Raw genomic sequence first — 461,373 nt, forward strand, 5'->3', positions numbered from 1 at the left:
CTCATACTGATTTTTTTCGTTTACACGAACATCATTATAAGTGCCCACACAGATAATTGATTGCTAATTGTTAAAGAGCGTGCTTCAAACTCGTTTGAAGCGGGAGGCGTATATTACACTTCCCAGATTTTAAGTCAAGCGTGATAAGTTGTCTTTTTACATAAACACTTCATCACGTTTGGCTTGCTTACTACTGTTTGCTACTTTTATCTCATTTCAGGGCTTTCGTTACCTCCCTGAAGCGAGGGCGCCATTTTAGTGATTTAAACCTGACTGTCAAGGGTCTTTTTTAAAGATTTTTGCAATCCGGCTTATCTCACCTGAACCCTGCTTAGCGCAGCACCCCTTGGCATGGCGCGCATTATAGGGCGTTTATGATAAGCTGCAAGGAGAAAAACAACAAAACTTCGGTTTTAGTGATCGTTCGGATAAAGTTTCAACGAAACGCGTTTTTTTAAAGCATTTACTGCATAATAACCCGGCATAGCAGCCGGTTTGGAGATGAAGATGTCGATTAGAGCTTATAAAGGAATAATGCCAAAACTGGCAGCCGGAGTTTATGTAGATGAATCCAGCGTACTGGTCGGTGATATTGAACTGGCAGAAGATGTCAGTATCTGGCCTTTAGTTGCGGCCCGCGGTGATGTGAATTACATTCGTATAGGTGCCCGCACTAATATTCAGGACGGCACAGTGTTGCATTTATCCCGGCCCAGTAACAGTAAACCCAATGGCTGCGCCCTGATCATTGGTGAAGACGTAACGGTCGGTCACAAGGTTATGCTGCATGGCTGCACCTTAGGCAACCGTATTCTGGTTGGCATGGGTGCCATCGTCATGGACGATGCTGTTGTTGAAGATGAGGTTATTATCGGTGCGGGCAGCCTGGTACCGCCAGGTAAACGGCTACAAAGCGGTTATTTGTATGTTGGCAGCCCTGCGAAGCAGGCACGGCCCTTAAATGACGCTGAAAAAGCTTTTCTGGCAGAATCTGCGGCTAACTATGTCATCCTGAAGAATGAATATCTGGCAGAGTTGAACAACTAGCTTAGCAACTAAAGCCAGATCTCCCCTGCTTCATTATAAGCGCCGTCAGTAATCGCCTGCTCGGCGCAATCTTCCCAGTTAAACGCCTCGGCTTTAACTGCTGTTAAAAATCGGACGGGCTCCACCTTGGCTGGCAGAGCAATAAAGCAATTCACTTTTAAGCCGGCTACTAAACAGCTAAAGCATACCGCCTGGCGCAACACATCATATTGAAAATCGTTATTGAAAATCAGTTGCTGGTTCATACCGCCAACTGCTTTTTAAGCAATGCCATTACCGGTTCAATATCCGGAGTTACTCCACGCCAGATTGTAAAAGCTGCAGCAGCCTGCGCTAATAACATTCCCAAGCCATCGGCCTGCTGTGGCACGCCCTGTTGCTTAGCCCATTGCATAAAGGTTGTAGGCTGTGCACCATATACCATGTCATAGGCAAGCTGGCAGTCTTTCAAGTACGTCGCAGCTATTTCAGGCCGGCTGCCAGTTAAGCCTGATGATGTTGCATTAATAATAAGTGGATAGGCCTGCTGAGGAATGTCCGTCAAACCACAGCCAACTACCCTGCTATCAAAACTGGCTGCTATGGTCTGCGCTTTACTGAAAGTACGATTCGCCAGAACCAGTTGCCGCACACCTGCGTCCAGCAAAGGCCCGATAGCGCCGCGACTGGCGCCGCCTGCGCCCAGCAGCAGCACCGTGCAGCCAGCTAAACTAACCCCTAACCGCTTTAAGTCAGCTACCAGGCCAATACCGTCGGTGTTGTCGCCACATAACTGACCAGCAGTATTAAGGTAAAGCGTATTCACCGCCCCGGCTTGTTGAGCCCGCGCCGATAGTACTTCTGCCAGCTGATACGCCTGCTCTTTAAAAGGCACGGTGACATTACCGCCCTTACCGCCGCTGGCAACAAAGTCCCGCCAGCTGTCGGCAAAGCCATCTGCCGGTGCTAGAATAGCCTCGTATTGCATTAGCTGCTTACATTGCAAAGCAAACTGGCTATGAATAAAAGGTGACTTTGACTGGCCTATCGGATTTCCAAATACAGCATAACGGTCCACAACTGATGTCCATCAAGAAATTAGTACAGATGATTGTTAATAAAACCACCGCAAATAGCAAGCCTCACCCAACCCCGGAGCAAACGCCTTACGACCTGATGGGTGGAAAGCCAAAGGTGCGGGAACTGGCCAATCGTTTCTATGACATTATGGCCAGCGACCCGCAAGCAGCTGAGTTATATGCTATCCACCCGTTGCCGCTGGATAACATCCGCCAGAAGTTTTTTGAGTTCTTATCCGGTTGGTTAGGCGGCCCGGCGCTGTTTGAACAAAAATATGGTCATCCGCGGCTTCGGGCACGGCACCTGCCATTTCAGGTAGATGAAAAGCTCAGAAACCAATGGATGTATTGTATGGATAAAGCGCTGGATGAGGTGATAGATAATAAGTTACTGCGGGATGGCATTCGCCAGTCGATAGGCCAACTGGCGAGCCATATGATTAATACATAACAACATCATTATTCGGACAAACGTTTTGCATATCTGGGCCATCATCAATAGTGTTTCTATGCTGCAGGCCTGTTCAATCGCTATTCGCAAGAACGCTCTGTCGTTTTCCACACGATGGGCTGCCAATAGTCATCTGCATCTTCACGCTCACGACGGTCAGAAAAATACTCTGCAGCAAGGTGATAAACTTTGTCAGGCTCTACCACAAGAGTCATGGTTTTGATTGAATTATACTGACGGATTCGTGAATCACCTCTATTTCGCCTGATAGAATCTGAACTGATTAGTTCTTGAACGACAATCTCCACTTCGCCTGCAGGTAATCTAAATACCTGCTCTCTTTTTGTTTCAGTAAGTTTTCCTTTAAAGCCGATATCTTTTATTTCATTAATCATCACAGTATGACGGTGCATGCTTATTGGCGGATTATAAAATACTGATACAAAACCACAGCCCATAGTTAAAGGTGTATCAGGTGCTTGCCCGGAGTCTTCTACTAGCTCCAAACGCCAGCCTGGTAACGTTTTTCGTGTTACCGGGCTTTGCAAGGTTTTCAGTTTATTGTCACGTTGTACTTCAATTGCCAGAGTCGTGCCTTCTTGCAGATCATTCATTTGTGCCAGAATGTCTGCCAAACTGCTTTTATTCACTTCTTGGTGATTAATCGCTTTGATCATGTCGCCTACTCTGACATCCGCTTTAGCTGCATCGGAACCCGGGGTTAGTGCCACCACCTTGAAATCCTGGTCTAACACCGCACCAAAGTGGTAAAAACTTCTGGCAGGCTCTGCAATCATGATCGGCGCATCTTGCGCAGTAACATTTGCCGTTATCAACGCTTTGCGGATTTCATGCAGAACATCCACTCGCTTTTCATGGTCAATTTCAGTTGCGGCTGACGCCCATGCCAATGACTGGACAAATAACAGTGTTAATAAAAATTTGTTCATAGCTCATAACTCCCCGGCTGCTGTGATTCCAAATATTTCCTTTGTTCCAGTAAACGAATCGTTTCAACAGAACCAGGATCCGTCAGATAGGCTTGTTGCAATGCAACATCAAAGATATAAAGCTCAGCTGAAGAGACTATTTTGTCAGCCGATGGCTCGGAGCCAGATGGCACATAAAGCAAAAATGTGACTGCGAAAAAACTGGCTGCAATGCCATACCAGTACCAGGTTTTTCGTTGCTGCCGCTGAAGAATGCGGTTTTCAATAATGCGCCATAGCTCTTGATCTGCTACCGGGCAATTTGCTTCCGCTAATCTTTTAGCCAGTTGCTGCTTATACTGGTCTTCACTGTTCATCTTTGACCTGCCTGTATAATTTACTTTTTAGCTTAACCATTGCCCGCCGATATCTCTGTCTAACGGCAGCTTCAGAACATTCCAACACTTTCGCCAACTCTTCATGGGTATAACCTTCTACTACATGCAACCAAACTAAAGCACGTTCAACCTCCGACAAGTTGCACATAACACGTTCAATATCATCTAACTGACAAAGCCTATCGGTCGCCTGCGTCCAGTCAGGTTCTGATTCAATAACATCTTCCAGCACTTCATGCACAAAGCTAACTCGCTTTCTCAGCTGATCAACAGCCATCCTGACACTGAGTTGCTTTAGCCAACTGGGAAAAGCATCAATTTGGCGTAATTCGGGTAGTTTTCCGAAGACTTTAATAAAGATCTCCTGAGTGAGATCACGCCCTTCTTCCACAGACCCCAAAATGCCGCTAACCAGCCGCAAAACTGCTGTTGCATAGGCCTGATAGAGTTGCTTTAAAGCAAGCAACTGTCCTTGTTGGGCGTCTTTTACAACATCAGGGGCAACTTTTTCAGTAAATCCTTTCAAGTCACTTTTGCTCCAGTGTTTTATAATAAGACGTGGTTTTGCTGAAAAAGTGTGACATTTAATTTGTTAAGGGTGATATGACCTACAGTTTTCTTAAGGCTGATGATGCAGCAAAAGCAGCACCTGAATGGAAGCGTGAGCTTTAGCTGCTTGCATGAACAACTACCTGCTACTGAAAATCCCGGTATTTAAGCCATCTGTTCGCTAGCGGGTGATAGAATTAACTGCTGAGCTTCAACCAATCCTGTGGCTTAAGATAGCGCTGGTATAACATCGCTTCTGCACTGCCTGGCTCGGGCTGATAACCATACTGCCAGCGCACCAGCGGCGGCATCGACATTAAGATGGATTCAGTACGGCCGCCGCTTTGCAGACCAAATAAGGTACCTCTGTCGTATACCAGGTTAAACTCGACATAACGACCACGGCGATATAGCTGGAACTGGCGCTGTTGCTCAGTAAAAGGCGTATCTTTGCGTTTTTGGATTAAAGGCAGATAGGCTGGCAGGAACGCCTCTCCCACTGCCCGCATTAAGCCGAAGCTTTGGGCAAAGCCCGGCGCATTCAGATCATCAAAAAATAAACCGCCAACACCGCGGGTTTCGCCACGGTGCTTTAAGTAAAAGTAGTCATCACACCATTTTTTATAGCGTGGATAGTACTCTTTACCAAAAGGTTCGACCGCTGTTTTGGCCGTCTGATGCCAGTGCACGACATCCTCTTCGTACGGGTAATAAGGCGTTAAGTCAAAACCACCACCAAACCACCAGACCGCTGCTTCGCCGTCTTTTTCAGCAATAAAAAACCGTACATTGGCATGGGTAGTCGGTAAATGCGGGTTATGCGGATGTAACACCAGTGACACCCCGCACGCATGAAAGCTGCGGCCGGCCAGTTCCGGCCGGTGAGCCGTCGCAGAGCCGGGCATTTGCGCACCGAATACATGAGAGTAATTAACACCGGCTTGCTCAAATACTGCGCCATTGGTCAGTACCCTGCTGCGACCACCTCCACCCTCCGGCCGTTGCCAGGCGTCTTCGACAAAATGGCCTTTACCATCTGCTTTTTCCAGTTCACTGCAAATAGTATCTTGCAGTGCCGTTAAAAACTGTTGCACCTGCTGTAACTGCTCGCTGTTACTCTCTGCCATATTAACTCCTTACTACCTGGCCGCTGATGGCATCCCGGATTTGACTGGGCTGAGCTGCGCCGCCCAATGCCCCCTCAACTATGCCGGCAACCTTTAAACCCAACGTAGCCAGCAGCTGCTGATAGTCTGTGATAGCGGGCTCGCCAGCCAGGTTAGCACTGGTTGAAATGATTGGCTTAGCATATTGCTGGCACAGCTGCTGCACCACAGGATGTGCGCTAACCCGCACTGCTATACTGTCAAACTGACCAGTAATCCATTTAGGGGCGGTTTTACTGGCGGGTAATATCCAGCTGATATGCCCGGGCCAGCTGGAAATAATCTGGTAGCGCTTTTCCAGTGGTATCGCTTTATCATCAACATAGGGCAATAGCTGAGAATAAGTTGCAGCCACCAGAATCAGGCCTTTTTCTACCGGCCGTTGTTTTATAGCCAGCAAATTGAGCACAGCAGCCTCATTGTCCGGATCACAGCCCAGGCCATAGACCGCCTCTGTCGGATAGCTAATCACTTCGCCTTGCTGCAACAGCTCCACCGCCGTCGCTATGGTGCACCCACTCATCAATTTACCTCAGTTAACAGTAAAAATTCTAATCAGACTCAGATGCCGCTATAATAGCGCCTTAGTCATTTCAGTTCATTAAGTTCAGAAGGAAAGCGGCATGCAAGTGGGTATTATAATGGGTTCAACTTCAGACTGGCCAACCATGAAGCTGGCGGCTGATATGCTCGATTCCTTTGGCATCAGTTATGAAACCCGCGTGGTATCTGCCCATCGTACACCGCAACTATTGGCAGACTATGCCAGCAGCGCTGCCCGCCGGGGCTTAAAAGTCATTATCGCTGGCGCGGGCGGCGCAGCCCACTTACCTGGAATGGCGGCCGCTTTTACCAGCCTGCCGGTGCTGGGTGTACCCGTGCAATCAAAAGCCCTTAAAGGCATCGACTCGTTGTTATCAATCGTGCAAATGCCTAAGGGTGTAGCGGTTGGAACCTTAGCCATTGGTGACGCCGGTGCCGCTAACGCCGGCTTACTGGCCGCGCAAATTCTGGCAACCCACGACCCGGAGTTAATGACAAAAATTGATGCTTTCCGGCAGGCGCAGACTGACACCGTATTAAGCCAGCCAGATCCAGCAAAGGTGCCGCTATGAAAGTTCTGGTATTGGGCGCCGGTCAGTTGGCACGGATGATGGCACTGGCCGGGGCGCCGCTTAATATCGCAATCAGCGCTTACGATGTTAATTCAGACGCTGTTGTCCATCCGTTAACTCAGCAACAGCTGGGTAGCGGCCTGGCAAATGCGATTGCAGATGCTGACGTAATAACAGCTGAGTTTGAACATATTCCTTTACCGATTCTTGAGCAGTGCCAGCAAAGCGGTAAGTTTCTGCCCGGTAGTGACGCTATTCAGGCCGGCGGCGATCGTCGGTTAGAAAAAGCCCTGTTAACCCGCTGTGGGGTAGCCAGCGCCAGCTATAGCGTCATTAATAATGAAGCAGATTTTAAACAGGCCGTTAGCAGCCTTGGCTTGCCACTGATCTTTAAAAGTGCATTGGCAGGCTACGACGGCAAAGGTCAGTGGCGCTTAAAAGAACCAACACAGGCTGCTGCAGTATGGCAGCAGATGGCCGACTTTCTGGCTGCCGATAGCAAGCAGGCGATTGTTGTGGAGCAGTTTATTAGTTTCAACCGGGAGCTGTCATTGGTTGGGGTAAGAGCAGCCAGCGGTGAAGTTAAAGTATACCCATTAACCGAAAACCATCATGTCAATGGTGTACTGAGCGTATCATTGGCACGGCAGGTAAACGAACAACTCCAGCAACAGGCCGAACAGAAGTTCGCCGCTATTGCCAATGGCCTTAACTATGTAGGAGTACTGGCGATAGAGTTTTTTGAAGTAAATGGAAACCTACTGGTTAACGAAATTGCCCCCAGGGTACATAACTCCGGCCACTGGACCCAGCAAGGCGCCGATGTCTGTCAGTTCGAGAATCATTTGCGGGCGGTAACCGGCATGCCTCTTGGCAATACCGAGCTGTTACGCCCTACCCTGATGATCAACATCCTGGGTGAAGACAGTGCGCCAGCCGCTATCCTCAGTTTAGCCGGGCTACATATCCACTGGTATGGCAAAGCTAAAAGGCCGGGTAGAAAAATGGGCCATATCAATTTATCAGCTAACTCACTGGCCGAGCTTAAAGCCCGCTTTGCCAAACTGATCGATTTGCTGCCAGCAGTAGCTTTTCCGGAACTTGAGCAAATGCTGGGTCAGATCAGCGACTAATCAGTCGTGCCGGCCTCAGGGGCCGGCTGTTTTTTCCCGCAACCTTTTTTTGCACAGAACAAAGCGTCTTTTTTGGCAACTAACAATGGAAAGCCGCAGTAATAACAATTCCCCTGCTGCGGCTTATCATTTATCAGAAAACGACAATCGGGATAACGGTCGCAGCCATAGAAATGCTTGCCAAACTTATTAATTCGCTCGGTCAGCTGGCCCTTTTTACATTTTGGACAGCTTAGCTGCGGCTGGTCTGTGTTATCTTCATGTTGATCAACCACAAAGTCACATGCCGGATAACCGGTGCAACCAATAAACATACCGTAACGACCATTTTTCACCGCCAGTTCGCTACCACACTGTGGACAAATTTCTGTCGGCAATACTTTTACTATCGCATGGTCGTGCTGGTGCAACGGTTTAATATAATTGCAGCCAGGATAAGCGCTACAGCCCAGAAAGGGGCCGTTTTTCGACGACTTTATCTGCAGTGCATTCTGACATAACGGGCAAAGCTGCCGCTGTTGCGGCAGCTTAAACAGCGGCGAATCTTCGGTCATATCAGCAAAAGCCGCTTAATGCAGCGGCCCGTCGGGTTCATCAAAAATTAAGTCTTCCATTTGGGCGTAGGCATTTTCCCGCCCAGGTACATTAAACAGCACCATCAGCACCACCCATTTTAAATCTTCCAGGCTTAGTGCGGCACTGTCGAGGTCCATCGCCCGGTCAATTACCATTTCCCGGGTATTAGCATCGAGCACATTAATCTGCTCTAAAAACATTAAAAAACCCTGGTCTGCAACGTCCAGCTTACGCTGTTCTTCCACTGTATAAATGCGAACAGCAGTCGAATTCACTTTAGTCAGGTAAGGCTTAATGTGGCTTTCCTGCAAGGCAGACAAGCTATCGAGCCATTTCAGTGCTTTAAAAATATCGTCATCATGAAAGCCGGCACGGCTGAGCTCTTTGGTCAGATCCGCGTGGTTTACATAAATATCAGATTCATTATGAATATAGTTTTCAAACAGATAAACGAGGATATCAAACATTATCAGGCACTCCTCACTCTAATGTAACCACCGGGTACTGCTGCCACCTCACCTGCTATTTCCAGCTGCAGTAAGGTTATGGATACGTCTGTCACTGACATGTTAGACCGCTCAGCAATTAAATCTATTGCAGTAGCGTCATCTCCTACGTTAGCCAACAACTGCTGCGCAGACAAGTCCGGCGCAGACTTTTTTTCATCCAAAGCTAAAGTACTTAAGCCATTCTGGGCAAAAAATTGCCACTCTTCCAGAATATCGGCCACGCAAGTAACAAGTTTAGCACCTTGTTGAATTAACCAATGGCACCCTGCTGATTGCCGGCTGTATATCGGGCCCGGCACCACAAAAAGATCGCGATTATATTCTGCCGCTAAATTCGCGCTAATCAGCGAGCCACTTTTCATCGCTGCTTCTACCACTATGGTGGCGGAGCTTAAGCCGACCACAATACGATTACGCTGTGGAAAAAACTCGGCTCTGGCCTGAATATCCGGGAAAAACTCACTGACCAGAGCGCCATTGGCCGCGATTTGCTCTGCCAGCGCTCTGTTGCTTGCCGGGTATATTTGTTGCAAGCCATGCCCCAGCACGGCGATGGTAAAGCCGCCGCCCTGCAGCGCGCCTTTATGGCTTTCACTATCAATACCCCGTGCCATACCACTGGTAACCATATAACCTTGCTGCACCAGTTCTGCGGCAAAATTCTGGGCAACTTTACGGCCGGTTGGTGTTGGCTGACGGGTACCAACCATCGCAAGTTGTTGTCTTGGCAGAAGCTCCGCCTGACCCTTAACAAATAGCAGTAAAGGTGGTTGTTTGGTTTGTTTTAGTAATGGCGGATAACGCGGATCGTGGTATGTAACGATATGATGCAAAGGTGACTGTGCCAGCCACTCCAGCGCCAGATCAGCACGTCGCGGACTATGCACTGCCAGTAATTCGGCCTGACGCGGGGTAAAACCAATATTACGCAATGTACTTATTGGTAAGCCGACCAGCTCGGTCAGTGAAATATGCTCGCTTAGTCGTTGGAACTTCAGGCCATCCAGGCCATGCACAGAGGCTAAAGCGAGCCAGTTGCGGAGATCATCCATGGCAAACTGGCTCCATCATTTTTATTACAGGTTGGCGATAGCGTCTCCAACCCGGATTGGGCGACGGGTACTGGTGACAATACCGAAACTTACCCGCTCGGCAACTTTGAACACCATTAGCTCGCCAACTTTCTCCCGCGGCATGCTGATGCTGTTATCGCCAAAATTGCGAAACATTTTTTGCAGTTTATTGGCATCTTCCACATAAACCGGGCCATTCTCGCCATCAATCACCGATGGTGACTGACGATATATACCCAACATCTGGCCGGCTTCGAGATCGTTAATTAACCCGCGGTTCAGGACCACGATATCCATTTTTGAGAACTCTCGCAGCTGAGAGGTTGTGTCAATAATAGTGCCGTCTACTTCAAAGTCTGGTTTGCTAATCAGGAAAAACGCCGGCAGTGACTGACCTTCCAACGCCGGCATCACTTTGTCACCCTGCTTAATTTCACGCTTAACACTCAGCACCTGCATTGAAGCAGCTTCCAGCGGGCTGTCTTCCGTTGCTTCGCGACCAGGCCGGAAAGCGCGGGCAGTAGCAATTAAACTGGTTTCATAACCTAAAACTGAGCCTGACTCTGGATCAACATAGGGCTTGCCTTTCCGGTAAACGCCATAGGACGTACCGGGTTGCAATACACCTTTTACATAGACGGTGTGCGTTTCTGCCGCCATCTTAGTTGCAGTATTGGTGCCCAGAATATACGGCAATGCCGCTATTTGTTCTTCATTCAGCGCTTGTTCGTAAGTCAGGAAAGGTCTGATCATACTCAGTGGTAAGGTGGTAATAGCGCCGTCACCCTTAAGAGTTTTCCGCGCTTCTGGTGACAAGCGTTTCACGTTGTCGTTTACGGATAACCGCGGACGTCCCATACTGTCATAAGTCAGGGTCAGCACGTCACCAGGGTAAATTAGATGTGGGTTATCAACCTGCGGGTTCATTTGCCACAGTTGTGGCCATAACCAGGGCTCATTCAGGTACAATGCGGAGATATCCCACAGCGTGTCACCTTTTTTCACAACATAGGAAGCGGGAGCGTCCTCTCTGATTTGCAGTACGTCTGCTTGCAGGCTGAAAGACAACCAGCAAAACAACGCGATTACAGATATTGCAATTTTTTTCAGCATGCCTGCTTCCTTGAACTTATTCTTGTTGTAATTATTGCACACTATGCTGTTAATACAGCGGATTAATGGCTAAAATTAAAACATATCACAACCTTTGAAATAAAGCATATTTTTGTAGGTATTATGGCAGTTTTAAAAGTATTACATTTTCCTGACGATCGGTTGCGCACTGTAGCGAAACCGGTTACAGAAGTTACGCCGCAAATCAAGCAGTTAGTCAGCGATATGCTGGATACCATGTACGATGAAGAAGGCATTGGTCTGGCAGCGACTCAGGTAGATGTGCACCTGCGGGTTGTAGTTATCGACTTATCAGAGCATCGCAACGATCCTTTGGTACTGATTAATCCGGAAATCGTCGAACGCGACGGTATTACCAGCTATGAAGAGGGCTGCTTGTCGGTGCCGCAAAATTATGCCTCGGTAGAGCGGGCTGCTACGGTCAAAGTTAAAGCGCTTGACCGTGATGGCCAGCCATTTGAACTGAATGCTGACGGTTTACTGGCTATTTGTCTGCAACATGAGCTGGACCATCTGGTTGGCAAATTGTTTATTGATTATTTATCACCGTTAAAACGCGACCGCATCCGTAAAAAACTGGAAAAAGAAGCGAAAATGGCCCAGCGCCACGCGCTTTAACACAGGACTCACAGTGACTCAGCCTTTACGTATTATATTTGCCGGCACCCCCGATTTTGCCGCTCGCCATTTGCAGGCATTAATTGACAGTCCTCATCTGCTTGTTGCGGTATATAGCCAGCCTGATAGGCCCGCCGGTCGCGGTCAGAAGCTGCAACCCAGCGCGGTTAAGCAACTGGCCGAACAGCACCAGGTGCCTGTTTATCAGCCCAAGTCGTTGAAAAAAGCTGAAGCCCAGGCCGAGCTGGCTGCACTGGACGCAGATGTTATGATAGTGGTGGCCTATGGCCTGATACTGCCATTGGCGGTGCTGCAAAGCCCGCGCTTAGGTTGCATTAACGTTCATGGCTCCTTATTGCCCCGTTGGCGCGGCGCTGCCCCCATTCAACGGGCAATCTGGGCCGGGGATCAGCAGACCGGTATAACTATTATGCAAATGGATGAGGGGCTCGACACCGGCGCCATGTTAAGCAAAGTAAGTTGCCCTATCGAACCGACCGACACCAGCGCCAGCTTGTACGCGAAGCTAGCTGAACTGGGTCCCAAAGCATTGCTCAGTGCCCTGGCACAATTACCCACTCTGCAGGCCATCGCTGAAGAACAGAATGACAATGAAGCCTGTTATGCCGAAAAGCTGCATAAGGAAGAAGGCCTGCTCGACTTTAGTAAAAGTGCCGCAGCCCTCAACAGAGAAATCCGCGCCTTTAATCCCTGGCCAGCCAGCTATCTGCAACTTCCCCAGGGAACTGTAAAAATATGGCAGGCCAGCTGGCAGAACACGGATCATCAGGCGCCAGCCGGTCAGATATTAGCTGCTGGCAAAAAAGGTATTGAGATAGCCTGCGCCAGCGGTGTGTTAGTACTTACTACGCTACAACCAACCGGCAAGAAACCTATGGCAGTAGCCGATTTCTTAAACGGCCGGGCTGACTGGTTTAAAGTTGGTACCACGTTGCCGGTTGCACCATTGTTGGCTGACGCATGAGCCGTGATTGCCGGGCCTTAGCTGCCCAGTGCTGTTATCAGGTGATAGATCAGGGCCGCTCATTGTCTGATGTGCTGCCCAAAGCTCAGCAGCACCTTACTAATCCGCTGGATAAAGCCCTGTTGCAGGAAATCTGCTTTGGGGTGATGCGCACCCTGCCGCAGCTGGAACATGTCTGTGCCCGGTTAATGCAAAAGCCGCTGGTAAAGAACTTCCGGGTGTTACAGTTTCTGATTTATGTTGGCATATACCAGCTGCATTTTATGCGGGTACCAGACCATGCGGCGATTAACGCTACTGTCGATGCCGCCCGCGAACTAAAAGGCCAGTCACTGACCAAATTGATTAATGGCGTATTACGGAATGTGCAGCGCCAGCCGCAGTTATTTGACTTCAGCCAGGCGGGTCAGGCGGTACAATTCTGCCATCCGGGTTGGTTAATCAGTAGCCTGCAAGCAGCGTACCCGGATAACTGGCAAGCTATTCTCGACGCTAATCAACAAAAAGCCCCTTTATGGTTGCGGGTTAATACCCGGCAAATTAGTCCGCAGCAATTTAGTGCTGCCTTAGCTGAGGAAGAAATAGCCCATAGCCAGCCAATTACAGAACTGCCGGGCGCAGTGTTGCTGGACTCCCCAACTGATGTTACCGATTTACCAGGATATCAGCAGGGTTGGTTTTCGGTGCAGGATGCGGCTGCCCAGTATGCAGGCAGGCTGTTAGCGCCGGAAAATGACCAGCATATTCTTGATGCCTGTTGTGCCCCTGGTGGTAAAACATGCCACCTGCTGGAGCTGGCTCCCGCAGCAAGGCTTACCGCGCTGGATAAAGATCCGGCCCGCTTAGTGCGGGTACGGGAAAATCTGCAACGGCTTGGCCTGAGTGCTGAAGTGTTAGCAGCAGATGCAGCAAACCCAGCCAGCTGGTGGGATGGCCAGTTGTTTGACAAAATATTGCTGGATGTTCCCTGTTCAGCCACCGGGGTTATTCGTCGCCACCCTGATATTCGCTGGCTGCGCAAAAAAAGTGATATTGCGCCCCTGGTGCAGTTGCAGCAGCAAATTCTGCAGCAGTGCTGGGCACTACTGGCGCCAGGTGGTAAGTTGCTCTACGCTACCTGCAGTGTGCTGCCGGCAGAAAACCATGAACAAATTACCCGGTTTATCAGTAATAACGCTGATGCCTGCTTGCTGCCTATCGCGTTGCCAGGCAATGCGCAACCTGATAGCGCCGCTCAGCCGGGCTGGCAACTGTTACCGGGTCAGCTGAACCGTGATGGCTTTTATTATGCGCTGCTACAAAAAGCGCCACAGGATAACCACGCCAGATGAAGATTATTATTTTAGGCTCAGGCCAGGTCGGCGCCACCTTAGCTGAAAACCTGGTTGGTGAGCAGAATGACATTACCCTGGTTGATACCAACCTGGATAAATTGCGTAACCTGCAGGACAGATTTGATTTGCAGGTGGTGCATGGCCACGGCTCTCATCCCGATGTGCTTAAAAAAGCCGGAGCAGAAGATGCCGACATGATAGTGGCGGTAACCAACAGCGATGAAGTGAATATTGTCGCCTGTCAGGTCGCCTACAGTATTTTCAATACCCCGCTGAAAATCGCCCGCATTCGCACCAACCAGTATCTGAAGTATCGAGATGAGCTGTTCCACAAAGACGATATGCCGGTTGATCATTTTATCGCTCCCGAAGCACTGGTCACTAACTATATCCGCCGTTTAATTGATTACCCTGGGGCATTACAGGTAGTTGAATTTGCCGAAGGTAAAGTAAGCCTGGTTGCAGTCCGGGCTTACTACGGCGGTTTGTTAGTAGGCCATGCTTTGTCGGCATTAAAAGAACATATGCCCAATATTGAAACCCGGGTAGCAGCCATTTACCGCCGTGGTAATGCCATCAAACCGCTGGGCACCACTATTATTGAAGCCGATGATGAAGTGTTTTTTGTTGCCGCCACCAAACATATCCGGGCGGTAATGAGCGAGCTGCAAAAACTGGAACGCAGTTACCGGCGGATTATGATTGCCGGCGGCGGTAACGTCGGTTTTGGTTTAGCCAGGGCCCTGGAAAAAACTCACAGCGTAAAACTGATAGAACGCAGTAAAGAGCGGGCCGAGTTTCTGGCATCCAGCCTGGACAGCACCCTGGTGTATGTTGGTGATATCTCTGATCCGGAACTGCTGGAAGAAGAAAGTGTTGAGCAAGTTGATGTGTTCATCGCCGTTACCAATGATGATGAAGCCAATATCATGTCGGCAATGCTGGCCAAACGGATGGGCGCACAGAAAACCATGGTACTGATTAAACGCGGTGCCTACGTTGACTTGTTGCAGGGCGGAGAAATAGATATTGCGGTATCACCGCAACAAGCGACCATTTCGGCATTGCTTACTCATATCCGCCGCGGTGACATCGTTAACGTATACTCGTTGCGCCGCGGGGCAGCTGAAGCAATAGAAGCCGTGGTGCGGGGGGATAGCAGTACCAGCAAGGTAGCTGGCAAAACGATTGGCAACCTTAAATTGCCACCTGGCACCACCATTGGTGCCATAGTACGTGGTGATGAAGTATTAATTGCCCACGATACAACTGTTATCGAAACAGATGACCACGTTATTCTGTTTATGGTAAACAAAAAGCATATTGTCGAAGTGGAAAAGCTGTTTCAGGTAAGCGCTATTTTTATCTGACTCTGTTGCAACAACCGACTAGCCATGGCCACAGCCATGGCTAATCCCGCCAGAATGCCGGGGTAAACAACACCAGCAGCGTGAATATTTCCAGCCGACCAAATACCATTGCCACAATCAGCAGCCATTTAGCAGCGTCGGGTATAGAACCAAAATGAGCGGCAACCTCGCCCAGCCCCGGGCCAAGGTTATTTAAGCAGGCGGCTGTCGCGGTGAAGGCGCTGATGTTGTCCATGCCCGTTAAAATCAGTGACAGCATAATAACCACAAAAACCACCGCATAAGCGGCGAAAAAGCCCCAGACTGCTTCGACAATCCGGTCTTCTACCGGCCGGCGGCCTAACTTAATGGCATATACCGCCCGCGGGTGCACCAGCCGGTTCAGCTCACGCCGGCCCTGTAAAAACAGCAACAGCACCCGTACTACTTTCATGCCGCCACCGGTAGAACCGGCACAGCCACCGATAAAGCTGGAAAAAATTAACAAAATAGGTAAAAACAGCGGCCAGGTTGAGAACCCATCAGTGGTAAAGCCAGCAGTGGTTGAAATTGATACCGCCTGAAAAGCAGCATGATTCAGCGCCTCGCCGCCCGTTTGGTACACGTTGGTGTTTAACAGTACCAGAAAGCAAATAAGCACCAGGCTGGCCTGAATACCTAAAAATACCTTGAACTCCGGGTCGCGGAAATAAGTTGACACACTTTTACCGCGGATGGCAGCAAAGTGCAGCGGAAAATTAACTGCGCTTATCAGCAAAAAGATAACGCAAATCATGTTGATGGTGGCACTGTTAAAGTAGCCCATACTGGCGTCGTAAGTTGAAAAGCCACCAATGGCTACGGTGGAAAACGCATGACAAATGGCATCAAACACCGACATCCCTGCCAGGTGAAAGGCCAGCGCGCAGGCAATAGTTATCGCCAGATAGATATACCATAAATGCTTGGCAGTATCGGCAATCCGCGGGGTCATTTTATTGTCTTTAACCGGCCCTGGCGTTTCTGCCCGGTACAGCTGCATGCCACCTACGCCTAACAGCGGTAAAATGGCTACCGCTAATACGATTATCCCCATCCCCCCCAGCCATTGCAGCTGCTGACGATAATACAAAATAGCTTTGGGTAGGGTTTCAATTCCGGTAAGCACGGTGGCGCCGGTGGTGGTCAGGCCCGAGAAAGCCTCGAAGAAGGCATCGGCCAGCCCCATATCAGGGTTGCTGGTTAGCAGCAACGGAATAGCGCCGACTGCGCCCAGTACCGTCCAGAACAGCACCACAATTAAAAAGCCGTCCCGCACCTTTAACTCAGAACGGTTGGCCCGATTCGGGTACCAGATGGCAAAGCCCATTACCAGACACAACAGGAATGACAAAATAAAAGGCACGCCAGCCCCGTCTTTATAGCCAAAAGCGACCAGTGCGGGCGGGATCATGGTGATACTGAAAATGGCGATCAGCAGCCCCAGGATCCGGATTATAGAGCGATATTGCATAGCGTCCCTTAACGCCCTGTCAGGCGAGCTGCAAATCCCGGGTCATGTTTTCATTACGGTCACGATGGACAATAATATCGTCCTCGATCCGAATGCCGCCAAATTGGCCGAAGGCTGCAATTTTTTCCCAATTCAGGCTGGTTGCAGCGTCAGTTTGTTTTAAATCGGCAAGCAGGCTATCGATAAAGTACAGGCCTGGTTCAATGGTAAATACCATATCGGGTTCAATCAGCCGGGTGCAGCGTAAAAACGGATGATTATCTGGTGGCGCAATATGAGTGCCGCGCTCATCCAGCATAAAGCCGCCCACGTCATGGACCTGTAACCCCAAATGATGGCCCAGACCATGCGGAAAAAAGGTACGGCTGATTTCACGCTCAACGATGGTCGCCGGGTCCAGCCGGACAAAATCAAAGTCATGCAGAATTTGAGCAATACCCAAATGGCATTGCAGATGTAAATCGGTGTAATTAATGCCGGGTTTTAAACCATCAACCAGCTTTAACTCTAACTGGTTCACTGCGCCAATCAGCTCGGCGAACTCATCGTTTTTGTTAAAACTATAGGTACGGGTAATGTCGGCAGCGTAACCGTGAAACTCGGCGCCGGCATCAATTAAAAATGAATGGTGCTTTGCCGGCTTTTTCCGCTCGAGTGCGGTGTAATGCAAAATGGCCGCATTCTGGTTTAACCCAACAATATTGCCATACGGTACTTCGTTCTCGGTTTGACCAACAGCCGCCAGATACGCCAACTGTATATCAAACTCACTGCCACCGGCATAAAACGCCGCTTTAGCCGCCCGGTGGCCCGCCACCGCCATTTGATTAGCCTGCCTTAAACAGGCCAGTTCATAACCGGTTTTATAAGCGCGATAAAAATGTAAATAGCTTAGTACCGGCTCGGGGTTTATCTCGGTAAAACCCAGAGCCCGTGCCACTTCCAGATACTCGCCAATGTAGGCGAGCCGGGCTTTATCGTACGGCAGCAGGGTTTCAACTTTGTTCGCTTTATCTAACAGCTGAATATCAAAGTACTCTGCCCAGAAATCAGCGGGTTCGTCAGGCACTTTGTGCCAGAAATCTTTCGGCCGGTAAAAAATCAGCTTGGGTTTATTTACCCCATCCAGTAACAACCAGCAATGCGGATTATCTACCACCGGTAACCAGGCTTTAAAATGCGGATTCGCTTTAAAGGGGTAATCCATATCGTCCAGAAATTTACGCTTGGCCTGGCCTGAATGAATAACCAAACCATCCAGATTTTCGCGGGCCAGCACCTGCTGGGTGCGCTGCTGTAATTGGGCAATATGAGCCTGATATAACGCCTGATAACCTGAGTTCATAGCTACCTTATTTCGGTTGGGTGGGCTGATGAGCGCAATAATAGCACTATTCCACTATCACCCCAATCTTCATAGCCACCAGCGGTTTAAAAACATCCTGGGCCACGTTCATCCGGATATTATAAATCTGATAATAGGCCATTACTGCCTTTACATACTCGCGGGTTTCCCGGTACGGAATGGTTTCAACCCAGACATCAGCTGGCAGCGCATAATCCTGCGGGATCCACTGCATTACCCGCCGGTAGCCGGCATTATACGCTGCGGTAGCCTTTAGCAGATTACCATCGTTGCGCTGCTTTAAATAATTCAGGTAGTCTGTTCCATAGTCGATATTGGTGACCGGGTTGTACAACTGCCGGATCTGCACCTGTTTTTTTGCGATGTCATTAGCCGTACCAGGCATAATCTGCATCAAGCCGCGGGCACCGGCCGGTGAATAGGCATCAGCCATAAAAGAGCTCTCGCGTCTGGCAATTGCCATACTCCAGCCTGAATCGATATTAAATTTATCGGCCGACAGCTGCATTTCCTGTTGATAAGCCAATGGAAAACGTAATTCGACGTCATCCCAGTAGCCAACGTCGGCCAGCGAAAATATCGCCCGCTCATACCACTGCAACTGGCTGGCCAGCTTGGCTGAGGTAATTTTCTGCTGCTCGTCAGAGGTATCCTGTAAATGATTCCACTCCCGCCGGGCTTCTGTCAGCCGGCCCAGCGCCAGAAACTGCTGGGCGCGTTGCACTGCCGGATGCTGCTGTAACTGTGCTATTTCTTCTTCTGTTACCTTTACCGGGTTATGCGCCAGGCTGGGCGGCAAGCCAATTCTGGCTGCGGCCATAAAACCGTAATAATGCCGCTGGCCGGCAATAGCGGTAAATTCAGTCTTGGCCAGCTCGGTTTCACCCTGCTCTTCCAGCGCGCGGGCCCGCCAGTAACGCCAGTTAATATCGCCCTGCAGCTCGGCAGGTAACTGCTCGACCACTTTTTGCACTTTAGGCCAGTCCAGCTCCCGTAATGCATGCGCTACCTGCCACTGTGCTAAATTGGCATCAAACAATTCAGCCGGCAAGGTGGTTAACCAGTTATCAGCCCGGCTGTCGCCTTTACTGGCCAGCGCTATAGCGAACTGGCGCTGGACGTCTAAGCGCTGTGCTTTAGTAAAGTAAGGGTCGTTGACATGACGTTGCCAGGTAGCCAGGGCCTGATCGGGCGAGCGCCAGACTAAGCGCTTTAAGCCATAAGCCAACACATCGCGTTCAATAATATGTTTGCCAGGAAAAAATTTTGCCCGGCCAACCACCGCCGGGTTGCGCCGGGTTTGCAGCCACAAATCGGCCAGATACTGCTCATTGGCCGGCAGCAAGGTTTTTAAGTAAGGAATAAGCTGGGCCTGGCCGCCCTCTGCCGCCAGTTGCAGCCGGCGGTGTACCGTTTCGCTTTGCAGCGGTTCGCTGTCGCGCCAGGCAGTAAATAACGGGTCACAGGCACGTGGTTGCGATTTGCCTTCAGTCCAGATTTCTTCGGTTTGCTGCCATATTTCAGCCTCAGGCAGCGCCTTGGTTTTTAATTGAAAACGCAGGGCCAGACACTTCAGCTCTGCGTCTGATGAGCCGGGGAAATTCGCCAGAAAGCGCTCGGCCTGTTGTTGTTCAGCTAAACGCAGCAACCAGGGTTTACGGAGCGGCCAGTCCATCGGCGTGCCCTGATACTCGGTCAGAAATGTCTCGATGGCATCATGAGCATTCAAAAATCGTTGCAGCCTTTTCAGGCGTAAATAAGGTTGCAGCGGATAGCCTTCCAGCTCAGCCAGCCAGCTTTCGGCCTGCTTGCGACTGACACTATCAATGCTATGTTCCAGTGCAACAAACCGCGCGCGCTGTTGCTGTAATTTGTCCTGTTCAGCCGCCCGGGCTGTAAATGCGCAGGACGCCACTGTTGAAGCTACTACTGTGGCGATGAATAATGAACGAAAAGTTATCACGACTTACCTCTGACTCCAGCGAAAAATAGAAAAGCAACTATAGTTAGTCACATCTAATGGCAACGTTTAGCTGGGTTTAGCTACCTTTTTCAAACACCTGTTTAAATAACGGTTGAAATTTTTAGTAAAGCACGACACACTGAACCTGTTAACCTCATCGTACCAGTTGCGACAATCACCCTATAACGCGACCAAGGAGCATATTTATGATCTACCAGAGTGACACTATCAGTGTTGAATATATTAAACCTGGTATCGCCCGGTTTACCTTTGCTGCCGCAGGCTCTGTAAATAAATTTGATCAACAGACCCTGACTGATTGTAAGACAGCTTTAGACAAGCTGCACGCTGACAGTAACCTGAAAGGTGTGATCTTTACCAGTGGCAAGGACACCTTTATTGTTGGCGCGGATATCACCGAATTCTTAAGTACTTTCCAGCGTCCGGAAGCAGAACTGGTACCTTGGATCAAGCAAGCCTCTGATATTTTCGATTTATGTGAAGACCTGCCGGTTCCGACCGTAGTCGCCATAAAAGGTTTCGCCTTAGGTGGTGGTTGTGAGTGGACGTTAGCCTGTGACTACCGGGTGGCAGACACCAGTACCAGAATTGGCTTACCGGAAGTAAAACTGGGTTTAATGCCGGGTTTTGGCGGTACGGTGCGTCTGCCGCGGATTATTGGTGCCGATAATGCGATGGAGTGGATAACCACCGGCAAAGACCATAGCGCCGAGCAGGCCCAGAAAGCCGGTTTAATTGATGCAGTAGTGGCACCGGAAAAACTGGAAGCGGCAGCACTCAGCGTATTAGAAGATGCCATTGCCGGCAGCCTGAACTGGCAGAAAAAACGTGCGGTTAAACTGCAGCCATTAAAACTGAATAAAACCGAAGCGACGATGAGCTTCAGCACCGCCAAAGGTATGGTATTTGCCAGCGCCGGTAAACATTACCCGGCGCCGATGGCAGCGGTGCAAACTATTGAAGCGGCCGCCACCTTAGACCGCGCCGGCGCCATGGCGCTGGAAAATGCTGGTTTTGCCAAACTGGCGAAAACCGATGCCGCTACCGCTCAGGTTGGTTTGTTTTTAAATGACCAGCTGATTAAAAGCAAAGCGAAAAAAGCCGGCAAAGTTGCCACTAAGTCAGTTAAAAAAGCTGCCGTACTGGGTGCCGGCATCATGGGCGGCGGTATTGCCTATCAGTCTGCGTTAAAAGGCGTGCCGGTAGTAATGAAAGACATCGCCGATAAAGCGCTGGCGCTCGGCATGGGCGAAGCCACTAAGTTGCTGAGTAAGCAGGTTGAGCGCAAAAAACTTGATGTGGCCGGTATGGCTAAAGTGATTGCCAGCATTACCCCAACCCTTAGCAACGACATGGTAAAAGACGTTGATATCGTAGTGGAAGCGGTAGTAGAGAACCCGAAAATCAAAGGCGCAGTGCTAAAAGAAGTAGAAGGTTTAATCAGCGACGACGCGATATTAACCTCGAACACCTCAACTATTTCCATCAACGCTTTGGCGAAAAACCTGAGCCGGCCGCAAAACTTCTGCGGTATGCACTTCTTTAACCCGGTACACCGGATGCCATTGGTGGAAGTGATTCGCGGCGAGCACACCAGCGATGAAACCGTGGCTGCGGTAGTGGCATACGCGGCAAAAATGGGTAAGTCACCTATCGTGGTCAACGACTGCCCGGGCTTCTTTGTTAACCGGGTATTGTTCCCCTACTTTGCCGGTTTCAGCAAGCTGGTGCTGGACGGTGCCGATTTCGCCCAGGTTGATAAAGTAATGGAAAAACAATTTGGCTGGCCAATGGGCCCGGCGTATCTGCTGGATGTGGTCGGCCTGGATACTGCCTTCCACTGCACAGACGTGATGGCCGAGGGCTTCCCGAGCCGGATGGCAAAACTGGACAACGACCCGGTAGCCGCCATGTATAAGGCGGACCGCTACGGTCAGAAGAATGGCGTTGGTTTCTATGCCTACAGCAAAGATGCCAAGGGCAAGCCGAAAAAAGATATCGACCCGAAAAGCTTAGAAATACTGGCCGATATTGCTTCTGACAAAAAAGAGTTAAGCCCGGATGAGATTATTGCCCGGGTAATGGTGCCGATGATCAACGAAACCATTCGCTGTTTAGAAGAAGGCATAGTACAAACCGCCGCCGAAGCCGATATGGGCCTGATTTTTGGCCTGGGCTTCCCGCCGTTCCGTGGTGGCCCGCTGCGTTATGTCGACACCATAGGTTTAACTAACTTTGTTGCCCTGGCCGATAAATACGCCCATTTAGGCGAAATTTATCAGGTTACAGATAAAACCCGCGCCATGGCCGATAACGGCCAGCGTTTCTTCCCGGTTTAAGCGCAGGAGCAGAATAATGAAAAACGCAGTAATAGTAGATTGTATCCGCACCCCAATGGGGCGCTCTAAAAATGGTATGTACCGTAATGTCCGCGCTGAGCAGCTATCAGCCCATGTAATGGCGTCCTTGCTGGACCGTAACCCGGCGTTAAACCCGAGTGATATTGACGATATTATCTGGGGCTGCGTCCAGCAAACCCTGGAGCAAGGCTTTAACGTGGCGCGTAATGCCTCGTTGTTAGCCGGTATTCCGCATTCGGTGCCCGCTGTTACCGTCAACCGCTTATGCGGCTCGTCTATGCAGGCATTGCACGACGCGGTACGTTCCATCCAAACCGGCATGGGCGAGGTGTATTTAATTGGCGGTGTCGAGCATATGGGCCATGTGCCAATGAACCACGGCGTCGATTTTCACCCCGGCTTATCAACCACTATCGCTAAAGCGGCCGGTATGATGGGCTTAACCGCGGAACTGCTGGGAAAAATGCACGGCATCAGTCGCGAGCAACAGGACGCATTCGGTGCCCGCTCGCATCGCTTAGCGCAGGAAGCCAGCGAACAAGGCCGCTTTAAAAATGAAATTATCCCCACCGAAGGCCACGACGCCGATGGCGTGTTAAAGCTGATGGACTACGACGAAGTTATTCGCCCGGAAACCACAGTAGAAGCACTGGGTCAGTTACGGCCGGTATTCGACCCGGCTAACGGTACGGTAACAGCCGGTACCTCGTCGGCGTTATCAGACGGTGCCTCGGGCATGCTGGTAATGAGCGAAGAAAAAGCCAAAGCGCTGGGCTTGCCTATCCGCGCTTATGTGCGCGGTATGGGCGTGGCCGGCTGCGACCCGTCTATTATGGGTTACGGCCCGGTACCGGCCTCGAAAAAAGCGCTGAAAATGGCCGGTTTATCCATTAACGATATCGATTACGCCGAGCTGAACGAAGCATTCGCGGCGCAGGCGCTGCCGGTAATGAAAGACTTAGGCCTGCTGGAAGTTAAAGATCAGAAAGTAAACCTGAATGGCGGCGCCATTGCCCTTGGCCACCCGCTGGGCTGCTCAGGGTCACGGATCAGCACCACCTTAATCAATGTGATGGAAGACAAAGGCGGCAAGTTCGGCCTGGCCACCATGTGTATTGGTTTAGGCCAGGGTATCGCGACTGTTTTTGAGCGACCATAAGCTGACAGCAACAGGCTGGTAGCGACCAGCACAATCGCATAGAATAAGGGCCGTTTTTACGGCCTTTTTTTGTTGTTTGCTATGCAGGTAACGGCTGTAGGTTGCAACACCCACTGTGCTCGCCACAGCAACTCGGCTTTGCTAACGCAAAACGTCAGACACTCTGTGTCTGCGCAAGTTGGGTTCCAACCATCGCCTTAGCTTAGCGACAACAGCCGCTGCCTGAATACTGAAATTTGCGCCAGTGAAACAAGTTAAGTTGTTAATTAAGACTTTGGAGTAGTAATGAACCCGCATTTTGACAGCGCCACCCAAACCTTGGACGCCTTAGGCCTGCGCTGCCCCGAGCCGGTAATGATGATCCGCTTAACTATCCGCAAAATGCAGGTGGGTGAAACCTTATTAATTATCGCCGACGACCCGGCCACCACCCGCGATATCCCGGCATTCTGCCGTTTTATGGATCATGAGTTACTGGCCAGTGATACTAAAGAAATGCCATATCGATATGTGGTGAAGAAGGTTAGTAGCTGAATTTCCCTATTTGATACCTAGACATTTGTTAACGTCTATTGGTACAAACTGGTCCCAACGACTTATTACATAACGCGCAAACGCAGAGTCATTATGTTTATCTGCAAAGTAACCCTTGATATCACTGAAAGTAACGACGTTTCTAATACCCTCTTTAGAAAATTTAGCAATCAAATAAGGTGGTAAATTTCCTCCAAATCTGAGTATAAAATAACCGTCAAAACCCAACTTGTAAGGTTTTATTATGGCAGGGTTATTACTATCAAAATCAATCTTGTGAATATAGTCACGGATCGTTTCTGCGATGTCCAGCCACTCATTAAAGACTTCATCAGACCAAATTTCTCTATTAATTTTATTCGTTGCAGATGAATAGTGCTTCTTACTTTTCGGGGTAACAGGATAGCGAGCTTCGTCTAGGATCAGTTCTCGAATCCTCTGTAAACTTTTAGTTTGGTCAGGCATCAGCTTAATACCTAAATCATAAGCTGCTTTACTCAGATCATGTCCGTAGTACTTTTTGATAATCCGAAGAAAATCTTCGCGCTCAACATACTGATACAATCTTACTAAGCCGGACTTCAAAAATGTCTCAATTGCATACCCGAGTAGTAAAATGGCTGATTTCGAATATGCTTCAACTTGATTTGCCAACGTATTGATTTGTGCAGTTTCACCTTTTTGGAGACATTCTTGGAATTTTCCCTCTAATTCAAACTTCGCATCAACAGCGGCTCTGTTTAAAAGTTTTGCAGATAGCAGATGGGCATCAGCCTCCGATTGCCATGCTCTTTGGTTGAAAATACCTTTTTCGGCATTCCCTTTTACAGGTTGAATCTTATAAATGTCTTTGTTTTTTGATGTCACTTACCGAACTGCCTTTCGCAAGGTATACCATCACCATCGCCATCCATTTTTGTGTTGGGGCAGTTTCTTAAAAAGAACACAGCTTCTTCATAAGATGTCATCTGACTACAATGTTGGCGGCCATCACACCTAAAACTCTGCTTCGCGGCAACTTCACGGGCTTTTTGAATTGGTACGGTGTAGTCAGGTAATACTTGCGGCACGGGCTCAATAATCGGCTTAGCTGTGCTTTGTTTTTGAAAGTAATTCCAGGCACCGAATGCGATCAGCGCAAAAAGTAGCAGTTTTTTCAATGATGAGCTTCCCTGTTTTTCAATCCTTTATCGCTCTCAGGCGACTTGCAGGTTCTAACTTAGTTTATAAAACAGGGAACAGCAAACACTATTTCGACCACAATACCTCACCCGCACAAATGTACATTTGCACATAAGTGCAACGGGTTTATACTTAGCAAAGTTTACAGCAACCTCCGGAGCATCAGTGAGCCGACTCTCAATTGAAGTAACCCCCGAGCAACATCAGCTGTTAAAGGCGATGGCTGCCCTACAGGGTAAAAGCATTAAAGACTTTATTCTGGATAAAGTGCTGCCACTACAAGTGACTGAACAGGCCAAAAATTATTCGGTGCAGCAACTGGAAGACCTGCTCCAACAGCGGCTGCAAAGCGCCAGGCAAGGTGATTTTTCAGAGCAAAGCGTTACCGATATTTTCGAGCAGGCTATAACCGACCATGGTAAACGCTAAAAAGCGTTATCGTTTAACTGCTGACGCTGCTCAAGACTTACTGAATATCGCCCGTTATTCCGTTAAAACTTGGGGTGTAGCACAAAGCAGAGCCTATGCCGCTGAGTTGGAAGAAACCTTTGTTTCGCTTGTCGATGAACTACTACCAGCCAAACCTTTTAGTGAAAGCCTGCCTGATATTATGGTCTGGCATAACAGATTTCACTCCGTGTATTACACTTACGAAACTAATGAAAAAGGTATTGCCATCATTGCCGTGTTACACCATAAAAGGGATTCTCACCAGACAATAGCAAATAGACTTCCATAAAAAATGATTTTAATGTGAGCAGTTTAGCTATAACCAATACTCGCTCAGGCCAGTATCTGTAAGCCCTTTTTAGCCACCAGATTAAGCAACTTTAACGAAGGGCCATTTGGCTTTTTCTGTCCCTGCTCCCACTTTTGTACTGTCGATTTACTGGTATTTAAATAGGCCGCAAATACCCCTTGGCTTGCCTTATTTTGGTTACGGATTTGCTTAATCTGTTCAGCGCTAAATTCCTCTAAAACAGGTAAACACAAGGCTTCTATCTCGCGCAGTGTCGTATCTTTCATTACCCCGGCATTATAAAAATCCTGCGCGGTTTCCTGCACCATGTCTAAAATTTTTCTATTCATTTGTGTTTATCTCAAATAATGCGCCAGCGTCCAACAGCAAGCTAAGCTCGGTGTCACTGTAATTCAGCAAATCACTAGCCAGCATCTTCAAAGCTTTTAGCTCAGTAACAGTTATATTGGCTTTAGCATTTTTGGTAAATCCATAAACAAAGAAAGCCTTGTCAGCCACCCGATAAGCGATTAAGGTTCTGCTACCACCACTTTTACCCTTAGTTGTCGCTACACGTTTCTTAAAAACACCGCCGCCTAGATCTGCATCAATCAGCCCTTGCTCGATCTCCGCGACAGCGACTAAAAGTGCTTTGTCTGTCAGACTTTCTTTGTGAGCCCATTTTGCGAAAACTTTGTTTTTAAATACTCGCATCAGCAATCCTTGCTCTAAACGCAAAAAAGTATAACACTTAGTGATATAGTTTCAATCTATAATTACAAAGGACACCCATATTCACCCTATAGATATTTGATGGAACAACCGGTAGATGGGTTCTTGAATAGAAGTCAATTCAGACAATTCCCCTCTTACACCCTTTGTTACAATCCCTTGCAAAGCGCTGCTTGACTTAAAAACCTTGGTTTTATAACGTCGCTGTGTGACTTAATGCTATGGAGTAGCGTGTTATGTTATGGCCTTTAATTAAAGACTCAGTGCCGGTAAAAGCCATAGTGCTGCTGGTGTTAATGTTTCTGCTGTGGTGGTTTAACTGGTATACCGTCGGCGCGGCGCTGTTACTGCTTATTACCGACATTCTTATCACCTTGAGTATAACCCCGGCCAATAAAGGTGAATTCATCTACAGCAAAGATATTCAGAAGCTGTTCTCTACTGATGGCACCTGGCTGCAAGTGGCAATGGAAAGAGCCAAAGTAAGTGATGTTAAGCAGCTCAATCTTTATCAGCAGGACCAACTGGCTTATGTTGATTTCAAACTTAACACCAACCTGCATGTACGCTATAAGTTCCCACTGCAACAATACCAGCCATTTTTGCAGTGGCTGCAAACCCATTTGCCGCAAACACACCTGGTAACCAGTTTAAAAAGCTAAGTTATTTATAGCAAATTGCTAATTACAGTGGCAACGTTCAATCCTTTTGCTATGGTTGTGATTACCCTATTTCTGTTTTGGACATCGCCCTATTATGACGTCGCAGTATTCAGCCGAACTTGATCAGCTTCACAGTGCTATTTACAACCCTGAGATTAGTGAAAACGAAGCCCGCGAGCATTTGTTGCGGTGCTGTCTAGACGGGCTGAAAATCCAGCAGGTCGGGCTATGGCAATACACCGACTACGATTTGCTGCGTTGTGAGTTGCTGCTCGATAAAGACAACGGCATCAGCAAAGAGGCACTTCTGATAGATCGCTGGAGTTTTCCAGGCTATTTTGCAGCGCTAGATAAGAAAAAAGTAGTAAGAGCAAGTGATGCGCAAAATGATCCGGCAACCAAAGATTTGTCTGATTTATTTCTAAAACCTTTTAATATTAAATCCCTGCTGGACGTGCCTATTTATCATGGTGATAAACTCAGCGGCATTATTTGCTGTGAACAAACGGCAGTAATTAAACGCTGGACCGAGGAAGAGGTCGCCTTTGTTGAAGCTTTAGCTGACGTTTACCGTTCACGCTTTAGTTAAGGCGTTTTGCCGCGTTGCACTGGCGCTGCAACTAAAGCCTTGGCACACTGGTGCCTATGCTCCCCTGTATAATCTGAAAGGACCTGCCATGCGCCTGCTGTTTAGCACCTTATTGCTGTTTATCTGCACCAGTTGTTTGCCTGTATTAGCAAATGCCCCTGAACGTACCCCCTCTGCGCCTGAGCGCAATCAAGTTGAAGGTGACGGCCCGTATAAACGATTAATTTTACGCGGCGGCATCTTAATCAGCGGTGAAGGCGCACCGGCTATTGGCCCGGTGGATATTGTCATTGAAAATGACCGGATCAGTCAGGTTTCGGTTGTAGGGTACCCCGATGTGCCCGTGCTGGCCAGCGGCCGTCCGGTTGCAAAAGAGGGTGACACCGAAATGGATGTCAGCGGCATGTATATTCTGCCCGGCTTTATTGATATGCATGGCCATATTGGTGGCTCAGCCAACGGTATTCCAGCAGAGTACGTGTTTAAACTGTGGCTGGCGCATGGTATTACCACGGTAAGAGAGCCAGGCAGCTTCAATGGCCTGGCCTGGACCTTAAAGCATGTCAAAGCCTCGGCTGAGAACCGGATAGTAGCACCACGAATTGTGCCCTACGTTGGTTTTGGTCAGGGCTTGGCCCAAGCGGTGTTTAACCCGGAGCAGGCCCGTAAGTGGGTGCGTGATATTAAAAAAGCCGGCGCGGCCGGTATTAAGTTCTTTGGTGCTACTCCTGGCATTATTGCCGCGGCGCTGGACGAAGCAAATAAGCAACAATTGGGTACCATGATGCACCACGCCCAGCTGAATGTCGCCCGCACCAATGTACTGGACAGCGCCCGGATGGGTTTGGGCTCAATGGAGCACTGGTATGGCTTGCCGGAAGCATTGTTCACCGGTCAGACTATTCAGAATTATCCGGCAAACTATAATTACCAGAATGAACAAGACCGCTTCGGTGCCGCAGGCGAATTGTGGCGTCAGGCTGCCAAACCGGGCTCAGAGAAGTGGAATGCAGTGCGTGATGAGTTAATTGAACTGGATTTTACTATTAACCCTACCCTGACTATTTACGAGGCCAGTCGTGATGCTGCAGCACAGCGTAATGCCGAGTGGCACCAGCAGTATACCCTGCCCACCTTGACTACGTTTTTTACCCCCAGCCGTTATGCCCATGGCTCCTATTGGTTTGACTGGACCACCGATAATGAAATTGCCTGGCGCGAAAACTACCGGATCTGGATGCAGTTTTTAAATGACTATAAAAACCATGGCGGCCGGATCACCGTTGGGTCTGACGCTGGTTATATTTATAAAATTTATGGTTTTGCCTTTATTCAGGAGCTGGAGCTGCTGCGTGAAGCCGGCTTTAATGCGCTGGAAGTAATTCAGGCTGCGACCCTGAATGGTGCTATTGCCCTTGGGCTGGAGCAGGACATTGGCAGCGTGGTGCCGGGTAAGAAAGCCGACCTGGTTATCGTTGCGGAAAACCCATTGGCAAATTTTAAAGTATTATATGGCACCGGTCACTACCGGCTTAATGCAGACAACCAGGCCATCCGCACCCAGGGCGTGCGCTACACTATAAAAGACGGCATCGTATACGATGCCCAGCAGCTGCTGACTGATGTGCGGAAATTGGTTGAGCTGGCACAGCAACAGGAGAACAGACCTTAAAGACTTTTTGCTCCTGTTATATCTTTGTGTGCTAGGATAAATAAAAACAGGGGGTGGTGCTGTTGCAGGTAGCTCTGAACAAGGATAGTGCTCGGCAAGCTGAGAAAATTGACGCCCGACGCCGGCGTTATATTTTATCTTTTGTCAGTTACATTACCTCTGTCGTCATGTTTATCTACGGTTTTAAAAACCTCGGTGGTGAAGTTGCTTTGCTGCCGCTGATCTTATTCGGCACGGGCGCCACATTTCTCATTAATATCAGTTACTTTCGCTGGTCTGGCAATTTAAATCTGGCTTGTAATATTGAAGCTGTTCTGGTCGGTTTCTTTGTACTTGCCCTGGTATATCAGGGCGGCTTTAATAATACCGCCCTTTACTGGGTGTTCCCGTTCCCGGCTATTCTGTTTGGCTTACTCGGGGTTAAAAAAGCCCTGTTAAGCAATGCATTGCTATTAGTAGTACTGGGTGTAATGTTGTTTATACCAGACATTATTATGGCAGATTATAAAGAAGCCGAGGCCAGCCGGTTTATTGCTTCATTGCTTATCGTCATTATTGTCTGCTGGATTAACGATCATTACCGGGAACGTAGTCATGAAGCGATGGACTTACTGCAACAGAGTAAAGAAGTACAGGCCAATACTGACCCGCTTACCTTATTACTAAACCGCAGGTTCATTGATTCATCACTGAACATTAATTTGCAGCAACAAGCTGACGCCTTTCTGCCTATGGCAGTAATTATTTGCGATATTGACCACTTTAAACAACTGAATGACCAACATGGTCATGCCGCAGGTGATGCCGTCTTGCGCCACCTCGCCAATTTATTTCGACGTAATCTGCGGCAGCAGGACATTGCTTGTCGGATTGGTGGTGAAGAGTTTCTGTTTTTTCTGCCAAAAACCAGCGCTGACGACGCCATGCTGGTTGCTGAGAAGATCCGCCAGGCTTTGCTGGACCAGCCACTGCAACATGGCAAACTGGCACTGCCGGTCACAGCCAGTTTCGGGGTCGCCGGTTGCCATGATAGCAACAGCCTGGCGGCCGCTATTGAACACGCCGACAAGCAATTATACCTTGCGAAACACAGCGGCCGTAACCTGGTGTGCTAAACAGTTAACTTCGCCACAGCCAGTTCCAGTCTTTTCAGCTCACGTAAGGTTGAGCTGCGGTTGGTTTCCATCCAGATCCACAGTTTTGTCGCAACCTGGGCCTGAAACACCAACAACAATGACACGCCCCAGAACAATTGCTGCCCCGGTTCTGCGGTGAAAAAGTTATAGCCACAATATAAAATTGCCACTGCCAGCAAGATTGCCAGTATGTAGGCAATTATCATAATCCCGCCAAGCCCGCCTTTAAAACCAGAGGCTAATACCTTCTCCAGCCCCTGCTCTTCCCGCATCAACTTATCCAGCTCCGCTGCCTGCTGAGCTAACTGCTGCTTAATATCTGTATCAATAGTCATAACCTGTTCCTCGTTGTATTTGTAACCGTTGTTACAAGTGTTATTGCAGGCGCTGTTGTAACTGCTGTCGCGCCCGGTGCAAACGCGATTTAACCGTACCTAAGGGTATGTCCACGATTAAGGCTATCTGGCTTAGCTCTAATTCATGCAAATAATGCAGTTGAATCACTAAACGCTCATCTGCTGCTAGCAAAGCCAGCGCCTTATTTAAATCGCTGCTATCGGCATTTTTTTCACTATGCTCATCACAAACAGCCGTGGGCTCATCTTCGTTTAGTGGCTGCTGCTTGCGGTTTGCCGTTTGTTTCTGGTAATCCAGCACTTCCCAACGCACCGCCCGATATAACCAGCTGGTAAATACCGCCGGGTCATTTAAGCGGGCAATTCGCCGGCTGACTTTTAACCAGACGTTTTGCACCAGATCTTCAGCTGCCGCCGGGTTAGCCAGTAAATAGGCTGCGAACCGGCGCAAGTCACGGTGATAATGCTGATACAACAAAGTAAAGGCGCGTTTGTCGCCGCCTTGCATTGCCATCACCAGTAAGTCGAGTTGTGCCTGCTGCATTGTTGTCCTTATTGTTGTTATTACGATAAAGAGACGACGCGTGGCACGGTCAGGTTCAAGCCAAGCCAAATTTATTTTCCGGCCAGCGAGCTATTTATCGTATCCCACAAACAAAAAAGCCAGCGGTTAAGCTGGCTTTTAACAAGTGTAATGGCGATTACTACTGTAAAACTGAAATATCAGCGACTTGCAGGAATAATTCCCGCAGCTGTTTTAACAACGCGAGGCGGTTAAAGCGCACGGCGTTATCGTCAGCATTTACCATTACCTGATCAAAAAAGCTGTCGATCACACTACGCATACCGGCTAAATGGGCCAGGCTGTCGCGGTAGCTGTGACCTTCTATCTGATATGCTTGTTCGGCAGTGATTGCCTGATAAAGCGCGTGCTCTGCTGATTCTTGCAGTAAGTTAGTACTTACTTTCGGTGGTATGTCGTCAGCTACTTTCGCCAGAATATTAGCTACTCGCTTATTGGCGGCTGCTAAGGCGGCTGCGGCGTCCAGTTTACTGAATTCGGCCACCGCACTTACCCGCTTGTCAAAGTCACTTGGGCTGGTTGGCCGACGTGCCAGTACAGCCTGAATAACATCGACTGCATAGCCTTCATCCTGATACCAGGCGCGGAACCGTCCCAGCATAAAGTCCAGAACTTCGTCGTCGACTTTTGGGTTAGTTAACTTGTCAGCAAATGTTTGCTGGCTGAAGGCAATAATCTCAACCAGATCCAGAGCCAGTTGTTTCTCAACCATAATCCGCAGCGCACCTATAGCAGCCCGGCGTAATGCAAAGGGGTCTTTATCACCTTTCGGGATCTGGCCGATACCAAAAATACCGACTAAAGTATCCAGTTTATCGGCAATGGCTACCGCAGCGCCTTCTAAGCGGCTTGGTAACTGATCGCCGGCAAAACGCGGCATATACTGCTCGTTTAATGCCAGTGCGACCGCTTCGTCCTCGCCGTCCAGCCGGGCATAATGCATACCCATGATGCCCTGCACTTCCGGAAACTCGCCAACCATATTGGTCATTAAATCGGTTTTCGATAGCAAGCCGGCCCGCTCTGCGGCAGCCTGATCGGCACCAATTTTCGTCGCGACAAAACCGGCTACTTTGCTAATGCGCTCTGATTTTTCCGCCAGGGTACCTAACTGCTGCTGGAACAACACCGTTTTTAAACTATCCAGCCGCTGTTCCAGTTTGGTTTTACAGTCAGTGTTAAAGAAAAACTCAGCATCGGCTAAACGTGGCCGCACGACTTTTTCATTGCCGCTGATAATTTGTTGCGGATCTTTACTTTCAATATTGGTTACAAAGATAAACTTATTCAGTAAATTGCCCTGCTTATCCAACAGCGGGAAGTATTTCTGATTATCTTTCATCGTTGAAATTAACGGTTCAGCCGGCACCTGCAGAAAGCTTTGTTCAAAGCTGCCGACTAATACCACTGGCCATTCCACTAACGACGCCACTTCTTCCAGCAAGGCATCATCCATTTGCGCAGTGGCGTTTAAGCTGTCAGCCGTGGCGTTAACCTGTTCGGCAATCATAGCTTTGCGCTGATGGTAATCTGCCACCACATAAGCCTGCTGCAAGGTCGGTAAATAAGCATCGGCATTGGCAATTTCAACCAGTTCCGGCGCATGGAAACGATGGCCATAACTTTTATTATTGCTGCTGCGGCCCAAAATAGTGGCAGGCACTACCTCGTTGCCATACAGCATAATAATAGTATGTACTGGCCGGATAAACTCCGCATCAGAGCTACCCCAGCGCATTGGCCGGGCAATCGGTAATTTAGCCAGGGCAGTTTTTATAACGTCAGCCAATAACGCAGTGGTGTTCTGGCCCTTCTGTAATTGCTTATGCAGCAACCAGGCACCTTTGTCAGTTTCCAGCCGCTCGGCTTGCTCAACACTTATGCCACAGCCAGCCGCCCAGCCAGCGGCAGCCTTGGTAGGCTTACCATCGGCATCAAAGGCAGCAGCAATAGCAGGGCCGCGCTTCTCGACAACTTTATCGCTCTGGCTCTGTGCAAGGCTGTTTACCCGCACTGCTAAACGCCTGGGTGCGGCATACCAGATCACATCGGTATGGCTAAGCTCTTGTTTTGCCAACTCGCTGGCAATGTTGTCGGCAAAGGCACTGGCCAGAGTTTTAAGCGCTTTTGGTGGCAGCTCTTCAGTACCAATTTCTACCAGAAAATCCTGTGCGCTCATTTGGCCTCCTGCTGTTGTGGCGTAGCGTTTTTACAAAGCGGAAAACCAAGTTTCTCACGGCTGGCGAAATAGGCTTCGGCACAGGCCTTAGCTAAAGTACGCACCCGCAGAATATAACGTTGGCGCTCAGTTACCGATATAGCATGGCGCGCGTCCAACATATTAAAGGCATGCGAGGCTTTCATCACTTTTTCATAAGCCGGTAGCGCCAGGCCCTGCTCTATCAGGTAGTGGCTTTCTTTTTCACATTGGTCAAACTGGGCAAATAATGCCGGTACATCGGCATGCTCAAAGTTATACGTCGACTGCTCAACTTCATTCTGGTGGAATACATCACCGTAGGTAACCAGGCCCAACGGGCCATCGGTCCAGACTAAGTCATAGATAGAATCAACACCCTGAATGTACATGGCGAGACGCTCTAAGCCGTAAGTAATTTCACCGGTAACCGGCCGGCATTCTAAGCCACCCACCTGTTGGAAGTAGGTAAACTGAGTCACTTCCATACCGTTTAACCACACTTCCCAGCCCAGGCCCCAGGCACCCAGCGTGGGTGATTCCCAGTTGTCTTCAACAAAGCGGATATCGTGCACCAGGGTATCAATCCCCAACTCACGCAGTGAGCCTAAGTACAGCTCCTGAATATTGTCTGGCGATGGTTTTAAGATCACTTGAAACTGGTAGTAATGTTGTAAACGGTTCGGGTTTTCACCATAACGGCCATCGGTAGGCCTGCGGCATGGCTGCACATAGGCCACGTTGGTTGGCTCTGGCCCAAGTGAGCGTAGAAAGGTCATCGGGTGGAAGGTACCGGCACCCACTTCTAAATCCAGCGGCTGGACAAGAACACAGCCCTGACGGGCCCAGTAATCCTGTAAGGCCAGTATTAACCCCTGGAAGGTTTTAATATCGTATTTATGCATGCGCTGCTAACTCGCTAAAATGACTGAGGGGCCGCAGCCCCTGTCTTGTTATCTGGTAAAAAACTATACGTCTAAGTTGGCAACGTACAACGCGTTTTCTTCAATAAATGCGCGCCGTGGCTCAACATGGTCACCCATCAGGGTCGCAAACAGCTGGTCTGCACCTACCGCATCTTCGATAGTAACCTGCAGCATTCGCCGGTTTTGCGGGTCCATGGTGGTTTCCCATAGCTGATCCGGATTCATTTCACCCAGTCCTTTATAACGCTGAATATATAAGCCACGCTTTGATTCAGCCATTAACCAGTTAAGTGCTTCAACGAAGGTTTCTACTGGCTTAACCTTTTCACCGCGGCGGATATAAGCACCTTCTTCCATCAAGTCACGAATTTCATCGCCTAAACTAACGATGCTTTGATAATCACGTGAAGTGATAAAGTCGTAATGCAGCGCATATTCGTTATCGATACCATGCTGACGAATAATAACTTTCGGCTGGAACAAGTGACGTTCCCGGTCTTCCAGTACATCGTACTTGTAACTTGAACCGTCACCTTCTTTCTCATCCAACCGTTTTGCCAGAGTTTTTACCCAGGCTTCCACCACGGTTTTATCTTTAACGTTGTCCGGAGAGAGACCAGTAACATAGATAAGCTCGTTTAGTAAGTTGTAAGGAATTTTCCGGCTTAAACGGTCAATAATGGCGGTTACCTTGTGATACAACCGCACCAACTTTTCCAGATGCTCGCCACTGATACCAGGCGCATCGGCATTAACGTGCAGGCTGGCTTCGTCTAACGCTAAGGTGGTTAAGTACTCAACCAGCGATGGCTCATCTTTAATATACTGCTCCTGCTTGCCTTTCTTAACCTTAAACAGTGGTGGCTGAGCAATATAGATATAACCACGCTCAATCAGTTCAGGCATTTGCCGGTAGAAAAAGGTCAGTAACAAGGTACGAATGTGAGAACCGTCGACGTCAGCATCAGTCATCAGCACGATACTGTGGTAACGGGTTTTATCCGGGTTATATTCTTCCCGGCCAATACCACAACCCAAAGCGGTAATCAGCGTGCCCACTTCCTGTGATGACAGCATTTTGTCAAAGCGGGCTTTCTCCACGTTCAGAATTTTACCTTTCAGTGGCAAAATAGCCTGATTTTTTCGATTGCGGCCCTGCTTGGCAGAACCACCTGCTGAGTCACCCTCTACAATATAGAGTTCAGAGAAAGCCGGGTCTTTCTCCTGACAGTCAGCCAGCTTGCCTGGCAAACCGGCAATATCCAACGCGCCTTTGCGCCGGGTCATTTCCCGCGCTTTACGCGCAGCATCACGCGCCCGCGCTGCATCAACTATTTTGCCGACGATAATTTTCGCATCGCCCGGGTTTTCCAGCAGGTATTCGTTCAGTTTCTCGCCCATGATACCTTCTACGGCAGAGCGTACTTCACTGGAAACCAGCTTATCTTTGGTTTGTGAACTGAATTTTGGATCGGGTACTTTTACGCTAACCACAGCGGTTAAGCCTTCACGGGCGTCATCACCTGAGGCCTGTACCTTCATTTTCTTAGCGTAACCTTCGTGCTCAATATAGTTATTCAGCACCCGGGTTAACGCACCACGGAAACCGGCTAAGTGAGCCCCGCCGTCACGCTGTGGAATATTATTGGTAAAGCAAAACACGTTTTCCTGATAGCTATCGTTCCACTGCATCGCCACTTCTACTGAAATACCATCTTCGCGCTGGTCAGTAAAATAGAATGCTTTGGGGTGAACACTGGTTTTGCTGCGGTTCAGATATTGTACGAACGCTTCAATACCGCCTTCATATTTAAAGTGATCTTTCTTGTCGTTGCGTTCGTCCGACAGAATAATACTGACGCCCGAGTTCAGGAACGACAGTTCCCGTAAACGCTTGGCCAGGATATCGTAGTGGTAATCAATATCGCTGAACACTGTCGGGCTTGGCCAGAACCGGATAGCGGTGCCGGTATCTTCTGTTTCACCAATTACTGCCAGAGGCGCCTGCGGTACTCCTAAATGATAAATCTGATTATGGACCTGGCCTTTACGACGAATTGTCAGTTCCAATTTATCAGATAAGGCGTTAACTACCGAAATACCAACACCGTGCAAACCGCCGGATACTTTATAAGAGTTCTCGTCGAACTTACCGCCAGCGTGCAGCACTGTCATAATAACTTCAGCAGCCGATACGCCCTCTTCGTGCATTTCGGTTGGCACACCACGGCCATTGTCACGGACCGATACAGAACCATCGCTATGAATAGTTACCCAGATATCGGTGCAATAGCCAGCCAGGGTTTCGTCGATAGAGTTATCGACCACCTCGAACACCATATGGTGTAAACCAGTGCCGTCATCGGTGTCACCGATATACATGCCTGGTCTTTTACGAACGGCATCCAGCCCTTTTAATACTTTAATACTTGAGGAATCGTAATTATGTTGTTCGGCCATCTTTGTCTGTCCGTGCTGTTATCTGACCGTGTTCCACGTGAAACATTTTGCTGCGTTCGGCAGCAATATAAGGTGAAACCTGATCAGCATTAATTGCAGTAATAAATACCTGTGAATTAATCTGGGTTAAATACTCAAAAACAAGTTGGGTCGAACTGGAATCCAGTTCTGACGCCAAGTCGTCAATCAACAGCAATGGTTGTTTGTTACCACTGTTGCTGATTACATTGTTCTGGGCGATTTTAAGTGCAAATAATAACACTTTTAGCTGGCCACGGGATAATACTTCTTCCACCGTCAGCTGCGCTTTTTTTAACTTTAAATCTGCTTTCTGCGGGCCATACTGGGTAAAACCCTGCCTGCAATCCTGTTCAAAATTCTGTTGCAGTAACGCCAGCAGTGCCTGCTCGCTATTAATCCGCTCAGGCCAGCCACTTTGTAATTGCATAGTGATGTCAGTCAGTAACTCATTCCCGGCAACCAGCAGCTGATAGGCTTGCGTTAGCTGGTCGATATACAACTGGCGCTGGCCCTGCAGCTGCCAGGCCAGGCTGGCGAACTGTTGGTCCCAATACGCAAATTGATCATCATAACGTCGGCGCTGCTTCAAAAGGGAATTACGCTGCTTAAGAACCCGGCTAAACTGCAACCAAACCGGAAAAAAGCCTGGTTCCACGTGGAACACACCCATATCGAAAAATTGCCGGCGTTCCTTTGGGCCACCAAAAAACAAGCGGAAGCTATCTGGCGTTAACAGCTGTACTGGCAGCAAACTGGCAAACTCGGCTAGCCGCTGCACGTTAGCACCATTTAACCGCAGCAGCAATTCAGCTGTCCGACTGCGTTGCAAACCCAGACTATAGCTTTGCTGGTTATTACTGACTTTGGCGTGCAACGTAAAATGCGCAGCGTCGTCTTTAATTAGCCGTTGGTGTACTCTGCTGCGAAAGGAACGGCCATGCGCCAGATAATAAATGGCCTCCAGCAAACTGGTTTTACCGCTGCCATTTTTGCCATAAATAAGATTAAATTCAGGGTGGGCAGTTACAGCCAGCGCCGCCATATTGCGAAACTGGCTGACTTGCAAAGACAACAAAGCCATTATTTACAAGCGCATCGGCATAACAACGTAAGACGCACCTTCGTTACCAACACCTTCAATTAAGGTACTGGAGTTAGCATCATTTAAATGCAAAATAACCAGATCAGTATTCAGGGTGTTTAGCACGTCCAGCATATAACCCACGTTAAAGCCAATTTCCAGTGGCTCCCCCTGATACTCAACTTCAATAACCTCCTCTGCCTGTTCATGCTCAGGGTTATTGGCCATAATTTGCAGCTCATCGTTGTTCAACGTAAAACGCACGCCACGGTATTTTTCATTAGATAAAATTGAAGCGCGGGTACAGGCATCTTTAAGCACCGGCCGGTGGGCAGTAACCAGTTTTGTGCTGTTACGCGGCAGCACCCGCCTATAATCCGGGAATCGGCCATCAATCAGTTTACTGCTAAAGGTAAAACCCTGATCAGACAAGCGGATATGGTTCTGGCCCAGGCTTAACTGAATAAGCTGATCATCATTAGCCAGTAAACGCATAATCTCCAGCACACCTTTACGTGGGATAATGATTTGCTTTTGCTGCAAATTTACACCGGGCAATGCCAGTTTACTGAGTGCCAGACGATGGCCGTCTGTACCCACTGCCGTTAAGCTGCCATTGTCTACTTCAAATAACAAACCATTCAGGTAATAACGAACATCCTGATTCGCCATCGAGAACGCTGTGTCATCCAGTAATTTACGCAATTGCTGGCGGCTGATACTGATATCAACCTCGCCCTGCCAGCTTTCCAGATTAGGGTATTCGGCAGCACTTAAGGTTGACAAGGTAAATTTAGTTTTGCCACAGGTTAAAATGCAGCTTTCAGCCTGCATTACCACTTTAATATCGCTATTTTCCGGTAAGCTGCGGCAAATATCCAACAGCTTTTTCGCCGGCACAGTAACCCGGCCAACCTGTTGCACCTGCACAGCGTCAGTGGTGGCAACCAGCTCAACTTCTAAGTCTGTACCAGTTAATGCCAGCTGCTGTTCTGTTACTTCCAGCAACACGTTAGATAAAATAGGTAAAGTGTGACGGCGTTCTATGGCACCCGACACCATTTGCAGTGGCTTGAGTAAGGCGTCTCTGTTGATAACAAATTGCATAGCTTAACCCTAGTTAGGATGACCCTGTTAAAACCTGCTATGAAGACAACGTGCGAATGAGGTTTTGAAAATCCTCTTTTATTTCGTGGGTTTCTTCTTTCAATGATTCTATTTTGCGACAGGCATGCAGCACTGTCGTATGATCACGACCACCAAACGCATCACCTATTTCCGGCAGACTGTGGTTGGTAAGTTCTTTCGATAACGCCATGGCCATCTGTCGCGGCCGCGCCACTGAACGGGACCGGCGTTTTGACAACAAATCAGCCACCCGAATTTTGTAATATTCAGCTACTGTTTTCTGAATGTTTTCTATGGTGACCAGCTTATCCTGCAATGCCAGTAAGTCTCGTAATGCTTCACGAACGAAATCTATGGTTATCGGCCGACCGGTAAAATTGGCGTTGGCAATAACCCGGTTTAACGCGCCTTCAAGTTCACGGACGTTAGAGCGTAAGCGCTTGGCAACAAAAAAGGCGACTTCTTCCGGCAAACGAATTTGGTTTTCCTGCGCTTTGCGCATCAGAATCGCTACCCGGGTCTCGAGCTCCGGCGGTTCGATAGCGATGGTTAAACCCCAGCCAAAACGTGATTTCAGGCGGTCTTCCACACCATCTATTTCTTTCGGGTAACGGTCGCTGGTCAGAATGATTTGCTGGTTTCCTTCCAGCAACGCATTAAAGGTATGGAAGAACTCTTCCTGCGAGCGCTCTTTATTGGCAAAAAACTGAATATCATCGATAAGCAGCGCATCAACCGAACGGTAATAGCGCTTAAACTCTTCTATAGCATTGTTTTGTAACGCTTTTACCATATCCTGCACAAAGCGTTCTGAGTGCATATAAATTACTTTCGCGTCAGGCTTCTTGGCTAGAATGCCGTTGCCTACCGCATGTAACAAGTGAGTTTTACCTAAACCGGTGCCGCCGTAGATAAATAACGGGTTATAAGCGGTACCCGGGTTATCAGCAACCTGGCTGGCCGCGGCACGCGCTAACTGGTTCGACTTACCTTCAACGAAATTGGTAAAGGTATAATTAGCCCGCACGTTACTACGCACTATGGTTTTTGGGGCGGGCTCAGCGGTTTCACGCGGTGCCGGGCCAGGGTTATTCTGGCTGGCTTCCGGCTGTGGTAAATGGCTGTTGCCCGGCGGCCGTTTAGTTTGCTGTTGGCTGTTACCAACATCAAACTTCAGCCGGGGGGCATCGTCACCACAATAATCCTGGATCAGTTCCAGGATCCGGTTCAGGTACTTTTCGCGTACCCAATCCAGTACAAACCGGTTTGGCGCATACAGGATCAGCGAGTCAGACGAGCTATCTGCCTGTAGAGGCCGGATCCACATACTGAAATGCTGGGCAGGAAGCTCCGCCTGCAATGCCTGTAAACAATTTTGCCAAACAGATTGATACACCGTGTCTCCTGAAGCCCTGGTTAAAATTATAAATTAAGGCTGGTGTCATTACGCAAGTCGGCCATTATCGTATGATCTTATCCACAAGTTCAACATTGACTTTTCAAAAAAAACCTCTGCTGCAAATAAATTAATGTAAGCATCTGTATTTGTTAATTAATAATGCCTTATTCTATTTAATAATACTGAACAAATCCGGCAGCACTTTCTGGCCTAAAAAACAATTAACCCACATTTTATTCAGTAAGATCAGTGAGGCTGTGGAAAACTTATTAAAGTGAACAGTAAAACAACGATCAGATCAGAATAAAAGTAAGGATCGCATTGACTTTGTAGCCCGAACTACTTAAAATTCGCGCTCATTTTTGTCAGCTGCGTTTTGGTGTATTTGCTAAAACACAGGTAATCTTAGTAAATATTTCGACCGGACGGATGAAATTATGAGTAAAAGAACGTTTCAACCAAGCGTATTAAAACGCAAGCGCAACCACGGTTTCCGTGCACGCATGGCCACTAAAAATGGTCGCCAGGTTTTAGCGCGTCGTCGTGCTAAGGGCCGTCAGCGTTTATCAGCGTAATCGGCTGTTAAGCGCTGCGTGGTCAGCCTGAACTTCGGCCGGGAGTTACGCCTGTTAGCTCCCAGTCAATTCGACAATGTCTTCCAACACCCTTTTCGGGTTGCTTCTCCCCTGTTTACCATTCTTGCAAAACCAAATCAGCTTACACACCCGCGATTAGGCCTTACTATCGCTAAAAAACGTGTTAAATTGGCCGTGCAACGCAATCGTATAAAACGTTGTGTGCGTGACAGCTTTCGTTTGCATCAACACCAGTTGCCCGGCGTCGATCTGGTATTAATGGTAAAGGGTGATATCAGTAACACCCCGAATAGTGAACTGTTGAAACAACTGGAACGGCTATGGAGCAAAATCGCTCGCCAGTACATCGCTTTACAATCAAGCTGATGTTAATGCTGGTTCGTGGTTATCAGCTGGTATTAAGCCCGCTGCTGGGACCACATTGCCGCTTCAATCCAACATGCTCACACTATGCCATTACTGCTATTGAACGCTTTGGTGCGGTAAAAGGTGCTTGGTTAGCAGGCAAACGCATATTAAAATGTCACCCCTTACATAAGGGCGGTGATGATCCCGTTCCTGATAAGCATAATGAGAAAAGCTAACCCATGGATTCACAACGCAGTTTTTTAGTAATTGCCCTGGCAATCGTCAGTTTTTTCCTTTGGCAGGAATGGCAAAAAGATTATGGCCCAAAACCCATTGCCGCCCCCACTACGGCTGAACAGGCACAAAGTGTCACGCCAGGCAGCAGTACTACCGACAGTAACGGTGACATCCGGCTAACCGGTGATGATGCGCCCAGCCAGGTTACCGAGACCGCCACCCCATCGGCCCAGCTGGTAACAGTGGCAACCGACGTATTAAATGTTGAGATTGATACCAGCCGTGGTGACATTGTTGGCCTGACCTTGCCTGAATACGAACTAACCAAGGGCAGTGAGCTGCCGTATGTATTAATGCGCAAACTGCCTGGTTTTGAATATACCGCGCAATCTGGCTTAATTGGTGCAGATGGCCCGGATGACCAGACCAACAGTCGTCAGCCATATCAGTTTGCGCAGCAGCAGTATCAACTGGCTGATGGCAGTGATGAGCTGGTAGTACCGCTGGTGACTAATTTTAACGGCTTACAAATAGAAAAGCGCTTTATCTTCAGTCGCGGCAAATATGATGTCCGGGTAGAGTATTCTATTGTCAACGAAAGTGATGTCAGTAAGCGTATTCAGCCTTATCAGCACCTGGTGCAAAACATCGATAACGGCGAAAGCAGCAGCATGATGATGCCTATTTACCGGGGTGCAGCTTACGGCAGCAATGAAGACCGCTACGAAAAATACGACTTTGACGATATGGCCAAGAACAACCTGGCTATTAATAGCACTGGTGGCTGGGTTGCGATGCTGGAGCACTACTTTGTCGCTGCCTGGGTACCTGACCAAACTCAGCCGCAACGTCTGTATAGTATGGTATCAGGTGCCAAAGGTGTTATTGGCAGCCGCAGTGAAGTGATTGAATTACAGCCTGGCGAAAGCACGGTAGTTGGCAGCACCTTTTATGCCGGCCCGAAACAGCAGGATAAATTAGCCGTGCTGGCCGATGGCCTGGATTTAACTGTTGATTACGGCTTCCTGTTTTTTATTTCGCAGCCGTTATTCTGGTTACTAACCACCATTCAGGGCTTTGTAGTGAACTGGGGTCTGGCGATTATTCTGATCACCGTTCTTGTTAAAGGCATTATGTACCCGCTGACCAAAATTCAATATGAATCAATGGCCAAGATGCGCAACTTAAAGCCAAAAATTGAAGAGCTGCAAGCCCGGTATAAAGATGACCGCCAGAAAATGGGCCCGGCGATGATGGAGCTGTACCGCAAAGAAAAAGTTAACCCTATGGGTGGCTGTTTACCGATGCTGGTACAAATGCCGATTTTCCTGGCGTTATACTGGGTATTCGTAGAAAGCGTCGAGCTGCGCCATGCACCGTTTATGCTGTGGATCACTGACTTATCGGCGAAAGATCCGTGGTACATCCTGCCGGTGCTGTTTGGTTTAAGTATGTTCGCCATGCAAAAACTGACACCAATGCAGGTTACCGATCCGCTACAACAGAAAATTATGATGTGGATGCCAGTTGCGTTCTCAGTATTCTTTATCTGGTTCCCAAGCGGCCTGGTACTTTACTGGTTTGTCAGTAACCTTATTTCACTGGCGCAAATGCTGTATATCTACAAAGGTATGGAAAAGAAAGGCTTACATACCAAGAAAGCCTGACGACAATACCGACAGGCTGGAGTCGGGTGTTCTTGCGTAGCAGCGGCAGGGATGCCGCGCAGGCTGAGAGAGCACAGGGATGTGCTGTCGAAGGCGGCGAAGCAGGAATTTCCCGGCTCCGGCCAGATGTAAAAATTAGCCTGTCAGCATCATGCGACAGGCTTTTTCCATTAAGAGGCAACTATGTTTAGTACCGACACCATCGCCGCTTTAGCCACCGCGCCCGGCCGCGCCGGTGTTGGTATTATCCGCATTTCCGGCCCCGACACTAAAAAAGTTGCTCAGGCAATCTTGCATAAGCTGCCTAAACCCCGCTATGCCGAGTACTTACCTTTTTTTGATAACGAAGCAAGGGTGCTGGATCAGGGCATCGCCCTGTTCTTCCCAGGCCCCAATTCCTTTACCGGCGAAGATGTACTCGAGTTACAAGGCCACGGCGGCCCGGTGCTGCTCGATATGCTGTTAAAACAGGTGCTGGCTGCACCAAATGTGCGGATTGCACGCCCTGGTGAATTCTCGGAACGGGCTTTTCTGAACGACAAGCTCGATTTAGCCCAGGCCGAAGCCATTGCCGATTTAATTGATGCCAGTAGTGTGCAAGCGGCCCGCAGTGCTATGCAATCACTGCAAGGTGAGTTCTCGCGCCGGATTCACGAATTAGTGGAAAAGGTCATTTACCTACGGATGTATGTCGAAGCTGCAATAGATTTCCCCGATGAAGAAATTGACTTTTTATCGGACGGCAAAGTGGCCACTGATTTGGCAGAGATTATTGATTATCTGGCCACCGTTAAAAAACAGGCGGCGCAAGGCAGTATTTTGCGTGAAGGCATGAAAGTGGTGATAGCGGGCCGGCCTAATGCCGGTAAATCCAGTTTGTTAAATGCCTTAGCCGGGCGTGAAGCCGCTATTGTTACTGAGATAGCCGGCACCACCCGCGATGTGCTGCGTGAGCATATTCATATTGATGGCATGCCTTTGCATATTATAGACACCGCCGGTTTGCGCGAAGCGACCGATCAGGTAGAACAAATAGGGATAGAGCGCGCCTGGCAGGAAATTGCCCAGGCCGACAGGGTATTATTTATGGTCGACGGCACCACCACTGACGCTACCGACCCGCACGCTATCTGGCCCGACTTTATTGACCGCCTGCCCGCGAGCTTAGGGGTTACCGTTATTCGCAATAAAGCTGATATTACCGGCGAGATTCTGATACCAGATGTAAAGCAGAACAGCAGCAAGGCTCCTGTTTATAGCATATCAGCGAAAACCGGCGCCGGTATAGATGCGCTGCGTGAGCATCTCAAGCAATGCATTGGTTTTGACGCCAGTACCGAAGGCAGCTTCCTGGCCCGCCGCCGTCATTTAGATGCGCTCGATCGCGCCGCCGAACATCTGGCCATTGGCCAGGAGCAACTCCACAGCTATATTGCCGGCGAAATTCTGGCTGAAGAGCTGCGACTAACCCAGCAGCACTTAAATGAAATTACCGGCGAATTTAGCAGTGATGATTTATTAGGGCGGATCTTCAGCTCATTTTGTATCGGCAAGTAATCTTGTAGCAGCTTCCCAGCTATTTTACCGCATCCAGCTGTTGCGCGGTTTGGTCAGTCCCGATTAATACCGCTATCAGCAAGGCACCCAGGCCTACAAAGCCGGCGGCCAGATATAGACCTAACGTATAGTAACCACTTACTTCTGCCAGATAGCCCGTGAGAGCAGGTGCGATTACCTGGGCACTGCCGTAGGCTAAGGTCATCTTGCCCATTAGTTTCGCCGGTTTACTGGGGTATAAGCGGCCGGCCATTGTCAGCACTAAACTGACCACGCCGATAAAAGTCGCGCCAAATAAGGCGGCGCTTAACAGCACCACCGTTAATGAGCTGAACCATAGCGGCAGTAAAATCGCCAGCATTTGCGCCAGTAGCGCCAGCATTATCGCTTTCAGGTAGCCGGTTTTGCGGGCAATAAAGTCCCATAGCAGCACGGCGGGGGCGGCGGCTAAACCCAGTACAATAAAACTCAGGTTACCGCTGCCAGTTAAACCCGGCATGCGCTCTACTATGGTGACGATAAAGGTGGCGCTAATCACATAACCATAGCCGGCGCAAAAATAACTGGCCAGCAGCAGACGGTAAAAGCGTTTAGTGGGTGGGGTATCGGCTGAGCGGCCAGCTGCACTAACCGTAACGCTGGCAGGGCGTGGTAACCAACGCCAGGCCGGAATAGCCAGCAGCACCGCCAGCAAGGTGAAGTATTGCCACTGGGCGCGCCAGTCCAACTGCAGTTTTAGCATCAGTTCTACCAACACCGCAGCAAGCGCAATACCCAGGCCCAGCCCGGCAAAGTGAATACCCAGTTCAGCGCGCTGCTTATGGCTAAGCAGCCAGTGCATGATCAGGCCGGAAGCAATCAGCATTGAGCCGGCACTGCTTAAACCTGCCACAAAGCGCCAGAATGACCACAGATAAACGTTCTCGGTGAATGCCATGCCAAGGGTACTTAAAACCGCCAGAACCAGGCCAAGCCGGTACAGGCTGTCTTTTAGTTTAAGGTTAGTCAGGTTGGCCGCCAGCAGCGCACCGGTCATATAGCCCAGGTAATTAATAGCTGCCAGCATACCGCCGCTGCTATCAGTCAGGATGGTTTGCTGCTGCATCAGCGGCAGTAGCGGCGTATAGGCAAAGCGGGCCACGCCCAGGCAAAGTAACTGGCTGAAAAACCCGGCTAACAAGACATAGTAGCGCTGTGGCAACTGATACCCCTGCTGTAAGTTGTCGAGACTGGCGAAGCCTGCAAGCAAAAACCCAGCTTAGCCCAGAAAAAAAGGCCGCGATATGCGGCCTTAGTCGGAAAGGGTTTTACTGCTCCGGCAGCAATAGTTGTAGCAATAGCTATCGGGCGTACGTTGCAGTTAGTGTCGCCTTGGCCAAGGCATTCGCATTTAGCATAAAACTGACCACTGCAGCGCTGGCATCGTCTGGCACGGCCAGCGTTTCCTCCGGTAATGCCCAGACCGTAAACTGGTAACGGTGCATACCATGACCTTCAGGCGGGCAGGCGCCACCAAAGTCTTTACTGCCATAATCGTTGTTAAAGCTGCGACAACCCGGCGGCAAACGGCCTTTACCCACTCCCTGGGCTAAGCCGGTGGCATCGGCCGGAATATCGGTTACCAGCCAGTGCCAGAATCCCGAGCTGGTGGGTGCGTCCGGGTCAAATACAGTTAGTGCAAAACTTTTTGTATCCTGCGGTGGATTTTGCCACGCCAATTCAGGTGACACATTGTCACCGCTACAGCCAAAGCCATCGAATTCGTGGACTTTAGCCATAAAATGGCCTTCCTGCAGATCCGGGCTGCTGAGGGTAAAACGCGCGTCAGTCATATTGCCTCCATAGCTTATAAAAAGTTAGTAACCACTTACTTATACTGAGATAACCACTGATAAAAGGCTTGTTTGGGTAAAGCACCAGCTTGCTGCGCCAGCACCTTGCCCTGCTTAAACAACATTATGGTAGGAATAGAACGAATATTAAACTGGCCTGCCAATTGTTGTTGCTGCTCAGTATCAATTTTGCCAAACCGAAAGTGCGGTTCCAGTTCAGCAGCGGCCTGGCTGAAAACCGGCGCAAAACTCTTACACGGCCCACACCAGCTGGCCCAGAAATCGACTACTAACGGCAGTTCAGACTTATGAGCGTGAGCGGCAAAGTTAGCAGCAGTCAGCTCTAACGGCTGACCGGCAAACAGGGCCTGCTTACATTTGCCGCAGTTGGCATTCAGGGCCGGCTTGTCAGCCGGTAAACGGTTAAGGCTATGGCAATTCGGACAGGCAACAATCATTGCAGGCTCCCGCTAACGGATATTCTCTGTTATATATTGTCGAAGCAGTAGTTTTTAAAGTTGCGGCTAAAAACTTATCTGCTGCCAGGTCGTTTTATTGTCAAAACTCAGCGTTTTAACACCGTCAATACCTTCAATATTGACAATATTGACCTGAGTGGGCCACAGCGCCTGTAACGAGCTGTGTTGTAAACGCAGCCCGGCTAGTTCTGGCGGGATAGCGGCTTCCTGATAAACCCAGTAAAACCGGCCATCCAGCTGACCGCCAACCAGACTTAACTTAACAGGCTCGCCTGCCAGCGAGCTGAGGCTAAAATGCTCAGCGACATATTGATTAAACTGCTGTTGGGTTTGCTGGTTGTTCAGTAAGTCGGCATTGTTATCAAATAACTGTTTTACCCCATGCTCGGCATCGTGCACATAAAAGCGGTGCATCACTTCAATATTGCCAGTACGTGAGTTAAACAGCACCTTACTCAACGCTGTTTTCATCTCATGCGCCGCCAGCTGGCCACAGCAGCAGGCCAGTAATAGCAAGCTCAGCAAGCAGCGCATTAATTGCCGCCCTGCTCAGCTGGCTTGTCAGCTTCTGACTTTTTTGCCGGATCTTTCAGTTCAGTTTTGCTGTCCTGCATAATATCGCGGCTGACTTTAGCTTTGCTCTTCTCAGACTTATAAGCCTCTATTCGTGACGGCACGATACGCCTTGGGTAAAAGTTATTTTCAATATCGACATCGGCCGTTTCCCATTTTGGGTCAACTACCACGTCTTGCAGCACTTTATCTTTGGCTGTCACAATAAGTTTGTTCACTGCCTTAGGGCTGCGACGCCAGATCTCAGCCGGAATGTACTGCTGCTCGCTGCTGCCATCGGCATAATTCAGTTGCAGTAAAATTGGCATCACCAGGCCGCCTTTATTGCTAAACTGCAGCACGTAGTAGTTTTTATCTTCCGCTACCGCCCGCTCAAACGCTGTGCGCTCCCAGGGCTCCAGTTCATGCAGAAACTTGTTGTAGGCATTGCGTTCTTTATTAGTAACGGTAAAACGATCGTTCTCGTCATAAAAATCGCGCACATCCGGATTCTGATCTATCCAAAGTACCTTGCCCTCAGCTTTATTACGTTCAACAAACAGCGACACAGGCTTATCCAGTTCTTGCTGACGTTGACGCTGAAAATCGATATCCGGGTTTTTAGTATCTAAACGCAGCTGAAACACTCTATCCAGCGAAATATCGACATGATCGGTGCTGTAAAACCAGCCACGCCAGAACCAATCCAGATCAACCCCGCTTGCTTCTTCCATGGTCCGGAAAAAATCAGCCGGCGTCGGCCGTTTAAACTTCCAGCGGGCGGCATATTCCTTAAAGGCAAAATCAAACAGCTCACGGCCCAGGATCACTTCCCGCAGAATATTCAGCGCTGCCGCCGGCTTGGTATAAGCGTTTGGTCCTAACCGTAATACGCTGTCAGATTGGGTCATAATCGGTACCTGGATATCGGACTTCATATAATCAACGATATCCCTTGGCTCTACGCCCCATGGAATAGTCGGGTCCCATTCCCGCCCCGCAACTCCGTCAAGAAAGCTGTTTAATCCTTCATCCATCCAGGTCCATTGCCGCTCGTCGGAATTTACAATCATCGGAAAGTAAATATGGCCAATTTCATGGATCACTACGCCTATTAAAAAGCGTTTTTCGGCCTGAGAGTAAGTGCGGCTGCCATCGTCCTGCAATTTGGTGCGAGGGCCGTTAAAGGTGATCATCGGGTATTCCATGCCACCGACCGGGCCATTAACCGATTGCGCGACCGGATACGGATAATCGAATGAGAAACGGGAATACACCTCCATGGTATGAATTACCGCCTCAGTGGAATATTTCTGCCATAACTCACCACCTTCTTTCGGATAAAACGACATTGCCATCACAAAGGGTTGCTCGCTACCGCCCTGCTGATAACCTTTGGCGTCCCAGATAAACTTCCGCGATGAAGCCCAGGCAAAATCACGGACATTTTTCGCCTTGAAATGCCAGGTTTTACTGCTGTCTGTGCCCTCTTTCTCGTTTTCCAGCGCTTCCTGTTCGGTAACAATAAATACCGGCCGCTTGGCAGTTTTTGCCTGCTCCAGCCGGTTTAGCTGCTCGCGGCTCAGCACTTTATTACTATTTTGCAGCTCACCGGTCGACGACACTATATGGTCACCCGGTACAGTCAGCTCAACATCATAATTGCCAAATTCCAGGGTAAATTCGCCCCGGCCCAGAAACTCTTTGTTGGTCCAGGCTTCGTAGTCGGTATAAGCCACTAGACGCGGGAACCACTGCGCCAATAAGAAAATATCATTGCCGCCTTCGCGCTCATCATCCGGAAAATGCTCATAACCGGCGCGGGCTGATACCGCATCTTCTTCGACAATATTAAAGGCAAAATCCAGACTGAACCCGACTTGCTGGCCCGGTTTTAACGGTTTTTCCAGATCAATCCGCATTAAGGTGCCAACCACAGTTACCGGCAATGCTTTGCCACTGCTGCTTTTCACATTTGATATAGCAAAGCCCAGCTCGTTGTCCGCCATAAACTGTTGCCGGCGCAATTCTTCCAGACTTAAACGCGCGGTGATCTCACCATCGCCGACCGAAGTTGCCGGACCGCGACGGCCAACACCACCAAAATCGGTGCTCATTTCGGCCATTGAGTCATTTTTAAAGATATTCTGGTCAAGGTGCAGCCATAAATACTTAAGTGTATAAGGTGAGTTATTCTGATAACGTATTTGTTGCTTGGTGCTTAACCGGCGGGCTGACTCATCCAGCTGCACAGCCATTTTATAATCGACCTGCTGCTGCCAGTATTGCTGGCCCGGCTCACCGGCGGCATTGCGATAAATATTCGGCGTGGGTAACACTTCATCTAACTGGCGAAATTTATCTTCAAAATCACCTTTGGTCTGGCGAATGGCACTGTCAGCAAAAACTGAACTGCAAAGCAGCGTCGCCAACAGACTAAACATTGATATTGATTTGAAAGACAACAAAGGTCGGGGCGAAACAGCAGGCATAATCAGGTGCTCTCTTATTATTATCAGTGCTTACAACAAGCGGACTACATTAAGGAAGTTCAGGCTGGCAAACAAGCAGTGTTCAGCACGTTTATCGGGCGTTCTGTCGCCAAAAAAAAGCCCCGCAAAAGCGGGGCCTGATATTTAGCCAGATTAAACCGGTTTAATCTCTTGGTTTACGCGGGGCCCGTGGGGCAGCACCCGGACGCGGACCTGGACCGCTGCGCCGTTCACCACCACTGTTCGGGCTGCTATTGCCGCCGGTACTGCCGGTATCAATACTGATATTCAGCTTTTGCTTACGCACATACACTTTTTTCAGGTGCTGAAAAATTTCAGCCGGAATATTGGCGGGTAATTCAACGGTACTAAAGTGATCAAACAATTTAATGTTACCAATAAACTGACTGTCGATATTCGCTTCGTTGGCGATTGCACCAACGATATCACCGGCGCGTACGCCGTGCTCTTTACCTACTTCAATCCGGTAATTGTTGTAATCACCTTTCATTTCCCGACGAACCCGAGGTCCTCGTTCTGGCCGCTCGCCTGAACGCTCCGGGCGGTCACCTGAACGTTCAGGGCGATCGCGCCGCGGCCGATCTTCCCGCTCACCGCGGGCGTGTGGCTGACGTAATTCAGGAAATTGCTTGGCCACATTTAACGGCTGATCTTTCTGCGCCAGAAATAATAACGCAGCAGCCATGTCAACATCCGTTGTTTCCAGCTTCTCGCGCCAATCGGTTACCAACTCCTGGAAGAAACTCAGATTCTGGGTTTCGATGGTCTGGGCCAGTTGCGCCCGGAACGATTCAATCCGACGTTGCTCAATCACCTGGCCAGTAGGCAATGACATTTGCTCAATCGGCTGCTTGGTTGCATGCTCAATAGTACGCAGCAAACGACGCTCGCGTGGCGATACAAATAATATTGCTTTGCCTTCACGACCCGCGCGACCGGTGCGGCCAATCCGATGCACATAGGCTTCACTATCGTATGGAATATCGTAGTTAACCACTAAGCTAATCCGTTCAACATCCAAGCCACGGGCGGCTACGTCCGTTGCAACAATAATATCCAGCTGGCTGGCTTTCATCCGGCGAATGGTCTGTTCTCGGTGCGCCTGATTCATATCACCATTTAAACAGGCCACAGCGTATCCGCGGGCACCCAGTTTTTCGGCAATTTCTTCAGTAGCACTTTTGGTACGAACAAACACGATGCTGGCGTCGTATTCTTCACCTTCCAGTAAACGGGTTAATGCGTCCAGCTTCTGGTTGGAATCGAGCAACACATAACGTTGCGTGATCCGTTCAACCGTACTGGTTTTTGACGCGATTTTAATCTCTTCAGCATTTTTTAAATGCTTCTGGGCAATCGCCCGGATCTGAGTTGGCATAGTAGCGGAGAACATGGCAACCTGGCGACCCGGAGGTGTAGCATCCATAATGGTTTGCACGTCATCGATAAACCCCATCCGTAACATTTCATCGGCTTCATCCAGCACGATAGCCCGCAGCTTGTCCAGCTTCAGGGTACCGCGGTCCAGGTGATCCAGAATACGGCCAGGGGTACCGACAATAACCTGCGAACCCCGCTTCAGCGATTTCAGCTGATTGGTGTAGCTCTGACCGCCGTATAAAGGCAGCACATGAAATGCCGGCATATAGCGTGCGTAAGCCTGGAAGGCTTCAGCTACCTGAATAGCCAGTTCGCGGGTAGGTGCCAGCACCAGAATTTGTGGGTCGTTTTGCGCAGGGTCAAGCCGCGCAAGTAAAGGCAAAGCAAACGCGCCGGTTTTACCGGTACCTGTTTGCGCCTGGCCTAACACGTCTTCACCAGCTAATAGTTTTGGAATTGCCGCCGCCTGGATGGGCGAGGGAGTTTCGTAACCAAGTTCAGTGACCGCGCGTACCAGCGGTTCCGGCAGCATTAGCTGGGAAAAAGACAAAGTTTCAGACATACGTTGTTATAACCTCAATCACACGCAGGCTTGTTGGTAAGTGCTATTGTTGTTTTTACCTGGCCTGCAATGCAGTAAAAACACGAAAACGGGCAAAAGACATAGCTTTCCCCGATTTTATTCCAGTAGTATAGCCAAACATTTACCACCTGGAGGATCACCATGATAGAAATCCTCGTTGGCAGCCAAATGGGCGCAGCGGAATATGTGGCAGAACAAGTTGCTGAAACACTGGTACAAGCGGGATATGAAGCAACGCTTCATCTTCAACCCGATTTGGATCAGCTAAACCCGACTCACGTCTGGTTAGTGATCACATCCACCTATGGCGCAGGAGATCTGCCTGATAATATTCAACCCTTTGCGGATCAATTAGCACAAGATCGGCGTGATCTTACCACACTTTCTTTCGCCGTGATCACTTTAGGTGATTCCAGCTACGATACTTTTTGCCAGGCAGGCAGAACGTTAAGCGAATTGTTGCAACAACGCGGGGCAAAACCATTGTTAGCGAATCTGGAAATAGATGTATTGATAGCAGACTTACCCGAAGATCAGGCTTTGGTATGGCTGCCGGAATTGATTAACACGATAAAAAAAGGCGAGTGATTATCACTCGCCAAAACACAAGTATCTCAGGAAGAACAGATAAATAAATCACTGCTCCCGGTTGACCTCAGCAATAAAACCAACCAGGCGCTACTGTACCTCGTAAAGCAGACTCTGACTTAACAATACCTTGATAAAGCATTGATAAAATCTGATTTTGAAGCGAAAACCCCAACGATTAGCAGTTGTGATACCCCCATGTTATCAACAATGTTTCACCATATTAATTCATAATGTGCATAACTTAGCTTTTATCCGGTTACTAACCTGTACTTATACCCTTAATAAAAAAAATATCAGCAGCGCCTGTGCATAAGTAGCATAGTTGTCCACCAGTTCAAACCGACTTGATCCAACCTTGATCACAGGATCAGATCTTATTTAAGCTATTGATCCCATATTGTAATAATCGTTTATCCACCGAAAACAGGCTGCTTAGTAGTAGTAATAATAAAAAGATCTTTAAATAGATCTTATATATATTAATCCGATCCTGATCCGCTTTAGACGTTTCACAAGTGATCGGATCGCGCTACAATACGCGCCCTATTTTCAAGTGGCGTTTATGCCAGAGTTGAGGCAGATATGTTGTATCAAGAAACTTTTGATGTGATCGTTGTCGGTGGTGGCCACGCTGGCACCGAAGCTGCTTTAGCTGCTGCCCGCATGGGTTTGCAGACTTTACTGCTGACTCACAACGTCGAAACCTTGGGTCAGATGTCCTGTAATCCGGCAATCGGCGGTATCGGTAAGGGCCACCTTGTTAAAGAAATTGATGCGCTTGGTGGCGCTATGGCTATGGCAGCTGACAAAGGCGGCATTCAGTTTCGTACCCTGAATAGCTCAAAAGGTCCAGCTGTGAGGGCAACCCGGGCCCAGGCTGACCGCCAGCTGTATCGTGCAGCTATCCGGCAAATTCTGGAAAACCAGCCTAATTTACGAATATTCCAACAAGCTTGTGACGATTTAATTGTTGAAAACGAACAGGTTCAGGGTGTTGTTACCCAAATGGGCCTGAAATTCCGTGCTAAATCTGTGGTACTGACTGTTGGTACTTTCCTCGGTGGCCAGATCCATATCGGTTTAGAGCAATTCTCTGGTGGCAGGGCAGGCGACCCTCCATCCATTGCTTTAGCACGCCGTTTGCGGGAACTGCCATTCCGGGTTGATCGGCTTAAAACCGGTACCCCACCACGAATTGATGCCAGAACTGTTGATTTTTCAGTGATGCAAGCTCAACCTGGTGATAATCCGACACCAGTATTTTCATTTTTGGGTAAACATGCTGATCAACCACAGCAAATACCTTGTTATATTACTTACACCAATGAGAATACTCATCAGGTTATCCGGGATAATCTGGACCGCTCGCCGATGTATACTGGTGTAATAGAAGGCATTGGTCCACGCTACTGCCCGTCTATCGAAGACAAAGTTATGCGTTTTGCCGATAAAGATAAACATCAAATCTTTATCGAACCAGAGGGTTTAACTACCCATGAGCTCTATCCAAATGGTATTTCCACCAGTTTGCCTTTTGATGTCCAGTTATCAATCGTTCACTCGATTAAAGGCATGGAAAAAGCCCATATAACCAGGCCAGGTTATGCGATTGAATATGACTTTTTCGATCCGCGGGATCTCACCAGTTCGCTACAAACTAAGTTTATCAAAGGATTATTTTTTGCCGGTCAAATCAATGGTACTACCGGGTACGAAGAAGCAGGCGCTCAGGGTCTACTCGCGGGGTTAAACGCTGCCCTTTTTGCTACTGAGCGCGAAGCCTGGGCACCTGGTCGGGATCAGGCTTATTTAGGTGTATTAGTTGATGATCTAACCACTCAGGGCACCAAAGAGCCCTACCGGATGTTTACCAGCCGGGCTGAATACCGCTTACTGCTGCGTGAAGATAACGCTGATGCCCGCTTAACAGCTAAAGGCCGTGAACTGGGTTTGGTTGATGATATTCGCTGGCAGGCATTTAGTGAAAAAATGGAACAAATAGAGCTGGAGCGCCAACGCTTGCGCCAAAGCTGGGTCCACCCGCAACACAATGCTTTAACAGCAGTTAACCCATTACTGAAAACGCCATTAAACCGCGAAGCCAGTTTAGAAGAACTGGTGCGCAGGCCAGAAATGACTTATCAACAATTAATGCAAATTGAGGGGCTTGGCCCTGCTCTAGCCGATCCGATAGCGGCGGAGCAAGTTGAAATTCAGATTAAATACGAAGGGTATATTAATCGCCAGCAAGATGAAATTGCCAAGCAACAGCGTAATGAAGCAACAAAATTGCCCGAAACTTTTGATTACACCGCGGTCAAAGGCTTGTCAAATGAGGTAATTATGAAGCTAAACCAAAGCCAACCGGCGACCGTTGGTCAGGCATCGCGGATTTCCGGTATTACACCGGCGGCCATATCACTGCTGTTGGTATACCTGAAAAAGCAGGGTTTACTGCGTAAATCAGCTTAAATGGGCACAACCCAGCCTGTAGGAAACTCAATGCTTGAAAAACTGCGGCAGCTGGTAGCTAAAACCAGTCTGCAACTTAGCGAAAACCAGCTACAGCAATGTATTGACTACGTTCAGTTACTGCACAAGTGGAACAGTGCCTATAACCTGACTTCGGTGCGTGATCCGGCAGAAATGTTGATTAAGCACGTTATGGATAGCCTGGTGATCGCACCGCATTTACAAGGTGAGCATTTTATTGATGTTGGCACCGGTCCCGGATTACCGGGAGTGTTACTGGCCATTTATTATCCCAATAAACAATTTACCTTGCTCGACAGCCTTGGCAAACGCATCCGCTTTTTGAATCAGGTTAAGATCCAACTGGGCCTGGCCAATATCAACCCTATACAAGGCAGAGTTGAACTGCATCAGCCAGAAAAATTGTATGATGGCGTGATCAGCCGGGCCTTTGCCTCTGCCAGTGATATGCTGCAATGGTGCCGTCATTTACCAGCAGCAACCGGCAGTTTTTACGCAATGAAAGGTGCGGCAGTGCAAGAAGAAATTGCAGCTTTGCCGGATTTTGTTAAAGTAAGCGCAGTTATACCATTGCAGGTACCAGAACTGGATGCCAGCCGGCACCTGCTTATTGTTACCAGCGTCTAACCATAACGAGGGAGCCTTGTGGGTAAAATTATCGCCATTGCCAATCAGAAAGGTGGGGTAGGAAAAACCACTACTGCTGTTAATTTAGCAGCGTCAATGGCGGCTACCAAGCGCAAAGTACTGTTAATAGACCTCGATCCGCAAGGTAATGCCACTATGGGTAGTGGTGTAGATAAATATGAAGTTCACGCCACCGCTTACGAGTTATTGATTGAACAAAAACCATTGGCTGAAGTCGTCGTCAAAGAAACGTCCGGTGGCTATCATCTGGTTGCAGCTAATTCCGACGTCACTGCCGCCGAAGTCAGGCTGATGGATGTATTTGCCCGTGAACTTCGCTTACGCACAGCGTTAAAAGACTACCGCAGCAGTTATGACTTTATTTTTATCGACTGCCCACCTTCCCTCAACATGTTAACCGTGAATGCCATGGCCGCTGCCGATACCGTGCTGGTACCGATGCAGTGTGAATATTTTGCGCTCGAAGGCCTGACTGCACTGGTCGATACCATTAATAAGCTGGCAGCGGTGGTTAATGCTGATCTGAAAATTGAGGGTATTCTGCGAACCATGTACGACCCGCGTAACAGGTTAGCTAATGATGTGTCAGAACAATTAAAACAACATTTCGGTGATAAGGTCTACCGGGCTGTGATCCCCCGTAATGTCAGGCTGGCAGAGGCACCCAGTTTTGGTACGCCGGTGATGTATTACGACAAAAACTCAACTGGTGCTAAAGCATATCTGGCATTAGCCGGTGAAATTCTGCGGCGTTCTGAAAAAAAAACCAGTGGCAAAGCGACCTCAGTATAACCACGATAAGTTAAAGGATATTTTTGCGCATGGCGGTGAAAAAACGCGGTTTAGGCCGGGGCTTAGATGCTTTACTGACGTCAAATAAAACGACGGAGCAAAATCACGCTAACCAGCATTCTGCAGAGCTGCAGAAACTGCCGGTCGAGTTTTTACGCCCAGGTAAATATCAGCCACGCAAAGATATGTCGCAGGATGCGTTGGAAGATCTGGCCAGTTCTATCCGGGCCCAGGGGGTCATTCAGCCAATCGTGGTGCGGGCTGTCAGCGACAACAGTTATGAAATTATTGCCGGTGAACGGCGTTGGCGGGCAGCGCAGCTGGCCCGGCTGGCTGAAGTACCTTGTCTGATTAAAAATGTGCCCGACGAGGCAGCGGTAGCAATAGCGTTAATTGAAAACATTCAGCGCGAAGATCTGAATGCAATGGAAGAAGCTGTTGCCCTGGACCGTTTATTAACCGAATTTGAACTAACCCATCAGCAAGTGGCAGATGCTGTCGGTAAATCCCGCGCTACCGTAACCAATTTACTGCGCTTAAATGCTTTGAACGACGATGTTAAAGTGTTGCTGGAACATGGTGATATAGAAATGGGCCATGCCCGGGCTCTGCTGGCGCTGGTTGATGACAGCCAGTCTGAAACCGCCCGTCTGGTTGCGCATAAGCAGCTTACTGTAAGGGAAACGGAAAGCCTGGTGCGGCGCATTCTGGAGCCAAAGGCCCCGGCAGCTGCAAAAGCCAGAGATCCGGATGTCGACGCGCTCGAGCAGCGGTTAAGTGAGCGCTTTGCCGCACCAGTGCAAATTATGTACAACAAAAAAGGTAAAGGTAATCTGGTTATTAATTACAGCAGCCTGGCCGAACTCGACGGTATTTTAGCCAAAATGCAAATAACCGGGGAAGATTAAGTATTTTATTTCGCTATGATAAGGACAAGCAGCCGCTAAAACCGCTTTTTGTTGCAAATCAGGGGCAAATAAGTATACTTTCGCAAGTTTTTTCTACCCCTGCACGGGCTATTACAACGAGGGGTTCAGTGGCAGAAAATATCGCAGCCCAGGCCAGGAAATCCGCATATTTTGCAGTGTTGGCTCAGGTTATCGTCGCCGGTTGTATTGCACTGGCGTTTTTTTTGCTGACTGACAGTGCGGCTGCCAAATCGGCATTTAAAGGCGGTTTGGCAGCGGCGGTACCAAATTTTGTATTCGCCTTTTTTGCGTTTCGTTACAGCGGCGCAGAACAGGCACAAAGAATAGCGGCGGCGCTAATGCGCGGCCACAGCTTAAAAATATTGTTAACTGTTATATTGTGTGCAGTAGTGTTACAACAGGAGCATTTAGTACCAGAGGCGTTTATTACTGGTTTCCTGATCACCTTACTGACACAGTGGACAGCACCGTTTTTCTTTAAACATTAAACTATTGGGATGAAACATGGCTGCAGGTGAAGAGTTAACACTGTCTAGCCATATTCAGCACCACCTTACTAACGCAAAAATGTGTACTGTCGATGGCAGTATCGCGTTTAACAAAGCGTGCAGTGAGGCCGGGTTCTGGACATGGCATGTCGATACCTTAGCGTGGTCTATTGGCCTTGGCATATTATTCTTGTGGATATTCCACAATGTGGCGAAAAAATCCACTGTTGGTGTACCCGGCAAGTTACAGTGCTTTGTTGAAATGGTGGTCGAGTTTGTTGCGGCCAACGTCAAAGACACCTACCACGGTAAAAGCAAATTAATCGCACCACTGGCATTAACTATTTTTGTCTGGGTGTTTTTAATGAACCTGATGGATTTAGTGCCGGTTGATTTCCTGCCTGCGTTCGCTGGTTTTGTCGGTGAAACCGCATTTGGTATGGACTCGCATGATGTCTATATGAAAATTGTACCTACCACAGATATCAATATGACTGCAGCACTGGCTGTTGGCGTATTTTTGCTGATGATTGGTTATTCAATCCGGATTAAAGGTGTGCTTGGCTTTATTAAAGAGCTGACCTTACACCCATTCAGTACCAAAAATATCCCACTGCAAATTGTGCTGATCCCGTTCAACTTATTACTTGAACTGATTGCGCTGGTGGCTAAGCCATTCTCATTGGCGCTGCGGTTATTCGGTAACCTGTATGCCGGGGAGATGATCTTTATCCTGATTGGTGCCATTGGTCTGGCGCAACTGCCGTTGCACTTTGTCTGGGCTGTGTTCCACATTCTGGTAATTGTCTTACAGGCGTTCGTGTTTATGATGCTGACCATTGTGTACTTAAGTATGGCCAGTTCAGATAACCATTAATTTTTTACTTTAACTTTAACTTTAACTATAGAAATATCGGAGATAAAAATGGAAATTGCAGTAGCTATTAAATTAATCGCTGTAGCGTTGTTAATCGGTTTTGGTGCTATCGGTACTGCACTGGGTTTCGGTAACATGGGTGGTAAGTTCTTAGAAGCTTGTGCCCGTCAGCCTGAACTGGCCCCTTCACTGCAAGTTAAAATGTTCATCCTTGCTGGTCTTATCGATGCCGTAGCTATGATCGGCGTAGGTATCGCTATGTACATGTTGTTCGCAATGTAATTGAAGGTTTTTAATCGTCGAACAACTAAATAAGGAGGAGCGGACGTGAACTTAAACGCCACTCTGTTAGGTGAATTAATCGCTTTTACCGTCTTCGTACTTTTTTGTATGAAGTTTGTATGGCCGCCGCTGATGAATGCCATCGAAACGCGCCAACAAAAAATTGCTGACGGTTTAGCAGCTTCTGATCGGGCAGAAAAAGACCTGGCGTTAGCCCAGGACAAAGCCAAAGATCAGTTAAAAGATGCTAAAGCACAAGCTGCTGAAATTATCGAGCAAGCAAGAAAACGCGAAGCGAAGATGATTGAAGAAGCGGCCCAGAAAGCGAACGCTGAGCGGGATAATATCCTGGCGCAGACCAAAGCCGAAGTTGAAGCGGAACGGAATCGTTTACGCGAAGATTTACGCAAGCAGGTAGCTGCCTTAGCGGTAGCCGGTGCAGAGAGAATTCTGCAACGTTCTATCGACGAAGCTGCTCACAGCGACATTCTGGAAAAACTGGTACAAGAACTGTAATGGGGATGAGCTATGTCTGATTTGACGAATATTGCTCGTCCGTACGCCAAGGCGGCCTTCGATTTTGCTGTTGAGCAAAAAGCGTTGGATGCCTGGCTGCAAATGCTGGCTTTTGCTGCGCAAGTAGCAGAAAACGACCAGGTTGCAGCATTGTTGCGTACTTCTGGTGTTGCTGAAAAGCAAGCCGACCTGTTTCTTCAGGTTTGTGGTGAGCAACTCAACGAGCAGGGTCAGAACTTTATTAAAGTGCTGGCAGAAAATCACCGCTTGTTGGCGTTGCCTGAAGTATTAGTTGCCTTTGTTGAACATAAAGCGGCATATGAGAAAGAAATAACCGTCGAGGTTACTTCCGCCACTGCCCTTGATAAAGCTCAACAAGACAAGCTGATAGCTGCATTATCGCAACGTTTGGCACGCAAAGTTAAATTGAACTGTAGCGTCAATCCTGACATGGTCGGCGGCATGCTGATCAAGGCAGGTGACATGGTTATTGATGGCTCGGTCCGCGGTAAGCTGGATCGTTTAGCAACTGCGCTGCAGTCGTAATTGGGGAATAGAGTATGCAACTGAATTCCACTGAAATTTCAGAACTGATCAAGAGTCGAATTGCTCAGTTTGAAGTGGTCAGTGAAGCTCGTAACGAAGGTACTATCGTCCAGGTAACTGACGGTATTATCCGGATTAATGGCCTTGCTGATTGTATGCAAGGTGAGATGATCGAGCTTCCTGGCAATCGTTATGCTATCGCGCTTAACTTAGAGCGCAATTCTGTTGGTGCCGTGGTAATGGGTCCGTATGCGGACTTAACCGAAGGTACCAAAGTAAAAAGCACCGGCCGTATCTTAGAAGTACCGGTTGGTCCACAGCTGTTAGGCCGGGTAGTAAATACCTTAGGTGCACCTATCGATGGTAAAGGCCCGATTGAAGCTGCGGGTTATGCCCCGGTAGAAAAAATCGCCCCGGGCGTAATCGACCGTCAGTCAGTCGACCAGCCGATGCAAACCGGTTATAAGTCAGTTGATGCGATGATCCCTATCGGTCGTGGCCAGCGTGAATTGTTAATCGGTGACCGTCAGACTGGTAAAACCGCCCTGGCAATTGATGCCATTATCAACCAGAAAAATACTGGTGTTAAGTGTATCTATGTCGCTATCGGTCAGAAAGCTTCTACCATTGCTAACGTAGTACGCAAACTGGAAGAACACGGTGCCCTGGCAAATACTATCGTGGTAGTCGCTTCTGCTTCTGAAGCCGCTGCGCTGCAATTCCTGGCGCCTTACTCTGGCTGCACCATGGGTGAATATTTCCGTGACCGCGGTGAAGACGCACTGATTGTATACGATGATTTGTCTAAGCAAGCTGTTGCTTATCGTCAGATCTCGTTGCTGTTACGCCGTCCGCCAGGTCGTGAAGCTTACCCGGGTGACGTATTTTATCTTCACTCACGTCTGCTGGAGCGGGCATCACGGGTTAATGCCGACTATGTTGAGCGCTTAACCAATGGTGAAGTAAAAGGCCAGACCGGTTCATTGACCGCCCTGCCAATTATTGAAACCCAGGCTGGTGACGTTTCAGCGTTCGTCCCTACTAACGTAATCTCGATTACTGATGGTCAGATTTTCCTAGAGTCTGATTTATTTAATGCCGGTATCCGCCCTGCGGTTAACGCCGGTATTTCGGTATCGCGGGTAGGTGGTGCAGCGCAAACCAAGATCATCAAAAAATTAGGTGGTGGTATTCGTCTGGCATTAGCCCAGTACTCAGAACTGGCGGCATTCGCTCAGTTCGCGTCTGACCTGGATGAAGCAACCCGCGCCCAGTTAGAGCACGGTCAGAAGGTAACTGAGCTGATGAAACAGCTGCAGTACAGCCCGATGAGCGTTGGTGAAATGGGTGTGTCAATTTTCGCTATCGAAAAAGGTTTTCTGAAAGATGTTGAAGTAGCCAAAATCCTGGATTTTGAAACTGCTTTAATCAGCTTTATGAAAGCCGAATATGCCGAGCTGATGGCTGATATCGCGAAAACCGGTAACTACAACGATCAAATCGAGTCGTCGCTGAAAGCGGCAATTGAGAAGTTTAAAGCAACTCAGACTTGGTAAATTACGCGGGTGGCAACAGCCACCCCGTTCGTTGAATGAAACGGAGATACAGTCATGGCCGGTGGTAAAGAGATAAAAAGTAAGATCGGGAGTATTAACAATACTCGCAAGATCACCAGTGCTATGGAAAAAGTTGCGGTCAGCAAAATGCGCAAAGCGCAGGAGCGCGTAGCTGCAACCCGCCCATACGCTGAAGGTATGCGCAAAGTAATCGGTAATATTGCTCAGGGCAACATCGAATACCGTCACCCGTATTTATCGGAGCGTGACGTTAAACGGGTGGGCTACATTATTATTTCAACCGATCGCGGTCTTTGCGGTGGCCTGAATACCAACGAGTTTAAGAAAGTTGTGCTGGAAATGAAAAGCTGGAAAAGCCAGAACGTGGAAGCTGAGTTTGCCGTTATCGGTAACAAAGCCACCGCGTTCTTTAAGCGTTTCGGCGGTAAAGTTGTAGCACAACAAACGGGTTCAGGTGACGTACCACGTTTGGCTGATGTGATTGGTTCGGTCAAGGTTATGCTGCAGGCATACCTGGATGGCCGGATTGACCGCTTATTCCTGGTATATAACACTTTTGTAAATACCATGAAGCAAGAGCCAGTGATCGATCAACTCTTACCTTTGCCGCAAACAGAAGTTTCGCCAAAAGAGCATAAATGGGATTACCTGTACGAGCCGGACCCGCAACCTATATTAGATATGTTGCTGGACCGCTACATCGAGTCACAGGTTTACCAGGGTGTTGTTGAAAACGCTGCCAGTGAACATGCAGCGCGAATGGTGGCAATGAAAGCCGCTACCGACAACGCCGGTAATTTAATGGACGACCTGAAGTTGGTGTACAACAAAGCACGTCAGGCCGCTATTACCCAGGAGCTCAGCGAAATTGTCGCAGGTGCGGCAGCTGTAGGCTAAGGTGAACAGTTTTGAGAAATTTGAGGAAACATCATGAGTCAAGGTAAGGTCGTCCAAATCATTGGCGCCGTTGTGGATATCGATTTTCCACAAGAAGCGGTACCTAGCATCTATGACGCGTTAAACGTGACTGACGGTGATCTGGCTGGGTTAGTGCTGGAAGTACAGCAACAGCTGGGTGGCGGTACAGTTCGTACTATCGCAATGGGCACCACTGACGGTTTACGTCGTGGTACCCTGGTTGGAAATTCAGGCAAAGCCATTCAGGTACCTGTCGGTAAAGCGACTTTAGGTCGTATTATGGACGTTTTAGGTAACCCGATTGACGAAGCGGGCCCTATCGGTGAAGAAGAGCGCTGGTCAATCCACCGCGCTGCGCCTTCATACGAAGAGCAAGCCGCATCAAACGCCCTGCTGGAAACCGGTATTAAAGTTATCGACTTAGTTTGCCCGTTCGCCAAAGGCGGTAAAGTAGGTCTGTTCGGTGGCGCCGGTGTAGGTAAAACCGTAAACATGATGGAATTAATCCGGAACATCGCTATCGAGCACAGCGGCTACTCAGTATTCGCCGGTGTAGGTGAGCGGACCCGGGAAGGTAACGACTTCTATCACGAGATGAAAGACTCTAACGTACTGGATAAAGTATCGTTAGTGTATGGTCAGATGAACGAGCCACCAGGTAACCGTTTACGCGTCGCGTTAACCGGCTTAACCATGGCTGAGAAGTTCCGGGAAGAAGGCCGTGACGTACTGTTTTTCGTGGACAACATCTACCGTTATACCCTGGCCGGTACTGAAGTATCAGCCTTGTTAGGCCGGATGCCATCAGCAGTAGGTTACCAGCCAACGCTGGCAGAAGAGATGGGTGCGTTACAAGAGCGTATTACGTCGACCAAGACCGGTTCTATCACGTCGATTCAGGCCGTTTATGTACCAGCGGATGACTTAACGGATCCGTCACCAGCCACTACTTTCTCGCACTTAGATGCAACCGTAGTACTGAGCCGGAACATTGCGTCTCTGGGTATTTACCCGGCAATCGACCCACTGGATTCTACTTCTCGTCAGTTAGATCCATTGGTTATCGGTAAGGAACATTACGATGTGGCCCGTGGCGTACAAACGGTACTGCAGCGTTACAAAGAACTGAAAGACATCATCGCCATCTTAGGTATGGACGAGCTGTCTGATGAAGACCGGACCTTAGTTTACCGTGCGCGGAAAATTCAGCGGTTCCTGTCTCAGCCATTCTTCGTTGCTGAAGTATTCACCGGCTCGCCAGGTAAATATGTGCCGCTGAAAGAAACTATCCGTGGTTTTAAAGGCATTCTGGACGGTGAGTATGATCACTTGCCAGAGCAGGCTTTTTACATGGTAGGCTCTATCGACGAAGCGATCGAAAAAGCGAAGAAGCTTTAAGCAACCAGGCTTTAGGAGAGCGAAATGGCGATGACAGTGCAACTGGATGTAGTAAGTGCTGAAGAGAAAATTTTCTCTGGCCTTGTCGAGTCCGTGCAGGTCACAGGCAGTGAGGGCGAGTTAGGTATTTTACCTTTTCACGCCCCGTTACTGACTCCTCTGAAACCTGGCATGGTCCGTATCGTGAAGCAGTTCGGTGAAGAGCACGTAATTTATGTAGCCGGTGGCGTACTTGAAGTACAACCCGACAGCATTACCGTGTTAGCTGATGTTGCGGTACGCGGCGAAGACTTGGATGAGCAGGCGGCATTAGATGCCCAGAAACGGGCAACTGAAGCGATGCAACACGCCGGTGCAGATTTCAATTACGCTGAAGCAGCAGCGCAACTGGCCGAGGCCATTGCTCAGCTGCGGGTTATTCAGAAACTGCGCAAAAAGTAAGGTTACGTTTGTCAGAAAAGCCACCTGCGGGTGGCTTTTTTATTGCAACAAAGAAAAGCCTGATAAGTCGCCTGAGGTTGGCTGGAACGCTGAAAAGTTGTGTATGTTAAACGAAAACGGTAATGTTAAAGCTGCTAAATAAGTCAGAACCAGCCCTGGTATTGGGCGAGTACCAAAGCCGTGTCTGGTTAAAGAGGTAGTATCAAATGAGAGCAATACTGTTAGGTTGGCTGCTCGTCGCCTGCGCCGGTGTTCAGGCAGCAGAACTGACCTTGGAAGATTACGCAAGGCAGTCACAGTTTCTGGAAATTGAAATTTCGCCTACTGGTAAATATCTGGCGGCGACCAGCCGCAGCGATGAAGGCAATATTTATCTGAATGTTATTGATATCAAATCGAATAAAATTATCAGTGTGCGGCATTTTACCGGTCGTGACTCTATTGGTTCTATCGACTGGGCCAACAGTGAGCGGTTGCTGTTGACGTTGGTGCGGGATATCGGTGCGCTGGAGCAGCCGGTCGCAACCGGTGAGATTTTTGCTGTAGACGCCGATGGCTCTAATGCCAGAATGTTAACCGGCTATCGTGCTGACAATGAAAAAACGCCCGCTCAGGTAATAAACTACTTACCAGAGGAAGATAAGTTTGTGCTTATTGTTACCAGCACGCCCAGTCGTAGAGGTTCTTTTAGTCTGGTAAAGCGACTAAATATTGAAAATGGCCGCGCCCGGCAAATCGCCCGTGCGCCGATGCGCTCATCTGGCATGATTACCGATAATGACGGTATTGCCCGGATGGCAGTAGGCGAAGATCAGGAAAATGATAACGAAATGGTACTGATGTACCGCAAAGACGAAAAGTCGGACTGGCAAACGCTGCGCCGCTATGGTCAGCGTGATGGCAGTTTTACGCCAATCGCTTTTTTACCGGATAATAAACGGGTGGTTGGTTTAAGTGACACCCAGACCGATACCAAAGCAATCAGCATTATGGACCCGGAAACCGGCAAAGAAGAGCTACTGGCACATCATCCGAAAGTGGACGTTGCACCACAATTCAGTATAGAAGATGGTTATCTGAAAGAGGTGATTGGTGCGTCTTACGAATATGATCTTCACGAAGATGTCTTTTTTGCGGATATTAAAGATAAAACCTTTAGCGGTTATTTACAAAGCCTGAAAGCGGCTTTTCCGGGTAAAAAAATCGCAATCAATTCAGCAACCCGCGACAACAGTATATTGGTACTGACCACGCGCTCTGCCAATCATCCGCCCGAATTCTACCTGTTTGATACTAAAAACAATCAACTAAGCTTTTTGCTGAATGGCAGGCCCTGGATGAAGCCGGAATTACTGGCTGAAACTAAAGCCGTTATTTATAAAAGCCGTGACGGTTTAGATATTCATGCCATTTTAACCTTACCGCGGGATAAAAAAGCGGAGAACCTGCCGCTGATAATGTTGCCGCATGGTGGCCCACATGGTCCGCGTGATGTTTTGGAAATTGACACGGATGCCAAAGTATTGGCTCAGCATGGTTATGCCGTATTGCAGCCAAATTTCCGCGGTTCAGGTGGCTTTGGCCGCAGTTTCCTGCAGGCAGGTTACCAGAACTGGGGCACGACAATGATTAATGATATGACCGATGGTGTTATGCATCTGGTAGAGCAAGGTATAGTTGATAAGAACCGGGTATGCGCTTATGGCGGCTCTTACGGTGGTTATGCTGCGTTAATGAGTGCCGTGCGCGAGCCTGACTTGTACAAGTGTGCCGTTGGTTTTGTCGGGGTATTTGATTTAAACCTGATGTACACCGATGGTGATATTCAGGAACGGCAAAGCGGCATTAACTATCTGGAAATGGCCATTGGCCGCGATCAGGTGCAGCTTGATGCCCAGTCTCCGATTAAGCATCTGGATAAGTTAAAAGCGCCTGTGTTTATTATTCATGGTGAAGAAGACCGTCGGGTACCAATTATCCACGCCAACCGACTACGGGAAGAGCTGGAGAAGCGCAACCATCCTTATGAGTGGCTGGTAAAAGATAAAGAAGGCCATGGCTTTTACAAACCGGAAAACAACGTTGAGCGTTGGCAGAAAATGCTGGCTTTTTTCGACAAATATATTGGTGAAACTGAAAAAAACTAACATCAGTTGAGCTTTAACATCAAAGCGCCATCTTCGGCTGGCGCATTTCATTCAGCAAAACTTCACCCCAGCCCTGTAATCTGCGTTGATATCTATTAGAATAAGTGTCTATTTGAATACGCGCACTATAGACGATACGAGATTACAGGGATTTATGTTATGGCATTAAATGTAGTAATTCTGGCGGCCGGCAAAGGCACACGGATGAAATCAGATCTACCCAAGGTACTGCACAAGGTGGCTGAACGGCCAATGGTGCAACATGTTATTGATACCGCCCGGGCGCTCGGCGCGGAAAAACCGCAGCTGGTATATGGCTATGGTGCTGATGCGCTGCAAGCCGCCATGGCCGATCAACCATTGCACTGGGTATTACAAGCCGAGCAACTGGGTACCGGCCACGCCGTGGCCCAGGCTGTGCCTAACATTGCTGATGATGAAACTGTACTGGTGCTTTACGGCGATGTGCCTCTGACCCGGCTGGAAACCTTACAACAACTGTTAGCGGCAAAACCGGCTGACGGCCTGGCGATTTTAACGGTAAATTTAGCAAACCCGACCGGTTATGGCCGGATTATGCGCGCTGGTGAAAATAATAGCGGTAACGTCGTTGGTATTGTTGAGCAAAAAGATGCGACGCCAGAACAGTTGCTAATTAACGAAGTGAACAGCGGCATTATGGCACTGCCAGGTAAGCAGCTGAAAAGCTGGCTGGGCAAGCTGTCTAACAGCAATGCTCAGGGTGAATATTACTTAACTGATGTGATTGCCATGGCGCATAGCGAAGGTGTTGAGATTGCCACGGCGCAACCGCAAGATGCGATGGAAGTGGAAGGGGCCAATAACCGGGTGCAACTAGCTGCGCTGGAGCGGGCTTATCAGCAACGCAAAGCTACTGAGTTGATGCTGGCCGGTGCTAATTTGCGAGACCCTGCCCGGCTTGATGTGCGTGGCACGGTTGATGTTGGCAATGACGTGCTGATCGACATCAACGTTATTTTTGAAGGCAAGGTGGTGCTGGGCAAAGGCGTGACCATTGGCGCCAACTGTATTTTAAAAGACTGCACCATTGGCGATAACACTGAAATTAAACCTAACTCAATGATTGAAAAAGCCACGGTTGGCAGCGACTGCTCAGTCGGCCCTTATGCCCGCCTGCGGCCTGATTCGGTAATGCTGGACGACAGCCATGTCGGTAACTTTGTGGAAATGAAAAAAACCACGCTGGGTCAAGGTTCAAAAGCCAACCACCTAACCTATTTGGGAGATGCAGTGATTGGCAGCAAAGTTAACGTCGGTGCCGGTACCATTACCTGTAACTACGATGGTGCCAATAAGTTTGTTACCACCATTAAAGATGGTGCCTTTATCGGTTCGAACAGTTCGCTGGTGGCGCCGGTAACGGTGGGCGTAAATGCCACTGTCGGTGCGGGTAGTGTGCTAACCCGTGATGCGGCTGATGGCGAGTTAGTGGTTGCCCGGGCCAAGCCACGGCATATTGCAGGCTGGCAGCGGCCGGTGAAGATTAAAAAGTAATTATTTCAGAACTGACAAAGCACAAATAAAACAGCCCGCAAATGCGGGCTGTTTTATTAGCATAACTGCATGGCTGATATAGCTGCGTCAGGCTGCGGGTAGCTTCGGTTGCAACTCCCGCTAACGCCTGCGGCCGGGCTCAGACACTCTGTGACGCCCAAATCGGGATTCCAACCTACGCGTTCAAATACCGCTTAGTCCGCTTTATCCACCAGTACGGCAATTGCACCATCACCGGTCACATTACAGGCGGTACCAAAGCTGTCCTGCGCCATATACAGCGCTATCATCATGGCTACTGCCGCTTCGCCAAAGCCAAGCATGGAGCCCAGCAGGCCAACGGCTGACATTACCGCACCACCCGGCACGCCCGGGGCAGCCAGCATCACTACGCCTAAGGTTAAAATAAACGGCAGCATAGTAAGCAGTGACGGAATTTCCAGACCATTTTGCATCACCATTACAGCTACGGCGCAACTAACAATAGTAATAGTTGAGCCGGCTAAGTGAGTAGTAGCGCATAGCGGCACGGTAAAATCGGCAATATTAGGTTTAACGCCATTAGCTTTGGTGGCCTGCAGTGATACCGGAATGGTTGCCGCACTCGACATGGTGCCTAAGGCGGTGAAATAGGCTGGCAGCATGTTTTTAATCAGCAAGAGTGGTGATTTACCTGCTTTAATACCGGCTATGCTGTACAGAATAATGATCCACAGCCAGTGCAGCACCAGAGCCAGTATAAGCACTATCCCAAAGGTTTGCAGGGTGTCGAACACGGTACCGGCTGCTGCCAATTGAGCAAATACCCCGGCAATATAAAACGGTAATAGTGGAATAATCACTTTTAACAGCAGCAGCTGGATAATATCGCGGCCCTGATCTGACAACTGTTTTAATTGCTGCGCCTGGGTGGCGGCAATGCCTAGACCAAAAATAAAGGCCAGCGCGAGTGCCGTCATAATGCCAAATGCCGGCGGAATATTCATTTCAATATAAGGCGTTAAGTCAGCCACTACGCCGGTTGACGTTGCTGCAGCAGCAGGTGCCAGCATCGGTACTACTATCGCCGCCACTAAGAACGCCAGGGTACCAGCCAAAATAGTCGACAGGTAGGCAATTCCCAGGGTGCGACCCAGTAATTTACCGGATTTTTGCGGCAAAGCAGCAATACCACTGGTAATAAAGAACAGGATCAGCAAGGGGATGGTAAAAAACAGCAGTTGGCCAAACAGTGCTTTAAAAGTAATCAGAATTTGGGTCAGCCAATGCGGAGCATACAGGCCAAGCAGCATGCCCAGTACTATACCGGCAATCAGTTTTAAAATTAGCGCCATAATCTTCTCGTTAATTAAAGTTCTTGTTATATGTAGTAAAAGCCCGGATTGTCGCGGCTGAGCATAGCATAAGTTGTCACAGCTGACTGCGCTTTGCTGGTCAGCTGTGTTTTAAGTGGAGAAAATCATGGCACTACACCAATTTCGCTTGTCAGTTTTGCCGGTGCAGTTTCTCGGTCAGGTCAAGCGAAAACCCCTGATCGTCAAGCAATATAAGTCGCATCATCTTTTGCTCAAAGCGCAGATCAGCCAGCACCAGGGTGGGTGGTAATTGATAGACGATAAGCGAACCTGAGCTGATTGACAGAATTTTGGTAGCGAGATCAGACTTTTCTGCCATCTTGCCGGTTACACTGTCACGCAAAAAACTGTGACCGGTAATTTTGACAATGCCGGCCTGATAGTCATCTACCGCGCCCAGGAAAAAACGGTTTTCGTCGTTGCTGAATAATCTGCGATAACAGACCAGTAAAAGGTCACCACTTTGCAACATAATATGTCCCTCTTGCTATATTAATGATCGGTACTGGTATAACGCCTGCCAGAACTTACCTTTACGCTCCGCAAACTCGGTTTCCACATAATGTTTTAATCTGCGTCTGTCCTGCGGATGATCTTTCAGCGCGGAGCCCAGTAATACATGCAACAGCAGTTGGGCATCGGGCTGGGCCTGCTGATAATAGTAGGCATGGGTATAAATGGCATGAGCCACACTAACCGCTTCGGCGGTAGACATCGTGGCCCCGGCCAGCCGATCGGTACTGCGGCCATCCAGAGTCTGGCCATTGCGTAATTCATGAAAAATAGTCGCCAGTACCTGAATCAGCTCAGCATCTGCGGTGATGTTTATATTATTGGCCGCCATCAGTTTGCTGGTTTCCCAGAAAATCACATCCATTTCGTCGTCGACATGGCGGATTGGTTTAATATGCTCAAAACTCAGGCGGCGTTTTAAAGCGGCACTCATCCGCTGCAAGCCTTCGTCCACACTGTTAGCGCTGGCAATAATATTAAAGCCCGCTTTGGCATATAGGGTACTTTCTGCGGCAGGTAACTCCGGTACTACCAGCATTCGCTCCGATAAGATGGACAAAATGGCGTCTTGCAGAGGTTGCGGGCAGCGGGATATTTCTTCAAAACGAAGTATTTTGCCATCCCGCATAGCGCGGTATAAGGGGGTCGTCACCAGCGCCTCAATGCAAGGTCCACTTTGTTGCAGCAGTTGCGGGTTCCAGCTGTAAAGCAGCTGATTTATGTTACTGACCGCGCCACCCTGGATAATCTGAGTAGAGTCGGCACTGATTGCGGCGCCGAGCAGCTCGGATAGCCATGACTTTGCCGTGCCGGGCTCGCCGGTTAACAGCGCGCCTCGCTGAGTGCATAACGCCAGAATAATCCGGGTGACTACGCCGGGTTCAGCAACAAATTTGCGCTCAATTGACAGTTCGGCATCGCCGCTGATAAATTTTTCAACCGCCACCGCCGACATAAACCAACCGGGCGGCACCGGAGCGCTATCTGTCCGCTGCAGCCGTTGCAACTCGGCCGCATAGTGTTGCTCAGCCGGCTTTTTCTGGGTATCAGCTGTTGTCATCATAACTGCTGAACTCCCCCTCGGTGCTCGGGAGCCATTCGCTCCTGCAGCAGAACTTTTGGTAACTCGTGTAGCGGAATAATGCCGTCGATTACCAGGTTCAGCGCGCTGTCGCGCATGGTGATCATGCCGGCGTCCAGCGCTTGCCAGCGCAACTCGCTGGCGGTGTTTTCTCTGGAAATAGCATTACGAATGTCCGCATTCATCAGCAAAAACTCGACCACGGCAATACGACCAACAGTGCCTCTGCCGTGGCAGCGGCTGCAGCCTGCGCCTGCAAAGCAGCGGAAATTGCCGGGTACACCATCAGGGAATAATTCGGCCAGGATTGTCTGGTCTGGCTCGGCGGCTGCCCGGCAATCCGGACAAATGCGCTTGGCTAAGCGCTGGGCGATAACTGCCAGTAATTCACTGGCGATAGAGTTGGGATGAATATTTAGGTCCCTGAGGCGTTGAATCGCATCAACCGCATCATTGCAGTGCAAAGTGGATAATACCAGGTGGCCGGTTTGAGAGGCTCTGGCCGCTTCCAGTGCGGTGGGGTGGTCACGGATTTCACCCACCAGTATCACGTCGGGGTCTTGCCGGACAAAAGCGCGCACCGCATCGGGGAAGTCAAAGCCAATATCAGCGCGTACCCGGGTTTGCTGTACTTTGTCTATCGAGTACTCTATCGGGTCTTCAACGGTAATGACCTTGCGTTTGCCATCATCTGCCAGCTCTTGCAGGCCAGCATATAGCGTAGTGGATTTGCCGGAGCCGGTTGGGCCTACTACTAACACCAGCCCTGCCGGATTATTCAGTAAGCGTTGGTACATGCTGGCTACCCGTGGTGACATGCCCAGGTCTTGCATCGTCATGGCCCGGCCGGTATGTTTCAGCAAGCGGATAACCACATGTTCTGCATGCAGGGACGGTTGCGTTTGCACCCGTAAGTCATACCAATGCTTGCCTTGTTTTACCTGGCTGCGGCCGCCTTGTGGCAAACGTCGCTCTGCAATGTCCAGCTCTGAGCGAATTTTGATCACATTAATCAGTCCTGCCAACTCTGACATACTGATCTGAAAATGGCTTAGGTCATGCAAGTCACCGTCAATTCTCAGCCTTACCCGGGGCATATCCTGATAGCACTCAAGGTGAATATCACTGGCGTGCTCGCTTACGGCTTCCAGCAACAATGCTTCGTACAGCGACACCAGATAAGGATTTACCGGGTTGGGCAGAGCGTCAGCAGCAGTATTTTCAGGATGAGCTTTACTGGCAAGGGCGGATTTTTGCTGGGCCCTGGCACTTACTTCCAGCTGGGTCCACAGCCGACGGAAATCCTCGGGGGTTACCAGGGCACAGTGGATTTTGCCGTTGCCATTCATCACCGCCAGTTCGGCTAAATCCGCATCCGGATTATCAGTCACTACTGTCATCCGGTTGTCTTTTAAGGTAACGGGCAATGCCCTGCTGCGCTCAAGAAAAGTATGCGAAAAGTGGTTAAATAAGCTGCTGTCAACTTGCTTGATCAGGCTGTCAAAATCGATAAATGACAGTTGTCGCTCTGCTGCCATCGCTTTGTATAGGCCTTTACTATGCTGTTGAATTTTTCGGTCAAGCGCGTGCGCAAATAGCTCGTTGTTTCGTTTTGCCTCCTGCCTGGCTTCAGCCAGCATCGCATCATCGGCATAGCCAAGGTCTATCACCATATCGGCCAGGCGGCGGCTGAAATCAATCCAGCCGAGTTTACTCTGGCGGACTAATGTTGCTTGCTGCCTCTGATACAGCACGAAATTTGAAACATGGTCTTTTTCATCTTCGATCACCACCAGCAAACCGTTTTCAGTCAGCAAAGGCACCAGTTGTTCATAGTGTGACAACAGGCAGGTAGCCAGAATAAGCTGGCAAGGCTCACTTACCGCGATGCTGTCGTTAGCGTCGGCCAGCACCAATTGAATATTCTGAATACCTAAAGTGGCAAAGCGCTGACGGGCGTCACTGATTAAGCTGGCATCGCGCTCTACCGCATATACTTTTGCGGCTAACCCCGACAACACAGCGCTAAGGTACCCGCTACCTGCGCCGATGTGTATCACATTGTGCTGCGGTTCAATCTGCGGTAATAACTGTATTATACGTTGTACAGCAGCCTGAGTTGGCATGCTGTGACCAGAAACCAGTTCAACATTTTGCGCTGTGCTGACAAAAAGATGCCGCGGGATTGGTTCTGCGACGCTACTGTTTGCACTCGTCATAGGCTGCTCATCTGTTACTGCTCTCTGCTGTTATTTAGTGTAGTGTCAGGCAAAGTACAACTTATTGCTTTGCATCAACTAAATTTATTTTTTTTGACATCAGCTCAGGTAGTGGTGCTGGCTTGCCAAACAGGTAACCCTGAAAAAGAGCGCAGCCCATTTCAGCGAGTTCCTCAAATTGTTGCTGTTGCTCAACACCTTCAGCTACCACCATTAGCCCCAGCGTTTCAGCCATCGCTATAATAGTAAGTACAATGGCACGATCGGTCTTTTCTATCAGAAATTCTTTAACAAATGACTGGTCAATTTTCAGCACATGTATAGGCAGATTTTTTAAATACGATAGTGACGAATAGCCGGTACCAAAATCGTCCAGTGAGAATGTGACACCTATATCACTAAGGGCTAGTAACTTTTGACGTGTCGCTTCCAGATCATCATGTAGCATGCTCTCGGTAATTTCCAGCTCCAATAAGTTAGCCTGAATACCGGTATCTTTAATGATTTGCTGAACAGTATCGACAAAATCCTTTTGCACCAACTGGCGTTGGCTAACGTTCACGGCAATAGCTAACCGGGCTCCCTGATCCACGAAGTATTTAATTTGCAGACAGGCGGTTTTCAGTACCCATGTGCCAATATCAATAATCAGTCCAGAGCTCTCTGCTAACGGGATAAAGAGATCCGGCGGAACCATACCTTGCTCTGGATGGTGCCAACGAATCAACGCTTCATAGCCAGCTAATTGCCGGACACTATTAACTTTGGGTTGGTAATACAGCGAGAATTGCTGCTCTGTTAACGCTAGTTTTAATTCATGCTCCAGCTTTTGTCGCTGTCGCAACTGCTGCTGCATTTGTTGTTCAAAGAAGTATAGTTGATCACGGCCATGTTCTTTTGAGTGGTACATAGCCAAATCAGCTGACGACATTAACTCATCTATACCTTTATTGTTGTTATTAAACAGTGCAACGCCAATACTGGCGGTTATTTGGTAATGATGACCCTTCAACACAAAGGGCAGGCGTATTTCCTCTAATAATTTATTGCCGAGAATTTCAGCGTCTGCGGCTGCTGTTACCGGATCTGCAGTTTGCAACCTGGCCAGCAAGATAAACTCGTCACCACCAGGCCGGGCCAGGGTATCGGTAGCGCGAATACTTAACTGCAGCCGCTCTGCCAACTGGCGCAGTAAGTCGTCACCAAATGAATGGCCAAAACTGTCATTAAGCCGTTTAAAGTGATCTAAGTCGATAAACAGTAAGGCTGCGAAGTCGCTGCTACGCTGGCACTCAATCTGTGCTTCCTGAATTTTTTCCAGCAGTAAACGTCTGTTAGGTAAGTGCGTTAAGGGATCATAAAATGCTAACCGGTGGATGCGTTGCTGATCTGCTTTAGCTTTACTGATATCGTTAAAACTGGCGATGTAATGGGTAACCTGGCCTTCATTATTTTTCAGGGCATTAATCACAACATGTTCAGGATAAACTTGTCCATTTTTTCGTCGGTTGTAAATCTCACCACTCCAGACATCATAAAGCTCCAGTATTTGCATCATATGTTGGTAAAAAGACGGATCGTGCAGGCCAGAGCTAAGCACCGATGGCTTCTGGCCAATGACTTCGGCTTCGGTATACCCGGTAATCTCGGTAAAGGCCGGGTTTACCCGGATAATACGCCGCTCTGCATCGGTAATCATGATGGCTTCGCGGGTGTGAAATGCCAGAGCATTAAGCTGCTCTGTCGCCTGCATATTTTTTTGCGCGGTAATGTCCCTTACGGCCAGAATAAAGTGCGGCATGACGTTGTTATCTGTTTTTAATGCAGCAATAACCTGAAACCAGCTGGGGTCAGCATCCTGCTCGATAGTCAGGGCATATTGATGGGCATCTGAGCAGCCTTGACGACTGTAGGCTTCGCTTATCGCTTTTTGCATGGCCCTCGCCACGTTATCGGGTAACACTTCGGCAGCTGTTTTACCAATAAACAGCTCGGGGCTAAGATAAAGTTTGCTATCGGGTCTGGAATGAACGCGATGAAAGCGTTCTTCAAGATCAACATCAAATAAAATATCAGGTACTGCAGCCAGAGTAGCTGAAAGCTCCGCTTTCGATTGCAGCATCTGCGCAAAAGGCGCAGCCAGCGTCTCAAAAACCAGAGCCCGGTATAAAAATAAATACGACAAGAGTTTCAGGGCATGGCCTAAAATATTAAAGCTGTCACTGAATTTGCCATATAAGGTGAAATAAAACTCGCTCAGGATCATGGTAACAACAGCAGCAAACAGCGCTGGAGTGTGAAAAGGCCGCTGATGTCGGCGGTAATGTAAAATAAAAAATACCGTTATCAGGTTGATAAAAATAACCACATATTCGGCAATAATTTTTGCTTTAGTCAGGCCAACACCATCAACATAAAATACCGGTAAAGTATTGGGGTGATTAACAAACCAATAATTCAGACTGATTACCGTGGCTATCGCTGCTAAAAGTATCTTGTAGTAAGTGGTTAAGCCGGTACTTTTGTCGGCAACAGGTAAAACAGCAAAACACAATGCAAGTGCGGCAATTAACCGTGCTGCCAGCCAAAAGTTAATAGTTTTTTGTGGGTCATTAACGGTGAAATAATCAGGCATGCCCTGATAAGACAGCAGGTGCGCCAAATCTAACCAGAAAATAGTAAAAAATGAACAGGCTAAAACCACTCCCCGCAGGGTCATGTTCACCAGTGCTTGCTCACGGATAATAGCAAAAATCATTGCCGCAATAACAATAGCTAAGATCTCAAGTACGGTATGTAACGGCAGATAAGCCTGATGGCTTAGTTCAGGTAGGTCTATATTCAGCAGTAAAGGTAAGAACGTTATCAGAATCAACGCCATTAGAAATAACACCAGCTTGACCTGTGACTGGGGTAAGGCTTTTGTTATCAAAGAGGCTTGATTTTGCATGCATTCATTCTAAGTAAATTAGAAAATTCTCATGGTAGAATACCCTCTTTGACTGTATTTTCAAGCAGCTTTAAACAGTTGTTTGTTCCAGAATAACGTGTTGAATAATTTCAGCTTCAGGTAAATGCTGCTTAGCACTGTTTTTCAAACATGCTGATGTACAGCTTAAGATGTTTCACGTGAAGCATTTTCTACTTTGCTGTTTGCTATGCCACATTAGCATTATAGCCCTGCTAACCTCACCGGGCGTTGTCCAGTATACGAAACTGCTGTATCCGGAGGTGTTACTCATATTATTGTGCGGTCATCTGTTACTGCATGCTGTCGTACTTGCTGATAAACGTCGCAACTCCGCCTGCGGGCTGATTGTCTTTTAACAAGCTATCAGAGCTAAGGCTTAACAAGTTGTTATTCAGGTTATACTAAGCTACAACCGGTACTGTGTTAACCGGACAATATTGTAATACAGGGAAAACTTATGCGTAGTGTAATTGGTTTAATGTTCATTTTGCTGTTGGCAAGCTGTGCCCAGCTTGGCTCACTGTCGACTTATAACGTCAGCGAGGCAGACTTAGAGCAGATGTTAAGTTCACAGTTACCGAAACTCACCCGCCAGGCCAATGTTGCCGGTATTCCGCTGAAAATGGCAGTGGATAAAATGCAGGTTGATATTGGCCCCGATAATAGTGATTTGGTAAGGATTAATACTGATGCCTCTGCGGTATTGTCCCTGTTTGGTTTAAGTTATCCGGCTAATTTGCAGTTGCAAATAGAAGGTGCGCCTTACTATGACGCAACCGAAAAAGCGATTTTTATCCGTTCAGTTAAGTTGCTGGACAGCAGTATTGAAGCGGCCGGTTACCGGGGCAATTTAGCACCGGTAAGTAACGAATTGCTGCAGCTGGTTAATGGCTATCTGGCATCAAACCCGGTATACCGGCTTGATCAAACCAACCCCACCATCAGGCTGCTCACTGCGGTACCGGTAAATATGTCGGTACAGGATGGCAAACTGGCGTTTAGTCCCAGCGGCCAGTAGCCATCATTTTAATACAGAATGCCCCGCGGCTTGTGCCCACTTTTAGTCATATAGCACATAAAAAAAGAGTGGCAAAAGCCACCCCAAAGTGCAAGACAAGTAAAACAACGACCAGAGACGGCCCATCCGGGGCCAGTCTGTGTCAGTCCATGACAAGCAAAACTATAAACTAGTATTCATTTAAATGCAAATAATTTTCATTTGTATTTGTTGTGATTTTTAAATTGTTTCTTTCTGAATGATTCTTTTCTATGCGTGTTGTGGTTATAATATCGCCAAGTCGTTGATTTACTATTGATTGTTTAATTTTTGTTTCGGAGTTGTATATGTTTTGGAAAGGACTTCTTGCAGGGTTGATGTGTACTGGCATGCTTTCGTTGCATACTGCGCAAGCATCGTTGATTGAGGGTACAGGTTACGCCAGTGATCAGCAAAATAGTGTGTATTGGTCACTGCTTGACATGCAACTGGATATCGCCCGTTTATCTTGGAGTGATAGTCTTGGAATGGAGAATCAGGCTGGTTTAACAGATATCAATACTTTTGTTAACAGTAATTCAGACGGCTGGCGTTGGGCAACAGCTCTTGAGTTTTCAGCAATTCATAGTTGGTTTGATACAGATCCCATGGCTGATGGCTGGTCAGAGAGCCAAAAAGCAGGTTCCGCATTATTTTTCTTGCTAAATGGCACAGGCCCCGCGTTTTCCAGTCAGCAGGGTTATGATTTCGAAGGTTATAGTTATTGGCAATTTGGCACCTGGCATGAAAGCGCAATGCAATATGTCTGGATGGCGGATTTTGCCTGGAATATTGCCGATGTTAGTTGTGCAACATATTCTGTACTTTGCGCAAGTGGTTATTTTACCGACGAAAACTCCCCGCTTTGGGAAGCTGAAGGTATATTAGAAATGGATAACCTGAATGTAGCACCTTTGTTGGTCAGGGATCGCAATGCAATAGCTGCTGTTGCTGTTCCCGTTAGCTCTTCCGCCCTGTTGATGGCGTTGGGTTTATTGGGATTAGTGCTCCGCCGTAAAGCCTGATAACAGTTATTTAAGTAATTACTTGAGCTGACAGTCTGTTCGCAGGCTGTCAGCTTTTCTTTAAGTTAGTTAGTGTGCAGCAACATGAACCTTATTGATATCATCGCAATATATTTGTATGCATTGAAAAATGTCGCTTTGGTGTTGCTGGTGTTATTGCTGTTTTTTGCGCTGGACGACTTGTTTATTGATATATATTACTGGTTGCGGCGATCATGGCGCGGACTAACGATATATCGCAATCGCTCTGTGTTTGATGAGCAACAGCTATATTTTTGCAAAGAGAAACCAATAGCAATCATGATTCCAGCGTGGCAGGAAGTCGGGGTTGTGGGCAAAATGGCAGAACTTGCTGCATCTGAACTTGATTACGAAAATTATCAGATTTTTGTAGGGACTTACCCTAACGATCCTGGTACACAGGAAGATGTTGATGCCGTCTGCCGGCGTTTTCCAAATATCCATAAGGTTGTTTGTGCCCGTCCGGGACCAACCAGTAAAGCAGATTGTCTTAATAATGTTATTACGTCAATTCTCGAGTTTGAGCGGCGGTCTAAAGTAAAATTTTCCGGTTTTGTGTTGCACGATGCTGAGGATGTGATTTCGGCAATGGAGTTACGGTTATTCAACTATTTACTTCCCCGAAAAGATCTCATTCAACTGCCAGTGTATCCTTTTGCCACTGGCGCCTTGCATTTTACCTCAGGTCATTATCTGGATGAGTTTTCTGAGATGCATGGCAAGGACGTGGTGGTGCGGGAAGCTATTGTTGGTCAGGTACCGAGTGCCGGGGTTGGCACCTGTTTTAGCCGCAGGGCTATCCTGAAGCTTTCTGAAGAAGGCGATGGTTTGCCGTTTGATGTGCAATCGCTGACAGAAGATTATGATATTGGCTTCCGGATGAAGCAGTGGGGCATGGAAGAGATTTTTGTACGCTTCTCGGTAACCAATAACAAACTGGCAGCATTTGCAGAGAAGAACCGCAGTCGCAGCAAGATCGATGGTAATGTCGTCTGCGTCAGAGAATATTTCCCGGAAACCTTTCAAACAGCAGTCAGGCAAAAAAGTCGTTGGATTATAGGCATCGTATTTCAAGGCATAAAAGTACATAAGTGGAGCAAAGACTGGAAGCTGAATTACTTCCTATGGCGCGACCGCAAAGGTGTTGTGAGCTATTTTGTCAGCTTTCTGGCTAATATCATTTTTATTCAGTTGGCCTTGTTGTGGCTGTATCAGGCGATAGCACCAAATGCTTATAACTTTATCGGTGTTTTTTCGGATGACCCGATAATAATTGCCTTATTAAGTTTAAATTTAGTTTTTTTCCTTAACCGCATACTGCAACGGATGATTTTTGTCCGGCGATACTATGGCATAGTGCAGGCATTTCTATCTGTACCACGTCAGCTATGGGGAAATATTATCAACTTTTTTGCCAATGTCCGGGCAATTCGCCAGGTTGTTCAATATGGCGATCCTCGACGGGTAGCATGGGATAAAACTCAGCATCAGTATCCAACAGTTAGTGAGCGGAGTCTCGGATCATCTCTTGGCTCTATTTTAATGCAGCAGGGTGTAATTAGAACTGATCAGCTTAATACAGCGCTGGAGCACAGAGTTCGTGGCGAGAGACTTGGTCAGGCCATGTTACGCTTGGAACTGATTTCTCCTGTACAGTTGGCAGAGGCTCTGGCTTTACAGGCATCAACAGAGTGTCGGCTGATAGATCCTTTCATGTTGGAAGCAAAACCTATTGTCCAGTTTCCGGAGCGGCTGGCTTTTAAATATGCAGTACTGCCCATTGGTATGGAAGATGGCACTTTGCTACTCGCCAAGGAAAGCGCTTTGTCACCTGTAGCGCAGGGCGCTATTGAGCGTCTTTTACAACGTAAAGTCCGCTATGTTATATGCCAGGCTGGAGCGGTAACACTGGGTTTGCGTTACTGGTATATGTTTGATAAATCCTGTAATCCGGAGCAGCAACTGGCACAGTGGTGTAGCGATGGTGACATCTCTGAATCTGCTGTCAAAACTCTGAGGGAGCGATATTTCTCTTGTCAGCTCATGCTCGGAGAAGCGCTGCTGCAGGCTTCGTTGCTTGAACCTGCTTTGATAAATCAGGTAATGATGGGCTATGAATATGACGGTAATCTTAAACTGGGTGCCTACCTTGTGCAGGAGCAGCTAATCTCTGAGCAAGTCCTCGAACAAACCCTAATGCTGCAACAGTCGGTCCAAAAGTCTTTACAACAATTATTTGCTGAATATAAACAAGCGTCAGGCGAGGCAGTCATAGCATGAGCCGGTTTTTCTGCTGTCTAATAATGTTATGCAGCGTTACATTGCATGCGCAGGAATGGCGTGATGGCCTGAGTGAACTACAGCAAAGTCGTGCTTACCCATATGTTGAAAAGTCGTTTGCGCTAAAACGGCAACGACATTTTGCAGCAGCAGCGGTTGAACTTGAAAAAGCACTACAGGTATTACCAGCCCATGCGCCTTTGCTGGACATGTTGTTTGATGCCCAGTTGGCTGTCCCTGACCCAGCGTCAGCTCTGGTTACTTATCAGCGTCTGCCAGAATCGCTGCGTGAAGATAAACTACTTCGTATTGCCCAAACTCAGCTAGATATACAACAACCGCTGGCATTGGCGGAATATTCGGGATTGTTGGCGACATTAAGCGTAGCAGAACAGCATCAGCTTTTAGGGCTGATCACACAACACTTAATTGCTAACCAAAGAATGCAGCAGGCGTTTAATTGGCTGCAGGATAAAACCGAATTACCTGACAGCCTGTTGTTGCAACGAGCCGAACTTGCTGACCAGCTTTCGCTGCCACAACAGGTAATTGCAGATACCGAATCTGTCTCAGAACTACAGCTAACTGGACGGGACTGGCTGCGGTACAGCCTGGCTTTGTTGCAACAGGGTAAACAAGGGCAGGCCATACAATTGGCTAAACAACGAAGTACTGAAGAGTGGGCAAGCAGTTTTTTCCGGCAATTGCTGCAAAGTCAATTGTCTGCGAACGACTGGGCAGGAGCAGAACAGACCTTCAAGTGGTTAGTCCAACATACGAGTCTGACTCCGGCTGAACACTTGCAACGATATCAAAGTGCACTTAACAATAAGAATACCGCATTAGCGAAAAGGCTAATTGTTGATCTGCAGCTGAATTGTCTTGATAAAGTTGCAATGTATTTGCAGGCAGAGGCAGGCGACGAAGCAAGAGCTCAGTTTGAAACATGTCCAGTGCAGCAGCGTGCTGAATGGTTGACATACGCTGATCGCTGGCTATCTGCCGATGCTCTGGAAGCAATAACCATACATGATGCAACACTAGCAAAACGACAAGCCGAGATGGTGTTACAAAAACGCATTGCTGCCAATGATTATCAGACATTATTAAAGCGAAAGTTTTCGCAGCCTTTGCGACAACAGGATTACAACTTGTTGATTACCAGTATCAATGCGTTGACAGACACCACAACACAACGCATGTACCTTGAAGCACTGTACCAGGTAATGCCTGATGATTACCTTCTGGATCAGTTAAGCTTTCTTTATATTGAGACACAACAATCACTGCAGGCGCTCAAGCTGTTGGAGGATGCGTTACCCTTTTCCACAGAAGCGATGGCGCGTGGCGTGTTGCCTGAGCGGTTACTTAATTTATTGCAACAACAAAACATCGAACAAATCGCCACTGTGCTGCAAAAACTAGAAGGTTGGTCAATATTGACGGCTGAGCGCGCTGAGCTTTGGCGAATTGCTGGCCGTTGTAAGCAAGCAGAGCAATTGCTTACGCCTGCCCCGCAGGATGCGTCAGGCTGGAAAACGCTGGCTCTTTGCGCCAATAATCAGCAACCGGCGGCTGCTATACAGTTTTGGCAGCAGGCATATCAACTGCAGCCTGATCCGACATATCTGCAACAGATAGCTTACCAATATCAGTCAATGAAACAGCCGGCCCAGGCATTAGAATACTTACAACAGTTACCTGCAAAGTTGTTACTGCCAGCAGATTGGCTCAGCATGGCAGAGCTGGCGTTGCAAATTGGCGATAGTGTAACAGCCGCTGACTATTTGCAGCAGGTTCAAACACAATTGCCAGTTGAACGAGCCCGGCAGCATGCTATTCAGGCCGCATTGTTCCAACAGTTAAACCAACCATCTCAGGCATTCCAAAATTGGCAGGATGCCGCAACACTGCAGCCACAAAACGCTGAATATCAATTGGCGTATGCTTATGTATTGGCAGAGAATGAGCCTGAAAAAGCACTTGAGGTTATGACAAGTATACAGAAGGCTGGCCATAAGTTTGATGCAACAGGAAGCGCGCAGCTGGCCTATTTGAATAAGCGACTGGGCAATTCTGACGCAACACAGTACTGGACAGGTTCGGCACTATTGCAATATCAGCAGCAGGATTTTGTAAGTAATTCAGAGCTGAATAATCAGTTCAGTTTGCTTCGCTTGCAGCAGCAATTGCAGTCATCCTGGCGGTTTAGTAGTAGTGTCAATCTGACTAGCGGCGCGATAACTGGCGAGCGACTTGTCGCTAGCAACGCTGAACTGGCCAGGAATGGGATGGCACTTAAGGCCGAGTATTTCCTGGACCCGCTGCAACAAGATTTATCGTTGTATGCAATAGTAGCCAGCAATGGCAATGATTCTCCCTGGCAAAACCTGGGACAGCAATATGGTGTCAGCTATAAACCTGTTTCAAATCTGAATCTTTGGTTAAGTGCAGGGATAGAGCAATACCCCCTGGCCGAGGGCGATTGGCACAGCTTACTTCGCATCAATGCCGATTTACTCAATACCACCCCCTGGCAGGCAGAGTGGCGGCCATCGCAGCAGCGATGGTGGGAGCGAAAACTTTATATTGATACGGTGTGGTGGCCAGACTCTGGCAGCCGGCTGGCTCAGTTACGCTATGATCAAGGGCGGGTATGGAAACTTAATACTCTGACAGCGCAAGCCATAAAGTGGTATGGTTTGGCTCAGTTTGACTACCGGCGTCAGGCTTTAGAAACAGGCCGGCCAGTAAGTGGAAACCAGCTTAGCACGGGTATGGGATTGCAATGGCGTTTTTGGCCTGGTCAGCTTCCCGTGTTGTTGGAAAAACAGCGCTTTGAGGTAAATGCAGAATGGCAATATCAGCTGGCAGGCGACTTAAATCAGCGACAGCATGCTTTGTTGTTGCAATTTTACTTAGCCTGGTAGCGTGCCAGTCAAACAGTAGTTCACATGGTAAAACGGTATTTTATCAACCGCTTAATCAGGACAGAACGGTCAGTCAGGTACAATGGCAGCAGCTGTTTGAAGCAGCTGCTAATCACGGTTACCGCTCATTGGTAGTACAGTGGACGCGGTACGACAACGTTGACTTTATGGCGCAAGATGCGCAGTTGAAAAAGGTACTGCAAGCAGCAGAGCAATTTAACTTTACTATTTGGCTGGGGTTGAACAGCGATGCCAGTTACTTTAGCCAAATGCAGCAACCTGAAGATGAGCGGCGACGTTACTTCAAACTGCAGCTGGCGCATAACTTATTGCAACTGAATCGTTTAAAAAAGCAAATGCTTGTGCCAGCAGCAAACTTTGCCGGTTGGTATCTGCCGGTTGAACTGAATGATACAGATTTTTCTACACAAGCTCAGATATCATGGTTGGCGGCTGAACTAAGGTTATTTAAAAGCAGTGTCAAGGAAGCCGTGGCAGTAAGTGCATTTAGTAATGGCCAATTGTCAGACAATGAGTACCTGGGGGCGCTGCAGCAAATATCGGATACTGGCTTTCACATTTGGTTGCAAGACGATGCTGGGGTGGGCTTTAAGTCACCAGCCCGGCGGCAGGCGCTGCTGGCGCAACTGCCTTGTCGTTTTGCGGTAATTTCAGAGCATTTTCGTCAGTTAACCACCCATGAGTTAGCCTTTCAGGCCAGAGCGGCATCGAATGAAGAAATCGCTCTGGCACAACGGGCGATTAAAGGCTGCCATGCTCAAATCGTATTTTCACTTCGCTACCTGCCTTTTGCTGAAGGGGTGTTAGTCTACAAATAATACTGTTTTCACCTTTTCTGCTTATGCACCAGACATCATCTTGCCTGACAAAACGTAATAACTCTGCTCAATACACGGTCACCACCGTGAACAAATCTGTAATCTGGCGACACCGAAACTTGCCAAGCGATAAAAACGGCGTAGAATATGTTTCGTTTCGAAACATCATCGAAAGAAAAAAGTAAAATCTATGAATAAACGCAATACCCAACAGCGACGCCATCTGATCGTCAGCCAACTGCAGCAGCAGGGCGAGCTTTCAGTAGAGCAACTGGCCGAACAATTTCAGACCTCTGAAGTAACGATTCGGAAAGACTTAACCGTGCTGGAGCAGGCGGGTTTATTGCTACGGCGCTATGGTGGCGCGGTACCGGTACCGCAGGACTTTATTGCCGACTCCAGTTTTGAAAAAGTTTCAAAGCGAAAGCTGGCGATTGCCAAAGCCGCTGCAGGTCTGATTAAAGATCATTACCGGATTATTATCGACAGCGGCCGCACCACCGCCGCGTTATTGCCTGAACTGGCCAGTAAGCAAGGCCTGGTGGTAATGACTAACTCATTGGGTATTGCCAATGCCCTGCGCGAACTGGAGAACGAACCCACCCTGCTGATGACCGGCGGGACCTGGGATCCGCAATCGGAAGCCTTTCAGGGCCAGCTGGCTGAGCAGGTGTTGCGCGCCTATGATTTTGATCAACTGTTTATTGGTGCCGATGGCATAGATTTGGCGCGCGGCACCACCACTTATAACGAGCTGTACAGTTTAAGCCGGGTAATGGCCGAGAGCGCGCGCGAAGTCATTGTTATGCTGGAATCGGACAAGTTGGGGCGGAAAATTCATAACCTGGAACTGCCCTGGGCCATGGTAAAAGTGCTGGTGAGCGACGATGGATTAAGCGACGAGGCCGCGGCCCGGATAATTGAACAAGGGGTGAAGGTGATCAGGGTTCATGCCTGATTCACCCGCTCAAATTAAGCTGCATTTAACGGATTAACGGAGATAAATTATGTGTGGAATAGTCGGCGCTGTGGCGCAACGTGATGTCGTGGATATTCTGGTTGAAGGCCTGCGCCGCCTCGAGTATCGGGGTTATGACTCAGCGGGTGTCGCTGTGGTTAACGCCAGTGGCGAACTGACCCGGTTACGCCGTTTAGGCAAAGTAAAAGAGTTAGCCGATGCCGTTGCGGCGACACCTGCGACCGGTGGTACCGGTATCGCCCATACCCGTTGGGCCACTCATGGTGAACCGAGCGAGCGCAATGCGCACCCACATGTATCGAGCAATATTACCGTGGTACATAACGGCATTATCGAAAACCACAGTCCGCTGCGTGACGCATTAAAAGCCAAAGGCTATGTCTTTACCTCAGACACCGACACCGAAGTTATTGCTCATCTGGTAGAAGAAGAGCTGAAAAGCGCCGGTTCGTTGTTAGCGGCAGTGCAAAAGTCGGTGAAACAGTTGCATGGTGCCTATGGCACAGTGCTGCTGGATAAAACCGATGCCAGCCGGGTAGTGGTCGCCCGTTCAGGCAGCCCCTTGGTGATTGGCCTGGGCATTGGTGAGAACTTTATCGCTTCAGATCAGCTGGCATTATTGCCGGTGACCCGCCGCTTTATCTTTCTGGAAGAGGGCGACGTGGCAGAGATCACCCGGCATAGCGTCAGTATTTTTGATAAAGCAGGTAACGCCGTCGAGCGCGAAGTACATGAGTCGAACGTCAGCTACGATGCCGGGGATAAAGGCCAGTATCGTCACTTTATGCTTAAAGAAATTTACGAACAGCCGCATGCTATCAATAACACCCTGGAAGGACGGTTAAGCAGTGATTCGGTGCTGGACGAAACCTTTGGTAATGGTGCAGCCGAGCTGTTCAAAAAAGTTAAGCACGTGCAAATTGTTGCCTGTGGTACCAGTTATCACTCCGGTATGGTTGCGCGCTACTGGTTGGAATCGTTAGGTGGTATTTCCTGTAACGTAGAAATTGCCTCTGAATTCCGTTACCGCAAATCGTTCGTGCAACCGAACAGCCTGCTGGTCAGTATTTCCCAGTCGGGCGAAACCGCCGATACCTTAGCCGCGCTGCGCCTGGCTAAAGAAGCGGGCTATGTTGGCAGCTTAACCATTTGTAATGTGGCGGGCTCCTCCCTGGTGCGCGAATCTGATTTAGCCTTTATGACCCGCGCCGGCGCCGAGATTGGTGTGGCCTCTACCAAAGCCTTTACCACCCAGTTGGTTGGCCTGGCCATGTTAACCCTGGCCATTGGCAAATATAACGGCTTAACGGCGACCCAACAGCGCGAACTGACTGCAGCACTGCAAAGTTTACCGGGCAAACTGGAGCAAACCCTGGCGCTGGCGCCACAAATTGAAGCGCTGGCACAAGAGTTTGCTGACAAGCACCACGCATTGTTTTTAGGCCGTGGCGATCAGTACCCTATCGCGATGGAAGGGGCGTTAAAGCTAAAAGAAATTTCTTACATCCATGCTGAAGCTTATGCAGCAGGCGAGCTGAAACACGGCCCGCTGGCGCTGATTGACGCCGATATGCCAATTATCGTGGTTGCACCAAATAACGACCTGCTGGAAAAGCTGAAATCGAACGTCGAAGAAGTACGGGCCCGCGGCGGTATTTTATACGTATTCGCTGATACCGATGCCAAATTCCAGTCCGACGCTACTATGCGGGTGATTAACGTGCCACACGTCGCCGACATCCTGGCGCCTATTGTCTACACCCTGCCACTGCAGTTATTAAGCTACTACGTCGCCATTATCAAAGGCACCGACGTCGACCAGCCACGTAACCTGGCAAAATCGGTTACGGTGGAATAAGGTACTGTAATAACGTTAAAGGCCATCAACAGTATATTGTGATGGCCTTTTTATCTGTTGAGTTTGGAGGTTTTTAAGAGCCTGCTTTCAGTTTGAAATTCGGCTCTAAGCGCTGCATGATGGTTAAGCATGTTGCATCAGTAAACTATACAGTGGATGGTTAATGTAATAGTTACTGCGGCCAATTTTTTCTTTGTGCAGAAAACCGTGCTGGACAAGTTCTTCTAAATACTTAGTTGCGGTAATGCGCGACACGCCAAGGTCATTCATGACAAACTCAATTTTGGTATAAGGGTGATTAAAAAGATTGTTCAGTAGCTCTTGCCGGTAGATTTTCGGCAGTTCGTCACGGATCCGGTGTTTATAGGTTTGCATCAGCGTTTTTATTTCTGTGATCAGTGAAATGGTATTAATCGCCGTCTCGATAACGCCGTTGAGCATGTATATAAGCCATGATTCCCAATCACCAGTTTCACGTAGTTGCTGCAATTGCGTGTAGTAAGCGGCTTTGTCACGGATCATAAAGCGGCTTAAATACAGTACTGGCAGGTTTAGCAGATCTTTGGCACCCAAATACAGAATATTGAGAATGCGGCCTGTTCGACCATTGCCATCATAAAATGGATGTATGCTTTCAAACTGGTGATGGATAATAGCCATTTTTACCAGTGGGTCAGCATCACAGAGTTCATCATTGTTAATGTATTCGATAAGGTTGTGCATTAACTCAACTATGGTTTCTGTATGCTGTGGTGGCGTATAAATGATTTCTCCTGTGTGGGCGTTTTTGAGATCTGTTCCCGGCAGTTTGCGTAAACCTGCCTGGTTTCTTTCCAGATTTTCCTGCACTTGCAATATATCGGTCAGTCGAATTAGTTTTTGCCGTCTGACAGTTTGAAAACCTTCTTTTAAGGCAAACACATAGTCCTGCACCTCTTTGGCGGCAGGGTTGGTAACCGCATCTGTAAACAGATTGGCTTTATATAATTCATCGTGAGTGGTGATGATGTTTTCTATTTCTGAGCTGTCTTTTGCTTCTTGCAAACTTAGCGTGTTGATCAGTATGGCTTCGTTGGGGATACTCGCAGCAACACCTTTCAGTTCGGCTAGATAACGATGTGCTTCTGCTGTCTTCTTTAATACCGCGCGGGTTTCCCATTGTTCAATGCTTGGTAGTGGCAGTGCTGCTAATACGTAGGACATGCAAAGTTCCCGGTGATTTTTATATATGTTGATACAGTATGTATAAAAAATTCAAAAAACTATACACATCGAGGCGAATATGTATAAATTTATTGATTTCCTATATCTGAAAAGCAGAAACGTACAGGAAAGCCATTTTAGTGAACAAGTAAGGATATTGTACATGAGACTTGCCGGCATACTCGTGTCATCAACTTAACGCAAGTCCAGTAACGTAATCTGGCGAAGTCGGTTACTGTCGAATAATTTGCACCAAAATTTAGCAAAGGGCCTTAGGGGCCTTTTTTATTGGTGCAGGCTTATTCTTTGAAAATTAATAAAAAAGTCATTTTGTTGCCATAATTTGCACCGCTTTGGTCAGGCTTTTTGTCGCAGCGCTATTGACGGCTGAAATTTAATCATCTACCTTTTGTAAGCGCTTACATTTTTATGTTGCAGATACCTTTATTGGTGTTGGCGTTTCAGTCAGCAGGTAGCAAAGACCCAGGGGATGATAATTAAAATGAAACAGATTTCAACGTTAACCGCCTTATTAATGGCGGCAGGCCTGGCCGGTTGCGGTGGCGATACTGCTACCACAACGGATTTAACGGCTGTTAACCCAACCGAGCCGGTAAGTGACTGGCAACTGGTTTGGAGTGACGAGTTTGATGGCACCAGCATTGATGACAGCAAATGGACGCATGAAGTAAATTGCGCCGGCGGCGGTAATAATGAAAAACAATGCTATACCGACAGCCCGGACAACTCTTTTGTGTCCGACGGCACCCTGAAAATTGTCGCGTTACCGGCAGAAGAAGGCGCGCCCTTACCTTATACGTCGGCCCGGCTGAATACCAAATACCAGGGTGACTTTAAATATGGCCGCTTTGAAATGCGTGCTAAGTTGCCGTCAGGTCAGGGTAGCTGGCCGGCGTTCTGGATGCTGCCTACTGACGAAGTCTATGGCGGCTGGCCGAAATCTGGCGAAATTGACATTGTTGAAGCGGTTAACCTGAAAGTGGCCGGAGAAGATGGCGTGGCGGAAGCTAACGTTCACGGCACCCTGCACTATGGCCGCGACTGGCCGAACAACGCCAGTTCAGGCAAAGCCTATATGTTGCCAGAGGGAATGAATCCGGCTGATGACTTCCACACCTATGCTATTGAATGGAATGAAGGCGAAATTCGCTGGTACGTTGATGGCTACCTGTACCAAACTCAGATGGCCTCGAAAGTGCGCTTTAACAGCCGTGGCGAAGCTGTTGGCCTCAGTCATCGCGGCTGGTTTGCCGAGTATTTTGATATCGTTACCGGTGAGCTGGAAACGAAATGGAACAGCGCTCCTTTTGATCAGCGCTTTCACTTGCTGCTGAACCTGGCTGTTGGTGGTAACTGGCCGGAAAACGTCAATAACCTGGGCATTGATGCTGACGCCTTTGCTGATGGCCAGACCTATGAAATTGATTATGTAAGGGTATATCAGTGCGGCCAGGATTTAGACAGCGGTAGAGGCTGTGAAACAGTACGCGCCGGCTATAAAGACGAAGAGACGCTGGTTATTGGTGAAGCGCCCATTCCGTCGCCTCCATCAACCGGTGTTGCCCAGAACCTGACTATTTTTGCTGACACGCCTAACCCGAACTGGCCGGCATGGGATTGCTGTGGTGGTTCTACCCCGGCTTTGGTTGAAGTGGCCGACCGTGGCAATGTGTATGAGTTTGTGGTCAATGCTCAGCCTACGGTAAATGGTTTTATTACCCGTTCAGCCTTTATTACCGATCCGGAAGGCGTACCCAGCCCCTTTGATGCCTCACCGTTAATTGAAAACGGCAGTATCAGCTTTGATATGCTGGTGGTTTCGGCGCCATCCAACCCGGACTCTACCTGGATATTTAAAGTAGAGAGCAATGAAAACACTACTTTCGCCGAGCTGCCAATTACGGCCAGCAGTGAAGGTATCGCGCCGGTGACCGGTGAGTGGCAAACCTACACCTTCCCGCTGCAGATGCTGGCCGATACTGGTCTGGATTTGTCTGCCATTGATGCGATTATGATTTTCCCAGCTTGGGACACCGGTAATGGTGCTGTGTACCAGGTTGATAACGTAAAAATTGCCCAGCCAGATGCCGCATCGCCTCAGCTTACCATCTTTACTGATGAACAAAACCCGGCCTGGCCGATGTGGGACTGTTGTGGCGGTACCACCCCGGTTGAAGTGATGGATGATGAAGCACATGGTCTTACTGCAGAATTTACCATTGGCGCTACGCCAACGGTAATGGGCTTTAACACCCGACTGCTGGAAGCTGCAGCAGAGCCATTTGATGCGTCTGCTTTACTAAGCGAAGGTGTGGTTCAGTTTGAGATGAAAGTGGTTGAAGCCCCGGCCAACCCGGATTCAAGCTGGCTGTTTAAAATAGAAGCAGACGGTGGTGAATCATTCGTTGAATTGCCATTAAGTGCTGGCAGTGGCGGCATTGAGCCTGCTACCGGTGAGTGGGCCACTTATACCTTTAGCATTCAAAGCCTTTCTGACGCCGGATTGGATATCAGTGCTATTGACGTACTGCTGATGTTCCCAGCCTGGGATACCGGTAATGGTGCCGTGTACCGGCTGGATAATGTCCGGATCTATAACCCGAATGCTCAGAGTGGCGGCGCCTTGACCCTGTTCCGTGATGCGGTTAACCCGGATTGGAGCTTGTGGGACTGTTGCGCAGGTTCAACGCCCCAGGTAGTCGATGCCGGTGCCCCTTATGGCAATGTAGCGCAGTTCTCGGTGCTGGGTTCGCCAGAAACCGTGCAGGGTATCTTAGCCAACGAAGATGTCTCGTACGATGCAACGCCACTGTTGGCCAGCGGCAGCGTTAGTTTTGATATGCGGGTGGTTGATGCCCCGGCTAACCCAGACTCAAGCTGGTTATTTAAAATTGAATCGACTGGCGCCGCCAGTGCAGTGGAGCTGCCTTTAGCCGCAGGCAACAACGACCAGGCGCCGGTAACCGGTGAATGGCAACGTTACAGCTTTTCGTTACAGAGCCTGTTTGACGCTGGCTTAGATATCAGCGACATCAGTGTGATTATGGTGTTCCCGGCCTGGGGTACTGGCACGGGTGCGGTATATCAGATTGATAACGTTGAAATTTCTAATAACTAATCAGTGCGACGAGAGTATAACCATTATGAAACCAATATTATTTAATAAAAGCCAGGTTGCCATTGCGGTATCAGTCGTACTGACAGCCGGCCTGCTAATGCCGGTGCAGGCCCAGCAAGCGGAACAAGAGCAAGAACAGGCTCAGGACGTCAATGTCGAAGTTATTCAGGTTAAGGGTATTCGCGGTAGTTTAGCGCGTTCGATGGACGTGAAACGCGAAGCCTCGGGCGTAGTGGATGCCATTTCTGCAGAGGAAATGGGTAAGTTTCCCGACACTAACCTGGCTGAATCGCTGCAGCGGATTACCGGGGTCTCGGTAAGTCGGGCAAACGGTGAAGGCAGCCAGATTACCGTAAGGGGCTTTGGTCCGGAATTCAACCTGGTTACGCTAAATGGTCGTCAGATGGCGGGAACGGGTTTTTCACGGTCGTTTAACTTTGAAAACTTATCTTCCGAGGGCGTCAGCGCGTTAGAAGTATACAAAACCGCCCGTGCAGATGTACCAACAGGCGGCCTGGGTGCAACGGTCAATATTGTTACCGCTAAACCTTTCCAAAACCCGGGGGAACGCTACTCTATTATGGCGAAGGGCCTGTATGACTCTTCAAATGAAGCCGGTGACGACGTGACACCCGAATTAGCGGGTATTTACAGTAATACCTTTATGGATGACCGCTTCGGCGTAACCGCTAACTTCTCCTACCACCGCAGAGACTTCCAGCGGCAGTCAGGCAATGTCCGTTCCTGGCAGTTAAACCCTTCCTTGTCGGTAGATGAGTCGGATATTGTGGATGGCCGGCCAGTGGATGCCAGCGGTGAGGTTATTCCCCGTTTCTGGGCACCCGATGACAACGGCGATTTACAACCTGTTTCGGCAGCATTCTTTCCTCAGGAAATCAGTTTCGCCCGCGATGATATTCAGCGTGAGCGAACCAATGGTCAGGTGACCTTTCAGTTTGCGGCAACGGATGATGTGATCCTGACCCTGGATCACACCATTTCCAATGCGGTGACCGGCAATAACTCGCTGTCCTGGGGGGTATGGAACGGTTCCTTTGGTGGCAACGCTAATGCCTATGAGTTGGATGAAAACGGCACTGCCATTTATTACAACTCATCCGGCGATGATGGCTCTTTTACCGGGTTCAGGGAAACAGGCGAGGTCGACTCAAAAGCCACTGGTTTTAATGTCGCTTGGGCGTTTTCTGATTCATTAAACTTCAGCTTTGATGCCCATACCTCTAAAACCACCACAGACAATGGTAAGGATAAGGGATTGGGGTCACAGGCGCGGATTATTCTGGGCTCGGCCGCCCTCTCATCCAAGGAGTATTTTTTCCGCGAGGGTGAGATTCCAGGCTATAACATCAGGTGGCAAAATGGCAGCAATGAACTTAGCCCGAGTGAAATAGGATCGAACTTCAGCATCTTTACCCGCACCCCGGGTGAATCAGAAGTGACTCAGTATCAGTTTGACGGCAGTTGGCTGCCCGACCTCGGTTATGGCCTGATGGGTGTTTCATTCGGTGCGGCTTACACTGAACAATCTCTGAGTGGATCTGGCGGCTCCAACAATGCAAACGCGCCGGGATTCAACAACGGCACTTTTGCCGAAATCTTCCCGGATAGCATGTTTGAACGTGTTGACCTGAGTAACTTTCTGAATCAATTTTCCTTCGGACCAGAGGGGGTATCCCCTGGGTATGCCTATACCTATGATATCGATGAAGCCATCATCCGCCAAATGGCCTTCCTTACAGAGGATGTTCTGGGCGCTGATGCCTACGAGATTGGCTCATTTGGGCCGGACATGTTCCCGGTGAATCGCATCAAGGAAGAAACGGTCAGTGTTTTTGTTTCAACGGAGTGGGAATTTGAAGTCGAAGGTTACTATATCGATGTGAACCTCGGTTTGCGTTATGAAGAAACCGACATCGTCAGTCCGGCTAAGAGCCGGGTGCCTGAGTATGTCTATTGGGCAGGCGGCTCAGAGTGGTTGACGCAGTTCGCTGGCGGCGGAGACCTGGTAGAGGTCGAGTTCACCGGCAACTATGACTTACTGCTGCCAATGTTTGACTTGAAAGTGGATATTACCGAAGATTGGGTTGGACGTTTCTCGGCAGGTAAGACCATTACCCGGCCAACCCTGGGGCAGATGCTTGGCAATCTTAGTCTGACGCCCTCACCCAAGATTGGCGCCAGAAGTGGTAGCCGCGGCAACCCTAATCTGAAGCCATTTGAGTCAACCAACCTCGATCTCTCGCTGGAGTATTACTATGGCGAGGCGAGCTATGCGGCCATAGGTCTGTTCTGGAAAGACGTTGACGATTGGATCGATAACTCACAGGTCAACACAACCTTCGAGGGCTTGCATGACGTTTATCAGGGCCAGCGTTGGAATAATGCGGTTGCAGCCATCGAGGCTCGTGGCGAGCAGGCCACCGATGGCGCCATTTACAATGAGATTGTTGCTAATGGAGTGGGTATAGGTGAAAACAATCGGGTCTTGCCTGACCCCGCTACCGATCCTCTGATTGAGTGGACAATCAATTCCCCTGAAAACGTCGGAGCCAGGAAGGTAAACGGCTTGGAGTTTGCAGTGCAGCACGTGTTTGGCGACAGTGGCTTCGGCACGGGAATAAACGGCACGCTGGTTGACGGTGATGTCGAGTACGATAATTTCGTGCTGGCGGCACAGGCGATTCTTCCCGGTCTGAGTAACTCGGCTAACTGGCAGGTGTTCTACGAGAAAGAGGGCTTGTCTGTCCGGTTAACGGCCGCGTGGCGTGATGAATATCTGGCGGGACAGGGCCAGCCGGACACAACCGATGCGCCGCCAAATTATGTTGAAGAATACTTACAGTGGGATTTAAGCGTTAACTACGATATTAATGAAAACCTGACCGTATTCTTCGAAGGCATTAACCTGACCAACGAAACCGAGCGCAGCTTTGGCCGGTTTGAAAGACAGTTCTTAAGTGCTGCGCAATATGGTCCACGCTATGCCATTGGTGTCAGATACACCATGGGTAATTGATCATATTGTAACACCCTCCCTGTTGTAACTCCGGTTTAGTGCCCGCTTGCGGGCACTTTTTTTTGCGCGTATTTTGTATATTGCACTGATATTTACATCGATCTTGCAAGGTTGGGTGGCTGGTGATGTGCTGAAAACGGGTGCCGTAGAGATCGGTGTAAAGGCACAGTGGCTGGAGATACTTACTATGCCAGCTTCAAGGATCACATCCCTGTGCCCTTTCAGCTTCCGCGGCATCCCTGCCGCTGCTCCGTAAGCACACCAGTCACTGTGCCTTCAGTCAGGTGTAGTGGCTGAAGATACTTACTGCGCCAGCTTCAAGGATCACATCCCTGTGCCCCTTCAGCTTCCGCGGCATCCCTGCCGCTGCTTCGTAAGCACACCAGCCCCCGAGCCCCTCGGAGATAGTGTTAGTATCAGTTTTAGTAGCTCAGTACAGACAGGGGCCATAGTTATGAGAGCTGTGAGAGGTACAAAAAAAGGGCGCCTGCTGGCGCCCTCGTTACAACGGCAGTGTTCAAGCAGAAGAGTTACTACTGGCAAGCAACCACAGTGTGTTGTTGGTTAGCTACCGGGCTTATTCTGGCATCCGCCAGACTCAGGGTTAACTTACCGCTGCTTTGTACCGATAACACCTGAAACACCTGGCCCAAATTCATGCCCTGCTGTTGCAGGCAGCTCAAATTCACCGCCAGTGGTTGCCACTGCTGTTCCGGCATGGCAGTGAGCGCCGCACTGATATTTACCGCGCCACCACAGTCATCGCCGCAGGCCATGCCCAGCATTACCTGCGAAGGTACCTCACCCTGACGTTTTACCAACACCGTTAACTGGCTGTCGGCCTCGGCATAGGCCCGTAAATCGCGCGGAAACGGGCTGATAAACCGCAGCGCTGCACTGGCGCTGCCATCAAATTCAAAGCGACGGGCGTCTTCCTGCACTTCCTTATCAAAGGTGCGGCTGCTGATGGCGCCCAGTTGCTGAATGCTGCTGCCAACCATGACGCTCTCACTGGAGTTAGCGTTGCCACTTTGCAGCTGTAACTGCCACGGCGAGCGTGGTGCCCGTTCAAAGATCACCAACTCGGTCAACTGGTTACTTTGCTCAACCTGCTCAGACAATACTGCAGCCAATACGTCGTCTTCACCATAACGCAGGCCAAAACCGTATGACAGCAACGGCTGATAATCAGCATCGCCATAATTTACCGCCGTTTGCTGCGGGCTGGCTGGCCAGGAAAAGGATAGCTTGCCATGAAAGTCATACTGCACAGCACCATCGGCGTCGGTCAGAATAACGTCTGCTACCCCTTCACCTTCGCTGCCCGGCAGCCATACTGCAACAAAGGCATCAGAAGCATTCAGCTCAGGGTTAACCCACAGCGGCCGGCCACTGATAAACAGCGACACTACCGGTATACCGTCTGCTTTTAACTTTTTAAGCAGCGCTAAGTCCGTTTTATTGCCGCGCTGATATTCCAGATTATCAATGTCGCCATTGCCTTCGGCGTAAGGTTCTTCACCAAACACGACAATAGCCGCATCCGGTTTCTGCTGATAACTGCCATCGGCTGAAAGCTCAACACTACCACCGGCTGCCTTAACCTGGCGGGCAATGCCGTCGTAAATGGAACTGCCGCCGGGGAAATCGGCGTTAGTATTACCGGTACCCTGCCAGCTGATGGTCCAGCCACCGGCTTGCTGGCCGATGTTGTCGGCGCCGGCGCCGGTAACCAATAGCCGCTGCTGCGGGTTTAAGGGTAATAATTTATTCTGGTTCTTCAGCAACACCAGCGACTGGCGCACCGCATCGCGGGCGACGGCTCTGTGCTCATCTGCGCCAATCAGTTCGGTTTTACCAGCCAGGGCCCGTTTGGCCGGACTGGGTTTATCGAATAAGCCGGCGCGCATTTTAACCCGCAAAATACGCCGTACAGCATCGTCTATCCGCGCCATGCTGATCTCGCCGCCCTCAACCTGCTTAATCAGGTTGTAATACAAAGGTTTCCAGGCCGCGGTTGGCACCATGTAAATATCCAGCCCGGCATTGGCTGCCTGTGGACAGTCTTCGTTGGTGCAACCCGGGATCTGGCCATGGCCATTCCAGTCGCCGACAATAAAACCATCAAAACCCATCCGGTTTTTCAGTACGTCGGTCAGCAAATACTGATCGCCATGAATTTTACTGCCATTCCAGCTGTTAAAAGAGGCCATTACCGACTGCGCGCCGGCCTGCAGGCCACCAACGTAGCCCTGGGCGTGAATATCAAACAGTTGTTGCTCGGTAACTTCAGTATTGCCCTGATCAATACCGCCGGTGGTGCCGCCATCGCCAACGAAGTGCTTAACGGTGCTAATCACTTTATCATCGCCAAGGAAGTCACCATCTGCTACGCCCTGCAAGCCTTTAACAATGGCTGCGGCGTAGTCGTGGACAATTTGTGGATGCTCTGAATAGCCCTCATAAGTGCGGCCCCAGCGATCATCACGCACTACTGCTACCGTCGGCGCAAATACCCAGTCAATACCGGTTACCATCACTTCGCGGGCAGTAACTTTGGCTATTTGTTCTATTAATGCCGGGTTGTTGGCGGCGCCCAGGCCAATATTATGCGGAAAAATAGTCGCGCCAATCACATTGTTATGGCCATGCACCGCATCTGTGCCCCACATGGTAGGGATAGTACTGCCATCCTGGCTGGCATCAACCGACGCCTGATACATGCTTTCAGCCAGGGCAATCCAGTCGGCCGGGCTGGCGTATTTATCGTCATTCGGAAAAGCGCCACCACCATTCAGATAGGAGCCAAAACCATACTGGCGCATATCTTCCACCGTAATATCGCGAATTTCAGGCTGGATCATCTGGGCAATTTTTTGCGGTAACGTCATCCCGGCCATTAACTCAGTAATGGCTTGTTCAATGGCCGGGTCTTGTTGTACTGGCAAGTTCAGCTGTGGCCAGATGCTAATATTATCCACTACCGGGTCTGGCTGGGCAACGTCCGGCGAATCGGGAGCGGGTTTACTGCAGGCCGCCAGTAACAGCCCGCTGCTTATTGCCAGCATTAAAGGCTTTACATAGGTTTGTGCATAAAACGGTTTTTTAAATAAAGTCATAAAACGTCCTTGGTCACACCGGCAGCAGGCACCACGGTGCGTGGTTTGCAGCCGTTCAGGCCGTAAAAGGCGATATAGATGTAACACAGCAGCGGCAGAATAAAGGCCAGCTGCACACCAAAGCTGTCGGCTAATGCGCCTTGTAAAAGGGGTAAAATAGCACCGCCGACGATAGCCAGACATAAAATGCCCGAGCCCTGGCTGGTATATTGCTTTAAACCGGCAATGGCTAAACTGAAAATAGTAGGGAACATAATAGAATTGCACAGCCCGACTAATAACAATGACCACATTGCCAGCTTACCGGATGATAAAATGGTTAATGCCAGTAATAACACGGCACAAACGGCATTAAAGGCCAGCACCTTGCCGGCGTTAACTTTCTGCATCACCACTGCACCAATAAAACGGCCTACCATAGCGCCACCAAAATACCAGGCGATATAGTGCGATGCTGCGCCTTTAGACATGCCACCAATTTCCGGCATCGACAAATAACTGACCAGAAAGCTGCCGATACCAACTTCCGCGCCGACATAGACAAAAATACCCAGTGCGCCCAGCATTAAGTGGCGTTGTTTCCAGGCTTCACCGCCCAGCGGTAAGGCTTCAGCAGGGTCTTTTTTGCCCATAGCCGGTAATTTCAACCAGGCAAAGATGATGGCCAGCAGCACCAGGCTGGCAGCCAGAATTAAATAGGGTAACTGTACGGTTGATTCGGTAACGGCACCGGGTACCGGCTCCGGCGCATCCAGCCCGCCAAAAATAAGCCAGGCACCGAAAAAAGGTGCTACCGTGGTACCCAATGAATTGAAGGCCTGAGTCATGGTTAAGCGACTGGAGGCGGTTTCAGGCTGGCCCAGTACACTGACATAAGGGTTGGCCGCGACCTGTAGAATAGTAATGCCTGAAGCCAGTACAAACAGTGCCAGTAAAAACATCGCATACACATGGGCGGCAGCCGCTGGTACAAACAGCAGACAACCAGCGCCGGCGATCAGTAAGCCGGTAACGATACCGGCTTTATATCCAATTTTGCTGACCAGCATGCCGGCCGGTACTGAGACAATAAAATAAGCACCAAAAAAGCAGAACTGGATCAGCATGGCCTGGGTGTAGCTTAAATCAAACAGCATTTTTAAGTAGGGGATCAAAATGTCATTCAGACAGGTAATAAAGCCCCACATAAAAAACAGTGAGGTTAGCGCAGTCAGAGCAAAGCGGTAATTTTCATTGCCGCCGCTGCTACTGAGGCCCGCCGTTGTTGGTAATGGTGAAGTAGCCATCTTGTTCCCCTCGGGTGAATAGTGTTTTTATTGACGGGCGGGTTGTTGACGTACAGGCCTGCGCCGTCTAGTATTATGTAAGCGCTTTCATTTATAGCATATATCACGCTGTTGGCAAATTTTTTGTCGTCCAGCTGCCAGTAACTTTACGTTCGGAAGATAGCCAAATTGATGAAAATCTCCTTAGCTGCCAACTCAGCCTTACTTAAACCTGACTTTACCTTTGGCGTGGCGACGGCCTCATTTCAAATTGAAGGTGCTGCCGACAGCCGGCTGCCTTGTATCTGGGATACGTTTTGTGCCGAACCCGGGCGGATTAAAGACGGCTCTGACGGCCTGACAGCCTGTGATCATATTAATCGGTGGCGTGAAGATATTGAACTTATTGCTGCGCTTGGCGTTGACGCTTACCGTTTTTCTGTTGCCTGGGGCCGGGTAATTAATGTTGATGGTAGTGTTAATCAGGCCGGGCTGGATTTTTATCTGCAACTGCTGGACGCCCTTAAAGTAAGAGGCATAAAAGCCTTTGTTACGTTATACCACTGGGATTTACCGCAGTATTTACAAGATAACGGCGGTTGGTTAAACCGGGCGACAGCATACAAATTTGCCGAATATGCTGACCTGATCAGTAAGGCATTTGCTGATAGAGTGTACTCCTACGCCACGTTAAACGAGCCCTTTTGCAGTGCCTACTTAAGTTACGAAGCCGGTATTCATGCGCCGGGTGTTCAGAATCGCAAGCAAGGCCGCCAGGTCGCCCATCATTTACTGCTGGCGCATGGTCTGGCGATGCAGGTGTTGCAACAGAATGCCCCTCAGGCGCTGAACGGTATAGTCCTTAATTTCAGCCCATGTCATCCGGCCAGCAACAGCGACGCCGATATGCAGGCAGCCAGGATGGCCGATCAGTATCATAATCATTGGTATATTCAGCCGTTAATGGAAGGTTGTTATCCGGCGCTATTACAGCAGTTACCGCTTGGCGAGCAACCGGACATCGTTGCGGGCGATATGGCAATTATTGCCCGGCCGCTGGATTTTCTCGGCGTTAATTACTATACCCGCACAGTATATCGTGACAACGGCAAAGGTTGGTTCAGTGACGTGCCGCCAACCGCCCCCCCTTTAACTGACATGGGCTGGGAAATTTACCCGGCAGGGCTGACTGAGATTTTACTGGATATAAACCAGCGCTATCAGTTACCTCCGGTTTATATTACGGAGAATGGCGCGGCGATGCCGGACCGTCTGCAGCAGGGCCAGGTGCAGGATAAGGAACGGATAGCGTATTTTCAGCAACACCTGCAAGCCGTGGAAGACGCCATAAATGCCGGCATGCGCATCGACGGCTACTTTGCCTGGAGCCTGATGGACAATTTTGAATGGGCGGAAGGCTATGCCAAACGTTTTGGTATAGTCTATGTTGATTACACCACCCAGCAACGCACGTTAAAAGCCAGTGCCATTGCCTTGCGCGACTGCTTTGCCAACAGACAGGCTAACGACCAGAAAATTGCTAACAAATAACAATAAACAGAATTAACGCGCCATCATGGGGTTAGCATGCTGACAAAAAAAGAAAAAGTGGCCTACGGCCTTGGCGATACGGCCAGTAATATCGTGTTTCAGACGGTAATGCTGTTTTTAACCTTTTTTTATACTGATATCTTTGGTATTTCGCCAGCGGTAGTGGGCACTATGTTTCTGCTGGTGCGGATCATCGATGCCGTAACCGACCCGCTTATGGGCGCACTGGCAGATAAAACCCAAAGCCGCCATGGCAAATACCGGCCCTATTTATTGTGGTTGGCGCTGCCATTTGCCCTGTGCAGCGTATTGGCCTTCACTACTCCCGATTTATCAGCCAATGGCAAAGTGATTTACGCTTTTGCTACTTATACTCTGCTGATGCTGGCTTACACGGCTATCAACATTCCTTACTCGGCACTCGGTGGCGTATTAACCGCTGACCCGACCGAGCGGGTGTCTGTGCAGTCTTACCGTTTTGTGTTTGGTATGCTGGGCGGCCTGCTCGTTACAGCCTGCACCTTGCCGTTAGTTAATTACTTTGGCAATGGCGACAACGCCAGAGGCTATCAGCTAACGATAGCCGCGATGAGTGCCTTAGGTTTATTATTGTTTTTACTGTGCTTTTTTGGTACCCGCGAGCGGGTGCATGCCCCTGCCAATCAACAGCTGACCCTGGCTAACAGTTTCAGCGCCTTATGGCAGAATGATCAGTGGCGCATCTTATGTGTGGCGGCGTTTTTCCTGTTAACCGGCATGGTGCTGCGCACCACCCTGGCAATATACTACGTGAAATACTTTCTGGGCCGGGAAGACTTAATCACCGCTTTTATTACCCTCGGCATGCTGGGTAATATTGCTGGCTGTGCGGCGGCGCAGTGGTTAAGTCGATATATCGACAAAGTGAAAGCCTACATTGGTTTGCAGCTTATCTCGGCGTTTATTTGTGTTATCAGCTTTTTTATTGGCACTGAGCAACTGGTACTGGCCTTCGGTTTGTATTTTCTCTGGGGCTTCTTTTTACAAATGGCGACGCCGCTGTTGTGGGCGAAAATGGCCGATGCGGTTGATTACGGCCATTATAAAACCGGGGTGCGGATCACCGGCCTGGTGTATTCCTCTATCGTCTTTTTTATAAAACTGGGGCTGGCCCTGGGTGGCGCCTTAGCAGGTTGGCTGCTGGCCGGTTTTGGTTATCAGGCTGACACGGTACAAAGCGCGGAGGCGCAGCAGGGTATTTTGCTCAGCTTTACCCTGCTGCCGGCCATCGGGTCAGTATTGGTCGCGCTGGTCATGAGTCGCTACCGGCTTAACAGCGAGCGGGTGCTGGACATTCACCAGCAACTGGCACGGCAATCTGGTGATATCGCGCCAGAGCATGCTAGAGTAAATGCCTAAAATAATAAGTACAGGTAAACCATGGCAACCATATACCAGGTATCTGAATTAGCAGGCGTATCACTGGCCACTGTTTCCCGGGTGATGAATAACAATGTCCGGGTAAGTGAAGCCACCCGCAACAAAGTGTTGCAGGCAATGGAACAACTGGGATACCGGCCGAACTCTATTGCTCAGTCGCTGGCATCCAGCCGCTCTAACAGCATAGGTATTCTGGTTTCCGAGTTACACGGACCATTTTATGGCGAAATGCTGACCGGGATCGAGGCGGAATTCCGGGCGGCGGGCAAACACGTCATTATTGCCGCCGGCCACAGTGAACGGGCTACTGAAGAAGATGGTATCGAGTTTTTGCTAAGCCGCAATTGTGACGCGCTTATTTTGCATGTTGAAGCGGTCAGCGATCAGTATTTAATCGATTTAAGTAAGAAACAAACTCCTTTCGTGCTATTGAACCGCCAGATAACGGCGCTGGCTGATCGCTGTATCAGCCTGGATAACGAGCTCGGTGGCTATCTGGCCACCCGTTACCTGTTGGAGCAGGGCCACCGCCATATCGCCTACATTGCCGGACCCATGTGGAAAACCGATGCCCGCGACCGCTTTCATGGCCATCAGCGGGCACTGGCCGGGTATCAGTTAACCGCTGAAGAGGCGTTATTTTTTGAAGGTGATTTTCGCGAAACTGGTGGCAGCAAAGGCTTGCAGGCGCTGCTGGCCAGCGGCCGGCCATTCAGCGCTGTGGTCTGTGCCAATGACGAAATGGCATCGGGTGCCCTGACCGCCGCCCGCGAGCTGGGCTACGAAGTGCCGGCTGACTTTTCAGTAATGGGCTTCGATAACGTTAATTTTGCCTATTACACCTATCCGAAACTCTCAACTATTGATTATCCGGTTAGTGCTATGGGCCAGATGGCAGCCCGTTGGGTCCTGCAACAGGTGTACCAGCAAAGCAGCATTGAAGTGCAGCAAATTTTTGATCCTCATCTAATTCCGCGTGACTCCGTGGCAGAGGCAGCCGTTACCTAAGCAGCAAATATTGCAGAATGCTATAGCAGGCAATCGGTTATAAATTAATCCATTTTTTCGTTTAATCAATCAGGTTAAATTCATTAGTTTTGATTAAAACAACAGCGTATAGTGCGCCCCTCAACGCGCATGTTGCCCGTTTGCAGTAGAGGTATAGTTATGCAGAGTACGCAGTCGATGACCGTCGCGATGCGGTTGGCTTTGGGTTTCGGGGTTGTGCTGTTACTGATGGTGGCGCTGACCTTATTTGGTGTGCAACGGGTTAGCCAGATAAATCTTACCCTGACACAAATCACCGAAGTGAATTCGGTTAAGCAACGCTACGCCATTAATTTCCGCGGTAGTGTGCATGACCGGGCAATTGCATTGCGTGATATTACTCTGGTACCAGACGTGGCGGATCTGACCCCTATTCTGAATGATATTAACCAGTTGCAGGCTTTTTATCAGCAGTCGCGTCAGCCAATGGACCGGCTGTTTCAGGCCAGTGCTGACATCAGTGACTCTGAGCAACGTCTGCTGGACACTATTCATCAGGTTGAGCAACGGGCGCAGCCGCTAGCTGCTGAGGTGATCCGGTTACGTCAGCAAGGACAACAAGCTGCGGCGCAACAGTTATTATTGCAGCAAATGAGCCCGGCTTTTGTCGACTGGCTGGCCAGTATTAATGCCTTTATCGATTTTCAGGAACAGAAAAATCAACAAGCGACGACTTATGCCCGAGATGTAGCGGCAACCTTCGCTCTGTCGATGGTGTTGCTGACCTTACTGGCAATTGTTATTGGTGCCATTACTGCTTGGTATATCGCTCGTTATCTGCGCAACTCATTAGGCGGCGAGCCTGCGTTGGCGGCGGAAATTGTCAGCCAGATTGCCGGTGGTGATCTGACAACCCGGATTAAAGACAGCCAGCCAGACAGTATGCTGGCCGCTGTTGCCAGTATGCAGCAACAACTGCGCCAAACCTTAAAAGAAGTGATCAGCGCAGCAACAACGGTATCAAAGCAGGCGACAGAGCTTGATCTTGCTTCAAAAGAAGCGTTACAGGCCTCTGAGTTGCAGGCGTCATCATCAACCGCCTCTGCGGCCAGCATTGAGGAAATGACCGTTAGCCTGAATGAGGTAGCCAATACCGTGCAGCTGACCGAGCAAAACTCGGAGAAGACCGCAGAATTATCAGCGCAGGGCGCAAAACTGGTCAAAGATGCCGCAACCGAAATTGGTGTTGTCGCTGAAACCGTGCAGCAATCTGCCAGCCAGATTGGCAGCTTACAGCAACGCTCGAAAGATATTGCCGGTATTGCCGGGGTGATCCGCAGCATTGCGGAACAAACCAACCTGCTGGCATTAAATGCTGCTATAGAGGCCGCGCGGGCCGGTGAGTCTGGCCGGGGTTTTGCGGTAGTGGCAGATGAAGTACGCCAGTTGGCAGAGCGTACCAGCAAGGCAACTACCGAAATTGCCGGCATGATCCAGTTGGTGCAGGATGAAACCCAGCAAGCTGTGCTGGCGATGGAAACATCTGCCCCGCGGGTGGCCCAGGGGCTGAAGTTGGCCAATCAGGCGGTAACCATGCTGGAGCAAATTCGGTTGCAGGCTGAAGATTCACTGCACAATGTCCGTGATGTGTCGCGTTCAACCAGTGAACAAACCGCGGCAGTAAGTGAGCTGGCCCGGCATATTGAACAAATTGCCACTATGTCGCGTGAAACCACGCTGACCCTGCAACAAAATCGTGGCGCCGTCACAGCATTGCAACAGGTTGCAACGGGGCTAAGTGGTCAGGTTAGTCGTTTTAAAACAGATTAATTTACGGTAACGCCGCGCCGCGGGCACTGAGGTATAACGCATACCAGTGCTCGCGGCTTAGCTGCACTTCCCCGGCCTCTGCACAGGCTTTAATCCGCTGAATATTGGTAGTGCCTATCACCGGTTGGATATGCGCCGGGTGGCGCATTAACCAGCCCAATACTATCGCTTCTTTCGTTACCTGATATTCGGCAGCTAATTGCTGCACCAGGGTAGCGGTCGCCCTGACATGCGCTGGCGCCTTGCTGATATCTTTACCGGTGAACAGGCCCTGGCTTAAGCTACCCCAGGCTTGCAGCTGCACTTTATGCCGGCGGCAATATTCGATAGTGCCGGCGCTGAAATTGACCGCGGGCTGGCCACTGCAACCTGCGGTGGTGCCCTCATCCAGCCAGGCCAGATGGCTTAAACTCAGTTCCAGCTGATTAACCAGCAGCGGGTCCACCAGCGAACTTTGCAGCAACGCTAACTGGTGTTGCTGCATATTCGACACGCCAAAGTGTTTAACCTTGCCGCTCTGGATCAGTTGGCCAAACGTGGCCGCTACTTCCTCTGGCTGCATTAATGGATCGGGCCGGTGCAGTAACAAGATATCCAGCTGTTCGATTTGCAGCCGGCGCAGAATATTATCGACGGATTGGGTTAGCCATTGTCCTGAGAAGTCGTAACGCTGCGGGCCGTCATCATCTGCAAACCGAATACCGCACTTTGATTGCAGCGACATCTGCTGCCGCAGTTCCGGGCGCTCTGCCAATACCTTGCCAAAAGCCTGCTCGGCCTTACCAAAGGTATAAATATCAGCATGATCAAAGATCCGGATCCCCGCTTCCAGCGCGGCATCTATTACCTTATGGGCTTCAGTAATATCAGCGGCAGACAGCGGGTTGCTGTTCCAGCCGCCGCCTAAATTCATACAACCAAATACTAACGGACTGTGCTGGCGCAGCTGGTTAGCCAGCGGATAACAGTTCTGGGTGGTGACGGTAGCGGGCATAGCGGGTCCTAAAACGTTAAAAAATCAGCCGCAATCTGCTTTAAGCCACTTGCCGCTTTGTTGCATGGTCATTTGTTCGGCTTTGCCATTTACTTCAGTAGTAAAACTGGCATTGCCACTATAAGCTTTACGGCTGCTAAATGTCATATCACCTTCGCCACTTGTTGGTGGGTTAGTATCGCAGCTAAAAGAAAAACTGTAACTGTTATCGCCGGTCTGGCTGATTTGCTGCTGGCAGCCATCCTGTTGTGGTAACTGGCCGCGATCGATTTCCTGCTGGGTCAGACAAACCTGCACCGAGCTGCCTTTTAAATCAAAAGACATACCCTGACTTTCCATCATTTTTTCCATCATTTGCCGCTGGGCAGCCGGCATACTGGCTAATTGTTGCTCCAGTTCTTGCATCGCCCGTTCCAGTTCGCCACTGGCGGTTTTTATACTGAAAGTATGTTGCCATAAGCCGGGTTCGACATCCAGTTTCAGCGTTTCGGCACTGGCAGACAGGCTTAAACTAAGCGCGGCAGCGCAGGCGGCAGTGATTAAAGTGGGCTTCGCTGACATTTTAAAATCTTGCATGATAATCCTCCATGACGGTTAAACAAGACAACGTAAACAAACAGCAAGCATAGAAGCTAACCGGAAAAACTGCAAAGTGAACGCCTTATGGCAGCGGCAGCTGGTAAATATCCCCTTGCGGCGGCTGGCGTTTGACAAAGTATATCGCCCGGTTGCTGACACTGTAGTGATGCACCAGTTCGGGGCTGTAGGCCAGCAGTAACTCAGGTTCAGTCTGCTTGCCCAGTAATTGCCGGAAAATGCCGGCCCCCGGCTGGTAATAGATGATGGATTCGCCCTGTAGCTGCCAGTTCAGCCAGTTAATTTTATCAAAGTCAGCTAACAGCAGTTGCTCTTCCGTGCTGTCAAGATCGCGCTGCCAAAGGCCATCCTGATGATATTTGCTGTAATACAGGGTGTTGCTCTGATGATAACCGCTATAACCACCGTGGGTTGTCAGCTGCTGGTGGACGTCGCCTTGCTGCTGATAGCGCCAGAGTTGCCAGTCGCCCGTTTTGTTGCTGCTGTAGATCAGGCTGTTATTATCAGGGCCAGGGTTAACGACATAGGCCTGATGTTCAGCTGAAAATAACTGGCTTAACTGGCCGTTTGCCAGTTCAAGCTGATATACCGCCCCTTGCTGACTGAAATAAACGCTACGCTGATCAAATGACCAGCTGAGCCGGATAAAACCAGCCGGTGCCGGTATTGCTGCCAGCATATGTTCAGGCCCGTTGTGAGGTTTTCGCCAGATTTGATGCAGGCCCTGGCGGGTGGTTAAAAACAGCAACTCCGTATCCTGCTGATTAACCCGGGGTAAAATATCCAGCCGCGAGCTGTAAATAAGGGGCACGGCATTGCCGCCAGTATCTGAATCAGCAGCCTGCACAGTATCTGTATCTGTATCAGCATCCTGCAGCGGCTGTCTCCAGATATCGGCCTGTTGCTGCTGACTGGCAAAATACAGGTGTTGTGCCGTGCTGGTTATCGAGTTCACAGGCTGCTGTGAGTAAAAGTAATGCTTAAGACTGTAATCAGCCGCCAGCGAAAAAAGTTGGTTGTTGCTGGCCAGCATCAGCGGCTGGCCCGCTGGCCAGTTTAAATCGACCACCGCAATATCAAGATCAGTCGTGTGCTGCAGTTGTGGTGGCTGGCCGTCAGCCAGCTGATATAAGCTGAGCCGGCTGCGCGCAGGCGTAAGATAGCTGGCAACCGCCAGTTGCTGGCCATCGGCGGCAATAGCCAGAGCGACAGCGCCGTTAAAGCTGGCTGGGTCTGCCAGGGTAAGTTGTTGCAGGTTGGCGGTGGCAATCTGATAACGATACACCAGATAAGGCCGGGTTTTGCTCTGGCGCAGCCGGTAAAAGAAGTACTCGTTGTCAGGGCTCCAGCTGGCCTCAAATGCACTGTCGGTCGGACAGTCAAATAAAGCGCGTTCGGGCGAGGCCGAATCCAAAGACAACAACATTATCTGGCATTGGTTGCCGTCGATCCTGCGGTATACCACTTGCTTCCCATCCGGACTGATGCTGCCATTTAACGCCTGCACCTGCACCTGCGTCGCAATAAGCGGTTTATCCTGCTGCTCACTGCGTAACCATAGTTGAATTTTACCTTCGGCGTCGCGGCGGTGGTATAACAGCTGACCATCGATACTGCTACTGATATCAAACTCTGCACCATCAAAGCTGGTAAGCGGCTCAGGGATCAGTACTTTATTCTGTGTGGTGGCGGCAGGCGCCGATTGCAGCCAGGCCCAGCTTGCTGCAACTACTGCAATCGCAAGTACCACAGACAACCATATCACCATACTGTTGCGGGAAGCCGTTGGCCGTGCTTCGGTCATTTTTACTGTGGATTGCTCCGGCTTATCTGCATTGTGCGGCGGGATGAGCGGCGCTGTATTTTCCTCGGTCTCTGATACAGTAACGGTGCTGAGTAAGCGGGCGTCCGGCAGCAGGCAATAGCCCAGCTTAGGAATAGTGGCAATATAGTCGGTTGCCGGGTCCAGGCTGGCACAGGCTTTTCGCAATAAACTAACCGCCCGGTTAATCGCACTTTCGCTGACCACTCGGCCCTGCCATACCTCGTTAATCAGTTGTTCGCGGCTTACCGGCTCAGCGGCATGTTCTGCCAGCAACAGTAACAGCTGGGCCTGTTTTGGTTCCAGTGTGCACTGTTGGCCGGCCCGCTGCAGGGTGCGGCGTTGCGGGTCAAATATCAGCCGGCCCAGCTGCCATTGCTGTTTGTTCATTGCTTGTTCTAACCCCTTGTTTAACAGCTGAAAAGTAACAGTAAGCTTTTCATCATAAATCCATCACCTGGCCATTATCGCTATATCTGCGGTTTATCTTTAGGTTGGCTGGCGACTTTATGTTAACAGGAAAGCAATATGAAATTACAACTAAGATTTTTGCAGCTGGTGTCAGCGGCACTGCTCGCCGTGTTACTGACGGGTTGCGGCGGTGGCGACAGTGAGCCGGATAACAGCAACCTGATGAAACTGGGCGATCGTAGTTATCTACTGGTGCTGCCCGCCAATTACCGTGCGGAGCAGGAATACAAGCTACTGCTGGCCTTTCATGGCTCGGGTGGCAGCAGTGCAGATATGCAACGGACGGCTGACTTCAATCGCTACAGTAATGACTACATTGTGGCTTATCCGCAAGCGGGCACTATCGAATGGAATGAAGGCTGTAATTGTAATATTGCCAACCGGCTGGGCATTGACGATTTAGCTTTTGTTGACGAAGTTATTGCTGATATCAGTGCCAGGCATCGTCTGCAGCAAGGGGAGATCTATGCTGCCGGGTTCTCTCAGGGCGGCTTATTTACCCAGAATCTGGCCTGTAATCGCAGCAACCGTTTCAAAGCTGTTGCGGTGGTCGCCGCACCGATGTCAGGGCAGTTGTGGCAAAGCTGTGCACCAGAGCAGCCGGTGTCGATAATGATGGCCATGGGTAAAAACGATACGGTGTTGCCCTACAATGGTTATACAGACTCTAATTTTGGTCTGGTCTCAGCCAAACAGGCGATAGCCCGTTTTGCTAGCCTGAACAATAGCTTGCCGCTGGCCCAGCAGCAGACACTGGCGACTGAGCAGGTTGAGCTGCTCAGTTATAGCAATGGCCGGCAAAAAGCCGAGTTGTTCAGTATTAAGCAAGGGCAGCATCAGTGGCAGTTCAGCCAGTTTGATACCTCAGCCGAAATTCTGCAGTTTTTTCAGCAGCTGGACAGCCCGCGTCTGCCTGAAGCGTCCAGTTTAGTGCAGGTTGGCGACAAGCGTATGCATGTGCGCCTGATGGGAGAGCAACATGCCGGCCCGGCGGTAGTGCTACTGGCCGGCCCCAATGAAAACTACCACAGCGACAGTGCCTGGTTTGCCCTGTTGCAACCGCTGCTGGCAGAAAAGTACCGGGTATACAGTATCGACCGGCTGGGTAATGGTTTCAGCGAAAGCGACGATGACCTGTCATACCGGCGTTTTGCCGAGGATTTGGCAACGGCGTTACAGCAGCTGGACGAACAGCAGGTGGTGATAGTGGCGATGGCCAGTGCCAGTATCAGTGCCAGGTTATTCTATCAGCAACAACAGCAAGCCTTTGATATTAAAGCTATGCTGCTGGTAGACCCGGACGTACCCACCCCTAATGCGCTAAGCGTTTATCAGGGCTATCCGGCCGATTGGTATCTGGCAAATCTGGAGGCACTGCTGCCGCATCTGGCGACAGGCGCCTGGACTGAACGCACGTCGCAAAAGTTGCAGGCTGAGCGCAGCCACGCCGAACAGCTGGTTGGCGATAATCCGTTAATGGACTGGCATTATTTTGACCTGATCAGCCAGCAGCGCTTACTGATCAGCCATCAGCAAAACCGGGCCCGGGAAATAGCGGCTTACAGTGCTGATTTAGACGCCTATGCCGCACTACCGATGCTGAGCGCGATACCGGTATCGGTTATTGATACTGATTTTGAGCAGGCGCAGATTGATGCGAACCCGGAAAGCGCAGAGCTGCTTAGTTTATGGCAACAGGAAAGTACCAGCTGGAATCGGCAGCAGGCTGAGCAAACTAATGGTCAGTATATTGCGCTGAACAACAGTGACCATCTGCTGGCATTACAACAACCAGAAACAATAAAAGCGGCGCTGGACTGGCTGTTTGCTCAGTTGCAGCTGCCCTAACCGTGTTTATTTTGGCTGTTTGGCAGCTTTTAACTGGCGCAAAGCACCAGTGCCTGATACTCATCAAAGGCAAAATGGTCGGTCATGCCGCTGATAAAATCCTGTAGCAGCCGGCAGCGGTAATAGAGCTCAAGCGCCGTGTGATTGTCGTTTATGGCGGCAACCGCCAGCTGATAAGCGGCCACATGCTTATTTGGCAGCCGGTGTGCCAGCCGCTGTTCCCGGCCAAAGGCATAACCCTGGTCGGCCAGCACGGCAGTAAAATCGGCAGCGGATAACAGCAGCAGCGGTTGGTAGCAGTCAAGCAGGCCGGCAATAATACGCTGGCCCTGTAATTCCAGGGTTTCAACTTCGGGTTGGTTAAACACAAACTGGCGGGCGACCTGCTTAAAGGTGCTGGTAATAGCATGGTACTGGCTGTCATCTTCCAGCAAGGCGCGGTTTAAACTGCCGTGATATACCTCGTCAATATTGGCGATAAACTGCTCTGCGGCATGGCGCACCAGTGGGTGGATCATGCCTACCCGCAGCTTGATAAAAAAGGCCGAGTTTTTATTAATAGGTTCAGCTTCTGCTTTATCCAGTGCCGCTTTAACCAGTGCAGAAAAACTTTCACTACCGCCACTGTGGGTAGCAATCAGCCGGCCCTGCGGTTCCAGACTGGCAAAGGCTTTGTTTAGTTGCCGGGCCAGTTCGGCCAGACTGAACAGGCCTTTCTCAACCGCGTCTTCCAAATCGGCCAGACAATAGGAAATATCATCGGCGGCTTCCATAATGTAAGTCAGCGGCTGGCGGCAACCCGCTTCGGTCTCCAGCTGCTGCCATAGCTGCTGTACAAATTGCTGCTCGGCAAAATAGTAGCCGGGCTTTTTCTGTAAGTAACTTTGGCTATGGTTTTTGTCAGGTTTACCCTCAGTGCCCAAACGGGTGTATTTTAAAATGCAGCCTACCTGACTGTACGTCAGGTTCATCCGTTGCAGGCTATGTACCAACCGGATGGCCTGGGCATTACCCTCAAACTGGGCCAGTTCAGTGCTAAGGGTGTGCCATAAAGGCTTGCCCTGCAACTGATGCCGGCTAGTGAGTTCAGGCAGGGCCTGATTAAACCAGCTGTTAATAGCGCTTTCACCACTATGGCCAAACGGTGGGTTGCCGACATCGTGCAGCAGGCAGGCCATTTCTACCAGCGACTCTATCGGCCGCTCTAAGCCGGTTAAGCCGCAGGCGGCCTGTTGCTCGGCGCTTAACAGCTTGAAGATGGTTTGGACAATAAAGCGGCCGGTTTGTTGTACTTCCAAGGAATGAGTCAGCCGGCTGCGCACTGCGGCATTGCGCTCCAGCGGAAACACCTGGGTTTTTTGCTGCAGCCGGCGCACAGCGGCCGAGTTAATTATCCGGCCGCGGTCACTTTCCAGCGCACTTTGCAGCTCATCACTGCGGCTTTGTAGTAACCGATAAGCACTGATTTTATTACGAAAATCCATAATTTATAACCATCCTTTTTGCCGGGCAATCCTCGCGGCGTCAATCCGGTTGGCGGCGTGCAGTTTGCTAATGGCCTCTGACAAATAGTTACGGGCGGTACCCTCGGCGATGTAAAGCGCGGTAGCAATCTCGCTGGTGCTTTTACCGTCAGCCGCCAGCCGCAGTGCCTGGCGTTCTTTGTCGCTGAGTGGGTCTTGCTCGCCCAGCGAGTTTAACAGCAGCTCACTGTCGACCACCTTTTTACCGGCCATGACTTGTTGGATGGCCTGCACCAGTTGCTCTACCGGGGCATCTTTCAGTAAAAAGCCACCAACTCCGGCGTCCATCGCCCGCTTAACATAACCGGCCCGGCCAAAGGTGGTAATGATCACCACTTTGGTGTCCAGCTGCTGTTGCTGAATATACTGTGCCAGCTCAATACCGCTTAAACCGGGCATTTCAATATCGCTTAGCAGTAAATCGAAAGGCTGTTGCTTCAGTAGTTTCAGTGCGGCACTGCCATCTGCCGCTGCTGTCACCTGAAAATCCGCCTCCAGCTGCAGCAGGCTGGCCAGCGCGGTGCGGATCATCGCCTGATCTTCAGCCAGTAAAATATTCATAACGTCTGCTCCTGCAGCGGTAATTGAATGGTTGCCGTTACGCCATGGTGCTGTTGTAACGCCAGAGTGGCACCTATCGCCGCCAGCCGCTCCCGCAGGCCGGTTATGCCATTGCCTTCGTTAATAGCTGTCGCCGGGCCATTATCGCTGAGGCAAATGTGCAAATTGTTGTCTTGCTGTAAAAACTGCAACTGACAACTGTCGCCTTTGCTATGGCGCATTACGTTGGTTACCAGCTCGGTCAGAGCAAGAATGACAGCAGTTTCCCGCCGATTACTGAGTACCGGTATTTCGCCTTTTAACGCGGCCTGAAAGCCGGCATCCCGCAACCGGCCAAGCAGTTTAGCCACTTCAGCGGTTAGCCCCTGGTGCTTGTAACCGGAAACACTTTGTCTTACCTGGCTCAGGGCATCGCGCGCAATCTGGCTAAGCTCGGCTAACTGCTGTTGGGCAGGCTCTGTTTGCTGATGGGCCAATAGTTTGGTGGCCAGATCGGCTTTTAAAATTACACTGGATAAGGTATGGCCCAGAATATCGTGTAAATCACGACCAATCCGCTCGCGCTCAACCATGGCAGCCAGTTGCTTTATTTCATCTTCGCTTTGTTGTTCCGCCAGATAATGGCGCTGTTTTGTCTGCTCGGCCCGGCCCAGAAAACTGACTGCCAGCACAATAGGGATCCCCATAACTAAAAACAGGTTCCAGTGAATAGTCAGCGTTATTTCAAGCAGCACCATCAAGCCTGTCAGTAGCGCCATCAGCAGCAGATAGCGGCGCAGTGAATAAGCGAAGCCGATAAAAAAACCGGCATAAGCAAACATCGAGACAGAACCCGGGTTTACCGGGGTGATCAGGGCGGCCACCAGCACGATGCCGGCGATAGGCCAGTGCATGGTGTGGCGGTTACAACGATAAGCCCAGAAATAACAACCCAGAAAAAGCAGCAGCGCCGTTAGCATGCTCAGGTACTGCCACGGCGCAAAACTCACAGTAAATAGCGGAATAATATAGAAAATGAGGTTTATCAGGTAAACCCAGCTCATTTTCCGTTCCAGCTGTGTATTCATTGTGCCAATGCCTGTGCGGTTAAGGTGTTTAGTGGTTGCAGCTTACGCCAGCGCCGCTCCAGCGTCACGATGCTGATGGCATAAATTGCGACAATAATTAATGGCATAGTAACAAAACTATGCTCTGGTGCCACTATCCACGCCACAGTGCAGCATGCGGTGCGGGCCAGGGTATGAAACAAGCCAATCCAATGTTGAATAATCCAGCCCAACGGCAACCACATTAGTCCGGTAAGAATGCCAATACTAAACGGCAAAGAGCGATAATCTGCCAGAAAATATGGGATGGCGATGGCATAAACCAGAGCCGCCATTACCACTCCGTACAGAAACAAACTATCAAACGGGTTTTTCTGTGACTTTTTAAAACTCATTTTTTCACCGGTCAGCCGCGCTATTGCCATTGCCAGATAGACAATGCTACCGGTGCCGATAAACAGCGCCATAATTGCTTGCTGCGGCGGCAGCAACGCGCCGGTAACCGCCATAGCAGTCCATACCAGCATTCCGGTTAACGGCATGGCCAGAAAGCGCCGCTGGGCAAATTGAGTTCTGTATTGTTCTAAAGTAAGAGTGGTCATTTGTCTGTCCTCTGCTGTGTTGTTGCCGGTAAGTATTGGTCAGTAACAAAAAATTCGGCAGTGTGCTTTGTCAGCGATTTTAATGACAAATGTCACCCGCAACTGATGACAACTGTGAGCCTGATAGCGGCCTGATTCGGGTTAGGCTGGTGGCAGCTGAATAACAGCCACTGACTAACAGGAATAGCCATATGAAACGCACAACTTTGAACCACACCGTTACCGTGAAAATCAAAACCCTTTGTACAGTTGCCTTGTTGGCCGCAACGGCAATGACTCCCGCCAGTGCGCTGCTGGCTAAACCCGCAGCCGTTGTCGCTGATGCTGCCAGCCAGCAGCAAACTGCTTGCGCCTGCTTTAACGTCGAGGTCATTGGCGAGGGGCCGGCTGTCATACTCATTCCGGGGGTGGCCTCGTCAGGTGACGTCTGGCAAAGCACCGTTGAGGCATTACAGGCCGACTATCAATTGCATATTCTCACCCTCGCCGGATTCGGTGGGGTAAAACCGATACCAATGCAAAATTGGGGTGAGGGCTATCTGGCATTGCAGCAACAGGCCATTTTAGGCTACATAAACAAGCAGCAACTGGATAAGCCTGTCGTCATTGGCCATTCCTTAGGGGGATATCTGGCACTGGCGCTGGCAGCAGGCGCTCCGGAGCAGATCGGTGGGGCGATTAATGTTGATGGCTTACCCGCGCTCGGTGCGTTGTTTTCACAAAACAGCGCGCCGCCGGAAAATGTGACCACAGACAGCGACAGTAAGCCGGCGCAACGTGGTGGTTTCGACCCTATGGCCATGGCTCGCAGCATGGCATCCGACCCCGGCTGGCAGCAGCGTATTGCCAGCGACATGACCCGCTCGGATGGCCCAACGTCCGGCCGGGTGATGGGTGAGCTGATGCGCGCAGATTTGCGGCCGCAATTGGCTGCTATCCGGGTGCCGGTGCTGACCCTTGGCGCGCTGCAACATGGTGCACCTTACAGTACACCTGAGCAGGTACAAGCCAACTATGAGCAGCAACTGGCCAAGGCACCGGCTGCATATCATCGTTTCGCATTCGCCCGCAATTCCAAACATTTTATTATGGCTGACGCACCTGATTGGCTGAACCAGCAAATTCGCCAGTATCTGACTGAGCATCATCAAGGCTGAGGAAACGGTATGAAACCACAAACTGAAGCTGTGCTACGGGTCTGCTCGCTCGATAAGGCGTTTGCCGGCAAGCGGGTCCTTAACAATATCGATTTAAGCCTTACTGCCGGTGAAGTACTGTGTATCCTCGGCCCCAATGGTGCCGGTAAAACCACCCTTATCTCTGCAATTTTGGGGCTTATCGCAGCTGATGCTGGTGAAATTCACTTGCTGGGCCAGTTACAGCAAGGCGCTGAGCGCAGTGTGGCGCTGCGCCAGCAACTGGGGGTGATGCTGCAAATTGGCAGCTTGCCCGCCACGTTAACGGTGGCCGAGCAGTGTGACCTGTTCGCCAGTTATTATCCGGCTGGATACCGCGCCCCAGAGTTGGTGGCGTTAGCCGGGCTCGAAGACCATGCCAAGCAACGCTTTGGCCGTTTATCCGGTGGCCAGAAACAGCGCTTATTATTTGCGCTGGCGCTCGCCGGCAAGCCGCGGTTGCTGTTTCTGGATGAGCCCACCCTGGGGATGGATGTCGAGGCCAGGCGCAATCTGTGGCAACAGATCCACCAGCTGCAGCAACAGGGAGTAAGCATCGTCCTGACGACCCATTATCTGGAAGAAGCCGAACAGCTGGCCGACCGGATTATGGTGCTGCATCAGGGCAAATTTATTGCGGACGGCAGCCCGGGCGAACTCAAAGCGTTGACCCGCTACAAGCTGGTGCAGTGTTGCAGTGCACTGAGCGATGCTGCCCTGCTGGCGCTGCCAGGGGTGCTGCAGCTTAACCGCCAGCAGGATGGCGTGACTATGCACAGTAGCCATGCCGAGCAAACCGTCAGAGCCTTACTTAGTCAGGACCCGGGCGTCAGTCAGCTGGAGGTGCGCCAGGTGGCGCTGGAGCAGGCATTTTTGCAACTTACCGGCGATGCGGCTGCTGCCCAGGCCGGGGCAGACAACCAGGAGCAGGTCGCATGAATACTTTAGCCATATATCAGAAAGAAGCCTGGTACGATTTAATCAGTGTCTGGCGGACCCCGGGCTTTGTGTTGCCGGCACTGGCTTTCCCGCTGGTGTTTTATCTGTTTTTCGGGGTGCTGTTCAGCCCCTCCGGCAGTACCAGTCATGCGGTTTATATGCTGGTAACATACAGCTGTTTTGGCATTATGGGCCCGGCAATGTTTAATTTCGCAATGAGTATCGCCAGCGACCGGGCGCAGGGCTGGTTAACCCTGAAGCGTTTGTCACCGATGCCGGTCAGTGCCTATTTGCTGGCAAAAATGGCCACCAGCCTGGTGTTTGCGCTGTTTATTATTCTGCTGTTATTCAGTGCTGCCGCTATCTTCGGCGAGGTAAGGTTATATCACAGCCAATGGCTGGGTCTGGCGTTGTTATTGCTACTGGGAACCGTGCCTTTTGCGTTAATTGGCTTGCTGCTGGGTTTAACGCTAAGTGATAAGGCCGCGCCTGGCGTGGTTAACCTGTTGTATTTACCGATGGCATTTTTATCTGGCTTATGGCTGCCGGTAACGATGCTGCCACAATTTCTGCAACAGTTGGCGTGGCTGTGGCCAAGTTATCATTTATCGCAACTGGGGCTAAAATTACTGGCATTGGATCAGGGGCAACCATTGTTGTTACATCTAACGATACTGCTGGTTACCAGCACCGTGCTGACCCTGTTATGTTTGCTGGTATTCCGGCGCTACACTGGAGCTAAATCATGAAAAGCCTGGTTTTTACTGCTATTGCCGGCGTGCTGGTGCTGTTTTTTCTGCTGTTACCACAACCGGACGCGACGTCGCAGCTGAAGCCGGTTGCCACCGCCGTCAGCGATGCTACCAGCAACAGTTTTGTGCTGGGGCCGGTAAAAGTGTTTGATGGCCAGCAGTGGCGCAAAGAGCGCTATGTTGAAGTACGGGATGGCCGGGTGCAGCAACTGCATCCGGATAAACCCGATAGTACGTTGCCACTTATCGACGGCCATAATCAATGGCTGATGCCCGGGCTGATAGATGCGCATGTGCATGCCTGGGGTGATGCCTTGCAGCAGGCGCTGAATTTTGGCGTAACCACAGCGCTTGATATGTTTGGCGATCAGCAGTTTCTGGTCGCCCAAAAAGCAGCAAGGGCCGGCACTGAACGCACCGATCAGGCCGATATGTATGGTGCCGGTGTGCTGGTAACCGCGCCGAAAGGCCATGGTACCCAGTATGGCATTGAAATACCTGTGATTGAACGTCCGGAACAGGCCAGTGACTTTGTTGCGGCGCGCCTTGCCGAAGGCTCTGATTATATTAAAATTGTTTACACCTCGGCTAAAGCGTTGCGCCACTTCAGACCGTCAATCGATCTGGCCACCTTGCAGGCAGTGATTGACGCCGCCAAGGCGCAAGGCTTGCTGGCAGTGGTGCATATTGCTGATTTACCCTCTGCTGAAGAGGCGATAGCGGCCGGTGCTGATGGCCTGGTGCACAGCTTTTTCAGCGAGCCGGTAAGTGATGAATTGCTTCAGCTGATGGCCAGCGGGCAGCGTTTTGTTATCCCGACCATGACCGTCATGGAAGGGATGCTTGCTAACCAGATAAACGAAGAACTATTGCTGCAGGATCCACCAGCTCTGCTTACTGCTGCCGCTATCAGCAGTTTGCAGCAGCGCTTTGGTAACGCGCAGATCCCGCCGGAACGCTATCAGCTGCTGGCCGGTAACACGAAAAAAATGGCAGAGGCCGGGATTCTGCTGCTGGCCGGTTCTGATGCACCCAACCCCAATACTGCCCATGGTGTCAGTCTGCTGGTTGAGATGGTGCTGCTGCAACGGGCCGGGGTGCCAAATTTGCAGGTGCTGCAAAGTGCCACCTCGGCCCCGGCGAAGGCCTTTGGCTTACAGGAAGTGGGCTACCTGCGACCGGGCTATAAAGCCGATATGTTATTGCTGAGTCAGGATCCGATGGCAGAATTAACCACCTTATTGACGCCAGCTGCTATCTGGAAAAATGGTTGGTTGCATCAGCCAGAGTTGCCCGCTGAGAGCACAGCTGTAACTGCCGGGCTAATCGCTGATTTTAATACCGGCTTAACCGCCCGCAGCGGCGGCTTTGCTGCCAGCAGCGACAGCATGATGCAGGGTAAGTCATCGGCAGAAATCAGGGTGCAGCAGGGGGCGTTGCAGGTAACGGGCACTACCCGCCCCGGTTTTGCTTATCCGTGGGCCGGGGTGGCCTGGCAAACGGCTGACAGCATGGAGACGGGTAGTAACTTCAGTGACATTAGCCACATTAAGTTTACCATTCGCGGCACCCCCGGCCAGTACCGGCTGGATGCGTTCTCCGCTGGCAGCTTTATGCCGGTAAGCCATCGCTTTGCGGTTACCGCCGACTGGCAAACAATTGAGCTGCCGTTATCGGCGTTTAGCGGTCTGAATACTGAGGCCGTCAGTATGCTGCTCTGGAATGGCCCAGAGGGCGAATTCCAGTTTGAGCTGGATGATATCGAACTACGTTAGGCTTAGTGGCATAGCTGATATTTTTCCAGCCGGTACAGCAGGGTTTTATAAGGTAGCTGCAACAGCTTGGCGGCCTGGGCTTTATTACCACCGGCGCGCTCAAGGGCCTGCAACAGGCAGTCGCGTTCATGTTGCTGCCAGTTCAGGCCAGCAGCGGGTAACACAAACTGACCGGTGCTAACTGACCCTGCGGTTAAGTCGGTCAGTAGCTCCTGTTCATCGCCCAGCAGGACGAAGCGTTCAATCCTGTTGGCCAGTTCGCGCACATTGCCCGGCCACTGATAGTCCATTAGCTGCTTCAGGGTAGGCTTAGTTAGCGCGGGTACGGCAATCTGATAGCGCTTCTGGCTGATTTGCAGAAAATGCTGAATCAGCCGTGGAATATCTTCACGGCGCTGGCGCAGGGCAGGCATATGAAGTGGCACCACATTCAGCCGGTAGTAGAGATCTTCGCGAAAGCGTCCATCCTGCACCGCCTGGGCCAGATCCTGATGGCTGGCGGCGATTAGCCGCACATCCAGAGTAATTTCCTGATGGCTGCCCAGCCGGGTGACTTTGCCTTCCTGCAACAAGCGTAGCAGTTTTGCTTGCAGGCTTAACGGCAACTCCGCTACTTCATCCAGAAACAGGGTGCCGCCGGCTGCCGCTTCAAACTTACCGGCTTTGGCCTGATGGGCACCGGTATAAGCGCCCTTTTCGGCGCCGAATAACTCTGCTTCAGCCAGTTGCTCGGGAATGGCACCACAGTTAATGGCAATAAAAGGCCCTTTGCTGCGGGCTGATAACTGATGCAGCGCGCGGGCGGCAAGTTCTTTACCGGTGCCACTCTCGCCGCTAATCAGCACAGTGGCATCGCTGTTCGACACCCGGTTTATCCGTTGAAACAGTTGCTGCATGCAGGGCGCAGTGCCAATCAGCTCTACCAGTTGCTGCTGTTCGCTCAGCTGTTGGCTGAGCTGGCGGTTCTGGCAACGCAGCTGCCTGGCAGTTAAGCCTTTACTGACGGCTAACAGCAATTCCTGCCGTTTAAACGGCTTGGTTAAATAGTCATCGGCGCCGGCCTGGATCGCCTCAACGGCATGACTGACTGAGCCATAAGCGGTTGCCACCACAAAACCGAGTTCCGGCAGGTTAGTACGCACATAATTTAAAATGGTTAAGCCGGTGTAATTACCCAGCTTCCAGTCGCTGAATACCAGTTCAATTTGCGGCTGTTGCTTTAGCAGTAGCAAGGCCTCTTCCACGGTAGCGGCGCTGAATACCTGATATTGCTCAGCTGTTAATAACTGGCTTAACAACTGACGTTGCTCGTTATCGTCTTCTACCAGTAGAATGGTCGCTTTCATTGCGCTGCTCCGCTGATGGTGACCATAGCGCAGCAGCCGCCCTCTGGTCTGTTGTGTAATGCAATTGCGCCCTGATAGTAAAGTTTCAGCAGCCGGCTGGCCAGATACAGTCCCATACCGGCACCATCCGCTTTGCTGGAGCAATGCGGGCTGAATAATCGCGGCAGAATATCAGCGCTGACACCCGGGCCGTCGTCACAAATCGTTACCTGCACCTGGCTGAGATCAGTTCGCACATCAATACTGATCTGGCCCTTACCGCCGGAGGCTTCAGCAGCGTTGGCGAGCAGGGTATGAAAAATACTGCGCAGCTCTGCTTCGGCCCCTGCTACGCTGGCGTCGCTGTCGCCGGTCAGGCTAAAACGCAGCTGCTCGTTACTGAATTCCAGCATTAAGTCATGCAGCACGTTTTGCAATAATACCTGCTGGCTGCGGTCAATGTCGGCGCAGCTTAAGGTCAGCATCGCGGTCAGGTTGCGGTTAATATGCTGCATTTTCTGCTCAGCCTGTTCGCTTAAACGCTGGCGCAGCAGAGGGTCATCACTACTGGCTACCTGCTCCAGTAATAAACTTAAGGTATGAATGGGGTTACGCAATGCATGCACCATACCCCGGCTTATTTCGCCCAATTCTGCCAGATGCTGTTGTTGCTGATGCTGCTCTGCCTGAGCCGCTAATGCTGCCAGCTGACTACTCATCTGATTAAATTGTTCACTGACATAGCGATAATCCGCTAAGCCGGTAACCGCAACCTGCTGGCCAAGCTGACCATGCTGCAACTGCTTAAAGCCAGCAACCAGACGTTGCAGAGGCTGGATCAGCCGGTGGCCCAGCCACAGGGCAATCAGCATGGCCAGCGCGGTGCTGGCGGCAATCAGCAGCATGGTGTATTGGGTAAATTCAGCAATAAGTGGCCCGGCCTGATTAAAACGGCCGCTGCGGTGCAATTGTTCAGCGCGGTCTTGCAGTTTTTCGGCGGCAATTTGCTGCAACAAATGCTCTATCGCATGTTGCTCCTGCTGCCAGTTAATATCAGTCAGTGATTCAATGCTAAGTTGCCGGCCGTCTTTTTCAATTTCAATAATTCTCACCTTGTGTTCGCGCGGTGCCTCACCGTTAGCGGGTACTGGCGGCGCGGGAGGCCGGGGCGGTTGTCGGATAATGGTTTCCAGTTGATCCGCGGTTTGTGCCAGCACTACCCGGGTTATTTCTGAGCTACTACTGCTGATTTGCTGCTCTATCTGGCTCTGAAAAAACCGTACCAGCCAAATCTGGCTGGCCGCCATAGCCAATAACAGACAAATTATGCCTAAACTCAATGCCCAGCGAATTGACATACAGCCGCTCTCAATAATGCTAATAGCGCTTAGCTTACAACCCCTGTGCCAGTTTGCCAAAGCCAATGACTGCGGGGGCTTGCCTGTTAGTAGTCGGCAACGGCAGGTGATTAGCGGACGATTTATCCTGATATCGGGATGTATAGCGGCTGATATCGGGATGTCTTGGTCAGTTATTTTTACAAGCGATTGATTTTAAATGATAAAAATAATGGCATTAAACTTTCATTGGTAAAGTGCATTTTGCGTATGATGGATTTAAAGGAGCAACAAGATGAAAATGATAATGATCAATGCCGCTTTAATCGCGTTTTTAACGGGCTGTGCTTTACCCCAGGCTCAGGCAGAGCAGCCCGTGCCAGAGAAAGTGCATGAAACCCGGATTGTGGTAATGCAGGACGGCAAGAAAAAAGAGTGGCGCTTTAGTGGCGAAAACTGGCGCGACAGTGAAGAGTGGCAAAAATTCAGTGCTGAACTGGCACCCGAGCAACAGCTAAAGCTGGAAAAATTACTGAGTGAAGCGCCACCGGTACCACCTATGCCACCTCATCCGCCGCGTGTCAGCTGGCATCAGGCTGACGGTGCAAAACACGTTATTATTCACAAAGACGTCGATGGCAATGAACAACAGCAACTGATTGAAATTCACCGCGAGGCTGGTGAACATGCCAAGTTAATGCACATTGAAATTCAGCGTGAAGCGGGTGAACACAGCTTCAGCGCTATTAAACATCTGCTGGAAAATGCCGAGCTCAGTAAAGAGCAATTGCAACAGCTGCAAGCGTTACTGGATTCAAAACATTAATCTTAACGAGTTAATTGTAAACCCGGGTTACCGGCTTTGATCTCCCAACCAATGCTGTGTTGTCGGCCTGCCAGCGCAGGCCGGCTTTTTACTGCTTACCAGGGCAGCTCGCTGCCGTTACTGTGATAAAACTTACCGCTGTTGGCCGGGCTCAGCTCGCTAATCAGGCCGGTTAAACGACGGGCGGCTTCATCGGGGCTGATATCGCCACCAAAGCCAACCATTTCAGTTTGCACGTAGCCGGGGTGGTAAATACCGACACTTATTTTGCGCGGCGCCAGATCATTGGCCAGTGACACACTACCGGCATTCAGTGCCGCTTTAGCCATCCGGTAACCATAGTAATTGCCTGAGTCGTTATCGGCTATCGAGCCCATCCGGCTGGTGATCATCGCTATTTTGCCGCCGTCTTTAAGTGCGCCCAGTAATTGCTGGCTTAGCAGTAAGGGTGCAATACTGTTTACCTGGAACTGTTTTAAAATGGTCTCGTCATTAAAGTTATCCAGGGTTTCATTGCAGAATATACCGGCATTATTGATCAGAACATCTATGCTATTTTCGGCGAATTTAGCGGCAACTCCTTTGATTTTCTGCGATTCGCTCAGTTCAGCGCCGCTGTACAGGGTAACGTCTAAGTCGGCCAGTTCAGGCGAGGGCTGGCGGCAAATTACCGATACTTGATCGCCCTTTGCCAGATACTGCTTCACCAGAGCCAGGCCAATGCCTTTATTGCCACCAGTAATCACGATATGTTGCATAATGTTGCTCCTGCTTGTTGGCCACTAACTGCGGGCTGTAAAATGAGAACGATAAACAGGATATCCGGCCACGCTCTCTGCAATTCAAGGCGGCACCAGCTAACTGCGCTGGCCACAGTGTCAGGTTTCAGTTAACTGTTGCTTAAGATTGTCTTTATAACGCCGGGACAGGGCCAGAGTATTACCGCTGTACAACGTAATTTCACCATCGCCACTGCTTTGAAACTGCATGCTATCAATTTGGCGCAGGTTTACCGCCAGGCTGCGATGGGAGCGACAAAACCCCAGGGGTTCGAGTTGCTTTAAGGTGGCACTTAATGTTGCCCGTAATGGATAAATCCGGCCTTTACTATGCAGGTTGACATAGTTGCCGTTCGCTTCCAGCCATTCAATATCACTGTTTCGCAGCAGAAATTCGCGATCGAGCTTTTTTACCAGAAAATGTTCAGGCGTGGTGTCATCATCAGCTGTCACTGCGCCGCTGTTATTATCAGCAGCGTTCAACGGGTGTGCTTCGCCAGATAAGCGTGAATAGAAAAATCTTGCCAGAGTGTAACAGCAGAGAAAAAACAGGTAGGCCCAGGCGTCTTTGCGGTATTCATATAAAAAATCAGCCGTTAGTGGCTCAAAGCCGTAGCTGTCACCAGCCAGGGCATAAACGGGCTGGCGCAGCAGAATCATAATTAAAATATGTAACAATGCAAAAATTAAAGAGCCGGCCAGATGAAAGGCCAGTTGCCGGCCGATTTTGACCAGACGCAACGGCTGCTGCCGGAACCACCAGAACAGCAAGGGGCATAACAGCAGGGTGCTAACAGCGCTACTATATTCCCAGACTATCGGCTGCCACCAGAGATTACCGTTTGTTGCACTTCGCTGTAAATCTGTCCAGACCGAACTGGCATTTACCGCCGCATTCAGCATCAAAAATACAGCCAGCAGCAAATATCCAAACTTTTGCGGATGATGGACAATACGCTCTGCCAGCGATGTATGTTGCTGTTGGTCACTACTGCTCACTATTTGCCACCTTTTATCCCTGTCTGCCACCGCCTGACTATTTGGCGGTGTTAACCTAGTGTGTTGCTTAGCATACTGCTGAACTAACAACGCAGGCAACATACAGCAATAGGCTAAAGGGCAATTAATGTTAACAACATCTGCAACGACACAGGTTATACCCCGACGTTATGAACTGGACTGGCTGCGGGTGCTTGCTTTTGGCCTGCTGATTTTTTATCACACCGGCATGCTGTATGTGGAGCGCTGGGGCTTTCATTTTAAAAGCCAGTATTTATCGTCGTCGCTGGAATATCTGATGCTGTTGTCGTCACCCTGGCGCATGCTGCTTATCTGGTTTATTTCAGGCTATGCGCTTGGCGCAGTCATCCTGCATTGTGCTGGCTGGCGCCAGTATTTTAAGTTTGGGCTGCGACGCACGGTGATTTTGTTGCTGCCGCTGCTGGTTGGCTTGTGGCTGATAGTGCCACCACAGTTGTATGCCGAGATGGTACAAAAAGACGGCTTGTCACTCAGCTACTGGCAGTTTTATCAGGCGTTTTTCGATTTACAGCATCCACTGTTTGCAGATTATCAAAGTGGGGTCTGGCCGCATGTTGATGTAAACCACCTCTGGTTTTTAAGGTCGTTATGGCAGTTTACCCTGCTGGTACTGCTGTTAATGCCAATACTTAATAGCCGGCGGGTGCAGCAAGCTTGTCGTTGGTTGTTTCAGCTGGCTTTGCCCTGGCAGGTGTTTGCTTGGTCGCTTTTATTACTGGCTATCCGCTTTGCGGCAAGCGGTGATGCCGTCAGGGAGTTACAAGGCCTGGTTGTTTTTCTGCTGGGCATATTAGTCGTGCGTCAGCCAGATTTCTGGCAGCAACTGGCACAGCCTCGGCGCTGGCTGGGCTGGTTGTGTTTGCTGAACTACGGCGCGCTATGCGGGCTATATTTTTTGGCTTATCAGCCAGACCAACTGCCGGCGCTGCTGCAACCGGCGATTCTGCCCGGGCTGCACCTGAGCTTTTCAGTGCAGGCAGTAGCAATGCTGTGCTGGATACTGGTGCTGGCGCAGCGCTACCTGAGCAAACCGCACCGCAAGCTGGCATTGGCTAACCGTATGGTATTTCCGGTGTATCTGCTGCATCAGAGCCTGATTATTATTGCTGCGCTGTGGCTGACGCCTTTTGCACTGGGCGGCTTTACCGAAGCGGCTTTAGTGTTGATGGTTACGCTGTCAGGCTCGGCATTGTGCTTGCTTGTGTGCTGGCATTTGCCATTGCTGGCGCCGTTGGTGGGGCTAAGAACACCCTATCAATTCAGCACAGGCTGGCGCAAAGCAGGGTTATTTTGCGGCGCCTTGCTGGTAACGCCGCTGGTTGTAAACCTGTTGCTGTAGCTTGCCGCGGGCTGCAAGCTTTATTGCGGTTGCACTAACTCGTCAGGCAGCTGCCAACTGGTCGTCAGCAGTTCACCCTGCCAGGTTTGCAGAGTCAGCCAGACTTTATCAGTCGCGGTCAGCTGCGGCGGCGCGATGGCATGCACATGCTGGCCATGGCGGCTGCCATGTAAAATACCCTCTTCGCCCTGTTGTAATTCGGCCAGCGGCAACGGGGCAGGGCCAATATTCAGATAACCCTGACGAATAGCTGCAATATCACCCTGAGTAAAGCTCAGATAAAAGTCTTTTACGTATTCATCATGATGGGCATACGGCGGTTTTAAATCCAGTGGTATCGGGGCAATTTCAAACTGGCCCAGCTGCTGTGCCGGCCAGGCGGGTGGAAACTCAGGCGTCAGCGAGTCATACAAAAACCATAGTGGTAACAGCAGCACCAGGCCATTTAATTTAAACTTATGCTGTTGCCAGAAAACTTTACTTTGCACCATCCGGCACCTCCTGCAGGTTCGCTGCTGTGCGGCTGTCGCGTACAGCTTTCACCGTACGGCTGCCCCAGATCATAAAACCGGTAACTGACATGCCCGATAACATCAGGCCAAATAAAAACCAGATGGCTTTGGTCCAGATCCCACCAAGGGTGCCGTAGTGCAGCGGGTCGGCGATATGCATCACCGTTTGCAGAGCCGTCATCGTCTGCGGTGATTTCTGATGGGCAATCTCGCCGGTCCAGGGGTTAATGCTCAGGTTATAGGAATACTGATCATAAAAAATATGGTCGCCACCGCCCATCAGGGTGTACATGCCGCGATTATGCTCGGGTAACATTAAAAAGCTCGGCTGAAAGTCCGGAAAGCGCTGTTGTGCCAGCTGCATTGCCGCGGCAAAATCGACCGGCGGTGTTGCCGCTGTGCTGGGGACATCGCTGACTGCGACAATAGGCGCATGTGGCTCAATATCAATATCGGCATGCCACATCACCGCTTGCACCAGATACCACAGCCCGGTGGCGCTCATCACCATTAAAAACCAGATAGACCAGACCCCGGCCATGCGGTGTAAGTCAGTTAGCACGGTTTTTTTACCCTGATGCAAGCGGATTTTCGGCTGGGTAAAGCTACGCCAGAAGTTTTTGTAAATAATAAGGCCGGTAATCAGGGCACCCAACATCACCAGCGCCATCGCCGATACCAGGTAATAACCGACGCTGTAGCCGCTTTGCCACGGAAACAGCAACCAGCCATGCAGGCTGCGCATAAAGTTAATAAAGGTCATGCCTTGATTAATCTGCTGAATGTCGCCGCTGTACTGATTAACGTAAGCAATTGCAAACGGCTTGTCATGGTCGGTAAACATAACGGCATTAACCAGATAAGGCTCAAATACCATCACACTGCCAACATCGGCTGTCGGGTAGGCTTGTTGCACCCTGGCAACCAGCTCAGCTACCGGTTTGGCTGGCAGGTTATCCGGGTTGGTAGCGCGCGCCGCCGGATTGGTTAACCAGGTTAGCTCATGGCTGAATACCGCTATGGTGCCGGTTAAGCAGACAAAGCAGAAAATCAGCCAGATCGGCAGCGAAAACCAGCCATGTAATTGAAACCAGAAACGATTGCTCAGTTTTGCCATGAACGCCTTACCTGTGAAGTTATTGCTGAGGTTTACATCAGAATGCCATATTAATGATAATAAGAATGATTATCAACACTATTGTAATTGAGAGCTATTTGCATTTAGAATGCCAGCCATATTTATAACGAGGAAATGTAAGTATGAAGTATTCAGTATTAGCCGGTAGCATTGCCATGGCATTCGCTCTGCCCTCTATTGCCGCCGATAAAAGCCAGCAAGGCAGCAGTGCTGGTGAGGCCGGGATTGAGGTGATCACGGTAAAAAGTCAGCGCGGGCTTATTTCCTATGTCAGCGCTTCGGGCACCAAGTCTGATACGCCAATTATTGAAACGCCGCTATCCGTTTCGGTGCTGACCGAAGAGCGGATTGCTGATCTGGGTGCGTTAACGGTGCAGGATGCGCTGGGCTATGTTTCAGGGTTATATAATGGCCCTTACGGCCTGGATACCCGTGGTGACTGGGCGCAAATTCGTGGTGTGTCGCCGGTGCAATATCTGGATGGCTTAAAATCGTTATTTGGCTTTTATAATAATGTACGGGTAGCGCCTTATACGCTGCAGCAAATTGAAATACTGAAAGGCCCCAGTTCAGTGTTGTATGGCCAGGGGTCAATTGGCGGTATCGTTAATTTAGTCAGCAAAAAACCAGAGCCGGTAACCAGTGGTCAGCTATGGGCTCAGCTGGGCAACTATTCACGAAAACAACTGGCCGGCGATATTACCGGTGCGTTAAATGATGATGCCTCATTGCAAGGCCGGCTGCTGGCATTGTGGCGTGACAGCGACACCCAGACCGACTTTGTACCGGATAACAGCCTGGTACTGGCGCCTTCAGTCAGCTGGCAAGCTAGTGACGCGACCAAAATTACCCTGCTGGGTAATTTCCAGCAAAATGAATCTGGCTCCAGCACTCAGTTTTTTCCGCATCAGGGCACTATTTTGCCGAACGAGTTTGGCCAGATCCCCAGCAACCGTTTTGTCTCTGAACCGGGCTTTGATAAATACGACACTGAGCAAACTGCAGTAACGGCAATTGTTGAGCATGATGTGTCCAATGAGTGGCAGTTGCGCTTAGCCAGCCGTTACAGTGACAGCCATGCTGATTACCATACGATGTATGGCTGGCCACCGGTGCTGCAGGATGATAACCGCAGTGTTAACCGGGTAGTGTATTTAAGCGATGCCGATGCCCGTGCCCTGACCAGCGATTTGCAGCTGCATGGCAAACTTTATACCGGTGCGGTAGAGCACAGCCTGGTCGCCGGCTTCGACTTTCAGCATGCCTACACCGATAACGACAGTTTTTATGCGGCAACAGGCGGCTTACTGGATTTGTATAATCCGTTGTACGGCCAGGTCAATAATCTGCCTGCTGTAGCCGATATCGCCGATAGCCCGTCCAGCACCACTTATCAGGCCGGGGTTTACGTACAGGATAATATGAAAATCGCAGACAGGTGGCTGCTATCGGCGGCTTTGCGACGGGATCGCGCTACCACCAATCCGCAAACTGGCAGCAGTACTACCCAACATGCCACCACGGGCCGGTTAGGGTTAATGTACTTATTCAATGGCGGGATTTCACCCTACCTGAGTTTCAGCGAGTCGTTTGAGCCATTACTGGGCACCGATGCGTTTGGCAAAGCCTTCCAGCCGAAAACAGGCCAGCAATGGGAGGCGGGTTTAAAATATCAGCCCAAAGGCACGGAGCATCTGTTAACCGCTGCTGTATTTGATATTACCGAGCAAAACCGTACCACAACGCTGTCGGCAGCCCAGGCTTCAGATCCCGCAGTCATTAACCCGAAAGGCCAGGTACAGGATGGAGAGGTAACATCAAAAGGTGTTGAACTAGAGGCTCAGTTGGCCTGGGATGAGCTCGATATCTACGCCAGTTATGCCTATATCGATGCTTATGTCAGCCAGAGCAATACAGTGGGGGAGTTAGGCGCAACCTTAGCAGCACAGCCAGAACAGTTAGCGTCAGTCTGGGCCACCTGGCGCCCGACGGTGCTTGCTAACTGGCAGTTTGGCGCAGGGGTACGTTATGTAGGCGAAACTTCAGATGGCTCTGCCTATGTTGAACAAAATGGCGTGGTGTTAAACCAGCCGCTGACCACCGCCAGCTACACGCTGATTGATGCGATGATCGGTTACGACTTCGGCGCTTACAGCCTTAGCCTGCAGGCCCAGAATATCACCGATAAAACCGTAATTACCTCCTGTCTGGCCCGGGGAGACTGCTTCTATGGTCAGCGCCGTTCTGTTAGTGCAAATCTGCGGTATTCTTTCTAAGCTGATAACATTAATCTGTCAAAAAACTGGCGGCATTCGCGGCCAGTGCACTGGCGGCATTGATGCAGCAGTTACAATTAGGGGCAGGTTTCAGCTGAGCCTGTAACTAAGGCTGATACTCAGGCAAAACTCAGCACCAGGCTGATGATTACCCCGGTGACGACCAGTTGCAGCAGGCAAAAGCCCATAATGTCTTTGGCTTTCAGGCCGGCAATAGCCAACACCGGTAAGGCCCAGAACGGTTGAATAAGGTTAGTCCAGGCATCGCCCCAGGCTACCGCCATGGCAACCCGGCTGACATCCGCCCCCAGCTCCAGCGCAGCGGGCAGCATAATCGGGGCCTGCACTGCCCACTGGCCACCACCGGAGGGTACGAAAATATTGACGATACCGGCACTGATAAAACTCCAAAACGCTAAGGTTTCGGCCGTGGCAAAACCCACAAACCACTGCGACATACTTTGCGCCAGCCCCGATTGCACCATAATCGCCATAATGCCGGCATAAAACGGAAACTGAATCACAATACCGGCACCGCCTTGAATCGCCTGTTGCAGGCTATGCAGCAAGCGCCGTGGTGTACCATGCAGTACTATCGCCAGGAATAAAAATAAAAAGTTCACGATATTCAGGTTAAGGCCGCCACCTTTAGCAAAATACTGCACCAGGTAAGCAATGCCGGCTAAACCAACTAACAAAGCCAGCAGCAGGCTGTTTTCCAACTTATCAGCCGGGCGTTCATTGTTGTCATTTGTCAGTGGCACGCTTTGCAATTTTGCCGGGTCGACATAGACACTGTCACCCGCCTTGGGCAGCATTAAATAATTGACCAACGGTATGGCCACAAATAATAACGCCAGTAATAACAGGTTGAAGCCGGCAAAAATGGTGTTGCTGGTACCTATTACCCCAATTTGTGCTTCGCTGAAATGGCCGGTGGTGGCGATAGTGAGTGGCACCGAACCCGCTAAGCCGCCATGCCAGACAATAAAACCGGAATAGGCGCTGGCCACCAGTAAGCGGTAATCAACCTTTACTTGCCGCGCCAACGCTTTAGCGAATAATGCGCCGACCACTAAGCCAAAGCCCCAGTTCAGCCAGCTGGCAATGAGCGATACCACCGTTACCAGAATAATGGCCTGGCCGGCTGATTTGGCCAGCCTGGCTAAGCGCTTAAGGATACCGGTAACCAGAGGCGTGCTGGCCAGCATAAAGCCGGTTACCAGCACCAGTAGCATTTGCATCGAAAACGTTAGCAGGCCCCAGAAACCATCGCCCCAATACTGCAGTACTTGCAGCGGTGACTGTTGTTCAAGTAGCACTGCAGCGGCAAACACCACTATGCTAAGCAGCAAGACAAAAATATAGGGATCAGGCAGGTAGCGGTCGACCAGTTTTACCAGCGGTTTAGCGGCAGCGTTCAGCATCACAGGCTCTTTGACTAAGTTATTGTTATAAGCGTTGTAGGTACCTTAGCCAGTTTAGCTGAAAATGAAAAGGCACCAACAGGTGCCTTTAACGGAGGGGTAAAGTTTTTACCAGATTATTCGGTATCAGCCATCGCCAGAATACGGCTGCGCAGTTCTTCATCCTGCTGTGCCTGTTGGGCGATTTGGTTGTATTCTTCAGTGGTTAAGCCTGACGCTTGCACGGCTTCAACCATTTCCTGCTGTGCTTCCTGCTGAATTTTCTGTGCTTCGGCGGCATCTTCAGCGTTCTGAAACTCAGCTTCATATTTGCTGCCGACTTGCTGCACACCTTCCATTGCCATGCTGAACTTCAACAAGGTCGCGTCGTTAAAGTTGGTGGTTTGTTGCTGCATCTGAGGCTGCGCTGGTGCCGGATTGGCCTGCGCCTGAGCTAACTGAGCGGTGCCTGCCATGGTTAAGCCTGCTAGTACGACTGCCAGATATGATTTACGCATAGGTTTCTCCTTTATTTGAGTTCGCTTTAACTGTTGCTACTTCCATGCCAACTATTAAAAATAGTTTTATATCAATAACTTAAACTTTTTTAGATTGGTTTTCAGTAAGTCGGGTACGATTTTGTGTATACTTTAGACACACTAAAGGATGGGTTGTGACAAAACTAACCAACTTATGGCGCTGGCCACTGGCGAGCTTACAGCGACGTTTATTTTTTTACGTGGTATTGCCGATGTTGCTGCTGGCGGCGCTGGCCATGCGTTTTGGTCTGAGTTTCACTAATACGCTGGTAGCCGACAGTTTACGCTCGGATCTGGAGTTGATTGGCCGGGCAATCCGGGTGCCGATAAGTGACGCCCTGCTGCAGCAGGATACCGCGACAATTAATACGTATCTTGAGTCAGTATTTACCATTGGCCGGGTGTATGGTGCCTCTGTGTATGATACCGAAGGTGGTCTGGTTGCGGCGACCGGGGTGACTGAGCGCGATCTGTCCCACAGCCTGGTCGCCTCTGAGGTGGTTAGAACCGGCCAGTTACAGGATAGCTACCGTTCAGTGTCCGGTGAATCGGTATTTTCACAGTTTTTGCCGATTGTCGACCGCTCCGGCCGGATCCATGGCCTGCTGCAAATTAACCGTAAACAAAGTGATTTTTCCCGCTCGCTCAGCCAGATGGCCGAGTTGGCCTGGCTCAGCTGGCTGGCCCTGGCAGTGTTGAGTCTGCTTATTATGTGGCTGGGTCATAACAGTGCGGTAGGCCAGCCGGTCGCCCGGTTAGTGGCCAGTATGCGCCGGGTAGCCGCCGGTGACAGCCAGCACAGAGCCGATACTAATGGCCCGATTGAACTGCGGGAGCTCAGCCGCGGCCTGAATAGCATGCTGGATCATATAAATAACAGCAATGCCGCTATTTTGCGCCAGCAACAGGAGCGGGAGAAGCTGGCGCAGCAGTTAAAAGCCCAGGAAACGATGGCAGCCGTCGGCCAGGTAGTTAGTGGTGTCGCCCATGAGCTGGGGGCGCCGCTCAGCGTGATAGATGGCCGGGCCCAGCGCCTGCTGCGTCAGCAAACCGATGACGACAGTAAACGCCAGCTGGAAGCAGTGCGAGGCCAGGTTGCCCGCTTAAACCGGATGGTGCAGCAATTACAGGCCTTTGCCCACACCCCGGTGGCGCCCCAGCAGCAAATTGCGCTGGACCAGTTGTTGCAACAAGCACTGCACAGTTTAAGTTTCGAACAACAGGAGCAGGACGTTATGCCGACCCTGGCTGAAGGTTACCCGCAGCTTAGCCTGCAAGCTGATGTGCCGCGACTGGAACTGGCACTGGTTAATGTCTTACGTAATGCCATGCAAGCCGCTGATAGCCGGGTAGAATTAAGCGCCGAAATTCAGGGTACTGAGCTGTGGCTGCGGGTGCAGGACGACGGCCCCGGCTTACCCGAGAGCCTTACTGCAGACGAGCTGGTAGCGCCTTTTGTCTCTACCAAAGTGCAGGGTAAAGGTACCGGGCTCGGCCTGGCGATTGTGCAGCAAATTGTCCAGGCTCATCAGGGCCGGGTGTTGTTGCACAATCTGGCCGCTGGCGGCTGTGAAGTCTGCCTGATCCTGCCATTAACCTCAGCAGCGCTAACCTCAGTACAGGAGTAAGTTTATGTCCGGCCCGCAACAGATAGCCGTGGTGGAAGATGACCCGGCATTAAAAGAGTTACTGCAGGAAGAGCTTACCGGGCTGGGGTATCAGGTGAGTGCCTGCGACAGTGCCGAGGCGTTATTGGCATTAACAGCTGACCAGCAGTTCTCGTTGGTGATAAGCGATATCCGCTTGCCCGGGATCAGTGGTATGGAGCTGCTGGCGCAACTTAAACAGCGCAATAACCCCCCTGCGCTGCTGCTGATTACCGCCTTTGGTACCGTGCGTCAGGCGGTGGCGGCCCTGAAACAGGGGGCGGATGACTTTCTGACTAAACCGCTGGATCTGGAACATCTGGCGTTAGCTGTTCAGCGTTTATTGCAGCGTCAGGCATTGCAGCAGGAAGTGCAGCAATTACGTCAATCAACCCGCCAGACCGGCCCGGGCGGCTTAGTAGGTAACAGCAGGGCGATGCGGTTACTTTATCAGCAAATTGCCCAGCTGGCACCTGCACAGGGGGCAGTGCTTATACTGGGCGAAAGTGGCACCGGCAAAGAACTGGTAGCGCGGGCCATTCATCAGCAAAGCCCGCGCAGTAACAAGCCCTTTATTGCGGTAAACTGTGCTGGTATTCCGGCCGAGCTGATGGAAAGTGAGTTTTTTGGTCACGCTGCCGGGGCCTTTACCGGTGCAAGAAATGCCCGCACCGGATTATTAAAAGAAGCTGACGGCGGCAGTTTGCTGCTGGACGAAATTGCCGAAATGCCACTGTTATTGCAGGCCAAACTGCTGCGGGTATTACAGGAAGGCAAAATCCGACCGGTGGGCAGTGATCAGGAAGTAGCGGTTGATGTGCGGATTCTGGCGGCAACCCATCAGGATCTTGAGCAATATGTAGAACAGGGCCAGTTCCGGGCTGATTTATTCTACCGGCTGGAAACGTTCAGCCTGGCCGTGCCGCCACTACGGCAGCGGGCAGAGGATTTGGAATTGCTGGCCAGCCATTTTGTTGGCCGGTTTCAGCAGCAGCAACAAAAGGCCGTGCAGGGTTTAAGCCAGCAGGCACTGGATTGTCTGTACCGCTACCCGTTCCCGGGCAATGTCCGCGAGCTGCAAAATGCCATCGAGCGCGCTTTTACCTTTGCCAGTGGCCAGCACATTGCGGCTACTGATTTACCGGAGCGGATCCGCAATTATCAGCCACCCTCTGACAGCGACGTGCAGCCAGCCAACAAAAGCTGGCCGACCCTGCAACAGCTGCAGCAGAATTATGTGCAGCAGGTGCTAAATCATACCAACGGTAATAAACAACGGGCGGCGCAAATGCTGGGGATTACCCGCCGCACGCTGTATCGCTGGCTGGAAGAGCCACCGGCGGAGCCGGAATGAATCTGCTCAGTGCTATTATCAGCCAGCTGCAGCTGACACCTGCTGCAGCCACCGCCTATCAGCAGTTATTGCGGCAACTGCTTAAGCCATTATTAGCTTTGCCACGACCCGTTGTTATCGGTATCACTGGAGCCCAGGGCACTGGGAAAAGCACCCTGGCCAGCGTGCTGACAGAACTGCTTATGTCGCAAGGTATTGCCGCCGGCAGCGTATCGCTGGACGATTACTATCTGAGTAAAGCGCAGCGCCGGCAGCTGGCAGAAAAGGTACACCCCGTGCTGGCGCAGCGCGGTGTACCGGGTACACATAATATTGCGCAGGCACTGGCCGATGCCAGAGCAGTGCTGGCCGGCCAGCCGATAGCCTTGCCGCAGTTTGATAAGGCTCTGGATGAACCTGCCGCTGCCTTACCGGCACAAACGCTGGATATTCTCATTGTTGAAGGCTGGTGCCTGGGCGTACCGGCGCAAACCGAAGCAGAACTGGCTACCCCGGTTAATGAACTGGAAGCCACAACAGATGCTGATGGCCGCTGGCGACATTATGTAAACCAGCAACTGGCCGGGCTTTACGCAGAATATTGGCGGTTAATGACGCCACTGATTTGGCTACAGGCACCCGACTGGGATTGCGTATGCCGCTGGCGGGCACAGCAGGAACACAAACTGTCGCAAAGCCGTGGTAAAGGCATGACAGAGGCCGAACTTGCGCGGTTTATGTTGCCATTTCAGCGCTTAACCCTGGCCAGCTGGCAACAGCTACCGGCTATTGCCAGCTATACGGTGCTGTTGGATCAACAGCACCTACCCACCTTACTGGCTGCTGATTAACTGCAACACCGGCTGTAAGGTACGGCCGAAATGAATTTGTAAGGTAGTTTGCTGGCGTGGCGCCAGCCGCATCACCACTGACGAGCGCACTATCCACAAAGAGCTATCCTGTGTCGGAATACTGGTTACTCGCTACACTGAAAGTCTGCTTCCAATGTAGTTAATTTCTGTAATTCATTGAGTTTAATTCTCTTTTTTTTCTGAAGTCTGTAAATGGAGAATAGACACAATGGTGAGACAATGAAGCTGTAGAACAGCAGCAGGTCAGTTGGTACTTCGGTAACTTTCCGCCATTGCAGTAACCACAACAAGCCAGCGAACAATATGATTGCAGCACATGACAACTGGATATAACGATAGTACTGCAGGCTAAGCTGGCAGGCCTGGCGGCGAAACTTCAGTAAGCCCCAGCTTGTCCAACTGTCATAGGCCAGAATAGGCCGGTGTACCTTCCAGCTTACATACAGTGAGCTTAGTGCCCCCACAGCTAAAAAAACTGCAGCTAAATATCCTACAGCATCCGGCATGACCAAGACCAACCAGCAAGCGGCGGCGGCCATAATAACGGCGCCCAGCCATTCGCCGTACATTAAAAATTTTTGCCCGCGCTGACGCTGGCTGGCCTGAGCTAAATCTGCCGCGTTGGGCGGCGTTTCCTTTGCTACTGGTTGCTGCTGCCAGCTTTTTGCCAGGGCGGAAAAGTCAAAATTATCGGCCATGTTGCATTAACTCCATCAATTCTGTTTTGGCGCGGTTTAGCCGCACTCGCACCGCACCATGGCTGATCTGCAAAATAGCTGCGATCTCTGGTGCATCCAAATCTTCCATTGCCAGCAAAATAACCTGCCGGTTGGCGGCAGATAACTGCCTGACTGCCAGCATTAACTGCTGGCTTTGCTGTTGCTCGCCCAGCTGTTCCGACGGGCAACCGTCAAGCAGCTGTTGCTGCATGTCATCATCCAGTGGTTGCCATTTATGCCGCTGTGCCCGGGCAATATGATCTACTGTCACATTGTGTACTATCCGAAACAGGTACGCCCGCGGCATCTCCGCTGCTATTAGCCGGTCTGCTGCCTGGTGTATCGCCAGAAAAATATCCTGTTTTAAATCCTGTCGTGCGGCCGGGTCTGCTTCGTTGGCCAATAAAGCGCGACTAATAGCGCCCTGATGCTGCTGCCACAGCTGCATTACAAAATCGGTCGGGTGTTGTCCGCTGTCTGGTCCTGTTTTCAAAGGTTGCTGCCTTGCTGTCAAGTGGTGTATCCGGTGACGCTGCTTTATACCGCGCTCACCTGTTAAGTCTGGGCAATGGTGCCAAGTGTTACACAAAAAAATAAAAAAATAATCTGTAACACCTGACAAAAATTCAACGACTTAACTTGCAACAACTAACTAAAACCGGAGCCAGAATATGAAAAAAGTTTTGTCATCAACTGTTATAGCCTCGCTGTTGAGTCTTTCGGCAACTGCACAGCAGCCATTGCCGCCCACGGTGTTGTACTACAACGCGACCCTGATAAACCCGGCCACCGAGCAACAATTGGCTGATGGCTGGCTGTTAGTGAAAGATGGCCGCATAGTGCAAATGGGCCATCAGCAAGCTGATGCGAGCTTACCAGCAGCAACAAAGAAAATTGATTTACAGGATCAGTATGTAATGCCTGGGCTTATTGATGTGCACCTGCACCTTACTGCCGGCCCTCACCGGGTTGAGATGCAGGATGGCAAGCCGGTACTGACGATGAAAGGCGATAGCGAAATAACCCGTTATCATGCTATCAGTACGCTTGCCAGCGGGGTGACTACAGCGTTCAGCCCTGCAGGCGAAGCTGCGGCTAATGCTGAGTATGTGCGTCAGCAGCAGGCGGGAAACTGGCCAGGGCCAAAGCTCAGCTATGCAGGCTATATCTTTGAACCCACGCCGATTATAGGCGGCTCTGTCCATCCTAAAGATGAAGCTGGCTGGCAGGCGGAAATTGCCAACCAACAAGCGCAGGGTGTCGATCACATCAAACTTTACGCGGGTCTTAGCAAAGAAGAAGTAGCAATGGGGGTGCGCCTTGCTAATCAGGCAGGTCTGAAAACAGTAGCGCATCTGGATAGTGTCAGCTGGCAGTTCGGGGCAGAATTGGGGATTGATATTTTAACTCACGCCCTGCCAACCAGTGCTGAACTGTTAACCGGTGCAGCCAGAGATGCGTATTTGATAGAACGCAAAAACCTGGCTAATCAAAGATTTATCTACAGCTGGTTTCAGCACGTTGACTATGACAGTGAGCCAATGCAGCGGTTGATCCGCACCCTTAAAAAACAGCAAACCCGGATAGATCTCACGCTGGTAGTCAACGAATTGTTTTACTTTGCCCGGGAGCTGGGTGCACTTTATCCGGAAACCGATTTGTGGGTGTTTCATCCCCAGATGCGCAAAGGATGGCGTGCGGTGATGGCAGCGCCAAGCTATGACTGGACAGCAGAGGACTTTGCAGCTGCGCAGCAGCAATTACCCAAAGTACAAGAGTTTTTTAAGCGGCTTTACGATGCTGGTGTGCCACTAGCTATCGGTACCGACAGCGTGGCCAGTGGCCCCTTCTATCTGCGTGAACTGCAGCTTAGTCAGGCGGCGGGCCTGACAAACTGGCAGGTATTGCAGCTGGCTACGACAGGCGGTGCCCGTCACCTTCAGCTAACCGATACCGGGCAACTGGCAGAGGGTTTTGTTGCCGACTTTATTGTGCTGCCAGCCAACCCGGTAACTGATCTCGCTGCCCTGTCAACCTTGCAAACCGTGGTGCAGCAAGGTAAAGCCTGGCAGGTTGATGACCTGAAAGCACAACTTACTTCGTTAACCGCAGTTGAACTGTAACCACACGCTGTATCAAAACTAACAAACTGACTAACAACAAAGAGGATTCAAAAATGGAAACTATACAAACCTATTTCGCGATATTTAACAACGCCTGGCAACAAGCTGATTGGGTATTTCTGCTGCTGTTTGGCCTGTTTTTTCTGGCCGTGTGGTTTTTACCCAGCCTGCTGGCGCTGCTTCTGAACCGCCGGCATGCCGGTAAAATTGCGCTGCTAAATGTACCGGCTGGTTTTTCTGTCATCGCCTGGGTCGCGTTGTGTGTGTGGGCGGTTACCGGCAAACTGGGCGATAAACTGGCTGCCAAGGCAAAGTTAGCGCCAGTGGCGGAATAAGCGCTGGCTTATATTGTCACTTTATCTCCTTCATTTAAAATCAGCAACGGCACCTGGCTTTTCAGGCGCTGTTGCATATTCAGTAACCGCAACAATGCCGAGTGTGAGCTGTGATCGCCCATTTGCCAGCTGGCATTGCCATAGCCCCACGGGATCATCACCTTACAGCCCAGCTCGCCGGCTACCATCAGCGCATCTTCCGGTGTCATATGTACTGCCCGGTAATTTGGGCCATGGTAAGACGCTATGGGTAGCAGGCAGATATCAACTGCGCCGTAGCGTTGCCTGATATCGCTGAAATGCTTCGAATAACCGGTATCGCCGGCAAAAAACAGCTTTTTGTCACCATGTTGAATTAACCAGCCTGCCCAAAGCGCCTGGTTTTCATCACTAAAGGTGCGGCTGTTAAAATGGCGGGCCGGCAACGCATGAATAGTGAGTTCGCCCTGTTCAGCACTGCTGTACCAGGCCATTTCTGTGGTGTTATAGCCTCCTGTGGGTAAATAAGACGCCATACCAAACGGCAGGTAGTAGTGGGCATCGCGGCCAATTCTTTTTATATCGCGGGTGCTGAAGTGGTCATAATGCAGGTGTGAATATAACACCGCATCAGCACGCTGTAATTGTTCAGCACTGAACTCTGGTGTCATAGCGCGCTGTTTAATACCCGTTAAGTGCGCAGCCCAGCTAACCGGCCAGTCGAACTGGCCGGTTACCGGGTCCAGCAATACGTGCTGGCCATCAGGTGTCTGAATACTAAAGCTGGCATGGCCCAGCCAATGCACACTAAAACCACTTTTCAGCTCGGGAATTTGTTGTGGCCCGGTGTAATAACATTGCTCTGCCGGGGCTTCACATGCTAACTGTGGATGGGGCTGATAACAGTCTTGTTCGCAATTGGCTGGATAAGGAATATTGCCATAATACATATTACGAAATGGCTGCCTGGTTTCTAGCAGCTCTGCTGCGTTGTCAGGATGGCCGGCAAGTTGCTCTACATTATTGCTGCTACTGCAACCATACAGCACCGTTACTATGCTCAGTAACATCAAAAGGGGCAGTAACTTTTGCTTCATAAGGTCCCTGACAGCAGTGTGGTGTATAAGGTAGAACGTTTTAATTATTTGTAGCTGAAATTAGCAGTGTCCCTGAAACGAGTCAATCAGATATTTAGCGAAAAATTATGCCGGCTCAACGTTTTGAGCCGGCACATATTAGATGGCAGGGCTGATATAGATTCGTTAATGTGCTTTTGCAGAGTCTTTTTGCTGATCGCGCAGTTTTTGCTCTAGCTTTTCTATTTTTTCCTGCGCCTGCTCACGATAACGGGTTAGTCGTTCAATTGTTGCCGTAGCATTACTTTTAACAAAGCTGACTTGCTCTTCCAGCTGCTGTTTTTGTTTGGTCCAGCCATTTTTATCGACCAGCATCTCTTGCATTTGATCACGTTGTTGCTGCAATTCATCGCGTAGTTGCTTGATGGTTTCCCGCTGCTCGGCCTGATGATTGGCCGTTATTGCGCTCTGCTCTTTCATCATATTATTGCTGGCGCGCAATTGATCGACCAGCTGTTGTAAATCGGGCTGGTCACTACCTTGTTCACTTTGCAGCTGTTGCAGGTGGTCAATTTGCTGCTGCAGTTCGCTGACCAGATTGCGTTGTGAGTCTGCTTCCTGCTGTGCCGCTTCCCGTTCTGCCTTCAGGCTGTCCAACGCTGCTTTATGATCAGCAACCAGCTGTTGCTGGGCGGCCAGCGCCGCTTCCAGTTCCGCATTATTGTCAGGTTGTTGCTTACTTTGCAGTTTTGCCAGTTGCTTCTGTTCAATAGCAACCTGATCCAGAGCAGCGTCACGCTCCTCCGTCAGGCTGGCTTGCAGGGCTTCCAACTCGGCAACTTGCTGTAACGCCTGATCGCGCTCAGCAATAATTGCTGCTTGCTGGCCATTGTCAGCATTGGCATTACCACTTTCTTGCTGCGCCTGCTGTAGCTGGTCAAGCTGCAACTGCAGCCGGCGGCTTTGCGCAACCGCCTGCATTTCAGTTTTGGTTGCCTGTTGCAGTTTGTTTTCAAACTCGCTCAGCATGGTTTGCAGTTCAACAATTTCATTGTTGCTTTGTTGCTGCTCAGCCGCATATTTTTTCGCGGCAACCTGTAACTTTTCCAACTCTTGCAGTTGCTGCTTGTTAAGCTGTTGCTGGTCCTGGAGTTTCTGCTCCAATGCCAGGGCATTAGTCAGTTTGTCCTGTAAAGCCTGCTGTTCTGAGCTGGCTTCAGCCAGCTGATTTTGCAAGTCAGCTAACTGCTGACTGTGCTGCTCGCTTTGCTGCTGTAACTCCTGCTGCAAATGCTCATTGGTCTGCTGTAATGCTTTAAGCTCGTCGGCAGCTTTGACTGCCGCCTGTTCAGTGGCGGTCAGTTTGTTATTCGTTTCTTCCAGTTGCTGTTGCAACTGTTGTAGCTGCTGCTGGCCTTGTTGTAGATCGTTTGCTGCCTTTTCCAATTCCTTTTGCAGCTGCTGTTCACTTTGTTGCCGTTCAGTGGCGGCTATTTCCAGCTCTTTCTGCAGCTGATCCAGCTGCATCTGATGCTGTTCCTGAATTTGTTTTGATTCGGCCAGCTCCTGCTGCTGACTTTTTGCATGCTGCAATGCCTGGTCACGCTCATCCTTAACAGCACTGTATTTTTCTGCCTGCACGGCGAGTTGCTGTTGCTGATGAGCCAGGCTAACCTCGAGTTCTGAGCGCTTCTGCTGCAGCTGTTCAAGATCTTTCTGAATTTGTTGATTATGCTCTGCGGCCTGTACCTCAGCCTGTATCGCCTGAGCTAACTGCTCATTTAGTTGTTCCAGCTGTTTACTGGCATGCTGCTGGGCTTCCCGCTGAAAGGCCGTGACAAAATCTTCACTAAAGGATGTTTCGGCTACGGTAGGGGTGCGGGTAGCCTGTTCGTTACGCCACTTCTGATAATGCACAACCAGACTGGCCTGAGCACCAGACACTTTCGCCAACAGATAATCGAGCGACACCGGTTTGCCAGCTTGCTGCAATTCATCACAGATCTTTTTGACTTCACTATATTGGGTCATAGTTATACATCCGATTCACTACTTTGATTTTGCAGAACAACTTTAAACAGCACAAGAAGCATACTGTAGTCGTTTTTGACTAAAAACTAAATTTTTATCACATTATTTTTGCATTTATCTGCCATACCAACTAAATTAACTGTTAATTTATACAGTACTGGTGGTTATTATGATCCTTTACATCGCTGAAAAACCCAGTATGGCGCGGGCTATTGCAGCTGCATTGCCCAAGCCGCAGCATAAAGATGCCGGATGCATCCGCCTCGCCAATGGTGACGTGATCAGTTGGTGTATTGGTCACTTACTGGAGCAGGCTGAACCACAGGATTACAACCCTGATTATAAACGCTGGCAAGCCGGGCATCTACCTATTATTCCGGCTAAGTGGCAGTTAAAAGCCCGAAAGTCGGCCCAGCAACAGCTTAATATTTTACAGAAGCTGATCAAACAAGCCGACCAACTGATCCATGCGGGCGATCCTGATCGGGAAGGTCAGTTGCTGGTAGATGAAGTTATTGCCTGGTGCAACGTTTCTCCGGCAAAGCGGGATAATGTTAAACGTTTATTAATCAATGATCTGAATACAGCTGCTATTCGTCAGGCATTAAAACAACTGCAGCCCAATAAGCATTTCGTGCCACTTTCCACCTCGGCACTGGCCCGCAGCCGGGCCGACTGGTTGTACGGCTTGAATATGACCCGGGCTTATACCCTGCGTGGCAAACTTGCGGGATATCAGGGGGTATTGTCAGTCGGCCGGGTGCAGACCCCGCTGTTGGGCCTGGTGGTCAGGCGTGATGCAGAAATAGCAGACTTCACCAGCGTAACTTACTATCAGGTACAGGCGGAACTGGTTAGCTACAACGGAGCCACTATCAGCGCATTATGGCAGCCGAGCGCGGCCTGTGAACCCTACCAGGATGACGAAGGGAGGGTATTATTGCAGGCACTGGCGGTTAAAGTGCAGCAGGCAATTAAAGATAAGCCCGCAGAGGTGACGAACCTGCAGCAGCAGGACAAAAAGCAGTATGCGCCACTCCCTTACAGTTTGTCTGCACTACAAATAGATGCTGCCAAAGCTTATGGTTTAAGTGCGCAGCAGGTACTGGATAGTTGTCAGCAGTTGTATGAGCGACATAAGTTGATTACCTACCCGCGTTCGGACTGTCGCTACCTACCCACGGCACACTTTGTTGACGCAGCCAAAGTAGGGCAGGCAATAGTCAAAAATGTACCTGCACTGGAGGCTGCGTTAGCCGGGGCAAATTTGCAGCTGAAAAGTAAAGCCTGGGATGACAGCAAGGTGGAGGCCCACCACGCGATCATTCCAACCGCGAAAACCTTGTCGGCTGACAGGCTGACTGCCACTGAACAAAAGCTATATGGGCTGATTGCCCGCCAGTATCTTATGCAGTTTTACCCGGCCTGTCGTTATACAGACAGTAAAGCAGAGTTTCGGATTGCAGGCGGCTGCTTTGTGGCTAAAGCACGGCAGCAAATTCACCCGGGCTGGAAAGCGTTGCTACCCGCCGCCGCTGATAACGAGCGGAGCAAAGTTGCTACAGCGGGTAACGAGCCACCACTGCAACAGGGTTTACCTGAACTGACTGTCGGGCAGCAATTGCGTTGCTGCGATAGTCAGTTGCTGGAGAAGCAAACTCAGCCGCCGGCACCGTTTACGGATGCTACTTTGCTAAGTGCGATGACCGGCATTGGCCGTTTTGTAAAGGACCCGCAAATCAAGCGGATTTTAAAGGACACTGATGGCCTGGGCACTGAAGCAACGCGCTCTGGCATTATCGAGTTGTTGTTTAAACGGAATTTTTTACAGCGGGAGGGTAAACAAATTCGTGCGACAATAGCTGGCAAGGCATTGATAGCGGCGTTGCCGCCAGAAGCCTCTTTGCCGGATATGACCGCGCGCTGGGAGGCGGCTTTAAATGATATTTGCCAGCGACAGCTAAGTTATCAGGCATTTATGCAGCCGTTGACAGAGAATCTGCAGCGGTTAATCAGCCAGGCAGATGCAGTAAATCCGCAGGGGTTGGGCACTGGCATGCCGCAGACGTGGCGTAAAAAAGCGACTAAAAAACGCGGAGCGTCAAAGTTTACTGGCAGCAAAAGCGGCAAACAGCAAAAATCTTATCGCAGTAAAACAGCAACTAAAAGTGGTTCCGGCTCTGCTGCAAATAGCACGACAACTGTATGAATTAGTTAATAAGTGTAATAGCGCTGGTAAGCCGGGCTACAGCTGATTATCCTCACAGCACTATTTATAACAGTGCGTGCAGGAGAAAGCCTTGAGTAAGCCAACATTTGTGTCAACTTTGGTTGCAGCCACTATGCTGCTGGTCAGTCAGCAGGCATTAGCTACGATTGTTCAGGTTAAGACCAGCCTGGGTGATTTTGAAGTTAATTTATTTGATGAAACCACGCCGGTAACGGTGCAGAACTTCTTAAGTTACGTCAACAGTGGCCGTTATGACGAGACTGTTATTCATCGTTCGGTGCCAGGCTTTATCATTCAGGGCGGTGGCTTTCGCTTTGATGAGCAGCTTCCGTTAACCCCTATCCAGACCAACGCGGCTATTGTCAATGAACCAAAGCTTTCTAACGTGCGGGCAACCATTGCCATGGCAAAGTTACCGGGCAACCCGAATAGTGCGACCAGCCAGTGGTTTATTAACCTGGCAGATAACAGCGCCGGCAGCCCCAGACTGGATATTGTTGAAGGTGCCTACACGGTTTTTGGCCAGATAACTGCCGCAGATATGGAAGTGGTAATGGCGATTGCCAACTTGCCCACTTACAATTTTACCGGCATTGAGGGATTACCTCTGAGAAATTACACTGCTAATGATCGCGCCGACAATGTGCCATTAAATAGTACTAATATGGTAACTGTTGAAAGCATTACTGTAGTGGACGCCAGGCCAAACAGTGCCGCGGGTTTAAACCCTGTACCCAATACATTGTTACCTGAGCCTGAAAGTAGTTCTGGTAGCAGCAGTCTGGCGTTACTATTACTTGGGCCCTTACTCTGGTGGCGTCGTCGCCAACAATAGTCAGCCGGCGTTGACGATAATCAGTTTGTAGCGTGGCAGATTACCTGCTGCGCTTTCATGTCTTTATAGTAACTATTAATTATTAAAAACCATTTTTTATATCAAATAGTTCTGCTGAATCAGCCTGATATTGGTTTTCCTCGCCTACACTTAACTCTGTGTGCTTACAACGGTGCAACTCTATGTTGTTGCTTTATAAGAAGGTGACGTGAATGATAGTGTTAGTTGGTGGTGAAAAAGGTGGTAGTGGTAAAAGCTGTCTGGCTCAGAATATAGCGGTATATTTTTCCCGTGAAAAAAAAGCCAATGTGATGCTGGTTGATTGCGATCCGCAGCGAACCACGTCTGACTGGGTGCAGGAAAGGCATATGGATGCCAGTCTACCCTGGATTAATTGCGTGCAGATGTATGGCAAAATCCGCTTTGAATTAAAAAGCCTGGAAATGCATTACGATGTGGTTGTGGTTGACTGTGGTGGCCAGGACAGTGTGGCACTTCGCTCGGCAATGGTGGTTGCCAGCCATGTGTTGTTTCCGCTGCGGCCTAAGCGGCGCGATTTAAAAACGCTGGAACATCTGGAAGATCTGGTCAGCGCCTGTAATATTGTTAATCCTGACATGATAGTCGGTTGTGTTATGACCCAATGTCCGTCGTTACCGAACCAGGCCCCGCGGATCATCGATGCCAAAGACGTTTGTAAGTCATTTAATATCCGGGTGCTGGAAAATATTACCTACAGCCGGAATATATATGATGATAGTGAAGAAAAAGGCTTATCGGTGATGGATGTAGATGGTGATGGCAAAGCCGCTAACGAAATTCGGGCAATTATTGAAGAACTCCTGGCAATGAAGGCGATACAAGAAGATGGCGCTGAGCGACCTGAAGAAAAAGTGTTTGCAGTCAAATAAACCGGCTTTTACTGCCGACGAGTTTATTGAAGATGCTAATAATTACGCGCTGGGACTGCCGCGTATTGTTAGCTTGCGCAAACAATTGCCGGAAGAAGATGACACCACCCGGCTGCCGATGCGCCATGCGACGTTTACCCTTAGCGAAGAAGCAATCGCCGCGTTAAATGATCTTAGTGAGTTGACCGGCGAAGCCAAGTCAAAACTGATACGCCGCTTAATTCTGCGTGCTACCCAGCATGTGCAGCTGGAATTGACGCAATTGCCCACCACAAAAAATAAAACCGGCGTTGATTAGGCCGGTTTTATAATCTGAGCAGCTAAGGTGTTATTTCGCCAGAAACGCATAAGCGATAGTAAAGGCAGTTTCCTGAAACCCTTTTAAGCCAGTATCTTTAAAATCAACCGGTAATGGATGCTGTTTTAGTTTTTCTTTAATCGCATTAGCAGATAATATCTGGCTGGGACATTTGTTGATAAGTTGAATTGCAGCTTCAATTTTAAAGCCAACGGCACCGCCGGCAAATTTGCCTTTCTGTGGCCGCTCTTTAATGACCAGTTGCTCAATTTTGTAATCTTCGACCAGCTTCGCCAGATTGAACTGAAACTTCTGTAAACTTTCTGCGTCTTTGTCATTGGTTAAAGCCAATCTGGTTTGCCGGCACTCCGGTAAGTCGAATAAGCCGTCTTTAAATGCCATCAGGCATAAGATTGCTTCACTGCCTTTAATTTCAATTCCACATACACGCATAATAAGTCTCAATAGTTTTGTGCCCGGGTTAAGGGCTGGTTAGTGCTTCCATCTGGCTGTCGATAATGCTGCAGCTCTGGCGCAGAGGTTCACCAAACAAAATAGGGTTAAAGTCACGATTTACACAATAACGCTGGTGAAAAACCAGCAGACTTTCTTTTGACGCCACTGCTTTGTCTAACTGCTGTTGCTGGCCTTCGCCCCAGTTAGCAGCAAGGTCTTTAAACTGCTTTTGAATTTGCCGCATCGCCTGCTCGTCAGACATTTTACCGGAGCTAGGCGCGTTGTCCAAAATCAACCCATAAATCTGATCGCGATAAGGCCTGAGCAACTCATGATCAGAGAAAGTCAGGAGCAATAACACAATAACAGCTAACCAAAAAAACTTTTTCATCTGATAGCGCACCTCAAAAATCGCAGTCGCTATTGTAAAGTATTTTTGGCAAAGGCGCATCTGCTGCTCCCGGGCTTATTTTATATCAAATATTCTGCTGCCAAGGCTGTTATACTTGCTCTTAGCGCAGCAGCGGGTCAGAGGTAGCAGTGGACAACAACCGTATCGATATAAAAAACATCCCGGTTAAGGTAGAAACCTATAAACCAGAGCAGCCAAACCAGACTAAATACGCTTCCCGTGACCGGATATATGTCCGCTCAGTTAAAGGCCTGCACCAGAGTCTGCGCCGCAATATGGGCTTTATTTTTATGGCCCTGTTTATGCTGTTGCCGTGGATCCAGTACAACGGTAGCCAGGCTATTCTGCTAAATATCGGCGAGCAGAAATTCAATATTTTCGCCCTGACCCTGTGGCCGCAAGACTTTACCATCCTCGCCTGGATTTTTGTGATCGCGGCCTACGCTTTATTTTTTGTTACCGCATTTTATGGCCGGGTCTGGTGTGGTTATCTTTGTCCGCAATCCGTGTGGACTTTTATTTTTATGTGGTTTGAAGAAAAAATTCAGGGCAGTCGTAATCAGCGCATGACATTAGATCAGGCGCCATGGACAGTATCGAAGTTTGCCAAAAAAGCCCTGACTCACTTTTGCTGGCTGGCGTTTGCTTTGCTTACTTCCCTGATATTTGTTGGCTACTTTACTCCTGTCGGCCCACTTTTCATTGAGTTTTTCACCTTTCAGGCCGGCTTCTGGGCGGTGATCTCAGTACTGTTTTTTGCTGCCTGCACGTATGGCAATGCCGGTTGGATGCGGGAAATTATGTGTACCCACATCTGCCCCTATGCCCGTTTTCAGTCAGCAATGTTTGATAAAGACACCTTTACCGTTACCTATGATGAAAAACGCGGCGAAACCCGGGGCCCGCGCAGTCGTAAGGACAAAGATTATAAAGAAAAAGGCCTGGGTGATTGTATCGACTGTAACCTGTGTGTCCATGTCTGCCCTACCGGTATTGATATTCGCAATGGCCTGCAGTACGAGTGTATAAACTGTGGTGCCTGCATTGATGCTTGTGATGACACTATGGCGAAAATGGGCTATCCGCCAGGCTTAATAAGTTACACCACGGAGCACAGCTTAAACGGCAAACCTACCAAGGTACTACGGCCTAAGCTGGTCGGGTACTTCGTTATTCTGTTGATAGTGTGTGCCGCCTTTGCCACCAACCTGTATCTGCGAAAACCGCTGGAGCTGGATATTATCCGTGACCGCGGTGCGCTATACCGGGAAACGCCGGAAGGCCTGATTGAAAATACCTATACCCTGAGCATTATTAATAAATCGCAACAGGCTAAAACTTATCAGTTAGCGGTGTCAGGGGTAAACAATTACACCTGGCTTGGCCCGACTGAAATAACGATTGCCGGCGGTGACAGTACCAATGTACCGGTTAGTCTGGCGCTTGACCCATACAGTACCGCTAAACCGGTATTGGATATTGAGTTCAGCGTTACTGAGTTGTCGGACGATGGCCATAAAGTCAGCCAGGGGAATAAATTCTTTGCCGGCCGTTAACAATGATGTCATCAGCCGGTTTGACTTTGCCACCCTCGGACCGGAACTGATATTAGATGCACTGCTGCAACTGGGGCTGGATGTCAGCAGCGGCCTGCTGGCGCTTAACAGCTACGAGAACCGGGTGTATCAGTTTACCGCTTATCCTGATCAGAGCCTGCAGCCGCAAAAGTATGTGGTGAAGTTTTACCGGCCTGAACGCTGGAGCCCACAGCAAATTCAGGAAGAGCATGATTTTGCGTTTGAACTGGCAGAGGCCGACATCCCGATGGTAGCGCCACTGCGCTTTGATGGCGCCAGCCTGCTGCAATATCAGGGTTATTATTTTGCGGTATTCCCCAGCCGGGGCGGCCGCACGCTGGAAGTGGATAACGACGAACAGCTGGCGATGTTAGGCCGCTTTCTTGGCCGGATGCATCAGGTTGGAGCTAAAAAAACGTTTAGCAGCCGGCCGACTTTCAGTGTCAACAGCCACCTGCTGCAAAGCCAGCAGGTGCTGGCAAAACTACAGCTTATTCCCGACTATATGCGACCGGCATTTGATACTGTGCTGCAGCAGGTAATAGCAGAAGCCAGCCGTCAGTATCAGCCTGGCCGGCAAATCCGCCTGCATGGCGATTGTCACGCCGGTAACTTGTTCTATGTCGATCAGGGCCCGTTTTTTGTCGATCTGGACGATTGCCGCACCGGCCCGGCTATTCAGGATATCTGGATGATGCTGTCAGGTGATCAGCAGGAACAGCGGCTGACCCTGGAGCTGATGTTAGAGGAATACGAGCAGTACTGTGATTTTGATCCTGCGGAACTAAAACTGATCGAGCCACTCAGAGCAATGCGTATAGTGCACTATATGGCCTGGTTGGCGCGACGCTGGCAGGATCAGGCTTTCGTGCAAAGCTTTCCCTGGTTTGCCACCGATAAATACTGGGAACAACAATGTCTGGTGTTAAAAGAGCAGCTGGCATTATTGCAACAACCACCGCTATCACTGGTGCCAGGATACTGACAATTTGCTAAGCTAGTGGCTGAGTCAGCCCGATTAAGGAAGTAAGTTAAAATGAAAAAGCTGTTATCACTGTGTTTGTTTGCGCTGTTATTGCCACTGGCGGTAAGTGCTAATTCAAAATTTGTCGAAGGTAAGCATTATCAGGTAATTGCGGAGCAAGCTTCTGCCAAGCCTGTGGTCAAAGAATACTTTTCGTTTTTTTGCGGGGGTTGCTATGGGTTTGAGCCGGTAGCGCAAAGTCTGGCTAAAAAGTTACCGGATGGCGCCGAGTTTAAGAAAGTACACGTCGACTTTATCCGTGCTGCCTCACCAGAAATTCAGAATATGCTGGCCCGGGCCTATCTGGTAGGCAAAAATATGGGTAAAGGTGACCAGATCGCGATGGCAATTTTTAACCAGATCCACCGCAGCCGGGTGCCGTTTGTCAACGAAGATGATGTACGCAGCCTGATGTTGATCAATGACATTGAAGCTGAAGAATACGAAAAAGCCATGCGCAGTTTCTCGGTGCGTGGTGCAGCCAGCCAGATGAAAAAAGAGCAGACTGAATTATCAGAAAGCCGGGTGTTATCGTCAGTACCGATGCTGGTGGTAAACGACAAATACAAAATTATTAACGAAGCGCTGAACCAGCGTAATCTGGAAAATGAGTTGCAGGAGCTGATTAGCTACCTGTTACAGAAAGACGCTTAATATAGAAGCTGTTACCACCAGGTTAAAGGTTACAACAGGGCTGGTCAATCCAGCCCTTTTTTGCGCTTAGCGTGGCACCTCTATCCGTTGCTTAACGTATTTCAGCTGCGCCACTATGGTAAACGTCATAATAACCAGCAGTGACCAGGAACTCCACTTGCCTAAATGCACCGCTGACCAGGCGCCCAGCTGGTTCGGATAGCTCCACAGCCCCATAAAGGTACTGATATTCTCCGCCAGCCAGATAAAAAAGCCTACCAGCACAAAACCGAGCAGTAAGGGCATGCTGCGTTCCCGGTCCAATGGGGTAAAATACACCACAGTGCGGGCGTAAAGCCCCAGCGTAGCCGCCGCAATATACCAGCGATAATCGCCGATAAAGTGATGAGTAAAAAAGTTAGCGTAAATCAGCAACGCCACCAGTACAGCCATCCAGTAGGGGGGATGATGCACTACCCGCTGCTGTAATAAACGCCAGCTTTGAATAATATAGCTGCCAACAGCGGCATACATAAATCCGGCAAACAAGGGTACGCCAAACACTTTGCTGTAAGCGAAGTCAGGGTAGCTCCACGATTGAATCGCCCCTGAGGTTTTAAACACCTCCAAAGCAAAGCCAACCAGATGAAATAAACAGATGGCTTTCAGCTCATCGACCGTTTCCAGCTTACTCCATACCATCCAGTACTGAATAAGCAGCGCCAGGATCAGCAACACATCGTAGCGCGGTATGCCAAACAGGCCGGTGCGCGGAACCAGTAATACCGACGCGAAAAATAGACCAACAAACAGGCAGGCCCTCGCCTGTTTCAGACCAAAAAACCAGAACTCCCAGCAAAACCGCTTCAGCCCTGCAGTATGTTGTGGTGGCGTAACCTGCTTTAACCAGTTGTCCAGCCGGTTAACGGCAGAAGTTGTATAAGATGACATATTTAAATCAATCCGGGATAGCGTTATAAACTAAGCTAACCTGCCGCAAGCCGGCAGGCAAGGTTAATGCAACGGCTTATGGTAAAGTAGTTAACTGAACAAATACTGAGTAAGGGTATGAATAACCGGTTGTTATCAGTAAGCGGCTTTGGTGATGCTGCTGCCGGGCTCCGGGTATATATCGCTAACCGGCCGCCCATGGCCGAGTACGCGTATTTACCGATGGTGCAACCACTGCAACGCGGTGAGATTGAGCTGATCAACAGTGCCTGTGGCAATGGCTGGCGCAAGGTATTTAATGTTTACGCCAAATTACTGTTTGCGCTGGATCCCAGGCAATTTACCTATAGCCGGCAGGCTGCCAGCTGGCAACAGTTTCGCGACCAGTATTTACTGCAGACCGGCAGCGATACCGCGTTGCTGTTTAGTCTGCCTGAACTGCAGCCAGACAACAAAACCGTGCATATTATTGCCGGCCGCACTTATGCCAAAGCGCTGCCCGATGCCGGCTTACCGGCTCAGCTAAGCTGGTTGAATAACGAATTTGCTATAGATAAGTTTAACCGGTTGCTGGTATGCCCGTACTTTGACTACCGCCAGCTGAATAATGAGAAGCTGGTTTTTTTAGCGCAACTGATAAAGGCATTAGATGAATAATGAGACATTACTGACCCAATTGCAGCAGTTATCTGCCATATTAACGCCATTTCAATTCGGGGTGGGTGGCAGTTGCCTGCTATGGCAGCTGGGGCTGGAAACTTCGCCGAATGACATTGATATTATATGCAGCGAGGATGACTTTGCCGCGATTTGTAATGAACTAGCAGCAGAGTATCAGTTGCAAGACCCACCCTCTCATAGTGAATATGCCACTACACATTTTGCCCGCTTCAGCCGCTCTGGCTGGCCGGACATTGAGCTGATGGCCGGAATTGCAGTGAAAAAGGATGACACTATCAGCCGCTGGCAGTTTAATCCGCAGCGTTGCCACTGGCAAAATGGCATTTGCTGGATGCCACCTGCTGACTGGTTGCAGCTATACCAGCTGTTCAACCGGCCACAGCGGGTGGCGCAGTTACGTCATTACTTAGTGCAGTTGCGGCTGGGTACTGTCAGCTAGTCTGCTATTTCCACTGCGCTGGGCACTAACTGATACCCGTCCGCTTTATCTTCACCTTGCGGCCACAGTGTTACCACACCTGTCGCATAAGCGGTTTTGCCTTTGGCGCTTAGCGGAAACACCATATCGCCATCACGCACTTTGATCCGGAAAGGGCCAATTTCGCTGTCCGCAGTAAATTTCATCCAACAACCCTGCTTACTGCATACCGAGTCAACGGTGCCTGAAATAGTCACTACCTGTTGCAAGTGCGTTTGCGGTGCAGTTAATAACTGCTCCACCGGCATCGCTGCTGTTTTATCAACAACCTCACCAAAAACAGTAGCGGCCTGCGCGCTGAATAATGAGGCGGAAAGTGTTGTGGCAAATGCCAGAGCCAGAACGGGTTTATACATAATCATTCTCCTGTGCGAATGTTCTATTCTGGCGAATTACCTGAGAAAGGCAAGTAGATAAAAATACTGCTAAATTGTAAATTAAAGTTTTAATTATTGTATTTTTGCGCTATAACTCAATCCACTTACAAATCATATAAGCAAAAGGGGCAAGCTGGTAATGCGATTTTTAATTGGATGTTGCCTGGTCGCTTTGTTGGTTGCGTGTAGCAAACCAAACGAATTTAACACTGCCGATATCAGTGAGGTATATATCGCTGATTTTGTTTCTGATGCACCAGAACAATGTGGTCCCGAAGACGTTGATTTAAGCAACAATGACGTGACACAGTTTTTTCAACTGGCACGTGAGGTTGAGCATAAAGTACTACACGATCATTATAATTACGCACCATGTGCTATTGAGGGTACGTTAAAGCTTCAGCAGCAAAGCTGCAGCTGGCAGGTACGGGCGGGTGCGACTGGTTATATAAAATGCGCAGAGCAGTATCGTTATTTCGCTTGTGATAACTGTGCTGAACTTTTTAATACTGCGACAGACCTGCAGTAACAGGTTTAATTCCCTGTTGGTTGCTAAATAAACTAAGGTAGCCTATAAAGTAAACAGTCAGTGTCATTATGTAAAATATATATGAATTTCCGTTTTACTTTGGTTTTTGTGCCCTGTAGTATGCGCGCCGCAATCACCAACTTAGGAAAATAAAACAATGACGTTGAAGTACATACTGCCTGCTATCGCACTGACTGCTACTGCTGTTTCTGCCGAAGAATACCAATTATTCACTGAACTACGTGCTGACCATGTGCGCGTTAGCGGCGACAAAGAAACATTGTGGTCACTGGACGGCACTTACTTTTTTGATAAAAAGCAAACACTGGGCCCGCTTGATCAGTTTGAATACATCAACAAGGTAAGCAATGTTTCAGCATCCTTTGCCCGTGCTTATGACGACAACAGCTATGGCATCGGTGGCGAGTACTTCGCTGAAAACAAATTTGTTGTTTCAGCCAGCCACCAGCGTTTAGGTGATTTCGACGTAACGTCTTTAGGCTTAGGCTACCTGATTTCTGATGACTTTATTGTACGTGCTCAGGCGGTTAAGCCTGAAGGCGAAGATACCAGTTTCCAATTCTCTGCCAGTTACAACCACCAGCTGCAGGGCAATGATTACCTTGGTTTCACCGCTACGGTAGATGACGAATTCGATTTCTTTACCATCAGCAGTAAATACTTTGCCAGCCTGGGTGACGAGCGTTTTATCACCATCGGCGCCGCTATTGCGGATAATGACGGCGACACCAGCTGGGCAGCTGAAGCAGATTACTACTTCTCTAAAATGACCTCAGTTGGCGTGTCTTACAATAAAGAAGACAGCTACAGCCTGAATGCCAAGCACTTCTTTAATCTCAATTGGGCGTTAGAGGCCGGCTTTGGCAGCAATGCTGACAATTCAGACCTTAAAGTTTACAGCCTGGCGGTTATCGGCCAGTTCTAAGTTTCTCTGGTAGCTACACTGGTGTTTTGGGCAACTTCGGTTGCCCTTTTTTATTCCTGCCTGACAGTTTGTGAAAATATGACATTGTGACTATACTTTGTGCAGATAGAACACGGGGAGCTGAAATGAGCGCGTTATTGCAACCGGTTGCTACGCCAAACACGGTATTGGCCAAAGCAGTGTTAAATGCAGCAGAGCAATTAGGCCTGAAGCAAGCTGAGCTGGCAGCAGTGTTGGGCGTGCACCGCACTGCGGTAAGCCGCTTAAAGCAAAGCTTAGTGCTGGATCCATCTTCTAAACAAGGCGAGCTGGCACTGCTACTTATCCGGGTCGCCCGTTCGGTATATACCCTCGCCGGTGGTGATCCGGCATGGATAAAACATTTTATGCAAAGCCCCAATCAGGTAACTGGCGGGGTACCCGCTAAGCAGGTGCAAAGCATCAGCGGCCTTGTCCAGGTGCTCCAATTTGTCGACGCATTAAGAGCAAAGCTGTGATCTGGCAAGCCAGTAAAGGTGAGCAGCATATCAGGACGGTTGCTGGCCTGCTTTTCCGGCTGGTGGCAAGCCAGGAGCAAGCTGCGACCTTAAGCCTGGTTGATACCCTGGCGGAGCAAGCTCTGCTGGAACAACTGCTGGAAGATACCAAGCCAGCTGCACCAACTGATGCTGCCGGGTTGCACCCTTTGCTAAAAGCCCCGTTTCGGTATCCACCATTAAAGTGGGGTTCGCGTTTTGGGGGCATTCATGAACCCGGCATTTTTTACGGTGGTTGCACGGTTGAGGTGTGCCTGGCCGAGTCAGCTTTTTACCGGCTGCTGTTCTGGCAGTCTATCATGGCACCGCCGGTTAAACCGGTATTACGCTCGGCCCATACCCTATTTAGCGTGGGCTACCACAGTAAGCGCGGCGTCTGCTTGCAACGGGTGCCTTTTTCGCAGTATCAGGCTGAACTCAGCAGCAAAACAAGCTACCAGCAAACTCAGCAGTTGGGCAGCGCCATGCGCGCCGCTGGGGTAGAGTTATTTGAATACCGCTCGGCCCGCTCAGAGCCCGCTGCCGATTGTGTCGGCTTATTTTCAGCCAAAGCTTTCACCGCCAGCCAACCCGAGCAAAGCAGCCAGTGGCTATGTGAACTCAGCGCCGGGCAGGTAGCGTTTAAACAAAACGGCGACACCCAGGTTTACCAATTCAACGCTACTCAATTTATGGTAGATGGCAAATTGCCCACGCCGGCTTGATTAGCTAGCAAAGAATAGTGAACAGTGACACTATGGTTATTTACGATAAGTAATCGCTTAGCAATGGAGTAGTTCGTGGCGGTATCGCACTGGAGCAGACAGCAAAGCTTAGTGGCGTTTAGCCTTTACTGCCGCTTACCTTTTGGTCGTTTTCATTCTCGAAATCCAGAAGTTATTCGATATGCAAACTTAATACAGCGGACGCCTTCGGCACTAGCAATGAAGTTATCTAATATTGCTAGCCTGGATCCGGCCATTACCTCCACCGGTCGTTCTGGATTAAGTGGTGCTTCCAACGCTGACAAAGCCATGTGGCAAGAAATGCAGCACGATTGGGTAGAGTTCTCTATCGCCATGGCACAAGCAGAACAGGAGCTTACTGGTCAAGTCGTTATTAATGATGTAACTGAAAATGAGTTGGTGACCACTTCAAAAATCGCGGCGGTGAAAGTGAGAATTGGCCAACAGTTCTTCCGCAATGCCGTATTAAGTGCTTATGATCAGCGTTGTTGTATTAGTGGTTTGGCTAATTCAAAGCTGTTGGTTGCCAGCCATATTGTACCCTGGAGTGCTGACGAGCATAACCGTTTAAACCCACATAATGGCTTGGCGTTATCTGCGTTGCATGACAAAGCTTTTGATTTAGGACTAATTACCATAAGCGAAGATTACTGTGTGGTGGTGTCGAGCAAGGACGGCGTGAAAAATGACCACTTCTTTAAGGAAGCAATCGCAAACTTTCATGGTAAACCCATAACCTTGCCGGAGAAATTCTATCCAGCAGCACAGTTTTTAGCTTACCATCGTGAGCATATTTTTGAGCGAAGTTGTCATGGACAAACTGCGGGAGCTTAGCTGGCGGGTGTTGCTGGTTTGGGAGTGTGCACTAAAAGGTAAGAACAAGGCGCCTCTGCCACAACTTACCGAAGACATCACGCATTGGCTGCACCACGGCAGTAGCTTTGCTGAGCTGCCGGCGGCCTGATTTTATAACGGCTCTGACACCAACTTCACACTTTTCTGCGCATAAAAATGCGAAAACCCAACACTTTTCTGCGCATAAAAGTGTTGTACTGCACAGAATTTGGCTAATAAACTATGGTAAGTAGTATGATGCATAAACGAAAAATCACGGATGGCTTTAATGCAGGCACTTGAACTTAAAATCCCCCCGGTTGTTTTGGTAGTGCTGTTTGCACTAGCGATGTGGCTGGTGGCGCTATGGTTGCCATCTGTGGCGCTGCCTCCATTATGGGGGCAGGGGTTGGCTGGTGTGCTGGCTGGTTCTGGTATAGCGGTGGCGTTAGCGGGTGTGCTGGCATTTCGCCGGGCCAATACCACAGTAGACCCACGCATTCCGCAGCAAACCTCCAGCCTGGTAATTCGGGGTATTTACCGCTATAGCCGAAACCCTATGTACTTAGGGTTTTTATTGCTGTTAACCGCACTGGCCTGTTACTTAATGAGTGCGGCCGCTATGATATTGTTGCCGCTGTTCGTGCTGTATATGAACCGCTGGCAGATAGCGCCGGAAGAGCGTTATTTGCTGGAAAAATTTGGCGCGGAGTATCAGACCTATACCAAACAGGTAAGGCGTTGGTTTTAATTTGACAGGTTTACCGGTGGTTTAATCAGCGACTCTGCCGGAATGCCCAACCCCTCGTGCAGCCGCCAGATCATTTTCAAAGTAAGCGAGCGTTTGTGATTTAAAATTTCATAAACCCGGTTACTTTTGCCAATCATTGGCTCCAGATCTTTAACTGTTAAGCCTTTTCGTTCCATTTCAAACTTTATAGCCTCAACAGGATCGGGCAAATCCATGGGGAAATGTTTAGCCTCATAAGCTTCAATCAGTGTAACCATTACATCTAACTTCTCGCCCTCCGGCGTATCCGGCTGAGCCAGCATCAGTTGCTCGACTTCATGCAACGCTGCACGGTAGTCGGCATCATTTTTGATAGGTCTGATATCCATCATTGCTTCTCCGGCGACTATATCGTTTGCACATCAATCTGATCATATTGGCTGTGAGTACCGATAAAACGCACATAAACGACTTTGTAGGCATAATTAATCCACACTACCAGCCGATACTTATTACCAGCTACGTTGAATACCACTCTGCCATCTTTGAGAATGCTGGCATGCCTGAAATCTTGTTTTACATCTGCAGGCGAATGCCAGTCTGCACTTAATACGTGGCGATGCCAGGCGAGAATAGGCTCTTTGGCATCACTATATTCCGGCTTATCCTGCCAGAATGCTTTTAACGTAGAGAGTGCAATTATTCTCATAGCGCAATTATAGTCCCATTATGGGACTTTGCAATGGTGTATTTTTTATCCGTCATTCAGATGGCACCTTACCCCAGCAACGGCTTTAAATACTGGCCGGTGTAGGACTTTTTGCACTCAGCTACCTGCTCCGGGGTGCCGGCCACCAGTATTTTGCCACCGCCGTTACCGCCTTCCGGGCCTAAGTCGACTATCCAGTCAGCGGTTTTAATTACATCCAGGTTATGCTCAATCACCACTATGGTATTGCCGTGATCGCGCAGCCGGTGCAGCACGTTCAGCAATTGCTGAATATCATAAAAATGCAGGCCGGTAGTCGGCTCGTCCAGAATATACAGGGTTTTGCCGGTGTCGCGTTTACTCAGCTCGCGCGCCAGTTTTACCCGTTGTGCCTCACCGCCGGATAAGGTAGTGGCCGACTGGCCCAGTTTAATATAGGTCAGGCCCACATCCTGCAGGGTTTGCAGCTTACGCTTTACCGCTGGTATCGCTTCAAAAAAGGCCAGTGCGTCTTCTACTGTCATATCCAGCACTTCGTGAATATTCTTGCCTTTATATTTAATCTCCAGCGTTTCCCGGTTGTAGCGTTTGCTTTTGCAAACATCGCACGGCACATAAACGTCGGGTAGAAAGTGCATTTCCACTTTAATCAGGCCATCGCCCTGACAGGCTTCGCAGCGCCCGCCCTTAACGTTAAAGCTGAAACGGCCGACCTGATAACCCCGCGAGCGCGCTTCCTGAGTACCGGCAAACAGCTCGCGCACTGCGGTAAAGATACCGGTATAGGTGGCGGCATTCGAGCGCGGCGTGCGGCCAATCGGGCTCTGGTCAATATCGATAACTTTATCGAAATGATCCAGGCCTTTAATTTCATGGTGCGGTGCCGGATCGGCGCCCTCACCTTTATTCAGCACCCGGTGCGCCACCCGGTACAGGGTGTCATTAATCAGGGTTGATTTACCCGAGCCTGATACGCCGGTAATGCAGGTCATTACCCCGAACGGGATGGCTAAATCGACATTTTTCAGGTTATTGCCGCTGGCGCCAATGACTTCCAGCCATTTATCAGTCAATGGTGTGCGTTTTTCCGGCACGGCAATTTTGCGGGTACCGGCCATATACTGACCGGTTAACGATTTGGGCTCTGCCATAATCTGCTCAATGGTACCCTGAGCCACGATATGGCCGCCATGCACCCCGGCGCCGGGGCCGATATCGATAATATGGTCCGCCAGCCTCACCGCATCTTCATCGTGTTCTACTACTATTACCGTGTTACCAAGGTCGCGCAGATGCGTCAGGGTGCCGAGTAAGCGTTCGTTATCGCGCTGGTGCAGACCTATTGACGGTTCATCCAGCACATACATTACGCCGACTAAGCCGGCGCCAATCTGACTGGCCAGGCGAATACGCTGCGCTTCTCCGCCCGACAGGGTTTCGGCGCTGCGCGATAAATTCAGGTAGTTCAGGCCAACGTTTACCAGAAAGCTCAGCCGGTCCTGAATTTCTTTTAACACTTTTTCGGCTATTTTGGCTTTCTGCCCCTGCAAGCTTAGCTGCTGGAAAAAGGCTAAACAGTCGCCTATTGATAGCTCAACGATTTCTGGCAGGTTGGTTTTGCCAATAAACACATGGCGCGCTTCGGTGCGCAGCCGGGTGCCATGACAGCTGGGGCAGGCCTGGGTTGCCAGATACTTGCTCAGCTCTTCCCGTACCGAATTTGATTCAGTCTCGCGATAGCGCCGCTCCATATTGGGTACGATGCCTTCAAACGGGTGGCTGCGTAGTACCACATCACCGCGGTCGTTCAGGTATTTAAAGTCGACCACGGTTTTACCGCTGCCGTATAAAATCGCGTCCTGTTGTTTTTTTTCCAGGTTGCTGAAGGGCACATCCAGTTTAAAGCCGTAATGCTCGGCCAGTGCTTTCAGCATCTGAAAATAATAGAAATTACGTTTGTCCCAGCCACGAATCGCACCGCCAGCCAGGCTTAGCTGGTTACTGACAATTACTTTATTCGGGTCGAAAAACTGTTTTACCCCCAGGCCATCACAGCTGGGGCAGGCGCCGGCCGGGTTATTAAATGAAAACAGCCGCGGCTCCAGCTCGGTCATTGAATAACCACAGGTCGGGCAGGCAAAATTGGCTGAAAATACCAGCTCGGCGGCGTCCGGTTCGTCCATAAAGGCGACTTTGGCCACGCCACCTGATAACGCCAGCGCGGTCTCAAATGATTCGGCTAAGCGCAGTTTAATGTCGTCTCGTACTTTAATCCGGTCTATCACCACTTCAATGGTGTGTTTTTTATGCAAATCCAGCGTCGGCGGGTCAGACAAGTCACATACCTCGCCATCAATCCGGGCCCGGATATAACCCTGGGCAGCCAGGTTTTCCAGGGCTTTGACGTGCTCGCCTTTGCGCTCCTGCACTACCGGGGCCAGTACCATTAATTTGGTGCCCTCAGGGAAGGCGGTCACTTTATCAACCATTTCACTAATGGTTTGTGCTGCCAGGGGCTGGTCGTGCACCGGGCAACGCGGCTCGCCCACCCGGGCAAATAACAGCCGCAGGTAGTCGTAAATTTCGGTAATGGTGCCGACAGTGGAGCGCGGGTTATGTGAGGTCGATTTTTGCTCAATTGAAATCGCCGGCGACAAGCCTTCAATATGGTCGACATCGGGCTTCTCCATCATGCTTAAAAACTGCCGGGCGTAAGCCGATAATGACTCGACATAGCGGCGCTGCCCTTCGGCATACAGGGTGTCAAAGGCCAGTGACGACTTGCCGGAACCCGATAAGCCGGTGATCACAATCAGTTTGTCGCGCGGAATTTGCAGCGAAATGTTTTTCAGGTTGTGGGTACGGGCACCCCGAATATCAATTTTATCCATTGCGGTTTCCGGTTATCAGCAGTGAAGGCACAAAAGCTGTACAAATATACACTACATAGCATTAATAAAAAACCAGCTAATCCAGCTAACTTAGTTTAGCCGGTTATAGCGATTAATCAGCGTAGGGTTAGTTGTGTGGGTGGGGGCTGCGGATTACAACACCCGCCCCGGCTCGCCACAGCAACTCACCCTTTTGAGGCTCAGACACTCTGTGGCGACCGAAACGGGGTTCTAATCCTCGCTATCGGGGTCACCATGTAACCTGAAGCTAAGTAAGGTGGTTAGTACGCGCATACTGCTAAATTGGCTTTAATTGCTGATAAAAAAGCCCCCGCGCGAAGCGGAGGCAATACGGGTGAAGCAAGGGAGATTAAGGTAAAAATTAAAAGGTATAACTGATACTAAACTCGACACTGCGCGGCATAATATAGCGGCCATTCGGGCTGCCGGCACTGCGCGGATCGCCTTCGGTTATGCCGTCTTTGTCGGTCAGGTTGCTTACCGCCAGCTGGGCTTTTAACTGTTCCGTCAGTTCCAGTTGCAGGCCAAGGTCAATTTTGGTGTAACCTTCCAGTTTTACCGTGTTGCCGTTATCACCAAAGCGGTCGCCGACGCTGGCCAGGGTGCCATACACCGTCGCATACATATCCTGCAGCTCAAAGCCGTAGCTTGGAGTCATTCGAAGCATCCACTCTGGCTGGCGGATTGCTTGCTTGCCAATGATCAGCGGGTCCGGATGGTTGGTAATTTCGGTATCCTGCAGCGTGGCGTTCAGGTTAATGGCAAAGCCATTATCGGCCCGGTAATTGGCATCAATTTCTACCCCAAGCGCTTCGGTAGTCAACACTTCAGCCGGCGCACCGGGGCGGGATACAAACAATTCACCGTCCACTTCGTTGGCAAAACCGGTAACATATAAGCTGTAGTTTTGTTCGGCCCATTTATAACCCAGCTCATACTGGGTCACTTCTTTAATCAGCTTGTCGCCGCTTTCAAAGGCGCCGAAGTTATCGCGGAAGTCATCAAAAAACGGCATTTTATTGCCTTTATTAATCCGGGCGAACATGCCCATATTTGGTTGCCACATCCAGTTTACGCCGGCGGTCCAGGCAATCTCTGACTCGTCGTAGTCAATCGCCTTGCTGATGGCGCCGGTTAAGCCTTCATCAACCACATAGGTAATTTTATGGTTTTCCCGGCGCAGGCCGGCGTCAACCCGCCACTGGTCATTAAACTGATACTCCAATGCGCCGTAAAAAGCACTGGTATTGCCATCACCGGTGGCGTCGATATCATAGTTCCAGCTGCAGCTGGCCAGGCTGTCGTTACAGTCAATGCCGACCAGTGCTTCGCCGCCTTTCTCTACCACGTGCCATTGTTGGTTACCAATAGACCACCAGTCCTGTACCGAAAAATTCGTGGCGTAGTAGCCCAGGGTAAATACCGCCTTGTCGGTGGTTTTGCTAAAGGCGATATCATTGGTAAAGGCTTCGATATCTTTTAATACCACCCAGCGGCCAATTTGCTGTACCACGGTATCGTTATCATAGCTGTCGCCGCTGACTGCGCCGGTAACCGGGCCGTTAACGCCGGCAACATTACCCAGGGTGGTGGCACCGCCCTCCGACACCAGACCAAAGGTATTGGCTTCACCGGCGATATGGCTGAAACGGTACATCAGGCGCCAGCTGTCGGTTAAGTCTAAATCGATGGTGCCGCCGGTAATACCGCCTTTCCAGCCGCGGCCATCGCCAAAATCATAGCTTTGCTGTTGATTATCCGGGCCAAAGGCAATGCGGCCTAAGCGGTTATTCGGGCCAATCTGGCTGTAGCTGTTATCTACCCCGGCCACGTTAATGGGCACCGGTAAATGCCATACGCCGCTGTCGTCGGTCTGGCGGGTATAGACATTAATTTTGCCGTTATCTAAATCTTTGGTCAGGTTAATAGTGAACTGATGGCCTTCTTCGGCATTAAAACCCACTTCGCGCGGCCCTTCAGAGCTGCTGATGTAACCGCCGGCCATAATGTATAAGTCATCGGCAATTTCACCGCTGATCACGCCATCTACCCGGCGCAGACCATAGCTGGAGGTCGAAAACTTCACCAGACCTTCGGTAATATCGCTGCCTTCTTTTAATAAAAAGTTAGTGGTTAAACCGGGCTGGCCATTCGATAACACCGGGGTAGAGCCGCCACGCAGCGCTTCCATAAAATGAATGGTTTCATCCAGCCGGAAAATAGAGGAGTTTTCTAAAAACGACAAGGTTGGCGGCGGGAAAATCGGCGCGCCGTTGAGCTGAATCGTCAGAAAGGGGGCATCGCCGGTGCTGGGAAAGCCACGGACAAACACATTGGCCCCGGCTACTCCGCCGGAACTCTCGGCCCAGACCCCAGGTACTACGGTAAAGAGTTCCGCAGTGCTTTTCGGGGAGAGCCGGGTAATGTTCTCAGCCGAGACATTGGTTACTGCATAACTGGTATCTACTTTTAAGCCGGTCATGCCGCTGGCTTTACCGGTAACGACAATTTGTTCAATCTGGTTATTTTCAGTGCGGCTTGCCGCTTCGCTGTCACTGCTTTGCTGGGCAGCCACGGGTAAGCTGAACAGCATTACCATGGCTGTGGTAATTTTATTAAGTTTTAACGCCATTCTTATTCTCCTGTCCTGTTGATAAAAACGCTGGCTGTATTTTTTAATGTTGTGCCGGGCGAAACTTACCTTAGGACACTTTTAAGCATAATGCAATCGATTGCAATACGCTTTTTAGTGTTTTTGCATACGATTGCATAGACATAATTAGCATTAAACTGCAGTTTGTTATACTCAACTTCCAGCTGACGTTGCTCCGGTGCGGCGCTTAAGGCATTATGCTAGTGGTAATGGTGATGTGAATCGTGAAGGAAGCAACGGAAATTAGCATGAAACAAGCGGCAAAAGTGATGACCCTGGCCGATATTGCCAGACTGGCCGGCGTGTCGGAATCGACAGCGTCGCGTGCCCTGCGTGATAATCCGGTAATTAATGCCCAAACCCGGCAGAAAGTGCAGCAAATTGCCGCGGATCATCAGTTTAAGGTGAATGCGACTGCCCGCAGTTTACGCACGCAGAAAAGCCATACTATTGCCGTGATTATTTTATTTGATGCCAAAACCCAGCAGGCGATCAGTGACCCCTTTTTACTGGATATTCTTGGGGTTATCGCCGACGAACTGACCGCCAAGGGCTATGACATGTTGCTGAGCACCAGCAAAACCACCGATAAGGACTGGCGCAGTTATTATTTTGATTCAAAACGGGCCGATGGCCTGATAGTCATTGGCCAGGGCGAACATGATGCGCGGGTCGATCAGCTGGCAGCGGCCGGGGTGCCTTTTGTGCTTTGGGGGGCAGCAACCGGCACCGAGCAGTATCCGGTAATTGGCTCGGACAACAGGCAGGGGGCGCAACTGGCAGTGGCTCATTTAATTAAGCAGGGCTGTAAGCGCATTGCCTTTTTAGGTGATATTCGCCATACCGAAATTGAAATGCGTTACCTCGGCTATCAGGATGCGCTACGCGCCGCGGGTATTAAACCTGAGCCTGCCTTGCAACTAAACACTGACTTTACCGCCCAGGCCGGTTATCTGCAGACCCAGCAAGCATTATTTGACCAGCTTGCCAGCCTGGATGGCATTTTTGCGGCCAGCGATGCCATTGCCATGGGGGCGATGAAGGCCTTGCTGGAGCATGGCATTAAGGTGCCACAGCAGGTGGCAATAGTCGGCTTTGATGATATTGCAATGTCGGCCTACTGCACCCCGTCGTTAACTACGGTTAAGCAGGATACCCATGCCGGCGGCCAGTTGCTGGTAGCGGAATTGTTAAGCCGGATTGACGGCGGAAAAGCGGCATCACAGCTGTTGCCGGTTAAGCTGGTCGATCGCCAGTCCAGTTTGCGAAACAGTACTTAAAGACGAAAGACTGGAATACCTGTTGGGGCGACACAGAGTGTCTGAGAGAGTGCTTCAGCACGAGTGAGTTGCTGTGTCGAGCCCGGCAGGTTGTTGCAGTCTGAAGTCTCTGCTTATATGTCTGAGCATGAGCCGGCCAGCTGGGGGCAATGTAGTCGTGGCTTGCGTTACCATTGCCGCCGGGCTCACCACAGCAACTACTCCGGGCGTCCTGCCCTACGCGAGCCAGCTAAAGCTGTTCAAATTCATTCCGGACGAATTTGTCGCCCTTACAGGGCTCAGACACTCTGTGGCGCCCCGTCAGCAAAGCTAACCGCCACTTGCTTTAGAGTTTCATAAGGTCAGTCAGTTTTAATGCCTGTATTGTTGGGTAAACCTTAAGCGCATTGTTAAGCACCTTGGGCTCACCTATTCCTATCGCTTGCATGCCAGCGCGATTAATCGATTTTATGCCAGCTACCGCATCCTCTACTCCGATACAGTGCTCGGGTGCTACGCCCAGGCCTTTGGCGGCCAGTAAAAACACTTCCGGGTCGGGTTTGCTGTTAACCACATCATTGGCATCGGCAATGTAATCAAACTGGCTGGCGATACCTAAACGCTCTACTACCATGGCAGCATTTTTACTGGCTGAAGCCAGGCCAATTTTAATGCCGTTCTGGCGCAGCTCTGCGAATAACGGCTGCACGCCGGCGAATAAATCAGCCGGGCTCATATGGGCAATCAGCTCCAGGTAGTGCTGATTTTTCTGCTGCATCAGCCGGGCTTCTTCAGCGGCGCTCAGTTGTCGGTTGGCTTTTTGCAAAATCCAACGCAGCGAGCCTAAGCGATCGACTCCTTTTAGCTGTTCATTATCCTGCTCGGTAAAGCCAATGCCTAGCTCGTGCGCTAATGCCTGCCAGGCCTGGAAATGATAATGAGCGGTATCGGTTAGCACACCATCCAGGTCAAAAATGACCGCTTTAACCGTCATATCAGGCTCCTGTTGTGCATTGCAGCGGCGCAGCAACACTAAGTTGCAGCGGCTGGCCGGCGTGATGCAGGGTTAGTGGTTCGCCAGAGATTAACTGATAACACGCCTGTTGTTTGCTTAGACTGACTTTTAACACCCGGCCCTGATAACACAGCCGGAACTCCAGTTCGGGTAACCCGTGCGGCAAACGCGGCTGAAAATACAAGCCGTCATTACGCACTCTTAAGCCGGCAAAGCCCATTACCAGCGACAACCAGCTACCGGCCATGCAGGCAATATGCACCCCCACATCGGTATTACCATGGTGGTTATCTAAATCCATCCGCGCTGAATCGCCAAAAAAGGCATGGGCCTGCTCGATGCTGCCGCTTTCAGCAAAGGCAATACTGTGAATACAACCCGATAAGCTGGAGTCGTGGGTGGTCAGCGGTTCGTAATAGGCCAAGTCGCGCGCTTTCTGCGCCGGGCTTACCCGGTTATCCAGCAGCACATTAGCCAGCACGGTATCGGCTTGCTTTAACACCTGATGGCGGTATATCACCAGCGGGTGATAGTGCAGCAACAGCGGGTACTTGTCGCTTGGGGTATTGGCAAAATCCCAGGGTTTTTTAGTTAAGAAGCTGTCGTCCTGTGCCTGTACGGCCAGTTGCTCGTCATACGGTAGATACATGTTTTCAGCGGCGCGTTGCCAGTTGGCCAGCTCACTATCGCTGACCCCAAGCTTTAAGGCTAACTCAGGAAACTTAGCAAAAATCTGCAGGCTGAATTCCAGTTGCAGCTGCACCATGGCATTGGTGTAGAAATTATTATTCACAATAGCGGTGTATTCATCCGGCCCGGTTACCTGGTGAATTTCAAAACGGTTGCCGTGGCGCGGATTAAAAAAGCCCAGCTCCAGCCAGAGCCGGCTGGTCTCGAGCAGCATTTCAGCGCCCATCTCGCGGATAAAATCATTATCGGCGGTAGCCAGATAATAGCTGCGAATGGCATAGGCGATAGCTGCGTTGATGTGATACTGCGCCGTGCCGGCCGGGAAATAGGCCGAGCACTCTTCGCCGCCGATAGTGCGCCACGGATACAAAGCACCACGGCTATGGGACATTTGCCGGGCCCGCGTTCGTGCCGCGTCAAGCTGACTGTAACGATGGCTCAGTAACTGGCGGGCGGTTTCGGGTTGGGTCAGGCTCAGTACCGGCACCACGTATATTTCAGTATCCCAGAAATAATGGCCATCGTAGCCCGGGCCAGTTAAGCCCTTAGCGCCGATATTGCTTGTGCCATTGCGGCCGGCGGCTTGGGCCAGGCTGAATAAATTAAAGCGGATCCCTTGTTGTAGCGCCGTGTCGCCACCAATTTTCACATCGGCCTGCTGCCAGAACTGCGACCAGTATTGCTGATGCGCAGCCAAATGGCTGGCAAAGCTCTGCGCAGAAGCTTGCTGTAACAAGGTGTTGGCCTGCTGCTGCAGCTTACTAACGTCGCCTTGCTCATTGCTGTGGCAATACACTACCAGTTTATGCAATGTTAACGGCTCGCCTTCTGTCAGGCTTAGCTGAAACTGCTGACTGATACAGTGTTCGTTTTGGTGATTTGCCGCCCATTTGGCCGCAGCGGGTAGCTGATGGCTGATGGCTGCCGCGACAGTGCTGCCGCTGCCATGGGCTTGATGCAGCATCATCGCTTGCTCGCTGTCACAACTCTGTTGCAGCAAACGCAGGCTGTCGGCTATCGACATTATGCCGACCCGCGGGTCATCCTTCTTCTGAAAACCGGGATAGCCGGCATCCAGTAAGCTATCAAGCTGAATATCGCCACTGAAGTTAAGGGCGGTAATAGTCAATTCAATTGCCAGTAAATGCGGATTGGCCTGGGAAATAAAACGCCGGCTATGCAGTTGCAGCCGTTTGCCACTCTGGCCTTGCCACTGCCATTGTCGTTCAAGTACCCCGGTTTTCAAATCCAGCTGACGGCTATGGCTACTGGCGCCACTAATGGTAACGGTTTCGCCATCGACGGTCAGTTGCATTACTTTGCCATTGGCAACCTGCAGCATTTTATGATTATTGCGAGCAAAGCCATAGGCGCTTTCGCCATAGGTTATCGGTTCGCTGCTGTATACGCCGTTTAAGTAGGTACCTTCGCAGTGGTTTACTCCTGCGGGCAGCGCTTCGTCAAAGCTGCCGCGGCTGCCAATATAGCCATTGCCCAAACTCAGCAGGGTTTCTTTTAACATATGCAGCTCAGGTCGGTAGCTGTCGTCAGCCAGTTGCCAGGGCGCGACTCCCAACGCTTTGGTGATATCTGCTTGCATTGTCATCAGTATTTCCTTGTAGCAACTTGCGATACTGGCACTATACACGGTTTTAAATTGCTTTTGCAATCGATTGCAATTGACAATTAAAACATTGTATAGTCGTTGGCAACAGGGTAAAAAACCAACAACTGCCACCAGGCAGGGCCTGAAAAAGAGTATAACAATATGGCAACGCTCAGAATAAAACTGGCTTTACTGCTTACCTACTTTGTTTTTGCAATTTTGCTGAACAGTGTCGGCACCGTGATCCTGCAGGTGATCCACACCTATCAGATCACTAAAGAAGCAGCCAGTGTGCTGGAAGGCTTTAAAGATATCCCGATTGCCATAGTGTCATTTTTAATTGCCGCCTGGCTGCCACGGTTGGGTTATAAAAATGCCATGCTGATTGGCGTTAGTCTGGTTACTCTGGCGTGTCTGGCGATGCCCCTGTTGCCGTCGTTTTTAACGACCAAGTTATTGTTTTTGACCGTTGGCGCCAGTTTCGCACTGATTAAGGTATCAGTGTATGCCAGTATTGGTGTGGTTACCCGCACCAATGCCGAGCACGCGTCGTTACTGAATTTTATCGAAGGCTTTTTTATGCTGGGCGTGCTCAGTGGCTACTGGGTGTTTGCTGCCTTTATGGACCCAACCGCACCGCAATCCGCCGACTGGCTGCAGGTATACTGGTGGCTGGCCGGCTTATCGGCACTGAACCTGTTGTTGTTGCTCAGCACCCGTTTTCCAGCACTCGACCTGCCGAAAGTCAGTCATGCCGCCCAGGATTTTCTGGCGATGATTAAACTGGTGTACCGGCCGCTGGTATTTGTGTTTGTGGTTTCAGCCTTTTTATATGTATTAATTGAGCAGGGCATTGGCAGCTGGTTGCCGACGTTTAACAACGAAGTACTTAGCCTGCCCAATCAGCTGAGCGTGCAGTTAACCAGTATCTTTGCTGCCAGTCTGGCACTGGGCCGGCTGGCGGCGGGTGTGGTGCTGAAACATTTAAGCTGGTACTGGCTGCTGAATATTTGTCTGGCGTGCATGGCAGCGTTAATTTTGCTGACGTTGCCGTTAACTAATAATGTGCAAGTGGCCGCGGATGTCAGTTTGCTTAATGCGCCACTGGCCGCCTATTTATTCCCGTTAATAGGCTTATTTATGGCGCCGATATATCCGGTGATTAACTCGGTGATCTTAAGTGCCCTGCCGAAAGTGCAGCATGCGCCGATGACCGGTTTAATTGTGGTGTTTTCTGCACTTGGTGGCACTACCGGCTCGATTGTAACCGGCTATACCTTTGCCAGTTTCAGCGGCCAGACTGCGTTTTATTTGTCCTTGCTGCCGCTCAGCCTGTTGTTATTGTCCGTTGCTCTGCTACGCCGGCAAAGCAAGTTGGTTGCAGGGTAATTAGTTCGCTTTTCTGTGCAGCTAACACAATATCGTTTGATGCGATGCAATAGCCGGTAAATCCACTTAAAGCGGGCGGGTTCTGTGCTACACTTGCGCGCTTATTTCGGCTGTTAATCAAAATTAATGGATCAACTGAACGCTATTGAAAAACGGGCAGCACTGGCGCTGGCGCTGGTGTTCTTAACCCGGATGCTGGGCCTGTTTATGTTGCTGCCGGTATTTGCACTGTACGGCACTGAACTTATTGGCTACTCACCGCTGTGGATAGGCCTGGCCATTGGCGCCTATGGCCTGACTCAGGCCATTTTGCAAATTCCGTTTGGCTGGCTGTCTGACCGGATTGGCCGGCATAAAGTGATGCTGCTGGGCCTGGCGTTATTTGTGCTGGGCTCGGTAGTGGCGGCACTGGCTGACTCGGTGTACATGGTCACTTTCGGTCGTATTTTGCAGGGCGCCGGTGCTATTGCCGGCGCGGTGCTGGCGCTGGCCGCCGATTTAACCCGCGATGAGCAGCGCCCGAAAGTGATGGCTATTATTGGCGCCAGTATTGGCTTGTCGTTTGCGCTGGCGATGGTCGCCGGGCCACTGCTGGCTAAATGGGCTGGTTTAAGTGGCGTGTTCTGGTTTACCGCTGTGTTGGCTTGCTGCGCGATGCTGATCGTGGCGCTGCTGGTACCGAAAAGCGTCAGTAAAGCACCGGCAGCAGAAACGCTGGCCGTACCCGCTACTTTGCTCAATATTGTCAGACACCGCCAGTTATTGCAGCTCGATATTGGCGTTTTACTGCTACATTTAATGCTGACTGCCATGTTTGTTGCCCTGCCGTTGTTGCTTAGCCAGTATCAACTGGCAGCCGATCAACATTGGCTGGTGTATTTGCCGGTGCTGCTTGGCTCTTTTGTGCTAATGGTGCCAATGATGATCATCGCTATGCGCCGGCAGCAGGAAAAAGGTTATTTTCTGGTAGCGATCAGCTTGCTGATTATTGCTATGTTACTGGCTTTTATTGCCACTGACTTATGGTGGTTAATTGCCGCTCTGCTAATATTTTTTACCGGTTTTAATTTTTTAGAGGCCAGTTTGCCGGCAATGGTGTCGCGGGTTGCACCGGCCGGACAGCGCGGCAGCGCCATGGGCATCTACTCCAGCAGCCAGTTTTTCGGGGCTTTCGCCGGCGGCCTGATTGGCGGTCTGATCGCGCAGCACTTTAGTTATGGATTGGTGTTTGCCGTTTTAGCCGGTATTGGTTTAATATGGCTGCTTATTGCCCGGACGATGCAGGTGCCTGCCCGGGCCCAGCGTTTGTCGCTGGCGGTGCAGGTCAATTCAGAGCAAGAGGCCAGCGTAATGGCCGGTCGCTTAGCTGAGCTTAGCGGCGTGCAGGAAGTCACTATTTTACTGGCCGAACAACGCTGTTATTTAAAAGTCAGTTCGCAGCAATTTGACCTGGCACAGGCCCGGACATTGGTTGGTACAAGCCAACCCTAATTTTTCAGGAGAAATCGCATGGCGCGTGGAATTAATAAAGTTATCTTAATCGGCAATCTGGGCGCCGACCCGGAAGTGCGTTACATGCCACAGGGTGGCGCCGTCGCTAATATGACACTGGCCACCTCAGAAAGCTGGACCGACAAAAACACCAACGAGAAAAAAGAGCAGACTGAATGGCACCGGGTGGTAATTTATCAGCGTCTGGCTGAAATTGCCGGTGAATATCTGCGTAAAGGCAGCAAGGTTTATATTGAAGGTAAACTGAAAACCCGCAAATGGACTGATAAAGACGGCGTTGAGCGCTATACCACTGAAATCGTCGCCAACGAGCTGCAAATGCTGGATGGCCGGGGTGATGGTCAGCAGCAGGGCGGCGGCATGGGTGGCGGCCAGCAGGGCGGTTATCAGCGTCCGGCGCAACAGCAACCCGCTCAGCAAGGTGGCGGCTATCAACAACCACAGCAAGGTAGTGGCTATCAGCAGGCGCCTGCTCAGAACTCACCACAGCAAGGTGGCTATCAGAAACCTGCCCAACAGGGTGGCAATCAGCCAGCACAGGGGCAACAACGGCCGCCAATGGAACCACCTATCGACTTTGACGACGATATCCCTTTTTGACATCGTTAAGATTGCCCCAAAAGCCTGACTAGTCAGGCTTTTTACTTTAGGCTGGCGGTTCTCTACGCGGGTTCTCTAAACGGGTTCTCTAAACGGGTTTTCTAAGTGGATAGTGCTGATATGCGGATTCTCCACAGTTCCGACTGGCATCTTGGCCAGCATTTTATTGGTAAAAGCCGCGCTGCTGAGCATGCGGCTTTTTTGCGCTGGCTGGTGGCGCAGGTAAGCGAACTTAAGATTGATGCGTTAATTGTCGCTGGCGATATTTTTGATACCGCCACCCCGCCCAGCTATGCCCGCGAGCTATACAATCAGTTTATTGTCGATTTACAACCAACGGGTTGCCAATTAGTGATGTTGGGCGGTAACCATGACTCGCCGGCGGTACTGGCCGAAAGCAAACAGCTGCTGGCAAAACTGCATACCACCGTAATACCCGCCATTCCGGCTAACTTAGCTGAGCAGTTATTAGTATTGACTGACCAGCATAGCGCCCCGGCCTGTTTGCTGGCGGCGGTACCGTTTTTACGATCGCGTGATTTACTGCAAAGCCAGGCCGGCCAAAGCGGCCAGCAAAAGCAACAGGACCTGCAACAGGCCATCGCCAGCCACTACCAGCAGTTATTTGAACTGGCCCGGCAGTATAACGAGCAACATCAGCTGCAGTTACCAATCATCATGACCGGTCATTTAACCACTGTCGGCGTCAGTCAGTCAGAGTCGGTACGCGATATTTATATCGGTAGTTTAGAGGCTTTTTCGGCAAGTAAATTTCCGCCGGCCGATTACATTGCGCTGGGCCATATTCATCAGGCGCAACAGCTGAACAGCAGCACCGACATCCGCTACAGCGGCTCACCCATTCCGCTGAGCTTTGATGAAGCCCGCCAGCAAAAGCAGCTGTGGTTGCTTGAATTTAATGGCAACGACAAAGCCGTCAGTAGCATTGCCGTGCCATGCTTTCAGCCATTGGCCAGCATTAAAACCGATTTAGCCAGTTTGCCGGCGATGCTTAAGCCGCTGCTGGACACCTTAGCCGATGAGGCCAGCTTATGGCTTGAAGTGGTAATAAACAGCAGCGATGGCTATTTAAGCGACTTGCAGCCCCGGGTAGAAAAATTGCTCAGTGAGCTGCCGGTAGAACTGCTGAGGCTGCGCCGCGAACGTACCAGCAGCGGCAGCAGCCTGCAGCAACTGGAGCAAACCAGCCTGGCTGAACTGTCTCCGGCTGATGTCTGGCAGGCCCGGCTCGCCGATGAAGAGCTAACGGCTGAGCAGCAACAGCAGCTGACGGAGCTGCATCAGCTGGTATTGGCTAAAGTGTGGGATACAACGCAGCGCGCGGGGCAAGGCAACAAGGATGATAACGGATGAAAATCCTGGCGGTGCGGCTGCAAAACCTGAATTCGTTACGCGGCGAATGGACCATCGATTTTCGGCTGCCGCCTTTTGACAGTGCCAGTTTATTCGCCATCGTCGGCCCGACCGGTGCCGGGAAAACCACTATTCTCGATGCCATTTGTCTGGCGCTGTATCATCAGACACCACGCTTAAAAACCTCGCCTACCAGCAACGAACTGATGAGCCGGCATAGCAGTGAGTGTCTGGCTGAGGTTGAATTTGAAGTGGCGGGTCAGGGCTACCGGGCGTTCTGGAGCCAGCGCCGCGCCCGCGGTCAGGCTGATGGCAACTTGCAGGCAGCAAAAGTAGAACTGGCCCGGTTGGATGGCACTATTCTGGCCGAAAAAACCAATGAAAAACTGAAGCTGGTTACCGAGCTGACCGGGCTGGATTTTGCACGCTTTACCAAATCAATGCTGTTGGCTCAGGGTAGCTTCGCCGCTTTTTTAAATGCAGATGCCAATGAGCGCGCTGAATTACTGGAAGAGCTGACCGGGACCGACATTTATGGCCGGATTTCAGAACAAGTGTTCAGCGATGCCCGCGAGCACAAAAGTGCACTGGAACTGCTGCAAGCGAAAGCCTCGGCGACAGAGCTACTTTCTGCTGAGCAACAGCAAGCGTTAGCGGCAGAACTTGCGGCGGCGCAGGCAAAATTGAGTGAACAACAACAGGCGGTCAACCAGCAGCGGCAACTACTGCAGTGGCGTCAGCAAGTTACCGCAGCGGAGCAGGCCCTGGCACAAAGCCGGCAGGAGGCCGCAGAGCTCAAAGCCGAGCAGGCCAGGCAACAGCCAAAGCTTGTCCGGCTCAGCAACCATCAGCCGGCCAGTAAACTGGCACCGCTTTATCAATCATTGCAGCAGGCGGCGCAGCGGCTGCAAGATTTGCAGGCTAACCAGCAACAGCTGCAGCAAAATGTAGCATCTGGTCACACTGAGCAAGCCACACTGTTATGGCAGGGCTGGCAATTGCTACTGGCAGAACAGCAAAGTGCAGAACAACAACAGCAAAAACTCAGCCAGCAGCAGCAAGACCTGCAACAACAACAACGCCAGCTGGCAGCAACACTGCAACAGCAAACTGATGCTCACACTCTTCTTAAACAGCAATTGGCCAGGCTGGGGCAAGGCGGTGATGCGGCAACATTGCGCCAGCAGCAACAACAACAGCGTGAACGTCTGTATCAGCTGCAACAAGCACAACGGCTGCTGGCGCAGCAGCAAAAATGGCAGCAACAACTGACAGAACTACAACAGCAACTTAGTGACAAGCAACAACAGCTGGCGCCGCTTGCTGAGCAGCTGACCATGTTACGCAGCCGCTTTAAAAGCCTGAGCGAACAAATCACCGATAAAAAGCAGCTTCTGGCGCAACAGCAATTGATTATGCAGTTATCGGAGCACAGAGCGAACTTGCAGCCGGAGCAGCCTTGTCCGCTCTGTGGCAGCACGGAGCACCCTGCAGTTAGTGAGTATCAGCAGCTGGATGGGTCGGCCACCGCTAAACAACTGGCCGAAAAAGAAGCAGCGCTGAGTAAGGTGCAAACTGAGGGTGAAACGGCACGGACCCGTCAGGCAGAGCTGAATACTGCAATGGTGCAGTTACAACGGCAGGCCACGCAACAACAGGCTGAGTTGGAAGAGTTGCAACACCAGTTACAACCGCTGCTGCTGGACCTGGTTGCTGCGGCAATGCCTGCAGACAACGCCAACCTTACCCGGACACTTAATGAGCACTATGACCAGCTACAGCAACAACTGACCGCCAACGCGCAACAGCTAACCCAACTGGAGCAGCAGCAACAACAGTTACAGCAACTGGTATCAGAGCAGCAGCAAACAGAGCGCCGGCAAACTGATGTTGCGCATCAGCTGGCCTTGCTGGCCCAGCAACAACAAAACCTGGCTCAGCAGCAACAGACACGAAGCAACGAGCTGGCAAGCTGGAAAGCGCAATGGCAGGCTCTGCAACACGCCGAGCCAAAAGTAACGTCTCCGTGCCGTGATCTGGCTGATCTGAAAAGCCAGTTGCAACAGCTGCAACAACAATTGCAGCAGTTGGCAGGACAGCAGCAACAGTTACAACAGCAGTTGCAACAGGCCACGGCCGGGCAGCAACAAGCCACACAGCAATGGCAACAAGCCATTGCTGCCAGTAATTTTAACGATGAGGCAGCTTTTCTGGCAGCATTGTTAAGTGATGCCGAGCTGAGTGAACTTTCAGCATTGCAGCAACACCTGCATCAAGCTGAGGTCGCAATCAATCGACTATTAACGGATCGGCAGCAACGCGTCGACGAGCTAACCAGGCAACAGCTCAGCAGCGAATCACAAGCGCAATTGCAGCAACAGTTACAACAACTGGAACAACAGGTCCAGCAGCTTACAGAGCAGCAGGGCCGGCTGCAGCATCAGCTAAGCAATGATCAGCAACGACGCACCGCTCAGCAGAGTTTACTGGCAGAGATTGCCAGTGCAGAGCAGCACCTGGCGATATGGCAGCGACTGAACAGCCTGATAGGATCGGCTGATGGCGCAAAGTACCGGCGTTTTGCTCAGGGCCTGACCCTGCAACAATTGGTGGTGCTGGCTAACCGTCAGCTGCAGTTGCTGCATAACCGTTACCAGCTGGCACGCCACCCGAGTGCAGAACTGGAGCTGCAGGTGTTGGACACCTGGCAAGCCGATGCAGCACGTGATACCAAAACCTTGTCGGGCGGTGAAAGCTTTCTGGTTAGCCTGGCGCTGGCGCTGGCGTTATCGGATTTAGTCAGCAGCAAGACCAGTATCGATTCGTTATTTCTGGATGAGGGGTTTGGTACTCTGGACGCTGATACGCTGGAAAGCGCATTGGCCGTGCTGGACCAGCTAAATGCCAGTGGCAAGATGATCGGTATTATCAGCCACGTGGAGGCGTTAAAGCAGCGGGTACCGGTACAAATAACACTGGAAAAGCAGCAGGGGTTGGGTTACAGCCAAATCCGGATCAGTCAGTAGCGCTGGACGCCGGGCCGCGTTGTTTTTTCAGTAATTCAGCAAATTCGGCGGCCGGTACCGGCCTGCTGAAATAATAGCCCTGATAATAATCACAATGTTGCTGGCGCAAAAATGCCAGTTGTTCAGCCGTTTCCACCCCTTCAGCCAGCACTTTAAAGCGCAGGTTATGCGCCAGGTCTATTATTGCTTTGGCGATACTCTGATCATCCTCGGCGGAAGGTAAGTTTTCGATAAAACGTTTGTCAATTTTCAGCACATCAAGTGGCAAACGTTTTAAGTAAGCCAACGAAGAATAACCGGTACCAAAATCGTCGATAGCCAGTTTAATACCCTGGGCGCGGAGGGCCGTCATGGTTTTTATCACCACATCTTCGTCACCCATTAAGGCATTTTCGGTAACTTCTAATTCCAGACAGCCAGGATCAAAGCCGGTTTCCTGCAAAATGCCGGTTATTTTCTGCTGCAGGTCTCCTTTATTAAATTGCTGCGCTGAAACGTTAATGGCCAGATTAATATTGTCCAGGCCTGCCAGTTGCCAGGCCTGGCCCTGGCGGCAGGCTTGTTGCAAAACAAAGTGACCTATCGGGTGAATTAGACCGCTGGCCTCGGCCAGTGGGATAAAGGTATCCGGGCTTATCACACCATCTGTCGGGTCCAGCCAGCGCAATAACACTTCGGCACCAATAATCCGGCCGCTATTAATGTCCAGTTGCGGCTGATAATAGCAGGTTAAGTGGTTTTGTTTCATGGCATTGCGTAAGCGTTGTTCCAGCACCAGGCGGGCTCTGGCCTGCATAGTCAGGCTGTCAGAATAAAAGCTGTAAGTATTGCGGCCATCGGCTTTGGCTCGGTACAACGCGGCATCTGCGCCCTGTAATAATGCCTCGGCACTGTCGGCATGAATCGGATAAATACAAATGCCGATAGAGGCTGCCACATTGACATCCGTTTGCTGGCCAAGGGTAAAAGGGGCATGTAGTTGTTGCAGAATTTTGTCTGCTACTCTGGCAGCGTCCTCCGGCTGACCCAGTTGTTCCACCAGAAACACAAATTCATCACCTCCCAGCCGGGCCAGAGTATCCGTTTCCCGGCAACACAGGTTCAACCGCTCAGTTACCTGCAGCAGCAGGCTGTCACCGGTCTGATGGCCAAAACTGTCATTAATATCTTTAAAATGATCGAGGTCGAGGATCATTACCGCCAGAAACTGCTGATTACGTTTCGCCAGTTTAACGGCGCTGGTTAAGCGGTTACTGAAATGCTGACGGTTGGGTAACTGGGTTAACGGGTCGAACTCGGCTAAAAAGGCCAGTTCTTTTGCCTGGCGCTTGCGTTCTGTCAGGTCAATGTCAATACAGAAAATCTGCGGTGGTTTGTCAGGCAGCTTTACCACGGCGTGGTTAGAAAATACTGAAATCAGCGAGCCATCTTTTCGCTTCAACGTCAGCTCTTCAGCCGGAATAGGCTTAGCATGCTCAGCCATATAGGTCATGGCCTGACGAACTTCAGAGTGAGCTTCTTCAGGAATAATTAACTCCAGCAAGCTGCGACCAATTGCCTCCTCTTCACTGTAACCATAAATGAGTTCACTGGCACGGTTCCAATAAATGGTTGTGCCAAACTCATCATAACCCTGCACCGAAATTTGTGGTGCATTATCCAGTAAGGTTCTGAAACGCAATTCGCTTTCCAGCAGCTGTTGCTCTGCAAGTTTCTGCGCAGAGATATCCTGCACTACAGCAATAAAATAGGGGGGGGCATCGCCGGTGTCGGGGGCTTTGGCGACCGCCATTTTTACCCAGATAGTATGACCGGCTTTATTAAAATAGCGTTTCTCTAAGGTGTAGCTGGTGATGGTATCTTGCAGTAGCTGATTAAACTGATGCTGATCATGATCTAAATCTTCCGGGTGAGTGATCTGCTGGAAAGACATATCCAGCATTTCTGAGGGGCTATAGCCAAGCATTCGGGCAAAGTGTTGATTAACCCGTAATAACTGACCACTGGCGTTAGTGTGGGCGATACCCGCAGCGGCATGATCAAAGGTCTGGCTGAACGCTTGTTCACTCGCCTGCAATGACTCGGTTAAACGCTGGTGCTGACGTAACAGCAGCCAGGCCAGGAGCCCTGTCAAGCCTATGTAGAACAGCCCTTTATAGGTTTGATAACGAATAAGTTGCTCTGAGTTGTCAGCGATGATTAATATTAGTTTGTCACTAAATAATATCCAGATAACGCCAAGCAGAAGATACATCAGCACACCCATAATTGGGTACAGACGCAACATTCTGGCGGAGCGGTTTTGTTTCATTGGTTACATCTCTGGCACAAATAACGAAACGCCGTTAATAGGCGGTTAGGAAATTAAGCATAGTTTAAAATTTTAAATTAAAAAACTAATTAGATGAGATTCTTATTTAATAAGAACGCCTTAGCCGAGAAAGCCGGCTAAGGCGTTATCAGATTAAAAAGAGTAGACCAGGGTAAGGGAGGTTTGGGTGTCAGTATTTTCTTTATCTGGCTGAACGTCAGAATCGTTCTGAATTAGAAAGGCCGCTTTCATCTGCATAGCACCGTTAATTTTGGCGGTCAGTGCAGTTTCTGCAATAGTACGGGTGTTATCATCACCATATTCAACACTCAGGGTCTGGCTGAAGGCTGCAGACTCACTGATTTGCCAGTTGTATGCTGCCGCACCACGGATAATCAAGCCGCTTTCAGATTCACCGGTCGCCCGGGTGCCGCTAAAATAACCGGGACCAATTTCTACGTCCAGATGTTGAGTTTCAGCGTCATAAAGCCGGGTACCGTAACCGACTGCAACCGTATTGTACTTCTCAAAAGCACCAAACTTATCGCTGGTATGTGAGCCGATAACAAATAAATTATCGTGTTCAGTAGCCAGTTTATAGGCACCTTTGGCAGAAATAAGATAACGTTCAGCAGAGCGCTCTGTGATGGTATTACCATCGGCATCCGTTTTTTCATCCTCTTTGAAGAAAGCACTGAAAATATACTGATTGCTCCAGGACTCCAGTTCCTGACGGGCGTCAATTTTGCCGGTTATTGATGTGCCCACGGTGTTACCTGAGGTGGTAATGGCCCCCAGCTCTGCTGAGGTTTGCCATACCCTGGTTTCATCAGTTCCGGCTTCTTGCGCACTGAGGGCGCTGCTGGCAGCAAGACTGCCAAGCGCCAGGACAGTGAAAAACTTCATGCTTACTCCTTAGTATCTGCTTGCTCTTTGATTAAATGCACATCCATTTGCGGGAAGGGTATACCGATACCTTTCTCATCAAAGGTCAGTTTTACTTTTTCCAGCGTATCCCAGTACACGCCCCAGTAATCAGCTGAGTTAACCCAGGGGCGTACGTTTAAATTAACTGAAGAGTCAGCCAGCGCGCCAACCTTAATGCTGAATGCCGGGTCAGCCAGTACCCGCTCATCATTTTGCAAAATTTCTTCCAGTAACTTCTTCGCCAGCAGTAAATCTGAGTCGTAACTGATACCAATCACCAAATCAACCCGGCGGATAGGCTCAGATGAGTAATTGGTAATCGGGCCACCGGTGATCTGGGCGTTGGGAACAATAACCCGCTTATTATCAGGGGTTGTCATCTGAGTCTGGAAAATCTCTATTTTTTCAACAGTACCGGAAACACCACCACCATCAATAAAGTCGCCGGCTTTGAACGGGCGGAACAGAATAATTAAGATCCCTGAGGCAAAATTCGCCAGTGAACCTTGCAGTGCCAGGCCAATAGCCAGACCAGCGGCACCCAAAATGGCAATAAATGAGGTGGTTTGCACCCCAATTTGCGATAAGGCCATCAGTACTGTTGCGATCAGCACAATGGCATAAACAATACTGACCAGAAAAGCGACCACAGCCTTGTCTACTGAGCGCGCAAGCAGGCCTCGCTCCAGCAGACGCGAGATCCCTTTGGCGACAATTCGACCAACGTAAAAGATGACAATCGCTGCGACCAGTTGCAGCAGATAGCCAAGTATTACCTCATGGTTTTCCTGAAAAAACGTGTTTATCTCTTCCATTACACACCCCTTTTGTTAAACAATTCAGGCCAGCTTGTGATAGCACGTTTGCAAGTTTAGCAATCTTGGGCCTGTGATGGTACGCCGGGTCGGCAAAAAGCTAAAAAAACTTGGTTGCTAAAGCAAATTTAGCTAGAATAATTGACGAATGCGACGGTGACTGTAGCTCAGTTGGTAGAGCCCCGGATTGTGATTCCGGTTGTCGTGGGTTCGAGCCCCATCAGTCACCCCACTATATTCTTCAAACCTACAAACGCATTCTGCCTGGCTTGACCCTGCTACGTCCTCCCTCTATGGTTAAGATCACTTTCAGTAAATACCCTTAATGAAATGGATTTAGCGTCACTTCAACAGCAGTTACAGTGCCCCAATCTAGCGCCGGTTGAGAGCTGGCAACCCAAATTTTGTGGCGACTTGCCGCTGCGGATTACTGCTGATGGCCGCTGGTTGTATCAGGGCAGTGAAATCCGCCGCCAGCCGATGGTGCGCCTCTTTGCGTCAGTCCTGATTTGTCAGCAGCAGCAATATTATTTGCAAACGCCGGTAGAAAAAGTACGGATCCAGGTTGAAGACGCCCCTTTCCTGGTGGTTGCCAGCCAATGGCAGGACACGGTTAACGGGCCTTTGCTAACGTTAACCACTAATATTGGTGATGCCGTTAGTGTCACGCCGCAGTATCCACTGCGTTTAAAGACGTTTGCGCAACAGCAGTTGCCCTATCTGCAATTATGGCGCGGTTTATCAGCCCGTTTAAACCGCAATACCTATTACCAGTTAATTGAGCAATGCAGCGAAGTCTATTGGAATGGCGCCAGTCATTATCAGCTGAAAAGTGCTGGTTATCCGTTTACGCTGGGCGTGTTGGTCTGAGTTAGCCACTCAACGTACAAAATATGGGCTGTATCGCAGGCTGGTTGCTAACATCTGGCTGCCAGGTGCACAGTGCAGTAATCATTGTAAGGAAACCACACTATGCGCAAAGCATTATTATCTGTCGCCATTTGTCTAAGCATTAACGCTACTGCTGCCAGTGCAGCAACACTAATCCACGCCGGCAAGCTGATTAATGTTGAAGACGGTAAAGTATTGACTGAACAAACTATTATTATTGATGGTGAAAAAATCTCGTCGATAGCGAAAGGCTTTCGTCAGCCCACAGCGGACGATACCCTGATTGATCTAAGCCAACATACCGTTATGCCGGGTTTAATGGATATGCATACCCACTTTTATACTCAGTTCAGCCCTACAGTTTACAGTGAAGGCCAGCGCCTGAATGAAGCTGATTTTGCCCTGCGCGGTGCCGTATTTGCTGAAAAAACCTTAATGGCTGGCTTTACCACAGTGCGGGAACTGGGTGACAGTTATCACATTAGTGTCGCACTACGCAAAGCGATAGACCAGGGCTATGTTAACGGCCCGAGAATTTATGCTGCGGGTAAGTCTATTGCCACAACCGGGGGACATGCTGACCCAACTAATGGCGTTGCTTATGCCCAGATGGGCGACCCGGGTCCGAAGGAAGGGGTAATTAATGGCCCGGAAGAGGCCCGAAAAGCTGTGCGGCAGCGTTATAAAGAAGGTGCTGATCTGATTAAACTGACGGGTACCGGTGGCGTGTTGAGCGTAGCTAAAAGTGGCACCAATCCGCAGTTTACCGATGCTGAGCTGGCTGCTGTGGTGCAAACGGCCAAAGATTATGAGATGAAAGTCGCTGTGCATGCGCATGGTAAAGAGGGTATGGAGCGGGCAATCAAAGCTGGCGTCGATTCAATTGAACACGGCACCTTTATGGATAACGCCACTTTTGCCCTGATGCGGAAGCAGGGTACTTACTACGTGCCCACTATCAGCGCCGGGAAATGGGCGGCAGAAAAGGCGGCGATCAGCGGCTTTTTCCCGGAGCTGGTGCGGCCCAAAGCGGCCAGCATCGGCAAACTAATTCAGCAAACTTTTGGTAACGCCTATAAGGCCGGGGTGAAAATCGCTTTTGGTACCGACGCCGGTGTTTTTCCGCATGGTGAAAACTGGCGGGAATTTATTTATATGACCGAAGCTGGCATGCCAGCGATGGCTGCTATTCAGTCGGCAACCATTGAAGGCGCAAGGTTGTTGGGAGTTGAGGCTGAATTAGGCAGCATTAGCAGCGGTAAAATTGCAGATATTATTGCGGTATCCGGCGACCCATTGCAGGACATTACCGTGATGGGCGATGTCAGGTTTGTTATGAAAGCCGGTACTGTTTATAAACAGTAATATGCAAACATAGCCGGCTTTATGTAACTAATGCCGGTTTAGTCCACTCTCAAGCTGGCTTAAAGCGTTGTAATAGCTTGCTGGTGTCGGACATAATTTGTGGCGCTAAAGTTTGTTCAGCCTGCAGCCGCTGCTTGTCCTGAGCTAAGGTAGCCTGTTTACTCTGCTGTTTCCGCGCCTGATGAGTGGGCATATCTTTCACTGTCTGATACATCTGAAAAATACCCGGGTAGTCAGTTGCCAGCGGCCCCTGCTGTTGTTCCGGTAAGCGAGTAAGCAACACCCATACCCGCAGTGCCCCTTCTGACAACTCACACTGGCCGGCATCTACCGCTTTGCAGATAGTATAAATGCTTTGTTCAACATACCGTTGATTTTGCAATTGTTGCTGCTGTTGCTTTGCTGCCAGTTGTTTTCGCTGCTTACTCTGCTGCTGTAGCAGCCACAACAGCTTGCCGGCGTAAAATGCCAGGCCGGCAATTATTAGCAGCGCCAGCACAATCAGAAATATCAACCAGGGGTTTTGCATTAATCCTCTTCACCTAAAATAGACTTACGCCAGTCAATACGCTCAAACTGGGCCAGTGGATCGTCATCTTCTGCAGCGTCCGCTTGCTCTGTCAGGCCGAGTTGCTCCAGCAGTTGCTCCAGCCTGGCTGTTTTCGCATTAAAATACTTGGCATCTTTACCGGTCAGCACTTCGTTATTTTCTACCCGTTCCAGCAACTGCTGCAACTGCGTGTCGTTCTCAATCATTGCCAGTTCTTCGGCAGCAGTTAAACCAGGCACTACCACCTTGCTTAGTTTGGCTTTAGGCTGCAAATCTGGCTTAATTTGCGGTGTTACCGCCGGTTCAGCGACCAGTGCTATTGGTTTTTTACTGCCGGTTCTGGGGTCTTTCGGGCCATTGTGTTGCGCGTGCGGTGCAGTATTTTGCTCTACAATCGCGTTGCGGCTGCCGGATTTTTTACCTGCGCCTTTTTTCTTGGTTTCTTCTTTGGGCTGGCGCAGTTTGCGAGCTTCTGCTGCAGGCATATGGCGTTGGCCATTATTGCCGGTACTACGACTTTTCTTTTGACGCGTCATAACAGGATACCTGTAAAAAAGGGCGCGTATTTTAACCAGTTTTCTGCAGGATCACCACATCATTCGTCACAAAGTCAGCAGTCATTTTTGCCTGGGCTGCCAGCCAGCTGAATGTATCCTGATGAAAAAAGCTGACATGAGTCGGATCATTTTTGTAATGCCAGCGGCTGAATGCCTCTGAATCGGTGTAACGCTTGGTCATTATCGCCAGCAAACCTGCTGGCTTAAGCAATTGCAGCCAGAGTTGCCACTCATGTTGGGGCTGAACAAAATGTTCTATCGCTTCACTGCAACAGATAAAATCATATCGCTGCTGTAACACAACAGGGTCGTCTGCAAAAAAAGGGTCCCATAGCTGCATTTGCTGGCCTGCCTCGGTTAGTATTTTTGCCAGCAGAGGCCCGGGGCCGCAACCGTAATCGAGGCCTGAATGGCCAACACCGGGTAACTTTGCCAGTAGCGGCTCGCTTAACCTGGCCAGAAATTGCCGGTAGCCATTGTCGTTAAGATCATTGTTATGCAGCAGATACTGAGCATATTCAGCGTCGCGGCTCAGCAAACTGCCACGATCGGCAAATACCAGTGCACAGATATTGCACCTGAAATAGCTGCGCTGTTTATCCTGATGATATAACTCCGGCCCGGTTGCCCGGCACAGCGGACAGTAGGAATTGGCAGACAGCGCCATAGTTGACCTCAATACAACATCGTTCTCAGGGCTCACCTGATATTGAAAACGCTTTATTGTAAAAAACAAAAGGGCGATAAGATAGCCTTATCGCCCCGTATACTTGTGTCTAGGTGGACACTTCTCTCAATTTCGCTAAATCATCCTGATGCGTTTACAACGACCCTGTTAATACAAGTTCCATATATTATTGCGTATCTTCCATGTATAAAATTTTATTCTTCACGACCATCCTGGTACTTTATTACTCATCCCTGGGCGTCTTGCAACGCTATGCACCTTCCTGATGCCAAATAGAGTGTACCGATATCGGCACTTACTTCCTTGCCGCTTGCGCAGTTCCCTGTTGTTATTTGTTACTAAACGTAACTGGGTTTAATTTACTCTGATCTGAGCGGATGACAAGCCTCTGCTGAAAAAAAATGCAATTTTAATAACTGAATATTCAGCTAGCTGTTATAAATCAAACATTTAAAGATTTTTTATGAAATGAGAAAAGTTCAATATTTTTTATGAAATAGCAGATTGCTTACAGCGGTGTGAGAAATATCTTACAAAAAAGAACCGTGACGGGGCCTGAACCCCGTCAGCAGGGTATCGCTCAGTAGGGTGTTACTTAGTGCAGGCCGCCTAAATATTGCGACAGCACTTCAATGTCTTCATCAGTCAGTTTTCTGGCGATATCACCCATCATGCCATTCATGTCATTGGCACGGGTTCCGTCGCGAAACTCCAGCAAGGTCGCTTTCAGGTAAGAGGCATGCTGACTGGATATTTTTGGAAAGCCCGCCAGGCTGGTACCAACACCGCGTGGACCATGACAAGCAATACAGGCTGCGACACCGCGGGCCTGATCGCCACCGCGATATAATTGTTGCCCTTTAGCGATGACATCTTCCGGTGTCGTGCCACTTTTCATCGATTGTGAGGCAAAATATGCGGCCAGGTCTTTCATGTCCTGATCGCTCAGCGTGGCGACCATCCCGAACATAATAGCGTTGTTACGGCCATCTTTACCGCCTGTCGTCATACCCAGTTTATAATCAGTTAACTGTTTATACAGATACTCTGCATGCTGGCCAGCAATTTTTGGATAAATATCTACCATACTGTTGCCGTCAGTACCATGACAGGCTACGCAGGTAGTCGATTTAGCTTTGCCTGCTTCAGCATCGCCATCAAAGGCATTAGCTGTACCGATTAAACCGATTAACAGCGTCAGTGGAAGTACGAGTTTTTTCATTTTATATCCGTCTCTGTCCGCATTAAACCGCCAGCAAACTGGCAACCAAGTTCGTTTATAAGAATAAGTGCAGCCATTTTACACGAAACTGCCCAAAGTAAAATCCCATCTGTGTTGCAAAAGCTTCTTCCGATCCGTCAGATCCGTTACAATGGCCCAAATTTAACCGCCGGAGCAGGCAGTGTACAAAGCAAAATTCAATTACCAACAAGCTACTTTTTTAACCAGCGCCCCTGATATTAAGGCATTACCGGCCGACAGCGGTATTGAAGTAGCTTTTGCCGGCCGGTCTAACGCAGGTAAATCCAGTGCTTTAAATACGCTGACCCGGCAAAATAGTTTAGCCCGGACCAGTAAAACACCTGGCCGTACCCAACTTATCAATACGTTTGTGTTTGCTGAGAACAAAAGGTTGATAGATTTACCTGGTTATGGTTTTGCCAAAGTACCACTGGCTGTAAAGGAAAAATGGCAGAAATCACTGTCGCAATATCTGGAAAAACGCCAGAGTTTGCAAGGCTTAGTGGTATTGATGGATATCCGTCATCCACTGAAAGATTTGGATCAGCAATTAGTGCACTGGGCGGTACAAAGCGAGTTACCGGTGCTTATTTTATTAACCAAGGCCGATAAGCTTGGGCCGGGTGCCCGCAAAAAAACCTTGTTGGAAGTGCGGGAAGCGTCCCTGGCATTTATGGGCGATGTCACAGTGCATATGTTCAGTTCACTTACCAAAATTGGTATGACGGAATTTGAACAAACCCTGGATAACTGGTTTAGCACTGACAGCAACCCAAATACGCCGGACGCGGCTGGTTAAAAAAGGCAGCCATAAAAAAACCGACACTAAAAAGTGTCGGCTATAGCAATCGGGGAGAAGCTAATAATTCAAATCAACAGGGTGTCTTATCGCTAAGACAGCGCCATTATACAACAAAACTCCCGCGTTTAAAGTATTTACTCTAAAAAATATTGCTTAATTTCAGTTTCGGCTGGCATCAATTACCAGTAGTACTTATTTTCAGATAAAAAAACGCCCCGCTGCAAAACAGCGGGGCGGCTAAATAAGCCTACTTTCTATAGCCTGCCATAGTGGCGTGGCCCTGAAAGATAGAACATCTTACCTCTGTACCCTACCCGACAAATTTTAGCCACTTGGCCAATAATTGCAAGTTTTTATGTAATAAAACTACAAAAAAATTATTATTAGCCATATTACGCTGCTTAATGTAATTAAATTACCATACTTGGTGACACTCTGGTCCAGGCTAGTGCGCCTGATCCCAGTTATCACCGCTGCCAGCTTCGGCCAGGAGCGGTACCTTTAAACTGGCAGCACTTTCCATAATGGCGACCAGTTCAGTCTGCACCGATGTCAGGTTTGCTGCAGGCACTTCAAATACCAGTTCATCGTGTACCTGCATAATCATTTTTATGTCATCATTTTGCTGGCTGCTCAGCCAGCTATCAACTTTGATCATTGCCATCTTTATAATGTCGGCCGCGCTGCCCTGCATTGGTGCATTAATCGCGGCCCGCTCCGCGCCTTTTTGCCGACCCATGTTGCGGGCATTAATATCGGGCAGATACAGCCGGCGGCCGTACAGCGTCTCGACATACCCCAGTTCATGCGCCTGCTTACGGGTATCTTCCATATAGCGCAGTACTCCGGGGAAGCGCTCAAAGTAGCGGTTGACGTAGCGTTGAGCATCGCTACGGCTGATCCCCAGCTGTTTGGCCAGACCAAAAGCCGACATGCCATAAATTAAACCAAAGTTTACTGCTTTTGCCTGACGACGTTGTTCGCTGCTGACATCCTCAAGTGCTACCCCAAATACTTCTGCTGCGGTCGCTTTGTGCACATCCAGGCCTTGAGCAAAGGCATCGAGCAGTGCTTTGTCAGCCGATAAATGCGCCATAATCCTTAATTCAATTTGCGAATAGTCGATGGCCAGAATTTTTTTACCTTGTGGAGCAATAAAGGCCTGGCGAATACGGCGGCCCTCTTCACTGCGAATAGGAATATTCTGCAGGTTAGGCTCGGTTGAGCTCAGCCGCCCGGTGGCAGCAATAGCCTGATGATAAGAGGTGTGTACCCGCCCGGTGGCCGGATTAATTACTTTTGGCAGTTTATCAGTATAGGTCGACTTTAATTTGCTTAAGCCACGATGCTCAGTGATCAGTTTCGGAAAGTCGTATTCCAGCGCTAACTCTGCCAGTACGTCTTCGGCAGTGGATGGGGTGCCGCCCGGGGTTTTTTTCAATACCGGTAAGCCCATCTGGTTAAAAAGTATTTCCTGCAATTGCTTGGGTGATGCCATATTAAAGGTCTGGCCTGCCTGTTGGTAAGCCTGTTCAGCAAGCTGATCAATCCGCTTGGTTAGTTGCTGGCTCTGTAAACCCAGTACTTTACTGTCGATCAGTACGCCATTTCGTTCAATTTTACTCAGCACCGTAACCAGTGGTACCTCTATCTCGGTCAGTACCTTTGCCAGGCCCGGCTCTGCCTGGATTTGTGGCCACAATTTAAGATGTAGTTGCAGGGTGACATCAGCATCTTCCGCGGCATAGGGCGCGGCCTGTTCCAGTGCAATCTGGTTAAAACTAAGTTGCTTGGCCCCTTTGCCGGCAATATCTTCAAAACTGATATTGCTATGGCCAAGATACTTCAGCGCCAGGCTATCCATATCATGCCGGCTGGCAACGGAGTTAAACACGTAAGATTCCAGCATAGTATCGAAGCGGATACCTTGCAGAGTTATGTCATAGCGGGCCAGCACGCTGCGGTCGTATTTCAGGTTCTGGCCGACTTTCGCTTTGTTGTTGTCCTGTAGCCAGGGTTTTAATGCTGCCAGCACATCGTCGCGGTTTAGCTGCTGTGGTGCGCCGACATAGTCATGAGCCAGCGGCAGATACCAGGCCTGGCCGGGGGCAACAGCAAATGACATGCCTACCAGTTCTGCCTGCATATAGTCCAGGCTGGTGGTTTCGGTATCAAACGCGGTCAGTTCAGCTTTTTCAATGGTGCTGAGTAACGTTGCAAATTCGTCCTGGCTCAGAATGGTCTGATATTGGCTGCGGTCCAGCGTTGGCGGCACGGCATCAGCTTGTTGTGTATCAGAGGCAGTTTGCTGGTCGTCAGTTACCAGCTGCTCCGGTGCTTTATCCTGCAGGATCTCCGCCAGCCAGCGTTTAAACTCACAATGACGGTATAACTCGGCCAGTTGCTGGCGGTCTGCCGGTTGAATAGCCAGCTCATCGAGCTGACAATTCAATTCCACATCGGTTTTAATCGTCGCCAGTTGATATGATAATTCCAGTTGTGCTTTATGCTCAGCCAGCTTTGCCGCCATGGTCTTGGCACCGCGAAAACTCAGCTCAGCCACTTTATCCAGCTGTTGATAAATATTTTCAATAGAACCCAGACCCTGTAATAAAGCGGCAGCCGTTTTTTCACCGACACCAGGCAGGCCGGGAATGTTGTCTACTTTGTCACCCATCAGTGCCAGGTAATCAATGATCGCTTCCGGGCCTACCCCGAATTTCGTGACCACAGATTCAGGATCAAGCAAGGTATTGGTCATGGTATTAATCAGGGTGACGTGACCGTCCACTAATTGGGCCATATCCTTATCGCCGGTAGAAATCAACGTGTGCCGTCCGGCACTACTGGCTTGCCGGGCCAGCGTGCCAATAACATCATCAGCTTCCACGCCACTTATACACAAGAGTGGCAGGCCCATTGCCCGGACTATCTGATGTATTGGCTCAATCTGAATGCGCAGATCATCCGGCATAGCAGGCCGGTGAGCTTTGTATTCACTGTACATCTCGTTGCGAAACGTCGGGCCTTTGGCATCAAATACTACCGCCATATGGCTGGGATTATATTGGCGCAACAGGCTTTTCAGCATATTGATTACACCATAAATGGCACCAGTGGCTTCTCCCCGTGAATTTGTTAAGTGTGGTGGCGAGTGATAAGCACGAAATAAATAAGAGGAACCATCTACTAATATCAACGGGTTTTTAGGGATATAAACCATGGCTATGCAGTCCTGCAGAAATTTTCTATAGCATGCCACAGCCAGCGGATGACAGCCAGAATTGCTACAGAGTGAAAAGGTCGGTTTTTAGCGGATAAGCTGTGGATAACTTTGTGTAAAACTAATAGTTAACAACCACACATTTAATTAAATGATGGATAGGCATGTTATATAACTTCATGATTTTTAATGTAAACGAGGGGAAATCGCGAACGCCCTTGTTATTATTATTTTTACATCCACTTTGTGGAAAAACTTTCTACGGGGTCTGAAGGAGTGTGACAACCTGGTCATTCCCTGACTGAGTAGGTCGATTAGACTACCACAAACCAGGCTGTTGCATAGTAGTTGTTTTAAATAATTTCGCTATTAAAAGTTAGCTGTTAAAGAAGCTAAAAGCATAAAGCAGGTGAGCTGGGGCTTTGCGGGCTACCAGTTAACAGAACGCTCGCTGATCCTGCGGCAATACAGTGGCGTAAAAGGAATTAAACGTGGCTGACTAATAAAACAGCAGTTCAGATCGATATTGCAGTCTTTTAATTGCGTCAGCTTGCAGGCTATAATGGCAGCAATATAATTCTGCCTTAAGCTACGGGAAACTTTTAATGAAGAAACTAACTTTTGCGCTGGCTTCGTTTCTGCTTGCGGTTGGTGCGATTGCCAGTACGGATAATAATGAAGAATTGGCTAAGCGCATAGCGCCGGTGGGACAGATATATGTAGCCGGTCAGCAAGCCGAAGTTGCAGCCGAATCCAGTGGCCCGCGCTCTGGTGAAGATGTGTATAAAGGTGCTTGTATTGCCTGTCATGGCACGGGCGCGCTGGACGCGCCAAAGCCGGGTGCTGATACCTGGAAACCTCGTATTGCGCAGGGCTTTGATGTGATGTTAAAGCACTCAATTGAAGGGTTTAACAATATGCCGGCCATGGGTACCTGTGCTACCTGCAGCGAAGATGAAATTGCTGCGGCCATCCGGTTTATGATCGACGGCGTGTAGCCATTACTAAAATTCAGATAAACAAAAGCCGTGCTCAGCACGGCTTTTGTCTGTAAAAAAGGCACTAAAATAGTTTGTTTAACGGCTGATCACTTCCATGTGGCGAAACTTTGTGCATAATAACAACTATCTTAACGCCAGCATAAGCAGAGCAGAAATAAGTTGAAGCTAAACGGATCGCAACTCCAACTGTTTAAAGCCAAAGCACGCCGGCTTACCACCCTGATCGGCCGCTACCGGCAGGCTTATACGATCCAGGGGGCGTTGTTAAAGCTGTCTGAACTGGCCAGTACTATCAGTGATATGCGGGAGTTTTACCCGGCTATTCACAAGATGGTGTCGGAGTTGCTGCACGCCGAAAACTTTTATGTGGTGCTATACGACACCAGTACTACCCAATACCAACTGCAATATTTTTCTGACGAAAAAGACCAGCAATATATCAAACAGGTGCCATCGACGGCCTTTTCCAGCGGCCTGACAGGTTACGTTACCAAGACCGGCAAGCCGTTGCTTTGTGATAAAGACCAGTTTAATGCCATGATTGCCAGAGGGGATATTCAGGCACAGGGGTCAGAATGTACCCACTGGATGGGTATTCCGCTGTGGCGGGACTCACAGTTAATTGGCGTTATGGCTATTCAAACCTACGACAGCGATTATCGTTACGGTGACGAAGAGCTGGCGATGTTCCTGAGCATTGGCGGCCATACCGTTACCGCGCTGGATCGGGTAAAAAGTCGTGAGTTACTGGAACTGACCGTGCAGGAACGGACCCAGCAGTTGCAGCTGATCAATCAGTCTTTACAAAAAGAAATTAAAGAACGCACTAATGCCGAGCGCCTGCAGGCGGCGTTGTATGAAATTTCTGAGCTGACCGCCAGCAGTCGTGATATGCAAAGCTTTTATAAAGCGGTGCACAAGGTGCTGTCGGGTTTAATGTCAGCAGATAACTGCTATATCGCCCTGCTAAACGCTGACCAGACCAAGCTGACCTTTCCATTTTATCTTGACCAGTATTCACCACCGGCACGGGAGCGGCCAATTAGCCGTGGGTTTACCGAGTACGTTATTCGGTGTGCCGAAGCGCGGTTAATTAATACCGATGCGGCTGAGCAACTTGCTGCAGAAGGTGAAATCCGCCGGGGGATGGCCGATCCGCTGCAACGGGCGCGCTTATCATCATGCTGGTTGGGTGCGCCGTTAATGATTGACCAGCGGGTTATCGGGGTCATCGCTGTGCAATCATATGATAACGCCTACGAATACACCGAGCAGGAGCTCAGCATTTTACGCTTTGTTTCGCAGCATATTGGGGTAGCTATTCAGCGCAAGCTGGCAGCTGAGAAACAAAAGCAGCACCAGGAAGAGCTGGAGCGTAAAGTATTTGAAAGTACCCGCGAGCTGCGTCAGACCAATTTATTTTTACGGTTACAGGTAGAAGAGCGGAAAAAAGCTGAGCAGAAGTTATTCTATGAAGCCAATCACGACTTGCTGACCGGCCTGGCCAACCGCCAGATGTTCCTAGAGCAGTTAAAGCGCCAGTTTGCTATTTACAAGCGTCAGCCCGATATTGGGATGGCGCTACTGTTTCTGGATTTAGACCGCTTTAAACTGATTAACGATACCCTGGGCCATCATATTGGCGATGCGTTTTTAATAGAAACCAGCAAGCGGATATTAAGTGCGGTACGTGAGCACGACTTAGCGGCCCGGCTGGGGGGTGATGAATTTGTGGTGTTGCTGCAAAATCTGCAGGGTGAGCATGATGCAGAGGATGTGTCACAGCGGATTATTGAAAAAGTACGCGAGCCCTATTATCTGGAAGGTCAGCAGGTTAATTCCGGAGTCAGTATTGGTATTGCTTTAATGCAATCTGATTACAGTAACGGCGAGCAGCTGCTGCGCGATGCCGACGCTGCTATGTACCATGCCAAGGCGCTGGGGCGTGGCCGGTATGCCATCTTCCAGGACAGGATGCGCGATCAGATGCTCAGAGCGCTGGGCGCTGAATAACAGCTGTTAGTCCTTTTTCAACATCTGGCGCAGCCGTTCCAGGTGGGCCTGACCGGTTTGCTGGCGCTGCTGTTCGGTTTTCGCAGGCGCCGCCTGTTGCCACTCGAGGTCGTCCTGCGGTAATTCGTGTAAAAAGCGGCTCGGTTCCGGCCTTATTACTTCGCCGTACTGCCGGCGTTCCCGCGCATAGGTGAAAATCAGCTCGCGCTGGGCCCGGGTTACCCCAACATAGGCCAACCGCCGCTCTTCTTCGACGTTATCTTGATCAATACTGCTCTGGTGCGGTAATAAACCTTCTTCCATTCCGACCATAAACACATAAGGAAACTCCAGGCCTTTCGACGCATGTAGCGTCAGCAACTGCACCTGATCGGCATTGTCTTCCTGTTGCTGGCGCTCCATCATATCGCGCAGGGTCAGCCGGGTAACCACCTCAGGCAGGGTCATGGCTTCATGCTCGTCATCCCCTTCCAGCATGGTGCTGATCCAACGGTACAGCTCATTTACGTTTTTCAGCGCCATTTCTGCTGCTTTCGGGCTATTGCTGGTTTCAAACAGCCAGGCTTCGTAATGGCTTTGCCGGATAAGATCGCGCACCGCTTCAGCCGGATCGGCCCGTTTGGTGTTATCGGCTACCTGATTTATCCAGTTAGCAAACTGCTGTACTGCCTGCTGGGCCCGGGCCGATAAATGCATTGATAATTCCATATCGCAGCAAGCCGCAAATAAACTGATATTTTTGCTGTTGGCCAGGTTGCCCACCTGCTGCAAGGTAGCTGCGCCAATTTCCCGCCTCGGTACGTTAATAATCCGCAACAGGGCGTTGTCGTCATCCTGGTTGACTAATAGCCGCAGATAAGCCATCACATCTTTAATTTCGCTGCGGGCAAAAAACGACGTGCCGCCGGAAATTTTATAGGGTATGCGGTTGGTCATCAGCGCTTTTTCAAATACCCGTGCCTGATGATTACCGCGATACAACAACGCATAATCACGGTATTCGCTGCGATTAATAAAGCGGTGCGAAATAATCTCGGCCACCACCTTTTCGGCTTCGTCTTCTTCATGTTTACAAGGCAGTACTCTGAGCGGCACGCCATAGCTATTCTGGCTGAACAGCTTCTTTTCGAATTCATGTGGGTTGTTGGCGATCAGAATATTGGCTGCTTTTAAAATCCGCTCAGCCGAGCGGTAATTCTGCTCCAGCTTAATCACATTTAAGTTGGGGAAGTCCGTTTTCAGCAGCACCAGATTCTGCGGCCGGGCACCGCGCCACGAATAGATAGACTGGTCGTCATCGCCTACCACGGTAAAGCGCTGGCGCTCGCCGACCAGTGCTTTTACCAGTTCATACTGGCTGGTATTGGTATCCTGATATTCATCAACCAGTAAATACTGAATTTTTTGCTGCCATTTTTGCCGCACTTCACTATTGTGCTGAAACAATAAGGTGGGGATCAGAATTAAGTCATCAAAATCCAGCGCGTTGTAGGCTTTTAGCTGATCGCTGTATTGCTGGTAATAATTGGCAAAATTAATACTTTGCGGGTCACTTGCCTGCTGTAAAGCCAAGGCTGGCAAGGTTAAATCGTTCTTCCAGCCGGAAATTTTACTTTGCAGCGCTTTTAATAAGTCTTTGTCACCCTGAAATTCGTTGGCAGTCAGTTCTTTTAATAACGCCATGCTGTCCTGATCGTCAAACAGGCTGAAGCTGGGCTTATAGCCAATATGCCGGTATTCTTTTTTGATGATTTCCAGGCCCAGGGTATGAAAGGTGGAAATGGTCAGGCCCCGGGTCGCGGTTTTCGGTAGTTGCGCCTGGATCCGTTCGCGCATTTCCCGCGCCGCTTTATTGGTAAAGGTTACTGCGGCAATATGGCGCGCAGACAGCTGGCATTGCTGAATTAAATAGGCAATTTTATTGATAATCACCCGGGTTTTGCCACTGCCGGCACCGGCCAGCACCAGGCAAGGCCCGGCAATAAAATGAACAGCGGCGTTTTGTTGCGAATTTAACTGCATAACCTGCACCTATACCAAGGGCGGGCATTGTAACCAAAATTAGCGGCAAATAGCATTCGCGTTCTGGATTTATCTCCGTAGAATAGCTTTATCAGCACGCTAACCCGGCTAAATGGAGCAATGTATGTTAGATCCGAAAAAAATTGAAGATATCGCTAAGCAAATTGGCAATGCCCTGCCACCGCAAATAAAGCAATTTGCTGATGATACTGAGGCCAAAGTAAAACAGGTATTGCAGCAAAAGCTGGCCAACCTCGACTTTGTCAGCCGCGAGGAGTTTGATGTGCAGCGCCAGGTACTGCTGCGCACCCGCGAGAAGGTCGAGCAATTGGAGCTGCAGGTAGCAGCCTTACTGGCGCAAAATGTAAAGCCTGACAGCCAAACCGATTTACCCACTGCCGATCAGCAGTAGTACACTGTTGCCCTGGGTGTTGCCAGGCTAAGGCAAATCAAACAACAGGGCTTCGCTGTGTTGATTAGCGGTTAACTGCAGGGCGGTTTCAGCGCTGACCATCAGGCCATCGCCGGGCTGCATTGTAATGCTATCCAGTTGCAGCTCGCCGCTTATCAGGTGCAGATATACCTTGCGACCTGGCAGTGGATAATTAAGCTGCTCATCTGCAGCCAGAGTCACCCGCAACAGCTGTACTTGTTGTTTCAGCACCAGACTGCCATCACGGCCGTCTGGCGAGGCAATCAGGGTTAAGCCTGGCTGACTGGCGAAATGCTGTTGCTGATAGCCCGGTTTGCCGCCTTGCTTGTCTGGCATGATCCAAATCTGTAAAAAGCGCAGCTCGTCTGTCTGGCTGGCATTGTATTCCGAGTGGTAGACACCACTGCCCGCGCTCATTAACTGAAATTCACCGGCCGGCAGTACTTTCTCGTTGCCGGCTGAATCTTTATGGACGATTGCACCGGCCAGCACCAGGGTAATAATTTCCATATCGCGGTGGCCATGGCTATCAAAACCGGCACCGGGGGCAACCCAGTCATCGTTAATGACTCTTAGGGCCGAAAAGCCCATATGCGCCGGGTCGTAGTAGCTGCCAAAAGAAAAACTGTGGCGGCTTTTCAGCCAGCCGAAATGGGCTTTGCCGCGTTCGTCGGCTTTGCGTAGGGTAATCATCGGGCTCTCCTTATTACTAAATAATGTAGCTACTTATTGCGGTGTGCGGTGCAAAGGCAGGGTGGCGGCCATACTGACTTCACCGGCTTCAAGGATCACATCCCTGTGCCCCTTCAGCCTGCGCAGCATCCTTGCTGCTGTTACGTCAGCACGCCCGCCACCATGCGGTCAGGTTCTGCGTAAGTTCTTGCCTCATTCATTAGCGATTCAGTTTGCCGGCCAGTAATTTATCAACAGACAATTTGCCTGCACCGCTAAACAGCAGCGAAACACTGGCCGCTAACAGCGCCAAACCAAATTCGTAACCGTTGTTGGCCATAAATAAACCATTTTCAAAATGCACCGCGAAAATGGCGACCAGCATAGCTACCGACAGGGCCGCTGCCGCCGGCCGGGTTAACAGGCCAACAATTAATGCGAGACCGCCAAAAAACTCTGCTGCACCCGCCAGCAGTGCCATCAGCATGCCAGGACTTAAACCAATGCTGTCCATCCAGCCGGCAGTGCCCTCAAGGCCATAGCCGCCAAACCAGCCAAACAGTTTCTGGGCGCCATGGGCCGCAAATATAATGCCGATAGGCAGCCGTAGTGCCAGTGCCGACCAGCCGGCCTGGGTAGCAGTAAGTTTTGCAATCAATGTTTTCATAAGTCACCTGTCAAAATATTTAATGGTTAAGTAAAGTGTTTTTGTTTACCCGACCGCATACAACCTGTCGATGTGCTAAAGATAGCGCTATACTTGGCAATCAAAAAGCGGAGCTTTTTGTATCTTTAGTTCAAAATTTTTGAATGATAGGGCCTTGCTATGGCGGTGGCTTGAAATGACTTGAGTAGGATATGCAGCAACTGATTAGTTTAGATGGCCTAAGGGCACTGGATGCCATTGACCGCAAAGGTAGCTTCGCCGCGGCGGCTGAAGCGTTGTACAAAGTGCCTTCTGCGCTTAGTTACACCATGGCGCAGCTGGAGCAAAACCTCGGGGTAAGTCTGTTCGACCGCAGCAAACAAAAGGCCCGTTTAACGCCCGCCGGGCAGTTATTGTTGCAACAAGGTCGTGAGCTGCTAAAGGCCGCTGATCAATTGCAAAAAGCCGTGCAACAACTGGACAGTGGCTGGGAGGCAGAGCTTACCCTGGCCCTGGACAGTGTAGTACCGTCCGAGCCGGTTTTTGCCTTAATAGGCCAGTTTTTGCAACTGGGCAAACTCACCCGGGTGGCGCTACGCCAGGAAGTGATGGCCGGCGGCTGGGAGGCATTGAATACCGGCCGGGCCGACATTGCCATTGGCGTACCGGCCAGTCAGCATAGCGGCTCTTATCATTTGCAGTTGCTGGGCGAAGTGGAGTTTGTATTTGCCGTTGCGCCGCATCACCGGCTGGCACAGCTGGATAAGGTGCTGACTCTGGCCGACGTACAACAGGAGACGGCGATAATTGTTGCTGATTCTGCCATCGACAGTCAGAAGCTGTCCAGCGGCCTGTTCGACAGCCGCCAGAAAGTTATTGTAGCCAACCTGGCGCAGAAAATTACTGCCCAGCAACAAGGTTTAGGCGTCGGCTTTTTACCGCGCCATCTGGTGCAGCAACAACTGGACCGCGGCGAGCTTATTGCCAAGCAGCACACCATTCCACGCGACAGCGCTAAGTTATACCTGGCGTGGCACAAACAACAGCAGGGCAACGCGCTGAGCTGGTTTTGCCAGCAGCTATGCAGCTATCCGTGGCAGAAGGTTTTTAGAGTCAGTTAATCGTCGATATGTCGCGCTGACGTTGTAGCATCGGCCTCAGATGGTTGCGTTTCGGCGCGCTCTGTCGCCGCTGGTTCAGAGTCGGCGCTGGGATCTGTATCCTCCGGGTAGGCGGGCTTATGGTCCTCTACCCATTGTTCGTCCTGGCGTGGGTCCAGTTGGGCCAGTGAGGCCCCCGACGCTGCCGGTACCGCTACATATACACTTAGCTGTTCATTGGCAATCCGCTCTGCAGTTAAGGCATAGCCACCCAGTAATAGTGCAGCTAAAGCCAGCACGGTAAAAAACAGGCCGCCCGATACGCCCAATACGGCGCCCAGGATTAATGGTGCTAAAAACGAACCTATGCCATAGGCAAACAGCAAGCTACGGCTGACTTCCACTAAATCTTTGCCGTGATCTAACCTGTCGTTAGCCCGGGCGACACTTAGCGGATAGATACTGAACAGGCTGGTGCCGAGTAAAAAGCCCAGTAGATAAAACAGCCAGGTCTGGCTGGCCAGCAGGGCAAGCAGCAGGCAGATAACAAAACTGAATAAGCCGGCCCAGGCTAATAACTTACGCCGGCCGTAGCGATCAGACAAAGTGCCGACCGGCCATTGCGCCAGCAGGCCACCTAATATTGAAATTGCCATAAAGGAGGCCACGACCGATTGCTGGCCATAGGTATTAAGCACAAATACCGGCACCATGGTGTAAAAACCGCCGACAAAAAAGCCACCAATAACGCTGCCGACCAGTGCCAGCGGCGCAATATGTAGTACTTTAGGTAAGCTGTAGCGCTCAAATGGTGCTAATACCGGCTGGCTAATCCGGGTAATGGCCACTAAAAACAATGAGGCCAGCACCAGCACAGAGCCCATTACAAACACCACATGCGATGTGATATCCATGCTTAATATAAGTTGACCAATTGCCGTCGCCATAAAGAACACTACCGTGTACACCGCCAGCACCCGGCCGCGGTCATCTGAGCTGCTTTTTTCATTCAGCCAGCTTTCCAGCACAATTAATAAGGCATAAAACGCAAAACCTGATAGCAGGCGCAAACCTGCCCAGAACCAGGGGTTGTAATGTAACGTGTGGCCGAGAAACGCCATTACCATCAGCGCAGAAAAAGCCGAAAAACTGCGGGCATGGCCAACCGAGACAATTAACTTCTGGCTGAACACGGCCGCCAGTAAGGCCCCCAGGAAAAACGCCGAGTTAATAACGCCAATGGCCATTTCCGACAGGCCGGCCTGCTTTAAATACAAGCCGATATAGGTCATCAGCATGCCATAGCCCGTGGCCAGAAAGGCGATCGAGATGAATAAAGAAGAAATGGGCAATAACGCTTGCCTGAAAAACATCGGACCTGCTCTTATTCAATAAATCAATGGTTTAACCATAGTTTGCCTTAGATGGTCAAGCAAGTGATAACCTGTGACTAGACTACGGTTCAATACTTATTGCAAAGCCAGTTCAGCGGCACTGCGGGCATGGATGTCGGTTGTATCGAATAAGGGTACTGCTGCATCCTGCTGCGATATCAGCAGCGAGATTTCGGTGCAGCCGAGGATAATGGCCTCGGCACCGTGTGCGACAAGCCCGGCAATGATCTGGCGATACTGTTCTCTGGACTCTGGTAAAACTTTACCGACACAAAGCTCATCATAAATTATCTGATGTACTTGTTGACGCTCTGCTTCATTGGGCACAAGCACGCTCAGGCCGTGCTGCTCTGTTAGCCGGGTTTTGTAAAAAGGCTGCTCCATGGTGAAATTGGTGCCTAGCAAGCCAATTGTTTTGTAGCCTGCAGCCTTAACCGCCATCGCCGTGGCATCGGCGATATGTAGTAGCGGCAGTTTTGTCGCCTCCTCAATAGCGCCCGCCACTTTGTGCATGGTGTTGGTACAAAGCACAATAAAGTCGGCACCGGCGGCTTCAAGACGGGTGGCAGCTTCAGCCAGCAACTGCCCGGCAGCGTGCCAGTCGCCAGCGCGTTGCATCCGCTCAATTTCTGCAAAATCAACGCTGTATAAGATAACTTTAGCCGAGTGCAGGCCACCGAGCTGATGTTTTACCGTTTCATTGATAATGCGGTAGTAAGGAATAGTCGACTGCCAACTCATGCCACCCAGCAAGCCAATTGTTTTCATGGTAGTTGCCTTAAAATAGAATATCCAGCATTGAGCTATTTAACACTAATTAATTGTCTTGTGGTAACACCGCTTTGGTAAGCAACCAATGGTTATCATTACGTTGAAATAACGCGAGATGACTTTTCGATTCAAATAACATCAAATTATCGTGTTGGCTTACTTTAGTATCAGGATAGAAGGGTGAAATCATTGCGTCAAAGTGGCGTAACAACTCCTGCTCAAGTGTGGTTTCGTATTCCGCACCCAGCTTGTATTTAGCAACGAACTCACCGAAATCAGACATGCTCATCGCATCTGTTACGGTATATTGATTTATGAATTTGTAGCGTTCACATTCAGAAAATAAAACCGTGGCCTCTTCTTCAAAGACAGCGTTTTCGGTGCATATTTCAGAAGGAAAGATGTTGTTAACTAACTTTTTTTCAATTTCCAATCCGTTGCAGGCAAATACTGACATTGACAACGAAACAGGAAACAAAATTTTCTTTAACATAAATTAACCTGCTCTTTTTATCCGTCGGACCAGCACTTAGTGAATGTTAAGTTGTAAATTGACTGTCCGTCAACTAATGCTGATGTTTAATTAACAATATATTTATTTATTGATAGCTCTGCATTATCATCATGGCTTTTAAAAGCAAAGGAATAAGTCATGGTAAAGGTACATATTTGGTTAAAACACGGGCCGTACGTAGGTCACGCTGCATTGACGATTGGTGATGACTATATTAGTTTCTGGCCCGATGGTGACGCGACAAAAAAAGATCTGAAAATAAAACGTAGTCATCCAGGAACCTATATGAAGAGCATCCTTAATGATATAGAAAACGAGGGCGGAAGAGCGCCGACTACTATAGAGTTACACGGACTTGACGAAGAAAAAATGCTCGATTACGTTGAGAAACTAAGAGTAAAGGTGCCGCGATATCAAATTGCACGCAATAATTGCTCTCACGTCGTCGTTAGCGTATTACTAGCAGGCGCAAATAAAAGTCCTTCCTTTATGCCTCATGCCGGTGAGTACGCAAAATTAGGCCGGGTATTAGGTTATGGTATTTGGACGCCGGCAAATGTAATGCGCTATGCCAACGAACTGAGAAATTCATGAAAGTTTTCTACCATGACAATTACAATATCAACATTGGCTTACTTAAGTTCGTCCATCCGTTTGATGGTATGAAGTTTGGCAAGGTAGTGGCGCAACTCCGGCGCGAAAAGCTGGCAGAAATTGTCGAACCAGCTCAGTGCATTCCTGAAGCGGCAGTAAACACTTTCTTTAGTTCGTTAATGCGCAGATTGGTTCTTCACAAGCGGCCTGTGCTTGAAGCGCTGGAGACCCCATACATTCCACTGGTACCTTACTCATGGCTGGAAAAACGCGTACTGTCACCCATGCGCTGGGGAGTCGCAGGCACTCTTGCTGCCAGCAAGACAGCGTTGACTGGTACCGATGCCTGGAACCTCGCTGGCGGCTACCACCATGCAGACCAGCGCAGCATGGAAGGTTTTTGCATTTACAACGACATTGGCATCAGCTGTCAGCAGCTTGTTGCCAGTGGCGAACTGACGGTAGATGACAAGATCCTGATTATCGATATCGATGCTCACCATGGTAACGGCAATGCCCGTACTTTTCACGACAATACAAACGTCACCCTGCTGGATGTGTACAACGCCGATATTTACCCTAACGACCCAGTAAGCCGGCGAAGAGTGGATATCAGCGTACCTTTGCCATCTGGTACCGGCGGTGAGTTATATCTGAATAAACTTAGCGGCGCATTGGAACTGCTTACAGGCGGTTATAAACTGGCCTTTGTAGTAGCAGGTACCGATGTCCTGGCTACTGATCCGCTGGGCGGCTTAAAGCTAAGCATTGCCGATGTCGCACAAAGCCATAAGCTGGTATATCAGCGCTTAAAAGCGCTAAATATCCCAACGGTATTTTTAGGTGGCGGCGGCTATGGCAAAGAAAGCGCCGCGGCAATAGTGGCAGGGATTAAAGCGGTCGCTGGTGGCTGAGCGTTACAGATACAGTCTTAACAAAATGGAAAGGCAAGCATGACTTCATCAACAATCAGAGTAAGAAATATACCCAAAGCTACGGCGGTGTTTTTTGATATCGTGCTGCGCTCTAAGCCGGTTTTTCTTGGTTATCAAATACTGATTTTAGCAATTGTCCTTGCTGCAATTGCACTTGAAAGCAATAATTATATTAGTCGTTTAGCGCTGTATTGGGTTGTCGGTACTTCTCTGACAACGAGTTACGTATTTTTAGCGCTGGCTCCTTGGGTGAATAATCAATTCAGGTTGATTTTGGTGTTAGTTCTTACCGTTGTGTTGTTTACATGGTGGGAGTAAAAGTCATAACAAAGAGTTAGTTGGTAGCCTACAAACAAAAAGCCAGCAATCCGCTGGCTTCTCTAATACACCTACTTGTTACTACAACATCTGCACCAGCAAATCATATAAGCGACGCTCTTGCTGGGCTTCTTCGCCGTCGCTTTGCATCAGCTCTCTGGCGGTGTCCAGCGCCTGTTGCTTATCAAATTGCAGTGCCGGTTTCAGATTGGTTAGATATCCTTCGACCTGATTGCTGCTGATCGCCTGCCGCACGTCGGCTAACGCCTGATTCTGGACGGCGGTAATACTGTTAACGCCTTGCCAATCCAGTTGATCACCAATTTCATCCAGCAGTTCCTGTTCATTCAGCCGTATTTTGCCGTCAATCCGGTACATTAAAATGGCCAGCTTGAGCAGCGCTTCATTAAAATCCTGTTGAGTTGCCATACATTACTCCTTTGGTCGCGGCCTTATTTTCCACCGGGCCGGGCTATTTTCAGTATTTCAGTTAAGCCTGCTACGGCGCCGCCGATATTGGCCAGTTCGGCTGGTACTATCATGGTGTTGTTGGCTTTCGCAAGATTACCGAACTCTTTTACATATTGTTCAGCTACCCGCAGGCTAACTGCTTCCTGGCCACCCGGGTGGTTAATGGCTTCGGCAATCTGACGGATACCTTCCGCAGTAGCAATGGCCACCAGTTCAATCTCGCGGGCACGGCCTTCTGCTTCGTTGATCTGGCGCATCTTGTCACCTTCTGACAGGTTGATAACCTCCTGCTTCTGGCCTTCAGATACGTTAATCATTGCCTGACGTTCACCTTCAGATTTGGCGATAGCCGCGCGGCGTTCCCGCTCGGCGCGCATTTGCTGCTCTAAGGCATCTTTAATGCTGAGTGGCAATTCGATATCAGAAATTTCATAACGCAGTACTTTAATGCCCCAGGGCGAGGCCGCTTCGTCCAGCGCTTTTACCACTTCTTCGTTAATTTTGGCCCGCTCTTCAAAGGTTTTATCCAGGTCAGTCTGGCCAATTACTGACCGCATGGTGGTTTGCGCCAGCTGAGATGATGCATAGCGGTAATCATTAATGCCGTAACTGGCTTTGTGCGGGTCGACTACCTGTAAATACAGCACGCCGTTAATGCCGACCTGGATGTTGTCTTTGGTGACACAGGTCTGGCGCTCAACATCGATCACTTCTTCTTTTAAGCTATGGGTATAAGCCACTTTGTCGATAAACGGAATAAGGATATGAAAGCCCGAGTCGAGGGTGCGCGAATACTTACCCAGGCGCTCGATGACAAAATTGGTTTTTTGTGGCACCACCCGGGCGGTTTTGATAATGGTAATAACTACCGCTATGGCAAAGCCCAGCGTTAGTATTGTTTGAATATCAATTTGTTCCATCTTTAGTATTCCCTTTTAAACTAACAATTAAACCGGCTGTTGGGCCGAGACAATTAAATGAATGCCTTCATTGGCTATAACCCAGGCGACTTCGCCTGCTTTTAATGGCTCGCTGGAGCGGGCGTCCCATTGCACACCATTTAACACCACCCGGCCGGCACCTTGCTGAAAATCGGCCAGTACGATCACCCGGTTGCCAATGTCGTCTTTTAACCGGCTGGGCTGCTCGCCCTTGTCGGCGACATAGCCGGTAAACCAGCGTTTAAAGTGGCCGCGGGCCAGTAGCAACAGCGCCAGGCTGACGACCCCGAAGATAAGGTATTGCATGGTGGCCGACTCTATCCAGCCCAGTTGCAGCAATACCCCGACCACAATAGCGCCAATACCCAGAAACACCGCAACAATACTGGTTGCCAGCAGTTCCGACAGAATTAACAGCACGCCAACGATGATCCAGATCATTGCGATACTCATAGCTTTATCCTGTATATGTAATTCAGCGACAAACAGTAACTGATGTTAGATAAAAGGGTCAATCAATTTAATAGCTTGCTGCTGTTTCATTTGTAAGAAACTATAACGGCAGTATTGCACGGTGATGCAGCTTGTTGTCTGCAGCAAGTACCGTTATGTTATTGCCCAGTATGTTTAGCAGTATTAATAAGAAGCAGAACGATGGCACAGCGGAAAATATACGAATTACTGGTAAATGAAGAAGACACCCGTGCCTGCAGGGACATCCCGGATAGTGCCTGTATCAAAGTACCGAAAAACTTTGTGCTGGTGCTGCTTAGCCAGATTTTACTCAGCCTGGGCGATTTACTGACCAGCCCGAAAACGGTGCTGACCTGGCTAATGAGTGTAGTCGGCGCGCCGGCAGCAATGGTGGCATGGCTGGTGCCTATTCGCGAATCCGGCTCGATGTTACCGCAATTGCTGATTGGCGCCTGGGTGCGTCGTTATGCGATTCGGAAAACCTTCTGGATTGCCGGCAGTATAGTACAGGGCAGTTGTGTGCTGGCAATGGCACTGGTGGTCAGCCAATGGCAGGGTGCTGTGGCAGGCCTGGCAATTATTGGTCTGCTGGTGCTGTTTAGTTTAGGCCGTGGATTGTGTTCAGTGGCGATGAAAGACGTGCAGGGCAAAACCGTGCCCAAGGGCCAGCGCGGCCAGTTAACGGGTATAGCCGGTACGGTGTCCGGGGTGCTAACCCTGCTGGTATCACTGTGGTTATTACGTCAGGAGCCCGACAACCTTGTTGTCTACATAGTGTTGTTGGTTGCTGCTGGCCTGCTGTGGTTCAGCGCCGCCGCTATCTTCAGCCAGGTGCAGGAACAACCCGGCGAGACCGATGGTGGTGCCAATGCGCTGCAATTGGCCTGGCAAAACCTCGGTTTATTGAAAACAGACAGTCACTTCCGCCAGTTTGTATTATGCCGTAGCTTACTGCTCGGCTCGGCACTGGTATCACCTTTTCTGGTGGTGCTGGCCCAGCAACACCATGGCAATGGCCAGACGTTGGCCTGGTTTTTAATTTGTGCCAGCCTGGCCAGCGCGCTTAGTGCTGTGTTCTGGGGCAAACTGGCCGATCGCAGCAGCCGTCAGGTTATTATTATCGCCGCTGCGATGGCGCTTACCGGTTGTGCCGTGCTGGCTGCGCTGCACCTGTTCGTCGGACAACTTGCGTTGCATGGTTACCTGCTGCTTTTTTTACTGTTAAGCATTGGCCATGCCGGGGTGCGGGTCGGCCGAAAAACCTATTTGCTGGATATGGCATCGGGTAACAAGCGTACTGACTATGTGTCGGTCAGCAATTCTCTGATTGGGGTACTGTTGTTAGTGGTCGGTGGCATCAGCAGCCTGCTTGCCTGGTGGTCTTTGCTGGCCGTACTGTGGTTTTTTGCCGCCAGTTGCCTGGCGGGTTTGCTGTATGCACTAAAATTACCTGAAGTGTCACAAGCTGACTAAACGGGCGCTTAGTGAAACCAGCCAGGGTTGAACTCCCTGGCCAGATACTATTCCACGATTGCCGCTTTTTTACTGGCGAACAGCTGCTGCTCGAGACTTTTGCCTTTGCTTAGCTGCTTATATTGCCAGCCATTGGCGGCCAGGCATTGCAACAACCTGATATCGAAATCATCAACCACCTGGGGCTGATAACTTAACTGATACTCATGGTTGCGGCCCGCTGTTACCTCTGTCACTCCTTTTAGCTGGCGCAGTTGCTGGCACACCTCGCTGCTGTCAACCGCAGCGGCATCTGCCCCGGTAGCAAGCTGTAAGCTTAAATGTGCTGCGCTTTCACTTGGCTGGGCATGGTGTTGCTGTAACTGACCATCCTGTAAATAAAACACCTTGTTACACAGCCGCTCCAGCTCGAAAATATTGTGTGAGCTGATTAAAAAGCTGGCGTGCTGGCTTAAATCGCTAATCAGCTCGCGGATATGCAGCGCATTGGCCGGATCCAGCCCGGCAGTTGGTTCGTCCAGTAAAATAAGCGCTGGCGAGCCGATAAATGCCTGGGCCATGCAGGCCCGTTTACGCATACCGTGGCTAAGTGCGCCGGCTTTGGTGTGGTAGTGCGCTGCCAAATCAACCAACGCCAGCACCCGTTCGGTTTCTGCACGGGCGGCCCGGGCAGATAAACCCTGCAGCTGGCCATAAAAACTCAGTTGTTCGCCAATGCTAAAAGCCGGATCCAGCTGGGCGTCCTGCGGTAAGGCACTCACTTTGCCAAATAAGGTCTGGCTGCCGGGCTGTTGTCCCAGTAGCTGCATGCTGCCGCTATCGGCTTTAATGTAACCACATAACAAACTGAACAAGGTGGTTTTGCCGGCGCCGTTCTGGCCGATCAGCGCCACGGTTTCGCCTTTGTTTATTTCGAAGCTGATATTGTTCAGCACCTTATGCCGGCCATAGCTTTTTGCCAGTTGGCTAACCTTAATAATAGGGTTATTCATTACAGTGCCCTCCGGCTTAAAATTTGCTGGGCAATAAGCAACAGAACAGCAGTTTGTGCTAGCGGTAGTGCCGCCAGTTGCAGGCTTTGCCAGCCCTGGGCCGGAATAAGCTGCCATATTTGCGCGCCTGGCATATATTCCAGTAAAAATGCGGCGCCAGGCTGATGATAAATAAGCCAGCTAAGCAAACCAAATACCACTCCCAGGCTGACGATTGCCAGGCTTAGCGCCAGCCGGGACGAGCGGGCCCAGGCGGAGAACACCGTCATTAGCGCGGTAAATGGCATTAACACAATCAGCAGATGGCAGCTTATCAGCAAGGCGGCTTCAATCGCCTGCCAGCTAATGCTGCCCTGGCGCCAGGCGCTGATGGCGAGCGTCGCGGCCAGCGATAACAGTATTAAACACAGCTGTACTATTAACTGGCCGCAAAAGCGGCCCAGCACTATGGCGGTGCGACTGCTGCGCAGGCTGATAAAGCGCAAGGTACCGCGCGCAGCATCGCTCGACAGCTGGTTGGCAGTAAAAACCAGACTTAGAAACGGCAGCAGTATCAGGCTCAGCATCCAGTACAGGGTCAGTTCCGGGGCCGGCCAGTTTAATAACTGGTGCAGACCCAGCATGCCGAAGGCCGCCGTTAACGATTTCTGGAAATTGGGTTCCTGCAGTATTTCAGTGGCCGGGGCAATGGCATAGCGTAACAGGAAAAACCAGACCACAGCGGTAGCCGCCAGAGTCATCAGGCCGCGGCGGGTCAGCCACAACCGGGACAGTTCTACCTGGCTGAACAGCCTGATCTGACGCAATAACAACGTGATTGACATAAACACTTCCTTTTATTGTCTTCTTTGTTTTTCTATCCGTGAATTTGCACAAAGAGTGCCAGCTTTTTAGTTGTTATATATCATGTGGTTAATTAAATAAAGTGGCTTTGTTAATTCTGCTGTTTGCGATAATGGCCGACAAAGTGGTTTTTTTCACCACTTTATCAGCGCTCAGCTAGCCACCGGTTTAACTCTGGTTAAGATGCTGATCCAGCAACTGAATAAAGCTCAGCACAGTTTCACTTACCTGAAGGTAGAAGTCCTGGTCGACATTTTCAACGGTATCGCGCACCGTATGGTAGTCGGCATGGTCTGCCACCCCAAAATAAATAAAAGGCACCTGCTGCTGATGAAAAATGCCGTGATCAGAGCTTAAGGTCCAGTCCTGGGTATTCCCCGCCCGGTACCAGGGCCGGTCGTGGCCGGCGATAATTTTTACCGCACTTTGCTGCTGCAGCTGCTGTAGCAGCGGGGTCAGCCAGGGTTGCTGGTAACTGCCTACGGCAAACAGCAACTGCTCAGTGTCGCGGCTCAGCATATCCATATTAACGTTAAAGGCCAGTTGCTCAGGTTCCAGCAGCTGGTGTTTAAATAGTGCAACTGCGCCCTGCAGGCCACCTTCTTCGGCGTCCAGCGCTACAAATAATAGCGGGTGGGTAAGCGGGTTTTCGCGAAAATACCGCGCCAGGCCAAGCAGGGTAGCAACGCCGGAGGCATTATCGTCAGCGCCCGGAAACAACTCGCCGTTTTCTATTCCCAGGTGATCATAATGCGCGGTCAGCACTATCGGTTTTAAATCAGTGTTTAACCCGGGCAGCAGGCCCAGCACATTGGCGGCGTTGTCAGCTGCCGGCACGGTTGAGGTTTTGCCTCGTAGCCAGCGACTGAATACAAAGTGTTGTTCCACGCTAAAAGGTTGCAGGTAGCCGTCGCTACCCGCCGGTTGCAGGCCAATATCGGCAAACTGTTGGGCCAGCCAGTTGCGGGCCTCGATGCCACCCCGGGTTCCTGGCTTACGACCCTGTCGATCAGGGTGCGCCAGCCAGTTCAGATCAGCCAGCAGTTGCTGATGGTCTAAGCGCTGCTGCGCTGCAGCCGGTTTCGCCGCCGCCAGCAGCTGAGCCAGTCGGCTACTTTCCCGCTCGGTTAACTGTTGCTGCCAGGCCGGCCAGGCCAGGGTGTACAGCAAAATAGCGGCAATAACCAAAGCCGCAGTGCCAGCGAGGTACAGCCTTTTCGTGACAGACATCAAAATTCCTTACTGCTAAAATTATTGGCGCACAGCTTAGCAAATTACTGTGGCTAGCCACTTAAAAAAATCACTCTGACCCATTTTAATTTGCTAGCCGGTTGAACTGAGTGCTGCTTAGCCAGGAAAGGCCTGCAGCAGCAGGTTCAGCTGCGGGTGTAACAGCTCACGCTGGGTGGTAATAATGTAAAAGTTTTCGTAAATCTGGGGCAAGGTCAGATATTTATGCAGCCTGCCGCTTTTTAATTCGTCTTTTACCACAACCTCTGGAATAACTGCCAGGGCGCCGCTGTCGCGGGCCAGTAAGCGCAGCATCGCCATATCGTCTGCTTCAGCAATAATATCAGGTTGCAGCTGATACTGTGCTGCCAGCGCATCAAAGGCGGTTCGCACCGGGCTTTGTACTGGCGGTAGCACCCAGCGTTGCTGTTTGTAATCACTCAAGCTATTACCAGCATGCGTGCCTGGCGGGCCAATCACAGCAACAGGTTGCCGGGCCAGCAGACGGCATTGCCATAACTGACTGTCGTTGCCTTGCACCGCAATATTGCTTAACGCCAGATCGAGTTGATGTTGGGCCAGGGCATTTAACAGCATGGTCTGGTTCATTGACAGTAAACTGTAGCGTGCGTTGCTTTTGCTGAGCAATGGCGTAATAAAGCTTTCAATAAAGTTGCGTGACATGGTCGACAAGGTACCAATCCGGATTGGACTATGTTGAGGTTGCATGCCCTGAAGCAGCAATTGCTCAAGCTCAGCACCGCGGCTGAAAATATCTTCGGCATACTTCAGGGTTTGGTAACCGCTGTCTGTCAGTATCAACCTTCGGTTTTCGCGCCGGAATAGCTGCACCTGCATACTTTGCTCTAACTGTTTGATTTGGGATGAAAGAGCGGATTGCGAAATATGCAGCCGTTGCGCTGTCTCCGTCAGATTTGTGCCTCTGGCTACCTGCCAGAAATAATACAGATGATGATAGTTTAACCGGCTCATGGTTCTCTTTTAGTGAACGATTTGTGATTTATTATGTATTTTACTAATGCTAATTCACTGTAGACAATAGCGCCAGTTAATTAAAGCGAAAGGTGAGCGATGAACTCGTTACTGGCTATTTCATCATTAAAGCTGGTTTTACTGGCGCTGGTTGCGCTGCTTGCCGTTGTGATCTGGCGTTACAGCGCAACGGCATTAGCTGGTGAGCAGGACAAACTGCGTTTTATGCGGGCGCTTGCCCTGACGTTAACAGCGACGGTTTTTACGCTGTTAAGTAACCACCTGCTGCTGTTCTGGCTGGGCTGGTGTTGGATTAGTCTCAGTTTACAACAGTTATTGTTGTTTTATCCCGAACGCCCGCGCGCCCAGTTGGCTGCCCATAAAAAAGCATTAAGTGCCCGGGCAGGAGAAATATTGCTGGCAGGGGCATTTATCCTGCTGTACATCGAATTCGGAACGGCTGAGATCAGCGACATTGTCAGTCAGGCCAGTGGCCAACATTACAGTCTTAGCCTGTACGGCCATGTTGCCACTGTGCTACTGGTTCTGGTGGCGTTGATTAAATGCGCGCAGTTACCGCTGCATGGCTGGTTGATTCAGGTAGTGGAAGCGCCGACGCCCGTGTCCGCTCTGTTGCATGCCGGTATCATTAACCTCGGCGGTATTTTACTGTTGTTATTCTCGCCATTACTAAAACTGAGCGCAGCTGCGGCAGTGTTACTGCTGGTTACCGCGCTGATCAGTACTGTATTGGCGGCGCTGATTATGACCACGCGAATTAGTATAAAAGTGCGACTGGCATGGTCAACGATCGCTCAGATGGGGCTGATGCTGGTCGAAATAGCCCTTGGTCTTTATACGCTGGCACTACTGCACCTGCTTGCGCACTCTTGTTACAAGGCTTATGCCTTCCTGCACAGCGGCAATGCCGTCAATCATTATCTGGCAGCACAACTGGCCGGGCAAACCGAACCGCAAGCCAGGCACTGGCTGCTGGCGCTGCTGGTTACATCGGCGCTGGTAATACTGGCGCATCAGATCCTACCCCTTTCCAGCCTGAGCAGTGCGGTACTGCTGGTATTGGCTGTTACCGTGCTGTTAATGCCGTCACTGGCCCGGGCTGACAGCCGCCGGCCACTGCGGGTAATGCTGGCAGTAGCGTATGGCGTGGGACTGCTGGCACTTTATAGCAGCGGCAAGTATATGTTGCAGCCCATTGCACCGACCACACAGGTGTTTTCAACATGGGCAGATGTGTTTACCAGCCTGGTGTTCGCTGGCCTGTTCGTGATGGCTGTGCTGCTGCGCTATCACAGCCGGCACCGTGCCGTTAACCGGGTATTTATCTGGTTAAACGCGGGCGGTTATCTTGATGAGTGGGCCACCAGGGTTACTTTGAAAATCTGGCCCTATCATAACAAAACGTCTGTTAAAACCAGCAACCTGTCACAAGCGGAGAGCCTGAAATGAGTGCAGTCAGTAGTCCAGCCCGGCAAACCGGCAGTAAACTTCAACCACTGATTGCGCAGGCCGCCAGTCAGATAGCCCCCGCCTGGCCGCTTGATCAGATGATCGCGGTCAATCCATGGTGGCCGAAACGACAGCAACATTTTGTCACAGTCTGCGCCGAGCAACAGCTGTTGGCGAAAACCAGTTGCCTGATGACCGCCGACTGGTACCTGGCACAATGGCAGCAGCAAATACAGCCAGTACATTTGCAGCAGGCGTTGCAGGAAGCAGAGCTGAAAATGACGACTGACGAGGCTGTCGCCATGTTGTCCCAACAGCATGAGTTGCGCCACTGGCAATCACTGGCGCAACTGTTGGCAGAGCAGGCGCCCAGGCAGGGTACGTTGCCCTGGCCACAGCTTATCCAGCAGCAATTAAGCCAGTTTATGGGGCTGTATTACCAGTATCCGGAGCGGTTTAGTGTTGCGGCAGGCAGCGCACAGCATAGCTATCAAAGCTGGTTGACTGTGGTGCGCGAGGATAAGGGGTTGCAGGTTCTTAGTGGAATTAATCTAACGACGCTTTTTGCTACCTTGCCAGCTGAGCCGTCTGAACTTTTGCAGCAGCTGGAATCCTGGCTGGATAGCTGGTGTCCGGACGAGCAGGTAAAGCTGGCCTATTTTGAAAATCTGCTGCAAAACCTCTCTGGCTGGGCGGGCTGGCAGGCATGGCTCGACTGGCAACAACAGCTGAACAAACATCAGAGCCACAATGCCGTATGTCAGTTGCTTTACATGCTGCTGGGCTGGGACTGGGTGTTGTGGCAGCACAGCAAGCGTCAACATGCGGCGCATGAGCATATTATTAAGGTTTTAAAGCAGCAGAGCCGGCAGTATACCGCCATGCTGCTGAACACCCGCGCGCTGCAGAATATGCGTCAGGTTTGGCAACGGGCACTTGAACTGAGCGTGCAGCTGCCATTATTCCGGCAACTGCAACAGGCCGCCGGGCAACCCGAAGTAATGCCTGCCAGACCTGTCCTTCAGGCAGCATTTTGTATTGATGTGCGTTCAGAGCCAATACGCCGGGTGCTGGAGCAGCAGAACGCAGGGATCCAAACTCTGGGATTTGCCGGCTTTTTCGGCCTGCCTATCGCCTATAAAGCAGCCGATAGTAAGCTAAGTCGCCCCCAGTTGCCTGGTTTACTGGCGCCTGTGCTGCAAGTTAGTCAAATCCGGCCGGAAAAAGCAACGTTACCTCGCCAGCCTGCACTGGGCTGGAAACAAAGCTTTGATCTGGCATCATCCAGCCTCGGCATGGTGGAAGCTGCGGGCGCCACTAAGCTGCTTAGTCTACTGAAACGGGCATTTTTCCGTACTAAAGCCCCACACGCCATGAATCGCTACCTGGACGATGGTCAATGGTCTCTGAGTCGGGAGCAGCAGCCACTTAGTATTGCTGAGCAAGCGCAACTGGCTGCTGCGATTCTTGCTGCGATGGGACTGAGCAGCACACTGGCGCCAACAGTATTATTGGTGGGACATGGCAGCGAGACTTGCAATAACCCGCAGGCAGCGGCGCTTGATTGTGGTGCCTGCGGCGGCCAGACCGGCGAAGTTAACGTTAAGGTGTTAGCGCAAATTCTGAACAATAGCGAGGTCCGCGCTGAGCTTAAAAGTCAGCACGATCTGCAGATCCCGGCAGACACCCGCTTTTATGCAGCAATGCACCAGACCACAACCGACGCGCTGCAAGTGTTTCAGGCCCCTGCTAATGCTGACTGGCTGCGCTGGTTAGCAGAGGCGGGCAAAAAGGCCAGAGAACAAAGAGCTACCCAGTTTGCTGAGGCACCGGCGGACGCTGCCGGGTTAAACCGGTTTTTTAAGCTGCGTAGTCGCGACTGGGCCCAGCTTCGGCCAGAGTGGGGGCTAGCCAACAATGCCGCTTTCATCGTGGCGCCACGTACCCTGACCAAAGGGCTGAATTTGCAGGGGCGTTGCTTTTTACATGATTATAATCCGGAGCATGATGCTGATTTCAGTCTGTTATACACCATCATGACCGCACCCATGGTGGTAACCAACTGGATCAACTTGCAATATTACGCCTCGGTAGTGGCGCCGGATAAATACGGCAGTGGCAATAAGTTGCTGCACAATGTTGTGGCTGGTCACATCGGGGTTTTTGAGGGCAATGGTGGTGATCTACGCAATGGTTTAAGCTGGCAATCGGTGCATGACGGTAGTCGGCTTCGGCATCAACCCGTCCGTCTCAGTGTCATTATTGCTGCACCACAGCAGGCTATCGCCGATATTATCAAGCGTTCGGACGACGTGGCGGCACTGGTGAACAATCAGTGGTTATGGCTTTATCAGCTGGACCCGGATGGTACGCTGCACCAATGGCAGCAGGTTCGCTGGCAACAGGTGACAGTATGAAACAAACTGTTGCTGTGTTGACCCGGCATGATAAAGCCCGGTTAATTGCCCCTGCCCTCAGCCAGTTTGGCTGGCAACTTAGCGAAGTCGACAGTTTTGATACTGATACGCTGGGCAGTTTCGCCGGTGGTCACTCCCGCTTTATGACCGCGCAGGAATGCGCATTCCGAAAAGCGGCGCTGGCTGCAGACATGTCCGGGCAGAATATCGGCATCGGCAGCGAAGGCAGCTTTGCTGTCGGCCCTTTCGGCATTGGTACTTATAATCTGGAGCTGATCTGCTGTATTAACGTGTCGGCAGGCTGGGCCGTAACGGGCCGGTTTTACGGGCCCTCGCTGGCCCAGCAATGGCGGCTCACAGATGCTGAGTCGCTGCAGCTGGCGCTGGCTGGTGTCGAACCTGGTCAGTATTTAGTGTTGCAGCAAGGCCATTATCTGAAAAAAGCCCTGACAGCGGCGCAGGCACATAATCTGGCTTTGCTGAGGTTTTCATACGGAGAAGTGACCCTCAGCTATGACTTAAGGGCTCATCTTAGCCCGCAGCGGCGCTTACATATCCAGCAGGCCGCTGACGATTTAGCCCGGCGTTTACAGCACTTATGTCCACATTGTGCGAGCCCTGGCTTCTGGCCGGATAAGGCCTTGCCAGGTTTGCCATGCGAAGCCTGTGGCGTTGCCACCAGCCTGACCAGACAGCGTCAGGCTCTGTGTCAGCGCTGCGGGTATACTGAAACAAAGCCGGTTGCCGCCAGCCATGCCAGCCAGCAATATTGTCAGGAATGTAACCCTTGAAAACGCTCCGTCGCCACAATTAATTACTCTGACCCATTTTCGCAGATAAAATCACTCTGACCCATTTTATTTCAGGTACAAGGGTGGCATAAAAAAAGCGCAGGCAAAGCCCCTGCGCTAAAGGTTGTGGTTGGGAGTTACCGGGTTAGCGGCGCAGACTTAGTGAGCTGTCGCCATTTTTAAATAAATCATATTGTTGCATTGCGGGTATTTGTTGCTGAATGCGGGTCTCCAGCGCATCCAGCTGGCTTACCTGGCTGCAGATGGCGTCGCCACGTTGTTCCAGTGCAGCAGCTTTGATGTCCATTTTCGCTTCCAGATTTTCGCCGAATTTTTCCATTTTTTCGCCGAAGGCTTCCATCCGCTGTTCGAAGCTGCCTTCACCGCTGGTCATGGCTTTGCCTACCAGCATCATAATGCTGCCCATCGACTGGCTGACGGCGTCCTCAATTGCCTGTTCAAATTCCGGACCAAAAGCCTGGTCGATACTGTCCAGCCGGCTGCCGTATAGGTATGTGTTGTCACCATCCTGCACCACGACCTGATCCGCAGCGTCGTTGATTTTTGTTAATGCCTGTTGCATCGCCGGGTAATCGTCCAGTGACTTTCCGGTCAGCTCACTTAATACTGTGGTCAGCGCTTCGCTGGCCATAATCAGTGCATCTTCCACCAATGCTACCGTTTCAAGGGTCTGGCTGCGAATACCGGCCTGATAATCCCGCAATAACAACCGGGTATCGTTATTCACTGTTACAGGTTCGCCATTCAGGATTAACTGACCGTCGTCGCTGATTTGCCACAAGGTGTTACCATTGTCCTGCAACTGCACGCTGCTTTTACTGATAACTAAATCTTTATCAAATTCGATATTACAACTTTGATTTGAATGCGCCATGGCATTCAGGCTGATTGAGCCAAGTACAACGGCACTGGCTAAAAGTGAGCTTTTCATAATAATGATCCTTATTGTGGTTCTTAATGACAACTTGTTAAGGCAAGGGTAATGCCAGTTTTTAAGTTGTTGTTTTTTATGGCAGTAAAGTGTGCAGCAACTCAGCGGCGATCTCGTTGGTTAGCGTTTTTGGCTATTTATTAGCGAAATTATCAGCTGGAAATGTTTGGCAGGCCAAAGCAGATATCGCCGCAACCTGCTGGTTTTCGGCCGGGAAATGCGCTTTTAATTACTATTTGGAATAACGCAGAGAGATCCATTCTTTTACTGGCATACGTTTGGATGGCTAAAATGCCGCTATAAAGTTCATACAGGTGTTTTTATGCTTTTATCATCACTAGTGGCGCAGGCCAGCCCGCTGTCAGAGCAGCAGGTACAACAACTGCAGGGGCTGGTTAGTCAGCTTAATCCTATCCAGCAAGCCTGGGTTAGTGGCTACCTGGCAGCCAGTGCCCAGTTGGCCGGTGGCCAGGCAGTGGCACCCGCCGCAGCGGCAGCAACCAGCGCTACCCTGACCATAGTGTACGGCTCGCAGACCGGCAATGCCCGCCATGTGGCTGAAGCACTGGCCAGCTTAGCTAAAGCGAAGAACATCGCTGCCAAAGTAGTGGATTTAGCTGATTATAAAAGTAGTCAGCTGAAAAATGAGCAGTATCTGATTATTGTGACCTCGACCTACGGTGAGGGCGAGCCGCCGGAAAATGCGGTCAGTTTTTACAATTTTTTGTTCAGCAAAAAAGCACCGAAAGTGCCGCAGCTGAAATTCGCTGTGCTGGGCCTGGGTGATACCAGCTATGAGTTCTTCTGTAAAACGGCGGCCGATTTTGACGAGCGACTGGCCGAATTAGGTGGTCAGCGCTTGCAGGCCCGGGCTGATCTGGATGTCGATTATGACGCTGCTGCCAGCAGCTGGAATAATGCTCTTATAAAGGAGGTAGAGCCGGAATTTGCCAGCGCGCCCTCGGCTCAGGTAATTAACTGGCCAGGTCAGGCGGCAGCGGCAGCGGCCAGCCAGTATACTAAACAGCAGCCGTTTGCAGCTGAGTTATACACAAACCAGAAAATTACCGGCCGTGATTCCACGAAAGACGTACGGCATATTGAAATTTCGCTGCAAGGTTCGGGCCTTAGTTACCAGCCAGGTGATGCACTGGGCCTGTATTTTAGCAACGATCCGGCACTGGTGGCCGAACTGCTGAGCCTGACCGCCCTGCAAGGCACAGCCGAGGTCAGCCTTAGCAACCAGAGCTTAAGCTTGTTGGACGCTCTGACTGAGCAGCTGGAACTCACCCAGTCGTACCCGGCCTTTGTTGAAAAATATGCGGCTGCCAGTGCCAACGATGCGTTGCAGCAATTGGCTGCCGATAAAACCGCGCTCAGAGCCTATCTGGCAGACAGACAAATTATCGATATTGTCCGTGACTATCCGGTGACTGACAGCCCGATAACTGCCCAGCAATTGGTCGATGCGCTGCGTAAGCAACAACCGCGTTTGTACTCCATCGCTTCATCGCAGGCGGAAGTAGAAGAGGAAGTGCATTTAACGGTGGCCGTGGTGCGCTACGATGCCTTTGGTCAGCCACATTTAGGCGGTGCTTCGGGTTATTTAGCCGAGCGCTTAGCCGAAGGTGACAAGGTGCGGGTATTTGTCGAGCAGAATAACAATTTCCGCTTGCCGGCCAATGACGACACACCGGTTATTATGATTGGCCCCGGTACCGGTATTGCGCCGTTCCGGGCATTTTTACAGGAGCGGGATGCCCGCGGCGCCAGCGGTAAAAACTGGCTGTTTTTTGGTAACCCGCATTTTACCCAGGACTTCTTATATCAGGTAGAGCTGCAGGGCTATTTAAAGCAAGGCCTGCTGAGCAAGCTTGATGTCGCCTTCAGCCGTGACAGCGCCCAAAAGGTGTATGTGCAGGATAAACTTCGCAAACATGCGGCCGAGGTTTATCAGTGGCTGGAGCAAGGTGCGCATGTCTATATTTGTGGTGATGCTAACCGAATGGCCAAAGACGTGCATCAGGCGCTGCTGGACATCGTGCAGCAACACGGCAGCAAAAACGCCGAACAGGCCCAGCAATATTTAGATGAATTACGGGTAGCCAAGCGTTACCAGAAGGATGTGTACTGATGAGCCAATATCCGATTAAACCCGAACTGCAGGTCAGCGGTAAATTATCTGACAATGAACGGTTAAAGGCAGAAAGTAAGCACCTGCGCGGTACCATCGAGCAGGATTTAAGCGACGATATTACCGGTGGCTTTAACGGCGATAACTTTATGCTGGTGCGTTTTCACGGCATGTATCAGCAGGATGATCGCGATATCCGGGCTGAGCGCGCCGCCCAAAAACTGGAGCCACTGCATAATGTTATGTTACGGGCGCGGATGCCCGGCGGTATTATTACCCCGCAGCAGTGGCTGGCAATTGACCAGTTTGCCGCTGACAAAACCCTGTATGGCAGCATTCGGTTAACTACCCGCCAGACGTTTCAGTTTCATGGTGTGTTAAAGCCGAATATTAAACCGATGCATCAGTTTTTAAACAGCATTGGTATCGACTCTATTGCCACCGCCGGTGATGTTAACCGCAACGTATTATGTACCTCTAATCCGGTGGAGTCAGAGCTGCATCAACAGGCGTACCAGTGGGCGGTGCAGATAAGCGAGCACTTACTGCCAAAAACCCGCGCCTATGCGGAGATCTGGCTGGATGAGGAAAAAATCGAAACCACTGAGACTGAACCGGTACTAGGTGAAAACTATTTGCCGCGTAAGTTTAAAACCACGGTGGTGATCCCGCCGCATAATGACATTGATGTCCATGCCAACGACCTGAACTTTGTCGCCATTGCCGAAAACGGCAAGCTGATTGGCTATAACGTGCTGGTCGGCGGTGGCCTGGCGATGACCTTTGGCGATACCTCGACGTATCCACGTAAAGCCGAAGTGCTGGGTTTTATCAGCCTGGAACATACGTTAAAGGTGGCAGAGCATGTTGTCAGCGTGCAGCGCGATTACGGTGATCGGGTTAACCGCAAAAATGCCAAGACCAAATACACCATCGACCGGATTGGCTTAGATACCTTTAAAGCCGAAGTAGAGCAAAGGGTCGGCGTGGCTTTTGCACCGGCAAAACCGTTTGAGTTTACCACCCGCGGTGATCGTTTCGGCTGGGTCGACGGCATTGATGGCAAACACCATTTAACTTTATTTATTGAAAATGGCCGGGTGCTGGACTTCCCCGGTAAACCACTGAAAACCGGTCTGGCAGCGATTGCTAAAGTGCACCAGGGTGATTTTCGGATGACTGCTAACCAGAACCTGATTGTCGCTGGCGTGCCAGCGGAGCAAAAAGCGTTAATTGAACAACTGGCCCTTGAACACGGCTTAATTGATGATGCGCACAGCGAGCAGCGGAAAAACTCGATGGCCTGTGTGTCCTTCCCCACCTGCCCGCTGGCAATGGCTGAGGCCGAGCGTTATTTACCTGAACTGGTAACTAAAGTGGAAGCATTACTGACTAAACATCAGCTTGATGATGATCACATTGTACTGCGGGTTACCGGTTGCCCTAACGGCTGTGGCCGCGCCATGCTGGCCGAAGTGGGCTTGGTCGGCCGGGCACCGGGCAAATACAATGTCTATCTGGGTGGCAATAAAGTCGGTACCCGCATTCCTAAACTGTATTTGGATAATGTTGGCGAAGCACAAATCCTTAGTGAGCTGGATAACTTAATAGGCCGCTGGGCCAGCGATCGCAACAGTGGTGAATGCTTTGGTGATTTTGTTATTCGCAAAGGTATTGTAGCTGAAGTGAAAGTATCGAAGACCGATTTTCATGCCTGATTCTTTGATGAGTAAGGCAGGTGTGGCTGCCAGACAGCCAGATTTAGTGATAGCAGGAAACAGCATGATCGACAGTGTAACGACCGATTATCGACAGGTGCTGCAGCAGGATAGCGCAACCCAGCACGCCTGGCTGGCAGAAATAAACCAGCTGCTCAGCCCGATGAGTGCCAGCGAGCGGGTGCGCTGGGCGCTGGCAAACTTGCCGGCGCAGCCGATGCTAAGTTCCAGCTTTGGTATTCAAGCCGCAGTAATGCTGCACCTGGTGACAGTACAACGGCCGGATATTCCGGTGGTATTAACCGACACCGGCTATTTATTTCCGGAAACCTACCAGTTTATTGACCAGTTAACCGGGCAGCTCGGCCTGAATTTACAGGTATACCGCGCCGCGTTATCAGCCAACTGGCAACTGGCCCGTTATGGCGAGCAATGGTTAACGGCTGAGGGTACTAAACAGTACAACCAGCTGAATAAAGTCGAGCCCATGCAGCGGGCACTACGCGAACTTAAGGTCGGTAGCTGGTTTACCGGGCTGCGCCGCAGTCAGAGCAGCAGCCGCGCCGAAAAAGACATTGTCGAAATTAGCCGTGGTGTGATAAAAATTCAGCCGATTATCGACTGGTCTAATAAAGACGTATTTTATTATTTAAAACAACATAACCTGCCATACCACCCATTGTGGGAGCAGGGCTATTTATCAGTAGGTGATACCCACTCCACCGTTAAGTTTGAACCGGGGATGAGCGAGGAGGACACCCGTTTTAATGGCTTTGGCCGCGAATGTGGCCTGCATATGGATGGTGACGGTATCTGACCCTGGCGGTTGCAAAAGCGCTTTAACGGGGCATAATAGCGGCAGCAACCACTGTCGCTGCTAAAGCAGCTGTCACCGTTATATCGTCTTTGCGAACAGGGAATACGTTAATTTATGTTGGATTACGATTTCAGCGCCATTCAGAGCTGGCTGGAGCAGCACCCCGAAACCAATTTGTGGCTTAGTCTGGGCCTGCTGTTGCTGGTATCCTGGCTTAGCAACTACATTGTTAAAAAAGTGCTGATCCGCGGTATCTTCCGGGCGTTGCGGGCCAGTGTCTATGGTCAGCATCAGGTTATTAAACAATCCGCTTTTGTCGCCCGGCTGGCTAATATTGTGCCGGCACTGATTATCTCCAAAGGCATCACCCTGATTGACGGCGTATCAGAAACTGTCAGCACGATAGTGGTGAATGTCTGTAATGCCTTTGTGGTACTGACCGTTGCCCTGGCAATTGCCAATATTCTCAGCCTGGTGAATACCGTTTACGAAGAGCGGCCTGAGGCGAAAACCAAGCCGATTAAGGGCTATATTCAGGTCATGAAAATTCTGGTCTACACGGTAGCGGCTATTTTAATGATTGCTGCGCTGGTAGACCGCTCACCGCTTATTCTACTGTCTGGCCTGGGTGCGATGGCCGCCGTGTTAATGCTGATTTTTCAGGATACTATTTTATCGCTGGTCGCCAGCGTGCAGATTTCATCGAACGATGTGATCCGGGTTGGCGACTGGGTAGAAATGCCGCAACTGAATGCCGACGGTGACGTGATTGATATTGCGCTGCATACAGTAAAAATACAAAACTTTGATAAAACCATTACCACTATTCCTACCCGGCGCTTTATGACCGATGCCTTTAAAAACTGGCGTGGCATGCAACAGTCAGGTGGGCGGCGGATTAAACGCAGCCTGATGCTCGACCAGCAAAGTATTCACTTTCTGGATGCCGACGAGCGCAAGCGGTTAAACCGTTTTAGTTTATTGCAGGATTATCTGGCTGAAAAACAGCAGGAAATTGATAGCTGGAATAGCGAACTGGCTGAGCAGGGTAAAGAGCCGGTCAATACCCGGCGCATTACCAATATTGGTACTTTCCGTGCTTATGTGCAGCGTTATTTGTCCAGCCATCCCGGGGTGCATCAGCAGATGACCTTAATGGCCCGCCAGCTGGCACCGACAGCAGATGGCCTGCCGCTGGAAGTATATTGTTTTACCAATACAACCGCCTGGCTGGCCTATGAAGGCATTCAGTCTGATATCTTTGACCACATACTGGCTATTTTGCCGGAGTTTGGTTTGCGGGTATACCAGCATCCCAGTGGTATGGATATCCGCGCTATTCAGCTGACCAGACAAGAAGAGTAGCACCTCAGTTAATTAACCGATAAAAAACAACAAGGCGCTTGAGAATTCAGCGCCTTGTCCTCATCTAAAGGGCTGTGCTGCCACGTAGTTATTGCGCTAAACATTATTATTAGCAACGTCTCTGGCTTCTAATTTATAAAAACGATTAGAGTGATTAATTTAATTCGTTTTAAAAACTTAAGATGACTGGCTATGATAGCTGGCATTGAGAACGCGGAAATTTACCAACCTATTTACTAACCGAAGGAGCAAGACTATGTCTTCAATTATCAATACTAAAATTAAGCCATTCAAAGCCACTGCATTTCATCAGGGCAAATTTGTTCCGGTAACAGAGCAGGATATCCTGGGCAAGTGGGCTGTAGTATGTTTTTACCCGGCTGACTTCACGTTTGTATGCCCAACTGAATTAGGCGACCTGGCTGATTTCTATGCTAAGTTTCAGGAAATCGGTGTTGAAGTATATTCAGTATCTACTGACACGCACTTCACCCACAAAGCGTGGCACGATGCGTCTGAAACCATCAAGAAAATCAACTACCCAATGATCGGCGACCCGACTGGTGCCATTACCCGTAACTTTGGCGTAATGATTGAAGAAGACGGCCTGGCACTGCGTGGTACCTTCGTAATTAACCCTGAAGGCGAAATCAAAGTTGCTGAAATTCACGACTTAGGTATCGGCCGCTCTGCTGGCGAATTGTTCCGTAAAGTACAGGCAGCACAGTATGTTGCTAACCACGACGGCGAAGTATGTCCGGCGAAATGGACTCCGGGTGAAGCGACATTAGCGCCTTCACTGGACCTGGTTGGTAAAATCTAAGCAGTGCAATATCCTGCAGTTGACTGCAGCGGGACCTGACTACAGCCCTTCTTAAGAAGCTGTAGCTCAGCTTCCCTCTGCCAGACTACGGTTTGGTACCCGGGCAGGCAGTGCCTGCCCGGACTATCCCGAATATTATGTTTACGGCCTGACAACTCAGGTTGAGGCTTTGTTACGCTGTTTTTTATCGTCTTAAATTTTCTGGAGTTTTTATGTTAGATACTAACCTGAAGCAAACACTTAAAACTTATTTGCAGAACCTGAAAACCGAGGTTGAACTGGTGGTATCTTTAGACGATAGCGCCAAAGCTGCAGAAGTAGAACAACTGGCCAACGATATTGCCGGTTTATCAGATTTAGTGTCGTTGCGTCGCGACGATGCCGCTATGGAGCGCAAACCAGCGATGCTGGTACGTTCGGTAGCCAAAGATACCCACATTACCTTTGCCGGTGTGCCATTGGGCCATGAATTTACCTCGTTAGTGCTGGCCCTGCTGCACTCAGGTGGCCACCCGATTAAAGTGGAAGCGGATACCATTGAGCAAATTCGCCAGTTACCCGGCAAGTTCGCTTTTGAAACCTATATCTCGTTAAGCTGCCAGACCTGTCCGGAAGTGGTGCAGGCACTGAATATTATGGCGGCGACTAACCCGAACATTACTAACGTGATGATTGACGGTGCCATGTTCCAGGACGAAGTCAGCGAACGTAACGTAATGGCAGTACCTTCGGTATTTTTAAATGGTGAGCTGTTCTCGCAGGGGGCGATTACCCTGGAAAAAATCATCCAGAAAATCGACGTCAACGCCGGGAAACGTCAGGCTGAAGCGCTGAAAAGCAAAGCCCAGTTTGATGTATTAGTGGTAGGCGGTGGCCCGGCTGGTGCTTCTGCTGCCGTGTATGCCGCCCGTAAAGGCCTGAATACCGGCATTTTAGCCGAGCGCTTTGGTGGCCAGGTGGCTGATACCGTCGGTATTGAAAACTTTATTTCGGTTAAATATACCGAAGGCCCGAAGCTGGTTAACGCCTTAGAAGCTCATGTCCGTGAGTACGATGTCGATATTATGAATAACCAACGCGCCGTGAAGTTAAGCCGTGCCGACAAGGTAGAGCTGGAACTGGCCAATGGCGCGGTGTTAAAGAGTAAAACCCTGATCCTGGCGCCGGGTGCGCGCTGGAGAGAAATGAACGTGCCGGGCGAGCAGGAATACCGGGGTAAAGGCGTGGCGTATTGCCCACACTGTGACGGCCCGTTATTTAAAGGTAAAAAGGTCGCAGTAATTGGTGGCGGTAACTCAGGTATTGAGGCGGCTATCGACTTAGCCGGTATTGTTGAACATGTTACCGTTCTGGAATTTGCCGCTACGCTGCGGGCCGATGCGGTATTGGTGAAAAAAGCCAACTCAATGGGCAACATTACCATTATTACCGAAGCACAAAGCACCGAAGTCACCGGCGACGGTAACCGGGTAAATGGTATTAATTATACTGACCGCAAAACCGGTGAGTCGCACCATATTGAGCTGGCTGGTATTTTTGTCCAGATTGGCCTGGTGCCAAATACCGAATGGTTGCGCGGTGCGCTGGAGCTGTCGCCACGTGGCGAGATTATTGTCGACGAGCGCGGCCAGACCTCGTTGCCGGGCGTATTTGCCGCCGGTGATGCCACCACGGTGCCCTACAAGCAAATTATTATTGCCATGGGTGCTGGCGCCAATGCTTCGCTGGGAGCGTTTGACTATCTGATCCGGCACTAATTGCTGATCCGCCACTAAGCTAACGATTTAACGGGATACCTCTCTCATCCCTCTTTGGCGGCAACTCCGGTTGCCGCTTTTTTTTGCCTGCCGGGTTAAGTTAATCGCATTGTCTGTCTGTGACTTTCCAGACTACCGGCTCCCAATACTGGTCGGGATCGGTTCTGTCTTCAGGTTTTTCAATAAAACGGCTGGCCAGGTGATACACCTTATTGGGCTCAACGTTTAACTGCAAAACCTGAGTAAGCTGTTTTCTGCGCTCCCAAAGGTCTGACCGACTCCATCTGACCCGCGATAACGCAATTTGCTCTGCCAACTCGATATCTTGTAGGCCTGTATCAATCTTTACCACATCGGTGCGACGGGAGCGCTCAATCCTGAAGTCAGTATCACCTGCCGCGCGAATAGCGGTGGGAAACAACTCCAGGGTACGGGGTGGGAAGTAAAATACCGAAACAAAACCACAACCGTCAGTTTGCACTGATTTGGCATTGTCTGCATTTTGCACCGGGTTAATAACTAAACGCCAGGCCGGAATGGTTTTGCGGGTTACGGTGCTCTTTAAATTAATTGCCTTGCCGGCGCGGTTAACCCAGACATTAAAGGGTTTTCCCTCTTCAAAATCGTTTAACAATGCCAGCACATCCTCCAGACTGGTAGAATCAAGGGTAGCATTGTTAATTTGTAACACTTTATCCCCCACCTTTACGCCGGCTCTTTCTGCATCCGAATCCGGGGTTACCGCCAGTATTTTATGTTGCCGGTCCATTACCGCACCAAAATGGTAATAATTGCGGGCTGGCTCTTCAATTGTCACCGGGCCATCTTCTGCCGAGTTCCCCGACGCCATTATTGCCGCCTGTACCGCTTCGATAACGTCCTGTGAGGGTTCTGGTTGCCGGGCATCCGCGCCAGTAATCCAAAGTGCCGTCATTGCGGCGCAAAGCCGGGCCAGTTTTGTCACTTTCATAAGGTATACGTCCGGGGCTGAGGTTTATTCAGTTGCTGGCGCTGCGCTATTAAACGCTCAACCTGCTCATGATCGTTGCGAATAATGGATTGTTGAATTGCCACATCCAGCTTTTCCAGCTGATAGCTGTCAACCGGGTCTGCGACCGCTACCGTTTCGGGCTCAATATGGCCGCTATACAGCAGGCCGCTTAAAATACCAATAAACGCCAGACTGGCGGCACTGCTCAGCCAGAGTGTAAGCTTGCGTCGCTTTTTATCGAGACGTTGCTGTAGCTGCTGCCACAGTAAATCGTCGGCAGTTTCCTGATGTGCGGCCGTTAAGCGCTGCCCCAACAGCTCACTGAATTGTTGTTGCTTACTCATAGTTCGCCCTGCTTAAGTTGGGTTGCTAATTTAGTTAGTGCCCGTCGGTATTGCTGGCGGACATTTTGCTCAGATAGTTGCAATAATTCAGCCAGTTGCTGGTGGCTGTAGCCCTCTACGGCATACAACCACACCAATACCCGCTGCTGTTCAGACAGTACCGCCATAATGCGTTCAACATCATCCAGCCGGGTTAGCGAGTCTATGGCGCTGTTCCAGCTTTGATCGCTTATGTTGTCGCTTTCGTCATCACTAAGCTGCTGTTGCCGGTTGCGTTGACGCAGCGTATCCAGCGCTAACCTGACGCTAAGTTGTTTTAGCCAGCCGCCTACCGCTAACGGTTGCTTAATATCAGCCAGGCAAGCAAATGCCTTAATAAAAATATCCTGGGTCAGGTCACGGCCATCTTCGGCAGAACCCAGCATGCCACTACATAAACGGAGCACCGCATCAGCAAAGTGACTGTAAAACCGCTTTAAGGCGTCTGGCTGGCCGCGCTGGGCTGCTTTGATAATCTCAGGCGCTATTGGTCTGCCAAATCCGTGTGCTGACACCGGGTTTCCTTGTGCTGTTTTACTATAAGACGCTTTGACATTACAAAGTGTGACATCGACAGGAGCATTTTCAGGGTAACCGGGTTTGCCGTAATGGATGATCGGCCGGCACGCCAAGCCTATCGAGCATCTTATGGTTAATACTTTTCGGGCGTAACGGCGGGATCACCAGGGTGGTGATCTGGTTCAGGGTTGCCTGGGGGAGTTCGGCTAAGCTTAGCTGTTCTGCCCGGTATTGCCAGATCGGTAAGTCGGCGGCTTCATACAAAATTACCTGATGCGCTGGCGGGTACCATTGCCGCAGGTGCTGCACCAGTATGTCAATATAGCGGCTATCGCTCTCAAGCCTGGTCAGGCTGAAATCACCGGCTATCGCTACCTGCCATAGCAGCAGGTAAGCACTGACATCAACAGTGCGCTGATAAAATAAAAACTGGCTGGCTTCAAACTGCTGGCAGCCTTCAGCCATTGGGTCAATGCCTAAATCAGCATATAAACAGGCATCGGCAGCAATGCCGGCCTCCATTTTTGCGCGGTAGCCCAGCGCTCTAAGCTGGTGAATTGCCTGGTGTGGCGGCCAGCTGGCAATGCCCGGGTGGCCATAACATGCCCAAACCACATTATTACCGGCAGTTACTGCGGTAATAACCGCATCCAGCATCGCCTGATAGCTTTCGCTGCGCGGTCGGTTAGGTAAATAAAACGGTTGTAAATCAACCAAGTTGGGGTTTATTTGCTGTAAAAAGCCGCTAAGGTAATGGCTATTGCTGTGAAAAAACACCAAATCAGCTGCCGCCAGCTGCTCGCGGGCCAGTATCGTCAGCTGACTACCCAGAGTGATCCCCAGCCCCAGACACAGCAAACTACCGTTGGTGTGCTCAGGCAAAACTACTGCCTTTGCTGGCAGCGGTGGGATAAACCATTATCCGGTTGCGGCCACCGGTTTTGGCTTTATACAGCGCATCGTCAGCTTGTTTTAACAGGCTGTCAAAGTCAGCATTGCTGCTGGCTGCCACCCCAAAGCTGGCGGTTATCTGAATATGCTGCTCTTCAAACGGAATCACTAACTGCTCCAAACTATGCCGGCACTGCTCGGCAATCTCCTGAGCATCAGCCAGGGCACAGCCCGGTAAAAACAGCGCAAATTCTTCGCCGCCAATTCGCGCTAAAATATCCTGCTGGCGGATCTGATCCTGACAACAGCGGGCGATAGCGCTAAGCACCTTGTCACCGGCGGCATGGCCGTATTGGTCATTAATTTGTTTAAATAAATCAATATCGAACACAATCAGGCTGCACTCACCTTGCTGGCGCCGGTTCGCCATCTGTTTACTGACCGTTTCGTTAAAATAGCGGCGGTTGAATAAGCGGGTTAAAAAGTCGGTGGTGGCCAGCCGGTTCAGCGCCACCCGCTTGCTGTTTAACACATAAATCACCAGCAGAAGTAATGCCAGTAGCGCGACGGCAATCAGCAGAGCTTTCAGCTTTTCATCCTGTTGCAGCTTACTTTCCAGTTGCAATAACTCATTTTTACTCTCCAGCAGAGCCAACTTATTTTCGCTTTCCATAAAGTCGGCCTGTGCCAGATAGTATGCCACGCTGCGCTTTTTAAACTCGTCAATGTAGCTGTTCAGAGCAGCAGAGTGTTGGCTGTAGGCCTTAACAGCAGCTGAGGCATTACCTCTTTCCTGATAAGATTGGGCTAAAAGTAGCATAGTCTTATTGGCTGTTTTTGTGTCATTTAATGCTGTGGCTTGTTGATAAACTTTTTCAAGCAACGACTCTGCTGCTGCATAGTTGCCTAAATGAAGCTCTGCCGAGCCCAGATAAAATTCAGCCTGGATAACCGAGTACACATAACCTATTTTGCTGAGTTCAGGCAGTACCGCTTGCATGTCACGTTTAACCTGTTCTGGTACCTTTGATACATCGATTTCCGCGATGTAAAGGCTGATGGTATGTAATAATAACGGCTCGTTGGCTGTCAGGCAGGCTTGACGAGCCTGCTGAACTGCATCAGCAGTGTAAGTTTGAGTTAACTGCAAAGATGCACTTAATTGCAGCGCATAGCCGACACAAAGACTACGTGGAGAACTCGCAATCTCGACGATATTCGATGCATATTCCAATGCTTTATCGTACACATTTGCACTTATGTGCAATTGCGTCGCTACAGTATATAAGCTGACCTGCAGTGGCTCGTCGTTAAGCGTCCCTCCCGCCTTTAATGCATCAAACAGGAAAGCATAAGCTCTGCTGAAATCTTTGCGGTGCTCATATACGGTTGCCAGTAACAAATTGGCTTTCAGGGTGATTTCCGGATAGTCACTGTCCGCGATTTTAGCTGCCCAGGTTATGGCCTCATCTTGCTTACTCTGAAATGCAAAGATGTATGCTTTAAGAAACGTAAATTGTTGTTGTTGATAGGGGGTAAGCGCCTGATAGTCTGATTCCAGCTGCGCAACAATTTCCGCGGTTTGGGTTGGTGACTGGGTGCGTAATGCTTCAGCCTGGTCCAGTTGCTGTTGCAAAGTGTCTGTTGCAGAGAAAGCAAAAAAAGACGCTAATAAAAATATTAACGTCGTGCTAAATGCTCCACACTTTTTCAAGAGGTGCTACTTTGCCGGAAAAATAAAAGTAACAGGCAACACCGCATGCCCGGTTAATTGCTCAACTTTTACTTTGTCTCCGGCAAGCACTGCGTCTATTTCATGGCTCTGCAGTCCGTAGCTCTGCATGGTGGCTGCCGGGTCATCCAGAAAATCTTGTTGTAGCTTAAGGTTGGTGGCTAAGTCATTAATAAACTGGCTAAGTGTCGACATCTTAATTCCTTTAAAATTGCTGCGCTGATTATTATTGTTCGTATATTGCCACCCTTCTATTACAGAAGAGGCTGTTATTGCCGATATTTTACCTACCTAATGTAATGGAATTAACAGCTGGTAACAACTGGCGCTTTTCTAAATCAACAGCATAAAGAGCGAGCTCTTAATTCCGTTTGGTTATATATGAGCGTGATAAGCTATTTTGCTGACTGCCTAACCGGCGCTATGCTTAGCACTAAATAAAGCTGACTGATTCAGCTTGCGGAGCCGTGGTGCAATATCTTCCTTTATTCGTAAAATTAACCGGTAAACCGGTGCTGATTGTCGGCGGCGGCGCTGTGGCGCTGCGCAAAGCCGGTACTTTGTTAACTGCTGGCGCAAAATTAGTGGTGGTAGCCCCGGAATTTAACCCGGAATTTATCAGCTGGCAGCAACAAGGCAAAGCTGAATTAGTGCACGGTTATTTCAGCCCGGAGCTGTTAGACGGTAAGTTGCTGGTAATAGCCGCTACTGATAACGACAGCGTTAATGGCGCGGTATTTGAGGCGGCGACTGCACGCAATATGCTGGTCAATACCGTGGATGATCAGCCTAAATGTGGTTTTATTTTCCCGTCCATTATCGACCGTAACCCGATTATTATTGCCATTTCCAGCTTTGGTACCGCCCCGGTGCTGGCCCGGCGTTTGCGTGAAAAACTGGAAACCATACTACCCCAGCACTTAGGGCCACTGGCGCAGCTGGTTGGCCGTTTTCGGGATCAGGTAAAAGCCAAAATTAAAGGTTTTGCTGCCCGCCGCCAGTTCTGGGAAAAAGTGTTTAACTCGGATGTAGTGCGTGATGTCCAGGCGAATCAGCTGCCGCAGGCAGAACAACGGCTGGCTGCATTGTTGGCTGAACCGCAGCAACTGGCTGGCGAAGTCTATGTGGTTGGCGCCGGGCCGGGCGATCCGGAACTGTTAACCTTAAAAGCCCTGCAGTTAATGCAACAAGCCGATGTCGTAGTATACGACTATCTGGTGTCGCCGGAGATTATGCAGCTGGTACGGCGCGATGCCGAGCTGATTTGCGTCGGCAAAAAAGCCGGCGCGCACTCGGTTGCCCAGCAGGATACTAACCAGATATTGATCGATTTAGCCCTGGCCGGCAAAAAAATCTGCCGTTTAAAAGGCGGTGACCCCTTTATTTTTGGCCGTGGTGCAGAAGAAATTCAGGCATTGCTGGTGCACGATATTGCCTTTCAGGTGGTGCCGGGCGTGACGGCTGCTGCCGGCTGTGCCGCTTATGCTGGTATTCCGCTTACTCATCGCGACCATGCGCAAAGCGTGCAGTTTGTTACTGGTCATTGCCGTAAAGACGGCAGTGAACCCGACTGGCGCAGCATGAGCACTCCTAACCAGACGGTGGTGATTTATATGGGGCTGATGAAAGCGGCCCATATTCAGCAGCAACTGCTGGCAGCCGGGCGGGCCGCCGGTACGCCGGTAGCCATTATTGAAAACGGTACCCGGCTGGAGCAGCGGATTATTACTACCCAGCTAAGTGAGCTGGCAGAGCGAGTCAGCAGTGAGCAAGTGCAATCGCCGGCGCTGCTGATTATTGGTGAAGTGGTCAGCTTGCAAAACCAGCTGCATTGGTTTGGTGCCCGGCCACAGAGTGCGGTATTTGCCCAGCCGCTAACCCGGCTGCGCTAATTCTGGTAAGCTTGCCTGCAACCCTATATTTCAACAGTATCCCGCAAGGACGATGATATGACTGCAACTTTACTGCCGGCCATTATTAAGATTGCCGAACAGGCCGGCGAGGCCATTTTAGCTATTTATGGCCGCGGCCAGGCCGCTTTTAAGATCAGCGCCAAGAGTGATGACTCACCCCTGACTGCTGCTGATATGGCAGCACACCGGCTTATTGTCGCTGAACTGGCAACATTAACCCCGGAGTTACCGATTTTATCGGAAGAAGCGGCCGATATCAGCTGGGATATCCGCAAAAGCTGGCAGCGGTATTGGTTAGTTGACCCATTAGATGGCACCAAGGAATTTATTAAACGCAACGGCGAGTTCACCGTTAATATTGCGCTGATTGACCAGGGTGAACCGATCCTGGGCGTGGTGCACGCGCCGGTGCTGGCTAAAACCTATTACGCTGCTAAGGGTGAAGGCGCCTTTTTAAAGCAAGCCGGTGGTGTCAGGCCGATAAAGGTGAACCAGGCCAGCAGGGATAAGCTAGTAAAGGTAGTGGGTAGTCGCAGCCACCCCAGCCCCGATTTAGCCGGTTATCTGGCCCAGTTTAATCAGCATGAAATGGTGCCGGTTGGCAGCTCGCTGAAGTTTTGCCTGGTGGCCGATGGCACGGCAGATGTGTATCCGCGCTTTGGCCCAACCATGGCCTGGGACACCGGTGCCGGCCATATTGTGGCGACTGAAGCCGGTGCTACAGTGAGTTTTGCCGGCATAGATAACAAAGTTTATCAGCGCGAGCAGCTGCTTAACCCGAATTTTATAGTATCGGCACTGCGTGACTAAAACCGCGACTCTACTCTGGATTTTAGCTACACTAGCGAAATGCCCAAACTACGTAGCGCAGCTGTAGCGTTAAGTAGTTTGGGGATTTATAGGTGACTTATGTTATGCGTTTAGATAAATTTATTTGTGATTGTACCGGCCTGACCCGCAGCCAGGCTGGCAAAGTTATTCGTCAGAAACTGGTTAGCATTAACGGCGAAATTGTTAAACAGGCTGCCCGCCAGGTTAGCAGTGACGATGCCGTAGTGTTAGATGGTAAGCCGCTAGCAATCATTGGCCTGCGGTATATTATGCTGCACAAACCAGCAGGGTTTTTATGCGCCAATGATGACCCGGACCACCCGATAGTGTTCAGTCTATTGGATGAACCTTTAGTTGAGCGCCTGCACACTGTTGGCCGGCTCGATTTAGACACCACTGGTTTATTGCTGCTAACCGATGACGGCCAGTGGTCGCACCGGATCAGTTCACCAAAACATCATATTGCTAAAACCTACCGGGTATGGACTGCCGACCCTATTAGCCTGGATGCGGCCAGCCTGTTCGCCGAAGGCGTAATGCTACGCGGCGAAAAAGACCCAACCCTACCGGCCCAGCTGGAAATTGTGGCCGAACGAGAAGCACTGCTGACCATTCATGAAGGCCGTTATCATCAGGTAAAGCGGATGTTTGCTGCTATTGGCAACAAGGTTGAGCAACTGCACCGCGAAAAAATCGGTGGCCTGCAACTGCCTGCTGATTTAGCTGAGGGTGAGTATCGTGAGCTGACAGAATCAGAGCTGACATTGCTTCAAAACCCGGTTGGCAAGTAAATGACGAGAGTTCACACAATGTTATTTGCAATTTCTTAGTATAGAATATAAGCAGTTATCTGATATAACCTTAATTATGTTGCAAACATTTCATCATTTAACTTTTTCACTGTGCATTTTTGTAAAATATCTATTATGATAATCTTGGCTGTTAAATAATAAAGCGCCGGCAACCCGGATGCTTAACTGTTGCAGTCTTTTAATTTTTGGTGTGGTTTTATGGAGTAGCCACCTGCAAAACACAAGGAGGAACATCATGTCGCCTGTCATGATGAAAAAAGCCAGCAAGCCTCTCTCGCTGACTTTCATAATTGTTGCAATAGCTGCCTTTCTAGCTGCGCCTGTGCTGGCAGAGCCTGAAGAAGATGATGAACTTGCCCGGGCTCAGGCGCAAATGAATGCTGAAGTATTGTCTAAGCCGTTTTTGGCTGAGAAACCAGAAGAAGTAGACAAATATATTAAGAGTATGCTCGAGCAGAATATTAAGCCGGAAGAATACAAAGGCAGATATTGGCGAAAGGGCTACACCTGTCGTGATTTGCTTAGGTATAACTGGACAGAATATAGAAACTGCCAGTATTACTATCGCTATCATGGCCGATACTATTACTAATAGAGTTTTCAAAAACCTGATACTAAAGGGAATTTAATATGTTCAATAAAATAAAAACAAACCAGCTAATTGTAGTTGGTCTGCTGATTTTTGGATTGTCGGGGTGTGCTGCTGTGCATACATCGATAAGCAAGCGCGATTTAGATGTGCAAACCAAAGTCAGTACTTCTATTTTTGTAGCGCCGGTGCCGCAAGAGCGCCGGAAAATTTATCTGGAAGTACGTAGTGCGGTAATGGAATTTGACCGGAATGCTTTCAGAACCTCACTTAACCAGCAAATTAGTCAAAGTGGCAATGGTTATACGTTTACCGACGACCCGGATGATGCCCAGTACACCATGAGTGTGTTTGTGCGGCAGCTTGAGAAAGCGTCCCCGTCTGCGGCTGAGAACGCGTTACAGAGCGGATACTCTGGTGCCGGTATGGGCGCTGCAGCTGCAGTAGCAACTGGTTCAGGTTACCGCGGAGCTGCTGGTGGAGCTTTAGTCGGTGGTTTAATGGCTACTGCGGCAGATGCTTTTGTTAAAGACGTTACTTATCTATTGGTAGCAGATATTCAAATTCAGGAACGCGCCAAGAAAGGTGTGATTGTACGTAAGGATTCAAAGGTTAATGCCAAAATATCTGATGATGGTGCAACCACCACCACTTACTCTGAGGCGTCGAACCTGAAAGAGTATCGCACTAGGGTAGTGACTACCGCGAACAAAGCCAACCTGGAGCTGGCGGAAGCTCAACCGCTGATGTTTGAAAAAACAGCTTACGCTATGTCGTCATTTTTCTAACGACTGATACTGATACGTTGATATTAAGCCGGTTTAATCGCCGGCTTTTTTATGTAATTTTTTTAGACTATGCTCAAGCTATGCTAATTCAGCATGCAACTTTTAAGGGATTACTATGAATTTTATCGCTTTTTTAATCATCGGTGCACTGGCCGGCTGGATAGCTGGCAATATTATGAAAGGCAAAGGTTTTGGCTTGTTAGGTAATATAGTTGTTGGTATTGTTGGTGCCTTTTTAGGCGGTTTTTTATTCACGTTGCTTGGCTTGTCGGCAGGTGGTTTTATTGGCTCGCTGGTTATGGCAACGGTGGGTGCGGTAGTGCTGATTTATCTGGTTGGTTTAATTAAAAGAAGTTAACCACTTTCCCCAAAAGCTTGCTAACTGTCAGCGGATGTCAGAGTAGCGCGCGTTAGAACCCCGAACTGGGCGCCACAGAGTGTCTGAGCCCTGCCGCAGGCGAGAGGGCGAGTTGCTGTGGCGAGCCAGAGCGGGAGTTGTAACGATAAGCGCTACGGGCCAAATTCAGAATAAATCCAGTGATTCACCTTGCTCTGGCAAGTCCTGCTCTTTTTTCGCTTTGGCATTTAGCCTTGCGCGGCGTTGCACCAGTAGTTTCAAAATATGGCTGCGCTCTGCCGCGGGTTTCTGGTGCCAGTTAAAGCGCTCGTCACGCGAGCGCAAACAACCCAGGCAATAACCCCGGTTGTTACTCTGACAAACCCCAATGCAGGGGTTAGGTATGTCGAATAGCTCTAACTGATCCACAAGGCTACCGCCCAGGCTGATGAATAAACTAAGTGTACGTTGTGGTAGGCTGAAGGTGCAACCTGACGAAGAAGATGAACCTTATTGCGTAAACTGCCTGTACTTAGCCTAACAATCGAACCGGCTTACACACGCCAACACGCCGTAAATACCTCCCTGTAGGCTCGATTCGGCCATCCTGGCCTGCAACGGTTGGCTTAGCGTAAGCCGATTCTCCTTTGGTCTTATTACAGTTAGCTTGATTATTTTTCAGCAGATCACAAAAATTGGTTGACTTCAGACTGATAGACGGCTATTTGTAGTAGGCAATTGCTCTGTAAAACAGAGCTAAAATATAAAAACGAATTCAACCAAGTAAATAAGTAAGAATTAAATTATGCGTTTAGCTGCTGTTCTGAACATTATTGTCCTCGTGGTCGTGGTGATTATTAATCTCCGCGGGGGCGGTGTTTTGGAAAAATAAAGTAGCTTAAGGCGAAATCCAACAAAACCCCCGCTCCGCAAGGACCGGGGGTTTTGTCGTTTCAGGGCGTGTGAAAATTAAATAGCAGCAAGAGGTTTAGGATGAATGGCGCAGAGTTGGTATTAAAGGTGTTGCAGCAGCATGGGGTGGATACCATTTTTGGTTATCCCGGCGGCGCTATTATGCCCATTTACGATGCGATTTACGCCAGCCCGGTCAAACATTACCTTTGCCGGCATGAACAGGGCGGCGCGTTTTCGGCGATAGGTTATGCCCGCAGCTCCGGCAAGGTGGGGGTGTGCCTGGCAACATCCGGCCCGGGAGCCACTAATTTAATTACCTCGCTGGCCGATGCTATGCTGGATTCTGTGCCGCTGGTAGCCATTACCGGCCAGGTGTCGCAGGCGGTGATGGGCACCGATGCCTTTCAGGAAATTGATGTACTGGGTTTAAGTTTAAGTGTTACCAAACACAGCTTTATGGTGCGCAGCGCCGACGAGCTGGCCGCCACGTTAAACGAAGCTTTTGCTATCGCCCGCTCTGGCCGGCCCGGCCCGGTGCTGGTAGACATCCCGAAAGATGTGCAACTGGCCGCCGCTGCAGAACCTGACAATGCTGCCACGCCGCAAAGCCGCGCGCTTAATACCTCATTGGCGCAAAGCGCTCAGGCCCGCCAGTTAATTGCTAAGGCTAACAAGCCAATGGCCTATATCGGCGGTGGGGTGCATATGGCCGGCGCCATGCCACAGCTGCAGGATTTTTTAGCCCAGTGCCTGATGCCCTCTGTTACCACCTTAAAAGGCATGGGTTCGGTGGCGAAAGACAACCCTTATTACTTAGGTATGCTGGGTATGCACGGTACTCAGGCTGCCAATATCGCGGTGCAGCAGTGCGATTTATTAATTTGTTTAGGCGCCCGCTTTGATGACCGGGTAACCGGCAATCTGAAAAAGTTTGCGCCTAACGCTAAGGTGATTCATGTCGATATCGACCCGGCAGAAATCAACAAAGTGCGTTTTGCCGAGGTATCGTTTTTAGGGGATATGCGGCAAATTCTGCCGGCCATCGCCAGCAGCACCGACTGCAGTGACTGGTTGGCCCACTGCAGCAACTTAAAGCAGCAACACGGCTGGCGATATGACCATCCGGGCGAGCGCATTTACGCGCCGCTGATGTTAAAGCAGTTAAGCGAGCGGATGCCGGATAACAGCGTAGTGTGCTGCGACGTGGGCCAGCACCAGATGTGGGTGGCGCAGCATATGCGGTTCAGCCACCCGCGCAACCATTTATCCAGTGGTGGCCTGGGCACCATGGGCTTTGGTTTGCCGGCAGCGATTGGCGCCAAGTTGGCTCGGCCGCAGGACACGGTCATCGCCGTCTCAGGCGATGGCTCTTTTATGATGAACGTGCAGGAGCTGGGCACCATTAAGCGTTTTCGGCTGCCGGTAAAAATCGTCATTATCGACAACCAGCGGCTGGGCATGGTGAAACAGTGGCAGCAGCTGTTTTTTAACGAACGCTACAGTGAAACCGATTTATCAGATAACCCGGATTTTGTCGCGTTGGCAGCGGCCTTTGCCATCCCCGGCCACAGTATTACCCGTAAAGACGAAGTAGAAAGTGCACTGGAGGCCATGTTTACCTGGCCTGGCCCGTATTTACTGCATGTCAGAATTGATGAAAAAGATAACGTCTGGCCATTAGTACCGCCGGGTGCCGCTAATGAAGATATGATCATGGAGACTAACTGATGAACCATACCCTGAATATCACTGCCAATAATGAAGCCAGCGTAGTTGAACGTTTATTGCAGGTAACCCGCTATCGTGGCTATCAGCTGGCCGGGCTGGAGCTTACCCCTATGGCAGAGAAAGCGGGACTGTCGATCACCTTAACGGTCAGCAGTGACAAACCGATCCATTTACTGACCAGTCAGTTGCATAAATTATATGACGTACGCGACTTACAGCTGGCCAGTGCTGATATTGCCGCGCTGCGCGCTTAAGTATTACCATTTAGTATCGCTTGTTAGCTATGCTGATTAACTATTTAGATTGAAAACCTATTTTTGAATAACGGAGTTCCACAATGCCAAAGTTAAGATCCGCCACTGTTACCGAAGGCCGCAATATGGCAGGCGCCCGCGCCCTGTGGCGAGCCACCGGGGTTAAAGATACCGATTTTGGCAAACCCATTATTGCAGTCGTAAACTCGTTTTGTGAGTTTGTGCCAGGCCATGTTCATTTACGTGATTTGGGCAAGCTGGTAGCAAAAAGCATTGACGAAGCCGGCGGTATCGCCAAAGAATTCAACACCATTGCGGTAGATGACGGTATCGCCATGGGCCATGGCGGTATGTTGTACAGCCTGCCCTCGCGTGAGCTGATTGCCGACTCGGTGGAGTATATGGTCAACGCGCATTGTGCTGATGCGATGGTCTGTATTTCTAACTGCGACAAAATTACTCCGGGCATGTTAATGGCAGCGATGCGCTTAAATGTGCCAGCGATCTTTATTTCCGGCGGGCCAATGGAAGCGGGTAAAACCAAACTGTCGGATCAGATTATCAAGCTGGATTTAGTCGATGCCATGGTGTCCGCAGCCGATCCGAAAGTCAGCGACAGCGACAGTGAACAAATTGAGCGCAGCGCCTGCCCGACTTGCGGCAGTTGCTCCGGCATGTTTACCGCCAACTCAATGAACTGTTTAGTGGAGGCATTAGGCTTAGGTCAGCCCGGCAATGGTTCTTTGCTGGCGACCCACGCTGATCGCAAAGAGTTATTTGTGCAGGCTGGTTTCAGAATTATGGATCTGTGCAACCGCTGGTATAAAAATGATGATGCCAGCGCCTTGCCGCGCAGTATCGGCAATAAAACCGCCTTTGAAAACGCCATGATGCTGGATATTGCGATGGGCGGCTCCACCAATACGGTACTGCATTTACTGGCTGCGGCCATTGAAGCTGAAGTCGACTTTACCATGGCCGATATTGACCGCTTATCACGCATTGTGCCGCATTTATGCAAAGTGGCGCCATCTACCCAAAAGTATCATATGGAAGATGTCCATCGCGCCGGTGGCGTTATCGGTATTCTGGCTGAGCTTAACCGCGCGGGTTTGTTAAACCCCGATACCCCGCATGTTGCCGGTAGTTCACTGGGTGCGGTTTTAGAAAAATGGGATTTGAAAGCCAACCCCTCCGCTGAGGTGCAACAATTTTATGCGGCCGGCCCGGCGGGTATTCGCACTACCCAGGCGTTTTCACAAGACTGCCGTTACCCGTCGGTAGATGATGACCGGGTGGAAGGCTGTATTCGCAGTAAAGAACATGCGTATTCGCAAGACGGCGGCTTAGCCGTGCTGTTTGGTAACCTGGCGCCGCAGGGCTGTATTGTTAAAACCGCCGGGGTAGAGCCGGAAAATCTGGTATTTACCGGCCGCGCCCGGGTGTTTGAAAGTCAGGATGAAGCAGTAGAGGCCATATTAAAAGGCAAGGTAGTAGCTGGCGATGCGGTGATTATTCGCTATGAAGGCCCGAAAGGTGGCCCGGGTATGCAGGAAATGCTGTACCCGACCAGTTATTTAAAATCAATGGGCTTAGGTAAAGCCTGTGCCTTGATCACAGATGGCCGCTTTTCCGGCGGCACTTCGGGCTTGTCGATAGGCCATGTGTCACCGGAAGCCGCCAGTGGTGGTGCTATTGCGCTGGTGCAGGAAGGCGACAAAATAGAAATTGATATTCCGCAGCGCAAAATCGGCATTGCCATCAGTGATGAAGAGCTGGCCAAGCGCCATGCAGAGATGGATGCGAAAGGTAAGCAGGGCTGGAAGCCAGAGAACCGGCAGCGGGTGGTCAGTTCTGCGTTAAAAGCCTATGCGCTGCTGGCCAGTAGTGCTGATAAAGGTGCAGTGCGGGATTTGTCGAAACTTGAAGAGTAACAGCAAGACGTGAGACGAAGGGACAAGGTGTACTTTCGTAGCAGCGGCAGGGATGCCGCGGAGGCTGAAAGGGCACAGGGATGTGATCCTTGAAGGCGGCGAAGAAAGTATTTCCTTGTCTCTGAGTTTAAACCCGATTTGCAGGCTGCGACAGGTAACAACACGCGGAGACGCCCCGCTTAGCTGTTACCTGTCTGCGCTTGAAACTTAAGCTTGCCGGATGGCAATAGCAGCAAGACTTGAGACGAAGGGGCAAGGTGTACTTTCGTAGCAGCGGCAGGGATGTCGCGGAGGCTGAAAGGGCACAGGGATGTGATCCTTGAAGGCGGCGAAGAAAGTATTTCCTTGTCGCTGAGTTTAAATCTGAGTTGAAGGCTACAACAGGTAACAACACGCGGGGACGCCGTAAATATATCCCTATAGGCTCCTCTCCAGCATCCCTGCTGGAGACGCCCCGCTTAGCGGTTACCTGTCTGCGCTTGATACTTAAGTGTGTCGGCTGGCACAAGCAATGCAACTAAAGGCAGTGGAGCAACAATGAACAACCTGGCAACAGTCCAACCAGAGCAGACAGATAGCGATGTGATGCAGCAGTATCTGCGGGAAATTCTGCTGTCGCCGGTATATCAGGCCGCGGTAGAAACGCCTTTGGACGCTATGCCAAAATTAAGCCAACGGCTGGGGCACCATGTGCTGCTAAAGCGAGAAGACAAGCAGCCGGTGTACTCGTTTAAATTACGTGGTGCTTTTCATAAACTGCATAAAGTAAAACTGCATAGCCCAGATGCCAGCGTAGTGTGCGCCTCAGCCGGCAATCATGCCCAGGGCGTGGCGTTATCGGCCAGTAAGCTGCAGCTGAAAGCTACCATTGTTATGCCCATCACTACGCCGGAAATAAAAATTGCCGCCGTAAGGGCGTTGGGTGGCAATGTGGTATTGCACGGCACCGCCTTTGATGAGGCCAATAGCTATGCCATTAAACTGGCTAACACCGAAGGCGCTATTTATATCCCTCCGTTTGATGATAGCGATGTTATCGCCGGCCAGGGCACTATCGCCAAAGAACTGCTGAGCCAGCATAACCAGTTAAACGCGGTGTTTATCCCGGTCGGTGGTGGCGGCATTCTGGCGGGTATGGCTGTGTATATTAAAGCTATTCAGCCTAATGTAAGGGTAATAGGGGTAGAGCCGGAAGATGCCGCCTGCTTAAAAGCGGCAATGAGTGCTGGTGCGCCGGTAACTTTGGAGCGGGTTGGCTTATTTGCCGATGGCGTGGCGGTAAAACGCATTGGCACTGAGAATTTTAACCTGGCCAAACGCTTTTGCGATGAAGTCGTCACCGTTAGCAGTGACGAAATTTGCGCGGCAATAAAGGATATTTTTGATGATTTGCGGGCAGTAGCAGAGCCAGCAGGCGCCCTGGCGCTGGCCGGTTTAAAAAAATACAGTCAGCAGCTGCAAAACAGCACCTTAAGCAAACCGCAGCAGTTTGCGGCCGTGCTTAGCGGCGCTAACTTAAATTTTGATACGCTGCGTTATGTGTCAGAGCGCTGTGAGCTGGGCGAGAAAAAAGAAGCAGTGTTTGCCGTAACCATCCCGGAAGAAAAAGGCAGTTTCCGTCGTTTTTGCCAGACCCTGGGTGGCCGGGCGATTACTGAATTTAATTATCGCTATGCTAGCGATAACAAAGCCCATATTTTTGTCGGTATTAAGCTGCGTCATGGCCAGCAGGAACTTGACACGGTAACCAAGTTGCTGAGCGAGGCCGGTTACGATTATCAGGACTTGTCTGATGACGAGCTGGCCAAACTGCATGTCCGGCATATGGTTGGTGGCATGCCACCGCGCCAGTTAACCGAGCAGGTGTACCAGTTTAACTTTCCGGAATACCCGGGTGCATTAATGAATTTCCTGAATACCCTCGGCGAACACTGGAACATCACCTTATTTCATTACCGTAATCACGGCGCTGCCACCGGCGATGTGCTGGCCGGCTTTGAAGTGGCCAATCACAGCGATATCGCGGGCCACTTAGACAAACTGGGATATCAGTACCAGCAAGTCAGCAATAACCGCAGTTATCAGACGTTTTTAACCGCGAGCTAACAGGCGAAGGCTCCTACCAAAGAAAAGGGCGTAATTCAAAATATTACGCCCTTGTTGTTTTGGTTAACCAGCTTTTATATCTGAAATTAACCTTAAATCATTTTTTTCCGTGCGACGACCAGGCCCAGCAACACCAGACTCATTAAAAATAATGAGTTAGGTTCTGGAACCGCAGTTGGGGCTGCAACCGCAGTGATGGCTGTGGTGAAGTAGTTAAAGTTATGGTTATTAGCATCTGATGACCAAATCCATTCGGCCGCTCCACTTACGCCAGCTCGAGTGCCCCAGGGCCCGACACCATTAACGCCTAAAAAGCTGACAGCTTGAAAATCATTCCAGCCAGTGGTACTGACTTTCCAGTCGGTTGTATTGGTCAGTAAAGATGACTGACCATTTGAAAATAGATGGCCTGCGCCCGTCAGGTCAAACTGTCCCAGAAAACCAGCTATTCCGCCCTGATCATAAGCATAGATATGGAGAAAGTAGTTCTGACCTGCGGTTAAATTGACATCCGAAAACGTATAGGTCGACCTCCAGTTATTGCCGGATGAAATTAGTACTCCAGGGCTGAGATCATCTGTGGAAAGGTAGGCGGCGTAACCATTGTCAACATTTAACCCACCGGATATCAGGGTAGCGGAGACCGGAGTGCTGGCAATCAGTAGCAAGGTTAAAATTAAACTTATACGTTTTAACATTTATATGTCCCTAAAATTGTTATGTTTAAACTTAAACGGCAAAATCGCTAGCAAGTATTGCACCATGTTGTAACTTGTTGTTTTTGTTATTTATTTTAATGCCGCCAGTTGGCTGGTGTAAAGTATATTGACAGCTTCTAATAATAAAGGCTCCTCCAACCGAAAAGGGCGTAATTTAAAAGATTACGCCCTTGTTGTTTTGGTCGCTTCTAGCCAAAGACTGAGTGTTTCTTTTTGCTGCGTACCGATCAGCAAACGCTTACCATTATGCAATAGTACTTCAAGACCCTGCTTGCCTGAAATGTTATAACACCGACGATTTTTTGCGCCGCGAATACCCCAACCTCCGTAATCGCCTATCGGGTTGTAGCTGACAACCCGGATATCTTTGATTTCTTGCCATGCATGCTTGCGCCAGTTGTTAATAAATGGCACAAACCGTACAGTCAAACCCTGTTTATCTAACTGTAATTGTAAACTTGAGAAGTGTAGTAAAGCGCATAAGCTCAACATTAGCAGGCAGCATAAAACCAATATGCTGTGTGGTGCCGGGTTATTACCAAAAGGTTGTTGCAATATAATTTGCTGGAAGCAGACATAGAAAAAAAGCAGGGTTATAACCAGACAAAGCCAATAAATCCAGGTATAGCGAAAACTTTGTTGCTCTTTATAGGCTGCTTCAACCATTAAATTATCCTTTCGTGTCGGCCCTTTCCGCCGCCAGCGCCTGCAACAGTGCCTGATGGAAACGCTCTGGTGCCTGAATATGCGGCGAGTGGCCTAAATCGGCAAAGCGGATTAGGTTGGCGTTGGGAATGGCTGCGGCAGCTGCCGGGCCCAGTTTGGCGTAGTTGCCTAACTTTGGCTGCAATTCTTTGGGGGCGGCATCCTTACCGATAGCGGTATTGTCTTTGTCGCCAATCAGTAAAATCACCGGCATTTTCAGCTGCGGGAATTCGTAAATTACCGGCTGGGTAAAAATCATATCGGCGGTAAGGGCAGAATTCCAGGCTACCTGCTCGCGGTCTTCGCCGCGGAACATACCGGCCTGCATTTGCACCCAGGGCTCAAAATCATCGCGCCATTGGCCGGCGTAATAGGTAGTACGCTGGTAATTGCGAATGCCATCGGCAGAGGTGTTCAGTGCGCGCTGATACCACTCATCGATGGTCCTGTAAGGCACACCAACTGCTTTCCAGTCTTCCAGGCCGATAGGGTTAACCAGCACCAGGCTCGCTGTACTATCAGGGTATTGCAAGGCAAAACGGGTAGCCAGCATGCCACCCATGGAATGGCCCATTACGGTTACTTTGGCAATCTGCAACTTATCGAGCAATGCCTTGGTATTAGCGGCGAGTTGGTGAAAACTGAATTGGTAATGCTGTGGCTTGGCTGATTTACAAAATCCAATCTGATCGGCGGCAATAACCCGATAACCTGCTTCGCTAAGTGCTTTTATGCTGGCTTGCCAGGTCGCGGCGCAGAAGTTTTTGCCGTGCATCAAGACGATGGTTTTGCCATTAGCGGTATCGGCCGTGGCAGGCACGTCCATATAAGCCATTTCCAGCTGCTGTTGCTGGCTATTAACAGTAAAGTATTGCACCGGATAAGGATAAGCAAAACCTTCCAGCCGCGGGCCATACACAGGTTGCCCTTTCGTAACTGGCACAGCGCCGCTAACCGGCCAGGCGCTGGCAAATAGTAAGGCGGTAAAACTTAATAAAAAGATACAGTTTTTCAAACCAAACTCCTGTTAATTAGCTTTGTTCAGACGGCACACGGGCACACCAAGTATTTACCATAGTTCAATTTACTGACTCCTTCTGCCGGCAACGGACACAACGTCGATATTAAGCGGTGAACTGTTACTAAAAATGGCAGCATCGTCGCTTCTGTATTGCCCCACGAGCGTCAAATTCAGGCTTGCGATATCCAAAATGAGATGCTTTAATAACGTTTTATTAATATATGTATCCATCAGGGACGACACTGCCATGCCTCGACCACACCCTTACATTGCTCGCGCTGAGCTTGATACGGCTTTTAAAGAGAATCAACATGATATTTATGTTCTGAATACCCAGGAAATGATCAAATTGTGGGATGCAGAGCAAAGAAGTAAAGGGAAAAGCCCTCAGCAGATATCAGAAATTTTTGAGCAAATAACAGCGACACCTTTAGCAGCGCAACTTGAAGTTTATGGCAGGGAGTTTGGTGGTACAGCAATAGCAGCAAGTTCAGAAGTCCGGGTTCTTACTGCTTTGGCTATGGATATGAAGCGCTCTGGCAGTATTTTCGGAAGATATTATGTACAAGTCAGCGGTGGCAAACAGTATATTGTATTTAAAGGCCGTGCAGGTTTACGACAGGTTTTAACTGGAACGCGCTACCTTGCCAGTAACACTAAGGTTATGAGTATGGGTGTAGGAGGTCAGGCACTTAAATCATCAGCAAAAGGTGGTTTCTTAATTTCAGTATTGTTTTCAGTAACGATTAATACTCTTAGCTGGTTATTTGCAGATGAATTTCGGTGGACAGACTGGTTGGGAACAATTAGTACCGACATTGTGAAGGCTGTGATTGCAAGTGCTGCGGGTTATGCAATTGGTGCTATTGCAGCAACACTGACCACCATCGCTGTTGTGCCCCTTGTTCTTGGCTTAATTATGGCCGTTGGAACCGCTTGGTTGTTATTTGAAGTTGATCAGCATTTTGGTATTACTAACGCCTTGATTAAACATTTAGAACAAAAAGAAGAAAAGTTAAAACAAGATATAGCGTCAGGTTTTTACTATGTTCTAAGTTCAACTGGTGCTGTTGTCAGGCGTCAGCTGTCACTAACTTTGCGTAGTTATTTGAATTCACTCTTACAGCCCAGGTTTCGTTAATGCAATATCGACATCAGAAAGCAAAGTTAATTGCTTCTTCGCTGCTAGCCTTTTGTTTAATGCTTACATTGAGTGTTTCAGCGGTTGTCATGTTGACAACGGGCTGGCGCCAACATGCCAACGCTATAGCGAGTGAATCCCCATTAATCATTATCAGTAGCATGCATACATATGGTCCTGGCATCATAGTGGGTGCTTTCTCGGGTGCTTTATTGTTTCTGCTGTACTTTATGTATCGTTGTGTTTTCCAAACTGAAACACCATTTTTCAAAAGAGCTGAAAAGATCCTGGCATCTTTTGCGCTAGCCGGTTTGCTGGTTATGTTTGTTGGTAGCCATATTATTACGTCACACTGGCAGAGCAAAGCAGACGCAGCAGGTTTTGCACCTTGCCCTGCGATGACGTTGTTATCTAATCGGGTGACAATGGATGTTTGGGTGAGGGATGAAGTGTTGTGTCACGACTCTGATGTGCGGCGAATTCTCAGCCGGGGAACAAAAAGTGAGATGGCTCGAGTAGAGCAACATCTGCAAGTTAAGCAAAAACAGCAACAGGCCAGGCAGCAGTTTTTAAAGCAAGAAGCACAGATTAAAGACGGTGGTTAAGCTATTGAATGACTGCCGCAAATGCAACGCTGAGCCAGTATTCATGCTCGCGACTATTCAGTTCCCGGTTTTACGATGATTCTCATTAGTACCAAAGCCATCGCGGCCGGTTTTGCGATGTTGTTTTTTCTCTCACTATTGCTGATTGCCATTATTATGTTTTTGGTGCCTGCATGGCTGGAGCAATTAGCTGAGTTGCAGTCAGCACGGCCGCTGATTGTTATAAGTTACTCCGGTAATCTGATGCCGGGTGTCGTGCTTAGTTTAGTGGTGTTGCTGGCATTTGTTGCATTTCAGCTTACTGTGCGCATCCGGGGCAAGGTGGCGCTGTCGCTGGTTGAGAAGGTAAACAGTTTTACTGGTAAAGCGATGGTGGCGTCGTTAGTGCTAATGTTTGCTGGCAGTTTTGTGTTAGGTAACTGGCTTGATGGCAAAGCAGAGCAAGCCGGTTATCAACCCTGTCCAATGTTTACCTTACTTTCTAACCGGGTAACTTATACCGCCTGGGTAAAAAACGAAGCCTTATGTTATGACAGTGATGTGCGCCGGATTGTTAATCGTGGCACAGTAGCTGAAGCCATTCAGGTTGAACAGCACTTGCAGCAACGGCTGAAACAGCAAGCTGCTAAACTTCGCTTTCTTGCGGAGGAAGAGGCGCTGCGCCGGGCGCGGGCAGCTAAAAACGCAGCCAATCATCATTGAAGCATGGCAACTCAGGTGGAAATCAGCTGAGTTATAGCGACTAACTGATTGAAACGTTTAGAGGGGGGGTAGTTTAGTAATTCAGATTTTGCAAGGCTTGCACTGATGAAATTGCTTAAATTTTCGGCATATGTTAGATTTGTGCAATTTTTATGGCGACACAGAGTGAGCTAAATGCAACGGAATGTAATGCTTAGCGAAGAAGAACGCGGCTATTTTGCTGAGTTATTTGATGAACATATTGATATAGTGCCGTCCGCAGAAAATGATCTGCGCCATACCATTTCGGTGACTGCTGAAGTGCCCCCTGCTATTTCCTCATTACTGGGTAGGGCAAAAATGACCCTGCTGGCTGAAATCGGCAATTACAAGTTATGGTTTCCGCTGGAAATGACATTGGACGAAGCAGGTCAGTTTAACCCGGTGCTGGGTATTCCAGAAGTAGTGGAATATGTTGGCAAACAGCGAAGCTGGCGCTCAACTGAGCTGGAAGAACTGGATGTCAGCAGTGCGGCTTTTTCCGGTAAAGTGAAACTACTGTCGCTATCAAGTACCGGGATGTCATTGCAGTTCAATTGTGCCAATATTGCCGAAAAAATTAGTCATCATTCCGAGCTTACCCTGAGTTTGCCCGACGGCCAGCTGTTGCATCTGGATATGCAGCCAGTCAGACAGCAAGACACCGTGCTGGCTGCACGTATCACCACTACCAGCAGCAACCGTGAAGCGCTGCGCCGCTTTTTGTTTCAACGCCACCGGCAACGGCATCCCACTTTATATCAGAACCTGAAAAACTGAATAGCGGCTTATCCTGTTTGAGTCGCTATCTGCTTGAACCGACAGCACTGCCATGTTACATAACGGCTACTTTAACTAATATGTGTTTTTATCATGTGGACTATTGCTGTTGCCTCGGCCAATCCGGCCAAAATTAATGCGGTTAAGCTGTGCTTTCAAACCAATTTTGCTGAGCAGGCCATTACGGTAAGCGGGTTTGCGGTGCCGTCCGGTGTGGCGGAGCAACCGCTAAGCAGTGTTGAAACCCTGCTTGGCGCGCAGAATCGCTTACAGGCGCTGAAACAGCAAACTGATGCGGATTATTACGTGGCAATTGAAGCAGGCCTGGATAACGATATGACCTTTGCCTGGATGCTGATTGAGCATAATGGCAAATTGGGCAAAGCCCGTTCGGCCAGTCTGATGCTGCCGCCAGCGGCGTTGCAGCTATTGGCTGAAGGCGAGCAGCTGGGCGATGCGATGGACCAGTTGTTTGGCACCAGCAATATCAAGCAAGCCGGTGGTGCTATTGGTTTATTGACCCACAACCAGTTAAGCCGGGCCAGCGTGTATCAGCAGGCGCTGACTCTGGCGCTGATCCCGTTTTTAAACCCGGAACGGTTTTAATTTTCCGCGGGAGCTGGATGTAAGTATGAGCTTTAGCTGATATCAGAGCTTGCTGCCGGTTGCGGGTTACTTAACCTGCGTTTTTCCAGATAAGCATACAGTTGTTCAGTAAAAAAGCCGTGCATTAAAAAGCGCTGGCCTAAATTCCAGGGCCCGACTAAATAATGCGGGTACTTGTTAAAAGCCATTTCACGCAGACTGCTGTCACCTACCAGATCACCAATCCGGATAGCAATAGACTGATCCAGGTTAAAACCATTAATCGCATCACGGTATTGCTCGCGGGTCAGCAACAAACAGAATAAACACATAAACAGCGCGTGGGCACTTTCAAAATCCAGCCACTGGGTTCGTTTTTCAGGTAGCTGAAACTCGTCCATGTTAATACTTTGCCAGTGTTGCCAGTTAAGCTCGTTAGCTTTTAATGGCTGCGCCGGGTGATGCCAGCTGCCCAGCTCGCTGAATAACCGGAACAGCTCCTGATCATGCTCAACAAAACTGGCCTGCTGCATATCGGCAATGCTTTTCGGATAAAGCTGTACAGGGCTGAACTCACTACCCGGGCTATTGGCTGCCAGAAAATTCAGCACATTTGATTCGGTGGCATAGTGACGCAGGATCAGTAAGTTGGCTTCCCGGCTGACAAAGTGGGTACAGAACCAGCAAATTAGTTTTTGAAGCGCGCTATGCGCACTGAATTGCGGAAACGGCAGCCGTTTAAAAAACCAGATAAGGTGCAGCAAAATGGCAAAGATAAACTGCAGTAGTGGCCGCACGCCCCAACGCAGCGGGTTTTGCAAATCCTTTAACCATAAATCCAGCGCTGCCTGTTCAATTGGCAGCGAATTATCATTGGCAATAGCTTTTAAATAGGCGCTGGGCTCGGATTTTCTGCTAGTACTCATTATCAACCTCTTCCAGTTGCAGGCAATACAGTCTGGCCGTTACCCGGGCCGTGCGCACTATGGCATCAAGCTGAGCCGGGCTCTGACAGAGCCGGTCAAGCAGCTGATACAGCTTTTGCAGATGGTCATCATCATTGGCGCCGTGATAACGCATAAAGCGGCTGTAGCTTCCATCGCCGTCGGTGGTTTTGTCTATTTGCGCCGCCCAGTCACTGGCCATTTTCTGACCCAGGCCTTCGATAATCCACATCGCGCCAACCAAATCGACCGGATTGCTCTGGCTGGCCCGGTACATTAAAAAACCATGCAATGCTTCAGTGCCAATATTACGCGGCGCGCTCTGAATATCCGCCAGGCTGCCACCGGCGGCAACATAGTCTTGTTCCAGCATTTCGTAGTCACGGTGCTCTTCCCGGGCGTGGCCGATAATGACCGAGCGCACGTCGCTGTAGTCACGGTCGAAACTCGAGGCGCAGCGGCTGATCCAGCGTGAGCCTTCTATCACCTGCTGGCGCCAGTTCAGCAGTAACTGACAATAATCCGCCTTACTGAACTGGCCCCGCTCTAACCGCTGCAGCAAAGGCACCCGGCCAAGCTGACGCTCAAATTCAAACCAGACCCGCATCAGCGCCTGTAAACACTGCTGGCCCTGCGGGCTTAATACTTGTTCTGTCATTCAGGCCTCCACTACAGTCAGTTGCATATAGGCATTATTAAAGCGGCCACTTTCTGGCACCATGCATAAAATGGTGGCACCGTTTTGATAGTGTTGGCTGCGCCGGAATTCGTCCAGCATAATAAAAATTGAGGCACAGCCGGTATTGCCGCGGCTATACAGATTGCTGTACCACTTGTGTTCGGCGATCCCCACGCCGGCGCGCTGCATCATGTCGAAAATTTTGCCGCGAAAATAATGCGACGAATAATGACAGAGTACATGGTCGACTTTGTCTGGCTGCACCCGGCCTTCGCTGATTAACCGCAAATAGCCATCAACCCCCAGTTTAACGATATTTTCCAGTAGCCGCACATCCTGGCGAATAAGCAGGGCACCGGCGGCTTCAGCTTCGGCATAGGTGGCATAATCCTGCCAGCTGCGGTTTTGCGGGTTGTCGCCCGGGTAGCCGACACTCATACACACCGGGTAGGCATCAGCATGGGAAAAGCTACGGATCCAGTCAATCCGGAAACAGCGGCCGCGCGGCTGGGTTTCCAGTAGTAGCGCGCCGGCACCGTCTGATAACATCCAGCGTAAAAATTCAGCATTAAAATCCAGCTCACTACCGGCCGCCTCATAGCGGCTGGCTTTAAACAGCCGTGAGGTTAACTCACTTGCCACTACCAATGCATTGGGTTGCTCACCGGCTAATAGATTGGTAAAGGCGGCTTTTAACGCCATCATGCTGCTGGAGCAAATACCGTGGCTGCTATGCAGTTCAATATCGCTCAGGCCAAGTTCAGCCTGCAACATCGAGCCAAAGCCGGGTAACACAATATCGCCCTGGCTGGTGGCCGCACTAAGCATCTTAATCTGTCGTTTGCCCAGAAAGCTGTTACTTAAGCAGTGTTCGGCCGCGTTCGCAGCCATGCCGGCATTAGAAATGGTGGTGTTATGGTTGGCATCGATAGCGTAATGGCGGGTTTTAATGCCATTTGATTGCAAAATCCGTCGCTTTAAACGGCTTGGTTTGCCATGGACTAACCCTAACAACGGTTCGATCTGTTCATTATCAATGGGTGGCCCCGGTAAAAAGTGGCCACTACTGGTAATAAACACCGTCATAATTTTACCTGCGGGTGCTTTAATGCGGTAAACAAGCAGCGCAGGTTCTCTTCCAGATAAGGTAGCACACAAACTATAACCATAAAGCTCAGGTAATAAGGCAGATAAGTATCGCCGCCATGGGCGTAAGGCATCCGCTGCAGATAAAATTCACCCTGCCAGTTAAAACTGACCAGTTTAATGAATACCGGATAATTTATAACGATTATCAACAACAACATATACATTGGCAGGGTGGCCAGATAATTATGGGCGTGCATTTCCCAGACGCTGATATGACGCTTGGGTGCTGCGTAATGCACGTCGTAATGCGCCACGGCTTCATGCGCTAACCAGGCCACGATGCAGATCAGCATAATCAGCACATTCACTTTAAAAAGCAGACACAGCAGAATGGGCACTGCCATCTGAATGCCCATTAACGAGTGAATAAGCGACTCGCGCAGGCCCGAAGTGTATTCAATCCGGGTAGCCCGGTGGCAGCACCAGTCGATAAAACCGGCAATGCCCCACAGCGGCAAAAACACATACAGCATAAGCTGAATTAATAACTGGCTGGTTTGCAACACCGCACTCCTGTTGCCGCTAATACTGCCGATTACTATATCTTATGGTTAATGGTTTGTAGATTAAAACAATAAAAAACACTGACATATTTCTTGTTCAGATACTGTTCATTAACGTTATATTTATGCATAATTCCTCGCCGTTTTGGGCACAAAAATGATAGTGATATAAAAATAACAAAAAGGATTAGTTATCTTGTCTAACAATACGTTATGGATTTTACTGGCGCTTACTATAATCATATCGGGTTGCGGTGGGGGCAGTGGCAGTGATACTGCAGTGGTTGCACAGAATAAAACCCCAAGAGTTTCTGTTGCAAATGTCACTACATATGAAACCGAATTGGTAACTGTTAACGCTTCAGCAGTTGATGACGATGGTTCTATTGTTCAATATCGTTGGCAGCAAACTGCTGGTGCCATGGTTGCATTGTCAGATACCAGTTCAGCGAGTATCAGTTTTATTGCGCCAGCAGTCACTGCAGATCAAACTTTAACATTTCAGGTTACCGCTACTGATAATCAGGGTGCGTCTGCAACGGTGGTTGCAACAGTGATAGTTAAATTTAACCAGCCACCGTTAATATCGTTGCTGGATACCGAAGCAGATGAACAGTCAACCTCAGAGCTTGCAGCTAACATTACTGATGATGGTGTCATTACTGCTATTGCCTGGCTGCAAATTGGCGGTCCTGCCGTTACGCTTGAAGGGGCAGATACGTTAACACTAAGGTTTACCGCACCGGATGTTGAGCAGCAAACCGCGCTGCGCTTTCGTCTCACTGTAACAGATAATCTGGGCAAATCCTCCAGTGCTGAAGTAACGGTAACAGTGAACCTGGTTGACGTTGTGTTTAATGTTCAGGGGTTTGTTTCTGATGCGGCAATCAGTTATGCAGAAGTCAGTACCCGAATTGATGGTGTTTGGTATTCCACAACTGCCAATGCCAGCGGCGAATACAACCTGAACGTTAAATTGACGACGGATGAAAATAGTGAGCTGATAGTGTTACATGCAACATCACCGGACTCGGACATTGTGGTGTTTCAATCATTGCTTGGTACAACCCAACAGCTGCTTAGTGCCGCGGGCAATGACAAAACACTGTCAAATAATGAAATGTTTGCTACCAATATCACTAACGTTTCAGCAGCGCATTACGCCTTGCTGATGCACGCGAATAATGGCGTAGCACCAACCACATCTACTGAATTACAAAATGCTATGCAGGAGATGAATGGTGATTTACTTATACCTTTTGCCACGGCGATAAAACTGGTGCTGGATTATTCTGCAGACAACGCCGAGCTGGCGCTGCCAGCACGCTATGCCGATACTGCTGAATGGCTGGCAGATAGCGCATCTGTCAGGCACTACATTCACCAGGCAAAGCTTAAAGCAAGCGCAGTCTACGACGACGCTGCAGCTGCTATCCTGGCTGACCATAAGTTGGTAAAGGTGCAGTTAGCACCTGATGATGTGACAGGCCACTATTTTGTTGATCGTACATCAGCTACCAGCAGAGAGGTCTCGCAAATTATCATTCGGGAAGATAAAACAGGTACCTGGCTGCAAAACAATGCTGGTGGTGATTTTAGCTGGAGTCAGACAAGCGATGGCGTCGTTCTCGATTTTGGTACACCAGGTTTACTGCTAGCCAATGAGTCACGCGAAACCCACCTGATGTCTGTAACATTAGCCATAACCAGCCAAACTGCAGACCTTGTTCACTTTGTAGCAAAAAAAATGCTGGCATCTCCTCATAGTGATAGCTGGGTAACTGACCCTGAAATAACTACAACGATTGTTTCTTTTAAAGCGTTTAAACCCAATGCTTTGATAAACGCTTCTGACATGCTTGAGCTAAATCAGGTATATACATTGCCATACGCAGGTCGGAATTCCGAGTTTGCGCCTGATTCACTTTTTAACATCGCTACGTTGTTGCATGCTGCAGAAGTTGAATTTACCGGCAGCGTTGAAGCGGGAGGTGTTGCCTATTTTACAACCGCAGATTACATCTCCCCTGATGGCCTGCTTGCGGAAACCCGTCCTTATCCATGGCATATTAATGCAGCGGGACAGGTGATTATTGCATTATCAGACTCAGAAGTAGTCGAAATCAGCGTTTTGCCGGTCAGGCTGGTGCAGGATAATCCTGTCGTCAGCGTCCGTTCACAGATTGGTGGTCAAGGACGGGCAACAACCTATGTCGCGGCAGCGAAGCGTGAACCGCGGTGGTTGGCAGCTTCAGTGCCAGGTATATATGCTATTCCAGGTGATCCATTAAACGTTACGGACATGTTCTGGCTTGAACTATATGACGATAAAACGGCAATAACAGTATCTATTGGTGACACAAATCGAGATGGTGTTATTAGCGACAATGAGATAGCGCAACAACCAGGCTTCTGGCAAATTGATGAGGCCGGTGCTTTGCATGTCAGACGTTATCGTAGCAATGAAAATAGCCGAATTTGCCAGCCTACCGCTTGGCAGCCTGCACCTGAAGATAGCTGCCAGCTATATAATGACAGAGCAATACACCTTAATAACGTGGGCAATCTGACAGCTGAAGATGAGCAGGATCTGTCGATAGTTATAGATCATCGTTTTTATGACAGTTTTAACCGCGGAGGCACCACAGGCAACCCGCAGCTTGGATTCGATCTGCTGTCATGGGCAAGTCGCTACAATATCATCTGGAAAAAGGTTCCTGTGAGGCCAATCTCGCTCAATTAAAAGGTCAATTTGTTGTAAAAGGGCTGATCTCAGCCCTTTATCTTTTCGCCTGCCAGCGGGCCAGGAAATACAGTGCTGTTCCCAGCAGCACAAATAAGGTGGTTGCCAGCACAGACGATAAACTTACCTGCAGTGCCAGCCAGCCACAGGCAGCGAGTCCCAGCACCGGTATGCTGTAGCCAAGTGGCAGCACAAAGCTGTCGCTGGCGGCCAGCTTTGGCCGCAGTACCGGCACCGCGGCGCAGGTAAGACCATACAATAACAGGCGGGATACCACGGTAGCCGCTGCCAGCCACAAAAAAGAGCCATACAAGGTTAGCAGCAGCGCCAGCACTCCAAAAAATACAATAGAATTTGCCGGGGTTAAAAATCGTGGTTGCACCGCAGCAAACCAGCGCGGCAGGCTGCCATCTTCGGCTAAAGCGAAGCTGGCGCGGGGAGTAGAAAATATGGCACCCAGCAGGTTAGCTGCGACCGAGGCCACCACACCGAGCATCAGTACTACCGCACCCGCCGTGCCAAACAAGCTGGCGGCAACATCCAGCAACGGATTGGCAGAGCTGGCAATATCAGGTACCGCCGCGACACTGACCAGCTGAATACCGATATACAGCAAGGTTACTAACAGCAATCCCAGGATCAACGCCCGGGGCATATCCCGCGCCGGGTTTTTTGCCTCACCGGCCGGTACCACCACCGACTCAAAGCCTACAAAGGCATAAATCAGCAATAAGGTCGCGGCGCCAATATTATGCGGACTGTTAAATACCGTCGCCGGATTAAAGCCTGGCAACACCTGACCACCTAAATAAGCTGCGCCGGCAACAACCAACAGGATCAATACGGCAAACTTAATAACGGTTAACAAGGCTAACGAGCGCATGGCGCGTACTGAGCCGACAACATTAATAAAAGTCAGGCTGGCGATAATGACACTGAGCAATATGCTGCGGTTGATGCCGGCAGTTGCCGCCGGCCAGAAATAGCCAATACTGTCGACCAGTAACACGGTATTGGCGGCAAAAGAGACTAAGCGGGCGATGTAATACAGCCAGCCGGCCTGAAAGCCGATAAAAGGCCCAAAAGCCGCAGTCCCATAACGTACCGGACCACCACTACCCCGGAAATAACTGGCCAGCTCGGCCATACACAGCAGAATAGGTAAGATCAGCAAAGCACAAAACAGATAAATCAATGGGCTATACTCGCCGGCTAATTTAGCTGCGCCGCCCGGCAAGCCGAAAATGCCAGCGCCAATTAAGCCGTTAACCACCAGCAGCCACAGCCCGAATAACCCCAGATGGCGGGGCAACACGCTTTCATTTGTTAGCATTTTGGGATCAGACATTGCAGTTATCTGTTGTGGCCGGGAACTTACTATAAGCTGAAACCGGAATTGTTGCATCTTATCCATCTTATGCGCGCTAACGCACCGACGATGTAACAAAGCGAGCTTATAGTTAACTTATTATCTGTGGTTAGCCGTGCAAACAGGCAAATAAAAGTTAACAGCCCGCTGCTACGGGTTACCTGAAGGAGGATTTTATGAATGAGCCAATGCATCCCAACCCGGAAATATTACGAAATTCAGTACTTAAACTGTATTTTGATGCCCAGGGTGCCGAACTGATACGATTACGCTGCGAGTTTTTGTTACAACATAATATCTGGTACCAGCGTCAACAGGAAATCCTGCGCGATAATCAGGTGTTATCGGTCGCCTTGCTGCATGCCAGTGCAATAAACAGCAGCACGGTAGCGCAGTTAGATCAATTAACTCATGACAGCCAGTGCGATACGCTAACCCAGACCCTTAACCGCAGCATTATGCTGGATCGGATTGAGCAGGCAATCAGTTTGTCGAAGCGGAAGCAACGCACCTTTGCCCTGTTGTTTATCGACCTTAATAATTTTAAACCCATTAATGATCAATACGGCCATGCTGCCGGCGATGCAATTTTGCAGCAGGTCAGCAGCCGGTTGCAACATGCGATACGCGACAGTGACGCGGTAAGCCGCCATGGTGGCGATGAATTTCTGTTGCTATTAAATGATGTCAACCATCCACAGGACGCTGGTTTGTTTGCCGGAAAGCTGGAACAGTTACTGGCCGAACCTTATCACCTTGCGACCGGCGAGGTTTCACTTTCAGCAAGTATTGGCATTGCCCAGTTCCCTGCTGATGCCGATACCGCCATGGCACTGATTAACCATGCCGATGCTGCCATGTACCGGGTAAAGCAAAAAGGCGGCGCCAGCGCACGCTAGTTAATGGCTGGCTTAGTTGTTGCAAAAATACCCGTGACTAAGCGCGCCAGCGTACAGATAAGCTTGTCGGACAAGATGATAATGGCGCAGGGTGCACCGATGCGCAGCCGACCAGCAGGAGCTACAGATGAATACCCCTATTCTTAACCAATCGTCAATTATGCCCAACTTGATAGCCAGGCCTCTATGCAGGCTATCTAAGGGCGCTATCGTACTGGCCAGTATGGTTGTTTTACTGGCTGGCTGTGCTGCGGCACCGCTGCCACCGTCTGTTGAATTGCAGAACGCTGAGCGGGCGATCAGCAGTGCGGAACAAGCCCAGGTTACCCGCTATACCAGTACTGAACTCAATACCGCCCGCACCGAGCTGGCAGCGGCGCGCAGCGCCCTGTTAGCGGAAAATATGTTGCAGGCAGAACGACTGGCAGTGCAGGCCGGGCTTAGCGCCGAGCTGGCAATGGTTAAAGCCGAATTGTTAAAAGCCCGGGCAGTTAATACCGATATGCAACAAAGTATTGACGCCTTGCAGCAGGAAGCGCAGCGCAATCTGTCAGGAGTAAAACCATGAACAGTATAAAACCTTATACCAGAAATTTGCTTAGCGTAACGCTGGCGGCAATATTCGCAGTCGGTTGCGCTTCAGCCCCGCAAGCCCCGGCAGGCTCTGCAGAAGTGCGCTCGCAGCTTAACCGGCTGCAGGCCGACCCACAACTGGCGGTGCTGGCGCCGCTAGCAATTAAAGACGCTGAGCAGGCAGTCAGGCTGGCAGAGCAACCAGATAATGATAGCGGACTTACCGCTCACCGCCTGATAGTGGCTGAGCGTAAAGTTGTTATTGCCCTAAGCCTGGCACAAACCCGTCAGCTAGAGTTACAACGGGCAGAGTTGAGTCAGCAACGTGATGATGTGCGCCTTAACGCCCGCACCCGCGAAGCTGCCAGTGCCCGAGCGGATGCCAATGCCGCCCGTGAAGATGCTATCGGTGCCCGCAGTGAAGCTGAACAGGCCAGAGAGCAAAGTTTACTGGCTGCCGGCCGGGAAGATCAGGCATTAACAGCTGCTGCCAGGGCCAGGGATGACGCCCGTGCTGCCCGCGAGCAAGCTGAGCAATCAGCAGCAACCGCTGGCGAGTTACGCGCCCAGGTGGCTGAACTTAATGCCCGGCCAACTGATCGCGGTCTGGTAGTGACCCTGGGCGATGTATTGTTTAATACCGGCCAGGCAAACCTGAAAGTATCCAGTAGCAACCACTTAGAAAAACTGGCCGGTTTTTTAACCGAGCATCCCGAGCGGACAGCGCTGATTGAGGGCCATACTGATAATGTCGGTTCTGCCGCGTCGAATGTACTGTTATCGCAGCGCCGGGCCGAGGCGGTAAAAACCTTTCTGACTGCGCAAGGAGTTGCCCTTAGCAGGCTTACGACGGTTGGCAAAGGGTTAGATATGCCCCTGGCCAGCAATAGCACGGCAGAGGGCCGGGCACAGAACAGACGGGTAGAAGTAATTATTGCAAACCCGGACCAGTAAATCCTGCTCTGTTCTAACTGGTTTATGCTGTCAGCTCTGTGCTATCAGATTTGTACTAGCAGCTCTGCGTTAACAAGCGCAGCGCAGCGGGCAGGCCGACCAGCGCAGATATACTATACTTTTTATTCACACCACATTTTACAGGCTATTCAGGCAAGGTTGTACTGGCCAATTTTTAGCAGTTACTAACGGAGGTATTATGGAACACTTTAGCAAACCACATATTAATCGGGATGCCCTGCGCCGGGGGGTAAAAACTGCCTCTGGCCGTTTGCACAATACTATCGACAATGTATCTGATGCGACAGCACCCGTGTTCAGAAAAATGACTGACAGGGCCCAACATACCGCCAACAGAGTGGCAGAGGGTGCGCATTATGCAGCCGGAGCTCTGTCACACAAAGGAGAGCAGCTGCATCACTTGCAACAACAGTTGGTGAAAAGCTCCCGTAGCAAGATTAGAAACCGGCCATTGCTGGCAGTAGGTATTGCGGTGGCAGGTGGTGTGCTTTTAAGCTGGTGGCTAAGTCGTCGTAACCGCGAGGATGACGCCAGTTAACTTTGCGCCAGTTAAATGCACGACCAGACCCGCTGCGGCGGGTTTTTTAATGCCTTATTTAAGCGCCACCTATACGCTCACTGTTGTTGGCAGCGAGAGCAGGTATGGAGCAGCTTAGGGGGTGCCTTGTGCCGTGGCCTGGCGCTGTGCCTGCACCTCACTGCTCTCCAGCGCGGGGCCGCCCAGCAAACTGCGGTAATCGTCTTTGCCTGCTTTGTAACACTCACACGACATACTCTGTAACGCCTTTCGATTCAGAATAGTTATCATGCCCCTGCTGTAACTGATTAATTGCTGCTCCTGCATTATACCGGCGGCTACTGTTATACCACTGCGGCGTACACCCAGCATGTCGGCCAGAAATTTATGAGTCAGGTAAAAGCTGCTGCTATGGGCGCGGTCGTGGCTCATCAGCAGCCAGCGGGCCAGGCGGGGACTTAACTCGTGAAAGTGAGCGCAGGCGGCACTTTGTGCCAGTTGGGTCAGATGCACATACAAGTATTGTTGCAAAATATGCTGCAAGTGCGGGCATTGCAGTAAACATTGCTGCAAATCGGCAATTTCAATCCGCCAGGCGGTGCCTTTGCCTTGCACTACCGCTTGCATCGGTGTGTCATTAACCCCCAGGGCCAGTGTTACCCCCAGCATACCCTCATTACCTATTAAGCCCAGTTCAAGCGGTTTGTGGCCATCCAGCTTAGTCAGCAGTGAAATAAAGCCACTGAGCGGGAAATACAGATAACGATAAGGCTGATGGGGTTCGCATAGAATATCGGCAAAGTGCAGTTCGACCACATCACAGTGCAGCAGCAGCTGCTGCCGCTCGGTGTTGCTGAGCAGGTTCAGCAAATGGTTAGTGATAAGTGGCACTTTGGCAACAGACATTAGTAAAGCTTCCGGCACTGATTGATCCATAATGGCGCAAGGCAGGTGCTGTGCAGCCTTGACAAATAAGGGTACAAGTAACAATGACAGGCGTCTGTTCGCTACGGCACAGATAGCTTATCTGGTTTTAGTATAAAGGGGTAACAGCCGGTCAGTTTCTGCTTTTACCACGGCATAGCATTCACAGCTTAATTGTTCCAGTTTCTGGCGGTTGGTAATAACTATATGACCGCGGCTATAATCTATGACGCCTTTTTTGTGTAAGCGGCCCGCGGCCTCAGTTACCCCTTCGCGGCGCACCCCCAACATATTGGCGATCAGCTCCTGAGTCATCACCAGATGATTGTTTTTTAAACGATCCAGTGACAGCAGCAACCAACGGCAGAGCTGTTGTTCAATACTATGGTGACGGTTGCATACGGCAGTCTGCGCCATCTGGGTGATTAATGCCTGCGAGTAGCGCAGCATTAAATGTAATAGCTCGCCGTGGCGGTTAAACTCATCTTTCATCCGTTGGCCCAGTAGCCGGTAAGCAGAGCCAGCGCTTTGTACTATGCCCCTGCTGGTGGTACTTTCGCCGCCCATAAACAACGCCACGCCGACTAGCCCTTCAAAACCGACCACCGAAATTTCTGCTGATGAGCCGTTTTCCATCACGTACAACAGCGATACGATGCAATCGGTTGGAAAATACACGTAACGCAGCACATCGCCAGATTCATACAAAACCTTGCCCAGTGGCATTTCAACCAGTTCCAGGTGCGGGAATAGCCGCTGCTGGACTTCCTCAGACAAAGCATTAAGCAGATGATTATGCTCTGGTTGATGTTGAGGTTCAGCAGCATGCTGTAGCGATGCCGATTGTGGCATAAGAAGTTCCTTATCGTTGCGTTGACAGGTTATCAGTATAGTTGAGCAAAGTGTTAACTCTGTGCGTCAGCGCACATATAGCTAAAAGTAATATCATTTTATTTTCATAGCATTTTTAACGGATGTTACGCCTGTTACCCCACGCGCTACCCGGATGGCCGTACTGATATCTTCTGCAGAACTGACAAAACCGCTAAGTTGCACTTCACCTTTAAAAGTTTCCACATTAATTTCAGTAACTTTAAGTGATTCTGTATTGAAAATAGCCGCTTTAACTTTAGTGGTGATCACCGTGTCATCTAGGTACTCGCCAGTGCCTTCACTGGTGGCCGTAGAACCGCAGCCCAACAATGCTGCACAGCAAAGGCCAACAAAAAACATAGTGAAAATAGATTGTGCTTTCATGAGTAAACTCCTGTTTGATAAAGGTTAGTTTGTATTGCCTGGTGTTACGACTTCAAGCTCATTGTTAACAATCTTGATGCCTGCCACTTGCTTCACTATTTCGCTGGCTCGTTTTTTATCCTGAATTGATCCCACAGTGCCGCTCAACGTTACCTGACCTTGCCTGGAAACCAGCACATTGATATCACTTTGCCTGAAGGCGGCATCACGTTGGATCACTTCAGTAATGGCGGTATGCAGCTTGCCGTCCTGTTGCGGGGTATGCTGACCTGTCCTGGCGTAGCCAGCATCGCAGCCTGTTACGGCCAGCACTGGCAGAGCTAATAGCATCGCGCAAAACGCTTGAAGTATTTTCATAATCAGATCCTCATAGGGTTGAGCGTACACTATATGTTTAACCCGACAGTTTATCTGTGCGTTAGCGCACCGTTAAAAAGAAAATTGCTATGTGTGACAGCGTACATACAGCTTTGCAGCAACACGCTATAGTCAGGCTCTTTGGACAGTGAACAGGGAACACGTTATGTTAGAAACCATTATTGTATTGCTGCTTATTTTATGGGCACTTGGTCTGGTGTCGTCTTACACCATGGGTGGTTTTATCCATATTTTACTGGTGGTTGCTTTGGTAGTCGTCGCCATCAGATTGCTCCGTGGTCGCAGGGTTTAATCACTGCACGGTGGAGACGGATATGCCAGGAAAACCGAATGTCATCAGCCATATTTGCGGTGAGGTGCCGGTGCGCCAGCAGATCCTGTTAACCCCAAGGCGCAGTTACCACGAACTGGAACAGGCGTTGCAAAAGGCCGAGCAGCTTACTGAGCGCACTCTTGTTGAATTGCTTACCCTGCAACAGCAGCAACAGTTGGCCAGACACACTGATACCACTGATAAGTTACAGATCCAGCGTCAGCTGCAATTTATGATTAAGCAGGGCCAACGCCATGATAAAAGCTTTGCGTTACTGGTCGTAGAGCTCGATCATTATCAGCAAATTCTGGCGCAATATGATGCCGTGACTGCCCGGCAGGTTGTCGATTTAGCCCTGGAGCGAATGACCAGTGTCATTCGTGATTGTGACAGTCTCAGTCTGCAGGGCGATGGCCAGTTTTTGCTGCTGATAACTGATGTCACCCGGATCTACGATGTGGTACTGGTGGCCGAAAAGCTGATGCAGAAGCTGGCGTTGCTCAATGGCGTATCTCCGCAGCCACTGGGTATTGAAGTCAGTATAGGGATCAGCCGTTTTCCGGAAGATGGTAATGAGGCAGAATTACTGATTGAACGAGCCGCCGCAGCGATGCGTCATGCGCAGCGCCGGGGCGGTAATCAATTCTCATTTTTACGTTAACAATTTTTACTTAAACAACACTGTCTGGCTTATAAGTACTGTTTTAAAAACTTCAGATAGGCTTGCTGCGCACGTATCCGGTTGGCTTTTTTCAGAAAACCATGGCCTTCATCATCAAATAACACATATTCAACCGGTACATTGTTGGCGCGGATCGCGGCAACCATTTCATCGCTTTCTACCTGCAGTACCCGCGGGTCGTTTGCACCCTGCACCACCAATACCGGCTTTTTCACCTTATCGCCATGAAATACCGGTGAAATCCGGCGCAGGCGTTCGCCATCCACTGCCGGGTCACCCAGCTCAGCGTACAGTGACTCGCGGAAGGCTTCCCACCATGGCGGAATACTTTCCAAGGTACGAACCCAGTTGGTCACCCCGAAAATATTAATGCCTGCTTCAAACTCATCAGTAAAGGCCATGGCCGCCATGGTCAGATAGCCGCCGTAACTGCCGCCGATCACGCCAATCCGCTCGCTGGCTACCCAGTCGAGTTTTTGCAGATATTTTTTGCCATACACAATGTCCTGCAAATCATCTTCGCCATGGCGCAGGTCATCCAGATGATAAAAAGTTTTGCCATAACCTGAAGAACCACGGTTGTTGACCGATAACACGGCATAACCATGATTGACCAGATGTTGGATCATCGGGCTGTAACCGGTACGGGATTGACCGCCCGGGCCACCGTGGATCCAGATTAAGGCCGGTACTTTGGCGTTGGGGTTAGCCTGATGTGGCTTGTACAGCAATGCCGGAATGGTCACATCGTCAAAGCTGTTAAAGCGAACAACCTCACTTTGCACCAGGTGTTGCTCGTCAATGCTGCTATCCAGCGCCTGGGTGAGACGTTGCACTTGTGGGCTTCCCAGTTGCCAGACATACAGGTTTGACGGGCTGTTGTCGGCATTTAAGTAAAAGCTCAGGTATTTACTGTCATCTGAAAAAGTGACTCCGCGCAAATCACCCGCTGGCAATTCGGGTAATTGCAGGGCTTTGCCAGTTTGCAGGTCAGTAATTTTAATGACGGTAGATGCATCAGCGTTGACGCCCTGCACCCGGTACTGTTTATCCTCACTGAAATAAATAAAACTGATATCCCAATCGGCTTTGCTGTAGGGTGAAGTTGCCCCGCTTTGCAGGTTATAGCTGTAGGCAGCAACAAATTCACTGTCACCATTCGCGCCGAATAACAGCGACTGACTGTCAGGGGTAAAACCGTAAATCTGATGTGAAATATTGCCCTGATGCTCAGTAATTAACACCGGGCTGGGCTTGTCACTGGCCAGGTCAACCAGAAATAAATTATTGTCGGCGTTATTCCGCTCTTTGGTCAGCGCGAGATAACGGCCATCTTTACTGACTGCGCTGATGCCATAACCATCGTTGTTGTTGAAGATCAGCTTGCGGTTGTAGTCCTCACTGTTGTAATGGTACAGGTCAAAAAAGCGCGGGTCGCGCTCATTGCTGGCAATATAAAAGCTGCCATCGTTATGCCAGCCGGCAAAGTAAGCTTTAAGTTTGTCACCGGGGGTCAGGTCCCGCACCGTACCGTCGACTTCCCGCAGGTAAACATGGTTTAGTTCATTGCCTCCCTGATCAGCGGTATACAACAGCCGGTCGTCATTTGGGAACCAGCTGACCGGAAAGGCCGGATCGGTGGTCGACTGGGTTAATGGCTGCCAGTTGCTGCCGTCCATGCTGACCCGGTACAGGTTAAATACCCCGCTTTCATCTGAGGCAACCAGCATCGCGCTGGCATCATGGTTAATATCGTTACCGAAATAGGTTTTAGTCGCGAAAAACTGTTCTGCGCTGTATTGCGGCACATTAACAGGGTTGCTGGCACTTGCGCTGCGTTGTTCAGGCGAAGCGGCTGGCGCAGCAGTATTATTGCAGGCGACTAGCAACACACTGGTTAGCACTAGCGCCAGTGCAGAGGTGAGGCGAGTTAACATAAATTTTCCTTTTCAACGTTAATAAAAGCCATCACGACAGCATTAACTGTGATGCGTTGTTGCACTTTGCGGCATTTTACAACCTTACTGCAGCAGCATGCGGTTAGTCTAAAAATTTTTTTACATACCAACAGCTGGCGTAAATAGTTAAATTTTGCCCGCGGGCCCAGGCCAGACCGTGGCGCACCAGTTTTTCAGCCAGGCCCTGGCCGCGTAATTCCGGTGGCACAAAGGTATTGGTAAAATTAATGGTAGTGCCGGCCAGTTGATAATCCAGTTGTGCCTGCTCACCGTCTCCTGCCAGCACAAAACGCTGCTGCCAGGCCTGATGAATAATTTCGTCAGCGGTCATCTTTATTATTCCTCCAGCCAGGGTGTTTGCGGCAACAAATTTAAATGGCTGACATAGCGGGCTAAATTAAAACTTTGCTGATGCTCTATTACATCGACCATTTCCGGTGCCAGCGCACAGGCTATAAGGGCTATAGCCTCATCATAGCTGTTGCCAGTCATTCGCAGACGCAGTAACGTCGCTTTAACTTCGCTCGGGTAGTTGTCGGCCAGTTGGTTTTCGACCACTTCAAATAACATGGCCTGGTCGAGCTGTTCATCCTGCATGGTGCTACCTTTTGTTGTTGGTCAGCGCAGTAAAACTGTTGCTGCATCATTAATTTGCTTAGGCTAAGCTAGCCACCAACAAATAACAATATGCAGTGTAGACTATGCAAGCTCAGCAACAAGGGTGGCGTGGCCGTTTACAGGCGTTAGGCCCGGGTATTTTAATGGCAACGGCCGCTATTGGCGGTTCCCATCTGGTGGCCTCTACCCAGGCCGGTGCGTTGTTTGGCTGGCAGCTTATCTGGCTAATTCTGCTGGTAAATATCCTGAAATATCCGTTCTTCCGGTTTGGGGTACAGTACACGCTCGAGCACAACGAAAGTTTACTGCAAGGTTATCAGCGCAAGGGTAAGGCGTATTTTTACAGCTTTATCGGCTTAAATATTATTGCGGCTGTGGTCAATACCGCTGGCGTGCTGTTGTTAACCGCCAGTCTGTTGCACTATGCCCTGCCATGGCCGGTAGCCGTGCCGCTGTTATGCGCCCTGATCCTGGTGGTCTGTCTGGCTATTTTGCTATTGGGTCATTACCGGGCGCTGGATAAGGTTGCCAAGTTGATCATGTTACTACTAACAGTCACGACCGTGGCGGCCGCTATTATCGCTGCCAGTAATGGCGCCAATGCCCCGGCCGACTTTGTTGGCCCGTCACCGTGGCAACTGGTATCGCTGGGTTTTCTGGTCGCTTTGATGGGCTGGATGCCAGCGCCAATTGAAATTTCGGCCATCAGTTCTTTATGGTTAAAAGCCAAACTGCGCCAGCAGGCTATCAGCCGACAACAAGGCCTGTTTGACTTTAATCTGGGCTACTGGTTAACCGCAGCGTTGGCCCTGGTATTTGTCAGTCTTGGGGCCCTGGTACAATACGGCTCGGAGCAAGATATCGCGCTGGCCGGTGCTGCTTTCGCCCAGCAGCTGATTGGCATGTATGCCAGTACCATTGGCGACTGGGCCCGGCCACTGGTAGCGCTGATCGCGTTTTTATGTATGTTTGGCACTACTATTACCGTGCTGGATGGGTATGCCCGTACCTTAAATGAATCTTTCACCTTGCTCGGCTGGCAACGGCCTGCTAATCATCATAGTCTGAATATCTGGTTGCTGGTTCAGGCGGCCAGTGGCATGGCACTTATTTTGTTTTTCAGCGCGGCGCTTGGCCCATTACTGACCTTCGCCATGACGCTGGCATTCTTAACCACCCCGGTCTTTGCCTGGCTGAATTACAGCCTGATGGTTGGCAGGCAGCCACAGGACGGAGCAGGCGCTGAACGTTGTGGTCTGAGCTGGCCGCTAAAGTTACTCAGCTGGGCTGGCCTGGTTTATCTGACAGGTTTTGCGTTACTGTTTCTGGCCTGGTTTGCCGGTATATTTAACTGAGTAAGCTGCTGGCGTGGTGTTGCTAATACCAGCGGATCTGCAGGCTGTCTATTAGTTCATCATTGTTATACGTGGCCTTCACTTCACTGTGATCACCATACAGGGTAAGTTGGTTAAGGCTGTCGAATGCCTCAGGGAAACGTGTCATAAAATCTGTTCTGGTCGCCGGTAACTCAAGTGATATCAACTGTTGTTGAATATCACTGACAGCATAGTCATTCAGAATATTGGTCAGGGTCAGTCCTACTATCTGCTGGTCGTTGACGCTCACCGCCAGCGTTGGGCTTAATACAGCAAGCTCATTGCTATCTGCTAACCGGCTACGATTAGAAAATGCGATATCTTGCACGGCAAAAGGCCCTGCTTCAGATGTGGTGCCAAGCGTCGTCAGCTGCTGTTTAAGTAATAGCAGCGAGTCAGGTTCTGGTAATTTAAGCTGTAGCTGACTGGCGGTAAATTGTGGGGATGACAGGCTGACATTCACTAACTGCAACTGGTTACTATTGGATTTAACGTCCAGATAGGAGGCAAATTGCAGCCTAAGCATGCTCTGTTTGTTGTGCAGGGCAAACTGATTCTGATCCAGTGGTATCAGCTTGTCCTGATAAAATGCTTTGATCTCAGCTAAGCTGGCACGGCGGCTAAACGTGTTGTCCAGCCGCCAATCAAGTTGTTGAAAGCGCGGGTTTTCAACCATACGCTTCTTAATCTCTGCCGACAGGATGTTGTTCTGCTGACTAAAAGCAACGGCAGTATTGCCGGCAAACACCACCTGATGTTCCTTGCCATAAATCCAGGCGGTGTAATCATTTTTTAGCGTCAACTCAGCGTCAGGCATACCAAATAATGCCTGAACTTGTCCAGGCGTCATGCCGACCTTAGCGCCATAAAACCCCTGTTGCAGTGAAATTGTATTGGCCAGCGGCGGCGCAACGTTACCGTCGGAAAGTGCTTTGGCCGGTATCGCAATCGCAAACTGCATGGTGGTGGCAACTGAGGGCTGGCGGGTTTGCGCCTGTCTTATGCCTGCATCGTTATAAGGCGTGTAAACGGTAGGTAAATTCTGGTCTTCCTGACACAAGGTAATTAATTCAGCGGCGACCCGGTACCTAACTTCTGAGCCGGCATGTCTGATTGTTCTTACTGATTCACTATTGCTAATAACACCCTGAACATCAGTTAAAATAACAGCTTCAGCACCAACGGCTGTGGCTTGCCGGCGAATTTTAACGATAGCATTTTGCCGTAAGGTTTGTCTGGCAGCCTCGACATCATCATCCCGGGCTACAATTCTATTAGTGGCTTCGGCTTGCTGCAGCACCCGATAGTCACACTTGGGGTAGCTGTTTAATACCGGTGGCAAGCTGGTATTTGCATGGCAAACGCTGCTCATGGTTAGGCTAACGGCGACACCTACAAAGAAAAGTACTCGGGCTAACTGCATTGGCACTAACGTTTCCAATAAAGGATTTCAGCTGAAAGTAGCATTGTAAGTGTTTGATGTAAACGCAGCGGCTACCTTTCTTAAGACATATCTTTGCAACAGGGCTGGAAACTCGCTTTTGGTCCTAAATTAAGTGGCTAAATCTGGCTGGCTTAGCGTTCGGGCTGCAACACTCACCCCGGCTCGGCACAGCAACTCGCTCGCGCTTGCGCGCTCACTCAGACACTCTGTGCCGACCGGAATGAGGTTCCAGCCCTTCCTTAGAAATGTTTAGTTATTTTCGGTACTACTGTTGTTATTAAAGCGCCAGGGTTTTCTCACCGCGGGCAATGCCCGAGACGCCACTGCGTACCACTTCCAGGATCGGCGTGCCGGCTAATGCCTGAATAAAGGCATCCAGTTTATCGCTGGTACCCACTAGCTGCACGGTGTAGGTGCTGGCGGTAACGTCGATAATCTGACCGCGGAAAATATCAGCGCAGCGTTTAACTTCATCGCGCTGGGCGCCGCTGGCTTTAACTTTAACCAGCATCAGCTCGCGTTCCAGATGCGGCGCATCATTCAGGTCAGTCAGTTTTACCACTTCAATCAGTTTATGCAGCTGCTTGGTAATTTGCTCAATTACCTGATCATTACCATGGGTTACCAGGGTTAAGCGCGATAAGGTCGCGTCTTCCGTAGGGGCCACGGTTAACGAGTCAATGTTGTAACCGCGTTGGGCAAACAAGCCGACCAGCCGCGCCAGGGCACCTGATTCGTTTTCCAGCAGCACAGAAATTATATGTCGCATGTTAAGTCCTCTCTGTTTTGCTTAAAAACATCTCATTCATGGCGCCACCCGGAATTTGCATCGGGTAAACGTGCTCTTTCGGGTCTATATGAATATCGAGGAATACCAGCTGATCTTTCAGGGCAAAGGCCCGTTCCAGTGCCGGTATAAGTTGCTCAGGTTCGGTTACCCGAATACCAACATGGCCATAGGCTTCGGCCAGTTTGACAAAGTCGGGTAGCGAATCCATATAGGAGCTGGCATAGCGTGACTCATAATTCATATCCTGCCACTGTTTTACCATTCCTAAATAGCCGTTATTCAGGTTAATAATTTTTACCCCGAGGCCATATTGTTTGCAGGTCGATAACTCCTGAATATTCATCTGAATAGAGCCTTCGCCGGTAACACATATTACATCATCGTCAGGGAAATTCAGTTTTACCCCCATTGCTGCCGGCAGGCCAAAGCCCATCGTGCCGAGGCCGCCGGAGTTTATCCAGCGGTTAGGTTTATTAAAGCCGTAGTACTGGGCGGCGTACATCTGGTGCTGGCCAACATCACTGCAGACAAAAGCATTGCCCTTGGTAATTTTGCTAACCTGCTCAATGACATATTGCGGCTTCAGTAAGGGTGAATCGCTGTCGTAGCGGCCACCGTGCACGGCGCGCCAATCATCAATTTGCTGCCACCATTTTTTTAAGGCAGCACTGTCCAGTTTCTTCTTCTTTTGCTGCAACAATTCCAGCATTTCAGTCAGTACCGGTTTTACCAGGCCGACGATCGGAATATGGGCATTGATGGTTTTACTGATACTGGCCGGGTCGATGTCGATGTGGATTATAGTGGCATCGGGGCAGAATTTTTTGGTGTTATTGGTTACCCGATCGTCAAAGCGGGCGCCGACAGCCAGAATGAGATCGGCGTGGTGCATGGTCTGGTTAGCTTCATAGCTGCCATGCATGCCCAGCATGCCAATAAACTGTTTATCGCTGGCCGGGTAACAGCCCAGGCCCATCAGGGTGTTGGTCACCGGTAAATTCAGCAGTTGCGCCAGTTCAGTCAGCTCGGCTGATGCGCCACCCATAATCACACCGCCGCCGGCATACAGAATTGGCCTTTTTGCTGCCAATAATGCGGTAATGGCTTTTTTGATCTGGCCACTGTGGCCTTTTAGTTTTGGCTGATAAGAGCGCAGTTTAACTTCACTGGGATAGTGGTACGGAAAAGTCTGGCTCGGGATGGTCATATCTTTTGGGATATCGATGACAACCGGTCCTGGCCGGCCGCTTTGGGCGATATAAAAAGCTTTTTTAATAATCGCCGGAATATCTTCCGGCCGGCGCACCGACATATTGTGTTTACAAATCGGCCGCGAGATGCCGAGCATATCAGTTTCCTGAAAGGCATCGTCACCAATTAAATGGCTCATTACCTGGCCGGTCAGCACCACCATTGGTATGGAATCCATATAGGCGGTGGCAATGCCGGTAACCGCATTGGTCGCGCCGGGGCCGGAGGTCACCAGCACCGCGCCGGCTTTACCGGTGGCCCGGGCATAGGCATCGGCCATATGGGTTGCCGCCTGCTCGTGACGTACCAGCACGTGTTTCACTTTGGATTGCTGAAATAAGGCATCATAGATATGCAGCACTGCGCCACCAGGATAGCCATAAAGGTACTCTACCCCTTCATCGGCCAGCGCCCGGATAACCATAGCGGCACCCGATAACATCTCGGTTTGTTTAGTTTGGCTTGTCATGGTGTTGTCTCATAGTTTTTTATAGCAAAAGCGTACGGCGAACGCTGAAGAGTCAGCATTGGCTCAATAATCTGCAGCGCGCATTTTGGCGCTGCCAGTTTGCTACGTGGACGGGTTGTTAACTATGGCGTTCTTGTTGTTGCTTCTTTTTGAAGTCGTATTATTTGAACGCCCTGATAATTTACGGGATGTCAGGCGCAATGTCGATGGTTTTTTCGGATTTGCTGCAAGCTGCTCTGTGCTTGTAAAATGGAGCCCCCGGCCACATAGTAAAGCCATTACGTCGAAATACAGGACCTGTCAGTTATGCAAAGCCCCATCGTTGAAGTCACTATCCAGAATGCCCGTGAGGTACTGGAGCAATCGAATAAGCAGCTGGTACTGTTTCAGTTTCATTCGGCGCGCAGTGAAGGCTGCCAGCAGCTGACCTCGGTATTAACAGCAATAGTGCAGCGTTATCCACAGCAACTGCTGCTGGCCCGGGTCGATTGTGACCAGCAGCAGGATCTCGCCATGCAGTTTGGGGTGCAGTCACTCCCAACTGTGATGTTGATCAAAGACGGCCGGCCGGTCGATGGTTTTGCCGGGGTCGAAACCGAACAGGCCATCATGGCTCGGCTGCAACCTTATCTACCTAAGCCGGAAGATGAACTGATTGCCCGGGCAGAGCAGTTTCTGGCCGAGCAAAACCCGGCAGAAGCTTACCCGTTGTTTAAGCAGGCGCTGGAGTTAGCCCCTGAGCGCACTGAGCTGAAAGTCTGGCTGGCCGATACCGCAATTAGCCTCGGCCAGTTGCCGCAAGCCCAGACATTACTGGCAGAAGTAAAGCTGGCTGACCAGGACAGTGTTTATAAAGCGGTAATGGCGAAATTAGAACTGGCGCTGGAAGCGGCAGATACCCCGGAAATCCGCGCGCTGGAGCAGCAACTAGCCGCTAAGCCGGATGATAACAGCATTAAAGAACAGCTGGCGGTGCAGTATCAGGCAGCTCAGCGCAGTGAAGAAGCACTGGCCCTGTTGCTGGGGATCTTGCAGCAGGATCTTAACTACGGTGACAGCAAAAAACTGTTTCTGGATATTCTGGCCGCCTTACCAAAAGGTGATGCTGTCGCCAGCCAGTACCGGCGTAAACTGTACAGTCTGCTGTATTAGTAGCCGCGGGTGACTGATACTTCTGCGCTGCAACAGGCGTTTATTGATTGCAGTGCGCTGCTTCAGCAATACCGTGCCTACTGGCAGCTGGTGCCTTTTGCCTGCCAGCAACTGCCGTGGCAAAACCCGGCACTGCAGCAACAGCTGCTGAGTTTGCCTGAGCAGCAACTGAGCGCCATTGATCAGAGCCCGGCCTTGCAGCACCAGCATTTTGACGAGTTTTTTAGCGGTTTATTTGCGCTGAACGATTATCTGCAAGCAGCAAGTGAGGCGCTGGCCACCGGCGGGCTTAAGCCAGTTCCGTTCTGGCTGGCTAACGGCATTGGTGGGCGCAAACTGGAGCAAATTTCTGCCTTTGCTGCCCAACTGCCGTCAAGTCAGTTACCTATGCTGGAGTGGTGCGCCGGTAAAGGCCACCTGGGGCGTCTGCTGGCCTGGCAGTTTCAGCGGCCGGTAACCAGTATCGAATGGCAGCAACAGCTTTGTGTCGATGGCAGCGCGCTGGCTACTCAGTTTGCTATCCCGCAGCGCTTTGTGAATGCCGATGTGCTGACAGCACAAGGCAGTGCCGTGCTAGCGCCGCAGCAACAGGTGCTGGCGCTGCATGCCTGTGGTCAGTTGCATATTAAATTACTGCAACAGGCTGTTACCATAGGTTGTCAGCAATTAAACGTGGTGCCCTGCTGTTATCATTTAATTCCGGATGAGCACTATCAGCCATTATCGACACTGGCACAGCAGCATGATTTGGTGCTGAGTCAGCATGACTTAAAACTGGCCGTGCAGGGCCAGGTCACCGCGGGTGCCCGCGTTGAAAAACTGCGCCATACTGAAGTACAGTGGCGCCTGGCCTATCAGGCACTGCGGGCGGAACTGACCGGCGACCACAACTACCGGCCGCTTGCGTCGGTGGCCAAGCATTGGTTTAGTGGTGAATTTGCTGATTTCGCTCGTTGGGCGGCCGGGCAGCATCAGCTAAGCCTGCCGGCTGCGCCAGACTGGCAATACTATTTACAACAAGGTGCGAAACACGCCGCGCTGGTGCGACGAATTGAACTGGTCAGGCATCTGTTCCGGCGGCCACTGGAGCTTTGGCTGGTGCTGGACCGCGCGGTTTATCTGGAGCAACAAGGCTATCAGGTACAATTAAGCGCTTTTTGTGATTATCAGGTTACACCGCGTAATTTGCTGATCAAGGCGACGCGCCAACCCGCCACAGCCTGATCTGCCTGCTAAATTAACAGGCCAGTTGTTGCGAAGTAGCAGTTTGCTGTTCCTGTTGATAAAACGCCTGAATGTGCTGATCTTTGGCCTGCCAGCGCTGATTTAACCACAGCTGAAACCGCTGGCGGAAGCCTTCGTCATTAAAGTAATCGCCAATCACCTGCTCATCGACTGCCAGCACATCGGCTTTAATCACAATGCGCTTTAAGCGGCCCATCAGCATGTCTAACGCCACATGTTGCTGGTTATCGGGATAAATTAAGGTTAAATCCAGGATAGCATTAAACTGCTCTCCCATGCTGGCCAGGGTAAAAGCAATACCACCGGCTTTGGGTGGCAGTAAGTACTGAAACGGGCTTTGTTTGGCCAGACGCTTTTGTTCAGTACAGCGGCTGCCTTCAACAAAATTAATAATGGTAGTGGGTACCGTTAAGAATTTGGCACAGGACTTACGGGTAGTGGCAATATCTTTACCTTTTAAATGCGGGTGTTTTGCCAGGGTGGCGGCGCTGTATCGCTTCATATAAGGCATATCGAGTGCCCAGCAGCCCGTTCCCAAAAAGGGGATCCATTTTAACTGATCTTTTAAGAAAAACTTGGGCTCAGGAATAAGCTTATGAGCGAAACCGCTGACTACCGGAATATCCAGCCAGCTTTTGTGGTTGGCGATAAGCAAGTACCAGCTTTCCCGGTCCAGGGTTTGCTCACCACTGATTTGCCAGTCGACATCGTTAAACAGATTAATCAGGCCGGTGTTGACGATGGTCCAGCCCCGGAAACAACTGCGCCCGGCCATTGCCAACACCCGGTGCACATTTTTAAAGGGTAACAGCAGTTTAATAATGCCAATAGGGGTGACGACGATACCCCAGAACGCCAGGTTCAGAGCAAAGCAGCTAAAACTAACGGGTAACAGTAACCAGCCGGGCAAAAAACTTAACATCAGCCTACTCCTTTTTGCGCTAATGCGGCCAACTCCTGATCTTTGTGCTGCCATAACTGGTTTACCCACTGCTGAAACCGCTCGCGGTAAACCGGGTCGTTATAGTCGCCGATCAAATCGTTGGTGATCGGTAATACCGTAATGTTTACTGTTATATCACGAACTTTACCTGAAATATAATCCCAGAAACTGGGGATCCCCTGCGGATAGTAAATAGTGATATCCAGCATTTTATGCAGTTGATTGCCCATGGCCCCCAAAACAAAAGCGACGCCACCAGCCTTTGGTTTTAACAGGCGGCGAAACGGAGATTGCTGAACGTCATGTTTCTGTTTGGTGAAGCGGGTGCCCTCGACAAAATTCATAATGGTAGTGGGTTTAAACTGAAATTTGCGGCAAGCCTTGCGGGTAGTTTCAATATCTTTTCCTTGTAAATGGGGGTTTTTCAGTAAAAAATGCTTGCTGTAACGTTTCATAAACGGGAAATCGAGCGCCCACCAGCAAATGCCCAGCAGCGGCACATAGATCAGCTCTTTTTTCAGGAAAAATTTAATAAACGGAATTTTGCGGTTAAAAATATTCTGCAACACCAGAATGTCGGCCCAGGATTGATGATTAGCTAAAATCAGGTACCAGTCTTTACTTGAAAGCTGCTCCAGACCCTGCACATTCCAGCGAATTCGGGTAAACAGGGCAGTGGTGAAGTTGTTAACGCTAATCCAGGCCACGGCACAGGCATCCAGCAGATAGGTCATCCAGCTTTGCCAGCGGGTCACCGGCGGCAGCTTTAATATTGCCAGTATTACCACCGGTACAAACCAGAACAGAGTGTTAAAGAAATACAGTAATACAGACAACACGCCAACAATGGGCTTGGGTAAAAACGATAACATAGCGCACCTGATCATTTATACCCGTCCTACTTGAAGTTGCAGCGGTGTTGGCTACGTTCACTCACTGGAGCGCCAGCCCGGCCCAATTACATAGTTTGCAATGTTCATGGGGTCGCACTGGCGTTCCAGTTCGCTCACTTGCCGCCTACCTGCATCTTCAAGTTGTTTGGGTATAGTGCTGCCGCTACTGGCAACACGAATTAAGTTTAAGACAAACAGAGCAGCCACTGGCTGCTCTGTACTTGTCCGATCAGTGGCTATTCTAGCTTAATCTTCGAAATAGGTATAACCATATACGCCGGATTTCAGTTCATCCAGTAAGGCGTCTTTCTGTTCGGCAGTCATATCCAGTTTAGCCAGTTGATTGCTGTACGACGTTAGCAGTTTAGTGGCATCAAACTGGACATAGCGCAGCACATCGGCAACAGTATCGCCTTTGATAATGTTGGTTAGCTTGTAACCACCATCATCGGTCAGTTCAACATGCACGGAATCGGTGTCGCCAAACAAGTTGTGTAAGTCACCCAGAATTTCCTGATAAGCACCGACCATAAACATGCCTAACAAGTATTGCTCATCTTCTTTGTATACCGGCAGTGGCAGGCTGGACTCAATACCATTGCCATCGGCGTAACTCTTCAGCTGGCCGTCCGAGTCGCAGGTAATGTCCTGAATAATCGCCCGGTGATCCAGCGGCTCCAGCATCCGCTCCAGCGGCATTACCGGAAACAACTGGTCAATACCCCAGGCATCTGGCATTGACTGAAACAAGGAAAAGTTAACGAATAACTTATCAGCCAGCTTTTCATTCAGTTCATCATGAATTGCCCGGTGTGAGCGGGCAGATAAATCGAGGTTAGCCCGCACTTTATTGATGGTGGCAAAGTAAATTTGTTCCAGCAGTGACCAGTCCTGCAACGTCAGCAGGCCATGCACATACTGGGCATGAGCATCAGTAAAATAGTGGATAGCATCGTGATACGCCTCTACCGCTGAGCGCGGGGTAACATTCTGATAGGCGTCCCACAAGCCGAGAATAACGGTCGGGGCATCGTCGCTTGGCTCGGGCAGGTTAACTAAGCCCGGCGCCCGCTCTATATCAATCGCATCCGTTACCAGTACCGCATGGTGAGCAGTCATCGCCCGGCCAGACTCGGTAATAATATTCGGGTGTGGTAAGTCGTATTCGTCACAGACTTCTTTTAAGCCGTTAACCACATTGCGGGCATATTCCATCATGGTGTAGTTCATCGAGCAGGCTGAGCGCGATTTCGAACCTTCATAGTCAACCCCCAAACCGCCACCGACATCAACGGTGGTTATAGGCACGCCTAAGGTGCGTAGCTCGGCATAATGGCGGGCACATTCACGAATAGCGTTATGAATATCGCGGATGTTGGCAATTTGCGAACCAATATGGAAATGCACCAACTGCAGTAAATCAAGCTTGCCGGCTGCGCGCAGGACATCAATTGCCTGCAACACCTGGGTTGCGGTTAAGCCGAATTTCCCCTTTTCGCCGCCGGTATTCTGCCACTTGCCTTTACCGACCGAGTTTAAACGAATGCGGATACCAATCCGTGGCGCTGCGCCTAAATTGTCAATTTCCCGCAGCAGGGTTTTCAGCTCTGACAGTTTTTCGACCACCACATACACGGTGTGGCCCATCATCTGGCCAATAGTCGCCAGCCGCAAAAACTCACTGTCTTTGTAGCCATTACAGACGATTTGTAACGGCTTTTCAGTAACCCCCAGAATGGCCATTAATTCAGGTTTACTGCCTGCTTCCAGACCCACTTTACCGCTTTCGTGGCTGATTAAGCGTTTAACCACAGAGAACTGCTGGTTCACCTTAATCGGGTAAACGGCGGTGTACTGGCCCTGATAGTCTTTTTCGGCTTTGGCATTTCTGAATGATTTAATCAGGGTATCAACCCGGTGCTGCAAAATGTCGGTAAAGCGCACCAGTACCGGTAAGGTCAGGCCTTCCTCTTTGAAGCGGTTAGTCAGCTCGGGAAAGCTGATACCCGCTTTGCTGTGATCCTGATCCGGATAGGCAATTAAATTGCCGTCCTGGTTCACATCAAAGTAGCCTTCACTCCATACGGCAACGTTATAAATTGAACGTGCTTTTTCAATACCCCAATCAGCCATTACGGTTCCTTAAAAATTTCTGTGTCAGATAGTGTAAAGCCTATGCCGGTAAGCTGCAGCAAAAAACGATAAAAATTTGTTTGTTGCCGCCCATACAGGCAAAATATGCGACCTATACGTTTAAGGGGAATAAAGATGTCAGTATTTGATGACAAAAAGTGGCTAACCGAAGTTTTTGCCGACAGCGGTAGCGTCTTTGGTCTGGCCATTACTAAAAAGCTGGATGAAGTGCAGTCGCCGTTCCAGAAAATTGCGATGTATGAAACCAGCCATTTCGGTAATTTGATGGTGATTGACGACGTGATTATGCTCAGTAGCCGCGATAACTTTTTGTATCATGAAATGCTGAGCCATCCGGTGTTGTTCACTCATCCCAACCCGAAAAACGTGGTAATTATTGGTGGTGGTGACTGCGGTACCCTGCGTGAAGTATTAAAACACCCCGGGGTTGAAACAGTAACTCAGATTGACATAGACGAGCAGGTTACCCGGATGGCAGAAAAGTACTTCCCGGAGCTGTGTGCGTCGAACAATGATCCTCGGGCAACGTTGCAGTTTGCTGATGGCATTAAGTTTATGCGGGAAGCAGCGGCTGAGTCAGTCGACGTGATTATTGTCGACTCCACGGACCCGATTGGCCCGGGTGAAGGTTTATTTAACCGGGCGTTCTATGCCAGCTGCCTGCAAGCGTTACGTTCAGGTGGTATTTTAGTACAGCAAAGCGAGTCGCCGTTAATTCATATGCCGCTGCTATCAGCTATGCGCCAGGCCATGAGCGATGCTGGTTTTGCCGCATTGCAAACCCTGAATTTTCCGCAGATGGTTTACCCGTCAGGCTGGTGGACTTGCACCCTTGCCCGCAAAGGGGCTGCCTTTAATGGTTTCAGGGAAGCTGATGCTCAGCAGGCACCTTTTGCCACTGAATATTACAATGTTGACATTCATAAAGCCGCTGCTGCATTGCCGAACTTTATGAAAAAAGCGCTGCAAGCCAATTAAAATAAGGTTTGAAGTAGTACAAATGGCTTAACGCCAGCTGAAAGCAAAAAATAAATAACAAACAAGGCTTGCTAAATTGGCAAGCCTTTTGTACATTTATTGCTCATAAAAAGGGTGAAGTAATATGAGATACTTGTCGTTATTGTTTTTTGGGGCTTTTTCAGCGCAGGCGACGGTGTATAAATGCGAAACAAATGGCGTAGTTGAATTCAGCCAGTTTGCATGTGCCAAGGATGCTGAAGCAGTAGATATGCGGCCAGTCGGTACTGCTTTGTCAGGCACCCCGGGCGAGTTCCGGCAGCAGGTCGATGCAGTTAAACGTAAAAGTCGTTTTGTAGAATTTCAAATTGCTAAACTGGAGCAGGAAAAGACCTTGTTACTGGAAGAGCTTAAGGCTGAGCAGTACAAACTCAGACGCAGTTTCCCCCGGGCAGAAGAAGTCGCCGCCATTGCCCAGAAAATTGAGCGCACTGAACAACGCTATGCCGAAAAGATTAGCACTGAACGTGCTACTTTGCGGGGCTTGCAAGCGCAAGTGGTAACACTGGAGCGGCAATACGCCAAAGCTGCCAATTAATTAGTGTTAGCCCTGATATATCAAAAACCCGCTGAACAGCGGATTTTTGTATTTTAACAGTATGTCCGCACTGCACCTGCACCGCAAAAGGCAGCTGGCCGAGAGAACTCCGCCAGCAGGATTATTACAGGGTAAAAGAGGCGCGCAGATACCAAAAGCGACTGCCTGGCATGTCATAGGTTGAAGGGTCATAGCCATTAAGTGAGCAAGACAGACAAACCGGCGGCTCTTTGCCAAAAACGTTATTGATACCCAGGCTAAGTTGTAAGCCAGAGAATATCTGATCGGTGGTCCAGCTTAGCTGCGCATCATGGAAGGTAGTGCTACCCAGCTTGTTGTAGCCGTTTTGCGGATTATTACGGCAAATTGCGAAACTGGCTGCATCGCCACAACTTTCTACCAAATCACTGGTATATCGCATGGTCCAGCTCACCCGCCATGCTTCATAACTCAAATTAGCGGCCAGGTTGCTGCTCCATTCCGGGATGCCGCTGTCATTCACTTCAATGCCTACCGTTTTCGGTTGGGGCTGACCATTGGCATCGAGGACGGTGTAATCGTCCACAAAGGTGGTACGCCAGTTAACGCTAAGCTGGCCATAATCCGCCGCAGGCAGTAACCAGTTAACGTCAAAGTCGAAACCAGAGGTATCTATCTGGCCGATATTAGTCAGCACATTGTTAAAGCTGTTGATGGCCCCAAAACTATTGCGACTGATACCGTTACAGAAGTTATCATCCAGCGTCTGGACACAGAGATTGAGCTGGGTCTGAGCATCCAGTGCCTGAATGGCGCCTTTCAGCTCGTGCTGGTACCAGGAAACACTGATATCCATTCTTTCAGACCAGCTTTGTTGTACCGCGAATTGCGGACTGTACACCGCGCCCAGGTTGTAGCTGGTGGACGTTTCCGGCGCCAGATCACGGTTACCACCGGTAATAACACCAATTTGCGGATTTGGCTGCTCGTAATCTGCCGGAACGCCCAGCGTGGCACAATTAGCAACAATCGCGCTGTTTACCGGTGCCGAGCAGGGATCAGAAATCACCGCATCAAAACCGCTGGCAGAACCAAATAGCTCGCCGATATTCGGTGCCCTGAAGCCTTCAGACCAACTGCCCCGCAACAGCATTTCATCTGATATCAGCCAGCGGACACCGATTTTGCTGGTAGATTCGCCACCAAAAGTAGAGTAGTCAGAATAACGACTGGCCAGGCTCAAATCCAACTGCTCAGCCAACGCAGTATCACGCAGTAACGGCACGCTTAGCTCAAGATACAGCTCGTTGACATCCAGTGAACCCGCTGTTGGTAACGACACCACACCGTTATATTCCCCTGACACGGTTAAACCATCAGGATTATACTCACCGGTATATTTACGGGACTCCCAGCCACCGGCAAAGCTTAACGGGCCGGCTGGCAACTCTGTTATATCGCCGGTTAAATTAACGGAATAAAGACTGAGTTTGTTTTCACTGCTGTCACGGACAATCGGCTGAATATAGCTGAGCATATCGCTGCTGATACTGCCTTCACCAAAAATATCCAGTGGCACGCAGTTTGGATCTGCCTGACATGCTGCTAGCGGCCCTAAGGCAGTGGACAAGCGGCGTGCGTTATAACTACCGAAGTTATCCTGACGGGCACGGTTGGTACTGTAAGCGGCATTGATATCCCAATAAATTGGCTGGCCACTGGCCATAAACTGGCCTTCCATACCGGTTGCGACGTAAAACGTATCGACCTTTTGCTCAAAGCGCCGCGCGCCGCCTTCCAGTGGCCGGCGACCTGCTAAAGCCAGATTTGTGCCCGCACCGGTACTGATAAGGTCAAAACCAAAGGGGTTATATGGGTTGTCGGCAGCGATAGTAATGTTGTCTGCCCAGAAATTGGTCGGTGCGGCAGTACCAATAAAGAACGGTTCTGGTGCAGCCTGATTGACACTATTGCGCTGGTTATACAAGGCTCTTAAATACCAGCTGGTATCATCAGCTAACTGATAAGTTTGCTGAGTATAGAGCGACATTCGTTTATTTGGGGTTTGGAGCAGATTATAGGTGGCAAAGTTGAAGCGGTCATCGTTGGTAAAACAGTGGAAATCATCAGTACGGTCACAACTGTCGCCCAGCGCCGGATTGTAAGTCGGGCTGGTAACACCGGCATTGGGGACTAAATCGAGTTCTGCACCTGTATTCGGGTCAGTAAAAATGAAGCGGCCAGCCGGAATAGCCGAACTACCAAACGCTACCCCGGTACCAGGTACTGGCAAGCTGGAGCGATCGCGATCGCTGGCATTAACTTCTTCCTGCTCGTTGTAACTGGCAGCGACAAAGTAACTGTGCTTGTCATTGCTGCCACCAAAGCTCAGTTCAAAATCCATATTGTGGCCATCACCCTTGGTAAACTGACCGACCCTGCTGCTAAAGCGGGCTTTATCGTCAGTTTTGCGGGTAATAATGTTAACTACACCGGCAATTGCGTCTGAACCGTAGATGGAAGAGGCGCCATCTTCCAGAACTTCAATCCGGTCGACAATAGCCAGGGGGATGGTGTTTAAATCGACGACGCCGCCAACCCCAGACGCTGAACTTTCATTAACCCAGCGAATGCCATCGACTAGTACCAGCACACGTTTGGCACCAAGATGCCGCAAGTCGACGGTGGTTGCGCCAGCCCCAACGCCGCCGCCATCAGGCGGAAAACCGAAATTACCGCTGGAATTGAACTTGGTATTCAGGGCAGAGCCTGATGCTGTTATGTTCTGAATAATATCACCGATAGAGGAGAGGCCTGACCGGTCAATAAAATCCCGATCCAAAATCTGAACCGGACTTTTCCCCTCCAGTTCGGTTTGTTTTATCCGGCTGCCGGTAACTTCTATCCGCTCAACATTGGCATCTTCTGCCTGCTGTGCCTGCTGTGCCTGTAGTTGTGGTGCATTAGCGAGTAACGCTGTGGTGATGGCAAAACTTAAGGTTGAATATGACATTCGCATAAAGCTGTTCCTTGTTGTAGTTGTTTTAAAACCTGAGTCAGCGACTACTCCGGGAACAGCTTTAAAGCCCGGCCTGCTTCAGGCTTAGCGCACTTTAGGTAAGTTTGTGTTGTCATAAAACAGACAAACAGCAACAGCATAGCTAACAACGGGCAGTTTGTAAAAATAATGCAAATTCAGTGAAATTTGGGGTGTAATGTTTTTTTGACGTAAAAAAAGAGCCTCTCGGCTCTTTTTAAGTGGCTTTGTTTAATAGTTATTCAACAATCGGCTCTATATGAATTTCTACCCGGCGGTTTTGCGCCCGGTTGGCATCAGACGTATTGGCCACTGCCGGATAGTTCGGGCCATAGCCCTGGGTTTCTAAACGGATTGACTGGACATTCTGCGCCATTAAATAATTTTTAACTGCATCCGCCCGGGCCATCGATAAGTTCATATTGTATTGGTAAGGACCAGTATCGTCGGTGTGGCCGGCAATAACCAACATGGTTTTTTCATAGTCACGTAGCACTTTGGCTATATCATTAAATACCGGATACAAATTAGATTTAATGTCAGAGCGGTTAATATCAAACGTAAGCTGGGCCGGAATATCCAGTTTTAATATATCGCCATCGCGGATAACTTTTACCCCGGAGCCACTTAGCTCTTCCCGCATGGCTTTTTCCTGGTTATCCATATAGCTGCCAACTGCGGCACCTGCCAGCGCGCCAACAGCGGCGCCGATCACTAAACGTTTGTCTTTGTGATTGCCGGTGGCTTTACCGGCAATAGCGCCGGCGACAGCACCTATGGCGGCTCCTTTAGTAGCATTATTCTGGTTAGCGCAGCCGGCTAATATCAGGCTGGCGGCGAGGGTAGTAACTGCAAAAGACATAAACTTCATAACGTACTCCTTAGAATTATCATTCGAGCTTAACACTGTTCTCTGAATTGCTGCTGAACTTCATTGAATACTTAAGTTTGTGTTATTTCTTTACAATTTGCTGGAAACATATCATGTAGATTTAATGTAAATAGAATTCCCTTTCATGGCTTTTTTGGGTAAGGTAAGCGGGTTTTGGGTAGCAAGAATGGCCACCCGCAGTTTGAGACAATCAGGACATACAGTAATGATAACTATAATTCGTTGTTTTTGTTTGTTATTTTTTTTGGGGTTAGCTCAGGTAGTAGATGCCAGTGTATTTAAATGTACGGCAGCAGATGGCAGTGTGGTATTTCAGGGCTCGCCTTGTATTAGCGGTGACGAAGCACAAATAGATATGCTGTTTGGCGAGCAGGAACAGCGCAAACCAATGGCAATGCTTGCTGGCAGCTGGTGTGAGCTGGGTACATCTAAGGTACTGGATGGTACGGTATACCGGGACGAAGCCTTAAGTAAAACCTGGGTATTTGCAGAGCATCAGATGACTCAGCATATTCAGCAAGGTCAGCGTCAGGACACGTTTAATTACAATATCCGGCAGCAAACAGGTAACTTTGTGATTGATCATCCGGCTTTTGGCAGCGGCCAGGTAAGTTGGCATGTCCGTCGTCATACTGAGCAGGAGCTTGTTATTGCCGCCTATGGCAACTTTACCCACCTGACTGCCGGCGAGTGTAATGTTGCAATGGTGCGGAATTAAAAATAAATAGACATATAGACGCCTGAATCGTAAGCTGCTGCCATCGTTTAGCGGGAGTATGTTATGGCTTTTGCGTCCTGGCGTCGTATCGTAATTAAAGTGGGCAGCGCGCTGATTGCGCCCTCCGCCCACGGCTGTTCTACCCGCTATCTGTTAACCATTGCCCGTTTTATTGCTGAATGCCGGCTGGCTGGCAAAGAGGTGGTACTGGTATCATCCGGCAGTGTGGCTGCGGGGCGCAACGCCATTGCTGCGAAGCAGCAGCCACTACCCATTAATATTAAACAAGCCATGGCTGCGGTAGGCCAAAGCCGGATGATGGCGAGCTGGAGCCAGCTATTTGACTTTGACTGTGCCCAGATATTGTTGACGCATGACGACCTGCAAGACCGCAGCCGTTATCTGAACATCGACAATACCCTGCGCACGTTGCTGGCCAATCAGGTTTTACCCATCGTTAATGAAAATGACTCAGTGGCAACGGCCGAGCTGAAAGTGGGTGACAACGACAACTTAGCAGCATTGGTGGCAATAGTGGTCGATGCCGACGTGCTGCTAATTTGTTCAGACATTGATGGTTTATATACTGCCAATCCCAGGTTGGAACCCGATGCCAGGCACATCACTGAAGTACCACAAATAACCAGTGCTATTTACAGCATGGCCGGTGGCAGTCACCATGCTATTGGTACCGGCGGTATGCTGACCAAAATTCAGGCCGCAGATAAGGCCACTAAGGCTGGTATCGATACCCTTATTATCAACGGTCAGGATCCCGGCAGCTTTGAAAAATTACTGGCAGGTGCAGCGGCCGGCACCCGTTTTGTCCGGCAGCAAGACCGGCTTAGTGCTAAGAAGCACTGGTTGCTGAATACCTTAAAACAACAGGGCGTAATAGAAGTTGATGCCGGTGCCTGTATTGCATTAGATAAACATGGTGCGTCATTACTTGCCAGTGGTATTGTCAGCTGCAGTGGCAACTTTGAAAAAGGTGATGCATTACTTATTACCGGACCACAGCAGCAGCCCCTGGCCAAGGGCATCAGTCAGTACAGCTCAAAAGAACTTGGCATAATAAAGGGCCTGCACAGTAAAGACATCGTTGCGGCGCTTGGTTACTGCCCCAGTGAGGAAGTTGTGCACCGCAACGATTTGGTGTTACTGACTTAGCTGTCTGGCACTGATTCCAACCGGGCCAGCAGTTGACTATGCTGGCCATACTGATTTTTAGCTTCATTAAGTTGACGTTGCAGTTTATCCAGTTGCAACCTCAGCTCATTCAACTGCCGGTTATTATCCTGCAGCAGCGCCTGATGGCTGTCACGGGCCTGTTGCAATTCGATGTCGAGTTTCGAGCGGTTTTCCTGCTGTTGCTGGTTCAGCTCGGCCCGCACGTTACTACTCTGGTTGTTCTGCTGTTCGGTCAGCTCCGCTACCTGTTGCCGGTATGCTGCCGTTAAACTATCCAGATTGCTGCGCCGACTGACATTATGTTCATCTTCCTGTTTCTTAATCTCTGCCAGTTGCGCCTGATATTGCTCGTCAATGCGCTGATAGGCCAGCCGGCGTTTCTCATCCGACTCAGCTTTATAAACCGTATAGTCGGCTCTGGCCATATTTTTCCGGGCGTTACTGGTGTCTGCTGCAAACTCATCCCGTACTTTATTACGTTCAGCGCTGCGGGCATCACGGGCCCGGGTCCGCTCGGCAGAAAAGTTCGCCCGGGCGAGGCGGTGCTGGCTGTCAATCTCAGCCACTTTTTTATCATAGTCTTGTTTAAATACCGCTGTCTGCTGTTGGCGTTCAGCCTGCAGCTGACTGCTCATTTCACGACTCTGGCTGCGTACCTGCTGATGTAATTCAGCACGCTGCTGGGAAAGCTGTTGTTGCATGTTAGCCAGATGGTCAGCAGACAGACGGGTTTTTTCCTGTAGTTGGCGATTAAGTTCATTGTAGCGGGCTATGCCAGATGCCAGTTGCTCTTCCTCAACGGCTATTTTCTGTTGCTGCTCGGTTAATGCGTCTTTGGCTTTTTTCAGCAATTTTTTATAATCAGAACTTCCCTGAACCACATGTTGTTTATTAAACGCCGACAATGGTTTACCGGGGCGAAACGGCGGCACGCTTTGCAGATCAAGCCTGCTTTGCCATTGTCCGGCGTCCAGGGTGGAATAGGCAATACCATGCAGTTGAAACGGCTGTTTCTTTTCCTGAGCAATTTCCAGAATGTCGGTATGCAGCAAACTGCCTACTTTATGATGCAGGTTTTCTTTCGGTGCTATAGTTGCAGCAATTCGGTATTGCCAAAGCGGCTCCACTTTGCTGCCAGTGTCTTCACTGGCTTCTACTTTAAATTTAGTTACTTGCCAGCCATCAGGGATGTCTTGTTCCAGTTGTTGTTTTACTGCTTCCAGTTGTGGTGGGTCACTGCAGCCAGCCACCAGCGTCAGCAGTAAAAATAATCCAGCATATTTAAACCATGTTTTCATTGTGTATGCTCCGTCATCAGTTAATCTGTACCCTGAAACTCTGCGCATCACTGTAGGGTCAGCGGACTACTGTGATATGCAGTAGCCGTTACAACAAACAACAACGGATATCGGCTAAGTTTAGTCAGGAATTTCCTGAGCAGACAAGTCGCAATCTAAATAAGTTTAAGGAGTGCTAATGAAGTTGGCCATAGTGGGTGGAGGTATCAATGGCTTGTCCAGTGCCTGGCAATTAGCGCTCGCTGGCCATCAGGTAACGCTGTTTGAACGCGACACCCTGATGGCGGCCACCAGCAGTGCTTCGTCCAAATTGCTGCATGGCGGTTTACGCTACCTGGAGCAGGGCGAGTTCTGCCTGGTCCGCGAAGCGCTGCAGGAGCGGCGCTGGTGGCTGAAGAAAGCCCCACAGCTGACCCGGCGCCTGCCCATTTTGTATCCTATTTACCGCCATTCCCGCCGGCCACGCTGGCAGCTGAAAATTGGGTTGTGGTTGTACGACGCTTTTGCCGGGCGCAAAGGTATTGGTCGCCATCGCTGGCTCACTGCACCACAGACATTACGATGCTCAGCGAATTTAAACCCGGACGGACTTATCGGAGCTTATTTATTTTTCGATGGCCAGATGGACGATCAGAAGCTCGGGTTGTGGATGGCAGCGCAGTGCACAAAGGCCGGGGTGCAGTTAGTTGAGCATAGCCCGGTGCTGAAGGTAAGCACTGATGGCCGGATCCTGCTGGACAATGGTTGGCAGCAATTTGATCGGGTAGTTAATGTGGCCGGGCCCTGGAGCCAGCAGCTGTTGGCGCAGTCAGGCTTGCAGCAACAACCATTGGATCTGGTGCGTGGCAGTCATTTACTTCTTCCCGCTATTGGTCGCTATGGCCATATGCTGGAGGTGCCGGGCGAAGCGCGGATTGTTTTTGTCTTACCTTATCAGGGTAATACCCTGCTTGGCACCACAGAAGTACGGCAACAACTGGATGAGGCTATTGAGTGCTCTGCCGCAGAGCGTGATTACCTACTGAGCGTATATAACCATTATTTTCAACCGGCAGCCGACAACTCCACCATACTGGCCGATTTTGCCGGTGTGCGGCCGCTGCTGGCCGGCAGCGCCAATGCCAGCAAAGCCAGCCGTGAGTATCAGCTGAACTGGCAGGGCCGGTTGTTGACAGTATCGGGTGGCAAGTGGACCACCGCCCGGGCGCTGGGTAAGCAGGTTAGTCAGGCAGTCGCCGACAGCTAAACACTGCAGTAGCTGACGATTAAAATTCGCTTTGTCATATAAAATCAGTATTATTTTCAATAATTAAATCTACTGACAGGGGTCAGGATGTTTTCAGCTTTTAATAAAATGCCGGTAAAGCAGCAATTTGTGCTGGTGCTGGTGTTATTAATTTTACTAAGTTCAGTGTTAAGCGGTGTATTGGCTTATCGGCAGTCGAAGCAGCTGGTACTGGAGCGGATGCTGCAACATGAGATGCCGGCAGTGGTACGACAGGTCAGCCAGACACTAGAGGCGCAAATTAGTCAGATGACTACCGCCACCCAGCAACTGGCAGAAAACCCTTATATTTTACGTTGGGCTGAACAGGGCTTTGCCACTGAAGGCGAGCAATTATTACTGCAGCAAATTAATAAGGTTAAGCAACAGCTGGGGCTGGATGCGGCATCCTGGGCCGATCGGCAAAGCGGACGTTACTGGAAGTATGATGGCTTTTTGCGGGTGTTGAACCAGCAGCAGGACGGCTGGTTTTTTGCCTTTCGTGATTCCGGCGCGGCGACCAATGTCAGCCTGTACACTGAGCCAGATGGCCAGGTACTGATGTTTGTTAATTATCAGCAGCTCAATGGCCGTGGCCTGTCGGGCATCGCTGTGTCACTGGACCAGATGGTCGACCTGCTGAAAAGTATCCGTATTGCTGAAAGCGGTCTGGCTTACCTGGCCGATAGTGACGGCAATATTGCTATTCATCCCGAAAGCAGCATGATTGGCAAGCAAACCATGGCAGAGCTGTATGGCAACGAAGTAGCAAGCAGACTTGCTGAAGATACTCGGTTACGCACTGAGATAACCGACGATTTACTGCTGGTCAGCGTGCCGGTAGCAGGCACCATCTGGTCAGTAGTGGCGCAGGTGCCGCTGGCTGAGGTACTGGCGCCGGTCAAACAGCTGCGCACGACGTTAATTATCACCGGTCTGGTGGCCACTTTGCTGGCCGGTTTACTGGCGTGGTGGCTGGCGAGTTCGTTAACCCGTCGCTTGCATTCTGTTGCTGAAACCTTGGCAGATATCGGCGAAGGTGAGGGCGATCTGAGGCAACGTCTGCCCGCCGATGGCGCACTTGAAGTAAGGCAAATAGGCAGCGGCTTTAATAACTTTGTTGCAAAAATTCATGGCCTGATTACCCAGTTGCATCAGCAAAGTGAGCAATTACAACAGTCTGCAACCCAGGTCAATGACAGTGCCAGCCATAATCGCGATCTGGCTCAGGAGCAGCGCGACAGACTAAATGGCATCGCCACTGCAATAGAAGAGCTGACAGCCACTATCGGTTCGGTAGCGGGTAATGCGGCAAAAGCGGCGGACACTGCAGCGCATACTAACGACAATGCCAGCCGCGGCCTGACGGTAATAACTGATACCAGCCAAAGCCTGCAGCAACTTACCCGGGAAGTCGATCATATAGCGGCGGTGGTCAGTACGCTGGCACAAAACAGTGATAAAATTGGCGGTATTCTTAATGTTATCCGCTCAATTTCTGAGCAAACTAACTTACTGGCATTAAATGCAGCAATTGAAGCAGCCCGCGCAGGCGAGCATGGTCGTGGTTTTGCGGTAGTGGCGGATGAAGTGCGGCAACTTGCTCAGCGTGCTGCCAGCGCCACCGACGAAATTCAGCAAATGATTAACCAGTTGCAAACGGAATCACAGGTGGCGGTTAGTGCTGCTGAGCAGGGTAAACAGCAGGCAAGTCGCAGTGCCCAGGCGATGTTGGAAGCGACGGCAGAATTACAGCACATTGTCGACGGCATTCGCGAGTTGGATCAGCTGAACCGGCAAGTGGCAACTGCCACCGACGAGCAGGCCGCGGTGGTAAAGCAGCTGGGACAAAGCGTGCATAGTGTTACCCAACTGGTAGACGACAGTACCGGCTCGGCGACTAAGCTGGCTGATTTCAGCGTCAGGTTGCGTCAGTTATCAGCTGAGTTAAACCGGCTGATAGACCGGTTTATCGTTTAGCCGGTTTATAAGGTAATGGCCAGGATCTTTGAGCGACGTTGATAGTTATACAGCTGCTTTTTCTGGCTCGGTAAATCATCCACGGTGACCAGCTCAAAGCCCTGTTCTAAAAACCAGTGAATGCTGCGGGTAGTCAGGGCAAATACCTTGTCATAACGGCGTTGACGGGCCTGTTGAATAATATGCTTTAACAGCAGGCTGCCCCGGTCGGCATCGCGATAGTCAGGGTGTACTGCCAGGCAGGCGAACTCCCCGACGTTTTCATCAATAAAGGGGTACAAGGCAGCACAGCCAATCACCAGGCCGTCGCGTTCAATTAAGGTAAAGTAGTCAATCTCCATCTCCAGTTGCTCGCGGGAGCGGCGAACCAGCAGACCTTGCTGTTCCAGCGGCCGGATCAAATCCAGAATGCCGCCAATGTCAGCTATCGTTGCCCGACGCAGTTTTTCAGCTGATTCTGTGACAATCTGGGTACCAATACCGTCGCGGGAGAACAGTTCTTGCAGCAAGGCACCATCTTCGTCATAACTGACCAAATGGCAGCGTGGCACGCCAGCCCGGGTAGCAGTAATAGCTGCATGTAAAAACGCCAGGGTGCCAGGGCAGGCTGTGGTGTTTTCTGACAAATTCTGCAGAATCGTTTCGGCTTCATTGGGCATTAACTCGGCAATAATATCGCCTACCTCATCGGTAATACCGCCGACTTCACTAAAGCCAATCATTTTATCGGCTTTTAGTTTTATCGCGACTTGCGTCGCGATATCTTCGGCGGTCAGGTTAAAACTCTCGCCGGTTACCGACGCCGCGATCGGCCCCATCAGCACTATACCATTATGCTCCAGCTGACGCCGGATACCGGCCGCATCAATCCGCCGTACCCGGCCGCTATGGTGATAATCAATACCTTCATCTACGCCCAACGGTTGGGCAATAACAAAATTGCCGCTAACCACGTTAATTTGTGCACCCTGCATCGGGGTATTACTTAAACTCATCGACAAGCGGGCTGTAATATCAAGCTGCAGGGCGCCGGCTACCTGTTTTATTAACCGGAAAGAGTCATCATCGGTTACCCGCACCCGGTTATGATACGTCGGCTCCAGCCCGGCCAGGCCGAGTGCCTGATTAATTTGTGGTCTGGCACCATACACCAGCACAATTTTAATCCCCAGGCTGTTTAACAGAGCGATATCGTTAATAATGCTGCGAAAACCAGGTTGGGTAATGGCTTCGCCACCGAGCATAACCACAAAGGTTTTACCGCGGTGAGCATTAACATAGGGGGCAGACTGACGAAAACCGGAGACAAGTTCAGTAGTGCGCACGGGTAAGAGGCTTCCTTTTACTAAGACATTAACGGTGTAAGCTATAAAGATGGCAGCAAGATGACACAATGCCAACTCTGGCGACCATAAAGTCGGCATTTTAGGTTCTTTATGGTTTTATATCCACTTTTTAAGCATATTTATTCTTTTTTCGCTAAGTTAATGCTGTCCCTGTTTTAAAATCACTCTGACCCTTTTTTATTTACTCCTTTTTTTCTTATATAAAACTGTTCACTATTATCAAAGCAGGCATTAAAACTGCGACCAGCCAGGAGCCGTGAATGCAGGAAACAAGTACTAGCAAAAGCAAACCCACTTTGCCCCTGCTTGGGTTGGGATTTTTAAGTTTGTTTATGCTGGCCGGCGTGGCCGGTGGCATAGCATTTCTGGTTGATGGTCAATTTACAGCCGGTCTAATCTTTATGACGATGTTCTGCGGCATCGCAGGCTTGTTGATGTATTTGCTACTATACGGACACCGAAAGCTGCTGGCAGAGCAGGCGATGCTGCAAGGCGTCGCGCCGCCAGATGGCATACTCAGCAATAACAAAAGTGGTTATCAGGTAGTGTTGGGTATGGGCGTGGTATTTTTTGCTATCGGTGTGCCAATCAGCTATCTGGCACTTAGTGACGAACTACCAAAAGGCAATTACGCGGCGTTGCTGGTACTGCTGTTTCCACTTATCGGCGCGCTGCTGATGTGGCAAGGACGCAGTAAGTTACAGCACTGGCAAAAAATTGGTAAAACGCCGTTTTTCCCCGAGCCGGTTCCTGGTTGTGCCGGTGGTCAGGTCGGCGGTTACTTTACCCTGCAACATGGCCGCTTTAGGCAAATGCCGCAAGCACAGTTGAGCTGTGTGCATATCTATCAAAGTGGTAGCGGTAAAAACCGCAGAACGCATCGTCAATCTATCTGGGTACAGCAATGCAATGTCAGTCAGCAGGTCGACGGTAAGCACTGGCTGTTGGTGGATGTCCCAGAGCAGCAGCCAGCCACCGGCCAGCACTCAGATTATCGGGGACGAATTGAGTGGCAGCTAAGCTGTAAAGGCGAGTTACAGCAGGGGAGAGAACTGCTGGCGTTTAGCCGGCAGTGGACCTTGCCTGTAGTAGCCGGAACCTCGCGGTCAGCCTGGCAGCCCAGCGCCAGCGAAATACAATTGCAGCAACAACAGCGACTGCAGCAAGCCAGCAGCAGCGCCACCAGCCAGATTGTTCAGCAGTTAAAAGGTAACACCTTACATTTAAGTAGCCGGGCGGGTCGTCACACCATGATGGCGCTTTCATTAATGTTGTTTGGTATTGTTTTTAGTGGTGCCGGTGTATTTCTTACGTTTAAAGCGCTGGATGAAGGCGGCATGCTATGGTTGATGGCATTGTTGTTTACTCCGATAGGCGGCGGCATCCTGCTGCTTGGTTTGTTCTGGCTAGGCCGAAGCCTGGAGGCAAGTATTACGCCCGGCGAAGTGCGGACGTTGCGAAAGATGTTTGGTATCAGGCTATATCAACGCCAGGCGACAGTGTCGAACCTTGAGCAATTGCAAATTAAAAAGACCATGACATCAAGTAATAGCGATGGCGAGAACACTGAATACTATCGTTTACAAGTCGCTACCTACGATAAAAACCTGATTTTGGCAGAGGGAATTATCGGCCGCGATGCGGCCGAGGTGTTAAAACAAAAGGTGGCAGAGGTATTAATACGCTGAGCCAGAGCTGCAATTAAATCAGCGCTAACCCACTATTTACTCTAAAATAATATGCGGCAAAAACCGCGAGCTGTCTTTGGTGATTAGGCTGTTGTCTTCGCGGATACAGATGCCGGCCGCGCTGTCGCCAACCACCCAGCTACCAATTAAGGTGTAGTTGTCGCCAAATTGGGGCAGGGGTGCTAACGCCTGGCGAATATAGCCGCTGTCGGTATAAGGGCCGTCTTCGCTTAAACGCTGGCCATTGGCAGTGACCAGTTCAATATTGGCGCCTTCCCGCGAAAACAGCGGTTTTTTCACCCAACCAGCCTCGACGGGCTGCTTATCGGCAAAAAACGCAGGCAGTAAATTGGGATGGCCCTGATGCTTTTGCCATAGTAATGGCAAAATACCCTTGTTCGAAAGCAGCAGCTTCCAGCACGGCTCCAGCCACTGGGTTTTACTGGTCAGAATGGTGCTGGCAAAATCTTCCTGCAGCATAAACTCCCACGGGTACAGCTTAAACAAGCCATTGATTGGAAAGCCATCCATATCTACCAGCTGGCCTTCAATATCACCCAGTTGTTCCAGCTGAATGTAACGACAGTTCAGACCGGCTTGCAGCGCGATGTCCATCAGGTAGTCGACGGTACCCTTATCTTCAATGCTTTCAGTAACACTGCTAAAGTAAAAAGGCTGCGCCAGCGGTAACTGGGCAAAGGCTTGTTCCAGCTTATCCTGCAAGGAGTTAAACTGATCAGCGCCTTGCGGCAGCTGACCACGCATTAGTTGATCTTCGAGCCAGACCCACTGGAAAAAACCGGTTTCAAATAACGAGGTCGGGGTGTCGTAGTTCAGCTCCAGCAATTTCGCCGGGCCTGTGCCATCGTAACTGAAGTCCATTCTGCCATATAAATGTGGCTCACCGCTGCGCCAGCTGGCGGCAATGTAATCCCAGAACTGCTCCGGAATAGCCAGTTGCCGCAGCAGTTGCTCATCGGCCAGAATATCGGGTACCAGATCCAGTGCCATCTGGTGCAACTCTTCAGTTGGTGTCTCTAAATCCTGCTCTATTTGTTGCAGGCTGAACTGATAATAAGCGCTTTCATCCCAGTAAGGTTCATTGTCGATAGTATGAAACGTAAAACCAACACTGTTGGCAAAGTCCTGCCAGCCTGGCCGCGGTGCAATAGTGTGCCGTTTCATTAAAATCAGCCTCCGTAACTGCGATTAACACTGCGCTGCGCTGCCTGAGCGCCAAAGCCACCGCGCCGGGCAAGGGCTGCCGGTTTGGGCTGCACGGCAGAGGGCCGGATAGTGGTACTGCCGGGTTGGCTGGCTACTGCCGTATTGCTGGCAGTACGAAAGGTATTGCGGTCATCCCGCGATTTATACAGCGGCTGGGTGGGCACAGGGTTACGCCCGGTCGCCGCTGCAGTTTGCTGACTGGCCGCTTGGCCCGCTGCCGGCGCTAAGCCACCGCGGTTAAGCATCTGGCCCGCCATAAAGCCCATCATCATAGGCATAAAAAAGCTGCCCTGCTGGTGCTGCTCAGGTGCGGTTTCGCACTGACCTGGCCCAAAGTCGGCTTCACATTCCTGTTTATTGGCGTAGCGTGGTGCCACTTTCGGGTGTAGTTGTGCCGCTTCGGTAAACGCAGCCTGGCATTGCTCAGGTGGGTTATAGAAGGCGGCACACTCATCAGGGGTGCTGAATACCTGGGCTTCGACCTGTTTTTCCGCACAACCATTTAAGGCCAGGCCGGTGGCCGGAAGCATAAAAATCAACGCCGCTTTCTGGCTGCGCTTGCTGGGACGTACCTTCATACGATACTCCTTAATAAGTCATACAGGCGGCATTTAATATGCCAATGGTGATGGAACAACCGGCCGAAAAAATACCGGCAGCCAATTCACCCTGGGTAATACGGTTTGGTAGTTGTTTCAGGGCAGTGCTGCTGATCAGAAAGGTCAGCACCTGTACTATTAACGCCACGGCGCCCCAGATCGCACAATCGAGTAGCGACATTGAGTTGGTAATAGCGCTGGCCAGAGGCCAGGCGAAGCCAACTAAGGCACCGGCAAAGGCGATGGCTGCGGCCGGGTTATTGGCGCGGATAAGGGCGAATTCATCATGGGGTGTTACCCAGGTGTATAACCGAATAAATACCAGCAACAAAACGACTGCCAGGGAAAAATAAGCCAGAAATGAAGGTATGCCAGCCAGAGAGGTTAATGCGGTGTCTAACATGGTGCTGTTTGTCATCAAAAGATCCTGCGATTAAATGCCAGCACTGATCCTGCTTAAAAAGCCGGCGTAATTCAAGTAAAACCGCTTAAGCTCAGCTACTTTACCTTTTGTCGCAGCCTGGCAGCGGGTTAACCTGCCATGCTTTACAACCAGGGCAGAGCTTTTACACTCGGGTTATAGTTAAAACAATAATAGTCATCATCCAAGGAACCACTATGAATAGAGTATCTGCCCTGGCGTTAGGTGTCGCCTTGTCGCTTGGTCTGGCCGCCTGCAGTAGCCAGCCGGTTGCCAATAACAGCGTCGCGTCGTCAGCCGAACCGGCTCAGCAACAATCTCAGCAAGGTTCGCAGCAGCTGGGCTCAGGCATTAATCCGGCCAATATGGACACCAGTGTGGCACCGCAGCAGGACTTTTTCCGTTACGTAAACGGTAACTGGTTAGCCAGCACTGATATTCCGGCCGACAAAGCGCGCTGGGGCAGTTTTGATGAACTGCGGGAAAATGCCGAAAAACAAGTACTGGCGATTATTCAGGAACTGGCGGCCGGCGAGCATGCAACAGGCTCAGATGCCCAGAAAATGGCTGATTTGTACCGCTCTTATCTGAACGAAGAGTTGATCAACGTGCTGGGGCTGAACCCGCTGCGTGGTGAAATAGCCCGGATTGAAAACTTACGGAGCAAGGCGCAATTAGGTCAGTACTGGGGTGAAAACCAGCGCTTTCGTTTTGGTACACCGTTAGCGGTGTATGTCGGCCAGGATCAGCGCCAGTCAGATCAGTACATTACCGGTGCCAGTCAGGCCGGCTTAGGCTTGCCGGATCGCGACTATTATTTAAAAGACGATGAACGCAGTAAGGTATTGCTGGCCCAGTATCGCAGCTTTATCGAAAACCTGTGGCAACTGGCGGGCTGGGATAATGCCGGCCAGGCAGCCGAAAATATTCTGGCCATTGAAACAAAGCTGGCTGAAGCCCAGTGGAGTCGGATCCAGAACCGCGACCGCAACGCCACCTACAATAAATTAAGCAAAGCAGAGCTGGCAGAACTGGCACCGGGTTTTGACTGGCCCAGGTTTTTAACCGCCGCCCAGCTTGGTGACATTGAGCATATTGTGGTGCGTCAGCCCAGCTATTTTACCGCCTTTGCCAAAATTCAGGCTGACGTACCGCTGGCACAGTGGCAACAATACCTGAAGTTTCACTTATTGCGGGCCAATGCCAATAACCTGAGTGAGCCTTTTGTTAACGCCAGCTTTGACTTTTACGGCCGCACCTTAAGCGGTTTGCAGGAACAGCGTACCCGCGAGAAACGGGCGGTCAGTACTGTCGAAAGTAACCTGGGCTTTATGGTCGGCAAACAGTATGTAGAGAGGCATTTTCAGCCAGAGGCCAAAGCGCGGATGGATGAAATGATCGAGAATCTGCGGGTTGCTTTTAAGGAGGCAATTGACGAGCTGGAGTGGATGAGCCCGGCAACCAAAGTTGAAGCTCAGGCCAAGCTGGCCAAATTTAATACTAAAATTGGTTATCCGGATGTCTGGCGTGACTACGAGTGCGTGACGATTGCCGCTGATGACTTGCTGGGTAACCTGCGCCGCAGTGCCGAATGTGAATACCAGCGTATGGTAGATCGGCTGGGCCAGCCGGTTAACCGTGATGAATGGGGCATGACGCCGCAAACGGTAAATGCTTACTACAGTTCAACCATGAATGAGATAGTGTTCCCGGCGGCGATTCTGCAACCCCCGTTCTTTAATGTCGAGGCAGATGACGCCGTCAACTATGGCGCTATTGGTGGAGTAATTGGTCACGAATTTACCCACGGATTTGACGATCAGGGCCGGCGCTCTGACGGCGAAGGCAACCTGCGCGACTGGTGGCTAAGCGAAGATGAAAGCCAGTTCCGTGAGCGGGCGCAGCGAATGATTGACCAATACAGTAACTTTAATCCGATTGATGATCTGCGCTTACAGGGTGCGCTGGGCCTGGGTGAAAACATTGCTGACTTAGGTGGCTTAACGGTGTCTTACCGTGCTTATCAGAACGCGACTAAAGACCAGCCAGCCGCTACCATCGATGGGTTTACTCCTGAGCAACGGTTCTTTATGGGCTGGGCCCAGGTATGGCGGATTAAATTCCGTGACGAAGCCCTGCGCCAGCAAGTGATCACCGGGCCGCATTCACCTGGGATGTACCGGGTGCTGGGTGTATTGTCGAATATGCCGGAGTTTTATGACGCATTTGAGGTTAAGCCAGGCGATGCGATGTACCGGGAAGAAGATGTCCGGGTTAAAATCTGGTAAGGCGTGGTAGCTACTAACCGCAGGCTGGTGAAACCGGCCTGCGTGTTTTGTCATTTAAAAGGAATAACACAGTGAAGAAATTTTTAGTTATACCGCTGAGTCTGAGTCTGATGCTGCTGTTACTTAGCAGCCAGCTTAGCGCCACTGCGGTTGAAACGGGCTATCGCGAGCCGGTTGCTGATATCACCGCTATTGTTGATGCGGCGCCGACGCCCAGTGCCAGCTTAAGCCCTGATGGCCTGAAGCTGTTAAGCCTGCAGTTTCCGGCGTTACCCAGCCTGGCCGATTTAGCCGGACCGGAGCACCGGCTGGCGGGTGTCCGCTTAAACCCGGCCAATAATGGCCCGAGCCAACCGCGCTATATTGCCGGTGTCACGCTGATTGACATTGCCAGTGGTGACAGCCGCGAAATTAAGGGTTTGCCGGCAAACTTAAAGGTGATAGCGGCAGAGTGGTCACCAGACAGCCGCTATATTGCCCTGGTGCAACTGGCTGACAACGCCAGCAGCCTGTGGCGGATTGACACTAAAAATGCCAGTGCCAAGCGCTGGGGTAAGTTGCAACCCAATGCCGTGCAGGGCGCCCGGCTGGAGTGGGCGGCCACCAGTGATGCGGTATATCTGCTGGCAGTAGACGCGAAGCGGCCTGCTGCCCCGGTTGCTGCGAAAGTGCCTGCCGGCCCGGTCGTTACTGAAGCTCGTGGCCGCACTGCCCCGGCCCGTACCTATCAGGATTTATTAAAAGACGGTCATGACGAGGCGTTGTTCAGCCACTATTTTAGTAGCCAGCTGGTAAAAATAACCCTGAAAAATAAGCTAACCAATATTGGTAAGCCGGCGCTAATCCGCAGTTTCAGCCTGTCGCCAGACAACCAGCATATTCTGGTGAACCGGGTGGTGCCGCCGTTTTCTTACGCCGTACCCATCTTCCGCTTTGCTAATAACACTGAAGTGTGGAACCTGAATGGTGAAGTCAGCTACACCGTAGCTGAGCAGCCGGTAGCAGATAATCTGCCCATTGCCTTTGATGCAGTAGTTACCGGGCCACGCAGCGTCAGTTGGCGCAACGATGCGCCGGCCACGTTACACTGGGCTCAGGCCGCCGACGGCGGTGATCCGGCAAACGACGCCGAGGTACGGGATCAGTTATGGCAACTGGCCGCCCCTTTTAACAGCGAGCCGGTGAAATTACTGGATATGGCTTTCCGCTTCCGCAATTTACTGGCTGCCAACGCCGGCACTGCATTAGTGTACGAAGGCTGGTGGCAGGAGCGGCAGGAAAAGGTCTGGTTAATCAGCCCCGACGGCAGTGCTGAACCACGGTTATTGTGGCAGCGTTCTACCGAAGATCGTTATGGTGACCCGGGCCGGCCTCTTATGACCACAGCTGATAATGGCCAGCGCTTGCTGCGCTTAGATCAGGGCCATATGTACCTGACGGCGGTAGGAGCATCGGAAGAAGGTAACCGGCCATTTATCGACAAATATCAGCTGACAAGCGGTGATACCGAGCGGTTATGGCGCTCAGAAGCACCATACTATGAGTACCCTATTACCTTACTGCCCAGCGGTAAATTGCTGACCCAGCGCGAAGCACCAACTGAGCCGGCTGATTTTTACGTTCGTGATTTATCAAGCGGCGAGCTGACGGCATTAACCGATACCCCGCACCCGATGCCACATACGCTGGGTATCAGCCGTGAGCTGATAAATTACCAGCGCGGCGACGGTGTACCGATGTCGGCTAACCTGATATTACCTGCGGGTTATGACGCTAAACGTGACGGCGCCCTGCCAACGGTGATTTGGGCTTACCCGCGCGAGTTTCGTAATGCCGCTGCAGCAGGCCAGGTAGCCGATTCGCCGTACCGCTTTAACCGGGTAAGTTACTGGACCCCGCAATTCCTGGCAACTCAGGGCTATGCGGTGCTCGACAACGCCACTATGCCGATTGTTGGTGAGGGCGAAGTTGAGCCGAATGATAGTTTTATCGAGCAGCTGGTACTTAATGCCGAAGCCGCAATAGCAGCCGGGGTAAGCCGTGGCGTTACCGACCCACAAAGGGTTGCCATTGGTGGCCACTCTTACGGCGCCTTTATGACAGCCAACTTGCTGGCCCATACCAATTTATTTAAAGCCGGTATTGCCAGAAGCGGCGCTTACAACCGCAGCTTAACGCCATTTGGCTTTCAGCGGGAGCAACGTACCCTGTGGGATGACCCGGACCTGTATCTGGCGATGTCACCGTTTTTCCATGCCGACAAACTGAAAACACCACTGCTGATGATCCACGGTACCGACGACAACAACTCGGGCACGTTCCCGATGCAAAGCGAGCGTTTATACCAGGCCGTTAAAGGCCACGGTGGCACTGTGCGTTTAGTGATGCTGCCCCTGGAATCGCACGGCTACCGCGCCCGCGAATCAGTGCTGCATATGCTGTGGGAAACCCAGCAGTGGCTGGATGAGTTTGTGAAAAACGCCGAGCCGGCAGAAGCGCAATAACCCAGCTTAACGCTACGCTACTAATAACCAAAGGGCTGCATTCGCAGCCCTTTTTTATTCAGCAGCAGATGTACCAGAAACCACACCATAAATATGTTGATATACCAATAGTTATTGGCTAACTTCAATTCACTTACAAAAGATAGAATGTAATTTACACGGCGTGAGTTACAAAATATTAAGCTGTTATGTGCTATGGAAATAGTTGCCTACATTCAACAGATGTTTGAAATAACCGCACGAGGAGAAAAGCAAGGCATCTGGTTTTTTGCCTCTGTGTATCTTTTTGCACTGTGTGCATTCTCTTTTTGGGTTCAATTTAGAACGAGAAGCTGGCCTACAACACAGGGCAGTCTTGTTCAAAGCCAGATAGATAAATTCGGATATGATTCCATTCAGTCTGAGCAAACTTTTAAGTTGAATACGAAATATATATATTCTGTGAAAAATGTAGACTACGAGGGTTCAAGAATATCTCCTTGGGTATTCGTAGCAAGTTACAACGCTAAAGCAGTATTGAATCATCAAATGGCCAAAGTCAAAATGCACCCAAGTGGCGGTATTATAGTTCACTACAATCCTGACAATCCCCAAAAAAGCTATCTTTTGGTAGCAGGTAAAATTGGCCTTTTTGTCACTTCATTAGTTGGTGTGCTGCCCCTTATTCTATATTGGCTCGAGTATCATGCGTAATGCACACAACACACGTATTCAGCTGGACTTCGGTAAATACTGTGTGCTCCAGGTCAGATATCGAGACTGCATACCGTCTTTGCGCGCAAGCACAGTACAAAACAAAAATTACGCCAATTCAGAGAGAGTCGTGGGGTAAGGTGTTTTACTTGTGGGGGCCAGTTGGTGAACTATTACACATTACGGAGCTGGGTGGTTAGGCTATTGATTCTGCTCAGGTAGGGAGTATGATATTGTCATACTATGTCTTTTGAGAGGTACCAGCATATGAGTATGCATAGGAAAACCATCACGCTAACAGAGCAACAAGACGAGTGGGTGAAAACCCAGATTGAAAGCGGTCACTTCGGCAATGATAGTGAGTATATCCGCGATCTCATCCGGCGAGACCAGCAAGCCAAGGAACGTCTTACCACCCTGCGACAGGCACTTACTGATGGTGAGTTAAGCGGGAAACCTAAAGCACTGGATATGTCTTCGATCAAAGCGGCTGCCCGTAAACTGATAAAAACCGCGAATTAGTGATAAAGCTGAGCATCACCCCAAAGGCCGAATCTGATCTCATAGGGATTTGGCGGTATACCTGTGAAGAGTGGGGAGCAGAACAGGCTGACAGATACCTGGACCAGCTTGAGGTAGGGATGAATCAGCTGCTTCGCTATCCGTTACTAGGCGTTGACTATGCCCATGTGCTTAGCGGCTACAGACGCTTACTGATAGAGCATCACGCAGTTTTCTATCAGGTATTAGAGCAGGAGATACTTGTCGTGCGTATTTTGCACGAGGTCATGGATGCGCCGCGAAAGCTGCTGGAGTAACGGTTGGTTCATTTATGGTTTGAATAGTAAAGCGGGCTGTGGCGTATCTCCGGCTCAGCTGGGACCTTGCTGAGCCGGCGGTTCAGATGCTTAAGTGTTAAAAATGATAACGGGCACCGACACTGAACTGGGTGGTGTTTTCATCCAGCAGCTTGCCATGGCTTAGCTCTGATGTCAGGGCGAAAGCCGGGGTGAAATGATACTGCGCACCTACGCCTACGCCATACTGGCTTTCGTCTTCGACAGCAGCATTAAGGTATTCATAGTAAGCGCGGCCAGACAGTTCCAGCTTGCTGTTAACATTTGAGCGCAATAGAGTTTCAATTTTTATTGATTCACTTGAACTACCGGTACTGAAGCTCTCAGAATAAGCCAGCTGATTGTCAACAAAAGCCTGGAATTTACCCTTGGCATCAAGCCGGTAGCTACCCAGATAGCCGGCAAAGCTCAGGTTTGTTGTGTCATTAATGGGTTTAACATAGCCACCACCCACGTAGTAGCGGTCTAAGGTTAAGCTGGCTGAGACATTTAACACCTCGTTATTAAAGACTTCAGTGTAAGACTCGCTGTCGGTATAGCGCTGCCATTCTGCGGCGACAAACCAGTTATTGTTAAACTGCCAGGCACCTTTGGCACCAAAACCGGTATCTGAAAAGCTATCCTCACCTGATTGCGAAATATGCTCAACTGAGCCTTGCACATAACGGTAACTGGGTGCCGTGTCGGCCTGCACCGCTATACAAGTAAATAAAACAGTAACTAACGCAACTTTTTTAAACAACATAAAACATCCTATTTTATATAAAACACAAGAGTGGCGGGAAACGCGGCTGTGTTTATATCCGAAACAAACTAAAAGGTAAATCTCTTTATTCAATAATATGTAACAAAATAAACGTCAGGTTGTGGTTGGTAACATTTGCCGTTAGCACGAGTCAGAGTTTGGCTTGGTAGTACCTGGGTCTGGCCGGGCTTTAGCGAGGCAAATCAGGTTTTGTCGCGGTAGTGTTCTCGGCTGAATAACCAGTATTAGCCTTTGGCAGCGCAGTTTTAGTAACAATAGTGTTGAAAATAAAATGCTTGATTTACATTTCGGAACATGAATAAACTCACGGCATAACAAGTACAGATATGTTATTCACCGCAGTTACGCACAGGATGCTGGCTGTTAATTGGTATGGATGCCAACACTAATAAGAAGATTAAAAATATGGAAGATCAACAACACAACAGACCCTGGGGCGTAGACTTAAAAGCTTTTTGTTTACTGATGCATTTAGCCCAGTTTGCCGGGTTTATTATTCCCGGGGCAGGCATAATTCTGCCAATAGTGATGTGGGTAACTAACAAAGAACAGTTTCCGGAAGTAAATGCGCATGGCAAAAACATCGTCAACTGGATCCTGAGCCTGATCATTTATTTAGTCATCAGCTTTATTCTGATGTTCGCGATTATCGGCTTTTTCCTTATTTTCGCCCTGATTATTACCAACATTATTTTCATTATAATTGGCGCGGTTAAAGCTAATCAGAATGAAGTATGGGAATACCCGTTAAGTATTAAGTTTTTTAAATAGAACACCACTGCGGCGTCAACAGATGCTGATCAGGTGGTAAATGCTTGCAGACGTATTTTCAGACTTAGGGGCCTGGCAAAGGCCACTAAGTCTGCGCTTTGCTGTTAGCGTGTCTGGCGTATTTCCGCCATCGCCGTAATCAGTTCGCGCACGTCTTGCTGTTGCAGCGCCTGTTCAAACTCAACCGGTAATTTACGCCGCCAATTCGGGTATTCTGTGCTGGTGCCGGGAATATTGACCGGGGTAGCGACCAGCAGTAAATCTTCCAGTTGGTAGGCCATTAAGCGGGCCGGGGTGGCAGCCAGATACAGATGGCTGTTGTGGACTAACTGCTGCACATTGCCCTGTTCCAGCTGTAACTCATTGCATAAAAGCTGCTTTTCATCTTTACGCAACTGCTCCAGGTTGGCCGCAATCTGGGCGCTGGGGAATAAATCCAGCTGGTGGCGTAGTGCTAAATCATGCTCGTGCCAGTAGCCGACCAGGGTCGGCATATCGTGGGTGGTCACGGTGGCCAGTGCCAGTGCCGGGTAAGTTTGGTCGCGGTGCTGGTAGCTACCGGCCTTCTGTTCCAGCATAAATACCCGGTAAGACAGCACCTGATATTTCGCCATTAACCGGCTAATTTCTACCGGCACTGTGCCTAAGTCTTCCCCTATCACCACACAATGATTGCGCTGGCTTTCCAGTGCCATAATGGCAAATAAATCTTCGGCCGGCATGCCGATATAACCACCGGCAGTGGCATCTGCGCCCGGCGGGCAACACCATAACCGTAGTAAGGCCATAACATGGTCCAGCCGCAGAGCACCGGCATAGCGCATATTGGCACGGATCAGCTGAATAAAAGGCTGATACGCTTTCTGGCGCAAGGTGTGTGGGTTATACGCCAGCAGGCCCCAGTTCTGGCCTTTTGGTGCCATAATATCCGGCGGGGCACCCACGCTTAGCTGCATCAGAAAATCTTCCGGCGCGCCCCAGCTCTCTGCACTGTTGCTGTTGGCACCTACCGCCACATCGCAATACAGGCCAATGGCCATGCCTTGTTGCTGACACTGCTGCTTCACCTCTGCCAGTTGCTGCTGCGCCAGCCATTGCAGATACAATTGCTGGTTAATGGCATCGCTGTGCTCTTCGGCAAAATGATGCAGCGCTGCGCTGTCTGGCTGCTGATATTCAGCAGGGAAATTCTGCCAGCAGGCCATCTGCATATCGCGTTGAAATAACCCGGCTTGCAGCACCTGATAACGGGCCAGATTCAGCAGGCTGGGGTCACTTTCTGCAACAAACTGTTTAAAGTCGCGGGCCCGCTGGCTGTCAGCGGCCAGATGCTGCTGTTTAAAATGCTGATATAGCAATTCCGCCATTTCTGCTTTCAGGCTACTGACCGCATGATAATCGACATCGGCAGCAGCCCGGCAACGCTGCAACCGGGCCTGAAATTGCTGGTTTTGCAGCAAATGCTGCGCTGCGGCACATTCGCTGAACTCCGGGCTATGCTCCAGTGCTACGTACAGGGTATTTAACCAGAGCCGGCTGTTCGGGCTGTACGGGCTGCAATCTTGTGGCAGGCCGGGATACAGCGCATGCAGCGGGTTTAAACCAATAAAATCGTTACCGAGCGCGGCTAACGGCGCCACCATATTTTTTAAATCGACAAAGTCACCAATGCCCCAGTTGCGGCTGGAACGCAGCGCATACAGCTGAATTGCAGGGCCCATGGTTTTATGTAACACCGCCCGGTCCTGCAGCTGAAAGCAACGGTTTGGCGTCACAATGAGTTGCTGCTGATAACCCTGGCGGGTTTCTGGAGCAGTGGTGTCCAATGGATTGCTGGCAGGCGTTAATGTCAGTTGGTGATAACCGGGGCCAAGCTCAACGTCAATGCTAAGATTCACCGCCAGATAGTCGGTGCCGGCCAGTTGTTGTCGGTCAATAACATCGCTGGTGGCTATCTGCAGCTGCCCTGAGTAGCACTGCTGCTGTTCGGAAAGCAGCTGCCAGTGCCAGTGACTATGCGCAGTAGCAGCGGGCTGCTGTAACCGGACCTGCAGGGGCTGCGCTTCTGTCAGCACCTGCACCGGTGCAATTATTTCAGTCCAGGGTTGTTGTTGAAGCTGCCTGATCTGGCTGGCGATGACGTCATCATTGCTTAAATCGTAGCCCATCGCCGCCAGAATAGCCTGTTGGTCGGCCAGCGTAATGTGTTCGACATGCCCTTGTGCGTGGACATAGCTGTCCTGTAGGCCTGCTAACGCCGCGAGTTGCTTAATTGGTTCCATACATCACCTGTCGGCTGGCCAGGGTTTGCCCTGGATAAGAACGGCTTATTGTGGTGCTGCTGCGCTGGCGATATACGCCAGGCGGGCAGCCTTGCCAGCTTTTAAATGCTTTTTGAAAACTACTTTGTTCTTCAAAACCGAGCTGGGTAGCAATTTGTTGAATATTAAACGTATTTTCCTGCAAATATTGCCGGGCCAGCTGATGGCGACATTCATTAACCAACTGCCGGAAGCTGGTGTTGTGGCCTTGCAAAAAACGCTGCAATGAACGACTGCTGACGTTCAGCGCTTTGGCCGTATCGTTTAGTCTCGGTAGTTGTGGCAATTGCCGGCAAATATATTGCCGTAACAACGCTAACTGGCTGTTACGCCTGTTGTTGCCATCATTATGGCTTGGGCGGTAACGCCAAAAACCATGGCTTGCGATAGTCATTGTGCTTTGCTCCAAATTGGCAGCAAAGCAAAATCCCGGCTTTGCCCATCACTGCCATTAGTTGGTGCAAGCATAAAACAACGTTGGTCTATAGTTAAACATGCTGCATACGTATGCAGCGAAAATAGCCGGAAATACCCTGTCCGAAAAGCATGTCGGTAACCTGGTTATGCTGCATAACCAACAACAAAATGACGGCATGCGTCGGCAACCGGTGGCTTTATGCACAAGGCATGCACCGCAATCGTGCGCAGATTAACCGCTTTGCCCCGGCTTTGTGCAATAAGCAGCTTATGAATACGTATTCATGTTGAGCTTGCGCCCGAATAAGTTTAATAAATGACCATAGTAAAAGTTGGTTAGTAAGTTTTCACCGCTTGCGATAAGCCGGGAATGCTTTACTGCTGAACAATAACAACCTCACCGGGGATAAGGGTAATGAAAAACTTTAAACTGAATATGCTGACTGTCGCGCTGATTGCAGCCGGCGCCAGCTCTGCCGCTGTCGCGCAGCAAACGACTGATGCCAGCGAGCAGGCAAAAGAAGATAACATCGAAGTGATTGCTGTCACGGGCTATCGCGGTAGCCTGCAAAAAGCACAGGCAATAAAAATGAGCGAAAGCTCGGTGGTGGAAGTACTGTCAGCAGAAGACATTGGTAAGCTGCCAGACACCAGTATTGCTGAATCACTGGCCCGCTTACCTGGCCTGGCCGGCGAGCGCCGCAATGGCCGCACCAGCGGCTTGTCGGTGCGGGGCTTTAACGAAAACTACGTTGGCACCTCATTAAACGGCCGCGAGCTGTTAGGTATGGGTGATAACCGTGGCGTAGAATACGATTTGTACCCGTCTGAAATTGTTTCAACCGCCGTGGTTTATAAAACCCCGGATGCCACGGTAATGGCGCAAGGTATTGGTGGTACGATCGATTTACAAACCATCCGGCCGTTAACAGCAGAGCCGACGCTGACCTTCAATGCTAACTTTGAACAAAATGGCACCTCATCCGGCAACCCGGATTTTGACAACAGCGGCCACCGTTTCTCAGTAAACTTTGTTGATAAATTTGTCGACGATACTCTGGGCGTAGCCCTGGTGGTGTCGTCAATGGAAACCCCGCGCCAGGAGCAACAATTCCGTGGCTGGGGTTTTGCTAATGTTAACCTGGCCCGCAATGAAGACGGCAGCTTTGTCAATCCGCGCCGTGCTACCGACACGGTCGATGTGCCGGAAGGTACTGTTGTGTCAGGTGGTCACGATTCTTTTACCCGTTCAGCAATGCTGGAACGTGACTCGTTCGCTGCCATTGTTGAATATATGCCAAGCGACAAGCTGACCTTAAAGTTCGATGCCCTGTACATCGACTTTACTGAAAACGATGTGCGTCGTGGTCTGGAAGAAGGTGGTGCTGAGTGGGGTACCGGCGATTACACCATTACCGGTGTTGAGAATGGCCTGGTTACCTCGGGTTACTACGACGGTTTTCACTCAGTCGTACGTAACGATGCCCGTCGCCAGGAAGCAGACTTAATGACGTTTGGCTTAAACCTGGAGTATGAACTAAGCGACGACTGGACGGCGCAGCTGGATATGTCCAGCGGTAAAGTTGAAAAAACCATTACTGACGTTGAAAGCTACTCAGGTGTCGGCCGCGCCGGCATTGCTGGCCGGCCGCTGGCTGCCCGCTCTTGGGAATTGACTTCTACCGGCGTAATGTACAGTGATCACCCAACCCTGCCATCAGTGGATTATACCGACGCCAGCTTGATGCGTTTAGCCGGCCCGCAAGCCTGGGGCGGCGCGTTAAACCCAATCGAGCGTTTCCAGGGGCAGCCTGGGTTTGGGCCAGACACCGCACAGGATGGTTTTGTTAACCAGCCAATCTTTGAAGAAACCTTAGACAGCATCCGGCTGCAAGCCAATGGTTATGTTGACTGGGGTATTATTACCGCGGTTGAAACCGGTGTGGTATACCAGGAACGATCAAAAACCAAAATTAACAACGGCGCTTTCTTAACCGCGCCAAGCTGGCCGGGCGATGTGGCTATTCCTAACCCACTGGGTGTGGCCGATTTAAGCTTTATTGGTATTGAAGGTGTAACGGCATACGACAGCTTAGGCCTGTACAACAGCGGTTACTATATTGAAACCGATGCCGCCCTGCTGGAAAACGGCCGTTTTGGTGATACTTATAAAATTGACGAAGAACTGACTACGCTATTCGCCAAGTTTGATATGAACACCGAAATTGCCGGCATGATGGTGCAGGGTAACTTTGGCGTGCAGGTGGTTAACGCCAAGCAAAGTGGTGAAGGTTTCAGCACGACCAGTAACGCCCAGGGCTTTACCGTGGCCACGCCGGTCAGTGACAGCGATAGTTATACTGATATTCTGCCAACGCTGAACCTGAGTGTCGAAGTGGCTGATCGCCAGTATGTTCGTACCGCGCTGTCTAAAGTGATTAGCCGGCCACGGATGGACAACATGCGGCCGAACGCCCAGGTAACCTTCCAGTTTAATGATGGCAATATTCTGAGTGATGATCCGGAGAACAGCCCATGGGGTGGTAACGCCGGTAATACCCAGCTGAAGCCATTGGAAGCCAACCAGTTTGATTTAGCCTACGAGAACTACTACCACGATAATGGTTTCTTTGCCGCCAGCTTCTTCTTTAAAGATCTGAAAAACTGGCACCGCAATGAGACCGTGATCGCTGACTTCTCTGACGTCTATATTCCGGGTTTCCACCAGTCGTCTGATGCCACGGGTAACCAACCGCCAGCGTTATTTGTTGGTGGTATTTCCCAGGTAACCGATGGTTTACAGGGCTTTGTCCGTGGTTACGAGTTCCAGGCCAGTGTGCCGTTTGAAATTGTCCATGAGGCTTTAGATGGCTTTGGTGTGGTGGCCAGCGCCACCTTTATGGATGGCAAACTGGATGACGGCGGCCGGGTGCCGGGCTTATCAGAAGAAATTTATACCTTAACAGCCTATTACGAGTACAAGGGCTTTGAGTTCAGAATTTCAGGTACTAAGCGCGATGAGTTCTTAAGTGAAACCCGTGGCTTAAGTTTGTCACTGGCGACGGTTGAAGATCGCGGTGCTGAACTGTGGGATGCCCAGATTGGTTATGACTTCAGTGAATCTGGTATTGATGCACTGGACGGCCTGCGGGTTACCTTCCAGGTGCAGAATATCACTGATGAACCAACCTTAAAAACCAACGGTGCAGATGTCCGTCAGGTTACTGAGTACCAGAGCTTCGGCACTAACTATATGTTAGGCCTGAACTATAAGTTCTAAGGAATAAGTTCTGATAATTCTGCCAGGCCAGCCTGCTATAGTTAGGAGCTGGCTGGCCACAGGCAGAGCAGGTTCTCCCTGGTAAAAGCCCGGCCTGGTTTAAGGGCCGGGTTTTTTTTCGAGTACTTAATATGAACAACGCAGTTAAAAAAATCGTGGTATTGGGTGGCGGCACCGCTGGCTGGATGGCAGCAGCCTTACTGAAAAAAGTCTTGGCTGGCGCCATCGATATTGAGCTGGTTGAATCGGAAGACATCGGCACTGTTGGGGTGGGCGAGGCCACCATTCCGCCTATCCGCTTGTTTAATAATGTGATGGGGATTAACGAAGCAGAGTTTTTACGCGAAACCAAAGCCACCATTAAGCTGGCGATTAAATTTGATAACTGGCGGGTACCGGGCGAAGGTTATTTTCATACCTTTGGCGCGCCGGGGAAAAGCCTGGCATTTTGTCATTTTCATCATTTGTGGCTCCGGGCCCGCCAGCAGGGCAATAAAACCGATTTATGGCAATACGATTTAAACTACCTGTGCGCCATGGCCGGCAAGTTTGCGCCAATCAACGCCAAGGACAACATTCTGGAACTGCCCTATGCCTATCATTTTGATGCCGGCCTGTATGCCCGCTATTTAAGAAAGCTTAGCGAGCAAATGGGGGTGGTGCGCCATGAGGGTAAAGTACAGCAGGTATTTCAGCACCCCAATGGCGATATAAAGTGCCTGGTGCTGGACGATGGCCGCGAGCTGAGCGGTGATTTATTTATCGACTGCTCGGGCTTTCGCGGTTTACTTATTCAGGACAAACTTAACGCCGGTTATGACGACTGGAGTCACTTTTTACCGTGCGACCGGGCCGTGGCCGTGCCTTCTGAGCGCTTTGAAAAAACGCTGCCTTATACCCGTTCTATTGCCCACAGCGCCGGCTGGCAATGGCGCATTCCGTTGCAACACCGCAATGGTAATGGCCTGGTATACAGCAGTGCTCACTATACTGACGAGCAGGCCAGTGATTTAATTATGGCTAACCTGGAACGCAAAGCGCTGGCTGAGCCAAAGTTTCTGCGCTTTAAAACCGGTCGCCGCCGCCAGCAGTGGCAGCGCAATGTGGTGGCAGTAGGCCTGGCCAGTGGCTTTTTAGAGCCACTGGAGTCGACCAGTATTCATCTGATCCAGTCCGCTGTAGTGCGGCTGATCCAGCTGTTTCCGCACAATGGTATTTGCCAGAGTGCGGTGAACGAATACAACCGGCAATCCGAGCTGGAATATACCCAAATTCGCGACTTCCTGATTTTGCACTACCACGTTAATGAACGCAGTGACAGTCAGTTCTGGCGCGATATGCAGCAGTTAGCCATTCCGGACAGCTTACGTCAGAAAATGGCCATTTTTGCCGATAACGGCCAGCTGTTTCGCGACCAGAACGATTTATTTCTGGAAAGCTCCTGGCTGCAGGTGATGTTGGGCCAGGGTATTGAGCCAAAAGATTACCACCCGATCGCTAATAATTTCAGCCCGGAAAAACTGCGCGATATGCTGGCGAATATTCAGGCGATTAAGCAGGAACCGTTAAGTAAGCTGCCGGATCATGATACTTACATTCAAACCATGATTAACCGCAGCTAACCACAGAAGGATGATGCTATGACGACCTCACTATTTAAAGCAGGCTTAGGCTTGCTTGCCGCTTTACTGTTAAGCAGTTGCGCTGGCAGTACCCTGTCCGGTAGTACTGATAGCGGCAAGCCGCTTGCAGACAACACGGAAGCCGCCATGACCGACAGCACGAATGAGCGCTATCAACCAGAACCGTACGTTAAACTCAGCCACCCAAAGTGGAGCAAAGATGCGGTTATTTATCAGATCAATACCCGCCAGTTTACCGCTGAAGGTACCTTTGCCGCCGCGCAGCAGCAACTGCCAAGGTTAAAAGCGCTGGGGGTGGATATTCTGTGGTTAATGCCTATTCAGCCGATTGGCGAGGTGAACCGTAAAGGCAGCCTGGGCAGCCCTTATTCAATAAAAGATTACTATGGGGTAAACCCGGAGTTTGGTACCAAACAGGATATTAAAGCCTTTATTGCCGCTGCTCACCAGCAGGGTATGTACGTTATTCTGGATTGGGTAGCCAACCATACCGCCTGGGATAACACCTTAGCTGAGCAAAACCCACAGTGGTATATCCGCGACTGGAAAGGCGACTTCCGGCCAACCCCGTGGTGGGACTGGAGCGATATTATCGAGCTGGATTACAGCCAGCCCGGCCTGCGCCAGTATATGACAGACGCGATGAAATACTGGGTTAAGGAAATTGGCTTTGATGGCTTTCGGGCCGACGTAGCTGGCTTTGTGCCACTGGATTTCTGGGAGAATGTGCGCAGCGAACTGGATCAGATTAAACCGGTATTTATGCTGGCCGAATTTGAAGGCCGCGATTTTCATGCCGAGGCCTTTGATGCCACCTACGGCTGGACCTGGCACCAGGCGGTGCATGCCGTGGTGACCGGTCACGCCGACGTTAACAAGTTATATGTTTACTATTCGTGGAATGAAAAATACTTTCCACAGCAGGTCATGCGCTTACTGGGCACCAGCAACCATGATCAGAACGCCTGGGAAGGCACCGAGTTTGAAATGTTTGGCGAGGCGTTGCCGGCCGTCAGCGTATTATCTTTTGTCAGTGAAGGCATTCCAATGCTGTATAACGGCCAGGAAGCCGGTAATGAAAAACGGCTGGAATTCTTTGAGAAAGACCCGATTGTCTGGCGTGACCATGCCAATGGTGAGTTGTATAAAAAGTTGATTCAGCTGAAAAAATCGCAGTCGGCGCTTTGGAATTCAACCTGGGGTGCCCGGATGATCCCGGTCCATAATAGTCAGGCCAATCAGGTACTGAGTTTTGTGCGCCAGGATGACAACAGCAAGGTATTTGCTGTCTTTAACTTTTCAGATACACCCCGGCAGGTTAGTTTTAAAGCCCACTTACACCATGGTAATTACCAGGAATATTTTACTGGCAGCAATGCTGAATTTTCAGCTGATACTTCGCTGACACTGCCGGCATGGGGTTATAAGGTCTATATCAAACGCTGAGCCAATATTAAACTTTGCCAGATGGCAGTATTTACAGCAGCACCTGGCTCATCGATTTGGCCAGCAATTAGCAAGAGTGGATACACCTCTTGTTAATGGCTGGCCTTTGCAAGTTTAATCTGAATACTTGACGCTGTGCGCTTTAAATTTACCTGATTTTACAAAGCGATCTAACCATTTTGTAAATTTCACATTTGCTGCACTCTGCTCCTGATAAAACGGATGAGGCACGTCGGGCGTGGCAAATTCATCTGTCAGGATAGTGTGAACATTGCCGCTGCCAATATAGTACTGGTAGTTAGTTGTTGTCTCAGATAGCAAGGCTAACGTCGCTTCCATTCTGGCATTCCACTCGGCAAAGTATAAATAGTCAGACTCGGTTATGCCCCACGAAAAAGGATTACTGTTACCCAGATCATTTTGGTCCATAATTTTTAAAAACTGTACTTGTACCCAGTCGAATTGCGTCGTGTACTGCGCGAATCGACTTTGTGGGTAGGCCCCGCTCAATTTTGTGAAAATGTCAGAGTTAAAATCCAATGCGTAATATGTCGTTAATGCTTCACTAAACAGCAGCGGCAGGCTCGCCTCAACATTCCAGACCTTATCGTAATCAAGCACACTATCGATAAAACCCTGGGTTACAATAGCCTCAGAAGCATCGGCAAATAACGCGCTGTCTGCTTCAGGAAAGGCGGTCTGTAAATAAGGAAAATTCAAGGTTGCACCATAACCACCAGCGCTTGAGCCAGTTACCAATAACTTCTTAATTTTTTTCTGCTTCTTACCCTCTGTATGGTTTTTCAACCATTCTCTGACGGCCATAAAATTATCAAAACCACGGTGTTTAACGGTTACCGGAGCCCCCGGATAGCCGGTTATCGTGCCGTCTACATCTGTATATACAGTATCACTCGACCCAATGTGGATATCGCCGGTGCAATAAGGAATATATACCTTACTCCAGTCTTTAAACGGGTTATCTTTTTCGTTATCGTCAAAAATTCCGCCCGCGTTTATCGGCGAATTTTCGGCCAATATTGACGGGTTATAAGCCGGGCGGGCTTCCGGCACACCTGCCAGGGCCAGTGAAGCAACACAGGTTGCATCGTTCCAGCAAGCACCGCCACCATTAAAGAAGACTAACAGGTTTTTATTTTTGCCTTGTTTAAAATAAAAGTGAAACGCGTTATCCAGAGGTTCGCCGTTAATTGGGTTTGCTACTGTGTCAAAAGCACAGCTGGGGCTAATCGTTTTCGTGATGCCCTGGTCATCAATGATTTCCATTTCTGCGGCAACCGGGATCAGCTGCCACTCAGATGCCCCGGCTTTACCCTGAGCGCAAGTAGTTATCGGGGCCAACGATAATACTGCAACAAGCCATAAAGTTCTTTTCATATCAGCGTCCATTTTAATATTAAGAATTGCCGGGCGTTATTGCCTTTATCAAAGATAGTTTACCTATAAGAATAAACATATAACATTTGTTAAATTTATTTAGCTATTTAGTGCGGATAATAATAGGCATGAGACTTAAAAGATCTGACGCTAAGTTACCGCTGGCAAATAGAAAAGTTCGGCAATTTTTACAATTATGCGCTGCCAGCGTGAATTCTTTACCGTGCCAGCCGCAGCATAGAAAGACTAAACACCCGATTGGCGTGGCCTTGGCAAAGTGGAACAGCTTTTGCTGACTATACTTAACTGGATGTAACACAAACAACTGTTAGCAATAAAAGGAGAACGACATGGCAATTATCAATTGGGCAACAGCAACCTATGAAGGTCTGGGCAAAGATGGCAAAGGGCATGTTTCCACCCAGTCAGGCGCGTTAAAAGACCAACCTTACGGCTTTAATACCCGGTTTGAAGACAAGCAGGGCACCAACCCCGAAGAGCAAATTGCTGCAGCACATGCTTCCTGTTTCACGATGGCATTATCCTTTGGCCTGGCCAAACAGGGCTTCAGCAAAGGGTCCTTAAGCTCCAAAGCCAGCATCACTCTGGTCAAAGACGGCGACGGCTTCACCATCACAAAATCTGAAATTAAGTTAGACGCCAAAGTACCGGGTATCAGTGGTGAAGAGTTTGAAAAAGCCGCAGTGGAAGCAAAACTAACCTGCCCGATCTCAAGGTTATTAAACTGCGACACTACGCTGGATATTATGTCTTTTGAAGGCAGTTAATTGCTGCATATTGCCCGGGCAGAGGTCTGTTGATCTGGATCAGGCCATGGGCACTGGCATTGCGTTAAAGTAGTGGCATCACCAACACATACCGTTAGGGGTACTGTTAATGTTAAATGAGAAGCACGATTTAATTCATGAATTTCCAGAACACAAAGCGTTGATTCATACCTTAAAAATGGAAAACAGCCATTTTGCCCGGTTATTTGATGAATATCATGATGTTGATCATGAAGTGCGGCGGATTGAGACCGGCGCAGAAACAACAGCAGATGAGTATCTGGAAACACGCAAGAAGCAAAGATTGCTGCTAAAAGACCAGCTGTTTGAGATGATTCAAAAAGAACTCACTGCTTAATTTACTTCAACCTGATAAAAATCGCTGATCGCATTACGCTGTCAGCGATTTTTTTGTTAAAGCTTTATGGGTTTTTGCTCGAAGCTGGGTATCCGGAGCTAGTTTTGCTTCATAGTGGCGTTCTGCCATAAATTCTGGTGGGCCGGATCGGTAAAAAACTGCTCGGGCTGCCAGCAGCGCGGCAGTAGTTTTCGAAGATAACGCGCTTCGCCGTCCTGATATAACGCGTTAAGCAATGCTTTGAGACGATGCTCGGGCAGTACCTCCAGCCGTTCGCGGGCGGCTTTAAAATACAGGTTGTAATCGGTCTGCAGGCTGATGTCTATGCCGGTATTGCGGTACTGCTGCTGACGGCTGACCACCCGGCAGTTTGGCTGCTCGGGCTTTTGCGGGTAAAGGCCGTTAACAATGGCAAATTCATAGCGGTCCTGTGGTTGATTATCGGCAGCCAGCGGGGTAAACACCACGCCATAACCCTGCGGAAATAAGCCGGTTATCCGAAGTAGTTGATCAACCAGCAGGCCATTGTATTCATTCCTTCTGGCGCCCTCGCGCATTAATAATGCGGCTTTGGGCAGCAAGGCGTAGTTAAAACGCTGCCGGCCCGGCAACACAATAGAGGCATACACCTGCGGCACCTTTAACAGGCTGCCAAACAGGGTTTTATCAGCAGGATTTAGCTGCAACAACTGACTTAGCCAGTGCAACCGTTGCTGCTGGGCGGCAAAGTACTGTTCGCGCTCGGCTTTATCATTGCCTTTGTATGGCGCTATACCAAAGCCTTGCTGTAATAATGCCAGACTGGCTGCGCTGCTGACTTGCAGCAGCCTTTCGCGCTCGTCCAGATTTAACGGTCTGCCAGAATCAAACTGGGCTAGTTCGCCCTGAATTATGCCCAGAGCGTCCGGGTGCAGTAGGCCGATATCCTGCAGCAGCACTGCCATAACAATAGGTAATTGCACATGCTGGCGGTACGGGCAGTCATCCGGTGCCTGGCGGTTGCGCAATTGGTAGTGGCTGACCAGGGCCGGCTCATCGAGCAACTGCTGAGCCAGTAAATGATCCAACAGCCGCAGGCTCAGTACTGCCCGGTATAATGGTTTATAGGCAAACTGTACCAGTTCACGCTGGCGCTTGGCAGTCGGCACCATAATTTGCAGGCAACCGAGTAAGCGGGCACTGAATGCCAGGGTTTCACTGTTGCTTTCCCCCTCAGATAGCTTGAGCAGCTGCTCGGCCAGCATATGTAAATCGGCCCAGCGCATCAGCCTGGCCCGTTCGTCCTGGTACTGAAGTTCGCTGTAATGCTGCCGTGCCTGCTGGCGTTCTGCCTGACTGACACTGGCCGCCTGTTGCAGTTGCTGCCAGCGCTGTTCGGCTTTTTTCAACTCAGCCTGCTGCTGGCGGTAACTGGCAAAAAAAGCTTTGCTGCGCTGATAAAAGCAGCTGGCTTCACTGGAATACAATACCTCCAGCAAACGTTCCAGCCTGTACACCATTACCGAGCTTTTAGCTGTTTTTTTCACCTGACGGTTTCCTTATTGCTGGGCCAATAGTCATAGCATCTTGCAGGCTAACATAGCCTGAGTTACGGCTAATGAAAAGTCTGTAACCGGTTGCACCATTTTGGTTACCGGCAAATGACCGCTGCGCCATTTTAGCGCTTGTGAATACGTATTCATATTGCCAGTTGCCCCAAATAGGTTAATAACTAACCTTACAACAATTATGGCTGCATTATTTCGTGCCCGAGTCGGTTGGCCCGTATCGCATGGAAAGCGCAACCAACAATAAAAACAAAACGGGGACGAGAGTATGAATAAGTTTAAGCTTAGTCTGCTTAGCCTTGCTGTCAGTACAGCAGGGCTAAGTTCGTTGGTGGCTGCCCAGCAACAGCCACCAGCAGAGGAGCCGGTGGCCGAAGAGCAGCAGGTTGAAGTAATTCAGGTGCGCGGTTTTGCCAGTAGCCTGTTTCGCTCGCTCGACAGTAAACGCTTTGGCGATGTGGTCTCTGAAACCATTTCCGCCGACGATTTAGGTGCACTGCCCGATGTATCAATAGCCGACGCACTGACCCGTTTACCGGGCATTTCTGCGGTGCGGACCGGTGGTCAGGCCGCCGAAATAAACATTCGCGGTATGTCAGGTGGCTTTGTATTTTCCACCTTAAATGGCCGCGAGCAGGTTTCAACCAGCGGCAAGCGTAACATCGAATTTGACCAGTATCCGTCGGAGCTGATTAACTCGGCGGCGGTATATAAATCGCCGAAGGCTTCGTTAATTGAAGGCGGGGTTGCCGGTACCGTTGAACTGAAAACCACCAGTGTGTTGCAGAACGACAAAGATCACAGTTTTAACGTTAACCTGCGTGGTATGTTTAATGACCGCGCTGATGAAGTGCCAGACGGCCAGGATACCGGCCATCGCTTTAGTTTTTCCTATCAGGGTAAATTTCTCGATAATACGCTGGGCCTGGCGCTGGGTTATGCCCGCCTGTATCAACCCAGTGTTGCTACCCAGTTTATTGGTCTGGCCTATAACGGCCAGAAAGATGTGGCCGGTGATGAGCAAAACGAATTTATCAGTGAAGGCTTTGAAATTCAGCATTTAGGCGGTGAAGAAACCCGCAACGGTTATCTGGGTTCTATTGAATGGCAACCGCATGACGCCTTTAGTTTAAAAGCCGATGCCTTTATTTCGCAGTTCGACAAAGAGTCTTTTGCCCGTGGTTTCAGGGTGAAGTTCGGCGGTGACGCCGCAGCGGTAGGTAACCCGGTGCTGAATAACCGCTCGGTGATTGGCGGTACCTTTAACCGCACATCGCAAAGCTTTACCCGGGTAGAAATTGTTAACGACGACAACCGCGACTATGACGAAGTGAAAAGCTTCGGTATTGCTGCCAACTGGGATATTAACGACCGCACTAACCTGGTATTCGACGTATCGCACTCCACTGCCAGCAGTGATTTCAGAAACGGCCTGCTGTGGGCGCTGGTGGCTGAGGATGCCACTGTTGCCGCACCGCAGCTTGATACCAATGTGTCGATCTCGTACTTACTGAATGGCATGAACCTGCCGGATATTGGTTTTAATCAGGCGGATGCCTTTTCTGATATTGATCGGGTAATGGTCAGCAAGTACGGTATTTACCCCTTTGTAAACAGTGATGAAGTCAATGCAGTTAAACTGGACCTGAGCTATGACCTCGATTTACCAGTTGTCCGCTCATTTGAAGTGGGTGTGCGTTTCTCTGAGCGCACTTACAGTAATGACCGCTCGGTATTTGAATACGGCAGCGATGGCGCCTTTTTAAACTCGCAGCCACCGCTACAGTTAACCGCAGATATGGCAACAGTGGTCGATTTTCAGGGCGACTTTGCTAATTATCCCAGCTACCTGGCTATCGATCTGGATAAGGCACTGACCGCCTGGTTCCCGCAAGGGGTGCCACAACCGGTACAAACCTGGGGTGCCGGCAATGTCGGCGTGGTTAATCGTGACCCGACCTCGAACGTCGATACCAGCTGGTCGGTATTGCAAAGTGGTGAGGTCTACGAAGATGTGCTGGCCGCTTACCTGATGGCTAACCTGGATACCGAAATTTTCGATTTACCACTAACCGGTAATGTCGGGGTGCGCAGGGTAACATCGGACCAGTCGGCAACCGACTTAACCGATGTCGGCGGTGATGTGCTGCGTGGTGCTCAGAATATTACGGACGACGCCGGTCTGGTTAATAACCAGTATGCGCAAAGTATTCTGGGTGACAAATACACCCACTATCTGCCCAGCATCAATTTAAACTTAAACCTGACTGAAAACACTTATCTGCGTTTTGCGGCGGCTAAAGTAATTTCACGGCCACCAATTAACCGCCTGGCGTCGAATACCTCTATCAATATCAGCGATGATGGTGAAATTAACGGTTCCAGCTCAAACAGCCCGTTTTTACGGCCATTTGAGGCTAACCAGTACGATTTATCTTACGAGTACTATTTTGGCAGCGGAGCTGTAGTCGCGGCGTTGTTTTATAAAGATATTCAGAACTTTATCAACGATTTTACCATTCAGGAATTTGATTTCGCTGGCGCAGGCTTTGCCGTGCCGGATGTGATTGTCAATGAAGACGGCGTACCGCGGGCTACCTTTAACGGTGCCTTCTCTACGGCTGTTAACAACGACCGCGGTGGTTACATCCGCGGCCTGGAGTTGGCCTACACCCACGTGTTCGACTTTTTACCTGATTTCTGGTCGGGCTTAGGGGTTAGCGGCAGTTATTCTTATACCGAAAGTGAAGTGGAACTGATTAATACCCTGGGCGGTGAAGCCATTACCACCACCTTTGAAGGTTTATCAAAAAATGTCTTTAACGGCACCCTGTTCTGGGAGCATGAAGGCGTAGAGGCGCGGGTTAATGCCCGTTACCGTTCACCCTTTGTGTCGAGCCAGGTGGGTATAGATGAACAAATTACCAACTTCGACAGTGAGTTAGTGGTTGATATGCAATTTGGTTACGAGTTTAACGACAACCTGAAGCTGTTGTTCCAGGTAAATAACCTGACTGACGAGCCGACCAAAAGTTATTTTGGCCAGAAGGCTCAAACCGGAACCTTGCAGTTTTTCGGCAGGCAGTACTTTGTCGGTGCCGTGTACTCGTTTTAACCCAGCATAACGCTACAGCGTAGGCCAAGCCTGCTGTGGCGGGAAACAGAATAATCTGGAGTAAAAGAATAATGTTTAATCCAACAATGTTTAACCTAACAAGCCTGTTCAGGATAGGCGCACTGACTCTGACGGTCAGTGTATTAGCTGCGTGTGGCGGTGATTCAACCGAACCTGGTGAAGTACTGTTAACCTGTAATGTACCGCAAATACCGGATGCCAGTGGCAGCCAATGTATCGACCCGCCACCCATTTCCTGCCCGACCGGCACCTTTCCCGATGTCGATAATGAAAGTTGTGTCAGTGGCCGCGATCCCAATGCCCCCGCCCCGGTGGTCATGGCAGGCGAAAATCAGGCGGTGCTGTTTTATAACCGGCCGCAGGACGATGCTTACGATGGCTATCGCTTACACACCTGGAACAACGAAGCCTGTGATGCCTATGCCGCATCGTCTATTGCTGCTGCCTGGTCGAATGGTCTGATCCACGATGGTGTTGACCCGAATTACGGCGCGTACTGGGTGCTGGATTTAAAACCGGGTTATGCCGGTACTGAGGGCGCCTGTGGTAATTTTATTATCCATATTGGTACCGAAGACGCTGGTAAAGACCCGGGCCCGGATATGCAAATGCCGTTATCGCAGGACGACCCGGACTTTGCCCGGATGAACTGGGTGTTCTCCGGTGTCAACGGCGTATTTGAGTTCCCGATATTATCGTTAGGCGTCAGTATTCAGGGTGCAGCCGGTCACTGGTTAGACACCAATACCTTTATCTGGAACGCCACAGCTGCCGATACTGCACCAGTGGTTAAACTGTTTCACTCAGCCGATGCCGACCTTGAAGTTAATAACAACGACGAGCTGGAAGGCAGCAGTATTGAACTGACGCCAGCCGAGCTGAGCGATGAGCAAAAAGCCCTGGTGCCGCACCTGGCTAATGCGGCCGCATTCAGTGTTGATTTTACCGCAGATGAAGCCAAAGCCATGGCGAAAAACCAGCTGGCACTGGCTGCCTATAACAGCGACGGTGAACTGGTTGCCGCCAGTTATGTCCAGGTTGCCAAGGTGCTGGATGCTTTATATGCCAGTAGTGATAACAGTGCGCTGGATGCCAGTTTAGGGGTGCATTATGCCGACGGTAATATTACCGCTGCCGTATGGGGCCCGACCGCACGCAGCATGACCTTAAAAGTGTACAACGACGACAAAACTGTTGCAGCCAGCCATCCGATGAGCCTGGACGAGCAAACGGGTGTCTGGTCGTATTCCGCTGCCAGCAGTGCGCTGGATCGTAAATTCTACCGTTATGAAGTGACGGTATACCACCCGTTAACCCGGGCAGTGGAAACCATTGAAAGCACCGACCCTTACTCCGTCAGCGTGTCGACTAACGGCCGTTACAGTCAGTTCGTTAATCTGGCCGATGCCGACTTAGCACCAGAAGGCTGGAGCGAACGCACTGTGCCAGTGGTAGCCAATCCGGAAGATATCGTGATTTACGAAGGCCATGTCCGCGATTTCAGCGTGCGTGACATGAGTACCAGTGAGGCGAACCGGGGTAAGTATCTGGCCTTTACTGAGATGGAGTCGGCGCCGGTAAGCCATCTGAAAAAACTGGCTGACAATGGCTTAACCCATTTTCATGTGCTGCCGTTAAACGATCAGGCCAATATAGAAGAGCGTGCCAACCGCCGGATCAACTTAACCGACACCGTAGCTGAGCTGTGTGCGTTGAACGCCGAGGCACCGGTCTGTGGCGTGGAGAGCGATAGCGCTACCCTGCTGTCATTACTGGAAGGCTACCTGCCATACAGTGATGATGCCCAGGCTCTGGTTGAGTCTATCCGCCGGATTGACGGTTTTAACTGGGGCTACGACCCGCATCACTTTATTGCGGTAGAGGGCAGCTATGCCTCTGATCCGGAAGGTGCCGTACGGATTAAAGAAGTGCGTGCCATGGTGAAAGCGTTAAACGACATTGGCCTTAGGGTCGCGCTGGATGTGGTCTACAACCATACCAGCAGTTCAGGCCTGTTTGATAACTCGGTGTTCGATAAACTGGTACCGGGTTATTACCATCGTTACAACGAGGTCAGCGGTGCGATTGAACGTTCAACCTGCTGTGAAAACACCGCCACCGAGCACAAAATGTTCGATAAGTTTATTAAAGACTCGTTAGTTATTTTAGCCCGCGACTTTGGCTTTAACGACTTCCGCTTTGACATTATGGGCCATCATCCGAAAGACAACCTGTTAGCCGCGCGCGAAGCGGTGCGGGCAGTAGATGCCAATACTTACTTCTACGGTGAAGGCTGGAACTTTGGTGAAGTCGCAGACAACCGTCTGTTCACCCAGGCCAAACAACAGGATATGGCAGGTAGCGAAGTGGGTACCTTTAATGACCGCATTCGGGAAGGCGTGCGTAGTGCCGCCATTTTCAGCGGGGTTAACGATGACGGCAATCTGGCTGAGCAGGATATTATCCGCATCAGCTTAGCCGGTACCTTAAAAGACTATGTGCTGAAAAACTATCGCGATATTACCGGCCCGGCGTCCAGCGCCAACTGGAATGGCCAGGCGGCAGGTTATGCGGAAGATCCGGCCGACATCATCAACTATGTGTCGAAACACGATAACGAAACCCTGTGGGATATTCTGCAAAGCCGTTTACCGGAAACGCTGAGTGTTACCGAGCGGGTGCGGGCCCAGAATATGGCCATTGCTATCCCGCTGATGAGCCAGGGTATTCCGTTCCTGCAAATGGGTGGCGACTTCCTGCGCTCAAAATCAATGGACCGCGACAGCTATGACTCAGGCGACTGGTTCAACTATGTTGATTTCACCATGCAAACCAACAACTGGGCGGTGGGCTTACCTAATGCCGAGAAAAACCGGGATAACTGGGACAGCATTGCCGGATTATTCCTGAACCCGCAAACCCAGGTTAGCGACACCGATATTATGTTTGCCTCCGATGTGTTTACGGAGTTCCTGGCAATTCGCAGTGGCAGCCCGCTGTTTAGGCTTACCACGGCAGACGATGTGATGGAGCGGGTTGGTTTTCATAATATTGGCAGTAACCAGACTCAGGGCGTTATCGTGATGTCAATTGACGATGGCTCCGGCTTGACTGATTTAGACCCGATGCATGACGCCTTAGTGGTAATGGTTAATGGCACCGCTCAGGAGCAGTCGCATACGGTACCTACGGCTGCCGGTTTTGACTTGCACCCGATGCAGCAGGCCTCGGTCGACAGCATGGTTAGCATGGCCAGCTTTACCGCTGGTACTGATGAAGGCACCTTTACCGTGCCGGCCTACAGCATGGCGGTATTTGTTAAAGCGCAGATGGGTGAGCAAGGCCCGGGCTTAGCAGCTGATGCCACCCTGGGCGCGCCGGATATTCCGCCGTATCAGGCCACTACCGTGTTTGTTCGTGGTGGCATGAACGACTGGGGTGAAGCCGATGCCTTTAACTATGATGGTGCGGGTATCTACACGGCAACCTTAAATATCAATGCCGGTAGCTATGAGTTTAAAGTAGCTTCAGGCGACTGGGCAACGGTGAACCTGGGGGCAGGTGCCGCCGGTAACCAGGTTGCAGTTGACACGCCAATTGTAATTGAGCCAAGTAACGATAACCTGTTGCTTACTGTCGATAGTAATTCGTCCTACGTGTTCACCTTAAATGCGGTTAACCCGGTAGCACCGGTGCTGACTGTCAGCGAATATGTACCTTATGGTGCTACAACGGTCTTCCTGCGCGGTGGCATGAATGACTGGGGTGAAGCAGATGCCTTTGAATACCTCGGCGCCAACCTGTACAGCGTAGATATCAGTATCACCGCCGGCAGCTACGAGTTTAAAGTGGCTTCCAGTGACTGGGCTACGGTGAATATGGGCGCAGGGCCGGATGGCGCTACGGTAACGGAGGACACCCCGCTACGGATCCAGGGTAGTAATGACAACCTGAATATGACGTTCGCCGACGATGCGGTATATAACTTCCTGTTAGATGCCACATTAACCGAAACGCCAGAGCTGACCGTTACCAAACAATAAGTTGGTAACTTAATTAAAAAAGCTGCAGCCCGTCTGCAGCTTTTTTGTTTTTGCACAGAGCAATTCGGATCTACGCCGGATTAATTACACTGTATATAAAAGCGCCAGGCCTTTGTTCATGCAAATAAAACGCAAACTTTATGGCTGTCGTCGGTCAGCCCGTTGCTGGTATTGCCGCTACTGTGGCTGGTATACAAACGCAGCCCTGCTTTCGGTGCTCGGCTGGGAGCAGCACTTACTGTAATGGGTGCGGCCCTGATATTACTGAAATAATCAACAGTAAACCCCGTAAATTTGAAAAATAAGAATGAACAAAAAGTGAACACGCCACTTGCGGTTAATAAGTTATTGGCACAGACTGTCGCTAAATACGCTCCTTCCACAACCTTTCCTGCCCTGGCAGAGTGCATAAATCATTTTGGAAATTTGTCATGCTGCAACATGTTTATAAAACGGCTCATGCCGTCAAGAATCTTATTGTCGGATTTTCGCATTCTTATTGGAAAATATTAATTGCAGGCAGTTTTTTTGCGATGGCATCCCATGGTGCTAATGCACAAAACCCATCTTTTGACTTCACAGCTGGCGATACCGTTACGCTGACGAATGCAGGCTCAGCACTGTCAAATCGGACAACATTTACACTGGAGTTCTGGGCAAAATTTACCAATGTTGGTGGGATCATTAATTTAGTGGATTTCACCGGTGGAGCTGATGCTGGTGGCCTCATACTGAACTCTGGAAGGTTAAATGTCGATATTGCTTGTGATTTTGGTTGCCTGACCGAAAGTAATGCCTTGTCGTTAAGCACAGGAACCTGGTATCACATTGCAGTTGTATTTGATAACGGAACTTGGGATTTTTATGTTGATGGTGCGGCACAGGGAACAAACGTTGCGGATGTAAGCGCCAATAATAGTATCCCTGATTATCTGGGAGCGGGAGTGACCAACCTGTTGTTTGGGTTGCAAAACCACGGAGCTGTCGATGATTTTGTTGGCAGTATTGATGATGTACGTTTGTGGAGTAGTGCGCGCACGCAATCGCAGATCCAAAACAACCGCAGCAATGAATTGGTGGGCAATGAATCAGGCCTGCTTGGTTATTGGAAACTGAATGAAAGTAGTGGTACGTCTGTAAATGACAGCCAAACCAATTCCGGCGTACTAAACGGTACCAGCAGTGGGATTGCATTTAATCCGACAGGGGCATTTGTTGTCGATGCTATTGCCCCAACGGTCACGTCCATTAGTTCCAGCACCGCCAATGGCACCTACAAGGTTGGTGACTCAATAATTATTCAGGTGAATTTTGATGAGTCAGTAACAGTGACCGGCACACCGCAACTTACACTGGAAACCGGCGCAACAGATCGCGCGACTAATTACGCCAGTGGCAGCGGCTCAAGTACACTAACATTTAACTACACAGTACAAGCCGGCGATAGCACGGCAGATTTAGATTACATCAGCTCGAGTGCCCTAACACTGAACGGCGGCACAATTAAGGATACCGCGACAAACAATGCTACCCTGACACTGGCAAGCCCGGGGGCGGCAAACTCCTTAGGCGCCAATAAAGCGATTGTTGTTGATGGTGTTGCCCCAACTGTGAGTAGCGTTAGTGTTCCAGCGAACGCAACCTATATCTCAGGCCAGAATTTAGATTTCACGGCTAATTTCAATGACAATGTCACGGTCAATACCGGAGGCGGTACACCACAATTATCCATTACTATTGGCGCGACAACTCGTCAAGCAACTTATCAAAGTGGTTCGGGAACCGGTGCATTATTATTCCGTTACACCATTCAAGCGGGAGAGTCGGATTCCAATGGTATTGCTGTTGGAGTCTTGAGCGCAAATGGCGGTACCTTGCGCGATGCTGCTTCTAATGATGCTAACCTGACCCTCAATAGTGTGGGTGCTACAACCTCGGTATTAGTTGATGCAACTGCGCCAGCAGTTATGTCCGTCACTGTTCCGGCTAATGCTACTTATACCGCAGGACAAAACTTGGATTTCACCATTAACTTCGGTGAAAACGTTACCGTTAATACCGGAGGCGGTACACCACAATTATCCATTACTGTTGGCGCGACAACTCGTCAAGCAAGCTATCAAAGTGGTTCGGGAACCGGTGCTTTATTATTTCGTTACTCCGTTCAAGCGGGAGAATCGGATTCCGATGGTATTGCTGTTGGAGCCTTGAGCGCGAATGGCGGTACCTTGCGAGACTCAGTTTCTAATGATGCTAACCTGACCCTCAATAGTGTGGGGGTAACAACCTCGGTCTTAGTTGATGCAGCCGCCCCCAGCGTCACCAGCATTGCCCCGACAGGGTCACCGGCGGGCAATGCGGCAAGCATCGACTTTGCCGTGGCCTTTGATGAGTCGGTCAACAATATTTCCACCGATGACTTTACCCTACTTACTACGGGTACCGCGGCGGGCTCTATTGCCGGCGTATCGGCAGCATCCGGCTCCAGTATCACCGTTTCCGTTAATACCATCACCGGTACCGGCACCCTGAAGCTGAACTTAAACGGCTCAAGCAATATTGCCGATGCGGCTGGCAATGGTGTAGCGGCTTACAGCAGTGGCACGACTCATAGCGTGGATCGCGATACACCTGCTGCGCCCAGTACACCAGATTTGGATGCAGCCTCGGATACCGGCGTATCTAATACCGACAACATCACCAGTGACAATACGCCAACCTTTACCGGCACGGCAGAGGTCAATGCTACAGTAACGGTGATGTCGTCGCTGAGCGGCACTTTGGGTACAACTACTGCCGATGGCTCGGGTAATTGGAGCTTTACCGCTGGTGTTATGGCCAATGGCAGCCACAACATTACAGCAACGGCAACTGATGCGGCGACTAATGTCAGCAGCGCCTCGGCGGCTTTGGCGGTCACTATAGATGGTCCGGTTACCGTCACCACCAATGCTGATGCCGGTGCCGATGCAACTATCGACGGCAGCCTGGCGGTTGATCTGGCCGATGGTGGCGGGCTGTCTCTGCGTGAGGCGCTTAATTATGTAGTGGCTAGCGGTACAGTCGATTTTGCGGTGGCATTGAACGCTACCACTATCACTTTGGGCGCGCCTTTAACCATTCCAGCGGGCATTACTATAGATGCAGATGCGCTGGGCACTGCCACTATTACCGGCAGTACTTTTACCCTGGCGGGCAGCCTCAGTTTGACCAATGGCAGTGCTGACCGGTTAACCCTGGGGACTGAATTGAGCGGAGCGGGTACCTTAACCAAAACCGGCGCTGGTCGCGTGATACTGACGAATACTAATAACAATGGTTACAGTGGCGATGTTACTGTAACCGCTGGTGAATTGTGGGTTGGCAGCGATAGTGCTTTCTCTACAGGCACCCTCATCCTGAATGGCGGTGTGCTGGGCAATAACATGGCCAGCTTTAATTTGGATAACCCCATAGTGCTGGGGGCCAGTGGCGGTGGCATTCAGGTATTAAACGCAGCACAAACCCTGACACTGTCCGGCAATATCAGTGGCAGCGGTGCTTTGAGTAAAACCAGTGGCGGTAATTTAACGCTAAGCGGCACTAATAGTTTCTCGGGTGGGCTATCTATTTCTGGCACCAATGGCGTGACAGCAGCGAATTCGGCTAATCTGGGTTCAGGTGCAGTCACGATCAATGCTTCCAGCTTGTTAACCGTTACCGGCGGCCCGCAAACAATTACTAATGCCATTGCGCTTGCCGGTGATGCCACTATCAGCAATACCAATTCACTGACTCTGGCTGGCGTGATCAGCGGCACCGGTGCGCTCAGCAAAAACGGCGCAGGGATACTAACCCTCAGTGGCAGCAATACAGCAACCGGCCAGGTTACTGTTACAGCGGGTCATTTGTCGCTGACTAACGGTAATGCACTGGCCGACACTGTGGCGGTATCAGTCAGTGCCGGCGCTAACCTGCTCCTGCCTAGCAGTAGCGAAACCATAGGCTCAGTGGCCGGAGCCGGTGATGTGAAATTGCTTGGCGCCACCCTCACGACTGGCGCAAACAATAGCAGTAGCAGTTTATCAGGTGTGATTAGCGGTTCAGGTTCGTTAACTAAAACCGGCACAGGCACTTTTACCCTTAGCGGAACCAGCAGCTTTAGCGGTGCGACTCAAGTGTCGGCGGGCACTTTACTGCTAACCGGTGACATAGCCAGCAGCTCGGGCATAACTATCGCCTCTGGCGCCACCTTAACTGGCACCGGTACAGCGCCTGCTGTTAGCGTTGCCGATGACGGCAATCTGTCACCCGGCAATGCCGGACCGGGACTGCTAACCGTGAACGGTAATCTGTTGCTTAACAGTGGTGCAAATCTGCTACTGGATATCACCGGTACGACTGCTGTTATGCAATACGATCGGTTAAATGTGGCAGGAACAGTATCGTTATCAGGCGCCAACATCTCAGCTACTCACAGCTATGTCGCCGCAAATGGTGATAGCTATGCAGTGATTAGCAATGATGGCGCCGACGCGATTACAGGCACCTTCTCGGGTATCGCTGAGGGCGGAACTTTTGTTGCCGGTGGTAACGCCAGCAACTTAGTTACCAGCTATGCCGGAGGTGATGGCAACGACCTTAGTCTGACAAATACCCTAGTGCCTGGCGCTCCCACCGCAGTAATTGCGGTGGCTGGCAATGGCTCAGCGCAGATCAGCTTTACTGCACCGGCTTCCAATGGCGGTTCGGCAATCAGTGGTTATACCGTAACCGCCAGCCCTGGCGGTATTACCGCAACGGGTGCCAGCTCACCAATTAGTGTTATCGGTTTAACCAATGGTACGGCCTATACCTTTACCGTTACCGCAACCAACGCCAGCGGTACCGGTGTAGCGTCTGCGGCGTCAAACAGCGTAACCCCACAAGCGCCAAATGCCGCACCAATAATTAGCGGCAGCCCGGCAACCAGCGTGGCACAAGGTACAGCGTATAGCTTTACCCCTACCGCCAGCGACGCTGATTCAGGCACCACGCTGACCTTTGCAATTTCGAACATGCCAGGCTGGGCCAGCTTTAACACGTCGACCGGCGCCTTAACCGGCACGCCAGCTAAAACCGATGTAGGTACCACTACCGGTATTGTGATTAGCGTCTCTGATGGCAGTTTAACGGCGGCATTGCCAGCCTTTAGCCTTACAGTAACAGCAGTGAATGCCGCACCGACTATCAGTGGCACTCCGGCTACTTCGGTTAATCAGGATGAAGCCTATAGCTTTACCCCTACTGCAACCGATGCTGATGAAGACACACTGGCGTTTAGTATTGTTAATAAACCGGTCTGGGCCACTTTCGATACAGCGACAGGCGCGTTAACCGGTACACCGGCAAAAGAACATGTCGGCACCACCAGTGGCATTGTCATCAGTGTCTCTGACGGCGAAGCCAATGCAGCGTTGGCGGCGTTTAGTATTGAAGTCAGCGCTGTCAATGCCGCACCAACTATTACGGGCACCCCGGCCACCTCGGTTAATCAGGATGAAGCCTATAGCTTTACCCCTACTGCAACCGATGCTGATGAAGACACACTGACGTTTAGTATTGTTAATAAACCGCTCTGGGCGGCTTTCGATACTGCGACAGGCGCGTTAACCGGCACGCCAGCCAAAGACGATGTGGGCACTACTTCAGGCATTGTGATTAGCGTATCGGATGGCGAGCTTAGCGCTGCATTGCCGGCATTTAACCTGCAAGTGGTGAATGTTAACGAGGCGCCTGAAGCGATCGACGACAACCTGACATTGTCATTTTCTATCAGCAACGTGTATCAGCTGGATGTACTGGCCAACGATACCGACCCCGATGGCGATAGCCTGAGTATTACGTTCGCGACGGCCAGTATTGGTAGTGTCACGATCGCGGATAATCAACTACGTTTTAGTGCGCCGGACAACTTTAGTGGCACAGCCAGCCTGAACTACAGCATTAGCGATGGTGAGTTTAACGCCAGCGCCAATGTTATGCTGCAGATTGATGGCACCAACCCGGATGCGCCAGTGATTACCGTGCCGGATGATTTAACCGTTAATGCCACTGGCCTGTTCACGAAAGTGAATGTGGGTGTTGCCGTTGCGCTTGATCGTAATGGCAACCGTCTGCCGGTAGTGCTGGATAAGAATACCCTGGTATTTAGTCCGGGTGAGCATCTGTTATATTGGTCTGCCACCGATAGTGATGGTGTAAGCAGCACTACAACTCAGTTATTGCGGGTGTTGCCGCTGATATCAATAAGCAAAGCGCAGACTGTAGCTAATTACAGTGCGGTAACCGTTGACGTAGTTCTAAATGGCCCATCGCCGGTTTATCCGGTTGACGTCAGCTATAGTGTCAGCGGCTCGGCCGGGGCGGGTGACCATGACCTGGTTGCCGACACCGTGAGTATTGCCTCCGGAGCGCGCGCTGGCATTAGCTTTAATGTCTATGCTGACCTGACAAGCAACGCAGCGAAAGACCTGCTTATTGCCCTGGACAATGGCCCGAATTTGGCTGCCAATGCCAGTACTACCGTCACTATTACCGATGGTAACGTGCTACCAAAAGTTAACCTGGCAGTAATGCAGCAAGGTACTGCAACCTCGCTGGTCTCTCCTGCAGGGGGGGAGGTAACGGTAATAGCGACCGTAACCGATGCCAACGTGGCTGATACGCATAGCTTTGACTGGCAACTGCCTAGCAGCATCGCGTTTAGCGAAGACGGTGCAGCCATAAGTTTCGACCCGGCTGACCTGTCAGGTGGGTATGAGGTGTTGGTAACCGTAACTGATTCGGCGGACTTTTGGGTGCAGGCGAGGGTATATTTCCGGGTTATCGCCGCCTTACCCGTGCTGGATGCCAATAGCGATACCGATAGCGACGGTATCAGCGACGCGCTTGAAGGTATTGGCGATAATGATGGAAACGGCATTCCGGATTATCTCGATAATATGCCGTCGCCCAATATTCTGCCGCAGCAAATCAATACCACCAGCAGCTACCTGGTTGAGTGCGACCCTGGTGTCCGTTGTGGCCTGGGATTATTTGCCCTCAGTGGCAGCTCCGGCGGCGTGCAAATTCTTATCGATGAATTGGATTCGCTAAACGATTTAACAACCGACCCGGCCTTTGAACCCGTCGGCGGGATCTTTGATTTCGCCATACGTGACCTGCCGACACCGGGACAATCGGTACGGGTAGTGTTACCGCAGCAAAGCGCCGTGCCACAAGATGCCGTGTATCGCAAATTCCAGCGAGGTAACTGGGTAAGCTTTATTACCGATGCCAACAATGCACTGCATTCGGCTGCCGGTAATCCCGGTTATTGCCCACCACCAGGCGCGGCCGACTGGCAACCCGGCCTGACAGCCGGTCACTGGTGTGTGCAGCTCACCATTGAAGACGGCGGCCCGAACGATGATGATGGCCTGGTCAACGCCGCGGTTGTTGATCCGGGCGGCGTATCAATGCAGCGCAGCGACAATGCCAAACCTGTCGCTAATGCTGACAGCTACAACCAGCAGTGGAACCAGACGCATCAGTTAATGGTGCTGGACAACGATACCGATGCAGATGGCGATAGCTTAACCATCAGCCAGGCGTTTACCGCCTTTGGTGACGTTACTATCAGTGACGATGGTTTAAGCCTGTGGTATACCCCGGCGCAGGATTTTATTGGTACTGACACGTTAAGCTACACCATCATCGATGGCAACAATGGTAGTGGCAGTGCAACAGTAAATGTGACGCTGTATTACAACCAGGCACCGACGATTAGCAACAGCAGTGCAAGAACCGATGATATGACTGCAATTAACATTGATGTGCTAAGCGATGCGTCGGACGTCGACGGCGATACGTTAAGCATTGCCAGTGCCAGTGCGCAAACCGGTAGTGTCAGCATTACCGCAGAGCAGCAGTTGCGCTACACGCCTAAAGCTGGTTTTAGCGGTACCGACGTTATCACTTTCAGCGTCAGTGACAATCGTGGTGGTGTTACAAGCGCCAGCGTGAGTATCAGCGTAACGCTAAAACCGCGCCCGGTTGAGCCACCTCCGGCGAAGTCGTCTGGTGGTAGCATGCACGGCCTGCTATTGCTACTGCTCTCAGCCTTGCTGGTTATCCGCCGAAAATACCGCGCGGTATAGTGAGTAAAACAGGGCGCTTTAGGGCGCCTTTGTTTTATCTTGCACAGTACGACTGCGACCAATAAAAAGCTGGCCTATACTAATGCAGATTTTACTGTAAAAGGAGCAACTGAATGAAGCAGGTGTTAGTTGGTGCGGTTGTAACGGCAATATTGATAAGTACCCCGCAAATAGCAGCACAACAGCAGCCAGGGCAGAGTACCCATTGTCAGCTGGGCGAGTCGGTGCGGGTGGTTGAGGTGGTGTACCCGCAAGGTGGCGAGCTGCCTTGTGAGGTGCAGTACACTAAAGATGGCGCAACCAGTATGTTGTGGCAGGCGCAGAATGATGCCGGTTATTGTGAGCAACAGGCTGCGGACTTTGTTGAAAAGCTGCGTGGCTGGGGCTTTGAGTGTGTGGCGATGCCGGCGGGTAGCAAAGCAGAAGCCGATGATGACGGCAGCTCTGCTAACTAACAGGCTGGTAGCTAACCGCTCTGTTAACTAACAACAGCGCTAACCTGGCGCTTATAACCTCTGTCTGTAACGCCAGCGGATTATAAGGCCAGGGTGGCTTGCAGTTGTTGTATTTGCTGCTGCACCTGTGACGATGCCTGGGGTGCTAGTATTGCCCGCTGTAAATACCCTTTTGCTTCGCCCTGCCGGCCGGCTTTTAGCAGAATTTGCGCTGCCTGCTGGTTAGCATTAGCATCATGCGGCAGCGCATCCGCAATAATTTTTAAGGTTTTTAGCAGCATATCGCCATCGCCTTGCTGGTGATAATAGCGGGCATTGCGATTTTGCAGGCTGAGCCAGTCCAGTTTACCCTCGACATAAGCCTGGCCCCATTGCTGCTGTGGTGTTCGCGCTACCGGAAACGTTACCTGCTGTGGTTCCTCACTAAACGGATAGTCGGCTTTCAGCTGTAAAATACGTAAATAGCCGGCGTATTCCTCGGCCGGCGTTATCGGCCGCTCCTGCCATGCTATGTTTGCCGGTACAAGATTTGCCGGAACCGGCTGTTGCCAGCTGGCCAACGCCTGATCCCGCCCCAGCGCCTTATAAAAACTGTCGGCCAGTAAAAAATAACCCTGCACATTCGGATGCAGATGTTCCAGCAGCAGGCTGTTGCCCACCAGGCCCTTAGGCGAGTTGGCGATAAAGGCCGCTTCGGTATCGACCAGGGTGGCGTTATAGCGAACGGCCAGCTTGCGGATTTGCTGATTAATGGCTTCGGGTGCCCGAAAGCGCAGTAAATCATGCTCCTTTGCCAGTAAAAACTGCGTGCGGGCTTGTTCAGACATGCCCCGCTGTTGGTACTGCTGGCCCAGCAAATAATGAAAATCGGCCGAGCCGGCACTGGCGGCCTGGGCGGCGAGAGCGTCCAGCACAGCCACGTCGACTGACGGCTTGCCAGCGGCAGATGCCGCCGGTAACTGGCTTAATACTGTCTCCGGTATCGGTGTGCTATTGAATGGCGGCTGGTCGGCGAGATTACTGACCAGCGTGCTGATATACACCGGGATGTCAGCCCGCTGATATTTAGCCAGCAACCGGCTGAGATTGCTGTCAAACTGCTCAAGCCCGGCTTGAAACTGCGCAGAGCCAAGCGCGATGGCTTTATCCCGCGCCACCCTGGCCATAAAAGTGCGGCTGCTTTCATCCGCTGCCTGTAGCGGTTGGTTCAGCTGCTGATACAGCTGTTCCATTAACTGAAAGCTGTGCAGTTGACGCAGGTTGATCAGCAGCCGGGTAACGCCCGGACTCTGGCTGGCCAGATAATTTGAACCCACGCCAAGTAAACCCAGATACTCGTTATGGCCGGCGTAAATCAGCACCGCATCCGGTTTAATGGCAATAATTTCGTCGGCCAGATCAAGTAAGGTATAGCTGTTAACCGCCGCCAGCGCAGTGTTGACCACTTCAACACGCTGCTTGGGGAAAGTGCGGCTTAGCCGTTGCTCCAGCATTGCTGCCAGTGACGCGCCAGTGCCATACGGGTAACCGGCGGCGGTTGAGCCGCCTTGCACCACCAGCCTGATTGCGTTGTCTGGCTTGTCTGCCAATAAAAAGGCCGGCTCCATTTTTACCGAGGGTAGCGCAGTATTATTGGCAAAATAGCGTTTAACAATATCAGTTTCGCTGACCAGATAGGCCGGATTGGCCGGGTTGATTTTAAACAGCGGCCAGTTCTGGCCAGCGCCGGTTGCCCGCAGCGCCAGTTCTGCCAGCAGCAACACCAGCAGGGGTAATATCAGGGCAATGGCCCGGAACAGCCAAATCCGCATCAGTTTACTCTCCCGTTGTCAGTTGTTGCTGCAGTTGCCGCTGCTGGCGCAGTGCCACCGGGTGCTCTGGCTGCAACGCCAGGATTTGCTCTACTTCAGTAAGCGCCCGGTTAAGCTGTTGCTGATAATAATAACTGCGGGCCAGCATTAAACGATAGTCTGTGTTGTCGGGGGCTATGCCCACGGCTTTGCGTTGATAATGGGCTGCCAATGCCAATTGCTGGCTGTCGAAATACAGCTGGCCAGCAACAAAAGCCAGATGGCTCTCGGTTGGCAGGGCATCAGCCAGTAACCCAGCGACTTTGGCGGCGTCGCTGATCCGGCCCTGCTGCTGATACAGGGTAACCAGCCGCTGGCTGGCTTCCAGCCAGCTTAAGCCGTTGCTGCGCCCACGGGCCAGCTCACTGTATGGGTTATTGCTGGCAGCAAACGTTACCTGTTTTGGTGTTGGCACAAACGGATAATCCGCAGTCAGCTGGCGTACTTTAAACTCTGCCAGGGCCAGGTCGACTTCAGTTAACGGCATATCGGCCAGTGCCTGCTGCGCCGTCACTACTACGCTGGGGTCTGGGGTCAGCCCCAACTGTTGTTGCACCGCAGGTAAAAAGGCCTCAGCCAGCCAGAAATAACCCAACTGGTTCGGGTGCAAATGTTCCAGCATCAGCTGTTTGCCAATAATGCCATCCGGGCTGTGCCAGCGCAGCAATGCCTCGCCATCAACCAGTGGCACGGCAAAGCTGGTACTAAGCTTGTTAAGCGCGGCATTAATGGCCAGCGGTGCCCGAAACCGAAGTAAGTCATGCTCCCGCGCCTGCTGATAATGCTGTAATGCCAGCTCTGCCTCGCCGCTTTGCCGGTAAAACGCTGCCAGTTGAAAGTGCCAGCTGGCGACATTGGGTTGCGCGGCCAGAGCCTGCTGCAGCTGTGGTTTATCCGGGTTAACCAACGCCGGCTCTGCTGAAACAAAGGGCGGCTGATCTGCTTCATTACTGGCAATAGTGCTAAGTACCAGCGGAATGCCAGCTGCCTGATATGTCGCCAGCAACTGGCTTATATTGGCATTAAACTGGGCAATGCCAGCATTAAAGGTTGCTGAACCATGCGGAATTTCAGTATGACGGGCAATCTGGGCCATCAGGGTCCGGTCGGCAGTAAACGCGGCCGGCGTGCTGAGCCAGGCTGCAATACGCTGCATTGCCTGAAACAGCGCCAGCTTGCGCAACTTTAAATACAGCAGTTTAGTGGCATGACTGTATTCGCCGGCAAAGGCCGAGCCCACCCCCATTATCCCTAAAAATTCATTGTGGCCGGCATATAGCAGTACCAGATCAGGCTGTAAGGCAATAACCTCGTCGGTGATATCCAGCAGGGCGTAAGAATTAATCGCCGCCATTGCCAGATTAACCACTTCAATATTCTGCTCGGGGTACAGCCTTTTTAAGCGCTGTTGCAACATAGCCGCCGGGGCGCCCCAGCGCCCAAAAGGAAAGCCGGCAGCCGATGAGCCACCAATAAATACAACGCGAAGCTGGCCGGGCGCTTTTTCCGCCAGAAAATATTGGGTATCGGGGCTGAGCTGTGGTGCCAGTTCTGGCGTGGCAAAATAGCGGTTAATCAACGCCGGGTTGGCCTGCAGGTAGCCCGGCATCGCTGCTGCCGGCACCACTAACGGGTAGCGCTGGTACAGGCTGGTCTGGCGCAGCAACAGCTCTGCAAGCAGCAACAATAGCAGCGGTATGGCCAAGGCTATAGTGTAGAACAGCAGTTTTCTGCTGCTTGCTGTTTTATGCGCTGCTGAGGACGGATATTCGGGCATGGGTTCAGCTTTTTACGGCACAATAAAAATGACGGTACCTGATGTTAATAAACTCAGCAAGTTTTGGCGCATTTGAACTACCGGCTGTTGTCAATTAAGGTTACTTTAGAGAGGTGTTCTGTAACGGGTGGTGCTGTTAAAGCCGGCTTATGCAATATATTCTGGGGATATCCTGTTTTTACCATGACAGTGCGGCCTGCTTACTGGCCGACGGGGTTATTGTGGCTGCCGCTCAGCAGGAGCGGTTTAGCCGGTTAAAGCACGACCCGGCGTTTCCGGCAGACGCTATCCGCTATTGTCTGGCTGAAGCCGGGATCAGCGTAAGCGATCTGAGCGCTGTGGTGTTTTACGATAAGCCACTGCTGAAGTTTGAACGGCTGCTGGAAACCTATCTGGCTAATGTGCCACGCGGTTTTCGCTCGTTTCTGGCGGCGATGCCTATCTGGCTGAAAGAGAAACTATATTTAAAAATGGTGCTGCGCCGCGAGCTGCGTACCCTCGCTAAGCTGGATCGCAAAGCCAAACTGCCGCGGTTACTGTTTAGTCAGCATCATCAGGCGCATGCTGCCTCGGCGTTTTATCCCAGCCCATTCCAGCAAGCGGCGGTAATTTGTCTGGATGGGGTTGGCGAGTGGGCTACCTCAACCATCTGGCATGGAAAAGACAACACCCTAACGCCGCTGTTTGAACTGCAATTTCCACATTCGCTTGGTTTGTTGTATTCAGCATTTACCTACTATTGTGGTTTTAAGGTCAATTCCGGTGAGTACAAGCTGATGGGTCTGGCGCCCTATGGCGAGCCGCGTTTTGTTGACACTATTTACCGTGAGCTTATCGACGTTAAAGCAGATGGCAGCTTTGCCCTGAATATGGCCTATTTTGGCTATCCGGTGGGCTCCAGAATGACCAGCCGTAAGTTTGAGCAGCTGTTTGGCGCGCCACCGCTGCAGCCGGATGCTACCCCCGGGCAGCTTTATCTGGATTTAGCCAGCTCGGTGCAGCAGGTTACCGAAGAGATCGTACTGAAAATTGCCAGGCATGCCCATAAATTAACCGGTGAGTCTAAACTCTGCCTGGCCGGTGGCGTGGCACTGAATTGTGTCGCCAATGGCCGTTTGCTGCGCGAAGGGCCTTTTACTGATATCTGGGTGCAGCCGGCAGCGGGCGATGCCGGCGGGGCGTTAGGTGCCGCTATGCTGGTTTGGCATCAGTATTATCAGCAACCCAGAACCAGCGATGAGCACCATGATCAGATGCAGGGTGGCTATCTGGGCCCGGCTTATAGTGAAGCCGAAATATGCCAGTTACTTGATAGCCAGCAGATACCCTACCAGCAGTTAACTGACGATATGCTGTATCACAGTACGGCCGGTTTACTGGCGGCGGGCCAGGTGGTGGGCTGGTTTCAGGGCCGAATGGAATTTGGCCCCAGGGCGCTCGGTAACCGCTCTATTCTGGGAGATGCCAGAAGTAGCGCGATGCAAAGCATTCTTAATTTGAAAATAAAACAGCGCGAGTCATTCCGGCCGTTTGCGCCGGCAGTGCTGGCTGAGCGGGCCAGTGATTTTTTCGATCTGAACTGCGCCAGCCCTTATATGTTGCTGGTGGCCAAACTAAACCGCGAGCTTTGGATCAGCCAGCCAGACGAAGCCACAGGGTTAGCCCGGTTGGCACAGCAACGTTCCAGTCTGCCGGCCATAACCCATATTGATTACAGCGCCCGGGTGCAAACGGTTAGTAAGCAAGGTAACCCGGAGTTCTATCATCTTTTGCAAACCTTTAATGAACTGACGGCGACCCCGTTACTGATCAATACCTCGTTTAATGTCCGCGGTGAGCCGCCGGTATGTAGCCCTGAAGATGCGTTACAGGGCTTTTTAGCCACCGATATGGATTATCTGGTGCTGGGGAATTGTTTACTTAGTAAAACCGAGCAACAGCCGGCGCAGCTGGCTGCTGCCAGGCTACGCAGCTTTATTGCAGATTAGCCATCTGCTTTAATTAACGAAATTTTAAGGGAAACAAAATGCAGCTGTTATTAAAAACCGACCATAGCGGGCTGCGTACCTTTGGCTGGCAAATGGCCATCGCCATACCACTGGTATTTTCGTTGTTATTACCCTGGCTATTCGGCTGGCTGGGCGCTGGCCGCATGCCGCTGTGGCCACTGGCGGTGTCGGTGGTGTTTTTACTATTGGCGGTAACCTGGCCGGCAGGCTTATATTATCCGTACCGGTTGTGGATGGCCTTTGCCCGGGTAATGGCCTGGCTCAACACCCGGCTATTGCTGGGCATCGTATTTTATTTGCTGATATTGCCACTGGGCCTGGTGCTGCGGCTGTTTGGTAAGTTGCAGTATCAGCACAGCTGCAAGCATAAACCCGCTGGCGACAGTTACTGGCTGGCGCCAGATAAAATACCCGGCGCCAAAGATTTAGAGGATCCGTTTTAATGCAGGAATTTTTAACTGATTTATGGGCATTTTTGCGGGTTCGCAAAAAAATCTGGTTGTTGCCAATCATTCTGGTGCTGGCGTTGCTCGGTGGTCTGGTGGTGGTAAGCCAGCAATCGGCCCTGGCGGGGTTTATTTATACCCTGTTTTAATTACCGACTGTTAAAGCAGTTTGCAGCAATATTGGCTAAAAGCTGGCAGATCCTGTAAGCTGCACGCCCTTCAAAATGAGGGCCACTGCAGCTGCGGCAGATTTTTCTCGCAGCCTTTATTGCGGGATAACGCATGCAATTTACTGATTTAAACCTTTCGAACGACATTTTAAAAGCCATCAGCGACAAAGGTTACACCACGCCATCGCCTATTCAGGCGCAGGCGATTCCGGCGGTGCTGGCCGGCCATGACTTAATGGCTGCCGCCCAGACCGGTACCGGTAAAACGGCCGGCTTTACCCTGCCTCTGCTGCAAATGCTTAGCGAAGGCAGTAGCCAGGGCCGTAAAGTCCAGGCTAACCAGGTAAGAGCGCTAATCTTAACCCCTACCCGCGAACTGGCGGCACAAATTGCTGAAAGCGTAAAAGTGTATGGCAAGTATTTGCCACTACGCTCAGCTGTGGTGTTTGGTGGCGTAAGCATTAATCCGCAGCTGATGGCACTGCGTAAAGGCGTCGATATTCTGATCGCCACCCCGGGCCGGCTGCTCGATTTATACCAGCAAAATGCCATGCGCTTTACCCAGTTAGAAGTGTTGGTGCTGGATGAAGCCGACCGGATGCTGGATATGGGTTTTATCCGCGATATTAAAAAAATTCTGGCGTTATTGCCTGCCAAACGGCAAAACCTGCTGTTCTCGGCCACCTTTTCTAATGAAATCCGTACCCTGGCCAAAGGCTTGTTGCACAATCCGGTGGAAGTCACCGTAACGCCACCGAACAGCACGGTCGAGAAAATTGAGCAGTGGGTGTATCCGGTTGATAAAAACCAGAAAGCCGCGGCGTTAATTTCACTGGCTAAACAGCATAACTGGCGCCAGGTACTGGTATTTACCCGCACCAAGCACGGTGCTAATAAGCTTAGCTTACAGCTGGAAAAGGCTGGGATTAGCGCGTTGGCTATTCATGGCAATAAGAGCCAGAACGCCCGCACCAAGGCGCTGGCCGAGTTTAAAGCCGGTACTATCCGGGTGCTGGTTGCCACCGACATTGCCGCCCGTGGGTTAGATATTGATATGCTGCCGCAAGTCGTTAACTTTGATTTACCGCATGTGGCGGAAGATTATGTGCACCGGATTGGCCGCACCGGCCGTGCTGGCAAGTCTGGCCAGGCGATATCCCTGGTATGTGCTGATGAGTCGAAAGAGCTGGCGGGCATTGAGCGTTTAACCAAACAACAAATTCCGCGTCAGGTGGTTGCCGGTTTTGAGCCGGTGCAACAGCTGGCTGACAGCAACCCGAACAGCAAACCGTACCGGCCGAAAAAGCCGAAAACCGAGCATAGAGACGGCCGGCGTTCGCCGCGCAGTTAGAGTAAAGACCGATAGTATCGCCCTTACAGCATGGATAGATAAGTTAGGGCGGCGTATTGTTATTACAGCAATTCCGAATATACTGAAGTTCATGACGTAATGGAGTTATGCAGTTATGTACGGTTATATTGCCCGCCAGCCGATTTTTGCTGCTGATAAAACGGTATATGGTTTTGAGCTATTGTTCAGGGATGGCGAAGCCAACAGTTTTCCGGACATCGACGCTGACGAAGCGACCAGCAAATTACTATTGCAGCACCACCTTTTGCTGGGTGTTGAGAGCCTGACCGGCAATAAACCGGCCTTTATTAATTTCTCTGCCGACACCCTGCTGCATCGCTTTCCTACCTCTATTAACCCGGCCAGTACGGTTATTGAAATTCTGGAAACGGTGCCGGCCAGCCCCGAGCTACTGGCTGTATGTCAGAGCCTGCACAGCCAGGGCTATAAGCTGGCGCTGGATGACCATGATTTTGACCCGAAGTGGGACGAGTTCTTGCCCTATATAACCTATGTCAAAATTGATGTATTACAGTTTAATTTGTTAGAAATAAGCCGGTATCTGCGGCGAATTGAAGGTTATAAGCTGGTATTGCTGGCCGAAAAAGTAGAAACCGCCGAGCAATTCGAAAAGCTGAAAATGATGGGCTTTGTGCTGTTTCAGGGCTATCTGTTTGCCCGGCCGGAAATGATGAAGCAAAAGCAGCTAAGCTCGAACAAGGCAAACTTACTGGCATTAATTGCCGAAGCATCAAAGCCTGAACTGGACTTTGAACTGTTGGCTGGTATTTGCCAGCGCGATGTTGGCCTGTCTTATAAGTTACTGCGCTTTGTCAATAACAGCCAGTTTGCCGCCCGCCAACCCATCAGCTCGTTAAAGCTGGCGATGGTGTCGATGGGTGAGCCTGAGCTGAAAAAGTTTATTGCACTGTTAGCTCTGGCCAATTTAGCCGATGGTAAACCAGACGCCAGGCTGACCGTGGCATTAGTTCGCGCCCGCTTTTGCGATTTGCTGGCTGAGCAAAAGCACATGTCGAATAACCCGCCCAGCGCATTTTTAACCGGTTTATTCTCTAACGTCCATGAAATTATCGAGCAGCCGCAACCGCTAATGCTGGAGCAACTGCCGCTGCAAACCGAAATTAAACAAGCCTTGCTGGCGCAAAGTGGTTTATTGGGCCAGATGTTGCAACTGACCCTGGCTTTTGAGCGCGGCGACTGGGAAACAACGGTAAATCTGGAGCAGCAAATCAGCGGTATTGCTGAGCTGGCCGAGGTTTATCAGCAGGCAGTGCGCTGGGCCGACAGTATTCTGGTTAGCTAACCGGGCCATAATAATAAGCTCGTCAGACAACTTGCATACGTATGCAGCAATCAAACACAACCATTAATGGTCATTCTGCGGTAACTTACTGGGTTAAAACAGTGGCAGGGTAAACCGTAATGACGACACAACATAAAACCAAAACTAACTCCTTTCGTCCCCGCATTAATCTTATGCTGGCAGCTTTCGCTGCGCTTAGTCTGACCAGTTGCGGTCAGCCGCCAGCTGAAGTGACAACGCCTGTCACTACTCACTCTGAAGCGAAGCCTGAAAATGACCCCAGCGCCACTGGGCGCCATGGTAAGCCGGTGGTGTATCAGGTGTTTACCCGCTTATTTGGCAATACCAATACCAGCAATAAACCCTGGGGCACGTTAGAGGAAAACGGCGTCGGTAAGTTTAATGACTTTAGCGATGAGGCCCTGGCCGGCATTAAAGCACTGGGTACCAGCCATATCTGGTATACCGGGGTGCCACACCATGCGGTCATTAACGACTACACCGCCTATGGCATTAGCCTGGACGACCCTGATGTGGTCAAAGGCCGCGCCGGTTCGCCCTATGCAGTAAAAGACTATTACAGCGTGAACCCTGATTTAGCCGAAGATCCGGCCAACCGGCTGGCTGAATTCAAAGCCCTGGTTGAGCGCACCCATAAGCACGGAATGCAGGTGCTGATTGATATCGTACCGAACCATGTGGCGCGCGATTATCAGTCGCTGGCTAAGCCGGAGGGCGTAGCCGATTTTGGCGCTAACGATGACAGCAGTGTTGAATATCAGCGCGACAATAACTTTTATTATGTGCCGGGCCAGCCATTTCAGGTGCCACAATGGCCCGCCAGTTATCAGCTGTTAGGTGGCGAGATTCACCCGCTGGCTGATGGTAAATTTTTGGAAAACCCGGCCAAGTGGACCGGCAACGGCGCCCGCGCCGCCCAGCCGGCCTTTGATGACTGGTACGAGACGGTAAAAATTAACTACGGTGCGCGGCCCGACGGCAGCTACGATTTCGATACGTTGCCGGCGGAATACGCTGAAAAAGACTGGCAGGCGCATTATCAGTTCTGGCAGGGTAAGGATGTACCGGATTCCTGGCTGAAATTTCGTGATATCACCCTGTACTGGCTGGATTTCGGCGTTGATGGCTTTCGTTACGATATGGCAGAAATGGTACCGGTAGAATTCTGGAGCTATTTAAATTCGCATATTAAACAGGTTAACCCGGATGCGTTCTTGCTGGCCGAGGTGTATCAGCCCGACTTATACCGCGACTACATTAAACTGGGTTTAATGGACTACCTGTATGACAAGGTGGAATTTTACGACAGCTTAAAACTGGTAATGCAAGGCAAGGGCCCGACTTCGGCTTTGGTAGAAACCCAGCAACGGATGGCCGATATTGAACAGCATATGCTGCACTTTCTGGAAAACCACGACGAGCAGCGCATTGCCAGCCCGGATTTTGCCGGTGATGCCCGTAAAGGCATGCCTGCAATGGTGGTATCGGCGTTAATCAGCACCTCGCCAACGATGCTGTACTTTGGCCAGGATGTCGGTGAACCGGGCGCCGAAGACGCCGGCTTTGGTAAGCCGACCCGTACCAGTATTTTCGATTACATTGGCGTGCCGCATCATCAGCGCTGGATGAATGGCGGTAAGTTTGACGGCGGGGCGCTAAGCAAAGACGAAGCCGCACTGCGGGACTTTTATGTACGGTTAATGACCTTTAGTGCCAATGCCCCGGCCTTAATGGCTGACTACTATCAGCTGCATACTGCTAACCTGGCTAATAACAGCGCCTACAGTGAGCAACAGCTGGCCTTTGCCCGTTACAGTGACGCTCAGCAGTTAATTGTGGTTAGTAATTTTAATGCTGGGCAAGCCAGCGAATTTGAACTGATATTGCCCGCTGAGCTGATTAGCCAGTGGCAACTGGCCGATGGCAACCATAGTCTGGCGGGCCAGTTAGGCGAAGGCGCAGCCGAACTGCAGGTTACAAATGGTGTGGGTCGGGTTAATATTGCCCTGCCGCCGCTGGGTTCAGTGGTGTACCGCGTGCAGTATCAGGAGTAAACATGCGCTATTTTGTTACGTTAAGCCGCTTACTGGCGGTTTTTAGCTTACTTGCCGCTTTTAGTCTGGCTGCGGCCGATTATCAGTCGCACCGCCAGCTCGGCAATCAGTTAGTGTTAAAAACCAGCGACGGTGAGCTGACTATTACCTTCTTTCAGCCACAGGTGGCCGAGGTGCATTATCAGCCGGCCGGGGCAAAGCAGTTACCTTCTTTTGCGATAGGCACGGCACCGGCACCGCTGACTTTAACGGTAACTAACAATGGTGATCACCTGCTGTACCGCTCGGCAGAAATGCGGATTAAGATCGCCAAATCGCCGCTTAAACTGAGCTTTTATCGTGGCGAACAACTGATCACCGAAGAGCAGCCCGGCTTTTTTCAAGGTAAAGAGCAGCTCGGTTTTAAATTTCGCTTAACCGAGCAGGAAAAACTGTTCGGCGCCGGCCAGCGGGTATTGGGTATGGACCGTCGTGGCCATCGCCTGCCGCTGTATAACAAAGCGCACTATGGCTACAGCACCGAGTCAGAGCAAATGTATTTCAGCCTGGCTGGGGTAATGTCGAGCAACAAGTATATGTTGCTGTTTGATAACTCGGCCAGTGGCCATATTGACCTTGGCAAAACAGCAGCCGACACCCTGGAGTTCAGCGCAGTGGGCGGCCGCAGTGCTTATATCGTGGTGGCTGGTGATAGCTTCCCTGAGCTTATCGATAATTACCTTACCGTAAGTGGCAAGCCGCCATTACCAGCGCGCTGGACCCTGGGCAGCTATGCCTCGCGCTTTGGTTATCGCAGCGAGGCCGAAGCCCGGGCGGTAGTACAGAAATACCGCGATTTAGGCCTGCCGCTGGATGCGATAGTGCTCGATTTATATTGGTTTGGCCCCGACATTAAAGGCCATATGGGTAACCTGGCCTGGGACAGCGAGGCCTTCCCAGAGCCAGAGCAAATGCTGGCTGATTTTAAAGCCGATGGCGTTAAAACCATTTTAGTGACCGAGCCTTTTATCTTAACCAGCTCAAAGCGCTGGCAGGAAGCGGTCGCTGCTGATGTACTGGCAATAGCGCCGGATGGAAGCCCGCAGACTTTTGATTTTTACTTTGGTAATACTGGTTTAATTGACGTATTTAACCCGGTCGCGGCCGACTGGTTCTGGCAGATTTATAAAGATTTAGCCGAGCAGGGTGTAGCCGGAGTATGGGGCGATTTAGGCGAGCCGGAAGTGCATCCGTCTGACACCCAGCATCTGCTGGGCAGTGCCGATGAAATTCACAATGCCTACGGCCATCGTTGGGCCGAGCTGGTGTATCGCGGCTATAAGCGTAACTTTGCCGACACCCGGCCCTTTATTATGATGCGGGCCGGCAGCCTGGGCTCGCAGCGCTATGGTATGGTGCCGTGGACCGGTGACGTAGAGCGCAGCTGGGGTGGCCTGCAGCCACAGGTGGAATTAGCGCTGCAAATGAGTCTGTTCGGTTTTGGCTATATCCACTCAGATTTGGGCGGCTTTGCCGGGGGCGAAACTTTCGATCCGGAACTGTATATCCGCTGGTTGCAATATGGCGTATTTCAGCCGGTATACCGGCCGCATGCCCAGGAGCATATCGCACCCGAGCCGGTGTTTCACAGCAAGCAGGTTATCGACACCCTGCGCCCCTACCTGAACCTGCGTTATCAGTTACTGCCGTATTTATACACCATGGCCTGGCAGCACAGCCAAACCGGCATGCCACTGATGCGGCCGCTGTTTTTTGCCGATGAAGGCAACACCAACTATATGGACGAGACCAACAGCTACCTGTGGGGCGACGCCTTTTTAGTGGCGCCGGTAACCCAGCCCGGTGTGCGTAGCTGGCCGGTGAATATGCCAGATGGCGTCTGGTTCGACTTTTTCAGTGGCAAGCGTTATCAGGGCGGTCAGCTGACAGAAGTGCCGGTAAGTATTGATACCATACCAGTACTGGTAAAAGCCGGCAGCTTTGTGCCCATGGTTGAGTCAATGGCCAGTACTCAGGATTACAGCTCAGCCAGGCTTACCGTGCATTATTACGCTGACAAAAGCGTCAGCTGCGCCAAAGGCCAGATGTATGAAGACGACGGTAGCAGCACCAATAGCACTGAAAACGGTAACTATGAGTTATTAAATTTCTATGCCCTTGATTCTACTGGTGAGAACTCTTCTGCTGAGGGGAATGAAGACGGCCTGAAGCTGGAATTTACTCGCAGTGGTGGTGAGAATGGTGGCGATTATACCGGCAAACCCGAGAGCCGCGAGCTAACGGTAGTGCTGCATAACCAAACCGGCAAAGCTGAGCGGGTCACGGTAAATGGCCAGTTTATCGCCATCGTCGCTCAACCACAGCGCTTCGCTCGCCAGCGAAACGTGGCGTACTACGATAAAGCCAGCAAGCAGTTAAAAATTAAAACCCACTGGCAAGGCGAAAAGCTGCAACTGCAGGTGCGTTAAGTTACGCACCCTTGTCTTTAACTAAACAACAATCTCAGTTTTTACTGGGGTTGTTGTTCAGGCCAGTCAGTTGCTCAGTCGTTTCCCCGATACCAGATATAACGCCAAACTTATGTTGATTTGCCTGAACTTATTGCGTAACTTCATTTACAAAGAGAGGGTTTAATTTACACGTTATAAAAGAGTGAGTGTATACAGAATGAAGAAAGTAGTCGTGTTCGCAATTGTGTTTTCAGTGATTCTAATTTCGGCGTATCAATTTTTTAATATAGCGGAGCGTCACTCTGATGGCCCCCAGGATTTAGAAGTTAGGCACATGCCTAATGCTGAGTTGGAGTTGCAGCAAACTAAAGTTGATGCAACTGGAGAGAGTCGGCAAGTTACAGGGAGCAGTGTTTTTATATCTATAGATGATATAGAAAAGACAGTCGACTCTGCTGCAGAATTGGCCGGACAAATGGGGCGTGGTTCAAGTGCTCAAGAAGAGAATGTCTCATATGAACTGGTTTCATGGTCTGAAGACTATAAAAAAGAACTATTTCTGATTGTAGATGAGAATATGCCCCAACATTCTGCTGACTTTATGAAGTTGCAAATAAACAAAAACAGTAGTCATATCAATAATAATGAGCTGAAACAAGACCCAGCTATAGATGAAAATTGGGCCTATATTATGGAGCAGGATATCCGTAGTTTAATAAACCAACATCAACTAAAAGCGGAATTCGATATATTAAGTGTTACATGCAAACAGCTATCTTGCGAGATATTGGGAATTGAATACACAGCACAGTCCTGGCAGAAAATTTATGTTAGTTTGCTTACTGCTTTGCCAAATGTAGTATTTCCAGATGTTGGTGGTGCAGCACCGACTTTCAGTATAAACGAAGGAGCAAGAGATTTGGTCTTCGGCCGAATTTCATTTAAGAAAAGCTAACATCTGTTGTTACGAAGGAAGCATGTTCATTCATGACTGACCACCCTGTTTTTAAAATGGCCTTTGCCAAAGTCTAAGGGATGCTTACAGTACCGATAGTTATCTTATTTTCTTGCTGGCCTACATAGTATTCAGCAAAAAGCTTGCGGGCAAGCTGAGAAGCATGCAGGGTCAGGTCTTGGAGAAGCATGCGGGATCACGTCTTGCATCTTGCTTCGCAACTTTGAATCAAAAGGGTCAGTGAATCAAAAGGGTCAGTGTCATTGATTCGGTATCAGGTATGAATCAAAAGGGTCAGTGTCATTGATTCGGTATCAGGTAAGATTGAATCAAAAGGGTCAGTGTAATTGATTCGGTATCAGGTAAGATTAGTGGCGCAAATATCGTTGATACTGACCCTCTAGATCCCCTCCGCACGAGAACATTGTTCAATTTAATATATTTATCTGTCGTGATTTTCGCGCAGGTCTGCCCATTTCAGCAGGGCGTCAAGCGCCGGACATAGCGCCTGGCCCCAGTCAGTTAATGCATATTCGACCTTAGGGGGCGCTTGAGCATGAACTATGCGCCGCACTACCCCGTCAACTTCCATCTGGCGCAGCTGCTGAATCAGCATCTTTTGGGTGATGGTAGGAATTGCCTTTTCAAGCTCGGAAAATCGTAACACCTGTCCACCAAACAGGTGAAACATAATGACTAACTTCCATTTTCCGTCAAAGATTTTAAGTGCCTGCTCTACACCCTTTGCTGCCGTAACGGGAGTCCAGTTTTTTTCCATTTTTTTTATTCTCTACAATGCTTGCCAGTCAAAAAACTTACTTTTTAGTATGTACCTTACCTTTTTATGCGTTCTTGAAGTAGCTAAAGCGTAATCCTATTCTGCTGAGGTAGCCATTCGGAACACATAGGGTGCTCCGCTTATAAACCAGGGAATTACTGAGATGAATATTAATCTACCAAAGCCTATTGGCGATTATTTTTCAGCTGACCGGGCAGACAGTGAGGCTGTTGCTAACTGTTTTACTGATAATGCGATTGTTACAGACGAAAACCACACCTATCGGGGCAAAGCGGCAATTAAACAATGGAAAACAGACTCGTCAAAGAAGTTCAGCTACAGCGTTGAGCCTTTTAGTTTGGTAGAAAAGGCGGGCAAAACCATTGTAAGCAGTAAGGTAACAGGCAATTTTCCCGGCAGCCCTGTTAATCTTAACTATATTTTCAGTCTTGAGGGCGGCAAGATAGCTACGCTGGAGATCACACTATGAGCTTTGATCTTGGACTGGCCGGGTGTCATTATTCACGTTACCTCCATCCAAAACCAATTACCATGGCCGATCCGTTAATGCGCAAAATACGCTATTTAGATAAGCTGATAGACGAGCTGACCAAAGGCAAAGTCATGGCAAAAATTTTGCGGCAGTAGTGCTTGCTTGTATTTAATTATTATCTGACCCCAATTTTTAATTTTTAGGAAGCAGACCGAGGCAATTGTGAAGAAAAACAGAAGAATCCATGCCGGTTGGACGGCTTTACTGGCGATTTTGTGGGCCGGCGCTTGTTTGGGCCAGCAGGCTTCGGCCAGAGACAGCGGCCAGGTAACGGCCGATCGTGCGCCAGCAACAATTTTGGAGGCCAGCGATGCGAAATTGCAGCTCAGGTTTTCCACTGTCATCAGTTCTATCTTCGAGGACAGTAAAGGGCGCTTCTGGTTCGGCAGCCAGCAGGAAGGCGTGGCACTGTTCGATGGCAGTGCCTTCACCTACTACACAGTAAGCGATGGGCTGAGCGGTAATCAGATCAGGACGATTCAGGAAGATCAGGCCGGCGTGATGTGGTTCGGCACAGGAAACGGTGTCACCAGTTTCGATGGCAATAAGTTCAAGATCCGTACCGGTAGAGCACAGCAGGGGCTGGCCTTTACTTCAGGGAATACCTGGCAGTCGAATGCTGGCGACCTCTGGTTTCCCGGCGATAACGCACGGGGTAAAGGCGTCGATGGGCAGGGCGTGTTTCGATATGATGGCCGCTCGCTTTCCTATCTGACCTTCCCCTTGCCCCCTGGAGTTGATGAACAGAATCCATATCTGGTGACCAGCATCGCAAAGGGACAGAACAACAAGGTCTGGTTCGGAACCTATCCAGCCGTATTCGGCTATGACGGTCAATCCTTCACGATCATCAACAACAAGAGCGTGGGAGCCGGGTCTGCAGGCGAGCCAATGTATGTCCGAAGTGTATTCGAAGACAGCAGAGGAAGACTTTGGATAGGCAATAACGGGCTTGGGGTTTTGCTTTACGATGGTCAGGCTGTCTCCAACTTCACCGAGCAGCACGGTCTCAGCATCAGGGAAAGGGGGCCTACCGGGTCTCTTGGTCGGGTATTCTCTATTGCCGAAGACAGCGCCGGCAATATCTGGTTTGGAACAAGCGACAATGGTGCATGGCGCTTCGATGGCGAGTCGTTGACGAACTTCACCATGGCAGACGGTCTGACCAGCCACATGGTGTGGAGTATCTATCGTGACAGGAGGGGAGCTCTGTGGTTTGGTATGGGTGATGGCAGTGTAATGCGATTCAACGGCGAGTCGTTCGACAGGGTTTACTGATTTTCCCCTATAAGAGCTTGTCTATCCACAGTTTTGCAGCCCGTATGCTTTGCCGGGTGCCGGGTGCCGGGTGCCGGGTGCGGGTTGAGGACGTTGCCAACCCGCTAATTCGCAACATTCGCTATTTAGATAAGCTGACAGACTAGCTTGCCAGAGGCAAAGCCATGGTGAAGATTTTGCGGCAGTAGTGCTTGTGGGTATTTAATTATTATCTGACCCCAATTTTTGATTGTTGACGGCACCTTTAAACAGGTGCTATTAATGGCCCTGTTGACTGCGGAGGTGGTAAAGTGCAAACCAAATTTTCGGAGGATGTTATTCCTCTTTCTGATCTGAAGGTCAATCCTGGCAAAGTGGTGGGCCGTGCTAATGAAACTCATCGGCCGATCCTGTTAACGAGCCGGGGACGCGGTGTTGCCGTAGTACAAGGCCTGGAAGATTATGAAAAAACGGCTGAAGAGCTGCTTTTCGTTAAGGCTGTAGCTAAAGGCTTGGCTGATATCCGGGAAGGCGATACCGTTGCCCTGGATGAGGCTAAAAAAATACTCGGCGTGACATAAGTGAAGCTTGTCATTGCGCGGTCTGCGTTAAACGATCTGCTGGACATTAAGGCTTACTACACTGAGCAGGGCGTTCCGGAAGACGGCCAGCGGTTCGTTAATACTATTTTGGAAAAGGCTCAAAAGCTGACAGATCAGCCTGACTCGGGCAGGAAAGTGCCTGAGTTTTATCAACAGCAAATTCGCGAACTTATTTATCCGCCCTTTCGCATTATTTACCTGCGCCATGCTTCGGTAGTCAGTTTAGTGCGGGTCTGGCGTAGTGAAAGATTACTGTTGTTGCCTGAAGACGAAACATAGCACCCACAGTCCTAAACACCCCCGGCTTTGTTGGATATCGAACATACCAATCCAGGGTAAATGGGTATGCTTGGTGTAAGCAAAGTCTAGGGAGATGAAAATGAGTATTGTTGGTAAAGTTGCACTGATAACAGGCGGTGGGCAAGGGATCGGTCGCGGCATTGCGCTGCGTCTGGCAAACGATGGCGCCGACATTGCGATTGTTGATGTCAACGACGAAAAGGCAGCAGCGGTGGCAGATGAAGTGCGCGCGCTCGGTCGCAAAGCGACGACTTTCAAAGCTGACGTGACGAAGCGGGAGGAGGTTTATGCCGCCATTGACCATGTTGAACAAGAACTGGGTGGTTTCGACATCATGGTTAACAACGCGGGTGTTGCCAGTATTCAGTCTATTGCTGAGGTCACCCCCGAACAAGTTGAAAAGACCTTCAAGGTTAATGTTCAGGGCGTTTTGTGGGGCATTCAGGCCGCTGCCGCTAAGTTCAAGGCGCTTGGACACAAAGGCAAAATCATCAACGCTTCATCTATTGCGGGCCATGAAGGATTTGCCTTGCTGGGTGTGTATTCGGCAACTAAATTTGCGGTACGCGCTCTGACGCAGGCAGCGGCTAAAGAGTTTGCGAGTGACGGTATCACGGTAAATGCATACTGCCCCGGGGTTGTCGGCACTGACATGTGGATAGAGATTGACCGGCGGATGGCTGATATTACCGGTGCTAAGGTGGGCGAAAGCTACGAGAAGTTCGTCGGTGGTATTGCTCTGGGCCGCGCGCAAACGCCCGAAGATGTGGCGGCCTTTGTTTCTTATTTAGCGGGCCCTGATTCCGATTACATGACAGGACAAGCGCCACTAATTGATGGCGGGCTGGTTTATCGCTGAAATTTGAACAAGACGAAACGTGTTGCTAATTAATTGATGGTGCGGCCCTCAGGGTGGGCCCGGGTGCAGTATTCTCAATTAGCAGCAAGTACTGGCATCAGTATGTCATTGCGTTACAATAGCCACCTTGGCGAATTGCTACTTTTTATCAACCCGGGAAGCCGCTTTTGTACACTGATGATTTTAATCATAAACGGAAATTTATCGTAAAACTGGGCAAGATGCTGCATAAATATGGTACTCCGGCCTACCGGCTGGAAGCCCATCTGACTGAACTGACCACCCATCTTAATTTGAAGGGCTCATTTATTATATCTCCCACGTCTATGACCTTTGTGTTGTGGACTGAAGGCCATGAGCAGGAATATACCCATGCTTCGAGGGTAAACCCCGGTGATCTGGATTTAGGCGCACTATCACGGACTGATGAGTTAGTTGATCAGGTGCTGCAGGGCCTGGTCGGCCTGTTTGAAGCGGATGCCTTACTGGATGCAATTGATAACCGTCCCAGTTCTTACAGTAAGTTAGCCACGGCAGTAGCGATGATGGCATCGGGTGGCGCTTTTGCGATGCTGATGGCTACCAGCTGGAACGACGTATTGTGGTCAGCGTTATTGTCGCTATTGGTTTATCTGTTTGTGCTGTGGGCACAGCGCTCGCCCAGAATTTCCAATATGCTGGAGCCGCTGGTAGCGATGGTTGCCGGTATCGCAGCCTGCGCCATCAGCAGCTATATCGATCCTGGTATTAATATCCGGTTGACCGTGTTATCGGCTATTATCTCGTTTATTCCCGGTCTGGCCCTTACCATTGGGTTTGCCGAACTGGCTGCGCGTCATCTGGTGTCGGGCAATGCCCGGATTATGGACGCATTAATGATGCTGTTTAAGCTGTATTTTGGCGCGTTTCTGGGTATTGCCATCGGTTTTACCCTGTTTGGCATGGTCGATTTTGTTAAACCAGAACCTATTTCCCGCCATTTTGCCTGGCTGGCGGTGGGTATTCTGGTCAGCTCGCTGATAGTGTTGTTCAGAAGCCGTGGTAAATATACGCTATGGTCATTGGCGGCGGGCTTTATTGCTTATGGTGTCAGTATTACCGGTGCCAGCTTAGTCGACTACACTATGGGCGCTTTTCTGGGGGCCTTTGCGGTGGGAATTTACAGCAACCTGTTTACCCGGCTGGCTAAGGCGCCGGCGGTTATCGTTGCCATGCATGGCTTAATTGTACTGGTGCCAGGCAGTAAAACCTATATTGGCTTAAACTCGCTGATTTCCGGCCAGGATTTCGTGGTGTCTGACCGGGTTGGCCAGCAAACCTTTATGATTTTAATGGCACTGGTTGGCGGCCTGATTTTCGCCAATGTGGCATTGCCGCCGAAGAAAAGTTTATAGGTCAGGGTTTGCGGGCAAATAACCTTTGGTAAGCGTTGCTTTGGTTAATTCAGGGTTGCTTTAGTAAATATAATTGGTACATTTGTTGAGCTGTTAACGGAAATATTCTGCTAAAACAACAAGGAAAACCAATGAAATTACAAATACTTCTCGCCGCAGTTCTGGCTGCTACTGTTTTTCAGGTTAGTGCTATGAATTACGGTGTTGTACATTTGACCAATATCGAGCCGGCAGCGGCCGATGCCATCTGGAGCAGAGAAAACCAAGTTCCTCCTCGCTATCCGATAGAGTTGGCCCAACAAGGCATAATTGGCTGTGGCGTGTTTAATATTACCCTGAATGAAAATGGTAAAGCCACCGATGTTAGCCTGGTTAGTTCTGTACCTGAAAAAGTGATTGCCCGTCCTGCCAGTAAAGTGATTAAAAAATGGAAGTGGGTTAATAACAGCGGCCTGGCAAATGCACCCGAGCAAAAGCTGATCCGACTCGATTTCTGTATGGGGGGCAGTACCCAGGAAGAAGCTGACGCCCGCTGTAAAGTGCAGGCCACCGCCGCCTGTCAGGGGTAGCCCGGGGTGTTAAAGTAAACAACATGAGGCCAGCGACAGAGTGAGCTATGCAATTGCAGTAATAGGTAGTGGTATGGCGGGGCTGACTGCGGCTTACCGGGCACGTCGTGCCGGCCATAGTGTTACTGTATTCGAAGCACAGAGCCACCATGGCATGGATGCTCACGCGCTGCAGGCAGAAGGTGGCCTGGTGGATGTGCCGCTGCGGGTAATGAGCCCGGACAGCTGGCCCAGTGTGCTGCAGCTTGCCAGCGAGGTAGGCGTTGCTACTTTTGATGTCCGCACTCATACGTCCTGCAGCTGGTCAAATGGCCAAACCTGGTTTCGCAGTGGCGAATTGCCGGTTGTTGGCTGGCCTTTTGTCGGCTCCTGGCGCTACCTTAACCGCCGCGCCCTGGGCATAGCTCGTGGCAGCTGGCAACTGCGCCAGCTGACCAGCAAGCTACAGCAGCAACCTGCTGATATGACGCTCGGTGCCGTGTTACAGCAGCATCACTTTGACCCGCTATTCTGGCGCGGCTTAATTCTGCCAATTCTGACCACCATTTGTACCTGTGACGAAAAACACTTACTAAACTGGCCTGCGGCGCAGTTGCTGTCGTTACTGCACAGTATTTTATACAACTCACGGCTGTGCCGGTTGCAGGGCGGCACCACGGCGCTGGTTAACGCGCTGAGCCAGAGCCTGACATTGCACAGCGGTAGCCCGGTGATCCAGGTTAAAGACCTTGGCCAGCAGATAAGGGTAGTTAATGAACGGGGTGACGGCGGCGAATTTGACCGGGTAATTGTGGCCACCCAGGCCAATCAGCTGGGTTTTCTCGACAGCGGGCAGTTTGGTGACGAACGGCAAATGCTGGCAAACATCCGTTTCGATGCCGGTGAGCTTTGGGTGCATCAGGACACCCGCTTTATGCCAGCAGAGAAACAGGATTGGACCGCGCTGAATTTTCAGCTGGACCGGCAGTTGCAAAAGCCGGTGTTTACGGTGTGGGTAAACCGGGTAGAGCCCTCGCTTGCAAGCAGTGCGCCTGTGTTTCAGACCTGGAACCCGTTATCTGAGCCTGCCCCGGGAAAGGTGCTGGCCAGGGTGCCGATGCAACGGGCGGTGGTGGGCCCTGATACGGCCAAAGTCCATGCTGCCCTCAGACAATGGCATCAACAGCGCGGCCGCAAACTGTTTTATTGTGGTTCCTGGGCCTATGAAGGAGTACCGTTGCTGGAGTCCGCCGTACGTTCGGCCAATGCGGTGGTAAAGGCCATCACCAGGCAGATTTAGTGTTATAGTTTTAGCATACTTGGCCATCACAAGATCAGCACAAGAGCATCGCAAGGCTGCGAAACAAAACTGGATAAAGCATGAACCTGGAAAAAGCAAAAAAACGCATCGCAAAGCAGATAAATAAAGGTTTCGACGGCTACCCGCAACTTACTCTGGCGTATTTTGGCGCCAGCGCGGATTGCGCTACTGAAGTCGTGGTCGGCTTCGTCGCAGAGGCCGGCGCTGCAGTGCAGGAGCAACGTTTTGTCAGCAAGCAGGACGCACGGCAGGATGAAACCATCCAGTCTGTGCTGGTAAAAATTATTGAACGTGCTGAAGCCAGAACCGTAACGGAAATACCCGGCACAGCGGTTATAACCTGAGGACATTGTCATGACAGAGATTACTGCTGCCGAACAAAGCCAATGGCGTAATCTGGAACAGGCTAGTGGTAAAAGCCAGGCTGAATGGCTGGCTTTAGCTGCCAGCCAGAACTTCAGCAAACACAGCGAACTGGTCAACTGGCTGAAAAGCGAGTTTGCGCTGGGCCATGGTAATGCCAACCTGATCGCCCACCGGGCCAAACAGGCTGCCGCTGGCGGCGCACCCAGCGACGCAGATTTGCTGGCAGCTCAGTACGGTGGTGCCAAAGCGGCATTGCTGCCAATCTATGATGTGCTTATCAGCTACCTGAACAGCCTGGGCAGCGATATTGAGCTGAGCCCGAAAAAAGCCTATGTCAGCGCGCGCCGTAATAAGCAATTTGCGTTAATTCAGCCCTCTACCGCCAGTCGTTTAGATTTGGGTCTGAATTTAAAGGATGTTGAACCCGCTGGCAAACTGGAAGCGTCAGGCAGCTTTAATGCAATGTGCAGCCATCGTATCCGCCTGAGCAGCGTCGCTGATATTGATGAAACCGTAAAGCATTGGCTGGCAGAGGCCTATAACCGCGGCTAAACTGCTAGGGAACAAACGGGAGTGATGATTATGGAACTAGGCGCATTTTCGGTAAGCTTAGCAGTAAAAGATATTGCCGCCTCAAAAGCCTTTTATGAAAAATTGGGCTTTGCCACCATGGGAGGAGATCAAGGACAGGGCTGGCTTATTCTGAAAAATGGCAGCACGGTGATTGGTTTATTTCAGGGCATGTTTGACAAAAACATTCTTACGTTTAATCCAGGCTGGGATCAAAACGCACAGAACATGGACGACTTTACTGACGTTCGAAAGATCCAAAGCCAGTTGCAAGCCCAAGGCGTTACTCTGATTAAAACTGCTGACGAAACGGGCAGTGGTCCGGCTCATATTGTACTGGAAGATCCAGATGGCAACCAGATTATGCTGGATCAGCACCGCTGAGTTCGCCTAATTATTTTATTGAGTTTGCCTGACAAAAAGAGGCGCTATGAACACTAAATTGGTGATAATTACACTGGCTGTCGTACTTGTTGCTGTTTCCGGCTGCAGCAATAAAGCGATCTACCAGAACCTGCAACTGAATAAAAAACAGGAATGCAGACGCTTGCCTGTTACCGAATACGACGAATGTATGCGTGGGATGGAGCAAAGCTACGAAGAGTATGAGCGGCAGCGCAAGCAAACGACTAACCAGTAAACTGCTTAACCAGCGATTTTTTTGACACAAATATTCATTACTCTGCACCAAAACCTGCCAGCAAAAGCCGTTTGAATACGTATTCATCTTGTGGTTGCACTAAAATGGGGTTATCAAAGACCCTCGGGGAGCCTTTGCAGCCCAAAAAGTGTGCAGCGTGGGTATATCACAATTATAAAAGCCTGGAGAGACAAGCATCATGCAATTAAAGCCGAACCTGAGTTTCTGGCAAATTTGGAATATGTGTTTTGGTTTTTTTGGTATTCAGTTCGGTTTTGCCCTGCAAAACGGCAACGTCAGCCGGATTTTCCAGACCCTTGGCGCCGATATGGAGCAAATCCCAATTTTATGGATTGCCGCACCGTTAACGGGCTTGCTGGTGCAGCCGGTTATTGGCCACTTCAGCGATAAAACCTGGACCAGGCTCGGCCGGCGTCGGCCATTCTTCTTATACGGCGCCCTGGCAACCACAGCTGCGTTAGTATTAATGCCTAATTCGCCGACCTTATGGTTCGCCGCCGGTATGTTATGGATTTTAGATGCTGCCATTAATGTGACGATGGAACCGTTCCGGGCGTTTGTTGGCGATAACCTGAATAAACAGCAGCGGCCAACCGGTTTTGCCATGCAGAGCTTTTTTATCGGTGTAGGTGCGGTAGTAGCGTCGGCCTTACCCTGGATGATGACCAACTGGTTTGGGGTGGCGAACACGGCCGCGGCCGGGATGATCCCTGACTCGGTGGTCTATTCGTTTTATGCGGGCGGCGCCGTGCTGTTTCTAGCCGTTGGCTGGACCATAATCTCCAGCAAAGAATACAGCCCGGAGCAACTGGCAGCTTTTGACGCCGCCGAGCAGGCAGCATACCCCAGTGCCCCTCAGGCTACGCCTGCCGCTAACTACTGGAAAAGCGGTGCTGCTGCTGTGGTAATCGGTGTCGTGTCATTGGTAGTGGTCGCCTCCGCTAATTTAGATAAACAACTGTATTTATTGGGGGCGCTGATCGCGGCCTTTGGATTATTGCAGTGGGCAGCCAGTTGGTTTAAGCAGCAGGCAAACCGCAATATGCTGGTGGAAATTACTGATGACTTATTTACCATGCCTTCGACCATGCGCCAGCTGGCTGTGGTGCAGTTCTTTTCGTGGTTCCCACTGTTTGCGATGTGGATTTACACCACGGCTGCGGTAACCAGTTACCACTATGCTACCAGCGACACCACCTCGCAGGCTTATAATGATGGGGCCGACTGGGTGGGCGTATTGTTTGCCGTCTATAACGGTTTTGCTGCTATCGCCGCCCTGTTAATACCGTTGTTAGTCAAACTTACCGGTACTCAGAAAGCGCATGCCATTAATTTGTTATGTGGTGCAGCCGGCCTGTTTTCGTTCTTTGTGATTAAAGACCCTGCTTTACTGTGGTTGCCGATGATCGGCATCGGTATCGCCTGGGCCTCTATTCTATCCCTGCCCTATGCGCTGTTATCGAACTGCCTGCCCGCCCATAAAATGGGGGTGTATATGGGTATGTTTAATATCTTTATTGTGTTGCCACAATTATTGGCGGCAGCCATTCTGGGCAGCCTGATTGGCTACTTCTTTAATGGTCAGGCCATATATGCGCTGGCGATAGGTGGCTGTTCTTATGTGTTTGCCGCATTGTATGTGCTGCGGGTAAAAACGGTAAAAGTGGAAAGTTAATTATGTTTAAAGGATCAATTTCAGCCATAGCGCTGGCTATAGCGCTGGCGGGCTGCTCACCAGCATCGCAGCCAACGTCGGCAAATCAGTCTGCTGCTGCCACCGGTGAACAAACTACAGTCACAGCACAAAGCCGTGTCTGGTGGGACGACGCAGTGTTTTATCAAATCTGGCCACGCAGTTTTTATGATACCGATGCTGATGGCCATGGCGATTTTAACGGTATGACCGCCAAACTGCCTTACCTGCAGGAGCTGGGGGTGAATGCGCTATGGTTAACGCCGATGTTTGAAGCGCCGTCGTACCATGGTTACGACTTTACTGAGTTTTATCAGGTTGAAAGCGACTACGGCAGCATGGCTGAGTTTGAAGCCTTTATTCAGGCGGCTGATGCTAAAGGCATGAAGGTTATTCTGGATCTGGTTATCAACCATATCTCCAGTGAACATGAATGGTTTCAGCGCTCTGCTGCAGGTGAAGCGCCCTACAAAGATTATTTTATCTGGCGGGATGATATGCCAGAGGCGGGCAGTGGCTGGGGCCATGCCTGGAGTGACAACGATAAACCTGACGCCGTCTGGCACTGGAATGAAACCCGCCAGCAATATTATTATGCTGCCTTTGGTGCCAGCCAGCCTGACGTAAACCTGCGCCACCCCGATGTGGTGGCTGAAATGGAAAAAATGGCCAAATTCTGGCTGGATAAAGGCGTCGCCGGTTTCCGCTTAGATGCGGTGCGCTTTGCGATGGAAGACGGCCCGGATGCGCAGGCCGATACCGCTGAAACTATTGCTTACTGGCAAAGCTTTAATCAGTTTGTGAAAAGCGTAGACCCGGAGGCCTATTTAGTGGGTGAAGCCTGGGTCGATATCCCGGTTGCTGCCCGCTACTATGGCGAGGGCAAAGGCTTAGATCAGGGCTTTGATTTTGAAGTCGGTTATAAAATTCTTGGCTTATTGCAGCAGGATGCCGCCGGCGAAGCGCAGTTTGGCACTATGCAGTCGAATCAGCAGTCGAATCAGCAGTCGAATCAGCAGCGAGCTGCCGATGCCGGTGTGCTGAGCCAGAACGTGCAACAACGCAGTGATTCTGTTGCGCCGCTTAACTTTTTTGCACCGTTTTTAACCAATCATGACCAGGAACGGGTGGCGTATCAGCTGAAAGAGCATGACAGCAAAGCCAAACTGGCTGCTGCCATGTTGTTCAGCTCGCCAGGCACGCCCTACATTTATTATGGTGAAGAAATCGGCTTAACCCAGGACCGCAGTGGTCACGATGTATTTAAGCGCGCGCCGATGCTGTGGGATAACAGCAACCAAGCCGGCTTTACCCAAAGTGACAAGAGCTGGGTAGAACAACTGACATTATTTGGCGATGGCTTCCCCAACTGGTGGCCGGATTTTCTGGCTGAGCAACTGGCGGCAGAGAATCGCAGCGTCGCCGCGCAGCAAGCGCAGCCCGATTCGGTCTGGCAGCTGTATAAGTTTTTAATTGCCCAGAAAAAACAGCGGCCGGAGCTGGCTGCTGCCGGCAGCTATCAGGTTAGCCAGCTGGATAATGGCCTGCTGCAAATCAGCCGTGAGCTGAACGGCAGCAAAAGCCTGTTTGTGCTGAATTTAACTGATTCAGCGCAGGATATCAGTGCCATTAATCGCGATGGCTTAACCCCAGGCTGGACCTTTGATCTGGACGGTAATAGCTTAGCTGGCTTTGGCTTGCTGGTGCTGCAAAGCGCTGAATAAGCACCTTGATTAAACCGCCGGCTATGTGGCAGCGGCGGTTTATTTCTGGCAGCCCAGACTAATAGCGTATATCGGTTGTCTGCGCTGTTTGCTAAACTAAAACACCTGTTCTGCTGTAGCGGAGTTGTGGTGTCTCACCGTTCCCACCTGTTTTCCTTGCGTCTGGGCCATGCGCTGCGTGAAGCGCTGGCTGAAGGTTATAACCTCAGTAAACTCAGTAAAGACCTGCTGGCCGGCATTACTGTTGGCATTATTGCTATTCCGTTGGCAATGGCGCTGGCTATTGCGTCCGGCGTGCCGCCGCAATACGGCTTATACACTGCTATTATTGCCGGTTTTGTGATTGCGCTGACTGGCGGTTCGCGCTACAGCATCAGCGGCCCCACTGCCGCTTTTGTGGTTGTTTTATATCCGATAGCACTGAAATACGGCCTCAGTGGTTTACTGATTGCCACGGTGTTATCCGGCGTGATGCTGTTACTTATGGCAGCAATGCGGCTAGGCCGCTTAATTGAGTACATTCCGGAAGCGGTAACCCTGGGGTTTACCGGCGGCATCGCGGTGGTAATTGCCACCTTACAAATTAAAGACTTTTTTGGTCTGAGCATCAGCGCGCTGCCTGAGCACTACATTGAGAAAATTGCAGTACTGGTGCAACATCTGCCGCAAGCGGCATGGCCGAGCCTGCTGGTCGCGGTGGTGACCCTGGCGGTGATGCTGTTGTGGCCAAAACTGAAAACGCCGGTGCCAGCGCATTTACCGGCATTGTTTATCGGCACCCTGCTGGCGCTGCTGCTATTAAACGCCGGTGCCGAGCTGGATACCATTGGTTCACGCTTCAGCTACAGCTTGCCGGACGGCACTAGCGGTAATGGTATTCCGCCCTATCTGCCTTTTTTTGACTGGCCCTGGTTGCGTCCCGGGCCGGATGGCGAACTACTCAGCTTTAGCTGGCAGCTGGTAAAGGACTTACTGGCCGCGGCTTTTGCCATTGCCATGCTGGGCGCAATTGAATCTTTGCTCTGTGCGGTAGTACTGGATGGTATGTCGGGCCGGCGCCACAGCGCCAACAGCGAATTATTAGGCCAGGGCCTGGGCAATATTATAACGCCTTTTTTTGGTGGCATTACTGCGACCGCCGCCCTGGCCCGTTCGGCTGCTAATTTTAAAGCAGGGGCGCAAAGCCCGATTGCGGCAATAGTGCATAGTCTGGTGTTACTGCTGGCGCTGGTGCTGTTGGCAAAGCTGCTGTCCTATGTGCCGATGGCAGCATTGGCTGCACTGTTACTGATGGTTGCCTGGAATATGAGTGAAGCGCCGAAGGCGCTGCACTTGCTGAAAACCGCGCCACGCAGCGATATTCTGGTATTCCTTTGCTGTTTTTCGCTGACCGTACTGCTGGATATGGTTATTGCCATTACCGTAGGGATTTTGCTGGCAGCGGTATTGTTTGTGAAAGACATTGCGGAGATGACTAAAGTTACTGATATCAGCCGGCATAAGAAGCTGGTCGATATCGAACTGCCCGCGGGCTGGAAAGTATTGAAAATTAACGGCCCGTTGTTTTTCGCTGCGGCTGACCGGATTTTTGCCGAAATTGCCGTGCTAACCGCTCAATGTCGCGGCATCGTTTTATATATGGACGGGGTAACAGTGCTGGATGCCGGTGGTCTGGCGGCGTTGAATAAGCTGATTAGTAAAAGTGCCAAAAGTCGAACTGAGTTGGTGATTGCCGATTTACAGTTTCAGCCGCTACGCACCCTGGCTAAAGCCGGAGTAAAACCGGTTGCCGGCAGCTTGCGCTTTTATCCCAGCTTAAAAGAAGCGCTGGAGGCACTGGCACCCGCCTCAGCGGCTGCCGCAGGACTGGCGGATAATTAGCTTCGGCTGAATATGGGTGCTGACGATCGCTTCGTTATTAATTAACCGCAGCAGGTTATCGACCAGCATTTCCCCGGCCAGTGATGTGTCCTGCTGAATAGTACTGAGCGCCGGGGTAGCAAATGACGCTACCGGAATATCGTCAAAGCCCATAACAGCAATATCCGCCGGGATTTTATAGCCTAACTGATGCAGTGCCCGCATGACACCAATAGCAATAATGTCGCTGGCACAAAACACCGCATCTACCGGCTTACCCTGCTGGATAATTTGCCGGATAGCATGATCACCGGCGTTTTCAGTAGAAATGGCATCGCACTGGGCAATATCAGCGGGCTGAATGCCTGCAGTGTGCAGTGCATCAGTAAAACCCTGGTAGCGCTCAAAAAACTCCGGGCTATGCGCAGACGCATTGCCGACAAACGCAAAATTTTTGTAACCATTGGCCAACAAATGCTCACCGGCCAGCCGGCCACCCTCGCGATTGTTACTACGAATTGTCGATTCCGGATGGTCCTGTACTTCGGCGCCCCAACATACAAAATGGGTTTCTTGCGCTAACAGTTTTTCCAGCTTTTCTTCATAGTCGACGTAGTCGCCATAACCGAGCAAAATAATGCCATCGGCTTTATTACTGTCTTCATAATCGGCATGCCAGTCGTCACTCAGCTGCTGGAATGAGACCAGCAAGTCCTGGCCGCGTTTAGCACAGGCACGGGTAATACTGCCCAGCATTGATAAGAAAAAAGGGTTAATCAGCGACTCGTCAGACGTTGGGTCTTCAAACAACAATAAGGCCAGGGTGCTGCTGCGTTGCTTGCGCAGGTTGCTGGCATTTTTATCAACTTTATAATTAAGCTGTTTAGCAATGGCATGCACCCGTTCACGGGTTTCTTTATTTACTTGCGGGCTATTGCGCAGAGCCCTGGACACCGTGGATTGAGATACCCCGGCTAAATAGGCAATATCAAAGGATGTTGCTTTGTCTTTCATCGTTTGCTCTGCTGTTACAGCGGTGCAGCCCTGCAGTTAACTGCAGCAATCTGATCAGCGCATTATAGTTATATTTTGCTCATCATAGATGGATTCGGTAGCAGATTCAATTTCAGCAGCGGGATCTGTTATCACACCACGCTCTGTAAAAATTGCGGATAATTTGTGAAACTATGTTATTTCTGTTTCGAGCAGGGCCCGCCGCTTGCTAAACTAAACAGTCACTGTAATCAGGTAAACTGTTGTGTTGAAAACGCCGTTAAAAATTGTGTTACTAATCAGTTTGTTGTTATCTGGCTTCGCAGCGACTGCCAGCACCCCTGCCTGTCGGGGAGATGACTGCATTAACGAACAACAGCTTTATCTGAGCTGGGCATTGGGCTATGGCCAACGCAGTAACCCTTTGTATGGCGGTGAAAAACTTGACCTGGTGATATTGCCGGAAATTTATTACTACAGTAAATACTGGTTTTTTGACAATGGCCGGCTTGGCAGCAGTTTCGCCCTGACTGAGAACACGCAACTTAGTATTATTGGCCAGCTCAATCAGGAAAAAGGTTACTTCCAGCAGTGGTTCAGCGGTAACTTGCTGCAATTTGAAGCAAATACTTTCAGCGACATGCCCCAATTCAGTACTGTTGCCGACCGGCAGGCGCCGTATCCGGTGGCCGTTAGCCAGGTCAGTAAAAGGCCTACCGCACTCGATGTCGGACTGCAAATAGATACGGTCAGCTATGGCACCTTATGGCAACTGGCCTACTGGACTGATGTCAGCGGACAACACCATGGCCAGCATGCCAGTTTAGGTGCGCGACGGGGCTGGCAGAGCCCTTATGGTAAATGGCAATTGTCAGCCCACATTCACTGGAAAAGCGCCCAGCTGATTGACACCTATTACGGTTTAACGGCGCTGGAAGTGCCGCCAGGCCAGGAATATCAAGGCCGGGATAGCTGGCAGGCAGAACTTCGGTTAAACTGGAACAAACCATTAACAGAGCGGTGGAGTGTGTTGGTCTTCCTTCGTTATTTACAACTGGACAGCGCTATGACTGACAGCGCCCTGGTGCGCTCAGACCATGTCACAACCTGGTTTGGTGGCGTCAGTTACCGGTTTTTCTGATGTGGCTGTTACGTTGCTTTCCCATCCTGCTGCTTGCTGTTTCGCTGAGCAGCCACGCTGAGGTTGCAATGACAGACTGCGCTGAGCCGCTGTGCTGGCAGGTCAGCCCGACAGTCTGTGTGGCCGATAAGCTTGAGCAGGGCTGTGAAGCAGAGCTGCGGGTAATCTGGTTTAGTGACACGCCCAGAACAGTCTGTCTGTATCTGGCAGAGCAGGCTGAGCGTTGCTGGCAGGAAGCGACCAGTGGTCAATGGCAGCAACCGGTCAACTGGCAACGGGGTTGGCTGAGTTTACGCCAGCAACAACAGGTGTTGTTGAGTGCAGAATTACAGGTGTTAAGCCGGCAACCGGCGAAACGTCGCCGTATATCCGGCGCATGGAGTATTTTTTAATGGCCAAGATTCTGTTAGTGGAAGATGATGCCCGGTTGGCCGGGTTAGTACAGAGTTTTCTGGTGCAGCATGGTTTTACCGTGCAGCAACAAAGCCGGGGCGATTTGGTTGCCGAGCAATGTAAGCAATTCCAACCTGATTTAATTGTGCTGGATTTAATGTTGCCCGGGCTGGATGGTTTCGGTGTTTGCCGACAAGTCCGACCGTGGTTCAAAGGCCCGGTGTTGATGCTTACTGCCAAGCAAAGTGACATTGATCAGGTACTGGGGTTGGAGCTGGGTGCAGATGATTATGTGATTAAACCCGTTGAACCGCGGGTACTGTTAGCACGGATTAATGCTTTACTGCGCCGGACTCAGGTTAGCCCGCAAGCCGAGCAACAGGAGCTGGCTTTTGGCGGGTTAATGCTGAAACAACGTTCGCGCGAAACCTGGCTGGACAGCAAGCTGGTCGATCTTACCAGCTATGAATTCGACTTATTATGGATGTTAGCACGACATGCTGGCCAGACCGTAAAACGTGAAGCCATTCATCAGCAAATTATTGGCCGCGAATATGACGGCCTTGATCGCACAGTCGATGTGCGGGTATCCCATTTAAGACGCAAGCTGGGCGACAATGCAGAGGTACCGTTCCGGATTAAAACCGTCTGGGGTAAAGGGTATTTATTCGTCGCTGATGCCTGGTAGTTATGCATCGTCTGTTTCTGCACTTTTATCTGTTTTTATTTCTGGTATTAATTGGCCTTGGCTGGACGGTTGATCAACTGTGGCAATACGCACAGGGTAACCAGCCACCGGCACTGGTTGATACCCTTGCCGAGCAATTGGCGCTGGTTATGCGCTTACCTGAAGCGCAGTGGTCCAGTCATCTGGGGTTACCTTATCAGGCTGTGCCGCTTGATAGCGTCAGCTGGCAGCCGGAGGAATGGCAATTATTGCAGCAAAACCATTTATTGCCGTTATTTCAGGATAACAGCGTGTTTTTTTATGGTCTGCGCGACGAGCAATTGTGGTTGGTGGGTCCGCTGCAACTGAACGAGCGTTCGGGTTTTGACTGGTTCAGTATTCTGTTTTTCAGCTTACTGGCGGTTGCCGTCGCGTTGTGGCTATGGCCGGTGGCACGGGATATTCGTTTTTTGCAACAAGGCCTGCAACGTTTTGGCAAAGGAGAGCCAGCCGAATTGCAGTTGCCAGCGCGTTCATTTATTGCACCGATTGCCGACAGTTTCCAGCAAATGAGCCAGCAAATTATTTCATTGCTGGAATTGCAGCGGGAAATGACGCATGCTGTGTCGCACGAGCTGCGCACGCCAATTGCCCGGCTGAAATTTGCGCTGGAAATGGCGGCACAACTGCCGGAAAACGATAAACAGCTAATGTTGCAGGACGTGCGTGAGTTGCAGCAACTGGTAGATGAAATGCTTGACTACGCTAAGTTGCAAAGCCATCAGCTCAATCTGAAAAAACAGCAAGTTGATTTAACAGAACTCATTCATAATGTTGCTGAAAAACTGGCGCCGCTGCCTGGTGCAACAATCGAACTGCAGCTGCCGCCACAGGCACTGTTTTACTGTGATGCCCATTATCTGGAACGGGCAATTCAGAATTTACTGGTCAATGCCAAACGCTACGCCCGACATCGGATTACCATCGATGTTAAATCCCAGCAGGGCTATTGGCGGATCAGCGTCAATGATGATGGTCCCGGCATTGCGCCCGCGCGCAGGGCTGAAGTGTTGAAGCCTTTTCACCGGCTGGAGCAAAGCCGCAATCGCGAAGAGGGGGGCTTTGGCCTGGGCCTGGCCATTGTTCAGCGTATTGTGCAGTGGCATCAGGGTAAGCTGCTTATCAGCGACAGTGCCTTTGGTGGCGCCAGTCTGCAACTGCTACTGCCGGTAAGTTAAGAAGCCATTCGCCAAAAAACCAAGGTTAAAGCATAACCGGCTAAGATATATGCCGCCAATAAGAGTACCTGTAATGCGTCGTTCCGAACCTTCAATCTGGTTGCTGATGTTGCTGGCAGCGGTGGTTGCCACTACGCCGCTGGCGATCGATATGTATTTACCTGCTATGCCGATGATGGCAGACGAACTTGATACCCATATTGGCACGGTGCAGCAGTCGCTGAGTATTTTTCTGGCGGCCTATGGCATCGGTATGTTGCTGTTCGGGCCATTGGCAGACATGCTGGGACGCCGGCCACTGGCAGTGTTTGGCTTAACCGGCTTTATTCTGGCCAGTATTGCCTTAAGCCTGGTCGACAGTATTGAATGGTTTCTGGGCTGGCGGGCAATGCAGGCGCTGGCAGGTGCAGCAGCATCAGTGGTGGTGCCGGGTATTATCCGCCATTTATACCAACAACATACCGCTAAAGGCATGTCTTACGTGTCGATGATAATGATGCTGGCACCGCTGGTGGCGCCGGCCATGGGTAGCGGTATTATCTGGCTGGCCAGCTGGCAGGCCATTTTTCTGTTTCTGGCATTGTATGGTGCTGTGGTAGTGGGCTTTAGCTGGCGTTTTTTACCCGAAATCAATAACGACAGCACTCAGCAGCGGCCCGCTTTTTTTAGTGGTTATGTCAAAGTATTCCGGCATCGGGCAGCCTGGCCGGATATTGCCAGCTCAATGTTTGCCTCGTTCGCCTTTTTCTGTTTTTTAACCGCAGTATCATTTGTTTATATTGGCTATTTCGGGGTTAGCGAGCAAATGTTTGCGCTGCTGTTTGGCTTTAATGTGCTGGCGCTGATGAGCGCTAACCTGCTGAACAGTCGCTTAGTCGTGCGCTTCGGGCCTCAGCGTATGCTGCGCTGTGGCTTAGTGGTGGCACTGTGCTGTGCCAGTCTGTTATGCGGTTTTAACTATTTGGGGCTGGGCCTCTGGTATACCGTCTTTACCATAGCACCCTTAATGGCCAGCCTGGGACTAATGGCGACGAATGCCGACGCAATGATCATTATGCAGTTCCCGCACAACAGTGGTACGGCAACCGCCGTTATTGGTACTTTACGCTTTGGCAGTGGTGCCCTGGCCGGGCCGTTACTGGCATGGTTTTATACCGGTGATGCACTACCGTTCTCGATGTTGATGTTATCTGGCGTGCTTGCTATTGGCCTGAGTCAGCTATGGCGTCAGTTGGCCCATTCCGGTTCATCCGCCGCCGCTTAGGCTGGCGCCAGGCTGTCCGATCGGCAGCCCGGCGCAAGGTTAGCTCAGAAGCCGAGGTTCTTCAGAAAGTCGTCGTCAACTTCCGGTTCGATGTCGACGGTATTCTCCTGGCGGTATTGCTGGGCATTAGCCAGAATATCGTCCGGGTTTTCCTGCTCGGTACGTTCAAACTCCTCCAACTGAATAAACTCGGTTTTATCCATCGCCAGTTCCATATAAAAAATATTATGTTCCGGAGTGCTGAAGGTGACACGACGGGCCTGAGGCTGATCAAGCTGGGTGTTAATCAGAATTTGTACCTGCTTATTAATGGCCATCATTTTCGGCTGGCTTTGGTTAATCGAGGTGTGTAAATCCTGGCGCACCTTATTGGTGAAATCACCGACGATCTGATTCATCAGCTCACCCATTACGTTGCCGACCTCATCAGAAGTATGAAACTGAGCCAGTTCCTCCGCCGGCATACCCATACTCATCATGTACTTGCGGTAAATTTCCAGCGCTGCCGGAGCCGTGAAATTGATAATCACCAGCCCTGAGAAGCCACCGTCAAATAATACGAAGCAGCCAAGGTCGGGCCGCAGACAGGTTTTCTGAATTTTCTGAACCATCGGCGAATGGCTGATAGCCGGATTACCGGCAGCCGCCAGTACGCCGTTAACGGCCTGACATAGTGTAAGCAGAATGTCATCGGTGGTAATAATACGGGTTTTTTTCATGCTGTTTTCCAAGGACTATTTTCAGACAGTATAAGCCCTTATTAACAGTTAACGCTAAATTTTACAGGCTCCGCCACTGCATTCATCGTCGTCGTCACCAAATTGGGGCTCAGCAGCCCTGGCTTCTGCTTCGGCCTGTTGTTTGGCTAAGGCCGCCTCTGCACCGTCAAAATCGAGGTTGTTCAAATCGAAATCCTGATCAAAATCAAAGTCAGACATGGTTTGCGCTCCTGTTCCACGCAACCAGCGTGACTGATCCGGCAGCGTGATTGAATCAAAGGTATCAGCCACCAGTGTAGCAAACCGCAGGCGTTGGTTTAAACCGGCAGCACTAAATAAAAAATCGGCCGGCATGCTATTTACGGCGCCGGTCGATTTCACCGCTGCAGATTCCTTGCTATTATAGTGGCCATCTTTTCTGACCCGCCCGGAGCTGCTGATGAGCCAATTAACTATTCAAACCCCCGACGACTGGCATTTGCATTTTCGCGATGGCGACATGCTGCTGGAAACGGTACCGGCCACGGCCCGCCAGTTTGCCCGTGCTATTGTAATGCCTAACTTAGTGCCGCCGGTTACCACCGCTGAAATGGCGGTGGCCTATCGCGAGCGTATCCTGGCCGCCCGCCCGGCCGGTAGTAACTTTCAGCCACTGCTAACCCTGTTCTTAACCGACCAAACCAGTCGCCAGCAAATTATTGATGCCAAAGCTGCCGGCTTGGTTGCCGCTAAACTGTATCCGGCCGGCGCGACAACCAATTCCAGCGCCGCGGTCAGTGCGCTGGATTCGTTGTATCCGGTATTTGAAGTAATGGCTGAGCAGGGCATGCTGCTGCTGGTCCATGGTGAAGTTACCGATCATGATATCGATATTTTCGACCGGGAGAAGGTGTTTATCGACCGCTACCTGCAGCACATAGTAGCGCGGCTACCACAGTTAAAAGTGGTGTTTGAGCATATTACCACCGCCGATGCCGCCACTTTTGTCAGCGAGGCCGGTAGTAATGTTGCCGCCACCATTACCCCGCAGCATTTGCTACTGAACCGCAACGATTTACTGGTCGGTGGGGTGCGGCCGCACAATTACTGCTTGCCGGTATTAAAGCGCCGCACTCATCAGCAAGCGCTGCGCGCAGCAGTAGCCAGTGGCTCAGCGAAGTTTTTCCTCGGTACCGACTCGGCGCCGCATGAAAAGCACCGCAAAGAATCAGCCTGCGGCTGTGCCGGTTGTTACAGCGCCCACAGCGCAATAGAGCTGTATGCTCAGGTATTTGATGAGTTAGGTTGTCTGGAAAAACTGGAAGGCTTTGCCAGCCATTACGGCGCCGACTTTTACGGCCTGCCACGCAACAGTGGCACGGTGACCCTGCAACAGCAGCAGTGGCAGGTACCAACAGAAATTGACCTGCCAAACGGTAAGCCAATAGTGCCGTTTTATGCTGGCCAGACGCTAAATTGGAAGTTGATTTAAATTTTAGTTAGCCAGTAGTAAGTCACTCATTAAAGGCGCTAATATCTATGCTTGTTTATGTCATAGGTACTCAGAATGCGTATTTTTCAGTTGTTGATGTTAGTGCTTTTGCTGACTGGCTGTGGCGGTGGTGGCAGTAGCGACGGAGATGGAGGAATTGGTGGTGGTCCTGGTTCAGGTAGTAACCCGGGTTTAGTCATTAATGATGACAATGCTCTTTATATTGCTACCATAACCAGTCTTAGTAACGATACTCTAACCAGTTTGGCACAACTGGCCGTTTTGGCTCATGATGAGCTTAATGCCAAACCAAGAGCTGTCGCTGTCACTCGTCCGGTGTTCTGTGAAAACGGGTTACAGGCAATTGAATTAGTAAAACGAACGGTATCTGACACCTATTATCTTGGTGCTAACCAACGCTTCAGTATCGTTTTTAATCAATGTCAGCTGGCTGAGCTTGAAGCAGAAATAACTGGTGAGTTGGACGTTTTGGTACGTTCAGTAACACTGGATGGCTACTCGCTGGATATATCAGATGCAGACTATTTACTTAGTAGCCGCAATTTACAACTTAAAGATGAAGAAGGCACAGTGCAGGTCTCGGTTGAAATAAATAACCGTTACAGCGCACGCAATCAACAATATTCCTATGTTGTGACTCCTGCTGGTAGTAGTCTGGCATTCACTTTGCCAGACAACAAAATAGAGCAGTTCCGCAGTTTTAATACCCGATTAATCCTTAATAATCAAATAGGTCGGTATGAGTTGTCTACTAACGGTACTCTGCAGAGTGATGTGCTGTCGGGTAGCATTACGGTATCAACCGTGACCCCTCAATCAGGTCAAATACAACGTTTACCGAATAGCGGTGAGCTTCGTTTTCAGGCAGGGGGTACAAGCACTATGCGGTTGTCGTCAATAGATGCCAATACCGGGATACTGGCAAACATTATCCTGCCAGAGCTCGGGTTAGGCGGGCAAGTTGACTGGTTGGAATTAAGTACCGGCGCAAGCTGGCAAAAAAAGGGTTTGGCTAAAAACTATATTTGGCGTGAACAGCGTGACTTTGTCAATCTGGAGGCTGAGTGGTTAACAGCAGGACAAAATATGATGGTTAACTTACTGCCTGAACAACCCATATTATTGCACTTTAGTAATGTTGTGACCGAACTGGGCGGCTATGGTAGCCGGCTGGTTTTAACCGCTGTTGATGAGCAGGGATTAAACCTGTTTGGTGTGCCGGAGATTGACGTCGATATTATGGTTTTAGGGACTGTGGTGCAACTACAGCCTGCAGTTCCATTGCTGGCGGGGTATCGTTATCGGTTGGGTAGCGCTTTTGCCCGAAATAATAGTAATACCTTAGCCAGTGTACCTTTCATGTATGCGCAGCTTGTAGACGAGTTATCCGGTACAGTTGAACTGACATCAACCTTGTTTCACTCCGGTCAGGTAGTAGAGGTTTATCCTGATATTCGTTCTGACTTAGGCCCGGCAATGGCAGCCTGGCAGACTGACTCTACTGTATTTGCAAGACGTGATCTTGCCAATCATGGCGTAGAATTAACTCTGGCTAACGCACCTTTGGGCAGTTATCTTTCCGGGATACTAAGCTTAGAACTCAGTAATGCCAGAGGAAATCATTTCACAATAAATCAGCCATACATAGTTATCGATGAGCAATTAACCGACTATTTTTATAACAGTACGCAACCGATGTCTGCAGCCAGCTCAGCGGACGTGATGTTAGCACCAATAGATACTCAAAATGACATTGGCAATGATGCAGGCATTTATACCAGTGTGTCTGGCTTTTCTGCAGATGGGCAGTCCTGGTCTTTATGGCTGAGAACGGGCGACGGCGGAATCCTGCAGCCTGGTAGTTATCTTGCTGGCGCAGAGGACAATTTCAGCGAACCACATCTCAAGGTGATTATTGCTGGTCGGTCGTGTTCAACACAAAATGCCAGCTTCACTGTTCAGCGGGCTGAGTATGATGATGAGAATATTTTTGTTAAAGGCCTCAGCGCTGATTACGACTTGATATGCCAATACAACAAGCTGTCTTATCAGTATCGTGGAAGCATTCGTTATCGACGCGCTTTTTAATTTTTCAGATAGCTCAGCAACCGCTCCAGCGCGCGGTAGCTGAGCGCTTCCATCAGGTGGGCTCGGCTGATTTGCGGTTGCTGCTGTAAATCGGCGATAGTGCGGGCGACTTTAATAATTTTGTGATAGGTACGGGCCGACAGCTTAAAGCGGTGAATGGTGTCTTCCAGAAAACGGGCATCGTCCTGCTTTAACGGGCAAAAGTCGGCAATTTCGCTGCCACTGAGCCGGGCATTAGCCTTGCCCTGGCGGGCCAGCTGCATCTCGCGCGCCGCAACCACCCGTTGTTTAACACTGGCGCTGCTTTCTTCGGAACTATGCTGTTGGCTCAGCATTCCCTTGGGCAGCAACGGCACTTCTATCTGTAACTCTATCCGGTCAATAAAAGGCCCCGATAAGCGGTTTAAATAACGCATGACCTGCTCGGGCGTGGCGCGGCCATCCTCATGGTGGCCGGTCGGGCTGGGGTTCAGTGCGGCGACCAACTGAAACTGGGCCGGAAACTCAGCCTGGCGGGCCGCCCGGGATATATGAACAATCCCGGTTTCCAGCGGCTCGCGCAGCACGTCCAGCACCTTACGCGGGAACTCGGGCAGCTCGTCTAAAAACAAGATGCCATGATGTGCCAGCGAAATTTCACCTGGGCGTGGCACTGAGCCACCGCCAACCAATGCTACAGCCGAACTGGTATGGTGCGGGCTGCGAAACGGCCGCTGTTGCCAGTCGGTCAGGTTGCGTTGCAGGCCGGCAATCGAATAGATCGCTGCGGTCGCCAGCGCTTCCTGCTCGGTCAACGCTGGTAAAATGCCGGGTAACCGCTGCGCCAGCATTGATTTACCGGTGCCGGCCGGGCCCAGCATTAGCATATTGTGTTCGCCGGCAGCAGCAATTTCCAGTACCCGCTTGGCATGGCCCTGGCCACGAACATCGGCTAAATCCGGCATATGCTGCACCGGCCGCTCGGGCAGCGGCGGAATAGCCGGTAACGCCTGCTGCGCCAGTAAAAAGCTATGTAACTGCAACAAATGTTCAGCGCCATGCACCTTTGCTTTGGGCACCTGTTGTGCCTGCTGGGCGTTTAACATTGGCATCAGCGCGGCACGGCCGGCGTCACGACAGGCTACCGCAACCGGAATTTCCCCCAAAATAGGCCGTATTTCGCCCGACAACGCCAGCTCACCATAAAACTCATAATCGCCGGTGCTGTGCTCATTCAGCTGACCACTGGCGACAATAATCCCCAGCGCTATCGGTAAGTCGAAGCGGCCGCCTTCTTTGGGTAAGTCGGCCGGCGCCAGGTTAACGGTGATTTTGCGATCGGGAAAGGCAAAGCCGCTGTTTACCATGGCGCTGCGCACCCGGTCCCGCGATTCTTTTACCGAGGTTTCAGGTAGGCCAACCAATTGAAATGCCGGCAAACCATTGCTGATATGCACCTCGACGGTAACCAGGGGGGCATCCAGGCCATGACGGGCCCGGCTGTAAACCACAGCCAGTGACATCCTGCCTCCGAAATTTTACATAAACACTGCATTATGTTTAGCATAATGTTAATTTAATGCAAGTTTCGGTGGTTGGCCGGTATAAAAGCGATATGAATACAGTTGGTTATTCCCTGCTTTGACAATTGCCTGCTAAGCTGAGAGGCAAACCGGCATGCCCTTTACTTTAACCAAAGGTAGCGACAGATGATTCAGCGCTGGCTGCAGCATATTCTGGCTTATCCCCGTCTTGTCACGGTGTTGTGTCTGCTGCTTATTATTGGCAGTGGCCTTGGCATCGGTAACCTGTATTTTCGCGGTGACTATCGGATCTTCTTTACGGATGATAATCCGCAGTTGCTGGCATTTGAGCAAATGCAGCAACAGTTTAATAAAAGCGACAACATCCTGATTGCCATCGCACCAGCCGATAAGCAGGTGTTCAGCGCCGAAACCCTGACTCTGGTGCGGCAGTTAACCGAGGCCGCCTGGCAGACACCTTATTCAATTCGGGTAGATTCGCTGAGTAATTATCAGCATACCGAAGCGATAGACGATGATTTATGGGTCGCCGATCTGGTCGGCGACGAGCTTGAATTGACCCGCTCTGAGCTTAACAAAATAGCGCAAGTGGCGCTAAACGAGCCGGTACTGGTTAAGCGACTGGTGTCCGCCGATGGTGCGGTTACCGCCATTAATATTACCCTGCAGCTACCGGAACAAAACCTGCAACAGGAAGTAAAAGAAGTATGGCAGGCCATTTCTGGCATGCTGGATACTTTTAAAGCATCGCACCCTGATACTGACTTTTATGTCAGTGGCGTCGTGGCAATGAATTATGCTTTTGCTTATGAGGCCGAGAACGACGTTAAAACCCTTATTCCGGTTATGTTTGCAGCTATTTTGCTGATGCTGGCCTGGTTACTGCGTTCAGTATTGGCATCATTGGCTACGCTGGTAATTATTGTGGTGACTGTAGTCAGTACCCTGGGTCTGGCGGGGTGGGCGGGTCTGTTTTTAAGTACCGCCACCGTCAACGTACCGACGATTCTGATGACCCTGGCAGTAGCGGATTCCGTGCATCTGATAGCCTCAATGCAATTTGCGCTGCGCCGCGGTGACAGCCGGCTCCAGGCGATACAATACAGCCTGAAGCGCAATATCATGCCGGTATTTATTACCAGTGCCACCACGGCCATTGGCTTTTTAACCCTGAATTTTTCTGAAGTTCCCATTCTGCGCGATTTGGGCAATATGACTGCAGTGGGCGTGATGCTGGCCTGCTTATTCAGCCTGGTATTGCTGCCGGCACTACTGCTGTTTTTACCGGTCAGTGCCGGCCAGCATAAGGACAGTGCTGCCGGCAGTGCCGATAGCACAATGTTATGGCTGGCCAATATGGTGATCCGCCGGCAACAGCCGCTGTTCTGGGGTATGAGCATCGTGATTATTGGCTGTAGCGCCCTGATTACCCTGAATACTATCAATGATGAAGCGGTAAAATATTTTGCTGCTGATACCGAGTTTCGCCAGGCCAATGACTTTCTGGAGCAGAACCTGACCGGCGCCACTACCGTTGATTTTGTTATCTCCGGTGATCAAGCCAGTGCGGTTAACCAGCCTGAGTTTTTAACCGCGGTGGCGGGGTTTACTGAATGGCTGCAACGTCAGCCGGAAGTACAGCACGTTAACAGCATTACTGACACCATGAAGCGGCTGAATAAAAACATGCATCAGGACGACCCGGCATACTACCGCTTGCCGGAAAATCAGCAGCAAGCCGCCCAATACTTATTGATGTATGAAATGTCGCTGCCGTTTGGCCTCGATTTAAACAATCAGCTTAATCTGGATAAAAGCGCTACCCGGGTGGCCGTCAGCTTACAAAACCTGGGCAGTAAACAGCTTACTGCCTTTGAAAGCCGGGCCCTGGCTTACCTGGCCGAACATGCCAGCGCTTATTCCGCCACTGCAGCCAGTACTGCACTGATGTTTGCCCACATTGGCGAGCGCAATATGGCGTCGATGTTGCAAACCCTGCCGTTGGCGTTGGTGCTGATTTCACTGTTACTGGTATTTAGTTTGCGATCGTGGCGACTGGGCGTGCTGAGCCTGATACCGAACATTACTCCGGCATTGGTGGCATTTGGTTTATGGGGGCTGCTAAGTGGTGAAATTAACCTGGCGCTGTCGGTCGTAGCCGGTATGAGCCTGGGGATTATTGTTGATGATACCGTGCACTTTCTCAGTAAATACCGGGCGGCCAGAGTGGAAGGGCAGGCAGCCGAGCAGGCAATACGCTATGCTTTTACCACTGTCGGGCGGGCTTTATGGATCACCACTGTGGTATTGGTAACCGGTTTTGCGGTATTAATGCTGTCTGGCTTTCGGCTGAATTCTGATATGGGGATGTTAACTGCACTGGTGATCCTGGTGGCCCTGGTTATCGATTTTCTGTATCTGCCGGCCTGCCTGCTAAAATTTGATGCAAAGGAGTATAAAACAGATGCCACAGTTTAAGACTAGCCGCTCGGCCATATTGATGCTGGCTGTCGGCCTGCTGCTTGGGATGCCGGTCGCCGCTGATACTGACGCAGAAATTGTAGCCAGTCGGGAAAAAGGGCTGCAAATCGCCACTGAGCAGAAACAGCGCGATACCGGCTGGGGTGACAGCGAAAGCAACGTGCTAATGGTACTGCGCGATGCCAGCGGCAACGAAAGTATCCGACGGATGCGTACCCTGGCCCTGGAAGTAACCGGCGATGGTGATAAATCACTGATCATTTTTGATGAACCCCGGGATGTTCGGGGCTCGGCCTTTTTAAGTCATTCTCACCCTACGGCCGAAGACGACCAGTGGCTATATTTACCGGCGATAAACCGGACCCGGCGTATTGCCAGCCGCAATAAATCCGGCCCTTTTATGGCCAGCGAATTTGCCTATGAAGATATGTCGTCGTTTGAACTGGCGAAATACCAGTTCCGCTATTTACGCGACGAAGCAGTGAATGGCGTAATGTGTTACGTGATTGAACGGCTCCCGGCCGATAAATTCTCTGGCTATAGTAAAACCATTGCCTGGGTGGATAAAGAGCACTACCGGGTGCAGAAAATTGAGTTTTACGACAAAAAACAAAGCCTGCTGAAAACCTTAACCGCCAGTGATTATCAGTTGTATCTGAATAAATACTGGCGGCCAATGCTGTTGCGGATGCAGAACCATCAAACCGGAAAAAGCACCGATCTGATCGTAGAAGAGCTGCAATTTAATGTCGGCCGCAGTGCGGCTGATTTCGATGTTAACGTGCTGGAGCGGCTGCGTTGACAGCCAGCACAAAGCAAACCGAGGTAGTATGACAACGTTGGTATATCAGGTTATCCGGGGCCCGGTTGTCCGTTTATTGCTGGCAACATTGCTACTGACTGCTTCTGCGCTGAGCGGTGTACTGCAGGCGGCAGAGCTTGGCCCGGTGGCAAAAACCGATACCCTGTGGCGGTTGGCGGTGCAGGTCCGGCCGGACGAGGCTGTCAGTATGCCGCAGGTTGTTTATGCACTCTGGCAGGAAAACCCTGCCGCCTTTGTCGATGGCGATATTAACAAGCTGCGGGCTGGCAGTGTGTTGCAGGTACCCGCTCGCAGCAAGATGCTGGCCACCGGCGCTGCGGAAGCCAGAGTCTGGTATTATCAGGCTATCAGACGGCCGCTGGCATCAGCTGTCCCACCGGTAAGAACAGTCCCCAGGCAGGCAGCAGTTAAACCCGCACCTGCAACGTCGCCGCGCGACAGTCAGCCGGAGCCGGAGCCAGCGGCTTCCGAACCGACAGCAGATCCAGAGACGCGCACTGCGCCAGCAGCCGTCAGCATAGTGCCGGTTACTGAGGCGCCAGCAGAACGCACGTCGCCTCCCGAGCCAGCAGGCGGTTTTAATTTACGCCAGCAACATCAGCTGACGTTGCAACAACGCTATTTTGCTGAAACCGGTACTATGGGTCAGGCCCGGGCGCATACGCTGCTTAGTCTGCTGTCAGACTGGTCATGGCAGGACGACGACGGGGTCCATAGCTTTCAACTTACACCTTTTTTACGCTGGCATCAGCGTGACAGTGCCAGCAATCTGCTTGACTTACGCCAGGCCTACTGGCGCTATGCTGGCAGCAACTGGGAGTTTAAAGCAGGCAACGATATTGTGTTTTGGGGGGTAAGTGAGTCGCAGCGGCTGGTCGATGTCATTAACCAGGTGGATATGGTCGGCGGGGTGGAAATGGAATCGCGACTGGGCCAGCCAATGCTTAGCTTTAAAGGCTGGAATAGCGCCGGTACCCTCGAGCTGTATTTGCTACCCTATTTCCGTGAACGCTTGTTTGCCGATCCGGCAGGCCGGCTGACGGCACCCTGGCCGGTGGAGCATGCTAGTGCCTTGTATGAATCCAGTGATAAGCGTAACAATCTCGACTTTGCCCTGCGCTGGTCACAACGCTTCAGCTCAGTTGATTTAGGCCTGAGCTATTTTGCCGGCAATAGCCGCGAACCGCTGTTAATACCGCAAGCTGCAACGCAACAACTGCAACCTTATTATTTCCAGATGCAGCAAATTGGCGTCGATGCTCAGTATGTTGCCGGTGACTGGCTGTGGAAGCTGGAAAGCATATACCGGCAGAGTGGTCCGCAGGAATTTGTCGCCGCTACTGCCGGCTATGAATACACCCGGGTAGGTGTATTTAACCGCAGCTGGGATCTTGGCTGGATAGCCGAGTATCAATATGACAGTCGCGGTTTGCAGGCACCGGTAACCGGTCAGAACGATCTGTTTATTGGCTGGCGTCTGGCACTGAACGATGTGGCTGGCAGTGAAGTTCTGCTTGGGGTGCTGCAAGATTTAGATCGCAGTAGCAGCCGTAGCGCCAAACTGGAGGCGTCGATGCGGTTAACCAATAGCTTGCGGTTGCGCCTGAACGCCTGGCTGTTTCAGACCGACGATGTCAGTGATGTGTTGTATAACTTGCGCCAGGACGACTACCTGGAGCTAAGCCTCGATTATTATTTTTAGCCTGCCTTTTTGTTGAAAAACCAGCAACAAGTTACGAAGACGCTTTGGTCTGCTGCCAAAGTAAGCTAGCATGGGGGTTTTCGTTGGCGGCAGGCGTAACCTTGCTGCCAGAAGTCACTTTTGCAAGAGTTAACGATATTTTGAATAGCCCGACTGAACAGCACGCCTTTCCACTGGATGAAGACCGCTTGTTGCAATGGTTTGATAGCGCAACCATGCACCGGGCCCGCGCCTATTTGCAGGCCGGTAAAGTGGTTAAACTGGAATACAGTGATGATTTAAGCCAGGTCAGCGCTCAGGTTTGGGGCGCCGGGTTTTCGCCGTACCGGCAAAATATCGTACTGGCCCAAACCGATAGTGGCTGGGCGTTACGCGACAGCTGCAGCTGTCCGGTCGGCCATCGTTGCAAACATATTCTGGCGGTATTACTGCGGTTAAAGCGCGATTATGCCCAGCAGCAGCTGCGGATAAAACAGCTACCCCAACTGAAACTGGATAACTGGTTTAACGAACTGGAGCAATTACAACAACCGGTTCGTGATGACAGTGGTGATACCGTGTTGTATTTACTGAGCTATGGCCAGGCCGGTTTGCAGTTGTATCCGCGCCGGGTGCGGCTGATGAAAAAAGGCGGTTACACCAAAGGGCAGGCGATTGGCAAATACGACTTAGTCAGTCCGCAGCCACCGGCCTGGTTGAGTGAAAGTGATTATCAGCTGTTAACCTTGTTCCGCAGCCACAACCTGGCGGAGCAATCGGTGCTGGAAGATAACTGGGGCTACCAGCTGCTGCAACAATTACTGGCAACTGAGCGTTGTATGTTCAGCGAGGCCCGCTATCCACTGAGTTGGGGTGAAAAACGGCCATTAGAATTAAGCTGGCATAACAGCAAGGCCGGGCAGCAACTGGGCTGGCAAATTGGCGACGATCATAACAGTGTGCTGGTGTTTACCGACCCACCCTGTTATCTGGATACCGATACATATCAGCTGGGGTTACTTACTACCCCACTGTCTGGCCGTGAATTAAAGCTGCTGTCAAAAATGCCCCCGGCACCAGCTGCCCTGTTGCAAAGCCGGCTCGGCCGCTTGCAGCAATTGTTACCGAAAATCAGCCTGCCAATGCCCGAAGGTTTGGGAGTTGAGCAAATTAATGTCACGCCAACACCGGTATTACAGTTGAAAATGTTGCCGCGCCAAAGCAAGGGCCGGCAGGAGCCGGTGGCCTTGCTGAGCTTTGACTACGATAAGCAACGGCTGCCGCTGGATTTACAGGCATCGCAAACTGAAGTGCAGCAGGGCTCGCAAACATATTTTGTCAAACGGCAGCGGGCCAGCGAAACTGCAGCGCTGGAAGTGTTGCTGGAACTGGATCTGCTGAGCCTGCCACCGCTGCCCGCCCCAAACGAACAGCAGGCTGCTTTTGGGGTAGGTGATGGTCCGGACAACCCTGAACTGTGGCAACCCTTGCTGCAGCAGCTGGACAGCCTGCGGGATGATGGCTGGCTGGTCGAACAGGCCAGCGATTTTAATCTGGATATACTGGCGGCTACACCTTACTTACAGGTAAAAGACGGTAAACAAACCGGCTTTGAGCTGGGTATTCAGGTGGATATTGATGGCCAGCAAGTGCCTCTGTTGCCGCTGATCAGCCAGTGGCTGCGCCAGAACGGCTTGCCAGGCGACGAGCAGCAAATCTGGCTTAGTTTACCCCAGGGCAAACTGGCGCTGCCAATGACCTTAATTCAGCCACTAATCGACACTATTGTCGAGCTGCTGAATATGCATAAAGCACCGCTGACGCTTGAGTTACCAGATTACAAAGCCGCCATTCTGCCACCGCCTGGTGCTGCAGAAATTCAGTACTTAAATGCCAACCGGTTGGCCAGCCTTAACCAGCAACTGCATAATTTCAGTGGCATTACCGATGTCGACTTACCAGACAACCTGCAAGCGACGTTGCGGGGTTATCAGCAACAGGGCTTAAACTGGCTGACTTTTCTTAAGCAATATGGTTTAGGTGGGGTACTTGCCGATGATATGGGGCTGGGTAAAACCCTACAAACCCTCAGTTTTATTCTTAAGCAGTACCAGCAGGGGGAGCTGACCCAACCGGCGCTGATCATTTGCCCTACCAGCTTACTGGGTAACTGGCAACAGGAAGCGCGCCGCTTTACCCCTGATTTAAAGGTGCTGCAGGTATATGGCCCGAAACGCCGGCCACTATTTGACGAAATGGAAAAGTATCAGCTAATCGTTACCAGTTATCCGCTGCTGGTACGGGACATTGCCTTGTACCGCCAGCATCGCTTCAGCGTGGTGGTGCTGGATGAAGCCCAGCATATTAAAAATGCCGGCAGCCAGGCGGCACAGAGCGTGCGGGTATTGCACCGCGATTTCAGCCTGGCGTTAACCGGCACACCACTGGAAAATCATTTGGGTGAGTTAAAATCGTTATTTGATTTTGTGCTGCCCGGTTTGCTTGGCACCGAGCAACACTTCAGCCAGGTGTATCGCAAGCCCATTGAAAAACACGGCGATACCGAGCGTGCCCGGGTGCTGCGCCAGAAAATAGCGCCCTTTATGCTACGTCGTACCAAAGGTCAGGTCGCGACTGAACTGCCGGAAAAAACTGAAATAGTCCAGTTGCTGGAGCTGGAAGCTGATCAACGTAACCTGTACGAAAGTATCCGCTTAATTATGGAAACCAAGGTGCGGGAGCTGTTTGTCCGCAAAGGGGTGGCTGCCAGCCAGATTGAATTTTTAGACGCGTTGTTAAAGCTGCGTCAGGTATGTTGTGATGCCCGGCTGGTGCCGATAGAACAGGCGCAGAGCGTACGCCACAACGCGAAATTGCAATGGTTGCGTGACACCCTGCCAGAGATGCTGGAAGAAGGACGGCGCATTCTATTATTCAGCCAGTTTGCCAGCATGCTGCACCTGATCGAGCAGGAACTGCAGTATATGGGCATCAGCTACAGCAAGTTAACCGGCCAGACCAAACAACGCCAGACCCAGATAGATGCCTTTCAGAATGGCGAAACTGAAGTATTTTTGATCAGCCTGAAAGCGGGGGGAACCGGCTTAAACCTGACCGCTGCTGATACCGTTATTCATTATGACCCCTGGTGGAACCCGGCAGCAGAGCAACAGGCAACCGACCGGGCGCACCGGATTGGCCAGGATAAGGCAGTGTTTGTCTATAAACTGATAGCGCGCAATACCGTTGAAGAGAAAGTACAGCAATTACAGAGTTTTAAGCAGGGGCTCGCTGATCAGTTATTAGGTGGCAGTAAAGGCCAGTTATGGCAGGGCGAGGCTGCAGATCTGTTAGCGCTGTTTACCAGTGACGAATAACACCGCCAACATACAAAAGCTGGCGCAGGAACATTGTTATTAAGCAGTTAAGAATGTAATATCGATGCGTTTTAATCTGGCGTGGCGCGATGCGTTCGGCAGCAGGGTGAACAGAAACCAGCAGCACGATAAAAAAGCCCGGAATTTAACACCAGGATTTAATTACAATATCAAGGAGTCAGTGATGCGTAAATTACTTGTCGCGGTGGCTATTATTGCCGGCGCCATTTATGGTTATATCAAACTCAGCGGGACAGACAGCGTCGCAGTTGATCACCCTGAGCTGGAGTTTGTACCAGCCGATACCGTATTTTTATCGGCCCAGTTAGAGCCGGTAGATTTTGTCGCCTATTTAAATGCGTTTGGTTTAAGCCCGGACTATTACAGCGACGCCAGTCAGCAACAGTTAGCTGAGCTTGCAGCCAATACAGATGAGCCGCAGTTGCGTTTTGTATTAAGTTTAGCCGGTGAGTATATGCGGGCCCTGGCGCAACCAGAGCAGTTAGAAGTGGTAACCGGAATTAAGCCTCAGGTACGCTCGCTAAGCTACATGGTTGGCCTGACGCCGGTGATGCGAATTGAACTGGCAAATGAAGACGCTTTCTGGCAGTTATTTGACCGGGCGGAGGAAGCCAGCGGCATCAGCCATCAGGCGCTACCTGGTGAGGGCGGTGGTTTTCGCTCGTATCCATTCAGCTTCGGCGAGTTCAGCGCCGAATTGCTGATTTCAGTAACCGATGGCTGGGGCAATATGGCACTGGTACTGCCAACGCAAAGTGAACAAACCCGCCAGCTGGCATTACTGACGGCCAAACCAGAGCGCAGCATTATCAGTGACAACCAGTTGGCTAATATTGCCTCTGACTATAATTTAAACCCGAATGCCATAGGTTTTATCAGTTTTCAGCAACTGGTAACCGGCCTGACCACAACCAATGGCAACCGCCTGGCAAACGACATTCAGCTGCTGGCCAGCCCGCAGTTCAACGCAACGATGCAGCCCTGGCTCGCTGCCGAGTGCCAGCAGGATTTAACCAGTATTACCAACAGCTGGCCTGGCATGTATTTCGACAGCAAAATTACCACTAAAGCAGGCCAGCAGACGCATGTCCGCAGTAAAATGCTGGTTCCGACTTCTAATAACGAGACAATTACTACCCTGAGCAGCATTCGTGGTTTTGTACCGAACCATGTCGCAGAAGGCATGAACGGTTCGGTACTCAGTTTTGCACTGGGGCTGGATATGGCCGAGTTTGCTCCGGCGATAACTAAAATCTGGCGCGGTTTAACCCAGCCGGCTTATCAGTGTCCGCAACTTGCGCAATTGCAGCAGCAAATGCAGCAAGCTAACCCGATGGCGATGTTAGCCGCCGGTGCCATGGTGCACAGTATTCAGGGCGCGTCGGTAACGATTAACAACCTGGCGATGGACCCTAATACCATGCAGGTCTCTGCAGTTGATGCCATGATAAGCGTGACAGCTAAGAATGCCCGCAGCTACCTGGAAGGCTTAAAAGCCATGGTGCCGGGTACGGCGGAAATAACCCTGCCGGCCGATGGCGAAGAGTTGCCACTGAACAGTGTGCTACCTATGCTGGATGCTTTTGGGGTAACGCCAATGCTGCAGGTTAACGATTCGCATCTGGTGGTTTATGCTGGTGATAAAGGTACCGCCCAGGCGAAAGCGACGCTGCAGCAAGCCATTCAGAAAAACGGCATGTTGAGCTTTGGTATGGATTACGCGCAGTTTTTTGGCATGATGACTGAAGCAATGCAAGCCAGTGGCCAGCCAGTACCTGAAGAGCTCAGCTCGTTCAGCGAAATGAAGATGCAGGTTCAGGCCAATATGGATATTGACGAGCAGGGCGTGGTAGTACATAGCCAGATGACGATGGGTGAGAAAGAGTAATTATCCGGCGTCAACGTTAACGTGATAACAGGGCAGCCGCTGGCTGCCCTTTTTTATGCTCAATTTTAAACAATCTAATCAGTCTGCCTGGGTTGCTGCCGAGGTGGTGGCTGGTGTTTGCAGAGAAAAGTAATACGCCAGCGCAGCAATATCGGCGTCGTTCAGGCCGCGGGCTTGCGGGGTCATTAGCGCATGTTTACGCTCGCCACTGCGATAAGCGGTTAACGCGCTGGCTAAGTCTCGCTCGCTACGGCCAGCCAGGCTGGGGTAGTTCGGATGACTGGAGATACCATTGCGGCCATGACAGGAGGCACAGCTGTATGCTTTTAACTGGCCTTGTTCAAAAAGCTGGCGCTGTGGCTCAGTCAGGCTGGCAGTAAGTTGCTGTTGGCTGGCATCTGGGGTGGGATCGGTACAGGCGCTGAGACTGCTCAGCGCCATAACAGTTACTGCAATAAATAATGTTACACGTCTGGCGGGGGCTAAGGCTTTGTTCATAACAGCTCCTGAAATTGATTGCTTCAGCCTGCCATAATGCCTGAAAAAAGCCCAGCAAAACCACTGGAAGATGCCGCTTATCCCAGATCAACGTCGCCTTATCACAGCATTTTGCGCTTTGTTGCTGCAGCGATTAAGCTTAAAAATATTTCGATAAAATGGTAATGCCGGTGCGTCTCTTTTTGAATGTAATGCTGTGGGCTTGTCTCAGTGCATGTGGGGGTAGCGGGGATAGCGACAGTACAGTCAACAGCACGCCGGTCATTGATGTCAACTGGCAACCTGCTGCGGCCAGCGACTGGCCAATTAGCACCGCAGCGGCCGAGGCAATGGATGGTGCTGCTCTGCAACAAGCGTTTAACCGCGCTGCCGGACTCAGTCCGATGCATGCATTGCTGGTTGTCCGAAATGGCAAGCTGATAGGCGAAGCCTATTACCATGACCAGCAGCGTGATTCGTTACAGCATTTACGTTCTGTGACAAAAACTATCACTATGCTGATGATTGGTAAGGCCATTGAGCTTGGCGCCATCAGCTCTGTTCATCAGCCGATAGCAGAGTTTACCACTGAAGACTATAGTGCACTCCTTAGTGACAAAGCTGATATTACCATAGCGCATCTGTTAGACATGAGCAGCGGCATAGAGTGGGACGAAAGCACCGCTCAGGGCTACAACGACTGGGTAAGTGCCAGCGATCCGGTAGAATATGTATTGCAGCGGCCGCTTGTTAGTGCACCCTCCAGCCAGTTTAACTATAACTCTGGTACCTCACATTTATTGTCCTATATTCTGACTAAGGCCACAGGACTCTCTCTGGCCGAATTTACTAAGCTGCACTTGTTTACGCCTCTGGGGATTAATGAGTTCAACTGGGAAACCCTGGATAATGGTCTAAGTAACGGCGCTGCAGGGTTAACGCTTCGGGCCCGTGATTTAGCTAAAATTGGAGTGCTACTCCAGCAACAGGGCCGCTGGCAAAGCCAGCAAGTCATTGCCGCCAGCTGGGTTTTGCAGGCCGCAGCCGTTAGTCAGCCACTGAACCAGCCTCTGGGTGGGCTTGAATTACACGGTTACGGCCAGCAATGGTGGCTAGGCAGCACCAGTGCAGGAGACTTTCAATTGGGCTGGGGATTTGGCGGACAGTTTGTGCTGACCATGCCTGAGCAAAATCTGACAATAGTGTTGTTGCAGAATTTTCAGGCTGGGGTTCCTGGTCAGACTAATGCCGCAATGCAGCTTATCCGGCAGCACATACTGCCGGCACTTTAAAAGGCTTGTAGTCTAATCGGCATACCACATTCTGGCCTGACGGGCCGGAATGCTGAAGCTATGGTTGCTGCCGCCAATGCTGAAGGTTGCACTGCCACTTAGCACATCACGATAAGTACGATACCAGTAAAAGCGGCCATTGGTGTTGACGTTAAAGGTGACCTGACCACCACATTTATTAATGCCTACCACGCCTTCCTGGCCGCGGCGGAATAAAATAGCGCAGTTACTCGAAGCCAGTACTTCCATGCCCTGGCCCTGCATCCGGTTATGAAAGTTAATCATCCTTTGCATAAAAGTCGCGCGAAAGGCATTAACCCAGCGGTTATTGTCAGTACCGGTGCTGTCGCTGAACACCAGTGGCTTGCCGCCGTCTCTACCCAGCACATAAGCATAGGCCAGGTATTCATCGGTCGGATCCATGATCAGGTAGCGAAAGCCGTCGTTGGTGGGAATATCATGGGTAATGGTGAAAGTGACCGCCCGGTTATTGGCCAGTGCCTGGCCATAGGCACCGGGGTCAACCAGCTCGTTCATACTGCCACTGGGGGTAAACGCCCGGCGTAAGCTTTCAAATAACGGGAAATCGTAAGCTTTATGGTCGGTATATTGTAAATACGGCGCCAGAAAACTGTTGTACTCATTATTGCCGGTACCGCCGCTGGTGATAATTTCACCAAACACATACAAGCCGTTTTTGATATCGGCGGTGAAAATCTGGTTAATATGCCAGATGGTCATATGCTTGGCCGCATCGACCCGGAAGCCTTTTACCCCCATATTCTTCAGTGCCTGTAGATAGGCGCGTTGCTGTTGCAGTACCCAGCTGTTCGGGTTTAAGTCAGGTAAACCGCTGTCGCCAGCACCACCACACAAACGCCAGTTCTGAACCTGCCAGACATCGTTATAGTTCTGGATGCAATTCGCCGGGTTAAAGTCCCAGGGACTGAACAACCCCTGCGTTAAATTGCCAAACAGCCGCTGGTTATTCCAATAGGTGGGGTTGCCAGCATAGCTGTTTAACGCCGCCTGGCCGGGAAAATCAGTGGCACCATTGCGCTCGTTAGCCATATGGTTTAACACGATGTCGGCATACACGTCGACCCGGCGCGCCGGGTTGCTGTCGTTCAGTGCATTAATCATCGCCTGAAACGATTGCTTATTGCCTTTGCAGTGGTCAATAACCCTTATATCCTGTGGCTGATAACGTTGCCACCAGGCACAGTTGCCGGCATTAGATTTCAGCGGAGGCGCAACCAGTACTGCTTTATAACCGAGGTTTTTAATTTCCTCTGCCCGATCAGCGACCTCGTTATAATGCCAGTCGAAGGCATGTAGAATAACGTCAGCCAGTGCCTGTGGTGCAATAAATAATAGTATGCCAAGCAGCATACTGCGGGAAGTTATGGTAAAAGCTCGCATGTTTTCGTCCTGTAATTTGTTGTTTTGCAAGACATCCGTGCATGAGCCGCCAGCTATGCCAGCGAAGTGTTAGTGACAACAAGACCCCTTTAACACAACTTCAGCATACTTAGCTGCTGCAGCGAAATATTGTTGCTTCACGCCAAAATGACAATTAGTTTACAGTTTATAAATAATAGGAACGCCTGGCAGCAGTTCAGGATGAAACTGACAACTGCGTTACGTGTTAACTCGATTCACTTCGGGTTATAGTAAGCACCCGGCAGTTTTCACTGAAGTAAGTGGTAGTGAATGAAGTTTTTCTCTTTTTTCATCAGCAGCGTCTTGCTGCTGTTGTCCGTTGTATCCGAGGCGGCTCCGGCTAATTTTGACCAGGCAAAAAAACTGGCGCAGCGCATTCACGCCCCCGAGGCCGGCAGCTTTTACTGTGATTGTGCCATTCGCTGGCAGGGCAAAAAAGGCATTCCCGATCTGGCAGGCTGCGGCTATCAGGTACGCAAAAATGGCCCGCGGGCGAATCGGATTGAATGGGAGCATGTGGTACCAGCCCATCATTTTGGCCATCAGCGTCAGTGTTGGCAAAATGGTGGCAGGAAAAACTGCGTAAAAACCGATAGTACCTTCCGGGCCATGGAAGCCGACTTATATAATCTGGTGCCGGCGATAGGTGAGGTGAACGGCGATCGCAGTAACTATCGTTTCGGCGTGCTGCCATCCTCGCCGGCGCAACACGGCGCCTGCCCGGTAAAGGTCGATTTTAAGCAACGGGTGTTCGAGCCGCCCCCACAGGTAAGGGGTGATATTGCCCGCACTTACTTTTATATGGCCGACAAATATAACCTCAACCTGTCCCGCGCTCAGCAGCAACTGTTTATGGCCTGGCATAAACTGGACCCGGTAAGCGCGACAGAGCAGCAGCTAAACCAGCGCACCCGCCAGCATATGGGCCACGACAACCCTTTTATTAGTGGCGATCGCGAATGGCACCCGGGGTACCGCCCCACCGGCTATGGTTTGGTGGTAAGACAGTAGCAACCAATGGCATTACTATTCACCCTAAATCAACGCTATATCAACTACTTAAAAATGGGTCAGAGTGATTTTTCAGTGGTTTTTTCAAACAGCCAATTTAGTGTTGTGTCCGCTGCTCGCGCAACGCCGCTAGTTAGCAGCAAGGGCATTTTTATAAATTTTACCATCTTTAATAATCAGCAGCAGATTCTGTTCAGGGTCTGCCAGCAATTCTAATTGCGCTATCGGGTCGCCTTTTACCAGTAATATATCGGCCAGAGCGCCAGGCTCTATTACGCCTAACTTACCTTTGTAAGGCATCCGCTCGCCTGACAATGCCAACAAACGACCATTGTCGTATGTGGCCATTTTCAGCACTTCAGCCGGGCTGAACCAGCGCTGCATTTTTACCAGCTGGGCGTTCTGATTAGCCGTTTTGCCGGGCGAAAATAGGATATCGGTACCCCAGGCCAGTTGTACTTTATGTTTTTTTGCCAGGTTGTAAGCGCGATCGGTGCCATTGCTTACCTGTAATTGCTTTTGCCGTGCTTCGCCTTGCTGTGGGTTGGCGTACTGGTCATCCAGAAACGGCTGCAGGCTCCACCAGACTCCCTGCTTTGCCATTAACTTTACCGTAGCCTCGTCGGCCAGCTGACCATGTTCAATGCTTTTTACGCCGGCCCGAATGGCCATTTGCATCGCTCGCGGGGTGTAGGCGTGTACGGTAACGTAGGTGCCCCAATTGGCTGCAGCCTGCACGGCGGCATGCATTTCTTCTTCGGTGTACTGCGCTACATCCAGTGGATCATAGAAGGATGACACACCGCCACCGGCCATTAACTTCAGCTGGCTGGCGCCCAGCATCAGTTGTTCACGGCTGCGTTTCAGTACCGCGTCTTTACCATCGGCAATGGCGGCTGCGCCAATCCGTTCGGTATGGCTGAGGCCATTGTCATGCGGTATATCGGTCGGCAAACGGAAATCGCCATGGCCGCCGGTTTGAGAAATAAGCGCGCCCGATGGGAAAATGCGCGGGCCAGTTAATACGCCGCGGTCTATCGCCTGTTTCAGACCAAACACCGGCCCGCCAACATCGCGCACTGTGGTGAAGCCGCGTTGCAACATAGCACCCGCTTCACGCCCTGCCAGGTGATGAACAAAACCGGCATCGCCGGTCAGCGCAGCTATTTGCGGTGCCGCGGCAAATGTCAGGTGGGCGTGGGCATCAATTAAACCGGGAATAAGGGTATAGCCGGTACCTCTTATTACCGTGGCATCGGCAGCCGGTGTTACCGGGGTACTGTGCAACTGCTTAATCCGGTTAGCTTCAATTTCCACGGTAACCGGTTCGGTAAGCCTCAGGTCTTTACCGGTAAATACCCGTACATCGGTAATATAGATAGGCTGTTGCAGAGCGTGCCCGCTCAGGCTGCAAAACAACATTCCAGCGACTACCACAACATATTTCAGCATCAGTGTATTCCTGTTTAAAGTTAGCTGCTTAAGCATAGCCCATTAAGATAAGGCAGTATTGTTAGCCCAGATATTTTCCGTTGTAGTTAAAAAAGCAATAATTTAACAATTGAGTGCCAGAACAAGCATTATGTATAGTACTATCTTTTTAACTGTAGCTTTGGATCAGTGACGATATTCTCAACTTCAGAGCAATTAATCCGTAAAGCTATACTCGTTAAGTGATATTGCTGCGTTGACCGGAGTGAACAACGATGAAAACCCTGACTGAACACCTGAGCCAGTATGCGCTGTATCATCGTGACCAGCGCAATATAACCACCCACTATGCTGGGATACCGTTAATTGTGGTAGCCATTTTCAGTTTGTTGTCTCTGCCGCTGGTTAGTCTGGCCGGTATTATGCTTACCCCGGCCTTGCTGCTGTTTATTGCCACAGCGATTTTTTACTTCCGGCTCGACTTTCGCTTTGGGCTGGTGATGCTGCTGTTTAGCGGCAGTTGTTTTGCTATTGCAACTTATCTGGCAGCCCAGCCTTTTGCGATTTGGCTTGGCAGCTCACTGGGGCTGTTTGTTGTCGGCTGGGTGTTGCAGTTTATTGGCCACTATTATGAAGGCAAAAAGCCGGCTTTTGTTGATGATATTGTTGGTCTGTTTGTTGGCCCGCTGTTTGTAGTGGCTGAAATTGGTTTTAGTTTCGGCCTGCGCAAAGCGCTGCAGCAAGAGATTGAAAAAACCGCCGGCAAGGTGCATTAACCACCATAAAGTGGTTGATTTACCAGCAGCTGGCGGCCTAGACTGGCACTACAAAAACAATTACAAAGGATTTGTAGCGTGCCAACTTCATTTATTGTGGTAGATGACTTTCTGGACAACCCGCATCAGTTAAGGGATGCCGGGCTTAGTTTGAATTATCCTGAGGTGCAGGGGCCTTATCCGGGCAGAAACTCGGCGCAGCGGGTAAACCTTGAAGGATTGAACCAGCAGGTCTCGAGGCTGGTTGGTGAGCCACTGGTGGCCATGGCGCATAATCAGGCGCATGGCAAATTCCGGGTGGCGTCTGGTAGTGATGTCGGCACGGCCAAGGTGCATGTCGACAGTTCACATTGGTCGGGTATTTTATACTTATCCCGGCCAGAAGATTGCAAAGGCGGTACTGAGTTTTTCCGGCACAAAGCAACCAATACTGAGCGTGTTCCTTATAGTGATCAGGAGTCGCTGCAAAGGTTTGGTGCTCCCTCGGCAAAGCAATGGATTTCAGACTTGCTGGCAACCGACTCCAACGACGACTCGAAATGGGAGATGACGCACCGCATCCCAATGCGCTTTAACCGGCTGATTTTACTTCGGCCCTGGCTCTGGCACTCCGCCGGTGAATCCTTCGGTACGACTATTGAAAACTCAAGAATGGTTTATCTGATGTTTTTTGCCTCCGCTGCTGCAGTCAGGCGCTAAACATCCGATATCAGCAGTTGCTGCTAGCCACTCACTGTTCTGCCGCAGCCTGCTGACAACTGCTATTGCTTAGCTGCACAGTCCGGCCGCTGGCCGGATGGCTTAACAGGCATTGGTTATCGGCCTGTTGCAGCTCCAGTAATATGGCAGGCTGATTATGCCGGCCCATAATGGGCCGGCCTTGCGGGTCACGTAAAATAGCCTGTTCAATAAACAGCTGATGACTGTTAACAAAGGCATTGTCAGCCAGTTTTAGCGGTTCGCCACCAATCAGCTCGATAATAGCCTGCTGTAGCTCAGCTTTTATGGTCGGGCTCATATTAGTCAGCCGGGCGGGCTGTGGTTCGGCCTGAGTCATCTTGCACCCTGTCAGCAAGTAAGCGCCAGCCAGCAGGCTGACGCTTAGTAGTATGCCGCGCTGCATTACTGCAGATCCTGAGCGGGTTTAATTGGCTGGTTAACTTTGTTTTCCAGTAAAAAAGCTTCCATTCTCGGATCATGGCGCCGGATACTTAAGCCGCTGCCGTCATCGCTACGTTGTTGCTGGCTCAGGCTCTGGCCGGCCACGCCCAGCGGGCAGCTGTCATTGGCTGCATAGTGCAGCGCACTGGCCAGCATCCGCTCCGCCGGATCGCCTAACTGGGCCGAGAAATCATCTGCTACCTGGCAACCTTGCACATCTGCGGCAAATACCGGCGCCGGGGTCGGGTAAAAACCATCAGCATATTCGCCAAAGTCTTTGGCATTGGCGCCGCTGAACTGAATAGTAAAATAGGTGGTGCCGCAGTTATCGGTCGGGTAAAAACCATAAGGCTTACCGCAGGTTTGGTCACCAATCAGAATCACCTCAACATCAATACCGCGTAAACCATTGATAAAGGCCTCGCTGGCCGAGCAGGTGTCACCGGTCGATAACACAAAAATCCGGTTCAGGTTTAGTTCCGGCAGCGGAGTATTGGTTAAACGGCCCGCTTCGTAATCAATTTCAAAGCCATAAAATGGCATCGGGCTTAAGGTCTGGCCGGTTACCGGATCGCGGTTCGGATGCTTGTCATTGAATATGGTTTTCTCGAATACCCGATCCTGAATAATCGCATCGCCACTGACCATATAGGCAAATTGCGAGGCCAGGGCCAGCAAGCCACCACCGTTGTAGCGTAAGTCGATAACCACATCGGTAACATTCTCGGCAGCAAAGTTATCTACCGCACTTATCAGTTGCTGCTGGGCCAGGGCAATATGGCTGTTAAATTGCAAGTAACCGACCTTGCCGGCATCAGTATCCAGTACCTGCACATTCTGCACCGGGCTACTGGCCACATCAGCAGAGGTCAGGGTAACGGTCAGGGTTTCACCTGCGTTGGTTAAAAATACAAATTCATGTTGCTCGCCAGCACTTTCCGGAAACAACGCAGCATTAATGGCGTTAACGCCGGCATTAGTGTTGTCGTTAACAAAGTCTATACCGTCAACTTCGATTAAATCCGCACCGCGTAGAATATTGGCATTAGCTGCCGGAGAATCCGGTTCGGTGTAGGCAACCAGTAACGAGCGCGGTGGTGTGGTACTGCCAAACGACCAGGTAATACCGTAGCCTGAGCTTACTCCGGATTGGGTTTGCTGATTATAACTGGCGGTGCTTTCGGCAAAATGGAAGTTGTCTTTGGCGGCGCCAGAGTCGGTTAGTTCATCTGTTTTTAGTTGGTCGAAAAAATCCAATACCGAGAAATTGGCTGGGTTATTGTCAGGTAACTCGCGATACCATAAGTAAGTGTTGTTGCTCCACGAGCGCAGCCACATTTTTTCATGCATGGTAGTGCCGGCGCGGTCTGGGAAAGGCTGGTTGTCATTGTAAGGGTCGGTACCGGTGCGCGGCGTGGCACAGTAGTTTTTAAAGTTACTTTCCGCCGCAAATACCCCGGCTGTCCAGATGGGAGCGGTAACACCTGAGCCACCACCGCCTGAGCCGCCCCCGCTGCCAATATTGCCAGAGCCACCGCCGCCACAGGCAGTAAGTAAAATAACAGATGAGACCAATAAGCTGCGTTTAAACATGGTTAGCCCTACCACCACTAGTTAAAATGAAGGCCCACGTTGCCTGTTAAATTGTTAACAAATCAGCGGGGAAATTGTATATTTTGAGATAGCGAAGTTAGCAAAAATGCTGTAAATCGGCAATCGATAATTTTGTACTGAACGCGAGGCTAACAAGTTAAAAAATCTGGGAAAAGTACTGAACTACATGTTTTGTTACAAAAAACGGCTGCGCTTTGCTAGCTAAAAGTTTAGATTAGCCAGTGAATATTTATTGCCGGAATTGCTATGGCCTTCACTGCGCAAGCTGAACCCAACCTGCAGCCCACTCCTTTTCAGCTTATTCAGGCCGATGGATTGCCGCAATTTGGCGTTTTTAACCAGCCTGTAACCGACCTGGGGTTGGCCAATTTTGTCTATCGCACACCAATGGATAAGCTGGCATCCCGGTTGGCGCGCTGGGCTCACTACAAACAATTTCAGTTTGTCAGCATCAGCCACCCGGACTGGATGCTGGCCGCGGCGATTGCCGACATCCGCTACCTGTGCTCTGGCTTTGCCTATTTTTATCAGCGCAGTACCGCCAGCCTGAGCGAATTTAAACTACTGCAGCCGCTGGGCCGGCAAAGCCAGATGAGTGCCTCGCCTACCGCTGGAGTAGCGGACATAAGGGGTGGGAATAACCATATAAGTATTGAGCCCCGCGGCTATAGCTGGCGGCTGGCTCTGCAAAGTAAGCACCTTAATGCTGATTTATCGCTAAGTCCTGGCACAACAATTGAACCCCTGGCTCTGTGTTTGCCGACAGGCTACAACGGCTGGACCTACACCCAAAAACATAACGGGTTGCAGGTCACAGGTGATATACACTTTCAACAACAAACTGTTGCGCTAACCGGCGCGCTGGGCGGCTATGATTTTTCTGCAGGTTATATGCGCCGGGAAACCAGCTGGCGCTGGGGCAGTTTAAGCGGTTTTAGCGGCAGCGATAAAATGGGTTTTAATCTGGCGGCCGGGGTGAATGAAACTGGTGCCACTGAAAACTGCTGTTGGTTAAACGATAAACGTTATCTACTGCCAGCGGTGCATTTTATTTTTAACCGACAGCAACCGGATGCACCCTGGCAGCTGTTAAGCCACTGTGGGGCTATCAATTTACAGTTTATACCGGCTGCTAAAAGGCAGGAGCGGCTGAACCTGGGGCTGCTGGCCAGTAATTTCCGCCAGTATTGCGGCAGCTGGCACGGCACTATTACCCTTAGCGACGGTAAGCAAATAAACTGTAATGGCCAGCAGGGGCTGGCAGAAGATCATTTCGCCCGCTGGTAAATTACCCTTGGCTGAACCTTGTTTAGCTTGCTTAGAAGCGCCAGGCCAGTATATGGCTACTTTTCTGGCCTTGCTGCATCTTAATTTGTTCAATCCGGGCTGCCCCGGCCTGACGGGCAGCTATAGCCAATGCTTTTAAGTGGCTTTGCTGTGACACCAGGCTGCTGAACCAGCCCACCTGCTCTGCAAACTCAACACTTTCAGTAATCAATTGCTTGATAAACGCCTGCTCGCCGCCCGGGCACCATAGTTCATGCTGCTGGCCGGCAAAATTGCGTTGCTGGGGGTTGTCATTAAGCCCGAGGTTCGTGCGCTTGCGCTGATTAGCCGCGGCTGCTTCGGCAGCTGAACCGTAAAATGGTGGGTTACAGACAGTTAACGCAAAGGCATCGCCAGGCTTAATGATGCCGCGCAGGATGCTGTTGCTATCTTGCTGGCGGCGCAAACTTATCTGGCCGTTTATTTTCGGGTTGCTATCAATAATCAGCTGCGCAGCTTTTAATGCTAATTCATCAATATCGGTACCGACGCAGCGCCAGCCATAGCTGCGGTTGGCAATCATCGGGTAAATGAGATTGGCGCCACAACCAATATCCAGCATGCTGATTTGCTTACCGGTAGGCACGCCAGCGGGCCCGGCCAGCAAATCTGCGGCATAGTGAATGTAATCTGCCCGCCCCGGAATGGGTGGGCACAAATAACCCGGCGGCAGTTGCCAGTGCTTTATCTGATAGTAATGCTGCAGCAACGCCGCATTTAACGCTTGTACCGCCACTGGCTCACTGAAATTAATGGTTGGCTCACCAGCCGGGCTTACCGTTAGATGTGCCCGCAACGGCGGGTAGCCTTTGCTTAGCGTGGCTAAGTCATAACGGCCCTGGTGCGGGTTGCGGGGGTGCAGTTGGGCTGATTTTGTCATAGTGGTCATAGTGACTGCAGTAACTTACGTTGCTGGCAGTTTACGTTATTCCATCATGGCTGGCGAGTCGGTACCTTCCGCCTTAAAACATTTATGCAGCACTAAAGTACTAAACCGTTATTGCCTGTCGGCTTCTATAGTTGATGGGCACCGGAGCTTGCTACCGGGAGTCAGGGGTCGAAACAGGGAGAAGTAGCGTCGCTGCGGTGTTCACTTAAACTAAAAAAATGATAAGGAACAACAGACGTGAAAATTCAAACTTTTAGCCGGGCCGGCGTGTGGCTGGCGGGTGTGCTCTTTGCCGCTGGTTTACTCAGCCAGCCGGTTGTTGCCGGTAGCTGGCAGCAAAATGTCAGTGTCGGTGGTTTTAATAAAGTCCATTTATACACCCCGGACAGTGTCTCGGCCATTGGCCAGGGCCGTGGTTTATTGCTGGTGTTGCATGGTTGTACCCAGTCTATCGATGCTTATCTTAGTGCCAATTTAACTCAGGCTGCCGAGCAATACGGCCTGGTTATTGCCGTGCCGGATGCGATGAACAAAGCGGGTTTTGGTTGCTGGTCTTACTGGCAGGGCACTAAAGCGCGCAGTGCCGGTGACTATAAAAATTTAATTACCCTGGCCAATAATCTGGTCGCAGATGTCAGTTATCAGATAGACCCTAATCAGGTCTACATTGCCGGCTTATCATCCGGTGCTGCTTTTGCCAATACCACTGCCTGTCTGGCACCCGATGTATTTGCCGGGATGGGGATCAGCGCTGGGCCCAGTATTGGTACAAGTTCCAGTGGTGCTATTGGCCCCTGTGAAACGGCTAATGTGGCCGCGCGCTGCGCCCAGTATGCCGGCAGCTATAGCAGTCATTTTGATACCCAGATAGCCTCTATTGCTCATGGCCGTAGCGATACCACGGTAAACCTGTGTTACAACGAGCAAAACGCAAATGGCATGGCCGATTTATATAATGTCAGTAAACTTAGCGGTGAGAATCTGATCAGCAATGGCACGGGCCGCACCGCCGACGAAACCCTGTGGCAGAATGGCCGGGTGTCGATGCTATGGTTTAATAATGTCGACCATGCCTGGTCTGGTGGTCAGGGCGCCAGTGGCTCTTACATTAATGGCAACAGCATTAATTATGCGAGTTATCTGGGCCAGTACTTTCTGGAGAATAACCAGCGGGTTAACCGTAACAGTGCCCCTGAGCTGAGTAATATCAGTGTCAGCCAGCAAGCCAGTGTGGTGACGGTAACCGGCAATGCCGTCGATGTTGACGCTGATGCAATAACGGTCACTGCCAGCTTTACCGACAGTGCAGGCCAGCAGCAGCTGGTAAGCACCACCCCTGCTGCTAATGGCAGTTTCAGTTTAAGCAGTCCTACTCTTAGCGATGACTGGTATCAGTTAACAGTGAGTGCCACTGACAGCGGTGGCCTGGTAAGTAGCGCCTACACTGAGCAGCTGCTGATAGGTCCGCCGCCGCCGGCGACCGCACCAGAATTGTCGGATCTGGCGGTTGCGGTCGATGGCCAGTGTGCCACGGTAAGCGGCCAGGTGTTTGATTTAAACCGCGACCTTGCTTCGGTAACGGTGGAATTTAGCAATACAACTGTGACTGCCAGCGTCACTGCTGATTTATTTAGTGCAGAGCAATGCCAGCTGGCGGGAGGCGAGCAAACCGCCTTAATAACCGCTACCGACCAGGGGGGCTTATTCAGCGCCGAGCTATTGACCTTTACCATTGATGCCGGCCAGAACGCGACATTAGCGCAGCACATCAGTGCCGGCCGGCTGGATTACACCAACTATGCCAACTGTTACCTCGAATACAGCACGACCAGCTTTGTGCTACGTGAGCAACTGATCACGGGGAACCAGTGTCGCTGGCAGGATAGTGACGCCAGTTGCTTTGGTCCGGCGCAAAGTTGCAGTGCGGCTGGCCCTGGCGATGGCGGCGGTGATGGCGGTGACGGAGGGGATGATGGCGGCGATCCGCCACCACCACCGACGGACTGTGAGGCTTTTACCACGAACAACTACAGCCATAAACTGGCAGGGCGGGCTTACAGCACCGGCAATATTTATGCGCCAAATTACTTTGCTAATGGCAGCAATGCCAGTTTAGCCGGGTCAACCTGGGGGGTAACCACCCTGTCATCAGATGATGGCAGCTATTGGCAGCCGGGTGGTTGTCCGCAGTAAGTTGCAATTGTTGGCAGCTCGCTGACAAAACAAAGCGCAGGCTATAGCCTGCGCTTTTTAGTTTACTGTGCTTTTTAGTCTGACAAAGTGCTACACATTGACATGCAAACGTACATCAACATTACCACGGGTGGCGTTTGAGTAAGGGCAAACCTGGTGCGCCTGCTCAACCAGCGTATCAGCGGCTGCTTTATCCATGCCTGGCAAGCTAATATGTAAATCAATGTCTAAGCCAAAGCCGCCTTCAATTTTGCCAATACCGACTTCGGCGGTCAGGCTTAAATTATCTGGCAGGCTGGTTTTGCTCTTAGCTGCCACCGCTTTTAACGCACCAATAAAACAGGCTGAATAACCGGCAGCAAACAGTTGTTCCGGGTTGGTGGCGCCGCCACTGCCGCCCAGTTGCTTCGGTGCAGACAATTTTACCGCTAACAAGCCATCATCAGATTTCGCTTCGCCATCACGGCCGCCGGTAGAGGTGACAACTGCTTTATAAAGAATATCCATAATTAACTCCCTGGTTAAGGTTTAATGATTAACAATGCCAAAATAAAATAGCATGCAAGTATCTTGCGCGCAAGTTAATTGTGTACTGTATAATTTCAGAGCGCTATACTGCGCATAATTAGTAAGCCAACCCGGACCCTGAAATGAGCCAAACCCTGCCACTGGATCAGCAATTGTGCTTCGCCTTATATAGTGTTTCCAATGCGCTGGTGCGGCTATACCGGCCGCTACTGCAGCCATTTAACCTGACTTACCCACAATATGTGGTATTACTGGCGTTATGGCAGCAAGACAATATCAGTTTAGGAAAGCTTGGCCGGGCGACTTTATTTGATTCTGGCACCTTAACGCCGTTAGTCAAAAAGCTGGAGCAAAAACAGTTGCTGCAGCGTGTGGCCAGCCAGGATGACGAAAGGGTAAAGCAGGTGGTGCTGACTGCTGCTGGCAAAGCATTACAACAAAAGGTCAGTGGCGTAATGCAGGCCCTGCGCTGCCAGGTGGCAATGGAAGATAATCAGCTGGTCCAGTTGCGCCAACTGGCCCAGCAGCTACAACAACAAATTAGCGCAGCGGCAAGTTGTTCTACAGTAGCTGCTGATACGCATTAACCCATTAATTAACTTGCTGCAGCGCATCCTGTCGGTGTTGTTCCAGCTTTAGTAGTCGTTGCTGATAGCTTTCATAGGACACAGAGCCTGTTGCCATTAACATCTTACCAACCGGATTGCGCAGCCAGCTATACCAGGGGTAGTCAGAATGTTGAGTTGTCTTATTCCGCTGTACCAACTGTGTGGCGTACATGTTTTTAGTGTCTTCCAATAGTATTAATGGTTGAACTAACAGATAATAAACAGTCTCTACAGTGTTAATGTCACTTCCAAAGTCAGATGGCGCAGTGTCTCGCATAGTGGCCGTTATATCTGCCCCATAATGCCACTCGCCAGCCAGTGCCAGCTCCAGGCCTAACTCGCTATCGCTGAAAGCAACATCCCATCCGTCTGGTATAGCGGCAAGACGCTGCTCTGCCGGCAATTGGCTGATAATGACCGTGCTTAAAATAAAATGACGCTCTATAGCTGCAACGCTGATCATTTTTGTGATCAGACTATTCGTGTTAGCCAATACGGTTTTCCAAAACTGGTAATCTGCTTCCAGGGCGGTTTTAACCTGTGTGCTATTGCCATTCTGCGCATCCAACCAGGCCTGCCAAAGGAATAAACGTTGGCCATGCAACAGCAACTGATATGCAGACATATCTTGCACTTTCGGAGGTGGTTCCAGCCACTGAGGGTATTGCAATAACTGCTGATAAAATGTCATTAGCGGCTCTTGCTCTGCAACCAGCTCAGCTAAATCGGTTTGGGAATTCAGGGCGTCAACACAAGACAGCGCTTCGCTGCACTGGCCATATAGCTGCTGCAGTGGCCCGGTCAGCAGGAGTTCATTACTGGCATTGTGGGCAAGGTAATATTGATAGCCATTTTGCGCTGCAGGGATTGGCGGTGGTTGCAACAGGCTTTGCATATGTAAGCTAGCGGCATTGGGTTTGGCATCCTGCCAGTTAATCGCCAGTAATATCAGATAAAACCCGGCTAACAGCAGCAACAGACCGACTAGCAGTTTAACGGTACCGCGGGCTAAGGTTTTTAAAACGGCCATGCTGCTTCCTTTCAGTTTCAATTGGCGGATTTAAGCAATTGTTACCAAGAGGTTACCCCAAGCAGGCACAGTAAGTAAACCCACAGTAGCTATTGCTGCCTCAGCTTTGGCATCTGCTGCTGCCGGGTACTAAGGCAATTGGTTTTAGTTGTGGTTATACTGCTAACCATTGGTAAGGCATCGGGCCTGCTGCTTTATAAGGATATCGCATAATGACCACCGCTTTATATGCCGGCATACTGGCAATACTGTTTATTGTGTTAAGTTTTCGAGTGATTGCCAAACGCAATCAGTACAAAGTAGCGCTTGGTAGTGATGGTCAGGCGTTGCTGGAGCGGGCAATCCGGGTGCATGCGAATTTTACTGAGTATGTGCCCTTTGCTTTACTGTTAATGTTTCTGGCCGAGTACAGCGGCTTAGCACCGTTATATCTGCATATACTGGGTATCGCTTTAGTTATTGGCCGTTTATCCCATGCTTTTGGCGTCAGCCAGCAGCAGGAGCCATTGAAATTCAGGGTATTTGGCATGATCCTCAGTATGTTGGTTATTCTTGCTGCCGCATTTGCCTGTATAGTGTTGTATGCCCTGAGATCGGGCTGGTTGTTATAAGTAGTGAGGTCCCCTATTTTTTATGTAATTTGCGCTGTCGTGATATTCCCTGGCGATGTTAACTAGGGTATAAGGGCGCTATGAAAATACCGAAACGTATTCAGCCACTGGTCGACGAAGGTCTGGTGGATGAAGTTATCCGGCCGCTGATGAGTGGCAAAGAAGCTGCCGTCTATATCGTCCGCTGTGGCGAGGATATTCGCTGCGCCAAAGTTTATAAAGAAGCGGACAAACGTAGCTTTAAGCAAGCGGTGCTATATCAGGAAGGCCGTAAAGGCCGTAACAGCCGCCGTACCCGCGCTATGGAAAAAGGCTCGAAATTCGGCCGTGCCCAGCAGGAACAAAGCTGGCAAAACGCCGAAGTTGACGCTCTGTTTAAACTGGCCAAAGCCGGGGTGCGGGTGCCGCAGCCTTTTGGTTGCTACGATGGCGTACTGCTGATGGAGCTGGTTTGCGATGATGAAGGCATGGTGGCACCCCGCTTAGGCGATGTGGCGATGGCCGAAGATATTGCCCTGGCTGATCACGCGACTATGATGCAGTACGTGGTAATGATGTTGTGTGAGGGCCTTATTCACGGCGATTTATCAGAGTTTAACGTGCTGGTAGATGACTACGGCCCGGTCATTATCGATTTACCGCAGGTAGTAGATGCTGCTGCAAATAACAATGCTAAATGGATGCTGGAGCGCGATATCAACAATATGCGCGACTATTACGGCCAGTACGCCCCGCAGTTGCTGCAAACGAATTACGCTGGCGAAATCTGGGCATTATATGAAGCCGGCGAATTACACCCCGATGTAACATTAACCGGTGAATTTGTTGCCGATGACAGTGCCGCTGATGTCGACTCGGTGCTGGATCAAATTAAAGCCGCCTTTGCTGAAGTCGAAGAACGCCGGGCCCGCGCTGCCGCGGACCAGGATGACTAACACCGTTGGCGCTGTTGTTCATATAATCTGATAACTAATCCCGCTGCCAGAATTTACCGTACAGCATATACTCTATTGCTAACATTTTTGCTGGCGGGGCCACGTTTATGAGATGGCAAACTCTGATACTGCTCTGTTTGTTACCGGTTTTATCGGCGATGGCTGATGAAGCGGCCTGGGACTTATGGCGTGAAGGTAAAGCGGTGCTGATAATGCGTCATGCTTTAGCACCCGGCACTGGTGATCCAGCTAACTTTCAGCTGGCCGACTGCAGTACGCAGCGCAACTTAAATGAGCGGGGCCGGCAACAGTCTCACGCCTGGGGGACACTATTGCAGCAGCAATATGCTGGTGAAATTGCACTTTATAGTAGCCAGTGGTGCCGTTGCCTGGAAACTGCCAGATTAATGAATATTGCAGCGGTGCAGCCTTTGCCGGCATTAAATTCGTTTTTCGCCGGGCGCGGCAGCCGTAAGCAACAAACTGAGGCATTGTTACAGCAATTTGCTGCCGACCAGCCGATGCCAACGGTGTTGGTCAGCCATCAGGTAAACTTTACTGCCCTTACCGGCTATTTTCCCGCCTCGGGCGAAGCCGCTATTCTCGCTTTGCCACTTACAGCTCCTGCTACCGTGCTGGCCAGAATAGAACCCTAATCATCTATTCGGCACTAAAACTTCTGGTCTATTATTTAGTTAATATCACCAAATATTGGTGATATCGCTATTGTTACTCAAACACCTTTAAATTTAAAATTATATTTATCAATGGTTTAATTTTGGCAAAGCACTTGCAAAGTGGTCGGGAGCTTAAAAATAAATAAGGAAATAAAAATGAAATTCTCTCAATTTGCTGGTGTCACTACGTTAGTTGCTGCTGCCGTATTATTTAGCGGTGTTTTTAGTAGTGCAAAGGCCAATGGCCCTTTTGGCAATATCGATAAAGTAATGGGCAGTGCCGTCGTGGGTAGTGGCGAGCAGTATGGTGATATCTCGCTGGTCAATGGCAGTGTGCAGATGGCCAGTAACAGCCGGGCCAAAACGGTATCGATCGTCAATGGTGGTATTGATATTCGGGACGATGTGCAGCTTGACAGCGCCGAAACCGTTAACGGCACTATTGAGGCGGGCCGCAATTTACAGGTAACGGGTAGCCTTAGCACGGTAAATGGCAAAATTATCGCAGACGATAATGCCCGGGTTGCTGGCAATGTCAGTTCGGTAAACGGCGATATTACCCTTAATAGCGCGCAGATAGCACAGGATATCAGCACCGTTAACGGTGATATTCAACTGGCAGGTAATACCGTGGTTAAAGGCAATGTGGTTTTTAAAAAGCCCGGTAAGAAAAAGTCGTTTTTTGGCTGGAGTAACAACGACAAGCCCAGCCTGCATATTGCAGCTGATGCAGTAGTTGAAGGCCAGATTATTCTGGAGCAGCCGGTAGAGCTGGATTTCGCCAACCCGGATATGCAGGCCAAAGTGGTTGAGCGTTTTTAAGCCTTGCTGTTAGCGGCAATTGCTAGCGCTGCAACAGGCGGCGCATCAGCTGATTATTCCAGTGTTGAATAATAATCTGGGCACGAAACAGTGCCCAGAGCTCTATTACTGTTATAAACAGCAGCATGGCAATACCGACCAACACCAAGGGAGTAAACAACAGCGCCGCGCCAACAATAAATATCAACAGATTAACCAGGCCACGGCCCCACAGGCCCAGATAGAAATGGTGCAAACCGGCTAAAAAACACCAGTTTAACGTGGCATAGGTATCGGGGTCGCGTAGTAACGGCTTAAGTTGCTGATAAAACACTTTACGCTGTTCATCGGGCAGGGCCGCCACCCACTCCCGGATTTGTTCTTCTTCGGCATCAACCTGTTGCTGATCCAGCATTATTCCGTTCTCCGCCTGTTGGCACCGGTTCAATACACTTACAAAAACTGTCGTGCCGGTTGCAACGCTTTATCCGCTGCCAGCCCATCTCAATCCCTTTGCGTGAACCAAAGCGTTTAATGGCAGTATAGGTGTAGGCTGAACAGCTTGGCTCAAAGTTGCAGTCGATACCAAACCAGCGCATGCCACCACCGGTTTTACGATAGCGGCGAATAAGCCATAGCAGCAAGCGTTGCATCTTAGCGGCCCAACGTGACGACCATGGCTTCCCGGGTCCAGAATAGCCAGAAGCGTTTTTGCTCAATTAACTGAAACACCACCTGCCAGCCCTGTGCCGCCTGCGCATTCAGCTCTGCCTCAACCTTTTTTAACGGTAAACCCGATGCACCAAGGAAAACAGTGCCACAACCGCCTTCGGCAATATAAATCATCTTGTATTCTTTAAACGCAGTGGCCATATTGCTATTCCTTATTATTGTCGGTATGGCAGAAAACGCTGCTCTGCCTGTTGATATGCTCGCTGTGCCTGTCGTAAATTCTGTTGCAACAGCGGTAGCTGGTCATGCATGTCCATTAGCTCGGTTTTCAGCAGTTCAATTTCAGCTAATAGTTGAATGCGCTCCTCTTTTACCAGACCATCTTCGACTAATAAGTCAGTTTTGCTGATGATGGTCTTTTCTGCTGTTCTTATTTGCTGCTGCTGACGGTCGATACTGTTGCGGGCATTGGCAACGGCTTGCTGTAAGCCGTAAAGTTCCTGGCCGTCACGATATCCGCTAAGAAAGGGTTCTGCCAAATCAGTGGTACAGCTACCCTGGTAGCTGCCACCGCGCATACCAACATCAAAGCCATTGCGTTGGGTACAAAAATTCTCAGAGCCCTGGCGATGCCCCAGCCGATAAGCATTCAGATCAGGTGTTACGCCATGGTCTGCACAATCCTGGCGGTAGGTGCTGATTTCAGTTTCAGGCTTGCCTTTGGCGCCGTCTTCAAAGCCAATGGTCCGCCAGTCGGCAGTCAGGCATTGCGATTTATCCATAGTGGCGCAGCCTTGTAACGCTGCAGACGCCAGCAAAGCCAGCCATAGTTTGTGTGTCATACCTGTCTCGTTATTATTATTTTTGCTTTAGCTGCCGCAATGAACACCCAGCGTTAGCGTTGCTATCCACACTAAAATTAGCGATACAATAAGCAGCGCTACAATAAGGTACACGGTATCTTTAGCTATTGGCAAGTTACTAAATCGTCAATCACTTTTTGCCAAGCAAAAACAGCTGGACAGCGCCAACCGATTGTTTATGCAAGCCTATATGTTGTCTGGCAACGTTAACCGCCACTGAGTAAGCGTTCTGGGTTCTATCCCGCTCATTTGCGTATAGTGCTACCTTATCCACATCAAACATCTCAGCGTTTGGGATCTTGGAAATAATACTGGCCAGTTCACTGGCTTCCGTCAGTAAGGTATCCATAGCTACAACCACTTCCGCTGGCGCATAGATGTATATTTTATTAATTTTTTGTTTGCACATCAGTATCTTATCGGCCTGATCGTGCTTGCCATGCTCTTCGCAGTAAGCGGCATGATTTATTAACGTATCCAGCGATGCTAAGTACTCAGTAACAGCCTCGCGCTCCACCTCTTCCTTGTGATATTCAAGATCAATTTCTTTTTGCTGGCGGTAAGTGCGAAGACCCATCCATGCTGTGCCAACAGCTCCAACAACCGCAAGCAAATTGGCAATTGACAAAAGCTCAGCCATTTCCCGCTCCTTTTCTGCTCTGTTAAATTCACCACCTAAAATAGTAGTACAACTTAAACAGAAAAACCGCGCGGAGCTATATGAGCTGCAAAGTGCCCCTCCGTATACTGTTGGCAAGCATAGCAGCGCTGAGTTAAGCTAAGGATTAGTCTGGCACCACCGATAAAGGATTACTATGTCGCTCGATATCAGCCCGTTACTTAACGCCATTGCCCGCCTGCAGGAAGGTTGGCAGCGTTATCAGCTGGATATTAGCGATATTCAAATCCGGGATGGCCTGGTGCAGCGGTTTGAGTTTACCTATGAAATCAGTCATAAAATGCTAAAACGCTATCTTGAGCACAGTTCTGCGTCACCTGAGCAATTCGACGTGATGCCGTTCGCTGATCTGATACGCAGTGCCAATGAGCAAGGTTTATTAAGAAGTGACTGGCCAGCGTGGCGCGGCTATCGTGATATGCGCAGCAAAACCAGCCATACCTATGATGAAGATATCGCCCTGCAGGTCGTCGCTGGTATACCGGCTTTTATCAGCGAGGCAGAATTTCTGGCCAGCAAATTACAACAGCGACTGGCTAATGGTTAAACCTGGCAACTTGCAAATTACTGAGCAGCAATGGCAGCAAGTTAGTGCCATTTTGCAGCGTTATCTGGCTAACTACCCGGTTTGGGCCTTTGGCTCACGGGTTAACGGCAAGCCTAAACCCTATTCCGATTTGGATCTTGCTATTATCAGTGAGCAACCGTTACCACTATCATTACTGGCCGAAGTAGCCGAAGCCTTTAGTGAATCTGATTTACCCTGGAAAGTAGACTTAGTCGATTGGGCCACAACTTCAGAGCGGTTCCGGCAGGTGATTGAGCAGCAAAAACTGGTGTTAAGTGTTGGGGATTAAGCCTGATTAGAAACAAATCGTTGCCAGACAAATTTTTTTCTGTATTCTCACTGCCGTTATATAGAATGGATTCTTAAAGCGCAGATGAATGTCGTCATTAGAAACCTTGTCCCCTATTTTCTGGTCGTGGTTTTTTTCTTATTTACCTTTCCTGTTACTTCTGAAGAAATATCAGGAAATTGTGCCGATTTGCCAGCAGGCGCTATTGCAAAGCTACCGCTTAGTTTTGAGTTCCGATACCTTCGATTAGCATGTGACAAATTTGGTCACCGGCTTGAACCAAATACCGACGTCACATGGCTAAGTTTGTTGAACGAGCCCTTCGATGTTTATGCCCGACAACCACTAAAAATGAGCGCGGAATCTGGCGCTTCTGCGTATTTCTTAGCGGTATCGGCAAAACAACTGAACAACAAGTATCGAACACTACTGCACCGCAATTTTTTAAAGAAAATCTTTCCTAATTATTCAGTACCTTCGTTGGTAACTGAATTTATTGCTACCACCAGCGAAGGAATAGAACTCAGGTTATACCTGATGCCAGACAGGGGAGTAGTGTGTTTTAACAACTGTGCTTACAGGCAAATTTTTCTGGTGAAATCAAACACCCCATTCTGGCAGGATACTAAAAGCACCAAAGAGGATTTTATTAGTTATCCAGACAGTGAATCTGCATGGCCAAAACAGAAAATAGCCTGGGCCATTGTCCTGGTGCTATTTAACTGGCCAGTTCTGACGCTCTATATGTTTTTTATGCTGATGCCTGCAATATATAATGACTTAGATACTCAATCTCCAACTCTGGAGGGGTTTATAAAACATGACCGGAAAGGGGGCACGTTACCGCTGTTAATTATTGGTATGCAGTGGCGAGTAATACGTGGTAAGTACACTGCAGATGCCAGACAAGCAAATTGTTTAACGATGGTGCGTATAGGCCAGGGAATGGTCGTTGCTAATATTTTAATTTTTTACATGTTTATTTCAAGCTAGGGCCGCCATCGTGCTGTCTACACCATAATGTATATAATGATGTTTGTTGTTGCCTTTGGCAGCTTGTTACGGCTGATGCTGTGGTAAGAGGCGATAAGCCATTTTGGCGGCTACGGGCTAAAAACCCACAATAATAGTGGCATTACAAAGGCGACAATCAAAGACAAGCTACAGCAGGACCAGAAAACACCGTTGAAACTAACGTAGCTGACGTCAGGTAGCACTTTTGTTTCACTGTTCAGTATCGGAACATCCACTGATTTTAACCAGTTATTTATCGGTTTAAAAAAACCAACATGCTTTAGGTCAAGCGTGATACTGCTAGTTCCCATGGCTAATTGTACAGTCATTGGCAACGGTATTGCTTGCCGGAGAATAGGGATTTTTGACGTATCAAAAAAACGTGTTTTTATGCCAGTAATTTCATTAACAACGACTCGCAATGATTGCTTTGATTTATAGCTGGCAGAATACTTTATTGCCCATTTCGGAATTATCAAAACATCTTTAGTAATGACTAATGGTTTACTTAGTTTTTTTATAAATATCGTTGTAAGTAGCAACTCTGTCAGCGCATAACTAACCAATGATGCCAATCCTGCGAACATCAGTTTATTGGTATCAGAAAATAACACCAGGCCTATCTCAGCATGCTTATGCTGCAGGTTGGCTAAGCCGTAATGAAATAAAAGCATGATGATAGCGCAGTGAAAAAATATCAACATAGCTGCGCTTTTGGCCCCGCAGGCAAAGCTGAAGGTTGGGTAAACTCTAACGGTTTTATATTCCACGGATGTCACTGCTTCTGTCCCTGAAAATTGGCTGGCGCCCTATTTAAGCCAGCCAAGATACAAGAATGTTATCATTATGGAAATAAAAACTTGGGGTAAACAGATGTTAGCAGTGAGCATGTGGCTTTAAGTCACGTTTACTATTTGGTTGGCATCAGGGTAATTTCCCGTACATCGCATCTTGGGTTGGCCGATATCGCAAACAGCACGGCATCGGCAATGTCGGCTGGGTCTAATTTGTCCGGTTTGGCTTCATCAAAAAACGGCGTATTAACCATGCCCGGGCAAATAGTGGTGCAGCGGCCGTTCCATTCAGCCATTTCTGCAGCTAAATTCTGGCCGAAGCCATAGGCAAACCACTTGGAGGCACCATACACCGAGCCCTTCAGGGTTATCTTGCCGGCAATCGAGCTGGTAATAATAAAATGGCCCTGGCTTTCTTTTAAGGCTGCCAGGCTGGCTTTGGCGGTATATAGCAGCGCATTGATATTAACATCCAGCATGGTCTGCCATTCATCCGGATCACCATTTTCAATACCGGGGGTATCAACACCGGTACCGGCATTGGCGAACACCACGTCGATTCTGCCAAATTTCTCTTTGGCTTTGGCAACCACATTTTCAATTTCCAGCAGTTTCGACACGTCGGCGGTAACGGCCAATACTTTATCGCTGCCCCAACGCTCGGCAATTTTATTCAGTTTATCGGCGCTTCTGGCGGTAATAACCGCTTTATGGCCGGCGGCAACTACCTTATCCACAGTAGCTGCGCCAATGCCACTGGAGGCACCGGTGATCAGTACTATTTTCTGACTGCTCATGTTGTCATTCCTTAATTTCCCCATGCTGGCCATTCGCCCATGTTAGCGCGAATGCCGGCTGGTGTTATTGATCTTGCGAATTGCAACTGACGATTAGCGGTTAACGAGAGTCCGGGGTTAACTTCAGCAGGCGGCCTTTGCTGTCCCCGCGTTCATCCTCAAGTACCCAGATAGCGCCATCCGGCCCCTCAGTGACTTTGCGAATACGGGCACCCATGTCATAACGCGCTGCCTCTGTCGCACTCTCCCCATCAAATTTAATGTGCACTATGCCCCGGGAAGACAGGCCTGCGGCTAAGGCATCACCCCGCCAGTCGCTGAAGAGCTTGCCACGGTAAACGATAATATCGGCCGGAGAAATTACCGGTGTCCAGGTGATTGCCGGTGCGGCGAACTCCGGCCGGGTGTCGTGGTTGGGAATGTCCCGGCCGTCATAGTGCTTGCCATTGGAAACTAACGGATAGCCGTAATTAGCACCGCGTTTTATCAGGTTTAGCTCGTCACCGCCGGCAGGGCCCATCTCAATCACCCACAATTTACCGTTCAGGTCGAATGTCATCCCCAGCGGGTTGCGATGACCAAGCGACCAGATCTGTGGATAAATTGCTTCGTTGTCGACAAAGGGATCTTGCTCACGGTAATTAACAAAGGGGTTGTCTTTGGGCACCGCACCATCGTCATGCAAGCGCAGTATTTTGCCCATGGATGACTGCATATCCTGGGCAGGCGTGAACTTCTGCCGGTCACCTGAGGAAATCCACAGATAGCCATCGTTATCAAACAGAATGCGATGGCCGTAGTGGCCATAGCCCAACACCTTGGGATACTGGCGCCAAACAACCTGCAGGTTTTTCAGCTGAGCGCGGCGTCCCTCCTCAACCAGATTGCCTCGGGCCACGGCGGCACCGCGCACGCCGCCTTCTCCCGCCTCAGCGTAGCTGATGTAAATAAGTTTGTTATTGGCGAAATCCGGATGCAGCGCCACATCGCCCAGGCCGCCCTGGCCGCCATAATCCACGTCCGGCATGCCACCGACCGGCGACGATTTCTCTCCTTGTTGGCTGACAATGCTCAGTCGTCCTTTTTTTTCAGTGACCAGCATCCGCCCATCCGGCAGAAAGGCCATCGACCATGGCTCATCAAACCGGGCAATTTCCTCAGCCTTAAACGGCAGCTTATCCTGCGCCGTTGCCATAAAGGTGAGAAGTAATCCGAGAAAAAGCGTAAACAGCTGCCGGCTCATAAAATATCTCCTGCTTGTGATTGATAAGTGAGCAGTCAGTATAGCAAAGCCCTCGTAACCTGCTTTTTGCCTGTTGCAACTGCAGGCTGATATCCGTTAACAATTGGAGCTGACCCTTAGCAATTATGGCCCTTAGCAAGCAGTTTGAACCGGGTCTTAAATATAAAATGATGGGATGTGATCTGCTCTCAAAAGCGTTGAGTAGTATTGGCATACTCTGAGACGTCACTTTATACCAACGCAAGCTAAAGGAATTTAAATGAAAAAGGTTACAGGTTTACTGTTGGCATTGTCGATACATGCGCTCTGCCTTCCGACAGTATCAGCACAGGAAGAACAGGCAGCGTTGGTGCCGTTACCGTCACTCGACGATTTCACCAGAGGTGAAGATGGCTGGAGCTTCGGGCTCGGCCTGGGTGTTGAATACGAGTCTGCCTACGAAGGGTCAGATGAGTTCGGCTTCGAAGTGCAGCCTGCTGGTGCAGTACAATGGCGCAGAGGTAATGATATTTTCTTCTTTGCCGGTGAGGCACTGGGGTGGCGTGGTCTTCGTGCTGACACCTGGCTATTTGAGGCCATCGTCGGCTTCGAAGAGGGGCGTGAAGAAAGTGATTCCGATGACGGTCGGTTAGATGGGCTCGGCACCACTGATGAGGGTTTTGAATTCGCGTTGCAAGCGCGTCGCGCTTTTAGTGCTGATTGGCGTTATTGGCTGGATGGTCGATTGGTAGCCGGTGAAAACGGCAACCTTGGTATTTTTGGGGTGGGTCGCCGCTTCGGCGAGCAGATCGACGGCTCCGGTTCTGAACTGTCTGTCGTTGCGGTTTTTCACGATAGTGAACTCGCCAACACAGAGTTTGGCGTTGACGCAGCGCAGGCAGCTGCCTCAGGACTAGACGAAACCAAGCTGAGCGGAGGTTTCCGCTCGATTGGGGTTCACTACAATTATCGCCATTATATTAACGATAACTGGCGGATTTTCGGCGAGGCACTCTACGAGCGATACAGTAGCGACATTGCGAACAGCCCAATCGCACGCAACAACTATGAAGCAGAAGTAGGCGTCGGAGTTATTTACGTATTCTAGGCCGCCTAACCCAGCGGCGGGTAGCTCACTACGCCGCCTGTCCCTGTACTTTTAAATGCAGGCTGATATCACGAATAAGCAACAGCTGGTTCATATTGCTGGCTGGGGCTTCGTCGCGCACTATCGCGAACATCTGCTTTTCGTCCAGCGGCAGCGCCTGGTATTCGGCGATAATTTGATACAGCCAGATTTCGCTGTCCCACTCAAGTGCCTGCTGCTCCAGATACTCCAGCGCGCTCAGTTTACCACCCAGATCAATCACCCTGAGATAAAAGTTCTCGACATCGGTTTTCAGTGCCTGCTGCCGGGCGGCTATTTCGTCATCCACCATCACGCTGCTAAAGCTGGCACTTTCGGTATCAAGCAGTTTTACCGGCTGATAGCGCGGCAGGGCGCGGACCAGTTCGGCCAGGCTTTGCCGATCGCTGGCGTTATCCAGGGCAATGGCAGCTTGCGGCACTATGCTGGCAGCCTGGTTAAACAAGGCTGGCAGCTCAGAGCGGTTCGGGTAATCGGCCGGCTGGTATTTCGGGTGCTGGCGTAAAAACGCTGCCATATTGGCAATCAGCATCGAGCGGGCCTGTTGCTGGCGGAATTTAGCCAACAGTTCCACTAAACGTTTTTGCACTTCCAGCAAGCTGCTATGGTGCGAGCTAAGCTGGTTTTGCAACTGACTAACCAGCAGCTTACGCAGGTGGTTATTGCCCTCCGATAACTCAATTAACTCGTTAAAGTCTAGTAAATCGAGGCCGTCGAGTAAGCGGCGCAGCTGTTTTTGTGCCCGTTCGTTTTCGCGGATTTTATCATCCAGGCTGGCGACAAAACCAAAGTCGCTGTTCAGCCGGTGCCATAAACTGTCGATAGCCTCTTCAAACTGGCCGCTGAGATCATGCACATGCTCGGTTAAGCGCTGCAGTTGCAGCTCGGCCACACTGTAATCGCCTTTAAACTGGGCATCGCGATAGGCCTGTACCCGGTTGCGAATTTGCTCCAGCTTTTCGGCCACGTCAGCGTTAATCTGCCGCCGGTTTTCATCGGCTACCATACTGGCGATCAGCTCACTGACCAGTGGCCTTAGCGCCAGCGGTTGCTGCTCGTCCGGCCGCCATAAAATACGGGCGGCAATCAGTTTTTTTAAGGCACCTTCGCTAAAAGCCGTTTCATCAATAAAGCCGTCCAGATAACCCTGCATCAGCGCTTTATGGTGCTTGCCCAGCAGCGCTAAACGCTCGGCGCCGATATTAAACAGGTTAGAGGCAATACCGCTATCTGTTGGTACCATCAGAGCAACGCCTCCTGGCTTGGGGTGTCGTCTACCGGCAAATGCTCTTCATCGCGGATAAAGCGAATCACATCAATTAAGTAGTCAATTTTACCGGTCACCACATAATACTGGCGGTCGTGGTGCGGTTGCAGCAGGTAGCCATGCTCTTTTAAGCGGCGGAAAATCAGCTTTACCTGGTTATCCAGCTGCTCGCTCTGGCTGTTAAAAAAGCGGTCGCTGGCCAGTTGATTCAGCCGATGACGCAGGCTCTGGTTATCTTCGGTGCGCAGCACAAATTCCTGCAGCTTTATGGTATCGCCGGCCGTTAAGGCGCTGTCACGGCCCAGGGTTTCCTGTACCAGTTGCAGCCATTCCAGCAGCGGCAACAAGGACTGCACCGTTAGTGAGAACTGGCTGCTCAGTTGCTCGCGGGCGGCTTTATTCAGATCAAAGTAGCCGAGGAAAAATACGGTATTGTCGTCATTGCTGACCAGGCGCCGGTTCAGCGGCCGCAGGTAGTGGTTAATATCCTGCTGGGTTTGCTCATTGCTTAAATGGCGAAAGGCATCTTCGTCAGTTACCTGGCAAATAAAGTCACCGGCCAGCAGGCGCTCGAGTAAAGGTCCGTGTTGTAACATCAGCTTGCCTCCTGCTGTTTACTGGCCAGCCGTTCGGCCAGCCGGCTTACTTTCGGTTGAATCCGTTTTAAGCGGCGTTGGCTTGGCTCATGCTGATCCGGTTCAATTAAATAGCGATGACTGAACAGCATTAACACATCGGACTCCGGATTAGGGAAGGCGCCGACAATCACAATATTATTGCTGCTGCAGGCGGCAAACAGCTTTTCAACGTTGTGATAGGCCAGGGTACCAATTTCGTCTATTGGCCAGTGAATGGCTACCTTGGCATCACCGCGCAGCAGCCGGGTAAAGGCCAGTAAGTACTTACATAAAATCAGGTACGCCATACCATGGCTGGACGACTCCAGTAACTGGCGATCATTTTTAATAACCAGCTCCGAGCCACCTTCACTTAAATGCAGCTCGAGCCGCAGTAAGGACTCAATACTGTACTGCTCATCGCTGCGCAGCAATTCGACTACGTCAGCCAGCGCATTCAGGTACTGCTCGGATGGTAGTGCTTTGCCCGAGTTGCCCCAGTCATCATACAGTTTGGCGAAGTGCTTCAATGGCTGCCAGAAACCCAGCTCATCGATGGTGGATAAAATCCGTACTTCTGAGCGGCTGATACCTTCCAGTACTAAGTCATCAGCTACTGCTTCACTTAAGCGGCGGCTTTGCTGGGCAATCCGGCGGTTAATGTCGCTGAACACGGTAAAGAATTTCTTCAGATCGCCGCCGATGTTCTCACCCATCTCCAGCAATTGCTGCTGAGCGTCTTTTAAAATTTGCAGCAGGTTTTGCAAAATAGGCAGTTGCTGGCGCTCGCCAGCGTACTCAGCCAGTTTGTGCTTTTCATGCTCCAGCCGGTCTAAAAATTCCGGGCCGGCGTCTTTGCTCAGTACACTTTCAAACTGGCCAACCGCCTGCTTTAACGCACTGTCGGCTTTGCCTCGTAGCTCTAACGCTTCGTTGGCACGGGCCAGGCGTTCGACTAAATCAGCAGAACCAGTGACATTGGCCGGGCTAATACTCGCCAGATGCAATTCCTGTAGCTTTTGCAGCGCTGGTTTTATCTGATTCAGCAGTTGCTCGGCCTGGTTCATCAGCTCTTGCTGGTTACGCTTTTGCTCATCCAGCTTTTTGGCATTGGCGCTATAATCGGCTTTTTGCTGCTCCAGTGCCTGCTTCATGCTGCGTTGTTGTTGCTTCAGGCCGGTTTCCCGCTCCAGCAGTTGCGGCCGCAGTTGTTGCCAGTCGAGCTTAATAAACTGCTGCCAGGCAGTCAGTTGATCCTGGCGGGCTTCTACCGCTTTAATGGCGGTTTTCAGCTGCTCCTGCTTTTGCTTTAGCTCGGTCAGCCGGCGGGGGTCGATACCTTTGGCCGACAGCTCTTCACTGAACGCCTGCTGTAATTCTTTGATCTGGTTTTTATTATCATCGCGCTTATGTTCCAGCTGACGCTCCAGCTCGTCGATTTGCTCATCGAACACCTGCAGTTCGGCCTGCCAGTCGGCTTTTAACTCCATTTTCTGGCTGTTGTGGTCGCTTTGCAGTGCCGCTAAATCCTGCTGTTGCTGCTGTTGCAGTTTCTCCAGCTGTTGCTGTTGTGCCGCAAGCTCGCTTTTTACTTTGCTCTGGCGCTGGGCGCTCAGCTCGCGCTGCTGTGCCTGCAAGCGGTTGCGGGCATCGCGGGCGTAGTCGATGTTTTGCTCATACTGGGTCAGCTGCCACTGCGCCTGCTCCAGCTGGCTGCGGCTAAGCTCCGCTTGCTGATGCAGTTGCTGCAGATTTTTTTCAGCCTGCAGTTTAGTTGCGCCGGCCTGCTCCAGTTGTTGCTCTGCCGTCTGAATCCGATGGCGGATGGCTGCTTCGTCCTGAGCATAGTCCGGGGTGTCAACGGCAGTCAGCTCTAACTGTAAGCCATACAGGTTGTCGCTAAGCTCGGCTAAATGCGGCTGTAAATCCTGCCGCTCTAATAAGCGCTCGTCCAGCACCTTACCTAGTTTTTGCTCCCAACCGCTGTAATGCAGCCGTAAAAAGTGGCGCAGGCTGCCCTGCTCGGGGGTTAGCTGGCGGTGTAGTTGCTGTAATTGCTGCTCGCTTTGATGCAGGGCTTTGCGGCTGCTTTCCAGCTCACTATCGGCCTGGTCGCGGGCGCTACGGGCGCTTTGATATTGTTGTTGCAGCTGCTGCAGCTGGCGGGCTTGCTGTTGCGCCTGCTGCTGCGCCTGCTCTAAGCGCAGGTCCGCGCTGCGTAGCTCGTCATGTTCGGCTTCAGTTAGCATCGGTGCCTGCAACTGGCTGGTTAGTACCGCTATGCTGCTACTAAGCTCAGTTAACTGGCCGGCAAATTGTTGCTGGGCCTGCTGCAGGCGTTGGCCAAAGGCCTGCTCCAGGGCTGCCAGCTTGTTGTCCTGCTGTTCGCGGGTGCTGTCTTTTTGCTGTTGCAGCTGGCGGGCTTTAGCCCGATGTTGCTCGCTTAAGCGGTTAAAGGCTTCCGCCAGCTTCATTTTGCGCTGCTCTAACTGGCGTTCTAAGTCGCCATGTTGCTCTACCATCAGTTGATATTGCTCGGCCGCTTCCTGCAGGCTTTCCCGCCACAGCGGCAGGGCGTCGGTATCCCGTTGCAGCCTGGGCATATCCTGGCTGTCGAAATCGTCATAGCGCTGCTGCAGCTGATCGAGCCGGGCACTGGTTTCGTGTAAATCAGCTTCGGTTTTTGCCAGCTGGCCGTTAAGCTCCAGCTGCTGCTGGTTAAATTGCTCTTTTATGCTTTGCAACTGGCCGCGCAGAGTATTCACCTGCTGCTCAGCGTCAGCTTTACGTTGTTTCTGGCTTTGCTCGTCCTGCAGCAGTAGCGGTAATAAGCCGGCTAACTGCGCTTCGGCGCCATCGAGTTGCTGCGCCAGCTGTTTTAAGCGCTCAAAATCCTGCTGCAGTTTATCCAGCCGCATTGACTGGCGCATTTGCTGGATCCAGTCGCGGGCCTTGGTGTTTTTCACCTTGGTAGTCGGCAGGGTCACGCCGTCTTCTTCAAAAATGGCCGCCAGCATCGCTTTTAACGTATCCATTTTGCCTTCTTTGGCATGCACGGCACTGACCAGTTTTTCAATATGACGCAGTTTATGGCCGCTGCTGACTAAACTAAAGCTGGCCGCCAGCCGGCGCAGTTTTACGCTGTCGGCATTGTTGCCCCTAAGCGCGGCCGCATCGTTTTGAATAATGCTGCGATACTCACTGGTGGCACTTATTTTCGCCGAGACCTGTACGTCCGGCCGGGCGCGCATATTGGCAGCCCAGTCGCTGTAACTTAAACCTTTAACGCCTTGGTCGCTTGTAATTAAATAAAAATCACTCTGATACGGCGCCCCGACAAAACGGTATTCCACCCCGCCATCGCTTTTGCGGGTCAGCACCACCTGGCAAACCGCGCCATCTTCGCGTTGATACTCGTAAATCAGATAGCTGTTGGTACTCGGCAGATAAAATTCATCAAATTTTTTGCGGGTTTTCGGTACCACCCGGTTTGGCTGCTCGCCATAGAATACCGGTACCAGCCGTTGCAAGGTGGTTTTACCCGAAGCGTTGGTGCCGCAAATATTGGTGTGCTGATCCAACTGCAATTCCACCACCCCAGGCAGGTGGGTGTGAATAAGCACAATACGAAGTAAACGAGACATAGCGCATCCTGTCGGCGGCGCCATACAGGTGCACCGCTCTGGTCATTTTAATCCGGCTTATTATCCATGGAATAGCATTAAATGCCAGTTTGAAAACACAGTAACCGCAAGATTAACCCAGATGAGAGCTTAAGCTTTGGCTGCGGCCGGCAGCTCACTAATTAGCGCGCTGCCAGAGCTGATATTCTGTAGTTGATTGCCAAACTCAGTGACCTCAGCAATAGGCAGGCTAATGGTCAGCTGTACCTGCTGGCTGTAGTCTGTAACCAGTAGCTCGCCGCTATGCTGGCTAATCAACTGGCGTGCTCTGGTTTCAAACGCAAAGTCCAGCGTAATTTTAAGCTGCACCTGCGGCTCTACCTGCACAGTTTGCGCCAGCGCTGCGGCCTGCGACACTGCGGCCGAGTATGCCCGGACCAGGCCGCCGGCCCCCAGTTTAACCCCGCCAAAATAACGCACTACCAGCGCCAGGCTATTGCCCAGCTCCTGCTCGGTCAGTACATGCAACATCGGTTTGCCAGCGGTACCAGCCGGTTCGCCATCGTCGCTGAATGCCTGCGTTTCCGGCTGGCGGGTATTGCCAATAATATAAGCCCAGCACACATGGTTGGCAGCCCGGTACTGCTCGCGATACTGGTTAATCAAAGCCATCGCCTCATCACGGCTGGCAACCGGCAGCAAAAAGCTCAGGAACTCACTGTTTTTCTCAGTCAGGCTATGCGCAACCGGCGCGGCCAGTTCGGTATAAGGACTCATGTAATTACTCAGTTTGACTGACAGCTACAGGCTGCTTACTCAACCGGCGCCATAGCCATTCCAATGGGCCTTGCGAGTAGTGCTGCAGATACCAGCGGCAAAATAGTAGTTGCAGGATGATGGTGGTAACCGCAATACCCAGTAGCGCCAGCCGGTCGAGGCTGGCAAACCAGTCGGGTTTAAGCACTTTAAACAACAACACCATCAGCAGGCTCTGGCTTAAATACAGGGTAAAGGCCATCCGGCCGCACGGCGCCAGCCAGCCTTGCAGCCTTTGGTACAGCACCGGGTTATGCCGGGCATTAATCAGTGGGCTGGCAAAAGCTAGTGCCATCAGTAAGGCGCTTATTTGCTCCCAAGGCAGCATAATGCCGAGATCGTAACCATAGCCGGTAAGATGGTCGAGCATTGCAGTAGTGCCGCTGATGGTCAGTGCTGCCAGCAGCAACAACAGGGTCCTGCCGCGGGAATAGCCCTGGCTGAACCAGCCGCTTTTGTAAAGCGCCATGCCAAACATCATCAGCGCCGCCATCAGCCAGTACAGGGTTAGCGCAAAACCTACCAGCATGAGCAGGTTATGCCATAGCATTTCCGTCAGCTGAGTAAGATAAGGTCCGGTCCATAGTTGCTGCTGCGCCATTAATAACTCTGCGGTTAATGGCTGCTGCGGTGGCGGGGTAGCCAGCAGCAGATATAAACTGAACAAAGCCGGCATGATCAGCGAAATGGCCAATAGCAGGGCACTTTTACGCCACAACGCTGCACTATCGAGTTTATGATAGCCCTGCTTTAATACCAGTAAACCGGTCAGGGCGTACCAGAGCAGAATATCGCCAAACCAGATAAAACTGATATGGATAAGGCCAAACACCGCCAGCCACGTTAAACGGCGGTTTAAGTAGGCCTCGCCATATTTCTGGACGATTAATAACAGGCTGACCCCAAACAGCAAATTAAACAGGGTTAAAAAGCGGCCGGAAAATACCAGTGTCTGCAGATTGAATAACGCGACATCTACACTACTGATGCCTGGTTGCCAAATCAGGCTGTGCGAGTAGTCCGGCGGGCTGGCGAAGGCAAAAATATTGACCAGCAAAATACCCAGAATCGCCAGGCCACGAATAATATCCAGTTGGATCAGGCGCTGGCCACTGCTTACTCTGTCATTTAGCTGTGGCATCGTTATGGCTCATTTAGCTCGTTATGGTGTTTGCCAAAAACCGGGATGGTAATTTGCCATTTAATCGCTGCCAGTCTTAGCAATAATAACGCCGACATACCGGCCAGCATGGCAGACAACTGGCCCGCGCCCAGCGCCAGCAAGCTGGTATACACGCCGCCGCCCACCAGACAGGTGACGGCGTACAGCTCACCGCGAAATACCATTGGAATTTCCCGGCACAGCACGTCACGGATCATGCCGCCACAAACGCCACTCATGGTGCCCAGCATAATCGCCACTAAGGTGGAAGTGCCGTAATCCAGTGCTTTCTGGGTGCCCATTATCACAAAAAACGCCAGGCCAATGGCATCGAGAATTTGCAGGGTATTGTTGGGAATGGTTAAGCGGTTGCGCACTAATAAAATAGTCGCCACTGCGGCAATAAAGATAGCGTAGAAATAACTGTTATTGTTTATCCAGATAACCGGGACATCAAGAATAAGATCGCGCAGGGTACCACCACCAATCGCAGTAACACTGGCCAGCACTATTACCCCAAAGCCATCCATCTGATTGCGCCATGCCGCCAGCGTGCCTGACACCGCGAATACCGCAACGCCCAGTAAATCAAACCAGAAAAAGTATGTGGTCATGCTGCGGTTAATATAAGCCGGAAAAAGATAGCATCACGCTAGCAGGCTTTCGCTGGCAGGTAAATGTTTTCGAGTAGTAGCAGCAACTTATAAAATAGTTCAAATACTGCCTTTTAGCTTGCCGCGGTGTTGTGCTACGATTTCACGCTTTTTGTAAATAATACGTTTTATAAATAATAGTGAATAAAGGATTACTATGAATAAATTAGTTGTTGGTGCCGGTATTGTTGTGGTTGCCGCCGCTGCGGGCTTTTATTACGCCAATTCGCAAGCTGAAAATGCCATTAAAGAACAAATTGAACAGGCAAATAAGTCTTATGCGGAAATGGCGGCGACCGGCCTGATGCCAGCAATTAGCATTGGCTATCAGGATGTGTCGGCCAATGTGTTAACCTCCAGCTACAGCGTAGCGGGTGTTGATGTCAGTGTCGCCGGTATGGGCCAGGTAGCCACCATTGAAAAAGTCACCGCTGTGGGTTTAAAACCACAAGGCTTAGCAGACAAAGGCAGTGCGCAGCTGGTTGGCGCTAAAGTGGCCGAGCCAATGCTGGCGATGTTACCACCGGATATGAGTGCTTTTGTGCAAAGTGTCGCGCTGCATGCTGACTACAGCTATGAATATACTCCGGCTACCGGCGAGTTGTATTTCAGCCAGGATACCCGGATCAATGACGAGTTCAGCCTTTCTTATAATTTCTCTTTTGCGCAGATGCAGGAATTGTGGGCCTTTGCCCGCGAGATGAGTGAGAAAACTCCGGAAGAGCAACAACAGCTAAGTATGTCTGACAGCTACATGGCGGATGTAATGGCTAACCTGGTAAAAGGTGCCCTGAAAAGCGGTGAACTGGTAGTGACCAACAACGGCTTTATTGAGCGGCTGGTAGAAATGGGCAGTGCCCAGGGCCAAATGCCACCAATGGATGCCTTGCAGGGCATGGCATTAATGGCGATAACGGCCGATGAAAACCTGCCACTGGAAATGAAAGAAAGCCTGACTACCTTTATTAACCAGCCAGAAAAACTAAAAGTAAACGTCAGCTTTGCCGAGCCAGTAAGCTTTGAGGCGATGCAATCCGGTGCTTTAATGGCAGAACTGCAAACACCAGAGCAAATGATTAAATTTGCCAACCTGAAGATGGTAGCAAACTAAGCCGGCAAGCTTGGTTTAGCACCGAACCTGGTAAAAAAAGGCAGCTAAGCTGCCTTTTTTAATGGCTGGTTGTTATTCAACACTTGCCTGCTTCGCTGCTTTTTTTACCCGGGCCTGCCCGGCCTCTGCTGCCGTTTCAACGAATAAGCTATCACTCTGCTCAAGCAAACGTTCTGTTGTAGCCGGCTGGCGCATTAACCAGGCCTGTGGTAGTAATTGGTACTGATACTGGGGCGAATAATGCCTATCCGTTTGCTGCGTCCACGGGTACAGCCAGTAAATACCGCTTAAAAGCAGGGTCAGGCCGATGTGTAACCAGCGCCGTTGAATACTCATTAAAGCAAAGCTAAGCCAGAAAAATGCCAGCAACATTACTGTTGGCAGCAGATAACTTAAACCTTGCGTTAGTATGCTGTTGTTATGATTAAAGTTTAGCAGGGCCAGTACAATATCCCAGCATGCCCAGACCACCAGCAAACTGAATGTTAAGGCCAACTGCGGCCGCAGGCGCGGCTCGCGGCCAGTGAAACGTGCCCACACGGCGAGTAGTATTGGCCACAGGGCAAACATCAGCAGTATAAAGGGAATAAGCAGCAGTTGTTTGTGCCACTGACTGTCTTCACCTATGCCACTTAACCAGAACTCGTACCCCAGACTCAGGGCAACCAATAATATGGCGCCAAGCAGCAGCCAGGGTGAGCTTAGTAGCTGGAACAGCCGCTCTGTGGCATGCAGTGGTTGGGTTGCCGCTACCGGGTGGTCACTGAACAGGATCCGCAGCCGCTGTTTACCGAGGGTAAACTCCTGGCCTGACTGGGTTATCGGTTGCTGACTCACCCGTTGTCCGCGCTGGTTATGCACGCCATTGACCGAGTCCATATCGGTCAGCTGCCATTGTTGCTGCTCGTTCAGGGTTAATATTGCATGCTCGGCGCAGCTGTGTGGGTCCAGCAGAATAATGTCATTGTTATAGCCGCGGCCGAGGCTGATTTGCGGCTGGCTGAATTTATGTCGTTCAGTCACCCGGCCCTGGCTGTTTAGCAGTTCAATCAGGATTGCCATATGACAGCCTCCATAAACTTCCGGGCAAAGGCTTTGGCATTTTCCCGGGTTACCCCCGCCAGAGTAAAGTGACTGATAAAGCCTTGTTGTTCCTGAGCAACGGTAGCGGCCAGGTACAGCGCATCAAATAGTTCCGGATAATCTTTATAAGCCCGGACACAGAAAATAACCCGGGTTGCGACGCCGGCCAGTGCCACGATGTCGCTATGACAGTTAAAATCGGTCACATCATGTTTGCCGGCACGATTGTCAGCGCCGCTGTAACTGATCCGGCTTTGGTAATGATGATTAAACTTCAACGGGTGTAAGTCTTTACCGTCCAGCCATTCAAACTGCATTTCCAGCTTGCCGGTTGTCAGGCCGGCGCTCAGATAAATTTGCTCGCTCTGGCCGCAACTGGCGGTGGCAGTATCTATTCCATTATCCTGTTCAGGCTCAGTGGCCCGGCCCCAGCATTGGACAAAGGGTGCAATGTCTTCCGGTACCTGACCTTTACCCAATGCCTGCATCTGCCAGTCTTCATTAAGCAAAGGGCTGAGCATTTGCTGCTGGTTGGTTAGCAATTGCTGCAGAATTTTCTGCTTTAATGTGGCAATGTCCGGCACGGTATTGCTTGCCGCCACCAGTAACGCATTAACCTGAGCAACCGGCACCACAAAGCCAATCTGATTACCGGCCGTGGCGACATTAACCCCTATCACCTTGCCATCGCTGTTAACACTGGGGCCACCACTCATACCGGGGTTTATTGACCCGGTAACATGCAGTCGTGGATAAAAGCTTTGTTGCTTCATGCCGTTAAAGGTGCCGGGCACCACTACCATGCCTAAGTCATGCGGGTTACCCAGGCTGAACACCTGCTCGCCCTGCGCAGGTAAACCCTCTGCCAGGCTGAATTGCCGGCTTTGTTGCACTGGGGAGCGCAACAGCGCTAAATCGTTAATAACGTCAACTGCAATAATATCCAGCGGTTGCTTATTATCAGCACCAACGTTAGCCATTAATTGGTATTGCTGTTCAGATTGAATTTTTTCAGCAATGACATGGTAATTAGTGATCAGTAAGTCGTCACTGACATAAAAACCGCTGCCAATAGCCGATTTACGTTGGGTCTGGTTTTCAATTACCTGCACCTGAATAAGCGCGTCCTGGTAATTATTAAACACGCTTTGTGCTGTATCAGCTGACAACGGCTGCGCCAGCACCAGCACTAAGCCGCAGAATACTCTGTACCACATAGTTTGCATCCCTGTTAATTAAGCAGCCAAATTAGCGGCTTGTGGCCAGAAATACAAGCTACAGTGCGTTATTCTGGATATGGTTTTTGCGGTTGAGTTCAGCAAATTTCTTTAGCGTGATAGTTTTTTATGGCTAACGGGAGGTACTAAATACCAGCTCATTAATACCAGACAGGCGAAGCCGCTATAAAGCGCGATAAATACCCAGTCTGGCGCAGTGTAGTACAGTAAATATTGTAGCCAGTGCTGAACAAAGGAGCCGGCATAAGTAGCTGCGCCGGCTTTTTCCCTTAATGCCATCTCCCAGACCGTAAGCGGACAGATAACGCCCAACCAGGATTGCAGCACCACAATAGCAATTGCCAGCAGATGCAGCAGCCGGAAGGTTTTATTGCCAACCCAGTGCCACGTTAGAAAATGACCAAGATAAATAGCCAGCAGGCCGCCAACCACAAACAGTACGACTAAAAAGTGAATAATCAGAATGGCATCGGCCAGCAGTAACAAAGTTGATGGCTCAGACATAGCGATTTACCTGCTGTTTGGTGCGGCGGCCGCATAGATCCAGCAGTCAGCACCCGATTTTAAGCAGGCGCTGACTCGGATATAAGCATCGACTTCATAGTCATCGGCTTGCAGCAGTTCGGCGTCGGTCAGCTCAAAAACAGTGCCAGCCACTTCATCACTTATATTGCCGGTAAAGCGTAATATCGGATGAATGGCTTTACCACTTTCCCGCAGTACCCGCGGCTCAGTAATTGCTATTTCACCGACAACATAGCCCGGCAGAATGTCCTGGTAGCCGGTTAGTTCACGGCCAAAATTAGCCAGCTGGACGTTTTTTTGCTGCAAGGTGCCGTAGGAAAATAGTTTTGGCATGGCGTCCTCTGTTACCTGGGGCAGGGTATGCGGCCCCTTAGCTTAACCCAGCCAGGGCTGGCTGGCTTTGCGGCTTTGCTCAAAATCGGTAATTTGTGAGTTCAGCTGCTCGCTGTTGCCGATAAAATCCAGCCCGGCTAACAGCCGTTGTTTAATATCGGCGTCGATTTTAAAGCCCAGTGCAGCATTATTGCCGAACATGATTTCCTGACTGGCTAAATCTATTTGCCAATTCTGAGGCCCCTGCTGGCAACGGCTAAACAATAAGTCGATATTGGTTTTGCTTAACTGAATTAATAACATGCCATTATTGACGCTGTTATTAAAGAAAATATCGGCAAAACTTTCGGCGATAATAACGTTAAAACCATACTGCTGAATGGCCCAGGGCGCGTGTTCGCGACTGGATCCACAGCCAAAGTTAGCTCGGGTCAGTAAAATACTGGCGCCGGCGTATGCCGGTTCATTGATCACGAAATCCGGATTCGGGCTGCCATCGGCCAGATAACGCCAGTCAAAAAACATTGCTTCGGCAAAGCCGTCGCGGCTGACACTGGTTAAAAATTGCTTCGGAATAATCTGATCAGTATCCACGTTGTTTTTATCTAACGGGCAAACCAAACCCTGTGCAAATATCTTACTCATGCCCAATCTCCTTTTTCATTGGCAGCCGCGGCAATATTCACAAACTTGCCGGCTATTGCTGCTGCCGCCGCCATCGCCGGGCTGACCAGATGGGTGCGGGCGCCACGGCCCTGACGGCCCTCAAAGTTACGGTTGCTGGTACTGGCGCAGCGCTCACCGGCCGCTACTCTGTCATCGTTCATGCCCAGGCACATGCTGCAGCCTGGCTCGCGCCATTCAAAACCGGCGCCTTTAAAAATATCGGCTAAACCTTCTTGTTCAGCCTGGCGTTTAACAATGCCCGAACCCGGTACCACTAAGGCCCGCACGCCTGCGGCAACCTGCTTGCCCTGTACCACGCTGGCGGCAGCGCGCAAGTCTTCAATCCGGCTATTGGTGCAGCTGCCAATAAATACCACATCGACTTTGCAGTCGGTCAGTTTTTGGCCCGGTTCAAGCCCCATGTAGGCCAGCGCGCGCTCGGCGGCATCACGCTTGGTGGCATCGCTGAAGCTGGCAGGTGAGGGTACGCTTTGATCAACCGCAATAACCTGCTCCGGGTTAGTGCCCCAGGTGATTTGCGGCGTAATGGCGTTGGCATCTATGGTTACCGTGTGGTCAAACACCGCGTCAGCGTCAGAATACAGGCTTTGCCAATAGTCTACTGCTGCGTCCCAGTGCTCTGCTTGCGGCGCATGGGCTTTGCCTTTTAAATAGGCAAAAGTGGTTGCATCGGGTGCTATCAGCCCGGCTTTGGCGCCCATTTCAATGCTCATATTGCATAAGGTCATCCGTCCTTCCATGCTCATCGCCGCAATGGTGCTACCACAGAATTCAGCGACATAGCCATTGCCGCCGGCGGTGCCTAATTTTGCAATTACCGCCATAATCACATCTTTTGGCGTAACGTGGCTGCTTAGCTCGCCATTTATCTCTACTTTTAAGGTTTTTGCCTGCTGCTGGGGCAGGGTTTGGGTGGCCAGTACATGTTCTACCTCAGAGGTGCCAATCCCAAAAGCCAACGCACCAAAAGCACCGTGAGTTGAGGTGTGTGAGTCGCCACAGACGATAATCATCCCGGGCTGGGTTAAACCCTGCTCCGGGCCAATGACATGGACGATGCCCTGATCAGGGTGGGTTAAATCCAGTAATGGTATGTTGTTTTCGTCACAGTTAGCCGCTAGCGCTTCCAGCTGTTTGCGTGAGGTTTCACCGGCAGCGTCCATGCTGCGCCGTTGGGTTGAAACATTATGGTCCATGGTGGCAAAGGTTAAATCGGGCCGGCGTACAGTGCGATTGGCCAGTTTTAAACCGGAAAATGCCTGCGGCGAGGTTACCTCATGAATTAAATGGCGGTCGACAAATAATAAGTCTGTACTGGGGTTTAACTTACCCACCACATGGCTGGCGTAGATTTTTTGATAAAGTGTTTTTGCGGAAAAAGTTTGGGCCATTAGTGTGCTCCCTTCTGGCTGTGCGTAAACGTTTGCAAGGTGGCAACAATAGCGGCGCCAACAGCAGCCGTGCCATAAGTGGATTTCGGGTTAATATCACGGGTAACGATATGCTGCGTTAAACAATGCTGCACAGCCTGCTCAATCGCCCGGGCGGCGTCTTCTTCGCCAAAGCTGTAGCGCAGCATTAAGGCGGCACTTAAAATCTGGGCAATGGGGTTGGCAATGCCTTTGCCTGCGATATCGGGCGCACTGCCACCGGCGGGCTCATATAAACCAAAGCCGCTGCCATTTAAACTGGCCGATGGCAGCAAACCTAAACTGCCGGCAATGGCGGCAATTTCGTCCGATAAAATATCGCCAAACAGGTTGTCGCACAAAAGCACATCAAACTGCTGCGGGCTGCGAATAAGCTGCATCGCAGCATTATCAATGTACATATGCTCCAGGGTTACACCGGGGTAATCCTGCGCTACCCGCTCGACCGTTTCGCGCCATAAAATACTGGTTTGCAGCACATTGGCTTTATCTATTGAGGTCACTTTATTGCTGCGCTTTTGCGCGGCTGCAAATGCGACATGGGCAATCCGCTCAATTTCCGCGACGCTATAGCGCTGGGTATCAAAGGCATCAGTATCGCTGCGGCCTTTTTCACCAAAATAAATGCCGCCGGTCAGCTCGCGCACACACAACACATCCATACCCAGGCTGCTGACCCGCGGGTGCAGTGGCGATAAATCGGCAAAGGCCGGATAAATCTGGCCCGGGCGCAGGTTACAGAATAAATCGAAGGTTTTGCGAAGGGGCAATAACGAGCCACGCTCCGGTTGCTGGTCCGGCGCTAAGCCCGTCCATTTTGGTCCACCGACCGAGCCAAATAAAATGGCATCGCTTTGCTGACATATTGACAGGGTTTGTGGCGGTAATGGCTCGCCAGTGGCGTCGATTGCCGCACCGCCAATTAAAGCGGGGGTTAAGCTGATGCCAAACTGAAATTTATCGGCCACGACCTGTAATACCCGCTCTGCCTCAGCCATCACCTCCGGGCCAATGCCGTCACCGGCCAGCACGGCAATTTTGTAGTGCTTACTCATTGTTGTTCACCTGCTGCTATTTTTACTGTGTTCTGTTCGCGGCCATGGGTCTGGCGGGCGTGCTTGTGGGCATCAATGGTCTGAGCACGCTGGATCATATTCAGCACATGAACATAAGCCAGCACCGAGCTGCGCACGATGTCGGTTGCCAAACCAGCACCATGAAAGCGCCGGCCCTCATGCTCGGCAATAATATCGACCTGGCCCAGTGCATCTTCGCCGCTGCCTTTGGCCTGTAAGTTAAAATCGACCATCTTGATCTGCAGCTTGCTGATCCGGGCAATGGCGCTGAATGCCGCTTCAACCGGACCGTTGCCGGTAGCCGCCTCGGTAAATACCTGATCGCCACAGCGTAAACCAACAGTGGCGCTGGCAATATGGCCGGTATGGGTAGACGAGCTTAAAAACTCCAGCGCGAAATAATCGTTTTGCTCCTGCATGTTTTCAAAAAACACCAGCGCCTCTAAGTCGTAATCAAACACCCGGCCTTTTTGGTCGGCCAGGGCAACGAAGCTTTTGTAAACGGCTTCTAAGTCGTAATCATCATGGGTGTAGCCCAGCTCGGCTAAGCGATGCTGAATAACATGCCGGCCCGAGCGCGAGGTTAAGTTCAGCTCGTTCTGGCGAATACCCACCTGCTCGGGTGCCATAATCTCGTAAGTATTCTGGGCTTTTAGTACGCCATCCTGATGAATGCCGGAGCTGTGGGCAAAAGCGTTTTCGCCAACAATAGCCTTATTGGGCTGGATTGGCATATTGCAGATTTGGCTGACTAAGTGAGAGCTGCGGTAAATTTCGGTGGTTTTAATATCTGTGTACAACGGCGCTAATACATCTTTGCGGGTGTTGATAATCATCGCCACTTCTTCCAGCGAACAGTTACCCGCGCGCTCGCCAATGCCATTTACCGTACATTCAATCTGGCGGGCCCCGGCCTGAACAGCACTGATACTATTGGCCACTGCCAGGCCTAAATCGTTATGGCAATGCACGCTCAAGCGGGCCTTATCGATATTCGGCACTTTGTTACGCAAGGTGCTGATAATGGCAGCGAACTCATTCGGAATGGTATAGCCGACGGTATCAGGAATATTAATGGTGGTGGCGCCGGCATTAATCGCCCGCTCAACTATCCAGCATAAATCATCAATCGGGGTGCGGCCGGCATCTTCACAGGAGAATTCGATATCGTCGGTATAGCGGCTGGCCAGTTTAATCGCAGCCACCGCTTGCTCGCTGGCCTGAGCTAAGGTTTTACGCAGTTTGTATTGCAAGTGCAGCGGCGAGGTGGCAATAAAGGTATGAATACGGCGCTGTTCGGCGTCTTTTAATGCTGCACCGCAGGCCTCAATATCGGCACTAACTGCCCGGGCCAGACCACAAATGATCGGGCCTTTTACTTCGCGGGCAATCCGCTGCACTGAGTCAAAGTCGCCCGGGCTGGACACCGGGAAGCCTACTTCCATCACATCCACTTTCAAGCGGGCTATAGCGTGGGCCAGTTGAATTTTCTGCTTCTGGCTTAAGCTGGCGCGCAATGCCTGCTCGCCGTCACGTAAGGTGGTATCAAAGATCCAGATTTTATTATCGCCGCTCATCTTGTGTTTCCTGTTCCGTTAATCGGTGTCGGTGGCAACTTGTGGCGGGGGCTTAAATGCAAAAAACCCCGGCCAGTGGCACGGGGTTTTTCGTTATCGGTTCGTTACGTTTCTACCAATAAACCATACCCCGCGCGCCGGTGAGGAGCACGAGGAGGCTGATAATAGAAACGTTACGCTGTAAATTCATTGGTTGCTCTTTTGGGTTTCTTTCTAGCAAGACGCCAATAGTAATAACATGGTTATTTTTTAACTGCAACAGTATAGACGTCTATACTGGAAAAATTGTTGGCCAGGGCAGTGTAAGTGAAATACTTAAAAAGTTGCTGCATGGCGGGCGAAGCGCTAGGCTTAAGTACATAATAGTGTTCTAACTCATTAAAATAAAAGCAAACCAAGGAAGCTGACTATGCGATACCCTCTGTTTAAACCCTTATTACTGACTGCCAGCCTGGCGCTGGTTACAGCCTGTGGCAAAGCGCCAGATCCGCGGGTCGCCGCTACGGTGGATGCTGACAATATCGCCCGCCAGTATATGCAGTTGGTGCTGGCGCTGGGTGAGCACGACAGCAATTATGTCGATGCCTATTATGGCCCGCAGCAGCTGCGCGACGAGGCGGTAGCTCGCGGTTTGAGTGCAGCGGAAATTGCGGCAGAAGCAAAAACCTTGCTTGAAAAAATTGATACCCAGCCCACCGCAGATAATGATATGTACAAATTGCGGCTGCATTACCTGGATAAGCAGCTGCAAGCACTGGCATTTCATGCCGACAGTTTAAGTAACGGTAAAAAAGCCAATTTTGAAGCCCAGGCTCAGGCGCTATATGACACCACGCCGCCTAATTACAGTCTGACAGATTTTGACGAAGTTCTGGCTGGCATTGATGAACTGGTGCCGGGTGAGGGCAGTTTGTCTGAAAGGGTGTTCGCCTACCGCAAGAACTTTGTGATACCGGCCGACAAACTGGACGAGGTGTTTCAGCGGGCGATTAGTGAATGCCGGCAGCGCACTCAGGCTTATATCAGCTTGCCTGACGGTGAAGATTTCAGCCTGGAATATGTGCAGGATAAGCCCTGGAGTGGCTACAACTGGTACAAAGGTAAATCGTACAGCTTAATTCAGATTAACAGCGAGCGGCCGATTGATATCTCCCGCGCTGTCGATTTGGGCTGCCACGAAGGCTACCCGGGTCACCACACTTACAATGCGCTGCTGGAGCATAAGCTGGTGGATGAATTAGGCTGGCAGGAATTCAGCGTTTATCCTTTGTACAGCCCGCAATCGTTAATTGCCGAAGGCACTGCCAATTACGGAATTGAACTGGCCTTTCCAGGCGAGCAGAAGCTGGAATTTGAACGTGACGTCCTGTACCCGCTGGCCGGACTGGACCCGGATACTGCGGCTGAATATGCTTCATTCTTAAAATTAATGGCGCGCCTCAGCTATGCCGGAAACGAAATTGCCCGCCAGTATTTAAATGGCGATATCGACGGCGAACAGGCGGTGGCGCTGTTACAGCAATACAGCCTGAACAGTGAAGCTGAAGCCCGGCAGCGGCTGCGCTTTTTCGACAGCTACGGCGCCTATGTTATTAACTACAACTGGGGTAAAGAGCTGGTAAAACAATATATTGAGCAAACCGATGATCAGGACGAGCGCTGGGCCCGCTTTATCAAGCTGTTGTCATCACCACGGGTACCATCGTCAATCGAGTGGTAAATAAAGTACTTGCATAAGCAGGCGGCGTTCATTATTATGCGCGCCGTTCTGCCAGTACTTTTCAGTACAACGCAACTCTGCCCGGGTGGTGAAATCGGTAGACACAAGGGATTTAAAATCCCTCGCTCGAAAGGGCGTGCCGGTTCAAGTCCGGCCCCGGGCACCATAACTCCATGTTTTATAAAGTTTTTTTCCGCTTAACCTCGATGTGTTTTCGATAGTCATACAAAGCTGATGTGTAGCTTATGTGTAGCCGACTTTGCCTTTGCTAATTACTTAATTGCTGCCAAATGCTGTTAACGTCGCCTAAACGGGCTCAGAAACATTTGCAGCATCAGGTAATGGTCTACTTACAGATTAGTCCTGAACCCGTTCCATAGGCTGCACAGTGACTGTGGCATAGCCAAGTTCTATACAGTTATAGTGAAATGCAGTCCAAAATCGGACTTTTACTGGATATAAGGTTAGCGGGTAAGTCTATTCAGGACTTATGCAGTGACTGAATAACCGCTCTATGCAATCCCCGGTCGCTATCCGGTCCAAATGCTGCTGCAGTGTCAAGTTTTTGCACAGTTTCACCGGCACGCATTACCAGTGTTATTTGGTTGTCTGCAGCAACACCCACGCGCATTAGCCTGGCATTCAAAGCAAACCGCTCTGGTCCTTCTCCGGTCTAAGGTTAGTAAGTTACTATCATCGCTACTTAGCTCCGCAGAAGTACGCGAGCATGCAAATTAGTATGATTTTACCTCCTCGCCTAACCAGCGATCCAGCTAAGGGTGCTGCTGTCTATTGAGCCGTGGAGACTATACAGTAGCTAGTTGTAAATTTGCCGAACCGATTAGCATTATTGGCATTAAATATTTGCGGCAAAACCGTCGCTTGATGACGACGATTCCTGCCAACTGCGTGATAAGCCGCTGGATTTGGATAAATTGAGAGTTACTGCCCGTCGGCAAAATGAGTCGCTCAGTTTTTAAATGTAATTCTTTTAACTGTTAAATTAAAAAGACTCATAAATAACAATTCGTATATTAGCAACGGAAGATTCTAGATTTCCGTCATAACATCTAGCACTAAAGTTATCTACCGCAACAAAAGATATAGGGTAATTCACAGTAAATGAAGCGCCTGAAGAAACACTCCTATCAAATGAACCATTTTTGTAAATATTTACAGATAATGTATCTCCTGCATTATCATCTGCACATGTTGGTGCTGTTAAATTAATATTTGCAGGTGCATATGCTGTATTATATTGAGATTCGCTCCCGTCAAAACTTCCAACATCAGCAATAGTAGGCGCTGTATTTGCCGGCGCTGAAACCGTATAGTTAATGGAAACGTCAATATTAGTTCGCTCATCACTTGCAGTGATGCCATGGCTATAAGTGCCTGCTGTGCGACCCGCAAGATTAATGGTTAAATTGGACAAGCTAACACTGTCATCTTCAGCATCGTTGCAACTGATGTCGTTGCTGCTGATGGTGTAATTGGCATCGCCTTCTGTAAACGTTAATGCGGGGCCGGTGTAAGCGCAGACTGGTGGCGTGTTAGGGTGTATGGTAACAGAGGTGCTTGCCAGTACTTTGTTATCCTCCTGACGAACAAAATCTACACTTAGTGTTCGGTTTTCACCAACAGCAAGCGCAAGCGGCATAATAGCCGGACTGTCATCCAACTTGGCATCCACCTGAACTGTGCCAACCACGGCTTGCCCTAACTGATTAACTAACGTAACGCTTGCGGCCACTGTTTGCCCGTCTCGCAGTAAGCCATTGAAACGCTCTGCAGCACCGAAGCTGATGTCGCCGGATAGCACTTCATCGACCACCTTAATAGTGAATTGTGCTTGAGCAAAATAGTCAGCCGGGACAGCGGTAAGGTTTTCTGCTGTTTTGTCCAGTGTTTCGCGCGAACTGACAGTATAGTTTGCGGCTCCTTGCGTGGGCAGCGAAAGGGTATCGTCGGTAGCTTGTTCGGTGTTATCAAGCCATAAGCTGGGTAGGGTTTGTACCGACTCGCCAGCAATGGTGGCGGTGATGTCGGCACGCTCAAGGCGTATTTGATTGTCTGCGACGTGTTGGCCAAACAGTGCGGGGTACAATTGGTCTGGATACGCCAGTACCAGGGTTTGCTCGCTGCCATCGAAGCTGTTGGTTGCCTGGGTGTCAAACTCTACACCTGTCACAGCCTGCTCGAAGTTATTTGAGGCGGCATTGTCAGCCATATCTTTTGCCTGCACAGTCACAACAATGCGCTGTGCGTCATTGGCTATAGCGGCGGTATCAATCACATACTGTCCATCCGTTTTTTGCAGCGGCTGGAAGCTGTTGCCGCCATCAAGCGAGATGGACAGGGTCTCTTCGCTGATAGCTTCGTTGTAACTTGGTGTAAACACTCCGACAGCAGAAACCAACGGCAGTTTCTGTCCCGCATTGTTGGTATACACTGCTTGCTCTGGGAATATGAATTCTCCCGCAATTTCTGGCGGCTCAGCATCAGAGTTTTCAATGACAAATTCGATAGCAATAGTGCCATTGAGCGTATTGTCCCCGCCAGTGTCATGCGTTGCCGAGCAGGCAGTCAAGGTTACCGTGTCGTCTGTGCCGATCTGATCAGCGAAGTGCGTGTCAATAAAGGCCTGGTTAACCATCCACTGTTCTCGCTGCCCACCTAGATTGTCGGCAAGCTCACTGTTCGTGCTGCTTAGCGCATAGGTGGCGTCGTTGTATGCGCACTCAACACTGACTGCACCTACCGTGGTAAAGCCTGAACCGCTACTTTCTATACTGCTGCTACTGGTAGCCGTATCGAAACGCACCCTGACCATCTGCACTGTCATCGCCTCAGCGTTGTATTGGGTATTATCCATCGTAAGATTAGCTGAGCCATAACGTGCACTGGCTGCTGCGCTGGGTGCAGGCGTGACCTCTACCGGCTGGAATACGCCACTGTTTAACAGGCTTGATAATGCTGTAACTTTGTCGCTCAGGGTTCTCGCAGTAACTTCCCCCACATGAAACACAGCGTTCGCCGTTCCAAGCGGTCCATCTGCTTCGTATACCTCTTCACCCTCATCAGCAAGCGATACACCAATAATGCCCTTCCCCCGACTGAGCGGAGCAACCCCGATGTAGCTATCGAGTGCACTTGACAACAAATTGGCGCTGGAGGTGAATTGGTCGAGCACCTGGCTGTCGTTTAGTAAGGATTCAAAAGTAATGTCCCGTGTAGTCGTTGTCTTGCCATCGCCCACCTGCACGCGAAAGCCAAACATATCGGCGACACTCACCTCTATCGCAGCGCCACTGCCGCTTAATGGCTGCCAGGCACCAGCGATATCTTGGTACGCATAATTGTAATTCAAACTGTCATTGTCAGCGTCTGTTGCCTGCACACTGAGTGTAACTACGTCGTCGTTTGTTGCCGAGGTTACCGCTGAGCCCGACTTCAATACCTGAAACTGAGAAATAGCAGGCGCTGTATTTACTGGTGCAGGAGGTGTTTCATCGCCAGAACTACCGCTGCAGGCCTGTAAGATTAAAAATGCCAATGGAGAAAGTTTAAAAGCAATTGATTTGGCAGACATAAGCATCATCCTTAAGCTTTGGCGATAACAATCTTTTGTTTCTATGTTGTTGTTAAATTAATCGACTTTAGATAATATTGGCAAGCTAAAAATTGGACATTTTTTTGCATTATTGAGACACAAACTCAATTTTTATCAGTGTTATGTTAAGTAACATTGCGTGGTTAGTGATTTCTAAAAGTCAGATAAAGCGGCATGTGGTCACTTAACGCTAGCCACTTGTCATGTTGGCCAATATCTAGTTGGCAGTTGTCTATCAGGTCTGTTGATGCAAAAACATAGTCGATGTGGTAAGGCTTGTTCAGATTGCGGTGCAGGTAAAAAGTCGGTGTCGATTCTTGCCCTTGCATCTCTGCCTTTTGATGGTGATAAACACTCTGCAAACCAATGTGGTCAAGCTCCTGTACTACCCCGGTGTGACTCCACCAGCGGTCAGCTTTATCCCAGATAACGTTACTATTTAGGTCGCCTAACACGATTGTCTTCGGCCCGGCCAGCTCATTACGGTGTATTTGCAGGTACTTCCATAATTGACCAATGTAACCAAATGCCTCTTCATCACTACCCTTAGTCCATACCGCCAATATGGTTAAAGTGTTGTTGATGCTAAAGGGTAAAAACAGTTTCAGCTGATCAGTAGTCCAGGTCGCACTGGCATGATGTTCAGATATACCGGGTATGGAATAACTACCCAGCCAGGGTAACGCAGTGACTGAGTTGCCATTCTTGGCAAATACGCCAATGCCCTTATTTTTGTTATCGCCTACCCAGAGATAATCACCTGCCCAGCTTAGATACTGCCCCTTGTAATTAGCAGGATCTTCACATTCTTGAATAACCAGAATGTCAGCGTCGAGCGCATCAACATCAGCCAACTTCTTGCGCAGAGCCCCGTTACAGTTCCAGGTTACAATTTTCATGATGTCAGTATCATTAGTGTCGGTTGGATTTGGGTTTTCTGATACAAGGGATGTGCAGGCTCGCCTGATTTGTTTAGCTTTAAGCAATACAGGTTAGGTATAAGGTTCCTAACATGATCTGAGCGGCCCATAAACCGCCCTGTATTGCCCCAGGCCGCAATTACCAACCCCGAACTTTGTGAAAGCTCAAGTAGCCGGCGGTCGTTATCAGCGCCAACAGGATCTGAGGCTAACATCATCACTTTTGGATCAGTCGCCCGGAAAGCGAATAAATTTGCCATGCAGACACCACCATAGCCCCAGGATTGCGCATAACGGATACAACGCGTTAGTGTTGGGTCATCTGCGCTTTCATCGGTAGCGCTTCATCCCATACTCGCCATAAAGCGAATCTGTATTTTCTACAATCTGAAAAAACGGCATCGCTTCTGAGCATGTTCACTAATATTACCTAGTCGTTCGCAATTGAATGATGTACTTCAGGGACAAAACCGTTGCTGTACATTTTCACTATTGATGCGGGTGTCAGCACTTTTACATCACCAATTGCCGAAACGGTAATATCTGATTTTTTATAGCCCTCTGGTGACCATAAGTACAAGGAGTTATCCCACAACAGGTAAGGCTTTTCATTGAACTCAACAAAAGCACCACTTGGCAGATCTGATAGCTGCGCAGTGCAGGTTACCTTTTGGGCACCTTTAGTTACCCGCTCTTTATGCAGAACATCATCTATCTGCTGCACGGATAATTTGCTATCAGGCGCTTCGGCGTTTGCTAAAATCCAAGCCGCTTTAAATTCGTTATATCGTACCTTACGGCAATGTGCGCATGGACGATGACCCGCTGAAAATGCTGTTGCTTCATCTAGAAAGAACAGTTCTGAGTAACGGTTCGGGCCAAATATTTCGCGCTTAATACCTTTGAACGACAAGACACAGGTAACCCAAGCTTTATGCTTGTATTGCGATACAATTTGTTTGTCATCGTTGTGTAGAATACCCCGGTTGCCCAGAAAGCTTCCGCGTGACTTATCTGCGATTAAGCGGCCATAAGGGTCAACTCGGTTTTGTAATGGCATTGCTACTCCTTTTCACTTTCATGCCGATTTGGGTATTGGGCTTGTCTGGCGAAACGTTTTGTTTATCATCGTTGTGCTAATTAATAGCTGCGTCTCTTAAAAAATCGATAAAGTATTGCTTACCCGTTTTGCCACCATATTTTTTTGATGATCTGTTCCACCAGGGCATACCTGCATGAGGAACTCTTGCGCATTTTATTCCTGTTTCTTTCAGTAAGTTGATTAAACCTGACTTGGTGGCACTGCGCCAGGCTAAAGTGCTTGAAAAGACGACTAAACCCGGATTTAAGATTGATATTACCTTTGTCACAACACTGGCACTCGTCCGTGCGTCCGCTTCTGATACGTTTATCGATTTTCCGGTTTTTTCCGCTGGCCTTTGAAAATAATTTAGATAACAGATTTCAGCAAAAGGCTCATCGACTGCAAATCCTGTAACTGCCGATTCAATTAGTGCTTTAGAAATATTTTTGTAAATCAGTTTGGACTTTTCTTTCCATCCGTTATTAAGGCCATTCTGAATTATGTTTGCTGTGTGCATCCAGTGACGATCGGTGCACTGAGAAATATCGACTCCCTCATACCAGCGCACTGGGTCATGGTGATAATTGCTGCCCTCGTCTAGATAGTGGCTTTCACCCAGCACCAGCAGCTTATTTTGCGCATTTTCATAACCAGGCCCCACCCACGGCAGCAGATTTGGGTATTTTTTATAATGCTCAATTGCCGCCAACTCTTGTAAATAGGTATCCATATTAATTCCTGATATTAGATTTAAATATTTATTGGTATAACGCTAACGATGCTATTAACGATTTTTTTACCCTACTTCTGAGGTGCTCTGGCGAGACACAAATTACATCAGCGCCATACCTGAGTATCCAGGCTACCAGGTCATAGGTTGGCACTGAATTAAAACGAACTGTTGCCCAGCCATCGTTTATGTTGTCCAGCAGCTGGTCTTCAGCAAGTTTGTTGTGAGTAAGGGTGTCTAATGCGAAGTCTTTTACTTTCAGCTCAATAGTTTCGAACTGATTTTCATTTTTCAGAATCCAGCCTGACGGGTTTTTTGCGTAGTATTGTTGCAGGGTAAATGATCGTGGTTTCTCAATGCCGCTATAGAGGCTATACGCATTTTTAATCCGATGAAAAAGAAACAACAACGGTGTTTCCGAGGCGGTAACTTGGGTTGCGACAAGATAGTGGCTTTGACCCCTGATAATAATTCCAAGAGGGTTGAGCTTATAACTAACCGCGTTTTCTTTTCCTCTTGCCTGATAACTTATTTCTATTTGGTGCTCGCGCAGCACACCGTCATAAATAACTTCTCGCAGCTCTTCGGAAAAAATATTGTTGCAATTAATTAAAGGGTAGCCGTCTGAGATCACCTGCAATTTGGCATCCCACTGATTAAATGAATTTTCAGCACTAAGAATGCTTTTTGCTTTAACCAGTCGCTCTTCAAGTCGCCGGGCATATTCTGCAGGCATGGTTTGTACTAAAAGCTTTTCGGATAGCAGTAACATAAAGGCCTCTGAAGGTTGCATTGCCTCTCTGTTGTTTGCTGTTATTTTGTACCAGGTGTTGCCCTCTGCTGATGTATTAGCACATAAGCCACCAAGCTGTTCCAATTTAAGCAAATCGCGTTCTACAGTGCGCTTACTTACCCGAAAGCCCTCGTCAACCAAGTGTTGATGCAGCGCAACTGTGCTAATCGGGGTGGCTGGATAAACTGGTATTTTTCTCAGCATTTCTAAATGACGTAAAGTGGTGCTGGTCGACATAACTACCCCTGGGTTTTGTAGTACTTCAACGCGATTTCAAACTCAGTATTTAAAGACTTTGTAATGGCTGTCTTTTCTCCAAATCACGGGGCAAGTAGTCAGCTTAAAATAGTTGATGAGTTGAGCTTTGTACTTTTCGGTAAATAAGGAACCGTCCATGTAAACTGTTGCCTTTTTTGTCTGATTAGAATAAATAACTCTGCCTCTTGGCAGCTGCTGATATTCTGTCGAAACGAGTTCTTTAAAGTCTGGTAGATATATAGATCTAACTTCCCACTCAGTTATATGCTCGAAAGGACTATCAACCATTCCTATCTCGTCAGGTTTTAATTCATTGACGGCGATCTTTCTGGCGATAAGCTCATTTTTATAAAACCAAAATATACCAATGTAAATAACGAACTCCTTAACTTTATGATTTATTGAAATATATACCACTGGTTTACTTGCGCGACAGCAATAATAGCAGCCCAATAAATTCGACAAACAGCGATATGATACCTGAACCATGAGTTCAGAATTCCGCAATACAATCAAGACTAGCGCTAGGTGCGACAAATAGTGTCGTTAAAAAATTATTTTGTGCGACGCTCCCTGTCGCTAGCCTGATTAGTATCCAGTTATTGCTGTACACAAGGTAAAAAAAATGGATCTGTCAGATAATTTTGAACAAAGTCGAATTAAACAGTTATTAGAGCAGTTTGAATTAAATGGGCAAGTGGCTTTTCGTATTGTGTTTGGCACGTTAGGCGAAGAGGCGTCGATGGACTACAGCAGCTGGTCAATATCTGATAGTGACTATACCCGTTGCAAAGACTCGGGCTTTCATTACCTAATGCTGCATCTTTTGGATATATTAATAGAATACCGAAGTCAGTGTGATTCATCGAAAGATTATCACGCAGTGATTAATGTGGAGTTTTCTGAAATTTCTATTGATTGGGTCGACAAGAAAACGGCAGATAAAGTCATATCGGACTTTAAGAATAACACAGAGGTTAATAATTTGTAGTTCGTTGGTGTTTAATGGCTTACTGAAGTTACTAAGACTTCATCCATGGGTGGACACCGAAAGGATACTTATTAAATACTATCAATTACCCTAAGTTAACGAAAATCTTTTGTCACTACAACTGAAACGTCAGCTTATGAGCCTACCGTAAACTTACCGCCTCCAAACATATATTAATTACCTGAATTAATTAATGATGGAGGACGCATGTTAAAACGGTTCCGATTTACCAATACCGTCATAGCAGCACTGCCTGCCAACCCCACCAGCTCACGTTCAACTGAGTCTGAATACTCCGATACTGAAATATCTGGCCTGAATGTCTGGTAAAAGTGGTTCTAAGCGATTCTTGCTGCGTTACATACTGCATGGACGGCCCCGGGCACCATTTAGTTTATTCCTCCAGTTTCCTACGTTTGAGTTATCTGGCAGCTATTGCTAAGCTGACAATAGTTTTAAACCAGTCGTTAAATTTCTATGATCACCGTTGAACAAATAAAGCAGTTGTCTACCGCCGAGAAATTGCAGGTAATGGAAACCTTATGGCAAGAGCTTACCGCCAACCCCGGTGTTTCCCCTGCATCACCTGACTGGCATCAACAAGCGCTGCATGAAACAGAACTCGCTGTCAGAGAAGGCGAAGAGGTCACCCACGACTGGGAGCTGGCAAAGCAAAGTTTGCGCGATAAATTCAGATGAAAATAAAGGTTCTCGATGCTGCGTTAAGCGATCTGGCAAACGGCCGATCATTTTATCATCAGCAGGGAAAGCATTTAGGTGATTACTTTCTCGATTCGCTGTTCAGCGACATTGACTCACTAACCCTTTTTGCAGGCATACACCAAAAGTACTTCGGGTACTTTCGCATGCTGGCCCATCGTTTTCCCTATGCTATTTATTACCAAATGCCAGAGTCAGATTTAGTCGTGGTGTGGCGTGTGTTAGATATGCGTGCTAACCCTAAAAAGACAAAGAACAAACTTGAGTAGTAGCTAGCAAATTTTTGTGTCAGTTTTAGCTTAAAGTGGCTGAGTATCATTCTGATAAACCGCCACTTAGACAGAAGATTTTCTCGTTACTTATTCGACTGTCAGACCCTGGCTCTTGTATTCAATCGCTTTGTCTAAACTAAAGTTTTTAGCAATCCACTTTGAGGCATTTCGTGGAGAAAAGCCTGCCTTATTCCACTCGATTATTACCTGAGGCGAGTTAACCCCAACCTGGATCCACTCTTTAGCATCAGTTGGTGTAAAACCATTACTGCGTAATGCTCTGGCGTCAAAAGCTTGCACACCAATGCCTTGCCAGGCTGTTGCTTCCTGGTATGGCATTCCATCCCATGGACTCGATGAAGCACAACCTGTCAGGGATATAACCCCTGCCATAACAACGATTGCTACTACCTTCTTCATTAAAAACTCCTTTGTTTTATTCTTTAATTTTTCTCGTTCAAAAAAACCAACATTAATCTAAAGCTTGCCACAAGTTAGCCTGATAAATCATAGGCAAGCTTTAGAGGGAATTAAATTAGAGTAATATTTCTAAATTGGCAACAAATAATCTAAGGTAAAGTTGCTAAATTAAGTGCTTCAGCATTTGTAATAGTGACAGCGTGTCTCGCTGATCCTATTGATTCTGGCGGGAGCACGCGCCCCCGCCTGTTGCTTAACTATTCCGCTGTTTGTTTGCGCAGGCGTTTTACTAAGCCTGCGACTGACGCTGCAGCAGCAAGCGCCATACAGGTAATACTTAGTTTTAAAATTAACGCAGGGGCTTGAGACAATGTAAACATGGTAGCAACGCCTGCAAATAGCAGCACTATGCTCGCCAGGTTGAAGTGCGTAAAAGCCTGAGGCTGCAACAAATCGGTGCAAAACGTCTTAATACGTTGCCATTGCCATGCGCTAATACCCATCATAAGGCCGATGGTAACGTAAAGAAACAGCCCATCATTGGGGAAATTCAGCAACGCGTGCATCACAATGGCCGGTATGATAGACCCGGTTTTATGCGTGACCCAGCCCAGCGCTAGGGCACTTATTGTTAAGCCAATAATGGTTGAGGCATGATAAAGATCGAGCTGATGATATTGCGCATGGCTAAACACAAATAAGCCTGCAGTAATGACAATACCAACCGCTGGTGAAAAGAAGCGGATCAACTTCGACTGCACATAACCACGCCAGAGTATTTCCTCTAATATTGGGATCAGACCGAAGCTGCCGACAAACATCACCAGCCACCAGCCGGTTGTCTTTTCACCGTGCAGCAGGGCTTCCCGCCATGGCACAGATACCCCCAGGTTATAAGTTTGATCAAGCAAAAACACCGTTTTGTTGGCAATATCACCTATACACCAGGCCAGTACACCTATAACCACCAGCTGAATAAACTTGTAGCCATGCCGTGTCAGCTTCAGCTCTGCTTTAAGTTTTTCGCTGTTAATCCAGCTGAAAAAAGTAATGAGTGCAAACCAACCGGCAAATTGCAGCATAAGCAGCTTGCTCAGGTCGAGCGCAATCACGAACATATCAGGGCTGTCGCCCATTAAGGCCATCAGCGGATGACCGGTGACGCCCGCAAGTTGAAATAACAGTGGCGCCAGTAGCGAACCGGCAAAAAACACCGCCAGCACTTCACAAAGCGCAAAGAAGCGGTGTGGTAGAGGATAAATTTTTTCCATGATAGATGACCCATTGTCTGCGTTAGTGAAATTACAGTTTCAATGAACCGGAATAAAGATGCGTCTTTCTCGGTCGAACCTTGCTGATTTACGGCAAATTCGGCCGATGTTTACCTGGCTTGCGCCTTATTGCGGCACCGAAACTCGCTGGGGGTGGCAGATTCAAAGCTTTTAAAGGCTTTGTTAAAGGTCGCTTTATTATTAAAGCCAACATCGAGCGCGATATCCAAAATAGACTGTTGCGAATCAATTAAGCGCTGTTTGGCATCTTCTATTCTGGCTTTATTGACATATTCGTAGAAGGTCATGCCAATGTGACTATTAAGATATTCGGACATTTTGTGTTGGGACACACCAACAAGATCACTTAGTGTCTGTAAATTGAGAAAACGATCTAAATAAATACGTTGTGATTTTAGTGCTTCCAGTTTATTGCTGATCATGCTGATATCTTCAGTGCGCAGGTTTTTCGGGCCGGCAATTCTGGCATCGTTTTGCGCTGCAATACTGTTATCACTATTGTTGCGGGCGCTTGTCTCAAATTCAAAAGGCGCTTCCAGAATAGCGGGCTGATGCATGCCGTAGAAACCTGTCATAAAAATGAGCAACACTAAGACGAACGACAAAATGGTGTCGGCATTTGATGTAATAGCAAAGGCACGTAAATCGAACAGCAGTGCTGCTATTAATGCAGATTCAAACAGGATAAAGCCAATAACCAGGTTGCGTAACCAGAGCAAATTGATGTTATCAATATTAGAGAAACTATGTTTGATGCGGCGTGCATAGCGAATAAGCAGTACCAGGCAGACAACTGTGTAGCTGATAACGTGGGCCAACTTTAGTAATGGCAGTAACAGCTGGGCAGCGGAATAGTTGCTTAACGACTCATTAGTGACAATTTTTAACTCTGCCGTGCTAAAAAAAGCGGCATAAATGATCAGCGCTAAGTAACAACAAAACGGTACTATATGAAGCATGCCAAAGAGTCGGACCTTAGCCGCTGACAACGTTAAGCTTTTAACGTAAAAGTATAGCAAGGGGCCAAACAGAAACACTACGCTGCTGGCAATGACGAGCAGCGGCTTCATGTTTTCGGCGTAGCCCGAAACTGACAGCCATTGGGCAGACAAGGCCGTGACAAAAGCGCTTAATAGCAGCACTAAATAACGATTAGCCTGATGCTTATTGGAAGATTTTGCCATAAGCGTCAGCACTAGAAACACACCTTGAACCATACCAATAACCAGGATCGCTGATTCTGAATTAAGCATTTTCTTCTCAACGTTTCTACACAATATAGTGCGTTAAAGCATAAGCAACCTAAACTATCAGCTGGGGCAATTCAATAGCGCATAATGTTGTAATACATTTAAACAGATGATCTATTGTACGATTCTTTGCTACCCTTGATGTTAAACTTGCGGCGAATATATCGCTACACAGTTACGCAACTTCACTGACACTATAATAAGCAGGCTTATGGCAGACTTAAACCATATCAATCAAGATAGCTGGATCATGCGCGGTGAAAGTATGACGCGTATTGAAACCTTTTTTGCTGCAGCCTGTGCTTTTGCCGTTACCATGGTTGTCATTTCAGTCGGAACCATTCCACATACCCTGGCTGATTTAGTGTTAGCCACTAAGCAAATTCCGGCTTTCGCTGCTAGTTTTGCTGTTATTACCTGGATTTGGCATACACACTCGGTATGGAGCCGGCGGTTTGGTCTCGAGGACACCAAAACCGTTGTTTTCAGCTGTCTGCTTATCCTACTGGTGCTTATTTACATGTATCCACTGCGAATTATGATGCAGGCACTGTTTGCTGTTATCAGCAATGGCTTTTTGCCCAGCCTGATCCGGTTTCAAAGTGAGTGGGACGCCCGTTTTATGTTTGTGTTATTTGGACTGGGTTTTTTGCTGCTCAGTATCAATTTTGTGGCGTTATACTGGCATGGTAAACGCGCCAAACTGGTTACGCCCTTATCTGATTATGAGCAATATCAGGCCAACACCGAGATTGTTGTCTGGCTGACCACCGCCCTGGTGTGTTTAAGTAACCTGATACTGTCTGTTTTGCTGCCAATTAATTACATAGGTTGGGCCGGATACAGTTACTTTCTGTTGTTCCCTTTGTTAAACGGTATCAGCTGGATCCGAAGCAAAAAATGGCAGCAAAACATCGCTGTACAGCTGGCTAACAAAGCGTAAAGTGAGCACGGCGAAAGCCCGTACTCACAAACGGAAATTATGGCTTTAACAACGCCAGTAATTGTTTATCTTCTGTTGCCCTGGCCAGGGCTAAATGTTCAGCAGCCTGCTCTGTTTGTCCGGCAAATTCCAACAATTGCGATAAGCGATAGTGCGCCCAATGCGCGCTTGGCATATCTGTATCAATATCGTGCTGTAAATAAGCCTGCAGAGCAGTGATGCCGTCTTGAATAAAGTGTTCAGCAAAGAGTGCATTACGGCCTATCTGATATAGTGCTTCTACTTGAGTTTTTTGTTGTTTAGTTTGTTTTGCGGCTAACACAAAGTGTTGCTGTGCTTGAACAAATGCCTGTTTCTTTTGCAGCAGTAATCCCAGTTGATACTGAGGTAAACCGGCAGCAGGTTCAGCGGCAATTGCCTGGCGCAGTTGATGTTCAAAGGTATCCAGATCATCAGTTTTGATGTAATAGTCCAGCTCAGCTACCGCACCTTCATTCGCATCTAACATTTTTATGATGTTAATTTGCTCAAGCGCTAGTTGCTCATCACCACCTGCTATACCTGGTGCGCCAAGATAAAAGTTAACCAGGCCTTTGCGATACGATACGTTGTCAGGCACAAGCTCAACCGCTTTATTTAAACAGGCTAACGATTTTTTGGCATAACTTAACGCACTAAAAAAAGCATCTCCTGCCTGGCGGCCCATTATTCTGCCACAATAGAAATGATACTCAGCGTTTTGCGGCTCGCGCTTTAACGCTGACATGATCAGACGCTCAGCTTTATCTAAGTCTGTATCAATTAATTCCATCGCCTGTGCTGCTTCTGCAGCCGCCGGTGCTGACGCATTTGCATCTCTTACCGGCACCATAGCCACAAACAAAAATATAAAAATAACGATTAATCGTGCATTCATGCTGATTTTTCCTTAACGTTTTTTAGTGTAGTTAAACTCAGTGCACAAATGCCAAACGATATATGCGTCATTAGTATGATGTGGAAAATGGTCTGCACCTGTAACTCCAATGTGTGAGATGACTGGCTCACATTTTTTCAGAAAGCCACAGTGCTGTGATAGTGCCAAAAGTAACGATACATTGTTGTGACTTTTGGCGTGGCGCAGCGTTGGCTTGCTAGTTACCGGTAGATCATGGTCTACGCTGCTAGCGTTTTTTGCCCGTGCAATCAGGGCATAGGCTGTTGAACTTTATTTTTAATATCTTCTGTAATTAATAATACTTCAAACCATCTGCCTTGCCTCTGAACGCATAATACGCCAGGGCGGTGTAGCCGATAATGACCGGGATAACCACGACTGCGCCAAAGAAGATGATAAGCAGCGACTCTCTGGAGCTGGCGGCTTCATACAGGGTAAGTTGGTTCGGTACCACAAACGGATAAAAACTTAATGCCAGGCCCAGAAAACTGCAGATAAAGATAATATTGCAGATAGTAAACGGCAGCCAGGCGCCGGCGTCACCCGGCAGTGGCAGGCGTTTCAGCACCAGGTAGCCAATTACAAACATGGCAAAACACAGTAGCGGAATAGCAGCAAACAGGTAAGCCAGTGGTGGTTCGGTCCATACCTGCAGCGCATTAGCATTGACCAGTGGGTTAATGGCGCTGACGGCCAGGATACCGGCCAGGGTCAGTACCCCGGCTATTTTACAGTGCTTAATAGCATGCAATTGCAACTCGCCAGAGGTTTTGCCTATCAGCCAGGCGTTGCCAATCATGGCAAAGGCAGCGGTTACACAAAGACCGCTAAAGCAGGCAAAAATAATACTGCCGGTATTATACTCAAGGCCCATCACATAAATGCCCAGCATAAAGCCCTGGCTGAAAGTAGCCAGTATTGAGCCTGCTTTAAAGGTGTAATCCCAGCGGGTTTTGCGGTTATTCTTTACCTTGGCCCGAAAATCGAACGCCACGCCGCGCAGAATTAACCCCAGTAGCAACAAGGCGGCTGGCAAGTACAAGGCATGTAAAATGGCGCTATGCGCTGCCGGAAAGGCGACCAGCAGCAGGCCGACGGCCAGTACCAGCCAGGTTTCATTGGCATCCCAGAACGGGCCGATAGAGGCAATGGCTGTGTCGCGCCAGGGCTCGTTGGCCATTGGCAGCGTAATGCCGACACCCAAATCGTAGCCATCTAAGATGGCATATAGCAAGATAGACAGGGCAGTCAGGCCACCGAAAATAAGTGCTAAATTATCTGCAGTTAACCAGCTCATATTGTGGCTCCTGTGCGTACGCCTTTACTTAGATCGTTACCTGGCTCAGCGCGTGTTTCGACCAGACCGGGGCGGGTTAAATCATATTCTTCTACCTCAACCGCACGGTTAGCCAGCCAGAACAGGGTTTTGACATACGCCAGCAGCAACACCGCATACAGCAGCAGATACATCACCAGTGTCATCGCCACATGCTCACCCGGTACTGTGGTCACGGCATCGCGGGTTTTCAGCACGCCATACACTAAGTAGGGTTGGCGACCAATTTCGGTGACATACCAGCCGGCCAGGGTGGCAACCCAGCCAGAAAAGGTCATGCCAATCAGTATTTTCAGTTGCAGCGGCGCCAGTTCTTTTTTGCGCAGTAAGCGATAGCTGGTCCACCAGGCCATCAGCAGCATTAACATGCCAATACCGACCATTACCCGGAAGCTGTAAAATACCGGTGCTACCGGTGGATGCTCGCCGGCAAATTCGTTTAAGCCCTTTAGCTCGCCATCGGCATCATGGGTTAAAATCAGGCTGGCCAGCTTGGGGACTTCAATGGCAAAGCGGTTTTGTTGGGTTTCTTCGTCCGGTATGGCAAATAACACCAGCGGTGCGCCGCGCTCGGTATGCCAGATCCCTTCCATCGCTGCTATTTTTTGCGGCTGATGTTCCAGGGTGTTTAAGCCGTGAAAATCACCGACCAGCACCTGAGTTGGTGCCAGGATAGCGGCGCTTAGCAGGGCTGTTCTCAGAGTCAGTTTTGGCGCTTTTTTGTTATCGCCCTTTAAGATACGGTAGGCCGAAATACCGGCTACCAGAAAACAGACCGTCAGGCCCGAGGCCAGCAGCATATGAGTAAAGCGATACGGAAACGACGGGTTAAAAATAATAGCGAACCAGTCGGTAGCATGGGCGACGCCGTCAATCATTTCAAAGCCGGCCGGGGTTTGCATCCAGGAGTTTAATACTAAAATCCAGAATGCGGAGAAGGTGGTGCCGAGCGCGACCAGAAAGGTTGCCAGGGTATGGGCCCAGCGCGGCACTTTATGAAAGCCAAACAGCATAATGCCGAGCATAGTGGCCTCTAAAAAGAACGCAGTCAGGATCTCATAAGCCAGTAGCGGCCCGGCAATATTGCCGATGCTTTCCATAAAGCCCGGCCAGTTAGTGCCAAACTGAAACGACATAGTAATGCCGCTCACTACGCCCAGGGCAAAGGTCAGCGCAAATACTTTTACCCAGAAACGATAGGCCCGCATCCACACCGGGTGCTGCGACAGATCAAAGCGTACTTTGAAATAAAACAATAACCAGCCCAGGGCAATGGTAATAGTCGGAAACAGAATATGAAAACTGATATTGGCCGCAAACTGAATCCGCGACAGAATTAAGGTATCTAACATAACCACCTCACTGCTAATAACCGCTAGGCATCTTTTTTAGGCCGGAACTTATCGGTAAACTCCAGCACCTTACCCACTCCGGAGCCCAGCTTCATCAGGGTGTTCAGTTTCTCCGGCGACAACGACTGCAGGCTTTGGGTCCATTCGGTAATGTTTTCCAGCAAGTCGTGAATTTCAGTGATCCGTTTTTGGGCATAGGCTTCATCGTTATTGGCTGCTTCGTCCATCATAATGTCGCGCAGCAGTGACAGCGTTGGGTCCATTTCACGCTTACGCCGCTCTTCAAACACCCGGTTAGCCATATCCCAGATACTGCCCCGGCTCTGATAAAATTCGCGGCGCTCTCCCTGTTTATGGATTACCTGCACCAGCTGCCAGCTACCCAGTTCTTTTAATCCCATGCTGACATTACCCCGGGAAATACCCAGTAACTCGGCAATCTCGTTAGCACAAATTGGCTGCTCGCTGACCACCAGCAAGGCGTAAATCTGGCCGACGGTGCGGTTAAAGCCCCAGCGGCTGCCCATCTCGCCGAAGTGACAAACAAAAGACTCAATCATTGGTGTCATTTGCATACATGGCCCTTACTGAACTTTCAGAAATTTCTGAAACTATAATACGGCTGAACCTTGATCTGGATCAAGTTTTTTCTGCCACGCTTTATCTGTCGGGAGCTGACGGCGGCTGTGCTGCAAAGCTGACAGTTTAGCCAGCCCCCCAATGATGCGCTGATTGCCAATTTATGGAGGGTTGGTATACTGTATAAAAACACAGTTAAAGGCGCGTATGGTAGCAGTATTTTTAGGTAACGCCGGTGTCTGGCCCAAGCGCCGTATGCCGTTTTACAGTGACCCGGTAATGGCAGGCTTTCCATCACCCGCCCAGGATTATATCGAGCGTACCCTTGATTTAAACGAGCTGTGCGTGCGTCACCCTACCGCCACTTTTTTTGTGCGGGTTGAAGGCGATTCGATGATAGAGGCCGGCATTTTTGACGGCGATGTGCTGGTGGTCGATCGTTCGGTTGATGCTGAGCACGGCGATATTGTGGTGGCGGCAGTGGGTAATGAATTTACCGTAAAGCAATTGGCTACCAGGCCACAGCTGCAGTTATTACCGCGCAACCCGGCTTACCAGCCTATTTGCCTGCGCGAGGGCGACGAGCTGAATATATTCGGTGTGGTTACCAATGTGATCCGGCAAATGAAGCGCAAGTGAGACGCAAATCAAGTGAGGCGCAAATACAGTGCAGGGAAAAGGGCTGAATGAGTAAAACAATCTTCGCGCTGGTTGACTGCAATAACTTTTACGCCAGCTGTGAAAAGTTATTCCGGCCCGATTTAACCCATACCCCGGTGGTGGTACTGTCGAATAACGACGGCTGCGTGGTGGCCCGCTCAAAAGAAGCAAAGAAGCTTGGCATTAAAATGGGCGTGCCGGTGTTTCAGGTACGTGAGCTGATGCGCCAGCAAGGCGTGCTGGCGTTTTCATCTAACTATGCCTTATACGCCGATATCTCGCAGCGGGTAATGAGTACGCTGGAAATGCTGGCACCCAGGGTAGAGGTGTACAGCATAGACGAAGCCTTTCTCGATTTAAGCGGGCTGCAGCAGCTGCAAAGCCTGACGGAATTTGGCCACGGCATTCGGCAGCGTATTCAGAAATGGCAGGGCATTAGTGTTTGTGTTGGCATCGCCCCCAGCAAAACCCTGGCCAAACTGGCTAACCATGCCGCGAAAACCTGGCCGCAAACTGCCGGTGTGGTTGATTTAACCGACAAAGCCCGTCAGCGCAAATTACTGGCGCTGTTGCCGGTGGGCGAAGTGTGGGGCATTGGTGGTAAACTGACGAAACGGCTGCAGCAACTGGGGATCAACACCGCTTTGCAGCTGGCCGACGCCAACCCGAATTATATCCGGCAGCACTTTTCCGTGGTGGTAGAGCGCACTGTGCGGGAGTTAAATGGCGAATCGTGCCTGGCGCTGGAAGAAATGGCCGCTACAAAGAAGCAGATAATTTCCAGCCGTTCGTTTGGTGAGCGGATTACCAATAAACCGCAAATGGCTGAAGCGATCAGTGAATATATCAGCCGCGCCTGCACTAAACTGAGGCAAGAGCAGCAACAAGCGAAACACCTGACCGTGTTTTTACGCACCAGTCCGTTCAGTGATAAAGACACGCCTTACAGCGCCAGCAAAAGTATCGAACTTGATATGCCTGGCAGCGACACCCGGCTTTTTTTAAGCAAAGCGATGCAACTGCTGGATGCATTATGGGTGAACGGCCACCGCTATGCCAAAGCCGGGGTAATGCTGGCTGACTTCTATGACCCCGGTGTGTATCAACCCGGTTTGTTTGACCAGCCGGCTAATTTTGAGCAGCAACAGCAGCAGACAGCAGCAGATCAGAAACTAATGCAACTAATGGACAAACTTAACGCCAAACACAGTAAGACCATCTGGTTTGCCAGTCAGGGCGCGAAACAGGAATGGGGCATGAAACGCGAGCTGCTGTCACCCGCCTACACCACCAACTGGCAGCAGTTGCCTGTTGCCAAATAGCTTCCATACTGCACCGTTAACTGCAACCAGGCATTGATAAATCACTAATGGAGCGACCTAATGACATCTGAACACAGCGGGAAAAGTAACCATAGTATCGCCCACTACGCGGCCTTAAAAACTGCGGTAGCAAATGGAGAAGAAGCACGGATAAAAGAGCTGCTGACTAACCAAACGATGCAGCCACTGGAGAAGGGCTACCTGCTTGATTTGGCCCGGTTGGGTAATAATCGAAATATCATCAGCTTGCTTGAAGCGGTGCCAGAACGGGAAGATTAACTATTTAGCGTACTCAATCTGACAATCGGCAGCAGCTGCAGCTGTAAGCTGCGTAGTGCTGATTTGCTGCTGGCTGTCCAGCAGCGTGTTATCGTTCGGTGCTAGTTGCAGTGCTTGTTTAATTAAAGCTGTCGCCTTGTTGTGACAGCCAAGCTCGCTAAGCAATACCGCATAATTGTTCAGATAAGCCAGCTGTTGCCCGGCAATGCCCAGGCCTTGTTCAAACCAGCCAGCAGCTGTTACAGGCTGACTTGAAAAGTAGTGATTGCCTAATAAAAAATACGGCAGCCAGTAATCCGGCCACTGCTTGGTTGCCGTGATCAGGGCGGCGATGCCGGTGGCAGTTTGCCGGGTGTTAATTAAATCCTGACAGGCTTTGGTATAGATAAAAGGGTCCAGCTGGTCACTGGTTTTATCGGGGGGTAGCATGGCCAGCATCCAATAGTTGGCGCGCCGCCAGGTGCGCTCGAAAGTGGAAAAATTCAGGCGATGCGCTTCGGTTACCCCGGTATGCAGTACCACCTCTTTTGCTTTAAGGTCATAACCAATGACCACCGCATAATGCCACTGCGGTAGCCAGGCAATGGAATTGTTTTGCAGCACAATAACCGGAATATCGTCGGCAACCAGGCTAAGTAGCTGGCTCATGGTCGCGCGCTGTTCATATGCCACCATACCAAGCTGGCGGGTAGCCGCTGCCATTTCAATTTGCAGGGTGCCTGCAAGGCCCGGCGTAAAAGTAGCCGGAGCAATATTGTCCGGGCTTTTGTTGAAGCCATAAAAACCGGCCACTTCAGATAGGGTGGTGGGGCCGCAGAAGAATTCCTGCTGTGGATAAAATGGCACCTGCGCAATAGTATGGTCTCTGGCAATGTCTGGGGGCGCTGCCAGTAATTGTTTGGTTTGGGGTGGTGTCTGGCAGGCTGTTAGCGTACTTAGCAGAGCAGCCAGCAAAACAGCCAGCAGACCGGCTGAAGAGCCAGTCTGCCAACGTGTTTGCATAAAGAACTAAGAACCAATAGGACGGATAAACGGATAAACGTTGGTAATACCCATCAGATCCAGCACCGCCACAACCACCAGCACAGTCACTATGGTACCAACTACGCCACCAGACGGCATCTCGTTGAGCTGGCTGTTAAAGGCTTCCAGCTCGGCATTGGTCATGCTGGCGATACGCAGTTTGGCATCTGCCGGGCTGACACCCAGTTCAACTAACTTATTTTGCACTTCTGCATTATCGACAAAAGCCAGCACCTGCTGCTTGTTGTATTGGTGCTGCTGGTCGGCAATAACCTGATCGGAACTGTATACGCCTGCTGTCGCCTGATCCATACCGAAAAATAACGTGCCGACAAGGGCAATTGCACTGACGACGCTGGATTTTAAAAGTTTAGTAATCATGAATACATCCTTGAACTAATTGTTTATCGGGCAAACTTCGTTGTTGGATAAGCTTTAACTTATTGAAAATTAACGATGCATAGCTTCAGAAGCGTAGCTGATTAAGCGGGCCTTTGCAAACAGGCACCGGCCAGCAGCTGCCGGCCGGTGCCTGTTTAGTTATCTGATCAGATGCCAGCGGGTCTGCCGGCCGGCAAGGTAAATTACCTGTTTGCCATCAAAATAGGCGCTTTGCTCCAGTTTAATATGGACCAGTTGCTTACCCCACTCTGGCACTGCCTGTTTAATATTACCTTCAATCGCGTAGGCAGTATTGGCATAAAGCGGCCAGTCGCCCTGCACCGGCGTGTCGCCCTGGTTATCCCACATGCCAATTGTCGGGCCAGGGGCATGGCCAACAAAGCCGATAGCATGGGTATAAGTACTGCTGTTAATACCCGCACGGTCAGAGGCTTTACGGGTAGCTGCCAGAATGGCATTGCCGCTACGGCCAGCTTTGAACTCCGTGGTTAAAATATCCTGCCAGCGATTGCCGGTGGCCAGCGCGGCTTGTAAACCTTTTGGGGCGTCCGTTTCATCAATGTGCAGTACATAGGCCATTTCCTGGGTGTCAGTGCATAGCGTCAGATAACAGATGCCCACGTCGGTATGCAGCACATCACCGCGTTGAATTACCCCGCTGCTGCCACAAAACGGGTTGTCGGCTTCACAGGCCATGCCCGCGCGCTGCAGATTAACATAAGGCATAAACCACACCAGTAAATCCAGCTTCGCAAACCGTTCGCGTATATACCAGGCAACATCATCGGTAGTCGTCACGCCGGGGGTGATCACTTTATTACTGAATGCTTCAGCTATAACTGAGCGGGCCAGACTTACAATCTGCGGGTATAGCTCAAGCTCTGCCTCTGTGCGTTGCTCCAGCCAGCGCACCACTAATTGCTCGGCCGATACCAACCTGCTGTGATATTCCGCCGGTAATGCTTTTAACAACTGTTGGTGCAGGCCTGAGGTCAGGCCATCGGCTACCGGCCAGTGTTCAGAGCTATTAATCCCGATTTTTCCAGGCTGACGTTTGACAATTTCGGCGGCCAGCGCCTGCCATTGCTCGGTTAAATTGCCGCCGGCCCAGGCTGACTCATAAGGGTCGCCAAGGGGGTAGCGGTTAACCGATAACTTATCGATACTGCCATCATCATTGCGACTGAATAGCAACATGGTAGTGCGCCTTGCTGCAAAGGTTGGCTGGGGCACCAGCGTAAAATACACCGGGTCTTCGGCATATTCGCGGTTAATCACCAGCCACATATCCAGCCCTGACTCGGCCATTAATTTTGGCAGCAACTGCTCGAGCCGCTGAGTGGTTAACTGGTTGGCAACCGGCACACGCTGCCGGGGACTTAATACCTGATAATCAGCTGCGGAACTCAGCACCCGGCCCTGACTGAATTGTGAAGGTTTGGCCAGAGCCGCAGGGGCGAGTAGTAAAGCCGCCAGCGCAGTTGTTACAAAAAACGTTTTCATTCGCATGCCTGTAGTTATGTTCCGGTTATGTTGTTTTAAGCCAGATAACCGGCAAATGCAATGTTTCATCTGATTGAAATATATGTTTTTTACTCTGGTTAAACTAATAATTGGGGTATCTAAAATGCGTAATTTCTCCAGACGGGACTTTTTGAAACTGTCCGCTTCAGCACTGGCAGTTGCCAGTGTTTCTACTCTGCTAAGCGGTTGCGTCAGCAATTTTAGCCGCGACGCTTTAAGTAAAGTAAGCTTTAGCCATGGTGTGGCCAGTGGCGATGCTAATCAGCAGGCTGTGATCCTGTGGACCAGAGCAATACCCGTGCAGGCAGGCGTTACACAAGTCAATTTAGCCTGGCAACTTTCAAAAGACCCATCGTTTAAACAACTTGAAAGGTCGGGTTATGTCAGCACCAGCGCTGAGCGTGACTTTACCGTTAAAGTTGATGTGCAGCAGCTTATGCCTGACCAGCGGTATTATTATCGCTTTGTAGCTGCAGACAGTGACAGTATGACCGGTGTTACCCGCACCCTGGCTACAGCGGGAATGACAGAGCTGAAACTGGCTGTATTTTCATGCTCTAATTATCCTGCCGGCTATTTTAATGTGTATCGTGAAGCCGCCAGGCGAAATGATGTCGACGCAGTAATTCATCTTGGTGACTATATCTATGAATATGCTGCTGATGGCTATGCTACCGAGCGGGCGGTGGAAATCGGCCGTACCTTAGCAACAGATAACGCTTCAGAAATTATTACGTTAGATGATTACCGTAAACGTTATGCACTGTATCGTACCGATGCCGGTTTGCAGCAGCTCCATGCCGCTGTGCCCTGGTATCTGGTATGGGATGACCATGAAATTACAAATGATACCTGGCATAGCGGTGCAGAGAATCATCAGCCCGACAGCGAGGGTGATTTTTTTGAACGGCGTTCGGCAGCAGTCAGGGCTTATTATGAGTGGTTGCCAATCCGGCCACCGATGGGCGAGGACAGCATTCAGATATACCGCAGCTTCAATTTTGGCGAGTTGCTCAGCCTGCACTTGCTGGATACCCGATTGATTGCCCGTGATCAGCAATTGGCCTATAAAAACTATACTGATCCGCAAACCGGTGAGTTTGCCGCAGCGCGCTATAAAGAGGATATCAGTGCCGAGCGAAACTTGTTGGGGAAAGCTCAGCTTGGCTGGCTAACGGGTCAACTGCAGCAGTCATCGGCGAAATGGCAGCTGTTGGGGCAGCAAGTGCTGATGTCAAAAATGCATATTCCTGCTGAGTTACTTGGCACTCGTGATTTCAGCACGTTACCGGCAAAATTACTCGCGCTTGAAGAGGTTAAGCTGCGGGTACTTCGAACACAGCAGCAAGGGCTGGAGCCAGATGCAGAAGACTTAGCCCGGGTAACGCGATTGATGCCCTACAACCTGGACGCCTGGGATGGTTATCCTCGGGAACGTGAACAGCTTTATGCCACGGCCAGAGCATTGAATAAGCCGTTGCTGGTGATTGCCGGCGATACTCACAATGCCTGGCATAGTGTACTGACGGACCAGCATGGACAGCAAGTTGGAGTCGAGTTTGCGACGCCAAGCGTCAGTTCACCAGGAATGGAAAAGTATCTGAAAATTGAGCAGGAACAAGCAGCGGAAGTGGCCAGTGCCTTCAGTACCCTGATTAATGACTTGCAGTGGTGTAACTTACATCAACGGGGTTTTATGCTGCTATCTGTTACGGTACAGGGTGTGCAATGTAACTGGCAATTTATCGATAATATCTTAACGGAAGATTATCAGGTAGTTGCTGAACATAAGGCAGTGTATCAGGCATAGTGGACTAACCTTAATAATGATGCTTGCGGGCGCTGTTTTAAGGCAGAGCCCGCAAGTGTTACCCATTATTTGTTGTTACATAAACGTCTTACGGAACTCAATACCAACGAAACGCGGCGCCCCTGAAATAAAGCTTGGGTAACCAAAGGCACTACCGGTATTCCCGGCATCAACCAGATATTCTTTGTCGAACAAGTTACTTGCAAACAAGGTTACCGACCAGTTTTGCCGGCTGTGTTCTATACCCAGCCGCACGCTGGTCAGTTGCACTGCACCCTGAGCTATATCAAAATCGGCCACCGGCGCGTTATCTTCTTCAAAAAAGATGTCACTGCGAAAGGTATACATCAGTGAACTGTTCAGGCGGTATTGGCTGGTTAAGTCCCGTGAATATAGCAGGCCGGTACCGACGGAATATTCGGGTTGTAACCGGAAGCGATTACCTGCCAGTTCACCATTACTGCTATTTTCGTCAATTTTGGCATCTATCCAGGCCAGGTTGGTAAACCACTCCAGGTCAGCTGTGACGGCCCATTTTAGTTCGGCCTCAACCCCCAGGTTTTTAGCATTACCGGCATTTTCTGTAAAAAAGTTTCCTGCATCATCCTGGCGTGACACCTGGAAGTTCTGGTAGTCCTGATAAAACACTGATGCGGCGTAGCGAAACACGTTGTCGCTACTATTTCCTTTAATACCCGCTTCATAGTTCCAGATAGTTTCTGCCGGTATTTCGGTTATTTGCGGTACAACGTTGCCTTCACTAATGCTCGAGCTAACATCCAGCACCTCGGAGCGACGACCTTTAGATACCGTCGCGTAAAGGTTCATTTGCTCGTTCAACCGGTATAGGGCATTAAAGCGCGGCAACCAGGCATCGAAGCTGGCATCGGCACTGAAAATCTCACCGCCTGTTGAAACAACTGGCAGAAGTGGCACACCTGCCAGTATTGAAGCACCGAAATCGGAGGCATAACCACTGGTTTTATCTTCATCAACAAAACGCAGGCCTGCAGTAAGCTCAAGCTTTTCGGAAACGGCGTAGCTGAAATCAGCAAAAACGGAATAGGCCGTGTTTTCACCAAAGTTTTGAAATACGCCCTGATAAGGTAATATGGACGCGGCGCCACCGGTTAGGATAGGAGTTAAAATATTTACTGAACCGTCCGGATTGATGCAGGGTAAGCCAGAACCCAATAGCCCCATGCAGTTCAGAAAAACGGACTCTTCGGTACTAAATGGGACGCGCTGTGATCCTTCTTCATCGAAATAACTCACCCCAAAGAAGCTGTTTAGTTTATCGCCAGCGTAACTGAGACGAAGCTCCTGACTGAACTGCTCGCCGTTTGCATCTTCAGCGAACTCTAAGAACCAGGCCTGGGTTCCATCGGCATCAAACACTTCCAGTGAATCAAAGCGGCGATCAGCACTGATACTGGTCAACTGCCATTGGTCATTAAGCTGCCAGTTCAGGGTCAGGCTCAGGTCTTTTACGGTACGCTCTATTCCTAAATCAGCTTTACCAAATACCTGAGCAGCCAACGGGCTGCCTGTTGCTTCAGCAAAGCTGTAAGGGCTGGTGTCACCATTGGTAGGGGCAAAACGCCGACTTTTAAAAGACGTACCGCTATCATCATTTTTCTCGTAATTGTACACGAGATCAATGGTCAGTTGCTCATTCGGCGTAAAACGCACCGATGGGCGAATACCAAAGCGTTCAATACCGTTTAAGTCTGCTTCGTCTTCGGCAATATTTTCGATATAGCCATCACGCTCACGATACGTAAAAGCAACCCGCCCCTGAACTTTCGGATTACCACCGGTAACAAAGCCCTGCAGGTTTCTTGCTGAATAGTTACCCAAGCCTGCGCTGACGCCAGCTTCAAAAAGCTCTTGCGGCTTACGGGTAGTAACACTTAACGCCCCAACCGATGCGGCTGTGCCAAATAGGGTGGCTTGTGGACCTTTTACAACTTCTACCCGCTCAATATCAAAAAGTTCAAAGTACGAGCCACGGGAGCGTGAAATATCAGTACCATTATAATAAACCGATACTCTTGGTGCAGCCTGGGCTGAACCACTATCTGAGGTTATGCCCCTGATTACGAAACCCGGATTATTCGGGCTTTGTTCCTGAATGACCAGGCCCGGCGTGATCTCAGATAATACATCCAGGTCCTGAATGCCAAGCTGTTCTAACATTTCACCACTAAAAGCAGTAACGGTAACCGGCACATCCTGAATTGCTTGAACCCGTTTTTGCGTGGTGACCGTGATCCGTTCGATGTCTTTCTCTGACTCGTCAACCGCATGCACACTTACAGAGTAGCCTGCCATCGAAGCGAGAATCAGCGAGTTTAGTAACTTTTCTTTAAATTTGTTTTTGTTTGAATTCATGATTACTTAAGTCCTTGGTAATTTAATCCGGCTCTAAGCTAAAGGATATAAATGACAAGACAGCGACAAGGAAATGACAGATTTGCAACAATGGTATGACCAGATTTTGCTATGATTTGAAAAGGAAATTTTGAATTTTTTTTAAAAAGCGAGGGAGATGAATAATCTCCCTCGTTAACCAAAATGGCAAACACCCGGGAAGGAATGTCAAGCAGCACAAATATCGCAGCAACATGTTTCAAAATTATGTATTTTCATCAACAAAACATGGTTATCAAATGAAATATTCTGCGATCTGCTATCAGATTGTCAGAATCATCTGTAAACCCGGAACGGTTTTTTGCGATACACTATTGCCAGAACATGAGAAAGGAGCCGTTATGCCACGTTATTCTGCTGATTTTATCAAAGCCATGCCGAAATCTGATTTACATCTGCATTTAGATGGCAGTCTGCGGCTGGATAGCCTGATTGACATGGCAAAGCGCACTGATACCAAACTGCCTTCGCAAAGTGTTGACGGGTTAAAGCAGCTGGTATTTAAAGACAAATACCAGAACCTGGGCGAGTACCTGCACTGTTTCCAATATACCTGTGCCGTACTGCGCGACCCCGAAAATTTAGAGCAGGCCGCTTATGAACTGGCAATTGATAACCAGAACGAGGGGGTTAATTACATAGAAGTGCGCTTTGCACCGCAGCTGCTGATTGATTTAAGCCGGGGTATCGATTTTGATCAGATAATGCATGCAGTAAATAATGGCTTGAAGCGGGCGCAGAATGAATATAACCGCAGCGAATCGGTACTGAGCGGTAATAAGCCGCCTTTTGGTTATGGCATTATTAATTGCGCGATGCGGATGTTTGGCGATAAGGGCTTTTCGCCTTATTACACCAATTTATTTCAGTTAATGCGCGACTTTGCGCCAATGGATGTGATTAAACTGGCGGCAATGGAGCTGGTGCGGGCCAGCGTGCGGTTGCGTGATGAAAGTAGCATGCCGATAGTCGGCCTGGATTTAGCTGGCCAGGAGTCGGGTTATCCGGCCAGCAAATTTAAAGAAGTGTATGAATATGCTCATCAGCATTTTATGCTGAAAACTCTGCATGCCGGTGAAGCTTATGGTGCAGAAAGCGTATTTGAAGCCATTACTGAATGCTACGCCGACCGGATTGGTCATGGTTATTCGATGTTTATTCCTGACATGATCCACAGCCCCGAGATTACCGATAAAGCCGCCTATATCCGCAACCTGGCCAGCTATATTGCTGATAAGCGAATTGCTATTGAAGTGTGCCTGACCAGCAACCTGCAAACCAACCCGCAGCTTACCGATATTCGACAGCATCAGTTTAAAGCAATGCTCGACAACCGGATGGCCACGGTTATCTGTACCGACAACCGCCTGGTGTCTAACACCACGGTGTGTAATGAGTATCAGTTGGCGCTGGATAATTTCGATATTCCGCTGAAGCGCTTAAAAGACATGGTGGCCTATGGGTTTAAAAAGAGTTTTTTCCCTGGCAGTTACGTAGAAAAACGCCAGTATGCCAAGAACTGCCTGGATTATTTTGATCGGGTTGCCAAGCAGTATGGTTTTATTTAATTAAAACAATGGCTTATTTATTTTGTCGCAAAAAGCATACAGCTTAAGATCTTGATTAATAACAACTAGTTTTTCCGGTTGCTAATAGTGTCTCTAATTGCAGACACTATTAGCAAAAAGCGTCGGCATTAATAATAAAAAATTCCATAACCATATGAAATTAAACAGTTATTAAAAGTTGGCACAACACTTGATACACCTAAGGTAATTACCGGAGGTGTGTTATGGATTTATTCTTAGTATTTATCACGATGTTCCTGGTTGCCAATATGATGTTAGTGGTAACAATGTTACGTCGGGTTGATTTAAATAACCCCAGTGTTCAGGCCTGGGAGCAACAGCATGCTGCTGTTATCCACACCAACACCCATGCCGCGGCAGTAAGCTATAAACCAGCTTATGCCAGTAAGGCACAGTAAGCCAAACCTATTCCCATGAGTTCAGCTCCTTGCTGAATGCTTGTTCAGGCCAGCCCTCCTTACTGGCCTGTTTTTTTTAGTTAAACAGGTTATGCTAACGCTACCTTTCTCTGAGTTTAACTGCCTATGCGCTTTCCTTTGCGAACTGCTTCGTTGCGACAACTGGTTATTCTGAGCTTTTTGCTGGCGATGATCCCGGTCGGCGTATTGATGTGGCAAAGCCATAAAGCGCTGTCGGGTTTAAGCCGGTTTGCCACCAGTGAGGCTGAGAGTGCTGTAATCAGTGTACGTCGTGCCGAGAATATGCAAAATCTGGTAGTGGATATTGAGCGGGCCGTGCGCCAGTATGCCGTAGTGAAAACGGAGGCACTGGCCAAAGTAGCGCAAAGCCACATCAGCAACCAGCAATCCAGCCTTAGCCAACTATGTAACGACTTACCCGAGCTGAATGACTGCCTGCAACAACACAACGATTTACAGCAGTTAGCGGCGCAATTCAGTCAGCTCAGTGGCGCGCCGCTGGAGCAGCTACTACAGCAAATAAGGCTGCGGCAGCAGCGGATCAGCCAGCAAATCTGGGATCTACTGGAACAGCGCTTATTAAATCAGCAACAGTTGGTGCAGGATGCCCAGCAGCGTCAGGCCTGGCAAACCGTAGCGCTGGTGTTTCTGACCTTATTACTGGTGCTGTGGGCATCGGGCAGAGTGGCGGCGCCGGTGCAAAAACTGGATAAGATGATCAGGGCGATAGGCCAGCAGCAACAATTTCCGGAAGGGAAGCTGGAGGGCCCCCGTGAGCTGTCCGAGCTGGGTGAGCAATTGCGTTGGTTAAGTTCGCGCTTGCAGCAACTGGAAGCGCTGCGGCTGATTTTACTGCGCCATGCCTCGCATGAATTAAAAACGCCATTATCCAGTATTCGTGAGGGCTGCGCTTTACTAACCGAGCAATTATTGGGGCCGTTAAACCCGCAGCAACTGGAAGTGGTCATGCTGCTTAATGGCAGTGCTGACCGCTTAAGCCAGCTTACTGAGCAGCTGCTGGATTACAACCGGCTGTTACAACAAGCCAAACCTGAACTCAGTCACCAGGTGCCACAGCAATTGCTGCAAGCCTGTTTTGCCGACCACACGCTGTCGCTGCAGCAACGCCAGCAGCAAATAAAACTGGATTGTCAGTTAAGTAGTTTTTATACCGATGAAACTCTGTTCCGGCGTATTCTGGACAACCTGATCAATAATGCTCAGGCTTATGGTGCAGAAAGCAGTCCGGTTTGGGTTAAGCTGTACAAAAAAGATGAGATGTTGGTGCTGGATGTGGCGAACAATGGTGCACCTATTCCTACCGCACTGCGTGAAAAACTATTTGAACCCTTTCAGCGTGGTACCACCCCAAGGTTTGACGCGGTGCAGGGGTCAGGTCTGGGACTATCTATAGTAGCTGACTGCGCCAGGTTATTGGGTGGTCATGCCGATATTGTTGATGTGGTATACGCTGACGTATGTATCAGAGTGCGTTTACCGCTGCTAGAGGAAAAGTAACATGAGAATTATGCTGATATTGCTGCTGGCTTCGCTGTCAGGCTGCCAGCTGTTAAACCAGCAAAGACCTGTGCCGGAGCCGGCAGCAGAGCCGGAATTAACAGAGCAACAAAACTTACCACAAGATAGCGCGCCCGGCATTGAAGTGGCGCTAAGCCTGAGCGATGATCCGGCCACTTTGCGAGCCTGGGTGAACTACCGCGCCAGTTTATTAAACAACCGGGCGCTGTGGCGTGAATCTTTGAGTGATCTGTCTGATCCCGATCCGGTGCAAATGCTGCAGCGGATTATTTTACAGTTACATCCGGATACCCCTTATTTAACCCGGCTGCGGGTGCAAATGCAGTTAGCTGAGCAGATTGCTGCACTACCGCCCGGCCTGGCGGCACTAATCAGCTGGGATTTAACCTTTAATCAGAAATTACTGGAGACTGAGTCAGCGGTCAGTGCCCTGACCCGGCTCAATGCCCAGCAGCATGACAATATCGAGCGACTGCAAAAGAAGAATAAAGATCTGCAAAAAAAAATTGATGCATTAACCCAGATAGAAGCTCAGCTGAATGAAAGTATAAACGAGGGTAACAATGGCCGACCCTAAACCGCGTTTACTGTTAGTTGATGATGACCCAAGCTTATTGCGGCTGTTAACGTTGCGGCTGGAGGGAGAGGGCTATCAGGTAGTCAGTGCCGATTGCGCCGAAACCGCGCTGACGATTTTAAATAAACAAAGCTTTGATGTGGTGTTAAGTGATTTGCGGATGCCCGGACTGGACGGTATGAGCCTGTTCGATGAAATTGCTAAACGCTATCAGGGCCTGCCGGTGGTGCTGATGACGGCGCATGGCTCTATTCCGGAAGCGGTGGCCGCCACCCAGCGTGGGGTGTTTGGTTTTTTAACCAAGCCGCTTAATAACGCTGAACTACGTGATATTCTAAAACAGGCGGTGCATCAGTCGGTACCCGAGCAGGCTGACTGGCGCGAGGAAATTGTCAGCCGCAGCCCGTTAATGGCGGCGTTGCTGGAGCAGGCTTACCGGGTAGCCCAGCGTGATGTCAGTGTGTTAATTACCGGTGCCAGTGGTACCGGTAAGGAATTGCTGGCCAAAGCTATTCATAAAGCCAGCCCCCGGGCTAAACAACATTTTGTGGCGATAAACTGTGGCGCCCTGCCAGAGCATTTGCTGGAATCGGAGTTGTTTGGCCACAGCAAGGGGGCTTTTACCGGGGCGGTATCCGAACACGGTGGCTTATTTCGTGAAGCCGATGGTGGCACCCTGTTTTTAGATGAAATTGGCGATATGCCGGTAGCATTGCAGGTTAAATTGCTGCGGGCGCTGCAGGAGCGGCAGATCCGGCCGGTAGGCAGCAGCAAAAGCGTACCCATTAATGTCCGGGTCTTGTCGGCCACTCATCGCGATTTGCAACAGGCGATGACCGAGGGCAGCTTCCGGGAAGATTTATATTACCGCTTAAACGTGGTGAATCTGCAGTTGCCAAGCCTGGAGCAACGGCCAGAGGACATTCCGTTGCTGGCCCGTCATGTGCTGGCGTTAAGCGCAGAGCGGCATAACGTCAAGGTAACCCGCTTTGCTGATGATGCGCTGCAAACCCTGGCCACTGCCAAATGGCCGGGTAATGTGCGCCAGCTGGTCAATGTGATCGAGCAATGTGTCGCGTTAACCCACAGCCCGGTGATTGGCCAGAGTCTGGTAGAGCAGGCGCTATCACAAAACAGTAGTTACTGGCCCACCCTGACCGATGCCCGTGACCAGTTTGAGCGCCAGTATTTAGTGCGGGTACTGAAAATGACCGAAGGCAATGTTACCCGGGCGGCCGAACTGGCCGGGCGCAACCGCACCGATTTTTATAAACTGCTGAAAAAACATGAATTAAGCGCCGCCCAGGTTGCTGCTGAGGACGAAGCACTGGAGTAAGACCGGCGGCTGTTTTACACTGGCGATTTTAATAAAGGAGACTGTAATGAGCGCAATTACGCCACCTGACGGCCACCTGGCTGAAGATGCCGAAAACCCCGAGCTGATTAAAGCGAAAATTGTCAGTGAAACTGCCCGGATAAACTGGCCGCAGTTACAAAAATTTTATGCTGCAGGTTCGGTAATCACCGTTGGCTCCGGCCACGATCTGGTAGAAGTCGCGTATGCATTCAGTGCCGATGATAAAACTAAGGTGGCAGACTGGCTGGCTGCAGGTAGTGTGCAGCGCACCACAGAGCAGCAAGCGCAGCAATGGTTTGATAATAATACTGAGTTGTGGGCTGTGGTAATTTCGCCCTGGGTATTGGTGCAGGATAAACCGGCGCAGCTTAATTAACACGGCGTAACTGAGGCGATTTATGGCAACGTATAAAACAGTCGAAAGTTCAGAAATTACCTTATCGCAGCTGATGCTGCCGTCACATTCGAACTTCAGCGGTAAAATTCATGGCGGCTACCTGCTGTCACTAATGGATCAGATTGCGTTTGCCAGTGCCTCTAAATTCAGTGGCAGCTACTGTGTTACGGCGTCTGTCGACAGGGTCGATTTTCTTAACCCAATTGAAGTAGGCGAGCTGGTCACCCTGAAGGCGTCAGTTAATTATGTTGGCAATACGTCGATGATGGTGGGGATCCGGGTCGATGCCCAGAATATTCAGACCGGCATAATAAAGCACTGTAACTCATCGTATTTTACCATGATTGCCAAAGACGAAAGCGGTGCTACTTTACCGGTGCCACGGCTGCAATTAACCAGCCGTGAGCAGGTAATGCGTTACTTAAAGGCTGCCGAGCGGATCAGCGCCCGCAAACAGCGGATAGCTACGGAACCGTTTGCGGGTGATTTAGCAAAAGCGCTGGCCTTTATGGCCAGCGATCATGCCGATGTCGATATTGAAGCGTTAAGCGCTTAATTGCTAGCGGTTCAGTTGCGCTGCCAGCCACTGATGCAGCCCTTGCGCCAGTTGTGGCGTCACGTTGCCCTGCACCCCTCTGGCATTTTCCGGGATATGAGCCAGCGGGTGGTCTGGGTTAAATAAATAGTGCTGCAGCATATGCTGCCAGGCCTGCCGCTCCCCTGCCGCCATGTGATTAAACGCCTGAATAGCATGCAGTAACATTGGCAGTGGCAGGGCACTGGCGACATAAGCATTGCTCCACCAGTAGTTCACCAGCACATTAAAATCAGCGAGTGATGTCACGCTGTGCCACCAGGGGCTGGGAATATAGATGGCATCACCGGCATCTAACTCTACTGATAAACCCGCTTGATACGCTTGGGCATACAGCGGGTGCGCCTGTAAGTCAGGTTGTTGTAAATTAACCATGCTGATCGGCTGGCCAGCGGGGGTTAAATCCAGCGGACCCACATATAAATTTGTTACCTGCTCCGGCGGAAACAGGGTAAAGCGCCGCTTACCTGCGGCTACCACTGCGATATTGCTGGCTTCATCAAAGTGCGCCGGCACTGTAACCCGGGTACCTAGCCAGATAAACGGTTTAGGAGCGGGGTTCAGCAGCGGGTTGGTCAGCTCAGTTAACAGCGAACTGAAATTATCTGCTACCGGCACGCATTGCACGCAGTAACGGTTGCTATCGTCGCTGTTGCTGGCCAGCATTGTCGTTATTGCCGCATTAAGCGGCTGCTGACTGGCGCTAAAGTTCATCCCGCTGATGCTGCTATTGTAAAACAACCGGCCGTCAGTATCGGCCGGTAAGCTAACCAGCTTCTGTGGTTTATTGTTGCAGCGCGCGGTTAAATAAGCTGCCGCTGCTGACAGTGACTGCTTAGCAGCCTGCACCAGCGGCCAGTGGGCAGCAAAATCGCGCAGCACCAGCGGCCGGTAATGGTCCGTAACTTTTTCAGCAAAATTTTCTGCAGTCACCCCACTGACTTCTGTCGGTGCCGGTAAATTTTCCAACGCATAACCGGGGTGCATACTGTGCTCTGAACTGGCCATTTACTCCCCTGTTGTCAGTAACCGGCTGCCTGGCCGTCTTTACGCGACTCTGATGCGCCAATATAGGTGCCGTTTTCATGGTCTTTCATAATGGCCTGATAACCACCATAACCACCCAGTCCATAGCGCACCTGATGGCCTTTAAGCATCAGGTCACGTACCGTGCTGTAAGGCACGCCACGTTCTACTTCAATATAACCGCCATTGGTCAGGTAAGTATCCTGGCCATCGGTGGGTTCAGTATTGCCCAGGTGTTGCCAGCGGGCGGCATCTCCGGCTTCCTGCAGGTTCATGCCATAGTCGACCATATTCACCAGAATTTGCACATGACCCTGTGGTTGCATGGCACCGCCCATTACGCCATAGCTGACCAACGGCTTACCGTCTTTAGTGATAAAGGCCGGAATAATGGTGTTAAAGGGTCTTTTGCCGGGTTGATAAACATTGGCGTGGTTTTTATCCATTGAAAACAGCTGACCACGGTCCTGAAACACAAAGCCCAGCCCCGGCACAACGACGCCGGAGCCCATGCCGCGGTAATTGCTCTGAATTAACGACACCATATTGCCGTCTTTATCGGCCGTGGTCATATAAATGGTATCGCCCTCATACAGGTGCGGATTGCCGGCATCAACCCGCTGTGCAGCGCGCTCGCCAATCAGTTTGGCCCGCTCTGCACCGTATTCCTCTGAAATTAAACCCTGCAACGGCGTTTTATGAAAGTCCTGATCAGCATAAAATTTGGCGCGATCTTCAAACGCCAGCTTTTTCGCTTCTACCAGGGTGTGAATACTTTGCGGGGTGTTAAAGCCCATGGCTTTTAAATCAAAGTTCTTCAGAATTTGCAGCATTTGCAGTGCCGCTACACCCTGACCATTGGGTGGCAGTTCCCACAGGGTGTAGCCTTTATAATCAACACCAACCGGCTCAACCCAGGTCGAACGGTGGTTGGTAAAGTCGGCAAAACGCAGGTAGCCGCCATTTTCCCGCATAAAGCGGTCAATTTGTACTGCAATATCCCCTTTGTAGAATACGTCCCGGCCTTCTTTTGCCAGGGCTTTGTAGGTATTGGCCAGGGCCGGGTTTTTAAAAATCTGGCCTTTAGCCGGCGCTTTGCCGTCAATGGTGAAGGTGCCTTTAAAGTCGCCTGGCTGTGGGCTTAAAATTGGCACGCTGCGCTGCCAGTAGTAGGCAATCAGCTCGGTAACCGGAAAGCCCTGCTCGGCATAATCAATGGCCGGTTGCAAAATGCTGGCCATATCCAGCTTGCCGAATTTCTTATGTAATTCAAACCAGCCATCGACGGCGCCGGGTACGCTGATTGGCAGCATGCCATGCGGCGGTAAGTCTGGACGATCCAGCTTT

The 461,373-nt window shown here is 50.2% G+C and carries 410 protein-coding genes, 2 tRNA genes and 1 pseudogene (1 of these 413 only partly in view); 225 read left to right on the forward strand and 188 right to left on the reverse strand.

The features are described from left to right. Positions 1-507: 507 nt before the first annotated feature. A complete protein-coding gene (locus tag CRO03_RS04520) occupies positions 508-1,047 on the forward strand; it encodes a gamma carbonic anhydrase family protein (RefSeq protein WP_097110875.1) in 540 nt (179 codons plus the stop codon). An 8-nt stretch (positions 1,048-1,055) separates the two neighbouring features. On the opposite strand, the gene CRO03_RS04525 is transcribed toward CRO03_RS04520, so the two are convergent. Together CRO03_RS04525 and aroE are read right to left on the reverse strand one after the other, a co-directional pair. After that, a complete protein-coding gene (locus CRO03_RS04525) occupies positions 1,056-1,292 on the reverse strand; it encodes a DUF1488 family protein (RefSeq protein ID WP_097110447.1) in 237 nt (78 codons plus the stop codon). Then, positions 1,289-2,104: a shikimate dehydrogenase gene (aroE, locus tag CRO03_RS04530; protein ID WP_097110450.1), complete on the reverse strand. Its 816-nt coding sequence runs from the start codon at positions 2,102-2,104 to the stop codon at positions 1,289-1,291. Before aroE ends, CRO03_RS04525 begins: the two co-directional genes overlap by 4 nt. Positions 2,105-2,109: 5 nt before the next feature. Between aroE and CRO03_RS04535 the strand changes: the two genes are divergently transcribed. Continuing rightward, complete coding sequence (locus CRO03_RS04535) at positions 2,110-2,556, forward strand: group II truncated hemoglobin (protein ID WP_170948947.1); 447 nt, start codon at positions 2,110-2,112, stop codon at positions 2,554-2,556. A gap of 80 nt (positions 2,557-2,636) precedes the next feature. On the opposite strand, the gene CRO03_RS04540 is transcribed toward CRO03_RS04535, so the two are convergent. The 5 genes from CRO03_RS04540 to tsaC form a co-directional block, all read right to left on the reverse strand. Continuing rightward, positions 2,637-3,506: a PDZ domain-containing protein gene (locus CRO03_RS04540; protein WP_097110452.1), complete on the reverse strand. Its 870-nt coding sequence runs from the start codon at positions 3,504-3,506 to the stop codon at positions 2,637-2,639. Further along, positions 3,503-3,862, reverse strand: a complete 360-nt coding sequence (locus CRO03_RS04545) for a hypothetical protein (protein ID WP_097110454.1) — start codon at positions 3,860-3,862, stop codon at positions 3,503-3,505. Before CRO03_RS04545 ends, CRO03_RS04540 begins: the two co-directional genes overlap by 4 nt. Then, the gene (locus CRO03_RS04550; protein ID WP_097110456.1) at positions 3,852-4,409 is read right to left on the reverse strand and encodes an RNA polymerase sigma factor; all 558 of its coding nucleotides are present in this window, start codon (positions 4,407-4,409) and stop codon (positions 3,852-3,854) included. Before CRO03_RS04550 ends, CRO03_RS04545 begins: the two co-directional genes overlap by 11 nt. A gap of 220 nt (positions 4,410-4,629) precedes the next feature. Next, the gene (gene hemF / locus CRO03_RS04555) at positions 4,630-5,559 is read right to left on the reverse strand and encodes an oxygen-dependent coproporphyrinogen oxidase (protein WP_097110458.1); all 930 of its coding nucleotides are present in this window, start codon (positions 5,557-5,559) and stop codon (positions 4,630-4,632) included. Between the two features lies 1 nt (position 5,560). Further along, on the reverse strand, positions 5,561-6,121 hold the full coding sequence (gene tsaC / locus CRO03_RS04560) for an L-threonylcarbamoyladenylate synthase type 1 TsaC (protein WP_097110460.1): 561 nt from the start codon (positions 6,119-6,121) through the stop codon (positions 5,561-5,563). A gap of 100 nt (positions 6,122-6,221) precedes the next feature. Here tsaC and purE point away from each other — a divergent pair, with 100 nt between their 5' ends. Further along, the gene (purE, locus tag CRO03_RS04565; RefSeq protein ID WP_097110461.1) at positions 6,222-6,713 is read left to right on the forward strand and encodes a 5-(carboxyamino)imidazole ribonucleotide mutase; all 492 of its coding nucleotides are present in this window, start codon (positions 6,222-6,224) and stop codon (positions 6,711-6,713) included. Further along, positions 6,710-7,846, forward strand: a complete 1,137-nt coding sequence (locus tag CRO03_RS04570) for a 5-(carboxyamino)imidazole ribonucleotide synthase (protein ID WP_097110462.1) — start codon at positions 6,710-6,712, stop codon at positions 7,844-7,846. The genes purE and CRO03_RS04570 overlap by 4 nt, the downstream gene beginning before the upstream one ends. On the opposite strand, the gene CRO03_RS04575 is transcribed toward CRO03_RS04570, so the two are convergent. From CRO03_RS04575 to CRO03_RS04590, 4 genes are read right to left on the reverse strand one after another with little or no spacing between them, the layout of a single operon-like run. Next, a complete protein-coding gene (locus CRO03_RS04575) occupies positions 7,843-8,400 on the reverse strand; it encodes a DNA topoisomerase family protein (RefSeq protein WP_097110463.1) in 558 nt (185 codons plus the stop codon). The two genes, CRO03_RS04570 and CRO03_RS04575, sit on opposite strands and share 4 nt — an antisense overlap. 15 nt (positions 8,401-8,415) lie before the next feature. After that, positions 8,416-8,889: a DUF494 family protein gene (locus CRO03_RS04580; protein ID WP_097110464.1), complete on the reverse strand. Its 474-nt coding sequence runs from the start codon at positions 8,887-8,889 to the stop codon at positions 8,416-8,418. Positions 8,890-8,891: 2 nt separating this feature from the next. Next, positions 8,892-9,983, reverse strand: coding sequence for a DNA-processing protein DprA (gene dprA, locus CRO03_RS04585; RefSeq protein WP_097110465.1), 1,092 nt, complete (start codon positions 9,981-9,983; stop codon positions 8,892-8,894). A gap of 24 nt (positions 9,984-10,007) precedes the next feature. Next, positions 10,008-11,117 carry a LysM peptidoglycan-binding domain-containing protein gene (locus CRO03_RS04590; protein WP_097110466.1) on the reverse strand — a complete coding sequence of 370 codons (1,110 nt, stop codon included), beginning with the start codon at positions 11,115-11,117 and terminating at the stop codon, positions 10,008-10,010. 123 nt (positions 11,118-11,240) lie between these two features. Here CRO03_RS04590 and def point away from each other — a divergent pair, with 123 nt between their 5' ends. Genes def through trkA form a run of 4 tightly spaced genes read left to right on the forward strand, consistent with a single transcriptional unit; the run spans position 11,241 to position 15,445 of the window. Next, positions 11,241-11,756 (forward strand): peptide deformylase, encoded by a 516-nt coding sequence (gene def / locus CRO03_RS04595; RefSeq protein WP_097110467.1) that lies wholly within the window; start codon positions 11,241-11,243, stop codon positions 11,754-11,756. Positions 11,757-11,769: 13 nt separating this feature from the next. Then, positions 11,770-12,741: a methionyl-tRNA formyltransferase gene (gene fmt, locus CRO03_RS04600; RefSeq protein ID WP_097110468.1), complete on the forward strand. Its 972-nt coding sequence runs from the start codon at positions 11,770-11,772 to the stop codon at positions 12,739-12,741. Then, positions 12,738-14,072, forward strand: coding sequence for a 16S rRNA (cytosine(967)-C(5))-methyltransferase RsmB (gene rsmB, locus CRO03_RS04605; RefSeq protein ID WP_097110469.1), 1,335 nt, complete (start codon positions 12,738-12,740; stop codon positions 14,070-14,072). The genes fmt and rsmB overlap by 4 nt, the downstream gene beginning before the upstream one ends. After that, positions 14,069-15,445, forward strand: a complete 1,377-nt coding sequence (gene trkA / locus CRO03_RS04610) for a Trk system potassium transporter TrkA (protein WP_097110470.1) — start codon at positions 14,069-14,071, stop codon at positions 15,443-15,445. Before rsmB ends, trkA begins: the two co-directional genes overlap by 4 nt. A gap of 40 nt (positions 15,446-15,485) precedes the next feature. Here the strand turns inward: trkA and CRO03_RS04615 are convergent, their stop codons facing one another. Genes CRO03_RS04615 through CRO03_RS04625 form a run of 3 tightly spaced genes read right to left on the reverse strand, consistent with a single transcriptional unit; the run spans position 15,486 to position 20,266 of the window. Next, positions 15,486-16,937, reverse strand: a complete 1,452-nt coding sequence (locus CRO03_RS04615) for a TrkH family potassium uptake protein (RefSeq protein ID WP_097110471.1) — start codon at positions 16,935-16,937, stop codon at positions 15,486-15,488. Between the two features lie 19 nt (positions 16,938-16,956). Then, complete coding sequence (gene pepQ / locus CRO03_RS04620) at positions 16,957-18,282, reverse strand: Xaa-Pro dipeptidase (RefSeq protein ID WP_097110472.1); 1,326 nt, start codon at positions 18,280-18,282, stop codon at positions 16,957-16,959. Positions 18,283-18,328: 46 nt separating this feature from the next. Further along, positions 18,329-20,266 carry a transglycosylase SLT domain-containing protein gene (locus CRO03_RS04625; RefSeq protein ID WP_097110473.1) on the reverse strand — a complete coding sequence of 646 codons (1,938 nt, stop codon included), beginning with the start codon at positions 20,264-20,266 and terminating at the stop codon, positions 18,329-18,331. Between the two features lie 206 nt (positions 20,267-20,472). Here CRO03_RS04625 and fadB point away from each other — a divergent pair, with 206 nt between their 5' ends. The 3 genes from fadB (at position 20,473) to tusA (ending at position 24,340) form a co-directional block, all read left to right on the forward strand. After that, on the forward strand, positions 20,473-22,626 hold the full coding sequence (fadB, locus tag CRO03_RS04630; protein WP_097110474.1) for a fatty acid oxidation complex subunit alpha FadB: 2,154 nt from the start codon (positions 20,473-20,475) through the stop codon (positions 22,624-22,626). Between the two features lie 16 nt (positions 22,627-22,642). Beyond that, entirely contained in the window at positions 22,643-23,806 is a 1,164-nt protein-coding gene (gene fadA, locus CRO03_RS04635; RefSeq protein ID WP_097110475.1) for an acetyl-CoA C-acyltransferase FadA, read from the forward strand. A 285-nt stretch (positions 23,807-24,091) separates the two neighbouring features. Further along, a complete protein-coding gene (gene tusA, locus CRO03_RS04640) occupies positions 24,092-24,340 on the forward strand; it encodes a sulfurtransferase TusA (RefSeq protein WP_097110476.1) in 249 nt (82 codons plus the stop codon). Positions 24,341-24,346: 6 nt separating this feature from the next. On the opposite strand, the gene CRO03_RS04645 is transcribed toward tusA, so the two are convergent. Together CRO03_RS04645 and CRO03_RS18500 are read right to left on the reverse strand one after the other, a co-directional pair. Beyond that, on the reverse strand, positions 24,347-25,207 hold the full coding sequence (locus tag CRO03_RS04645; RefSeq protein WP_097110477.1) for a hypothetical protein: 861 nt from the start codon (positions 25,205-25,207) through the stop codon (positions 24,347-24,349). Further along, positions 25,204-25,500, reverse strand: coding sequence for an excalibur calcium-binding domain-containing protein (locus CRO03_RS18500; protein WP_097110478.1), 297 nt, complete (start codon positions 25,498-25,500; stop codon positions 25,204-25,206). Before CRO03_RS18500 ends, CRO03_RS04645 begins: the two co-directional genes overlap by 4 nt. A 187-nt stretch (positions 25,501-25,687) precedes the next feature. On the opposite strand from CRO03_RS18500, the gene CRO03_RS04655 reads away from it, so the two are divergent. Both CRO03_RS04655 and CRO03_RS04660 read left to right on the forward strand, forming a co-directional pair. After that, positions 25,688-25,951, forward strand: coding sequence for a type II toxin -antitoxin system TacA 1-like antitoxin (locus tag CRO03_RS04655; protein WP_097110479.1), 264 nt, complete (start codon positions 25,688-25,690; stop codon positions 25,949-25,951). Continuing rightward, the gene (locus CRO03_RS04660) at positions 25,938-26,261 is read left to right on the forward strand and encodes a type II toxin-antitoxin system RelE/ParE family toxin (RefSeq protein WP_097110480.1); all 324 of its coding nucleotides are present in this window, start codon (positions 25,938-25,940) and stop codon (positions 26,259-26,261) included. Before CRO03_RS04655 ends, CRO03_RS04660 begins: the two co-directional genes overlap by 14 nt. 44 nt (positions 26,262-26,305) lie before the next feature. On the opposite strand, the gene CRO03_RS04665 is transcribed toward CRO03_RS04660, so the two are convergent. Beyond that, positions 26,306-26,611 carry a helix-turn-helix domain-containing protein gene (locus CRO03_RS04665; RefSeq protein ID WP_097110481.1) on the reverse strand — a complete coding sequence of 102 codons (306 nt, stop codon included), beginning with the start codon at positions 26,609-26,611 and terminating at the stop codon, positions 26,306-26,308. Further along, the gene (locus CRO03_RS04670; protein ID WP_097110482.1) at positions 26,604-26,975 is read right to left on the reverse strand and encodes a type II toxin-antitoxin system RelE/ParE family toxin; all 372 of its coding nucleotides are present in this window, start codon (positions 26,973-26,975) and stop codon (positions 26,604-26,606) included. Before CRO03_RS04670 ends, CRO03_RS04665 begins: the two co-directional genes overlap by 8 nt. Positions 26,976-27,229: 254 nt before the next feature. Here CRO03_RS04670 and CRO03_RS04675 point away from each other — a divergent pair, with 254 nt between their 5' ends. The 4 genes from CRO03_RS04675 (at position 27,230) to CRO03_RS04690 (ending at position 31,031) form a co-directional block, all read left to right on the forward strand. Then, positions 27,230-27,655, forward strand: a complete 426-nt coding sequence (locus CRO03_RS04675) for a hypothetical protein (protein ID WP_097110483.1) — start codon at positions 27,230-27,232, stop codon at positions 27,653-27,655. Between the two features lie 94 nt (positions 27,656-27,749). After that, a complete protein-coding gene (locus CRO03_RS04680) occupies positions 27,750-28,244 on the forward strand; it encodes a GAF domain-containing protein (protein WP_097110484.1) in 495 nt (164 codons plus the stop codon). 88 nt (positions 28,245-28,332) lie between these two features. After that, on the forward strand, positions 28,333-29,916 hold the full coding sequence (locus CRO03_RS04685; protein WP_097110485.1) for an amidohydrolase family protein: 1,584 nt from the start codon (positions 28,333-28,335) through the stop codon (positions 29,914-29,916). Between the two features lie 62 nt (positions 29,917-29,978). Continuing rightward, a complete protein-coding gene (locus CRO03_RS04690) occupies positions 29,979-31,031 on the forward strand; it encodes a GGDEF domain-containing protein (RefSeq protein WP_141397723.1) in 1,053 nt (350 codons plus the stop codon). On the opposite strand, the gene CRO03_RS04695 is transcribed toward CRO03_RS04690, so the two are convergent. The 8 genes from CRO03_RS04695 to dnaA form a co-directional block, all read right to left on the reverse strand. Then, positions 31,028-31,387: a DUF6768 family protein gene (locus CRO03_RS04695; RefSeq protein ID WP_097110487.1), complete on the reverse strand. Its 360-nt coding sequence runs from the start codon at positions 31,385-31,387 to the stop codon at positions 31,028-31,030. The genes CRO03_RS04690 and CRO03_RS04695 overlap by 4 nt on opposite strands. Before the next feature lie 40 nt (positions 31,388-31,427). Then, on the reverse strand, positions 31,428-31,952 hold the full coding sequence (locus CRO03_RS04700; RefSeq protein WP_097110488.1) for an RNA polymerase sigma factor: 525 nt from the start codon (positions 31,950-31,952) through the stop codon (positions 31,428-31,430). A 160-nt stretch (positions 31,953-32,112) separates the two neighbouring features. Then, positions 32,113-34,170, reverse strand: coding sequence for a glycine--tRNA ligase subunit beta (gene glyS, locus CRO03_RS04705; RefSeq protein ID WP_097110489.1), 2,058 nt, complete (start codon positions 34,168-34,170; stop codon positions 32,113-32,115). Next, positions 34,167-35,093: a glycine--tRNA ligase subunit alpha gene (glyQ, locus tag CRO03_RS04710; RefSeq protein ID WP_097110490.1), complete on the reverse strand. Its 927-nt coding sequence runs from the start codon at positions 35,091-35,093 to the stop codon at positions 34,167-34,169. Before glyQ ends, glyS begins: the two co-directional genes overlap by 4 nt. Before the next feature lie 63 nt (positions 35,094-35,156). Further along, the gene (gene gyrB / locus CRO03_RS04715; protein WP_097110491.1) at positions 35,157-37,574 is read right to left on the reverse strand and encodes a DNA topoisomerase (ATP-hydrolyzing) subunit B; all 2,418 of its coding nucleotides are present in this window, start codon (positions 37,572-37,574) and stop codon (positions 35,157-35,159) included. Further along, positions 37,558-38,676, reverse strand: a complete 1,119-nt coding sequence (recF, locus tag CRO03_RS04720) for a DNA replication/repair protein RecF (protein ID WP_097110492.1) — start codon at positions 38,674-38,676, stop codon at positions 37,558-37,560. Before recF ends, gyrB begins: the two co-directional genes overlap by 17 nt. A gap of 3 nt (positions 38,677-38,679) precedes the next feature. Next, complete coding sequence (gene dnaN / locus CRO03_RS04725) at positions 38,680-39,783, reverse strand: DNA polymerase III subunit beta (protein WP_097110493.1); 1,104 nt, start codon at positions 39,781-39,783, stop codon at positions 38,680-38,682. Between the two features lie 37 nt (positions 39,784-39,820). Next, positions 39,821-41,200, reverse strand: a complete 1,380-nt coding sequence (dnaA, locus tag CRO03_RS04730; protein ID WP_097110494.1) for a chromosomal replication initiator protein DnaA — start codon at positions 41,198-41,200, stop codon at positions 39,821-39,823. Between the two features lie 440 nt (positions 41,201-41,640). Here dnaA and rpmH point away from each other — a divergent pair, with 440 nt between their 5' ends. The 5 genes from rpmH (at position 41,641) to mnmE (ending at position 45,608) form a co-directional block, all read left to right on the forward strand. Beyond that, positions 41,641-41,778 carry a 50S ribosomal protein L34 gene (rpmH, locus tag CRO03_RS04735; protein WP_083923053.1) on the forward strand — a complete coding sequence of 46 codons (138 nt, stop codon included), beginning with the start codon at positions 41,641-41,643 and terminating at the stop codon, positions 41,776-41,778. A gap of 18 nt (positions 41,779-41,796) precedes the next feature. Next, positions 41,797-42,165: a ribonuclease P protein component gene (gene rnpA / locus CRO03_RS04740; protein WP_097110495.1), complete on the forward strand. Its 369-nt coding sequence runs from the start codon at positions 41,797-41,799 to the stop codon at positions 42,163-42,165. Next, positions 42,120-42,383, forward strand: coding sequence for a membrane protein insertion efficiency factor YidD (gene yidD, locus CRO03_RS04745; RefSeq protein ID WP_026349383.1), 264 nt, complete (start codon positions 42,120-42,122; stop codon positions 42,381-42,383). Before rnpA ends, yidD (CRO03_RS04745) begins: the two co-directional genes overlap by 46 nt. A 3-nt stretch (positions 42,384-42,386) precedes the next feature. Next, entirely contained in the window at positions 42,387-44,051 is a 1,665-nt protein-coding gene (gene yidC / locus CRO03_RS04750) for a membrane protein insertase YidC (RefSeq protein ID WP_097110496.1), read from the forward strand. Positions 44,052-44,234: 183 nt separating this feature from the next. After that, entirely contained in the window at positions 44,235-45,608 is a 1,374-nt protein-coding gene (gene mnmE / locus CRO03_RS04755; protein WP_097110497.1) for a tRNA uridine-5-carboxymethylaminomethyl(34) synthesis GTPase MnmE, read from the forward strand. Positions 45,609-45,627: 19 nt separating this feature from the next. On the opposite strand, the gene CRO03_RS04760 is transcribed toward mnmE, so the two are convergent. The 6 genes from CRO03_RS04760 to CRO03_RS04785 form a co-directional block, all read right to left on the reverse strand. Beyond that, a complete protein-coding gene (locus CRO03_RS04760) occupies positions 45,628-46,857 on the reverse strand; it encodes a YbfB/YjiJ family MFS transporter (protein ID WP_212682342.1) in 1,230 nt (409 codons plus the stop codon). 91 nt (positions 46,858-46,948) lie between these two features. After that, entirely contained in the window at positions 46,949-47,440 is a 492-nt protein-coding gene (locus tag CRO03_RS04765; RefSeq protein WP_097110498.1) for a YbhB/YbcL family Raf kinase inhibitor-like protein, read from the reverse strand. 35 nt (positions 47,441-47,475) lie between these two features. Beyond that, positions 47,476-47,898 (reverse strand): thioredoxin TrxC, encoded by a 423-nt coding sequence (gene trxC, locus CRO03_RS04770; RefSeq protein ID WP_097110499.1) that lies wholly within the window; start codon positions 47,896-47,898, stop codon positions 47,476-47,478. Between the two features lie 66 nt (positions 47,899-47,964). Further along, entirely contained in the window at positions 47,965-48,453 is a 489-nt protein-coding gene (locus tag CRO03_RS04775; RefSeq protein WP_097110500.1) for a DUF6702 family protein, read from the reverse strand. Further along, the gene (locus CRO03_RS18505) at positions 48,453-50,915 is read right to left on the reverse strand and encodes a M1 family metallopeptidase (RefSeq protein ID WP_097110501.1); all 2,463 of its coding nucleotides are present in this window, start codon (positions 50,913-50,915) and stop codon (positions 48,453-48,455) included. Before CRO03_RS18505 ends, CRO03_RS04775 begins: the two co-directional genes overlap by 1 nt. A gap of 211 nt (positions 50,916-51,126) precedes the next feature. Beyond that, on the reverse strand, positions 51,127-52,926 hold the full coding sequence (locus CRO03_RS04785; RefSeq protein ID WP_170948948.1) for a DEAD/DEAH box helicase: 1,800 nt from the start codon (positions 52,924-52,926) through the stop codon (positions 51,127-51,129). Between the two features lie 162 nt (positions 52,927-53,088). Between CRO03_RS04785 and mioC the strand changes: the two genes are divergently transcribed. The 16 genes from mioC to glmU all read left to right on the forward strand — a co-directional run bounded on the left by mioC (position 53,089) and on the right by glmU (position 69,126). Then, positions 53,089-53,535, forward strand: coding sequence for an FMN-binding protein MioC (gene mioC, locus CRO03_RS04790; protein ID WP_097110502.1), 447 nt, complete (start codon positions 53,089-53,091; stop codon positions 53,533-53,535). A gap of 585 nt (positions 53,536-54,120) precedes the next feature. Further along, positions 54,121-56,010 (forward strand): tRNA uridine-5-carboxymethylaminomethyl(34) synthesis enzyme MnmG, encoded by a 1,890-nt coding sequence (mnmG, locus tag CRO03_RS04795; RefSeq protein ID WP_097110503.1) that lies wholly within the window; start codon positions 54,121-54,123, stop codon positions 56,008-56,010. Between the two features lie 30 nt (positions 56,011-56,040). Then, positions 56,041-56,658 carry a 16S rRNA (guanine(527)-N(7))-methyltransferase RsmG gene (gene rsmG / locus CRO03_RS04800; RefSeq protein ID WP_097110879.1) on the forward strand — a complete coding sequence of 206 codons (618 nt, stop codon included), beginning with the start codon at positions 56,041-56,043 and terminating at the stop codon, positions 56,656-56,658. Positions 56,659-56,676: 18 nt separating this feature from the next. Next, positions 56,677-57,471, forward strand: coding sequence for a ParA family protein (locus tag CRO03_RS04805; RefSeq protein WP_097110504.1), 795 nt, complete (start codon positions 56,677-56,679; stop codon positions 57,469-57,471). A gap of 29 nt (positions 57,472-57,500) precedes the next feature. After that, a complete protein-coding gene (locus tag CRO03_RS04810) occupies positions 57,501-58,379 on the forward strand; it encodes a ParB/RepB/Spo0J family partition protein (RefSeq protein WP_097110505.1) in 879 nt (292 codons plus the stop codon). A gap of 128 nt (positions 58,380-58,507) precedes the next feature. Then, positions 58,508-58,888, forward strand: a complete 381-nt coding sequence (locus CRO03_RS04815; RefSeq protein WP_245861479.1) for an ATP synthase subunit I — start codon at positions 58,508-58,510, stop codon at positions 58,886-58,888. A gap of 16 nt (positions 58,889-58,904) precedes the next feature. Continuing rightward, a complete protein-coding gene (atpB, locus tag CRO03_RS04820; protein WP_097110507.1) occupies positions 58,905-59,765 on the forward strand; it encodes a F0F1 ATP synthase subunit A in 861 nt (286 codons plus the stop codon). A 48-nt stretch (positions 59,766-59,813) separates the two neighbouring features. Beyond that, positions 59,814-60,047 (forward strand): F0F1 ATP synthase subunit C, encoded by a 234-nt coding sequence (gene atpE, locus CRO03_RS04825; protein WP_062483651.1) that lies wholly within the window; start codon positions 59,814-59,816, stop codon positions 60,045-60,047. A gap of 45 nt (positions 60,048-60,092) precedes the next feature. Next, entirely contained in the window at positions 60,093-60,563 is a 471-nt protein-coding gene (gene atpF / locus CRO03_RS04830) for a F0F1 ATP synthase subunit B (protein ID WP_019676216.1), read from the forward strand. A gap of 12 nt (positions 60,564-60,575) precedes the next feature. Next, complete coding sequence (gene atpH / locus CRO03_RS04835) at positions 60,576-61,109, forward strand: F0F1 ATP synthase subunit delta (RefSeq protein ID WP_019676215.1); 534 nt, start codon at positions 60,576-60,578, stop codon at positions 61,107-61,109. Between the two features lie 14 nt (positions 61,110-61,123). Then, the gene (gene atpA, locus CRO03_RS04840) at positions 61,124-62,665 is read left to right on the forward strand and encodes a F0F1 ATP synthase subunit alpha (protein WP_097110508.1); all 1,542 of its coding nucleotides are present in this window, start codon (positions 61,124-61,126) and stop codon (positions 62,663-62,665) included. Positions 62,666-62,719: 54 nt separating this feature from the next. Then, the gene (atpG, locus tag CRO03_RS04845; RefSeq protein WP_019676213.1) at positions 62,720-63,583 is read left to right on the forward strand and encodes a F0F1 ATP synthase subunit gamma; all 864 of its coding nucleotides are present in this window, start codon (positions 62,720-62,722) and stop codon (positions 63,581-63,583) included. 33 nt (positions 63,584-63,616) lie between these two features. Beyond that, complete coding sequence (gene atpD, locus CRO03_RS04850; protein ID WP_097110509.1) at positions 63,617-65,002, forward strand: F0F1 ATP synthase subunit beta; 1,386 nt, start codon at positions 63,617-63,619, stop codon at positions 65,000-65,002. Positions 65,003-65,026: 24 nt separating this feature from the next. Further along, a complete protein-coding gene (locus tag CRO03_RS04855) occupies positions 65,027-65,443 on the forward strand; it encodes a F0F1 ATP synthase subunit epsilon (protein ID WP_019676211.1) in 417 nt (138 codons plus the stop codon). A 206-nt stretch (positions 65,444-65,649) separates the two neighbouring features. Then, positions 65,650-67,590, forward strand: a complete 1,941-nt coding sequence (locus CRO03_RS04860; RefSeq protein ID WP_097110510.1) for an alpha/beta hydrolase family protein — start codon at positions 65,650-65,652, stop codon at positions 67,588-67,590. A gap of 159 nt (positions 67,591-67,749) precedes the next feature. Continuing rightward, the gene (gene glmU / locus CRO03_RS04865; protein WP_097110511.1) at positions 67,750-69,126 is read left to right on the forward strand and encodes a bifunctional UDP-N-acetylglucosamine diphosphorylase/glucosamine-1-phosphate N-acetyltransferase GlmU; all 1,377 of its coding nucleotides are present in this window, start codon (positions 67,750-67,752) and stop codon (positions 69,124-69,126) included. Between the two features lie 194 nt (positions 69,127-69,320). Here glmU and CRO03_RS04870 read toward each other — a convergent pair whose 3' ends face one another. The 5 genes from CRO03_RS04870 to CRO03_RS04890 form a co-directional block, all read right to left on the reverse strand. Continuing rightward, positions 69,321-70,460, reverse strand: a complete 1,140-nt coding sequence (locus CRO03_RS04870) for a dicarboxylate/amino acid:cation symporter (RefSeq protein WP_097110512.1) — start codon at positions 70,458-70,460, stop codon at positions 69,321-69,323. A 151-nt stretch (positions 70,461-70,611) separates the two neighbouring features. After that, positions 70,612-70,953 (reverse strand): hypothetical protein, encoded by a 342-nt coding sequence (locus CRO03_RS04875; protein ID WP_097110513.1) that lies wholly within the window; start codon positions 70,951-70,953, stop codon positions 70,612-70,614. Between the two features lie 15 nt (positions 70,954-70,968). Beyond that, the gene (locus tag CRO03_RS04880) at positions 70,969-72,057 is read right to left on the reverse strand and encodes an ATP-binding protein (protein WP_097110514.1); all 1,089 of its coding nucleotides are present in this window, start codon (positions 72,055-72,057) and stop codon (positions 70,969-70,971) included. Next, the gene (locus CRO03_RS04885) at positions 72,054-74,294 is read right to left on the reverse strand and encodes an ATPase, T2SS/T4P/T4SS family (RefSeq protein ID WP_097110515.1); all 2,241 of its coding nucleotides are present in this window, start codon (positions 74,292-74,294) and stop codon (positions 72,054-72,056) included. Before CRO03_RS04885 ends, CRO03_RS04880 begins: the two co-directional genes overlap by 4 nt. Before the next feature lie 61 nt (positions 74,295-74,355). Beyond that, positions 74,356-77,175: a bifunctional diguanylate cyclase/phosphodiesterase gene (locus CRO03_RS04890; protein WP_097110880.1), complete on the reverse strand. Its 2,820-nt coding sequence runs from the start codon at positions 77,173-77,175 to the stop codon at positions 74,356-74,358. A gap of 547 nt (positions 77,176-77,722) precedes the next feature. Here CRO03_RS04890 and CRO03_RS04895 point away from each other — a divergent pair. The 7 genes from CRO03_RS04895 (at position 77,723) to glmS (ending at position 88,233) form a co-directional block, all read left to right on the forward strand. Beyond that, positions 77,723-78,283 carry a YceB family lipoprotein gene (locus CRO03_RS04895; RefSeq protein ID WP_097110516.1) on the forward strand — a complete coding sequence of 187 codons (561 nt, stop codon included), beginning with the start codon at positions 77,723-77,725 and terminating at the stop codon, positions 78,281-78,283. A 326-nt stretch (positions 78,284-78,609) separates the two neighbouring features. Continuing rightward, positions 78,610-79,326, forward strand: a complete 717-nt coding sequence (locus CRO03_RS04900) for a hypothetical protein (RefSeq protein ID WP_141397724.1) — start codon at positions 78,610-78,612, stop codon at positions 79,324-79,326. Positions 79,327-79,410: 84 nt separating this feature from the next. Beyond that, complete coding sequence (locus tag CRO03_RS04905; protein ID WP_097110518.1) at positions 79,411-81,627, forward strand: glycosyl transferase family protein; 2,217 nt, start codon at positions 79,411-79,413, stop codon at positions 81,625-81,627. A gap of 23 nt (positions 81,628-81,650) precedes the next feature. Next, complete coding sequence (locus CRO03_RS04910; RefSeq protein ID WP_170948949.1) at positions 81,651-84,557, forward strand: NfrA family protein; 2,907 nt, start codon at positions 81,651-81,653, stop codon at positions 84,555-84,557. Beyond that, a complete protein-coding gene (locus CRO03_RS04915; RefSeq protein ID WP_097110520.1) occupies positions 84,482-85,396 on the forward strand; it encodes a DUF4434 domain-containing protein in 915 nt (304 codons plus the stop codon). Before CRO03_RS04910 ends, CRO03_RS04915 begins: the two co-directional genes overlap by 76 nt. Positions 85,397-85,586: 190 nt before the next feature. Then, entirely contained in the window at positions 85,587-86,354 is a 768-nt protein-coding gene (locus CRO03_RS04920; RefSeq protein ID WP_097110521.1) for a DeoR/GlpR family DNA-binding transcription regulator, read from the forward strand. 49 nt (positions 86,355-86,403) lie between these two features. Continuing rightward, the gene (gene glmS, locus CRO03_RS04925; protein WP_097110522.1) at positions 86,404-88,233 is read left to right on the forward strand and encodes a glutamine--fructose-6-phosphate transaminase (isomerizing); all 1,830 of its coding nucleotides are present in this window, start codon (positions 86,404-86,406) and stop codon (positions 88,231-88,233) included. Between the two features lie 123 nt (positions 88,234-88,356). Here glmS and CRO03_RS04930 read toward each other — a convergent pair whose 3' ends face one another. Further along, positions 88,357-89,436, reverse strand: coding sequence for a Fic family protein (locus CRO03_RS04930; protein WP_097110523.1), 1,080 nt, complete (start codon positions 89,434-89,436; stop codon positions 88,357-88,359). Between the two features lie 502 nt (positions 89,437-89,938). On the opposite strand from CRO03_RS04930, the gene CRO03_RS04935 reads away from it, so the two are divergent. Together CRO03_RS04935 and CRO03_RS04940 are read left to right on the forward strand one after the other, a co-directional pair. Beyond that, the gene (locus CRO03_RS04935; protein WP_245861482.1) at positions 89,939-92,575 is read left to right on the forward strand and encodes a glycoside hydrolase family 16 protein; all 2,637 of its coding nucleotides are present in this window, start codon (positions 89,939-89,941) and stop codon (positions 92,573-92,575) included. A gap of 25 nt (positions 92,576-92,600) precedes the next feature. Beyond that, on the forward strand, positions 92,601-95,612 hold the full coding sequence (locus CRO03_RS04940) for a TonB-dependent receptor (protein WP_097110525.1): 3,012 nt from the start codon (positions 92,601-92,603) through the stop codon (positions 95,610-95,612). 533 nt (positions 95,613-96,145) lie between these two features. On the opposite strand, the gene CRO03_RS04950 is transcribed toward CRO03_RS04940, so the two are convergent. Then, positions 96,146-98,731 (reverse strand): glycoside hydrolase family 3 N-terminal domain-containing protein, encoded by a 2,586-nt coding sequence (locus tag CRO03_RS04950; protein WP_212682344.1) that lies wholly within the window; start codon positions 98,729-98,731, stop codon positions 96,146-96,148. Next, positions 98,728-100,017: a sugar MFS transporter gene (locus CRO03_RS04955; RefSeq protein WP_097110527.1), complete on the reverse strand. Its 1,290-nt coding sequence runs from the start codon at positions 100,015-100,017 to the stop codon at positions 98,728-98,730. The genes CRO03_RS04950 and CRO03_RS04955 overlap by 4 nt, the downstream gene beginning before the upstream one ends. A gap of 171 nt (positions 100,018-100,188) precedes the next feature. On the opposite strand from CRO03_RS04955, the gene CRO03_RS04960 reads away from it, so the two are divergent. The 4 genes from CRO03_RS04960 to CRO03_RS04975 all read left to right on the forward strand — a co-directional run bounded on the left by CRO03_RS04960 (position 100,189) and on the right by CRO03_RS04975 (position 105,783). After that, positions 100,189-101,547, forward strand: coding sequence for a GH1 family beta-glucosidase (locus tag CRO03_RS04960; protein WP_097110528.1), 1,359 nt, complete (start codon positions 100,189-100,191; stop codon positions 101,545-101,547). Positions 101,548-101,583: 36 nt separating this feature from the next. Next, on the forward strand, positions 101,584-102,945 hold the full coding sequence (locus tag CRO03_RS04965) for a glycoside-pentoside-hexuronide (GPH):cation symporter (protein WP_097110529.1): 1,362 nt from the start codon (positions 101,584-101,586) through the stop codon (positions 102,943-102,945). A 21-nt stretch (positions 102,946-102,966) separates the two neighbouring features. Beyond that, a complete protein-coding gene (locus CRO03_RS04970) occupies positions 102,967-103,974 on the forward strand; it encodes a LacI family DNA-binding transcriptional regulator (RefSeq protein ID WP_097110530.1) in 1,008 nt (335 codons plus the stop codon). Positions 103,975-104,133: 159 nt separating this feature from the next. Next, on the forward strand, positions 104,134-105,783 hold the full coding sequence (locus tag CRO03_RS04975; RefSeq protein WP_170948950.1) for a methyl-accepting chemotaxis protein: 1,650 nt from the start codon (positions 104,134-104,136) through the stop codon (positions 105,781-105,783). A gap of 1 nt (position 105,784) precedes the next feature. On the opposite strand, the gene CRO03_RS04980 is transcribed toward CRO03_RS04975, so the two are convergent. The 3 genes from CRO03_RS04980 to CRO03_RS04990 form a co-directional block, all read right to left on the reverse strand. After that, on the reverse strand, positions 105,785-106,777 hold the full coding sequence (locus tag CRO03_RS04980) for an aldo/keto reductase (RefSeq protein ID WP_097110532.1): 993 nt from the start codon (positions 106,775-106,777) through the stop codon (positions 105,785-105,787). Between the two features lie 24 nt (positions 106,778-106,801). Continuing rightward, positions 106,802-107,353 carry a DUF3617 domain-containing protein gene (locus CRO03_RS04985; RefSeq protein ID WP_097110533.1) on the reverse strand — a complete coding sequence of 184 codons (552 nt, stop codon included), beginning with the start codon at positions 107,351-107,353 and terminating at the stop codon, positions 106,802-106,804. A gap of 85 nt (positions 107,354-107,438) precedes the next feature. Further along, positions 107,439-109,586, reverse strand: a complete 2,148-nt coding sequence (locus CRO03_RS04990) for a winged helix-turn-helix domain-containing protein (RefSeq protein WP_097110534.1) — start codon at positions 109,584-109,586, stop codon at positions 107,439-107,441. A 138-nt stretch (positions 109,587-109,724) separates the two neighbouring features. On the opposite strand from CRO03_RS04990, the gene CRO03_RS04995 reads away from it, so the two are divergent. Continuing rightward, positions 109,725-111,515 (forward strand): alpha/beta hydrolase, encoded by a 1,791-nt coding sequence (locus CRO03_RS04995; RefSeq protein ID WP_097110535.1) that lies wholly within the window; start codon positions 109,725-109,727, stop codon positions 111,513-111,515. A gap of 29 nt (positions 111,516-111,544) precedes the next feature. Here the strand turns inward: CRO03_RS04995 and dgt are convergent, their stop codons facing one another. The 4 genes from dgt to CRO03_RS05015 are packed head-to-tail and all read right to left on the reverse strand — an operon-like array spanning position 111,545 to position 115,247. Then, the gene (gene dgt, locus CRO03_RS05000) at positions 111,545-112,999 is read right to left on the reverse strand and encodes a dGTPase (RefSeq protein ID WP_097110536.1); all 1,455 of its coding nucleotides are present in this window, start codon (positions 112,997-112,999) and stop codon (positions 111,545-111,547) included. A gap of 3 nt (positions 113,000-113,002) precedes the next feature. Continuing rightward, positions 113,003-113,599, reverse strand: a complete 597-nt coding sequence (locus CRO03_RS05005) for a response regulator transcription factor (RefSeq protein ID WP_097110537.1) — start codon at positions 113,597-113,599, stop codon at positions 113,003-113,005. Then, positions 113,596-114,666, reverse strand: a complete 1,071-nt coding sequence (locus CRO03_RS05010) for a sensor histidine kinase (RefSeq protein WP_097110538.1) — start codon at positions 114,664-114,666, stop codon at positions 113,596-113,598. The genes CRO03_RS05005 and CRO03_RS05010 overlap by 4 nt, the downstream gene beginning before the upstream one ends. Beyond that, the gene (locus CRO03_RS05015; RefSeq protein WP_097110539.1) at positions 114,663-115,247 is read right to left on the reverse strand and encodes a DUF7010 family protein; all 585 of its coding nucleotides are present in this window, start codon (positions 115,245-115,247) and stop codon (positions 114,663-114,665) included. The genes CRO03_RS05010 and CRO03_RS05015 overlap by 4 nt, the downstream gene beginning before the upstream one ends. A 191-nt stretch (positions 115,248-115,438) precedes the next feature. Here CRO03_RS05015 and CRO03_RS05020 point away from each other — a divergent pair, with 191 nt between their 5' ends. From CRO03_RS05020 to CRO03_RS05035, 4 genes are read left to right on the forward strand one after another with little or no spacing between them, the layout of a single operon-like run. Continuing rightward, positions 115,439-116,404 carry an alpha/beta fold hydrolase gene (locus tag CRO03_RS05020; protein WP_097110540.1) on the forward strand — a complete coding sequence of 322 codons (966 nt, stop codon included), beginning with the start codon at positions 115,439-115,441 and terminating at the stop codon, positions 116,402-116,404. A 9-nt stretch (positions 116,405-116,413) separates the two neighbouring features. After that, on the forward strand, positions 116,414-117,361 hold the full coding sequence (locus CRO03_RS05025; protein WP_097110541.1) for an ABC transporter ATP-binding protein: 948 nt from the start codon (positions 116,414-116,416) through the stop codon (positions 117,359-117,361). After that, positions 117,358-118,110 carry an ABC transporter permease gene (locus CRO03_RS05030; RefSeq protein WP_097110542.1) on the forward strand — a complete coding sequence of 251 codons (753 nt, stop codon included), beginning with the start codon at positions 117,358-117,360 and terminating at the stop codon, positions 118,108-118,110. Before CRO03_RS05025 ends, CRO03_RS05030 begins: the two co-directional genes overlap by 4 nt. Further along, positions 118,107-119,888: an amidohydrolase family protein gene (locus CRO03_RS05035; RefSeq protein ID WP_097110543.1), complete on the forward strand. Its 1,782-nt coding sequence runs from the start codon at positions 118,107-118,109 to the stop codon at positions 119,886-119,888. Before CRO03_RS05030 ends, CRO03_RS05035 begins: the two co-directional genes overlap by 4 nt. Before the next feature lie 2 nt (positions 119,889-119,890). On the opposite strand, the gene CRO03_RS05040 is transcribed toward CRO03_RS05035, so the two are convergent. Together CRO03_RS05040 and CRO03_RS05045 are read right to left on the reverse strand one after the other, a co-directional pair. Further along, positions 119,891-121,234, reverse strand: coding sequence for a sigma-54-dependent transcriptional regulator (locus CRO03_RS05040; RefSeq protein ID WP_097110544.1), 1,344 nt, complete (start codon positions 121,232-121,234; stop codon positions 119,891-119,893). Then, positions 121,231-122,571: a sensor histidine kinase gene (locus CRO03_RS05045; RefSeq protein ID WP_097110882.1), complete on the reverse strand. Its 1,341-nt coding sequence runs from the start codon at positions 122,569-122,571 to the stop codon at positions 121,231-121,233. The genes CRO03_RS05040 and CRO03_RS05045 overlap by 4 nt, the downstream gene beginning before the upstream one ends. Before the next feature lie 274 nt (positions 122,572-122,845). On the opposite strand from CRO03_RS05045, the gene CRO03_RS05050 reads away from it, so the two are divergent. Beyond that, positions 122,846-123,376: a hypothetical protein gene (locus tag CRO03_RS05050; protein WP_097110545.1), complete on the forward strand. Its 531-nt coding sequence runs from the start codon at positions 122,846-122,848 to the stop codon at positions 123,374-123,376. A 95-nt stretch (positions 123,377-123,471) separates the two neighbouring features. Here the strand turns inward: CRO03_RS05050 and CRO03_RS05055 are convergent, their stop codons facing one another. Both CRO03_RS05055 and CRO03_RS05060 read right to left on the reverse strand, forming a co-directional pair. Continuing rightward, complete coding sequence (locus tag CRO03_RS05055; RefSeq protein WP_097110546.1) at positions 123,472-124,134, reverse strand: SDR family oxidoreductase; 663 nt, start codon at positions 124,132-124,134, stop codon at positions 123,472-123,474. Positions 124,135-124,254: 120 nt separating this feature from the next. Continuing rightward, positions 124,255-125,154 (reverse strand): LytTR family DNA-binding domain-containing protein, encoded by a 900-nt coding sequence (locus CRO03_RS05060; RefSeq protein ID WP_245861487.1) that lies wholly within the window; start codon positions 125,152-125,154, stop codon positions 124,255-124,257. A 127-nt stretch (positions 125,155-125,281) separates the two neighbouring features. On the opposite strand from CRO03_RS05060, the gene CRO03_RS05065 reads away from it, so the two are divergent. Further along, a complete protein-coding gene (locus tag CRO03_RS05065) occupies positions 125,282-126,535 on the forward strand; it encodes an acyltransferase family protein (protein WP_097110548.1) in 1,254 nt (417 codons plus the stop codon). Between the two features lie 20 nt (positions 126,536-126,555). On the opposite strand, the gene CRO03_RS05070 is transcribed toward CRO03_RS05065, so the two are convergent. Beyond that, entirely contained in the window at positions 126,556-127,026 is a 471-nt protein-coding gene (locus CRO03_RS05070; RefSeq protein WP_097110549.1) for a hypothetical protein, read from the reverse strand. Continuing rightward, positions 127,013-128,164 (reverse strand): PepSY-associated TM helix domain-containing protein, encoded by a 1,152-nt coding sequence (locus CRO03_RS05075; protein ID WP_097110550.1) that lies wholly within the window; start codon positions 128,162-128,164, stop codon positions 127,013-127,015. Before CRO03_RS05075 ends, CRO03_RS05070 begins: the two co-directional genes overlap by 14 nt. Before the next feature lie 143 nt (positions 128,165-128,307). Between CRO03_RS05075 and CRO03_RS05080 the strand changes: the two genes are divergently transcribed. Next, on the forward strand, positions 128,308-130,461 hold the full coding sequence (locus tag CRO03_RS05080) for a TonB-dependent siderophore receptor (protein ID WP_097110551.1): 2,154 nt from the start codon (positions 128,308-128,310) through the stop codon (positions 130,459-130,461). Between the two features lie 119 nt (positions 130,462-130,580). Here CRO03_RS05080 and CRO03_RS05085 read toward each other — a convergent pair whose 3' ends face one another. Both CRO03_RS05085 and CRO03_RS18600 read right to left on the reverse strand, forming a co-directional pair. Next, positions 130,581-131,888, reverse strand: a complete 1,308-nt coding sequence (locus tag CRO03_RS05085; RefSeq protein WP_097110552.1) for a short-chain fatty acid transporter — start codon at positions 131,886-131,888, stop codon at positions 130,581-130,583. Positions 131,889-132,004: 116 nt separating this feature from the next. Beyond that, on the reverse strand, positions 132,005-132,385 hold the full coding sequence (locus tag CRO03_RS18600; protein WP_097110553.1) for a DUF4168 domain-containing protein: 381 nt from the start codon (positions 132,383-132,385) through the stop codon (positions 132,005-132,007). A 155-nt stretch (positions 132,386-132,540) separates the two neighbouring features. Between CRO03_RS18600 and CRO03_RS05095 the strand changes: the two genes are divergently transcribed. The 3 genes from CRO03_RS05095 to CRO03_RS05105 are packed head-to-tail and all read left to right on the forward strand — an operon-like array spanning position 132,541 to position 136,236. Further along, the gene (locus tag CRO03_RS05095; RefSeq protein ID WP_212682345.1) at positions 132,541-134,034 is read left to right on the forward strand and encodes a sensor histidine kinase; all 1,494 of its coding nucleotides are present in this window, start codon (positions 132,541-132,543) and stop codon (positions 134,032-134,034) included. A 4-nt stretch (positions 134,035-134,038) separates the two neighbouring features. Beyond that, a complete protein-coding gene (locus CRO03_RS05100; RefSeq protein WP_097110554.1) occupies positions 134,039-135,406 on the forward strand; it encodes a sigma-54-dependent transcriptional regulator in 1,368 nt (455 codons plus the stop codon). Then, positions 135,403-136,236 carry an ATP-binding cassette domain-containing protein gene (locus CRO03_RS05105; protein WP_097110555.1) on the forward strand — a complete coding sequence of 278 codons (834 nt, stop codon included), beginning with the start codon at positions 135,403-135,405 and terminating at the stop codon, positions 136,234-136,236. Before CRO03_RS05100 ends, CRO03_RS05105 begins: the two co-directional genes overlap by 4 nt. A gap of 125 nt (positions 136,237-136,361) precedes the next feature. Here CRO03_RS05105 and CRO03_RS05110 read toward each other — a convergent pair whose 3' ends face one another. Together CRO03_RS05110 and CRO03_RS05115 are read right to left on the reverse strand one after the other, a co-directional pair. Further along, positions 136,362-136,955, reverse strand: a complete 594-nt coding sequence (locus tag CRO03_RS05110; RefSeq protein WP_097110556.1) for a hypothetical protein — start codon at positions 136,953-136,955, stop codon at positions 136,362-136,364. Next, the gene (locus tag CRO03_RS05115; RefSeq protein ID WP_212682346.1) at positions 136,945-137,469 is read right to left on the reverse strand and encodes an RNA polymerase sigma factor; all 525 of its coding nucleotides are present in this window, start codon (positions 137,467-137,469) and stop codon (positions 136,945-136,947) included. Before CRO03_RS05115 ends, CRO03_RS05110 begins: the two co-directional genes overlap by 11 nt. A 178-nt stretch (positions 137,470-137,647) precedes the next feature. On the opposite strand from CRO03_RS05115, the gene CRO03_RS05120 reads away from it, so the two are divergent. Both CRO03_RS05120 and CRO03_RS05125 read left to right on the forward strand, forming a co-directional pair. Further along, positions 137,648-139,099, forward strand: coding sequence for an amidohydrolase family protein (locus CRO03_RS05120; protein ID WP_097110558.1), 1,452 nt, complete (start codon positions 137,648-137,650; stop codon positions 139,097-139,099). A 53-nt stretch (positions 139,100-139,152) separates the two neighbouring features. Next, positions 139,153-139,434, forward strand: coding sequence for a superinfection immunity protein (locus tag CRO03_RS05125; protein ID WP_097110559.1), 282 nt, complete (start codon positions 139,153-139,155; stop codon positions 139,432-139,434). Between the two features lie 8 nt (positions 139,435-139,442). On the opposite strand, the gene CRO03_RS05130 is transcribed toward CRO03_RS05125, so the two are convergent. Continuing rightward, entirely contained in the window at positions 139,443-140,510 is a 1,068-nt protein-coding gene (locus tag CRO03_RS05130; RefSeq protein WP_097110560.1) for an MBL fold metallo-hydrolase, read from the reverse strand. Between the two features lie 165 nt (positions 140,511-140,675). Then, entirely contained in the window at positions 140,676-142,520 is a 1,845-nt protein-coding gene (locus tag CRO03_RS05135) for a coiled-coil domain-containing protein (protein ID WP_097110561.1), read from the reverse strand. A 169-nt stretch (positions 142,521-142,689) separates the two neighbouring features. On the opposite strand from CRO03_RS05135, the gene CRO03_RS05140 reads away from it, so the two are divergent. From CRO03_RS05140 to CRO03_RS05155, 4 genes are all read left to right on the forward strand, one after another. After that, positions 142,690-144,729, forward strand: a complete 2,040-nt coding sequence (locus CRO03_RS05140) for a DNA topoisomerase III (RefSeq protein WP_097110562.1) — start codon at positions 142,690-142,692, stop codon at positions 144,727-144,729. A 91-nt stretch (positions 144,730-144,820) separates the two neighbouring features. Beyond that, positions 144,821-145,585 (forward strand): peptidylprolyl isomerase, encoded by a 765-nt coding sequence (locus tag CRO03_RS05145; protein WP_212682347.1) that lies wholly within the window; start codon positions 144,821-144,823, stop codon positions 145,583-145,585. 212 nt (positions 145,586-145,797) lie between these two features. Further along, a complete protein-coding gene (locus CRO03_RS05150) occupies positions 145,798-146,496 on the forward strand; it encodes a nucleotide-binding protein (RefSeq protein ID WP_097110563.1) in 699 nt (232 codons plus the stop codon). Continuing rightward, a complete protein-coding gene (locus CRO03_RS05155) occupies positions 146,483-146,794 on the forward strand; it encodes a globin family protein (protein WP_097110885.1) in 312 nt (103 codons plus the stop codon). Before CRO03_RS05150 ends, CRO03_RS05155 begins: the two co-directional genes overlap by 14 nt. A 30-nt stretch (positions 146,795-146,824) precedes the next feature. On the opposite strand, the gene CRO03_RS05160 is transcribed toward CRO03_RS05155, so the two are convergent. After that, positions 146,825-147,247 carry a DUF3010 family protein gene (locus tag CRO03_RS05160; RefSeq protein ID WP_097110564.1) on the reverse strand — a complete coding sequence of 141 codons (423 nt, stop codon included), beginning with the start codon at positions 147,245-147,247 and terminating at the stop codon, positions 146,825-146,827. A gap of 28 nt (positions 147,248-147,275) precedes the next feature. Beyond that, a complete protein-coding gene (locus CRO03_RS05165) occupies positions 147,276-147,641 on the reverse strand; it encodes a hypothetical protein (protein WP_097110886.1) in 366 nt (121 codons plus the stop codon). Between the two features lie 149 nt (positions 147,642-147,790). Between CRO03_RS05165 and ccoG the strand changes: the two genes are divergently transcribed. Genes ccoG through CRO03_RS05180 form a run of 3 tightly spaced genes read left to right on the forward strand, consistent with a single transcriptional unit; the run spans position 147,791 to position 150,917 of the window. Continuing rightward, a complete protein-coding gene (gene ccoG / locus CRO03_RS05170) occupies positions 147,791-149,218 on the forward strand; it encodes a cytochrome c oxidase accessory protein CcoG (protein WP_097110565.1) in 1,428 nt (475 codons plus the stop codon). Continuing rightward, positions 149,205-150,224: a serine/threonine protein kinase gene (locus CRO03_RS05175; protein WP_281256373.1), complete on the forward strand. Its 1,020-nt coding sequence runs from the start codon at positions 149,205-149,207 to the stop codon at positions 150,222-150,224. The genes ccoG and CRO03_RS05175 overlap by 14 nt, the downstream gene beginning before the upstream one ends. A 51-nt stretch (positions 150,225-150,275) precedes the next feature. Then, a complete protein-coding gene (locus CRO03_RS05180) occupies positions 150,276-150,917 on the forward strand; it encodes a thiol:disulfide interchange protein DsbA/DsbL (protein ID WP_097110567.1) in 642 nt (213 codons plus the stop codon). A 66-nt stretch (positions 150,918-150,983) separates the two neighbouring features. On the opposite strand, the gene CRO03_RS05185 is transcribed toward CRO03_RS05180, so the two are convergent. Continuing rightward, positions 150,984-151,847, reverse strand: a complete 864-nt coding sequence (locus CRO03_RS05185; RefSeq protein WP_097110568.1) for a DUF817 domain-containing protein — start codon at positions 151,845-151,847, stop codon at positions 150,984-150,986. A 117-nt stretch (positions 151,848-151,964) separates the two neighbouring features. Here CRO03_RS05185 and CRO03_RS05190 point away from each other — a divergent pair, with 117 nt between their 5' ends. Both CRO03_RS05190 and CRO03_RS05195 read left to right on the forward strand, forming a co-directional pair. Beyond that, positions 151,965-152,504, forward strand: coding sequence for a DUF6942 family protein (locus CRO03_RS05190; RefSeq protein ID WP_097110569.1), 540 nt, complete (start codon positions 151,965-151,967; stop codon positions 152,502-152,504). Continuing rightward, on the forward strand, positions 152,497-152,967 hold the full coding sequence (locus tag CRO03_RS05195; protein WP_097110570.1) for a hypothetical protein: 471 nt from the start codon (positions 152,497-152,499) through the stop codon (positions 152,965-152,967). The genes CRO03_RS05190 and CRO03_RS05195 overlap by 8 nt, the downstream gene beginning before the upstream one ends. Here the strand turns inward: CRO03_RS05195 and CRO03_RS05200 are convergent. Then, the gene (locus CRO03_RS05200) at positions 152,964-153,362 is read right to left on the reverse strand and encodes a DUF4920 domain-containing protein (RefSeq protein ID WP_097110571.1); all 399 of its coding nucleotides are present in this window, start codon (positions 153,360-153,362) and stop codon (positions 152,964-152,966) included. The genes CRO03_RS05195 and CRO03_RS05200 overlap by 4 nt on opposite strands. Positions 153,363-153,522: 160 nt before the next feature. Between CRO03_RS05200 and CRO03_RS05205 the strand changes: the two genes are divergently transcribed. From CRO03_RS05205 to CRO03_RS05235, 7 genes are all read left to right on the forward strand, one after another. Then, a complete protein-coding gene (locus tag CRO03_RS05205; RefSeq protein WP_212682349.1) occupies positions 153,523-153,912 on the forward strand; it encodes a hypothetical protein in 390 nt (129 codons plus the stop codon). 157 nt (positions 153,913-154,069) lie between these two features. Further along, positions 154,070-154,858 carry a putative porin gene (locus CRO03_RS05210; RefSeq protein ID WP_097110572.1) on the forward strand — a complete coding sequence of 263 codons (789 nt, stop codon included), beginning with the start codon at positions 154,070-154,072 and terminating at the stop codon, positions 154,856-154,858. Positions 154,859-154,983: 125 nt separating this feature from the next. Beyond that, positions 154,984-155,355: an MbcA/ParS/Xre antitoxin family protein gene (locus tag CRO03_RS05215; RefSeq protein ID WP_097110573.1), complete on the forward strand. Its 372-nt coding sequence runs from the start codon at positions 154,984-154,986 to the stop codon at positions 155,353-155,355. Next, a complete protein-coding gene (locus tag CRO03_RS05220) occupies positions 155,352-156,098 on the forward strand; it encodes an RES family NAD+ phosphorylase (RefSeq protein ID WP_097110574.1) in 747 nt (248 codons plus the stop codon). The genes CRO03_RS05215 and CRO03_RS05220 overlap by 4 nt, the downstream gene beginning before the upstream one ends. Positions 156,099-156,173: 75 nt before the next feature. Then, the gene (locus CRO03_RS05225) at positions 156,174-156,953 is read left to right on the forward strand and encodes an HNH endonuclease (RefSeq protein WP_097110575.1); all 780 of its coding nucleotides are present in this window, start codon (positions 156,174-156,176) and stop codon (positions 156,951-156,953) included. Then, complete coding sequence (locus CRO03_RS05230) at positions 156,931-157,083, forward strand: hypothetical protein (RefSeq protein ID WP_212682350.1); 153 nt, start codon at positions 156,931-156,933, stop codon at positions 157,081-157,083. The genes CRO03_RS05225 and CRO03_RS05230 overlap by 23 nt, the downstream gene beginning before the upstream one ends. 159 nt (positions 157,084-157,242) lie before the next feature. Beyond that, the gene (locus CRO03_RS05235; protein ID WP_097110576.1) at positions 157,243-157,704 is read left to right on the forward strand and encodes a methyltransferase family protein; all 462 of its coding nucleotides are present in this window, start codon (positions 157,243-157,245) and stop codon (positions 157,702-157,704) included. Here CRO03_RS05235 and CRO03_RS05240 read toward each other — a convergent pair. The 4 genes from CRO03_RS05240 to CRO03_RS05255 form a co-directional block, all read right to left on the reverse strand. Continuing rightward, the gene (locus tag CRO03_RS05240; RefSeq protein WP_425426984.1) at positions 157,701-158,075 is read right to left on the reverse strand and encodes a helix-turn-helix domain-containing protein; all 375 of its coding nucleotides are present in this window, start codon (positions 158,073-158,075) and stop codon (positions 157,701-157,703) included. The genes CRO03_RS05235 and CRO03_RS05240 overlap by 4 nt on opposite strands. Before the next feature lie 14 nt (positions 158,076-158,089). Then, entirely contained in the window at positions 158,090-158,392 is a 303-nt protein-coding gene (locus CRO03_RS05245) for a type II toxin-antitoxin system HigB family toxin (protein ID WP_097110577.1), read from the reverse strand. Between the two features lie 68 nt (positions 158,393-158,460). Then, complete coding sequence (gene uvrA / locus CRO03_RS05250) at positions 158,461-161,283, reverse strand: excinuclease ABC subunit UvrA (protein ID WP_097110578.1); 2,823 nt, start codon at positions 161,281-161,283, stop codon at positions 158,461-158,463. 382 nt (positions 161,284-161,665) lie between these two features. Next, positions 161,666-163,936: a TonB-dependent receptor gene (locus tag CRO03_RS05255; RefSeq protein WP_097110579.1), complete on the reverse strand. Its 2,271-nt coding sequence runs from the start codon at positions 163,934-163,936 to the stop codon at positions 161,666-161,668. A gap of 269 nt (positions 163,937-164,205) precedes the next feature. Between CRO03_RS05255 and CRO03_RS05260 the strand changes: the two genes are divergently transcribed. Then, positions 164,206-165,237, forward strand: coding sequence for a LacI family DNA-binding transcriptional regulator (locus CRO03_RS05260; protein WP_097110580.1), 1,032 nt, complete (start codon positions 164,206-164,208; stop codon positions 165,235-165,237). 325 nt (positions 165,238-165,562) lie between these two features. Here CRO03_RS05260 and pgmB read toward each other — a convergent pair whose 3' ends face one another. Together pgmB and CRO03_RS05270 are read right to left on the reverse strand one after the other, a co-directional pair. Beyond that, on the reverse strand, positions 165,563-166,210 hold the full coding sequence (gene pgmB, locus CRO03_RS05265) for a beta-phosphoglucomutase (RefSeq protein WP_097110581.1): 648 nt from the start codon (positions 166,208-166,210) through the stop codon (positions 165,563-165,565). A 1-nt stretch (position 166,211) separates the two neighbouring features. Next, positions 166,212-168,527 carry a glycoside hydrolase family 65 protein gene (locus CRO03_RS05270; protein WP_097110582.1) on the reverse strand — a complete coding sequence of 772 codons (2,316 nt, stop codon included), beginning with the start codon at positions 168,525-168,527 and terminating at the stop codon, positions 166,212-166,214. Between the two features lie 162 nt (positions 168,528-168,689). On the opposite strand from CRO03_RS05270, the gene CRO03_RS05275 reads away from it, so the two are divergent. The 5 genes from CRO03_RS05275 (at position 168,690) to sbcC (ending at position 176,428) form a co-directional block, all read left to right on the forward strand. Next, positions 168,690-169,916, forward strand: coding sequence for an MFS transporter (locus CRO03_RS05275; RefSeq protein WP_097110583.1), 1,227 nt, complete (start codon positions 168,690-168,692; stop codon positions 169,914-169,916). Between the two features lie 126 nt (positions 169,917-170,042). After that, positions 170,043-171,407 (forward strand): MFS transporter, encoded by a 1,365-nt coding sequence (locus tag CRO03_RS05280; RefSeq protein WP_097110584.1) that lies wholly within the window; start codon positions 170,043-170,045, stop codon positions 171,405-171,407. An 18-nt stretch (positions 171,408-171,425) separates the two neighbouring features. Beyond that, complete coding sequence (gene ssb, locus CRO03_RS05285) at positions 171,426-172,028, forward strand: single-stranded DNA-binding protein (protein ID WP_097110585.1); 603 nt, start codon at positions 171,426-171,428, stop codon at positions 172,026-172,028. 120 nt (positions 172,029-172,148) lie between these two features. Continuing rightward, the gene (sbcD, locus tag CRO03_RS05290) at positions 172,149-173,402 is read left to right on the forward strand and encodes an exonuclease subunit SbcD (RefSeq protein WP_097110889.1); all 1,254 of its coding nucleotides are present in this window, start codon (positions 172,149-172,151) and stop codon (positions 173,400-173,402) included. After that, positions 173,399-176,428 carry an exonuclease subunit SbcC gene (gene sbcC, locus CRO03_RS05295; protein ID WP_097110586.1) on the forward strand — a complete coding sequence of 1,010 codons (3,030 nt, stop codon included), beginning with the start codon at positions 173,399-173,401 and terminating at the stop codon, positions 176,426-176,428. The genes sbcD and sbcC overlap by 4 nt, the downstream gene beginning before the upstream one ends. On the opposite strand, the gene CRO03_RS05300 is transcribed toward sbcC, so the two are convergent. The 3 genes from CRO03_RS05300 to CRO03_RS05310 all read right to left on the reverse strand — a co-directional run bounded on the left by CRO03_RS05300 (position 176,418) and on the right by CRO03_RS05310 (position 180,481). Then, a complete protein-coding gene (locus CRO03_RS05300) occupies positions 176,418-178,739 on the reverse strand; it encodes a sensor domain-containing protein (protein WP_097110587.1) in 2,322 nt (773 codons plus the stop codon). The genes sbcC and CRO03_RS05300 overlap by 11 nt on opposite strands. A gap of 153 nt (positions 178,740-178,892) precedes the next feature. Beyond that, entirely contained in the window at positions 178,893-179,645 is a 753-nt protein-coding gene (locus tag CRO03_RS05305) for a DUF481 domain-containing protein (RefSeq protein WP_097110588.1), read from the reverse strand. A 2-nt stretch (positions 179,646-179,647) separates the two neighbouring features. Beyond that, positions 179,648-180,481 (reverse strand): mechanosensitive ion channel domain-containing protein, encoded by an 834-nt coding sequence (locus CRO03_RS05310; RefSeq protein WP_097110589.1) that lies wholly within the window; start codon positions 180,479-180,481, stop codon positions 179,648-179,650. Between the two features lie 156 nt (positions 180,482-180,637). Here CRO03_RS05310 and CRO03_RS05315 point away from each other — a divergent pair. From CRO03_RS05315 to CRO03_RS05325, 3 genes are all read left to right on the forward strand, one after another. Then, positions 180,638-180,713: transfer RNA gene (locus CRO03_RS05315), tRNA-His, on the forward strand. A gap of 98 nt (positions 180,714-180,811) precedes the next feature. Then, entirely contained in the window at positions 180,812-181,351 is a 540-nt protein-coding gene (locus tag CRO03_RS05320; RefSeq protein WP_097110590.1) for a DUF1285 domain-containing protein, read from the forward strand. Between the two features lie 102 nt (positions 181,352-181,453). Beyond that, entirely contained in the window at positions 181,454-182,737 is a 1,284-nt protein-coding gene (locus tag CRO03_RS05325; protein WP_097110591.1) for a metal-dependent hydrolase family protein, read from the forward strand. Between the two features lie 49 nt (positions 182,738-182,786). Here the strand turns inward: CRO03_RS05325 and CRO03_RS05330 are convergent, their stop codons facing one another. The 4 genes from CRO03_RS05330 to CRO03_RS05345 form a co-directional block, all read right to left on the reverse strand. Further along, positions 182,787-183,266, reverse strand: a complete 480-nt coding sequence (locus tag CRO03_RS05330; RefSeq protein ID WP_097110592.1) for a DUF2489 domain-containing protein — start codon at positions 183,264-183,266, stop codon at positions 182,787-182,789. Next, positions 183,266-183,823, reverse strand: a complete 558-nt coding sequence (gene yihI / locus CRO03_RS05335) for a Der GTPase-activating protein YihI (RefSeq protein WP_097110593.1) — start codon at positions 183,821-183,823, stop codon at positions 183,266-183,268. Before yihI ends, CRO03_RS05330 begins: the two co-directional genes overlap by 1 nt. A gap of 31 nt (positions 183,824-183,854) precedes the next feature. Next, complete coding sequence (locus tag CRO03_RS05340) at positions 183,855-184,511, reverse strand: class I SAM-dependent methyltransferase (RefSeq protein WP_097110594.1); 657 nt, start codon at positions 184,509-184,511, stop codon at positions 183,855-183,857. 616 nt (positions 184,512-185,127) lie between these two features. Beyond that, the gene (locus CRO03_RS05345) at positions 185,128-185,754 is read right to left on the reverse strand and encodes a c-type cytochrome (protein WP_097110595.1); all 627 of its coding nucleotides are present in this window, start codon (positions 185,752-185,754) and stop codon (positions 185,128-185,130) included. A gap of 181 nt (positions 185,755-185,935) precedes the next feature. On the opposite strand from CRO03_RS05345, the gene yihA reads away from it, so the two are divergent. Continuing rightward, complete coding sequence (gene yihA, locus CRO03_RS05350) at positions 185,936-186,574, forward strand: ribosome biogenesis GTP-binding protein YihA/YsxC (protein WP_097110596.1); 639 nt, start codon at positions 185,936-185,938, stop codon at positions 186,572-186,574. Between the two features lie 448 nt (positions 186,575-187,022). On the opposite strand, the gene polA is transcribed toward yihA, so the two are convergent. After that, positions 187,023-189,800 (reverse strand): DNA polymerase I, encoded by a 2,778-nt coding sequence (polA, locus tag CRO03_RS05355; protein ID WP_097110597.1) that lies wholly within the window; start codon positions 189,798-189,800, stop codon positions 187,023-187,025. A 605-nt stretch (positions 189,801-190,405) separates the two neighbouring features. Here polA and CRO03_RS05360 point away from each other — a divergent pair. Together CRO03_RS05360 and CRO03_RS05365 are read left to right on the forward strand one after the other, a co-directional pair. After that, positions 190,406-190,798: a c-type cytochrome gene (locus CRO03_RS05360; protein WP_097110598.1), complete on the forward strand. Its 393-nt coding sequence runs from the start codon at positions 190,406-190,408 to the stop codon at positions 190,796-190,798. A 162-nt stretch (positions 190,799-190,960) separates the two neighbouring features. Next, positions 190,961-192,814 carry a sensor domain-containing diguanylate cyclase gene (locus CRO03_RS05365; protein WP_097110599.1) on the forward strand — a complete coding sequence of 618 codons (1,854 nt, stop codon included), beginning with the start codon at positions 190,961-190,963 and terminating at the stop codon, positions 192,812-192,814. A 6-nt stretch (positions 192,815-192,820) separates the two neighbouring features. On the opposite strand, the gene rep is transcribed toward CRO03_RS05365, so the two are convergent. Then, a complete protein-coding gene (gene rep / locus CRO03_RS05370) occupies positions 192,821-194,836 on the reverse strand; it encodes a DNA helicase Rep (RefSeq protein WP_097110600.1) in 2,016 nt (671 codons plus the stop codon). A gap of 124 nt (positions 194,837-194,960) precedes the next feature. Here rep and ubiK point away from each other — a divergent pair, with 124 nt between their 5' ends. After that, positions 194,961-195,248 carry a ubiquinone biosynthesis accessory factor UbiK gene (gene ubiK, locus CRO03_RS05375; RefSeq protein WP_097110601.1) on the forward strand — a complete coding sequence of 96 codons (288 nt, stop codon included), beginning with the start codon at positions 194,961-194,963 and terminating at the stop codon, positions 195,246-195,248. Positions 195,249-195,275: 27 nt separating this feature from the next. On the opposite strand, the gene CRO03_RS05380 is transcribed toward ubiK, so the two are convergent. Both CRO03_RS05380 and CRO03_RS05385 read right to left on the reverse strand, forming a co-directional pair. Beyond that, a complete protein-coding gene (locus CRO03_RS05380; RefSeq protein WP_097110602.1) occupies positions 195,276-195,962 on the reverse strand; it encodes a pirin family protein in 687 nt (228 codons plus the stop codon). A 199-nt stretch (positions 195,963-196,161) separates the two neighbouring features. Further along, complete coding sequence (locus CRO03_RS05385; RefSeq protein WP_097110603.1) at positions 196,162-196,608, reverse strand: DoxX family protein; 447 nt, start codon at positions 196,606-196,608, stop codon at positions 196,162-196,164. A gap of 191 nt (positions 196,609-196,799) precedes the next feature. On the opposite strand from CRO03_RS05385, the gene CRO03_RS05390 reads away from it, so the two are divergent. Further along, positions 196,800-197,708, forward strand: a complete 909-nt coding sequence (locus CRO03_RS05390) for a LysR family transcriptional regulator (protein ID WP_097110604.1) — start codon at positions 196,800-196,802, stop codon at positions 197,706-197,708. Here CRO03_RS05390 and CRO03_RS05395 read toward each other — a convergent pair. From CRO03_RS05395 to CRO03_RS05405, 3 genes are all read right to left on the reverse strand, one after another. Further along, entirely contained in the window at positions 197,705-199,060 is a 1,356-nt protein-coding gene (locus tag CRO03_RS05395; protein ID WP_097110605.1) for an MFS transporter, read from the reverse strand. The genes CRO03_RS05390 and CRO03_RS05395 overlap by 4 nt on opposite strands. Before the next feature lie 96 nt (positions 199,061-199,156). Continuing rightward, positions 199,157-199,849 (reverse strand): aspartate/glutamate racemase family protein, encoded by a 693-nt coding sequence (locus CRO03_RS05400; protein WP_097110606.1) that lies wholly within the window; start codon positions 199,847-199,849, stop codon positions 199,157-199,159. Positions 199,850-199,898: 49 nt separating this feature from the next. Then, on the reverse strand, positions 199,899-200,345 hold the full coding sequence (locus CRO03_RS05405) for a hypothetical protein (protein ID WP_097110607.1): 447 nt from the start codon (positions 200,343-200,345) through the stop codon (positions 199,899-199,901). 159 nt (positions 200,346-200,504) lie between these two features. Here CRO03_RS05405 and CRO03_RS05410 point away from each other — a divergent pair, with 159 nt between their 5' ends. Genes CRO03_RS05410 through CRO03_RS05420 form a run of 3 tightly spaced genes read left to right on the forward strand, consistent with a single transcriptional unit; the run spans position 200,505 to position 202,213 of the window. Beyond that, positions 200,505-200,960: a hypothetical protein gene (locus CRO03_RS05410; protein ID WP_097110608.1), complete on the forward strand. Its 456-nt coding sequence runs from the start codon at positions 200,505-200,507 to the stop codon at positions 200,958-200,960. Continuing rightward, a complete protein-coding gene (locus tag CRO03_RS05415; protein ID WP_097110609.1) occupies positions 200,957-201,874 on the forward strand; it encodes an arginase family protein in 918 nt (305 codons plus the stop codon). Before CRO03_RS05410 ends, CRO03_RS05415 begins: the two co-directional genes overlap by 4 nt. A gap of 39 nt (positions 201,875-201,913) precedes the next feature. Beyond that, positions 201,914-202,213, forward strand: coding sequence for a hypothetical protein (locus tag CRO03_RS05420; protein WP_141397725.1), 300 nt, complete (start codon positions 201,914-201,916; stop codon positions 202,211-202,213). An 81-nt stretch (positions 202,214-202,294) separates the two neighbouring features. Here the strand turns inward: CRO03_RS05420 and CRO03_RS05425 are convergent, their stop codons facing one another. From CRO03_RS05425 to CRO03_RS05435, 3 genes are read right to left on the reverse strand one after another with little or no spacing between them, the layout of a single operon-like run. Beyond that, positions 202,295-202,642, reverse strand: coding sequence for a tellurite resistance TerB family protein (locus tag CRO03_RS05425; protein ID WP_097110611.1), 348 nt, complete (start codon positions 202,640-202,642; stop codon positions 202,295-202,297). 23 nt (positions 202,643-202,665) lie between these two features. Further along, on the reverse strand, positions 202,666-203,604 hold the full coding sequence (locus CRO03_RS05430) for an SPFH domain-containing protein (protein WP_097110612.1): 939 nt from the start codon (positions 203,602-203,604) through the stop codon (positions 202,666-202,668). Between the two features lie 27 nt (positions 203,605-203,631). Beyond that, a complete protein-coding gene (locus CRO03_RS05435) occupies positions 203,632-204,078 on the reverse strand; it encodes an NfeD family protein (RefSeq protein ID WP_097110613.1) in 447 nt (148 codons plus the stop codon). Between the two features lie 201 nt (positions 204,079-204,279). Between CRO03_RS05435 and CRO03_RS05440 the strand changes: the two genes are divergently transcribed. After that, on the forward strand, positions 204,280-205,572 hold the full coding sequence (locus CRO03_RS05440; protein ID WP_097110614.1) for an MFS transporter: 1,293 nt from the start codon (positions 204,280-204,282) through the stop codon (positions 205,570-205,572). 47 nt (positions 205,573-205,619) lie between these two features. Here the strand turns inward: CRO03_RS05440 and CRO03_RS05445 are convergent, their stop codons facing one another. From CRO03_RS05445 to CRO03_RS05460, 4 genes are all read right to left on the reverse strand, one after another. Next, positions 205,620-206,564, reverse strand: coding sequence for an ABC transporter ATP-binding protein (locus CRO03_RS05445; protein WP_097110615.1), 945 nt, complete (start codon positions 206,562-206,564; stop codon positions 205,620-205,622). After that, positions 206,564-207,388 carry an ABC transporter permease subunit gene (locus CRO03_RS05450; RefSeq protein ID WP_097110616.1) on the reverse strand — a complete coding sequence of 275 codons (825 nt, stop codon included), beginning with the start codon at positions 207,386-207,388 and terminating at the stop codon, positions 206,564-206,566. The genes CRO03_RS05445 and CRO03_RS05450 overlap by 1 nt, the downstream gene beginning before the upstream one ends. A gap of 187 nt (positions 207,389-207,575) precedes the next feature. Further along, positions 207,576-208,637: a M28 family peptidase gene (locus tag CRO03_RS05455; RefSeq protein WP_097110617.1), complete on the reverse strand. Its 1,062-nt coding sequence runs from the start codon at positions 208,635-208,637 to the stop codon at positions 207,576-207,578. A 117-nt stretch (positions 208,638-208,754) separates the two neighbouring features. Continuing rightward, positions 208,755-209,630: a LysR family transcriptional regulator gene (locus tag CRO03_RS05460; protein WP_097110618.1), complete on the reverse strand. Its 876-nt coding sequence runs from the start codon at positions 209,628-209,630 to the stop codon at positions 208,755-208,757. A gap of 99 nt (positions 209,631-209,729) precedes the next feature. Here CRO03_RS05460 and CRO03_RS05465 point away from each other — a divergent pair, with 99 nt between their 5' ends. Genes CRO03_RS05465 through CRO03_RS05475 form a run of 3 tightly spaced genes read left to right on the forward strand, consistent with a single transcriptional unit; the run spans position 209,730 to position 214,308 of the window. Next, a complete protein-coding gene (locus CRO03_RS05465) occupies positions 209,730-211,100 on the forward strand; it encodes an NADH-quinone oxidoreductase subunit L (RefSeq protein WP_097110619.1) in 1,371 nt (456 codons plus the stop codon). Then, the gene (locus CRO03_RS05470; protein WP_097110620.1) at positions 211,097-213,517 is read left to right on the forward strand and encodes a DUF2309 domain-containing protein; all 2,421 of its coding nucleotides are present in this window, start codon (positions 211,097-211,099) and stop codon (positions 213,515-213,517) included. Before CRO03_RS05465 ends, CRO03_RS05470 begins: the two co-directional genes overlap by 4 nt. After that, a complete protein-coding gene (locus CRO03_RS05475) occupies positions 213,514-214,308 on the forward strand; it encodes a DUF6671 family protein (protein WP_097110621.1) in 795 nt (264 codons plus the stop codon). Before CRO03_RS05470 ends, CRO03_RS05475 begins: the two co-directional genes overlap by 4 nt. A 145-nt stretch (positions 214,309-214,453) precedes the next feature. Here CRO03_RS05475 and CRO03_RS05480 read toward each other — a convergent pair whose 3' ends face one another. Next, complete coding sequence (locus tag CRO03_RS05480) at positions 214,454-215,260, reverse strand: DUF2884 family protein (protein ID WP_097110622.1); 807 nt, start codon at positions 215,258-215,260, stop codon at positions 214,454-214,456. Positions 215,261-215,582: 322 nt separating this feature from the next. On the opposite strand from CRO03_RS05480, the gene CRO03_RS05485 reads away from it, so the two are divergent. From CRO03_RS05485 to ahpF, 6 genes are all read left to right on the forward strand, one after another. Next, positions 215,583-217,394, forward strand: coding sequence for an assimilatory sulfite reductase (NADPH) flavoprotein subunit (locus tag CRO03_RS05485; RefSeq protein ID WP_097110623.1), 1,812 nt, complete (start codon positions 215,583-215,585; stop codon positions 217,392-217,394). Beyond that, positions 217,394-219,112 (forward strand): assimilatory sulfite reductase (NADPH) hemoprotein subunit, encoded by a 1,719-nt coding sequence (gene cysI, locus CRO03_RS05490; protein WP_097110624.1) that lies wholly within the window; start codon positions 217,394-217,396, stop codon positions 219,110-219,112. Before CRO03_RS05485 ends, cysI begins: the two co-directional genes overlap by 1 nt. A gap of 64 nt (positions 219,113-219,176) precedes the next feature. Continuing rightward, positions 219,177-219,929: a phosphoadenylyl-sulfate reductase gene (locus tag CRO03_RS05495; RefSeq protein ID WP_097110625.1), complete on the forward strand. Its 753-nt coding sequence runs from the start codon at positions 219,177-219,179 to the stop codon at positions 219,927-219,929. Positions 219,930-220,043: 114 nt separating this feature from the next. Next, positions 220,044-221,294 carry a mechanosensitive ion channel family protein gene (locus tag CRO03_RS05500; protein ID WP_097110626.1) on the forward strand — a complete coding sequence of 417 codons (1,251 nt, stop codon included), beginning with the start codon at positions 220,044-220,046 and terminating at the stop codon, positions 221,292-221,294. 256 nt (positions 221,295-221,550) lie between these two features. Continuing rightward, on the forward strand, positions 221,551-222,117 hold the full coding sequence (gene ahpC / locus CRO03_RS05505; protein ID WP_097110627.1) for an alkyl hydroperoxide reductase subunit C: 567 nt from the start codon (positions 221,551-221,553) through the stop codon (positions 222,115-222,117). 212 nt (positions 222,118-222,329) lie between these two features. Then, positions 222,330-223,874 carry an alkyl hydroperoxide reductase subunit F gene (ahpF, locus tag CRO03_RS05510; RefSeq protein ID WP_097110628.1) on the forward strand — a complete coding sequence of 515 codons (1,545 nt, stop codon included), beginning with the start codon at positions 222,330-222,332 and terminating at the stop codon, positions 223,872-223,874. Positions 223,875-223,974: 100 nt separating this feature from the next. Here ahpF and CRO03_RS05515 read toward each other — a convergent pair whose 3' ends face one another. From CRO03_RS05515 to CRO03_RS05540, 6 genes are all read right to left on the reverse strand, one after another. After that, positions 223,975-224,844 carry a PDZ domain-containing protein gene (locus CRO03_RS05515; RefSeq protein ID WP_097110629.1) on the reverse strand — a complete coding sequence of 290 codons (870 nt, stop codon included), beginning with the start codon at positions 224,842-224,844 and terminating at the stop codon, positions 223,975-223,977. Next, a complete protein-coding gene (locus CRO03_RS05520; RefSeq protein WP_097110630.1) occupies positions 224,841-225,209 on the reverse strand; it encodes a hypothetical protein in 369 nt (122 codons plus the stop codon). Before CRO03_RS05520 ends, CRO03_RS05515 begins: the two co-directional genes overlap by 4 nt. Then, the gene (locus CRO03_RS05525; protein ID WP_097110631.1) at positions 225,206-225,763 is read right to left on the reverse strand and encodes an RNA polymerase sigma factor; all 558 of its coding nucleotides are present in this window, start codon (positions 225,761-225,763) and stop codon (positions 225,206-225,208) included. The genes CRO03_RS05520 and CRO03_RS05525 overlap by 4 nt, the downstream gene beginning before the upstream one ends. A gap of 70 nt (positions 225,764-225,833) precedes the next feature. Continuing rightward, a complete protein-coding gene (locus CRO03_RS05530) occupies positions 225,834-226,649 on the reverse strand; it encodes an SAM-dependent methyltransferase (RefSeq protein ID WP_170948951.1) in 816 nt (271 codons plus the stop codon). Then, positions 226,642-228,372, reverse strand: a complete 1,731-nt coding sequence (locus CRO03_RS05535; protein ID WP_141397726.1) for a diguanylate cyclase — start codon at positions 228,370-228,372, stop codon at positions 226,642-226,644. The genes CRO03_RS05530 and CRO03_RS05535 overlap by 8 nt, the downstream gene beginning before the upstream one ends. A 6-nt stretch (positions 228,373-228,378) precedes the next feature. Beyond that, the gene (locus CRO03_RS05540) at positions 228,379-228,585 is read right to left on the reverse strand and encodes a hypothetical protein (RefSeq protein ID WP_097110634.1); all 207 of its coding nucleotides are present in this window, start codon (positions 228,583-228,585) and stop codon (positions 228,379-228,381) included. A 275-nt stretch (positions 228,586-228,860) separates the two neighbouring features. Here CRO03_RS05540 and cysG point away from each other — a divergent pair, with 275 nt between their 5' ends. From cysG to CRO03_RS05570, 6 genes are all read left to right on the forward strand, one after another. After that, positions 228,861-230,282, forward strand: a complete 1,422-nt coding sequence (gene cysG / locus CRO03_RS05545) for a siroheme synthase CysG (RefSeq protein ID WP_097110890.1) — start codon at positions 228,861-228,863, stop codon at positions 230,280-230,282. Between the two features lie 57 nt (positions 230,283-230,339). After that, the gene (gene cysQ, locus CRO03_RS05550) at positions 230,340-231,113 is read left to right on the forward strand and encodes a 3'(2'),5'-bisphosphate nucleotidase CysQ (protein WP_097110635.1); all 774 of its coding nucleotides are present in this window, start codon (positions 230,340-230,342) and stop codon (positions 231,111-231,113) included. Positions 231,114-231,217: 104 nt separating this feature from the next. Continuing rightward, complete coding sequence (rsuA, locus tag CRO03_RS05555; protein WP_097110636.1) at positions 231,218-231,925, forward strand: 16S rRNA pseudouridine(516) synthase RsuA; 708 nt, start codon at positions 231,218-231,220, stop codon at positions 231,923-231,925. A 256-nt stretch (positions 231,926-232,181) separates the two neighbouring features. Beyond that, positions 232,182-232,538, forward strand: a complete 357-nt coding sequence (locus CRO03_RS05560; RefSeq protein WP_212682351.1) for a hypothetical protein — start codon at positions 232,182-232,184, stop codon at positions 232,536-232,538. A 113-nt stretch (positions 232,539-232,651) separates the two neighbouring features. After that, positions 232,652-233,323: a complement resistance protein TraT gene (locus CRO03_RS05565; RefSeq protein ID WP_212682352.1), complete on the forward strand. Its 672-nt coding sequence runs from the start codon at positions 232,652-232,654 to the stop codon at positions 233,321-233,323. Positions 233,324-233,438: 115 nt separating this feature from the next. After that, positions 233,439-233,681: a GlsB/YeaQ/YmgE family stress response membrane protein gene (locus CRO03_RS05570; RefSeq protein ID WP_019677255.1), complete on the forward strand. Its 243-nt coding sequence runs from the start codon at positions 233,439-233,441 to the stop codon at positions 233,679-233,681. Between the two features lie 165 nt (positions 233,682-233,846). Here the strand turns inward: CRO03_RS05570 and CRO03_RS05575 are convergent, their stop codons facing one another. Further along, a complete protein-coding gene (locus CRO03_RS05575; protein WP_097110638.1) occupies positions 233,847-234,089 on the reverse strand; it encodes a DUF1289 domain-containing protein in 243 nt (80 codons plus the stop codon). A 564-nt stretch (positions 234,090-234,653) separates the two neighbouring features. On the opposite strand from CRO03_RS05575, the gene ilvG reads away from it, so the two are divergent. From ilvG to ilvA, 4 genes are all read left to right on the forward strand, one after another. After that, complete coding sequence (ilvG, locus tag CRO03_RS05580) at positions 234,654-236,303, forward strand: acetolactate synthase 2 catalytic subunit (protein ID WP_097110639.1); 1,650 nt, start codon at positions 234,654-234,656, stop codon at positions 236,301-236,303. Then, positions 236,303-236,557 carry an acetolactate synthase 2 small subunit gene (ilvM, locus tag CRO03_RS05585; RefSeq protein WP_019677258.1) on the forward strand — a complete coding sequence of 85 codons (255 nt, stop codon included), beginning with the start codon at positions 236,303-236,305 and terminating at the stop codon, positions 236,555-236,557. Before ilvG ends, ilvM begins: the two co-directional genes overlap by 1 nt. A gap of 83 nt (positions 236,558-236,640) precedes the next feature. Then, positions 236,641-238,491 carry a dihydroxy-acid dehydratase gene (ilvD, locus tag CRO03_RS05590; RefSeq protein WP_097110640.1) on the forward strand — a complete coding sequence of 617 codons (1,851 nt, stop codon included), beginning with the start codon at positions 236,641-236,643 and terminating at the stop codon, positions 238,489-238,491. A gap of 537 nt (positions 238,492-239,028) precedes the next feature. After that, the gene (gene ilvA / locus CRO03_RS05595; protein ID WP_097110641.1) at positions 239,029-240,597 is read left to right on the forward strand and encodes a threonine ammonia-lyase, biosynthetic; all 1,569 of its coding nucleotides are present in this window, start codon (positions 239,029-239,031) and stop codon (positions 240,595-240,597) included. 92 nt (positions 240,598-240,689) lie between these two features. Here the strand turns inward: ilvA and CRO03_RS05600 are convergent, their stop codons facing one another. The 3 genes from CRO03_RS05600 to CRO03_RS05610 form a co-directional block, all read right to left on the reverse strand. Next, complete coding sequence (locus CRO03_RS05600) at positions 240,690-241,295, reverse strand: PEP-CTERM sorting domain-containing protein (protein ID WP_097110642.1); 606 nt, start codon at positions 241,293-241,295, stop codon at positions 240,690-240,692. Between the two features lie 183 nt (positions 241,296-241,478). Continuing rightward, positions 241,479-241,871 (reverse strand): hypothetical protein, encoded by a 393-nt coding sequence (locus CRO03_RS05605; RefSeq protein ID WP_245861491.1) that lies wholly within the window; start codon positions 241,869-241,871, stop codon positions 241,479-241,481. Positions 241,872-241,986: 115 nt separating this feature from the next. Then, positions 241,987-243,036, reverse strand: coding sequence for an alpha/beta fold hydrolase (locus tag CRO03_RS05610; protein WP_245861495.1), 1,050 nt, complete (start codon positions 243,034-243,036; stop codon positions 241,987-241,989). Positions 243,037-243,289: 253 nt separating this feature from the next. Here CRO03_RS05610 and CRO03_RS05620 point away from each other — a divergent pair, with 253 nt between their 5' ends. The 5 genes from CRO03_RS05620 to yjjX all read left to right on the forward strand — a co-directional run bounded on the left by CRO03_RS05620 (position 243,290) and on the right by yjjX (position 246,894). After that, on the forward strand, positions 243,290-244,183 hold the full coding sequence (locus CRO03_RS05620; RefSeq protein ID WP_097110645.1) for a hypothetical protein: 894 nt from the start codon (positions 243,290-243,292) through the stop codon (positions 244,181-244,183). Positions 244,184-244,272: 89 nt separating this feature from the next. Beyond that, a complete protein-coding gene (locus CRO03_RS05625; protein ID WP_141397727.1) occupies positions 244,273-244,788 on the forward strand; it encodes a hypothetical protein in 516 nt (171 codons plus the stop codon). A gap of 75 nt (positions 244,789-244,863) precedes the next feature. Beyond that, positions 244,864-245,490: a hypothetical protein gene (locus tag CRO03_RS05630; protein WP_097110647.1), complete on the forward strand. Its 627-nt coding sequence runs from the start codon at positions 244,864-244,866 to the stop codon at positions 245,488-245,490. A 174-nt stretch (positions 245,491-245,664) separates the two neighbouring features. Further along, entirely contained in the window at positions 245,665-246,288 is a 624-nt protein-coding gene (locus CRO03_RS05635) for a hypothetical protein (RefSeq protein ID WP_141397728.1), read from the forward strand. A gap of 93 nt (positions 246,289-246,381) precedes the next feature. Beyond that, on the forward strand, positions 246,382-246,894 hold the full coding sequence (gene yjjX / locus CRO03_RS05640; RefSeq protein WP_170948952.1) for an inosine/xanthosine triphosphatase: 513 nt from the start codon (positions 246,382-246,384) through the stop codon (positions 246,892-246,894). Positions 246,895-246,926: 32 nt separating this feature from the next. On the opposite strand, the gene CRO03_RS05645 is transcribed toward yjjX, so the two are convergent. The 4 genes from CRO03_RS05645 to CRO03_RS05660 are packed head-to-tail and all read right to left on the reverse strand — an operon-like array spanning position 246,927 to position 250,151. Further along, positions 246,927-247,799 carry a DUF6999 family protein gene (locus CRO03_RS05645; RefSeq protein ID WP_097110650.1) on the reverse strand — a complete coding sequence of 291 codons (873 nt, stop codon included), beginning with the start codon at positions 247,797-247,799 and terminating at the stop codon, positions 246,927-246,929. After that, positions 247,789-248,475 carry an iron-containing redox enzyme family protein gene (locus CRO03_RS05650; RefSeq protein WP_097110651.1) on the reverse strand — a complete coding sequence of 229 codons (687 nt, stop codon included), beginning with the start codon at positions 248,473-248,475 and terminating at the stop codon, positions 247,789-247,791. Before CRO03_RS05650 ends, CRO03_RS05645 begins: the two co-directional genes overlap by 11 nt. Then, on the reverse strand, positions 248,476-249,582 hold the full coding sequence (locus tag CRO03_RS05655; RefSeq protein ID WP_097110652.1) for a beta-ketoacyl-ACP synthase III: 1,107 nt from the start codon (positions 249,580-249,582) through the stop codon (positions 248,476-248,478). Next, positions 249,579-250,151 (reverse strand): diguanylate cyclase, encoded by a 573-nt coding sequence (locus CRO03_RS05660; protein WP_097110653.1) that lies wholly within the window; start codon positions 250,149-250,151, stop codon positions 249,579-249,581. The genes CRO03_RS05655 and CRO03_RS05660 overlap by 4 nt, the downstream gene beginning before the upstream one ends. 193 nt (positions 250,152-250,344) lie before the next feature. Between CRO03_RS05660 and CRO03_RS05665 the strand changes: the two genes are divergently transcribed. Beyond that, positions 250,345-252,891, forward strand: coding sequence for a PKD domain-containing protein (locus CRO03_RS05665; protein WP_097110654.1), 2,547 nt, complete (start codon positions 250,345-250,347; stop codon positions 252,889-252,891). Positions 252,892-252,928: 37 nt separating this feature from the next. On the opposite strand, the gene CRO03_RS05670 is transcribed toward CRO03_RS05665, so the two are convergent. Continuing rightward, positions 252,929-254,239: an APC family permease gene (locus CRO03_RS05670; RefSeq protein WP_097110893.1), complete on the reverse strand. Its 1,311-nt coding sequence runs from the start codon at positions 254,237-254,239 to the stop codon at positions 252,929-252,931. A 197-nt stretch (positions 254,240-254,436) separates the two neighbouring features. Between CRO03_RS05670 and CRO03_RS05675 the strand changes: the two genes are divergently transcribed. From CRO03_RS05675 to CRO03_RS05690, 4 genes are all read left to right on the forward strand, one after another. Continuing rightward, on the forward strand, positions 254,437-255,159 hold the full coding sequence (locus CRO03_RS05675; protein ID WP_097110655.1) for a GGDEF domain-containing protein: 723 nt from the start codon (positions 254,437-254,439) through the stop codon (positions 255,157-255,159). A gap of 127 nt (positions 255,160-255,286) precedes the next feature. Further along, on the forward strand, positions 255,287-255,727 hold the full coding sequence (locus CRO03_RS05680; protein WP_212682353.1) for a DUF4398 domain-containing protein: 441 nt from the start codon (positions 255,287-255,289) through the stop codon (positions 255,725-255,727). Beyond that, positions 255,724-256,686 carry an OmpA family protein gene (locus CRO03_RS05685; RefSeq protein ID WP_097110656.1) on the forward strand — a complete coding sequence of 321 codons (963 nt, stop codon included), beginning with the start codon at positions 255,724-255,726 and terminating at the stop codon, positions 256,684-256,686. The genes CRO03_RS05680 and CRO03_RS05685 overlap by 4 nt, the downstream gene beginning before the upstream one ends. Positions 256,687-256,885: 199 nt before the next feature. Further along, complete coding sequence (locus CRO03_RS05690; protein ID WP_097110657.1) at positions 256,886-257,245, forward strand: sensor histidine kinase family protein; 360 nt, start codon at positions 256,886-256,888, stop codon at positions 257,243-257,245. 114 nt (positions 257,246-257,359) lie between these two features. On the opposite strand, the gene CRO03_RS05695 is transcribed toward CRO03_RS05690, so the two are convergent. The 4 genes from CRO03_RS05695 to CRO03_RS05710 all read right to left on the reverse strand — a co-directional run bounded on the left by CRO03_RS05695 (position 257,360) and on the right by CRO03_RS05710 (position 259,762). Then, positions 257,360-258,130, reverse strand: coding sequence for a Crp/Fnr family transcriptional regulator (locus CRO03_RS05695; protein WP_097110895.1), 771 nt, complete (start codon positions 258,128-258,130; stop codon positions 257,360-257,362). A gap of 117 nt (positions 258,131-258,247) precedes the next feature. After that, a complete protein-coding gene (locus CRO03_RS05700; protein WP_097110658.1) occupies positions 258,248-259,000 on the reverse strand; it encodes a Crp/Fnr family transcriptional regulator in 753 nt (250 codons plus the stop codon). Between the two features lie 93 nt (positions 259,001-259,093). Then, complete coding sequence (locus tag CRO03_RS05705) at positions 259,094-259,405, reverse strand: BON domain-containing protein (protein ID WP_097110659.1); 312 nt, start codon at positions 259,403-259,405, stop codon at positions 259,094-259,096. Positions 259,406-259,429: 24 nt separating this feature from the next. Further along, a complete protein-coding gene (locus CRO03_RS05710; protein WP_097110660.1) occupies positions 259,430-259,762 on the reverse strand; it encodes a BON domain-containing protein in 333 nt (110 codons plus the stop codon). A gap of 166 nt (positions 259,763-259,928) precedes the next feature. On the opposite strand from CRO03_RS05710, the gene CRO03_RS18375 reads away from it, so the two are divergent. Continuing rightward, positions 259,929-260,075 (forward strand): lmo0937 family membrane protein, encoded by a 147-nt coding sequence (locus tag CRO03_RS18375; RefSeq protein WP_141397729.1) that lies wholly within the window; start codon positions 259,929-259,931, stop codon positions 260,073-260,075. 22 nt (positions 260,076-260,097) lie between these two features. Beyond that, positions 260,098-260,757, forward strand: coding sequence for a GGDEF domain-containing protein (locus CRO03_RS05715; protein WP_097110661.1), 660 nt, complete (start codon positions 260,098-260,100; stop codon positions 260,755-260,757). A gap of 29 nt (positions 260,758-260,786) precedes the next feature. Here the strand turns inward: CRO03_RS05715 and CRO03_RS05720 are convergent, their stop codons facing one another. From CRO03_RS05720 to CRO03_RS05730, 3 genes are all read right to left on the reverse strand, one after another. Continuing rightward, positions 260,787-262,715 (reverse strand): S9 family peptidase, encoded by a 1,929-nt coding sequence (locus CRO03_RS05720; RefSeq protein ID WP_097110662.1) that lies wholly within the window; start codon positions 262,713-262,715, stop codon positions 260,787-260,789. A 103-nt stretch (positions 262,716-262,818) separates the two neighbouring features. Beyond that, positions 262,819-263,067, reverse strand: coding sequence for a GNAT family N-acetyltransferase (locus CRO03_RS05725; protein ID WP_097110663.1), 249 nt, complete (start codon positions 263,065-263,067; stop codon positions 262,819-262,821). A 5-nt stretch (positions 263,068-263,072) separates the two neighbouring features. Beyond that, positions 263,073-263,333, reverse strand: coding sequence for a hypothetical protein (locus tag CRO03_RS05730; RefSeq protein WP_097110664.1), 261 nt, complete (start codon positions 263,331-263,333; stop codon positions 263,073-263,075). 104 nt (positions 263,334-263,437) lie between these two features. Between CRO03_RS05730 and CRO03_RS05735 the strand changes: the two genes are divergently transcribed. Then, the gene (locus CRO03_RS05735; RefSeq protein ID WP_097110665.1) at positions 263,438-264,709 is read left to right on the forward strand and encodes an NRAMP family divalent metal transporter; all 1,272 of its coding nucleotides are present in this window, start codon (positions 263,438-263,440) and stop codon (positions 264,707-264,709) included. A 22-nt stretch (positions 264,710-264,731) separates the two neighbouring features. Here the strand turns inward: CRO03_RS05735 and CRO03_RS05740 are convergent, their stop codons facing one another. From CRO03_RS05740 to CRO03_RS05750, 3 genes are all read right to left on the reverse strand, one after another. Then, the gene (locus tag CRO03_RS05740) at positions 264,732-266,153 is read right to left on the reverse strand and encodes a hypothetical protein (protein ID WP_097110666.1); all 1,422 of its coding nucleotides are present in this window, start codon (positions 266,151-266,153) and stop codon (positions 264,732-264,734) included. 298 nt (positions 266,154-266,451) lie between these two features. Further along, positions 266,452-266,943, reverse strand: a complete 492-nt coding sequence (gene ilvN, locus CRO03_RS05745) for an acetolactate synthase small subunit (protein WP_097110667.1) — start codon at positions 266,941-266,943, stop codon at positions 266,452-266,454. Position 266,944: 1 nt separating this feature from the next. After that, positions 266,945-268,684 (reverse strand): acetolactate synthase 3 large subunit, encoded by a 1,740-nt coding sequence (locus CRO03_RS05750; RefSeq protein ID WP_097110668.1) that lies wholly within the window; start codon positions 268,682-268,684, stop codon positions 266,945-266,947. A gap of 306 nt (positions 268,685-268,990) precedes the next feature. On the opposite strand from CRO03_RS05750, the gene CRO03_RS05755 reads away from it, so the two are divergent. After that, entirely contained in the window at positions 268,991-269,836 is an 846-nt protein-coding gene (locus CRO03_RS05755) for a tetratricopeptide repeat protein (RefSeq protein ID WP_097110669.1), read from the forward strand. Positions 269,837-269,845: 9 nt separating this feature from the next. Then, positions 269,846-271,060, forward strand: coding sequence for a methyltransferase (locus tag CRO03_RS05760; RefSeq protein WP_097110670.1), 1,215 nt, complete (start codon positions 269,846-269,848; stop codon positions 271,058-271,060). A gap of 13 nt (positions 271,061-271,073) precedes the next feature. On the opposite strand, the gene CRO03_RS05765 is transcribed toward CRO03_RS05760, so the two are convergent. The 3 genes from CRO03_RS05765 to speA form a co-directional block, all read right to left on the reverse strand. Continuing rightward, positions 271,074-272,003, reverse strand: a complete 930-nt coding sequence (locus tag CRO03_RS05765) for an acyltransferase (RefSeq protein WP_097110671.1) — start codon at positions 272,001-272,003, stop codon at positions 271,074-271,076. Then, positions 272,003-272,896: an acyltransferase gene (locus CRO03_RS05770; RefSeq protein ID WP_097110672.1), complete on the reverse strand. Its 894-nt coding sequence runs from the start codon at positions 272,894-272,896 to the stop codon at positions 272,003-272,005. The genes CRO03_RS05765 and CRO03_RS05770 overlap by 1 nt, the downstream gene beginning before the upstream one ends. 267 nt (positions 272,897-273,163) lie before the next feature. Next, positions 273,164-275,050 (reverse strand): biosynthetic arginine decarboxylase, encoded by a 1,887-nt coding sequence (gene speA / locus CRO03_RS05775; RefSeq protein ID WP_097110673.1) that lies wholly within the window; start codon positions 275,048-275,050, stop codon positions 273,164-273,166. A gap of 135 nt (positions 275,051-275,185) precedes the next feature. Between speA and speE the strand changes: the two genes are divergently transcribed. Continuing rightward, positions 275,186-276,049: a polyamine aminopropyltransferase gene (gene speE / locus CRO03_RS05780; protein ID WP_097110674.1), complete on the forward strand. Its 864-nt coding sequence runs from the start codon at positions 275,186-275,188 to the stop codon at positions 276,047-276,049. Positions 276,050-276,173: 124 nt separating this feature from the next. Then, positions 276,174-276,626 carry a DUF4124 domain-containing protein gene (locus CRO03_RS05785; protein ID WP_097110675.1) on the forward strand — a complete coding sequence of 151 codons (453 nt, stop codon included), beginning with the start codon at positions 276,174-276,176 and terminating at the stop codon, positions 276,624-276,626. 124 nt (positions 276,627-276,750) lie between these two features. On the opposite strand, the gene CRO03_RS05790 is transcribed toward CRO03_RS05785, so the two are convergent. Next, a complete protein-coding gene (locus CRO03_RS05790) occupies positions 276,751-279,624 on the reverse strand; it encodes a TonB-dependent receptor plug domain-containing protein (protein WP_097110676.1) in 2,874 nt (957 codons plus the stop codon). 256 nt (positions 279,625-279,880) lie between these two features. Next, complete coding sequence (locus CRO03_RS05795) at positions 279,881-280,513, reverse strand: YiaD family glycine zipper/OmpA-like lipoprotein (protein ID WP_097110677.1); 633 nt, start codon at positions 280,511-280,513, stop codon at positions 279,881-279,883. Positions 280,514-280,739: 226 nt separating this feature from the next. On the opposite strand from CRO03_RS05795, the gene CRO03_RS05800 reads away from it, so the two are divergent. Then, positions 280,740-281,252 (forward strand): DUF4124 domain-containing protein, encoded by a 513-nt coding sequence (locus CRO03_RS05800; protein ID WP_245861498.1) that lies wholly within the window; start codon positions 280,740-280,742, stop codon positions 281,250-281,252. A gap of 63 nt (positions 281,253-281,315) precedes the next feature. Then, positions 281,316-282,422: a glutamate 5-kinase gene (proB, locus tag CRO03_RS05805; protein ID WP_097110679.1), complete on the forward strand. Its 1,107-nt coding sequence runs from the start codon at positions 281,316-281,318 to the stop codon at positions 282,420-282,422. Here the strand turns inward: proB and CRO03_RS05810 are convergent. Continuing rightward, the gene (locus tag CRO03_RS05810; RefSeq protein WP_097110680.1) at positions 282,419-283,741 is read right to left on the reverse strand and encodes a hypothetical protein; all 1,323 of its coding nucleotides are present in this window, start codon (positions 283,739-283,741) and stop codon (positions 282,419-282,421) included. The two genes, proB and CRO03_RS05810, sit on opposite strands and share 4 nt — an antisense overlap. Before the next feature lie 178 nt (positions 283,742-283,919). Here CRO03_RS05810 and CRO03_RS05815 point away from each other — a divergent pair, with 178 nt between their 5' ends. Together CRO03_RS05815 and CRO03_RS05820 are read left to right on the forward strand one after the other, a co-directional pair. Beyond that, a complete protein-coding gene (locus CRO03_RS05815; RefSeq protein ID WP_097110681.1) occupies positions 283,920-284,987 on the forward strand; it encodes a glycerol-3-phosphate dehydrogenase/oxidase in 1,068 nt (355 codons plus the stop codon). Positions 284,988-285,074: 87 nt separating this feature from the next. Continuing rightward, complete coding sequence (locus CRO03_RS05820) at positions 285,075-286,985, forward strand: methyl-accepting chemotaxis protein (protein WP_097110682.1); 1,911 nt, start codon at positions 285,075-285,077, stop codon at positions 286,983-286,985. A 5-nt stretch (positions 286,986-286,990) separates the two neighbouring features. Here CRO03_RS05820 and argA read toward each other — a convergent pair whose 3' ends face one another. Then, positions 286,991-288,310 (reverse strand): amino-acid N-acetyltransferase, encoded by a 1,320-nt coding sequence (argA, locus tag CRO03_RS05825; RefSeq protein WP_097110683.1) that lies wholly within the window; start codon positions 288,308-288,310, stop codon positions 286,991-286,993. Positions 288,311-288,591: 281 nt separating this feature from the next. Between argA and CRO03_RS05830 the strand changes: the two genes are divergently transcribed. Further along, positions 288,592-290,019 carry a hypothetical protein gene (locus CRO03_RS05830; RefSeq protein WP_097110684.1) on the forward strand — a complete coding sequence of 476 codons (1,428 nt, stop codon included), beginning with the start codon at positions 288,592-288,594 and terminating at the stop codon, positions 290,017-290,019. A 36-nt stretch (positions 290,020-290,055) separates the two neighbouring features. Here the strand turns inward: CRO03_RS05830 and CRO03_RS05835 are convergent, their stop codons facing one another. From CRO03_RS05835 to CRO03_RS05845, 3 genes are read right to left on the reverse strand one after another with little or no spacing between them, the layout of a single operon-like run. Next, positions 290,056-291,204, reverse strand: coding sequence for a glutathionylspermidine synthase family protein (locus tag CRO03_RS05835; RefSeq protein WP_097110685.1), 1,149 nt, complete (start codon positions 291,202-291,204; stop codon positions 290,056-290,058). A 5-nt stretch (positions 291,205-291,209) separates the two neighbouring features. Then, the gene (locus CRO03_RS05840) at positions 291,210-291,824 is read right to left on the reverse strand and encodes a DUF1190 domain-containing protein (protein ID WP_097110686.1); all 615 of its coding nucleotides are present in this window, start codon (positions 291,822-291,824) and stop codon (positions 291,210-291,212) included. Between the two features lie 10 nt (positions 291,825-291,834). Further along, positions 291,835-292,263, reverse strand: coding sequence for a DUF350 domain-containing protein (locus CRO03_RS05845; RefSeq protein WP_245861501.1), 429 nt, complete (start codon positions 292,261-292,263; stop codon positions 291,835-291,837). A 200-nt stretch (positions 292,264-292,463) separates the two neighbouring features. Between CRO03_RS05845 and CRO03_RS05850 the strand changes: the two genes are divergently transcribed. The 5 genes from CRO03_RS05850 to CRO03_RS05875 all read left to right on the forward strand — a co-directional run bounded on the left by CRO03_RS05850 (position 292,464) and on the right by CRO03_RS05875 (position 298,569). Further along, positions 292,464-294,554 (forward strand): M13 family metallopeptidase, encoded by a 2,091-nt coding sequence (locus CRO03_RS05850; protein ID WP_097110687.1) that lies wholly within the window; start codon positions 292,464-292,466, stop codon positions 294,552-294,554. A gap of 71 nt (positions 294,555-294,625) precedes the next feature. Further along, positions 294,626-297,058: an alpha/beta hydrolase family protein gene (locus tag CRO03_RS05855; protein WP_097110688.1), complete on the forward strand. Its 2,433-nt coding sequence runs from the start codon at positions 294,626-294,628 to the stop codon at positions 297,056-297,058. Between the two features lie 195 nt (positions 297,059-297,253). Then, on the forward strand, positions 297,254-297,751 hold the full coding sequence (locus tag CRO03_RS05860) for a DUF3592 domain-containing protein (protein ID WP_097110689.1): 498 nt from the start codon (positions 297,254-297,256) through the stop codon (positions 297,749-297,751). Positions 297,752-298,018: 267 nt separating this feature from the next. Beyond that, the gene (locus CRO03_RS05870; protein WP_097110897.1) at positions 298,019-298,273 is read left to right on the forward strand and encodes a type II toxin-antitoxin system ParD family antitoxin; all 255 of its coding nucleotides are present in this window, start codon (positions 298,019-298,021) and stop codon (positions 298,271-298,273) included. Further along, positions 298,273-298,569, forward strand: a complete 297-nt coding sequence (locus tag CRO03_RS05875; protein ID WP_097110690.1) for a type II toxin-antitoxin system RelE/ParE family toxin — start codon at positions 298,273-298,275, stop codon at positions 298,567-298,569. Before CRO03_RS05870 ends, CRO03_RS05875 begins: the two co-directional genes overlap by 1 nt. A gap of 97 nt (positions 298,570-298,666) precedes the next feature. Here CRO03_RS05875 and CRO03_RS05880 read toward each other — a convergent pair whose 3' ends face one another. Then, entirely contained in the window at positions 298,667-299,353 is a 687-nt protein-coding gene (locus tag CRO03_RS05880) for an outer membrane beta-barrel protein (RefSeq protein WP_097110691.1), read from the reverse strand. Positions 299,354-299,779: 426 nt separating this feature from the next. On the opposite strand from CRO03_RS05880, the gene CRO03_RS05885 reads away from it, so the two are divergent. Next, complete coding sequence (locus CRO03_RS05885; protein WP_097110898.1) at positions 299,780-300,145, forward strand: DUF4870 domain-containing protein; 366 nt, start codon at positions 299,780-299,782, stop codon at positions 300,143-300,145. 104 nt (positions 300,146-300,249) lie between these two features. Here the strand turns inward: CRO03_RS05885 and malQ are convergent, their stop codons facing one another. Both malQ and CRO03_RS05895 read right to left on the reverse strand, forming a co-directional pair. After that, a complete protein-coding gene (malQ, locus tag CRO03_RS05890; protein ID WP_097110692.1) occupies positions 300,250-302,427 on the reverse strand; it encodes a 4-alpha-glucanotransferase in 2,178 nt (725 codons plus the stop codon). Continuing rightward, a complete protein-coding gene (locus tag CRO03_RS05895; RefSeq protein WP_097110693.1) occupies positions 302,414-302,860 on the reverse strand; it encodes a helix-turn-helix domain-containing protein in 447 nt (148 codons plus the stop codon). Before CRO03_RS05895 ends, malQ begins: the two co-directional genes overlap by 14 nt. A 438-nt stretch (positions 302,861-303,298) precedes the next feature. Here CRO03_RS05895 and CRO03_RS05900 point away from each other — a divergent pair, with 438 nt between their 5' ends. The 3 genes from CRO03_RS05900 to CRO03_RS05910 all read left to right on the forward strand — a co-directional run bounded on the left by CRO03_RS05900 (position 303,299) and on the right by CRO03_RS05910 (position 309,252). Continuing rightward, positions 303,299-306,163 (forward strand): TonB-dependent receptor, encoded by a 2,865-nt coding sequence (locus CRO03_RS05900; RefSeq protein WP_097110694.1) that lies wholly within the window; start codon positions 303,299-303,301, stop codon positions 306,161-306,163. 131 nt (positions 306,164-306,294) lie between these two features. Continuing rightward, a complete protein-coding gene (locus CRO03_RS05905) occupies positions 306,295-307,785 on the forward strand; it encodes a tryptophan halogenase family protein (RefSeq protein WP_097110695.1) in 1,491 nt (496 codons plus the stop codon). Between the two features lie 18 nt (positions 307,786-307,803). Continuing rightward, the gene (locus CRO03_RS05910; protein ID WP_097110696.1) at positions 307,804-309,252 is read left to right on the forward strand and encodes an alpha-amylase family glycosyl hydrolase; all 1,449 of its coding nucleotides are present in this window, start codon (positions 307,804-307,806) and stop codon (positions 309,250-309,252) included. 114 nt (positions 309,253-309,366) lie between these two features. On the opposite strand, the gene CRO03_RS05915 is transcribed toward CRO03_RS05910, so the two are convergent. After that, entirely contained in the window at positions 309,367-310,650 is a 1,284-nt protein-coding gene (locus CRO03_RS05915; RefSeq protein WP_097110899.1) for a pectin acetylesterase-family hydrolase, read from the reverse strand. A 350-nt stretch (positions 310,651-311,000) separates the two neighbouring features. Here CRO03_RS05915 and CRO03_RS05920 point away from each other — a divergent pair, with 350 nt between their 5' ends. Continuing rightward, positions 311,001-311,438 carry an OsmC family protein gene (locus tag CRO03_RS05920; protein WP_097110697.1) on the forward strand — a complete coding sequence of 146 codons (438 nt, stop codon included), beginning with the start codon at positions 311,001-311,003 and terminating at the stop codon, positions 311,436-311,438. 109 nt (positions 311,439-311,547) lie between these two features. Next, positions 311,548-311,796, forward strand: a complete 249-nt coding sequence (locus tag CRO03_RS05925; protein WP_097110698.1) for an HP1242/YdcH family protein — start codon at positions 311,548-311,550, stop codon at positions 311,794-311,796. Positions 311,797-311,894: 98 nt separating this feature from the next. Here the strand turns inward: CRO03_RS05925 and CRO03_RS05930 are convergent, their stop codons facing one another. Then, the gene (locus tag CRO03_RS05930) at positions 311,895-313,322 is read right to left on the reverse strand and encodes a hypothetical protein (RefSeq protein ID WP_097110699.1); all 1,428 of its coding nucleotides are present in this window, start codon (positions 313,320-313,322) and stop codon (positions 311,895-311,897) included. A gap of 289 nt (positions 313,323-313,611) precedes the next feature. Between CRO03_RS05930 and CRO03_RS05935 the strand changes: the two genes are divergently transcribed. The 4 genes from CRO03_RS05935 to CRO03_RS05955 all read left to right on the forward strand — a co-directional run bounded on the left by CRO03_RS05935 (position 313,612) and on the right by CRO03_RS05955 (position 329,136). Beyond that, complete coding sequence (locus CRO03_RS05935; RefSeq protein ID WP_097110700.1) at positions 313,612-316,458, forward strand: TonB-dependent receptor; 2,847 nt, start codon at positions 313,612-313,614, stop codon at positions 316,456-316,458. A 71-nt stretch (positions 316,459-316,529) separates the two neighbouring features. Then, positions 316,530-320,522 (forward strand): alpha-1,6-glucosidase domain-containing protein, encoded by a 3,993-nt coding sequence (locus CRO03_RS05940; RefSeq protein ID WP_212682355.1) that lies wholly within the window; start codon positions 316,530-316,532, stop codon positions 320,520-320,522. A gap of 431 nt (positions 320,523-320,953) precedes the next feature. Continuing rightward, positions 320,954-328,681 carry an Ig-like domain-containing protein gene (locus tag CRO03_RS05950; RefSeq protein ID WP_097110701.1) on the forward strand — a complete coding sequence of 2,576 codons (7,728 nt, stop codon included), beginning with the start codon at positions 320,954-320,956 and terminating at the stop codon, positions 328,679-328,681. A 113-nt stretch (positions 328,682-328,794) separates the two neighbouring features. Next, positions 328,795-329,136 carry a hypothetical protein gene (locus CRO03_RS05955; protein WP_097110702.1) on the forward strand — a complete coding sequence of 114 codons (342 nt, stop codon included), beginning with the start codon at positions 328,795-328,797 and terminating at the stop codon, positions 329,134-329,136. 80 nt (positions 329,137-329,216) lie between these two features. Here CRO03_RS05955 and CRO03_RS05960 read toward each other — a convergent pair whose 3' ends face one another. Beyond that, a complete protein-coding gene (locus CRO03_RS05960) occupies positions 329,217-330,947 on the reverse strand; it encodes an SGNH/GDSL hydrolase family protein (protein ID WP_097110703.1) in 1,731 nt (576 codons plus the stop codon). A 4-nt stretch (positions 330,948-330,951) separates the two neighbouring features. Beyond that, complete coding sequence (locus tag CRO03_RS05965; protein WP_097110704.1) at positions 330,952-332,763, reverse strand: SGNH/GDSL hydrolase family protein; 1,812 nt, start codon at positions 332,761-332,763, stop codon at positions 330,952-330,954. Positions 332,764-332,912: 149 nt separating this feature from the next. Here CRO03_RS05965 and CRO03_RS05970 point away from each other — a divergent pair, with 149 nt between their 5' ends. From CRO03_RS05970 to CRO03_RS06005, 8 genes are all read left to right on the forward strand, one after another. Next, positions 332,913-334,751 (forward strand): carbamoyltransferase family protein, encoded by a 1,839-nt coding sequence (locus tag CRO03_RS05970; RefSeq protein WP_097110705.1) that lies wholly within the window; start codon positions 332,913-332,915, stop codon positions 334,749-334,751. Between the two features lie 38 nt (positions 334,752-334,789). Continuing rightward, positions 334,790-335,215, forward strand: a complete 426-nt coding sequence (locus CRO03_RS05975) for an SxtJ family membrane protein (protein WP_097110706.1) — start codon at positions 334,790-334,792, stop codon at positions 335,213-335,215. Beyond that, the gene (locus CRO03_RS18420) at positions 335,215-335,367 is read left to right on the forward strand and encodes a DUF5989 family protein (RefSeq protein ID WP_008984845.1); all 153 of its coding nucleotides are present in this window, start codon (positions 335,215-335,217) and stop codon (positions 335,365-335,367) included. The genes CRO03_RS05975 and CRO03_RS18420 overlap by 1 nt, the downstream gene beginning before the upstream one ends. A gap of 133 nt (positions 335,368-335,500) precedes the next feature. Continuing rightward, positions 335,501-336,739 (forward strand): DEAD/DEAH box helicase, encoded by a 1,239-nt coding sequence (locus CRO03_RS05985; RefSeq protein WP_097110707.1) that lies wholly within the window; start codon positions 335,501-335,503, stop codon positions 336,737-336,739. Between the two features lie 115 nt (positions 336,740-336,854). After that, positions 336,855-338,063, forward strand: coding sequence for an EAL and HDOD domain-containing protein (locus tag CRO03_RS05990; RefSeq protein WP_097110708.1), 1,209 nt, complete (start codon positions 336,855-336,857; stop codon positions 338,061-338,063). A 119-nt stretch (positions 338,064-338,182) separates the two neighbouring features. Further along, a complete protein-coding gene (locus tag CRO03_RS05995; RefSeq protein WP_097110709.1) occupies positions 338,183-340,138 on the forward strand; it encodes an alpha-amylase family glycosyl hydrolase in 1,956 nt (651 codons plus the stop codon). 2 nt (positions 340,139-340,140) lie between these two features. Further along, positions 340,141-342,606: a glycoside hydrolase family 31 protein gene (locus CRO03_RS06000; protein ID WP_097110710.1), complete on the forward strand. Its 2,466-nt coding sequence runs from the start codon at positions 340,141-340,143 to the stop codon at positions 342,604-342,606. Positions 342,607-342,805: 199 nt separating this feature from the next. Next, positions 342,806-343,543, forward strand: coding sequence for a hypothetical protein (locus tag CRO03_RS06005; RefSeq protein WP_141397730.1), 738 nt, complete (start codon positions 342,806-342,808; stop codon positions 343,541-343,543). A gap of 442 nt (positions 343,544-343,985) precedes the next feature. Here CRO03_RS06005 and CRO03_RS06010 read toward each other — a convergent pair whose 3' ends face one another. After that, positions 343,986-344,321, reverse strand: coding sequence for a winged helix-turn-helix transcriptional regulator (locus CRO03_RS06010; protein ID WP_097110712.1), 336 nt, complete (start codon positions 344,319-344,321; stop codon positions 343,986-343,988). Between the two features lie 163 nt (positions 344,322-344,484). Between CRO03_RS06010 and CRO03_RS06015 the strand changes: the two genes are divergently transcribed. From CRO03_RS06015 to dauA, 17 genes are all read left to right on the forward strand, one after another. After that, positions 344,485-344,811 (forward strand): nuclear transport factor 2 family protein, encoded by a 327-nt coding sequence (locus CRO03_RS06015; protein ID WP_097110713.1) that lies wholly within the window; start codon positions 344,485-344,487, stop codon positions 344,809-344,811. Further along, entirely contained in the window at positions 344,808-344,969 is a 162-nt protein-coding gene (locus CRO03_RS18515) for a DUF2200 family protein (RefSeq protein ID WP_245861504.1), read from the forward strand. The genes CRO03_RS06015 and CRO03_RS18515 overlap by 4 nt, the downstream gene beginning before the upstream one ends. 67 nt (positions 344,970-345,036) lie before the next feature. Next, a complete protein-coding gene (locus CRO03_RS06025; protein ID WP_097110714.1) occupies positions 345,037-346,152 on the forward strand; it encodes a ligand-binding sensor domain-containing protein in 1,116 nt (371 codons plus the stop codon). Positions 346,153-346,196: 44 nt separating this feature from the next. After that, entirely contained in the window at positions 346,197-346,298 is a 102-nt protein-coding gene (locus tag CRO03_RS06030) for a DUF2200 family protein (RefSeq protein ID WP_097110715.1), read from the forward strand. A gap of 144 nt (positions 346,299-346,442) precedes the next feature. Further along, positions 346,443-346,712 (forward strand): type II toxin-antitoxin system Phd/YefM family antitoxin, encoded by a 270-nt coding sequence (locus tag CRO03_RS06035; RefSeq protein WP_097110716.1) that lies wholly within the window; start codon positions 346,443-346,445, stop codon positions 346,710-346,712. Next, on the forward strand, positions 346,713-347,012 hold the full coding sequence (locus CRO03_RS06040; RefSeq protein ID WP_097110717.1) for a type II toxin-antitoxin system RelE/ParE family toxin: 300 nt from the start codon (positions 346,713-346,715) through the stop codon (positions 347,010-347,012). A gap of 100 nt (positions 347,013-347,112) precedes the next feature. Next, positions 347,113-347,892 carry an acetoin reductase gene (locus tag CRO03_RS06045; RefSeq protein ID WP_097110901.1) on the forward strand — a complete coding sequence of 260 codons (780 nt, stop codon included), beginning with the start codon at positions 347,113-347,115 and terminating at the stop codon, positions 347,890-347,892. A gap of 167 nt (positions 347,893-348,059) precedes the next feature. Beyond that, positions 348,060-349,286 (forward strand): threonine/serine exporter family protein, encoded by a 1,227-nt coding sequence (locus tag CRO03_RS06050; protein ID WP_097110718.1) that lies wholly within the window; start codon positions 348,060-348,062, stop codon positions 349,284-349,286. Between the two features lie 131 nt (positions 349,287-349,417). Beyond that, complete coding sequence (locus CRO03_RS06055) at positions 349,418-349,855, forward strand: energy transducer TonB (protein ID WP_097110719.1); 438 nt, start codon at positions 349,418-349,420, stop codon at positions 349,853-349,855. 40 nt (positions 349,856-349,895) lie between these two features. Further along, positions 349,896-351,134 carry an FAD-dependent oxidoreductase gene (locus tag CRO03_RS06060; protein WP_097110720.1) on the forward strand — a complete coding sequence of 413 codons (1,239 nt, stop codon included), beginning with the start codon at positions 349,896-349,898 and terminating at the stop codon, positions 351,132-351,134. A gap of 80 nt (positions 351,135-351,214) precedes the next feature. Next, complete coding sequence (locus tag CRO03_RS06065; protein WP_097110721.1) at positions 351,215-351,499, forward strand: hypothetical protein; 285 nt, start codon at positions 351,215-351,217, stop codon at positions 351,497-351,499. 10 nt (positions 351,500-351,509) lie between these two features. After that, positions 351,510-352,073, forward strand: coding sequence for a DUF5655 domain-containing protein (locus CRO03_RS06070; protein WP_097110722.1), 564 nt, complete (start codon positions 351,510-351,512; stop codon positions 352,071-352,073). A 30-nt stretch (positions 352,074-352,103) separates the two neighbouring features. After that, positions 352,104-352,475, forward strand: a complete 372-nt coding sequence (locus tag CRO03_RS06075; protein ID WP_097110902.1) for a VOC family protein — start codon at positions 352,104-352,106, stop codon at positions 352,473-352,475. Positions 352,476-352,521: 46 nt separating this feature from the next. Continuing rightward, positions 352,522-352,731 carry a hypothetical protein gene (locus tag CRO03_RS06080; protein ID WP_097110723.1) on the forward strand — a complete coding sequence of 70 codons (210 nt, stop codon included), beginning with the start codon at positions 352,522-352,524 and terminating at the stop codon, positions 352,729-352,731. A 199-nt stretch (positions 352,732-352,930) separates the two neighbouring features. Further along, complete coding sequence (locus CRO03_RS06085; RefSeq protein WP_097110724.1) at positions 352,931-354,427, forward strand: MFS transporter; 1,497 nt, start codon at positions 352,931-352,933, stop codon at positions 354,425-354,427. Between the two features lie 2 nt (positions 354,428-354,429). Next, positions 354,430-356,169, forward strand: a complete 1,740-nt coding sequence (locus CRO03_RS06090) for an alpha-amylase family glycosyl hydrolase (protein ID WP_097110725.1) — start codon at positions 354,430-354,432, stop codon at positions 356,167-356,169. A gap of 129 nt (positions 356,170-356,298) precedes the next feature. After that, complete coding sequence (gene dauA / locus CRO03_RS06095) at positions 356,299-358,050, forward strand: C4-dicarboxylic acid transporter DauA (protein WP_097110726.1); 1,752 nt, start codon at positions 356,299-356,301, stop codon at positions 358,048-358,050. On the opposite strand, the gene CRO03_RS06100 is transcribed toward dauA, so the two are convergent. Further along, positions 358,018-359,043, reverse strand: coding sequence for a LacI family DNA-binding transcriptional regulator (locus tag CRO03_RS06100; protein ID WP_097110727.1), 1,026 nt, complete (start codon positions 359,041-359,043; stop codon positions 358,018-358,020). The genes dauA and CRO03_RS06100 overlap by 33 nt on opposite strands. A gap of 244 nt (positions 359,044-359,287) precedes the next feature. Between CRO03_RS06100 and CRO03_RS06105 the strand changes: the two genes are divergently transcribed. The 5 genes from CRO03_RS06105 to CRO03_RS06125 all read left to right on the forward strand — a co-directional run bounded on the left by CRO03_RS06105 (position 359,288) and on the right by CRO03_RS06125 (position 363,725). Further along, positions 359,288-360,163, forward strand: coding sequence for a MipA/OmpV family protein (locus tag CRO03_RS06105; protein ID WP_097110728.1), 876 nt, complete (start codon positions 359,288-359,290; stop codon positions 360,161-360,163). Then, positions 360,163-360,555, forward strand: a complete 393-nt coding sequence (locus CRO03_RS06110; protein WP_097110729.1) for a DUF3019 domain-containing protein — start codon at positions 360,163-360,165, stop codon at positions 360,553-360,555. Before CRO03_RS06105 ends, CRO03_RS06110 begins: the two co-directional genes overlap by 1 nt. Further along, positions 360,555-361,244, forward strand: a complete 690-nt coding sequence (locus tag CRO03_RS06115; protein WP_097110903.1) for a winged helix-turn-helix domain-containing protein — start codon at positions 360,555-360,557, stop codon at positions 361,242-361,244. Before CRO03_RS06110 ends, CRO03_RS06115 begins: the two co-directional genes overlap by 1 nt. Before the next feature lie 2 nt (positions 361,245-361,246). Continuing rightward, positions 361,247-362,461, forward strand: coding sequence for an ATP-binding protein (locus CRO03_RS06120; protein WP_097110730.1), 1,215 nt, complete (start codon positions 361,247-361,249; stop codon positions 362,459-362,461). A 73-nt stretch (positions 362,462-362,534) separates the two neighbouring features. Then, complete coding sequence (locus CRO03_RS06125) at positions 362,535-363,725, forward strand: multidrug effflux MFS transporter (protein WP_170948953.1); 1,191 nt, start codon at positions 362,535-362,537, stop codon at positions 363,723-363,725. A 44-nt stretch (positions 363,726-363,769) separates the two neighbouring features. On the opposite strand, the gene CRO03_RS06130 is transcribed toward CRO03_RS06125, so the two are convergent. Beyond that, positions 363,770-364,444, reverse strand: coding sequence for a DUF3334 family protein (locus tag CRO03_RS06130; protein WP_097110732.1), 675 nt, complete (start codon positions 364,442-364,444; stop codon positions 363,770-363,772). 54 nt (positions 364,445-364,498) lie between these two features. After that, complete coding sequence (locus tag CRO03_RS06135; RefSeq protein ID WP_097110733.1) at positions 364,499-364,825, reverse strand: hypothetical protein; 327 nt, start codon at positions 364,823-364,825, stop codon at positions 364,499-364,501. Between the two features lie 58 nt (positions 364,826-364,883). On the opposite strand from CRO03_RS06135, the gene pyrC reads away from it, so the two are divergent. Both pyrC and CRO03_RS06145 read left to right on the forward strand, forming a co-directional pair. Next, on the forward strand, positions 364,884-365,915 hold the full coding sequence (pyrC, locus tag CRO03_RS06140; RefSeq protein WP_097110734.1) for a dihydroorotase: 1,032 nt from the start codon (positions 364,884-364,886) through the stop codon (positions 365,913-365,915). 75 nt (positions 365,916-365,990) lie between these two features. Next, entirely contained in the window at positions 365,991-368,024 is a 2,034-nt protein-coding gene (locus CRO03_RS06145) for a hypothetical protein (protein ID WP_097110735.1), read from the forward strand. On the opposite strand, the gene CRO03_RS06150 is transcribed toward CRO03_RS06145, so the two are convergent. Continuing rightward, the gene (locus CRO03_RS06150; protein WP_097110736.1) at positions 368,021-369,526 is read right to left on the reverse strand and encodes a YifB family Mg chelatase-like AAA ATPase; all 1,506 of its coding nucleotides are present in this window, start codon (positions 369,524-369,526) and stop codon (positions 368,021-368,023) included. The two genes, CRO03_RS06145 and CRO03_RS06150, sit on opposite strands and share 4 nt — an antisense overlap. A 186-nt stretch (positions 369,527-369,712) precedes the next feature. On the opposite strand from CRO03_RS06150, the gene CRO03_RS06155 reads away from it, so the two are divergent. The 5 genes from CRO03_RS06155 (at position 369,713) to CRO03_RS06175 (ending at position 379,818) form a co-directional block, all read left to right on the forward strand. After that, positions 369,713-372,025, forward strand: a complete 2,313-nt coding sequence (locus CRO03_RS06155) for an efflux RND transporter permease subunit (RefSeq protein WP_097110737.1) — start codon at positions 369,713-369,715, stop codon at positions 372,023-372,025. Beyond that, entirely contained in the window at positions 372,012-372,830 is an 819-nt protein-coding gene (locus CRO03_RS06160; protein WP_097110738.1) for an outer membrane lipoprotein-sorting protein, read from the forward strand. The genes CRO03_RS06155 and CRO03_RS06160 overlap by 14 nt, the downstream gene beginning before the upstream one ends. Positions 372,831-372,858: 28 nt before the next feature. Further along, positions 372,859-374,553 carry a type IV pilus assembly protein FimV gene (locus tag CRO03_RS06165; RefSeq protein WP_097110739.1) on the forward strand — a complete coding sequence of 565 codons (1,695 nt, stop codon included), beginning with the start codon at positions 372,859-372,861 and terminating at the stop codon, positions 374,551-374,553. Between the two features lie 83 nt (positions 374,554-374,636). Then, entirely contained in the window at positions 374,637-377,909 is a 3,273-nt protein-coding gene (locus CRO03_RS06170; RefSeq protein ID WP_245861506.1) for a DEAD/DEAH box helicase, read from the forward strand. 184 nt (positions 377,910-378,093) lie between these two features. Beyond that, on the forward strand, positions 378,094-379,818 hold the full coding sequence (locus tag CRO03_RS06175; protein ID WP_141397731.1) for a hypothetical protein: 1,725 nt from the start codon (positions 378,094-378,096) through the stop codon (positions 379,816-379,818). A gap of 78 nt (positions 379,819-379,896) precedes the next feature. Here the strand turns inward: CRO03_RS06175 and CRO03_RS06180 are convergent, their stop codons facing one another. Continuing rightward, the gene (locus tag CRO03_RS06180; protein ID WP_097110741.1) at positions 379,897-380,316 is read right to left on the reverse strand and encodes a c-type cytochrome; all 420 of its coding nucleotides are present in this window, start codon (positions 380,314-380,316) and stop codon (positions 379,897-379,899) included. A 170-nt stretch (positions 380,317-380,486) separates the two neighbouring features. Between CRO03_RS06180 and CRO03_RS06185 the strand changes: the two genes are divergently transcribed. Then, entirely contained in the window at positions 380,487-381,587 is a 1,101-nt protein-coding gene (locus tag CRO03_RS06185; protein ID WP_170948954.1) for a serine hydrolase domain-containing protein, read from the forward strand. Positions 381,588-381,599: 12 nt separating this feature from the next. Here the strand turns inward: CRO03_RS06185 and CRO03_RS06190 are convergent, their stop codons facing one another. Then, positions 381,600-383,009: an alpha-amylase family glycosyl hydrolase gene (locus CRO03_RS06190; RefSeq protein WP_097110743.1), complete on the reverse strand. Its 1,410-nt coding sequence runs from the start codon at positions 383,007-383,009 to the stop codon at positions 381,600-381,602. 291 nt (positions 383,010-383,300) lie between these two features. On the opposite strand from CRO03_RS06190, the gene CRO03_RS06195 reads away from it, so the two are divergent. Further along, positions 383,301-384,041, forward strand: coding sequence for an endonuclease (locus CRO03_RS06195; protein ID WP_097110744.1), 741 nt, complete (start codon positions 383,301-383,303; stop codon positions 384,039-384,041). Positions 384,042-384,170: 129 nt separating this feature from the next. Here CRO03_RS06195 and CRO03_RS06200 read toward each other — a convergent pair whose 3' ends face one another. Beyond that, positions 384,171-385,493, reverse strand: coding sequence for a metal-dependent hydrolase family protein (locus CRO03_RS06200; protein WP_097110745.1), 1,323 nt, complete (start codon positions 385,491-385,493; stop codon positions 384,171-384,173). 254 nt (positions 385,494-385,747) lie between these two features. On the opposite strand from CRO03_RS06200, the gene CRO03_RS06205 reads away from it, so the two are divergent. Together CRO03_RS06205 and CRO03_RS06210 are read left to right on the forward strand one after the other, a co-directional pair. Next, on the forward strand, positions 385,748-386,248 hold the full coding sequence (locus tag CRO03_RS06205; RefSeq protein WP_097110746.1) for an Mpo1 family 2-hydroxy fatty acid dioxygenase: 501 nt from the start codon (positions 385,748-385,750) through the stop codon (positions 386,246-386,248). 69 nt (positions 386,249-386,317) lie between these two features. After that, a complete protein-coding gene (locus tag CRO03_RS06210) occupies positions 386,318-386,947 on the forward strand; it encodes a DUF6445 family protein (RefSeq protein ID WP_342745185.1) in 630 nt (209 codons plus the stop codon). A gap of 31 nt (positions 386,948-386,978) precedes the next feature. On the opposite strand, the gene CRO03_RS06215 is transcribed toward CRO03_RS06210, so the two are convergent. Both CRO03_RS06215 and CRO03_RS06220 read right to left on the reverse strand, forming a co-directional pair. Beyond that, on the reverse strand, positions 386,979-387,371 hold the full coding sequence (locus tag CRO03_RS06215; RefSeq protein ID WP_097110748.1) for a hypothetical protein: 393 nt from the start codon (positions 387,369-387,371) through the stop codon (positions 386,979-386,981). Further along, the gene (locus CRO03_RS06220; protein ID WP_097110749.1) at positions 387,371-389,002 is read right to left on the reverse strand and encodes a S41 family peptidase; all 1,632 of its coding nucleotides are present in this window, start codon (positions 389,000-389,002) and stop codon (positions 387,371-387,373) included. Before CRO03_RS06220 ends, CRO03_RS06215 begins: the two co-directional genes overlap by 1 nt. Positions 389,003-389,269: 267 nt before the next feature. Between CRO03_RS06220 and CRO03_RS06225 the strand changes: the two genes are divergently transcribed. After that, positions 389,270-390,310, forward strand: coding sequence for a DUF2804 domain-containing protein (locus tag CRO03_RS06225; RefSeq protein ID WP_097110750.1), 1,041 nt, complete (start codon positions 389,270-389,272; stop codon positions 390,308-390,310). Between the two features lie 31 nt (positions 390,311-390,341). Here the strand turns inward: CRO03_RS06225 and rlmF are convergent, their stop codons facing one another. Then, positions 390,342-391,238, reverse strand: coding sequence for a 23S rRNA (adenine(1618)-N(6))-methyltransferase RlmF (gene rlmF / locus CRO03_RS06230; protein WP_170948955.1), 897 nt, complete (start codon positions 391,236-391,238; stop codon positions 390,342-390,344). A gap of 237 nt (positions 391,239-391,475) precedes the next feature. Here rlmF and CRO03_RS06235 point away from each other — a divergent pair, with 237 nt between their 5' ends. Further along, positions 391,476-393,431, forward strand: coding sequence for an extracellular catalytic domain type 1 short-chain-length polyhydroxyalkanoate depolymerase (locus tag CRO03_RS06235; RefSeq protein ID WP_245861508.1), 1,956 nt, complete (start codon positions 391,476-391,478; stop codon positions 393,429-393,431). A 90-nt stretch (positions 393,432-393,521) separates the two neighbouring features. On the opposite strand, the gene CRO03_RS06240 is transcribed toward CRO03_RS06235, so the two are convergent. Then, positions 393,522-393,938 (reverse strand): organic hydroperoxide resistance protein, encoded by a 417-nt coding sequence (locus tag CRO03_RS06240; protein WP_097110751.1) that lies wholly within the window; start codon positions 393,936-393,938, stop codon positions 393,522-393,524. Positions 393,939-394,081: 143 nt separating this feature from the next. Between CRO03_RS06240 and CRO03_RS06245 the strand changes: the two genes are divergently transcribed. Next, positions 394,082-394,546, forward strand: a complete 465-nt coding sequence (locus CRO03_RS06245; protein ID WP_097110752.1) for a MarR family winged helix-turn-helix transcriptional regulator — start codon at positions 394,082-394,084, stop codon at positions 394,544-394,546. Positions 394,547-394,550: 4 nt separating this feature from the next. On the opposite strand, the gene CRO03_RS06250 is transcribed toward CRO03_RS06245, so the two are convergent. After that, complete coding sequence (locus tag CRO03_RS06250; RefSeq protein ID WP_097110753.1) at positions 394,551-395,597, reverse strand: hypothetical protein; 1,047 nt, start codon at positions 395,595-395,597, stop codon at positions 394,551-394,553. Between the two features lie 212 nt (positions 395,598-395,809). Between CRO03_RS06250 and CRO03_RS06255 the strand changes: the two genes are divergently transcribed. From CRO03_RS06255 to CRO03_RS06270, 4 genes are all read left to right on the forward strand, one after another. Continuing rightward, positions 395,810-396,208 (forward strand): MAPEG family protein, encoded by a 399-nt coding sequence (locus CRO03_RS06255; RefSeq protein WP_097110754.1) that lies wholly within the window; start codon positions 395,810-395,812, stop codon positions 396,206-396,208. An 80-nt stretch (positions 396,209-396,288) separates the two neighbouring features. Continuing rightward, positions 396,289-397,143 carry a PA4780 family RIO1-like protein kinase gene (locus CRO03_RS06260; protein WP_097110755.1) on the forward strand — a complete coding sequence of 285 codons (855 nt, stop codon included), beginning with the start codon at positions 396,289-396,291 and terminating at the stop codon, positions 397,141-397,143. A 107-nt stretch (positions 397,144-397,250) separates the two neighbouring features. Next, a complete protein-coding gene (locus CRO03_RS06265; RefSeq protein ID WP_097110756.1) occupies positions 397,251-397,799 on the forward strand; it encodes a histidine phosphatase family protein in 549 nt (182 codons plus the stop codon). 177 nt (positions 397,800-397,976) lie between these two features. Further along, complete coding sequence (locus CRO03_RS06270) at positions 397,977-398,642, forward strand: DUF4097 family beta strand repeat-containing protein (protein ID WP_097110757.1); 666 nt, start codon at positions 397,977-397,979, stop codon at positions 398,640-398,642. Positions 398,643-398,664: 22 nt separating this feature from the next. Here CRO03_RS06270 and CRO03_RS06275 read toward each other — a convergent pair whose 3' ends face one another. The 5 genes from CRO03_RS06275 to CRO03_RS06295 form a co-directional block, all read right to left on the reverse strand. Next, positions 398,665-399,036, reverse strand: a complete 372-nt coding sequence (locus CRO03_RS06275) for a TM2 domain-containing protein (protein WP_097110758.1) — start codon at positions 399,034-399,036, stop codon at positions 398,665-398,667. Further along, the gene (gene yidD, locus CRO03_RS06280; protein ID WP_097110759.1) at positions 399,014-399,274 is read right to left on the reverse strand and encodes a membrane protein insertion efficiency factor YidD; all 261 of its coding nucleotides are present in this window, start codon (positions 399,272-399,274) and stop codon (positions 399,014-399,016) included. Before yidD (CRO03_RS06280) ends, CRO03_RS06275 begins: the two co-directional genes overlap by 23 nt. 1 nt (position 399,275) lies before the next feature. Then, positions 399,276-399,494 (reverse strand): DUF4177 domain-containing protein, encoded by a 219-nt coding sequence (locus CRO03_RS06285; protein ID WP_046552533.1) that lies wholly within the window; start codon positions 399,492-399,494, stop codon positions 399,276-399,278. A gap of 14 nt (positions 399,495-399,508) precedes the next feature. Further along, positions 399,509-400,135: a DUF2799 domain-containing protein gene (locus tag CRO03_RS06290; protein ID WP_097110760.1), complete on the reverse strand. Its 627-nt coding sequence runs from the start codon at positions 400,133-400,135 to the stop codon at positions 399,509-399,511. A gap of 151 nt (positions 400,136-400,286) precedes the next feature. After that, the gene (locus tag CRO03_RS06295) at positions 400,287-400,796 is read right to left on the reverse strand and encodes a hypothetical protein (protein ID WP_097110761.1); all 510 of its coding nucleotides are present in this window, start codon (positions 400,794-400,796) and stop codon (positions 400,287-400,289) included. A 175-nt stretch (positions 400,797-400,971) separates the two neighbouring features. Between CRO03_RS06295 and CRO03_RS06300 the strand changes: the two genes are divergently transcribed. The 3 genes from CRO03_RS06300 to CRO03_RS06310 all read left to right on the forward strand — a co-directional run bounded on the left by CRO03_RS06300 (position 400,972) and on the right by CRO03_RS06310 (position 402,685). Next, positions 400,972-401,382 carry a nucleotidyltransferase substrate binding protein gene (locus tag CRO03_RS06300; RefSeq protein ID WP_097110762.1) on the forward strand — a complete coding sequence of 137 codons (411 nt, stop codon included), beginning with the start codon at positions 400,972-400,974 and terminating at the stop codon, positions 401,380-401,382. Further along, entirely contained in the window at positions 401,375-401,692 is a 318-nt protein-coding gene (locus tag CRO03_RS06305; protein WP_097110763.1) for a nucleotidyltransferase family protein, read from the forward strand. Before CRO03_RS06300 ends, CRO03_RS06305 begins: the two co-directional genes overlap by 8 nt. An 84-nt stretch (positions 401,693-401,776) precedes the next feature. Then, on the forward strand, positions 401,777-402,685 hold the full coding sequence (locus CRO03_RS06310; RefSeq protein WP_141397732.1) for a hypothetical protein: 909 nt from the start codon (positions 401,777-401,779) through the stop codon (positions 402,683-402,685). A gap of 110 nt (positions 402,686-402,795) precedes the next feature. Here CRO03_RS06310 and CRO03_RS06315 read toward each other — a convergent pair whose 3' ends face one another. The 3 genes from CRO03_RS06315 to CRO03_RS06325 form a co-directional block, all read right to left on the reverse strand. Next, on the reverse strand, positions 402,796-403,476 hold the full coding sequence (locus tag CRO03_RS06315; RefSeq protein WP_097110765.1) for a hypothetical protein: 681 nt from the start codon (positions 403,474-403,476) through the stop codon (positions 402,796-402,798). A 140-nt stretch (positions 403,477-403,616) separates the two neighbouring features. After that, positions 403,617-404,297 carry an SDR family oxidoreductase gene (locus tag CRO03_RS06320; protein WP_097110766.1) on the reverse strand — a complete coding sequence of 227 codons (681 nt, stop codon included), beginning with the start codon at positions 404,295-404,297 and terminating at the stop codon, positions 403,617-403,619. A 100-nt stretch (positions 404,298-404,397) separates the two neighbouring features. Then, positions 404,398-405,540, reverse strand: coding sequence for a PQQ-dependent sugar dehydrogenase (locus CRO03_RS06325; RefSeq protein ID WP_097110767.1), 1,143 nt, complete (start codon positions 405,538-405,540; stop codon positions 404,398-404,400). A gap of 259 nt (positions 405,541-405,799) precedes the next feature. Here CRO03_RS06325 and CRO03_RS06330 point away from each other — a divergent pair, with 259 nt between their 5' ends. Next, positions 405,800-406,627 carry a MipA/OmpV family protein gene (locus tag CRO03_RS06330; RefSeq protein WP_097110768.1) on the forward strand — a complete coding sequence of 276 codons (828 nt, stop codon included), beginning with the start codon at positions 405,800-405,802 and terminating at the stop codon, positions 406,625-406,627. A gap of 28 nt (positions 406,628-406,655) precedes the next feature. Here CRO03_RS06330 and CRO03_RS06335 read toward each other — a convergent pair whose 3' ends face one another. From CRO03_RS06335 to CRO03_RS06360, 6 genes are all read right to left on the reverse strand, one after another. Then, complete coding sequence (locus CRO03_RS06335; protein WP_097110769.1) at positions 406,656-407,909, reverse strand: hypothetical protein; 1,254 nt, start codon at positions 407,907-407,909, stop codon at positions 406,656-406,658. Continuing rightward, positions 407,909-408,529, reverse strand: coding sequence for a condensin complex protein MksE (locus CRO03_RS06340; RefSeq protein ID WP_097110770.1), 621 nt, complete (start codon positions 408,527-408,529; stop codon positions 407,909-407,911). Before CRO03_RS06340 ends, CRO03_RS06335 begins: the two co-directional genes overlap by 1 nt. Further along, the gene (locus tag CRO03_RS06345; protein WP_097110771.1) at positions 408,529-412,194 is read right to left on the reverse strand and encodes an ATP-binding protein; all 3,666 of its coding nucleotides are present in this window, start codon (positions 412,192-412,194) and stop codon (positions 408,529-408,531) included. The genes CRO03_RS06340 and CRO03_RS06345 overlap by 1 nt, the downstream gene beginning before the upstream one ends. Positions 412,195-412,323: 129 nt before the next feature. Next, complete coding sequence (locus tag CRO03_RS06350; protein ID WP_097110772.1) at positions 412,324-412,950, reverse strand: YigZ family protein; 627 nt, start codon at positions 412,948-412,950, stop codon at positions 412,324-412,326. A gap of 4 nt (positions 412,951-412,954) precedes the next feature. After that, positions 412,955-414,130: a DUF418 domain-containing protein gene (locus CRO03_RS06355; RefSeq protein ID WP_097110773.1), complete on the reverse strand. Its 1,176-nt coding sequence runs from the start codon at positions 414,128-414,130 to the stop codon at positions 412,955-412,957. Between the two features lie 2 nt (positions 414,131-414,132). After that, complete coding sequence (locus CRO03_RS06360; RefSeq protein WP_097110774.1) at positions 414,133-414,765, reverse strand: trimeric intracellular cation channel family protein; 633 nt, start codon at positions 414,763-414,765, stop codon at positions 414,133-414,135. Between the two features lie 196 nt (positions 414,766-414,961). On the opposite strand from CRO03_RS06360, the gene CRO03_RS06365 reads away from it, so the two are divergent. Further along, positions 414,962-415,915, forward strand: coding sequence for a hypothetical protein (locus CRO03_RS06365; RefSeq protein WP_097110775.1), 954 nt, complete (start codon positions 414,962-414,964; stop codon positions 415,913-415,915). 72 nt (positions 415,916-415,987) lie between these two features. On the opposite strand, the gene CRO03_RS06370 is transcribed toward CRO03_RS06365, so the two are convergent. The 8 genes from CRO03_RS06370 to leuA form a co-directional block, all read right to left on the reverse strand. Next, positions 415,988-416,977 (reverse strand): FHA domain-containing protein, encoded by a 990-nt coding sequence (locus CRO03_RS06370; RefSeq protein WP_097110776.1) that lies wholly within the window; start codon positions 416,975-416,977, stop codon positions 415,988-415,990. Further along, positions 416,965-418,215, reverse strand: a complete 1,251-nt coding sequence (locus CRO03_RS06375) for a S1C family serine protease (protein WP_097110777.1) — start codon at positions 418,213-418,215, stop codon at positions 416,965-416,967. The genes CRO03_RS06370 and CRO03_RS06375 overlap by 13 nt, the downstream gene beginning before the upstream one ends. Positions 418,216-418,326: 111 nt before the next feature. Next, on the reverse strand, positions 418,327-418,740 hold the full coding sequence (locus CRO03_RS06380; protein ID WP_097110778.1) for a DUF2784 domain-containing protein: 414 nt from the start codon (positions 418,738-418,740) through the stop codon (positions 418,327-418,329). 6 nt (positions 418,741-418,746) lie between these two features. Continuing rightward, complete coding sequence (locus tag CRO03_RS06385; protein WP_097110779.1) at positions 418,747-419,094, reverse strand: gamma-glutamylcyclotransferase family protein; 348 nt, start codon at positions 419,092-419,094, stop codon at positions 418,747-418,749. Between the two features lie 42 nt (positions 419,095-419,136). Further along, the gene (gene leuD, locus CRO03_RS06390; protein ID WP_097110780.1) at positions 419,137-419,739 is read right to left on the reverse strand and encodes a 3-isopropylmalate dehydratase small subunit; all 603 of its coding nucleotides are present in this window, start codon (positions 419,737-419,739) and stop codon (positions 419,137-419,139) included. Next, positions 419,736-421,172: a 3-isopropylmalate dehydratase large subunit gene (leuC, locus tag CRO03_RS06395; RefSeq protein ID WP_097110781.1), complete on the reverse strand. Its 1,437-nt coding sequence runs from the start codon at positions 421,170-421,172 to the stop codon at positions 419,736-419,738. Before leuC ends, leuD begins: the two co-directional genes overlap by 4 nt. Next, positions 421,172-422,266 carry a 3-isopropylmalate dehydrogenase gene (leuB, locus tag CRO03_RS06400; RefSeq protein ID WP_097110782.1) on the reverse strand — a complete coding sequence of 365 codons (1,095 nt, stop codon included), beginning with the start codon at positions 422,264-422,266 and terminating at the stop codon, positions 421,172-421,174. Before leuB ends, leuC begins: the two co-directional genes overlap by 1 nt. Beyond that, the gene (leuA, locus tag CRO03_RS06405) at positions 422,263-423,864 is read right to left on the reverse strand and encodes a 2-isopropylmalate synthase (protein ID WP_097110783.1); all 1,602 of its coding nucleotides are present in this window, start codon (positions 423,862-423,864) and stop codon (positions 422,263-422,265) included. The genes leuB and leuA overlap by 4 nt, the downstream gene beginning before the upstream one ends. Positions 423,865-424,273: 409 nt before the next feature. Between leuA and CRO03_RS06410 the strand changes: the two genes are divergently transcribed. Both CRO03_RS06410 and CRO03_RS06415 read left to right on the forward strand, forming a co-directional pair. Next, positions 424,274-425,584, forward strand: a complete 1,311-nt coding sequence (locus CRO03_RS06410; protein ID WP_097110784.1) for a hypothetical protein — start codon at positions 424,274-424,276, stop codon at positions 425,582-425,584. Between the two features lie 79 nt (positions 425,585-425,663). Beyond that, positions 425,664-425,750, forward strand: a tRNA-Leu gene (locus CRO03_RS06415). Between the two features lie 837 nt (positions 425,751-426,587). On the opposite strand, the gene CRO03_RS06420 is transcribed toward CRO03_RS06415, so the two are convergent. The 7 genes and pseudogenes from CRO03_RS06420 to CRO03_RS06450 all read right to left on the reverse strand — a co-directional run bounded on the left by CRO03_RS06420 (position 426,588) and on the right by CRO03_RS06450 (position 433,399). Then, complete coding sequence (locus CRO03_RS06420; RefSeq protein ID WP_097110785.1) at positions 426,588-429,176, reverse strand: hypothetical protein; 2,589 nt, start codon at positions 429,174-429,176, stop codon at positions 426,588-426,590. Between the two features lie 164 nt (positions 429,177-429,340). Then, on the reverse strand, positions 429,341-430,096 hold the full coding sequence (locus tag CRO03_RS06425) for an endonuclease/exonuclease/phosphatase family protein (protein ID WP_097110786.1): 756 nt from the start codon (positions 430,094-430,096) through the stop codon (positions 429,341-429,343). Further along, positions 430,093-430,449, reverse strand: a pseudogene (locus CRO03_RS18670) (DUF1643 domain-containing protein); the annotation flags it as partial. The gene CRO03_RS06425 and the pseudogene CRO03_RS18670, both read right to left, overlap by 4 nt. A 98-nt stretch (positions 430,450-430,547) precedes the next feature. Then, on the reverse strand, positions 430,548-431,177 hold the full coding sequence (locus tag CRO03_RS06435; protein ID WP_097110787.1) for a hypothetical protein: 630 nt from the start codon (positions 431,175-431,177) through the stop codon (positions 430,548-430,550). Between the two features lie 76 nt (positions 431,178-431,253). Continuing rightward, a complete protein-coding gene (locus CRO03_RS06440; RefSeq protein ID WP_097110788.1) occupies positions 431,254-431,931 on the reverse strand; it encodes a hypothetical protein in 678 nt (225 codons plus the stop codon). Between the two features lie 28 nt (positions 431,932-431,959). After that, positions 431,960-432,808, reverse strand: a complete 849-nt coding sequence (locus CRO03_RS06445) for a helix-turn-helix transcriptional regulator (RefSeq protein WP_170948956.1) — start codon at positions 432,806-432,808, stop codon at positions 431,960-431,962. 195 nt (positions 432,809-433,003) lie between these two features. Further along, positions 433,004-433,399, reverse strand: coding sequence for a hypothetical protein (locus CRO03_RS06450; protein WP_097110790.1), 396 nt, complete (start codon positions 433,397-433,399; stop codon positions 433,004-433,006). A gap of 208 nt (positions 433,400-433,607) precedes the next feature. Here CRO03_RS06450 and CRO03_RS06455 point away from each other — a divergent pair, with 208 nt between their 5' ends. The 4 genes from CRO03_RS06455 to CRO03_RS06465 all read left to right on the forward strand — a co-directional run bounded on the left by CRO03_RS06455 (position 433,608) and on the right by CRO03_RS06465 (position 434,962). Continuing rightward, positions 433,608-433,973, forward strand: coding sequence for a hypothetical protein (locus CRO03_RS06455; protein WP_097110791.1), 366 nt, complete (start codon positions 433,608-433,610; stop codon positions 433,971-433,973). A gap of 207 nt (positions 433,974-434,180) precedes the next feature. Then, positions 434,181-434,303, forward strand: a complete 123-nt coding sequence (locus tag CRO03_RS18605) for a hypothetical protein (RefSeq protein WP_281256374.1) — start codon at positions 434,181-434,183, stop codon at positions 434,301-434,303. A 147-nt stretch (positions 434,304-434,450) separates the two neighbouring features. Next, the gene (locus CRO03_RS06460) at positions 434,451-434,672 is read left to right on the forward strand and encodes an addiction module protein (protein ID WP_097110792.1); all 222 of its coding nucleotides are present in this window, start codon (positions 434,451-434,453) and stop codon (positions 434,670-434,672) included. Continuing rightward, entirely contained in the window at positions 434,669-434,962 is a 294-nt protein-coding gene (locus CRO03_RS06465; protein WP_097110793.1) for a type II toxin-antitoxin system RelE/ParE family toxin, read from the forward strand. Before CRO03_RS06460 ends, CRO03_RS06465 begins: the two co-directional genes overlap by 4 nt. A gap of 90 nt (positions 434,963-435,052) precedes the next feature. Here the strand turns inward: CRO03_RS06465 and CRO03_RS06470 are convergent, their stop codons facing one another. From CRO03_RS06470 to CRO03_RS06480, 3 genes are all read right to left on the reverse strand, one after another. Further along, positions 435,053-435,385: a hypothetical protein gene (locus tag CRO03_RS06470; protein WP_097110794.1), complete on the reverse strand. Its 333-nt coding sequence runs from the start codon at positions 435,383-435,385 to the stop codon at positions 435,053-435,055. A 257-nt stretch (positions 435,386-435,642) separates the two neighbouring features. Next, positions 435,643-436,656 carry a CPBP family intramembrane glutamic endopeptidase gene (locus tag CRO03_RS06475; RefSeq protein ID WP_097110795.1) on the reverse strand — a complete coding sequence of 338 codons (1,014 nt, stop codon included), beginning with the start codon at positions 436,654-436,656 and terminating at the stop codon, positions 435,643-435,645. 110 nt (positions 436,657-436,766) lie between these two features. Then, positions 436,767-437,861 (reverse strand): helix-turn-helix domain-containing protein, encoded by a 1,095-nt coding sequence (locus CRO03_RS06480; RefSeq protein ID WP_170948957.1) that lies wholly within the window; start codon positions 437,859-437,861, stop codon positions 436,767-436,769. Positions 437,862-438,138: 277 nt separating this feature from the next. Between CRO03_RS06480 and CRO03_RS06485 the strand changes: the two genes are divergently transcribed. Beyond that, positions 438,139-438,870: a TMEM175 family protein gene (locus CRO03_RS06485; RefSeq protein ID WP_097110797.1), complete on the forward strand. Its 732-nt coding sequence runs from the start codon at positions 438,139-438,141 to the stop codon at positions 438,868-438,870. A gap of 37 nt (positions 438,871-438,907) precedes the next feature. On the opposite strand, the gene CRO03_RS06490 is transcribed toward CRO03_RS06485, so the two are convergent. The 4 genes from CRO03_RS06490 to CRO03_RS06505 form a co-directional block, all read right to left on the reverse strand. Next, positions 438,908-439,786 carry a tetratricopeptide repeat protein gene (locus CRO03_RS06490; RefSeq protein WP_097110798.1) on the reverse strand — a complete coding sequence of 293 codons (879 nt, stop codon included), beginning with the start codon at positions 439,784-439,786 and terminating at the stop codon, positions 438,908-438,910. Between the two features lie 313 nt (positions 439,787-440,099). Continuing rightward, positions 440,100-441,104 carry a cytochrome d ubiquinol oxidase subunit II gene (locus CRO03_RS06495; protein WP_097110799.1) on the reverse strand — a complete coding sequence of 335 codons (1,005 nt, stop codon included), beginning with the start codon at positions 441,102-441,104 and terminating at the stop codon, positions 440,100-440,102. Beyond that, complete coding sequence (locus tag CRO03_RS06500) at positions 441,101-442,495, reverse strand: cytochrome ubiquinol oxidase subunit I (RefSeq protein ID WP_097110800.1); 1,395 nt, start codon at positions 442,493-442,495, stop codon at positions 441,101-441,103. The genes CRO03_RS06495 and CRO03_RS06500 overlap by 4 nt, the downstream gene beginning before the upstream one ends. 23 nt (positions 442,496-442,518) lie before the next feature. Further along, complete coding sequence (locus CRO03_RS06505) at positions 442,519-443,070, reverse strand: GbsR/MarR family transcriptional regulator (protein ID WP_026349527.1); 552 nt, start codon at positions 443,068-443,070, stop codon at positions 442,519-442,521. 211 nt (positions 443,071-443,281) lie between these two features. Here CRO03_RS06505 and umuD point away from each other — a divergent pair, with 211 nt between their 5' ends. Genes umuD through CRO03_RS06520 form a run of 3 tightly spaced genes read left to right on the forward strand, consistent with a single transcriptional unit; the run spans position 443,282 to position 445,335 of the window. Continuing rightward, entirely contained in the window at positions 443,282-443,713 is a 432-nt protein-coding gene (gene umuD, locus CRO03_RS06510) for a translesion error-prone DNA polymerase V autoproteolytic subunit (protein ID WP_019677501.1), read from the forward strand. A gap of 47 nt (positions 443,714-443,760) precedes the next feature. Next, the gene (umuC, locus tag CRO03_RS06515; protein ID WP_097110801.1) at positions 443,761-445,056 is read left to right on the forward strand and encodes a translesion error-prone DNA polymerase V subunit UmuC; all 1,296 of its coding nucleotides are present in this window, start codon (positions 443,761-443,763) and stop codon (positions 445,054-445,056) included. A 60-nt stretch (positions 445,057-445,116) separates the two neighbouring features. Beyond that, complete coding sequence (locus CRO03_RS06520) at positions 445,117-445,335, forward strand: hypothetical protein (protein WP_097110802.1); 219 nt, start codon at positions 445,117-445,119, stop codon at positions 445,333-445,335. Here CRO03_RS06520 and CRO03_RS06525 read toward each other — a convergent pair whose 3' ends face one another. From CRO03_RS06525 to CRO03_RS06535, 3 genes are all read right to left on the reverse strand, one after another. Then, positions 445,336-446,337 carry a PA2778 family cysteine peptidase gene (locus CRO03_RS06525; protein WP_097110803.1) on the reverse strand — a complete coding sequence of 334 codons (1,002 nt, stop codon included), beginning with the start codon at positions 446,335-446,337 and terminating at the stop codon, positions 445,336-445,338. Positions 446,338-446,343: 6 nt separating this feature from the next. Then, positions 446,344-446,739, reverse strand: coding sequence for a PA2779 family protein (locus tag CRO03_RS06530; RefSeq protein ID WP_170948958.1), 396 nt, complete (start codon positions 446,737-446,739; stop codon positions 446,344-446,346). Between the two features lie 159 nt (positions 446,740-446,898). Next, positions 446,899-448,263 carry a M24 family metallopeptidase gene (locus tag CRO03_RS06535; RefSeq protein ID WP_097110804.1) on the reverse strand — a complete coding sequence of 455 codons (1,365 nt, stop codon included), beginning with the start codon at positions 448,261-448,263 and terminating at the stop codon, positions 446,899-446,901. Between the two features lie 124 nt (positions 448,264-448,387). Here CRO03_RS06535 and CRO03_RS06540 point away from each other — a divergent pair, with 124 nt between their 5' ends. Beyond that, positions 448,388-450,094, forward strand: a complete 1,707-nt coding sequence (locus tag CRO03_RS06540; protein ID WP_097110908.1) for an alkaline phosphatase D family protein — start codon at positions 448,388-448,390, stop codon at positions 450,092-450,094. Between the two features lie 75 nt (positions 450,095-450,169). Here the strand turns inward: CRO03_RS06540 and CRO03_RS06545 are convergent, their stop codons facing one another. After that, a complete protein-coding gene (locus CRO03_RS06545) occupies positions 450,170-452,488 on the reverse strand; it encodes a TonB-dependent receptor (protein ID WP_097110805.1) in 2,319 nt (772 codons plus the stop codon). Between the two features lie 380 nt (positions 452,489-452,868). Here CRO03_RS06545 and CRO03_RS06550 point away from each other — a divergent pair, with 380 nt between their 5' ends. From CRO03_RS06550 to CRO03_RS06580, 7 genes are all read left to right on the forward strand, one after another. Further along, positions 452,869-454,095, forward strand: a complete 1,227-nt coding sequence (locus tag CRO03_RS06550) for an adenosine deaminase family protein (RefSeq protein WP_097110806.1) — start codon at positions 452,869-452,871, stop codon at positions 454,093-454,095. Between the two features lie 224 nt (positions 454,096-454,319). After that, entirely contained in the window at positions 454,320-454,514 is a 195-nt protein-coding gene (locus CRO03_RS06555; RefSeq protein WP_097110807.1) for a hypothetical protein, read from the forward strand. Positions 454,515-454,640: 126 nt separating this feature from the next. Continuing rightward, entirely contained in the window at positions 454,641-456,053 is a 1,413-nt protein-coding gene (locus CRO03_RS06560) for a sensor histidine kinase (RefSeq protein ID WP_097110808.1), read from the forward strand. Position 456,054: 1 nt separating this feature from the next. Further along, positions 456,055-456,651 (forward strand): hypothetical protein, encoded by a 597-nt coding sequence (locus CRO03_RS06565; protein WP_097110809.1) that lies wholly within the window; start codon positions 456,055-456,057, stop codon positions 456,649-456,651. Continuing rightward, positions 456,638-457,987: a sigma 54-interacting transcriptional regulator gene (locus tag CRO03_RS06570; RefSeq protein WP_097110810.1), complete on the forward strand. Its 1,350-nt coding sequence runs from the start codon at positions 456,638-456,640 to the stop codon at positions 457,985-457,987. The genes CRO03_RS06565 and CRO03_RS06570 overlap by 14 nt, the downstream gene beginning before the upstream one ends. A gap of 46 nt (positions 457,988-458,033) precedes the next feature. Next, the gene (locus CRO03_RS06575; protein ID WP_097110811.1) at positions 458,034-458,384 is read left to right on the forward strand and encodes a DUF2288 domain-containing protein; all 351 of its coding nucleotides are present in this window, start codon (positions 458,034-458,036) and stop codon (positions 458,382-458,384) included. Positions 458,385-458,406: 22 nt separating this feature from the next. After that, on the forward strand, positions 458,407-458,961 hold the full coding sequence (locus CRO03_RS06580; RefSeq protein WP_097110812.1) for an acyl-CoA thioesterase: 555 nt from the start codon (positions 458,407-458,409) through the stop codon (positions 458,959-458,961). Between the two features lie 3 nt (positions 458,962-458,964). Here the strand turns inward: CRO03_RS06580 and CRO03_RS06585 are convergent, their stop codons facing one another. Both CRO03_RS06585 and ggt read right to left on the reverse strand, forming a co-directional pair. Continuing rightward, entirely contained in the window at positions 458,965-460,008 is a 1,044-nt protein-coding gene (locus tag CRO03_RS06585) for a cupin-like domain-containing protein (protein ID WP_097110813.1), read from the reverse strand. A 14-nt stretch (positions 460,009-460,022) separates the two neighbouring features. Then, a protein-coding gene (gene ggt, locus CRO03_RS06590) for a gamma-glutamyltransferase (protein WP_097110814.1) crosses the window boundary here: on the reverse strand, positions 460,023-461,373 show its 3' portion. It continues 377 nt past the right edge of the window; only the last 1,351 of its 1,728 coding nucleotides appear in the window; its start codon lies beyond the right edge, outside the window — the gene reads right to left on this strand; its stop codon occupies positions 460,023-460,025.

Source organism: Arsukibacterium tuosuense (assembly GCF_900215315.1).
GTDB lineage: Bacteria > Pseudomonadota > Gammaproteobacteria > Enterobacterales > Alteromonadaceae > Alishewanella > Alishewanella tuosuense.

What these genes read in the sequence shown, in the direction of transcription:
- CRO03_RS06270 (WP_097110757.1), top strand. Translation starts at nt 397,977, where the DNA reads ATGAAATTCTCTCAATTTGCTGGTGTCACTACGTTAGTTGCTGCTGCC.
- CRO03_RS04915 (WP_097110520.1), top strand. Translation starts at nt 84,482, where the DNA reads ATGGCAATATCAGCTGGCAGGCGACTTAAATCAGCGACAGCATGCTTT.
- CRO03_RS06340 (WP_097110770.1), bottom strand. Translation starts at nt 408,529, where the DNA reads ATGTTACAACACGGACCTTTACTCGAGCGCCTGCTGGCCGGTGACTTT.
- yidD (WP_026349383.1), top strand. Translation starts at nt 42,120, where the DNA reads ATGGAGCAAAATCGCTCGCCAGTACATCGCTTTACAATCAAGCTGATG.
- CRO03_RS05635 (WP_141397728.1), top strand. Translation starts at nt 245,665, where the DNA reads ATGCAACGGAATGTAATGCTTAGCGAAGAAGAACGCGGCTATTTTGCT.
- CRO03_RS06375 (WP_097110777.1), bottom strand. Translation starts at nt 418,215, where the DNA reads ATGTGGTACAGAGTATTCTGCGGCTTAGTGCTGGTGCTGGCGCAGCCG.
- CRO03_RS04965 (WP_097110529.1), top strand. Translation starts at nt 101,584, where the DNA reads ATGCTGACAAAAAAAGAAAAAGTGGCCTACGGCCTTGGCGATACGGCC.
- CRO03_RS05260 (WP_097110580.1), top strand. Translation starts at nt 164,206, where the DNA reads ATGAAACAAGCGGCAAAAGTGATGACCCTGGCCGATATTGCCAGACTG.
- CRO03_RS05415 (WP_097110609.1), top strand. Translation starts at nt 200,957, where the DNA reads ATGAAAGTTTTCTACCATGACAATTACAATATCAACATTGGCTTACTT.
- CRO03_RS05470 (WP_097110620.1), top strand. Translation starts at nt 211,097, where the DNA reads ATGAGTGCAGTCAGTAGTCCAGCCCGGCAAACCGGCAGTAAACTTCAA.
- CRO03_RS04660 (WP_097110480.1), top strand. Translation starts at nt 25,938, where the DNA reads ATGGTAAACGCTAAAAAGCGTTATCGTTTAACTGCTGACGCTGCTCAA.
- CRO03_RS05445 (WP_097110615.1), bottom strand. Translation starts at nt 206,564, where the DNA reads ATGAATAACCCTATTATTAAGGTTAGCCAACTGGCAAAAAGCTATGGC.
- CRO03_RS05025 (WP_097110541.1), top strand. Translation starts at nt 116,414, where the DNA reads ATGAAACCACAAACTGAAGCTGTGCTACGGGTCTGCTCGCTCGATAAG.
- CRO03_RS05325 (WP_097110591.1), top strand. Translation starts at nt 181,454, where the DNA reads ATGCGCAAAGCATTATTATCTGTCGCCATTTGTCTAAGCATTAACGCT.
- CRO03_RS04870 (WP_097110512.1), bottom strand. Translation starts at nt 70,460, where the DNA reads ATGGCGCTAATTTTAAAACTGATTGCCGGTATAGTACTGGGCATGCTG.
- CRO03_RS06070 (WP_097110722.1), top strand. Translation starts at nt 351,510, where the DNA reads ATGACAGAGATTACTGCTGCCGAACAAAGCCAATGGCGTAATCTGGAA.
- CRO03_RS06485 (WP_097110797.1), top strand. Translation starts at nt 438,139, where the DNA reads ATGGCAGACTTAAACCATATCAATCAAGATAGCTGGATCATGCGCGGT.
- CRO03_RS06240 (WP_097110751.1), bottom strand. Translation starts at nt 393,938, where the DNA reads ATGGATATTCTTTATAAAGCAGTTGTCACCTCTACCGGCGGCCGTGAT.
- CRO03_RS05005 (WP_097110537.1), bottom strand. Translation starts at nt 113,599, where the DNA reads ATGAATATTTTACTGGCTGAAGATCAGGCGATGATCCGCACCGCGCTG.
- CRO03_RS05195 (WP_097110570.1), top strand. Translation starts at nt 152,497, where the DNA reads ATGAATAATGAGACATTACTGACCCAATTGCAGCAGTTATCTGCCATA.
- CRO03_RS04695 (WP_097110487.1), bottom strand. Translation starts at nt 31,387, where the DNA reads ATGACTATTGATACAGATATTAAGCAGCAGTTAGCTCAGCAGGCAGCG.
- CRO03_RS05300 (WP_097110587.1), bottom strand. Translation starts at nt 178,739, where the DNA reads ATGAAACAAAACCGCTCCGCCAGAATGTTGCGTCTGTACCCAATTATG.
- CRO03_RS05790 (WP_097110676.1), bottom strand. Translation starts at nt 279,624, where the DNA reads ATGCGAATGTCATATTCAACCTTAAGTTTTGCCATCACCACAGCGTTA.
- CRO03_RS05500 (WP_097110626.1), top strand. Translation starts at nt 220,044, where the DNA reads ATGTTGGATTACGATTTCAGCGCCATTCAGAGCTGGCTGGAGCAGCAC.
- CRO03_RS05730 (WP_097110664.1), bottom strand. Translation starts at nt 263,333, where the DNA reads ATGCAGGATGAACAGCTCGACCAGGCCATGTTATTTGAAGTGGTCGAA.
- CRO03_RS05140 (WP_097110562.1), top strand. Translation starts at nt 142,690, where the DNA reads ATGATCCTTTACATCGCTGAAAAACCCAGTATGGCGCGGGCTATTGCA.
- CRO03_RS05770 (WP_097110672.1), bottom strand. Translation starts at nt 272,896, where the DNA reads ATGTTATCGTTTTTACCCAAGCCCATTGTTGGCGTGTTGTCTGTATTA.
- CRO03_RS05450 (WP_097110616.1), bottom strand. Translation starts at nt 207,388, where the DNA reads ATGTCAATCACGTTGTTATTGCGTCAGATCAGGCTGTTCAGCCAGGTA.
- CRO03_RS06255 (WP_097110754.1), top strand. Translation starts at nt 395,810, where the DNA reads ATGACCACCGCTTTATATGCCGGCATACTGGCAATACTGTTTATTGTG.
- CRO03_RS05710 (WP_097110660.1), bottom strand. Translation starts at nt 259,762, where the DNA reads ATGAAAATACTTCAAGCGTTTTGCGCGATGCTATTAGCTCTGCCAGTG.
- mnmE (WP_097110497.1), top strand. Translation starts at nt 44,235, where the DNA reads ATGTTTAGTACCGACACCATCGCCGCTTTAGCCACCGCGCCCGGCCGC.
- mnmG (WP_097110503.1), top strand. Translation starts at nt 54,121, where the DNA reads ATGTTGTATCAAGAAACTTTTGATGTGATCGTTGTCGGTGGTGGCCAC.
- CRO03_RS05380 (WP_097110602.1), bottom strand. Translation starts at nt 195,962, where the DNA reads ATGATTACCCTACGCAAAGCCGACGAACGCGGCAAAGCCCATTTCGGC.
- CRO03_RS04785 (WP_170948948.1), bottom strand. Translation starts at nt 52,926, where the DNA reads ATGTCTGAAACTTTGTCTTTTTCCCAGCTAATGCTGCCGGAACCGCTG.
- CRO03_RS05395 (WP_097110605.1), bottom strand. Translation starts at nt 199,060, where the DNA reads ATGTTTTTCAGGCAAGCGTTATTGCCCATTTCTTCTTTATTCATCTCG.
- ilvD (WP_097110640.1), top strand. Translation starts at nt 236,641, where the DNA reads ATGCCAAAGTTAAGATCCGCCACTGTTACCGAAGGCCGCAATATGGCA.
- CRO03_RS06350 (WP_097110772.1), bottom strand. Translation starts at nt 412,950, where the DNA reads ATGAGTCCTTATACCGAACTGGCCGCGCCGGTTGCGCATAGCCTGACT.
- CRO03_RS04980 (WP_097110532.1), bottom strand. Translation starts at nt 106,777, where the DNA reads ATGCCCGCTACCGTCACCACCCAGAACTGTTATCCGCTGGCTAACCAG.
- rsmB (WP_097110469.1), top strand. Translation starts at nt 12,738, where the DNA reads ATGAGCCGTGATTGCCGGGCCTTAGCTGCCCAGTGCTGTTATCAGGTG.
- CRO03_RS04540 (WP_097110452.1), bottom strand. Translation starts at nt 3,506, where the DNA reads ATGAACAAATTTTTATTAACACTGTTATTTGTCCAGTCATTGGCATGG.
- CRO03_RS04905 (WP_097110518.1), top strand. Translation starts at nt 79,411, where the DNA reads ATGAACCTTATTGATATCATCGCAATATATTTGTATGCATTGAAAAAT.
- CRO03_RS06175 (WP_141397731.1), top strand. Translation starts at nt 378,094, where the DNA reads ATGCGTAAATTACTTGTCGCGGTGGCTATTATTGCCGGCGCCATTTAT.
- trkA (WP_097110470.1), top strand. Translation starts at nt 14,069, where the DNA reads ATGAAGATTATTATTTTAGGCTCAGGCCAGGTCGGCGCCACCTTAGCT.
- CRO03_RS06570 (WP_097110810.1), top strand. Translation starts at nt 456,638, where the DNA reads ATGGCCGACCCTAAACCGCGTTTACTGTTAGTTGATGATGACCCAAGC.
- CRO03_RS04525 (WP_097110447.1), bottom strand. Translation starts at nt 1,292, where the DNA reads ATGAACCAGCAACTGATTTTCAATAACGATTTTCAATATGATGTGTTG.
- CRO03_RS05410 (WP_097110608.1), top strand. Translation starts at nt 200,505, where the DNA reads ATGGTAAAGGTACATATTTGGTTAAAACACGGGCCGTACGTAGGTCAC.
- CRO03_RS06380 (WP_097110778.1), bottom strand. Translation starts at nt 418,740, where the DNA reads ATGTCTGAGCCATCAACTTTGTTACTGCTGGCCGATGCCATTCTGATT.
- CRO03_RS05685 (WP_097110656.1), top strand. Translation starts at nt 255,724, where the DNA reads ATGAACAGTATAAAACCTTATACCAGAAATTTGCTTAGCGTAACGCTG.
- fadB (WP_097110474.1), top strand. Translation starts at nt 20,473, where the DNA reads ATGATCTACCAGAGTGACACTATCAGTGTTGAATATATTAAACCTGGT.
- CRO03_RS06580 (WP_097110812.1), top strand. Translation starts at nt 458,407, where the DNA reads ATGGCAACGTATAAAACAGTCGAAAGTTCAGAAATTACCTTATCGCAG.
- CRO03_RS18505 (WP_097110501.1), bottom strand. Translation starts at nt 50,915, where the DNA reads ATGTTTAGTCTGTTGGCGACGCTGCTTTGCAGTTCAGTTTTTGCTGAC.
- CRO03_RS18515 (WP_245861504.1), top strand. Translation starts at nt 344,808, where the DNA reads ATGAGCTTTGATCTTGGACTGGCCGGGTGTCATTATTCACGTTACCTC.
- hemF (WP_097110458.1), bottom strand. Translation starts at nt 5,559, where the DNA reads ATGGCAGAGAGTAACAGCGAGCAGTTACAGCAGGTGCAACAGTTTTTA.
- CRO03_RS05985 (WP_097110707.1), top strand. Translation starts at nt 335,501, where the DNA reads ATGCAATTTACTGATTTAAACCTTTCGAACGACATTTTAAAAGCCATC.
- CRO03_RS05655 (WP_097110652.1), bottom strand. Translation starts at nt 249,582, where the DNA reads ATGACGGTGTTTATTACCAGTAGTGGCCACTTTTTACCGGGGCCACCC.
- CRO03_RS06295 (WP_097110761.1), bottom strand. Translation starts at nt 400,796, where the DNA reads ATGGCTGAGCTTTTGTCAATTGCCAATTTGCTTGCGGTTGTTGGAGCT.
- atpD (WP_097110509.1), top strand. Translation starts at nt 63,617, where the DNA reads ATGAGTCAAGGTAAGGTCGTCCAAATCATTGGCGCCGTTGTGGATATC.
- rlmF (WP_170948955.1), bottom strand. Translation starts at nt 391,238, where the DNA reads ATGACCACTATGACAAAATCAGCCCAACTGCACCCCCGCAACCCGCAC.
- yihI (WP_097110593.1), bottom strand. Translation starts at nt 183,823, where the DNA reads ATGACGCGTCAAAAGAAAAGTCGTAGTACCGGCAATAATGGCCAACGC.
- CRO03_RS04885 (WP_097110515.1), bottom strand. Translation starts at nt 74,294, where the DNA reads ATGACGAGTGCAAACAGTAGCGTCGCAGAACCAATCCCGCGGCATCTT.
- tsaC (WP_097110460.1), bottom strand. Translation starts at nt 6,121, where the DNA reads ATGAGTGGGTGCACCATAGCGACGGCGGTGGAGCTGTTGCAGCAAGGC.
- CRO03_RS05455 (WP_097110617.1), bottom strand. Translation starts at nt 208,637, where the DNA reads ATGTCTGTCACGAAAAGGCTGTACCTCGCTGGCACTGCGGCTTTGGTT.
- CRO03_RS06520 (WP_097110802.1), top strand. Translation starts at nt 445,117, where the DNA reads ATGACATCTGAACACAGCGGGAAAAGTAACCATAGTATCGCCCACTAC.
- leuD (WP_097110780.1), bottom strand. Translation starts at nt 419,739, where the DNA reads ATGAGTAAGATATTTGCACAGGGTTTGGTTTGCCCGTTAGATAAAAAC.
- CRO03_RS06320 (WP_097110766.1), bottom strand. Translation starts at nt 404,297, where the DNA reads ATGAGCAGTCAGAAAATAGTACTGATCACCGGTGCCTCCAGTGGCATT.
- CRO03_RS06225 (WP_097110750.1), top strand. Translation starts at nt 389,270, where the DNA reads ATGGCCTTCACTGCGCAAGCTGAACCCAACCTGCAGCCCACTCCTTTT.
- CRO03_RS06015 (WP_097110713.1), top strand. Translation starts at nt 344,485, where the DNA reads ATGAATATTAATCTACCAAAGCCTATTGGCGATTATTTTTCAGCTGAC.
- ilvM (WP_019677258.1), top strand. Translation starts at nt 236,303, where the DNA reads ATGAACCATACCCTGAATATCACTGCCAATAATGAAGCCAGCGTAGTT.
- CRO03_RS05940 (WP_212682355.1), top strand. Translation starts at nt 316,530, where the DNA reads ATGTTTAATCCAACAATGTTTAACCTAACAAGCCTGTTCAGGATAGGC.
- trxC (WP_097110499.1), bottom strand. Translation starts at nt 47,898, where the DNA reads ATGATTGTTGCCTGTCCGAATTGCCATAGCCTTAACCGTTTACCGGCT.
- dnaN (WP_097110493.1), bottom strand. Translation starts at nt 39,783, where the DNA reads ATGCAATTTGTTATCAACAGAGACGCCTTACTCAAGCCACTGCAAATG.
- CRO03_RS04545 (WP_097110454.1), bottom strand. Translation starts at nt 3,862, where the DNA reads ATGAACAGTGAAGACCAGTATAAGCAGCAACTGGCTAAAAGATTAGCG.
- CRO03_RS05845 (WP_245861501.1), bottom strand. Translation starts at nt 292,263, where the DNA reads ATGACAAACAGCACCATGTTAGACACCGCATTAACCTCTCTGGCTGGC.
- gyrB (WP_097110491.1), bottom strand. Translation starts at nt 37,574, where the DNA reads ATGGCCGAACAACATAATTACGATTCCTCAAGTATTAAAGTATTAAAA.
- polA (WP_097110597.1), bottom strand. Translation starts at nt 189,800, where the DNA reads ATGGTTTATATCCCTAAAAACCCGTTGATATTAGTAGATGGTTCCTCT.
- CRO03_RS04985 (WP_097110533.1), bottom strand. Translation starts at nt 107,353, where the DNA reads ATGCAAGATTTTAAAATGTCAGCGAAGCCCACTTTAATCACTGCCGCC.
- CRO03_RS06075 (WP_097110902.1), top strand. Translation starts at nt 352,104, where the DNA reads ATGGAACTAGGCGCATTTTCGGTAAGCTTAGCAGTAAAAGATATTGCC.
- ilvN (WP_097110667.1), bottom strand. Translation starts at nt 266,943, where the DNA reads ATGCGACATATAATTTCTGTGCTGCTGGAAAACGAATCAGGTGCCCTG.
- CRO03_RS05200 (WP_097110571.1), bottom strand. Translation starts at nt 153,362, where the DNA reads ATGTATAAACCCGTTCTGGCTCTGGCATTTGCCACAACACTTTCCGCC.
- CRO03_RS04900 (WP_141397724.1), top strand. Translation starts at nt 78,610, where the DNA reads ATGTTTTGGAAAGGACTTCTTGCAGGGTTGATGTGTACTGGCATGCTT.
- CRO03_RS05230 (WP_212682350.1), top strand. Translation starts at nt 156,931, where the DNA reads ATGGACAAACTGCGGGAGCTTAGCTGGCGGGTGTTGCTGGTTTGGGAG.
- CRO03_RS04995 (WP_097110535.1), top strand. Translation starts at nt 109,725, where the DNA reads ATGAAATTACAACTAAGATTTTTGCAGCTGGTGTCAGCGGCACTGCTC.
- CRO03_RS05880 (WP_097110691.1), bottom strand. Translation starts at nt 299,353, where the DNA reads ATGTTGTTTAAAAAAGTTGCGTTAGTTACTGTTTTATTTACTTGTATA.
- CRO03_RS05895 (WP_097110693.1), bottom strand. Translation starts at nt 302,860, where the DNA reads ATGACTATCGCAAGCCATGGTTTTTGGCGTTACCGCCCAAGCCATAAT.
- CRO03_RS05885 (WP_097110898.1), top strand. Translation starts at nt 299,780, where the DNA reads ATGGAAGATCAACAACACAACAGACCCTGGGGCGTAGACTTAAAAGCT.
- purE (WP_097110461.1), top strand. Translation starts at nt 6,222, where the DNA reads ATGCAAGTGGGTATTATAATGGGTTCAACTTCAGACTGGCCAACCATG.
- CRO03_RS06550 (WP_097110806.1), top strand. Translation starts at nt 452,869, where the DNA reads ATGCCACGTTATTCTGCTGATTTTATCAAAGCCATGCCGAAATCTGAT.
- yidD (WP_097110759.1), bottom strand. Translation starts at nt 399,274, where the DNA reads ATGCAACGCTTGCTGCTATGGCTTATTCGCCGCTATCGTAAAACCGGT.
- CRO03_RS05570 (WP_019677255.1), top strand. Translation starts at nt 233,439, where the DNA reads ATGAATTTTATCGCTTTTTTAATCATCGGTGCACTGGCCGGCTGGATA.
- CRO03_RS06495 (WP_097110799.1), bottom strand. Translation starts at nt 441,104, where the DNA reads ATGAGCTGGTTAACTGCAGATAATTTAGCACTTATTTTCGGTGGCCTG.
- CRO03_RS06195 (WP_097110744.1), top strand. Translation starts at nt 383,301, where the DNA reads ATGAAGTTTTTCTCTTTTTTCATCAGCAGCGTCTTGCTGCTGTTGTCC.
- CRO03_RS06540 (WP_097110908.1), top strand. Translation starts at nt 448,388, where the DNA reads ATGCGTAATTTCTCCAGACGGGACTTTTTGAAACTGTCCGCTTCAGCA.
- CRO03_RS05065 (WP_097110548.1), top strand. Translation starts at nt 125,282, where the DNA reads ATGTTAACAACATCTGCAACGACACAGGTTATACCCCGACGTTATGAA.
- atpG (WP_019676213.1), top strand. Translation starts at nt 62,720, where the DNA reads ATGGCCGGTGGTAAAGAGATAAAAAGTAAGATCGGGAGTATTAACAAT.
- CRO03_RS06290 (WP_097110760.1), bottom strand. Translation starts at nt 400,135, where the DNA reads ATGACACACAAACTATGGCTGGCTTTGCTGGCGTCTGCAGCGTTACAA.
- CRO03_RS05305 (WP_097110588.1), bottom strand. Translation starts at nt 179,645, where the DNA reads ATGAAGTTTTTCACTGTCCTGGCGCTTGGCAGTCTTGCTGCCAGCAGC.
- CRO03_RS05835 (WP_097110685.1), bottom strand. Translation starts at nt 291,204, where the DNA reads ATGAAACGGCACACTATTGCACCGCGGCCAGGCTGGCAGGACTTTGCC.
- glmU (WP_097110511.1), top strand. Translation starts at nt 67,750, where the DNA reads ATGGCATTAAATGTAGTAATTCTGGCGGCCGGCAAAGGCACACGGATG.
- CRO03_RS06010 (WP_097110712.1), bottom strand. Translation starts at nt 344,321, where the DNA reads ATGGAAAAAAACTGGACTCCCGTTACGGCAGCAAAGGGTGTAGAGCAG.
- CRO03_RS06090 (WP_097110725.1), top strand. Translation starts at nt 354,430, where the DNA reads ATGTTTAAAGGATCAATTTCAGCCATAGCGCTGGCTATAGCGCTGGCG.
- CRO03_RS05645 (WP_097110650.1), bottom strand. Translation starts at nt 247,799, where the DNA reads ATGAGTACTAGCAGAAAATCCGAGCCCAGCGCCTATTTAAAAGCTATT.
- CRO03_RS05240 (WP_425426984.1), bottom strand. Translation starts at nt 158,075, where the DNA reads ATGATGGATATCAGACCTATCAAAAATGATGCCGACTACCGTGCAGCG.
- CRO03_RS05070 (WP_097110549.1), bottom strand. Translation starts at nt 127,026, where the DNA reads ATGGTGCAAAGTAAAGTTTTCTGGCAACAGCATAAGTTTAAATTAAAT.
- CRO03_RS05035 (WP_097110543.1), top strand. Translation starts at nt 118,107, where the DNA reads ATGAAAAGCCTGGTTTTTACTGCTATTGCCGGCGTGCTGGTGCTGTTT.
- CRO03_RS06085 (WP_097110724.1), top strand. Translation starts at nt 352,931, where the DNA reads ATGCAATTAAAGCCGAACCTGAGTTTCTGGCAAATTTGGAATATGTGT.
- CRO03_RS06490 (WP_097110798.1), bottom strand. Translation starts at nt 439,786, where the DNA reads ATGAATGCACGATTAATCGTTATTTTTATATTTTTGTTTGTGGCTATG.
- CRO03_RS06310 (WP_141397732.1), top strand. Translation starts at nt 401,777, where the DNA reads ATGAATGTCGTCATTAGAAACCTTGTCCCCTATTTTCTGGTCGTGGTT.
- CRO03_RS05255 (WP_097110579.1), bottom strand. Translation starts at nt 163,936, where the DNA reads ATGGCGTTAAAACTTAATAAAATTACCACAGCCATGGTAATGCTGTTC.
- CRO03_RS06150 (WP_097110736.1), bottom strand. Translation starts at nt 369,526, where the DNA reads ATGTCACTGGCTGTGGTTTACAGCCGGGCCCGTCATGGCCTGGATGCC.
- CRO03_RS05675 (WP_097110655.1), top strand. Translation starts at nt 254,437, where the DNA reads ATGAATGAGCCAATGCATCCCAACCCGGAAATATTACGAAATTCAGTA.
- CRO03_RS05695 (WP_097110895.1), bottom strand. Translation starts at nt 258,130, where the DNA reads ATGTCTGTTGCCAAAGTGCCACTTATCACTAACCATTTGCTGAACCTG.
- pepQ (WP_097110472.1), bottom strand. Translation starts at nt 18,282, where the DNA reads ATGAACTCAGGTTATCAGGCGTTATATCAGGCTCATATTGCCCAATTA.
- CRO03_RS05040 (WP_097110544.1), bottom strand. Translation starts at nt 121,234, where the DNA reads ATGAAAGCGACCATTCTACTGGTAGAAGACGATAACGAGCAACGTCAG.
- CRO03_RS05830 (WP_097110684.1), top strand. Translation starts at nt 288,592, where the DNA reads ATGCAGGAAACAAGTACTAGCAAAAGCAAACCCACTTTGCCCCTGCTT.
- proB (WP_097110679.1), top strand. Translation starts at nt 281,316, where the DNA reads ATGGCTTTTGCGTCCTGGCGTCGTATCGTAATTAAAGTGGGCAGCGCG.
- CRO03_RS05390 (WP_097110604.1), top strand. Translation starts at nt 196,800, where the DNA reads ATGCAGCAACTGATTAGTTTAGATGGCCTAAGGGCACTGGATGCCATT.
- CRO03_RS06250 (WP_097110753.1), bottom strand. Translation starts at nt 395,597, where the DNA reads ATGGCCGTTTTAAAAACCTTAGCCCGCGGTACCGTTAAACTGCTAGTC.
- CRO03_RS05795 (WP_097110677.1), bottom strand. Translation starts at nt 280,513, where the DNA reads ATGAAGTTTATGTCTTTTGCAGTTACTACCCTCGCCGCCAGCCTGATA.
- CRO03_RS06385 (WP_097110779.1), bottom strand. Translation starts at nt 419,094, where the DNA reads ATGCCAAAACTATTTTCCTACGGCACCTTGCAGCAAAAAAACGTCCAG.
- CRO03_RS05800 (WP_245861498.1), top strand. Translation starts at nt 280,740, where the DNA reads ATGATAACTATAATTCGTTGTTTTTGTTTGTTATTTTTTTTGGGGTTA.
- cysI (WP_097110624.1), top strand. Translation starts at nt 217,394, where the DNA reads ATGAGCCAATATCCGATTAAACCCGAACTGCAGGTCAGCGGTAAATTA.
- CRO03_RS05600 (WP_097110642.1), bottom strand. Translation starts at nt 241,295, where the DNA reads ATGTTAAAACGTATAAGTTTAATTTTAACCTTGCTACTGATTGCCAGC.
- CRO03_RS05765 (WP_097110671.1), bottom strand. Translation starts at nt 272,003, where the DNA reads ATGTTAAGTTTTTTGCCCGGCTGGTTACTGTTACCCGTTAGTTTTAGC.
- ahpC (WP_097110627.1), top strand. Translation starts at nt 221,551, where the DNA reads ATGTCTTCAATTATCAATACTAAAATTAAGCCATTCAAAGCCACTGCA.
- CRO03_RS06300 (WP_097110762.1), top strand. Translation starts at nt 400,972, where the DNA reads ATGTCGCTCGATATCAGCCCGTTACTTAACGCCATTGCCCGCCTGCAG.
- CRO03_RS05215 (WP_097110573.1), top strand. Translation starts at nt 154,984, where the DNA reads ATGAGCGCGTTATTGCAACCGGTTGCTACGCCAAACACGGTATTGGCC.
- CRO03_RS06460 (WP_097110792.1), top strand. Translation starts at nt 434,451, where the DNA reads ATGATCACCGTTGAACAAATAAAGCAGTTGTCTACCGCCGAGAAATTG.
- CRO03_RS04950 (WP_212682344.1), bottom strand. Translation starts at nt 98,731, where the DNA reads ATGACTTTATTTAAAAAACCGTTTTATGCACAAACCTATGTAAAGCCT.
- CRO03_RS05925 (WP_097110698.1), top strand. Translation starts at nt 311,548, where the DNA reads ATGTTAAATGAGAAGCACGATTTAATTCATGAATTTCCAGAACACAAA.
- fadA (WP_097110475.1), top strand. Translation starts at nt 22,643, where the DNA reads ATGAAAAACGCAGTAATAGTAGATTGTATCCGCACCCCAATGGGGCGC.
- rep (WP_097110600.1), bottom strand. Translation starts at nt 194,836, where the DNA reads ATGCAGTTAAATTCGCAACAAAACGCCGCTGTTCATTTTATTGCCGGG.
- CRO03_RS06370 (WP_097110776.1), bottom strand. Translation starts at nt 416,977, where the DNA reads ATGGCAATCCTGATTGAACTGCTAAACAGCCAGGGCCGGGTGACTGAA.
- CRO03_RS06245 (WP_097110752.1), top strand. Translation starts at nt 394,082, where the DNA reads ATGAGCCAAACCCTGCCACTGGATCAGCAATTGTGCTTCGCCTTATAT.
- CRO03_RS05425 (WP_097110611.1), bottom strand. Translation starts at nt 202,642, where the DNA reads ATGGCAACTCAACAGGATTTTAATGAAGCGCTGCTCAAGCTGGCCATT.
- CRO03_RS05125 (WP_097110559.1), top strand. Translation starts at nt 139,153, where the DNA reads ATGGAAACTATACAAACCTATTTCGCGATATTTAACAACGCCTGGCAA.
- atpE (WP_062483651.1), top strand. Translation starts at nt 59,814, where the DNA reads ATGGAAATTGCAGTAGCTATTAAATTAATCGCTGTAGCGTTGTTAATC.
- CRO03_RS04580 (WP_097110464.1), bottom strand. Translation starts at nt 8,889, where the DNA reads ATGTTTGATATCCTCGTTTATCTGTTTGAAAACTATATTCATAATGAA.
- CRO03_RS06535 (WP_097110804.1), bottom strand. Translation starts at nt 448,263, where the DNA reads ATGAAAACGTTTTTTGTAACAACTGCGCTGGCGGCTTTACTACTCGCC.
- dprA (WP_097110465.1), bottom strand. Translation starts at nt 9,983, where the DNA reads ATGGATGATCTCCGCAACTGGCTCGCTTTAGCCTCTGTGCATGGCCTG.
- CRO03_RS05480 (WP_097110622.1), bottom strand. Translation starts at nt 215,260, where the DNA reads ATGAAAAGCTCACTTTTAGCCAGTGCCGTTGTACTTGGCTCAATCAGC.
- CRO03_RS06530 (WP_170948958.1), bottom strand. Translation starts at nt 446,739, where the DNA reads ATGATTACTAAACTTTTAAAATCCAGCGTCGTCAGTGCAATTGCCCTT.
- rsmG (WP_097110879.1), top strand. Translation starts at nt 56,041, where the DNA reads ATGCTTGAAAAACTGCGGCAGCTGGTAGCTAAAACCAGTCTGCAACTT.
- CRO03_RS05275 (WP_097110583.1), top strand. Translation starts at nt 168,690, where the DNA reads ATGGCAACGCTCAGAATAAAACTGGCTTTACTGCTTACCTACTTTGTT.
- CRO03_RS05750 (WP_097110668.1), bottom strand. Translation starts at nt 268,684, where the DNA reads ATGACAAGCCAAACTAAACAAACCGAGATGTTATCGGGTGCCGCTATG.
- pyrC (WP_097110734.1), top strand. Translation starts at nt 364,884, where the DNA reads ATGAGCCAATTAACTATTCAAACCCCCGACGACTGGCATTTGCATTTT.
- CRO03_RS06465 (WP_097110793.1), top strand. Translation starts at nt 434,669, where the DNA reads ATGAAAATAAAGGTTCTCGATGCTGCGTTAAGCGATCTGGCAAACGGC.
- CRO03_RS05430 (WP_097110612.1), bottom strand. Translation starts at nt 203,604, where the DNA reads ATGGAACAAATTGATATTCAAACAATACTAACGCTGGGCTTTGCCATA.
- CRO03_RS05560 (WP_212682351.1), top strand. Translation starts at nt 232,182, where the DNA reads ATGTCGCCTGTCATGATGAAAAAAGCCAGCAAGCCTCTCTCGCTGACT.
- CRO03_RS05920 (WP_097110697.1), top strand. Translation starts at nt 311,001, where the DNA reads ATGGCAATTATCAATTGGGCAACAGCAACCTATGAAGGTCTGGGCAAA.
- CRO03_RS06045 (WP_097110901.1), top strand. Translation starts at nt 347,113, where the DNA reads ATGAGTATTGTTGGTAAAGTTGCACTGATAACAGGCGGTGGGCAAGGG.
- CRO03_RS05085 (WP_097110552.1), bottom strand. Translation starts at nt 131,888, where the DNA reads ATGCTGAACGCTGCCGCTAAACCGCTGGTAAAACTGGTCGACCGCTAC.
- CRO03_RS05185 (WP_097110568.1), bottom strand. Translation starts at nt 151,847, where the DNA reads ATGTCATCTTATACAACTTCTGCCGTTAACCGGCTGGACAACTGGTTA.
- CRO03_RS06125 (WP_170948953.1), top strand. Translation starts at nt 362,535, where the DNA reads ATGCGTCGTTCCGAACCTTCAATCTGGTTGCTGATGTTGCTGGCAGCG.
- CRO03_RS06335 (WP_097110769.1), bottom strand. Translation starts at nt 407,909, where the DNA reads ATGGTACCAACAGATAGCGGTATTGCCTCTAACCTGTTTAATATCGGC.
- CRO03_RS06215 (WP_097110748.1), bottom strand. Translation starts at nt 387,371, where the DNA reads ATGCAGCGCGGCATACTACTAAGCGTCAGCCTGCTGGCTGGCGCTTAC.
- CRO03_RS05720 (WP_097110662.1), bottom strand. Translation starts at nt 262,715, where the DNA reads ATGTTAACTCGCCTCACCTCTGCACTGGCGCTAGTGCTAACCAGTGTG.
- CRO03_RS05420 (WP_141397725.1), top strand. Translation starts at nt 201,914, where the DNA reads ATGACTTCATCAACAATCAGAGTAAGAAATATACCCAAAGCTACGGCG.
- CRO03_RS05345 (WP_097110595.1), bottom strand. Translation starts at nt 185,754, where the DNA reads ATGAAAAAACTCGTACTTCCACTGACGCTGTTAATCGGTTTAATCGGT.
- CRO03_RS05340 (WP_097110594.1), bottom strand. Translation starts at nt 184,511, where the DNA reads ATGGCGCTGTCTGCCAATTCCTACTGTCCGCTGTGCCGGGCAACCGGG.
- glmS (WP_097110522.1), top strand. Translation starts at nt 86,404, where the DNA reads ATGTGTGGAATAGTCGGCGCTGTGGCGCAACGTGATGTCGTGGATATT.
- CRO03_RS06305 (WP_097110763.1), top strand. Translation starts at nt 401,375, where the DNA reads ATGGTTAAACCTGGCAACTTGCAAATTACTGAGCAGCAATGGCAGCAA.
- CRO03_RS06410 (WP_097110784.1), top strand. Translation starts at nt 424,274, where the DNA reads ATGCGATACCCTCTGTTTAAACCCTTATTACTGACTGCCAGCCTGGCG.
- CRO03_RS04940 (WP_097110525.1), top strand. Translation starts at nt 92,601, where the DNA reads ATGAAACCAATATTATTTAATAAAAGCCAGGTTGCCATTGCGGTATCA.
- CRO03_RS06055 (WP_097110719.1), top strand. Translation starts at nt 349,418, where the DNA reads ATGAAATTACAAATACTTCTCGCCGCAGTTCTGGCTGCTACTGTTTTT.
- ahpF (WP_097110628.1), top strand. Translation starts at nt 222,330, where the DNA reads ATGTTAGATACTAACCTGAAGCAAACACTTAAAACTTATTTGCAGAAC.
- CRO03_RS06180 (WP_097110741.1), bottom strand. Translation starts at nt 380,316, where the DNA reads ATGAACAAAGCCTTAGCCCCCGCCAGACGTGTAACATTATTTATTGCA.
- CRO03_RS04990 (WP_097110534.1), bottom strand. Translation starts at nt 109,586, where the DNA reads ATGAACAAACAGCAATGGCAGCTGGGCCGGCTGATATTTGACCCGCAA.
- CRO03_RS05475 (WP_097110621.1), top strand. Translation starts at nt 213,514, where the DNA reads ATGAAACAAACTGTTGCTGTGTTGACCCGGCATGATAAAGCCCGGTTA.
- CRO03_RS18375 (WP_141397729.1), top strand. Translation starts at nt 259,929, where the DNA reads ATGTTAGAAACCATTATTGTATTGCTGCTTATTTTATGGGCACTTGGT.
- ssb (WP_097110585.1), top strand. Translation starts at nt 171,426, where the DNA reads ATGGCGCGTGGAATTAATAAAGTTATCTTAATCGGCAATCTGGGCGCC.
- CRO03_RS05280 (WP_097110584.1), top strand. Translation starts at nt 170,043, where the DNA reads ATGGATCAACTGAACGCTATTGAAAAACGGGCAGCACTGGCGCTGGCG.
- CRO03_RS04895 (WP_097110516.1), top strand. Translation starts at nt 77,723, where the DNA reads ATGCGTAGTGTAATTGGTTTAATGTTCATTTTGCTGTTGGCAAGCTGT.
- CRO03_RS04680 (WP_097110484.1), top strand. Translation starts at nt 27,750, where the DNA reads ATGACGTCGCAGTATTCAGCCGAACTTGATCAGCTTCACAGTGCTATT.
- CRO03_RS18600 (WP_097110553.1), bottom strand. Translation starts at nt 132,385, where the DNA reads ATGCGTAAATCATATCTGGCAGTCGTACTAGCAGGCTTAACCATGGCA.
- yjjX (WP_170948952.1), top strand. Translation starts at nt 246,382, where the DNA reads ATGTGGACTATTGCTGTTGCCTCGGCCAATCCGGCCAAAATTAATGCG.
- CRO03_RS06220 (WP_097110749.1), bottom strand. Translation starts at nt 389,002, where the DNA reads ATGTTTAAACGCAGCTTATTGGTCTCATCTGTTATTTTACTTACTGCC.
- CRO03_RS05650 (WP_097110651.1), bottom strand. Translation starts at nt 248,475, where the DNA reads ATGACAGAACAAGTATTAAGCCCGCAGGGCCAGCAGTGTTTACAGGCG.
- ubiK (WP_097110601.1), top strand. Translation starts at nt 194,961, where the DNA reads ATGTTAGATCCGAAAAAAATTGAAGATATCGCTAAGCAAATTGGCAAT.
- CRO03_RS04775 (WP_097110500.1), bottom strand. Translation starts at nt 48,453, where the DNA reads ATGCGCTGCTTGCTGAGCTTGCTATTACTGGCCTGCTGCTGTGGCCAG.
- glyS (WP_097110489.1), bottom strand. Translation starts at nt 34,170, where the DNA reads ATGAGCGCACAGGATTTTCTGGTAGAAATTGGTACTGAAGAGCTGCCA.
- CRO03_RS06065 (WP_097110721.1), top strand. Translation starts at nt 351,215, where the DNA reads ATGAACCTGGAAAAAGCAAAAAAACGCATCGCAAAGCAGATAAATAAA.
- CRO03_RS06115 (WP_097110903.1), top strand. Translation starts at nt 360,555, where the DNA reads ATGGCCAAGATTCTGTTAGTGGAAGATGATGCCCGGTTGGCCGGGTTA.
- CRO03_RS05360 (WP_097110598.1), top strand. Translation starts at nt 190,406, where the DNA reads ATGAAGAAACTAACTTTTGCGCTGGCTTCGTTTCTGCTTGCGGTTGGT.
- CRO03_RS05440 (WP_097110614.1), top strand. Translation starts at nt 204,280, where the DNA reads ATGGCACAGCGGAAAATATACGAATTACTGGTAAATGAAGAAGACACC.
- CRO03_RS05690 (WP_097110657.1), top strand. Translation starts at nt 256,886, where the DNA reads ATGGAACACTTTAGCAAACCACATATTAATCGGGATGCCCTGCGCCGG.
- CRO03_RS06420 (WP_097110785.1), bottom strand. Translation starts at nt 429,176, where the DNA reads ATGTCTGCCAAATCAATTGCTTTTAAACTTTCTCCATTGGCATTTTTA.
- CRO03_RS05385 (WP_097110603.1), bottom strand. Translation starts at nt 196,608, where the DNA reads ATGAAAACATTGATTGCAAAACTTACTGCTACCCAGGCCGGCTGGTCG.
- speE (WP_097110674.1), top strand. Translation starts at nt 275,186, where the DNA reads ATGTCAGTATTTGATGACAAAAAGTGGCTAACCGAAGTTTTTGCCGAC.
- CRO03_RS05965 (WP_097110704.1), bottom strand. Translation starts at nt 332,763, where the DNA reads ATGCCCGAATATCCGTCCTCAGCAGCGCATAAAACAGCAAGCAGCAGA.
- leuA (WP_097110783.1), bottom strand. Translation starts at nt 423,864, where the DNA reads ATGAGCGGCGATAATAAAATCTGGATCTTTGATACCACCTTACGTGAC.
- CRO03_RS04675 (WP_097110483.1), top strand. Translation starts at nt 27,230, where the DNA reads ATGTTATGGCCTTTAATTAAAGACTCAGTGCCGGTAAAAGCCATAGTG.
- CRO03_RS06260 (WP_097110755.1), top strand. Translation starts at nt 396,289, where the DNA reads ATGAAAATACCGAAACGTATTCAGCCACTGGTCGACGAAGGTCTGGTG.
- CRO03_RS05030 (WP_097110542.1), top strand. Translation starts at nt 117,358, where the DNA reads ATGAATACTTTAGCCATATATCAGAAAGAAGCCTGGTACGATTTAATC.
- CRO03_RS04765 (WP_097110498.1), bottom strand. Translation starts at nt 47,440, where the DNA reads ATGACTGACGCGCGTTTTACCCTCAGCAGCCCGGATCTGCAGGAAGGC.
- CRO03_RS05820 (WP_097110682.1), top strand. Translation starts at nt 285,075, where the DNA reads ATGTTTTCAGCTTTTAATAAAATGCCGGTAAAGCAGCAATTTGTGCTG.
- atpH (WP_019676215.1), top strand. Translation starts at nt 60,576, where the DNA reads ATGTCTGATTTGACGAATATTGCTCGTCCGTACGCCAAGGCGGCCTTC.
- CRO03_RS05055 (WP_097110546.1), bottom strand. Translation starts at nt 124,134, where the DNA reads ATGCAACATATCGTGATTACTGGTGGCAATAAAGGCATTGGCCTGGCT.
- CRO03_RS05015 (WP_097110539.1), bottom strand. Translation starts at nt 115,247, where the DNA reads ATGACCACTCTTACTTTAGAACAATACAGAACTCAATTTGCCCAGCGG.
- CRO03_RS05815 (WP_097110681.1), top strand. Translation starts at nt 283,920, where the DNA reads ATGAAGTTGGCCATAGTGGGTGGAGGTATCAATGGCTTGTCCAGTGCC.
- CRO03_RS05840 (WP_097110686.1), bottom strand. Translation starts at nt 291,824, where the DNA reads ATGAAGGTACGTCCCAGCAAGCGCAGCCAGAAAGCGGCGTTGATTTTT.
- CRO03_RS05320 (WP_097110590.1), top strand. Translation starts at nt 180,812, where the DNA reads ATGGATTTAGCGTCACTTCAACAGCAGTTACAGTGCCCCAATCTAGCG.
- CRO03_RS05460 (WP_097110618.1), bottom strand. Translation starts at nt 209,630, where the DNA reads ATGAGCCGGTTAAACTATCATCATCTGTATTATTTCTGGCAGGTAGCC.
- CRO03_RS05915 (WP_097110899.1), bottom strand. Translation starts at nt 310,650, where the DNA reads ATGAAAAGAACTTTATGGCTTGTTGCAGTATTATCGTTGGCCCCGATA.
- CRO03_RS05970 (WP_097110705.1), top strand. Translation starts at nt 332,913, where the DNA reads ATGCAATATATTCTGGGGATATCCTGTTTTTACCATGACAGTGCGGCC.
- ilvA (WP_097110641.1), top strand. Translation starts at nt 239,029, where the DNA reads ATGAACAACCTGGCAACAGTCCAACCAGAGCAGACAGATAGCGATGTG.
- CRO03_RS05435 (WP_097110613.1), bottom strand. Translation starts at nt 204,078, where the DNA reads ATGAGTATCGCAATGATCTGGATCATCGTTGGCGTGCTGTTAATTCTG.
- CRO03_RS05950 (WP_097110701.1), top strand. Translation starts at nt 320,954, where the DNA reads ATGCTGCAACATGTTTATAAAACGGCTCATGCCGTCAAGAATCTTATT.
- CRO03_RS18605 (WP_281256374.1), top strand. Translation starts at nt 434,181, where the DNA reads ATGTTAAAACGGTTCCGATTTACCAATACCGTCATAGCAGCACTGCCT.
- CRO03_RS04935 (WP_245861482.1), top strand. Translation starts at nt 89,939, where the DNA reads ATGAAACAGATTTCAACGTTAACCGCCTTATTAATGGCGGCAGGCCTG.
- CRO03_RS06560 (WP_097110808.1), top strand. Translation starts at nt 454,641, where the DNA reads ATGCGCTTTCCTTTGCGAACTGCTTCGTTGCGACAACTGGTTATTCTG.
- CRO03_RS04910 (WP_170948949.1), top strand. Translation starts at nt 81,651, where the DNA reads ATGTTATGCAGCGTTACATTGCATGCGCAGGAATGGCGTGATGGCCTG.
- tusA (WP_097110476.1), top strand. Translation starts at nt 24,092, where the DNA reads ATGAACCCGCATTTTGACAGCGCCACCCAAACCTTGGACGCCTTAGGC.
- sbcD (WP_097110889.1), top strand. Translation starts at nt 172,149, where the DNA reads ATGCGGATTCTCCACAGTTCCGACTGGCATCTTGGCCAGCATTTTATT.
- CRO03_RS05405 (WP_097110607.1), bottom strand. Translation starts at nt 200,345, where the DNA reads ATGTTAAAGAAAATTTTGTTTCCTGTTTCGTTGTCAATGTCAGTATTT.
- CRO03_RS06345 (WP_097110771.1), bottom strand. Translation starts at nt 412,194, where the DNA reads ATGTCTCGTTTACTTCGTATTGTGCTTATTCACACCCACCTGCCTGGG.
- CRO03_RS06265 (WP_097110756.1), top strand. Translation starts at nt 397,251, where the DNA reads ATGAGATGGCAAACTCTGATACTGCTCTGTTTGTTACCGGTTTTATCG.
- CRO03_RS05705 (WP_097110659.1), bottom strand. Translation starts at nt 259,405, where the DNA reads ATGAAAGCACAATCTATTTTCACTATGTTTTTTGTTGGCCTTTGCTGT.
- CRO03_RS06440 (WP_097110788.1), bottom strand. Translation starts at nt 431,931, where the DNA reads ATGGATACCTATTTACAAGAGTTGGCGGCAATTGAGCATTATAAAAAA.
- CRO03_RS05050 (WP_097110545.1), top strand. Translation starts at nt 122,846, where the DNA reads ATGAAAATGATAATGATCAATGCCGCTTTAATCGCGTTTTTAACGGGC.
- glyQ (WP_097110490.1), bottom strand. Translation starts at nt 35,093, where the DNA reads ATGCATAAATACGATATTAAAACCTTCCAGGGGTTAATACTGGCCTTA.
- CRO03_RS05020 (WP_097110540.1), top strand. Translation starts at nt 115,439, where the DNA reads ATGAAACGCACAACTTTGAACCACACCGTTACCGTGAAAATCAAAACC.
- CRO03_RS05810 (WP_097110680.1), bottom strand. Translation starts at nt 283,741, where the DNA reads ATGAAAACATGGTTTAAATATGCTGGATTATTTTTACTGCTGACGCTG.
- CRO03_RS06145 (WP_097110735.1), top strand. Translation starts at nt 365,991, where the DNA reads ATGCGTATTTTTCAGTTGTTGATGTTAGTGCTTTTGCTGACTGGCTGT.
- cysQ (WP_097110635.1), top strand. Translation starts at nt 230,340, where the DNA reads ATGACTGCAACTTTACTGCCGGCCATTATTAAGATTGCCGAACAGGCC.
- CRO03_RS05785 (WP_097110675.1), top strand. Translation starts at nt 276,174, where the DNA reads ATGAGATACTTGTCGTTATTGTTTTTTGGGGCTTTTTCAGCGCAGGCG.
- CRO03_RS04975 (WP_170948950.1), top strand. Translation starts at nt 104,134, where the DNA reads ATGCAGAGTACGCAGTCGATGACCGTCGCGATGCGGTTGGCTTTGGGT.
- dgt (WP_097110536.1), bottom strand. Translation starts at nt 112,999, where the DNA reads ATGGATTTTCGTAATAAAATCAGTGCTTATCGGTTACTACAAAGCCGC.
- CRO03_RS05205 (WP_212682349.1), top strand. Translation starts at nt 153,523, where the DNA reads ATGCGATTTTTAATTGGATGTTGCCTGGTCGCTTTGTTGGTTGCGTGT.
- CRO03_RS04535 (WP_170948947.1), top strand. Translation starts at nt 2,110, where the DNA reads ATGTCCATCAAGAAATTAGTACAGATGATTGTTAATAAAACCACCGCA.
- CRO03_RS05900 (WP_097110694.1), top strand. Translation starts at nt 303,299, where the DNA reads ATGAAAAACTTTAAACTGAATATGCTGACTGTCGCGCTGATTGCAGCC.
- CRO03_RS06500 (WP_097110800.1), bottom strand. Translation starts at nt 442,495, where the DNA reads ATGTTAGATACCTTAATTCTGTCGCGGATTCAGTTTGCGGCCAATATC.
- CRO03_RS05860 (WP_097110689.1), top strand. Translation starts at nt 297,254, where the DNA reads ATGGAAATAGTTGCCTACATTCAACAGATGTTTGAAATAACCGCACGA.
- CRO03_RS05045 (WP_097110882.1), bottom strand. Translation starts at nt 122,571, where the DNA reads ATGTCAATTCGCTGGGCATTGAGTTTAGGCATAATTTGTCTGTTATTG.
- CRO03_RS05010 (WP_097110538.1), bottom strand. Translation starts at nt 114,666, where the DNA reads ATGAATACACAGCTGGAACGGAAAATGAGCTGGGTTTACCTGATAAAC.
- CRO03_RS06030 (WP_097110715.1), top strand. Translation starts at nt 346,197, where the DNA reads ATGCTTTGCCGGGTGCCGGGTGCCGGGTGCCGGGTGCGGGTTGAGGAC.
- CRO03_RS05100 (WP_097110554.1), top strand. Translation starts at nt 134,039, where the DNA reads ATGTCCGGCCCGCAACAGATAGCCGTGGTGGAAGATGACCCGGCATTA.
- CRO03_RS05870 (WP_097110897.1), top strand. Translation starts at nt 298,019, where the DNA reads ATGAGTATGCATAGGAAAACCATCACGCTAACAGAGCAACAAGACGAG.
- leuC (WP_097110781.1), bottom strand. Translation starts at nt 421,172, where the DNA reads ATGGCCCAAACTTTTTCCGCAAAAACACTTTATCAAAAAATCTACGCC.
- CRO03_RS06365 (WP_097110775.1), top strand. Translation starts at nt 414,962, where the DNA reads ATGAATAAATTAGTTGTTGGTGCCGGTATTGTTGTGGTTGCCGCCGCT.
- CRO03_RS05975 (WP_097110706.1), top strand. Translation starts at nt 334,790, where the DNA reads ATGCAGCTGTTATTAAAAACCGACCATAGCGGGCTGCGTACCTTTGGC.
- CRO03_RS06100 (WP_097110727.1), bottom strand. Translation starts at nt 359,043, where the DNA reads ATGAAAGACAAAGCAACATCCTTTGATATTGCCTATTTAGCCGGGGTA.
- CRO03_RS06455 (WP_097110791.1), top strand. Translation starts at nt 433,608, where the DNA reads ATGGATCTGTCAGATAATTTTGAACAAAGTCGAATTAAACAGTTATTA.
- CRO03_RS04685 (WP_097110485.1), top strand. Translation starts at nt 28,333, where the DNA reads ATGCGCCTGCTGTTTAGCACCTTATTGCTGTTTATCTGCACCAGTTGT.
- CRO03_RS06160 (WP_097110738.1), top strand. Translation starts at nt 372,012, where the DNA reads ATGCCACAGTTTAAGACTAGCCGCTCGGCCATATTGATGCTGGCTGTC.
- leuB (WP_097110782.1), bottom strand. Translation starts at nt 422,266, where the DNA reads ATGAGTAAGCACTACAAAATTGCCGTGCTGGCCGGTGACGGCATTGGC.
- CRO03_RS06120 (WP_097110730.1), top strand. Translation starts at nt 361,247, where the DNA reads ATGCATCGTCTGTTTCTGCACTTTTATCTGTTTTTATTTCTGGTATTA.
- CRO03_RS05075 (WP_097110550.1), bottom strand. Translation starts at nt 128,164, where the DNA reads ATGGCAAAACTGAGCAATCGTTTCTGGTTTCAATTACATGGCTGGTTT.
- CRO03_RS05210 (WP_097110572.1), top strand. Translation starts at nt 154,070, where the DNA reads ATGACGTTGAAGTACATACTGCCTGCTATCGCACTGACTGCTACTGCT.
- CRO03_RS05540 (WP_097110634.1), bottom strand. Translation starts at nt 228,585, where the DNA reads ATGTCGACACTTAGCCAGTTTATTAATGACTTAGCCACCAACCTTAAG.
- CRO03_RS05735 (WP_097110665.1), top strand. Translation starts at nt 263,438, where the DNA reads ATGCAAGCTCAGCAACAAGGGTGGCGTGGCCGTTTACAGGCGTTAGGC.
- sbcC (WP_097110586.1), top strand. Translation starts at nt 173,399, where the DNA reads ATGAAAATCCTGGCGGTGCGGCTGCAAAACCTGAATTCGTTACGCGGC.
- CRO03_RS05905 (WP_097110695.1), top strand. Translation starts at nt 306,295, where the DNA reads ATGAACAACGCAGTTAAAAAAATCGTGGTATTGGGTGGCGGCACCGCT.
- CRO03_RS05270 (WP_097110582.1), bottom strand. Translation starts at nt 168,527, where the DNA reads ATGACAATGCAAGCAGATATCACCAAAGCGTTGGGAGTCGCGCCCTGG.
- CRO03_RS05495 (WP_097110625.1), top strand. Translation starts at nt 219,177, where the DNA reads ATGATCGACAGTGTAACGACCGATTATCGACAGGTGCTGCAGCAGGAT.
- CRO03_RS06200 (WP_097110745.1), bottom strand. Translation starts at nt 385,493, where the DNA reads ATGCTGAAATATGTTGTGGTAGTCGCTGGAATGTTGTTTTGCAGCCTG.
- CRO03_RS05150 (WP_097110563.1), top strand. Translation starts at nt 145,798, where the DNA reads ATGATAGTGTTAGTTGGTGGTGAAAAAGGTGGTAGTGGTAAAAGCTGT.
- CRO03_RS05165 (WP_097110886.1), bottom strand. Translation starts at nt 147,641, where the DNA reads ATGAAAAAGTTTTTTTGGTTAGCTGTTATTGTGTTATTGCTCCTGACT.
- CRO03_RS05960 (WP_097110703.1), bottom strand. Translation starts at nt 330,947, where the DNA reads ATGCGGATTTGGCTGTTCCGGGCCATTGCCCTGATATTACCCCTGCTG.
- CRO03_RS06005 (WP_141397730.1), top strand. Translation starts at nt 342,806, where the DNA reads ATGAAGAAAGTAGTCGTGTTCGCAATTGTGTTTTCAGTGATTCTAATT.
- CRO03_RS05630 (WP_097110647.1), top strand. Translation starts at nt 244,864, where the DNA reads ATGATTCTCATTAGTACCAAAGCCATCGCGGCCGGTTTTGCGATGTTG.
- CRO03_RS06525 (WP_097110803.1), bottom strand. Translation starts at nt 446,337, where the DNA reads ATGCAAACACGTTGGCAGACTGGCTCTTCAGCCGGTCTGCTGGCTGTT.
- CRO03_RS06565 (WP_097110809.1), top strand. Translation starts at nt 456,055, where the DNA reads ATGAGAATTATGCTGATATTGCTGCTGGCTTCGCTGTCAGGCTGCCAG.
- CRO03_RS05670 (WP_097110893.1), bottom strand. Translation starts at nt 254,239, where the DNA reads ATGTCTGATCCCAAAATGCTAACAAATGAAAGCGTGTTGCCCCGCCAT.
- CRO03_RS05740 (WP_097110666.1), bottom strand. Translation starts at nt 266,153, where the DNA reads ATGCAGTTAGCCCGAGTACTTTTCTTTGTAGGTGTCGCCGTTAGCCTA.
- CRO03_RS06130 (WP_097110732.1), bottom strand. Translation starts at nt 364,444, where the DNA reads ATGAAAAAAACCCGTATTATTACCACCGATGACATTCTGCTTACACTA.
- atpB (WP_097110507.1), top strand. Translation starts at nt 58,905, where the DNA reads ATGGCTGCAGGTGAAGAGTTAACACTGTCTAGCCATATTCAGCACCAC.
- CRO03_RS04670 (WP_097110482.1), bottom strand. Translation starts at nt 26,975, where the DNA reads ATGCGAGTATTTAAAAACAAAGTTTTCGCAAAATGGGCTCACAAAGAA.
- CRO03_RS05755 (WP_097110669.1), top strand. Translation starts at nt 268,991, where the DNA reads ATGCAAAGCCCCATCGTTGAAGTCACTATCCAGAATGCCCGTGAGGTA.
- umuD (WP_019677501.1), top strand. Translation starts at nt 443,282, where the DNA reads ATGGTAGCAGTATTTTTAGGTAACGCCGGTGTCTGGCCCAAGCGCCGT.
- CRO03_RS05515 (WP_097110629.1), bottom strand. Translation starts at nt 224,844, where the DNA reads ATGAAAGTGACAAAACTGGCCCGGCTTTGCGCCGCAATGACGGCACTT.
- CRO03_RS05105 (WP_097110555.1), top strand. Translation starts at nt 135,403, where the DNA reads ATGAATCTGCTCAGTGCTATTATCAGCCAGCTGCAGCTGACACCTGCT.
- rpmH (WP_083923053.1), top strand. Translation starts at nt 41,641, where the DNA reads ATGAGTAAAAGAACGTTTCAACCAAGCGTATTAAAACGCAAGCGCAAC.
- CRO03_RS05310 (WP_097110589.1), bottom strand. Translation starts at nt 180,481, where the DNA reads ATGGAAGAGATAAACACGTTTTTTCAGGAAAACCATGAGGTAATACTT.
- recF (WP_097110492.1), bottom strand. Translation starts at nt 38,676, where the DNA reads ATGGCTTTGTTGTCTTTGCAAGTCAGCCAGTTTCGCAATATGGCGGCG.
- CRO03_RS05935 (WP_097110700.1), top strand. Translation starts at nt 313,612, where the DNA reads ATGAATAAGTTTAAGCTTAGTCTGCTTAGCCTTGCTGTCAGTACAGCA.
- CRO03_RS05910 (WP_097110696.1), top strand. Translation starts at nt 307,804, where the DNA reads ATGACGACCTCACTATTTAAAGCAGGCTTAGGCTTGCTTGCCGCTTTA.
- CRO03_RS06205 (WP_097110746.1), top strand. Translation starts at nt 385,748, where the DNA reads ATGAAAACCCTGACTGAACACCTGAGCCAGTATGCGCTGTATCATCGT.
- uvrA (WP_097110578.1), bottom strand. Translation starts at nt 161,283, where the DNA reads ATGGATAAAATTGATATTCGGGGTGCCCGTACCCACAACCTGAAAAAC.
- CRO03_RS06360 (WP_097110774.1), bottom strand. Translation starts at nt 414,765, where the DNA reads ATGACCACATACTTTTTCTGGTTTGATTTACTGGGCGTTGCGGTATTC.
- CRO03_RS06475 (WP_097110795.1), bottom strand. Translation starts at nt 436,656, where the DNA reads ATGGAAAAAATTTATCCTCTACCACACCGCTTCTTTGCGCTTTGTGAA.
- CRO03_RS05190 (WP_097110569.1), top strand. Translation starts at nt 151,965, where the DNA reads ATGAATAACCGGTTGTTATCAGTAAGCGGCTTTGGTGATGCTGCTGCC.
- CRO03_RS06110 (WP_097110729.1), top strand. Translation starts at nt 360,163, where the DNA reads ATGTGGCTGTTACGTTGCTTTCCCATCCTGCTGCTTGCTGTTTCGCTG.
- CRO03_RS04570 (WP_097110462.1), top strand. Translation starts at nt 6,710, where the DNA reads ATGAAAGTTCTGGTATTGGGCGCCGGTCAGTTGGCACGGATGATGGCA.
- CRO03_RS05400 (WP_097110606.1), bottom strand. Translation starts at nt 199,849, where the DNA reads ATGAAAACAATTGGCTTGCTGGGTGGCATGAGTTGGCAGTCGACTATT.
- CRO03_RS04930 (WP_097110523.1), bottom strand. Translation starts at nt 89,436, where the DNA reads ATGTCCTACGTATTAGCAGCACTGCCACTACCAAGCATTGAACAATGG.
- CRO03_RS04810 (WP_097110505.1), top strand. Translation starts at nt 57,501, where the DNA reads ATGGCGGTGAAAAAACGCGGTTTAGGCCGGGGCTTAGATGCTTTACTG.
- ilvG (WP_097110639.1), top strand. Translation starts at nt 234,654, where the DNA reads ATGAATGGCGCAGAGTTGGTATTAAAGGTGTTGCAGCAGCATGGGGTG.
- mioC (WP_097110502.1), top strand. Translation starts at nt 53,089, where the DNA reads ATGATAGAAATCCTCGTTGGCAGCCAAATGGGCGCAGCGGAATATGTG.
- CRO03_RS04590 (WP_097110466.1), bottom strand. Translation starts at nt 11,117, where the DNA reads ATGCTGAAAAAAATTGCAATATCTGTAATCGCGTTGTTTTGCTGGTTG.
- CRO03_RS05850 (WP_097110687.1), top strand. Translation starts at nt 292,464, where the DNA reads ATGAATAGAGTATCTGCCCTGGCGTTAGGTGTCGCCTTGTCGCTTGGT.
- CRO03_RS05180 (WP_097110567.1), top strand. Translation starts at nt 150,276, where the DNA reads ATGAAAAAGCTGTTATCACTGTGTTTGTTTGCGCTGTTATTGCCACTG.
- CRO03_RS04520 (WP_097110875.1), top strand. Translation starts at nt 508, where the DNA reads ATGTCGATTAGAGCTTATAAAGGAATAATGCCAAAACTGGCAGCCGGA.
- CRO03_RS04855 (WP_019676211.1), top strand. Translation starts at nt 65,027, where the DNA reads ATGGCGATGACAGTGCAACTGGATGTAGTAAGTGCTGAAGAGAAAATT.
- CRO03_RS05620 (WP_097110645.1), top strand. Translation starts at nt 243,290, where the DNA reads ATGCCTCGACCACACCCTTACATTGCTCGCGCTGAGCTTGATACGGCT.
- pgmB (WP_097110581.1), bottom strand. Translation starts at nt 166,210, where the DNA reads ATGACGGTTAAAGCGGTCATTTTTGACCTGGATGGTGTGCTAACCGAT.
- CRO03_RS05135 (WP_097110561.1), bottom strand. Translation starts at nt 142,520, where the DNA reads ATGACCCAATATAGTGAAGTCAAAAAGATCTGTGATGAATTGCAGCAA.
- CRO03_RS05235 (WP_097110576.1), top strand. Translation starts at nt 157,243, where the DNA reads ATGCAGGCACTTGAACTTAAAATCCCCCCGGTTGTTTTGGTAGTGCTG.
- CRO03_RS06165 (WP_097110739.1), top strand. Translation starts at nt 372,859, where the DNA reads ATGACAACGTTGGTATATCAGGTTATCCGGGGCCCGGTTGTCCGTTTA.
- CRO03_RS05520 (WP_097110630.1), bottom strand. Translation starts at nt 225,209, where the DNA reads ATGAGTAAGCAACAACAATTCAGTGAGCTGTTGGGGCAGCGCTTAACG.
- CRO03_RS04700 (WP_097110488.1), bottom strand. Translation starts at nt 31,952, where the DNA reads ATGCAGCAGGCACAACTCGACTTACTGGTGATGGCAATGCAAGGCGGC.
- CRO03_RS05715 (WP_097110661.1), top strand. Translation starts at nt 260,098, where the DNA reads ATGCCAGGAAAACCGAATGTCATCAGCCATATTTGCGGTGAGGTGCCG.
- CRO03_RS06480 (WP_170948957.1), bottom strand. Translation starts at nt 437,861, where the DNA reads ATGGCAAAATCTTCCAATAAGCATCAGGCTAATCGTTATTTAGTGCTG.
- CRO03_RS06190 (WP_097110743.1), bottom strand. Translation starts at nt 383,009, where the DNA reads ATGCGAGCTTTTACCATAACTTCCCGCAGTATGCTGCTTGGCATACTA.
- CRO03_RS06000 (WP_097110710.1), top strand. Translation starts at nt 340,141, where the DNA reads ATGCGCTATTTTGTTACGTTAAGCCGCTTACTGGCGGTTTTTAGCTTA.
- rsuA (WP_097110636.1), top strand. Translation starts at nt 231,218, where the DNA reads ATGCGTTTAGATAAATTTATTTGTGATTGTACCGGCCTGACCCGCAGC.
- atpA (WP_097110508.1), top strand. Translation starts at nt 61,124, where the DNA reads ATGCAACTGAATTCCACTGAAATTTCAGAACTGATCAAGAGTCGAATT.
- CRO03_RS04880 (WP_097110514.1), bottom strand. Translation starts at nt 72,057, where the DNA reads ATGATGACAACAGCTGATACCCAGAAAAAGCCGGCTGAGCAACACTAT.
- def (WP_097110467.1), top strand. Translation starts at nt 11,241, where the DNA reads ATGGCAGTTTTAAAAGTATTACATTTTCCTGACGATCGGTTGCGCACT.
- speA (WP_097110673.1), bottom strand. Translation starts at nt 275,050, where the DNA reads ATGGCTGATTGGGGTATTGAAAAAGCACGTTCAATTTATAACGTTGCC.
- CRO03_RS05110 (WP_097110556.1), bottom strand. Translation starts at nt 136,955, where the DNA reads ATGGCCGATAATTTTGACTTTTCCGCCCTGGCAAAAAGCTGGCAGCAG.
- CRO03_RS06585 (WP_097110813.1), bottom strand. Translation starts at nt 460,008, where the DNA reads ATGGCCAGTTCAGAGCACAGTATGCACCCCGGTTATGCGTTGGAAAAT.
- CRO03_RS05625 (WP_141397727.1), top strand. Translation starts at nt 244,273, where the DNA reads ATGTTGACAACGGGCTGGCGCCAACATGCCAACGCTATAGCGAGTGAA.
- CRO03_RS06325 (WP_097110767.1), bottom strand. Translation starts at nt 405,540, where the DNA reads ATGAGCCGGCAGCTGTTTACGCTTTTTCTCGGATTACTTCTCACCTTT.
- CRO03_RS04890 (WP_097110880.1), bottom strand. Translation starts at nt 77,175, where the DNA reads ATGGCGTTGATTCTGATAACGTTCTTACCTTTACTGCTGAATATAGAC.
- CRO03_RS06505 (WP_026349527.1), bottom strand. Translation starts at nt 443,070, where the DNA reads ATGCAAATGACACCAATGATTGAGTCTTTTGTTTGTCACTTCGGCGAG.
- CRO03_RS04575 (WP_097110463.1), bottom strand. Translation starts at nt 8,400, where the DNA reads ATGACCGAAGATTCGCCGCTGTTTAAGCTGCCGCAACAGCGGCAGCTT.
- CRO03_RS06555 (WP_097110807.1), top strand. Translation starts at nt 454,320, where the DNA reads ATGGATTTATTCTTAGTATTTATCACGATGTTCCTGGTTGCCAATATG.
- CRO03_RS05330 (WP_097110592.1), bottom strand. Translation starts at nt 183,266, where the DNA reads ATGCAAAACCCCTGGTTGATATTTCTGATTGTGCTGGCGCTGCTAATA.
- CRO03_RS04860 (WP_097110510.1), top strand. Translation starts at nt 65,650, where the DNA reads ATGAGAGCAATACTGTTAGGTTGGCTGCTCGTCGCCTGCGCCGGTGTT.
- CRO03_RS06425 (WP_097110786.1), bottom strand. Translation starts at nt 430,096, where the DNA reads ATGAAAATTGTAACCTGGAACTGTAACGGGGCTCTGCGCAAGAAGTTG.
- CRO03_RS18420 (WP_008984845.1), top strand. Translation starts at nt 335,215, where the DNA reads ATGCAGGAATTTTTAACTGATTTATGGGCATTTTTGCGGGTTCGCAAA.
- CRO03_RS06285 (WP_046552533.1), bottom strand. Translation starts at nt 399,494, where the DNA reads ATGGCCACTGCGTTTAAAGAATACAAGATGATTTATATTGCCGAAGGC.
- CRO03_RS05990 (WP_097110708.1), top strand. Translation starts at nt 336,855, where the DNA reads ATGTACGGTTATATTGCCCGCCAGCCGATTTTTGCTGCTGATAAAACG.
- CRO03_RS05995 (WP_097110709.1), top strand. Translation starts at nt 338,183, where the DNA reads ATGACGACACAACATAAAACCAAAACTAACTCCTTTCGTCCCCGCATT.
- CRO03_RS06470 (WP_097110794.1), bottom strand. Translation starts at nt 435,385, where the DNA reads ATGAAGAAGGTAGTAGCAATCGTTGTTATGGCAGGGGTTATATCCCTG.
- umuC (WP_097110801.1), top strand. Translation starts at nt 443,761, where the DNA reads ATGAGTAAAACAATCTTCGCGCTGGTTGACTGCAATAACTTTTACGCC.
- CRO03_RS05485 (WP_097110623.1), top strand. Translation starts at nt 215,583, where the DNA reads ATGCTTTTATCATCACTAGTGGCGCAGGCCAGCCCGCTGTCAGAGCAG.
- CRO03_RS05130 (WP_097110560.1), bottom strand. Translation starts at nt 140,510, where the DNA reads ATGAAGCAAAAGTTACTGCCCCTTTTGATGTTACTGAGCATAGTAACG.
- CRO03_RS05080 (WP_097110551.1), top strand. Translation starts at nt 128,308, where the DNA reads ATGAAGTATTCAGTATTAGCCGGTAGCATTGCCATGGCATTCGCTCTG.
- malQ (WP_097110692.1), bottom strand. Translation starts at nt 302,427, where the DNA reads ATGGAACCAATTAAGCAACTCGCGGCGTTAGCAGGCCTACAGGACAGC.
- CRO03_RS04615 (WP_097110471.1), bottom strand. Translation starts at nt 16,937, where the DNA reads ATGCAATATCGCTCTATAATCCGGATCCTGGGGCTGCTGATCGCCATT.
- CRO03_RS05955 (WP_097110702.1), top strand. Translation starts at nt 328,795, where the DNA reads ATGAAGCAGGTGTTAGTTGGTGCGGTTGTAACGGCAATATTGATAAGT.
- CRO03_RS04665 (WP_097110481.1), bottom strand. Translation starts at nt 26,611, where the DNA reads ATGAATAGAAAAATTTTAGACATGGTGCAGGAAACCGCGCAGGATTTT.
- CRO03_RS05160 (WP_097110564.1), bottom strand. Translation starts at nt 147,247, where the DNA reads ATGCGTGTATGTGGAATTGAAATTAAAGGCAGTGAAGCAATCTTATGC.
- CRO03_RS06575 (WP_097110811.1), top strand. Translation starts at nt 458,034, where the DNA reads ATGAGCGCAATTACGCCACCTGACGGCCACCTGGCTGAAGATGCCGAA.
- CRO03_RS04920 (WP_097110521.1), top strand. Translation starts at nt 85,587, where the DNA reads ATGAATAAACGCAATACCCAACAGCGACGCCATCTGATCGTCAGCCAA.
- CRO03_RS05700 (WP_097110658.1), bottom strand. Translation starts at nt 259,000, where the DNA reads ATGCCACAATCGGCATCGCTACAGCATGCTGCTGAACCTCAACATCAA.
- CRO03_RS06435 (WP_097110787.1), bottom strand. Translation starts at nt 431,177, where the DNA reads ATGCCATTACAAAACCGAGTTGACCCTTATGGCCGCTTAATCGCAGAT.
- CRO03_RS05680 (WP_212682353.1), top strand. Translation starts at nt 255,287, where the DNA reads ATGAATACCCCTATTCTTAACCAATCGTCAATTATGCCCAACTTGATA.
- CRO03_RS05120 (WP_097110558.1), top strand. Translation starts at nt 137,648, where the DNA reads ATGAAAAAAGTTTTGTCATCAACTGTTATAGCCTCGCTGTTGAGTCTT.
- CRO03_RS05465 (WP_097110619.1), top strand. Translation starts at nt 209,730, where the DNA reads ATGAACTCGTTACTGGCTATTTCATCATTAAAGCTGGTTTTACTGGCG.
- CRO03_RS04955 (WP_097110527.1), bottom strand. Translation starts at nt 100,017, where the DNA reads ATGGCTACTTCACCATTACCAACAACGGCGGGCCTCAGTAGCAGCGGC.
- CRO03_RS04960 (WP_097110528.1), top strand. Translation starts at nt 100,189, where the DNA reads ATGAAAATCTCCTTAGCTGCCAACTCAGCCTTACTTAAACCTGACTTT.
- CRO03_RS06330 (WP_097110768.1), top strand. Translation starts at nt 405,800, where the DNA reads ATGAAAAAGGTTACAGGTTTACTGTTGGCATTGTCGATACATGCGCTC.
- CRO03_RS04970 (WP_097110530.1), top strand. Translation starts at nt 102,967, where the DNA reads ATGGCAACCATATACCAGGTATCTGAATTAGCAGGCGTATCACTGGCC.
- CRO03_RS06155 (WP_097110737.1), top strand. Translation starts at nt 369,713, where the DNA reads ATGATTCAGCGCTGGCTGCAGCATATTCTGGCTTATCCCCGTCTTGTC.
- CRO03_RS05245 (WP_097110577.1), bottom strand. Translation starts at nt 158,392, where the DNA reads ATGAGAATAATTGCACTCTCTACGTTAAAAGCATTCTGGCAGGATAAG.
- CRO03_RS06545 (WP_097110805.1), bottom strand. Translation starts at nt 452,488, where the DNA reads ATGAATTCAAACAAAAACAAATTTAAAGAAAAGTTACTAAACTCGCTG.
- CRO03_RS06080 (WP_097110723.1), top strand. Translation starts at nt 352,522, where the DNA reads ATGAACACTAAATTGGTGATAATTACACTGGCTGTCGTACTTGTTGCT.
- CRO03_RS05725 (WP_097110663.1), bottom strand. Translation starts at nt 263,067, where the DNA reads ATGACCGCTGACGAAATTATTCATCAGGCCTGGCAGCAGCGTTTTGTG.
- CRO03_RS04875 (WP_097110513.1), bottom strand. Translation starts at nt 70,953, where the DNA reads ATGTTGCAAAGTGGTGACCTTTTACTGGTCTGTTATCGCAGATTATTC.
- CRO03_RS06355 (WP_097110773.1), bottom strand. Translation starts at nt 414,130, where the DNA reads ATGCCACAGCTAAATGACAGAGTAAGCAGTGGCCAGCGCCTGATCCAA.
- yidC (WP_097110496.1), top strand. Translation starts at nt 42,387, where the DNA reads ATGGATTCACAACGCAGTTTTTTAGTAATTGCCCTGGCAATCGTCAGT.
- CRO03_RS06275 (WP_097110758.1), bottom strand. Translation starts at nt 399,036, where the DNA reads ATGCTGGATCAGCAACAGGTTGATGCCGAAGAAGAACAAATCCGGGAG.